The sequence below is a fragment of the Brenneria sp. g21c3 genome (assembly GCF_040240345.1).
Lineage (GTDB): Bacteria > Pseudomonadota > Gammaproteobacteria > Enterobacterales > Enterobacteriaceae > Brenneria.
Genome location: NZ_JBEIAB010000005.1, coordinates 1 through 380,005, shown reverse-complemented (window position 1 = coordinate 380,005; position 380,005 = coordinate 1). Strand labels below are relative to the sequence as shown.

Below are 380,005 nucleotides of genomic sequence, written 5' to 3'. Positions count from 1 at the left end.
TGCTGGCGAAACTCCGGGGTATATTGATTACGGGATGTCTTCTTCACAGATTTTGCTTGCGTCATGGTTCACCTTGTTAACGATTTTACTCGCTTAACAGCGTGTCCACCATTCGTGGGTAGGATCATTGTCACCTACCTTAGCGAACGTGAAATCCCTATCAATGTTCTGTTCTTCCAGGTGTTCCAGAATGCCGACGAGCAGTTGTTGAGCCGCGCCTGGCTCATCGACCCAAGCGAAACCCAGACTAACGCTACACAAGCTACGACGGGCATCAGCGCTGAAGAGCGCGAACCGTGGAACGGCGAGTTTTACGTCTCCTTTGGCGACCCGCTGAGCCGTAGCTGGCAAGATGCCCGGCGTTATGAATTTATCAGCGCGGGTGGCGGTAGCTGGTACAGCCAGACGTTAAAACAGCTACAGCCGGACGATCGCGTCTGGGTAAAAATCCCCGGCACAGGCTATGTGGGTATCGGTAAAGTCCTTTCAACCGTGCAACCCGCCAGCAGCTTTAAAATCGACACGCCCGAAGGTGAGAAGCTGGCAATGGACGTACTTCAGCACGGCGAGCTTTATCGCCAGAATGCGGATAACCCGGAGAAATCGGAATATTTTGTACCAGTGAAATGGCTGGAGACACGCAGCGAGAGCGATGCAGTCAATGAGGTCGGTTTCTTTGGCAATCAAAATACCGTGTGTAAACCTACCACGCAAAAATGGCGCCATACCGTCGATAAATTAAAGGGTTATTTCAAACAATGGAATGCTGACGCCTAGCTTACTCCAGCTAAATAAAATTTTTAGATTCAAACTTGAACCCATAGTAGATAACAACGCAACGCCCCAGTCCGGTGAAGGAAGATAAAGCAATAGAAACAAGCAATTGCCACGGCTGGGATTGCTGGGAGATGAGCTGCTGGAGCGGGTGTTGTAGCTGTTGGCATTTGCACCGCCACCGCTCCGGTATGCGTGCGTTGATAGGTGGAGTACTGGCTACAGCAGGCAAAGAAATGTTATATGGAACAATTTATACGGTGTCTTAAAGGGAAAATCCGAGCATGAAACTAAGCGATCACGAACTGTCAAAACGAGTTCTGGTATGGCATGCCTTGTCCGATCTTTTCACAGCGCGTGAGTTACAGGACTACGACTATCAATGGATGGTCAAGGTGCTGAAAGAATCTGGCTTATCCAAGGAAACCATTTTTCAGATAATTGATGACGAAGTGGCGCCCGCCTTACTGGGAAATCTGCTATTCAACCCTACTCCGGTTATGGATGGTTGGGAACCTGAAGAAGTAAAAGAGTTGGTGCTCCGCTATTTGCATAAAAAACCAACAATTATAGAGAAGATACTCCCTCGGAAGTCCCTAATTAAAAAAAGGCGTAAAAACATTCAAAGCGAATTATCCCAACTATCGATCGAGCTGAATAAAAACTAACTGACACATCATCATTAACGCTATCAACTTAATATCTACTGGCTGCCAGAATACGATATTTCAGATAGACACCAACAAAGCGGTCAGAAGAATAAGGTGAACCATTTTTATAAAATCTTTTTATTTTGTAGATCAGAGAATACTTTTCTCAAAAATATCGGCTAATAACAGCCTAATCGTACTTTCCCACATTGCGGATATATTTTGTTGTTGCGACGAGCGTCGCACATCACTTCATCAAGCGTTTTATACATGACCAGCGTCTCGCAATAGCCATTGGGTAAAACCTCATAGTTAGGTATCCCAACAAAGGACTAACCAAAATAAATCCATAAATATCATAGTGTTAAATAAAAAACTATTTTTATAAGAGCTACCCAATCAGTAAAATAAAAAACAGGAGTTGTTTTTTAAGTAATGAATGAGTGTAAAATAGTGATAAAACAAGCTGTTAATGCAAGGTCATGGATAGATGAGCCGTTTCTATAGAAAAACTATAACGTATTTATTTTCAAAAGATTTTTTTATTCTTGTCACTGTACTGGCCATCATGTCGCCAATTCTTTGGTATATGCTATGGGCTTCGCATCTGTCGCATAACACGATACTGATCGAGACATTCCCGGAATTCACCATATACATTACCACTGGCGCTATTTTTGGCCTTATCTTTGCTGGAAGAGCAACCTACTTCCGACCAGTAAATAAAACGCCAAAGTATATTCTTGAAATGTTTCTGGGTGGATTCGCCTTAGGATTTGTTGCCATACTGAATAGCTTTGACGTTTACGTTTATCTTTTCCCGGATAAAGTGATTAATTATACCTCCGAGTATGAGGTTGTTTTTCCAGGCCCATACAGAGGGAAACATGGTCGTTGCGAAGCGGGCATATGGATTAAAGATGCTTATACCGACCGCTGGAAACAGCTATGCACCAGTAAAAAAGAGTTGTCCAAAAAAAGACGACAAGGCATGAGTGAGGTATGGGTAACGGCGCGAGTCAACGAGCTCGGGTCTTATATTGTCGATTATAAGTTTACCTACAAGTAAAGGCAGCCTAAATGCGATATAACCTGATACGCCGCCAACGGCGACAAAACCGGCGCCAGCCGTTTTTTACCGCCACGCTCAATCAATATAAGACTACCGATTAGGTATAACTTTTATAAAATCGGCGGATAAATCGATTATTTTATTATCCGATATTCATATTTCCCTTCAAACATATCCTGTATTTCCGCGCGGTTCAGCTCATCAAAATGATCCGGAACCGTTCCTTTGCCTTCAGAAAATCCAGCTTACGTCTTGGCTTCTCTTCCGTGTAAGCCACGACCTTTACCAAACTCTTGCCATTGCGCGCGATCAGGAATGATCACCTATGCAGCTTGTCTCTATGATCAACAAAGATTGCCCCGTCAACGCCCTCTCCCCCAACCCGATCGATCTGACCGCCGCCCATCACGGGCTGTATGGCTCCATCCATAGCCGTTGTGCCGAATCGGGCGAACCACGCCTGAAGGCGGTCAAACAGGTCGGCGATGATCGTACTCTTGTCGGGCTCGGCGACGAGATTGCGCGCTTCCGCCGGATCATTTTCCAGATCGTAAAGCTCACAGCCGCCGGCATAGCGATGGATATATTTCCAGCGCCCTGCGCGAATCATCCGGTTCGGGCCATATTCATCGAACACAACGACATAGCCCGCCTCTTCAGGCGCATCCGCTTTCAATACCTGGCTGATATCCCGGCCTGGCAATCCCTCCGGTATCAGGTGTTCAAGTTGAGCGTAAGCCAGAATCGTCGGCATGAAATCGTAGTGAGAATACAGCCCTTTCAGCAGGCCAGGAGCAATGCGTGAGCGGTGCATGAAGATGCCCGGCACTTTCACGGAGGTCTCGAAAAGATTCTGAGGGTAGGTGCCGTTCCCCTTGCCGTAAATGCCATGGTGACCCATATTCATGCCGTTGTCGGAGGTAAAAATGACCAGCGTGTTATCAAGCTGCCCGCGGCTTTCAAGCGCATCAAGAATTTCACCGATCCCACGATCCATCGCCGTAACCGCCGCGAAGTAGCCGGAAAGCATTCGTTTGCGGGCGTCTTCGTCCTTGGGAAAATTATCCGGATTATAAAAATCGGCATGCATCGGGGGAGCGGGAAGATCAGAGAACGCGCAGTCAGGATAGTAGCGGTCAAAATCTTCAGGTTTATGCTGATTTTCCTCCCACGGCGCATGCGGCGCCGTGTAGTGTACGCTCAGATACCACGGCGCTTGCCCGGACTGTTGCGCAAGGAAGGTCAGCGCATTGCTGGTGATGATGTCCGTCAGATAACCGTCGACGCGTTGCACCTCACCGTTCTGAATCATCGTCGGCGACTGATAAGCGCCTCCGCCGGTCGCGTAGGCCTGCCAGTATGAGAATCCCCGATGAGGGATATGCGTATCGCCAAGATGCCACTTGCCGCTCAGTCCGCATGTATAGCCGGCTTGCGCCAGGATCTCAACCATCGTCTGGTGCCGATCGAGATACTGAATCAGTCGATGATGGAACTCCGTCTCAATGCTGGCATTGCCAGCGCGAATCCAGTCATGTATGCCGTGGGCCGATGGGATCCGGCCCGTCATCAGCGAGGCCCGAGCCGGCGAACAGACCGGCGACACGCAATAAAGGGAATCAAAACGCTTGCCCGAGCGCGCTAACCGATCAAGGTTCGGCGTGTAGATGTCTTGCGTGCCGGCATGATGCATGGCCCAGTAGCCCTGATCGTCGGAAACAATCATCAGTATGTTGGGTTGAGCAGCGGCCATCTCTGTTACCTCCCCTTCTTTTACTTACTTCCGCCCAGCGTGAAGCCTTCAATAATCCGGCTGCCGAGCCAAAAATAGATGGCAAGTATCGGCAGGATGACGATGCACATGCCGGCAAACAAGCCGCCCCAATTCGCCGCGTTGTACTGCATCTGCTGGAGAAATTTCAGCAGCGCCAGCGGCAGCGTTTCCAGTTCCTGAGACTGGAGCAGAACCAGAGCGAAAATCGTTTCGTTCCAATGCGCGATGAGGTTGAGAATGAAAATCGTGATAATGCCGGACCGCGCCATCGGCAGCATGATCGACCAGAAAGTCCTGAATGGCGACGCCCCGTCCAGCGCGGCCGCTTCTTCCAGCTCCTTCGGCATGGTGGCGAAAAAACTGGTCAGGAAAAACACGGCAAAAGGAAGCGATGTCGCGACATAGAGGATCCAAAGTCCAATCAGGCTGTCAACCAGACTAAAAGCCCCCATCAGAACATAGAGAGGCAATACGATAACCTGCGCGGGGATCCCTATGCCAATGGCAAAAAACAGGGTGATTGAATCAGCGCCCAATACCCTGAACCGGCTGAGCGCGTAAGCGGCCGGCGCGGCGATCGCAATCGTGGCGCAAGCCGTCGCAACAGACAGAACCAATGTGTTTAACGCCGCAACGCCGAAGTTACCGGCAATCCAGGCCTCCTCGAAATTGCGCCATTGAAAGGTTCCCGGCAGCGACCAGGGAAATGCCAGAATCTCACGCGTGGTCTTAAAAGAGGAGAGCAGAAGCCAGATAAGGACCAGGATATTGAAAGCGACGAAAGCCCAGATCAGCAGCGTCGGGATGGTTTGGGTGACGGACAGATTGCGCAAGCGGAAACCACGCCGCGTCGGCGTGGCCGCCAGGCGCGTACTTTCGCGTAGATGAGATGATGTCATCGCCATCTCCTTAAAATTGCAGGGGATCGCGGCGCATTATCCGACGAATAAGCCAGACCAACACAGCGACAAGGATGAGCATGATAAAAGCGCTGGCGGCCGCCGGGCCATAACGCGGCGTCCCCGTGGCGGCAAAGGCTTCCGCATACGAATAAAGAGCGGTGTTCCAGACTTTGGTGGAGGGCAGATACCCCGCGCCGCCGGCGAACGCATAAATGAACTCGAAGATTTTGACGGAACTGATGGTCCACAGTACGGCGGCCATGCTGACGATTTCCCACATCAACGGCAGCGTGATGTGCCAAAAACGCTGTAAAGCGTTCGCGCCCGCAAGTTCGGCCTCTTCGTAAAGATCGGCGGGGATACGATCGACCCCGGCCATCAGGATGGTCGTATAGAAGCCGGTCGAAACCCAGATAAGCCCCACCATAATCAGATTGAACAAATTAGACTCGTTGAGCCAGGCCGGCGGATTCGAGATCCCCATGCCCGCCAGTATCTCGTTAACGAGACCGCCGCTCTGAAAAAGAAATCCCCAGAGAATCGAAATAACGACCGCTGAAAGAATATTGGGGAAGAATATGACCGATCTGACAAACTTGCGTCCCATCATCTCCCGCAATGCCATCGTCATCGCGAAACTGATAAAAAACGTCGCGCCGCCGACAATAAAAATAATCTTCAGGGTGTTTATAAAAGCGCTGATAAAAATCGGATCGTAGTAAAGCGCTTCATAGTTGCGCCAGCCGACGTACTCCATCGGCCCTGCGCCGGGCCATTTATGAAAGCTGATCCACACCGTCGCGATCGTAGGCAATATGAATAACACCACATAGAGAACCAGCGCAGGCGCGACAAACCAGAAAAACAGCTTTCGGCGAGCCTGATGCATCGGTTCGATGGTGGGTTCGGCCTTTGCATCAGGCAGCGCCGACCGGTTGTCCTTGATAGCGGACTTTAAAGGCATTCGTGGCTCTCTCAAGCGCCGCCCCCAACACAGGCCGACGCGTTTGTTATATGGATGACTTTTATGCGCAATGCGATCAATCGGCCGCTCACTGATGGCAAAAGTATAAGTCAGGCATGTGGATATGCCTGACCAACACGCCCTTCAGGTTGCCGATATCCGGGTATCGTTCAATTCAGACGCCGATAGGTAATCGTATTTTCCACCAGCGCTGACTGGAACGCCTGCGCGCTCTTCACGCCGAAGATAAGATCGTTGATGAGCGGAATAAGCACCTTATTCGTATAGTCGGCGTCCACGTCGATCAGTCCGTCGAACTGGCTATGAATCTCGGGCGAGGATTCGATTGCCAGCTTGGCCTGCGCCAGTTCATCCGGCACGGCGATATCGGCGCGGGGCGTCAGATTTCTGGTCTCAGTGGCGATACCCGACAGCTTGTCCTTGGCAAGGAAGTAGCTGATGAACTTTTGCGCGGCTTCTGCATTGGCGGCTTTTTTCGGGATGGCGAAGCCAATAAAGGAGACTTCCTGCGTCTGATGCGCGCCTTCAGCGACCGACGGCATGGGAAAAGAGCGGGGTTTGAAACCGGGAGCGGTGTAGCTGGCCGTTTCGCTCACGATCCACGGGCCGTTAAAAATGACGGCCGCCTTGTTGGTGGCCCAACGCTGCTGCATGGCGGGCCATTTGCTGGCGTTGTAGCCAGGAGCGAAATATCCGCCTTTTACCAGTTCCTCAATATGTTCGGCCGTCTTCAGAATCAGCGGATCCTTTAAAGCCTCGCCGGTCTTGTCGGCTACGGCCGCGCGCAGCTTGCCGGGGCCAAGATAGCGCACGGCGATTTCCGCAAAGTAATACAGATTGAAGTGCGCGATATCGCCGTCAAGCGCGATCGGCGCGACCCCTTTGGCTTTTGCGCTATCCAACAGGGTGATTAAGTCGGCCCAGGTTTGAGGCGGAGACTTTTCGACCTCAGGCAGAAACGCGGCGTCGTACCACCATTGCGAAGTAATCACCTCGTAGGGAACCAGCCATTTCTGGCCGCCGGTCGTCACGGACTGCAAGAATTTTTCGGGTATCACGCCGCCGACGGTGTTCCCTGGTTCTCCTGGGATTGCTGCCGCGTAGACGGGGGAAAGATCCGTCTGGTTATTGGTTGATACCAGAATGGAGCGCACGTTGCGCTGCGCGCCGTCAACCAGATCGGCGGGCGTTACCGCGGAATTGAGCGTCGGCGCCAGTTTTTTGAGGTTATCCCGGCCAACCCATTGCGTCTTGACAACAATGCCCGTGTCTTTCGTGAACTGGTCTATGGCTTGTTGGATCACCTTTTGTTGCGGCTCGCCGCGATTCCACATCGACCAGTAGGTAATGGTGTCTTGCGCATAGGCCAAACCAGACATGCTGGTTGCGGCCAGTAGCGAAGTGATTGCCAGCGCTATGCGCCGCCGGATTTTTAATGGTTTTGTCATCGCGCCGTTCTCATGGTTATAAATATCATTCACGTTTTAAACTACCTGGGTTGAGCCGACCGTCCTCTGCAAAAAAACCGCCGCCCGGTTGCTCGGTTATCACCCGTTGAGATTTAGCGTAATTACTTTTTTGGCGCAATATTATTTAAGCATAACTATATTCTGTTATTTTTTTAGTAAAACTACATTTTGTCTGGCATTTAGATGGGACATCGTTATCATCCTGATGAGGCTATTCCGCTAAAAAAACACCTTACCTGGACGGATAAAGTGGGAAAATTGTCGCTTTTCGAGACGATCGTGTCTGATACACCGCAACTCAGTAAATCCTTTCGCCGCATCGCTGCCTATATCGAGCGGGAACGGGAAGGTTTTATGTACAAGACCGTGCGCGAACTCGCTTTCATCGCCGAAGTCAGCGAACCGACATTAATCCGTTTTTGTCGGCACTATGGGTATAAAGGCGTACCGGACTTTCGTATCGCGCTGGCGATGTCGTTGGCGGAGCGCGATGCCCCGGAATTTCCACGCTTCGTCGATCCGGTTATCGAAGATAAAAATGTCGTCAATCGCGTGGCGAAACGCGCAATTGCGCGTCAGGCGGCCCAACTGGCCAGGGATGATAAACGTATCATTCTTGATTCAGGATCGACCACGCAGATGATGGCGACAGAGTTGCGCGACAGCGAACCGCTGACCATTCTGACGACGGGACTCAATGTCGTGCAGGAACTCCGCCCGTCGCGTCAGCATTCAATTATATTGCCTGGCGGCACATTCCGCGCCGAATCGATGTCGCTGGTCGGCCGAATGGTCGAGACCTCCTTAAGCTCGATGCACTTCGACACGGCCTACTTAGGCAGTGATAGCATCGATCCGGTTGTCGGCCTCAGCACGTTCAATGAAGACGAGGCGCATCAGAACATCGCCATGATCGCCGCCAGCACTCGCATCGTCGTACTGGCCGATGCGAGCAAGTTCAGCTCGCCGGCGCTGCATCGCATCTGCGAATTGGACAAGGTGCATATCATCATTTCCGACGACAGATTGCCGCCGGAAACCCGCAAGTTGATCGAAGAGATGGGCGTGCAACTTCTGTGCGTCGGTCTGTCATTGGGAAAAAAGAGTGGTGGAAATGGCGTCAGTCAGCATTGAGAATATTCAGAAATCATACGGTCCGTTGCAGGTGATTCACGATGTTTCCATACACATTCAGGATGGCGAGTTTATCGTGCTGGTGGGGCCGTCCGGCTGTGGGAAATCGACATTACTCAGAATGGTCGCCGGCCTTGAGACTGTGACGGCAGGCGATATCCGCATCGGCGAACGAGTCATCAATAACACCGCGCCCAAAGATCGGGATATCGCCATGGTGTTTCAAAATTACGCCCTCTACCCTCATATGACGGTACGCGAAAACATGGCGTTCGCGCTAAAGCTGAAAAAGATGCCGCTCGACGAGATCAATGCCCGCATCGAAAAAACCGCCGGCATTATCGGCCTGAGCGAATTACTCGACCGGTATCCCCGCCAGTTATCCGGCGGTCAGCGCCAGCGTGTGGCGATGGGACGCGCGACCGTCCGCAACCCGCAGGTCTTTCTGTTCGATGAACCGCTGTCCAATCTCGACGCAAAACTACGCGTGACGATGCGCGCCGAAATAAAATCATTACATCGGAAACTAAAAACCACAACGATCTATGTCACGCACGATCAGGTCGAAGCGATGACCATGGCCGATCGCATTGTGGTCATGCATGATGGCGTGGTGGAGCAGATCGGTACGCCGCTGGAGCTTTACGATCGCCCTGATAACCTCTTCGTCGCGGGCTTTATCGGTTCGCCGTCGATGAACTTTATCGCCGGTTCGATCCAGATAAGGAACACGCCCATATTTACCGCTGAAGGGGGTTTCGAGATCGCGCTGCCTGATTCCGCCTCGTTGCAAGATGGCCAATCCGTTGTGCTGGGTATCAGACCGGAACATTTTCAACTTGCCGAGGACGGCATGGCGGTTGAGGTGGCGGCGGTTGAACCGACCGGCTCGGAAACATTGATTATGGCGCGTTGCGGCGAACAGGAGATAACCTGCGTATTTCGGCAACGCTTCCTGCCGACGCCTGGCGAAACGTTAAGGATTCAGGCTAATCAGGATTTTCTTCATCTTTTTGATCTGAAATCAGGTCGGCGACTGAATACCCGCGCATAAATCCCCCATCAATCCTTTGCCATAAACGCGCCACAGGTCGGTGTTCCGATTAGCGTGGCGCGCCGAGTCGAGTCAAAAACCGCCAGCGGTGGTTCGAAGCGGTGTATTATCGGAAATCGGACGTCGCCCTGCCGATCGGCGCATCCCGTTGCCATCCGCCGGCTCGATCTTCTCGATCCCGACGGCCTGCCGACCCGCAATTTGTCCGTCACGAAAAGGAGAATGCTCATGAGAATCGTCAACGCCCGCCTGCGCCATCGTTCGGAACTCTTTACGCTGGAGATTCGGGACGGCTTATTCGCCGCTATCACGCCGCAGACCGCCAGACAAAACGCGACGGCGGAGGAGATCGACGTTCAGGGCAATCTTGCCTGCGCGCCGTTCGTCGAGCCTCATATCCATCTGGATGCAGCGCTCACCGCCGGAGAGCCCAACTGGAACCAGAGCGGCACCCTGTTCGAAGGCATCGAGCGCTGGGCCGAACGCAAACCGCTGCTGACCCCGGACGATATCCGCACCCGCGCCCGGAAAACCATCCAACTGCTGATGGAAAACGGCGTTCAGGCGATCCGCACCCATGTCGATACCACCGATCCGACGCTGACCGCGACCAGGGTGTTGTGCGAACTGCGCGATGAGTTGAAAGATCGGCTGGAACTACAGGTGGTGGCCTTCCCTCAGGAAGGGCTGCTCTCGTATCCCAACGGCCTGCGGCTGATGGAAGAGGCGCTGGAAATCGGCGTCGACGCGGTGGGCGGCATCCCGCATTTTGAGTACACGCGGGAGTTGGGCGAGGCATCCATGAAACAGGTCATCGCGCTGGCGAAAAAATATGACCGGCTGGTGGATGTCCACTGCGATGAGATAGACGACCCCAACTCGCGTTTCCTTGAGGTGCTGGCGGCCGAGGCCTTGTTCAACGATATGGGCCACCGCGTCACCGCCAGCCACACCACCGCCATGCACTCCTATGATAACGCCTACTGCTCCAAGCTGTTCCGTCTGCTGAAAAAATCCGGCATCAGCTTCGTCTCCTGCCCGACGGAAAGCATCCACCTGCAAGGACGTTTCGACACCTTCCCCAAGCGCCGCGGGGTGACGCGGGTGAAAGAACTGCTGGCGGCCGGCATGAATGTCTGTCTGGCGCAGGATTCGATATTCGATCCCTGGTACTCGCTCGGCAACGGCAAACTGCTGCGGGTGCTGGATGCGGGGCTGCATATCTGTCAGATGATGGGCTATCAGGATATTTCCACAGCGCTGAGCCTGATCACCGACAACAGCGCCAAAGCGCTGGGTATCGATGCGCGCTACGGCATTGAGGTCGGCAAGCCCGCCAATCTGATCGTTCTGGCGGGCGAAAACGATTACGAGGCGATCCGCCGTCAGGAAGATGTGCTCTGGTCGATCCGCCACGGCGAGATTATCCTGCAACGTCAGCCCGCACAGGTGATTACCCGGCCGGCGATCTTCTCTGAATAAGAGAAAAATACGGCCGAACGCCGCGGCGCGTCATCGCGTTGGATAACCTCGTTATCTATGCGAAGATACGGCGATTCACGCGTGCGACCGGCGCCATTCGTTTATTGGTTAAACAACCTCAGGAGCAACCATGAGTTTTAGTCTTTGGCTCGCTTATACCGGTATTATCAGCGCATTAATCGCGATACCGGGCCCATCGGCTTTGCTTTGCATGTCCCACGGACTCCGCTACGGGCATACCCGCGCCACGGCGACCGTGCTGGGCGGGGCTATTGCGGCGCTAACGCTGATGGCCTGCTCGGCTCTGGGATTGGGCGCCATCCTGGCGGCCTCGACCACCGCGTTTATCGCGTTAAAAATTATTGGCGCGGCCTATTTGATCTGGCTTGGCATCACGTCATGGCGGGCATCGGGCATGCATCAGACGGAACCCGGCGTTCAGGATGCGTCATCCTCAGGCTGGTTTGCGCTTTTCCGCAAAGGCTATCTGGTGGGGATCAGCAATCCGAAAGATCTGCTGTTCTTCGCCGCGCTGTTCCCTCACTTTATCGATACCGGCGCGCCGCCTGTTTTGCAGTTCGTGATACTGGCCGTCACCTGGCTGATACTGGATTGCAGCATTATGTTTATCTATGCCTGCACCGGCCGCCGGCTGTCCTCGCTGTTTTCCAGTCCCCGCCGCATAAAACTGTTTAACCGTTCAACCGGCGGCATTTTTATCCTGGCCGGCACGACGCTGGCGATCTCGACCAAATAATGCCGGCGTCGCGAATAATCACGTTCCCGCCGAACGTGATTATTTGGCCGATGCAAGCTGTTCGATGCCGTTTTCATCCAACCGATAGCGAACCCACTCATCCTGCGGTAACGCGCCGATGCTTTTATAGAAATCGATGGCCGGCTGATTCCAGTCGAGCACGCTCCATTCCAGACGGCCGCATTTTCTTTGCCGGGCAATGTCGGCAAGGTGTCTGAGCAACGCTTTACCGGCGCCGCAGTGACGGAATTTTTGCCCGATGTACAAATCTTCCAGATAAATACCGTTTTTCCCCAGCCAGGTGGAGTAGCTCATAAAGAAAACCGCGTAACCGACCGGCTGACCGTCGATACGGCAAATCAGCGCTTCCGCATTGGCATCCTCGCCAAATAACGAATCTTCAATATCCTGACGCGAAGCCACTACTTCATGGCGGGCTTTTTCATACTCCGCCAGTTCGATAATAAGGTCTAAAATAACGCCGGCATCAGACTTGCGGGCGGGTTGAATCTCAATTTTCATTAATTTTCCATAGGTTGTGGTGACAAGTAATGCCTGCCATGCTACTTCATTAGCAATACTGTATGAACTGCATTGTACTCAGGACTTAATGAACAATATGCATCTCGATCTACGCCGCATCGATCTGAATTTACTGGTTATATTTAACAGCATCTATGAACACCGTTCGGTGGCTGAATCGGCAAAAGCATTGGCGATGAGCGCCTCGTCAGCGTAGTTGAATCAGCGTCAGCCGACCGCCGAACACCGCGCCGGTATCAATGTAAAGCTGGTTGAAAAAGATCAGGGGTTTGTGAAGCGGCGTGTGGCCGAAGATAAACAGGTGCGCCCCGGCGATCTTGTCGCCTTCGCCCGCCATGGCGCGCGTGATGCGATTACGCCCCCAGACCAACTCATCCTCATCGACCGCCTTGCCGAACGCATAATCGTCCGCCGGATAGTCCGCATGAGCAATGACATAATGGCGGCCGCCGATATCCACGTCGATGACCAGCGGCAGATCCGCCGTTTGCGCTATCCGCCCGGCGACGATGCGTTTATCGGCGTCATCAAGCGCGGAATACCAGCTTCCCCCATTGCGCGACCACAGCCAGCCGTTATCCTCGCTCAGCGCCTCGCGCGCCATCTGCTCATGATTGCCGCACACGGCGGTAAACCAGGGTTCATCCAGCAGCGCCAGGCAGGCCGGGCTATCCGGCCCGCGATCGATCAGATCGCCGACCGAAATCAGCAAGTCGGTTTGACGATCGAATTGCCGGGTCGCCAGCGCATCCAGCAATGCCTGATAACAGCCGTGGATATCGCCGACCACAAATATTCTTTGATAATCATCACCGCTGATTCTGCGATACATAGAGACCTCATCAGAGCAGGATGCGGCATCGTCATTACGCCCGCCCGCCGGCGCGGGAAAGCTCGGGGAACAGCGTACGCAGCGTATCGGCAATCGCCGGTCGGTCATAACCCAATTGCTGCAAGATCATGGCGATTTGCCGCGCGGAAATCGCATCCTGATACACCGAGTGGAGCACATCGGCAATCAACTGCGGCGTGATCAAGCCAGTCAGGGCAATGTCCTTCGCCGTACCGCCCCACGCCTGAAGAATATGCTCAAGCGCCTGTTCCGGGGTCATGCCCTGTTCATGGAGCGACGCCACCACCGCAATCAGCTTATCTTTTATTTCATTCGCCATCATTCGGCTCCCAGATCAACGGGAGCCCTTCCTCAATCCCCGCCAACCGACCATAACCACAACCGGAAGCCCGTCCGGCTCCGGCTCGCTACAACCTGAAGTTGTAGCAACCACAAATAAAGGGTGTTTTTCCAATATATCTCAGATGGTTATAGTGAAACCACCTCTTGTCGTCCCCCTAAAAAACCTACCGATATCCAGGGGGATGGTCATTTGGACGCGTCCAGAGCGTTTATCCGGCCGCACCAGACCCCTTTCCCATCATACAACAGGCAGGCGATATCACCAGAAAACAGCACGAGGATCGGGTACCCCTACAATAACAGGAAGATAACACTATGAGCAGATTAAGAAAAAATACCGCTATCGGTTGCTTTCTTTTCATCTTCGGCCTCTCCCTCAGCTACGCGCAGCCGGCTGCCGCACAAGAGAGCAAACTGGAAACCGACGTCGTGGTTGTCGGATTCGGCGGCGCCGGCGTATCCGCCGCGGTGTCGGCGGCGGAAGCCGGACTGAAAGTCATTGCGCTGGAGAAACAGGCGATAGCCGGCGGCAGTTCCAACTTTGCCGAAGGGCTGTTTGCCGTCCAAACCGACCAAACCCGTAAAAACGCCGTCACCATGACCCCCGAGGAAGCCTACCGCACCTCCATGGAATTTAATCAGTCGTACCGGGTGAATCCCGCGCTGGTGAGAATGTATCTGAAGGAGTCCGGCCCGACGATCCGCTGGCTGGAAAAACAGGGCGTCAATTTTTACGTCACCCAAATCTCCGCCCATGAGCCGCGCGTGTGGCATATCGTGGAAGAATACGGCAACGCGCATCATGGCGCGGCGCTCATCAAACGCATGGCGGAGCGAGCCAGGGAACTCGGCGTAACGGTCATGTATAAAACGCCGGGCAAGAAGCTGATCTATCAGGACGGCGCGATTAAAGGGATTGAAGCGGAGGATGCCGACGGCAACAAAATCACCATACTGGCGAAAGCGGTGATACTGGCCACCGGCGGCTTCCAGGACAGCAAAGAGAAAGTCAAAGCCTGGACGCCTTTCGATCCGGAAAAAGTCACGCCGTTCGCCCACCTGAACAAAACCGGCGACGGCATCGATATGGCGACGGCCGTCGGCGCGGACACCACCGACTTCGGCCTGTTGCTGCATCCGGCGGTGACGGATAAGGGCATTCCGCTGGTAGGCGATTTGCAGGCGATGGCCTGGGAACCCAACCTGTGGGTCAACAAATACGGCGATCGCTTTATCGATGAAACCATCGTGGAAAGTTTCGCCATTGCCGGCAACGCGATTGAAGGCCAGCGCGACAGCTTCGTCTGGTCCATTTTCGACGATGATACGATAAAATTTGTCGAGGAAGAGGGCGCCAGAACCGGCATGGGCGTCATCATTCCGGTCATGAAAAAACTCACCAACCTGAAAAAAGAGATCGACGACGCCATCAATGCGGGCAGCGCCAAGGTGGTCAGGGCCAGCTCGCTGGATGAGCTGGCGAAAAAACTCGATGTCGACCCCAGACGACTGAAAGCGTCCGTCACGCGCTTTAACCAGATCAAAGAAAAAAATGTCGATGAGGATTTCGTCAGAAACCCGGCCACCGTGTTGCAGCTTACCGGTCCGACCTATTATGCCCTGAAAGTGCAACCCCACTATTTCGCCTCCTTCGGCGGGGTCCGCATCACCACGGATCTGGAAGTCACCGACAAGCAGGATAAGGTTATCAAAGGGTTATATGCCACCGGTCTGGATGTCGGCGGGCAATATGGCCGCACCTACACGCTATGGGCCTCCGGGTCTCATTATTCCTTCGCGGTCACATCGGGTCGTTTGTCCGCCGTCAACGCGGCGAACTATATCCGTACGCTGAAATAACATCCCGCACGCCATAATGGGAAGCCGGGCCTTCCCATTATGCATGACATGCACTGGAGGAATGATGATGAACAATATCAATCAATTGTTCCGGGCCACACTATTATCGGCAACATTGATGGCCGTTCCCGCCGTATACGCGGTGGAAAACGTCACGCCCTTGCAACCGGGCGCGACAACCGGCAACGCGGCGGGGCTGTTGCCGCCGGACGGGCTCTACTTTACGCTGGACAGCTCCTATGAAACCGGATCGCTGCGCAACGAGGACGGCGATAAAGCCCTGACGCCGGGCGGCAGCGTCAAGCTCAAGGTGGTCAGCACCGCCGCGTCGTTATTGTGGGTGCCGGGCTGGGAAGTGCTGGGCGCCCGTTATGGCGCCAGCATAGTGCAACCCCAGCGCGTCATTCGTTCCCGTACCAACGACGGTCAGACGGAGCACAAAGATCACTATGACGGCATGCTGAACACCTCGATCACCCCCGTGATGCTGTCGTGGGATCTGGGCCGCGGTCTGTTCGTGGGATTCGGCGCGGGAGTCAGTCTGAAGAACGGCAAGTTTGAATATCAGTACAGCGAGGCCGAGGGCAGAAACGTCATACAGGGAAATTCCATCGCCAATAATTTTTATATTTTCCAGCCTAATCTCGCCGTCACCTATCTGCGCGACGACTGGGCGTTCACGGTGAATAACATCTTCAATTTCAATACCCGCAACAAAACGACCGAATACCAAACCGGCCACCTCTACTATCTGGACGTCACCGCAGCCAAAACGATCGATAACTGGACGCTGGGCGCGATCGGCAACTATACCCGGCAGTTCCGCGACGACAAGATAAAGGGGCGGGAAGTCTCCGCCATTCCGGGATTTCACGCGCGGGGAAAACGCACCGAATACGCCTCGCTCGGGCCGATGATCGGCTATAACTTCGGCGATTTTTCCGTCTCAGGGCGTTTTCTGTTTGCGCTGTTCGCCGAAAATGATGTGGATATGTCGATCTTCCATCTGGGGGTCACCATTCCGCTGAAGTAACCCACGGCAACGCCGCATGATGTTATCGCGGCGTTTCCGGCCCGGTTGCGCGCGCTGAAAACTGTGCGCAATATCCCTTTTCTTCATACGCGTTTTTTATTCCTATGATAGCTGTCATATTTTGACGCAAACGGGCTGGTTACACTGTCCGCCTGTCCCCCGCACGATGACTGATGATGGGAGAGGTGGCATATGGATATCGGTACACTGAAATATTTTGTTCAGGTGTATGAGGATCGTTGCCTGACTCATTCCGCACAAAAATTATTCATTAGCCAGCAGGCGCTGAGCCGGCAGATCCTCAATCTGGAAACCGAACTGGGCGTAACCCTGTTTGAGCGCAATTCCCGCGGCATGTCGCCGACCGCGATGGGCGACTACCTCTACGTCAAGGCCATGACCGCCATCAGCAGCATTGCCGCGCTGGAAAGCGATATACGCACCCGGCAACGGCACGAACATCCTCGTTACCGCCTCGGCTTCTCTCCCGGCACGCTGCAAAGTCTGGGGGTACAGCGGGTGATGGCGTTTCTGGCCGCCTACAAGGATGCGGACTGCGAACTGTCCGAGCACGCCGATATCGATTGCGAAGCGCGCGTGGATAACGGGTCGCTGGATATGGCGATCACCGTCAGGCCCGGAGATAACCCGCATCTGCGCTATACCAGCATCAAGCAGGAGCGGATCGTGCTGGTCAGCAACAGGCAGCACCGTCTGGCGCGGCTGGCGCAAACGCGGCCCATCCGCCTGACCGATTTGATCGGCGTATCCCTGATTATGCTGGATGAAACCTTCCGGCTACAGGAGACCATTTTGCAGCACCTGCGCCAGGCGGGCGTCACGCCGAGCATTCATACCCACATCAATCACGATCTGCATGTCGCCTACGATTTGGTGACGCTGAATCAGGGCGTTTTCGTCTTCGTCGAAGGATTGGCCCGCCCGATGTTGCGCGAAGACATGGTGAGCATTCCCCTGTTGGACTCCGGCATGAGATGGGATATCGGGCTGATTGTCGGCCATGAATCCGCGGCGCGTACGCCGATGCTGCTCAATTTCGTTAACCGCTTCCAGCATGACATGCGCCAGGAGGCGGATACCTCACGCCAGACAACCGGCAGCGTTTGCCCATTATTTATCTGAAATCACGCGTCTTTTTCCCCGTTTGTACTGAAAATGCGCAGGGGACGGCATTTATGTCATATCGGTGTATAATAAGCGGAATTATTAAAAATAGTTTGAAACAACTCCGCGTAAATTGAGTCACTTTCTTCGTTCTTTGAGATGCGATAATTCCCCAAATAAAAATCGAATTTCATTCTGTGAGCAAAAAGGCTAAGTCATGATCACCACCGACGGTAACAACGCAGTCGCTTCTGTCGCCTGGCGGACCAATGAGGTCATCGCCATCTATCCCATCACGCCAAGTTCAACCATGGCGGAACAGGCCGCGGCCTGGTCGAGCGACGGCGACAAAAATATCTGGGGAGATACGCCGCGCGTGGTGGAAATGCAGTCGGAGGGCGGCGCGATAGCCACCGTACACGGCGCGTTGCAAACCGGTTCGATGGCGACCAGCTTTACCTCGTCGCAGGGCCTGCTGCTGATGATCCCCACGTTGTATAAGCTGGCCGGCGAGCTGACGCCGTTTGTCCTGCACGTGGCGGCGCGCACGGTGGCCACCCATTCGCTGTCCATCTTCTGCGATCACTCCGATGTGATGGCCGTACGCCAGACCGGCTGCGCCATGCTCTGCGCCAGCAACGTACAGGAAGCGCAGGATTTCGCGCTGATCGCGCAGATGGCCAGCCTGAACAGCCGGCTGCCGTTTATCCATTTCTTCGACGGTTTCCGCACCTCGCATGAAATCAACAAGATTGAACCGCTGAGCGATGACGACCTGCGCCGACTGCTGCCTCAGCAGGCTATAGAGGCTCACCGTGAGCGAGCGCTTACACCTGAGCATCCGGTGATCCGCGGCACGGCGTCCAATCCGGATACGTTCTTCCAGGCCCGTGAGGCGACCAACTCCTGGTATAACGCCGGCTGTCGGCACGTCGAACAGGCGATGAACGACTTCGCCGAGGTCACCGGCCGTCAGTATCGCCCGTTTGAGTATTACGGCCATCCTGAAGCCACCCGCGTTATCGTCCTGATGGGCTCCGGCGTCGGCACCTGCGAAGAAGCGATCGATCGGCTGCTGACGCTGGGTGAAAAAGTCGGCGTGGTGAAAGTCCGTCTGTATCGCCCGTTCTCCGCCAGCCATCTGCTGGCGGTCGTGCCGCAAACGGCGAAAAGCATTGCCGTGCTGGATCGCACCAAAGAACCGGGCGCGCTGGCGGAACCGCTCTATCTGGACGTGATGACCGCGCTGGCCGAGGCGTTCTCCACCGGTGAACGCGCGTCTATGCCGCGGGTGATCGGCGGGCGTTACGGCCTGTCGTCCAAAGAGTTCACCCCGCAGTGCGTGCAGGCGATCTTTAATGAGTTAGCGCTTGCTAACCCCAGACCGCGTTTTACCGTCGGCATCTATGACGACGTGACCAATCTGTCGCTGCCGTTGCCCGTCGAGCATTTGCCGGGCAATGCCTCGCTGGAAGCGTTGTTCTATGGCCTGGGCAGCGACGGCACGGTATCGGCCGCCAAAAACTCGATTAAAATCGTCGGCAACACCACCCCGCTGTTCGTACAGGGCTATTTCGTCTACGACTCGAAAAAGGCCGGCAGCCTGACCGTCTCCCACATGCGCGTCGGCCCTCATCCCATCAATTCCGCCTATCTGATCGATCAGGCGGACTTTGTCGGCTGTCACCAGTGGCAGTTCATCGACAAATACAGCATGGTCGAGCGTCTGAAGCCCGGCGGCGTATTTCTGATCAACTCCCCCTATTCCAGCGACGATCTGTGGCATCGGCTGCCGCAGGAAGTTCAGGCCGCGCTGAACCAGCGTCAGGCGAAGGTGTACTGCATCAACGCCGCCAAAATCGCCCGCGAATGCCAGCTGGGCGCGCGCATCAATACCGTGATGCAGATGGCGTTCTTCCATCTGTCGCAGATCCTGCCGGGCGACGTCGCGCTGGAAAAACTGCGCTCGGCGATCGCCGCCAGCTACGGCAGCAAAGGTCAGGAACTGGTCGAGCGCAACTGGAACGCCCTGAGCGCCACGCTGGAAGCGCTGTCCGCGGTACCGCTGGAGGCCGTCAATGCCGACAGCCCGCAGCGCCCGCCGGTGGTTTCCGACGCCGCGCCGGACTTTGTTAAAACCGTGACCGCCGCCATGCTGGCCGGCTTAGGCGATAGTCTGCCGGTTTCCGCCCTGCCGCCCGACGGCACCTGGCCGACCGGCACCACCAAATGGGAAAAACGCAATATCGCCGAAGCGATCCCGCTGTGGCAGCCGCAGTTGTGTACCCAGTGCAACCACTGCGTCGCCGCCTGCCCGCACGCCGCCATCCGCGCTAAAGTGGTGCCGGCCGAAGCGATGGACAACGCGCCGGCGTCGCTGCAATCGCTGGACGTGAAAGCCCGCGATATGCGCGGTCAGAAATATGTCTTGCAGGTGGCGCCGGAAGATTGCACCGGCTGTAACCTGTGCGTGGAAGTCTGCCCGGCGAAAGATCGCCAGAACCCGGAAATCAAAGCCATCAATATGGAATCCCGGCTGGATAATCTGGCGGTCGAAAAAGAGAACTTCGACTTCTTTATGGCGCTGCCGGAAATGGATCGCGCCAAACTGGAGCGTATCGATATCCGTACCTCGCAGTTGATTACGCCGTTGTTTGAATACTCCGGCGCCTGCTCCGGCTGCGGCGAAACGCCGTATATCAAACTGCTGACGCAGTTGTACGGCGATCGTCTGCTGGTAGCCAACGCCACCGGTTGCTCTTCTATTTATGGCGGCAATCTGCCCACCACGCCGTGGACCACCGATGCCAACGGACGCGGACCGGCCTGGGCGAATTCGCTGTTCGAAGACAACGCCGAATTTGGCCTGGGCTTCCGCCTGAGCGTCGACCAACACCGCCAGCGCGCCGTGCGCTTGCTGCATGAGCTGGCGCCGCAGTTGCCGGATGATTTAGTGGCGGCGTTGCAGGAAGAGTCGATAGCGCCGGAACTGCGCCGTCAGCAAATTGAACAGCTGCGTATGATATTGGCCGACCTCGACAATGAGCAGGCCAGGGCGTTGAGCGCCGAAGCCGACTATCTGGTGGATAAATCCATCTGGTTGATTGGCGGCGACGGCTGGGCTTACGACATCGGCTACGGCGGTCTGGATCACGTCATGAGCCTGAGCGAAAACGTCAACGTGCTGGTGCTCGATACCCAGTGTTATTCCAACACCGGCGGTCAACAGTCCAAAGCCACGCCGCTGGGCGCCGTCACCAAGTTCGGCGAGAAAGGCAAGCGTAAGGCGCGCAAGGATCTGGGCATCAACGTCATGATGTACGGCCACGTTTATGTAGCGCAGATATCGCTGGGCGCGCAGTTGAACCAGACGGTGAAAGCCATTCAGGAAGCGGAAGCCTGGCCGGGGCCGTCGCTGATCATCGCCTACAGCCCTTGCGAAGAGCACGGATATGACCTGGCGTTCAGCCACGATCAAATGCGTCAGTTGACCGCCACCGGCTTCTGGCCGCTCTACCGCTTCGATCCGCGCCGCATCGAGGAAGGCAAACCGGCATTGATGACGGATTCCCGTCCGCCGTCAAACAGCCTGAGCGAAACCCTGCTGCACGAGCAACGTTTCCGCCGCCTGAACAACATGCTGCCGGAAGAAACGGCGCAGCTTTACGAAGAGGCCGAAATCGATCTGCGCCGCCGTTATGATTTCCTGACCATGATGGCGGGTAAAGCGGAGAAAAGTCCGCAGGAGTGACGCGACTATCCTTTGCGACAGAGTCCTAACCCCACCCCAACCCTCCCCTTCACAGGGGAGGGAGTTGGCTCCTCCCCCTGACAAGGGCTGTCTCTTATACACAAATGCGGGAGCGCTGATGGGGTTGGCTGTTACGCGGCGTAAAAAATTATGCTGAGGAGATAGCAGGCTTAGGATGAGCCGCATGGACGCGGCGAAAGCTTGCGCCACGTCGGGAACGTGTCGCAAGCGATCCGTTAAGCCTGATACCGACGAAGGCACCGCGCAGCGGCATAATTTAGCCGCAAGCCCGGGTTCGTAGGGTGGTGGCGCTTGAACCACCCTGCGTCGGGCGCGTACTGCGACATCGCAGAGAAATGACGGCCTTCTCGCGCACGAAATAACACTGAGCCTACATATACCGTTATCGGTAAATATGTGACTAAGAGACAGCTGACAAGGGGGAGGCCGGGAGGGGTAGCAACAGGCGTCGCCAGTGCTCTCCGCTATCGTTTAACTACGGATCTCACCTAGCAATTCTGGATGACGATCAAGAACTTTCAGTAATTTCACCGTGGAAGGATGAGGTTGTGCCTTGCCTGTTTCATATCTGGAAAATGCATTCGCGCCGCCGCCAAAAATGGCGCTGGCTTCACGTTGCGTCAAATCCAACTTTTTACGCACACGACTAATGTACGCCGGTTCAATCGTTTCTTTGATAACCGAATTTTTGAAAGCAACGATTTTTGCCAGGTACGCCGCAGACTCGTCCTTGTTCATCGTGACGTCATGACAGATCGGACAGTGCAATCCCTCTATGGCCGGCAACATGGTTTTTTTCCACGAAATGAGTAGGGTACATCTTTTGCTTCCTGTATCAGTTCGGCACCGCCACAGTTAGGACATTTCATATTATTTCTCCTTAAATGAGACGATGAGCAAGTCGTCAATAACCGTGATTTTTACATAGAGATCAACGGTGTTAATCCTGGGGCGATAGACATTCCGTCAAAATCTAATCCCAGTAAATCTGCGCCATTGAGCGCCGTGTTAGTCGCCCTGACCTTGCCCTGAGCGATTAGCGCCTTAACGACGTGCAGTCGAGTATGGGGTGTTCGTTTTTCCATATACCACATCCATGTAGATGGCCTTAAATAAAAGGTAACCCGTTGCCGGGCAGCCCATCAGCGATAAATCTGGCTTACCGCTTCCGCAATCGTCTCGATTAACGATTCCTGCAACTGCGAAATACTGAGCCGCACATAATGGCCGCTTTTGGTGCCGAACCGCTCTCCCGGCTGCACGGCGACGCCATGGGCGGCCATGGTGATCAGCGCATAGCGCTCCGACGGCACCGGCAGCCAGATACACAGGCTGTCGTTTTCCGGAACGTAAATCCCCCGCCGCGCCAGCGCGTTCGCCAGCCGTTGCCGCCGCTGATGATACACCTCGCGGGCATGTTCAATCCCCTGCTGCGTTTTCCGGTCGGCGAGTAAAAAGCTCAGCGCGCCTTGCAGTATCCGGCTGCTCCAGCCGGCGCCGAAATTACGAAAGGACTGGATCTTGCCGATGACTTCCGCCGAACCGGAGATTGCGGCCATACGCAAATCGGGGCCATAGGCTTTGGAATAGGAACGGATATAAATGGTCTGCGCCGGATAGTACGCGCCCATGCTCAGCGCGGGATAGGACGAGATCTCGCCGACGCCGTCGTCTTCAATAATCATCGTCATCGGGTTATCCGCCAACAGCGCGGCCATCGCCGCCATACGCGCCGGGCTTACCGAATGACCGGTATGCGAATGGGTTCTTGGCTGGTAGATAAACGCGGCGGGATTATGCTGCAATGCCTGCTTCAGCGCCTCGATGACCGGGCCATGTTCATCGCATTCGACCCGAATGGCGTTGATGCCGATATGATCCAGCAAATCCAGCAGCCGCGCCGCGGTCGGGCTTTCAATCACCACCGTGGAGCCGGGGAAAATCAGCGTCTGCAAGGTCAGATTCACGCCGTCAAACCCGCCGTCAGCGGTCATAAACGCTTCCGCCGCATACGGCCAGTTGTTGCGCAACTGCTGCTCAAGTTCGGGAACGATCGGCGTACGCTGATAGCTATTTAAATTCTTAACCCGGGCGCCATATAACAGCGCTTCGTCGAGATCCGGCAACAGCGCGGGATCGGGCGCCGACAAGGTCAGATCGGCGATGATCGTGTCGCCAAAGTTACCGATCTTCTCAAAACGCTCCGGCCGCGGGGAAACCTGCTGACCGGACACCCACATGCCCGTTCTGCCGCGCCCCGCAATCACTTTTTGTCGCCGCAGCTGGCTCCAGGCCGCGGAAATCGTCGCCGGACTCACGCCCAGCGCTTCGGCCAGTTCCCTTACCGGCGGCAACTGCCGGCCGATTTCAATTTTTCCTGCCCGGATCAGCGCCGACATATCCATCGCAATGCCACGGATACTGTGATTATGCAGTTGTTCAGCCAGCCAGCCGGTATCGATTGGTTTAGTCATAAATAATATTTTGTACAATAACAAAAATATTATTGTACACGTATGAACATCGATCTAGTATCAAAAAAAAGCACATTATGTGCAAATATCAGACATATTTGTTATGAGCGAGTTAGCTCGCGCCTTCACCAGGGAATCACCAAGTTGACGATAACAATTAGACTGGCAGTGAGGGATTGGGATTATTTCACCCCACTCGCCTTGGGCGATATCAAACCAGAAGGGTTTGAACTAAAAATAGATCGGGTCGGTACGTTGCCGGACAATCTGGCGACCAGCAGTCAGTACGATGCGGGCGAGGTGTCATTCAGCCGCTATGCGCAAAGCCGCGCTCAGGGCGATGAAAGTTTAGTCGCCCTGCCGCACTTTCTGATGCGCGGTTTCCGCCAGCGCTGCATTCTGACCACGCAGGACAGTCCGCTGACCGAGCTGTCGCAGTTGGCGGGGAAAAAGATCGGCCTGACGGGCTGGCAGGATTCCGGCAATACCTGGACGCGCGCGCTATTGCGCCGTGAAGGCATCGGCAATGACGATGCCTACTGGTACGTAGGCCGTCTGACGGAAGCGCATCCGATTGTCGATCGTCTGGCCGGATTCGGCCGGCCGGGACGCATAGAAGCCGCGTCGGGCGAGCAGCCGCTGATTACGCTGCTGAAAAACGGCGGTCTGGACGCCATCTTCACCCCGTTCATGCCGGAAGGATTTTTTAACGGCGGCTCCGGTTTACGACAGTTGCAACCCGATTTCCGTCAGGCGGAAATCGACTATTTCCACCAGGTCGGCTATGTGCCGGGCATGCATGTGCTGGCGATAAAACCCGCGCTGGCGGCGGAACACCCCTGGCTGCCGCAGGCGCTCAGCGAGGTCATCGACCAGTCGTATAAGGTGTGGATGGGCAAGCGCATCAAGTATGCCGATACCACGCCCTGGTTGTTGGACGATCTGCGCCGCACCGCTCAGGACTTACCCGTTCACTGGAACGACAATGGTTTCGCCATCAATAAAACCATGATTGCCGATTTCGCCAGTGAACTGTACTTACAGGGGATAACGGCGCAATGCCTGACTCCGGAAGCCTTGTTCCCGTGGGCGTCCTCTGTTTTGTCTGAAGATTAAGAGGGATTGATATGAAAGTCGCACTTGGACAGTTCGCCGTTGACCGCGAATGGCGAAACAATGTCGTCACCGCGCTGAAGCTGATGTCGGACGCACAACAGGCGGACGCCGACCTGCTGGTGCTGCCGGAAGGCGTATTGGCGCGGGATATTACCGATCCCAAACTGGTGCTGACCGCGGCTCAGCCGCTGGACGGCCCTTTCGTCAGCCAATTGCTGGCGGCCAGCAAAGGCAGCCGCATGACCACCATGATGAGCATTCACGTACCGAACGGCGCAGAAAAAGTCTGGAACGTGCTGATTGCCATTCGCGACGGCGAAATCATCGCCCAGTATAAGAAATTGCATCTGTACGATGCGTTTTCCATGCAGGAGTCGGAAAACGTCACCCCCGGCGATGAAGTGCCGCCGCTGGTCGACGTCGCCGGACTGAAAGTCGGCCTGATGACCTGTTATGACGTGCGTTTCCCCGAACTGGCCCGCCGTTTGGTGCTGGATGGCGCTCAGGTTCTGGTACTGCCGGCCGCCTGGGTCAAAGGGCCGCTGAAAGAGTCCCATTGGGAACTGCTGGTTCGCGCCCGCGCGCTGGAAAACACCGCCTATGTCGTGGCGGTCGGCGAATGCGGCGTGAGAAATATCGGCAACAGCATGGTTGTCGATCCGTTGGGCGTGGTGGTGGTTCAGGCGCCGGAAGTCCCGGCGCTGGTCTACGCTAATGTAGAACCCGAACGCCTTTCCTATGCGCGGGAGGTTCTCCCCGCGCTGGCTAACCGCCGTTTCGATACGCCGCGTTTGTCGCACGAGTAACGGGATTTTTTATTCACTTCATATAAATATTATCAACACTACACGCAGCCTGCTTTCCAGAGGGCGAAGGAGATTGAGCGATGAAAATGAAACAGTTGGGGCAGACGGCTCTGCTAACAGGTTTACTCTTTTCTGCCGGCGTATTCGCCGCGACGACGCCCGAGATTTCCCCCCAGCAGGTGAATGACGGTCTGCGCGCCCGTTTGCCGGACGATATCAAAAAGGCCGGCGTGCTCAAGGCCGTGAACAATGGCTCCTTTCCTCCGTATGAAATCGTCAGCGGCACGCACTCGCTGGAAGGCGCCAGCGCCGATCTGGCGAAGGCATTGGGCGAAGTGCTGGGCGTTAAAATCGAACACGCTTCCGTCAGCGGCCTATCCAGCCTGCTGAGCGGCATTCAGTCCGGTCGCTATCAGTTCGCCATCGGGCCGATTGGCGATTTCCCGGCGCGTCAGGAAAAGAATGATTTCGTCGATTTCGTGCGTGAGTTCGTGGTGTTTGCCGTTCGTTCCGGCAATCCGGAAAAAATCAACACGCTGGACGATACCTGCGGCAAGCGTATCGCCGTCATGGCCGGCGGCTCCGCGGAACAGGTGATAGTGAAACAGTCGAAAGCCTGTACCGACGCCGGCAAACCGGCGGTGGCGATCCAGTCTTATACCGACCAGCCGACGTCCATCCTGTCGGTTCGATCAGGGCGAGCTGATGCGTTCTTCTCTTCACAGGCGCCGCTCACCTACTTTGTCGATCAGACCAACGGCCAGTTGGAACTGTCCGGCACCGGTCAGCACAACGGCTTTGCCGATCTGTATCAAGGTTCGGTTTTCGCCAAAGACTCCCCGCTGGCGCCGGTTATTCTGCAAGCCTATCAACTGCTGTTTGATAACGGCACCTACGCCGCCATCATGAAAAAATGGCATCTGGAAGGAAACATGCTGCCGGCGCCGGGCATTAACCTGGCGGGAAAACAGTAACGCTGCCGTTATGAGTCATAACATCGACAACAAGAGGAATTCTTCGACTGTGGATGCGCTGAGAAATGTAGCCAGAGCCCAACCGCCCAGCCGCGTCAGACAGCGGCTGTCATGGGCGTTCACGCTGATTATCGCGGCTTATGTTATATGGTCAGTCAGCACCAATAAAAACTTTGAGTGGCCCGTGGTTTATCAGTGGTTCACTGAAAAAACCATTATGGAGGGCTTAAGCGTTACCCTGGGGCTGACGGTGGTTTCCATGGCGATCGGCGTGGCGCTCGGCCTGCTGCTGGCGATAGCCCGGCTGTCTTCGAACGTGCTGCTGAGCGGGCTTTCCGGCCTTTATATCTGGTTTTTCCGTGGTACGCCGCTGCTGGTACAGCTGATTTTCTGGTACAACCTCTCCACCCTTTTCCCTCGGGTATCGCTGGGCATCCCGTTCGGACCGGAGTGGATAAGTTGGAACACCAATGACCTGATCACGCCGCTGACGGCGGCGATTGCCGGTCTGGCGCTGAACGAAGCCGCCTATATGGCGGAAATCATCCGCGGCGGACTGCTGTCCGTGGATAATGGTCAGGTGGAAACCAGTCAGGCCTTTGGCATGAGCCGGAGCCGCGCGCTGCGACGGATCATCATTCCCCAGGCGATGCGCGCCATTATACCGCCGACCGGCAACCAGTTAATCAGCATGATTAAAGCGACATCGCTGGTCAGCGTGATTGCGATGGGCGATCTGCTTTACTCGGTACAGGCCATCTATAACCGTACGTTTGAAGTGATCCCGATGCTGATGGTCGCGGTTATCTGGTATTTATTTATCACCTCTCTGCTGAATATCGGCCAATCCGCCATTGAACGTTACTATTCGCGCGGCATTCGCCGCCCGGCGTCGGAAACCCGCCGCACCGGGCCGGCAAAAGCGAATGTGTTGAATGATGCGATCGGTAAGGACCAACCAACCCCATGACTAAACTTCATCTATCCGCCGAGGAAACCGTACTGACCGGCGATCGGCCGCTGATAAAGGCGCGCAACGTCCATAAGCATTTTGGCGATAACCACGTTCTGAAGGGCATCGATTTAGATGTCCACGCCGGTGAAGTGGTGGTGGTTCTGGGTCCCTCCGGTTCAGGAAAATCGACCTTCCTGCGCTGTATCAACCATCTGGAAGAGATGGACGAAGGCTATATCATGATGGGCGACGAACAGATCGGTTATCAACTGCGGGGAGGGAAACTCTATCCGTTGTCGCCCCGTGAGATCGCCCATCAGCGCAGCGAGATCGGGATGGTTTTTCAGCAATTTAACCTTTACCCCCACATGACCGTGCTGCAAAACATCATTGAAGCGCCGATTGGCGTTCATAAGCAAAACCGTCAGCAAGCGCGGGCCTATGCGCTGGAACTGCTTGAGCGCGTCGGGCTCAGCCATAAAGCGGACGCCTATCCCCGCCATCTGTCCGGCGGACAACAGCAGCGCGTCGCCATCGCGCGGGCGCTGGCCATTCGCCCCAAACTGATGCTGTTTGACGAACCGACCTCCGCGCTGGACCCCGAGCTGGTGGGCGAAGTGTTATCCACCATGAAAGACCTGGCGTTGCAGGGGTTAACCATGATTGTGGTGACGCATGAAATCGGTTTTGCCAAGGAAGCCGCGGACCGGGTGGTTTTCATGGATCAGGGCGTGGTGGTGGAACAGGGCAAGCCGGAGGATGTTCTGGTCAATCCGCAGCATCCGCGCACCCAGGCATTTCTCAGCCGTTTTATTTAACACAAACCGGAACACGGTGATGGAATATCGCCGTGTTTTTTCGATCGCGTCGACAAAACAAGTAAGAACATCCTTGGCTGGTTGCAAAAAATGTGTGATTAGTTACACATGTTATTTCCCTCCGGCGCCATTCTGCACATATAATGCGCATCCGGTTCATGAACCCAGAACAAACCAGATATCGTCTTTCTGGTATGGCATTTATCCTTCTAATAAAGACATGAAAATGAGTATTCGCGCGATCCTAACTCTGGTTGTAGCTGCTGCGGCATTCAGCCAGGCCGCCTTTGCCGTTGTCTATCCTCTGCCGGCGGCCAATAGCCGACTGGTGGGAGAAAATCTGGAAATTACTATCCCGTCGGACAGTACGCTGCCGTTGGAACATTTTGCCGCCCAGTATCAAATGGGACTGAGCAATATGATGGAAGCCAACCCAGGCGTTGACGCTTACCTGCCGACGCCGGGCAGCACGCTGGTTATTCCCCATCAGTTGATTCTGCCGAACGCGCCGCGTGAAGGCATCGTGATTAACAGCGCTGAAATGCGTTTATATTACTATCCCAAAGGCAGCAAAACCGTCGTGGTGTTGCCGATTGGCATTGGCGAGTTAGGTAAAGATACGCCGATTAACTGGATCACCTCCGTGCAGCGTAAAAAAGCCGGCCCGACCTGGACGCCGACCGCCGCGATGCATGCGGAATACGCCGCCCGCGGCGAAACCTTGCAGAAAGTGTTCCCGGCCGGCCCGGACAACCCGATGGGGCTTTACGCGCTCTATATCGGCCGTCTGTACGCCATCCACGGCACCAACGCCAATTTTGGCATCGGTCTGCGCGTCAGCCACGGCTGCGTGCGTTTACGGGCGGACGATATTAAATATCTGTTCGACAACGTCCCGGTCGGCACGCGCGTACAGTTCATCAACGAACCGATCAAGGCCACGGTGGAACCGGACGGTTCCCGCTATGTGGAAGTACACCATCCGCTGTCGCGAACGATAGAAGAGTTTAACTCCGACGCGCCCGCGCCGCTGACCATTAGCGCCAGCGTCGGCAAAGTGGTCGCCGATGCCAGCACCAATCAGAGCCAGCTCGACAAAGCGCTTCAGCTACGCAGCGGTATCCCGACCAAAATCAACGGACTGAGCGAAGAGGAGTCCCCGCTGGCGGCGCCGATTGAATCGGCCGATGAACCTGAGGCCGCGCCGGAAACGCCGTGGCAAGAGAATGTCGTTGAGGACAACGCGGCGCAAGAGCAAGATTCCCCGGAGCAGGAAAACAGCGACGCCGAAATGGATATTGCCGAACCAGAATCCAGCGCCAGCCATTCCTGATCGACGCAAGCTCCATCACCGACTCCCGCCCCTGCGAAGGGGAGAGTCGGGGTGGGGTCAATCACTGCGCCGACAGCGCCTGTTGCTACCCCCTCCCAGCCTCCCCCTTGTCAGGGGGAGGAGCTTAATCCCGCCCCTGCGAAGGGGCGGTGCCAAATCCAGAACGCCGGCTGCGGGCTTCAATAAAATTAATTGACATGTCATTAGTTGCATAGATAATTAGTTGACATGTCAATTAATAATCATATCCCCTAATGTCTATAGCGAAATCCTCCCCACGTCGCCGATTCGCGCTCCTGATGGGACATAGCACTCGTCTATGGCGTCGCGTTATCGATAGAGAATTACAGCCTTACGGGCTGACGCAAGCCACCTGGCTACCGCTGCTGCATATCTCCCGCTCAACGACGCCCATGAATCAAAAGGAACTGGCGGAAGCCATCGGCTTTGAAGCTTCCGCCGTCGTCCGGCTATTGGACAATCTGCAAAAGCAGGGGCTGATCGAACGCCGCGAAGGAGCGGACCGCCGGATTAAGGAAATCCATCTCACCCCGCAGGGCGTCGAACAGGTCAAAAATGTTGAGGACATCGCCAGGCAGGTGCGAATCAAAGCCTTAAACGGCCTCAGCGAAGAAAACATCGCCCAGGTGAATCAAGCCGTGGAACACGTCATCGCCAACCTGTCCGCTATTGAACGAAGCGATATATGAGCAGCAAATTTGTCCGTTCATTCCAGCATTGGCATCGCCGCCGCCGGATCATGCTGTTGTCCGGCCTATTGATCCTGACGCTCGTCTTGATCTGGCTGGTTTTCTGGCTGCACCAGCGCCTGACGCATATTAACGAGAGCGATGCGCATATCGTCGGCGAAGTCATCTCCCTCGCCAGCCGGGAAAGCGGATGGCTAACCGCGCGTCCGGTGATCGACGGCGATGAGATCAAAAAAGATCAGATCCTGGCGCAGATCGACGACCGGGACGCCAAACTTCGGCTGGCGGCGCTGGAAGGCAGCCTGGCCGCCGCGGATGCGCAGATCGATTACAGCCGGGCGCAGCGGGTATCCCGACAGGCGCCGCGCAATGACCTGACGGCGCTGGATCGGCAAATCGAGATGGAACGCCGGCAGCGGCTCGCTTTGCTGGCTCAGGCGGATCAATTGAAGCAGGACATCGCCGATCGCGCGCTGCGATCGCCGGTGAACGGCGTGGTGGATCGGACGTTCGGCAACGTCGGCGATTACATTCAGGAGGGGCAGTGGGTCATGATGGTACACGATCCCCTGAATCTGTGGGTTGAAGCCAATATCAAAGAAACGGCCATCGAAAAGGTTAAAGTCGGACAAAAAGTCGATATTGCGGTGGATGCCTGCTGGGCAGCGTACTGGGCGCGGGCAGCCTGAACTTTATCCGTCAGTTGGGGGGCGCGCTGGGGGTAAACCTGCTGTCGGTCTTTATTGAACGCCGCGGCGCCTTGCACGGGGAGATACTGGCTGAATCGCTGACTCGGGGCAATGCCGTCGGTACGGACGCCATCCGTCAGCTCAACGGGTTATACGCCCATTGGGGCAACCCGTTTGGCGAACCGCTCGGCGCCAATCCCGGCGTCATGGAATTTATGCAACGCACGCTGGCGTCTAAAGCACAGATGTTCGCCTATCAGGATGGCTTTTACATGGTGGCGATGTGCTTCTTCGCCGCGATAATCCCCGCGTTGTTTATTCGCGGCCGCGTCTCAAGATTGAAAGCCATCCCCGACGAGCGGTAATACCGTCATCAGGTTGCAGGCGGCTGCCTGCAACCTTCCGGCTTAAATCAATGACGCCTCTTTCAGCTCGCTCTTCAGGTAAGCGTAATAAATCGGCGCGGCAATCACGCCGGACAGGCCGAACGCCGCTTCGAATACCAGCATCGCCAGCAAGATCTCCCAGGCGTGGGCCTTGATGCGGGTGCCGACAATCTGCGCATTGAGGAAATACTCCAGCTTATGAATCAGCATCAGGTACACCAGCGCAATCAGCGCGATCGGCAGGGAGATGGATAAAGCGGAAATAAAGACGATGGAGTTGGAGATCAAATTGCCAATCACCGGCAACAAACCGAAAACAAACGTCAACACCACCAGCGTCTTAGAGAATGGCAGGTGAACGCCGAAACAGGGAAACACGCCAAGGATGAAAATGGCGGACAACACGGTATTCACCAGCGAAATTTTTACCTGGGCGAAAACGATGTTGCGGAATGACGCGGACAACAGCGCGACCCGGCGCAGCAATTCCGCCTTCAGCAGCGGTTTATCATCGTTATTTTCCACATTATACAAAGAGATAATCGCCCCCAGCACCATCCCGATCAGCATGGTGACAAAACCGTGCAGGAAGCTTTTCCCCATATTTTGCAGGATCGCGATATGCTGCTGTACCCACTGCAAAAACTCATGTTGCAGTTCTTCCACGCTGACCGGCAAATATCCCGGTAAATACACCATCAGTTGCTGCTGGATATCGTTGAGGATGTAGGCAATACGCGTATTAAATGCCGCGGTGTCTTTCATTTCCTGCATCAGCAGGCCCACCAGACTGCCGAAAAGCAGGCTCAGTAAGCTGACCACTAACGTACTGATAATCGCCACCACCATCCATCTGGCTCGTTTGCCGCTAATCACTTTCTGAAAATACGGCGTCAGCAGATTGACGATCTCATAAACCAGAAAACCGGCGATAAAACAAGCCAACAGACGCAAGGGCAACAACAGTAACAAGCCCCCCATAATAAAGAAAAAGCTCAAAAATCGAGCTTGTTTCAGATTCAGTAACTGCATGATGACGTCCTGTATACGTAAAACCAAAGCTAAAGGTAAAAATGCGGAAATACTCAATAAATTTCAGCATGAAAGGTATGGAACGAGCGGCGCGGTTTCGGCTGCGAGACGACTTATTCTTCGCGTTTTAGCATAGAAACGCCAGCGGGTTTTTTATTGGCCGCCATCCGCCTGCCAGTCGCCGCATATGAATATAAGCTTAAAACCCGATGAAGCAACTCGAGCATCGCCGCCATAGCGCAACAACAAGGTAGCTCGCCGCTTCATATTAGAATTAATTATCATTGCAGAGAGCATCGCCGCAGCGCTGGCGCAACGACATAAACGAACACTCACGGGCCGCATCGTTTTCAGAATGTTAGGGGAAGATGAAATGTTAATAACATGCTCTTTAATTGTATGCATATATAGCAATCAGGCGCATGTCAGCCATAATCCCCCCGGGGCGGCTTCTCAGAAATGACAAAAATTAACAATTGAGAAATCATACCCAACATAATTCGAGTCAATCGGGTAAAGGAATGTCGCCAGCGCAGTGCGGGTTTCGTGCGGACTAACCACCGTCGATTTCTGCGACCACGCCAGACGAGGCCCAGGACAGCGCGAGTAATATAGCCAACGCCCTGCCGCTTGAACTATCAAAGCGATAAAAGCATAAGAAACTCTCAGGGATGGATGGCCGTCACGCAATCTGGACGATACAGAAGCGCGGGAAGAATAATAAAGGTCTTCAGAAATCGATGAATACGCCGCATCCAATATTTATCAAAAAATGCTTTTTTAAAAAAACAGGCGACGGCAAACAACGCAATGACAGCTCCGCATTTAAGAAACTTCTTAACAAACAAATAAATCAAAAATAATTAATCATTTTTTAAAAAATTAACCTCAATATCGTCTGGCAACCCATCCTGTCTCTTCCTGGTTGATTATTTTTTGTCAGGACACGAATATCAATAGTCATTGGAACGGCTTTATGTCTCAAACCCGTTGGCGGATAAAAGTATAGGGCAGGAAACGATTAACCTTTTGCCGCGCTGCAAAGCGGATTAATAAGTCCTGATTATAGATTTCAGGCTAAAAAACGCTGACGTGAAAAAAAAGAAGCAACCATTACAATACCAATACAATTAACGTTACTGACATCACTGCGCATCGCATCTGACTTTACGCTTATCAGGAGAGCGGATTGCAGCGAGCGCTGCAATCACCGACGACAGGCGGGTAACCAGCAATGCTCCGCGCTTAAGAAACCAGGTCCGCGGAGGGCTCGTCCTGATTGAGGATCAACAGCGATAGCACGCGATTCCCAACATTCAGTTTGGAAAAGGATAACGTCCCAAGCCGCTTTTTCGTAAAGCCGTCGGACAACAGATCCGACACGACATGCGTGCTTAATACATTGGAGTCCATCATAAAATTTTGGTAAGCGAACTTCACGCTAATCGGCAGGACGTCATCGATAGAGATCGGGGTATTCATTTCAGTACGCAGCCCGAAATGCGCATTGAAAGCAGAGTTGGCGCAAACAACTTTGCACGACTCATCAATAACTGCGACAGCCCGCCGTTCATTCTGAACGGGTTGGCTGAGCATGCCTATGATCTCGTTCCGGCCGAATATCAGACTCATTATTTCCCTCTGCTTCATGTATCGGTAAAGGCTGACGACAAAATCCAAACGGCAACCGCCTAACGATAAGCACTCAACTCACCGGCATCCCCAGGGGTGCTCCGGCATAATGTAATTATCTAAGTTGTTTAGTTCTGAAAACCGGATCCTGCTGAATAAAAAACAAAAAATAAAAAGCGGATTTTCCTGTCCGATACTCAAACCATTTACATCTATTTCTAATCGATGGCTTGACGACCTTAATGAAGAAGCCTGAAATACATGCCGATTATCCATACATTTCGTCAACTGATAATCAGATAACTCCAAATAGCGACTCCGGATAAAAATATAACCTGAATAGTCATGTCACTATCGGCGGAATAAAGGATATCTTTATACGGTTTGATCGTAAAGGACGATCAAAACATTGATAACAATAGATGTAATCTATTGAAAACAATAGATTGATCGTTATATTCATAACACGACAGGGAATAATTCTTATAATTTTTTATAGTGTGACATATATCACCAACAGTAGCACCTCAAGATTTAGCAAGTGACTTATTTTCCTCAATTATTCACCTTATTCTTCAAGTCATGCCTTTATTGCTTCTGGCACATTGCGTGATCTGTCGCTCAAAAAAGAAACAAAGCTTACTTGTCCACTACCGTTAACCATTTGTTGACATATCCTTAACATGGTTAAGGAGAAGCGCACATGACTCAATATCATAAACACGCCATACCAGCCGCCATTGCGGAAAATGCCCTGATAAACGCCGACCAATATCAACAAATGTACCGGCATTCCATTGACGATCCTGCCGCTTTCTGGCGCGAACAGGGAAAAATTGTTGATTGGATCAAACCTTATCAGCAGGTAAAAAACACCTCATTTGATCCCGGTCATATTCGGATTCGCTGGTTTGAAGACGGTACGCTAAACGTGGCGGCCAACTGTCTCGATCGTCATCTGGCCGAACGCGGCGATCAGACGGCGATAATCTGGGAGGGCGACGACGCCAAAGAAAGTAAAAAGGTTACCTACCGCGAGCTTTACCAGTCGGTTTGCCGTTTTTCTAATGCACTGAAATCACTGGGAATAAAAAAAGGCGATGTGGTCGCCATCTATATGCCGATGGTGCCGGAAGCGGCGGTGGCCATGCTGGCCTGCGCCCGCATCGGCGCCGTTCACTCGGTGATTTTCGCCGGTTTTTCCCCGGAAGCCATCGCCGGGCGCATCATCGACTCCAGCGCCAAACTGGTGATTACCGCCGACGAGGGCATCCGCGCCGGACGCGTTATCCCGCTTAAGCAAAATATTGATGAAGCGCTGAACAATCCGGGCGTCGACACCATCACCAACGTTATCGTATTGCGCAGAACCGGGAAAGAAACGCAATGGTTCGCCGACCGCGATCGCTGGTGGCACGATCTGATCGAACAGGCCGACGATCGCTGTCCGCCGACGGAGATGAACGCGGAAGATCCGCTGTTTATCCTCTATACATCCGGTTCCACCGGCAAGCCCAAAGGCGTGTTGCATACCACCGGCGGCTATCTGGTGTATGCCGCGCTGACCTTCAAATACGTTTTTGACTATCATCCGGGCGATATCTATTGGTGTACCGCCGACGTCGGCTGGATCACCGGCCACAGTTATCTGCTGTACGGCCCGTTGGCCTGCGGCGCCGTTACGCTGATGTTCGAAGGCGTACCCAACTGGCCGGATGCCCGGCGCATGGCGCAGGTGGTCGATAAACATCAGGTTAATATTCTCTACACCGCCCCCACGGCGATCCGCGCCCTGATGGCGGAAGGCGCCAAGGCCATCGAAGGCACCTCGCGCGCTTCGCTGAAAATCATGGGTTCCGTCGGCGAGCCGATCAACCCGGAAGCCTGGGAGTGGTACTTCAATACCATCGGCAACGGCCAGTGTCCGATCGTCGATACCTGGTGGCAGACGGAAACCGGCGGCTTGATGATCACCCCGCTGCCCGGCGCCATCGAAACCAAACCCGGTTCGGCGACCTACCCTTTCTTCGGCGTTCAGCCGGCGCTGGTGGATAATCTGGGCAATCCGCAGGAAGGCGCGAGCGAGGGTAATCTGGTGATTACCGACTCCTGGCCCGGTCAGGCGCGCACCCTGTTCGGCGATCACGACCGTTTCGAGCAAACCTATTTTTCCACTTTTAAAGGCATGTACTTCAGCGGCGACGGCGCCCGTCGCGACGAAGACGGCTACTACTGGATCACCGGCCGTGTCGATGACGTGCTGAACATATCCGGCCATCGGCTGGGTACGGCGGAAATCGAATCCGCGCTGGTGGCTCATCCCAAAATCGCCGAAGCGGCGGTGGTGGGCATCCCGCACAGCCTGAAAGGCCAGGCGATTTATGCCTATATCACGCTGAATCACGGCGAAGAGCCCTCCGGCGCGCTGTATCAGGAAGTTCGCAACTGGGTACGCAAGGAAATCGGCCCGATCGCCACCCCCGACATACTCCACTGGACCGACTCGTTGCCGAAAACGCGATCGGGCAAGATCATGCGCCGTATTCTGCGCAAAATCGCCGCCGGCGATACCAGCAACCTGGGAGACACCTCGACGCTGGCCGATCCCGGCGTGGTCGAAAAGCTGCTGGAAGAAAAGCAGGCCATGAGCACCGCTTCCCAATGATCCTCCGACGAAACTCGCCCCGCCCGTCGTACGCGCCGGGTGGAGCGACGGCCTGACACAACGCTGCCCCACCAACAGATTACCGGAGACTTACGATGAATGACGCCATTTATCAACGGATTGAAAGTAACCCGCTGTTCAGAGAACTGGTGAATAAACGACAGCGCTTCGCCGCCTTGCTTTCCCTTATCATGCTGGCGCTTTACGTCGGCTTTATTCTGCTGATCGCCTTCGCGCCGGGCTGGCTGGGAACGCCGATAGCACCCGGCTCCGGCATTACCCGCGGCATCCCGCTGGGCGTAGGTTTGATTGTGACCTCCTTTGTGCTGACGGGCATCTATGTCTACCGCGCCAACGGGGAATTCGATCGCCTGACCAAACGGTTACTGGATGAGGTAAAGCCATGAATACACGTCTTATTATGCTGTTCGGGCTGCTCGCCTCAGCGCCGGCGGCGCTGGCCGCCGATGCCCTGACCGGCGACGTTCAGCGTCAGCCGCTGAATATTCAGGCCATCGTGATGTTCCTGCTGTTTGTCGGCGCCACGCTGTATATCACCTACTGGGCCTCCAAACGCACGCGCTCGCGCAGCGATTATTATACCGCCGGGGGGAATATTACCGGCTTTCAGAACGGGCTGGCGATTGCCGGCGACTATATGTCGGCGGCGTCCTTTCTCGGCATCTCGGCGCTGGTTTACACCTCCGGCTATGACGGCCTGATCTACTCGCTCGGTTTTCTGGTCGGCTGGCCGATCATTCTGTTTTTAATCGCCGAACGCCTGCGTAATCTGGGACGTTACACCTTTGCCGACGTGGCTTCATACCGGCTAGGGCAGAGACCGATTCGCAGCCTGTCCGCCTGCGGCTCGCTGGTGGTGGTGGCGCTGTACCTGATCGCCCAGATGGTCGGCGCCGGCAAGCTGATCGAACTGCTGTTCGGCCTTAACTACCATATTGCGGTGGTGCTGGTGGGGATCCTGATGGTGATGTATGTGATGTTCGGCGGCATGCTGGCCACCACCTGGGTACAGATCATCAAGGCGGTGCTGCTGCTGTTCGGCGCCACCTTTATGGCGGTGATGGTGATGAAAGCCGTCAACTTCAGCTTCGACGGCCTGTTTAAGCAGGCGATGGCCGTCCATCCGCAAGGGGCGGCCATCATGAGCCCCGGCGGACTGGTGTCCGACCCGATATCCGCGCTGTCGCTGGGGCTGGGATTGATGTTCGGCACCGCCGGCTTGCCGCATATCCTGATGCGCTTCTTCACCGTGAGCGACGCCAAAGAGGCGCGCAAAAGCGTGTTCTACGCCACCGGCTTTATGGGCTATTTCTACTTTCTCACCTTTATCATCGGCTTCGGCGCCATCCTGCTGGTCAGCGCCAACCCGGACTTTAAGGATGCGACCGGCCAGCTTATCGGCGGCAACAACATGGCGGCGGTGCATCTGGCGGACGCGGTGGGCGGCAACTTCTTCCTCGGCTTTATCTCCGCCGTCGCCTTCGCCACCATTCTGGCGGTGGTGGCGGGGTTAACGCTGGCGGGCGCTTCGGCGGTTTCCCACGACCTCTATTCCCACGTCATCAAGAAAGGGAAAGCCACCGAGCGTAATGAGCTGAAAGTGTCGAAAATCACCGTGCTGGTGCTGGGCATCGTCGCCATCGCGCTCGGCATTCTGTTTGAAAATCAGAACATCGCCTTTATGGTGGGGCTGGCCTTCTCCATCGCCGCCAGCTGTAACTTCCCGATTATTCTGCTGTCGATGTACTGGTCGAAACTCACCACCCGCGGCGCGATGGTGGGCGGCTGGGCCGGGTTGCTGACGGCGGTGATCCTGATGATCCTGGGGCCGACGGTGTGGGTGAAAATCCTCGGCCACGCGACGCCTATCTATCCGTATGAATATCCGGCGCTGTTCTCGATGCTGGCGGCCTTTATCGGCATCTGGCTGTTCTCGATAACGGATCGCTCGGCAAGCGGCCAGCAGGATCGCGCCCGCTTCCATTCGCAGTTCGTGCGTTCCCAGACCGGGGTCGGCGCCTCGCGCAGCGGCGCGCATTAATAAATGCAGGGCGCCCGGCATGCTTCACCGGGCGCCCTGTGTTTTGATGCGGTTATTTAAAGGTATAAGCTACCCCGGCACGCAGCCGAAGTTGCCGCTCGCTGGATTGGGAAGAACGATTGATATCGCCAAAGCTGATATAGGGACTCCACTCCTTTTTATCGCCCAGCGCATAATTGAACTGTAGCTCCTGTTCATAATTATTTTTCTTTTTGGCGAATAAGTTTTCATCGCCGTGCTGAAAGATAATCTTATAGGTGGTGGTCAGATCGCCGTTTCGATAACGTAAATAACCGTCTACCCGATTAACGGTGCGATGCTTATTGGTGGTACACACCGTCCCCACTTTGGTACATTCGCTGTCATGCGCATAATCGGTCAACTCCAGACGATATAACCCGCCGACCGACCAGCTGTCATTAATTTTATACCAGGGCGACACGCCGAATTTCCACTCGGTGCGAGTGGAATTAAACTCCGGCTGAAATAACGGCGATATCGTCCAGTTGCCAAACTGATATTTTTTCGCCAGCGTCATTTCCACCGCATTTAATACCGGATCTTTATAGGCCTTATCCTTAACGTTGGAACCGCCGGTTTTAAATTTGGTTTCCACCGCGAATGAAAAATCATTGGGAAGTTGCGTCGCCAGCGTCAGCTTATCGTAGTGCGTCCGATCCCGTAGTCGGTATTCATGCCGATAATCCATCGACACATTTCTTAATACCACATCGGCGCTCGCCTGCCCGACGAAAACCAGCGACAGGGAAGCCGCAATCAATGCTTTATTTGAATTTTTCATTATTATCTCATTATTAATAATTAATCGGATTTATCAGAAAACAGTGATTACTCTTCGCTGAACGTGACGATGTCATACATCAGGCTGCCGCCCTGCAATTTAAGCGAGATGCGATTATTTCCGTTGCGCAGTAATCCGGCGTCGACGGAAATTCGCTCGAAATGATAACGGCCGCTGTTTAACGCCCCGCGATAAATGGCTTTATCGTTCTCATATTTCAGCGTCGCCACATTTTTGCCATTAACCAGCACCGCGAGTTCAGGCGTGGTGGCGTCGGTCATGCCGAAATTACTGGCCGCGGCCAGAGCAATATTCAGGTAATAGGTTTTCTTTTCCGGCCGCATGGCGAAGCGGATATCCCATTTTCCCGGTTTGGTCTGGGCGTAATACCACTCCCGCTGATAGTCGCTGCGACCGATATCAAAGACCAGATCCGCCGGCACCGCATTTTGCCAGCGGTAATTACGCGCTTCGTTGCCGAAGCGGAACTCGCCGGCCTGCCGGTCAGCCTGGCCAATGGCCCAGATAACCGGCGCAGCGGCGGGGACGGATATGTCCGGCAGCCGTTGACTCGCACCGTTAATTTTTACCCTCTGCCGCGCCAGCACGCCGGGTTGCGTACCGCTATTGGCGTAGACGACCAGCTGATATTCCCCGCCCCGCACATGGTCGATGCGGAATTTCCCCTGACTGTCCGTGTCGGCCTGATAGGAATAACCGCGCGTCTGCAAATCAAACGGCTCGTCCAGGGATGACGAAAGCACCACCGTCGCCGGCTGTTGCGCATTCACTTGTCCGCTGACCTGGGTGCGATCCGCGGCATAACGCGCATCGTTCAGCCAGCGATAAGGCCAGGAGACTTTTTCCGTCGCCGACTGGCGTCGGGCGTCGGCGATCACCTGCCGTTCATCGCCTTGATTGATATACAGCAACCACGGGCCGTAGAATTTTTTCCAGCCCGGCGTGGCGATCATATCCGGCGTGCCTAGATGCGCGCCGGTCATATAATTGAGAATAATGGCGTCCTGATGAACCAGCAGATCCTGTTTGAGCGCATCGCCGGAAAAATACTCGGTATTGCCGTGAATCAGCCAGGCGCCCACGCCATGACCGAACACGCCCCAGAAAGGCGTTTGTCGCATATAACCGGCAAAATCATATTTGGAATACACATGGCCGTCAGGCAAACGCCAGGTTTCATCCTGCACTTTCGGTAATTGTTCAAGCTGGCGGTAAAGCAACGGCTTCCCCGTGCGAACGCCGTTATAGAGATGATCAAGCCGCGCCGGATCGAAACGGTATACGTTACGTAGTTCGCTGACTTTTACATCCTGAGCGCCGTTATTTTCCGCCACCACATAACTGTAAATACCGCTCACGCCGCGGCGAATAATCAGATGATATTCGAGGCGCAACAGCCCTTCCTTATCATCGATATAAGCAATATGGGCCATATCACGGCTATTGCTGATTACCTCGACTCGCTCGGGCGTGAAATCCTTTACCCCTTTAACGTAATAATCGAGATAAGCGCTGCGTGTCTTGCTGGGATCTCGCTGCGCGCCGGAAAGGTTGGCAATAATATTCACCCCGTCTTTAATGATGCTCGCCGCGCTGCCGTCCTCTCTGAATTCAACTTTCAGCGAGCCATTATCCAGTACCGCGTTCATACCGGAAACGGATAGCGATACGGCGTTATTCTGCGTGCCATAGCCATAGGGCGCCAGTACTGTACCCATTATTAGCAACAAGATGCTTTTCTTCACAGTCAATCCTCTTGATATTCAGCGTAACGGCCAAAAATCCCCGCGAAACGGCTTATTTTTTGAGGAACGCTCTTTTTGTAACCACGCTGGCGATTGGAAAAATACTGAATCATAAAAAAGGGACGCGCGCGTTAACGAAAAACAGTAAAAAAACTGTGGAATTAAACTCGTTTTACTGAAAACGCTAATATTAACATTCCCCGTACAGCCGAATTAAAATAGGGGATGTCCGCCTCGCCCACCTTCAAATTATTGCCATCGGGATATTTCATCAGGCAATAAAATGAAGATTGACCTGTTTTATCTCTCAGAAATAATCATTCGCACCTCAGATAAAAGACGTTATTTATCACCGTTAAACTATTTATTAATTATTAAAAAATTATCGTGCGCAGACAGACCGCTCTTTTTGCGCAGCGCGTACCCGATTTTGTTTCTCCGGCTTGGCCGCCGTTATTTATCCGTTATGGTGCTGAAAGAACGCGGATCGGCGCCGCTATGGAAAAGCGAGGCCGCGATCTGAAACTGTCATCGCTGAAGCGTTACGTTGAAGCCACCGGCGCTAAACTGCACCTCGAAATTGAGCTGCCCGACGGCACCCGCTACGGTTTTTCCGTCTGAACGGCCGGGCTGTGGTTAATGCCGCCCGGCCATCGCCGGTATTGCTTATCGCAAGACGCTGCCGGCGCATAACCGCGCGGCGTTAAAACGCCAGTTCCCGTATCAATACCGCCGAAACCACCTTCCAGCCGCGCGCCAGCAGGCTTTGCGCGTCGCCGTCCAGCGCCACCGTGCCGCGCAACATCTGCTGTTGACGGCCGCTGTCGGCAGGCAGACTCAACAGGATGCGGTAAACCACCTGCTCAGGATGCAGCTTGCGCTGCGCGTCGCTTAAGGCGGCGATATCGCCGCCGTAAGTCGAGGCCAGCTCCGGTACGGCGCTCAAATCACGGGTGGCGGTATGATCGATATCCACAATGGTGAGCGGCAAAGCGTCGCGGCTGACATCCTGCGGATAAAAACGCCCTTTCCCGCCGACCTTCAGCCGTTGCCAGTCCTTTTCCGACACAAAGGCTTCCACCAGACCGCCTGACGGTTTGACCACCACCGCCAGCCATTCGCCCTGCGCCAGCCATTCGCCGGCGGCCAGCGGCTCGGCGATATCCGCCACCACGCCGTTCAGCGGCGCGCGCACCGTCAATTGCGCCGACTGACGTTTCAATACCGCCAGCTTTTGCTCGGCCGCTTCACGTTCCTGCTTCACCCGCAGATGCTCGCCCGCGGCCTCTTTATTAAACACCTGAAACGCGCCCTGCCAGCTTAGCGTGGCGATTTGCCGCGCCAATTGCTGTTGTTCATGCAGCAGCGCATCGGCCGACAGCGTAAACAACGGCTGCCCGGCCGCGACGGACTGGCCGACCCGCACCTCGATGCGCTCAATCATGGCCGGCAACGGCATATACACGCTGCTTTGCTGTTCGGCGCGCAGCAGCGCCGGCGCATACACGGTGTTCTGCCAGGGAATAGCCAACAGCAGCAGCAATACGCAAACGGAGGTCAGCGTCACGATCATATTACGGTTCATACGGTAATCCTTGCGGCGTTTACTCCACTCGCGCAGTTCATTAACCACGGGCATGATGACGAAATAACCGATCTCAACCGCGAATAGCAGGATGCCCAGCAGTTTAAACGCCATGTGATAAACCAGGATGGCGATACCGGTAAACAGGAAGAACCGGTAGACCCACACGCAGAAGGCGTAGCCGACCAGCGTGCGCCGCAACCAGCGGGGAAACGGTTCCGGCGCTTCATCCCCCAGTCCGAACAACCATTCGCGCATCCGCCAGCGGCCGATGGCAAAGCCCCGCTGTTGCAGATTCGGTATCTGAAGCCAGTCGGACAGCAAAAAATAGCCGTCGAAACGCATCAGGGGACTGAGGTTGATCGCCAGCGTCATAATCCAGGTGGTGGTGGCCAGCATAAAGGCCGCGCTGCGCAGCATGCCGTCCGGCAGGAAGCTCCAGGCCAGCGTCGCCCAGGCGGCCAGCGTCAGTTCGGTCGCCATGCCGGCCGCGCCGATCGCCATCCGCTGGCGGCGGCGGGTCAGTTTCCATGAGCCGGATGTATCGGTATACAGCACCGGCATCATCACCAGAAAGGCCACGCCCATAGCGGCGACGTTGGCGCCGAAGCGCTTGCAGGTATAGGCGTGTCCCAGCTCATGCAGAACTTTGGTGAAACAGAGCGTCAGGCCCGCCAGCGCCGCCCCTTCCAGGGTAAAAAAATGCAGAAAAGTATGCTTGAAGGTTTCCCACTGCCGCCCGGCCAGAAACAGCCCCAGCAGCGCCGCCATCAGCGTCAGCGTTAAAAAGGCGCGGCTGAACAGCGGCGCCACCCACGCTAAGCTGGCGGACAGAAAACGATCGGGATGCCACAGCGGAATACGGAAAAACAGATAGTTCTTCAGCAGTTTACGCCATACGGAGACCTGCGTTCGCGCCAACTGCCGGCCGAACTGCGCCAGCGCCTCGTCGCCCGATGCCCGCGTCAGGCTATTGGCCTGCAAGAAGCGGCTAAAATGCGCCACCTCGTCGTCGTCAAGGTTCAGCGTCGACGTCCGGCGAATGGCGGCGGCGATCTTGTCCGCCTCGCCCAGCGACCAGTGCGACAGCATCGCCATTTCCGCCCAGCCGATGCGAAAAAACAGGCCGCGCAGCGGATCTTCCAGCGTCCAACTGGGCGATCCGTCCCGGTTGGACGGCCCGGCATGCAGGATCAGTTCGTCCCGCAGCGGACTAAGCCGGGTACAGGGCGGGTTAGTCCCCTCGATCTTCATCACACGCCCAGCCACACACGCAGCGTCGTCAACGGTTTACGCAACAGATAGACGAACAGCACCGTGCGCTGGCCGTACACTTTCGCCGTCCCTTTCAACCCGACGCGCAGCAGCGGATCCGTTTGCGTAAAGCGAGCCCTCAGCCGATAGGCCATAATGTTGTCCGGGGTGGGGGCGGAACGATAGCCGATATGCTCAAGCCGCGCCGACTGCGCCGCATTGGGCGCAACGTTAAGGAATAGGCGCACATCGGCCCCTTTCTCCAGCGCGATGGCGTCGGCGGCGGGCAGTTGGATCTCCAGCTCGACATCGTGCGGATCGGCAACCATCATGATTCGCTCGCCGATCGACACCGATCGTCCGATCCAGTCGCTGACGTCATCAAAAATCGCCACGCCGTCGCGCGGAGAGACCAGTTGCATACGCGCCTGCTGCCGTTGCAGAAAATCCACATCGCTACGCGCCTGCTCCCGCCGGCTTTGCAGCACCGCCAGACTGGCCTTGCTATTGGCGTCAAACAGCGCCTGCTGCTGAGCCTGCCGGTACTGCGCATCGGCGCCGGCGAACGTCTGCCGCGCCGACTCCAGCCGGTTTTCAAGTTCGCGGGCATCCAGCCGCACCAGCGGCTGATTTGCCGCGATCTGCTGATTGGGGCGAACCAGAATATCGTCCACCACCCCGGCCACCGGCGCGCGCACCATCACCGGACGATGCGCGACGATCTCCGCCGGCGCCAGTACCGATTGCCGCACCGGGATCAGCATAATCAGCAGCAACGCGACTACGCCCGCCAACAGCAGACGACGCCGCTTAGGCGGGGCGGCGCCGTTGCCGCGCCGGTTTTTGCGTAAGCCAAGCCAGGCATGGGAATAGGCGTCGGCCAGCTTTTCCAACAGCACCAGCTCGGCGGGCCGCCAGGCGCGGTCGCGCGCCAGAATCAGCGCCAGCGGCCGTTCTCCCTGCGGTCGCCGTAAAGGCAGCCACAATACAAATTCCGGCAAATATTCCTGCCAGAGCGATTGGTCGTCGGCCGGCAGATCGCGCCAGCTTAAAGCCTGCGTTTGCCGATCTTCCTGTTGCCACTGGCGACACAGGCGGCTGAATGCGCTGCAAAACGGCGCGTTGTCATCGAGAGCCGCCAGCCCGGACGCCGCGCGCAGGCGCTGTTTTTCACAATCCCACAGCAGCGCCTGGCGATACTTCACCAGGTTGTGCGTTTCATTAACGATGAAAAACGCCAGTTCATCCTGCGTTTCCCGAGCCCTGGCGCGGCTTTGTAACTGCAACAGCTCAGCCAGCAGCGCCAGGCGGGTATCCTGTTCGTTGCCTGCGTTGGTCATAACAAAAGCGCGCTCATGGTTGGCCGCCGTCCGGCGGCGCGATTTGCGCCGCCCCGCTCATCCCCGGCAGCAGCCCGGCGGTGGATTGGGTGATGCGGCCGAACACTTTCACCGATTGACTCACCGGCTCCACCGCCGAGGAGATGCGGCTGATTTCCGCCGCATAGCTCAGCCCGGTTTCATCCAGCGTCACCTGAAAAGCATTGCCCTGTTTAAGCCACACCAGCCAGCGCGACGGCACGATCATTTCCAGCTCAAAGGCGCTGTCATCGTAAATCGACAGCAGTTCCTTGCCCTCCGGCACCGACTCCCAGCGCTTCACTTTGCTTTCCGTCACCCGGCCGGAAAACGGCGCTTTAATGACGCAGCGTTGCAGCATGGCGCGGTTGACGCCGGTTTCCGCCTGCGCCATGGATACCGCCGAACGGGCCTGATCCACGTCGGACAGACTGATTGAATTGAGCTTATCCAGCCGGTTGGCGATGGCCAGTTTCTTCCGCGCCGCATTTTCGGCGGCGGCGGAATAATTCAGCTTTTCTTTCAGCACCGTACAGTCAAAGGTCAGCAGCGTATCGCCCTGTTTGAAGTGTTCGCCCTCTTTCACCGCGATATCCGTGACTTTAGCCGCAATCTCGCTGGAGAGCGTGGTGTAACGCAACGCGCTAAGCTGTACGCGAATATCATTGCCGCCGGCCGCCTGTCCCCACAAGGGCGTCAGCAACGCCCCGACCAGCAGAAACCGCTGCGCTTTCATCAGTGCGATCCCCCGGATTGCAACGATTGCAGGTTATCCCACATATCGGTGTTCACGCTGCGATAGGGTTTGCCGGCGATGGCGCCCGGCGGCGTAACGACCGCGACCGGTTTGGCAGCCGGCGTCGGCGCGGCGGCGACCGCCGTCGGCGCAGCCAGGGAAAGACGCGGCACCGGTACGCGGCCGGTTTCGATATTACCGGTGGTGCGGGCAATGGTATTGCTCAATGCGGCCAGACTGGTATCGCCGACGTTATCCGGCAGCACATCCAGACCGGCGGCCTGATACACCGCGCCTAAGGCGTTTTGTACGTCCGCGAAACTGCGGTCGCGCGCGCGGGTGGTGAGGATGGTTTCCGTGCTGACGCGCACCTGTTCCATTTGCGTCGCCGCCTGATTGCGCACGCTCAGCTCGGTCTGATTCAGGATACCGCGCTGAATGCGGGCCAGTTCCTGATAGCGGCTGAACATGCGCGTGCTTTGCTGATACTCCTGCCACGCCACGTTCACCTGCGTCAGCACCGCCATCCGCAGCGCCTGACGCCGCGCCTGCGCCAGTTCCTCGTTGGCTTCGCCGGCGCGTTTTACCGGCGACCAGGACAGTACGTTCAGCAAGTTGCCGCTGACCTGCAACCCGGCGCTGGCCCACTGGTGATTGACCAGATAGCTGTTGCTGTCGCCGTTGATGCCGGCGAACAGCGACACGCCCGGCAGTAGCCGCAGCAGCGATTTACGGGTTTCCAGCACCGCGTTGCGCGCCTGATAGCTTTCTTCGCGCACTTCCGGACGCTGCACCATCGAAAAGTTTTCCAGATCGTCGAGGCTATAGGCCAGTTTCGGCGCCGTCAGACTGCTTTCGGCCGGCACGACGACATCGAATTTACTGGCCGGCGGCAGGTTCATCAGCGAAGCCAGACGGGATTTGGCCATCACCAGATCGCTATCGACGATCTCAAGCTGGCGCACCATTTCCAGCATATTTTTCTGGAAACGCAGCGCGTCCACCGGCGCCAGCAGACGCTGTTGTTCGGTCTGACGGGCATATTCCAGCGACTGACGCGCCTCGACCAGCGCGGCCGTCACCTCCGGCTGTAAACGCTGGGCGGTGGCGGCTTCCCAGTAGGTGGTGCGCACCTGACGGGTGATATCGGCCACCACGCGGCGGCGGCGTTCTTCGGCCGCCAGTGATTTATTGGCCTGCATTTTGGCGTTGAAATAGCTGATGCCGAAATCCAATACGTTCCAGCTCAGCGACAAATCCGCCGTGCGCATGGTTTTATCCTGACTGGTGGAGGCTTCCAGCGACTGTTGGCCGGTCGTCACCGACTCACTGCTGGAGCCGGCCACGTTGTTGCGCGTTTGCAGCCCGGCCCGCGCCGCCAGCTTGGGCAGCATGTCCAGACTGGAAACGCCGATCAGGTTATCCTCCATCGCCTGCTCCATCAGCGCCACCCGCTGTTGCAGGTTGTATTTCAGCGCGCGGGCAATCGCCTCGTCCAGCGTAATGGTGCCGCGTACCGGCTCCTGATTGGCGAACATTTGCGTCCGATCGCTGAGCGCCTGCGCCACCTGTTGCTCCGTCGTTACCGGTTCAGGCTTTACCGCGCACCCGGCCAGCCCCAGACAGGCCAGCGTCACCGCCAACCTCAGAGCCCGGGAACCGGCGGATTTTGGCTTACTATCCCAGAGTTTCGCTATGTGCTGATTCACCAGGGTTCTCCCCATCCAATGTTGTATGTTGATGTTGTTATAGGTTGCGATACAAAATCCACGTCACTGCGTGAGCGGCGACGCCTGCCGCTACCCACTCCCCGCCTCCCCCTTGTCAGGGGGAGGTGCCAACTCCCTCCCCTGTGAAGCGGAGGGTTGGGGTGGGGTCAGTCACTGCGCCGGCGACGTCTGCCGCTACCCCCTCCCCGCCTCCCCCTTGTCAGGGGGAGGTGCCAACTCCCTCCCCTGCGACTGTCTCTTAGTCACATTTTTATGCGGACTCAGAGGCAGTTTCGTGCGCCACAATGCCGCCATTTCCATGCTACGTCGTAGCACGCGCCCGACATAGGGGGCTCAAGCGCCAGCCCCCTATGAACCCGGGCTTGCGGCTAAATTATGCCGCTGCGCGGTGCCATCGGTGTTCTTGACCGCTATTCGAGCCGCCAGTGACGCGTTCCCGACGCGGCACTGGCTTTCGCCGCATCCATGCGGCTCACTCAGCGGCCAAGTCCACCGCTGCATAATTTTTTACGCCGCGTAACAACCAACCCCGTCAGCACTCCCGTATTTGTGTATAAGAGACAGCCCCTGCGAAGGGGAGGGTCGGGGTGGGGTCAATCACTACTCAGGCGACGCATTGTTTGCCGTTAGCTGCTGCAATGCGCTCAGCAGGTCGTCATACTCCGCTCTCTCCTGCTGCAACTGGGCGGAAAACGCCGCCTTGCCGGCCGGGATATCCGCCCGTACCGTCTGCGGATCCGGCCGTTCACTTTCCCGCGCCGGCGTGCGTGCCAGCGGTGAAAAATCCACGTTCTCCAGCGGCGGCATCAGTTCCGTCAGCGCCGGATTGAGCAGCCAGGGCGTGGCGGCATAGTCGAGCGCGCCGTTGGTCAGCGGATAGCGCTCTCTGGATAAGCTCTCGCCATCCTGCACCGTTGCCGCAGGATCAAGCGGCGCGACGATCGGCGGAGCCATCGGCCGCAGCGACGCGTTTTGCGCCTCTTCGCGACGCTTATCCTCCTGTTCTTCGCGCAACCGTTCCATCATGTCCGGCGCGTTGGCCGCGGGCAGGAAGACCGGCGATACCGGCTGTTTATCAACCGTTAACGTCAGGCTTCGGGCGGCCGTTCCCCCCTGTCCGTCGCTTACCGTTATCGTCAGCTCGAAGCTGCCGACGGCAAGCGTCCTGCCGCTGAGGGTGCGCGTAGCGGCATCAAAGCTCAGTCCGTCCGGCAGCCCGTCAACGCGCCAGATCAGCGCGTCGCCGTTGGCGTCGCTGAACAGATCGTCCGAGAGCGTGGCGCGGTACGCCGCAGCCTGCGTGGCCGTCGGCAGCTCCGCCTCGACGTCCGTCGCCTGCGGCGCGCTGTTAACGATATTGACCGTCGCCGCGATATTCAGGACGGCGGTATCCGCGCCGCCGTTCGCCGTGCCGCCGTCATCCTGCACCGCCGCCAGCGTAATCACGCGCTCGGCCGCCGTCACCACGGCGCTGTCGTTGGCATAGGCCAGGCCGTCGATCAGGGCCGCCGCGCCGGCGGCGGAAAGTCCGTCGGCGCGAGAGATGACCAGCGTGGCGGTGCCGTTGTCGAGCGTCACCGCGACCGTCAGGCCGCTGGCGGTGCTCACGACGCCGTCGGTCAGCGCAACGCTCGTGCCGTCGACGATCAGGCGCTCGGCATTATCGGCGACGCCGGAAACCGTTACGGTCAACGCCGCGATGGATTGCCCCGCTTCCACGGCGGCGACCTCGGCCCCATTGAACAGCGGCAGCGCATCGTCGCCCGCCGCGTAGTCTGAATTGACCGGCGCGGCGCTCAGCGTGGGCGCGTCGTTAACCGCCGTCACCGTCACGGCGGCGGTGACGGCGAGCGTCGTGGTATCCGCGCCGCCGTCCGCCGTGCCGCCGTTATCCTGAATGGCGCTCAGGGTAATGCCGCGCGTGCCGACGGTGGGATCGTCGCTGGCGTTGGCATAAGCGATGCTATCCACCAGAGCGGCGGTGTCCGTCGCGGAAATACCCGATTCGCCAGAGATCGTCACGGTGGCGACGCCGTCGCTGACCGCAACGCTGTAGGCGTAGCCGCTGGCGGTGGTGCCGGAACCGGCGACCAGAGGCACCAGCGTGCCGTCAATCGTCAGCGTCTCGTCGACGCCGTCGCTCAGGCCGGAAACGCTCAGCGTCAGGGCGGTCACCGTCTGGCCCGCTTCCACGGTGGAAACGCTCGTCTCGCTAAACAGGCTGACGGCCTCGCCGCCTTCCACATAGCCGGCGTTGGCGGGCGTGGTCGTCAGCAGCGGGGCGTCGTTAACTTCCGTGACGTTCAGAGACAACGTCACGCTGGCGCTGGCGCCGTAGGCGTCGGTCACGCTCAGGACGAGACTCACGCCGGCGCCCGGATCGTCGCCGGTATTGGCGTAGCCGATCTGTTGCAGTACCCGATTGGCGGTAACAGTGGCCACATCCGCCGTAAAGGTCAGCGTCAGCGTCCCCTCAACGTCGGCGAAGGCGGCGATGGCCGCGCCGTCGAGATAGAGCGTGCCGTCCGCCAGCGTCAGGCCGTTGCCGTCGATAAAGCCATAGCCATCGTCGCCGTTGGCGCCGCCGTCGCGCGCCAGCGTGATAATCGCGCCGTTATAGTTGCCGGCGCCGTCGGCCAGCGCGTCATAGTCGGCATCGCTGAGGGTAATGGCGCTGAACGGCTGTACCGTTCCCTGTTCCTGATAATCAACGGCGATTGTCGTCAGACCATCTTTAAGACTGACCACGCCGCCGCTGCCGATGACCGCCACCGCGCCGTGCGCGCCGCTCACCACGCTGCGGGCGCCGGCCAGCGCGGCCGTCGACGAACCGGAGAGCGTGTCGACCAGCGTCAGCGAGCCATCAGCTTTATAGCGGCTGAGACTGCCGTCCGAGCTGACGACATACAGGGTGCCGTCGTCGTCGGACAGCGAGAGAGCCGTGACGCCGGACAGGTCGTCCACCGCGCCGATGTAGCTCAACGCGCCGCCGGCGGCGTCAAAGCTGAAGGCGGCGACGCCATCCTCGCTGGCGACGTAAACCGTACCGCCATCGCTGGAAACGGCGATATCGACGGGGCCGGACATGTTGATGGCGCTTTCGCCAACGGCCGCGCCGTCACGCAGCCAGGCGACCGCGCTGAGCGTGCCGTCCTCGCCGCGCTGGTAGACGATCAGGGTATTGGCGACCGTCTCGGCGGCCGGATCGGTCGCCACATACACATAGTCGCCCACCGTCTGCACGCCAACCGCGGTAAACAGATAAGGCTCGCTGCCGGTGGATGCGCTGACGGACTGGCTCAACGCATACTGGCCGCTCTCGGCGTCCAGCGTATAGACCAGCAGGCCGGAGTAGTTGCCGTCCACCACATACAGGGCGCCGCCGTCGGCGGAGATGGTCAGGTCGACGACGCTTTCCGTCGCCAATGTCTGAACCAACGTCAGGCTGCCGTCGCCGCCGTCGCGGCTGAAAATGGTAATGCTGTCCCCGTTTGCGCCCAGCAGATAAAGCGTGCCGCCATCGGCGCTCACCTCGATCAGCGAAACGGACGAAACGCCGCTATCCAGCGTCTGCAACAGCGTCAGTTCGCCGGAGCCGGTGTTGCGGCTGAAAATGGCGATGCCGCCGTCGCTGCTGGTCACATACAGGTAATCGCCGTCGGCGGTCAGCGCACTGGCCGAGATATCGCTAAGACCGCTGACCGCCGTCAGGCTGGTGGCGACCGCCAGACTGGTGTAATCGGCGCCGGCGCTGAACTCGGGCGCCGAGTTGTTCACCACCTCAATCGCCGCGGCGCTTTCCAGCAAGGTTGTGTCGCCGCCGCCGTTGTCCTGACCGCCGCTATCGCGCACGCTGAGGCTGAAGGTGCGCACGCCGGCGGTCTGGGTATTGCTGAGATTGGCGTAGCTGCTCTGCTCGATCAGCGCCGCGGCGGCATCGGCGGCGATGCCCTCGTCGCTGGCGATGGTCACGACGGCGGTATCGCCGTCGAGGGTAACGCTATAGGCGTAGCCGTTATCGAGCGTGCCGCTGCCGGCGACCAACGCGATACGGGCGCCGGCGACGGTCAGCGTTTCGCTGGCGCCGTCCGCCAGGCCGGAAACGGTAAAGGTGATGGCGGAAACAGTCTGACCGCTTTCCACCGTCGAGAGGGACACATCGCTGAACAGACCGGCGCTGCTGCCGGCGGCGGCGTAAATGGCATCCGCGGGCGTGGCGCTGACCAGCGGCGCATCGTTAACCGCGACCACCGCGACGCTGGCCGCAATGGAGAGGGCCACGCTATCGCTGCCGCCGTTGGCCGTGCCGCCGTCGTCCTGCACTGATGCCAACGTCACGGTGCGCGTACCCGAAGTCGGATCGTCGCTCTGGTTGGCGTAGCCTAGTCCGGCGATCAGCGCCGTCGCATCCTGTACGGCGATACCGTCGCTGCCGCTAATCGTCACCGTGGCGGTCGCGCCGTCCACCGTAATGCTATAGCGGTAGCCGTTCGTCGTTTCCCCGGCGGCATCCGCGATCAGAGAAACCGTCGTCCCGTCGATAACCAGCGCTTCGCTCGCGCCGTCGCTCAGGCCGGAGACCGTCAGCACGATATGGCTGATGGCCTGACCCGCCTCGCCGGTTGAGAGGGCAACGTCGCTGAACAGCGTCGTCGCATCGGCATTCTCGACGTAGCTGGCGACGGCCGGCGTGGCGCTGACGGTGGGCGCGGCGTTGGTCAGCGCCACGACCACGGTGCTGGCGATCGCCAGTTCGCTGGTGTTGACGCCGCCGTTGTCCGTGCCGCCGTTATCCTGAATCGAGGTCAGCGTAATAATGCGCTCGCCGATAGTCGGGCTATCGCTGGCATTGGCGTAGGCGATGCTGTCGATCAAGGCGTCGGCGGCCTCCGTCGGCAGGCTGCCGCTGAGCGTAACGGTGGCGACGCCATCGATCACGCTGACGGAGAGCGTATAGCTGTAGTCGGCGGTGCCGCCGTCCTCGTTATTCAGCGTGATGGCGCCCCCGGCGCTGGCGCCGTCGGTCAGCGCCACGCCGACGCCGCCCACCGTCAGCGTCTCACTCTCGCCGTCGGTCAGGCCGGAGACGGTCAGGGTCAGGCTGCTGACGGCCTGCCCCTCCTCTACCGTGGAGACCGCGCTGTCGTCGAACAGTTTGACCGCGTTGCCGCCGCTGGTGTAAACCACGCCGCCGCCGCTGGTTTGCAGCGTCGGCGCGTCGTTGATTTCCGTCACCGTCAGCAACACGTTGATGGCGCTGGCCGTATACTGGTCGCCCGCCGATACCGTCAGCAGGATGCTGTCGCCGGGGTCGGCGCTGGTGTTGACGTAGGCGATCTGTTGCAGCACCTGATTAGCGATGGCGGTGGCGACGTCGGCGGTAAACGTCACGGTCAGCGTCCCGTCCACGCTCGCGAAGGTGCCGATGGCCGCGCCGTTCAGCGAGATAACGCCATCGGCCAGCGTCAGGCCGTTACCCTCGGTAAAACTGTAGCTGTCCGCCGCATCGGCCCCGCCCTCGCGGGCGATGCTGAGGGTGCCGCCGTTATAGTTGCCGGCGCCGTCGTTAAGCGCGTCGTAGTCGGTATCGGCCAGAGTGAGGCTGCCGGCAAGGTTGACGGCGCCGCCTTCGGTGTAGGCGACGGCCACGGTATCGGCAATGCTGATGGTATTCAGCGCCGCATTGTAGTAGCGGGCGCCGGTATAAACGGAGCTGCCGTCGCTGGCGACCTCGATGGTGGTCGAGGAGCGAACCGACAGCGTGCTCGCCAGGGTCAGCGTGCCATCGTCGTTGATGCTGTAGATGGCTAAGGTGGAGCCGGCGCTGCCCACGTAAAGCGCGGAGCCGTCGGCCGAGAGCGCGACTGACCAGGGGGAACTTCTGCCCAGCGTCGAGTATGGGTTGTAGGCAGTAATATAGCCGACGGTATTGTCGGCGCTGTCGTAGTGCAGGACGGTCAGGCGGTTATTGGTGCCGGTCGTCACGTAAATGTAGCCGTCGTCCCGCACCGTAATGGATGAAAAGTTTCCGTTAAGTTCGCTGCTGGAAGTCAGGGTGCCGGCATCCGCGGCGTTGCCGTCGCTATCGACCCAGCTCAATGCGGTGCCGCTGCGGATCAATTGGCCGGCATAGCTCAGCGCGCCGTCCGTATCCGTGCGGTAGATAGAGATTGTCCCGCTGCTGCTCAGCACGTAAACCGTATCATCGCTGCTGACGGCGAGGGAGATCGCGCCGGTGAAATTCTCCGTGAAACCGCCGCTCTCCGCCAGCGCGCCGTCGCTGTCAAGCGAATAAGCATAGAGCGCGCCGGCGGTCATGGCGTAAAGCGTGTCGCCGTCCGATGACAGTTCGAGCTTGACGACCTTGGCCGCCATCGTTTCCGTACCCGCCAACGCGTAAGCGCCGCTCTCGCTGTCGTAACTGAACGTCAGCACCGCATACTCGCCGTCGCTGGTCGCGCCGGAAACGTAAACTGTCTGACCGTCGGCAGAGGTCGCCACCGCAGTGCTGCCGGACAAACCATCGACCTCGACCAGCGACGTTTCGGCGTCGTCCGCCGCGCCCTGCGTGAAGGTCTGGATCAGCGTCAACGCGCCGCTCTCGACGTCGCGGGAGTAGATGCTGATATAGGCCGTGCCGCCGTAGTTGGTGCCGGTGCTGCTGAGCACGGTCAGGATAGTGCCATCCGCGGAAAGCGAGAGGCCGCCGATATAGTTGGCATGGGCGCTGATCGAACCGTCATAGTTGTACACCAGCGCGCTGTCGTCCGCGCTCAGTCCCGGCGCGCTGTTGTCGGCCTCGTTCTGCGTAATCACCCGCAGCGTCAGTTCAGCGCTGGTACTGGCCCCCGACGCGTCGGTGACCGTTACGCTAACGGCGTAATCGCCCACCGTGCCGGCGTTGCCGGAAATGGTCAACGTTTCGGCATCGAAGCTTAACCCGTCGGGCAGCCCGCTGACGCGCCAGGTTAGCGCATCGCCGTAGACGCTGTCGGCATCAATAAACAAGGCGGTATCCAGCGTGGCGCTGTAGTCGGTGTTTTCGGCGGCGTTCGCCAGCGCGGCGGGAACCTCTTCATTGATTTGCGGCGCCCGGTTGGCGATCTGCTCCACCGTCAGATTCAGATCCAGGGACGCGCCGGCGCCGGAAGCGTCGCTGACCGTGACGGTGACGGTAAAATCGCCGGTTTCCGTGGTGGAACCGGAAATGGTGCGGGTCGCGGCATCGAAAGTCAGCCCTTCCGGCAGACCGCTGACGCGCCAGATCAGGCTATCGCCGTCGGCGTCGTTGAACAGTCCGGAGAACAGCGTGAAGCTGTAGTCGGTCTCGCTGGTCGCGCTGCTTAGGGCATAGCCGGTGGAAGCATCGGTATTAACCTGCGGCGTCGCGTTGACGCGCAGGGCGGCGACCAGGCTGTTGCTGGTCAGCGCGCCGTCGCTGGCGGCGACGGTAAGCAGGATGTAGCTGCCGACGACGGCGCTGTCGTTGGCGTAGGTCAGCTGTTGCAGCGCCTGATTGGCGATCGCCGTGCCGACGTCGGCGGTAAATTTCACCGTCAGCGCGCCGTCGTCGCTGACGCTCAGGGTGGCGATGGCCTCGCCGTCAAGCGAGACCACGCCGTCGGCATAGCTCAGGCCGCCGCCGTCGGCAAAGCCGAAGCTGCCGCCCTCGACGTTGGCGCTGACGGTGATGCCGGCGCCGTTATAGTTGCCGGCGCCGTCGTTCAGCGCGTCGAAATTGCCGTCGGCCAGAGTGATCCCGTCGGCGAACGTCAGCGCCGTCCCCCGATCGAGGGTTTGCGCGGCGCTGTAGCGGGCGACGCCGCCGCTGCCGACCGCCAGTAGCGACAGGCCGTCGCCGGAGACGGCGATATCGCTGACGCCGCCGCCGTCGATGCTGCTGACCAGCGTCAGAGCGCCCTCCCCATCCGCCGCGTACACGCCGATGACGCCGCCGGAAGTGGCCGCGTACAGCAGGCCGCCGTCGCGGCTCAGGGCGATGCCGGAAATACCCTCAAGGCTCAGCGTACTTTGCAGAGTAAGCGCGCCGTCGCTGAAGCGGTAGACCTGTATGCTGTTGTCCGCGCTGCTGCCCAGGTACAGGAAAGCGGCATCCTCGCTGACGGCCATCAGGTAGGTCGAACTGCTGGAGCGCACGGCGCCGGCGGTGACCGAATCGATGCGGGTAAGCGTGCCGTCGTCGTTGATCTTCAGCACCGACAGGGTATCCGTGTAGGCCACGAACGAGCTTTGATCGCCGATGACGAACAGGTAGCCGTTGGCGCTGATCACCGTCTCCGCCCGCTCCACGCCCAGGTCATCCTCGCTGACGGTCTGGATCAGACTGAGCGCGCCGCTGTCGCCGTCGCGCGCGAAGACCGCCATACCGTTGTTTTGCAAGGTGACATAGACGTAAGCGCCGTCGGAAGAGAGGGCGATATTGCGCGTGGTGTCGCCGGCCGAAACGGTGGCGACCTCGCCCAGGGAACCGTCATCGGCCAGGCTGACGCTATAGACGTCGCCGCTGCCGGCGTTAACCAGATAGAGCGACTGGTCGTCGGCGCTGATCGCCATATCGGCGACGCTGCCCAACCCCGCCACGGCCTGGGTGCCGACCAGCGTCAGGCGGCCGGCGTCGTCGACGGCAAATACCGACAACACGCCGTCTCCGGCGGCGTAGGCGTAGTCGCCGCCGCCGGCGTAAACCACCGTCACATTATCGCCAAGATCGTCGATGGTGAAAGACTCGGCCGGCTCCAGCGCGCCGTCGTCGCTCAGCACCGGGGCGACGTTAACGCGGCTGTCGATGGTCACGGTGGAGCGAATATCCAGCGCGGCGGCATCGCCGCCCGCATCGCTCAGGCTCTGTAGCGTCACGGTGACATCGCCGCTCGGCACGCTGTTGTCCAGCGAACGATAGGAAATATTATCGATTAGCGCCGCCACCTCCGCGGTTGAGGTTTCACTGACAATCCCCAGATTCAGGGTGATGGTGGTGACGCCCTCGTTGACGGCCACGGTATAGGAATAATTTTTTTCACTCACCGCCTGTTCCGCGCTAACCGGCGTCAGCGCAATCTGCGTGCCATCGATCACCAGCGCCTGATTGCCGCCGCTGCTGTCGACCGTGATGATCAATTGGCTGATTTCTTCGCCGTTTTGATCCGCCGATACCGTGACATTGCTGAACAGATCCACCGTTTCGGTGGTGGAACCATCGTCAATGGCGACCGTCGCTTCCACGCCGCTGGCCGTCACGCCGGGCGCGACGTCGGTGGCGGCGACGACCTCCGCGGCGGTGGCGACGGCGGCGGCGTCAAACATCATACGGGGTTCCAGCACCCAGGCCTGGCGGTAACGAGTCGTTAATCTGTTTGTGGTCATCGTGGTTTTCCGCAACTAAGTATGTTGTAAGGTCGGCGTGTTTATTCGATCAATCGCACAAAGGCGCTCTTTTGATGCAATTCCGCGGCGATGGCGTCCAGACGCGCCTGAATTTCATCTTCTTCATCGGAAAAACGCTCGCCTGATAAATACAGCTGAGATAAATTGCTGGCAAAGCAACTGGTTAACCCATCACGAATATCGCTGTTGACGGCATTTTGATAACTGCCGCTTGGATTGGTGGCGATCAGGTAGACGTCAAGCCCGCGCGCCTTGAAACTGGAACACAGGCGGGCGACAAATGACCGCGTTTCGTTGCCGTATGTGTTCTGGTAACTGCCGGAATGAATCAGCATGACGATGGCCTTCACCCGCTCATTGCGGCCTTCATCGAAATCTTTCGGCAGGCTGTCATCCGGCAGATTCCAGCCCGTTTCGCCGCGAAACGCCGGCGACAGCGCCATCGCGCTCCAGCCCAGGGCAAAATCGATCTTGCTGAGAGTGTTGACCCGCTGTTGGCGCAGCGCGTCCAGCCGATCGTCGATATCAGTCAGTTCATTGGTCAGCGGCAGCAGCGGAGTTTTCGGGCAGGCGGGCGAGACCACTAACTGACCGGACTCATCATTTCCCGCTATGCTCACCGCCTGTCCTCGGGAATAGGTGTTGTATGGGGTGAACTGAAACTTGCGCGCATCGATGCTGATCCCGGCGATCGAGTCATCGTCGCTGTTCGGGTAGTGCCAGAAAGCGATGCGGAAATCATTGGCCGGGGATTGCTCCCAGCGGAAATTTTCGCCGACATCCATCCCCCGGTACAGGCAAAGGCGGTTATCTATGCGATCGGGGATTTTCCGGCGATCGATAAAACTCGCCGCATTGCCTTTGAAATCGACCAGACCGTCGGCGTTCTCCGCGCCCGATTCCATCCAGCGGCTAATGCGATTGGGAACCGCGTTGTCATAAACGTTGACGCCGACCGCATACGGCACCAGCGCCAGCCAGGCGTTGTCGCTGCCGCCGATCAGATTTGCGGCAAAATTTTTCCCTACCCGCTTCAGGACATCCAGATCCGCCGGCTGGAAACTCTCTCTGACGGTAACCGGCAGCGCCAGCGCCACTTCCAGCGAGCGGTTCCGCACCTCGGCGGTGGAGTAGATCGTCTGTTCGACGTCGCCGGTCCGCAGCAGTTCGGGCGCGGTGCTAAAGCTGACGGCGACGGTATAGGTCGGATAGTCATTATCGCTGCGCCCTTCGCGCACGCTCACCTTGTCGCGCGACAGCGCTTCGGCCAACTGCGCGTTCAACCCCAGATTGGCCCTGACATAGTCGAACGCCAGTTCCGTCATCTGCTGGTCATCGAAATCGTTATTTTCATTGCCGCTGACCACCGCCTGCCGCCCCACCGCCAGCGCGGCGGCGTCGGTGGCGCGCTTGATTTGCGCCGCGTCGCCGGTAGCGGTGGTGGCGTCGACGATAAACGCGGCGGTCACCAGCAGCGCCATGGTTCCCAGCACATAAAACACCGCGCCGGCGCCGCGATCGTCGCGCAGGAAAAGCCTTAACGCTCGCGTTAAACGCCGCCCACGGCCGCCGGTGTTATTCTTCATCGTCCGCATACTCCTCTTCCGGCTGCCCCGCTTCGCGCCCCAGCGCGCTATCCAGCGCAATCACGCCGCCCGCCGTCCGGTTTACCTGCGCGACGCGCAGCAGATTGCTCAGCGACAGTCCGCCCAACAGCGAGATATCCTTGCCTTCACGGCATAACTCCACCACCAGCATCGCGACGCTCTCGCTGCCGTCCTCTTCATCCTTTTCCGGCAATTCCCCCGGATAGACCTCGCCGTACGCGGCCAAATTCTCGCCGCAGATGCCGTCCGCGTTGCCGCGATCAAGCTGCCAGTACACCGCGCCGGTTTGGCGCACATTACTGATAAGCAACTGATAATTCCCCAATCCTGTCTGCGGCAACACCGTATCCAGCAAACCTTGCAACCCCTCAGCCGTCAGTTCCTGCTGTAAGCCGAGAACCGCGACGATGGCGCCGGCGCGCTGCTCCATCCGTTCACGTTCCAGACCGACGGTATAGATATCCGCACATAGCGTGCCGATCGCCAGCACAATGGGCAGCGCCAGCGCCGTTTCCACCGTGACGGAAGCCAGTCGGTCGGCGCAAAAACGGCGCAGCCGGGCCAAAGGGTTACGCTTCATTACGCAGTTCCGTACCGAAAACATGTTTGTACTGATAGCGGAAGGTATCGCCCAGCGTCAGCACTTCCGGCAACGGCGTCAAAAACGCTTTTTTTATCTGTACCGTGACCGACCAGACCGGCAGGGTATCCTGGGCGTCGTCCTGATCCTCATCCGAGGCGATCTCCAGTCCGCCCAACTGACTCAGGTTGTCGAAATGCAGCACGCTGACGGTCAGGTCATCCCCTTGCAGGTAGCCGTAGGCCGAATCGATCATCCGTTCTTTTAGTCGCGCCTCCATCTGTTCGGCGCTGATCGTATCGAGATCGTCGAGGCGAAATGTCTGCACCGCCTTGTCCAGCGCCGCGCTACCCACGGCGATCACCAGACCGATACGCGCCAGTTCGAACAGCATCATCACGCCGACCAAGACCACCGGCACCAGGAACGCCACTTCGACGGCGATCACGCCGTGCGTGCTGCGCCAATCCAGATCGTTGCGTCGGAACATCTTCATCATTCCGGATTGCTAAGCTGCAAAGGCTGGCGGCTGGACAGCAGCAGGGTTTCGCCGCGGCGGGTATCCTGACGCATCTGCGCCACGCGCTGGCTCAGCGTCTCCATCAGTCCGTCGATACGCTGCGGCTGGGCGATGGTCGCCAACGCGGCGCGCGCCTCTTCCCGCCGATCGTTGTAGAGATAAGCCAGCGCCAGATTCAGTTTGCCGGTCGGGTTGCCGCTGTCGACGGAGCGCAGTAAACCGATGGCTTTCTCCGCATCCCCGCTCGCCAGCCAGGAAAGCGCCAGATTGTTGATGGCCGCCACATCCGCCGGATTGACCTGCAACGCTTTTTCGAACAGCTGACGCGCTTCGGCGTGTTTGCCGGCCGCATCCATCACCACGCCCATGCCGTTGAGCGCGCTCGCATTGTCCGGCTGCGCTTGCAGCGCGCAGGCGAAATCTTTCTGCGCCATCGCATTGCGTCCCAGCGCCAACTGCGCGCGCCCCATCCCCAGACAAACCGCCAGCGCTTCCTGCGGCTTCAGCTTGTCGCTATCGCCGCCCAGCGACTGCCGGGCGCGGCCGTACAGCGCCAGCGTTTGCTGGGGGGAGCGCACCGACGACGCCACGCTGGCGTACTCCAGCAGTTCGGCGCCTTTGAGTTCTCCGCGCGTATCGATCCGGGCATACACTTCCGTCGCCGCTTCCATGCGCCCCTGATCGCGCAGTAAACGGGCCAGCCGCAGCCCTTCGTCTTTGGTGCCTTTAATCTTCATGGCGCTGCTGCCGCAGCCCGCCAGCAGCGCGCCCAACAGCAGAACCAGACACAAACGTCCCATCCCCCGCCATCCGGTCGCCATTTTTTTCACCAGACCAACCATGTTCGCCTTCCCTCAGTACTCTCTTTCTGCTGTAACATCCCCGCCTGCATGGGGATAACGAATTCCGTCGCGGCTACTGCGTCAGCAGCCGAATCACCCGCACCAGCGCCGGCGACGCCATGATGGCGACGATCGGCGGCAGAATCAGCGCCATCAACGGCACGCTAAGCTGCGCCGGCAATTTGCCCGCTTTCTCTTCCAGCCCCAGGATCAGCGTCTTGCGGCTCTCGTCGGCGATGGTGCGCAACGCCTGCGATAACGGCGTGCCGTAGCGTTCCGCCTGAATCAGCGTGGCGACCATGCTTTCGATTTCCGCCACGCGGGTTCTTTCCGCCAGATGCATCATGGCCAGGGTGCGATCGGAGAGGATCTGCAATTCAGCGGCGGTGTAGTGCAGCTCATCGGCCATTTCCGGCGACGACAGGCCCAACTCTTTCGACACCACCTGCAATACCCGGCCAATCGGCAACCCGGCCTCGGCGCAGACCACCATCAAATCCAGCGCGTCCGGCACCGCCCGCGCCAGTTTTTCGCCCCGGCTGGCGGCGCGCAGTTTCAGCCACCACTCCGGTAGCAGCGCGCCGACAAAAAAACCGATCAGGCCGGCGGCGACGCCCGTCAGGCTCATCCGATCGGCGGCCGGCAGCCAGCCCCACACCAGCGCCAAAGCGCACAGCGCGCCGGTCGACAGTTTGCCCATCACCAGCCAGCCCACCGCTTCGTAGCGGCGGAAACCGGCCAGATCCAACAGACGGCGCAGGTTACGCCGATCTTTCTCCGCCCCCGCCAGCCGCTCGCCCTGCGCCGCCGCCGGCAGCAGCAGTTTTTCCAGCCACGGCGCCATCTCCTTTCCCTGACCGCGCAGAATATTCATATCCGGCGCGGACGACTCGACCGAGGCGTCGGGCAAATGCGCGCGCATCCGCTCCGCCAGCTGTTTATGCTGTTGCTGACGAGGGCGAAAACCGACGAGGTATACGCCGACGCCAATCAGCCCCAGCGCCAGCAGTAATAAGGGATCGATCAATCCGGTCATCTTGGCTCCTCTCCCGACGTCAACTGATCCGCCTGACCATGAAGTGCGTCACCAGCATGCCGAGCGTGACGCTGCACAGGGCGTAAATCAGTACCGTGGTTCCCACCGGATCGGCAAACAAGAAGTTGAAATCAGCGGGGGAACGCATATACAGATAGGCCAGACAGCAGGGAAACAGCGCCGCCACAATCTTGGCGGACGCCCGCGCTTCCGACGTTTTCGACTGCACTTTAAGCTGAAGCTCGCGGCGCGCGCGCAGGGTGGCGGACAGGCGCTCCAGCGTTTCCCCCAACCGCCCGCCGGCTTCCTGGTTGATAATCAGGATCACGACAAAAAAGCGGTACTCCGACATCGGCACTCTGCCCGCCGATGCCTGGATCACCTGACGCAGCGGGATCCCCAGTTTCAGCCAGTGATCGATGGTTTTAAATTCATTGGCCAGCGGGCCGGTCAAATGCTCCGCCACCATCGCAAACGTATTCGCCACCGGCACCCCCGCCCGACAACTGCGGGTGATGGCGTCAATGGCCTCCGGCAGACTTTCGCGCAGCGCTTTCAGGTGCTTTTGCAGCGCGGAACGAAACAGCAGCGTTCCGACGCCGGCAAACAGCAACAGCGCGAAAACCAGCCCCAACGTCAGCGGCAGCAGGGTTCGTTGTCCCAGCATCATCCCCAGCAGCAGGCTCGGCGCCGCCAGGATCAGCGCGCGCCGGCGCAGGTTCTTTTTCCAGCCGATAAACGCCAGCTGCGACCAGATGCCGGCCAGCCAGCGCCCCAACACCGGCACCTGCATCAACGGCGTTTTGATCTCATCGCGCAGAATGGAATCGGCGATCGGCTGCGTCGGCTGCGGCTCCACCTGCGCTAAAATCTGCCGCCAGCGCTGTTCGCTCTGCTCGCGGCGCTGACGCGCCCTTTGCCAGCGATAGACGGCAAAGCACAGCAGCAGGACGCCGCAAAATACGCACAGCGTGATCAGATTCAGGCGTAACGGGGTCATCGGCGTCTCCTCTGTTCGTCATCACGCATCAAACAAATGCGCTTTATCGCTGTAGAACTGCGGGCGCTGGATATGCTGGACGTATTCGCCGGTCAGCATGCCCTGCGCGTCCTTGCCCTGGATCTGGAAAGTGAACAGATCCTGTAGCTGGATCACTTCGTTTTCCATACCGCAGACTTCGGTGATCGACACCACGCGGCGCACGCCGTCGCGCATCCGCTCGATCTGCACGATCAAATGCACGGCGCTGGCGATCTGCCGGCGGATCGCCATCAGCGGCAGTTGCATGTTGGCCATCATCACCATATTTTCCAGACGCTGGATCGAATCACGCGAGGTATTGGCGTGAACGGTACAGAGCGAGCCGTCGTGGCCGGTGTTCATCGCCTGCAACATGTCGAAACTTTCGCCGCCGCGCACTTCGCCGAGGATGATGCGGTCAGGACGCATACGCAGGGCGTTACGCACCAGATCGCGCTGATCGACCCGGCCGGTGCCTTCGGCGCTGATCGGGCGGGTTTCCAGCCGAATCACATGCTCTTGCTGTAATTGCAGTTCGGCGGCGTCTTCAATGGTGATAATGCGTTCGTCGCTGCCGATCTTTTGCGACAGGGCGTTGAGCAGCGTGGTTTTACCGGCCCCCGTCCCGCCCGACACAATCACGTTAATCTTCGCCTGCATCGCCTTATTCAGCACGTCGGCCATGGCGTACGACATGCAGCGGCTTTCCGCCAGCGCTTCCAGCGACAGGTTGCGGCGCATAAATTTACGAATAGAGATGGTGGTGCCGTCGATCGCCAGCGGATAGGTAATGACGTTGACGCGACTGCCGTCCGGCAGGCGGGCGTCGACCATCGGGCTGGCTTCATCGATGCGGCGGCCGACCGCCGCCGCGATGCGCTGCGCGGTGTTGAAGACGTGTTCTTCGTCAATAAACGTGATCGGCGTCAGTTCCAGCTTGCCGAAACGTTCGACGAACACCTGCCCGGCGCCGTTCACCAGAATATCGTTAACCGTATCGTCGGCCAGCAGCGGCTGGATCGGGCCGATGCCGGTCATTTCATCCAGCATTTCCCCGGCGATGGTCTCTTCTTCCTGCCGGGACAGTTGCAAACGCTGCTCGTCGCAAATGTGGCGGATCACGCTTTCGATCTGCACCAGCAAGTTATCGCGCCCCATCATGGCGGCCTTGCCGGCATCGATCTGATCGTAGAGCTGCGCGCGGATCAAACGCCGTTGGCTGGTACGGCTATCCGCCTGTCGCGTCGCCGGCGTGGATGCGCCCGCATTGCCCGCCGCGGGCTGCGCCCGGTTTTCCGCCGTCGGACGCGTTTTCAGTTCGGTCACATTGGCGACGGCGGGTTGGGGCGTGTTTTTCTGCGTTTCGCCTTTTTGCTGGAGATGTTTACGAATCAGCATGTTCGGTTAACCCTTTGATAAAACATGGCGATGATTTTCATGCCCGTTTCAGCCAGCGTGAAAACCAGCGTTTTTCCACCGGTTTAACGCGCACGCCGCAGGCCAGATCGGCGAGCTGGCGCAACCCTTGTTGAAACGCCGGCGCGGCCGCCAGGTTCAGCGCGCCCAGCGCCAGACTTTGCGCCAGCGCATGACCGGCATGCGGCAGCACGGCATCGATCTTCCGCCCGGTAAACTGCTCGAACTGTTCGCGGCTCAGGGGCGATGTGCCGGCGAAACGGCTCTGGTTATGCACCAGCAGCAGGCGCTGTCCCTCGCTTTCATCGCCGATTTCATGCAGCACGCGCCGGATATTGCGGGCATCCTGTAGCGTCAGTTCGGTCACGATGATGCGTAAATCCGCATAGGTGAGCACATCCAGCGCCCCCGGCGGGTAGCTGCTGGGTAAATCCCAGATAACCTGGTTGAACATGCGGCACAGCGCGCCGCCGAGATTCAGCACGTTGTCCACCTCCACCGGGCTTAATTCGCCCAGTTCGGGTTTCTGCGCCAGCAGATGCAAACGCGAGTCGATGCGCAGCATGGCGCGCTGCAACAAACGGGTATCCAGCTCCTGCGTTGCCAGCACCGCGGCCAGTCCGGCATCGGCGTTTTGTCCCTGCAACAGCAGTTGATCGCCGTTGCGGCGATCGAAATCCACCAGCGCCACCGGCAAATGACGTTCGCCGGACAGCAGCCGGCTCAGCCCCATGGCCACCGTACTGCCGCCGCAGCCGCCGCTGGCGCCGACCACCGCGATGGTGCGTCCCATGCGGGCATATTCCGGCCCCGACTGGCGGCCTTCGCATTTCGCCAGCGTCGATGCCAGCAGATCCAGCGTGAACGGCTTGAGCAGGTAGTCCGCCACGCCCAGTTGCAGCAGGGCGCGATACAGCGCGACATCCTGCGCTTTTCCCGTGGCGATCACCTGCGTCGCGGGGCCGCAGATGCCGAGCAATGCCTCCAGTTCAGGCAACGGCCAATGCGTGTCTTCCAAATCCACCAGCAAAATCTGCGGCGGAACATTCTGTTCGCACCAGGCGCGCGCGGCGGCAATCCCCCCCGCCATCACCGGAACATGCTGCTGTTTCAGGCGCGTGAACTGGTCGCACAGGTCGGCGACGTCATCACCGGCACGGACAAACGCCGCCAGCGGCGCGCTCGGCTCTTCGCCGTCAACCAGGGTCATTTCACTCATGGCTCGCCGCTCCCTTAATCTTCATCAAAGTTAATATCGATGAGCTCTTTCACATCATCGGCCTGATAACGTTCGATGCTGTTGACCGCCGCCACGCCGTCCGCGTCATCCAGCGTTTTCGCCTGAATCAAATCTCGGGGCTCCGCCACCATCATCGCCAGATTGTTTTGCGTCGCGCAGCCCAGATAGCCCACGCCTTCAAACGGTTTCACCATCAGCAGGTCGGGATCGTTCACCTGACAGCGGCTGGTTTTTACCGCCAGCGCTTCGGAAATCACCTCCAGATCGCCGGACTGGCCGCCGGCGGAAGACACCCGCATCAGCTTCACCTTTTGCGGCTCGGCGCCGGCGTTCTTCAGCACGCCGGCCAGCCGCCCGGCCATTTGCTCGCCGCGCGCGCTGCGGGGGATCAGCGTCAGCGTTTGTTTGGATAGCCGCCCCTGGTCTTTCAGCATGACGTTGAGCTGCCTGAGCGATTCCGGGGTAAAGCCGCGCCCGTTCGCCGCCACCTGTAGCGTGACCGCCAGCGAGGAGGGACGCACCTCAATCGGCGCCAGCGCCGGTTGCGCATAACGCTGCATACGCTGGTCGTTCATCGACCTGTCGCCGCAGGCCGCCAGCAATAAACAGACGGCGCACAGCGTCAGGCGACAGAGCGGATTGGCTGACGATTTCATTGCGTTATTCTGGTTATTCATTTTTTCACCGTTTCATCATCAGGTTCAGTAGAGGTAGCCCACCGCGCCATAGCTCGGCATCACGGAGTCGAGCGTTTTGACGCCCTGCCCCGGCATCTGAAGATCGCCGGCGTTCACCGGCTCCACCACATAGGCGGTGGCGATGATCACCAGTTCGGTTTCTTCATGACTTGATGATTCATTTTCAAAGGCGCGGCCAATCACCGGAATACTGCTCAGCCCCGGCACGCCGGTCACCGTCTGACTGTTGGAACTGCGCAACATCCCCGCCAGCGCGAAGCTCTGCCCGCTGGCCAGCTCCACCGTGGTGTCGGCGCGGCGCACGGTCAACGCCGGAATGGTCGAGCCGCCATCCAGCGTCACCGAGCCTACCGAGGTCAGTTCGCTGACTTCCGGCGCAATATGCAGGCTGATGCGGTTGGCGGACAGCAGGGTCGGCGTCATGCGCAGGATCACGCCGTAGGCTTTGTAATCGATATTGACGTTGTTGTTGGTAATGATGACCACCGGCACTTCGCCGCCGGCGGCGAACGCGGCGGTTTCGCCGGACATCGCCGTCAGGTTAGGCTCCGCCAGCACGGAAGCCATGCCCTGTTTGTTCATCGCGGACAGCAATCCGCTGAGCGAGCCTTCGCCGCCGCCGACATTGGCGCCGAAGAAGCTGCTGCCGTCGGCGCCGGTAAACGCGCCGGTGCTGGAATCAAAAAAGCCGCTTAGCGTCCCGGTACCCAGACCGAAGTTGGCGCTGCCCCGGTTAAGCGATGCTTCCCAGTTGAAGCCCAGCTCATGCGTCAGGTTGCGGGAGACTTCCACGACCCGAACGCGAATATTGATTTGCGAAGGCGTTTTGATCTTCAACTGATTGATGACTTTGCCGGAGGTTTCGCTGCTGCCGGGCAACCCTTGTCCGCCGCCGCCGCCGCCGCCTCCCCCCGCGCCGCCGGCAGAGGATGAGGATGAAGAAGAAGCGACGATATAAGCCTGCACGCTATCGATGACCCGCTTGGCATCCTGCGGCGTATCGACGCTGCCGCGCACAATGACGCCGCTGGGGATGCCGGCTTCCAGTTGGATATCCGCGCCGGGGAACTCCCGCTTCATGCGTTCGGCCAGGGCTTTCAGATCGTGTTCGGAAACGATGCGGATCGCATTAATGACATTGCCGTTTTCATCCATGGCATACAGGGTGGTGGTGCCGACACTCTTGGCATAAATAAACAGGTTGCCCGGCGAAGGCAGCTCGAAACTGGCGATGTTCGGATCGGCCACCAGCACGCTGTCAGGCAACGCCTCAAGTTGTAATAAACGCCCCTGATGCACCGTCATGTGAACCACGTTGGTTTCCGCGACTTCAGAAATCCCCGCGGCGAACGTCGTGACGGGCAGCGACGCCATCGCCAGCACGGTTGAGATGAACAGGCGGGCGATCCGGCCGTTAACAGACGGCGGGACGGGCTGCGCGGCAATCACGGCGCCGGAGCGTTTATCCTGCATGCGCAAAAAATTCGTTTTCAAAAATAAGGAAAACATCGTCATTTACTTAATTTCCGTAAGGGCTTCATTTTTTCCAGGCGCAACCTTCTGGTTATTCACAGGCTGGCGATTCGTGCTATCGGGATGGAAACGTCAGTACATCTTTCTCAGCCCCGCGGTAGACCTTAACCTGATGACCGTCGCCGGAGAGGCCGTTATAGATGCTGGTGCTTTGCGAGAGCGTCGTGACCCGCGGCGCCGTATCCTGGCGGCGATCGTCCTGTTCGTCCGGCGTCGAGCTGCGTAAAGCCAGATGCAGCATGCCGACCTCTTTCGCCACCGCCAGCACCTCGGCCTGTTCCGGCGTGACCTCCACCGTGACCGTTTGGTAGCTCACCGCGCGCGGCCGGTTGTTGCCGGCGTTTGCGCGGCTGCGGCCCGACGTCTCTTCAGCGCTGTCTTCCAGCACCACATCCTGCCGGGGACGAACGTCGGTATCGGTTTGATTATTCAGCGCCAGAACACGCAAATCGCGCACGATGGTTTGCGACGCCAGCAGCGGTAACGCGACCGTTTGCGTACTGCTCGCCGGCTGGCCCGGCTGGTCGTCTTTTTTCAGGCTGAGGATGATGTCTACCCGGTCGCCGGCCGCCACCAGACCCGCGTTGCTGGCTACCGCATTGGTAGGAATCGAGATGGCGCGCATGCCTTTACGCAATACCGCGGCGACAAAACCCGGTTCATTCGGCTTGACCACCACATTGCTGGTTAACGGCGTTCCCTCGGCAACCGTCTCGCGCAGCGTGGCGCCCAGCAATAGCGTTTGGCTGTCTTTGCCGCGGATAAAATTGAACGTGCGTGAAACCGGCTCTGTAGTGACCTGCCAGCGCAGCGAGGATGAATCAAGGAAATCACCGGGATGGAGATCTTTGGCGGCCACCAGCACCGCGGCCTGTTCCGGCGCTTTTGCCGCGATCGGCGCCGCCGGCGGAGGGGATGACAAATGACTGCGCACCATCAGCGCCACAATCCCTGCCAGGATCAACGCCCCTGACAGTACGTATGTAGAGTTAACTTTCATTCAATTTGCCTACCTAAGCCGTGCGCGTCTTAACAACAGCGACAGAATTAAAACAAGGGAAAAATCAGGACGTACGTCGCACCGAATGCAATCGCCAGCCCGTAAGGGATGCCCTGCGACAGATTGGCCGGCAACGCGGGCGGCATGGGTAACCGGCTTTTAAACATCCGGTTGGTTATCTGGATCCCCATCGCAACCGCGGTCGGTACGGTATTGAGTAAAGGCAACCCCAGCGCCAGCACGCCGCCGGCCAGTGCGGTGATCATGACAAAAACGATCTGATGTCCATGCCCCACCCATAGGCATAAAACGCTCATCAGCTTGACGTCGCCGGCGCCGAGCCTGCCGGTGAGAAAAAGCAGGAAACCGACAATCAGCACCACCGCCGCGCCCGGCAACGCCCACAGCGCAAGCTGTAGCTTCGGCTTGTCGAACGCGCCGGATTGCAGAACGTCCAGCGCGCTGAAGGCCAGCCAGCCCGCCAGTAAGATCACTATCGCCTGATTAGGGATCTTGCGCGCCAGCAAGTCGCTACAGACGCACCACAACAGACATCCGGCCAGCAATGCCGTTTGCAGCCAGTGCGTGTAAGACGCGGCCACTGAACTTATTTCGCCGTTCCCGACGCGGAGCTGCTGGTGCCGGCGCCGGTGATCTGATCGGCGATTTCACGGAATTTCTCATTCAGCGCCTGCACAAAAATACCGTCGCTGCCGAAAATAGCGCCGATCGCCGCCGCCATCGCCGCCGCCAGAATGCCGTATTCGATTGCCGTCACACCGCTTTCATCGCGCAGGAAAGCGCGCAGTTTGGTTTTCATATTATTCATGGGGAAGGTCTCTTATCCGCTGCCAAAGGAATCATGGCGATTAACGGGGGCCATGATGCTAACAGGGCTAATAATGAGACTTATTATCAAGAACGACAAGAAGCAGAACATTAATATTAATTAATCTTTTAACGCGAAAGATTAATCATATAAATCAATGGGTAATATAAAGTCACAGCAAGTGCAATGTTAATGAATTCACGGTTTTTTACCGGGGAATAATACGAATTTAACAACGCTTGAGGCATAAATAGACCGTCAATCCCGGATTAGCAGACTCAAGACAGAGTGTGCCGCCGTGTAGGTCGGTGATCGCTTTCACCAATGACAGGCCCAGCCCATAACCGGACTGCTGCGGCTTGGCCTCCAGCCGCTGAAAACGCTGGAGCGCCTTCTGATGCTGCACCGCCGGAATACCCGGCCCCCGGTCGGCGACGCTCAGCGCGATCCAGCCCTGATAGAGCTTCACCCCCAGGGTGATCTCTTTGCCCTGCGCGGCATACTTCAGCGCATTTTCCACCAGGTTGGCCAGCGCCTGGAACAACAGCGCCCGATCGGCAAACAGCTGGATGCCGGCCTTAATCTCTATCAGAAAACGACAGCCGCGCTCTTCCGCCAGCGGCTGATAGTATTCGATAACGTCTTCCAGCAGTTGCCGCGCTTCAATCTGTTCGAACTGATGGATACAGCGCCCGCTCTCAATTTCCCCAATCCGCATCACCGTGCGGAACAGTCCGAGAACGTTATGGACCTCGCCCACCGCCAGGTTCAGTTCGTCGCGGATATCGGCATCCAGACCGGCGCGCTCGGTCAGGTTGAATAACCGGTTTTGCAGGTGGGTTAGCGGCGTGCGCAGCTCGTGGGCGATATGGCTGGAGGTGCTGCGCACCTGCTCCATCAGGCGTTCAATGCGCTCCAGGTTCTGGTTGATATCCGCGCTCAGGCTGTCGAAGTCATCGCCATAGGGGGAGAGCGGCATTCTGACCTGCTGTTCGCCGGTGCTGTAACGATGCAAAGCCGAACGGATCTGCTCCACGCTGCGTAAACTTCGCAGGCTGAAATGCCGGCTGACCAACAGACAGAACAACAGCACGACGAACAATCCGGCGCCGGCCACCAGCGGGATCGTCCTGACCCGCTCCAGCATCGGCCGGATATTATAGGCGGTAAATAACACGCCGCCGTCATTCAACATGACGGACAGGCCGATCAGATTAGGGTCGTTTTTACTGGAAAGGATATCTTTCAGGCATGCGACGTCCATCTTGCAGCGGGTGCTGTGCGGATTTTTCAGCGGATGGTTGTTATAGAGGATATCGCCGCTTTTATCCATCACCAGAAATAGCGGCAATTCATCATTGCCGGCCAAATTATCCTGACGAAGCTGCGCAATCAGGCTGTCGGCGTCGGTTAAACGCGACTGCGCGGAATAATCATAAATATTGCCCAGAATAACTTCGCGGACATGCGTGCGGATTAAGGTTTCACTGAGTGAACTGAAGCCGATAATACTCATCAGCATCATTAATAAGAATAAAAAAACAATGGTTATCGCTTGCCTGAAATTAGCCGTACAGACAAAGCCAGGGTATTGGCTTGCCCCGACTAACTGCCAGTGTTTTATTTTTATTTGCCAGCGCAGACCCAGCTTCTTTATTTTTATTTTATTCAGTGTAGCTGCCGACATCCGTTCTATCCTTATCAACAGAACCTAATGCATACCCCATCGCCCTCAGGGTTTTAATTAATGGCCGCGGGAAACCCTTATCGATTTTTGCCCGCAGTTTCGACATATGCACATCAATTAAATTGGTCTGCGGATCAAAATGATAGCCCCATACCCGCTCCAGCAGCATGGTGCGGGTAATGGCCTGACCGGGATTTTCCATTAAAATAATCAATAACTTAATTTCTTTATCGGTCAGTTCGATACGCTGACCGCCGCGCCAGGCGACCCGTTGCAGGCGGTCAAGCTGCAAATCTTCAAACGTCAGAACAGCGGCGTTATCCGCATGACGTTTGCCGCGCCGCGCCATAATATCGAGACGCAACCTTAATTCATTAAAATTAAACGGTTTGCCAAGATAATCTTCCGCGCCCAGTTCTAATCCCATCACCCGATCGACATCTCTGTCCAATGCGGAAAGCAACATAATCGGCGGGTGACGCGACCCCTGTAATTCACGCAATACGGTAAAGCCGTCCATAATCGGCAGCATTCTATCCAGCAGCACGACATCATAGACTTCATCTTTTATTGCTTTTAAGGCATGCGCGCCATCGTGAACCATACGGCAGGAATGGCCATGTGAATGTAATTTAGACCCTAACCAATGGCACAATACGGAATCGTCATCAACCACCAGTACACGCATTTTTTTCCCCTGCTAAACGTCGCTATTCACATATTTTAATTATGGGTAATACCCATTTATTATTTCAGTCGGCCATAACAAGCCGCGATATTTCCCCACGCCAGCCGCAAACGGCAGGGGCTGAAAGTATCATCTTCGTATTATTAGCCAGATAATAACAATCATTATCATTTAGTGACAAGACATTTACAATCGAACAGGGCGTTTTGAATGTAAGGATTGAGCAAAGAGCCCCACCGCCAAAGCGATGGGGACGATCGGGAAAGAAAAAAACAGCGGACGGCGGACGTGACGATCCGCCTTATTTACTCGTTCTCGCTCAGTACCGCCTCCAGCAGATCCAGCTCCCGCAACATTTTTTGCAGCGTTTCGTTGCTGATTTGCTGAGTGGCGCGGAGATGATATAGCTCGGCGCGCTCTGAATTCAGCGCCGTCAGCCGAAAACGGCGCTCCAGATTCTCAATCATCAGGCTGTGTTCGATATCGCTCTGCCCCGCCACCTGCCGACGTAAGTTGCCGACCACCCGGGCGCTGACCTCTTTCAGTACCTGCTCGTCAATATTTTCTTCACGATCGGCGGCCAGACGCTCCTCCATCTTATGCAGACTGGTAATCGCCGCTTCGGCCGCGGCGCTGCGCGCCATCCTTTCCTCTTTGAGGTAGACCGCTTTATCCGCCACCACAATCCCGCGCAACAGCAGCGGCAGCGCCAATACGCCGCACAGCAGAGAAAACAGGATGACGCCCGTGGCGATGAACACCAGCTGATAGCGTGACGGGAAAGCCGTGCCGTCGGTCAGCAATAAAGGAATGGAAAGCACGCCGGCCAGCGTGATGGCGCCGCGTACGCCGGCGAAAGAGGATATCCATAATTCGCGCGTCGTGAATTCGGCGAATACCATTGGTTTCTTTTTCCGGATATGCAGACTGTATCTTTTCATCATCCAGAGCCAGCCAAAACGCAGAAATAACAGCGCCGCGTAAATGACCACGATATCGGTAAACAGCATCCAGGTTTCCACCGTCGGATCCAGCTCCGCCTGGGTGATGGAGGTATCCAGAATGCCCGGCAACTGTAAACCCAGCATGATGAACACCATGCCGTTAAACACAAACTCCAGCATCGACCAGACGCTGTTCGCTCGCAGGCGCATCGTCAATGGCGCATTGCGGATGATGCCGGACTGGCCGATGGTCATCCCGGAGGCGACCGCCGCCAGAATGCCGGAAACGCCGATGTGCTCGGCGATCAGATAGGCGGCGAAAGGCAACAGCAGCAGCAACACGATTTGCGTTGCGGCGTCATTGCCGCTCCAGCGGCTGATAATGCGCAATGATTTACTGTACAGCCAGGTCACCGCCACGCCGGCCAGCAACCCGCCCAATGCGACTTTAATAAACGCCAGCGTGGCGCCGGAAACGCTGAACACCATGGTGCCCATGGCGACGGCGACGGCGAACTTCAGCGACACCAGACCGGATGCATCGTTCATTAATGCTTCGCCCTGTAGGATCCCCATCAGTTTCTTCGGGATACGATCCTCGCCGACAATACCGGAAAGCGCCACGGCGTCGGTGGGCGACAACACGGCAGCCAGCGCGAAAGCGGCAATCAGCGGCATGCCGGGTACCATCCAGTAGATGAAGTACCCCACCCCCACCACGGTAATCAATACCAAAATCAGCGCCAGGCTAATAATCTCGCGCCCGTGCTTGAGAAATTCACGCGTCGGCGTCTTCCAGCCGTCGGCAAACAGCAGCGGCGGAATAAACAGCACCATAAACAGCTCGGGATTGAAATCAACGTGCAAACCAAACTGCGGTACGGCAAGGATGGCGCCGACGGCAATCTGCATTAATGGGAGAGGTATCTGAAAAGGTAGAATTCGGGTAACCACCCCTGATAGAGAAACCACCAAGGTCAAAATAAGAATAGTAAAAAAGATTTCCATGCTTTCCTTAGACTCTCTCCTGCAACATTAAAAATCGGCTTAAGGCCTATCCCAGCCCAGAGGGCGTTATTGGCAGCCAGTTTGGACGCGGACAGCGCCCAAACGGCAAGTGAAATCGTCCTGATGGGAAAACGCTTAACCGCCGCCAGTCCCATGAGACGCTACTGAATATTTAACGTATCTATTCTGTCACTAAAATGAACGTCTGAGAGGAAAATTTTATATTTTTCGTATTTTCCCATAGCCAACTTCAACTGATGACCAATGGAAGCGCCGCGCGCCATAAAAAGATGATGAACCAGGGGGAAAACGCGCGCCCAACGCGGCGTTAAAGTACGCCGGCAAAGCGTTCGGACGGGAGGAGACGCGGCGATAACCGCAGACGGGATATGGCAGACGTCCGGGGAGCGCCGCCCCCCGGATTCGAAGCGGCTTACAGCGCCCAGCCGCCGGCGTAGAACACCACCAGCGCAATCGCGATAAGCACGGTGCCGATATTCAGCTTGCGCCATTCGCCGGAGAAAACGCGCCCCAGCACCAGCGAACCGAATCCCAGCATAATGCCGGTCACGATGTTGCAGGTCAGCACGATAAACACCGCACAAACCAGACCTGACATCGCATCGACGAAATCGTCAAAATTCAGTTTGGTCACATTGCCCAGCATCAGCAAACCGACATACATCAGCGCCGGCGCCGTCGCATAGCCGGGTACCAGATAAGACAATGGGGACAGGAACAGAATCAGCAGGAACAGTACGCCGACGACGGTTGCGGTCAGACCGGTTTTACCGCCGGCGGCCGTACCCGCGGCGGATTCGATATAGACCGCCGCCGGCGATGTTCCGACCAGACTGGAAACAATGCTGCTGACGGAGTCGGACGTCAGGGCCTTGCCGCCATTGACGATTTGTCCGTCTTTATCCAGCAGATTAGCCTGACCGGCAACCGCGCGGATCGTGCCGGTCGCATCAAATACCGCCGTCATCACCAGCGCCAACACGCTGGGCAGCACGACCGGCTGCAACGCGCCCAGAATATCCAGACTGAAAATCAGAGAAGTGCCGTTTTCGTCGCTCAGACTCGGCCAGGCAAACCAGCCCTGATATTTCACATTCGGATCGAAGATCAGGCCGATAATGGAAATGGCGACGATCACCAGCAAAATGCCGCCCGGAACGCGACGCTTTTCCAACCCGATGGTGGCCGCCAACCCCAGCAACGCCATGATAACCGGGAAAGAAGTAAAGTCGCCCAGCGCCACCGGCAAACCATCAATCGGGTTTTTAATCACCAGACCGATGCCGTTGGCGGCAATAATCAGTAAAAACAAACCGATACCGATTCCGGTGCCGTGCGCCACCCCAAGCGGGAGATTGCGCAGGATCCAGGTACGGATCCCGGTGGCGGAAATGAGGGTGAACAAAACCCCCATCAGGAAAATCGCCCCCAACGCCACCGGAATGCTAATCTGCTGACCCAATACCAGACTAAATGCCGTGAAGGCGGTCAGAGAAATCGCACAACCGATAGCCATCGGCAGGTTCGCCCACAGCCCCATCAGCAGTGAACCCAATCCGGCGACCAGACAGGTTGCGACGAAGACGGCTGCCGGCGGAAAGCCCGCCTTGCCCAACATGCCCGGAACGACAATCACCGAGTAGACCATGGCCAGAAATGTGGTTAGCCCGGCCAGGACTTCCTGACGGACGTTGCTGCCACGCTGGGTTATTTTAAAAAATGCATCAAGCGCGCCATGCGGACGTGCCGCATCATCAGCCTGACGAGTGGTATTTGACATGCTGTTATCCCCTGAAATGCCATTATTATTAAGGTAAATCGTAGGCTGTTCGCCCAGTCTTGCGCTGAGTATGCGTCAGTACCGCCGACACCCCCTGAACCCCGAGATTATGCACGCAAACGATTACCCCGTTCGCTGCAAAAAAGCAAAGTTTTGCCGAATTATTCGAAGCCTTTGATTATCCTGCTTCCCCGGCGTCCATTTCAACTGATCAGCAAGACTATTTACCTATCGCCAACGGCGAAATGAGGTTTACCGCGCGCCATTATCCGCTCAGCGTAAAATGGCTGCCCTCGGGCAGCCATTTTAGATGGTTGAGTAACTGAGCGAGGAAATCAAAACGGCAGGAAGGGAATAGAAGAAGAAAAATTTGACCGTTCGACGCGCATTTCAAACTTTACCCAACAAAATCATTATTCCGATCAGGCATATAGCGAGACTTCCCCGCTCGGTCGCGTTTTAAAGCGGCGATGCAGCCAAAGGTATTGCTCAGGCGCGCGCATGATCTCTTTTTCCACCACCTTATTCATATAGCAGGCGGCTTCATGCTCGTCGTGGTAGGGGTAATCCTGTAATTCAGGCTGAATCACCAGCTTATACCCGGAAGCCCGCGGCTTACGGATTAAGACGATGGTGATCATTGACGGCTTCGCCAGGCGGGCAATCGTAAAGGTGCCGCTGGTGGTCGCCGCATTTTTCACGGCAAAGAACGGGGCGAAAATGCTGCCTTTCGGACCATAGTCCTGATCGGGAGCAAACCATACCACCTCTCCGCGTTTCAGCGCATGCACCATGCCGCGCAGATCCCGACGCTCGATCATCGCCTTGTTGGAACGCGAGCGGCCCCAGGTTTGCACCAACTCCATCACTTTATTGTTGTGGGGACGGTACATCGCCATCATCGGCTGACACAGCCCCATCGCCCTGCCGCCCAGCTCCAGCGACATAAAGTGAATGCCAATCGCCATCACGCCCTGCCCTTTGGCACACGCCTGCTGCAAATTATCCAGTCCCGATACATCAAACCAATGGCGAACGCGGCGATCCGACCAAAACCAGGCCATCCCCGTTTCCACCAGCGCCATCCCCAGTGAAGAGAAGTTATTGACGATCATCGCCTCTCGCTCTTCAACTGAGATATTGGGAAAACACAGTTCAAGATTACGCCGGGCGATGGACACCCTGCGTTTTAGAAAAAGTCGGGAAAAACGGCCGGCGCTACTGCCGATTTTCATCAGTAACGGATAAGGCAGTTGAACCAACAGGAATAGAACGCCTAAACCAAACCAGGTGAACCAGTAACGCGGATGGAGTAACGATCGGGTAAATTTTTGTTTAATTTTCATGAGACTCGTCTGTCAGTGACCATAGTGCGTATCGCATAAAGCATCGCTCCGTCGCGCTACAACAACTGTGACACTGCTTATCGTATATAGTTGCCATGCTGTACGAAATTCGATTTAACCGTCTTAATCCCCGAGCTAAAAACAGGCAGGGAGGGCTGGTTATGGAGGGGGTCAAAAGAAGTGAACGAATCCTACCGGCCGTCGGTAACCGTGCCGGACATCATACCCGATTCATTACAGGGAGAGGAGTAGTAACGATAGAAATAATTAAGCCCCTCAGAATCTCTGCGGGGCTTATGCATAATCAGGTATTTTCAGCGATGAGAGTTAAACGCAGACGAAGAACGCCGGAGCCATCATCATCGGCCGAAGACCTTTAGATTACGCTGACATTAACTGCTGATGGGCCTTTCTGGCCGCTTTCAACGCTGAACTCAACCTTCTGGCCTTCGTCCAGGCTTTTGTAATCGTTACCCTGGCCTTGAATGGCGGAGAAGTGAACGAAAACATCTTTGCTGCCGTCAGTCGGGGTGATGAAACCAAAACCTTTGCCAGCGTCAAACCATTTTACCAATCCAGTCATTTTATTAGACATAGAAAATTTCCTTTATATATTTAGATAGCCACTATAGGGCGGAGATGGTCTGTCACAGTGATTACTTATGGGCACTTATAAGAAGGAAATTCGTCGGATAAGAGACTGGGTGCATCGCTTGAACTAGGAACCGCTTAATTACAATGTCTTTCATAAATAGGTCTGTATTCCAGGCCGATGACTCATTAACGCACGAATGAATTTTTATAGCAAGACTTTATTTCTGACAAGTTCAAAAAGCGCCGTGAGGAGAAACAACCTTAGGTTAAATTTATTTAGAACGCCGGATAGAAAAGACGCGAAATCCACTCATGCTGATGATAAACATCACTTTCTCTCCCGATATCCTTTTTCCCGTCATTCACCATCGTCGGCATCATTTCCGCGGTCGGCGGCAAATGATGTTATGATGACCAATTAGAAAAGTCGGAGAGCTTCAATGAATATTCATAATTTATCCTGGTATCCGGCGCAACGTTCACGCGTCGAGCGAATTATCGGCCAGGCCGTAATCTCGGTTTGCCAACAAGAGCGTCCAATCAATGCCAGAACGCTACTCGATTTAATGTATGTGCAACTCAGCGCAATGGGAAAAAAAGAAGACCGGGAAGGCATGATGACCGCGATATCCATTTTGGAAAACAATCAGAATGCGCACGCCAAGGAATAGCCACGTTTTTCACCGGGATCGACATAAACCTCGCGCATTGACGGCTAATATAAAATAAGAAAATCGAATAAATAAAATCGTAAGCACCCCGCTTAAATGGGCATAATTGTTGCAATGTCTCCGCCAACAAATCACTAAACCCCCAATCACCTGGCCATTGAAACGGCCGGGCGCAAAATCCGCCATAAGCGCGCATCAACAATTCATTGTTATATAAAAATCGATAATCGATACATCACATTCTGTATAAGCGCATAGGAAATAACTGAAAGTACTACATACAGTAGGTGATTCAACTTGCAAAAAATTGAATGTTGCTGAATATGAATGGTAGTGAAAAATATCTCTAAACCTTCCAAAAAACTGTGAAGCAAGTCACCAGGCTTGCTTGCGGCCAGCGGAATAATACTTTTTTATTCAATTTTTTTGTCCATTCTTTGCAAATTCACGGCGATCTTTTTTTTCTAGCCCGATCAAAGGATTGACCTATCAAACAGCTAAAATCGATCGGAAAATCAATCAGTTTTACAGGTAAATATATTTATATTGATCAGTTTTATAGATCGATCAATAATGGTCGAAACTGGCCACCCCAGGGAATCGCGATGACTGCTAATTCAATATCATGCGCTAGGCGGCACTATGTTATAGAACCGATTTACAGTTGTCAGAATCGGATATTCGCAATGGAGCTGCTTACCCGATTTAACGATGAGGGGCCATGCTCGGAAAAACGCATTCAGCAAATGAGTCGCGCTGAAAAACAAGCGTTACTTATGGACCAATTGGAATCTATCACCCAAAAACAACGTTACTTTATTGAAAATAATATACGTTTATCGATAAACATCGATTTCACCATGGCGATGTTTTTATCCCAGGATCGGGAAGCCAGAAACTTGACAGACCACTTACCCTTTATTTGCCTGGAGATAGGCGAAAGTTTTCCTAATCTCAATGACGGGAAACGCAATCCATTACTTGCAACGCTCTATGAGCGCTACCCGCTTTGGCTGGAAGGCTTCGGCAGCGGAAACTCCAATATTTACGCCGTCAGTCAATCAACCTTTGACTATGTTAAGTTGGATAAGATTTTCTACTGGGAAATGATAAGAAGCCGAAAAGTCTATACATTATCCGTACTAGTGGAAAACATTAAAAAATACTGTCATGGCATCATTATTGAAGGAGTGCAAACCCACTCAGAATATTATCTGTTAAAAAACTGCGGCATAGAAGGAATACAGGGGTATATCTACCCTACCTATACACTTGACACTCTACCGATATTAAAAAAATGAGCGAATTAATCATATTATCAGTATTGGCGTTAATCGTTGCCTATGCATTCATCAGGCACTATATAAATAGTGCTCATAATCGGTTATTTACAAAAAAGAAATTAAAAAAAACGAAAAGATAGCGCCTACCTTGTTATAACAATGACAGAATCGAAGATCTGCATCCGCAAGGGCTGAATAAAGCCGTCCCCTCCATAGATTAGCTCTCAAACATCATAGATTCCGACCTTATGGATGACAAAAATGTCGCCTGAAAAATGGCATACATCTTGCTTACGGCATGTAATAACTAATAATTAGCTCACTAATTATTAGTTATTACATGCATTTGGGCAAGGGACGCATAAAAGTGTCGTGGTAAATCGCGCAACATGACAGTATAATGAAAAAATCTTCGATTTTGTTAATTATATACTGATAAACAATACTTTCTTGCATATGACTAATGTTCTTCGATTACTTCAAACCCTGCGTTATTTCAAAACATCCTCACGGTCAGGCCTATCAAAACAACTATATCGATCGGTAAATCAATAATTTTAATCAATCGATAATTGCCATATTGATCAGTTTTACTGATCGATCAATAATATGCCATAAATTCTTAACCTGGAAACTATGCCAATGGTAGATTCAATACTAGATATAGATGATAGGAGGCACTACGTTGCCAAGCCTGTCTATAATTTCCAGCAAAAGATGTTCGCCGTAGAACTACTGGCAAGATATAAAAATAGAGGGCTAAGCTCGACGAAACACAGCCAACAGATGAGCCCATCAGAAAAACAAAACTTACTGATAGATCAACTGGAATGTATTTCGGCAAAACAGTCATACTTCATTGATAACAACGTGCTGGTAACGATAGACATCGATTTTGTCATGGCCGTATTTCTGTTGCAGAATCAGTACGCTAGTGATTTGCTTGATGGCCTGCCGTTCACCCATCTGAAAATAAATGAGATATTCCCCAATCTCAATGACGGAAAACGCAACCCGCTTCTGGCAAAGCTTTATGAACGCTATCCACTCTGGTTGGATGACATGGGCAAAGGCGACGCCAATCTCTATGCCGTGAGTCAATCTATTTTCAGCTATATTAAATTAGATAAGAATTTCTATTATGAGATGATGAAATGCAAAGAAGACTATATCTTCTTATCATTGATCGGAAATATAAAGAAATTCTGCAACGGCATTATCGTTGAGGGCGTACAGGATTACTCGGAGCATGCGTATTTAAAACGCTGCGGGATCGATGGCATGCAAGGACGGCTTTATCCAACATATCGACTTGAAAATCTACCCGCATTATCCGAATAGGCATAGCAATAATATTCCTGATAATTAGTTGCATCTGAGCGGGTTTTATTCGCGTAAAACCGCCTTACATCAAATGCTAACCATATCATTTCCTATGCCTATCCTCATGCAGGACAAGCGTCGGGATGACGGGTATATCATTTCTATTGATAATAAAAGATCCTATATTTCAAATGGTTTTATACAAGCGACAGGAAATTTACGCATTCTTCCTACATAATCAGATAATCATCAGGACGGAAAAACGGCTGACGCCGGCAACGGAACCACGGCCTGAAAGAATAAAAACTTATATCCGAAATAATTCAAGTTGCGAGGCTTAAGGATGAGCCGGGTCATCAAGGTACGCGCCGCCAACTTGCAGTATGACGGGTATAGATAAATCTGAATGGAGGATATATGATGCCCCAGATTTTTACGCTCACCCTCGCCCCATCCCTCGATTGCGCCACCACTACCCCTAAAATCTACCCCGAAGGGAAACTGCGCTGCACCGCGCCGGTATTTGAACCCGGCGGCGGCGGGATTAATGTCGCCCGCGCCATTGTTCATCTGGAAGGCAAAGCCTGCGCCATCTTCCCTATCGGCGGCCCGACCGGCGAACATCTGGCGGAGTTACTGGAACAGGAAGGCGTGGCAACCGAAACGCTGCGCGCGCAGGACTGGACGCGACAGAATCTGCATGTCCACGCGGACAACAGCGGCGAACAGTTCCGCTTTGTCATGCCCGGCGCCAAATTGAGTCATGACGAGTTTGATCAGTTAGTGGCGCGCATACTGAAGATCCCGCCGGGCGCGCTGCTGGTTATCAGCGGCAGCCTGCCGCCGGGATGCGATGTTGAACAATTAACCGACTTAGTCGAACAGGCTCAGGCCCGTGAATTACGCTGCATCGTCGATAGCTCCGGCGCCGCGCTGGAAGGTTGTCTGAAACTGGGGGGACTGGCGCTGGTGAAACCGAACCACAATGAGCTGTCGTCGCTGGTGGGACGCCCGTTGGAAAACCCCGACGATGTCTATAACGCCGCATCTGAACTGATACGCAAAGGGTCGGCCGAGCGGGTTGTGGTTTCGCTGGGGCCGCAGGGCGCGCTGGCCGTCGATCGCCAGGATTGTATTCAGGCCGTTCCGCCGCCGGTAAAAAAAATGAGCACCGTGGGCGCCGGGGATAGCATGGTCGGCGCGATGACGTTAAAGCTGGCGGCGGGAGCCGGACTGGGTGAAATGGTGCGCTACGGCGTCGCCGCGGGGACGGCGGCCACCCTGAACCAGGGTACGCGTCTGTGTTCGAAAGCAGATACACAGCGCCTGTATGACTATATCTGTCAAAGCAAGGCATTAAGCGCGTAAGTGGATTTGTATCGTCTTGCGCTTTCAAGCTGACGCCTGATGAGCCTCAGCTTGAAATCCGTCGGGGAATATCACGGGAAATACGGAATCCCCTTTTTTTAGACGTTAAGATGCCGTCAAAAAACGCCCCAGACGTCTGCGCAACTGATTGTTCTCTTTTTTGAGCTCATCAATCTTATCCAGCAGCGTCAGCGTCATCGCGATGCCGGACCAGTCTAAATCCAGTTCGGCCCGTAACCGCCGGGCGCGCCGGAGACAGCTCAGCGCGTGATAATCAAAAACCCAACCCGGTTCCTCTGCTTGCAGAGGAACAATGACGCCCAGTTCCACAACTTCCACAAGTTCGTCCTGAGAAATATTCACTGACTGACACAGCTCCACCATGGTAAATGTCATTTCTTCAGTCATCATATTTTCTCCCATCCATCCCGAGGATTAAACGCCGCCTGCTCGGCGAGCTGTTTCCACAGCGCGCTGGCTTTTTCATCCGGTTTCGGGGGCATCACCACTTTCAGGACGGCATACAGATCGCCCGCCCCTTTCTGCTTGCTGACCAGTCCTTTCCCCTTAACCCGCAATCGCCTGCCGCTCTGGCTGCCGGGCGGGATCGTCAAGGCAATCTTGCCGGTCAGGGTCGGCACTTCAATCGTCGCGCCTAACGCCGCTTCCCAAGGCGCCAGCGGCACCACGATATGCAGGTCATGACCGTCGATATCAAACAGCGGATGCGGCGCGATACGAATAATCAGGAATAAATCGCCGTTTGGGCCGCCGTCGAAGCCAGCGCTCCCTTGTCCTTTCAACCGAATACGTTCGCCATCGCCGACGCCCGCGGGAATTTTTACATTCAGCGTTTTGCTGATTTCTTTGGTCTGTCGTCCCAGCTCATCATAAACCGGCAAATGGTAAGAAATAGGTCGGGTTTGCTCGGTTAAGGTTTCCTCTAAAAATAGCGGCACCTCCATCTCGAAATCCTGACCGCGGGCGCCGTGGGACGTATGAGCGGAAGCGCGTTGTCCTCCGGCGGCATGACGGCCGAAAATGGATTCAAAGAAATCGGAAAAATCGCCGGGGTTGCCTTGCGCGCTATGCCAGGTTTGCTCCTGGCGACCGTAGTTCGGCGGGGTTTCTGAAAAACGGGGATCGTTGCGATGCTGACGTAACGCATCATATTCAGCGCGACGTTCGCTGTCCTTTAACACCTCATACGCTTCGGCGACTTCCTTGAATTTGCTTTCTGCATTCTGTTCGGAGCTGACATCGGGGTGATATTTACGCGCCAGCCTGCGGTAGGCCGTTTTGATCGTTTTCAGATCGGCGGAGGGGTCTACTTCCAACGCAGCATAGTAATCTTTAAACTCCATGCGGTAATACCTTAAATTCAATAGGTTATGCGATAGAAATCATCTATTTTTTTAGATAGGTCACTCATTATCTTTCGGCTGTTTCATCGATCATACACCTTTGATAAAGCGGCTACATCCCTTAAAAAGGTAGACGATGAAATAACATTTGGTGGGGATGGCGAGAAATAATTCCCTCGCCGGGAAGGCCATTTTCAGCATGCTGATGTACCTGATATTGCGCTTTTTTCAAGCTATTGCGCCGGATTACGTCGCGGGTGGCATTCCTGTCCTACAGTTAGGTAAGATGATGGTCTGACGATCAATGCTCGCGCCATAAAACGCGTAGACCCTGTGGAAATTGGAACCCTTATAAATCGGCATCCGGCTGACCAAACATCTGGCCGGTCAGCGATGCTCAAGGAGCCTTGAACCTTTGTTGACTCTGTTTAATTTGCTTTCTGCCGTCGCATTGCTGGTGTGGGGTACACACATTGTTCGAACCGGTATTATGCGCGTGTATGGCGCCGAATTGCGCCGTGTGCTGAGCCGTAGCGTGGAAAAAAAACCGCTGGCTTTTATCGCCGGCATCGGCGTTACCGCGCTGGTGCAGAGCAGTAACGCCACCACCCTGCTGGTCGCCTCGTTTGTGGCGCAGGACTTGGTGGGCCTGACGCCGGCGCTGGTGATCATACTCGGCGCCGACGTCGGTACGGCGCTGATGGCGCGCCTGCTCACCTTCGATCTCTCCTGGCTTTCTCCGCTGTTTATCTTTTTCGGCGTGGTGTTTTTCCTCGGCCGCAAGCAGTCGCGCGCCGGGCAGCTTGGCCGCGTCAGTATCGGGTTGGGATTAATCCTGCTGGCGCTGCATCTGATTGTGGAAGCGGCGACGCCGATTACCCAGGCTTCCGGCGTCAAGGTTATTTTCTCTTCGCTGACCGGCGATATCATGCTGGATGCATTGATTGGCGCGGTGTTCGCCATTATCAGCTATTCGAGTCTGGCGGCAGTGCTGCTGACCGCGACGCTGACCGCTACCGGCATGATCTCGTTTCAGGTCGCGCTCTGCCTGGTGATCGGCGCCAATCTCGGCAGCGGTTTGCTGGCGGTGCTCAATAACAGCGCGTCGAATGCCGCCGGCAAACGGGTCGCACTCGGCAGCCTGTTGTTTAAATTCATCGGCTGCGTGCTGGTGTTGCCGTTTGTGCATCTGTTGGCGGACTGGCTGGATAAACTGCCGATGAGCGATGAAGAACTGGTCATTTTCTTCCATGTTTTCTATAACCTGATCCGCTGCCTCATCATGGTGCCCTTTGCCGGCGCGATGGCCGGACTCTGCAAGCGGCTGATCGCCGACGAAGCGGAAAACGATCTGCGGCTGAAACCCAAACATCTGGATACCAGCGCGCTGGATACCCCGGCGCTGGCGCTGGCCAACGCCTCGCGCGAAACGCTGCGCATAGGCGATGTCCTGGAGCAGATGCTGAACGCATTTAACAAAGTGATACACGGCGTCCCGCGTGAGGCGCGTGAAATACGTAAGCTGGATGATGACGTTGACGTGCTTTATACCGCCATCAAACTCTATTTAGCCCAAATGCCGAAAGAAGATTTGCCGGAAGAAGACTCGCGCCGCTGGGCGGAAATCATAGAAATGGCGGTGAACCTTGAGCAGGCCGGCGATATTGTTGAACGCATCAGCGGCGACGTCGCGGATAAGTCTCTGGCGCCCCGGCGGGCGTTCTCGCCCGAAGGACTCCAGGAACTGGAAACCCTGCATGAACTGTTGCTGAATAACCTGCGTCTGAGTTTATCGGTGTTTTTATCGCGTGACGTCACCAGCGCCAAACGGCTACGCCGCGCCAAACATCGTTTTAACCTGACCACCCGCCGTTTTTCCCATTCACATGTCGATCGCCTGCATCAGCAAAATGTCCAGAGCATCGAAACCAGCTCGCTGCATTTAGGTTTATTGGGTGATATGAAACGCATGAACTCGTTGTTTTGCGCAGTGGCCTACAGCGTACTGGAGCGACCCAATGACGAGCGGGAAGAGGAATAACGCCGGCCTTTCCCGCGCCCGTCCTTGTTTAGAGGGTCATTCATGGTAAATCTTGTCGCACAGAAGGTTCGAAAGACCCCGATCTGGCCCCGCTAAACAACCCGTGCTATCTTTCCAGCAGCGTTACTTGTGAGTTACTCATCCTTAACTTTCCATTAACTAAAGTATAGAGGATCGACGATGGCACGTATGACTGCAAAAGATTTCTCGCCGGAATTGCTTGAGCTGTACGATTACTATGCGCATGGCAAGATCACCAAGCGTGAATTTGTCTCTATGGCGGCAAAATTCGCCATCGGCGGAATGACCGGCATGACGCTGCTCAGTTTGCTGAGTCCCAATTACGCATTGGCGCAACAGGTCGACTTCACCGATCCCGCCATTATTCCCGAATATATCCATTACCCCTCGCCTTCCGGTCATGGCGACGTTCGGGGCTATCTTGTGCGTCCCGCGGCGGCAAAAGGCAAGGTTCCGGCGGTCGTGGTGGTGCATGAGAATCGCGGGTTGAACCCCTATATCGAAGATGTGGCCCGTCGGGTGGCGAAAGCCGGTTTCATTGCGCTGGCGCCCGATGGCCTGAGTTCGGTAGGCGGCTATCCCGGTAATGACGATAAGGGACGCGAACTGCAACAGCAGGTTGATCCGACCAAACTGATGAATGATTTTTTTGCGGCCATCGACTTCATGCAGCGCCACCCGGACGCCACCGGTAAAGTGGGGATCACCGGCTTCTGCTACGGCGGCGGCGTATCAAATGCGGCGGCAGTCGCTTTTCCAGATCTGGCGGCAGCCGTTCCTTTCTACGGGCGTCAGGCCAATCCGCAAGATGTCGCCAAAATCAAAGCGCCGTTGCTGCTTCATTACGCGGAGTTGGACACCCGAATCAACGAAGGTTGGCCGGCCTATGAGGAAGCGTTAAAAGCGGAGGGAAAAATCTATGAGGCCCATATCTATCCCGGCGTGAATCACGGCTTTCATAACGATTCGACCCCGCGCTACGATAAAGCCGCCGCCGATCTGGCCTGGGATCGCACCCTCGCCTGGTTCAACCGCTATCTGACGTGATGAAGCGTTTTTCCTGCCCGCGGATGTCATCCGCCCTGCCCGGATTACGCCGGGCAGGGGGATTAACGAGACAGGATCAGAAGTTGTAAGTCACGCTGGCGTGATAGGCGCGGCCCGGCTCGTTGTAGGTCGCCGCGCCATCGGCTTCGCGGTAGACGCGCTTATCCAGCACGTTGCTGACGCCTGCGTTGAGACGCACGTTTTTGGTGAGGTTATAGTTCACGTCGAACCCGACCACGGAGTAAGCGCCGATCTCCTTGCCGGACAGACCGCTATTGTTTTCCAGACGGGTTTCCGCGTTCTGACGCGGTTTCTGGCGGCCGTACAGGGTCCAGGCCACGTTGGCGGACAGATCTTCCGTTACCCGCCAGTCCAGCATGGTGTTGACGGTATATTTGGGAATAATCGACAGCGGGTTGCCGGTGTCCTTATCCTTGGAGTTAAACATATAGGTGGCGTTGGTGCGCCAGTTCAGCGTGTCCGCCACCACCGGCACCACCAGATTGGCCTCCAGCCCTTCCACTATCGCCTTACCGCCGTTTTCCCATTGGTAGACATTGCGGCCGGAGCCGGTCGTCCCCAGCGATGTCGTACTGGAGACAATCTTGTTCTTATAATCATTGCGGAAGTAGGTGATGCCGGCGTCGTAGCCTTCATGGGTGAACTCCAGCCCGATCTCCTTATTCACGCTGACTTCCGGATCCAGATCGTCGTTACCAATCAGATAGCAAGAGACGGTCGTGCCGATCGGACAGCCGTTGCCATTGCTGGTGAGCAGGTAGCCTTCGCTGGATTGATACAGATTGGGCGCCTTGAACACCCGGGCGATCCCCGCTTTCAGCTTGAAGTAGTCGCCCAGATCCTGGGAGAAGTTCAGGCTCGGACTCCAGTTGGCGCCGAACTGGTCGTGATAGTCGAGACGCAGACCGGGGATGATATTGGTACCCGGCAAGGCTTCGATATTGTCCTCGAAGTAGAGCGCGCTCAGCGTGGCGCTGTTTTTGCTGCTGCGTCCGTTCGGATTCCCCGATATGCCGCCGATGGCGCCGTCGGTACTGGAGGCGTCGTAGCCGGTTGCGGCCGGATCGTCGAGTTCCTCGCGGCTCCATTCGGCGCCGATGGTGGCGGTCTGCTCCGCCAGCCAATTAAACGGCACGTTGGCTTCGACGCTGCCCCGATAGCTGTCCAGCCGGCTGGTATTATAATCGGTACTGTTGAGCGCCCCTTCCGTACGCCCGGCATAGCCTTCGCCCAGACGCGTGTTGTTGGTTTTCTCATAATAGAAGCCGGCGCGCGTCTGGCCCCAATCCCAGATGCCGTTATGGGTGATGCCATAACTCTGACGGTACATGCGGTTGGTTTCCTGGCCGTACATGCCTTCCACGATATCTCTTTGGTTGACTGGCAGGCTGCTATGGTTGCTGTTCTGCACGTCGCCGGCGTAGATATTGCCCTGCCGGCTATAACCATATTCGAAATCCAGAATCTGCTGGGGATTGATCTTCCATGACAGCAGCGTATTGATATCTTTGTTGCGTACCCCTTCGCGCCCGGCGGCGGTGGTATTGGCAACGGAGCTGTTGATATCGGCGGCATCGGCGTCGGTGCGGTTGATATTGCCATACAGCCGCATGGTCAGCACGTCGTCGATCAACGGGCCATTCAGGCTGAAATTGGCGCGCCGGGTATCGCCTTCCTTGCTGTCCTCCGGCTGATTGGTGTAGAGGGAAAGCGAGCCGTGCCAGTCGTCGGTGGGTCGTTTGGTAATAATATTCACCACCCCGCCCGCCGCGCCGGAACCGTAGCGCGCCGCCGCCGGTCCCCTCAGCACTTCGATGCGTTCAACCATTTCCACCGGCACCCAGTTGGTATCGCCGCGGGTGTCGCGTTCGCCGCGCCAGCCATAGCGCACGGCGTTGCGTGAAGTGACCGGCTTGCCGTCGATCAGAATCAGGGTGTTTTCCGGTCCCATGCCGCGAATATCGATCTGGCGGTTATTGCCGCGCTGGCCGGTGGAGCTGTTGCCGGTCAGGTTGACGCCGGGCATTTTGCGGATAATATCCGACAGGTCGTTGACCGGCGGCTGCTTTTCGAGATCTTCTTTGGTGATAATGGAGACGCCAGGCTGCTGTTTCAGCGCCTCCTCCGCCGTTGCCTGAACGACCATGACATCTTCTTTCGTTTCCGCCGCGTAGGCATGACTGCCCAAAACCCCCGCCAGCAGTACGGCCAATGGTCGCTTGATGTAAGAATTTGTTGCATTCATTAATGTCATCCCCATTTATGTATGTATTTGCAAGCAAACGTTTATGATAATAATAATGATTATCATTGTATATACGCGGTAAAAATCCTCACATTTTCTCCATAATGTGAAAGTTCAGGGGAATAAAAACAGGATTACCGCTGGTTGAGCATCAACAAAGGATTATAAAAACAGAATAAAAACAAATCGTTGAATCTTGAGATTGGTAAAAGCGGCGATGTGCGTCATAAACGCCCGCTTGAGGAGCATTTATCAGGGATAGCGTTCTGATATCCCTGAAATCAGGTTCAGCATTGCTGAAGGGCGGTTTTTTGAGGTTGAACGGTTACTTTTTGGCTTGAGGCGTCGCCTGGGGATTTAGCTCCCGTTTACTCCTGATATTCGAGCAGATCAAGCCCGCGACAATAGCCGCAATACCGACCGCATGGTATGCATGCAACCGTTCCCCCAGAAACAGGGCTGACAACATCACGCCGAAAACCGGGATCAGGTGAATGGTCAACCCCGCCCGCGCCGGCCCAAAACGGCTAATGGCCTGGATATAAAGCAGATAAGCGATGACCGAAGGGAATATACCGACATAAACCAATGCGGAAAATGAAACGACGCCCCAGGTTGGCCGGAGTCCGGAGCTATATTCAGCGACATAGAACGGCAACAGCATAATCAGCGCCAGCACTATCTGCACGACCATCAAGCCGATCCGATCGAGATCGCCCGGCAACTGACGCAGCCACAGCGTATAAAATGCCCAGCAAACCATAGCCGCAAGTACGATGGCATCGCCGGGAACAAAATGGATGTCCTGCCATTGAGACCAGTTACCATGCATAACCAGCGTCAAGACACCGGCAAACGACAGGATTAGCCCCACGTACTGGTTCATCTTCAGCCGCTGATGATAGAGACAGGCTCCCAGCAAGACGATCAGCAGCGGGATCAGCGAGTTAAGCAACAACGCATTATTGGCCGTCGTGGTGCGCAATCCCAGATAGATCAAAGAATTGAATGCCGCCACGCCAACCACGGAAACGCCCAGCACTTGCCAACGGCAATCCCAGTAGCGTCGCCAGTCTCGCCTCAACGTGACGTATGCAAACGGCGACAGACAAATCAACGCGATCACCCAGCGCCAGAAAGAAAGCGTCATCGGCGTTAAATCATGGCGCACCGCCCGCCCAACAACGAAATTGCCCGCCCACAACAGCGGCGGCACAATCAGTGTGGACCAGGCCAGCAAAGAAAACGATGAAGCAGAGGAACGCGCCATAATGTCTCCGATCGGGTGAATCAGTAACCCACAGTTTGGTTTCAATAGAGGAGCGACAATAACCGCAATGGCTAGCCGCGGATCGCGCTATTCATGCCGATTAAAAAACATATCTGAAAAAATGGACAGTTCCTTTTCGACCCCGCGCTCCCCCATGGTGCGGGCCGTTATCCATGCGTGCGGTGATTTTCCGGCAGCAGCGGATAATCCAGTACGATAATATCGTTCAACACCGGCCTGAAGATGGCTTTCAGTTCATCGTGCCGGGGATGCGGCAAATAGCGCTGACGCGCCTGTTCGTCGCAAAAGGTCATCATCACACAGTGAGTGAAGCCGGCATTCTTTCCTTCCGGGCTATCGTTGCATCCCCACTCCACGGCCTGTACGCCCTCGACGTTCTCGGTCATGTGTAAAAAGGCCATTTTCACCTGTTCTATTTCTGTGGCGGATGCTTTCTCCGTAAAAGCTATCAACAAAATGTGGCGTATCATTTAAAACTCCAATGACTGTTTTCCGTTTTCAGCAAGCCAGACAACACGGATCGCTTAATGGACAAAAATACGTAACTTGCACTGTAGCGAAACCCCATTACCGTCATTCTAGTACCGTGACACCACGCTCGCTAAATCGCATTCCTGTATAACGACGTCAGTTTGCAGGCATATCCGCAGCCCGCGGGCGATGCGCCGGGTGAATAAAGTCAGCGGCGCCATGATGATCGGCTTCGGCGCGCCGCTGACGCTGGCCCGACGCCCTGCGGCGTAACATCCGCGCCGGCGGGAAATACCTCGCGATACAGCGCGTTCAGGCTCATGAGGGCGCGTTAATCGACTCGATCGGCCCGGCCGACAGGCTCGACAACCCGAGCCATGACGCCATCAGGCGTAGTTCCTGCGTCAGCCGTTCGCGCGTGCATTGCGGCGCGCCGGGCTCAAGATGCGCCCGCCGGACGATCAGCTCGCCCGCTTTGCGATCCGCCTTTAAATCCACCCGCGCGACAAGCGCGCCATCCAACAGAAAAGGCAGAACATAATAACCATGTTCGCGCTTGTGCGCGGGCGTGTAGATTTCGAGCCGATAGCGAAACCCGAATACTCTTTCCGTTCGCGGACGATGCCAGATCAGCGGATCAAACGGCGACAGCAGCGTCGCGCCGGCGAGCTTGCGCCCGGCGCGCGCGTCCTTGTGTACATAGGCCGGCTGCCGCCAACCGCGCACTCGCACGGGGAGAATAGTTCCCTCCTCGACCAACTGTTCGATCGGCAGCCGCGCGTCCGTCGCAGGGATACGGTAATAGTCGCGCAGATCGTCCGCCGTCGCGATCCCCAGCGCCCGGGCCGAACGCGCCAGCAGCATTCGCCGCGCGTCGACGCCGGAGGGCGTGGGAAGCGCCAGGATCGCCCGCGGCAGCACACGCTCAGGCAGGTCATACACCCGCTCGAAGTTCCCCTTGCGGTGCGTCGCCACAACCAGCCCGGCCCAAAACAGCCATTCAAGCGCGTGCTTCGCATCGCTCCATACCCACATCCCTTTGGCGGCGCTGCGGCTCGTCACGTCAGAGGCGGACAGCGGCCCCTCGGCCTGTATGCGGGCAAGCAGTGCATCGGCCTCCGGGCGCTTCTCACCCGCATAGGCTGCAAGCGGGCGCCACACCCCCTCGCCGCGGAGCGCGCGCGCCATACGCCAACGCAGCAGGGGCTGGCAGTCAATCGGCAGCAGAGACGCTTCATGTCCCCAATACTCAAAAAAACCCTTGGGGTTCGTCGCGACGAGCGCATCAAGAGCCGCGGGCTTGTATGCGCCCAGACGTGAGAACAGCGGCAGGTAATGCGCGCGGACGAGGACATTCACGCTGTCGATTTGCAGCAGGCCGAGCCGGTCGATCGACTTGCGCAACTGCGCGCAACCGATGTCGCCTTCCCGCGATAGCGCGTTAAAGCCCTGGGCCGTAAGCGCGATGCGTCGAGCTTCGGACACTCTGAGTTCCAGCTTCATGATTTCAATCCCGTTTCTGTGGCGATGAATCCCCGCACATCGGCCAACGCCATCGCCGCATGCCGTAATATACCCGACTGGCTATAGCCGCACTCGGGCATGTCGAAACTGGTGTTGTACAAGGCGATATCCAGGCAATACAGGCCGTAGCCGACGCCATTTAGGGCAATCCCACTAATATGGCGTCATCCGATCCGGTAAGTTTGGGCTTTCATGCCATACGCTGATCCGGCGCGATCGTCTATCCGACGCTTAATCACATGCCCTCAGGCTTTGGGGTTCCGGAATATATAGCTGCCCAATGTGTATAGAAATGCGTGTGTATAACACCCTCTATGCACATGACTATACACATTCAACGCCCCACTTAGGTAGATATGAGTTGACGCGGAGAGGCCGAATAAAGCCTTTTATCGTTGATTTTACTTATTTTTATTGAGTTCAGGCGGTATGCAGTGAAGAGAACTTGGAGCGAGTGAAGGGAATCGAACCCTCGTATAGAGCTTGGGAAGCTCTCGTTCTACCATTGAACTACACTCGCGCCGGAGATGCGCTTGGCATTATAGCGCTATCCCGTTGCCGGGCAAGTAAAAAACCCCGCTAAACTGCTGGTAGAATAATCAATCAACTCGTCTGACCGCGCATTGAACCCAGATGGCGCTCCCCGGCCATGTTTCCCGGTAAATGTTCTGGCGACGCAGAGCCGGTTCCGCGCTCATCGCCGCCGGCGCATGCAGCGAAACGAATCAGGCGTCTTATTCGTGCAATTTTTTCACATTGCCTTTTTATGTTGAATTTCTTTCATATCCCCACGCGCTTCAGACATGGTATGGTCAAAAGATCGATAAAATATGTGCTTCCCAAGGAAAAAAGAGAGCAGCGATGGAAAACCTAAAAACCGTTACGCCTCCATTTCGCGCCGACGTTGTCGGCAGTTATCTGCGTCCGGACTATTTGCATGCGGCGCGCGCGCAATATGCCAGGGGCGAGATCGATCATGACGACTTAAAACGCGTTGAAGATAAGGCGATTAGCGAATTGGTCGCCAAACAGAAGGCGGCCGGTCTTCAGGTCATCACGGATGGCGAATTCCGTCGCAGCTGGTGGCATCTGGATTTCATGTGGGGGCTGAACGGCGTTGAAAAAGCGGCGTTGTCGCATGGTTACAATTTCGCCGGTACGGAAACTCGCCCTGAGACAGCCCGATTGACCGGCAAAATCAGCGGCGAAAATCATCCCTTTATCGATCATTTCCGCTTTCTGCTGACGTTCGCCGAAGACGGCATTGTTCCGCGTCTCACCATCCCCGCGCCCGCCCAGTTTCTGAAAGAGCTATACCGGCCGGATAACCGGGAAAGCACGCTGCAATACTATCCCCGTCAGAGCGATCTGGTCGCGGATATCGCCGCCGCCTATCAGACGTTTATCCGTGAAGTGTATGCGGCCGGTTGCCGCAGCCTACAGCTCGATGATTGCACATGGGGCATGATGGTGGACGCGCGTTATAACAATGCCGGCGTCGCCGTCAAAGAAGAAGGCGCGTGCGGTTGCGCTCAGCACGCCGATCATACCGTCATCAGCGACAACGTTCAGGAACTGGCGGAGCTGCTGCTGGAGGTCAACAACGCGGCGATTGCCGGCGCGCCGCAAGATCTGACGCTGGCCACGCATGTCTGCCGCGGCAACTACCGTTCGACCTGGGCGGCGAGCGGCGGTTATCAACCTATCGCCGGCATCCTGTTTGGAAAAGAAAACGTTGCCGCCTACTACCTTGAATTCGATACCGAGCGTGCCGGCGATTTTTCTCCCCTGGCGGAAGTTTCCGGCGACAAAAAGGTCGTCTTGGGACTGATTTCATCCAAAATCGGCGAGCTTGAAGATAAACAGGCGGTTATCGCGCGTATTAAAGAAGCGACCCGCTATCTTCCGCTTGAACGTTTGTGTTTAAGCACCCAATGCGGTTTCGCGTCGACGGAAGAAGGCAACGCGCTGACGGAACAGCAGCAATGGGCCAAGATCGCGCTGGTTAAAGAGATCGCCGACGAAGTCTGGGGCGGCTAATCGCGATTCCCCCAATCATGCAGTAAAAAAAACCGACGCCCAAGGCGCCGGTTTTTTATTTCAACCAACGTGGCCGCGCGTTATTTCTGCGGGCGCATCGCCGGGAACAGGATCACATCGCGGATGGTATGGCTGTTGGTAAACAGCATCACCATCCGGTCGATACCGATGCCCAGACCGGCGGTCGGCGGCAAACCATGCTCCAGCGCGGTGACGTAATCTTCGTCGTAGAACATCGCTTCGTCGTCGCCGGCGTCTTTCGCGCTCACCTGCTGAGCGAACCGTTCCGCCTGATCTTCCGCATCGTTCAACTCGGAGAAACCGTTACCGATTTCACGACCGCCGATAAAGAACTCGAAGCGGTCGGTGATGGCCGGGTTCTGATCGTTGCGGCGCGCCAGCGGCGAGACTTCCGCCGGATATTCGGTGATAAAGGTCGGCTGAATCAGATTGCTTTCCGCCGTCTCTTCAAAGATCTCGGTGACGATACGGCCCAGCCCCCAGCTTTTCTCGATCTTGATGCCGAGAGACTGCGCAATCGCGGTGGCCTTAGCCAGATCGTCCAGGTCGGCGACGTTGGTTTCCGGGCGATATTTGCAGATGGCTTCACGCATCGTCAGCTTCTCGAACGGCTTGCCGAAGTCGAAGGTCTGATCGCCATACTCGATGGTCGTGGTGCCCAATACGTCCTGAGTCAGGGTGCGGAACAGCGTTTCCGTCAATGCAATCAGGTCTTTATAATCGGCGTACGCCATATAAAGCTCCATCATGGTGAACTCAGGATTATGACGCGGCGAGAGCCCTTCGTTACGGAAGTTGCGGTTGATTTCAAACACCCGTTCGAAACCGCCCACCACCAGACGTTTCAAATACAGTTCCGGCGCAATACGTAGATACATATCGATATCCAGCGCATTGTGATGCGTGACGAACGGACGGGCGCTGGCGCCGCCGGGGATCACCTGCATCATCGGCGTTTCCACTTCCATAAAGCCGTTATCGACCATAAAGTTGCGAATGGCGGCCAGCACTTTTGAGCGGATACGGAAGGTGTTGCGGGATTCCTCGTTGGCGATCAAATCCAGATAGCGCTGGCGATAGCGGGTTTCCTGATCGGCCAGGCCGTGGAATTTATCCGGCAGCGGACGCAGCGCCTTGGTCAGCAAACGCAGTTCGGTGCAGTGAACGGAAAGCTCGCCGGTTTTAGTTTTGAACAACTTGCCGCGCGCGCCGAGGATGTCGCCCAAATCCCACTTTTTGAACTGTTCGTTATAGATGCCTTCGGCCAAATCGTCGCGGGATACGTACAGCTGAATGCGTCCGCCGACGTCCTGTAACGTGACGAAAGAGGCTTTCCCCATGATACGGCGCGTCATCATGCGGCCGGCGACGGTGACTTCAATGTCCAGCGCTTCCAGTTCTTCATTTTCTTTGCCGTCATACCCGGCATGCAGAAGATCGGACGTGCTGTTGCGGCGGAAATCATTCGGAAACGCGATGCCATGTTCACGCAGCGCAGCCAGCTTTTCACGGCGCGATTTCAGTTCGTTATTAAGTTCCTGCGCCTGATCGGCACCCTGTGATTGTGATTCAGCCATGAGAATTCCTTATAACCCCGCTTTTAAACTTGCTTCAATAAATTTATCCAGATCGCCATCGAGCACCGCCTGGGTGTTGCGTGTTTCCACCCCGGTACGTAAGTCCTTGATGCGTGAATCATCCAGAACATAGGAACGAATCTGACTGCCCCAACCGATATCCGACTTGTTGTCTTCCATCGCCTGTTTCTCAGCATTTTTCTTTTGCATCTCAAACTCGTACAGCTTGGCTTTCAGCTGTTTCATCGCCTGATCTTTGTTCTTATGCTGGGAACGGTCGTTCTGACACTGCGTAACGATGTTGGTCGGAATATGGGTGATACGCACCGCCGATTCCGTCCGGTTAACGTGCTGACCGCCGGCGCCCGATGCGCGATAAACGTCAATACGCAGGTCGGCGGGGTTGATTTCGATATCGATATCGTCATCCACTTCGGGATAGACGAAAGCGGAACTGAACGACGTATGGCGACGACCGCCGGAGTCAAACGGACTTTTACGCACCAGACGGTGTACGCCGGTTTCGGTACGCAGCCAGCCGAACGCATAGTCGCCCATGATTTTGATGGTGGCGGATTTGGTGCCGGCCACTTCGCCATCGGACTCTTCGATAATTTCGGTTTTGAAACCTTTGGCTTCCGCCCAACGCAGGTACATCCGCACCAGCATGCTGGCCCAGTCCTGAGCTTCGGTGCCGCCGGAACCCGCCTGGATATCAAGATAGCAGTCGGCGCTGTCGTATTCGCCTGAGAACATGCGGCGAAATTCGAGCTGAGCGAGTTTCTTTTCCAGCACATCCAGCTCGGCGCTGGTTTCATTAAAGGTGTCTTCGTCGTCTTCTTCCACCGCCAGCTCAAGCAGACCGGAAACATCTTCCAGCCCTTGCGTCATTTGGTCGATGGTATCGACGATGGCTTCCAGCGAGGAACGCTCTTTACCCAGCGTTTGCGCGCGTTCCGGATCGTTCCAGACGTCCGGCTGTTCCAGTTCGGCGTTTACTTCTTCAAGGCGCTCTTTCTTGGCATCATAGTCAAAGATACCCCCTAAGGACGTCCGTACGTTCGGTCAGGTCCTGAATGCGGTTTTTTACCGGATTGATTTCAAACATGATTTTTATGTTCTTACGTTAAGTCGTTGGTGATGGGATAGATTTAAACCGCTTATTCTAACGGATTAAGGGCAGGGTTTATATACCCTCGGATTGTCGGCAAAGTGGTTTTATCCTCGCCATGGCCGCCAGGGCGGGCATCAGTCAATGGCTGCTCGCGGTTTCAGCAGCCGATCCCCGCCTACTGCCGCGGGGATGACCCGTGGTAACAGGCGGGGATCCCCGTGATAGCCGGCGGGGATCTCCGTGATAGCCGGCGTGGATGACTCATGGCAGCAGGCGAAAATAACGCGCCGGCAAACGAGGTTTTTTCAAGGTTGATCCAACCTGCGCCTTTTCCGTTATAACGGCCATAAATGCTGGATCAGCAATTGCACCGAACGTTTACCGCGATATTCATTGACGTCGAGCTTATACGCCAGTTCCACTTCACGGACGCTGCTGTCCGGCCATAGCCGCGTATCCACGTTAAACGCGATGCCGTCCAGCAGCGGGCCGCCGTTTAGCGGTTCGAGCATGACCTTCAGGTGACGTTCGCCCACCAGCCTCTGTTGCAGGAGGCGAAACCGGCCGTCAAACGTCGGCTCGGGGAAAGCCTGTCCCCACGGCCCCGCATCGCGCAGCATTTCCGCCGTGGACAGGCACAAATCGGGTAGCGCCAGTTCGCCGTCCGACCAGATAATCCCTTCCAGTTGGGACGCATCCAGCCATTCGCCCACCAGTTCGCCAAAGCGCAGCCGAAATTCATCAAACCGATCTTCCATCAGCGAAAGTCCCGCCGCCATGGCATGACCGCCGAATTTCACCATCATCCCCGGATACAGCGTATCCAGGCGCTCCAGCGCATCGCGCAGGTGCAATCCGGCGATCGATCGTCCCGACCCTTTCAGGATGCCGTCGCCGGCGGGGGCGAAAGCAATCACCGGACGATGAAACCGCTCCTTGATCCGCGACGCCAGAATGCCCACCACGCCCTGATGCCATTCAGGGTGGTACATCGCCAGCCCATAGGGCAGCTCGTCTCGGCTGTGCTCCAGCTTTTCGCATAATCGCAGCGCCTCGACCTGCATCCCCTGCTCGATTTCACGCCGGGTTTGATTCAAGGCGTCCAGATCGCTGGCCAGCATGCGCGCCTGCACGATATCGTCGCTGAGCAGCAGCGCCACCCCGACCGACATATCATCCAGCCGACCGGCGGCATTGAGCCGCGGCCCCAGCGCGAAACCCAGATCGCTGGCGACCAGTTGAGTCGCTTCACGGTTCGCCACCTCCAGCAGCGCGCGGATGCCGGGTCGGCACCGTCCGGCGCGAATACGGCTCAACCCCTGCGCCACCAGAATGCGATTGTTGGCGTCCAGCGGCACCACGTCCGCCACCGTACCCAACGCCACCAGATCCAGCAATTCGGTCAGTTTCGGTTCCGCCAGCGCTTTCTGCGCGAACCAGCCGCTATCGCGCAAGCGGACAAACAGCGCCATCATCAGATAGAAGGCGACGCCGACGCCCGCCAGCGCTTTCGACGGAAAGGCGCAGTCGCGCAGATTGGGGTTAATCATCGCATCGGCGTCAGGCAGAATTTCTCCCGGCAGATGGTGGTCGGTGACCAGCACGGCGATACCGCGTCGGCGCGCCTCATCCACCCCCGCATGGGAGGAAATGCCGTTATCCACCGTGACGATGACCTCCGCGCCCAGCCCGGCGGCCTGCGCCACCACTTCCGGGCTAAGCCCGTAGCCATCGTCAAAGCGGTTCGGCACCAGATACTTGACGTTGACGCCGCCCATACTGCGCAGCGCCAGCACCGTCAGCGCGGTGCTGGTGGCGCCGTCGGCGTCAAAATCGCCGACGATGACGATACAGCGCCGATCCGCCAGCGCCTGTTGCAGAAAGTCAACGGCCTGCCCGATACCATCAAGCAGCCGATAATCCAGCAGACCGCGCAGACCGCGCTCCAGTTCCTGCGCGCCTTTGACGCCGCGTTGCGCATATAAACGACGCAGCAGCGGCGGCATCGTCATGGGTAAATCAATATCTTCCGCCAGGGGACGCCGGCGAAGCTGAGTTATCAGTTCCACGCTGTTATCAACCGCCTGTCTTCATCGACGCCTTATGCGCATTCAACATCGTCGATAACTCTTTCGGATCCTGATAACCCGGCACCACCGCGCCGTCTTCCAGCACAATCGCCGGGGTGCCATTGACGCCAAACTGGATGCCAAGCTGATAGTGCGCATTGATGTCGACTTTGCAGGTCGCCGGGGATATTTCCTCGCCTTTCATCGCATCGTCAAACGCCTTGTTGCGGTTAGCCACGCACCAGATAGATTGCATATCTTTCTCGGCCTGAGAATTCGGCCCCTGACGCGGGAACGCCAGATAGCGCACGGTAATGCCCAGCGCATTGTAATCTTTCATCTGTTCATGCAGCTTTTGGCAGTAGCCGCAGGTGATATCGGTAAACACCGTAATCACATGTTTTTCCTGAGCGGCTTTATAGACAATCATCTGATCCTGCAACGCGTCCATTTTCCCTTTCAGAATCTGATTCGTCACGTTCACCGGCGCGTTGCCGCTAATGTCGTACAGCGGCCCCTGAATCAGATGCTTGCCGTCTTCACTGATGTAAAACACGCCGCTGCCCGTCAGGACGGTTTTCATCCCGGCCAGCGGCGCGGGCTGAACCTCCGCATCCGACATCCCCAAACGCGCCATCGTTTGTTTGATCGCCGCATCGTCGGCGTGGGCGAAACCCGACGCCATTGCCGCCAAGAGAGAAAACGCCAATAACCCTTTTTTCATTTCATAATCCTGTTTCGGTGAATACGCCGTGATAACCCGCAACTGACCGGTGACCGTCGCCTGCCGGTTATCAATGAATATGTTACGCCCGTGGGTGATGCCGCTGATGAAGCTGTTTCAAACGTTCCGTCGCCACATGGGTATAAATCTGCGTGGTGGAAAGATCGCTGTGTCCCAACAACATTTGCACCACGCGTAAATCCGCGCCGTGGTTCAATAAATGGGTGGCGAACGCGTGACGCAGCACGTGCGGAGATAATTTTTCGCTATCGATCGACGCCAGAATCGCATAGTGTTTGATGCGATGCCAGAATGTCTGACGCGTCATCTGTTGCGCGCGGTTGCTGGGAAACATCACATCCAGCGTCTTTCCGTTGAGCAGCCACGGGCGGCCATGCTCCAGATATTGCTCAATCCAGTACACCGCCTCTTCGCCCAGCGGCACCAGCCGTTCCTTATTCCCTTTACCGATGACCCGCACCACGCCCTGACGCAGACTGACATCGCTGAGCGTCAGCCCCACCAGTTCGGAGACCCGCAGCCCGGTGGCATACAATACCTCAAGCATGGCTTTATCGCGTAATTCCAGCGGTTGATCGACATTGGGCGCCTCGAGCAGCGCATCAACCTGAGCCTCGCTCAAATCTTTCGGCAGGCGCTGCGGCAGTTTTGGCGATGACAACGCCGCGCTGGGATCGTCGCTGCGAACTTTTTCCCGGTAAAGATACTGGAACAACCGGCGCATGGCGCTCAGTAAACGCGCGGAGCTGGTGGCCTTGTAGCCGCCTTCCATCCGTTCAGCCAGAAAAGATTGCAGATCGATAGCCTGCGCCCGCTGCAAATCGCTGTCGTGATGCGCCAGCCACTCCACCAGAGAGCGCAAATCCAGCCGATAAGAAGCCAGCGTATTTTCCGCCAGATTGCGCTCCAGCCACAGCGCATCAAGAAATTGCTCAATAAACGCCTGATCTTGCGCGTGCATCGCGATATCCTCTTTCAGCATGAGCGCCTATTATGCCTGAGTAATTCGTTAACCGACTAATCGTCGTTATCCGCGTCATCTTTCAAACCGCGGGGACATTGGATGTCGAAAATGCAGCCATCTCGCTGCAAATCGTAGGATGAAGGGGATAATAATCGTAGAAATCGCCAGATCTCACATATTCCGTCAGACCTCACATCGTCATAACATTCTCCGGTATAAACATCATACGATAAGATTATATTTTACTTATGCGGCATATGCTGGAATAGCCTCCAGTCGCGGCTTTTCTCCGTCCTATCCCCTTACGGAATCTCCGTTGAAAAGCCGATTTCTCTATGCATAGAATAGTCGTTCGTGTTGTTAAAAAAGATGAATCACCATGCAAGCTACCATCACTCCCACTATCGACGCAGAGGCGGACTCTCCACCGGTCAATTCCAGAAGTAAAGTCATTATTGCCTCTCTGGTGGGAACCGCGATTGAGTTTTTTGATTTTTATATTTACGCCACCGCCGCCGTGCTGGTATTTCCCCACATTTTCTTCCCGCAGGGCGACCCGGCTGCGGCGACGTTACAGTCGCTGGCGACCTTTGCCATCGCCTTCATCGCGCGCCCAATCGGTTCGGCGCTGTTCGGGCATTTCGGCGACCGCGTCGGCCGTAAAGTTACGCTGGTCGCATCGCTGCTGACCATGGGGATTTCCACGGTAGTGATCGGTCTGTTGCCCAGCTATGAAACCATCGGCATCTTCGCGCCGATGCTGCTGGCGCTGGCCCGTTTCGGCCAGGGTCTGGGTCTGGGCGGCGAATGGGGCGGCGCGGCGCTGTTGGCGACCGAAAATGCGCCGGCCCACAAGCGTGCGCTATACGGTTCCTTCCCTCAGCTCGGCGCGCCGATTGGCTTCTTCTTCGCCAACGGCACTTTCCTGCTGCTCTCCTGGTTGCTGACCGACGAGCAATTCATGCAGTGGGGCTGGCGCGTACCGTTCATTTTCTCCGCCGTACTGGTGTTGATCGGCCTGTACGTGCGCGTTTCCCTGCATGAAACGCCGGTATTCGCCAAAGTCGCCAAAGCCGGCAAGCAAGTGCGCGTGCCGATCGGCACCCTGTTCAGCAAACACATGAAAGCCACTATTCTGGGTACTTTCATCATGCTGGCGACCTACACGCTGTTCTACATCATGACGGTCTATTCCATGACGTACGGCACCACGCCGGCGCCGCGAGGATTGGGTTTCTCACGCAACACCTTCCTGTGGATGCTGATGATCGCCGTTATCGCCTTCGCCATCATTATTCCGCTGGCGGGCTATCTGGCGGATATCTTCGGACGCCGCAAAACCATGATCGCCGTGACCTGCCTGATGCTGGTCTTCGCCATGCTGTTCCCGTCCATGCTCGGTTCCGGCAATTCGGCGATCGTGATGGCCTTCCTGATCTGCGGCATGGGCATGATGGGGCTGACGTTCGGTCCGATGGGCGCGCTGCTGCCGGAACTGTTCCCGACGGAAGTCCGTTATACCGGGGCCTCGTTCTCCTATAACGTGTCATCCATCTTGGGCGCATCCGTCGCTCCCTATATCGCCACCTGGCTGACCGTCACTTACGGCCTGTTCTACGTGGGTGTTTATCTGGCGGCCATGGCGTCGCTGACGCTGATCGCGTTGCTGTTGAGCAAAGAAACCCGCCATCAGTCTCTCGACTAAACCATTCCATAAGGTGAAGGCTGCGGCCTTCACCGCTTCCTTTCCGCCTCAACCGTCCCTTTCTCCTAAAACAACGCGGCAACGCAATGACATCCCCGGCCGTCGACGTTTTCCCTGCGCGGGAGTATGATGCTGATTATTGTTCAACCCGTTGAATACATGAAATATTGCTCTGGCGTTCAGGCCGGAAGCAATCGTGATTAATCCCAGAGATAAAGATCCCCGATGGCCTATCTGCTACAAGTGACTTACCGTCCATCAGCCAGACAACTCGGCAGCACGCGCGCCGAAACATTCCAGCTCGCGCAGAAAATCAACAAAATTGACGGGCTGATCGCGAAGATATGGATGTCCGACCCACAGGCCGGTTTACGCGGCGGCACCTACCTGTTCGATGACCGCGCGCATGCCGAGGCCTGGCGCGATGAAGTGATGCGCGCCAGAACGGAAGAAGGCGCTACCGATATGCAAGCGCATATTTTTGAGGTGCTTGACGACTTTACCGCGCTGACCTGGCATACCCCCCGGTCATGGGTTAAGTAAAAGAAGAGACGAGCCGGTAGCCGTGCGGATTAGCCGATATTTTCAATATACTGTCGCTACGGATTCGGTTAGGCTACCCTTCTGCGTTCAAAGCCGTCGCCCCCGAGGTGATAACAGCTTCTGACACCATCACTTACATTGATCTGAAACGACTTCGCTATCACATATGAAAATTGGTCTGTTTTACGGCTCCAGCACCTGCTATACCGAAATGGCGGCAGAAAAAATCCGCGACATCCTGGGTGAGGATCTGGTGGATCTGCACAACGTCAAGGATGTCGACCCGCAGCGGATGGAAGAGTACGAGATACTGATTCTGGGTATTCCAACCTGGGATTTCGGCGAAATACAGGAAGATTGGGAAAACATCTGGGCGCAACTCCCCGCGCTTAACCTGCGCGGCAAGATAGCGGCGCTGTACGGCATGGGCGACCAGTTAGGGTATGGCGAATGGTTCCTGGATGCGCTGGGCATGTTGCATACGCAATTGCAATCGTCCGGCGTGAAATTTATCGGCTACTGGCCGACCGAGGGCTACGAGTTCACCAGCCCGAAACCGCTGACCGTCGACGGCAAACATTTTGTCGGACTGGCGCTGGATGAAGTCAATCAGTACGATCTCAGCGACGAACGCCTTGAGCAGTGGTGCGGGCAGATTTTGCAGGAAATGGCCGCGCAGCTGTAAAAACGCGCCTCGCGGCGCTGGCGAAGGGCATGATTCTTCTTGTCCTGATACGCGCCGTTCGCCCCGTCATCACAAACTTTAGCGATCCGCGCTAGCGCCGCTTCTGTAGCCACCATCTTGCGCGCGCGGGGGTATCGAAAAAGCTCCAGGCCACGAAACGGCTCTGTTTCTGTCCCTGCGCCATATTGACGGTTCTGACTTTTATCGCTCCGGCTTCCTCCAGCGCACGGTAAATCTCCGGCAGATTCTCCTTGCGCGAAACCAGCGAGGTAAACCACAGACACTGGCGAGCCACGTTGACGCTTTCGTTAATCATCTGGCGGATAAACGCGCTTTCCCCGCCGTCGCACCACAGTTCATCCTGTTGCCCGCCAAAGTTGAGCGGCGAGTTTTTATCCAGACCCAGGTTATGCAACTTACGTTGCGCGCCCTGACGCGCCTCGGCGGCAGACGCATGGAACGGCGGATTGCACAGCACCGCATCAAAAATTTCGTTCTTATGGATGATGCCGGCGAGAATCGCTTTGCTGTTTTTCTGGCGGCGTAAACGAATCGCGCGATTCAGGCCGGGATTCGCCTCGATGGTGGCGTTGGCCGCCTGCATCGCCTGCGGATTAATTTCACTGCCGGTAAAACGCCAGCCATATTCACGATGACCAATCAGCGGATAAATACAGTTGGCGCCGCAGCCGACATCCAACAGGCTGGCGTCGCGCGGCACCACGGACTGATTATCCTCCGCCAGCAAATCGGCCAGATGATGAATGTAATCAGCCCGCCCCGGAACCGGCGGGCAGAGAAAACCGTCTGGAATAATCCAGTGTTCAATCTGGTAGAAATGGTGCAGCAGCGCCTGATTCAGCGCCTTGACGGATGCCGGATCGGCAAAATCAATCGACTCGTCGCCATAGGCATTCACCTTCACAAAGGGGATCAGCGCCGGGTGGATTTGCTTCAGCGCGGTAAAATCATAGCGGCCGCGGTGGCGATTACGCGGGTGCAGCACGTTTTTCTGCGCGGCAGGTTTATCAGCGGGCGTTGTCATCAGTTTCTCTCTTATTGTACGGCGCGTAAGATACCTGCTGCGCCGGCCTGCGTAAATCATTGCGATCGTTTTTGTTCCATCCGCCCTGCGGGGTCAACCCCGGCGCTAAGCCGAAACAGGGCGGATGGAGTCACGTCGGCAACGTAAAATTGTCGGTTGATAAAGCATGACGGGAAATCAATCAGGAAAAAACATTCACCGAGAGGATAAAGGGACGCGGCCGGTTTTAGTATTACCCGGCCCAGTTTTTATGCTGCAATAGCAGTTGGCGTAAATGACGCCATTCAGCCTCCCCCATGCTGTCGGATGCCAGCCACAGGCGTTTACGTCCTTTACCATCGATCGCTTTTAGCGATAGCAGAACGCCATTTCTCAGCATCCAGGGGCGTTTGACAATCAGCCATTCCTGCTGCTGCCAGCGCAGTCGCGTCGCACTATGCAATAAAATTTCGCCGTGGCGGGATTTTATGTTGCGCTGACTGCGGATAAAACCGAACACCACCAGCGTAACCAGCCCCAGCCACAACACCGTGTAGCGGTCCGGCCAGGGAGCCAGCAGAATCAGTAAAACCAATAGCCCGTGCGCAACCAGTGAACAAAGCTGCATACGCCAGGAAACGCGAAGGTCACATTGCCACTGGGCCACGGTCTTTATTTCGCGTCTGGATAAGGGAGATCATGCGTTTCAGATCCTGATCTTGCGGTTCGCCGTGATTCATCAGCCAGTTAAACAGGTCCGGATCGTCGCACTGCAACAGACGGACAAAGGCGCGTTTATCATCATCGCTTAGCGCGTCGTATTCATATTCAAAGAACGGCATGATAGAAATGTCCAATTCGCGCATACCACGCCGACATGCCCAATGAATCCGTGATTTATTTTCAATTTCCATGCTTAAAACCACCTTATTATCGTTCATACCTATTAGTGTAACCCGATTTCAACGGCAGGTATTCAATGAATAGTAACACTTTGACATATTTTACCTCGCTATCGACCAGGATTGTATCAAGCGCCGGCGCAATAACCGCTTGCAAACCCGTGCCGCTCTTTTACCATTAACGCATTCGCTTACCGCTTAGTTGCGCAGGATCATATCATGGCCAATCAACCGTCTTTTGCTTCACAACCCCTGTTCGCCTCCGCCGATTTACCCGCCACCCTGATCTCGCTTGATGACTGGGCGCTGGTCACCCTGACCGGCCCAGACACCGTCAAATACCTTCAGGGTCAGGTCACCGCCGATGTGGACGCGCTCGCCGCCGACCAGCATGTACTCTGCGCGCACTGTGACGCCAAAGGGAAAATGTGGAGCGTTCTGCGCTTGTTCCAGCGAGCGGAAGGTTTCGCCTTCATCGAACGCCGCAGCTTGCGCGATACGCAACTCAACGAGTTGAAAAAGTACGCAGTGTTCTCCAAAACGACGATTGCGGCAGACGACGGCGTCATCCTGCTGGGCGCCGCCGGCGCGAATATTCGCGCGCAGCTTCAGTCCGTGTTCAACGACCTGCCCGACGCCGAACACCCGGTGACGCAGGATCAGGATGCCACCCTGCTGCATTTCTCCCATCCTGCCGAACGTTTTCTGCTGGTATTGACCGCAGCGCGCTATACCGCCCTGCTGGAACAGCTCGACGGCAAGAGCGAATTCAATGATAGCCGCCAGTGGCTGGCGTTGGATATTGAATCCGGCCTGCCAATCATTGACAGCGGAAACAGTACGCAGTTCATCCCGCAAGCGGCTAATTTGCAGGCATTAAATGGGATCAGCTTCAGTAAAGGATGTTATGCCGGGCAGGAAATGGTGGCCCGCGCCAAATACCGAGGAGCCAATAAGCGGGCGCTTTACTGGCTGGCGGGTCAGGCCGGACGGATACCGGCGGCCGGGGACGATTTGGAGTTACGACTGGGCGATAACTGGCGCCGCACCGGCACCGTACTGGCGGCCTGCCGATTGCGGGATAACGCCGTCTGGATTCAGGCGGTGCTGAACAACGATCTGGCAGCCGACAGCGTGCTGCGCGTGCGGGACGATGCCGACGGCAAACTGGCGATCCAGCCGCTGCCGTATGACATCACGGACTAACGGCCATGACGACGCCTGCTTCGGCAGGCATCGATTGAACTTAAACGTACAGGTAGATCGCCAGAAAATGGCAGACGCTGCCGCCAAGCACAAAGCCGTGCCAGATGGCGTGATTATAAGGAATGCGGTTACAGGCATAGAAAATCACGCCCAGGGTGTAAACAGCGCCGCCGACCGCCAGCAGCGTAACGCCGCCGATGGACAACGTCATCGCCAGCTGATAAATCACCACTAACGACAACCACCCCATCACCAGATAGGTAATCAGCGAGAGCGCTTCAAAACGGTGAGCAAAGGCCAGTTTGAAGATCACGCCAAGCAGCGCCATACTCCAGATCACCACCATCAGCCCATGGGCCAGCGGCGAGTTGAGCCCGACCAGCAGAAAAGGCGTATAAGTGCCGGCGATCAGCACATAAATCGCACAGTGATCGAATTTCTTCAGCCACGGTTTGGCCCGCGGCGAAGGGATGGCGTGATACAGCGTCGAAGCCAGAAATAGCAGGATGATGCTGCCGCCGTAAAGACTGTAGCTGGTGATGGCGAGACCATCGGCGCCCTGCCCAACCGCCTGCATCAACAGCAAAACCAGCCCCACAATACCGAAAACCAGGCCGATTCCGTGGCTGACGCTGTTGGCTATTTCTTCCGCCAGCGAATAGCCTGATTCCCACAAATTTTTCGCCATCATTTACCTCATTAACGCCTATTCCACCGGCTCGATCGTCATCGCACGCAAAACGCCGACCCGATAAACGCATCAATACCGCCCCGGAGAATAATCTTCAAGCAGCTTAGCTGAGAATAGTTTCAGTGTACACCTGTAAGCTAAAAATGATTTTCCCCCGCCGCTATGTCAATTTCAACCCAAATCATGCGTGTAAATCTGCGGCGACATCCCCTACAATTATCCGCTTCTGAAACACGCTCATACCGTCGTGCTTTCCGGTGTCGTTAAGGGGTATCCGCCACTATGCAGGCCGCACGCGTTTAGCCCTTTATCCGGTCTCAATTGAAAGAGGTTGTTCCAATGTCGTTATCCCCATCCGCGCTTGATTTCGGTACGCTGACCGATGTGGTCGGTTTTCTGATGGAAATTGATAAGTTAAAAAGCGTTCAGCGTCGCTCGAAAATTATCGGCAGCCCACGCCATGAAGACTCGGCCGAACATAGCTGGCACTTCGCCGTCGCCGCCATGAGCCTGGCGCCCTATGCCGGGAAAGAGGTGGATATCAACCGCGTTATTCAAATGGCGCTGATTCACGATATCGTCGAAATCGACGCCGGGGATGTCATTGTTTATGACCTGGCGGCCCGCGCCGCCGTACACGATCAGGAAGTGGCCGCCGCCGCCCGCCTGTTTGGTTTATTGCCCGAACCGCAGCGCCGGCATTTTCATCAACTGTGGCTGGAATATGAATCCGGCGAAACCGCCAGCGCCCGCTTCGCCCTGATGCTCGACCGCGTGATGCCGGTTCTGATGAATTTGCATAATCAGGGACAAAGCTGGGTGGAAAACGGCATTCGACTGGACCAGGTGCTTGGCCGCACCGAGTTTATCGCCGGCATTAACCCTGAACTGTGGCAACATCTGAAACAACATCTGGAAGCCGCGCAGGACAAGGGCTGGTTGCTTTAACCGCGGTTGACGGGCGCGTTTTCCCACAAGCAATATCACCGGCGGCAGGCTAGGGATAAACACGCACAATCATCACATCGGGGATGGGGACATCAGTAGAGCTGGCCCCGATGATAGCCCGCATGACGGCGGGTATTTCATCTCGCCTTGCCCTGAACTCACCCAGATTAGGATCGAACAGGGCCACCCTATCCCCATGAGCGTGAGAGGCGACGATATGCCCGCTGGCGGAACTGTCATCCGGTCTGGCCAGCCAAAGCAGATTTGAACTGTTTCGGCTGCTCAGCACATTAGCAATTTCATTCATTGCGCCTTCTTCATCGCCGATAATATCGATCAGCAGATTATCTTCAGCGCCGGGCCTTACCCCGAGGGATCGAATCGTGGCATAAAACGGATCTTCAACTTCATATGAACGCTGATTGGCTTCATCCACTCTGTCGGCATATTCGCGCTGCCGCGCGATCACATCGGCAGTGGCGTCCTCAAGAAAGCGCGTGCGCGCAGCGGCGCTGTCTGAAGGGCTATCGCCAATCTGTTTTAACCACATCGTGCTGTAAATAGCGCAAGCGCCAGGATGGCCGCGCTCGAAACGTTCCAACGCCTCAAGCTGGTCGAATGCGGCGGTTCGGTGCGATAGTCCGCGGGTATTGTCTCCATAAGCCGCCGTGTAATGCTCATCCACCCGCGGCTGCGACGAGCATAAACCATGCATGATGGAGAAAACGCCGAGCGTAAGCGGATGAGATGGCGCGCGTCTATCCGCCGCGCCGGGATCGGCGGGAAAATGCCGCTGGCCGGTTTTATCGGCTCCCCTTTGATTCGCGTTTTCGGCGCTGTCCGGCAGTCTTTTCATCTCGCCGCGGATTACCGACGTCAGCAGACTAAAAGCGTCATCCCCTATGTTATGCTTCTCTCCATGCAATTTTTCCAGATACTGCCGCGCCTGCGTTTTATCCGTAAGTCGCTGCGCGTTGACATAAGTACGGGCTTCGTCGAGCGTTTTTATCGCTATCTTTTTTGTCTGCGGCTCTTTATTCCCATTACGACCATTGGTGAATAAATTCACCGCTGGCAAATCTCGTATCCCAATCACGAGTACACTCCATTAGCTATCCAGGAACAGGAAATAACCCCATGAATTCTCTACAAGAGAAAACACGCAGGCTGACATGCGGGAAATATTCTGTAGTGCAGAAACAACGGAATGCCCATAAAATCGCGGCGATTTCAAGCCATGGACGGTCAGAAAGAAACGCTGTCAGCCATTCTGAGTGGCTCAAACAGTGGTACGGTTCCCACTCAATTTTCCGGTACGGAACAGCGGAAGAGGCGGGAACCTGAAATGAACCCGCGTTTGCCGCGGTTGCCTGTCGGAAAGCGGCGGCGGCGAGGAAAGAAATCGACTCGCGGATAACTCACGAGCCGATTTCTCAGAGAGGGCGCAGGTTACTCGTAATCTTCCACCGGCACGCAGGAACAGAACAGATGACGGTCGCCATAGACATCGTCCAGACGTTTTACCGTAGGCCAGTATTTATTTTCACTGCCTGCCGGGAATACCGCCAGCTCACGACTGTAAGGATGCGGCCATTCGCCGGCCAGCTCGCTCTGCGTATGAGGCGCGTTCACCAGCGGATTGTCCGCCAGCGGCCACTCGCCGTTAACCACGCGATCGATTTCCGCGCGAATCGCCAGCATGGCGTCAATGAAACGATCCAACTCCGCCAGACTCTCGGATTCCGTCGGTTCCACCATCAGCGTACCGGCCACCGGGAATGACATGGTCGGGGCATGGAAACCGTAATCAATCAAACGCTTGGCGATATCCATCTCGCTGATGCCGGTACTTTCCTTCAGCGGGCGGAGATCGAGAATACATTCGTGCGCCACCCGTCCGTCCCGCCCGGTATACAGCACCGGATAAGACGACTGTAGCCGCGCGGCGATGTAGTTGGCGTTGAGGATCGCCATCTGGCTCGCCTGCTTCAGACCGTCGGCGCCCATCATGCGGATGTACATCCAGCTAATCGGCAGAATAGAGGCGCTGCCGAACGGCGCGGCGGACACCGCGCCCTGACTGGTCAACACGCCATCGATTTTCACCACCTGATGTCCCGGCACAAACGGCGCCAGATGCGCTTTTACGCCGATCGGCCCCATGCCCGGCCCGCCGCCGCCGTGAGGGATGCAGAACGTTTTATGCAGGTTGAGATGCGAAACATCCGCGCCGATATAGCCCGGCGACGTAATGCCGACCTGCGCATTCATATTGGCGCCGTCCAGGTACACCTGACCGCCGAACTGATGCACGATCTGGCACACTTCGCGGATGGTTTCTTCGTAAACCCCGTGGGTGGAGGGATAGGTCACCATGATGCAGGCCAGCTTCTCGCCCGCGGACTGCGCTTTCTCACGCAGATCGTTCAGGTCGATATTGCCCTGCTTGTCGCAGGCCACCACCACCACGCTCATGCCGGCCATATGCGCCGACGCCGGGTTGGTGCCATGCGCCGAGCTGGGGATCAGACAGATATCGCGCGCTGATTCGTTACGGCTTTGGTGATAACGACGGATCGCCAACAGTCCGGCGTATTCGCCCTGCGCGCCGGAGTTCGGCTGCATGCATACGGCGTCGTATCCGGTCAGTTGCACCAGCCAGCCGGATAGCTGTTCGATCATCTTCCGATAGCCGAGCGCCTGTTCCGGCGGACAAAACGGGTGCAGTTCAGCGAACTCGGGCCAGGTAATCGGCAGCATTTCGGCGACGGCATTGAGCTTCATGGTGCAGGAGCCCAGCGGGATCATCGCCTGATTCAGCGCCAGATCCTTGCATTCCAGACGGTGCAGATAGCGCATCATCTCGGTTTCGCTGTGATAACGGTTAAACACCGGATGAGCAAGGATAGCATCATCACGTTGCAAAGCCGCGGGTATCGACGCGTCCCGCCGTCCCGCCGCCGTATCCAGATCGTCGATATCCAGACCGTGGGAATAGCCCAGCAGGACGGCGAACAGCGTCAGCACGTCTTCCCGCGTCGTGGCTTCATCCAGCGTCACGCCGACCGCGCCGTCAAGATCGGCCCGCAGGTTGACGCCGAAGCTCAGCGCCCGGCTCAGCACGGCGGCTTTGTCTTCCACCGCCACGGTTAACGTATCGAACCAGGTCTGATGACGCAGCGTCAGCCCGCCCTGAAGCAAGCCGAGCGCCAGAATATCCGTCAGACGGTGAATCCGTCCGGCAATGCGTTTCAATCCTTCCGGGCCGTGGTACACCGCATACATACCGGCGATATTGGCCAGCAGCACCTGCGAGGTACAGATATTCGAATTCGCTTTTTCACGGCGGATATGCTGTTCGCGGGTTTGCATCGCCATACGCAATGCGGTATTGCCGGCGGCGTCCACGGAGACGCCGATAATCCGTCCCGGCATGGCGCGTTTGTATTCGTCCCGGCAGGCGAAAAACGCCGCGTGCGGCCCGCCGTAGCCCATCGGCACGCCAAAACGCTGGGCGGATCCAAAGACGATATCGGCGCCCTGTTTACCGGGGGCGGTCAACAGCACCAGCGCCATGATATCGGCGCTGACGCAGCTCACCACCTTGCGCGTTTTCAATTCAGCCATCAGGGCGCTGTAATCATGCAACTCGCCGGTGGTGCCGGCCTGTTGCAACAGCACGCCGAACACGCCGTCGTCGCTCAATGCGCTTTGCGCCTTGCCGACCACGACGTCAAATCCAAAGGTTTCGGCGCGCGTGCGCACCACATCCAGCGTTTGCGGGTGGACATCGTCGGCGACGAAGAAGCGGTTGGCCTGCTTGAGTTTGCTGATGCGTTTCGCCATCGCCATCGCTTCCGCCGCCGCCGTCGCCTCATCCAGCAACGAGGCGGAAGCCAGTTCCAAACCGGTTAAATCCTGAGTCACCTGCTGAAAATTCAGCAATGCTTCCAGACGCCCTTGAGAAACCTCCGGTTGATACGGCGTATAGGCCGTATACCAACCCGGATTTTCCAGCACATTGCGTAAAATCACCGGCGGCATCAGCACGGCGCCGTAGCCCATGCCGATATAGCTTTTGTAACGCTGATTCTGGCCGGCAATCGCCTTCAGCTCAGCCAACGCCTGATGCTCCGTCGCCGCATCGCCGACCGCGGGCGGGCTGGGCAACTGGATATCGGCAGGGACAATCTGCCGAATTAACGCATCAAGCGAATCCGCGCCCACCGCAGCCAGCATCTGCTGTCGCTGGCTGGCGGAGGAACCAATATGACGTTCAACGAAAGCGCTGTTATGTTCAAGTTGACTGAGAGTCTGGGTCATTACGAAAATTTCCTGCATATAACGCTCTCCGCGTCATACCCGGCGGGATAACGCAGAGCGAGGGAACAAAATAAAACGCCCCGGCTCGGTAGAGTCCGGGGCGCGGTGACTATTCTTCTTCGTCCAGCGCGGCCTGATATCCCTCGGCATCAAGCAATTCGTCCAGATCGGATTCGTCGGACGATCTGATGCGGAACAGCCAGCCTTCGGTATAGGGCGCGCTGTTGACCAGTTCAGGCGAACTTTCCAGCTCCGCGTTGATATCGATAATCTCGCCGCTGATCGGCGCATAAATGTCAGACGCCGCCTTGACCGACTCGGCTACGGCGCAGTCGTCGCCGGCGGAAACGATGGTTCCCACTTCCGGCAAATCGATAAACACCATGTCGCCCAATAACTCCTGCGCATGTTCGGTAATACCGATCAGATAAACGCCCTCGCCTTCAGACTGCACCCACTCATGCGAAGCGGTATATTTTAATTCTGCTGGAACATCGCTCATTGCCACCCTCTCCTTCCTTCACAAAACGGTTAAAACTGGACTGCATATCGACGCCGCTGGCTGCTTCTGAAACCGCGGGGATAGCGTTAATATTGCACAATCGGTTTGCCGGCGCGCACAAAGCCGGGTTTGGTGACATGCACCGGGAGTTCACGGTTACGGATCTGGACAATCGCCTGTTCGCCGATCCCGCTCGGAACGCGCGCCAGCGCAATACTCAACCCCAGCGTGGGTGAAAAAGAGCCGCTGGTAATCACGCCTTCCCGCATCACGCCTTCGCTATCGGTAAAACGTACGGGTAACTCATTGCGCAACACGCCTTTTTCGGTCATCACCAAACCGACCAACTGCTCAGTGCCTTTTTCACGCTGCCGCTCCAACGCTTCACGCCCGATAAACTGGCGATCTTCCGGCTGCCAGGCGATGGTCCAGCCCATATTGGCGGCCAACGGCGAAACGCCTTCGTCCATATCCTGTCCGTAGAGGTTCATGCCGGCTTCCAGCCGCAGCGTATCGCGCGCGCCCAATCCGCATGGCTTAACCCCGACGGACAGAAGCTGTCGCCACAACGCGACAACCTGCTCCTTCGGCAGCGCGATTTCATAGCCGGCTTCACCAGTATAACCGGTCGTCGCGATGAAAAAATCGTCGACCTGAACGCCGAAAAACGGCTTCATACCTGCGATTTTCGCCCGCTGGGCCTCGTTGAGCAGACGCTGTACCTTTGCCTGCGCCTGCGGCCCCTGCACGGCCACCAGAGCCAGATCCTCGCGTTCGCGCACATCGACCATAAAAGGCTCGGCGTGCCGGACGATCCAGGCTAAGTCTTTCTCACGGGTGGCCGAATTGACCACCAGACGAAAATAGTCTTCCGTCATGAAATAAACGATCAGATCGTCGATAACCCCGCCGGAGGCATTCAGCATACCGGTATAAAGCGCTTTGCCGGGCTGGGTGAGTTTGGCGACATCGTTCGCCAGCAGATAACGCAGAAACTCGCGGGTTCGCACGCCGTGCAAATCCACGATGGTCATATGAGATACATCAAACATACCGGCATCACGACGTACGATGTGATGCTCGTCAAGCTGAGAGCCGTAATGCAGCGGCATCATCCAGCCGTGAAAATCAACCATTTTGGCACCGTCCGTCAGGTGCTGTTGATACAACGGAGTCTGCTTAGCCATGTCTTCCCTCTGTTCGTAGCTCTGCGTTCGGGCGATCGCCACCGCCGCGCAAACGATATCTTGATAATGAACTTACCACCGAAACGTCGGTTAAACTATCCCCACAGGCATAAGATAATCTATATGGAAAACGCTTCGACCCATGCAAGGTGAAACCACCGCCAATAGATAAATCCTCCAAAAAATAATCACTCACTGGCATAAAACCAATGCAATTTGGAGAAAAGGTGAAATCATTGATATGAAAAATGGATTGCCTGCCGATCGCCAGCGCAAAGAAAACGCCCAACGCATTATTTAAACTAATGCGAAAAATGCAGCAAAATTAGATTATTTCAACCAAAACGCCGCCTGGCATAAACAGGGTATTGAAATGAAGGCGCGCTCTCCACGCCCTTAACAGATCGACTTATCCGGCGGCGTTTTTGGTTATTGCGGGATCTTTCCGTCAATACGCTGCATCAGATAAGGGAAAAACGGATTGGAGGACAATCGCAGCAGGGTGTCCAAATCCACGACCAGCACCGAACGCTCGCCCCGCGCCGCGATCGTCCCCAGCGGCAGGCCGAACTCGCGGGGATTCTGCGAAAAACGGCCATACAGGGAGTCCGTATCCGGGAAAGGCAGAGCGACGTGCGAGAGCGAGTACACATCGCGCGGGTAATCAATCCCCAGCGCGCGGGAACCGCCCTGCGCCTCTCCCGCTTGTACATCGAAGGCGACGGCATGCGCGCTGTCCGGGGCGGCATTGGTGATTACCGTCGTGTCATAGCGGCGCGGCGCGGGCGGCAACAGTTGGCTGACGGCGCGATCCGCCGAATCCCGCAGCAGCGGTCCGAAATTGATGGTGCGATTGACGTCAAACAGCACCAGTTGGCTGCCGTTCGCCGGCAAGAGATTATAAAACGACGAGATCACCGCCTGCGTGCTCACCGTAAAATCCATCACCGACTGAAAAGTCAGCACCGGCGGCAATTGTTGCAGCGTATGTTGCTGCGCTTTACGGGTGAGCTGCCCCTGGAGTTCGTGGGTTAATAACCAGGACTGGCGAGCCCCGTTAACCGGAAACGAGTTATATTTGAATGGATTAAACTCCGGCAAAATACCCAGCCATGCCGATTTGGCGAACGCCGGGAATATCGCCGGCAGGCCGGCCAATCCGGCGAAGCGGGCGTAGCTGGTGATGCCGATCATCGGCGAAATCAGGATCAGCTGATCCGGCCGCGTCAACCTTGGGTCATCCAACGCATCCAGCGTATATTTCAACGCCAGCGCGCCGCCATTGGAAAAGCCCACAATATGCAGCGGCAACGCCTTGCCTGAATCCGCCGCCAGTCGATGCTGCGCTTCGCGCACCGCCAGACGGGTGGCCGCCAGCCAATCCTGCCAGTGGATATCCGTCAGCGCGCCAGGCACCGTGCCGTGGGCGGGCAAACGAATCCCGACCACCACAAAACCGCGCTGACGGTAACGTTCGGCAATATGCCGCAAACTGTAAGGCGAGTCCGTTAGCCCATGCAGCAGCACCGCCGCGCCTTTCGGCGTTCCCGCCGGCATCATTTCGTAAGAACGATTCCAGTCGTGCTGAAACTTTCCGGGGTACACCGGGCTGCCGGAGAAATAGCGGTTAATCGGCCGCTGCTCATCGTCATCCAGCTCCTGGGTCACATGCTGTTCGACCTGGCGGAAAATCGTCTCTTCGGCGCGCAGATAAGTCGGCCAATCGGCACGATCGAGCTCATCCGCCGACAACTCATCCGGCACAAACGTATGCCAGGGCGCCAGCGCCGGACCGCGTTGCGTGTCATAAATGCGAATAGCCAGCAGCGTCGTCGCCGCGACGATAAAAATAATGGCGACGCGTTTAATCCCCCGTCCGGCCGACCTCATCAGCATGGTTCTATCCCTTCCTGTTTACCGTTTAACCGCCTGCTTTCCGGCAGTCCGCACGTTTGAAAGAGTAAACCATCCGGCCCGCCGATGGTATTAAACCTCGTTCAGCGTACAGTCCCGGCAACGTGCGACGCCGGGAATGCGGTAGCGCTGACAACAGCTGCGGCGCTGAATAACGCCGCCGCGGGGAATTACCGTGCGATAAAGAGGATTGTCGCCGCCATCCAGCCATGAACGGGAAAAGAACAGCGCGTCATGCAGCAGGCGGCGTTCCTCCTGTGGTATCAACGGCGCTATATCGTCCAAAAACCAGTGAATCAGATAGCCGGTATTATTCCAGGCAAGCCTGGCGTTAAGCGCGCCGAAGCTGTCCAGCGTGTTAATTACCGGCGCCACATGCTGATGCAGCATGCGCTCCAGACGCGCGCGCGGCGAGTCGTCCGCCGCGGTCAACGTCCGGGTCGCAATATAAAACACCGCCGGATGCCCTTTCCCCGCGTCAAATCCGACGTATATCCGATTCGTCGCACAGTCCAATGCCGCATCGTGTTTGAGCAAAGCCAGCATCAACGGCGGCACCAGCAGCCCGATATACCATTGCGCCCACAGCGATTGCAGCGGCTTTTCCTCACGCGGCTTATCCGGATGCCGGCGATACAGTTCGTCGCCGTAACGCCGCACCAGCCGATGAAACACCTCCGGCCGCGACCACTCGGCGAGCGTCATGCCGTCCTCCGGGGGCGACTCGCCGAATTTCACGCTATCCAGGCAATGAGGACGATGCCGGCGCAGCAAAGCGCTTAACGCGGCGGCCAACTGCCGGTCGCACCCGGCAAAAACCGGATGTTCAACGGAATTGGCGATGTTTTTGACAATCGGCATAGGCGGGTTCCGGCAGGATGCGTAAATAAACGGAAAGCGAAATGATAACTATTGCCAATAGTATCCGCGTTTATCACTAATGACAAACGACGCGCTTCCCGTTTACGCGTTCCCTGGCCCGGACGGGCTAGATAAGCTGACTGATATTCAGATCTTCCATCAGACGCTGATTATCCGAATAATCCACCGGGATGGCGATGACCGCCGGTCCCTGCGTATCCATAGCCTGTCGTAGCTTACTGACCAGCTCGTCTTCCGACTCGACCGCAAATCCCGTTGCGCCGAAGGCATCCGCATACACTTTAAAATCGATCGGACCGAATTTGACGCCGGAAGCGCGGTGGTATTTCTTCTGCTCCTGAATTTCCACCATGTTGTAGGCGTTATCCACCCAGATAATATGCAACAGGTTGCTCTTCAGGCGCACGGCGGTTTCCAGTTCCATGCTGGACTGCATAAACCCGCCGTCGCCTGAAACCGAAATCACCTTCTGATGAGGGTGAATCAGCGACGTGGCGATCGCCCAGGGCAAAGCCACACCCATGGTTTGCTGACCGTTGGTCATCAGCACCTGCCGCGCGCGGAAGCTGTACAGATAGCGCGCCAGCCAGATATGAAAGCTGCCCATATCGACGCACAGCGTGACGTCCTGGTTGACGATGTCCTGCATCGCCCTGACCAGCCGCAGCGGATGAATGGCGAATCCCCGCATGTCCATGCCGCGCATCGCCAGATCGCGGCGTTGCTGGCAACGGTCGCGCAAAATAGCCTGCGTTTGCGCCGACATCGATAGCGGCGAAACAATGCACTGGGTCAGCGCATCAATGGTTTCGGCGATATTGCCCACCAGTTCCACATCCGGCAGATAGGCGCTGTCGATATTGGCCGGCAGCACATCAATGTGTACCAGCTTCGCTTTGCCGCTGTTCCACAATACCGGATCGTATTCCACCGGACTGTAGCCGACCGTAATAATCAGGTCGGCCTGTTGCAGCAGCTTGTCGCCCGTCTGATTATTAAACAGCCCGACGCGCCCGGCGAAGTGGTCAAAATGCCGCTGATCGACGGCGCCGGCGGCCTGATACGTGCTGGTGACCGGCAGTTGGCTTTTATGCAGCAAACGACGCAATGCCTCGGCGGCTTTAGGCTGACTCGCCATCAACCCCAGCAGCAGAATAGGATTTTTAGCCTGTTGAATCAGCCGGGCGACATTTTCGATATCCGCTTGAGGCGCGCCGTTCATCGGCGGCAGCGTCGGACGAACCAGCACGGCGCTGGTGACCGGATCGTTGACGATATCCTGCGGCAAGCTGATGAAAGAAGCGCCGGGATGCCCCATCTCCGCCGCCCGGAATGCATTCGCCAGCACTTCGGAAATCGCGGACGACGCCTTGACTTCCGCGCTAAACTTGGTGACCGGCTGAAACAGACTGACGGTATCCAGGCTTTGGTGCGTCAGCTTAAGACTTTCCGAAAGTTTAACCGCGCCGCCCATCGCCACCACGGGGTCGCCTTCCGTCGTCGCCGTCGCTAATCCCGTCACCAGGTTGCAGCAGCCCGGCCCGGACGTCACCAGCGTCACGCCCGCTTTGCCCGTCAAGCGCCCGATGGCCGCCGCCATAAACGCGCCGTTGGCTTCATGCCGTACCGGGATCATTTCAATCGGCGAATCCTCCAGCGCATCAAAAACGCGATCGATTTTCGCGCCCGGAATGCCAAATACGTATTGAACGCCCTGTTGTTCCAAATGTTTCACAATCAGGGATGCTCCACAGTTCCAGTGCTGTAGAGCCGTTGAATGTTCCATTGTCTCACTCCTGTGCTTTGTTCTTACTTAGCCTTCCACTGACTGGATAGCGCTATCGAGGTTCTCGGGTGACAAGTCAGCGCTGAGAAAATCTCGATCCTGTGGCAAATCGATAATCAGTTTAGAGATCACCCCAAAGGTTAAAACGCCGCTTTCTATTTTATAATCAAGTACATGACCGCCGCCTTCACGATTATCGGTAATAAAATGTTCGTGATAGCCGGCAACGTTGATGCCCTGCGTATAAGCCGGGCTGCGAAAGCCGATGATACTTCCCCGACAGGATTCAAAATGGAACTTCGGCTGCTGGGCTATCGCCTCCAGCATCGGTTTATAAGGTCGCGTCTGGCGCGGAACGGTGCGGGTTTCAACGTAATCGAAATGCCCGTCGACCCTCAGCGCGCAGAACAGATTATCCGTACCGACAAGGGCATCAATCTTCTGATGAAGACTGTGGCGATCGATGCGGCTGCTGAAATGAATCTCTTCCGTCGGACGGAAAAATGTCATTACCGCGAATGGCGTCTTCTGGTGCGGCTCGGCGGCCCGTGCGCTGCCGTCGGCGCGCAGTTGGAAAATGCGGCTGTTAAACGCCACCAATTCGCCGTCCAGATAGTTAAATGTGCCTAATCCAAAATCGCCATGCTCCAGCAATTCGGCCATCGTCCGGCTACCTTCATAGACGCCATTTATCAATCCACTCATTAAAGATGTTTGATAGATAACGCAATCAGGATGGTGCGCCTGATGGTTAATAGCATAGGATGCGATCTCTTCCGCACAAGAGTTGACGCCGATATCTTCTTTCATATGCTTTCTCTTTCGACTGTTCATACTTAAATTTTTCTAATTCATGTTTAAAGATTGCGTGAATATCGTGAAAGTTCCAATATACAAAGATCGTCATTTCAAGATCTAAAAGATATGGAGTCGCATTGATGGAGTTTCGTTACCTGCGCTATTTTGTCGCCGTCGCCGAGGCCAGGCATTTCACCCGGGCTGCGGAAAAGCTGGGCATCTCGCAGCCTCCCCTGAGTCAGCAAATCAAAAAGCTCGAAAATGAAATAGGCACGCCGTTATTCAAAAGGCTTACGCGGGGCGTTGAAATGACGGAAGCGGGAAAAATGTTGTATGAAGATGCCTGTCAGATCCTGAAACTGACGGATACGGCCGTTGACCGGGCCAGAAGCATTGCCAGAGGAGAAGAGGGGAACTTCAACGTCGGCTTTTCCGCCTCATCCTCCTTCCACCCTACCGTGCTACAGCTTTTGCATGCCTACCGCCAGCGATATCCGCATGTATCATTAAACCCGCGACAGGAAAATACCCCGAATCTGATCACCGCCCTTCACAACCGGAATATCGACGCCGCTTTTCTCCGCCTGCCGTGCGATGTCAGCAGCGAATTAAACCGCGAGGCATTGCTCGAAGAACCTATGACGCTGGTGTTGCCCGCCGATCATCCGCTGCATGACAAGCGCCATATCCAGCTAAGCGAACTGAAACAGAATCCGCTGATTATGTTTCCGCGGGAGGTTTGTCCGGTTCTGCACGACATGATTCTGCGTACCTGCTATTTATCAGGCTACGAGCCCAAATTGAGCCAGGAGGCGCCGCAGTTAACGGCCACCATCGGCATGGTGTCGGCCGGCTTCGGCATTACCATTATCCCCAAATCCCTGTCCTGCATCAGGATGAATGGCGTGTCGTACCATAATATAGACGACGCCGGCCTGAACACGCAGATCACCCTGGTTTGGCGCCAGCACGAACACTCGCACATCGTCATGAATATGGTGCAACTATTGCGAAGTCATCTCCGGGAAAAACCCGCCCGCGCCGCTGTTCCCCGCTGACCAGGTCTCGCCCTCGCCAAAAAACTGACAATCAGCACAGATTCTTATATGATATTAATTATCATTATCATGCATGGCGAACATAAAATGCTGACCGCGATGATTACCGCCTGTGGTTTATGGGGCGTGAGCTGGTGTATGGGAAAACATCTGTCGAGCGCCTGGGGCGTGTTGTTGCCCTGCGCCATCATGCCGTTGCTGGCCGTGCTGGATATTAATCTGCTGCATCTGAAAGTGATTATCGCCGTCGCGCTGCTGGCGACGCTAGTGATGCTGCTTCACCGTCGCTTACGACCTTACTTGCTGTTGCCGTCCTGCGTGGCGCTGGCCGGCGGACTGGCGGCGTTGTCCGTGATGTTTAAGATTACGTTGGGATAAAACGATATAACAAAGAAAGGAGCCAGGGAAAGGCGTGGTGCGAAGAGAGGGACTTGAACCCTCACGCCCGTTAAGGCACTAACACCTGAAGCTAGCGCGTCTACCAATTCCGCCACCTTCGCACAGATAAAGCTACGTCTACCGCTATGAATTTATATCGCCGCATGGTGCGAAGAGAGGGACTTGAACCCTCACGTCCGTTAAGACACTAACACCTGAAGCTAGCGCGTCTACCAATTCCGCCACCTTCGCAGTAATGCCGTGCGATACAAATTATCATGCCACACATCAAACCGGCGTGAAACACGATTGTGGTGATGTTGGTGCGAAGAGAGGGACTTGAACCCTCACGCCCGTTAAGGCACTAACACCTGAAGCTAGCGCGTCTACCAATTCCGCCACCTTCGCAATCCAGCAACATTGCCAAGCAATGCCACCACGGGGGCGAATTCTAGAGGTTTTAGCGTCAAGGTCAATGATTATTTCCTCTGAAATGCGGGGTTTGCTGCAAAATTCATCACCTTCAGGATGACGATGGCCGGATAAAGCGTTCATTCAACCATTCGATAAATACCCGGATGCGCGGAGCAAGGAAACGTCCCGGCGGATACATCACATACAGCGACATATCCGGCGGCGGCGTATCCTTAAGAATTTCAACCAGTTCGCCGCTGTCCAGCCAGCGCCGCAAGCTGTGACGCGGCGCCTGAATCAGCCCGAACCCAGCGCGGCAGGCCGCAACGTAGGCATCGGCCCCGTTCACCTCCAGCTTGCCGGGCAGCATAGGCGTGACGCGCTCGCCGTTATGCATAAACTCCAGCGGATAGCGCCGCCCGGTGCGCAATGAAAAGTAGCCCACCGCCTGATGCGCGGCCAGATCGTCCAACGACCGGGGCATGCCGAACTCGGCAAGATAGGCGGCAGACGCGCAGGTCGCCTGCGGCATCGACGGTAAATGCCGGGTCGCCAGCGAATCATCCTCTATCCTCCAGGCGCGCAGTACGCAATCTACTCCCTCGCGCAGCACGTTAATGGCCGAATCGTTGGCGCTCAGCGACAGAGTAATGCGCGGATAACGCCGGTAAAACTCGCCCAGCGCCGGGATCACCACCTCACGCGCCAGCGAATGCGGCATATCCACCCGCACATTCCCCGCGGGCTGCTGCCGCTGATGGCTAAAGAGCGCATCCGTTTCTTCAATTTCCGCCAACAGTTGGATACAGCGCTGATAATAAATCTCGCCTTCCGCGGTGATCTGTACCTGACGGGTGGTTCTCTGCAACAGACGGACGCCCAGACGGGATTCCAGCTGTTTGATGGTGTGGCTGACCGTCGCGCGCGGCAGAGACAGCATTTCGGCCGCGCGGCTGAAGCTGCCCAGCTCCGCAATGCGGACAAAGACGCGCATCGCCTGAATCTGGTCCATCACGCCTCCATTGTTGTGAATTTTTGAATAGTGTTGCATGAAATGCGTTATTTATCTTTATCCGATAAACAACCACACTCATCTTGCTTTCCAAACCAACATGAGGATGACAGGATGCAACAACGTCAACTAGGCCTGAACGGCCCAACGGTTTCCGCGCTTGGGCTGGGCTGCATGGGTATGAGCGACTTTTATTTCACCGCGCAGGATGAAAAAGAATCCATCGCTACCCTGCACCGCGCGCTGGAACTCGGCATCACGCTGCTGGATACCGCCGACATGTACGGCCCCTACACCAATGAGCAACTGGTCGGCAAGGCCATCAAGGGCAAGCGTGACCAGGTGTTTCTCGCCACCAAATTCGGCATCGTGCGCAACCCGGACAACCACGTCGAACGCGGCGTCTGCGGGAAACCGGAATATATTCGCCGCGCCATTGAAAGCAGCCTGCAACGGCTGGGCGTAGAAGAAATCGACCTTTACTATCAACACCGCATCGATCCGACGGTGCCGATAGAAGAGAGCGTCGGCGCGCTGGCCGATTTGGTCAAGGAAGGGAAAATTCGCTATATCGGCCTGAGCGAAGCCTCAGCGGAAACGCTGGAACGCGCGCACAAGGTGCATCCCATCACCGCCTTGCAGAGCGAATACTCGCTGTGGACGCGTGACGTGGAAAGCGAAATCCTGCCCGCCTGCCGACGTCTCGGCGTAGGTTTCGTGCCTTACAGCCCGCTAGGCCGCGGTTTTCTGACCGGCGCCATCCGCAGCCCGGACGATCTGGCCGCCGACGATTTCCGCCGCGATAATCCGCGCTTCGCAGGGGAAAACTTCGCCAAAAATCTGCAACTGGTCGAGAAGGTCAATCAGTTGGCCGCGCAAAAAGGCGTCGCCCCGTCGCAGCTGGCGCTGGCCTGGGTGCTGGCGCAGGGCGAACACATTGTGCCGATTCCGGGAACCAAACGACGCCGCTATCTGGAGGAAAACGTCGCCGCGCTGGATGTCACGCTGACGGCGGACGATCTGGCGGCGATTGAAACCATCTTTCCCTTCAATGCCGCAGCGGGAGAACGTTACGGCACAGAAGGCATGGCGACGATCAACCGCTAAGTTTTCGCCCCGCCATCGCCGCCGCATCGCGATATCCGCACGCGTCGCCGCCAGTCCTTAGCGACGACCTTTGCCGGCCGTGCGCGGCGGGCGGCCTACGGTCGCCTGATAGACCTTGAATCGCCCCGTCTGCGCCAGCACCTCATGGCTGCCGAACGCCGCATCCAGCAGCGCCGGATAAGGCAGAAACGCATTGGCGACAATGCGTAACCGGCCGCCGATCGGCAGGTGGGTCACCGCGCCGCGGATCAGCATCTCCGCCGCCTGTAGGCTGGTTTGCAACCCATCGTGGAACGGCGGGTTGGAGACGATCAGATCAAAACGGCCGTTAATCTCCGAGTAAACGTTGCTGGCGATAACCTCGCCTGCCAACTGATTCGCGGCCAGCGTCGCCCGGCTGGAGGCCAGCGCGCCGGCGCTGACGTCGCTGAGCGTCAGACGGATTTTAGGCGACTGCTTCGCCAGCACCGCCGCCAGTACGCCGGCGCCGCAGGCGACATCCAGCACTTTACCTTTCATATGCGGCTCAAAGGTCGAAAGCAATAACTGGCTGCCCGGATCCAGTCCGTCGCGACTGAACACGCCGGGCAGCGCCTTCACGGTGACGCCATCGATAGCATACTCTTCCCACCAGTCGTCAAGATTAAAGGCGGTCTGTTTTTCAATCCGACCGTGGTATAACCCGCAGCGTCGGGCGCCGTCGATTTTGGTCAGCGGCGCGACATCGGCCAGCATAGCCTCCGCGCTGCGCACGCCGCTGCGGTTCTCGCCCACCACAAAGATTTCACTGCCGACCGGCATCAGCGACAGCAGGTTGAACAGTTGGAACTCGGCTTCCTGCTTACTCTTCGGCCAGTAGTAAATCAGCGTGTCGCAATCCGCCGCCAGCTCGGCATCCGCCACAAGACCATACTGCACGTTGTCCTTCAGAACGCCTTTCAACTGCTGCCAGTGGTGAAACTGCGTGGCATGGACACGAACATCAGACGCTTCAAACTCCGCGGGCAAGGTGTCTTGTAAATCACCGGCAAACAGTACCCGGCGTGGGATAAATTCGTCGCTATGGCGCAGTATGACTTCACTGGCTGGGGTTAATGCAGACATCAGGCTGAGGCTCCTTAATAATTGAGCGGGGATTATAGTGCTTTGTTGGCGCATGTTCGATGAGTTTGCTAGCATATGCCCAATAGATTTCAAGATGCGGGAAGGCGGCCAGCGCACCTGCGCAACTTGAAAGATGAAGGGCATAGCCCGGCATAATCGCGTTCCAGACAGGGTAAAGCATGACATCAAGACGTGACTGGCTGCTACAGCAACTGGGCATTACACAGTGGACCCTGAAGCGCCCGGCCGTATTGCAGGGCGAAATCGCCGTCAGTCTGCCTGAGCAGGTTCGCCTGATCATCGTGTCGGCCGAACCGCTGGCCGCCGACGAACCGCTGCTGGCCGATGTCCTGCGCAGTCTGGCGCTGACGCCCGATCAAGCCTACAGCCTGACGCCGCAACAGGTCGAAATGCTTCCCGCCGCCGCCCGCTGCCCTAGCTGGCGATTAGGCATCGACGAACCGCTTGCGCTGGAAGGCGTCCAATTCACCAGCCCGGCCTTAACCGAGCTATACCATAACGCCGACGCCAAACGGGCGCTCTGGCGGCAGATCTGTGAACATGAACGAGATATCCCCCCTGATACCGGCCGATCTGGCGCAAGCCTGCCAGATTGAACAAGCCAGCCACGCGTTTCCCTGGAGCGAAAAAACCTTTGCCGGCAACCAGGGCGAGCGTTACTTCAACCTCAAGCTGAGCCGCGACGGGCAGATGGTGGCTTACGCCATTACGCAAACGGTGCTGGATGAAGCCACGCTGTTCAATCTGGCCGTACATCCGAACTACCAGCGCAACGGCCACGGACGCGCGCTGCTGGAGCATCTGATTCAGGAACTGGAAAAACGCGCCATCCTCACGCTGTGGCTGGAGGTGCGCGCCTCGAACCAACCGGCGATCGCGCTGTATGAAAGCCTGGGTTTTAATGAGGTATCGCTACGGCGCGACTACTACCCCGCCGCCGCCGGCCGCGAAGACGCCGTTATTATGGCGCTGCCGCTGGGATAACGGTTTAGCGCCTCCCCTTGCGAAGGGCTGTCTCTTAGTCACATTTTTATGCGGACTCAGAGGCAGTTTCGTGCGCCACAATGCCGCCATTTCCATGCTACGTCGTAGCACGCGCCCGACATAGGGGGCCCAAGCGCCAGCCCCCTATGAACCCGGGCTTGCGGCTAAATTATGCCGCTGCGCGGTGCCATCGGTGTTCTTGACCGCTATTCGAGCCGCCAGTGACGCGTTCCCGACGCGGCACTGGCTTTCGCCGCATCCATGCGGCTCACTCGGCGGCCAAGTCCACCGCTGCATAATTTTTTACGCCGCGTAACAACCAACCCCGTCAGCACTCCCGTATTTGTGTATAAGAGACAGTGCGAAGGGGGAGGCTGGGAGGGGTGGCGACGATTTAGAAATCAATCGACATCGACAGCTTCAACGAACGCGGGTCGCCCTGGTAAAGATAGGTGCCGGAATCGTCGACGGAAGCCCAGTAGTTCTCATTGGTGACGTTTTCGATATTGGCGCGCCAGGTCAGCGTCTGCTCGTTCAGCGGCATGCTGTAGCGCACGCCGAGATCCAGCCGCGTCCAGGGTTTCAGCTTCAGGGAGTTATCCTGTTTGACATATTGCGAGCCGGAGCGGATCACCGTTCCCGTCGCCGTCAGCCCTTCCACCGGTTTGATATCGTATTCCGCGCCGAACACCAACTGGTAGCGCGGCACGCCGGGTACATCATTACCGTCGTTGCCGCCGTCCTGCGTTTTAATCTGCTGCGCCGCGATCCAGGTGGCGCTGCCGTTCAGGCGCAGTCCGAACGTCGGTTCGCCGAAGACGTTCAGCTCCATCCCGCGATGGCGGCGCTCGCCGTACAGGCCGTAGGTCATGCTGGCGCGATCGACGGATTCGTATGGCCGCTTGATTTCGAATAGCGCCAGCGATCCGCCTACTCGTTGGTAGTCAAACTTGACGCCGACCTCATTCTGTTTGGCGACATAGATGCCGGTAACGTTCCCGCCGTTAACCACCGGTAAACCGTCAAATGAGGATGGCGCGGTTTTTCCTGGCGACAGCGCCTCGATATGGTTGGCGTACAATGAAATATGTTGCCACGGTTTAACCACCAGACCATAAGCGGGAGTGACCTTCATGCTGTTGAATACGCTGCTTTCGATGCCGTTGTTAGTATAATTGCGCACCATGATCTCCTGGCGACGCAGGCCCAACGTCAGCGCGACCTTATCATCCAGCACGGATAAGGTATCGGAAATCGCCAGCCCGGTGCTTCTCACGCGCGCGCTCACTTTCGGATCGCGCAGATCGCCGCCCGAGCTGGCCGCGGGCGGGGAGTCGATATGGCCGGGACGATAAATATTGGTGGCGCGGGATGATGAGTAATCCCAGGCGGTGCGCGCTTTGGTATAGACGCCGGAATAGCCCAGATTGACGTTATGCTTGATAAAACCGGTATCAAACTGCCCGCGCAGACCCAACATGCCGGAGAACGCGTCGCGAATGAAGGGTACATACATGCGGGAAATAGTGGCGTTGCCGTTATCGTCGGTTAACCTCGGCGCGCCGTAATTCCCTTCTTCATCGGCGCGGCTGCCGCCGACCCCGGAATAAATCGTCCAGTTATCGGCCACGTCATATTCGCCGCGCCACATGCCGAAGGTGGTTTTCAGATCGGTATAAACCCAACTGGGGTTATAGTTCAGCGTGGCGTCCGGCGCCTCCGGGATGCGGGTGGCGCTGCCGATCCCGACGCCGATGCGCCCGCCATGCACAGACTGATGCTGGTAGCCGGCGTCCAGCGAGGTGCGGAAACGATCGCCGCGATAATCCAGCCCGACGGAGGCCAGCGACATGCGCTCTTTCTGGTCGTGAATGGCGCTTTCCCCTTCGCGATGCAACACATTTGCGCGTACGCCGAACTCATTGTTATCGCCAAAACGCCGGCCGATATCCAACGCGCCGCCCACCTTGCCTTCGGGTTCATAGTCAACGGTCGCGCGCGTCAGCGCATCATCGGCGGCGTGCTTCGGCTCCACGTTGACCGAACCGCCGACGCCGCTGCCTACGCCGCCGCCGGACACGCCGTTGACAAAGGCATTGGCGCCCTTAAACACTTCCACCCGCTCGATCATATTGGTGGAGACCATCTGGCGCGGCATCACGCCGTACAGACCGCCGAAGGTGATATCGTCGCCGTCCAGCACAAAGCCGCGAATACGGTACTGTTCGGCAAAATTGCCATACCCTTTCAGGCTTTGGATCGAGGCGTCGTTCTTCACGACGTCGGCCAGCGTTTCCGCCTGCTGCGAAAGAATCATCTTATCGGTATAGCTGATAACGTTGAACGGCACATCGCGCGCGTTTTGCTGCCCCAGGAACCCTACCCGCCCGCCATTGGCGATTTGGCCGTCCAGATAGGCGGGAACCAGCTCATCGCCGCCGGAACGGAAATTATCCTCCGGCTGGGCGATAACCGTAATGGTGTCTTTACTGCCTGATGCGCCGGGCTGCGCCGCGGCGGCGGAAGTCTGCGCCGCCAGCGGCATGGCGACGACGCCGACCGCCGCGCCGATCAGCAATGCAAGCAGCGTCGGCGCGCTGCGGGGAATGACCGCCTGTTGGGATATCGCTGAAATTGTCATGAAGGGTTCCGGGAAAGTTAAATATAAATAATAACTATTTGCTTTCGTGATTATGCGAGTGATTCCCGTTATTGCAAGCAGGATAATAATTTCAATGCAAACTTTTTATCTGGATCAACTTTCTGCATAAACGGGGGGCGATAAAACCCGGTAAAATGAGCCGTGGCCTCGGGTGGAAAAGTCCGCCGTTAAGCTTCTCAGCGCCATCGGCTTGAAACAAAAATCATTCTCAATTAAAATTGAGATACAGATCTCATTTCTCCTTGCCGGTTCGCTTTCAGGTTATTGACATGTCATCAGTCCCTATTGATACCGCAGCAGATATCAATCAGCTCTATCACCAGCATCATGGCTGGTTGCAGGGGCTGTTGCGCAAACGTCTGGGCGACTTTTGCGATGCGGCCGATCTGGCGCAGGATGTTTTTTTACGCCTGCTGATCAAACCGCGGCAATTCGACAGTCATGCCGGCGCGCGCGCCTATCTGAGCGTGATGGCGCAAGGGATGTGCGTGGATTTATGGCGCAGACGGGAAATTGAGCGCGTCTGGCTGAGCTCGCTGGCTAATCAGCCGGAAATCGTCGCGCTCTCGGCCGAATACAACAACATCATCCTCGAAACGCTGTATCAGGTGGACGCCATGCTGCGCTCGCTGCCGGAAAAAGTGCGCGCCGCCTTTGTGATGGCGCAGATTCAGGGGCTGACCTATCGGGATATCGCCGCGCAGCTCGGCGTTTCCGAGCGGATGGTGAAAAAATACATGGCGCAGGCCATGCTGCACTGCGTGCTGCTGGAAGCGGAGCTGGAAGGCATCACGCCGGAAAACAATGAGTAAACCCGGTTTCATCGCCTTACAACAGGCATCGCAATGGTACGCCCGGTTGCTTGATCTTGCGCCCGACGATGAACAGCACCGTCACTGGCGGCGCTGGCTGGAGGAGAGTGAGGAAAATCGCCTCGCCTGGGAGTACGTACGGAAAGTCAGCCAGCGCTTTCAGCCCTTACGCGGCGATACTCGGCAACCGGCCATCAGCGCCCTGCTGCGCCAACCGACTGAAGTTAATCGTCGCGCCGCCCTCAAGCTGATGGCTTTCCTGGGCGTCGGTTCGCTTTTATCCTGGGCAACCTACCGCCACACGCCGCTGCACGAAACGCTGCTGGCGATAACCGCGGATCACCACAGCGCCACCGGTGAAATCAAATACCTCAGGCTACAGGACGGCACGCAGATCTGGCTGAATACCGCCAGCGCCATCGACATCCACTACGACAATCAACGCCGCCGGATTGCGCTGCTGGCGGGCGACGTATTGATTGAAACCGCCCATGACGAGCGCCCGTTTTTTGTTTCCAGCGCTCAGGGACAAATGCAGGCGCTGGGTACCCGCTTCGGCGTCGAGCAGCGCGCTGCGGCCACGCGCCTTACCGTTTATCAAGGCGCGGTTGAAGTCACCGCGCGCGACGGGCATGTCTCGCGCCGGGTGAATGCCGGCCAACAGTTGAACTTCGATCTTCAGGGTCAGGGATCGTTGCTGCCCCACCGACAAACCGACGCCAGTTGGTCGAAAGGTCTGCTACAGGCGGATAACATGCCGCTGGGCGAGGTTATCGAGCAACTTTCGCGCTACCGACACGGCTATCTGGCATGCCAACCGGACATTGCGGCGCTAAGGGTGATGGGTACCTTCCCGCTGACGGATACGGATAAAGCCCTGGCGATGCTGGCGCAAACCTTCCCCGTTCGCATCAACCGCCGCTTTGCCTGGTGGGTAACGGTCGAGAGGAAATAAGAAACCTTCAACATCGCTTGCGGCGGCCCAAAGGGTGACGGGAAATAAAAAAAATTATCATTTCGGTTCCCCTTTTGGTCTTGTCCTTCGATTCACAGTAAAAGCACTCTTTTTTCACTCTGGGTCAGAAGGCTGGATCACTATGTCAATCACACCATATTTCTCCCGGCGCGGCGCAGGCCGGACGCCCAAAACCATCGCCGTCGCCATACGGATTCTGCTGTGCGGCGCGCCTTTCCTCATCTCTCCCGGCATGGCGCGGGCGGATGTACAGACGCCGCACGCCTACGCCATCCCGGCGGGTTCGTTAAGCGCTCAATTAAACCAGTTCGCCGCTCAGTCCGGCGTCTATCTGGTCGGCGATGCCGCTCTGGCGAGCGGGAAAAGCGGCGCGGCGTTACAGGGGAATTATGGCGTGGAGGACGGATTCCGCGCCCTGCTGGCCGGCAGCGGCCTACAGGCGGTGCGGCAGTCGGATAATACCTATATCTTGCAGCAAGCGCCAAAGAGCGATGAGATGCTGGTGATCGCCAACATCAACCAGAACGGCATGACGGAAGGCACCCGCTCTTACACCACGCGCAGCATGAATACCGCCACGCAGTTGAATCTGTCGCCGCGCGAAACGCCGCAATCGGTCAGCGTGGTCACCCGCCAGCGCATGAACGATCAGAATATGACCACGCTGGATGAGGCGATGAGCCAGACCACCGGGGTCAATGTGGTGAATGAAAGCTCTTATCAGACCAAATTCCAGTCGCGCGGTTTTACCATGGATAATGTTAAAGAAGATGGCGCCAGTTCATCTTTCCAAAACAGCGTATCCGGTATGGGCTTCTCTGAAGCATCCAGCGAATCGCCCGATTTGGCGATTTACGATCGCGTGGAAATCCTGCGCGGCGCGTCCGGTCTGACCCAGGGCAACGGCGAACCGGGCGGCACCGTCAATCTGGTGCGCAAAAAACCCACCTATGATTTTCACGCTTCCGGCAGCGTCGGCGCCGGCAGTTGGGACAATTACCGTAGCGAAATGGACATTTCCGGCCCGCTCAATGACGATGCCAGCCTGCGCGGACGCATTGTCGGGGTGTATCAGGATAAACAGAGTTTCGTCGATTATGTCGACAGCGAACGCAAAGTGCTGTTCGGTACGCTGGCCTGGGATATGACGCCCAACACCACGCTTACCGCCGGGATTAACTGGCAAAAAACCGCTACCGTTCCCGATCTCTACGGCTTGCCGCTCTCCACCAACTACGCCAGTCTGAAGCTGCCCCGCTCAACATTCCTGGGGGCCAGTTGGAACCGCATCACCTTTGAAAAGATCAATCCCTTCGCCGAAATCGAACATACTTTTGATAATGACTGGACGTTAAAAAGCGCGCTGAATTACAGCAGGTCTACCTCTGAAGGAAAATTCATCGGGATATTCGGCAACGGTATCAACGGGGTGGACGGCAGCGGCAGCGCAAAGCTGAATAACGGCATCCAACGGGATAACCAGTCAGACCAATGGGGCTATAACCTGAGCCTGAGCGGTCCGTTTGAGCTGTTGGGACGTAACCACGAGTTGGTATTGGGCGGCGATTATCAGAAAGAAAACTTTGATAATCTGTTTGGTAGAATAACTACGTCACCCTATAGCGATAATGTCAATATTTTTCAATGGAATCCCAGCTCACTGGCTGAACCTGACTGGTCGGATTATACCCGTCGCTACCAGTACGATATCTATCAACGCGCCCTGTTCGCCACCACCCGGCTGGAACTGGCCGACGACTGGAAGCTGATCCTCGGCAGCCGCTACAGCGCGTTCAGCTACGATATGTACAATACCAACCGCGCCACCGGCAATACGACCCATCCCAGCAGCTACAAAGTTCGCGATAAACTCATTCCTTACGCGGGTCTGCTGTGGGATTTCGCCGACAATTACACCTGGTACGCCAGCTACAGCGATATCTACAAGCCGCAGGAATACACCGACCGCAACAAGGCGCTGCTACCGGCCGTATCGGGTAAAAACTACGAAACCGGGATTAAAGGTGAATTTTTTGATGGCGACCTGAACGCGTCTATCGCGCTGTACCGTATTATTCAAGCCAACCGCGCCGTGGCGGACACCAATTGCCCTGACGGTGATGCTTGCTATCGTCCCGAAGGGAAAGTACGCAGTCAGGGGGTCGAACTGGAAGTTTCGGGCAAACTGGCTGAAGGCTGGCAGTTATTTACCGGCTATACGCTCACCAATACCAAGTATCTGGAAGGGAAAGAGAGCGATCGCGGGCAAACCTATAGCCCGTATACCCCGCAGCATATGTTTAAACTCTATAGCAGCTATAACCTGCCTGGGACACTGAATCAGTGGACCGTCGGCGCAGGTCTGACCGCGCAAACCGATACCAATACCACCTACAATGTCTATCAGGGCGGCTACACGCTGGTTAACGCCAATATCACCTATCAGTACAGTAAAAACCTCAGCTTTAATCTGGTGGGCAATAACCTGACCGACAAGGTCTATTACAAAACCCTGAACAACCGCCACCGCGGGGCTTACAACTACTATGGCGATCCCCGCAACTTTATGCTGACGGCGAAATACACCTTCTGATTGCCGATGCTTATTCACCGACAGAACGCGGCCCGTGAAAGCGGGCCGCGGGTTTGATTCAGATGCAAACACTAAAACGCTTTTATCAGTTAATCGCCCCATTCTGGTTTACCCGCCGCGCCGCTTTTAGCTGGCTGCTGCTGCTGATCATTATCACGCTGAAGCTGTCGGTCGTGTGGGTCAGCGTGCTGTATAACAACTGGAGCAAAGACTTTTTCGATGCGCTGGCGGACTATTTTCAAAACGCCTCCATCCTGTCGCTCGCCGTGCGCTACGGCAGCTATACCGCCCTGTTTGTGCTGGTCATCGTCTGCAATAACTGGCTGAAAAAAAAGCTGATTATTCATTGCCGCATTGAAATGACGCAAAAATTCGAACGGGCCTGGCTGAATCACAGCGGCCACTACCGGCTCAGCCTGCGCGGCGAACCGGATAACCCCGATCAGCGTATCGCCGAAGATATCCGACTGCTGATTGAACAGAGCCTGGAACTGCTGCTTTCTCTGCTGCAAAACATCGCCTACTTTTTTTCCTTTATCGTTATCCTGTGGCGACTGTCCGGCGTACAGACCTTCAATATCGGCGGCCACAGCGTGACCATTTATGGTTATCTGGTGTGGATCGCGCTGGGTTATGCGATCGTCAGCAGCATTATCGCTCATGTTCTCGGACACCGTCTGCACGGGCTGAACATGGAAAAACAGCGCGCCGAGGCCGATTACCGCGCCACGCTGCTGCGGGTGCGCGAGAATAGCGAGCAAATCGCCCTCTATCAGGGGGAAGCCGCCGAGCGAACGCGCATGCAGCAACGCTTTCAATCGATAGTGGCCAACTGGCGCAGTCTGATGAGCCAGGAGTTCCGCCTGGAATCCTTTATCACCAGCTATTTTCGTATCGGCCTGATGATCCCGGTATTCGCCGTGTTGCCGGTCTACCTGACGCACCAGATCACGCTGGGCGCGATCATGCAGGCCAGAACCGCATTTGGCTATGTGCTGGACGCCTTCGGCTGGTTTGTCGACTCCTACCGCCAGTTGGTGGCCTGGTCCGCCACCGTTGAGCGCCTGTGGACCTTTCAGCACAGCCTGTCTCAGTTGCCGGCGTTACACAGACCATCCCGACAGGGCGATGACTTGCGTATTTCCGCGCTCAGCGTACGCCATCCAGACGGAACGCCGCTGTTCGCCCCGCTAAGCGCTCACCTGAAAAAGGGAGAATGGGGCGTACTGACGGCAGCCAGCGGCAGCGGGAAAACCACCTTGCTGCGCGCGCTGGCGGGATTTCGGCCCGACATGCAGGGAGAATGCCGGCTACCGGCGGGCAAGACGCTGTTTCTGCCGCAGAAGCCTTATCTGCCGGAAGATACGCTGCGTCGGGCGCTGTGTTATCCGCAGTCGGACGCGCCGGAGACGGAATCATTACGTCTGGCGTTGCAACAGGTGGGGCTGACGTCGCTGCTCGACAGGCTGGATGAAACCACCCATTGGGGTCGGGAGCTATCCGGCGGCGAGCAGCAGCGTTTATCGCTGGCGCGCGCATTACTGCTGCGCCCCGCGCTGTTATGTATGGACGAAGCCACCAGTCAGTTGGACGACGCCGCCGCCATTCAACTGCTGACCCGACTAAGAGAAACGCTGCCGCAGTCCATTGTCCTGGCGGTGAGCCACCAGCCGGCGGTCAGCGCCCTGTTTGAGCACTCGCTGCCCATGACGCCCTATCGCGAACGGGCAAAGCACGCCGCTAGTGCGCCGCAGACGCCAACCGCCGTCGGCGCGGATACGCTGTAAGCAGCCGCAAATGCGGCGTCAGGCATCAGCGGTCAAGGCTCTTTTATTCACCATGCCTTTCCCCTCCGTCATGCCCGCGAAGGCGGGCATCAGTCAAAGGCTATTCACGGTTTCAGTAACTGATCCCCGCCTACTGCCGCGGGGATGACGAAGGTGGGGGCCGCGGGGATGACGAAGGTGGGGGCCGCGGGGATGACGGAGGTGGGGGCCGCGGGGATGACGGAGGTGGGGGCCGCGGGGATGCCGGCGCAGGCCGGCAACCCCATCAGGAGAGAGAAATCTTACTCGCTATCGCCCAACAGAACGGACTCCAGCGCTATTTCGATCATCTCGTTAAACGTGGTCTGGCGTTCTTCGGCGGTGGTTTGTTCGCCGGTGCGGATATGGTCGGAGACGGTGCAAATCGCCAGCGCTTTGGCGCCGAACTCGGCCGCCACGCCATAGATGCCGGCGGCTTCCATCTCCACGCCCAGAATGCCGTACTTTTCCATCACGTCGAACATTTGCGGGTCCGGCGTATAGAACAGATCGGCCGAGAAAAGGTTACCGACGCGCACGTTTACGCCGTGAGATTTCGCCGCATCAACGGCGTTGCGCACCATGTCGAAATCCGCGATGGCGGCATAATCGTGGTCTTTGAAACGCAGGCGGTTCACTTTGGAATCCGTGCTGGCGCCCATGCCTATCACGACGTCACGCAGTTTTACATCGGTACGCACGGCGCCGCATGACCCCACGCGAATGATCTTTTTCACGCCGAACTCGGTGATCAGCTCTTTCGCATAGATGGAGCAGGAAGGGATCCCCATGCCGTGGCCCATCACAGAAATCTTGCGGCCTTTATAAGTGCCGGTAAATCCCAGCATGCCGCGCACATTGTTCACTTCACGCGCATTTTCCAGAAAGGTTTCGGCAATATATTTTGCCCGCAGCGGATCGCCCGGCATCAGTACGACATCCGCAAAATCACCCAGTTCCGCATTAATATGTGGCGTAGCCATGCTTGTGTTCCTTATCAATCAGCCTAATACAAATCGCGTTCAGATAAACGCAAAGTTAAAAACAGGTCGCGTCCGGCGCGACGTAAATCAGCGATCGTTTGACCCTACTCAACCCAACCCCGGCCCTCCCCTGCGAAGGGGAGGCCGGGAGAGGGTTCGCAGTAAACGTATTACAATATCGGCTTGCCGTAATCCATCGCCGACAAGTCAAAATACTTCGCCACCGTCTGACCGATATCCGCGAACGTATCGCGGTGTCCATAGGAGCCGGGCTTCACTTTCGGCCCATAGATCAATACCGGGACGTTCTCACGGGTATGGTCGGTGCCGTGCCAGGTCGGATCGCAGCCGTGGTCGGCGGTCAGGATCAGGATATCATCCCCCGTCACGCGCGAAAGCATCTCCGGCAGGCGGCGATCGAACAATTCCAGCGCGGCGGCATATCCCGCCACATCGCGACGATGGCCGTAGGATGAGTCAAAATCGACGAAATTGGTAAACACGATGGTGTTATCCCCCGCGTTATCCATTTCTTGCAGCGTGGCGTCGAACAGCGCGTCAATACCGGTGGCTTTCACTTTCCGGGTAATGCCGACCTGCGCGTAAATATCGGCAATCTTGCCGACCGATACCACGTCGCCGCCCTGTTCTTCCACCAGCTTTTTCAGGATGGTCGGCGCAGGCGGCTCAACGGCCAGATCGTGCCGGTTGCCGGTACGCTGAAAGTCGCCCGGTTTATCGCCGACAAACGGACGGGCGATCACCCGGCCGATATTGTAACCGCCCTCAGTCAGCTCTTCGCGCGCAATCTCACACAGTTCGTAGAGCTTCTCCAGACCGAACGTTTCTTCGTGACAGGCGATCTGGAACACGGAATCGGCGGAGGTGTAGAAAATCGGCTTGCCGGTTTTCATGTGCTCTTCACCCAGCTTGTCCAGAATCACCGTGCCGGAAGAGTGGCAGTTGCCCAGATAGCCCGGCAGATTGGCGCGTTTCACCAGCTTATCCAGCAATTCCTGTGGAAAGCTGTTTTCTTCATCCTTGAAATAGCCCCAGTCGAACAGCACCGGCACGCCGGCGATTTCCCAGTGACCGGACGGGGTATCCTTGCCTGAGGAAATTTCGCTGGCGTACGCGTAGGCGCCGATAATATCAGCCTGCGGATCCAGCCCCGCAGGAAAAGTCCCGGTTGATTCCTCAGCCGCTTTTCCCAGCCCCAAACGGCTCAGGTTCGGCAAATGCAGCGCGCCCTTACGACCTTGATCGGCTTTTCCCGCCGCACAAGCCTGCGCAATATGGCCTAACGTATCTGAGCCGACATCGCCAAAGCGTTCCGCATCGGCGCTGCTGCCGATACCGAAGGAGTCAAGTACCATAATATAGGCACGTTTCATCGTTCATCTCCTGCATTATTACTCACGGCAGGCTCAGCCCGCCGGCGTTGAAATAGTAGAATCGTCAGCGCTCATGCGACGATAAATAATCGGTGTTTTTTGCGCCGGCGTCTCGCCCAGCGCAATCGCGGCCCGCACCTCGTTCGCCGCCCGTTGCCATTGGGCTTCGGTATTGGCGTGGATCACCGCCAGCGGCCGCTGGCCGTCGACGCGCTCCCCCAGACTGACCATCTCGTCGATGCCCACGCTGTGATCAATGCTGTCGCCGGCCTGACGGCGGCCGCCGCCCAACGCCACCACCGCCATGCCCAAGGCGCGGGTGTCCATCGCGGCGACGATGCCGTCATGTTCGGCAAAAACCGGCTTGCTTAACATGGCGGCCGGTAAATAACGCGCATGATGCTCGACAAAATCGGCCGGGCCGCGCTGCGCCGCCACCATCCGGCCAAACAGCTCCGCCGCCTTGCCGTTATCCAGCACCGCTTGCAGTCGGTTGCGCGCATCGGCGGCGGAGTCCGCCAGGCCGCCCGACAACAGCATTTCTTCGCACAGCGCCATCGTCACTTCATACAGCCGCGGGTTACGCCGCTCCCCGGTAAGGAAACGCACGGCCTCGCGCACTTCCAGCGCATTGCCGGCGCTGGAAGCCAGCACCTGATTCATATCGGTCAGCAGCGCGCTGGTGCGGCAACCCGCATGATTGGCGACCCCGACGATCGCCTGCGCCAATTGCTCCGAAAGCGCATAGGTCGGCATAAAGGCGCCGGAGCCCACCTTAACGTCCATCACCAGCGCATCCAGCCCTTCAGCCAGTTTTTTCGCCAGAATCGAGGCGGTGATCAGCGGTATCGAATCCACGGTGGCGGTAATGTCCCGCGTGGCGTAAATCCGCTTATCCGCCGGCGCCAGCGAGTTGGTCTGGCCGATAATCGCCACGCCGACGCGTTGAATAATCTGCCGGAACGTCTCGTCGTCCGGGAAGATATCCAGTCCGGGTATCGACTCCAGCTTATCCAGCGTACCGCCGGTGTGGCCCAATCCCCGACCGGAAATCATCGGCACATATCCGCCGCAAGCGGCGACCATCGGCCCCAGCATCAGCGAGGTCACATCGCCTACGCCGCCGGTCGAGTGTTTATCCACCAGCGGGCCGTTCAGGTTAAGGCTCTTCCAGTTCAGCACCGTGCCGGAATCACGCATCGCCAGCGTCAGGGAAACGCGCTCCGCCATCGACATATCATGAAAGTAGATGGTCATCGCCAGCGCGGCGATTTGCCCTTCAGATACCGAATTATCGCGGACGCCGTTAACGAAAAAGCGTATTTCCTCATCGCTCAACGGCATGCCGTCACGCTTCTTACGAATGATTTCCTGAATCAGAAACAAAGCATGCTCTCCTGTCGAGTGAATAAGAGCGGGTCATGTCTTAAGCCGTTATCTCTCTCGGTTCGGGATAACCCTACCGGGTATTTGAACACGCCATATCGACTCATTTTGCGTCATTATTCACACTTAATGTAAAAGCAATGTAACCACGCGGCATTATATGTGATTTTCGTCACGTTAATTAACTATTCTCGGTTTATTCCATGCGTTAATCATAGACCCAATGGATTTCAAAAGGCGCGAATCGCCGCGCGCAGTCCACCGCCGGGAAGCAGGCGCGCGGGAAATCCGCTTCAACTGAAGCGCCATGCGCCGTAAAATGAGCCGACCTTAACCTGTAACGAGTGCGCCGATGCCGATGAATGACTCCCTCCCCATGCCTTGCTGGTATCTGTATATGTTGCGCACCGCAACCGGCATGCTCTATACGGGAATTACCACCGATGTGGCTCGGCGCCTACTTCAGCATCAATCGGGAAAAGGGGCGAAAGCGCTGCGGGGAAAGGGAGAACTGGCGCTGGTGTTTCAGTATCAGGCAGGCGATCGTTCAAGCGCGCTAAGGCTGGAGTATCGCATTAAGCAGTTGAGCAAGCGCCAAAAAGAAAGGCTGGTACAAGACCAGCCCACGTCGTTATTGGATACGATCTTCAGAGGCGATTAAAAGGATCGGCATATTCGACCCGCCCGCTCGCGCCCTCGAAATGATTGTCCGCCAGCGGGTAAACCTGGAAAGCGGCGGCGCCTTGCGGCCAACGGCAATGCAACTGATATTCAGACGCGGGCACAAAACCAAAGCGGGAATAATAGGCGGGATCGCCCAATACCACGACAGCGGTGTAACCGAACTCATTCAGCGCGTCCAATCCTTCATACACCAGTTGCTGACCAATTCCCTGTCGACGCAGACTTTCCTCCACGGCTAACGGCGCGAGTCCGACCCACTGGCGATCTTCCCCTTCAATCAGCACCGGACTGAACGCGGCGTAACCGATCACGCCGCCTTCATCATCCGTCGCGACGATCCCTAGCGTCAATTGCCCATCTTCTCGCAGTTGATGAACCAGATCAGCTTCGGCCCCCGTCGAAAACGCCCGCCGCAACAGGCTGTCGATACCCGCGGCATCGACAGGTATTTCCACACGCACTAGCATGAAACGGGCGCGTGATCGGTAGATTGCTCCACGCCCTCTTGTAGCCCGGCTTCGACAAAATCAGCCAGTTGCAGCAATCCGATACGCAGCGGCGCCGGCATGGATTCCAGTTCAATGGCATCCATCAGGTTTTTGACGTACAGCCCAAGTTCGGTATCGCCTTCGATGCGCAAACGACGCTGGAAAAACAGCGTATCGGGATCTTCTTTACGCGCGGCGATCAGAATAAGATCGTTGGCATCGGCGCTGAAGCTGACGTCCGCATTCTCACGATCGCTCACCGCCAGTCGGTTATCACGCAATGTCATAAACCACTGCAAGCCGACATCCCGTACTTCAATTTTTAACCAACGGTCTTGCAGAAACTCCAGTTCCCCCTCTTCCAGGGCCTGGCGAAACTGCCACTTTAGCATTTGTTCCAGAACCTGACGCTGTAAAGCAAAAGGAGTGAACTTTAATGGCTTGCCCAATAAGCCCGGCCCTTGGCGCACAATCTGCGCCCGTAGTTTCTCCAACACTGGCGTACTCCTCTTAAAACAGTCTGATGGTTCAGACGATCTACGGCTATTTTGCCACATCACAGGCAAGCGGCTGCGGCCTATATCAATAATTTAGCCTGTTCTCCCGCTTTATCGCCAGCGTGGATGCAAAACCAACCTCTTCATTACACGATTAGCTGGTTTAAATCAAAGTCCAGCCTTATCAGGTTAATTAAGATCCTCTATCGTTAACAACATTCATTGACTGATAAAAATCGCCGGGAGCGATGGCCCTCAGGGCGAGTCTCATGGATGAGACGAGTAAAAAATCTTATTGGTCCACCGACATCATTGATCATATCGGCGCCGTTACTCGTCCGATGGCTTTGATTAATGAAGGAAATTGTATGGAACTGCTTTGCCCCGCCGGAAACCTTCCGGCATTGAAAGCTGCTATCGATAATGGCGCGGACGCGGTCTACATCGGCCTGAAAGACGACACTAACGCACGCCATTTCGCCGGACTTAACTTTACCGACAAAAAACTTCAGGAAGCGCGCGATTATGTTCACCGCCACCGCCGCAAACTGCATATCGCCATCAATACTTTTGCGCATCCCGATGGTTACCAACGCTGGGAGCGCGCCGTGGATATGGCGGCGCAAATCGGCGCGGACGTCCTGATTCTGGCCGATCTGGCGATGCTGGAATATGCCGCGGAGCGCTATCCCCAGATTGAACGACACGTCTCGGTACAGGCGTCGGCCACAAATACCGAAGCGATTCATTTTTATCAGCGTAATTTCGACGTATCTCGAGTCGTGCTGCCGCGAGTGCTCTCCATTCATCAGGTAAAGCAACTGGCCCGCACCACCCCGGTTCCGCTGGAAGTCTTCGCTTTCGGCAGCCTGTGCATCATGGCGGAAGGCCGCTGCTACCTCTCCTCTTACCTGACCGGCGAATCGCCGAATACCGTGGGCGCCTGTTCGCCCGCGCGTTTTGTGCGCTGGCAGCAAACGGCGCAGGGCATGGAGTCCCGCCTGAATAATGTGTTGATCGACCGCTATCAGGATAATGAAAATGCCGGCTATCCGACGCTGTGCAAAGGCCGCTATCTGGTCGACGGCCAGCGCTACCACGCGCTTGAGGAACCCACCAGCCTCAACACCCTGGAGCTGCTGCCCGAACTGCTGGCGGCGAATATCGCCTCGGTAAAAATCGAGGGACGCCAGCGCAGCCCCGCCTATGTCAGCCAGATCACCCGCGTCTGGCGGCAGGCGATTGACAAATGCATGTCCGATCCCGCCGCCTTCTCGCCCACCCGGGAATGGATGGATACCCTCGGCGCGGTGGCGGAAGGTACGCAAACCACGCTGGGCGCCTATCACCGTAAATGGCAATAGCAGGAGACAATATGAAATACGCATTGGGCGCCATCCTCTACTATTGGCCCAAAGACGAGATTGAAGCGTTCTACCAGGCGGCCATGAACAGCAGCGCGGATATTGTGTATCTTGGCGAAACGGTATGCAGCAAGCGCCGTTCAATGAAAGTAAGCGACTGGTTGGCCGTCGCCCGACAGGTCGCCGACCATGGCAAACAGGTGGTTATCTCCACGCTGGCGCTGCTTCAGGCGCCATCGGAATTGAATGAGCTGAAGCGTTACGTCGAAAACGGCGACTTCCTGCTGGAAGCCAACGATCTCGGCGCCGTCAACATGGCCGCCGAACGCCGCTTGCCGTTCGTCGCCGGACATGCCCTCAATTGCTATAACGCCTATACGCTGCGCTTACTGCATAAGCAGGGCATGGCGCGTTGGTGTATGCCGGTGGAACTCTCCCGCGACTGGTTGCAAAACCTGCTGAACCAATGTGAAGAGCTCGGCTTTCGCAACCAGTTTGAAGTGGAAGTGCTGAGCTACGGCCACTTGCCGCTGGCCTATTCGGCGCGTTGTTTTACCGCGCGTTCGGAAAACCGCGCCAAGGATGAGTGCGAAACCTGCTGCATCCGCTATCCGCGGGGACGTAAAGTGCTATCCCAGGAAAATCAGCAGGTTTTTGTTCTCAACGGCATCCAGACCCAGAGCGGCTACTGTTATAACCTGGGTAACGAACTTGCCAATATGGCCGGTCTGGTGGATATCGTCCGTCTGTCGCCGTTGGGGATGGAAACGCTGGCGATGGTTGATGCCTTCCGGGCCAACGAACACGGCGAAGCGCCGCTGACGCTGGAGAAAAACGCCGACTGCAACGGTTACTGGCGACGCGTGCCGGGTCTGGAACTGGTGCAATAACGCGACGAGGCCGGCGTTACCGGCATACGCTAGCTGAGGCGTCTGGAACGGCGCCGCAGCAAGCGACGCAGTTGCCCGGTGTTATGCAACAACCCCACGCCGATGCCGAGCAGGGTATAAACGGCGCCCAACACCAGCAGCATCGTCACATCTCGTCCCACCTCGCTCAGCGGCAGATTCATCTGATTAACGCCGGCGATGGCCTTGGTCGCCCAGGTCGAAGGCAGCATCGATGAAATCGCCCGCACCCAGCCCGGCATCGACTGTACCGGCCAGATGGTGCCGGAAAGATAAAAAACCGGCATGGTGATAAACGATAGCGTCAGATAAATCATTTCCACGCGGCGCAAACATTCCGTCAGCAATTTGCCCAGCCCCAACACCGCCAGCAAGAATGGAAACGTCAACAGCAGAATTTCCGCGATATTCGCCGTCTGCCGGTAACCCAGCAGCCAGGGCCACAGTACAAACAGCACGATCGACAGAAAAAGCCAGATCGGCAACAGCGCCGACAGGCCGCCCAGATAGACAGGGATGGTCGGCTTGCCCTGCGGAGAACTTTTCAGCGCGATACTGACCCGCACGCAGGCAATCAGCAGGGAGTGCTGCAATAGCATCACCAGCAGACCGGGGAAGATGATCGCCGCGAAACTGACGCCGGGATTAAACAATCCCAGCGTCTGACCGACCACCGGCGTCAGAATGACCTGCGCTTGCCGGTCGCTAAAACCGCTGCGCAGCAGCAGATCGCGATTATAGCCGCTCAGCAACTGCCGCCAGGCCGCCATCACATCCTGCTGAATCTGACCGTTGGCCAGACGGTTGGTCGCATCGCCATAGGCGGGGATGGTAATCGTCCCGCCGGAGAGGATCTTTTTCTCCAGATCCGGCGGCAGAATGATCACGGCAAACAGCTTGCGCAGCACCAGATCGCGCTGCGCCTCCGGCAGATTGTCGTAAGTTTTAACCGCAATTTTCGGCGCGGCGTCCAGCTCGCGCATTAACTGCCGACTGGCGTTGCTGTGATCCTGGTCGATCACCGCCACCGGCAAATCCCACACCGTGTGATTGGCGTAAACCAGGCTCATCACGCAAAGCGACGCCAGCAACATCAGCCACATCGGGCGTTCCAGCATGCCGATCAGCACCCGGCTGAATGTCTGCCAGTAACTTTTCACGATTTATTCTCCGGCTGGCTTAAACGCTGATACAGCCGGTTACGCACCAGCAGGCCGGTCGCCAGCGGATAAGCCAGCAACAGCGCGCAGACGCTGAGAACCGAAGCGAGCGAAACCTGGCGCAGGAAGATATCGAACATCGCATACAGCGCATGGGTTAACGGCTCGATTTGCGCGATAATCTGCGCCGGCAGCGGCATGGAAAGCTCCGGCACCGCCAGACCGGAAAAGGTCAGCGCAATACTGACGATGATGCCCATCATGGTATAGGCCGTCAGCGCCGTGCGGGTAAAAGAAAACAGCAACACGCCGATGCTCTGCGCCGCCATGACATAAAAGAACCCCACCATCAGCATATACAGCGGATTGCCGCTCACGTGAGCGTCGGACACCCATACCAGGATAGCCATTTCAACAATCAGCAGCACGGTGTAGCACAGCGTGTAAGGCGCCAGCTTGCCGAGCATCGCCAGTACGAAAGGCCGGCGGTTAACCACATCCCTACTGCGTTCCAGCACATAGATCATACAGGTGACGGCGAAAAGCTGTAGCAAGTGAATGGTGGCGGCAAACTGCTGATAATAGACATAACTGCCGCTGGCGTTGAACAGACTGCCGTACGCCAGGCTGACATCGGCCAATGCCGGCAGCGTATGACCGGAGTCTGCGGCGATCACGCTGCGATACCGGCTGTTGATTTCCGTCATCAGCGCGCTGAAATCCTGCGTGGAATAAAAACCTGCGCCATAAAACAGGGCGTTGTAGTAAAACAAGACGCTGGGCTGACGTCCGGCCAGCGCATCGGCTTCAAAATTTAGCGGGATATAGAGCAGGCCATAGTCCTGAGCGCTGCGTAAGCGCTGCAAGCCCTCTGCCAGACCGCCGGGCCGCGGCTCAATGCGGGCGTGGGATCCGGCGTCCAGCTTACGGATCAGATCGCGCGACAGCGTGCTGTGATCGTTATCGATCGCCGACACCGGCAGATCCTGCATCGTTCCGACGGAAAAAATACTGCCCAGCAGAATGAACAACAGCAGAGGAAATCCCCAGCCAAGCCAATGCACCACCGGGCTGCGCAACGCCGTTTTCACTTCCTGGCGGAATGACGCGCTGAAACTACGCCAGACGGCGTTTACTCTTTCCACTGCCATAGCGCGCTCATTCCCGGTCTCAGTCCTTCCTGCGGCTGCGTCGGATACAGCCGGACTTCAAAGGTCTTCAAATCGAAGTCGCCGGTCGCCCGCGTGGCGCGTTTGGTGGCGTAATCGCCCAGCGGCGCGATATAGCGCACCTCGGCGTCAATCATTCGGTTATCCAGCGCCGGTACGCGCAGCGTGATCCGATCGCCTTTGCGCACCCCGGCCAGAATATCCTCCCGCAGATTGAAGACGAACCAGGCTTGTGGAACGCGCACCAGCGTGATGAGCGGACTGGCGGCGTTGAACAGCACGCCCACCTCGGCCGGAATAGGCCCGACTTCGCCATCCACCGGCGCCCTGACCTGCAATTCGTCCGACTGGGCTTTAATTTCCAGCAGTTGCTGTTCGGCCTGACGCAGCGCGGCGGCATAGTTTTCCCGTTGCTCCGGCCGATCGCCGTGCAGTCCCTCATCCAGACTGGCCTGCGCCGCCTTAACCTGCTGCAAGGCGCTGTCGCGGGTCTTACGCGCGCTGTCCAGCGACGAGTCCGAGACATACCCCTTCCCCGCCATGCCGGCCAGACGATCGTATTCATGCCGGGCGTTCTGATATTCGGCCTGCGCCTGGGCCAGCGACGCCCGCAGATTACGGATACTCTCTTCCCGCGTACCGTGTTCGGACTGCTCCGACTGCGTTTTCGCCTGATCCCGTGCGGCTTCCGCCGCATGCAGCTGCGCAACCAGTTCAGCATTTTCCAGCGTAATCAGCAGTTGGCCTGCTTTGACGTCATCCCCGCGTTGCACATGACGTTCCGTTACCCGCCCCGATGCTTTGGAGGCGACGATGACCTCTTGGGCATCGACTTCACCCTGTAGCAACACATCCTTATTATTCGCTCGAAACAGCACCGCAAGCGCAATAACCACGACGACCAGCAATAACGTCAACCGCGTCTTTTTATTCATTTACCATGCTCCGAACGTGAACTGCGCAGACGCCATTTTACGCCGCGCGCCGCGCCTTGCCACCTGTACAAAACAATTAACCAACATTAAAAACAAACCCGCTACATTGTAGCGCGATAGCGTCATCTTGTTTAAACATAAAGAAAACAACCTATGCCGACATCCCGTCCGGGCGCGGCGCCGGAGGGCCGCCGGCAACGTCAGAGATGACCGGCATAGGAAGTTTCGCTAAATAGCGCAATACTCAACGTATCCGAAACCGATAAGGTGCATACCCTCTATGTCTGCAAATTCTCAGTCCGTCCCATTCTCTCTTCTGGATCTGGCGCCGATACCGGCCGGATCTAACGCGCAAACGGCCTTCCGCCACTCGCTGGATCTGGCGCGACAGGCGGAAAAATGGGGCTACCATCGTTACTGGCTGGCCGAGCACCACAATATGACCGGCATCGCCAGCGCCGCCACCTCGGTGCTGATAGGCTATCTCGCCGCCGGCACCCAGCATATCCGCATTGGCTCCGGCGGCGTGATGCTGCCCAATCATGCCCCGCTGGTGATTGCCGAACAGTTCGGCACGCTGGAGTCTCTCTATCCGGGCCGGATCGACCTCGGGCTGGGCCGCGCGCCCGGCACCGATCGGCAGACCATGATTGCCCTGCGGCGCCATCTTGATGCCGATATTGATGATTTCCCCCGCGACGTGCGGGAACTACAGCGCTATTTTGCCGATGTGCAACCCGGTCAGGCGGTGCAGGCCGTACCCGGTCAGGGTTTACAGGTTCCCATCTGGCTGCTGGGCTCCAGTTTGTACAGCGCGCAATTAGCCGCTTCGTTAGGATTGCCCTTTGCCTTCGCCGCCCATTTCGCGCCCGATATGCTGCTGCAAGCGCTGAAGATTTATCGCGAAACATTTAAACCCTCGGCCGCCTATCCCGAGCCTTACTCAATGGTCTGCGTCAATGTGGTTGCCGCAGACAGCGATCGCGATGCCCGCTTCCTCTTTACCTCAATGCAGCAACAATTTATCAATCTGCGCCGCGGCGTTCCCGGCCCGCTGCCCGCGCCGGTAGAGGATATGGATGCCGTCTGGTCGCCGGCGGAGCAGTTTGGCGTAGAGCAAACATTACGCTTATCCATCGTAGGCGACCGCACGAAAGTCAGGCATGGCTTACAGAGTTTGTTACGCGAAACGCAGGTGAATGAAGTGATGATTAACGGACAGATTTTTGATCATCAGGCCCGACTGCGATCCTTTGAGATCGCGATAAGCCTGCAGCAATCGTTGCAGGAAGCATAAACAGGCGGGGATGCTGGAAAGCATCCCCGCTATCGATGTTATTTCACCGTCGTCGGCAAATCATCGAACGGACGCAGTGCCTTTTTATCATAAGGATTGCCGATCCAACGTTCGGTTTGTTTGAACGCCGGGTTTACCAGACTCTTGGAGGGTTCATAAAAGTTATAGCTTAACCCCGCCAGATCAGACCAGGTATGAATCAAATGGGCGTTGCTGTATTTGCGTGCGATATAGGGCGTATAGTCGAGGCTATGGCTTGCCCGCCATTCCGGCGACATCCACACCATAAAGGGAATGGTATACATCGCTCGGGTCGGGGCGGCCTCATTACGTCCCAGGATATTATGCGGCGGCGTTTCATAAACATCTTCGCCATGGTCGGAGAAGTACAGCAAAAAGCCATTGGGTTTATGTTGCGCGAAAGTGTTAATCAGGCTGCTGACGATGTAATCATTGTACAATTGCGCATTGTCATAGTGATTGTAGACATCCACGTCTTTATCACTAACCCCGGAAGGCACGCCGGTACGGTCGTTGAACCGGTCAAAATCTTCCGGATAGCGGTATTTGTAGTTCATATGCGTTCCCAATAAATGAACGACAATGAATTTCTTCTGCGCCGGATCGGCCATCACTTCCTCAAACGGCGGCAACACCACATCATCGTACTGCCGGGCGCTCTGCGTCCGCTGGTTGTTCAGATAAAATTGCTTATCCGTTTGCTGGGAAAATACCGTTAGCATGGTATTCCGTTTGGTCATCGTTTGCTGATTGGTGATCCAGAATGTTTTATAGCCCGCCTGCTTCATCAAATTCATCAGCGAGGGTTTGGTCAGATACACCTCTGGGTTCTGCTCGTCGGCAAAAGTGAGCGCCTGTTGCAGAATTTCAATGGTGTAAGGCCGAGAGGTCACCACATCTTTAAATACCACCAGATTCGGATCGGACTGGCTTAACGCATCCAGACGAGGCGTCGTCGGACGCGGATAACCATACAGGCTCATGCGGCTGCTGGTGGTTGACTCACCGATCACCAGCACCAGCGTGCGCGGCGTATCGCCATTGGCGTCTTTGAGATTGGCCAGCGGCGGCAGCGCCGCGTTTTGCTGCAACATCGCTTCCATGCTGTTTAATTGCTGGCGGTATTCCATATAGCTGCTCATAAATTGCCAGGGCGCCGTGGTCGCCATTCTATCGGCCAGATAGCTCACGGTATCTTGCAAAGACCCTTTCTCAACAATGATATTTTTATAGGCGGGAATGCCAAAAAGCGCGGTAATAATCACCAGGATGGCGACAGCGCGACGCCCGATGGGCAAATAAACCGGCCGCACCTTTGTCCATAAGAAAAATGCCGCTACGGTATAAACCAGCAATACGCCAACCACTTTCAGGCTAAAATACTGGCTCATATACTCGCCGGCTTCCGTCGTATTCGACTCGAACATCACGAACAGTATACTTTGCGAGAATTCCTGTTTATAAATCGAATAATACCCGAGAGCCACCACGGAAGAGGCCCAAAGTACAATGCCCAGGACTGCCGTAATGATTCGGGTTTGACGCGGGAAAATAAATACCGGGACAAGCCAAAATAAACTGTAAATCAGCGCGTCTCTTAATCCATTAAACCCGCTGTGGCCGCTCAATAAAATTGATAGTTGCAATACCGCGGAAAAATACCAGAAAAACAGTAAAAGCCATCCCAACGCGCCCCAACTGAAGCGCTTTTTCATTAAAAAATCAGACATTTATTTTATTCCAAACACTTAAATTAATTAAAATTCCCACAAGCCTCGCCATATGAGCCTTTCAGAAAACATCTGTTTTTTGATCATCGATTTTTTATTAGAGAGTAACCGCGCGTTATCATTAGGCTGCCTGATAATCAATACGACGTAATATCGTTAAGCAAACCTCGATTTGAAAAAATAAGCGTTTTATCCGTGCTCTCGACAAAAAAAACGGCCCTCGAAAGGGCCGTCTTATGTCGAAAAATCTTATGCTGTTAACTGTTAACAGTCAAATAATGTCTTTTTCGATGTAATACGCTTAGGCATCCGCAGGACGACGACGCGGCGCCGCATCACGGTTGAAGCTACGTCCTCCGCGACGCTCGCCGGCAGCATTCCCGTCACGGCGTTCGCCGTTACTATAGGAACGACGCGGCGCGCTGGCAGGACGATCGCCGGCAGGGCGACCGCCACGGCGTTCGCCATTCCCGCGGTCATGCGGTTTGGCATCGCCCAGCAACTGCATGTTCATCGGTTTGTTCAGGATACGGGTGCGGGTAAAGTGAGAGAGCAAATCACCCGGCATGCCTTTCGGCAACTCGATCGTTGAGTGGGAAGCAAACAGCTTGATATTGCCGATATAGCGGCTGCTGATATCGCCTTCATTAGCGATAGCGCCAACGATATGGCGAACTTCCACGCCGTCGTCGCGTCCGACTTCAATACGATACAGTTCCATATCACCCACATCCCGGCGCTCGCGACGCTGCGGACGCTCGCCATCACGACGACGATCGCCGCGCGCATCGTCACGATCGCGGAATTCACGACGCGGACGACGATCGAAGACCGGATCCGGCGGCAGAATCAGCGGACGTTCGCCCTGCGCCATTTTCAGTAACGCCGCAGCCAGAGTTTCGATATCCAGCTCTTCTTCAGGCTGCAATTTGGACAGCAGCGCACGGTACATATCCAGATCGCTGCTTTCCAGCTGCTGTTGAACTTTGGCGGCAAACTTCGCCAGACGGCGTTGTCCCAGCAGTTCAGCATTCGGCAGTTCGACTTCAGGAATGGTCAGCTTCATGGTGCGTTCGACGTTACGCAGCAGACGACGCTCACGGTTTTCAACAAACAGTAATGCGCGACCGGCGCGACCGGCGCGACCAGTACGACCGATGCGGTGGACGTAAGACTCGGCATCCATCGGAATATCGTAGTTAACCACCAGGCTGATACGATCAACGTCCAGACCACGGGCGGCCACGTCGGTGGCGATCAGAATATCCAGACGGCCATCTTTCAGACGCTCCAGCGTTTGTTCGCGCAAAGCCTGGTTCATGTCGCCGTTTAATGCCGCGCTGTTGTAACCGCTGCGTTCCAGCGCTTCGGCCACTTCCAGCGTGGCATTTTTAGTACGGACGAAAATAATCGCCGCATCAAAATCTTCCGCTTCCAGGAAACGCACCAGCGCTTCATTTTTACGCAGGCCGTGGACAGTCCAGTAGCTCTGACTGATATCCGGGCGAGTGGTGATGCTGGACTGAATGCGCACTTCCTGCGGATCTTTCATGAAGCGACGCGTAATGCGACGAATGGCTTCCGGCATCGTCGCGGAAAACAGCGCGGTCTGATGTTCCGCCGGGATCTGCGCCATGATGTTTTCCACATCTTCAATAAAGCCCATACGCAGCATTTCATCGGCTTCATCCAGCACCAGTCCGCTCAGGTTGGACAAGTCCAACGTGCCGCGCTTCAGGTGGTCCAGCAAACGTCCCGGCGTACCGACCACGATCTGCGCGCCGCCGCGCAAAGCGCGCAGCTGGACGTCGTAACGCTGGCCGCCGTACAGAGCAACCACGTTCACGCCGTGCAAATGTTTAGCAAAATCATTACAGGCTTCGGCAACCTGTACAGCCAATTCGCGCGTTGGCGCCAGCACCAGCATCTGCGGCGCTTTTAATTCGGGTTTGAGATTGTTCAGTAATGGCAGCGCAAATGCCGCTGTTTTACCACTACCGGTCTGCGCCATCCCCAGCACATCGCGACCACTCAATAAATGAGGAATACACTCCGCCTGAATCGGCGATGGTTTTTCGTAGCCCAAATCGGTAAGGGCATTAATAATGGGGGCGGACAGCCCCAGATCAGCAAAAGAGGTTTCAAGCTCAGTAGTCATGTACACGTGCCTCATAAATGGCGGCCAGTCTACATAACTCGTCGAGAAAATTTTCAGTCATTTTCATTGAAAAGTGTGAACCGGCTCAAATTGGATTAAAAAGCGAACAAAAAAGCCCTCACCCGCTAAGGTGACAACCGTAGTTTTAAGGCGATAGTATTGTTCGTCAGCTATTGCTGGTCCGATTCTGATAGGTCGTCTTGCTCTTGGCCCAATAGCGCCAATTCCAACAATGCATAGCGGTGCTCAACAAAATTGTGAACGTTGTTGGCAACCGTCAGCTTGAACAGCGCCAAAGCGGTGTTCTTGTCCCCCAGACTTAGGTAGTGCTTACCTAAATAGAAGTCAGTTTCACTGAGATGCTCAGCGAGCGAAGTGTTATCCGTAGCCTCTTCCTGCAAACGGCTCATCAGCACTTTTTCGCTGATACCGTCCAGGTAGAATTCGACAATATTCCATCCCCACGGCCCTTTCTGCGCCCCGTCATAGCGTTTCTGCAACGCTACTTTGGCCGTCTCCGGATTGATTTCTCGCTCCGCAAGGTACAGCCACAACGAACGGAAAGGATCATTTGGATCGTCTCGATAAAACGCCAGCAGATCATCCTGCGCTAACAGGTAACGACCGCCATAGTACAAAGCGATGCCCCGGTTTAAACGCGCGTAATTGTAAGTTGGATCAAGCTCTAGTACAGAATCAAACGCTTCATAGGCAGCATCAAAATTGCCTGCCTGCGTTAAGTAAATACCCAGATAGTTAAAAACTTCCGGCATATCAGGGCGGATCGATAGCGCTTGTGAAAAATCATTTCGCGCTAATGCTCGCAACCCTAAACTATCATACAGCACTCCGCGCTCATATAATAGCTGTGCTCGCTCATCATCGGTGAGTGCCCGGCTGGCAAGAATTTGTTCCATGCGCGCCAGAATCACTTCCTGCTGTAAAGTAGGCTGTAATGGAATTGCCAACACTGCGTCTTTACGCCAATCCGTGTTGCTGCATCCTGCCAGCATAAGAGCTGTCGCAACATAACACCAGCGCAAGAAAGGCTTCATTTCCCACTCCCGAAGACAAACATTGGATGAACATCCTGTCCCGGTTTGCTCAATGTAAGGACGTCCGCTCCTTACGATCACGGCTCCTTAAAGGAGCCGTACTACTGTTTTTAACAGTTATTCTCCCTCAGAAGGCGCGACTGCCGCTTCCTGAGGTTGAGCATTTGCTTCTTTAATGCTTAAACGTACGCGGCCCTGGCGGTCGACTTCCAGTACCTTGACCGGTACTTCCTGACCCATTTGCAGGTAGTCGGTCACTTTTTCAACGCGCTTGTCGGCGATTTGAGAAATATGCACCAGACCTTCTTTACCGCCGCCGATGGCGACGAAAGCGCCAAAGTCAACGATACGCGTGACTTTACCTTGATAGATACGGCCCACTTCGATTTCAGCCGTAATCTCTTCGATACGGCGAATCGCGTGTTTGGCTTTCTCGCCGTCGGTAGAAGCAATCTTCACCGTACCGTCATCTTCGATCTCGATGGTGGTGCCGGTTTCTTCCGTCAACGCACGGATAACCGAACCGCCTTTACCGATAACGTCTTTAATCTTATCAGTACTGATCTTGATGGTGTGGATACGCGGGGCAAATTCGGAAATATCGCCGCGCGGCGTGCTGATAGCCTGCTCCATCACGCCCAGAATGTGCAGACGGGCGCCCTTGGCCTGATTCAAGGCAACCTGCATGATTTCGCGGGTGATACCTTCGATTTTAATATCCATCTGCAACGCGGTGATGCCTTCGCGGCTACCGGCTACTTTAAAGTCCATATCGCCCAGATGATCTTCATCGCCCAGAATATCGGACAGTACGACAAAGTTCTCGCCTTCTTTAACCAGGCCCATCGCGATACCCGCGACAGCGGCTTTAATCGGCACGCCGGCATCCATCAATGCCAGAGACGCGCCGCAAACGGACGCCATGGAAGAAGAACCGTTGGATTCCGTAATCTCGGAAACCACACGCACGGTGTACGGGAACTCATTGGCTTTCGGCATAACCGCCAGAACGCCGCGTTTCGCCAGACGACCATGACCGATTTCACGGCGCTTCGGCGAGCCGACCATACCGGTTTCCCCAACGGAGTACGGAGGGAAGTTATAGTGCAGCAGGAAGCGATCGGTGCGTTCGCCGGTCAGTTCGTCGATGTTCTGCGCATCACGCTCGGTACCCAGCGTGGCGGTAACCAGCGCCTGCGTTTCGCCACGGGTGAACAGCGCGGAACCATGTGTACGCGGCAATACGCCGGTGCGCACATCCAGCCCGCGGATCATGTCTTTTTCGCGACCGTCGATACGCGGCTCGCCGCGCAGCACGCGGCTACGAACCACGTTTTTCTCTACGCTGCCCAGGATGTCCTGGATTTCGCCGGCGTCCAACGTTTCATCTTCAGCTAACAGAGCGGCTTCTACATCGGATTTGATAGCATCAACCTGCGCGTAGCGTTCCTGTTTTTCCGTGATGCGGTAAGCATCGCCCAGGCGAGCTTCCGACAACGCGGCGACACGCTGCTGCAAAGACTGGTTGATTTCCGGCGCCTGCCAGTCCCACTTCGGTTTACCGGCTTCGGCGACCAGCGCATTGATGTTTTCGATAACAACCTGCTGTTGCTCATGGCCGAACACCACGGCGCCCAGCATTTGCTCTTCGCTTAACAGGTCCGCTTCGGATTCCACCATCAGCACCGCGCCTTCGGTACCGGCAACCACCAGATCCAGACGACTCTCTTTCAGTTCGTCGGTAGTCGGGTTCAGCACGTACTGATCGTTCAGGTAACCGACGCGCGCCGCGCCGATCGGGCCGCCGAACGGGATGCCGGACAGGCTCAGCGCGGCGGAAGCGCCGATCATCGCCACGATATCGGGGCTAACCTGCGGGTTCACGGACACTACGGTGGCAATGACCTGAACTTCATTCAGGAAACCATCAGGGAACAGCGGACGGATAGGACGGTCAATCAAGCGGGAAATCAGCGTTTCGCCTTCGCTTGGACGACCTTCACGGCGGAAGAAACCGCCAGGGATACGACCGGCCGCGTAGGTACGCTCCTGATAGTTAACGGTCAGCGGGAAAAAACTCTGACCGGGTTTGGCTTGTTTCGCGCCAACAACGGTAACAAACACCGCGGTGTCATCCATGCTTACCATAACAGCGGCGGTAGCCTGGCGAGCCATCATACCGGTTTCTAACGTAACAGTATGTTGACCGTATTGAAATTTACGAACGATCGGATTCAGCAAAATAATATCCTTAGCTTGGGCGCATCATACCTGTTCAAGATAAACACGCCGGTGAACGCCTGATCTTTGCATTACATCCTCACGACTAATGACAACCCTTACCCTGCTCATGCGGATAAAGCCTCTCATTAGCCGCGCGAATCTCTGCAATGAAAGATCATAATGAAAACAACAACTACATTACTCTGTTTTACGAGCGCTTCCTAGAAGAAAGGGGCCCGAAAAGGCCCCTTCCTACCGAAACCCGGAAGACTTAGCGACGCAGACCCAGACGTTCGATCAGACTGGTGTAACGTGCTACATCTTTACGCTTCAGGTAGTCCAGCAGCTTACGACGCTGAGAAACCATACGCAGCAGACCACGACGGCTGTGGTGATCTTTTTTGTGCTCGGCAAAGTGACCTTGCAGATGGTTGATCTGCGCAGTCAGCAAAGCAACCTGAACTTCGGTGGAACCGCTGTCGTTAGCGCCGCGACCGAATTCCGCAACGATTTTAGCTTTCGCTTCAACACTTAGAGACATAGTAATACTCCAAACATTATAGATAAAAAAAACAGGCGCCGATCTCTAATTCAGCCACCCAATAGTTAAGCCGCGCTATTCTACTCTTAGCCTCATCCGATAGCAAGGTAGCAACAAACGCGCTTACTCCTGAAACTCGACCACCAAACGGCGGGGAGCCACGCGCCCTTCGTCGTCGATCTCGCCCATGCCGATGAACTTATGTTCATCGCCTTCGGTAATTCGGACCATTCCGTCCAGAGGCGCGCCGGCGGCCTGAACCGCTTGCCCCAGTTTCAGGTAGCCGGCGGTAACCGACGGTAAATTCACTTCGGGAAAGCCCATCGCCGGACTCTCCATCGGCATTAACAACGGATCGAGGCTCAATGCGGGCGAACTCCCCTCAACCTGCGCCTGTTCCAGCAACGCGTTCAACTTATCCAGCGTCACCATCCTTTCCGCGGGATAGGTAGCTACCTGCAAACGGCGCAGATAAATCACATGCGCGCCGCAACCAAGCCTTTCGCCCAAATCATCAATGATGGTGCGAATATAGGTGCCCTTCGAGCAATGAATTTCCAGCTCAAGCTCATCCCCCTCATAGCGGATAAACAGCAGCTCATAAACGGTAATATCTCGCGCTTCACGCGGAACGACCTGCCCCTGACGCGCATATTCATAGAGCGGACGCCCCTGATACTTCAGCGCCGAATACATTGAGGGAACCTGTTTCGTCGCGCCACGAAAACCGTCCAGCACCGCGTCCAGATCTTTTGGCGAAAAAGTGACCGGGCGTGTTTCAATGATGTTGCCGTCGGCGTCAGAGGTATCCGTCCGCTGCCCAAGACGGGCAATAACGCGATACCGCTTATCAGAATCCAATAGATAACGGGAAAACTTGGTCGCCTCGCCCAGGCAAATCGGCAACATGCCCGTCGCCAACGGATCCAATGCTCCCGTATGACCGGCTTTATTGGCGTTGAAGATCCGTTTTACTTTCTGCAAAACATCATTAGACGACATGCCCTGCGGTTTATCTAATAGCAATACGCCGTGTACATCACGGCCGCGGCGGCGAGGACGGCTCATTAATCCTCCTGATCTTCGCCCGTCGCCGAACGACGCTCGGCATCGTGTCTGACAACGTTGGTGACCAGATTGGACATTCTCATCCCTTCGACCAATGAATTGTCGTAGGAAAACGTCAGTTCCGGCACAACGCGCAGGCGCATCGCTTTACCCAGCAACATGCGGATAAAACCCGAAGCGTCTTGCAGCGCTTTGACCGCCGTTTTTACCTGATCCGGTTCGTTGTCATTCAGAAACGTCACAAACACTTTGGCGTAAGCCAGATCGCGTGAAACCTCGACGCCGGATACGGTAGCCATGCCGATACGCGGATCTTTCACTTCTCGTTGAATAATAATGGCGATTTCTTTTTGCATTTCCTGCGCAACGCGCTGGGTGCGGCTGAATTCTTTTGCCATGTTGAATCCTCAAGTAAAAATCGGGGGGCGCAAGGCCCCCCATGAATAACTTATCGCATCGTCTGACGCCGATTTAGTCAATCGTACGTTTGATCTCAATCGTTTCAAATACTTCGATCACGTCGCCGGCACGGACATCGTTGTAGTTCTTCACGCCGATACCACATTCCATACCGCTGCGGACTTCGTTGACGTCATCTTTAAAGCGACGCAGAGACTCGAGCTCGCCTTCATAGATGACCACGTTTTCACGCAGTACGCGAATCTTGTTGTGACGCTTAACGACGCCTTCCGTCACCATACAACCGGCGATTGCGCCGAATTTCGGTGATTTGAAGACATCGCGAACTTCAGCCAGACCGATGATTTCCTGTTTGTATTCCGGCGCCAGCATGCCGCTCATGGCCTGCTTAACTTCGTCAATCAGGTCATAGATAACCGAATAGTAGCGCAGATCCAGACTTTCAGACTCAACGACGCGGCGCGCGGAAGCATCGGCACGGACGTTGAAACCAAGGATAATCGCATTCGACGCGGCTGCCAGCGTGGCATCCGTTTCGGTGATGCCGCCCACGCCGGAACCAACGATTTTCACTTTCACTTCGTCGGTAGACAGTTTTTGCAGCGCATCGGAAATCGCTTCACAAGAGCCCTGAACGTCAGACTTAAGCACGATATTCAGTTCGGAAACCTCGCCTTCGGTCATGTTGGCGAACATGTTTTCCAGCTTGGATTTCTGCTGACGAGCCAGCTTAACTTCACGGAATTTGCCCTGACGATACAGCGCCACTTCACGCGCTTTCTTCTCGTCACGGACCACGGTAGCTTCATCACCGGCCGCCGGCACGCCGGACAGACCCAGGATTTCCACCGGGATCGACGGACCCGCCGTAGTAATTTCACGACCCAGTTCGTCACGCATGGCACGAACACGACCGTATTCAAAACCACAAAGAACGATATCGCCCTTATTCAGCGTACCTTCGCGCACCAGAACGGTGGCTACCGGACCGCGACCTTTATCCAGGAAGGATTCGATCACCACGCCGCTGGCCATACCGCTACGGATTGCTTTCAATTCCAGCACTTCAGCCTGCAACAGAATGGCATCCAGCAATTCATCAATCCCTGTCCCCGCCTTGGCCGAGACGTGTACGAACTGAGATTCGCCGCCCCACTCTTCCGGCATGATGCCGTACTGGGAAAGCTCGGTTTTAACACGATCCGGATCGGCTTCCGGCTTATCAATCTTGTTCACCGCGACGACAACCGGCACATGAGCCGCTTTAGCGTGCTGGATTGCTTCGATGGTCTGCGGCATCACGCCGTCATCCGCGGCGACAACCAGCACCACGATATCCGTTGCCTGGGCGCCGCGAGCACGCATCGCGGTAAACGCGGCGTGTCCGGGCGTATCCAGGAAGGTGATCATGCCGTTGTCGGTTTCAACGTGATAGGCGCCGATATGCTGGGTAATCCCACCGGCTTCGCCTGCGGCGACTTTGGTCGAGCGGATATAGTCCAGCAACGAGGTTTTACCATGGTCGACGTGACCCATGATGGTAACGACCGGCGCGCGTGATTCGGCGGCAGCGCCGGTATCACGGTCGCTCATTACCGCTTCTTCCAGTTCGTTTTCACGACGGAGAATCACTTTATGGCCCATTTCTTCGGCCACCAGCTGCGCGGTTTCCTGGTCGATAACCTGGTTGATGGTGGCCATCGCGCCCAGTTTCATCATGACTTTGATGACCTGAGAGCCTTTCACCGCCATTTTGTTGGCCAATTCAGCCACCGTCACCGTCTCGCCAATCACCACATCGCGGTTAACGGCCTGAGCAGGCTTATTGAAGCTTTGTTGCAAAGAACTTGGTTTGCGTTTGCCTTTACCGCCGCGAGTAACGGCGCGGGCCTCTTCGCGGTCGGCTTTGGACTCAGACAGGCGGTTGCCTTTTTTCTGCTTGGTCACTTTGCTGCGGCCGCCGCGGCTGCGGCGTTCGCCTTCAACCTGACGATCGCTTTCATCTTCCGCTTCACGGGCATGATGAGAAGTGGTGACATGATAATCAGCGCTTTCTTCAGGCTTAGCGCTTTCCGCTTCCCACCGTCCGGCGTTTTCTTCCGCCATGCGACGGGCTTCTTCAGCAATACGGCGCGCCTCTTCTTCTACCTTGAGACGAGCAGTTTCTTCGGCTTTACGCTTAAGTTCCGCGGCTTCAGCTTCACGTCGGGCTTTTTCAGCCTGAGCAGGTTTGGTTACACTATCGTTTTGTTGATTAATCACTTTTTCTTTTTCCGCTACATCACGCTTAGCTTTTTCAGCGGCCTCACGTTTGGCTTGCTCTTCAGCAGCACGCTTAGCTGTCTCAGCCGCCTCGCGTTTGGCTTTTTCTTCCGCCTCGCGTTTGGCCTGCTCTTCAGCAATGCGTTGTGCCTGTTCTTCCGCTTCACGCCGTGCCTGCTCTTCCTCTTCAGCCTGTTGGGCGTCGATAGGATCGCGTTTTACATAAGTGCGTTTCTTGCGGACTTCAATCTGCACTGACTTACTCTTGCCGCCAGTGCTCGGAATATTTAACGTACTACGCGTTTTACGCTGTAGCGTCAATTTACCTGGCGCATTTCCACGATCTCGGTTCAAGTGCGCCAGTAATGTTTCTTTTTCATGCTGGGTCACAGAATCCGATGCAGACTTGGTAATGCCCGCATCAGCAAACTGCTGTATCAGGCGGTCAACCGAAGTCTGAATCTCTGTGGCCAGCGATTTTACGGTTACATCTGTCATGCTGTTCCTTTCCTGCTACAGTTCGTTATTCGTTTTCGTCGCCAAACCAACAGATATTACGGGCGGCCATAATCAGCTCACCGGCTTTTTCATCATTCAGCTCTTCAATATCCGTCAGGTCGTCGACGCCCTGCTCAGCAAGATCTTCCAGCGTGCAAATACCGCGTGCTGCCAGCTTGAATGCCAATTCACGCGACAGGCCAGGTAAACTGAGCAAATCGTCTGCGGGTTGGCCGTCACCGCGACTTTCCTCGTGCGCCAAGGCCAGCGTGGTTAACGCGGCTTTAGCTCGTTCGCGCAATACTTCAACGGTTTCTTCATCCAGGCCTTCGATTGCCAACAGCTCTTTGATCGGCACATAGGCCAATTCTTCAAGCGAGGAGAAACCTTCCTCAACCAGCACGGTAGCGAACTCTTCGTCGATATCCAGATGCTTGGTGAAGACATCAATTGCGGCATGGGCCTCAGCCTGATGTTTAGCCTGAAGATCTTCCACGGTCATGACGTTCAGTTCCCAACGGTCATCTGAACGATGCTGTTTTAACAGTTGGGAAGCCAGACGCACGTTCTGGCCGTTACGGCCAATCGCCTGAGCCAGATTGCTGGACTCCACGGCGATATCCATCGTACAGGTGTCTTCATCAACCACGATGGAAACGACATCGGCCGGGGCCATGGCATTGATAACAAACTGCGCGGGATTATCATCCCACAGAATAATATCAATACGCTCGCCGCCAAGCTCGCTGGATACGGCCTGAACGCGCGCGCCGCGCATGCCTACGCAGGCGCCGACCGGATCAATGCGCTTGTCATTGGTCTTCACCGCGATTTTCGCACGGGAGCCTGGGTCGCGGGCAGCAGCCTTGATCTCAATGACTTCTTCACCAATTTCCGGTACTTCAATGCGGAACAGTTCGACCAGCATTTCCGGACGGGAACGGCTAACAAACAGCTGAGCGCCGCGGGCTTCAGGGCGAACGGCGTACAGCACGCCGCGAATGCGATCGCCAGGGCGGAAATTTTCGCGCGGCAACATATCTTCACGGCCGATAACCGCTTCAGCATTATTGCCTAAATCCAGCGAGATGTTATCACGGTTAACTTTCTTCACGACACCAGTGACGATCTCGCCTTCCTGTTCACGGAACTGATCAACGACCATGGCGCGCTCAGCTTCGCGCACTTTCTGTACAATAACCTGTTTTGCGGTTTGTGTGGTAATACGGTCGAATGTCACTGACTCAATCTGATCTTCAACGTAATCACCGACATCGAGAGCAGGATCTTCAAACTGCGCCGCATCCAGCGTGATTTCACGCGTTGGCTGGGTAACTTCATTGACCACTAACCAGCGACGGAAGGTATCGAAATCACCGGTTTTACGATCGATACTGACGCGGACATCGATTTCCTGCTCGTATTTTTTCTTGGTTGCTGTCGCCAGTGCGGTTTCCAATGCCTCAAAAATCTTTTCACGCGGGACGGCTTTTTCGTTGGAAACAGCTTCAACAACAGCCAGAATCTCTTTATTCATCCTAGTTGCCTCATCCAAACTTTAAAAGTGGGGTACCAGGTTCGCTTTCTGGATGTTGCTCAGCGCGAACACTTCGTCTTTGCCTTCCACTGTTATGGTGATCATCTCGCCATCAACGGCTTTAATCACCCCCAACCATTTACGGCGATTCTGGACTGCCATACGCAGCACCACGGTCACCTCTTCACCGATGAAACGGACATAATGTTCTGCCGTGAACAAAGGACGTTCAAGTCCCGGAGATGACACTTCCAGGTTGTAGGCGACGGTGATGGGATCTTCTACATCCAACACGGCGCTGACCTGGTGGCTGACATCAGCACAATCATCAACAGTGATGCCATCTTCACTATCAATATAGATACGCAGCGTCGATTGGCGACCCCGGATGAACTCAATGCCGACCAATTCGTAGCCTAATGCTTCGACTGGTGCTGAAATCATCTCTGTTAATTTTTGCTCTAATGTGGACAAGCCCACCCCCAAGACATAAAAAAAGGGCTTAATAGCCCAGTAATTCTGTTACCAAATAACAAAAAACCCCGATATATCGGGGCTTTATGCAACTGGACCCTATTACCGCTAAACAACGCGGCCTAACTTTCGGTTAAGGATTTTTTCAAAACGACTGTGAAAGCGATGGAAACTTACAGAACAGCCTATTTGAAAAAAAGCGCTACCTGGAAAGTTAAGTGGTTGCGGGGGCCGGATTTGAACCGACGACCTTCGGGTTATGAGCCCGACGAGCTACCATGCTGCTCCACCCCGCGTCCGAAAACGTGGCAAATACTACGCTGACAACCGCTAAAAAGCAAGTTATCTATAGGATTGGTACCGAGGACGGGACTTGAACCCGTAAGCCCAATCGGGCACTACCACCTCAAGGTAGCGTGTCTACCAATTCCACCACCTCGGCATCACAATTACTGCTGTGTCACTACTGCTTTATAACAACCGCGCCAGGCGCCGCTGTCTGAACTGCTCTGTTAAAACGATTACCGCGGAATATCGCTCGCAGGCGCTGAAGGCGCGGCAGGCGTTGTGGTCTGCTCCGCTTTTTCAGGCTGGCTCAGGTTTTCCCACTCGCCGCCGGCTTTACCGTGCCGGGTACTCAAGTTGCCCAGCACCAGACTGATAATGAAGAACAGCGTCGCCAAAACCGCCGTCATGCGAGTCATGAAATTGCCGGAGCCGCTCGAACCGAACAAAGTGGCAGAAGCACCTGCTCCGAACGAGGCTCCCATATCAGCACCTTTACCTTGTTGCAGCATGATCAGCGCTACCAGCCCGATCGCTACCAACAGGAAAATCACCAAAAGAGCTTCGTACATAGTTGTACCTGTAACCGTTTTCCCCATCATTTATGGAGATTTTGAATTCTTGCGATAAAAATCGCGTGTAATCCGCTAAAGCGAATGAAAACGTCATCCCGATTAAGCGGGTCTGAATACTAACCAAAGGCTGTAACGTACGCAAGGGTAATTTAGCCGCCATTGGCCGATTGAAGAAAAAAACAGCGGCTTTCGCTACGAAACCCTCATAGCGCTGGTTATCTGCTTGATTGTTAAGGTTAGCCGGTAACTACTCCAATCAGGAATAAAGAGCGCTGATTAAAAAAGTCAGCATTGCCGAAAGCCTTTCTCCGGCCAATGCCGAACTGGTTTACACCGCTTTTACCGCATCGGCGATCCGATTGGCTAACTCGATAACCATCGCTTCATTTTCACCTTCGACCATCACGCGGATCAGCGGCTCGGTTCCTGATTTCCGCAGCAATACCCGCCCGCGTCCCGTCAGCGCTTTCTCGACATCACGCGTTATCTGTTGAACGGACGCGTCCTCAAGCGGATCGTTCTCGCCTGAATAACGAACATTCACCAGAATTTGCGGGAACAGCTTCATACCGCTGCACAGATCATGCAGGCTCATGTGGTTTCTGACCATCGCAGTAAGCACTTGCAAACCAGCAATGATGCCGTCGCCCGTCGTCGTTTTATCCAGAAGGATGACATGACCGGAGTTTTCAGCGCCGATGCGCCAACCTTTGGCCTGCATCATTTCCAATACATAGCGATCGCCGACTTTGGCGCGGGCAAACGGAATGCCCAACTGCTTTAGCGCCAACTCCAGACCCATATTACTCATCAGGGTTCCCACCGCGCCGCCGCGAAGCTGTCCCTGGCGTAAACCTTCTCGCGCGATGATATACAGGATCTGGTCGCCGTCGACTTTATTGCCCTGGTGGTCGACCATGATGAGCCGATCGCCATCGCCATCAAAGGCTAATCCCACATCCGCTTTTTCCGCCAGAACGCGCGCCTGTAGCTGCCTGACATCCGTAGCGCCGCATTCTTCATTGATGTTCATGCCGTCTGGCTTGCAGCCGATGGAAATGACGTCCGCGCCCAGCTCGCGCAAGACGCTGGGCGCAATGTGATAGGTTGCGCCATTCGCACAATCAACCACAATTCTCAGCCCATTCAGATTCAGTTCACTCGGGAACGTCCCCTTGCAGAATTCGATATAACGCCCGGCAGCATCAACAATGCGGTTGGCTTTCCCCAACTCCGCCGATTCGACACAGGTCAACGGTTTCTCTAATTCAGCTTCAATCGCCTCTTCCACTTCATCAGGCAGTTTAGTGCCGTCAATTGAGAAGAATTTAATGCCGTTATCGTAATAAGGGTTGTGGGAGGCCGAAATGACAATGCCGGCTTCCGCTCTGAAGGTCCGGGTCAGGTAAGCCACCGCCGGCGTCGGCATCGGGCCGGTAAACGAGGCGGACAAGCCAGCCGCAGCCAGCCCGGCTTCCAACGCAGACTCCAACATATAACCGGAAATTCGGGTGTCCTTGCCGATGATAATCTTCCGGGAACCGTGTCGCGCCAGCACCTTTCCCGCCGCCCAGCCCAGCTTCAACACAAAGTCGGGAGTAATCGGACTATCACCCACTTTGCCCCGGACGCCATCGGTCCCAAAATATTTACGGTTACTCATAATAATTTTTATTCCTTTGCTGAAAGAGTCGCTTCAACAATGCGCATCGCATCTACCGTTTCTTTTACGTCATGAACACGAATAATGTGCGCACCCTGCATCGCCGCAATCACCGCACAGGTCACGCTGCCCTGCACCCGTTTCATCGGAGGAACCTTGAGTAGCTGTCCAATCATGGATTTCCTCGACATACCGACCAGAAGCGGCAATCCGAAACGGTGTAATTCGCTCAGGCGAGCCAGAAGCTGATAATTGTGAGTCAGATTTTTACCAAATCCGAATCCGGGATCCAGTAACAGATTACGTTTCTGAATATTGCCGTTCACACAGCGATCGATTTGCTGCTGCAAAAAATCGCCGATCTCGGCCATCAGGTCTTCATAGTGAGGATTATGCTGCATGGTTTTTGGTAATCCCTGCATGTGCATCAGACATACCGGCAAGCCGGTTGCCGCCGCGGCAGCTAAAGCACCGGGTTCTTGTAGTGAACGAATGTCGTTAATTAAGTGAGCGCCCGCTTGCGCCGCGGCCGTAATCACTTCCGGTTTCGACGTATCGACGGAAATCCAGCTATCGAAACGCTGAGCCAAGGCTTCAACGACAGGAATCACACGTTCCAGTTCTTCTTGCGTGCTAACCTCGTCGGCCCCGGGGCGGGTTGACTCCCCGCCGACATCAATCAACGTAGCGCCGGCCGCAATCATATCCTGAGCATGAAACAGCGCCGCATCCAGCGTATTGTGCTTGCCGCCATCAGAAAATGAATCGGGGGTGACATTGAGAATGCCCATAACATTGGGGCGAGAAAGATCCAGGGTTGATCCTCTGGCGATCAATTGCATGATTTTCCCTCAAATCGTTGACTATTTTAAAACTTACCCAGCAGACGAGTCAGTAAAAAAACCCCGGACAAGTCCGGGGTTTGGAGTGACAACCATGTGTATACGATAAGCACACTGGTTAAATTATTTCTCGCCTAACTGTTCGGATATTGTGTTACCCGGATTAGGTGTACGGGGTTCATCAACCGGCGTCGGCGCCTTAGGCGAACCGCCATTACCTGAATTGCTATCTGACTTTTGTTCTTCCCAGCCAGCTGGCGGACGAACATCTTTGCGTGACATCAAATCATCAATCTGCGGCGCATCAATGGTTTCATACTTCATCAACGCATCCTTCATCGAGTGCAGGATGTCCATATTCGCCATCAGCAACTCACGCGCACGCTGGTAGTTACGTTCAATCAGCGATTTAACTTCCTGATCGATGATTCTGGCGGTTTCGTCAGACATATGTTTGGCTTTGGCAACCGAGCGTCCCAGGAATACTTCGCCGTCTTCCTCTGCGTACAGCAACGGACCGAGTTTTTCGGAGAAGCCCCACTGCGTGACCATGTTACGGGCGATGGAAGTCGCAACCTTAATATCGTTTGAGGCGCCGGTGGAGACTTTTTCCACGCCGTAGATGATTTCCTCTGCCAAACGGCCGCCGTACAGCGTGGAAATCTGACTTTCCAGCTTCTGACGACTGGCGCTGATGGCATCGCCTTCCGGCAGGAAGAACGTCACGCCCAGCGCGCGACCACGCGGAATAATCGTCACTTTATGCACCGGATCGTGTTCCGGCACCAGTCGACCGATAATCGCATGACCCGCTTCATGGTAGGCCGTCGACTCTTTCTGCTGTTCCGTCATCACCATGGAGCGGCGTTCCGCGCCCATCATGATCTTGTCTTTGGCTTTCTCAAATTCCACCATGGACACCACCCGTTTGTTGCCGCGGGCGGCGAAAAGGGCGGCTTCGTTAACCAGGTTAGCCAAATCGGCGCCGGAGAAACCGGGCGTGCCGCGCGCAATCACCGACGCATCGATATCCGGAGATAGCGGCACGCGACGCATATGCACTTTCAGAATCTGTTCACGACCACGAACGTCCGGCAAGCCGACCACCACCTGACGGTCAAAACGACCTGGACGCAATAACGCCGGATCAAGTACATCAGGACGGTTGGTTGCGGCAATCACGATGATGCCTTCGTTACCTTCGAAACCATCCATTTCGACCAGCATCTGGTTCAATGTCTGTTCACGTTCATCATGACCGCCGCCCAGACCGGCGCCGCGCTGGCGACCTACCGCATCGATTTCATCAATGAAGATGATACAAGGCGCGGCTTTCTTTGCCTGCTCGAACATGTCGCGTACGCGGGATGCGCCCACGCCGACAAACATTTCTACGAAGTCCGAACCGGAAATCGTAAAGAAAGGCACTTTCGCTTCGCCGGCAATGGCTTTTGCCAGCAGGGTTTTACCGGTACCCGGCGGGCCAACCATCAGAATACCTTTCGGTATCTTACCGCCCAGTTTCTGGAAACGACTGGGTTCACGCAGATATTCAACCAGTTCGCTCACTTCTTCTTTTGCTTCATCGCAACCTGCGACATCGGCAAACGTCGTTTTGATCTGGTCTTCCGTCAGCATTCGAGCCTTGCTCTTGCCAAAGGACATGGCGCCTTTACCGCCACCACCTTGCATTTGACGCATGAAGAAGATCCAGACACCAATCAGCAACAGCATTGGGAACCAGGAAATAAAGATTGAAGCCAGCAAACTCGGCTCTTCCGGCGGCTCACCAACGACTTTCACATTCTTCGTTAGCAGGTTATCCAGTAGCTTGGGATCGTTGACAGGAATATAAGTCGTGTATCTGTTGCTATCTTTTTTGATAACACTGATCTCACGCCCGTTAATACGTGCTTCACGGACCTGATCCTGATTCACTTCAGTCAAGAAGGTTGAATAATCCACCCTACGGCCATTCGACTCGCTGGGCCCAAAGCTCTGGAATACAGACATCAGCACGACTGCGATGACTAACCAGAGAATCAGGTTTTTCGCCATGTCACTCAAGGGATTAACCTCATATTACAACTGTGTTAAAAAACAGCGTTAGGGTACTACAGTTTGCGCCCTGTCGCTACGATATACACTTCACGAGATCTGGCACGCGAAGCGTCTGGTTTACGAATTTTAACCTTCGTAAACAGGGAGCGAATTTCCCGCAGGTATTCATCAAAACCTTCTCCCTGAAACACTTTTACCAGGAAACTTCCGCCTGGCGCTAAAACATCCCGACACATACCAAGTGCTAATTCAACCAGATACATCGCTTTCGGAATATCAACTGCTGGAGTACCGCTCATGTTCGGGGCCATGTCAGACATCACCACCTGAACTTTTTTGTCCCCTACTCTTTCAAGGAGAGCATTAAGGACTAATTCATCACGAAAATCCCCTTGTAGGAAATCGACGCCAACAATAGGATCCATCGGTAGAATATCACATGCAATGATGCGCCCCTTGCCGCCGATCTGCGTCACCACATACTGTGACCAGCCGCCAGGCGCCGCGCCTAAATCAACAACAGTCATACCGGGTTTAAACAACTTGTCGCTCTGTTGTATTTCATCAAGTTTAAACCAAGCTCGGGAGCGGAGTCCCTTTTTCTGCGCCTGTTGCACATATTTGTCGCTAAAGTGTTCCTGCAACCAGCGACTGGAACTTGCAGAACGCTTTTTCGTGGCCATCTATTTTCCAACTCTCAATAAGGCGCTAATCGTATTGGTAAGTAGAAACGTCTCCCGGACCCGATCTGCACAACCAATTTGGTTATAATCATGAGATGGCGGTAGAATGAGCCGTTTTCAATCCCAACCTAAGCAAAAAAGACAATGAATCTAAGTAATAAACAAAAACAACACCTGAAAGGTCTGGCGCACCCGTTAAAACCGGTTGTCATGCTGGGCAATAACGGCCTCACCGAAGGTGTTCTGGCTGAGATCGAACAAGCATTAGAACATCACGAACTGATCAAAGTTAAAGTCGCTGCTGAAGAGCGCGAAACCAAAGCTTTGATTATTGAAGCCATTATTCGCGAAACCGGGGCCAGCAACGTTCAGGTTATCGGTCATACGCTGGTACTCTATCGTCCGTCGAAAGAACGTAAAATAGTGTTACCACGATAACATTTTTTATTTCAGGATACTCTGTTTTAACGGAAAGGTGCCATGCCTCTCTGTGAGAGAAAAGGCCGCAAGCGGCCTTTTTCTTTTCTTTACAAACTTTGTCGTTTTTATCATCAAGGCAACGAAATTACAGGTATTCAACACTGACGATTTCGTACTCCACGTCGCCGCCCGGCGTCCGAATCACCACAATGTCATCCTGTACTTTGCCGATAAGCCCGCGAGCGATGGGCGAGTTAACGGAAATCAGATTCTGCTTAAAATCAGCCTCGTCATCGCCAACGATGCGATACGTTTGCTCTTCTTCAGTATCCAGATTAACAACCTTGACGGTGGCGCCGAAAATGACGCGCCCTGTGGCCGTCATTTTCGTCACGTCGATAACCTGCGCATTGGATAGTTTGGCTTCGATATCCCGGATACGCCCTTCACAAAAGCCCTGTTGCTCACGCGCGGCGTGGTATTCCGCGTTTTCTTTCAGGTCGCCATGCTCGCGAGCTTCGGCAATCGCGGCAATAATTTCAGGTCGGCGAACACTCTTTAAAAAATCCAGCTCTTCGCGCAATTTTTCGGCACCACGCAACGTCATCGGAAATTGTTTCATAATTGTCTATACCTCTAGAAAATCCGTACGCCTCAAATCATCGTCATCCATCCTGACGCGTTAACAATCAAATACGACGGAATATCTGCTACATGCCAATGTTTTCTGGCAATTAAACAAAAGTAACCAGTCCCGGAACAAATTTTCCAGGCCGGAAGCGGTTTTGCATTTTGATACGTATTTTAACCCAGAGTTCCATAGGGATCATCGTTTACTTTAGACCTTGTTGCGCCGTAGTATGACCGCATGTTACCCCGTTGTTAGCTGAGATTATGCGTTTTTCATCGATCATTCCCGGACTTGCCTGCGTTTTTGTTCTGCATGCGAATGCAGCGCCTGTTGAAGATCATATTCAGTATTTGCCCGACGGCGCCAATCTGGCGCTGATTGTGCAAAAAATCGGCGCGGCCAGCCCTACGCTAGCCTTTCACAGCCAGCAGATGGCGCTGCCCGCCAGCACGCAAAAAGTGCTGACCGCGCTGGCTGCGTTGCTACAGTTAGGATCAGATTATCGTTTTGTCACCACGATGGAAAGTCATGGCCCGGTCGCCAATGGTCAATTACGCGGCAATCTGATCGTGCGTTTCAGCGGCGACCCGACGCTAAAACGCCAGCAAATACGCAATATGGTGCAGGAATTGAAAAAACGCGGCATTCGGGAAATCGAGGGGGATGTCATGATCGATACCTCCGTCTTCGCCAGCCATGATAAAGCCCCCGGTTGGCCCTGGAACGATATGACGCAATGTTTCAGCGCGCCGCCGTCTGCCGCAATCGTCGATCGCAACTGCTTCTCCGTTTCGCTCTACAGCGCGCCTCAGGCCGGCGACAACGCATTTATCCGCGTGGCGTCTTACTACCCCGTGCAAATGTTCAGCGAGGTGCGTACGCTGGCTAAGGGCTCCCCTGATGCGCAATACTGTGAATTGGATGTGATTCCCGGCGAACTGAACCGGTTTACGCTCACAGGCTGTCTGACGCAGCGACAAGACCCGCTTCCGCTGGCTTTCGCCATTCAGGATGGCGCCAGCTACGCCGGGGCCATCGTCAAAGACGAACTGTTACAGGCGGAGATCAGAATAAAAGGCAGCTTGCGCCGTCAGACTCAGCCAGGTCCGGCGGGCAGCATACTGGCGCAAACCCAATCCGCGCCGTTACATGACCTGCTGACCATCATGCTGAAAAAGTCCGACAACATGATTGCCGACACCGTTTTTCGCACCATCGGTCACGAACGATTCAAGGTTCCCGGCACATGGCGCGCGGGCGCCGATGCGGTTCGTCAAATTCTGCGTCAGAAAGCCGGCGTCGATTTAGGCAACAGCATTGTGGTTGACGGCTCAGGTCTGTCGCGTCATAACCTGATATCGCCGGCCACCATGATGCAGGCGTTGCAGTATATCGCTCAGCACGATAATGAATTGAATTACATTGAAATGCTGCCGCTTGCCGGCTATGACGGCACCCTGCGCTATCGCGGCGGATTACATGAAGCGGGCGTAGACGGCAAGGTCTCGGCGAAAACCGGCGCCTTACAGGGCGTGTACAATCTGGCTGGGTTTATCACTACGGCCAGCGGCCAGAGGATGGCCTTTGTCCAGTTCCTTTCCGGTTATGCGGTGCCGCCGGAAGATCAACGCGCACGACGAATTCCGCTGGTGCGGTTTGAAAGTCGTTTATACAAAGATATCTATCAGAATAACTAACTGATACAGCGCGGGATGCCGCGCTGTCTTTAAGATGAGCGATACATCGCCGTTATCGGCGGCGAACAACGCCGGATCGATGCTGGCATCTGTTTCCCGCCGACAACGGCGGGGATGGCCGATGACGACGGTTTGAACGTAAGAAGATCTGCGATGAATGGCGCCATCAGCCGGCTGACGGCGCATTATCAATGCTGATAGATGGTTTCGACGCCCTCTTCATCTTCGTCGTCCCAATCATCATCCCACTCTTCCTCGGCTTCATTTTCCGCCGTCGCCAGTTGCTCACGGTGATAGTCATCCCACATGAACTCGACTTTCTCCGGCACGCTTTCTTCGATCGCCATCGCTTTGGGTTGTACTTTCAGGAAGTTCATCACATCCCAGCACAGCGCATTCACCCCTTCGCGATTCGCCGCTGAAATCAGGTAGTATTTCTCTTCCCAACCCAATGCCGCCGCAATGTCTTTGGCGCGTTTTTCCGCTTCGGCTTTGTCGAGCAAATCAACCTTGTTGAATACCAGCCAGCGCGGTTTTTCCGATAACGTCGCACTGTATTGCTGTAATTCATTGACGATCACTTTGGCGTTTTCTATCGGATCGGACTCGTCAATTGGCGCTAAATCAATAAGATGCAGCAATACCCGGCAACGTTCCAGATGTTTAAGGAAACGAATCCCCAAACCTGCGCCGTCAGAAGCGCCCTCAATCAATCCCGGAATGTCGGCGACGACAAAGCTTTGTTCGCTGTCCATGCGGACAACCCCGAGGCTTGGCACCAACGTGGTAAAAGGATAGTCCGCTACTTTCGGCTTCGCCGCTGAAACAGCGCGGATAAAGGTAGATTTACCGGCATTAGGCAGCCCCAGCATACCGACATCGGCCAGCAGCAGCAGTTCCAGCATCAATTCGCGTTCTTCGCCCGGCGTACCGTCGGTTTTCTGCCGAGGAGCCCGATTGACTGAAGACTTGAACCGTGAGTTCCCCAGCCCGTGCCAGCCGCCTTTGGCGACCATCAGCTTCTGCTGGTGACGAGTCATATCCCCCAGCACTTCGCCGGTTCCTTTATCCAGAACACGGGTGCCGACAGGCACTTTGATCGTAATGTCTTTACCCCGTTTTCCCGTACAGTCGCGGCTCTGACCATTTTGTCCGCGTTCAGCCCGGAAGGATTTTTCAAAACGGTAGTCAATCAGCGTGTTCAGGTTTTCATCGGCCAGCAAATAAACGTCGCCGCCGTCGCCGCCGTCGCCGCCGTCAGGACCGCCATTGGGAATATATTTTTCACGACGGAAGCTAACGCAGCCATTACCGCCATCGCCCGCCACAACCAGAATTGTGGCTTCATCTACAAACTTCATTGACTCTCTCCGCAAAAAACCAATAGAGAACATCTACTTGTTTTAGGCTATTTATTGGTTCTTTTTGGCGTAACTTTTTGATTTTAAGGCATACAGCCTCGCAGCCATCAACCATTAAAAACCGACGCACCAGAACCTATTTCCGGCAAAGGGGCGGATTGTACCCGCTTCCCTCAATATTTTCATCTGTACTAAAAATAAACAGTATAAATGGAATATCAAAACAGCACTACCCATCATCACTGCGGGCGACCATCGTTTTGTTTTCATATTCCGCTCAGGCTATCTGCTTACCGGGCGTTCCAGAATATAAAAAGCCCCGCAACGAATTGCAGGGCTTAAATCTGTAAGGCCTAACGCGAGAAATTATTCAGCAACGATGCTGATATATTTACGGTTTTTAGGACCTTTAACTTCGAACTGAACTTTACCGTCAGACAAAGCGAACAGAGTATGGTCTTTCCCGCAACCTACGTTGCTGCCAGCATGGAATTTGGTTCCGCGCTGACGAACGATGATGCTGCCCGCCAATACTGCTTCGCCGCCGAAACGTTTTACGCCCAGACGTTTGCTTTCTGAGTCACGACCGTTACGAGTCGAACCGCCAGCTTTCTTGTGTGCCATTTATCCGCTCTCCTAAATCTTAAGCGCTGATGCCGGTGATTTTCACGTCAGTGAACCACTGACGGTGGCCTGCTTGCTTACGGTAGTGTTTACGACGACGAAACTTAACAATCTTAACTTTCTCGCCACGACCGTGAGCAACAACTTCAGCTTTAATTTTACCGCCATCGACGAAAGGAACGCCGATTTTGATCTCTTCACCATTGGCAATCATCAGAACCTGATCAAACTCAATAGCTTCACCAGTTGCGATGTCCAGCTTTTCCAAGCGAACGGTTTGACCTTCGCTTACTCGGTGTTGTTTACCACCACTTTGGAAAACCGCGTACATATAAAACTCCGCTTTCCGCGCACTCAACGTATGATTATCCAGAGTGCGCTATAAATATTCACAATAGGGCGCGAATTCTACGCAAAAAACCCGAGGATGACAAGTGCAGAATCGAAGGATGTGCAGAAAAAGAATACAACGTATTAACTGCCGTTTATCTCTCTCATTTTTCCAGTACAATCAACTCAACAAATTCCATCATATGCCGATATGAGACAGCAATCTTACGGCGATGTTGAAGAAATCAGCTGGCACAAACCATGAATCTAGAACAAATCACATCGTTAACCGCCCGGGATATGACGGCCGTTAATAAGGTAATTATTGAACAACTGGACTCTGATGTCGTTCTCATTAATCAGCTCGGCCATTATATCATCAGCGGCGGCGGCAAACGCATCAGACCGATGATCGCGGTGCTTGCGGCACGAGCGCTGGCTTATGAAGGACACAAACACGTCACCGTGGCGGCATTGATTGAATTTATTCATACCGCCACCTTGTTGCACGATGACGTCGTCGATGAGTCGGATATGCGGCGCGGCAAAGCCACCGCCAATGCCGCTTTCGGTAATGCGGCCAGCGTACTGGTCGGCGATTTTATCTATACCCGCGCATTCCAGATGATGACCAGTCTGGAATCGCTGCGCGTGCTGGCGCTGATGTCCGAAGCCGTGAATGTGATTGCTGAAGGGGAAGTCTTGCAGTTGATGAACTGTAACGATCCCGACATTACCGAAGAAAGCTACATGCGCGTGATTTACAGCAAAACCGCTCGCCTGTTCGAGGCCGCCGCCCAATCATCGGCGATTTTGGCGGGCGCGACGCCTGAACAGGAAAAAGCATTGCAGGACTACGGTCGTTATCTGGGAACGGCTTTTCAGCTTATCGACGATTTGCTGGATTACAGCGCGGACGGTAAAACGCTGGGTAAAAATACCGGCGATGATCTTAATGAAGGCAAACCCACGCTGCCTTTGCTACACGCGATGCATCACGGTAATGCCAAACAGAGCGCCATGATTCGTCAGGCAATAGAAGAAGGCAACGGACGTCACCTGCTTGACCCCGTTCTTGTCGCCATGCAGCAATGCGGTTCGCTCGACTACACGCGTAAACGCGCGGAAGAAGAGGCGGATAAAGCGATTGCCGCGCTACAGCCCTTACAGGACACCCCATTCCGCAAAGCGCTTGAAGGTCTCGCGCATATTGCGGTACAGCGTGATTTCTAGCGACGCGCGCTTCACGATGAACCGTTACGGCGTCCGTCATCCGCGGGATTATCCAAACGAGACAACATCGCAACGGTGCCTTCGCGCAGGATGAAGTTTATCAGCCGTGATTGTTCGTTTTCCGAGAGTTGATGGAAAATGTGTATCCAGGAAGCCAGCAAGACTGGCTCTTTTTTCACCAGATATTCAGGCACCCCTTCTCTTATCATGAGCTGTTCTCTTGCTTCATCGGGTAAGCTGTGAATCGAATATTCGACGCCGCGTCCTTGAACGCCCTTTCGTCTGCGTCGTTCCCAGCCGTCATCGCGGGCGCGTTTGTTTAATCCTTGCGGTGATTTAGGCAACCCGTCGAGACCGATCAATTCCTGGGTGGCAAACCATTCTTTACTCATACGTTTCACTCCCTTGCTTACTCTGAGAGGGCAACATCGACTTTCATCAAACTGTTTCCCTATAGTGGACTACCGTTACCTAAACATTTAACATCTACGCGTTATTAATACCACTAAAGGATAGGAAAAAAAATCAATATTCCGCAAATATATCTATAGATATCAAAGTGAAGAGAAAATAGATGGGCGAGATGCGGCGCGAAAAGAAAGGACAGTAATGGGCAAACAAGCGTTGAAGCCATCTTCCCGTGCAGGGCTGATGGCGTAATACGTTTTACTCGGCGATCGCCGTCGGATCGACCTGCTCACCAGAGGAGGTTATACCCAGTTGATTCAGCGTAGTCGATACGCCGACCCGCAGAATATGGGCGATAAGTTTATCTCTTTCCATTTCAGATAGTTGCTCATATATCCGCACCCAAACGGCCAGTGTGCCGGGCGGTATTTCCGCATATGACGGGGAGTCATCTTCCAGTGATAACGATTGTTTTACCACGTCGGGAAGGCTATGAATCGAGTATTCCACGCCTCGTCCCTGGACGCCTCGACGACGTCGCCTTTCCCATCCATCTTCACGGGCGCGCTTGTTTAATCCCTGTCTTGATTTGGGAAGCCCGCCAACGCCGACCAGTTCATTGGTAGCAAACCACTCTTTTTTCATAGCCTTTCATCCTGATAGTGCCATTCCTAACAAAAACGAATTTATTAGGAATAATAATTGAGAAATTTTTAGAAAATTGATGCTATATTATTTCCAAATATTCATATCATATTAGCTTGGCATATAACTAACACACGTTATTTATACCACTAATACACAGTCGTCTTATAGCAATAAGGGAAGGATTATGACTCTAAGGAAACATGACTGGCATCCCGCTGATATCATCGCAGCTCTGCGCAAAAAAGGCACAACGCTGGCAGCGGTATCCCGCGCGGCCGGATTAAGCTCGTCAACCCTGGCGAATGCCCTTTCGCGTCCCTGGCCTAAAGGGGAATGGCTGATCGCCGATGCGCTGAATATCCATCCAGCCGAGATCTGGCCTAGCCGGTATTATGATCCGGAAACCAACCAGCTTATTGATAGAAAAAAGCTGATCCGGCCCCAGTAAAAAGAAAAGCCGGAGATCAATCTCCGGCTGTGTGGTAACGGAAACAGGGACGTTGATTAGCCTTTAATGAAAGCCTCGCCTAACTCGATGTCCTGATTCAACGTTTCCAACATATTTTTGAGCGCTTCTTGTTCAAACTCGCTCAACTTACCGATGTCTTTACGTTCGACAATGCCATTTTTACCCAACAGCACCGGTTGCGCAAAGAATCGGGCGTATTGACCATCACTCTCGACATAGGCGCATTCAACCACGCCGTCGTCACCCTGCAACGCGCGCGTTAATGACAGGCCGAACTGCGCGGCCGCCTGGCCCATCGATAAGGTTGCCGATCCGCCGCCGGCCTTCGCTTCCACTACTTCAGTCCCCGCATTCTGGATGCGTTTCGTCAAATCGGCGACTTCCCGATCGCTGAAGCTGACGCCCGGAATCTGTGACAACAATGGCAGGATAGTCACGCCGGAGTGTCCACCGATAACCGGTACGTTGATCTCTTCCGGCTGCTTGCCTTTAAGTTCGGCAACAAAAGTATTGGAGCGGATAATGTCCAGCGTGGTCACGCCGAACAGTTTGTTTTTATCGTAAACGCCGGCTTTCTTAAGCACTTCGGCCGCAATAGCGACTGTCGTATTGACGGGATTGGTGATAATACCGATACAAGCCTTTGGACAGGTGCTGGCAATTTGCTCAACCAAATTACGGACGATCCCTGCATTAACATTAAACAAATCAGAACGGTCCATACCCGGTTTACGGGCTACGCCGGCGGATATCAGCACGATATCCGCGCCTACCAGCGCAGGCGTTGCATCAGGGCCACAGTAACCTTTGGTTTTTACTGCGGTGGGAATATGGCTCAGATCGACCGCTACGCCCGGCGTTACCGGCGCGATATCGTAAAGAGATAATTCTGAACCAGAAGGAAGCTGGGTTTTGAGGAGGAGAGCAAGGGCCTGACCAATACCGCCGGCTGCTCCAAGAACTGCTACTTTCATCCTAAACTCCTTATTATCGTAAAGTACAAGAATGCCGCGAATTCGTTTAATCAAAGAATTAACACAAGAGAAAAAAATAAAGCGTATTCGCTTACCGCCAGTGGATATGACTTAAAGACCGGGAATACCCTATGTCTATAATAATAAACCATAAGCGGCTATTAATTAGAAAGGTAAGTAAAGTTAGTAGGCTACAGGCTAATAACGTCACGCTCGGTTATGGACAGTAAACCAAAGCGCCGCTGTGTATGCATTATCATTATATGAACAACATCATTTTGATAACATTTAATTCACCTTTATGTGACTTGTAACGCATTTTTCAGACTTCGCGGCTTGCCTTACCACTTTCGGCTGCGCTTTTGAATCCGGCCGGAAACCACAGCCGACGATGATATACGCATATTGGTTGCATAAAAATTCACTCATCTGCATAATCATAATAAAGCCAATAAACCATTAAATCGGTGCAGAATGCGTAATTCGACAAAACAAGAAGATTTGGTCAGAGCGTTCAAAGCGCTGCTGAAAGAAGAAAAATTCAGCTCTCAAAGCGAAATTGTTCAAGCTTTGCAAGACGATGGATTTGAAAACATCAATCAGTCCAAAGTCTCGCGCATGCTGACCAAATTTGGCGCCGTGCGGACGCGCAACGCCAAAATGGAAATGGTTTACTGCCTGCCGGCGGAACTTGGCGTCCCCACCACCACCAGTCCGCTCAAAAATCTGGTGCTGGACGTCGATTTTAATGACGCCGTCGTGGTTATCCATACCAGCCCAGGCGCAGCTCAGCTTATCGCGCGCTTGCTTGACTCTCTGGGCAAGTCGGAAGGCATTCTGGGCACCATCGCCGGCGACGACACCATCTTCACCACGCCCGCCAGAGGATTCAGCGTCAAACAGCTCTATGAAGCCATTTTGGTGCTGTTTGAACAAGAGCTTTAACGGCAACGGCCAGCCAGTACCGTTCCGACGTCGCATCTCGGCGGTCGCCCCCGCATTTCGGCTGATTACTCTCCGATAGCGGGTAACTCAGCCAGTGGCCAACGCGGTCTCACCCTCACGCCGAGATCCTCGGTCACCCCTTGTTGCAGGCGAATGGCGCCCGCATAGGCAATCATCGCGCCATTGTCGGTACAAAACTCAGGCCGGGCATAGAATACGCTCCCTCCACGTTTCGTCATCATCTCGCCCAGACGCTGGCGCAACGTACGATTAGCGCTGACCCCTCCCGCCATAACCAGCCTGTCAAAACCGGTTTCGTCCAGCGCGCGACGACATTTAATCGCCAGCGTATCCACGACGGCATCCTCAAAAGCGCGCGCAATATCCGCCCGGGTTTGTTCGTCATCGCCATTATTGCGGATCGTATTGGCGGCGAACGTTTTCAGACCGGAAAAACTGAAATCCAGTCCCGGGCGATCGGTCATAGGACGCGGAAAGGTAAAGCGCGCGGCGTCGCCGCCCTGAGCCATTTTCGACAGCATCGGCCCGCCTGGGTAATCCAGCCCCAGTAGTTTGGCCGTTTTATCAAACGCCTCCCCCGCGGCATCATCAATGGACTCGCCAAGCAACCGATACTCGCCGATACCGGTTACGCTGATCAACTGCGTATGGCCGCCGGAAACCAGCAACGCGACGAAAGGGAATGCGGGAGGATGCTCTTCCAGCATCGGCGCCAGCAGATGCCCCTCCATGTGATGCACCGCAACAGCCGGAACATTCCAGGCAAACGCCAATGCTCGCCCGACGGTGGCGCCGACCAATAGCGCCCCCACCAGACCGGGACCGGAGGTATAGGCGACGCCGTCAATATCGCCGGCGTTTAAATCGGCTTCGCGCAGCGCCGCCTGAATCAACGGCACGGTTTTACGCACGTGATCGCGGGAAGCCAGCTCAGGAACGACACCGCCATAATCGGCATGGAGTTTTATCTGGCTGTATAACTGATTAGCGACCAAACCGGCCTGAGTGTCATAAATGGCAATTCCGGTTTCATCACAGGATGTTTCGATACCCAATACGCGCATTGCTGTTCCTACTTTTATTACGGTACAAGCTCGGGCTGAATGCAGCTTGCTTCATGCGGCGGATAGTCTACCATAAGCATCCCGGTTTCTGCGCTGGCGGAGGTTGAGTGTTTTATGATCGCCCGGCCCTTTACAAGGGCGCCCTGTTTGCAGTAGAATTCCGCACCATTTTGAAAAGGCTGGCACAAGGCCAGCGGCAAACCGAATTTATTGAGGTGAGAGGCACATGCCGGTAATTAAAGTACGTGAAAACGAGCCGTTCGACGTAGCTCTGCGTCGCTTCAAGCGTTCCTGCGAAAAAGCAGGTGTTCTGGCTGAAGTTCGTCGTCGTGAGTTTTATGAAAAACCGACTACCGAACGTAAGCGCGCTAAAGCGTCTGCGGTAAAACGTCACGCGAAGAAATTGGCTCGAGAAAACGCACGCCGCACTCGTCTGTATTAATTTTCAGGAGGTTTTACCTCCACCGCGTGATTAATCCGCAGACTTAAGTAGTTGCATACGAAGGCCGTGCTTCCGAAAGGAATGCGCGGCTTGCTGTCGTTTATAAGCTATCGTTTATAAGTTAAGAAACAGGGGCTTATGGCTGGACGAATTCCACGCGTATTTATTAATGATCTGCTGGCTCGCACCGACATCGTCGATCTCATTGATGCGCGTGTCAAACTGAAAAAGCAGGGCAAGAATTATCACGCGTGCTGCCCGTTCCACCACGAAAAAACCCCCTCATTTACCGTAAACGGCGATAAGCAGTTCTATCACTGTTTCGGCTGTGGCGCTCATGGCAACGCCATCGACTTTCTAATGAATTATGATCGTCTTGAATTCGTTGAAAGTATTGAAGAATTAGCCGCCGCATATGGCCTTGAAGTACCCTATGAAACCGGCACCGGCCCAACCCAGCTTGAGCGTCATCAACGACAAAGTTTGTATGAGTTGATGGGGCAACTGAGCGAGTTCTATCAGCAGGCGCTGAGTCAGTCTATCGGCTCGCAGGCGTTGCATTACCTGCAACAGCGCGGGCTGAGCGCCGAAGTGATTAGCCATTTTGCCATTGGCTTCGCACCCGCCGGCTGGGATAACGCCTTAAAGCGCTTCGGACGCAACAATGATGACCGCAGCACATTGAACGATGCGGGCATGCTGGTGACTAACGAACAAGGGCGTACATACGACCGTTTTCGCGAACGCGTCATGTTCCCTATCCGTGATAAGCGGGGACGGGTGATTGCCTTTGGCGGACGGGTATTAGGCGACGGCGTGCCGAAGTATCTGAACTCGCCGGAAACGGAAATTTTTCATAAAGGCCGCCAGCTCTATGGCCTGTATGAAGCGCAGCGCAACCATCCTGAACTGAAGCGGTTGCTGGTTGTTGAAGGGTATATGGATGTGGTTGCCCTGGCGCAGTTTGGTATTGATTATGCGGTTGCGTCGCTGGGAACCTCCACGACGGCCGACCATATTCAGTTGCTGTTTCGCGCCACCGACCAGGTCGTCTGCTGTTATGACGGCGACCGCGCCGGGCGAGAGGCGGCATGGCGAGCGCTTGAAACTGCGCTACCCTATTTAAACGATGGTCGGCAACTGCGCTTCATGTTTTTGCCTGATGGCGAAGATCCCGACACGCTGGTTCGTAAAATAGGTAAAGAAAGCTTCGAACAGCAAATGGAACAGGCTTTACCGCTGTCTCAGTTTCTGTTTGAAACCTTGCAACAACAGGTAGATATGAGCTCGCCCGACGGTCGAGCGAAGCTCAGCACGCTGGCGCTGCCCTTGATCGGTCAGGTTCCAGGTGAAACGTTACGCTTATATTTGCGCCAGCAGCTGGGCAATAAACTGGGGATTCTGGACGACAGCCAGCTTGACAGGCTGCTGCCGAAAGTGGCCGAACATGCTCTTCCCTACCAGCCGCCCCAGCTAAAAGTCACAACTATGCGTATACTTATAGGGCTATTAGTTCAGAATCCGAGGCTTTCGGCGGAAGTGCCTGAACTGGCGCTAGAAGACATTGATGAAAGCAAAGTAGCCGGCTTAACGCTGTTTCGCGATCTGGTAAAAACCTGTAACGCCAGCCCCGGAATGAACATGGGTCTGCTGCTTGAAAAATATCGCGACAGTAAATACCGCAAACAGCTTGAAACCATGGCTTCATGGAACCATATGATTGAAGAGGACGAGCTGGACGAGAAATTTAGAATAAGCCTGGCGGAACTCTATGATCAACTGTTGAGTCAAAGACAGGAAACTTTAATCGCCCGCGAAAGAACGCACGGGCTTAACGCCAAAGAGAAAAAAGAGCTTTGGTCATTGCAACTGGCTTTAACCAGAAAAAACTGATTAACAAGGCTTAATTGCCGATAAAATAGCAGGGTAAAGCCTTGCCAAGAGCCGCTACAGGGTCCGCGGCGATTAGAAAAAAAGCCCTAATGTTATTGTTGGCGAATGACGCCGACCAACACCAACCCAAATACTCTGAAGTGTGGATACCGTCTTATGGAGCAAAACCCGCAGTCACAGCTAAAGCTACTTGTCACCCGTGGTAAGGAGCAAGGCTACCTGACCTATGCTGAGGTCAATGACCATCTGCCGGAAGATATCATCGACTCCGACCAGATCGAAGACATCATCCAGATGATTAATGACATGGGCATCCAGGTGATGGAAGAAGCACCTGATGCAGATGATCTGTTGCTGGCAGAAAATACCAATGACGCGGATGAAGACGCGGCAGAGGCTGCTGCTCAGGTGTTATCCAGCGTTGAATCAGAAATCGGCCGCACCACCGATCCGGTTCGCATGTACATGCGTGAAATGGGTACCGTTGAATTGCTAACGCGTGAAGGCGAGATCGATATTGCCAAGCGTATCGAAGACGGTATCAATCAGGTTCAATGTTCCGTTGCCGAGTATCCGGAAGCGATCACCTATCTGCTGGAGCAGTACGATCGCGTCGAGGCCGGCGAAAGCCGCCTGTCCGATCTGATCACCGGATTTGTCGATCCCAATGCGGAAGAAGATATCGCGCCAACGGCCACCCATGTCGGTTCTGAGCTCTCCACTGAAGAGCTGGATGACGACGACGATGATGACGACGACGACGATAGCGATGACGACAACAGCATCGACCCTGAACTGGCTCGTCAGAAATTCGCTGAATTGCGCGATCAATATGAAATGACGCGTCAGGTCATTAAGGCCAACGGACGCAGCCACGCTAAATCGGCGCAGGAAATTCTGAATCTGTCTGAAGTCTTCAAACAGTTCCGTCTGGTGCCGAAACAGTTCGATTTCCTGGTTAACAGCATGCGTTCAATGATGGACCGCGTGCGTACCCAGGAACGTCTGATCATGAAGCTGTGCGTTGAACAGTGCAAAATGCCGAAGAAAAACTTCGTCACCCTGTTCGCCGGCAATGAAACCAATGACTCCTGGTTTGTTGCCGCCGTCGCCATGGCTAAGCCCTGGTCTGAAAAGCTGAGCGTCGTGGAAGAAGACGTGAAGCGCAGCCTGCAAAAGCTGCATCAGATTGAAGAAGAAACCGGTTTAACCATTGAACAGGTCAAAGACATCAACCGTCGCATGTCGATCGGCGAGGCGAAAGCACGTCGGGCGAAAAAAGAGATGGTTGAAGCGAACTTGCGTCTGGTTATTTCCATCGCCAAGAAATACACCAACCGCGGCTTGCAGTTCCTCGATCTGATTCAGGAAGGGAACATCGGTCTGATGAAAGCGGTGGATAAGTTTGAATATCGCCGCGGCTATAAGTTCTCGACCTATGCCACCTGGTGGATCCGTCAGGCCATTACCCGTTCCATCGCCGACCAGGCGCGCACCATCCGTATTCCGGTGCATATGATTGAGACCATCAACAAACTCAATCGTATTTCCCGTCAGATGTTGCAGGAAATGGGCCGTGAGCCAACGCCGGAAGAACTGGCTGAACGCATGCTGATGCCGGAAGATAAAATCCGCAAGGTGCTGAAGATCGCCAAAGAGCCCATTTCGATGGAAACGCCGATTGGCGATGACGAAGATTCGCATCTGGGCGATTTTATCGAGGACACCACGCTGGAGCTGCCGCTGGATTCCGCCACATCGGAAAGCCTGCGTTCGGCGACGCACGATGTGTTGGCCGGTCTGACCGCGCGTGAAGCGAAAGTTCTGCGTATGCGCTTCGGTATTGATATGAATACCGACCATACGCTGGAGGAAGTCGGTAAGCAGTTTGACGTTACCCGTGAACGTATTCGTCAGATCGAAGCGAAAGCGTTGCGTAAACTGCGTCACCCAAGCCGTTCTGAAGTGTTGCGCAGCTTCCTGGACGACTAATTCGTTAGCGGTATGATGTCTCTGAAATAACCCCGGATTACCGGGGTTATTTTTTATCTATTTGTCGCCGCCGGCTCATGACGTTTAAAACCTTCCGCCGTTTTAGCAGCCATTGCGCAACGTCCTGACGACGTGTACTGATTTCGGGATATTTTCTTCACGGATTTTGTTTGTGTCATAGATCACCTTGTTAACGATTTTACTCACTTAACAGCCTCTCCACTATTCTTGGATAGGATCATAATACATAACCCCATCGACAAAATACTCTCAGTTTAATAGGTATTATCTATTGCGTTTATGTGCAAAACTTTTAACAAAAATGTGTCAGCTAAAATCCATACGCAAAATTATAGATGGAGTTTGGGGAAGGTATTAATATTATCAATACATAAGATAACTACTATTTAATGAACCTATTCGGGATTCCTTATGTTCTGAGCAAGAAAGACTTTTATTACTGAAGTAATGGTAGAAAATGGATTTATTATTGATAGAACTTCACGGTAATTGTCTTGTCTAGAGAGGATGACCAATCAGCATGGCGACACCCAACGAGACGAGTCCGCCAGCGGTAGTGGGTTTAACCACTAATGCGCTGATACCGGTGGGCATTTCTCCTATGTGGAGACAGCCTAAAGCTAGAGGTGCCTGCGGTGAAAGAGACGCATCTGAGTTCTGTTAGCAATTCGCTGAGAAACTACGGCTTTATGGTTATTCGCTTGGTTCCGTCCACTGTTGACCTTCGTGTCTACGGCATCCTTTGCTCTTTGGACGACGCACCGTATGTGCTTGATGTTCTGGCTCAGACCGTCCCGATTGCCATCCCTGCACCGGAAAGTATAACGCCGCATCATGCCGCCAACGCGTGATGATTGTCAATTTTCTATATTATTTCCGTTCATGGAAGTGTCGCTTTTCCTTTCTCATTGCACAGACAGGATGAGCATCCTGGAAAATGCTGGAAATAGGTGCTCGCGGGCAATCAAGGTTTATCGAAGGTCGTGGTAAACGTACAACTTCGGATAATAAAAGATAGGATCGAAGCGCCTGGGAGATATCAATAAATGTTATAAGTATCTGGGTATATCATAATATGCATTTTCCCCAACATCCTCGGTTCCGTATTACACTAGTGAGTGCGGTTTTCATCGCTATAGCTTTAATACTCTATTTTTGGCCGCGTCCGGCGCCTTTAACATATATCACTGCAACCGTCCGTAGCGGGGATATTGAAAATGTCGTCGTGGCCGCGGGTAAATTGGATGCCATAGAGCGTGTCAATGTCGGAGCGCAGGTTTCGGGTCAGGTAAAATCACTGAAAGTCGAAGTTGGAGATAGCGTACAAAAAGGCCAACTCATCGCCGAGATCGACGACCTGCCGCAGCGCAACGATTTGCGCAACGCAGAGGCCGCGTTAAATGTAGTCAAAGCCGAATATCTGGCTCGCCAGGCAACGCTTAAACAGGCTGAAGCCGAATTCAACCGCCAGAAAAGGATGCTGAGCAGTGAGGCCAGTTCGCAACAGGATTATGAAAATGCGGAGGCCATGCTCGCTACCACACGAGCCGATCTGCTCGCGTTGCGCGCTCGTATTATCCAGGCGCAAATCGAAGTAGATAAAAAGAAAGTCGACCTCAGTTATACCAAGATTCTGGCGCCGATGAACGGCACAGTCATTGCCGTCATTACCCGGCAGGGTCAGACGGTGAATGCAAATCAAAGCGCTCCGACTATCGTTAAACTGGCCCGTCTGGATGTCATGAATATCAAGGCGCAAATATCCGAGGCGGATATCACCCATGTCGCCGTAGGCCAGAAAGCCTATTTCACCATTTTCTCAGAGCCGGGAAAACGTTACGATGCGACGCTACGCAGCATCGAACTGGCACCAGAGTCGGTCATGCAGGATGATGCATTTTCCGGCAGCGGTACTTCTTTCAGCGGCGGCAACGATAACGCCTCGATATACTACAACGCGCTATTAGACGTACCGAATTCCGAAAACAAATTCCGTATTGCCATGACGGCGCAGGTGTCATTGCTCAGAGCCGAGGCCAGGGATACGCCGTTGATCCCATTGCAGGCGGTGATAAAAAAAACGGGCGATAGACAGGAAGTCCTTATCATTGGCTCGGACAATAAACCGCATACGCGCGCGATCGCTACCGGCATTACCAATAACATTGATGTACAGGTATTGAAAGGCCTGAGTCCGGGTGATCGCATTGTGTTGTCCCCACTAAACGGCCAGGCGGCGGTTATTCCGTGAATTCTATCATCGAATTGCACAATGTTAGCCGCACGTATGCCAACGGCGGCCAGCAATCAAAAGTGCTAAAAAAAATAAATCTGGTCATTGCTCCCGGTGAGATGGTGGCGATAATCGGTGCGTCCGGCTCCGGAAAATCGACGCTGCTGAATATTATGGGGTGTCTGGATGTGCCCGACAGCGGAGACTATTTCATTGGGGGCCAGAATCCCGCCCTCCTTTCCCCGGACGAACTGGCACGCATGCGCCGCGATCATATTGGCTTTATTTTTCAACGCTATCACCTGATGCCCGATACTAATGCGTTGGATAACGTGGAAATCCCGGCTATTTACGCTGGCGTTGACCGCAGGGAACGCCGCATGCGCGCCACCCAACTGTTGGGTCAATTGGGTTTGGCGGGCTATGAGCACCATAAGCCGGGCGAGCTTTCCGGTGGTCAGCAGCAGCGAGTGAGCATTGCCCGCGCCCTGATTAACGGCGGGGAAATTATCCTGGCGGACGAACCCACCGGCGCGCTTGATTCCCACGCCGGGCAAGAGGTGCTGAAAATTCTTTCCAGCCTCAACCAGCGCGGGCATACCGTTATCATCGTCACTCACGATATGGCGGTCGCCCAACACGCCCGACGTATCATTGAACTTCAAGACGGTGAAATAATGGCCGACAGCGGCCAAAAGATCCCGCCCGTCCAAGAACAGGATTTACGCCCGCGCAGCGCGAGGCAATGCTACTGGCGCGGCTTGCTTGACCGCACGCGGGAGTCGCTGCGGATGGCCTTAAAAACCATGAACGCTCACCGGCTGCGAACAGTGTTGACCATGATTGGCATCGTCTTCGGCATCGCGTCCGTAGCGACGGTTGTCGCGCTGGGTGAAGGTGCCCGGCAGCGCACATTGCAATATATCATGGGCCTTGGCTCCAATCTGATCACCATTTATCCAGGAGGGAATTATTCTACTGATAACAAAAGCTTTCGAACATTGATACCTGCCGATGCCGATGCGTTGATTAGCCAGAGTTTTGTCGATAGCGTCAGTCCCGAAATTACCGCCTCAGCATCGATCCGTTTCCAGAGCAAATCGGCCAACGCCTCGATCAATGGCGTAGGCCGCGACTATTTTCACATACGGGGGATCAGCCTTATCGAAGGCGCCAATTTCTATAATGATCTTGATGCACAGCAAGTCGTCATTATCGAGAGTAATGTTGTTAAAGCCCTTTTTGGCGATTATCAGGGCAGTCCGCTAGGCCAGGTGGTTTTTTTGGGGGCCGTGCCGGCAAGAATTATTGGTATAGCTCATAACAACAACAATGTTGCACCGAACATCCTCAATGTCTGGGTGCCCTATACCACCGTGATGCGGCGCATATTGAACCAGTCTTCTCTCAACAGTATCAGCCTGCAACTTAAAGACAACGTATCCAGTGAAGCGGCCGCCAGCGCCATCAGTCAGTTATTGATACAGCGTCACGGCGCCAGGGACTTCAGGCTGTTCAATTTCGATCAAATCCGCAAAGCCCAGGAATACACTTCAATGACTTTCCGCATGCTGATTTTGATGGTGGCGTCCATTTCGCTATTTATCGGCAGCATTGGCGTGATGAACATTATGCTGGTTTCCGTCACCGAGCGTACCCACGAAATCGGCGTGCGCATGGCGGTCGGCGCCCGCAGGAGTGATATCATGCAACAGTTCATGATCGAGGCGGTATTGGTCTGCCTGATAGGCGGCATATTGGGTATTGGCCTATCGCTGGTTATCGGCCCCTTGTTCACCTCGCTGTCGGGCGGCGTGCTGACAGCTATCGACTCCTGGACTACCGCTGTTTTCGCCTTTTTCTGCTCTACCCTTATCGGCATGATTTTTGGCTATCTACCCGCCCGCAAAGCCGCTCGGATGGATCCGGTCCTATCATTGGCGAGAGAATAAATGAAGAAAATCATTCCCCACCTAGGCTTGGCGACCGCAGTTATTATCAGCGCAGGATGCGGAAATACATTGCGCAGCGAATACCAGCCGCCGGTGGTTGATTACCCGACGCACTGGCGGGAGGCCAGTACCACCGGTAAATCAGTCCCCTTTTCCTGGCGCGACTTCAATGATCCGATGCTGGAACGATGGTTGGAGTTGGTCGTATCAAGAAACAACGATTTAGCCTTAGCGACGCTACGCGTATACCAGGCTCAGCTTATAGAAGAGCAGACCGGTATCAAACACGAACCGATCGTGACCGGCTCGGTTGGTTCGGGCAGCAATAGAAGGTTGCGGAATTCCTCCCCCTGGGCCAAGAGCAGTACTTCCACTATCAGCGTGAATTATGAGGTGGATCTGTGGGGTAAATTGGCTCGCCAGCAGGACGCCGCAGTATGGGAGCGTGAAGCCACAGAGCAGGATCTGGATGAAGCCCGACTCATCCTGCTGGCGAATGCCAGCACCAATTACTGGCAGCTTGCATTTCTTAATCAGCGAATCGCCGTCAGTCAACAGAGTATCGACCATGCTAAAGATTCCCTGCGATTGGTTACCGCCCGCTTTCACGCCGGCAATGTCTCTTTGCTGGATATAATTGCCGCCGAGCAAAACGTCACCAACCAGGAAAATAGCCATCTCACGCTATTAAATGAGCATAAACAAACAATGAATATGCAATCGGTGCTACTGGGAGCCAGAACAGGAAGTGAGGTGGTGAACCCTTTACATCTCCCCTCAGGGCCTCTTCCCCCAATCAATTCCGGCATTCCGGCTAGCGTGCTGTCTTGCAGACCCGATATTAAAGCGCTGGAATTACGGCTACGGGAGGCCCTGGCTAATGTCGACACGCAACGGGCGCAGTTATATCCGGCATTCAGTTTAACCGTCGCTCTGGGCACAAGTAGCAACTCCCTGGCGGGGTTGTTAAGTAATCCCATGGCCTCAACCGCCGCCGGGCTAACGTTGCCTTTCCTGCAATGGCGTCAAATGAACATCAATGTAAAAATTGCCCGCAATGACTATGAACAACGCGTGATAGATTTCAAACAGGCGCTATATGAAGCCATGGCCGATGTAGACAATGCCCTGACGCTGCGTACCCGGCTATTGGAACAGGAAAAACTGCTGAACCAGTTGCTGGTACTGGCGCAAAAATCAGAAAGAATGTATGAAATCCGCTATGGCAATGGAGCGGCCCCCATCAACTTTTGGCTTGATGCGCAGGAAACAAGGAGGATGGCGCAGGTAGAGTTGGATGGTAACCGTTATGAACAGTTGCAAAATCTGGCACGGATTTACCTCGAGTTGGGCGGAGGAGATTGCCAATAGACCTCATGCCAGGCTATCCGAGCCTCACTTCATTCATCGGACTGAATGGTCCGCAATCTGACGTCAAAATACAACGCCTGATAAGACTCGACCAGCGACGCCAGCGTCGCACGGTTCAGTCCGCTGGGATTCGGCAGCACCCACACCTGCGTTTTGCCGATCGTCAACGTCTGACGCCCCCATTCAACCTTCCTGATGCCGAAAGCCTGGCTGAACGCTTGCTTGCCCAATACCGCAAGCGCCTGGGGCTGATAGCGCTTTATCTTTTCAATAACGGCTTCACCGCCCAGTGAAAGCTCACTCCGTTTCAATTCAGTCGCTTCCACCGTCGGGCGATCCACCAGCATGGTGATGCCGCATCCGCTATCCAACAGATGCCGCTCCTCTTCAGGCTTGAGTAAACGTGCGGTGAATCCGGCCTGATGGATCACTTTCCAGAACCGGTTATTCGGGTTGGCGAAATGATAACCATGATGAGCGGTCGATAATCCCGGATTGATGCCGCAGAAAACGACCTGAAGATTGGTTGCCAGAATATCCATGAACATGACGTCCCCTTTATGGCGTACTTTCCGCTGTTATCGCAAAATCTGACAATAATAACAACAAGCTATCCTGCATAGAAAACAAACATCCGGCCGAACAGCTATAGACCTCCCCCCACAGATTACCGTATAATCGTCGCCCGTCCGGCCCCTTAGCTCAGTGGTTAGAGCAGTCGACTCATAATCGATTGGTCGTTGGTTCAAACCCAACAGGGGCCACCAGAATTTCAAGGAGTTAGATGAGAAATCATCTGACTCCTTTTTTGTCCTGATTTTTGTCCGGGCAAGCAAGATAGCGATACCTATCCGGTTACGACAGTCGCGGGTTACGAACTCCGCGGAAACCGTACCGTCGCAAACACCAGTTCATCGCCTTGATGATGCGCGTAAACCGGCTCATCTGCCTGCGGGGGCGGATCTACCGGGTCGCCCACGGACGTTTCCACCAGTAATGCGGCAAGTCTTGCCATCAGGCGCGCGGGCAACTCATCACTCACCGCATAGGTCACCGATTTCGCTTCACGGGTGGCATACACCAGCCCCGCCTCACGCAATACCGCCAGATGTTGGGAAAGGTTCGGCTGACGAATGTTCAACTGAGTTTCCAACGCCGATACCGTTTGCGGCTGTTGATGCAGCAACAATGCAATATGCAGTCGGATCGGATGCCCCAGCAGCCGCAGCAATGCCGCCATCTCTTCGCATTGAGTTTCCGTGATCATCGCGGGTTTCCTTTTTCCGCGGATTGTGGATTCGTACAGGTTTTGTAATACCAGTCTGGCGCATTGTCATCCCCCAGCCGGGCGAGCGCGCCTTCCACGGTACGCGGCGGCGGCACGATAATGTCCTCGCCGGGCTGCCACTCCGCCGGCGTATAATACGGCAGCTCATAACTGAGCTTTATCGCTTCAAGCTGGCGCAATAACTCCTGAATTGAACGGCCCGTAGAGATGGGATACCAGTTGATCGACTGAATAACCCCTTTGGGATCAATAAGAAATGTTCCCCTTACCGTACCCGATGAATGTGAGTTACGCGACAACATGCCAAACGCCCGCGCCACGGCCATTGAAGGGTCTTCGATCAGCGGGAAAGGAATATCGACATTGAAATTGACCTTAATGCTATTCAGCCAGGCAAGGTGCGAATAAAGCCCGTCGACCGATAATCCCAACAACTGGCAGTTCAACGCTTCGAAACGCGCGACATTCTGGGCAAAGGCGATCAACTCACTGGTACAGACGGGCGTGAAATCCGCAGGGTGTGAAAACAACAGCACCCACCGCCCGCGATAATCACTCAGGCGGATGTCGCCATGGGTCGATCGGGCGACAAAATCAGGAGCTTCATCATACAAAAATGGCGGGATGCTACAGTCAGGCGATGGCGTATCTTGTTCTGTCCGGATCATAAATCATTTTCTCTGTATACATTCAACACATTCAATATTTCATATATATAAACAGCCGTCACGGGATTGTTTTATGCATATATCAGCAAAACAAAGCTTTTTTATGTCGTTTTCATATCAATATCGCTAAGTGATAGTAGGTAAAAGGCGACATCGCTGCGTTACTTCGCCTTATACATATAAAAATACTTAATTGAGAACACCTGCTATGCATAACACAACACCGGGGCTGATCGTGCCGCCCCTGACGCCGTTCGACGCACAATTGCGCATCGACGAAACCCTGCTACGCCGTCAAATTGACTACGTAGTGGAAGAGTGCGATGCCAACGTTGTCATCGCCGCGGGCGTAGAAGCCCAGGAATATACCTGCCTGACGCTGGAACAGCGTAAGTGGCTGATTGCCAGAACCATTGAGTTTGTCGATGGCCGTCGCCCTGTTGTCGCCGGCATTTCTCATCCTTCATTTCGTATCGCGCTGGAACTGGCCCACCATGCGGCTGCGCTGGGCGCGCAGGGCGTACAGCTTCTCGCGCCTCAGCGCCCTTCCGGCGGCATTCCGTCCGGCGACGACCAGATAAACTACTTCTCTTATATCCTGCGTGAAACAGACCTGCCCGTCATGCTCTACCTCAACGCCGGGCCGGGTGCGGACGTCTCCATCGATACCACGATCGAACTGGCTCGCCTGCCGGGCATTGCCTGGATTAAAGAGAGTTCACGAGATTTATCCCGGGTGTCGCGTCTTATTGAGCAAATAGATAAAGCCGGACTGGCCCGCTATTACACCACAATGCAGATGTTGCTTATCACCCTTGAGTTGGGCGGTTCCGGCGCCACCATGCCGCCCCCAGCCGCCGTGCTGGGGCGTAAATTAATCAACGCCTGGCAGTCAGGCGACCACGCGCGCGCGCGCGCGTTACAGCGCCAGTTTTCGGTGTTTCCCGCCCAGTGGATGAAACACGGTCTGACACCGGTAATGAAAGCCGCATTGTGCTGGCTGGGCGAATCTATCGGTGACCCCTATCCCCCTTTTGCGCCGTTACGCGGCCAGGATAGGGAAAGTCTGGAGCAATACCTGAACACCACCGATTTAACGCGCCAGGAGAAATAACATGCTTAACATTAAACGCTTATCCATCACCGAAGCCGATGTGTTGATTGAAGGGGCCGTGCTGAAATCCCAGGAGCTGGATATTCCGATGTGCATTGCGGTAACGGATGAATCCGGCCATTTGATTGCCTTCCGTCGTATGGATGGCGGCAAAATCACCAGTATTTCCATTGCGGTGGATAAAGCCTTTACCGCCGCCACTGCCCGTAAACCTACCCATATTTACAACCAGTTGTGCGTTTCCGGGCAGCCGACGTTCGGAATCCATATTACCAACGGCGGACATTTCTCGATTATTGGCGGCGGATTTCCGGTCACCGTCGAGGACGATATTGTCGGCGGTATCGGCGTCAGCTCCGGTACGGCGGCAGAAGATAGGGTGGTGGCTGAAGCCGCTCTGGCGTATTTCCATCGGCAATTGCGGTATACCCCATGATGCTGAAGATAGACGCACTGGACTTTGCCGCCAGCGGACAGCAGATCCTGCAAAACGTCAGTCTGCATGTGGCGCAAGAAGAGTTTGTCAGCATCGTTGGCCCCAGCGGTTGCGGCAAAAGCACGCTGCTAAATTTTATCGCCGGGCTGGCCCCGCTACAGGCGGGCGAAATCACGCTGGCGCCTCATACGTTGGGTTATATGTTCCAACAGCATGGGCTGCTGCCGTGGCGTACCGTGCGCGACAATGTGGCGCTGGGGCTGGAAATCATCGGAGCGGAGCAGGCGGATATTCGCGCCCGTAGTGAGCAGATTATTGCTGAAATGGGGCTTGCCGGTTACGAAGATCACTATCCGGCGCAAATTTCCGGCGGCATGTGTCAGCGCGTGTCGCTGGCGAGAACCCTGGTCACCAGACCTGATCTGATCCTGATGGATGAACCCTTTGGCGCCCTCGACGCCCAGACACGCATTTTTATTCAGGAAATGTTCAACCAGTACTGGGAAAAGCACAAGAAAACCGTGCTGTTCGTCACCCACGATCTGGCGGAGGCGATTTTTTTATCTGACCGCATTCTGGTGATGGGCACCCGGCCAGGTCGGGTCGTGGCGGAATATAAGGTGGATATTCCGCGACCACGGAATTTTGACCAGTTGCGGACCGCCCCCCGCTTCAACGAACTGCTGAGCGCCACCTGGCAGGACATCAAAAAGCACGCACGCATGGGGACTGAACGCCATGAATGATCGGCAAAAAATACGGCTGATTCAGATTATGTTGCTGACCGGCGGCCTGACTCTGTGGGAAGCAGGCGTGCGTGGCGGACTGTTTAACCCTTTCTGGGTCAGCAGCCCGTGGCAACTGGCAAGCGCATTCTGGCAGTCGTTGCTGAAAAACGAAATCAGTTTCCACCTTGGCGTCACGCTGCTGGAGGCATTAACCGGCCTGGCGGCAGGCGCCGCAGCCGGCATATTGCTGGGGCTGCTGCTCGGCATGAGCCGCTTTATCGGTAGTGCGCTGGAGCCATTTATCATCGCGTTGAACTGTCTGCCGCGGGTAGCGCTAGCGCCGCTGATTGTGATGTTTGTCGGCATTGGCTTTGCGTCCAAATTCCTGCTGGCGTTTTCGCTGGTGGTGGTACCGATGATGATCAACACCTGGGAAGGCATCAAATCCGTCGATCAGATCCAGTTAAATCTGATGAAGGTACTGCGCGCCAGCCGCTGGCAATTGTTTCGTAAGGTGTTGCTGCCTAACTGTATTCCCTGGCTATTTTCCGGCCTGCGGGTCTCACTCTCGTTCGCCATTATCGGCGCCATCGTCGGCGAGTTTATCTCAGCACGCGCAGGCATCGGTTACATGATGGACGAAGCCGCCGGTGGGTTTGATACCACGGGAATGTTGATGCCGCTGGTGGTGCTGATGCTGGTTTCTTTCGCTCTGGATCGCGGCCTTCTCGCCCTTTCCCATCGCTTCTTACACTGGCGTCACCACGCCCGTTGACTCACTGACTAATAAACCGGAGCCACAATGAAAAAATTATCTCTCGCCACATTACTTCTCACTGGGCTACTGACGGGCCAGGCGCTGGCTGAATCGCTGCATATCGGCGTATCTAATCGTTCACTGCTCGGTTTACCGATCGTTATCGCTAAAGAGAAAGGCTTCTTTGAACAACAGGGACTGGACGTCGCCATCGACTATTTCGCCGGCGGCGTACCTGCCACCGCAGCGTTAATCGGCGGTTCGGTACAGTTCATTGACGTTGCCTTTGAAAACAACATTAAGGCGGTGAAAAAAGGCCAGCCGATTATCAGCATCGTCAACCTGCAAACGGATTTTGCCGGCGCGCTGGTGGTACGCCGTGACGCGCTGAAGGGCCTCGATCACCCTCCCACGGTAAAAGATCTGAAAGGACTGCGAGTCGGTACGCTGGCACGCGGCGGTTTCGCCGATGTCTCCATGCGCTATATCGCCAAAGACGCCGGGCTGGATCCGGAAAAAGATCTGATCCTGACTCCGATTCGCGGCGCCGACAGGCAGCTTACCGCCGGCGAAGCCGGGGAAATCGATGCGGCGTTCGTCATGGAGCCGTGGAATGTCATCGCCGTGGAAAGCTCCGGAAAATGGGATTATGTGCTGGATCTCACCAAAGGCCAGGGGCCAGATGTGTTCCAGGGGCTGGGTTATACCACGTTGCAAACCACCCGCGACTATGTGAAAGAGCATCGTGATACCGCGGATAAGGTAGTGAAAGCGCTGGTGGCCTCGCTGCACTACATCGTACAGCCGGAAAACATCAATACGGTAGCGGAGATCGCCAATAAAGAGTACGGCAACCCAGGAGTAGAGGTGATCAAAACCTCGCTACAGCGCCAGTTACACACCTTCTCACCACAGCTTTCAGAAAGCGCATTGCAGAAAACCGGCCACCTGTTGCTGGAAAGCAAATCCATTGAGGCGCCGTTACCTGCGTTCAGCGAGGTGGTCGATACCTCTTTTGCGCCGCTGTGGAACGTGCAATAACCTCTGTCGGAGAAAATCACCATGACGAAACAGCTCACCCCGCTCGATTACCCGGACAGCCCTCTGTCGCTGGCCATACGTCAGCCTCTGATGCTGGGGCTTTTTCTGCCCACCCAGACGGGGGGCTTCTCTCAGTCCACATACCCTCGTGAGACGGATTGGTCATTTGACTACAATGCAAAACTGACGCTGACGGCAGAACGCCACGGTTTTGATTTTGTGTTCAGCCTGCAACAGTGGGTACAAAAAGGCGGTTTCGGCGGCGAAGCGCATTACCGGGAGAATTTCCTCGATCCCTTTATTACCACCGTGGCGTTAAGCTCGCTGACCAAACGAATTATTACCATTTCAACGGTAAATGTGCTGTACGGCAATCTGCACCCGTTGTATCTGGCGCGTTTCGCGGCGACGGCCGATCATATCGCTCAGGGCCGTTTTGGACTGAATATCGTCACCGGCTACGATGCCAAAGAGCCGCTGATGTTCGGCATGACGCGCCCCGACCACGATACGCGTTATCAACAGGCGGGCGAATTTTCCCAGGTGATGGAAATCTTATGGCATGGCGAAGATAACCTGACGTTCAACGGCCAGTATTATCAGTTGCAGCAGGCATATATCTCTCCGCGCCCGCGCTATGGCCGCCCGATTATGGTTTCCGCCAGCGCTTCGCCCGCGGGGTTCCATTACGCCGCACAACATTCGGACATTGTGTTTACGTCTAGTCCGGCGGGGGCGGTGTTGGATCAGGCGCTCCCTGCCCTGCCCGCACATACGGAAAGCATCCGCGCGGCATATCGCAAAACCGGGCGTGAAGCGAAAATCATTATCTTCCCACTGATTATTTGCCGTCCGACGCGCGAAGAGGCGCTGGCATACCGTGATGCGATTGTTGAACGCGCGGACAGAGAGTCCATCGCCGCCTACACCGCACGCCATAGCGGTGGCGACGCCCATGGCTGGAAGCAGCACTACCCGGCGGATCGCGTGCTGGGCGGGCATATCCAGATTGTCGGTTCCCCCGCCGACGTCGCCGATGCTCTGGAGCAACTGCACCAGGCCGGAATTGATGGCGTGCAGATCGGTTTTTATGACTATGAACCAGAGCTGGCGTTTTTCGCCGCCGAAGTGCTGCCGCTGCTGAAAATCCGTGGTCTGAGGCGGGACGACCAATGAGCGAGGGATTAATTCTTAACGTCACAGTACTGGGTCTGGGGATGCATCCCGCCGCCTGGCGATACGGCGAACGCGCCGGAGATGCCTACCTGCAAAGGGATTACTACCAGGGCATCGCCCGCACCGCAGAAGAAGGCAAACTCCACGCCGTGTTTCTCGCCGATACGCTGGCCGCGGGTGAAGAAGCCTATCAGCGCCCCAACCTGGGGGCGATGGATCCGGTAACGGTCTTAGCCTCACTGACGGCGGTGACAACACATATCGGGCTGGTCGGCACCGCCTCAACCACCTTTAACGATCCGTTTAACCTCGCTCGGCGCTTTATGAGTCTGGACCATCTCAGTCACGGACGGGCAGGCTGGAATATCGTCACTACCTTTGTACCCGACGTGGCGGCGAATTTCGGTCAACAGGCGTTACCGCCCGGCGAGGTACGTTATCAGCGGGCGGAGGAGTTTGTCGATGTGGTGCGCGCACTATGGGCAAGCTGGCAGCCGGATGCGCTTATCGCCGATAAAATCAACGGCATTTTTGCTGATCCGACGCGTATCCACGCCATTCATCACCAGAGCGCACATTTTAATGTTCAGGGGCCGCTCACTCTTCCGCCTTCGCCTCAAGGCCGGCCGATACTGTTCCAGGCCGGATCTTCCACGCCAGGGCGGGCGTTGGCGGCACGCACGGCGGATGTGATATTCACCGCGCAAAATACCTTAAACAGCGCGCAGGATTTTTACCGTGATATGCAACAACGCGCACAGTTGCACCGTCGCCAGTTAAAGATTCTGCCCGGACTGATGCCGATTATCGGCGCCACAGAAAGTGAAGCGCTGGCGCGCAAAGCGCAACTCGATGCGCTAAGCGGCGACAGCGAACTGAAAAAGCTGGCGTTGCGACTGGGGATTTCCGTCAATGATCTGCACCTCGACCAGCCGCTACCGGTGGAAAAAATCCTCGCTAATCATGAATTTCGCGGAGCTGAAGGCTTCCGCCAGGCTGCGATTCGCCTGGCGACAGAAGAAAATCTGACGGTACGGGAACTGTTATATCGCAATGGCGGCGGACATTTACAGGTTATCGGCACGCCACAGCAGATCGCTGATGTTATCGAACACTGGTTCCGTCATCACGCGGCCGATGGTTTTAACCTGATGATCGACTCCCTGCCTGATGGCCTGCACCGTTTTGTCGAGTCCGTCGTACCGTTATTGCAAAAACGCGGGCTGTTCCACAAGGACTATGCTGGGCGCAGCTTACGAGAAAATTTGCGGCTTAACCGCGAGGAGAATACCAATGATTGACTACCGCTTTGATAATCGCGTTGCCCGCCTGACGCTGAACACGCCACAGACCGGCAACCGCTTCACCCGGCAGTTAATGCTGGATTTTATCGCCGGCATCCGCAAGGCCGCGGAGCAAAAAGCCGACGTGCTGGTGATTGACGCGAAAGGCGATGATTTCACGCTGGGACGAGATCAGAGTGAACGACTGCCTGATGTCCCGCTGCGTCAAAACCTGGGACTTATCCTTGAAGCCAATGCCGCCTTACGCAACTTTCCTGGCGTCAGCATCGCGCTGATTCAGGGGCCGGCGCTGGGATTTGGCTCCGGACTCGCGCTGCACAGTACGATTTCCCTTGCCGTCCAAAGCGCGCAGTTTGGTTTTGATGAAATTGCCCATAATCTGGCGCCGCTGATCGTGGCGGCCTATCTGCCTTATTTTATTCCGCCGCGCGCGGCGGAAGAACTGCTGCTGACCGGACGGCGAGTCGACGCCGAAGAGGCGCTACGCCTTGGTTTAATCAGCCGTATCGTGGAGGATGATGCGCTGCAATCCAGCGCCGATGCGCTTATCGAATCACTGCTTCATTCCTCTGCCGCGGCGCGCGTTATCCGCCGATATACCCAACGCCTGCCAGGTTATCCCTCTGCGGAATTAAGCCGGCAGGCAGTAGAAGATCTTGCCCTCTGGGTAGAACAGGGGAAACCCTGAGCCAAAATCCGCCGCCGGACGCGGCCGATGGCTCGCAATCGGCCGTATCCGGGCAAGATTACTTTTCCTTCTGCTTCGCCAACCAGGCCTGCATCTGGTCGATTTCCGGCTGCTGCGCGTTGATAATATTTTCCGCCAGCTTGCGTAGCTCCGGGTCTTTACCGTATTTCAACTCCGTTTTTGCCATCTCTATCGCCCCCTGATGATGCGCAATCATCCCTTTGGCGAACGCCACGTCAGGGTCGCCGGACTGCATGCCTTCCTGCATCTGGGCGTGCATCTGATCCATGCCCTGCATATAAGCCTGCTGCGACTCGGTCGGATGCGCGGCATGATGGCCGCTGTGCGCGCCGTCGGCCGCAAAAACAGACAAGGGAAGCAAGAGACCGCCCGCGATCAATAAATGTATTTTCTTCATCATTACCTCTATTTCCAGCCGTTCGGGATAGCCGGTTAAAGGTAGGGCTTCCCCTTAGGGGAAGGTCAAGAAAACCCGCTGAAAAATATCCGTCGGTGATTCGTCGCGTGCCTGATAAACCTGATTCAGGCGAAAAGGAGAGGACAACATCATCAAGCGGGAAACGGCTTTCGTTCGCCAGGCGATAAGAAAAACCGCCGGACCTATCCAGCGCGATAACTCACAGCGATGGATAAATCCGGCGGTCTTGAGGATGATGCCGTTGCTTACTCAGCCGGCAATGGCTTAGCGTCTGGCAAGGGTTTAGCATCCGGTTTTGGCGGCTGCGTCAGGCGTTTTTCAAAATTATCGTTGTACTGCTTCTTCTGCTCAGGCGTCAGAATATTATAAATCTTGTTCTGGGTTTCCAATCTGCTCAGCTGTTGCGCTTTGCGCGCGGCGTCGGCCTTATCCAACTGCGCCTGCGCTTTTGCCGCGTCAAAGGTATCGGATGCGATCAGATTATGGATTTCCCGGCGTTCCTCCGCGATGGATTGACGCGCCTGGTCGTGAGAGGCCTGCAAAATCTCTTTCACTTGCTGTTTCTGGGCCTCGGTCAGGTTCAGCTCTTTGAACGGCGCCTCATGGTGCGGGCCGCGCGGGCCTTTGCCGTCTTTTACCACTCTGGCTTCATGATGACCTTTGGGCGCATCATCAGCGTGAGCGATACCTGCCGTCCCCAACGCCAACGAAGAGGCGATCAGAAGTGCTGTTAATTTACGCATAATTTATCCTTCTATCAGGTGAACCATTGACGATCATTGTCGTGCTATCGGAAGGAAGTATAGGCCCCACAGTTTCAGTTAATTAGAGCAAGGGTAAATATCTGCAAGCCATTCATTCACATTTCTGGCAAATATGAAGAAGATGAAGATAATTTGCAGGAAATCGACAGGATTACGTTAAGCCGCACATAATCCCTCAGCCAGAACAGAGACCGCCGGGAAGATTAAGGCAGCGAATGGAGAAACGCTGACGCGTCTTTTGCCAGCGCATCAAGATGGGCGCTGATAATTTTGACTTTATGCAGCAGCGGATTTCGCTCCGGCGAACTATCCACCGCGTTCAACTGGGCGACAAGCTGTTTAATCTGATCGTCAAGCTGTGTTTCACGCTGCCTGGCCTGCGCCAACTGCTGCTGTAGACGCTGATAATCCTGCTGCCAGATCCGCTGCTGTTGCTGCACGCTGCGCTCCAGTTCCTGAAACGCGCCGTCCAGTCGTGTCTCCAATTCTTCAATCCACATAGAGATTCCTTCGCCTGATTATCTCGCGAATTATAATGGCACTCTCCCCCAACAACAAACAATCTAGCCAGTCATTATCCATACGTGCGCTTTTTCGCATCCCGCTGACTGGAGCCAGGGCGCATCGGCAATCGAGTGCGCCCCGCCACGCGGTCTAGCGGGTCGTTGCGGTTTTCACCGCCCGCAGCACGACAAATTTTGCGTTGCCGGCGATCACTTCGCAATTGCCGAACAAACGCTTCAGTTTGTGAAAATAATCCAGATGACGATTGCCGACGATGCGTAATTCTCCCCCGACCTCAAGACAACGGCGGGAGTCGAGGAACATTTGCCAGGCGATATGATCGGTGACGGCCTGCTGCTGATGGAACGGCGGATTACACAGCACCGCCTGCAAGCTGTCCCGCCCCACGCCGGACAAGCCGTGATTGACGGCGAATCCACAGCGCGCCATATCCTGCGGACGATTAACGTCAACATTCATCCGGCTGGACGCTACCGCCATATAAGATTCATCAAAGAAGCTGACGGCCGCATCCGGGTTAAGCGCCAGCGCCGCCAGCCCAATCACCCCGTTGCCGCAGCCTAAATCGACGATTTTCCCATCGATATCCCGCGGCAGATGCTGCATAAAGAAACGCGCGCCGATATCCAGCCCGCCGCGTGAAAACACATTGGCGTAGTTGTGGATGCGGTAACCATACTCTTCCAGTTCCCAGACCGTCGTCGGCGACTGCCCGCCCACTTGCAAATCCGCGACTTCACAATGGATCAAGCGCGCTTTTTTCCAGGCGAGCGACGTTTTTGTCGGCCCGAGGATGCGTTCGAACAACTGTAATGTCGAGGTATGAATATCGCGCGCCTTGGCGCCTGCGATAATGCGCGTCTGCGGCGTGACCACCGTTCTCAGCTTGCGTAGCTGATATTCCAGCAGCGCCATGGTTTTCGGTATCTTGATCACCACCAATGCGGGCGCATCGGGTAAATCCGCCAGACTGTCCAGCAGTTCCACGGCATCGGCCTTAACGTCGTTCAATGCCAGGTTATGCCGGGTGGCCAGTTGGCTCATGTAAGAATCGCTGATGCTCACCGGCGATTGAGCCTGCAATCCGCAGGCCAATGCGCCGAAGGCATCATTAAAAATCAGCCGCGGCCCAGGCGCGACCTCCATGGATGAAAGCTCGCGCAGCAAAAACTCATCCGCCGCTTCCCACGCCTGTAACGCCGTGTTATCTGCTACCTGAGGATAACGCACCAGCGTCAGATTACGCGTTTCCAATTCGAGCTGGCTCATCGGCCCCTCCTGAATCACAAAATTTGCGCTGTTTATCCCTTAAAATGGCGCGCCAGTAAATGTTTTTACCCGATAACGCGGCAAAAACAGCGTTAATTGTACGTCAACGATCACACTACCTTGCAATTTTGCGCAAATCACGCTTTCCTTAATGGGCAGACTTCGATGTGATAGCGACGATATTTATTTGACCTGGATCATAAATTCGCCTATCGTCTGACCAGCAAAGGGGAGTAACTTTTCCGCCGGTTAATCGTCATTACGGTGCGTCACGCATCCGGTTGCCGGGCAACTTTAATCAGATTACTGCATTAATGTTGTAAGTGAGACCTTGCCGGAAGGCGAGGTGCATTTGCAGCTTTAATGATAAGCGGCCAGCGCCTTTCGACGTTGGCCGTTTTTGTTTTCGTTTAAAGGATATTGCTATGCACACCATTGGCACGCCATGGTTATGGGGCAGCTTCGCCGTTATTGTTATCGTTATGCTGGCCATCGACCTGCTCTATCAAGGGCGTAAGGGATCGACGGTAATGACATTCAAACAGGCCGCCGTCTGGTCCATTGTTTGGGTGACGCTTTCTTTGCTGTTCAATGCGGGCTTCTGGTGGTATCTGGACGGTACGCTGGGGCGCGAGGTCGCCAATACGCAATCGCTGGCCTTCCTGACCGGTTACCTGATTGAAAAAGCGCTGGCCGTCGATAACGTATTCGTCTGGCTGATGCTGTTCGGCTATTTCTCCGTTCCGCCGCAATATCAGCGCCGGGTGCTGGTTTACGGCGTGTTGGGCGCGATCGTTCTGCGAACGCTGATGGTCTTCGGCGGCAGTTGGCTGGTGACGCAGTTCCAATGGCTGCTGTACGTATTCGGCGCATTTCTGCTGTTTACCGGCATCAAAATGGCGCTGGCCAAAGAAGACGGCAACGACATCGGCGACAAACCGATGGTACGCTGGCTGCGCGGACATTTGCGCATGACCGACCGCATTGAAAACGATCGGTTCTTTGTTCGCCGTAGCGGGTTGCTGTACGCCACGCCGCTGTTTCTGGTGCTCATCCTGGTCGAAATCAGCGATGTGATTTTCGCCGTCGACAGTATCCCGGCGATTTTCGCCGTGACGACCGATCCCTTTATCGTATTAACCTCAAACCTGTTCGCCATTTTGGGTCTACGCGCCATGTACTTCCTGTTGGCCGGCGTGGCGGATCGCTTCTCCCTGCTGAAATACGGCCTGGCGGTCATTCTGGTATTCATCGGCGCCAAGATGATGCTGATCGACCTCTTCCATATCCCAATCGCCGTTTCGTTGGGCGTGGTTGCCGGCATCCTGGTCGTCACCATGCTGATTAATATTTGGGTCAACCGCCGCCAGGCGCGATAACGCCCGCACCTCACGCTTGCCGTACAGCAATGCCTGTACGGCGCCGCGCTAAAATTCGACACAAGGCAGAAAAAACGTTTCTGCCTCTTCTCCTTGTATCATTTTTTCATATACTGACACGCGCAAACATATTTGGTTACGGAATAGAAAGAAATCCGGCGCTACGGCCGTCAGAGATTTCACGCCCGTAAAACACAATCACACAAACGGAAACGGCCTTGCTGGCAATACTATGGAAAATCAACAGTCACGTTTTTTGCAGTACATTACTCGCGGTAGTCTGGTTCAACAGATACTGATCGGACTGGCGGCAGGCATTATTCTGGCCTCGGTATCAACCCAGGCCGCCGCTGCCGCCGGTTTATTAGGCACGCTGTTCGTCGGCGCCCTGAAAGCCGTTGCGCCAGTGTTGGTGCTGGTGCTGGTCATGGCGTCCATCGCCAACCACCAGCAGGGCCAGAAAACCAATATCCGCCCGGTGCTGATGCTTTACCTGATCGGAACCTTCTCGGCGGCATTGATTGCCGTGATACTGAGCACCCTATTCCCTTCCACCCTGGCGCTCAACGCGCAGGCGGAAGACATTACGCCGCCAACCGGCATCGTGGAAGTGCTGGAAGGGCTGTTGATGAGCATCATCGCTAACCCCATCCACGCGCTGCTGCACGCAAACTACATCGGCATTCTGGTGTGGGCGGTGGGATTAGGGGTCGCGTTCCGTCACGCGGCGCCAAGCACCAAAACCCTGATCGCCGATGCCTCCAACGCGGTCACGGTGATCGTCCGCGTCGTTATCCGCTTCGCGCCGTTGGGGATCTTCGGTCTGGTGGCCTCGACGCTGGCTGAAACCGGGTTCGGCGCATTGTGGGGTTATGCGCATCTGCTCACGGTGCTGATCGGCGGCATGTTGCTCGTCGCGCTGGTTATCAATCCGCTGATCGTTTACTGGAAAATCCGCAGCAATCCTTATCCGCTGGTACTGCGCTGCCTGCGCGAAAGCGGCGTCACCGCCTTCTTCACCCGCAGTTCCGCCGCCAACATTCCCGTGAACATGGAACTGTGCCGCAAGTTGAATCTGGATGAAGACACCTACTCCGTCGCCATCCCGCTGGGCGCCACCATCAATATGGCGGGCGCCGCCATTACCATCACGGTGCTGACGCTGGCCGCCGTCCACACCCTGGGGATTCACGTCGATATCCCCACCGCGCTGCTGCTCAGCGTCGTGGCGTCCATTTGCGCCTGTGGCGCTTCCGGCGTCGCCGGCGGCTCGCTGCTGCTGATCCCGCTGGCTTGCAGCATGTTTGGTATCTCCAACGATATCGCCATGCAGGTCGTGGCCGTCGGCTTCATTATCGGCGTCTTGCAGGATTCGGCGGAAACCGCGGTGAACTCGTCAACGGATGTGATCTTTATCGCCGCGGTCTGTCAGGCGGAAGAGGCCAAGCTGGCGAAACAAGAACAGCTGAGCACGTTGTAATCATGGCAAGGGATAGCCATTGCTCGCGCCGGCTATCCCGCCGCCTGGAAAACCGGGCGGAACGTCCACGTCTGTCCGGGAATGATGGAAGATAACTCAGGCCTTGCCGGCCTCTTTTCTCTCCGCCTTAAACGGATCGATACCGCGTTTCTGCATCCGCCAGAAACGGATAATATTAAATCCGTTCATCAGCAAAAAACTGCCTTCAATCATCGAACCGCCAATCGAGCCCAGCCAGATATTATGCGCGACCCAGCATGCGGACGAACACCATATCATGCAGCGCGTGGTTAAACCGGAAGTGCGAAACAGCGCCCAGGTGCTGGAGATCGTCCCTAATATCGGCAACAGTTCCATCGCATGCCGCAGACTGGTCAGGCCGAAAACCAGCGTCAGAGAAATAAACACAAACATCACGACGATATTATGCGTTTTGATTGCTATCACGGTACGCGTGGCGTTCAGCATCGCGCTGACTCCCGCCGCATTCGCCCCCATGAGGAAAAAATGACAACCAATAACCGCGCTATAGACCGCAAGCTGTATCTTGAATCTCTGGTCATTGCGATTAAAGAACATGGTTATACCGACCAGAAAGGCCAATATCCCCACCGACTGGGCAAACCAATAATGCGTCATGACCTCTGCCTATAAAAACGACGACGAAAAACCAAACGGCGTCATATAAATGAAACGCCGTTTTATTTTAAATGCAATGCAGAGAGTTTACAACGCTGCGCCATAGCGGTTTCACAACTCGATGGCGAAATAATTTTTAGCGTTATCAAAACAGATGTTTTTAACCATTTCACCCAACAGCGGCAGGTCGGCTGGCGCTTCCCCGTCCTCCACCCAGCGTCCGATCATCTGGCATAGAATACGGCGGAAATATTCATGACGAGTATAAGACAAGAAGCTGCGGCTGTCCGTCAGCATCCCCACGAAGCGGCTCAATAACCCGAGTTGCGCAAGCTGGGTCAGTTGACGCTGCATTCCGTCTTTCTGATCGTTAAACCACCAGCCGGAACCAAACTGCATCTTGCCGGGCGTGCCTTCCCCCTGAAAATTACCCACCATGGTGCCGATCACTTCGTTATCGCGCGGGTTCAAGCAATACAGGATGGTTTTCGGCAGGTTATTGTCTTTAGCCTGCGCATCCAGCAAACGGGAAAGGGGCTGCGCCAACGGCAGATCGTTAATGGAGTCGAAACCGGTGTCCGGCCCGATAAGCCTCAACTGACGGCTATTGTTGTTACGCAGCGCGCCGATGTGGTACTGCTGCACCCACTCGCGACGGTGGTATTCGCCGCCCAGGAATAACAGCACGGCCGTTTTAAACTGCGCCGCTTCTTCCGCCGTCGGTTTGCCGCCGCTCAGGCGACGGGACAGGATGGCATCCAGCGTAGCGTCATCCGCTTCGCCGTAGACCAGCACATCCAGTCCATGATCGGAAACTTTACAGCCGTGCGCGGCAAAGTGATCCAGCCGTTTTTTCAACGCATCGCGCAGATCGCCAAAGCGACTGATCGAAGTATTGGATGCCGCTTCCAGTCGATGCATGTAATCAACAAAGCCGTCCGCTTCGATATTGAACGCTTTGTCCGGACGCCAGCTCGGCAGCACTTTAATCGGGAAACCGCTGTCCCCGGCGATGGCTTTGTGATGGCGCAGGTCGTCAATCGGATCGTCGGTGGTACCCACCATTTTCACGTTCATTTGCCGCATGATGCCGCGAGCCGTGAATTCATCTCGTTCCAGCAACGCATTGCCGCGCTGCCAGATATCTTTCGCCGTTGACGGGGACAGCAGCGTGCCGGTAATGCCGAACGGACGGCGCAGTTCCAAATGCGTCCAGTGATAGAGGGGGTTACCGATAGTATGCGGAACGGTCGCGGCCCAGGCTTCGAATTTTTCCCAGTCGCCGGCATCGCCCGTACAAAAACGCTCGGCCACGCCATTGGCCCGCATCGCCCGCCATTTGTAATGATCGCCCTTTAACCAGATGTCATACAGATTCTTGAAGCGGTAGTTTTCTGCGATTTGTTCCGGGGGTAAATGACAGTGATAGTCAAAGATAGGCTGATTGACGGCATAGTCATAATACAACCGACGGGCAAAGGCGCTATCCAACAAAAAATCTTCACTGAGAAACTGAGGCATAATTTTTTCCTTACCGTGCGCGGTATGCCCCGATGGGCTGGCCGAAGAAAGATGTCATACCAATCATGCTGGATCTTACATATCATTAGTGAGGTCATGATCGCAAAATCCTCACAAACGGCGCACTACCACAGATTTTTGCTCTCTTTCTGTGTGACATCTCCTTTTTAACGCCAACGCTGTTATTCCTGAGGAAATTTAAGTGGTATAACAAATCATCATCTGAAAATTAACCAGATAGGCATTCAGGCCCGACGTAGTACAAGGACCGTCATCTATCTAAGAGCAGGCATCATGGAATTTACCGAACCCCGACGTCTCTATCGGCAACTGGCCGCTGAGTTAAAGCAGCGTATCGAAAGCGGCGTTTATCCGGTCGGCGAGAAATTACCTGCGGAACGCTATATTTCTGAAGAAATGAACGTCAGCCGCACGGTGGTGCGTGAAGCCATCATCATGCTGGAAGTGGAAGGCTATGTTGAAGTTCGTAAAGGTTCGGGCATTCATGTCGTTGCCAACCAGCGGAAAAACCTGCCGACTCATAACGCGGATATCGAATTCGCCGCCGCAGGCCCGTTTGAACTCCTTCAGGCCCGTCAGTTAATTGAAAGCAATATCGCCGAGTTCGCCGCCACGCAGGTTACCCGACAGGATATCGTGCAATTGCTGGAAATTCAGGAACACGCCCGTCAGGAAGCCCGCTCCCGCAATTCGCAATGGGATCTGAAATTCCATGTGCAGGTCGCCTTGTCCACGCAAAACTCGGCGATGGCGACCATCGTCGAAAAGATGTGGAGCCAACGCGTACACAACCCATACTGGCGCAAACTGCACGAACATATTGATGATAAATCGATCGATAGCTGGTATGAAGAACACGACGAGATCCTCAAGGCGCTGATTCGTAAAGATCCTCGCGCGGCCAAACTCGCGATGTGGCAGCATCTGGAGAACACCAAACAAATGCTGTTTCGCGCGACTACCGACGACTTTGAATTTAATGTCGATCGTTATATGTTTACGGAAAACCCGGTCGTCCATTTGGATCAAATCAGCGGCAACAAACTCTGACGCAAGTCGTGCTATGCGGCGTTTTTTGCGCGGGCAATAAAGTCAAAAAGCGTCGACTTCTGTCAGCCAGTGTAAAATGTGGCGAAAACATCGTTATTTCCGCCATAACATGCCTTAAATCAACCCGATTGCTGTGATATTTTCCTGTCTCAGCATCACCTGTTTTGTTACAGTTAGAAGGTCTTTTTTACGCTTAATTGGTGGCTTTGGGGGAAAAACGCGCCAATGGCCGAGAATTCATGCCCAGCGTGATTTGGCCTGGATCTCCGCCAAATAGGCTGATGATGCAAGCAAAAGCAGAAATTCTCCCAGACCCCGTATTATCATCGACATGACGCAATCAAAAAATTATTAAGAAAGACCTTGGATTGCGTCATTTACTATTACTATTTCAACAAGCAGGAAGGGGCCGAGTCATGCAGCGAACGCGTCTGCGGCTTGAAAGATGACCGGTATAGACCGAATCTACCCACACCACGACCGGGAGCGCTCGCATCGCCACGGGTTAATGTAATGCAGCAGTATTAGGAATACCGGATGGATATTATTAAAGAACTGTTAAACGCACTCTGGCTCCAAGATTTCGATGTTTTAGCCGACCCTAAACTGGTGTGGACCATCTACATTTTACTGTTTTTAATTCTTTTTTTAGAAAATGGCTTATTACCCGCGGCGTTCTTGCCGGGTGATAGCTTACTCATTCTGGTCGGCGTGCTGGTGGCCAAAGGCACCATGAATTACCCATTTACCATCGTTCTTCTGACAACCGCGGCCAGTCTGGGATGCTGGGTCAGCTATATTCAGGGAAAATGGCTGGGTAATACGCGAATAGTGCAAAGCTGGCTGTCGCATCTGCCCGCCCACTATCATCAGCGGGCGCATCAGCTTTTCCATCGGCACGGGCTTTCCGCGTTATTAATTGGGCGTTTTCTGGCATTTATACGTACACTGTTACCGACCATTGCCGGATTGTCCGGCTTAAATAACGCCCGTTTTCAGTTCTTTAACTGGATGAGCGCGCTGTTGTGGGTGGTCATTCTGGTGACGCTCGGTTTTGCATTAGGGAAAACCTCGGTCTTTCGCAAATATGAAGATGAACTGATGTTTTTTCTGATGATGCTGCCGCTGGCGTTGCTGTTTATCGGTCTGTTTGGATCCCTGTTTGTGCTTTGGCGTAAAAAGCGTACCGCTAGCGCGGGAAAAGGAAATTAACGGTGTCGACCCGCTGGTTTTACCGTAAAAAATTATGGCGTATTGTGCTGCTGGCGGCGTTGCCGCTCATCGCGCTGATGCTGGTTGCGCATCGTCCTCAGGATGAGGCGATGCTGCACATCCAGCCGCTTTATCATGGCGCGGCGCTGCCCGACGGTTTCTACATCTATCAACGATTAAATGAACGCGGTATCGAGATAAAAAGCATCACGCCCGCGAAGGACAGTCTGATTGTACGTCTGGCGTCGCCGGCGCAGAGCGTGGAGGCCAGAGATATTTTGCGCCTCTCATTGCCGAAAGCGAATATCACCACGCAACAAACCCTCGCACCGACCCCTTTCTGGCAGCAAAAGCTGACGCAAAAACAGTCTAAATTAGGATAAGAAATTGAAAAAACATTATTTGATGGCCCTCGTATTGGCGTTTTCCGGCAACGCGCTGGCTCAGGCGGCGAATATACAAAGCGGCTGTATACAAAAAGAACAGGATATTCAACGCCAAATCGAGCATGCGCGTCAAAACGGCAATCAGCAGCGTGTCGCGGGATTGCAAAGCGCGCTGGATGGAGTCAAAGCAAATTGCAGCGATGAAAAGCTGGCCGCCGAGCATCAGAATAAAATTGCGGAAAAGCGCGCCAAAGTCGCAGAACGTCAGCGGGAGCTGGAAGAGAGCCGGCAAGACGGCGATACCAAAAAAATCCGGAAAAAAGAGAAAAAGCTGGCTGAAGCGGAGCAAGAATTACAAGCGTTGCAAAAAAAGTAAAGATGAAAGGGATACAATAAGTTATCAGCACTAACTGCCACACATCGCCAGGCAGAAATTGAAATTTAGTCTATAGTTAATATCCCAGGCTTATAACATAAAGGTTATCTAAGATGGCTAAAGACCAAAGTTCCGAGATTTTACGCGCTGAATTGAAATCACTGGCGGATACACTGGAAGAAGTATTAAGCTCCTCCAGCGATAAATCCAAATCGGAATTGGATAAGCTTCGCAGTAAAGCTGAAACAGCTCTGAAAGAAACACGTTCTCGCCTGAGTGATACCGGCGATCGTATCGCCACCCATACTCGTGAAGCGGTGGGATATGCGGATGACTATGTCCGTGAAAATCCGTGGACCGGCGTGGGGATCGGCGCAGCCGTTGGCGTCGTACTTGGCGTCCTGCTTGCCCGTCGTTAATTGCCCTGACCATTATGACTGATAAACAACGACAAGGCCCCGCTAGCGGGGTCATATCCTCCGCGCAACGCATCATCACCATTATTGTCAGTATGGTTGAAACTCGCGTTCGCCTGGCGGTTATCGAGCTGGAAGAAGAGAAAGCCAATCTGATTCAGTTGCTGATAATGGCCGGGCTGACGTTGCTTTTCGCCACCTTTGGTTTAATGAGCCTGATTGCATTGATTATTTGGGGAATCGATCCTCAATATCGCCTGTTTGCATTAGGGTGCATTACCGCCGCGTTGCTTGGGTTATCCCTCATTCTCGGCATATGGACCTTGCTAAAGGTGCGGCGACCGACGCTACTCAAATCAACCCGTAAAGAATTGGCAACCGATCGTGCGCTGTTGGAGGACGAATCCAAATGAGTCAGCAGCGTGATAAAGAAAAAATCCTGCTGCTACGTAAAATCCAACAGCAAAGGCTGGATTTATCGGCGAATAAACAATACCTGCTGAAATCGACCGCCCCGATCGATCGCTATTGGAGCAATTTAATGCAATGGCGAAAGTATTGGGTCGTCGGTACCGGTCTTATCGCTGTTTACGGCATACGCCATCCCAGTCGGCTAATCCTTTGGGGGCGTCGCGCGATTGGTTTGTGGGGGACGTTTCGTTTTCTTCGCAAAACCCTCGCCCTCCCCCGTCGCTAGCCGCGCGCATCCTGGTTGCCCTGTGGCAACCTTCTTTTATTATTTTATTAGGCGCTCGCTTTGCTTGCGTCCGTTATAGCGACAAACCAAACATCAATTTTTCTGAAATAAACCGACAATTATACTCGCTGTAACCTTATGCCATCTCCCGATAGTATTACCCTCATGACCTGGCGGCAGGACATTTTTCCTTAAACACCTGCTACTAACATACACATGGCGATAAAAGCCGTTGAAGAAATACATTGGAGAGATGATGAAAAATTTAGAAAGTATTGCTCTGTTAGTTGCTCGTATTTTAATGCCTATTCTGTTTATCGTGGCGGGTTATGGCAAGCTGGGTGATGCTTATGCCGGGACTCAGCAATATATGCAGGCCATGGGCGTTCCCACGTTCCTGTTGCCGCTGACGATTCTGCTGGAACTCGGCGGTGGTCTGGCGATCCTGTTTGGTTTCCTGACCCGCACCGTGGCGCTGTTCACCGTGGCTTTCACCATACTGACCGCGCTGATTTTCCACACTAACTTTGCGGAAGGCGTCAACCAGGTCATGTTTATGAAAAACCTGACTATCGCCGGCGGTTATCTATTATTAGCAGTGACCGGTCCTGGCTTATACAGTATCGACCGTCTGCTGAACAAAAAGTGGTAAGGAAAACCATTTCCTGCCAGACCGATAAACAGAACGGCGACAAGACGTAGTCCTACGCGCTTGTCGCCGTTCCCTATGGTTTAATCAACGGGAGGATCCATGGGACAACTGGTTGACGGCGTATGGCACGACACCTGGTATGAAACCAAATCTACCGGCGGTCGTTTTAAGCGTTCAGAATCACGTTTCCGTCACTGGATTACGCCAGACGGGAAACCGGGCATGACCGGCGACGGCGGGTTTCAGGCGGAGTCGGGGCGTTATCATCTGTATGTTTCCCTCGCCTGCCCCTGGGCGCATCGCACCTTGTTGATGCGCCATTTAAAAGGGCTGGAGACGCACATTCCCGTTTCGGTAGTACACCCGTTAATGCTGGACCAGGGTTGGACATTCGGCACCGATTTCCCCGGCGCCACCGGCGACTCGCTCTATCAGCATGAATTTCTCTATCAGCTTTATCTGCACGCCAGTCCCGACTATAGCGGGCGGGTTACCGTACCGGTACTGTGGGACACCGTAAAACATACGATAGTCAGTAACGAGTCGGCTGATATCATCCGCATGTTCAACAGCGCTTTCGACAATATCGGCGCGCAGCCGGGAGATTACTATCCGCCGGCGCTGCAAGCCCAAATTGATGAGCTGAACGGCTGGATCTATGACAAGGTGAACAACGGCGTGTATAAAGCCGGCTTTGCCACCAGCCAGTCGGCCTATGATGAGGCCGCCACAGAAGTTTTTGCCGCCTTGTCCCGGTTGGAATCGATTCTGGCACAGCAACGTTATCTGACGGGGAGAGATCTTACTGAAGCCGATTTACGGCTGTGGACGACGTTGATACGCTTCGATCCGGTCTACCATACGCATTTCAAGTGCGACCAATACCGCTTAAGCGATTATCCGAATCTGTATGGCTTTTTACGCGATATCTACCAGATGCCCGGCGTGGCCGATACCGTCGATATGGCGCACATTCGGCACCACTATTACCGCAGTCACGGCACCATCAATCCACACGGGGTGATATCGTTAGGCCCTGCGCAGGATCTGAACAGCCCCCATGGGCGGGAAACGAAATTCGCCGGCCAATAGATAAATCAACAGGGAAGACGTGGAAACATCCCGTCTTTCCCTGCATTCCTGTTCACGGCGGGAAATTTCAGGCGTGATTCAGTAATTTGGGAATTTCCCGTAAAAACCAGGATTTCGCCTCCCCCATGCTGTCACGCCGCCAGGCCATGATAATCTCGCTTTGCAGAGAATATTCCGGGCTGATCACCCGCAATCGCCCTTCGGCGATATCCTGAGCCACCAGGGGATAAGGCATAGTCGCCACGCCCAGCCCGGCCAGTAACGCCCGCCGTTTATCATCCATAGAGCTGACGGTCAGTCGTTGCTGTTTATCCAGCAGTTGTACGGTCAATACCGGACGATCGCGAGCGGTATCCGCAACGGCAATACCGCGGTATTTTACACGGGTTACTTCGGAAAGCGGTTCCGGCTCCTGGTGTATCGGGTGATCGGGGCTGGCGACATAAATATTTCTCAACGTATACAGCTTACGGGTATTCACTTCGGCAGAGGCTCGAAAATGCATATCCGGGGCAATGACGATATCCGCCCGCCCCTGTTCCAGACGCTCCCAGGCTCCCGCCAGCACTTCCGTCAGAATGGAAACCTGCGTATTGGCTTTTAGCGATAATTTATCTAATAAAGGGAAAAGCTTCTCGCAGGGGACGAGGCCTTCGGTCACGATGGTCAAATGCGTCTCCCAGCCGCGGGACAGCGCTTCCGCATCCGAGGTCAGCTTATCGGCCGCCTCCAGCAAGATACGTCCGCGATCCAGCAGCATACGGCCGACGTTGGTGAACTTGGTGCGGTGTCCGGAGCGATCGAACAACACGACGTCCAATTCTTCTTCCAGTTTTTGCATGGTATAGCTGAGGGCCGAGGGTACGCGGCCCAGTTCGTCCGCCGCCGCCGCAAAGCTTCCCCGACGCTCAATCGCATCCATGACTCGCAATGCTTCCAGCGTCAATGCGCGTTCTTTTGACATTTTCGACTCATTCAGGAATTTTGAATATACTCACCAGATTAACTAGCTAACAATCCAACGTCCACACAATTACTATTTGTTTAAGCAATATTATCCATTATCCGGGTCCTACTACCATGATCATAAAAAGAGCAGCGGAACAATGCGGTCAGGCTGACTATGGCTGGTTGCAGGCGCGTTATACTTTTTCTTTCGGCCATTACTTCGATCCACAGTTGCTGGGTTATGCCTCGCTGCGCGTGCTGAATCAGGAAGTATTGACGCCAGGGGCATCGTTCCAACCCCGAACTTATCCACGCGTCGATATCTTAAATATCATTCTGCAAGGTGAAGCGGAATATCGCGACAGCCATGGTCTGCATATCCATGCCAAAGCCGGCGACGTGCTGCTGCTGGCGACCCAGCCCAATATCAGCTATAGCGAACACAACACCAGCGGCAGTAAACCGCTGACGCGAATGCAGCTATGGTTGGACGCCTGCCCGACGCGGGAAAACAGTCCGCTGCAACGATTAACGCTGAAAACCGATCGCCATAACGCGGGTCACCGTTTATTGGCCTCGCCCGAAGGGGAAAACAACAGTTTGCAGCTCCGCCAGCAAGTATGGGTCCATCATATTGAGTTGCGAAAAAATGAGCGGCAAACCATTAAACTGAACGGCAATCGGGCCTATCTTCAGTCAATTCATGGTTCTGCCGCCATCAGCAGCCACAAGCATAGCGGTGACACGCTGCATTGCGGCGACGGCGCCTTTATCCAGCAGGAAAACGAGTTGACCATCCAGTCTGAATCCCCGTTTCGCGCGTTGCTGATCGATCTGGTCGTTTAGCTTTTCCCCGCTCATCGTCGCCAGGCTATTCAACCAGACGTCACCGAGTCTACGTTTTCCCTCAGCCGTGGTAAGATATCTACCATCTTCTCTATGCGTCGGGGTATATGGCAATGGCTTCAACCAATCAGGACACACTACTTGCCCAGGCTGAACAGATTTGTCAGCACCGCGGCGTACGCCTGACAACACAGCGGCTGGAAGTGCTACGCCTGATGGCTCAACAGACTGGCGCCATCAGCGCATACGATCTGCTCGACCTGTTACGGATATCCGAACCGCAGGCGAAGCCGCCGACGGTGTACCGCGCACTGGATTTCCTGCTGGAACAAGGCTTCATCCATCGCGTGGAGTCAACCAACAGCTATGTGCTTTGCCATCACATCGAAGATCACAGCCATACTTCAGCGCTGTTTATCTGCGATCGCTGTGGTCTGGTCACCGAACGCCAGACGGAAGGCGTGGAAGAAACGCTGCGCCAGCTGGCGCAACAGGCGGGATTCACTTTGCGCCATAGTATTATTGAAGCCCATGGTTTGTGTAAGGATTGTCAGGAAGTCGCCGCCTGTAAACATCCCGAGCAGTGCGATCACGACCATTCCATACCCATCAAAAAACGCTAGCGCAGCGATGGTGTAATGATAAGGATGGGTGGGAACATCCGTTGTTCCCGTTATATCGCTGAACCCGGCTTTTTGCAGTTGGCAAGAAAAGAAATAAACCACGTATCTTTTCCCAATCTGCATTCCGGTACCGCCGCAAATACAGTCAATGGTTAACACCTCGACACAGGAGCCACTTATTCCGTACCTGAACGTACCGGCATTACCGGTTAGCAGTCGAACTTATTTTTGCTTCCCCATACCTTTACTTCTTTTTTTCAGCCGATTATTTTAGTTAACGTAATACGTCTGGATTTTAATTACCAGAAAATCTTTTCAGCCATAATGAGTCGACTTATCATCCATCAGAATTCGCGTTGCTGATTCGTTGCCGTCTCTTTAAGTAGCGCGTCTGACGCCTTGTTCTTTATACCTGGCACGATGACTTAAATAGACTCGTCATACTGCAAGTGACAGATACGTTGGTTTTGTTACTTGAATTATTTAGGGTATAGCGCATTTCCGCGCCATTGGCAAAAGTCAGTGATGAAATCGAATAACTAACAAGCCGCAAAAAAAACCTGCTGAAATATTAACGAAAAATAATAGTTCCACAATATTATTTATAACACGCCTTCAAGAACCCGCATTAATCGTTTAATAAAAAAAGCGCTTTGATCAAAAAATAAAATCAGCCAATAACACCCGACAAAAAGCAGGATTAAATGCAACAAAATGTATCGTAAATATAGGCTCAATAAATATTGAAATCCGCTAAAACGCGCCTAAATAGATCGGTAAAAGCTGTTTCATATCACTATTCAAGGAAAATGAAGCGTTTCCAGGCGCGAGCGTTAACACGGCGTACCGCGGTCCGGAAAAAACGCGTTACAAAACCGACGCCTCTGCGGTTTGAAATAGGATGGCGATATTCGCCTCAGTGCTGAGGCGAATATCTCCGTCATACGTGAAACTAACCAGTCAGGATGGGAATCAGATTGGCAATAGCCGGAATCAGCTCCAGTCGCCGTTTCGAATAACGCCGACCGCCAGCCCTTCAATGGAAAAACTTTGCTGACGCAGATCGACGACAATCGGCGCAAACTCTTCATTTTCCGCCAGAAGATGCACCGTGTTACCCTGCTTCTTCAAGCGCTTAACCGTGACTTCATCTTCAATGCGCGCCACGACGACCTGCCCGTTATGCACATCTTGCGTTTTATGCACCGCCAGTAAATCGCCGTCCATAATGCCGATATCTTTCATCGACATTCCGCTGACGCGCAACAGAAAATCGGCGCTGGGTTTAAACATGGACGGGTCGACCTGATAATGACATTCGATGTGCTGCTGAGCCAACAGCGGCTCACCCGCGGCGACGCGGCCAATCAACGGAATGCCAGCCTCTTCTTCCATCAACAGACGGATGCCGCGCGATGCGCCGGAGACAATTTCGATAACGCCTTTACGCGCCAGCGCCTTCAAATGCTCTTCAGCGGCATTCGGCGAACGGAATCCCAGCTGTTGGGCAATCTCCGCTCGCGTAGGCGGCATACCGGTCTGTGCAAGATGATCGCGGATCAGGTCATAAACCTGCTGCTGTCTGGCTGTTAATGCTTTCATTCCGCCCCCTGGTTGTTTATACAGTTTTGCTGTGAGTATATACAGCTAATTGCCAATTGGGAACCAGGATGTGAGTAAACCTCGGTTTTTATTGATTTCTGCAAGCCTTCACGCAAAACGCTGCCAGAGAATAGCGCCCCAGACGACGACCGCCAGCAGAATGGCGACAAACACCGCGGCCGAGCCGATATCCTTTGCCCGGCCTGATAATTCATGATGCTCAAGACCGATGCGATCGACGACCGCTTCAATCGCGCTGTTAACCAGTTCAAACAGCATGATCAACACGACAGAGGCGATAAGCAGCAGTCTTTCGACCAGGGTGACAGGCAACAGACAGGCGACGATCGCCCCGACAATGACCAGCAGACTTTCCTGACGAAAGGCCGCTTCATGCCGCCACGCCTGCTGCAATCCCTGTAGGGAATAGCCGGTAGCTTTGATTATCCGGGTTATCCCCGTTGCTTTGTTCATCCATCCTCCATTATTTATCAGCGTTCGCTCGCATTTTACCGCTTAACCGTTGTCTTATCACAACAGATCTCCAGCGCAGTTTCTGGTATCCTTGCGACGCATTGCTAACAAGAGGCTTCAAGTTGTTATGTCAGGTTGGCGTAAAATTTACTATAACTTACTGAATTTTCCACTCAAACTGTTAGTGAAGAGTAAGGTCATACCCATAGATCCCGTGGCTGAATTGGGATTGGATCCCTCACGCCCGATCCTCTATGTGCTGCCTTACAATTCACAGGCGGATTTACTGACCCTCAGGGCGAAATGTCTGGCGTTGGGTCTTCCCGATCCGCTCCAGCCGGTCGACATTGACGGAGCGCAATTGCCCAGCCACGTTTTCATTAACGATGGCCCGCGCGTATTCCGCTATTACGTTCCCAAACAGGAATCCGTAAAACTGTTTCACGACTATCTGGATCTGCATCGAAACAATCCGGAACTGGACGTGCAAATGGTGCCGGTCTCCGTCATGTTCGGCCGCTCCCCCGGCCGCGAAGGACAGCAGAATCAGGCGACGCCGCATCTGCGCCTGCTTAACGGCATTGAGAAATTTTTTGCCGTATTATGGCTGGGTCGGGACAGCTTTGTCCGTTTTTCCAGTCCGGTGTCTTTGCGCTATATGGCGACCGAGCACGGCACGGATAAGACCATCGCTCACAAACTGGCTCGCGTGGCCCGCATGCACTTTTCCCGCCAGCGTTTGGCGGCGGTAGGCCCGCGTCTTCCGGTGCGTCAGGAGTTGTTTAATAAGCTCCTGAACTCTAAAGCGATCAAAAAAGCCGTGGATGACGAAGCGCGCAGCAAAAAGCTCTCGCGCGAGCGCGCGCAGCAAAACGCCATTGCCTTGATGGAAGAAATTGCCGCCGACTTTTCTTATGAAGCCATCCGTTTATCGGACCGCGTATTAGGCTGGACCTGGAACCGCCTCTATCAGGGGATCAACGTCCATAACGCCGAGCGAGTACGTCAACTGGCGCAGGACGGACACGAGATTGTCTATGTTCCCTGCCACCGCAGCCACATGGACTATCTGCTGCTGTCCTACGTACTCTATCACCAGGGACTGGTTCCGCCGCATATCGCCGCCGGGATCAATCTGAATTTCTGGCCTGCCGGCCCGATCTTCCGTCGCCTGGGCGCCTTCTTCATCCGCCGCACGTTCAAAGGCAACAAGCTATACTCCACCATTTTCCGCGAGTATCTGGCGGAACTCTTTAACCGTGGCTACTCTGTCGAATACTTTGTGGAAGGCGGTCGTTCACGCACCGGCCGTTTGCTGGAACCGAAAACCGGTACGCTGGCGATGACGATCCAGGCCATGTTGCGCGGCGGTACGCGCCCCATTACCTTAGTGCCGATTTACGTGGGCTACGAGCATGTCATGGAAGTCGGCACCTATGCGAAAGAGCTGCGCGGCGCGACCAAGGAAAAAGAAGGGTTTATGCAGATGGTGCGCGGCTTACGCAAGCTGCGTAACCTCGGACAGGGTTATGTGAATTTCGGCGAGCCCCTGCCGTTAACCACCTATCTGAATCAGCATGTGCCGCAATGGCGTGATGCCATCGATCCCATTGAAACGCAGCGTCCAAGCTGGCTAACGCCAACGGTGCAGGATGTCGCGCTGGATATCATGACGCGCATCAACAACGCCGCCGCGGCAAATGCCATGAACCTCTGTTCCACCGCATTGCTGGCTTCACGCCAACGCTCGCTCACCAGAGAGCAGATGCACGAACAACTGGATTGCTACCTGCAACTTCTGCGTAATGTGCCTTATCACAAGGACATCACCGCGCCGCAAAAAACGCCTGCCGAATTGCTGGAACATGCGTTGAGTATGGATAAATTTGAAGTCGAAAAAGACAGTATCGGCGACATTATTATCCTGCCGCGGGAACAGGCGGTGCTGATGACCTATTACCGCAATAATATTCAACATCTGCTGATCCTGCCGTCGTTGATTGCCAGCATGGTGATCCATCATCGCCGCATCGCCATGCCTGAATTGATCCGTCAGATCACGCTGGTTTATCCACTGCTTCAGGCGGAACTGTTCCTGCATTACGGCAAAGATGAACTGCCGGCGGTGTTGTCTGCACTGAAGGATGAACTGGCGCGGCAACAGTTGGTATGCGCCCAGGAAGATACGTTGCTTATCAATCCGGCGCGTATCCGTACGCTGCAACTGCTGGCGGCCGGCGTTCGGGAAACATTGCAACGCTATGCCATCACGCTGTCGCTGCTGGGGGCGAATCCCGGCATTAATCGCGGCGCGCTGGAAAAAGAGAGCCGCAATATGGCGCAGCGGCTGTCGGTTCTGCACGGCATCAATGCACCGGAGTTCTTCGATAAAGCGGTGTTTTCAACGCTGGTGGCGACCCTGCGTACCGAAGGCTACATCACGGACAGCAGCGAGGCGCCGCAGCGGGATATTCTGGAGATCTACAACATCCTGGCGGATTTAATCACCCCGGAAGTCAGATTGACCATCGAGAGCGCCAGTTCGCCGGCGCTGACGGTGACCGACAGCGAAAAGCCGATAAGCGAAGAGAATTCTCCTCCGGCGTAAGCGCCTTCGGTAAATCCCGACCTCCCCCTGACCAGCTGTCTCTTATACACAAATCCCTGGTCTCATCGCTGGGGATTTTTTTGAACTTTTTCTGGCGGCGTTGATCTGTCTTGCTATTACTTTCCGGATTTGAGTATGGTGCTTTCCGACTGTTATTCATGGGCTCAGCGCATTTTTGGGCTCGCTAACCTCGGCGATGTCCGGCGCACACGCCGCCTCGTCACTCTGGCCTCTTCACTAGCCCAACATGCCGGACTTTCTATTGTGAAATCATCCCAATCCACTGCTGAAGTCGAAGGCGCATATCGCCTCATGCGCAACGCCGATGTTTCCCCTGACGCCATCGCGGAGGCTGGCTTTATCGCCACTGCCAACGCCGCTCAGCCACATGCGCTTCTCCTTGCCATCGAAGACACCACGTCTATTAACTTCAGCCATAGCACGGCTTTCGACGCGTTGGGGAACACCACGACCAGCAAAAACACCCGTGGCCTGCTTGCCCATTCCGTCCTGCTTTACTCACCGCAGAAAGCACAAATTATCGGCCTTATCGCGCAGCAGCGCTGGAGCCGTGAAACGGCGGCATACGGCAAGAAACATCAGCGCAAACAACGTCTTTATGAAGAGAAAGAAAGCTTCAAATGGCAGCGGGCCTCAGAATTGATGTCGCAACGCCTCGGCGATACTCAGTCCCGGGTTATCTCCGTCTGCGACCGCGAGGCGGATATCTTTCACTACCTCGACTACAAGGTAAACCAGAGAGAGCGCTTTGTCGTGCGAGCCGCGCAAAACCGCCGTATCGGGGGGAGCGTGGGTAAACTGTTCGACCTGCCGTCAACGCTCACGCAAGCGGGAAGCCACACGCTGAATGTGGCTCAGAAAGGGGGCCGCGCTGCGCGTGAAGTTGCCATGTACGTCAGCTATAGCCCGGTTCAGGTGAGACGTCCGGACCGGGCGGGAGAGTCGTTGTCCCTGACGTATATCTGCTGCCGGGAAGAGGTCGAAGGCGGCGCGTGCTGGCACCTGCTGACGTCAGAGAAAGTAGAGAGTGCGGCGGATGCACGGGTCATTATCAGCTACTACGAGCGGCGGTGGCTTATTGAGGAGTATCACAAGGCATTGAAAAGTGGTGGCACGCAAGTTGAGCAGTTACGTATGCAGAGCCGCGATAATCTGGAGCGGATGATCGTCATTCTGGCGTTTGTTGCGGTGCGGATCCTGGCGCTGCGACAGGGCGGCCTGAATGAAGAAAGGCAGGATGAGTCCTGTGAGCAGGTGCTGAGCCCGGTGGAGTGGAAACTGCTGTGGGTAAAACAGGAGAAAAAAAAGCTGCCGGGAAAGGCGCCCTCGTTGAAATGGGCTTACCTGAATCTGGCGAAGCTGGGACGCTGGCATGACAGCAAACGCACAGGCCGCGCGGGTTGGATAGTGATGTAGGACGGCTGGTACAAGCTTCAGGACATGGTTGAGGGCTACAGACTGGCACAGTCTCTTGACCAGAAGATCTGATCAAGAGACAGCCCTGACCAGGGGGAGACGCTAACCCATTAAAGAGACCAAACTGGCTCCCTCCCCTGCGACTGTCTCTTATACACATGCAGGGAGTCATGCCGGATTTTTCCCTTACCCGGCGTAAGAAATTATGCTGAGGTGAACTTGACCGCCGAGTGAGCAGCATGGATGCTGCGAAAACCAGTGCCGCGTCGGGCGCGTGCTACGACGTGGCATAAAAATACCTTTCATATCGAGCACGAAATAACACTGAGCTCACATATACCGTTATCGGTAAATGTGACTAAGAGACAGCCCCTGAGAAGGTAGCGAGTCGGGATAGGGTTAACCTCGCAAGGCGGCGCTTACGCCGCCTTGCCATTTACAGACCGCACAACACGCCGATAAACAGCGCCATGCCGACATAGTTATTATTCTTGAACGCCCGAAAGCACGCATCCCGCTCCCGCCCGGCGATCAGCTTCTGCTGATAAACAAATAGCCCGGCGGCAACCAGCAGCGCCACGTAAAATACCGGCCCCAGCGCTATCATATAGCCGAGCGCCGCCAGCAGCAGCAGCACGCCCAGTTGCAGCAGGCCGATTATCAACCTGTCATAGCGACCGAATAAAATAGCGGTGGATTTGATGCCGATCTTGAGATCGTCATCCCGGTCAACCATGGCATATTGCGTATCGTAGGCGACCGTCCAGCAGACGTAGGCCAGAAACATCATCCAGCAGGTCACAGGCAGCGACTCGCTAACCGCCGCATAGGCCATCGGTATCGACCAGCCAAACGCCGCGCCCAGTACAAACTGCGGTAAGTGACTGACACGCTTCATAAAGGGGTATATCCACGCCAGCGCCAGTCCGGCGACAGACAGCCAGATCGTCATCATATTCAGCGTCAAGACCAAACCGAATGCCAGCAAAACCAACACGACAAACAAAATTTTGGCCGACTGCTCGCTGACCATGCCGCTAGGCAACGGACGTGAAGCCGTACGCTTGACGTGTCCATCAAAATGACGATCGGCATAATCATTGATCACACAGCCCGCCGCCCGCATCAAAAAGACGCCGGCGACAAAAACCAGCAATGTCCACGGTTCGGGAGTTCCTCGCCCAGCCAACCATAACGCCCACAACGTCGGCCACAGCAGCAGCAGAGAACCTATTGGCTTATCAATACGCATCAACCGACAGTAAGCCAGCCATTTCCCCGCTGTTACACTTCTTTCCAACGGACTAATCTCCTCAATTACCGGCTAGCCTTCACGGCCATCCGTCAAATAAAGCGGCGCCTCTGGTAAAAATAGCTCGGTCAACAACAGCGGATGACCAAAAAGACGCAAACGGGAACGCCGCGCCCATAACCCTTCACAGAGTCCGGTATGTATATAATCACGCGTCAACGCGTCATGTTGAAAAAGATAACGCCCCAGCGGCACATTACCGACTTTCGTCAAGTCGATACCGGCTCCCGCCAGCGTTTGCCGGGGAATCAAGGTTCGACCGAATAACCAGGGACGCCCGTCGCCATAAAGCACAACCTCACGCAACCAGTAACGCTCGCTAACGGGCAAATGGACACGTTCATCATTCAGTTCATCCGGCGAAATAAAGCATTCATTGCGGACAGATACCGTCAGCCGATCGCAATGTCCTTCAAGACGCAGCGTCATTGAATTCGTTTCCATCAGCCAATCCCGGATATGCGCAGGAATTGTCGCCGACCGTGCGGTAAACCATTCCGTCGTACGCAGGGAAAATCGCGCCTCGTCAGACATTATCCCTACTCCGCTCGGGGGGAATTCGTAAATAAAGTAAGCGACTCATATTGTAGCGCAGAATAGCGCCCTGATAACACGTTCTCACCCTATTGATGCCAGAGACGATAACATTCTCGCCAGGCGGACAGAAGAGTAAAAAGCCAGGAAACAAGATGAAAATCAAGAAGAAAACAGGCAGGAAAACAAAAAACGGCGGCGAACCGGCAACAACGTAAAAAAAGCGCTGACCAGTGTTGTTCACCAGACAGCGCCTTTTGTACGGCATAGAGAAAACAAATGTAAAGCGGGTCATGCCGCCATGAGAATATTAGCCCTCATGGCAGCGACGGCGCATTACATCATGCCGCCCATACCGCCCATGCCGCCCATACCGCCGGCTGCACCTAAATCTACTTTTTCTTCTTTCGGCAGATCGGTCACCATACATTCGGTGGTGATCATCAGACCGGCGACAGAAGCTGCGTATTGCAGAGCGGAACGGGTCACTTTGGTTGGATCCAGGATACCGAATTCCAGCATGTCGCCGTATTCTTCAGTCGCCGCGTTGTAGCCATAGTTGCCTTCACCCGCTTTAACGGTGTTAGCGATAACCGAGGCTTCTTCGCCGGCGTTAACCACGATCTGACGCAGAGGGGATTCCATCGCGCGCAGCGCAACTTTGATACCGACATTCTGGTCTTCGTTGTCGCCTTTCAGGCCAGTCGCAGCAATGGAGGAAGCCGCACGAATCAGCGCCACGCCGCCGCCGGCGACCACGCCTTCTTCAACTGCCGCACGGGTAGCGTGCAGAGCATCCTCAACGCGCGCTTTCTTCTCTTTCATTTCAACTTCAGTTGCTGCGCCGACTTTGATAACGGCTACGCCGCCAGCCAGTTTGGCCACGCGTTCTTGCAGTTTTTCTTTGTCGTAGTCTGAAGTCGCGTCTTCAATCTGCTGACGGATCTGAGTAACACGACCTTCGATAGTCGCCTGATCGCCCACGCCGTCGATGATGATAGTGGTATCTTTGTTGATAACAACGCGTTTTGCCTGACCCAGATCTTCCAGCGTGGTTTTTTCCAGTTCCAGACCGATCTCTTCAGAGATAACCGTACCTGCGGTCAGGATAGCGATATCCTGCAACATCGCTTTACGGCGATCGCCGAAGCCAGGCGCTTTAACCGCAGCCACTTTCACGATACCGCGCATGGTGTTAACCACCAATGTCGCCAGCGCTTCGCCTTCAACATCTTCTGCGATGATCAGCAGCGGTTTGCCTGATTTAGCGACGGCTTCCAGAACCGGCAGCAGTTCGCGGATGTTGGAGATTTTCTTGTCAGCCAGCAGGATGAACGGGCTTTCCAGTTCAATAGAACCGGTTTCCGGCTTGTTGATGAAGTAAGGGGACAGGTAGCCGCGATCGAACTGCATACCTTCAACTACGTCCAGCTCGTCTTGCAGACCGGAACCTTCTTCAACGGTGATAACGCCTTCTTTGCCCACTTTTTCCATGGCTTCCGCAATGAGTTTACCCACGGTTTCGTCGGAGTTTGCAGAGATGGTGCCAACCTGTGCGATAGCTTTGAAATCAGAGCAAGGGGCGGATTGTTTTTTCAATTCTTCAACCGCGGCGATAACAGCTTTATCGATACCGCGTTTTAAATCCATCGGGTTCATACCCGCGGCAACGGCTTTCAGACCTTCAGTGATGATGGACTGAGCCAGCACGGTCGCAGTGGTCGTACCGTCGCCCGCCGCGTCGTTCGCTTTGGAGGCGACTTCTTTAACCATCTGAGCGCCCATGTTTTCGAACTTGTCTTCCAGTTCGATTTCACGCGCAACAGACACGCCGTCTTTAGTGATGTTTGGCGCACCGAAGGATTTATCCAGTACCACGTTACGGCCTTTAGGACCCAGGGTAACCTTCACTGCATCAGCCAGTACATTTACGCCGCGCAGCATTTTTACGCGAGCGTCATTACCGAATTTTACGTCTTTAGCTGCCATTGGTGTATTTCCCTTAAATTCGTTCAGTTCAGATGAGTTACGCGCAATTACGCTTCAACAATTGCCAGGATATCGCTTTCAGACATGATCAAGACTTCTTCGTTATCAATCTTCTCTGCCTTCACGCCATAGCCATCATTGAAAATAACGATATCGCCTACTTTCACATCCAGCGGTTTAACTTCACCGTTTTCCAGGATGCGCCCATGGCCGATGGCCAGTACTTCACCACGGGTAGATTTACCTGCAGCGGAGCCGGTCAGAACGATACCGCCAGCAGATTTGGACTCAACTTCTTTGCGCTTGACGATCACGCGGTCATGCAATGGACGAATTTTCATTGATAGCTCTCCTTTGAGAAAGTCCATATCAGTTTTGGGATAAACGCCGGATATGCCCTCATATCCGGCCTTGTGGTGTTCTAGATGGGGGCGTTTCTTACCCCTTCAAGGGAGGAAATTCATTTTTTTTGCGTCAAACGATGACTTTTTATACTCAATAAAATAAAAAACAAGGATTATCAATATGATAATCCTTGTTTGCTTTTTAACTTATCACACGCTCAGCGATCGTCGTTTTTATCCTGATGCTCAATATTTCTACCGGCGTCATCTTTACGCTGATACTCGCCTTCAAACGTATTGCCGCCGGAAGCCGACGCGCCGGGGCCGGAACGCCAGATATGCAAATGCGGCATCAGCTTAAGGGTCAGGCGCTTTTGTACCGGCGGCAACAGTAACAACAGTCCCAGGAAATCGGTGAAAAAGCCCGGCACCAAAAGCAGGAATCCCGCCAGCACCAATGATACGCTTTTCACCATCTCCGCCGCGGGGCTCTCTCCCTGTTCCATTTTCTGTTGCATTTGCACAATCGTTTTCATTCCCTGATTGCGCACCAGCGACACGCCGACGCAGGAAGTGAACACCACCAGCAACAGGGTTATTGCGACGCCCAGCACCTCCGCCACCTGAATGAACAGAGATATCTCTATGTAAACGAAAAGAAAAATTAACAGCAATGGTAACCAGCGCACCTGATTCTCCTGTTTTTGATAACGCCCGCTGTTAAAAACAAGCGCTATTGTTGTAAACAAATTATGTTATAGAAAACAAATATGACCAGGCATCGCTGCACTGCACATTATAATCTACTGAGGTGGTAGCGAGATCGGCTGTTTTCAAGCTATGACAAAGCCATTTGTTATCTTAAAGTAGCCAGTCGTGACGACTATCACAGTTCATTTATCTGAGTGTAATGGAAAGATCAGATAGTGATCCAGGCTACTATTTTTTTGATACGTACAGCATATCATCACGATAATGAGCATGGTTTTAGTTAAACATTCTGCAATCATGTCCGTGATAGTGCAATTAGTTCAAACAATTTCTAGTCGGTAGAATATAGAGAAGGCTCTCATGTCAGATAATTTTCGTATTGAAGAAGACCTGTTAGGTACCAAAGAAGTTCCCGCTGATGCCTATTATGGCGTTCATACCTCACGGGCTGTCGAAAATTTTTACATCAGTAACAGTAAAATCAGCGACATTCCGGAATTTGTACGCGGTATGGTCATGGTTAAAAAAGCTGCTGCACTGGCGAACAAGGAACTGCAAACTATCCCCCGAAAAATTGCCGATGTCATTATCCAGGCGTGTGATGAAGTGCTGAATAACGGCAAATGCATGGATCAATTCCCGATTGACGTTTACCAGGGCGGCGCTGGCACCTCGGTAAATATGAATACCAACGAAGTGTTGGCCAATATCGGTCTGGAATTGATGGGACATCAAAAAGGCGAATACCAGTATCTCAATCCCAACGATCACCTGAACAAGTGTCAATCAACCAATGACGTCTATCCTACCGGATTCCGTATCGCGGTGTACGCCTCGATTCTGAAACTGATTGACTCGCTGACGCAGCTTGGCGACGGCTTCGAACGCAAAGCCAAAGAGTTTGAAAACATATTGAAAATGGGACGCACCCAACTGCAAGATGCGGTTCCCATGACGTTGGGTCAGGAATTCCATGCTTTCAATGTGTTGCTGAAAGAAGAAAATAAAAACCTGCTGCGTACCGCGGAACTGTTATTGGAAGTGAATCTGGGCGCGACGGCGATCGGCACCAAGCTCAACACGCCGGACGGCTATCAGCAGTTGGCGGTAAAACGCCTGGCGGAAGTCAGCGGCCTGCCGTGCGTACCCGCGGAAGATCTGATTGAAGCGACCTCCGACTGCGGCGCATACGTTATGGTGCATAGTTCGCTTAAGCGCGTGGCCGTGAAGCTGTCGAAAATCTGCAACGATCTGCGCCTGTTGTCCTCCGGGCCGCGAACCGGTTTGAACGAAATCAACCTGCCGCAGTTGCAGGCCGGTTCATCAATCATGCCGGCCAAAGTCAACCCGGTGGTGCCGGAAGTGGTCAATCAGGTTTGCTTCAAGGTGATCGGCAACGACACCTGCGTCACGATGGCCGCTGAAGCCGGACAGCTTCAGTTAAACGTCATGGAGCCGGTTATCGGTCAGGCAATGTTTGAGTCGACGCATATTTTGTCCAATGCCTGCTACAACCTGCTGGAAAAATGCGTGAGCGGCATTACCGCCAATAAAGAGATTTGCGAAGCCTATGTCTTCAACTCCATCGGCATCGTCACCTACCTGAACCCGTTCATCGGCCACCACAACGGCGATATCGTCGGCAAAATCTGCGCCGAAACCGGCAAAAGCGTGCGCGAAGTCGTTCTGGAACGCGGTTTACTAACCGAAGCCGAACTGGACGATATTTTCTCCACGCAGAACCTGATGCACCCGGCGTACAAAGCCAAACGTTACACCGACGAGAACGAACAGCCTTAATTCTCCGCCTTAAGGCACGCCGTTTCCTGAAAACGGCGTGCCTGTGTTTAACCGCGCCGGCCGCGCGATTCCCCTTAAGATACAAAGCAAGGTATAGTGTTCCTCATGTTCACCATAAACGGAGGCCACGATGTCAGACCGTCCTGCTTGCGATGCCGTCGTCATACTCTGTACCGCGCCAGACGAGCCTTGCGCGCAACGCCTTGCCGCATCATTACTGGAAACGCAACTCGCCGCCTGCGTGACGCTGCTGCCCGGCGTTCAATCGCTTTATTATTGGGAAGGCAAACTGGAGCGGCAATCAGAAGTACAAATGCTGATCAAAAGCGATACGTCACATCAGCACGCCCTGCTGACTCACCTGAAACAACACCATCCTTATCAAACGCCGGAACTGCTGGTGTTACCGGTACTGCATGGCGACAACGATTATCTGACATGGCTCACCGCATCTTTACGCTGATTATCCTGCTCGGCGCCGCGCTTGCCGCCGCCGCCTCCCCTTTTGGTCAAGCCGGCTTCGGCAATCATGCCGGCTCATCGTTTTTACCTGTCGATCAAGCCTTTGCCTTTGACTTCCAGCAACGGAATAACCAACTCACGGTGAGTTGGCAAATACAGCCTGGCTATTACCTCTACCGTCAGCAGATAAAGCTGGAAAGCAGCGACGCGGCGCTTGGCGAGATCAACCTGCCGGCGGGCATCAGCCATCAGGATGACTATTTCGGTCAGGTTTTCATTTATAAACAACATCTGGCGCTGACCGTACCGCTGCGTCAGGCGCAGGAAAACGCCACGGTAAAAGTGAGCTATCAGGGCTGCGCCGAAGCCGGATTTTGCTACCCGCCGGAGACGCGCATCATCCCGTTGAGCCAGGTGGTCCAGTCCGCCGGCGGAGGCTCCGTACAACAGCCCGCGCCAACGCCGCTGCCCTTCTCCCCCTGGTGGGCGTTGCTGATTGGCATCGGCGTGGCGTTTACGCCCTGCGTGTTGCCGATGTATCCGTTGATATCCGCCCTGGTGCTCGGCAGGAAAACGCAGTTGACGCCCCGACGAACCTTCTGGCTGTCGATGACTTATGTACAGGGGATGGCGCTGACCTACACGCTGCTGGGGCTGATCGTCGCCGCCGCAGGACTACGCTTTCAGGCCGCGCTGCAACATTCGTATGTGCTGATTGGCCTATCGGCGCTGTTCGTCGCACTGGCGCTGTCGATGTTCGGCCTGTATACCCTGCAACTGCCGTCCGCCATACAGACCAGGCTGACGGAATGGAGCAATCGCCAGCAAAGCGGCTCGCTGGTCGGCGTATTCAGCATGGGGGCGCTGGCGGGACTGATTTGCTCGCCCTGCACCACCGCGCCGCTCAGCGCCATCCTGCTTTATATCGCGCAAAGCGGTAATTTATGGGCGGGAGGCGGTTCGCTGTATTTGTATGCGTTCGGCATGGGGCTGCCGTTGATTCTGGTCACGCTATTCGGCAACCGGCTGTTGCCGCGCAGCGGCCCGTGGATGCAATACGTCAAAGAAGCCTTCGGCTTTGTTATTCTGGCGCTGCCGGTTTTTTTGCTGGAGCGCATACTGGGTGAAAACTGGGGCGTCAGATTGTGGAGTCTGCTGGGCGTCGCCTTTTTCGGCTGGGCATTCGCACTGAGCTTACGCAGCGGCAAAGGCTGGATGCGCGGCGTTCAGCTATTGCTGCTGGCTGGCGCGTTAGTCAGCGCCAGGCCGCTTCAGGATTGGGTATTGTCCCCTGAGCTCTCGGAACAACAACCCGCTTCATCCGCTCTCGATTTTACGCCGGTGACGAACGTCGCCGGTTTGCATCATGCGCTGGCGGCAAGCCACCAACCCGTGATGCTCGATCTGTACGCCGATTGGTGCGTGGCCTGTAAAGAGTTTGAAAAATACACCTTCAGCGATAACAACGTACGGCAACGTTTATCGCGCATGACGTTATTGCAGGCGGATGTCACCCAAAATCGGGAAGAACAGAGCAACCTGTTGAAGCAGCTACAGATTCTGGGGTTGCCCACCATCCTGTTTTTTGATGCGCAAGGCAAAGAGATCCCCGGCTCACGCGTCACTGGTTTTATGGATGCGGAGAAATTTCAGGCGCATTTGCAGAAGTTCGCCCCATAAACGACACTATTCTTTCTGGCCACAGCTCTTTTGGAGGAAACCCAATGCAACGGGAAGAGGTACTTGAACAAGCGCTCACTCTGTTAGAGCAACACGGTTTCGCCATGACCACGCTGGACATGTTGGCTAAAAAACTGGACGTTCCTCTGGCTGAGCTACAGCCGTTCTGGCCCGACCGGGAAGCCCTGCTTTATGACAGCCTGCGCTACCACAGTCAACAGGTTGATGTCTGGCGGCGGCAGGTGCTGCTGGATGAAACGAAAAGTATTGAGCAAAAACTGCTGGCGAGGTATCAGGTTTTGCATAATGCGGTAAAACAACAGCGCTATCCCGGCTGCCTGTTTATCGCCGCCTGTAGCTTCTTTCCTGATATTAACCATCCTATTCACCAAATCGCCGAACAGCAAAAACAGGCGTCTTATCGCTACACGCGCGATTTGCTGGATGAGCTGGAAACGGACGACCCGGAAATGGTGGCGCAACAGATGGAACTGATTCTGGAAGGCTGCTTAAGCAAGCTGCTGGTAAAACATCAGGCATCCAGTATTGCGACGGCACAACGGCTGGCGGAAGACATCTTACGTATTTCCCTTTGTCGCAAAAATGGCGCATTGACCTGACATCAGCAGTCAAACGTGGCGCGCCCCGCGCTTTGGCTGAAAAGTCGGCAGTCGGCAGGGTTTTCCACGGTTTAGCGCATAAATCCGTTGACGACGCGTAGGCAATACGGTTTAATGCGCCCCGTTGCCCGGATAGCTCAGTCGGTAGAGCAGAGGATTGAAAATCCTCGTGTCCTTGGTTCGATTCCGAGTCCGGGCACCACTAATTTAGTTTCAGGATGTCCTTATGCGTCCGGGAACGTTGAAAAATCAGTAAGTTGATAAGAATCTGGAGTACCAACAGGTACTACCAGATTTTTTGACATCCGTAGTTTTTGGGGGCTTAATTGGGGGCCTGCCGGTTCGATAAACTATGGAGCCCCCACCATGCCTCTGACAGATACCGCCATCCACCGATACAACCATCCGCAGCACCAAGCCACTCGATAAACCTTACAAACTCAGCGACGCGCAAGGTTTATACCTGCTGATTAAACCTAACGATCCCAGGCTCTGGCATCATAAGTACCGCTTCGGCGGCAAAGAGAAAAAGCTGGCGTTTGGCGCTTACCCCACCGTCACGCTGGCAAATGCCCGTAAGCTACGCGAAGAAGCCCGCTCAGTACTCAACACAGGCGACGATCCCGGCGTAAAAAAGCAGCAGGAGAAACATTCGCGCAAAAGCGGCAATACCTTTGAAGAGATCGCCCGTAAGTGGGTAGCGGGTAATATCCGCTGGACTGAAGCCCATGCCGCCAAAGCCCTGCGCTCGTTGGAACTGCACGTTTTTCCGCTGATCGGCAAATTTCCCGTTGCCGACCTGAAAACCGCCGATTTGCTAATCCCGCTGCGGATGGCGGAAAGAAAAGGCAATCTGGAAACCGCCGCACGAATACAGCAGCGTACCACGGCGATCATGCGCTATGCAGTGCAGGAGGGACTGATTGCCAGCAACCCTGCCAACGATCTGGCCGGAGCCATTGCGCCGCCGCCAAAAAACCACTACCCCGCCCTGCCGCTGGAGAAGCTGCCGGAGGTGCTGGAACGGATCGAAGGCTATTCCGGCAGATTATTAACCCGGCTGGCGGTGCAGCTTAATCTGCTGATCTTTATTCGCTCCAGTGAGTTACGTTTTGCCCGCTGGACGGAGATCGATCTGGATGGCGCAATGTGGACTATCCCCGCACAACGTGAACCCATTCCGGGCGTGCGCTATTCGGAGCGTGGCGCAAAGATGAAAACGCCGCATCTGGTGCCGCTGTCAACACAGGCGGTAACAGTACTGAAGCAGCTAAAGCTGCTGTCCGGTAGCAGTGAGTTGCTGTTTCCCGGCGACCACGATCCGCGCAAACCGATGAGCGAAAACACCATCAACAAGGCGCTGCGCACGATGGGCTATGACACGCAGGTGGACGTTTGCGGTCATGGTTTCCGCACGATGGCCTGTAGCGCGCTGATTGAGTCCGGTCGCTGGTCAAAAGACGCCGTGGAGCGGCAGATGAGCCATCAGGAGCGCAACCACGTCCGCGCCGCCTATATCCACAAAGCGGAGCACCTCGACGAACGCACGCAGATGATGCAATGGTGGTCAGACTATCTCGACGCCTGTCGGCAGAAATTCATCCCGGCTTACCGTTTTGAGAGACATATTCAGGTTGCCTGAACCCGCGATTGATTGACGCCGAAAAGCAGATCTTTGCGCCAGCGGATCTGCTTTTTTATTTGCACCAGTTCACTGACGCCGGAAAATCGCAGGACTGCACCAGATTCCCCGTCGAACGAATATAGAACAGCGCCAATCACGGCCTTTTCAGCCCTTTGGCCCTTTCCGGTTTGGCGCTGTTACCCTTAGCATCCTTTACCCTTTAGCCCTTTTTCCTTTTGGCTGACGCAATGATCGAACATTCATCAACGGCTGCACCAGCACGGAAACTCACTCCTCTCCCCGCCGTCCATAAACCTGCGCCACATAACGCCCGCGCCCGTCGCCGTGGCCTAAATCCATCGCGACCAATGCCAGAGCCTCTTTTTCACTGAATCTCTGCGCCAGGTAATGGCGAATGGCATCCTTCGCCCAGGCGTAGCGCAATGAATGCGGGGAATATGCGCCGGTCAAGCCGATACGCGAAGCCTGACCGTGCCAGTACTTCATCGCGCTTTTCAGATCGGGTTTATCAATCAGCCTGCCGTTGCGTTGTTCCGCCACAGCTAACGCATTTTCCAGCGCTTTTCTGACTGCGCCAGCATCCAGAATTATTGTCCCGCGGGACCGTCCGCCTTTGGTGCCAAAAACGATGGTCAGCCGGGTTTCATCACGCTCCAGCGCCTGTTTCCACGTCCTAAGCGATTGCGCACACTGCACCGCTTCCTGTGAACGCAGGCCCATCAACTTTGAAAGTTCCAGCGCCGCCGCCATCCCGGCGTCTTTTGCGCGAGCGATTTCCAGCACCTGCCGATAATACTCCGCCGTAATCGCCCACCGGGTGCCGTTGCGGGATGCGCCGGACAAGCCGAGCGATTTATTGGACAGCCGTTCACTGGCTGCTAACCGATCACGCCCGGCCTGCTTCAACAGACAGCGGATCGCCGCCATCTCGTTTTGCAGGCTACGTTTCGTTATGCCCTGATCCAGTCGTTCCCGAACATAATTCTCAATATGCCGCGCTTTCAGTTGCTCCACCCGGCGGATCTGTACATTCTGTTCCAGCAAGCGCTCACAAAATCGCTGCGCCAGCGCCATGCGATCGTGGACGGTTTTATGACTGCCGCCCGCCTGCCGCGCCAGCATTTTCATTTCCTGCTCCAGAAGACTCATTTTTACATGTCCCCTTTTCATGATTGCCGCAAAATCCAAAACAGATACAACCTTCCCCGGCGCATAGGCCGATAGCCCCTGATTTTTTGTCGGGGCTGCGAACGATACCTGAGCGCCGGGGCGGCAGCCGTTGAGGTATTGCGGGGCTTCGGTTGTGCTCTCTGAGCAGCCGCCCGCTTGCGCGGGTTATCCCCCGGATCGTCCTGATCCCCCTCCGGTATCGGTTCAAGTTCTCCTGTGAGTGAAAGTGGGTTGAATTTAAGGTGTCAGAATCCCGCCGTACGTTGGCGCAGTTGAATTCTCTGGTGCAGTCAAAAGGCGCTGGTGCGTCACTTTCCCGCTTTGCGCGGTTAAAGTGACGCACTGGACTGGCGCAGTGATTGAGAATTGAAATTCTGGTGCAAGATAGCGGTCACGCGGCAGCAAAGCCTTACGGCAATGCAGGCCGTTGCCCGTCACGTTTATAGGCTGGTGCAGAAGTGAAGGATGACCTTAACCGTCTGTTAGACGGTCCGGCAGTTTGCAAAGGTAGCCGCCGGTAAGGGATTGACCATCCTGATTCATCAGGCGCTTCTCTCAGGTCATAAAGCATTTTGTGCAGGTGCAAACTTACACCCGTGGCAACAAGGCAGAAAGGGAAAACTGTTTTTTGCTTTTATAGAGTTGTTTGTTGATTTTTTCGTCATTTTATGAATGACAAGCTGCCGCGCTTCGCTTGCCTTCTCCCGTCCCGTTATCCGCGTTCGCCGATAACGGGGCGGGAGAGATTGTTTTACTTTAGTGCTCCTCTGGCTTGCGGTAACGGGAAGGCCAGATTTCCGCAGGCGCAACACCCAACGCTTCCGCAATCAGCCGTTCTCCCTTGGGCCAGTGTTTTGTCAGCGCATTCGCCAGCGTGGAAGAGGCCAGCCCCGCGTTACGCGAAACCGCCGCCAGTGTTGTTCCCCGCTTTTTCAACGCCGCAATAATATCGGCGGGATGCCAATCCTGTTGGTTCATGCCACCTCCTCATCAATACACTTCACGCCATCCGCAGTACGTATCCAGCGCGGGGCTTTCAGTTCAGCGGCGAAGTAATCAACCAGTTCCGCCAGAAGCCAACACAATTGTTCTTCCGCTTGTGGCGGAAACATCCGGCAAAGCAGAAGCTGAGTCAGGGTAAAACAGTAATCGCAAAGCGTATCCGCATCAGGGGCAAAACGAGGAGAGTTTGTGGGCAAGGTATCAACGGTCAGGCTGTCTATCAGGTGAGGCGGAATGGGATCGCGTAGGCCCGGTTTCAGCAGCGCAAGACCGGCGGCAAGCCGACCGCAGAGAGCCATCTTCAGTATAGGATCGTAGCTTTCCGCCTGAGTACCTGCGCACTTTTCACAATGGTCGGCCAGGAGGATGAAATCCGTGGCGGCGCTGAAAGGAACGGTAAGTAACGGGTGAGTCTGGTTGAGGGTTGTAGCCATAATGGCAGCCTCCAGTGAGAAGTTAACTTATAACCACCACCAGAGGTTCCAATCTCAGGGTGGTGGACTGAACGGGGTTGGAACTACCGGCCTCACTGAAACCGGCGCACCTTGCGGTGCCCCCGCCCAGCCCACCATAATTTGGGTGTAGCTAAACGCGCGACATAAAAAAAGACGCGTTGGCGTCTCGTCGCCAGTGAGGTTCATCGGGGTTCCAATCCCGGCACCTGATTTTGCAGGTGCGGGTAAAAGATAGCGCGACAGGGAATAAACGGCAAGAGGGTTATCGTATTTTTCGTAATATCATGTAGAGTGGAGTTAACTATTTGAAGTTATTGCAATCGTTCTCGCAATGAAAGTGAGATTCAACCATCATTTCGAAAATGTTATGCAAGATGACACCGATCTTGGCTCTTCTACCCTGTAACGGTAAACTGTGTACCTTTACAGGAGTTATTAACCAAAGACATCAGCGCTGCCTGCGTTGAATGTGGCTCTTACAGGCGTGTCCATGACCAGTCGTCCCCAAATGATTATCAACGTGTTACAGGCGAATCCTGATGAGCAATTTACTGCTCGTCAATTGGCGCAAAAAATCATCGAAACCTATGCGGATGAGTTGGCTGAAAAACGTAAGAATCCGCGTTTTGCCAGCGATGACGCTTTTTTGAGCCAGATAACGGCAGAGGTAGGCGGTAGCCGCACCGTTAAGGCAAAAGCCATGTGCCCGTTAGTGATGACGCGTGATAAGCCCCGACCGAGGCTGTTTTATTGGGGAGGCGAGCCTGCGGACGGTGCTCAGGTGCAATTGCCTTCTGATATCACCCCGGTACCTTCGGCGGAAACAGTGAATTTATCTGAACATGCGCTTTATCCGTTGCTGATTGAGTATCTCTCTGAAGAAGAGGATTTACTTTGTCGCCGTATTGATGAAAAACGCTCAGGCAACAACAAAGGCCTGGGGGCCAACCACTGGCTTTATCCCGATATTGTTGCGTTGCAGCCTCTTGATAAGGGCTGGGATACCGTGGTGCAAAACTGTGTCCGCCATAGCGAAGGACGTTTAACCCGCCTGTGGTCGTTTGAAGTAAAACGCCAGCTTAACCGTAGCAACGTGCGCGAATGTTTCTTTCAGGCGGTGAGCAATTCAAGCTGGGCACACTTTGGCTATCTGGTCGCCACCGAGATTAACGAAGATAAGCAGCGCGGCGTTGAGCGAGAGCTTCAGATGCTGTGCGCGCTGCACGGCATTGGGGTGATCCTGCTTAACCCACAGGATCCGGGCAATAGCCAGACGCTGATCCCGGCGCGCGAGCGGACCAGCATCGACTGGCAATCTGTTAACCGGCTAGTGGAAGAGAACAAAGACTTTAAAGAGTTTATCGATCTGGTGGCTGAGTATCACCAGACCGGAAAAGTACATAAGGCGTTATGGAACAGGTAACGTCTCTACCATTTTCCCCTGTAGATCAGAACAGGGCAGGCATACGAGTTCAGGAATTATTCATGCAAAATAGTCAGCATCAGAACCTTGTTGGGTTTATCTGGAACATTGCTAACAAGCTGCGGGGCCCCTATCGCCCGCCGCAGTACCGGCGAGTCATGCTGCCTTTGATTGTATTACGTCGCTTCGATCTGGTGCTGGCGGAAAACAAGCAGAAAGTACTGGATGAGAAAAAAAGGCTGGAAGAGAAAGGCATCACCGGTCCTGCGTTGTCCAAGGCGTTATCGCGTATCGCCACCAATGGCCGCAAGCAGGAGCTATACAACACCAGCGGGTTTACTTTTGAAAAACTGATCGGCGATGCGCCTAATATTGCAGGCAACTTAATTGCCTATATTCAGGGTTTTTCACCGCGCGCGCGTGATATTTTTGACAAGTTCGAGTTTGAAGCCGAGATCGCAAAACTGGATGAAGCAAACCGGTTGTTTCTGGTTATGCAGGAGTTCTGTTCATCTCAAATAGATTTGTCTCCGAAGCGCATCAGTAATTTGCAGATGGGATATTTGTTCGAAGAGCTCGTTCGAAAGTTCAACGAGCAGGCGAACGAAGAGGCGGGAGATCACTTCACGCCTCGTGAAGTAATTCGTCTGATGGTGCAGTTGCTCTTTACCGGTGAAGATGGCATTTACGAAAAAGGTATTTACCGTAGTATTTACGATCCTACGGCGGGTACGGGCGGGATGCTTTCAGAATCCGAAAAACATATCTGTGGCGACGGCGTTACCGAGGGTTTAAACCCTGACGCCAATATTGAGTTATTCGGTCAGGAATATAATCCTGAATCTTATGCAATCTGTTGTTCTGATTTATTAATCAAAGATGAGCCTATTACTAACCTGATATATGGCGACACGTTAGGCGTAAAAGATGCCAAGAATAAAACCAATGGTTTTGTTCCTCACGATGGTCATCGGAACAAGAAGTTTCATTACATGCTGGCGAATCCTCCTTTCGGCGTCGAGTGGAAGCCAGAAGAGGCATTTGTACGTGAGGAATATGAAGACCTCGGTTTCTCTGGTCGCTTTGGCGCTGGCCTGCCGCGTATCAACGATGGATCATTGTTATTCCTCCAGCATATGATCTCCAAAATGCACAACCCGCCACAATATAATGAGCTTGGAAAAAATATGGGGGGCGATGGTTCCAAGATAGCCATCGTGTTTAACGGCTCGCCTCTATTTACTGGTGATGCGGGCAGCGGCGAAAGCAATATTCGCCGTTGGATCATCGAGCAGGACATGTTAGATGCGGTTGTGGCTCTGCCGGATCAAATGTTCTATAACACCGGTATTTATACCTATGTTTGGATCGTGACGAATAAGAAGCCAGCCCACCGTAAAGGCAAAGTGCAACTCATCGATGGTACCCGCCATTTCCGCAAAATGGATAAGAGTTTAGGCAATAAGCGCAATGAGCTTTCTGACGAACATATCAAACAATTAGTACGCCTTTATGCCGAGCATGAGCACGATGCACGGAGCGATGTCACTGTTGATGGCAAAACCGAATCGCGGATTTGCAGTAAGGTACTTGATAACCGGGATTTTGGTTTCCTTAAAATTACCGTTGAGCGCCCGCTGCGCCTTAATTTTCAGGCCAGTGCGGAGCGCATCGCCAGGCTTGCCGAACAGAAAGCCTTTATTAACCTCGCCTCCAGTAAAAAGCGTAAGGATGAAGCACAGTATCTTACTGAAATAGCCGAAGGTGAACGAGTGCAGTTTGCTATTCAGACCGCGTTGCAAAGCATGGATGGCGATAAGCTCTATCGCAACCGCCCTGAGTTTGAGCGGGCGTTAAATAAGGTATTTAAAGCGGCCGACATTAAAGTTGCCGCACCGGTTAAAAAAGCGATTCTGGCCGCCTTATCCGAACGCGATCCTGAAGCCGATATCTGTTTGGATGCCAAAGGGGCTACGGAACCCGATGCCGACTTACGGGATACTGAACTCGTGGCGTTGCCTAAAGACATCGCTTTACCGCTGCCTTTAGGCTATGACAATGAAACGGGTCTGAGTAAGCTGCTGGCTTTAGTGAAAACGCATTGTGAAGATTACCTTAAAGCTGAGGTTTTACCGCACGTTGCCGATGCGTGGATTGATCACGGTAAAACTAAAATAGGCTATGAGATCCCGTTAACTCGCCACTTCTACGTTTATCAGCCACCGCGTCCGTTGGAGGATATTGCGAGCGAAATCAGCCAGCTTGAAAAAGAGATTGTGGCGATGTTGCGGGAGGTGGTGTGATGGCCTATGCCGCTTATGAACATTACAAACAGTCAGGCATCAAAACTATTGGTTTGATGCCACAGCATTGGTCTATTCGGCGCCTGAAATTCATGGCGAGAATTCAGAATGGCAAAGATTATAAAGGGGTGGTTTCCCACGAGGGTTATCCTGTCATCGGCTCGGGGGGAGAATTTGCCAAGGCAAATACCTATTTATACAACGGTGAATCTGTATTGCTTGGCCGCAAAGGGACTATTGATAGACCACTTTATATCAACGGCCCCTTCTGGACGGTTGATACCATGTTCTATACAGAAATTTCTGACGATGTGTCAGCCAAATATTTGTATTATTGCTCGCTTACAATCAACTTTCTCAAATACGCAACTAGCACGGCATTACCGAGCATGACGCAACAGGATTTAGGGACAATTCCGTTTGCTGTGCCGGAGTATGATGAGCAGCAAACCATCGCCAGCTTTCTCAATTTTAAAACTGCGCAAATCGATGCACTAATCAGCAAGCAAAAGGACTTGCTTGACAAATTGGCTGAAAAGCGTACTGCACTAATAAGCCATGCCGTTAGCAAGGGGCTAGACCTATCGGTACCGATGAAGGATTCGGGGGTGGATTGGTTAGGGGAAATCCCCAAGCATTGGACTATGACTCGTTTGCGGTTTGTGACCACATGTATTGAACAAGGCTGGTCTCCTCAGTGTAATAATCAACCGGCATCTGAAGAACAATGGGGAGTTCTGAAAGTCGGTTGTGTTAATAGCGAATCATTTGATGAAAATGAGAACAAATCATTGCCTGATAATTTAGAACCAAGGCTACAATATGAAGTCAAATCAGGAGATATATTAGTAAGCCGAGCAAATACAAAAGCACTTTTAGGTAGTGCTGCGCTCATTAATCAAGTCCGTCCTAGGTTATTGCTTTGTGACAAACTTTATCGAATCAAGACTAACTCGCTTGTTGAAGCTGGTTACTTAGTACGCTTTATGAGGTCCACGATTGCACGTTTTCATTATGAAAAGAATTCAACAGGAACCAGTGGCTCAATGCAAAATATTGGTCAAGATACCTTAAAAGATCTACCAATTCCGTTACCTCCTAAAGATGAACAAGTTGCCATCTTAAAATATCTGGAAAGCAAATCTACAACAATTAAACTCTCTGAGGAAAAGATAGCATCAGTAATTGCAAAGCTAATTGAATACCGCGCTTCACTAATCACCAACGCCGTCACAGGAAAAATCGACGTCCGTGATTTTTCCATTCCCGAGCAGCGTGAATTACAACAAACTGAGTATGCTTAATTCAATACAGCCAGCCATTGACTAAGGAACAGCCATGCACAAAGAAATCGATTTTGAAAACGAGATCGAACACGAACTTATCAGTAATGGCGGCTATGAGAAGGGTGACCCTCACGCCTACAATGCGGAAACTGCGCTATTTCCTGCTGATATCCTCGCCTTTGTGCAGCATACCCAGCCCAAATTTTGGGATCGTTTAACCATGTTGGATGCGCATAAAGCGCCTGATATGTTGCTGGATAGCTTAGTCAAGGAACTGGCTGCTAAAGGTTCACTGGCCGTCTTGCGCGAGGGGTTTAAATGCGTGGGTAAAACGGTACGTTTAGCCTACTTTTCACCAAACACCGGACTCGATCCCTCCGCGACAGCGCGCTACTCCGATAACCGTTTAACCATTGTACGTCAGGTAAACACCAAGAGCGGCGCAATCCCTGACGTCCTGTTGGTGGTTAATGGTTTACCCGTGGCGACGATGGAGTTGAAAAACCCGATGTCGGCCACACAGTGGAATGTTGAAAACGCTAAACAACAGTATCGATTTGAACGCGATCCGAAAGAGTTACTTTTTGCGTTTAAGAAGCGTTGCCTGGTGCATTTTGCCGTGGACACCGAGTTAGCCTTTATGACGACAAAATTAGAAGGGAAAGAGACTTTCTTTTTACCTTTTAACTTGGGTCACCACTATGGCGCTGGCAACCCACCGGTTTACGGTGATGTGCGGACCTCTTATCTATGGAAAAAAGTATTAACGCGCGATTCACTGATGGATATTCTGGCGCGTTTTATTCATCTTAATATTGAAGAAAAAACGGTCGTTACAGAAAAAGGGATTAAGCGTCACTATAAAGAAACCATGATCTTCCCGCGTTATCATCAACTGGATGCGGTGAGAGCCTGTATCGCTCATGCGCAGGTTAATGGCTCCGGCCATAATTATTTAATTCAACATTCCGCCGGTTCCGGTAAATCAAATTCGATCGCCTGGCTAGCGCATCGTTTATCTTGTTTGCATGATGCTAATAATGAGAAAGTGTTTCACTCAGTGGTGGTGATTACCGACCGACGCGTACTCGATCAGCAGTTGCAAAATACCATTTTCCAGTTTGAACATAAGCTCGGCGTGGTACAGAAAATAGATGAAAATACCCAACAACTAGCCAAAGCGTTGGCGGATGGTATCCCCATTATTATCTCTACGATTCAAAAATTCCCCTTTATTACACAAGCTATCCGTACGATGGAGGCGAATGGGAAAGGGGTTGAGATCTCTACTGCTGGCAAGCGTTTTGCGGTGATTGTCGATGAAGCCCATAGCTCGCAGAGCGGCGAAACAGCCATGGAGCTACGTAAAATCCTGAATAAGGATGGTATCGAGTCCGCTATTGCCGAGCAGTTGCTGGATATGGACGACGAGGTACTCAGTGAAGAAGCTAAAAAAGCGCTATTACGTGAACAATTAAAACGAACTAAACAGCCTAATCTTAGTTTTTTTGCCTTCACGGCAACGCCAAAATTCAAAACGTTAGCCGTTTTCAATGAGCCCGGCGTGGATCGCAAAGCACCGTTCCATCATTACAGTATGCGTCAGGCTATTGAGGAAAGGTTTATTCACGATGTATTGAAGAACTATACCTGTTATAAGCGTTATTACCGCTTGCTTCAGAAAGTTGAGACCGATCCTGAAGTCCCACGCCGCAAAGCGGCTCGGGCATTAGCTCGCTTTGTCGAATTTCATGATTATGAAATTGCACAAAAAGTTGAAGTTATTGTCGAGCATTTCCGTACCCATACTCGCCATAAAATTGGCGGTCGCGCCAAAGCAATGGTCGTAACAGGATCTCGTGAACATGCAGTGCGTTACAAGCTCGGTTTTGATAAATACATTAGAGACAAAGGCTATAACGACGTTAAGTCTTTAGTCGCTTTTTCTGGTGAGATTACGCTTAAAGAATACAGTGATAAAAAATTTACTGAAGTGACCATGAACAACGGTATTAAAGAGACCGAGTTACCGGAAAAATTTAATACCGAAGAATATCAGGTTTTATTGGTTGCCGAAAAATACCAAACTGGATTTGATCAACCGTTACTGCATAGCATGTATGTGGATAAGCGGTTGTCTGGTATTCAGGCGGTACAAACGCTTTCGCGACTTAATCGAATAACGCGCGGTAAAACAGATACCTTTGTACTGGATTTTGTGAATGAACCGGATGATATCTACACCGCATTTAAACCCTATTATGAGTTTACCCCGAAGGGCGATGATACCGACCCACAGCAGTTGAATACGCTGGCCTATGCGCTTGCGGGTTGGAAAGTATTTACCACCGAGGAGGTCAACGCCTGGTGTGAAATTTGGTTCCGTAATAGGTTAAACCCTACGGGCAGCGAGCATAAAAAACTTAATGGCTTACTCGATCTGGCCATTGAACGTTTTCAAGCGCTGAGTGAAGAAGATCAGAATTTACTCAAAGGGCAGCTTGTCAGTTTCCGCAATCTCTATAGCTTTGTTTCTCAAATTATCCCTTATCAGGATTCTGAGCTTGAAAAGCTCTATACCTATGCAAGGTTTCTGTTGACCAAGCTACCGCATACAACCGATAGCCGTACCGTTCAGGTCGATGATGATGTTGAGCTTAAATATTATCGGCTACAAAAAATTAGCGAAGGTGCAATCGATCTTAAAGCCGGTGAGCCTGAAGCGTTGTATGGCCCTACTGATGTGGGTACCGGTCAGGCAGATGAAGACGTGCAGCTTTCAACCTTAGTCGGGCGATTGAATGAGCGTTTTGGCACTGAATTTACCCCAGCAGATCAGCTCTTTTTTGACCAAGTGCGTGAAACGGCCGTGGCGAATGAACAATTGCGGCAGGCGGTGAAAGCCAACAGTATCGATAACTTTGAACCCGTATTTAATAAAATGCTCGAAAACTTGTTCATTGAGCGTATGGATGGAAACGAAGAAATCTTCATGCGATTGATGAATGATGAATCATTTAGAGACATTGCATCGGGTCACTTAATGCGAGCGGTGTATCAACAGGTCAAGGCAACTACTGGCGACTAACTGCAGTAGCGCCAACCAGAGCGGACGGGATGGCCCTCCCACACCGGGCCAACGGTACAAAATTGAAATATGATATCGCTGAACGGCAGACCGGGGATCGCGGCTATCCCCAGCGACTTTTTTGTTTTTAATACAACGCCATAATCCTCTTCTCACTATAGTGTAAATATTCTGGCATTTTAAAACCAATTTCGCAGTAATATTAACATCTCACTCATGTTTTCAGGTTCGCCACATCGCTCAAACTCAACAGATATGCTAATATTATGTCGATAATCAACTCATAAGGATAAAATACTTCCACTATGGCGAAGAAAACGGCCCCCCTGCTTCCTGATACTCACCAGTTGCTTGCTGACTTTGGCGAGCGACTTAAGCTGGCGCGCCTGCGGCGTAAGCTGACGGCTAAACAGGTCGCTGAACGTGCGGGCATGTCGCCAATGACGTTGCGTTCGCTTGAAGCGGGCGGCGCAGGTGTGACAATGGGCGCTTATTTGTCCGTCATGCAGATTTTAGGGCTGGAAAACGATCTGAATAAACTGGCGGCCGAAGACGAGCTAGGACGCCAGCTACAGGATTTCCGGATGATAAAAAAAGCGCTCGTCTCCCGTACTTCTGCAACCACAGGGAAACGCGCTTCCAGAAATGCGTCTACCGATACTACCGTTAACCATGACACATCCGGCAGGCGGGAAACGTCTAGCTCAGAATTATCTTCAGAAGAAGCACCGGTAAAAACGTCGGGCATCACATCTGCATCGCTGGCGGCCCTGTTAAAGCCAATAAAGAAACCCATAAAAGGTAACTAACGATGGCAACAATCAGTGTATACGCAGACTGGGAGGGGTTGCAGGGACCCAAACGAATTGGCTCTCTGCGCAGCCGTCGAACCCGAACACGCGAACTCTTTGAATTTCAGTATGATCCGCAGGCGTTAAGCGATCCTGAACTTAATTTTCTACAGCTTGATCCAGAAATCGGGCTGTTTGAGGGCGCTCAATATCCAACTTCGCCACGAGATAAGTTCGGCGTATTCGGCGATTCCAGCCCTGACCGCTGGGGACGAATGCTAATGAAGCGCCGTCTGGAACGGGATATTCGTGCAGGTATTCAGGCTGAAGGTACACGGCTTTACGAATCGGACTATCTGCTTGGCGTACATGACCTTTACCGGGTTGGCGCTCTGCGTTACAAGCTGGAAGATGAAGGTGAATTTCTCGATAGCCGGATAGATGTTGCAGCCCCCCCTTTCACCGAAATTGGCGCATTAGAAAGAGCCAGTCGGGCGCTTGAGGACGATCCTGATAATACCGCCTTAGTGGGTCAGGAATGGCTAAGAATGTTGATCGCACCGGGTGGCTCATTAGGCGGCGCACGACCAAAAGCCAGTGTCGCTGATAATAATGGATGCCTCTATATCGCTAAATTTCCAAGTACAAGGGATGAGTACGATGTGGGCGGCTGGGAGATGGTCGTTAACGCGCTCGCCACAGGCTGTGGGCTCAACGTAGCCGCGGCAGAAGCCCGTAAATTCGCCAGCGATTATCACTGTTTTATGGTCCGTCGATTCGACCGGACGGAAACTGGCCAGCGTCTGCATTTCGCGTCGGCGATGACGCTAACCAGACATCAGGATGGCGAGGATGCGTCAACAGGCGTCAGCTATCTGGAACTGGCGGACGTTCTGATAAGGCAGGGCGCACAAACCAATGTCGACCTGAAGGAACTCTGGTCGAGGATCGTTTTTAATATCCTTGTCTCCAATACCGACGATCATCTGCGCAACCACGGATTTATTCTGGTTCCCGGCAGAGGCTGGCGGCTGTCCGCAGCCTACGACATGAACCCTACGCCGTGGTCTGATGGCCTAAAACTCAATATCACCGAGGCAGATAATGCACTTGATCTCGAATTAGCACGAGAAGTAGCCGGGTACTTTCGCCTGAATCAGGCAGCGGCTCATGAGATCATTGCTCATTTCTGCGGGATCGTCAGCCAGTGGAGAACGATTGCGGACAGACTGCACCTTCCGCTTCGGGAGCAGGAACAAATGGCGGAGGCGTTCAGGGTGGCGGAAAGATAAGTGGGCTATCACTTATGTCCATTCAAAAACAATTTTGTTTGGTTATCTTAAAGGCTGTATGAACACATTTTAAAAGCAGAATGAAAATTAATTTTAATCATAATGTTAAATAATACGATGGTAATATTTATCTCAAATACACCCTGAGCAACATATCAAATTCCGGTTTGAAAGGCGTAAAATTCAGAGGGTATCAGACCATTGTTTGCACGCGATGAACTGTGAGGATAAAGGCTGAGTTTTTAGCGTCGTAATGTGAGGAGCCCTTACTGTTATATGTGGACCTGACTCCACACATAACGAAGCCTCTCCCCTTAAACACCGATTCCTCGTGACAACCATCACAAAAACAAAGCGATTTTTTATGGGGGCTTTAGTGGGAGCGCTGTTTCAATAATTTCGCAATTAAACCAATAATAAACAGAAAGTTAATCGTGAGTATGATTCCGAGTCCGCCACTAATTCTGCATCAAAGCACGCTGGTTAGAGGAGAAATCCTTTGACGGGCGGAAAAAATGGAACCGGCAAGTTAATCTCGTCGTGTTTTCTAAGACCTGTACACTCGATGTTGATGATTCGTTCCTCTTAAAAAGGATGCCCGTTACCGCAGGCGTCCTTTTCTTGATCGCTGGCAATTAGTTATATCAAGGCGTGACTGGTTTCTGCTTCGTCCGCCGAAATGACATCCATATACAGCGACAATTCCTCTTCCAGTACCTGCCCGGTGATCGCCAAATCCAACTCGACGTATTCCATTGTGGTACTGACGCTCCGATGCCCCAGCAACCCTTTGACCAAAGCCAAATTGCGATCGGGCGACTTCATCATTTCCGTCGCCAGGGTATGCCTGAATCGGTGAGGACTCACCTTAAAACCACACTCCTTTGTCAGTCTGGTGAAAAACGAACGAACAGGCTGTATCGCCGGTTCGGGGCCAACTGCACCTATACAGCTCGCCTTCAATCGCGCAAAGGTAGAAAAGCACATCCAGGGACGTTTTCAGGTCAAAAGCATTAGTACGGAAGTTAATTGGGGTATTCATCGGTAAATCCTCTTTAAAGCGGGATTTACCCCCTTGAACGGAAGTAAATCCCGTCAGGGTATCAGTGCGTAAAATGACCGTTTTAAAAGCGGTAACGCAGTCTGGCCAAATACTCAGCCAGCTGGCAGGCGAGTCGGTAAGCCTTTTTGCGTTCGGTATTCCTGTAAGGCAACGCAACCTGGATACTGGCATAGATATAGTTGCCTTTGTACCAACCTTTGCGCAGCGTCAGTAACGCGCTGACCGAACCGTCATCACTGCAGATAACATGCGCACGAGCGGCAAAATTACCTGCTTCATTGACGTACCAGTGACTAAAGCGCGGCGGGCGTCATACGAAGTGATATTCGCTGGACGGTCGATTTAACACGCTGCAGGGTTGAGAACAAATCAGGAACAACTGAAGACGTAAAAGCCGGCATGGTGTTTCTCCGATAAAGAAGAGAGACACCTGCCCGGGGGGGGAAGGTATTCCCCGGGGGACTGGATTGTGACAACCACAATCACATCAATTTCATGCATAGAGTCTGAAACTACCTTCATCACCGTCAAGAGATCTTGTGATTTACTATAAACGCCACGCCTTTATAGCTTAGAACCGTCAATTAATCACTATGATGGCGTATGAATAAAACATTATTTCTCTGACCCAACCGGCAACAGTCGATCCTGTACGACTGACTTCATTACTATCGTTGAGGTTAGTCGCTGAACACCTGGCATACCTGACAGTTGTTCATCATAAAGCCGCTGAAAAGCAGGCAGATCGCGTGAAATAACATGCAGCAGATAATCCGGGTCGCCGAAGAGACGCTGTGCCTGAATAACCTGCGGTATCTCTTTAACTGTTTCCTCAAATTTTCTGACTGCCTGGCGATCCCCGTCACGTAGAGTAACAAAGACAATCGCCGAGAAATTAAATCCTAAGCTAACCGGGTCTAGTTGAGCCCGATAGCCGCGAATGATGCCTTCCTGCTCAAGCGCTTTTACCCGGCGATGACAAGGCGACAAACTCAGCCCGACCCTCTCGGCAAGATCTGTCACAGACAGGCGACCGTCAGTTTGCAGCTCAGCAAGAATTTTAATATCTATCCTATCCAATCGATAATATCTCCCTTTAAATGACCCTTTTTTGGGTGATTTTGAAAACACATTCTAACGATAGAGATATATTCTTGCTACCGAACTTGACGACGTGAAAGAAATGAACAGGAGTCCCAAATGCGTATTTCTGAAAGTATGGCTGAGCAGGAAGAATGGCTGAACAGGGAGATCTCTCACTCATGCCGCTAAGTATGTTTGCTGCATTCTGGGTGGTTTCTATTTTGTTTGTAATTACCCCAGGAGCGGATTGGGCTTACACCATCTCTGCAGGCATTCGTGGGCGAAGAGTCATTCCTGCGGTGCTCGGACTGTTGAGCGGACATCTGATTGCAACTATTGTTGTAGCCGCCGGGGTGGGTACTCTGATTGCCGGTAAGCCAGCCTTGATGGCAGCAATGACTATCACTGGCACATGCTATTTGCTGTGGTTGGGTATTGGTATGCTTTGCCACCCTTCCGTACCCGATTCCGGTGAGAGAAACGATGCTGGTTCACGGATGCAATGGGCGCTTAAAGGGCTCTGCATAAGCGGCCTTAACCCGAAAGTTTTTCTACTGTTTCTGGCCTTGCTACCTCAATTCACAGACATGCACGCCGCCTGGCCGCTATCGATACAGATGGCGGCACTGGGGCTGGTACACATTTTCAGTTGCGGCGTGATTTACCTGCTGGTCGGGTACGGCTCCCAGGCAATACTGCGGACCCGGCCTCGTGCTGCTCAACGTGTCAGCCGGATTTCTGGAACGCTTATGGTTATCATCGCTGTGCTTTTACTGGCAGAGCAGCTTATCTGAGAAAAAATTATGTCTGAGATTACCCTTACACACCTGCAAGAAATGAAACAGCGTGGTGAGAAAATCGCCATGCTGACCTGCTACGACGCCACATTTGCGCATGAATGCAGCCGGGCCGGAGTGGATATGCTGCTCATCGGCGACACATTAGGGATGATACTGCAGGGGCACGACAGTACCCTGCCCGTATCGCTGGAAGACATGGCGTACCACACCGCCAGCGTGAAACGCAGCAGCGCCTCAAGTTTTATCATCTCCGACCTTCCTTTTATGACCTATAACTCACCGGAACAGGCTATGCGCAGTTCAGGTTGCCTGATGCAGGCGGGGGCTCAGATGGTCAAGCTGGAGGGTGGCGAGTGGCTCTGCGAGTCAGTTCGTCAACTAACACGTAACGGTGTACCGGTTTGCGCGCATATCGGCCTGACACCCCAATCCGTCAACGTATTTGGTGGCTTTAAGGTACAGGGACGTAGTCGGGAACAGGCGTTAGTTCTCACTGATGCGGCAATGAAGCTGGAAGAAGCAGGTGCGGCTATGATATTGGTCGAGGCTGTTCCGGCTTCTCTAGGCCGAGCTCTCAGCGAAGCTGTGTCCGTACCTGTGATCGGTATCGGTGCCGGCGCTGGCACAGACGGACAGGTACTGGTATTACATGACATGCTCGGCCTAAGCATAACCGGGCATACACCAAAATTTGTACGCAATTTCATGACCGGGCGGTCAAGTATTCATGCTGCGCTGAAGGCCTACGTTGCCGCGGTAAAAGATGGCTCTTTTCCAGCGGAAGAGCATTGCTATACAGAGCATCTATGACAATTATTTCAAAAAAACAGATTAAATGAGGAGGCCTTATGCCATTCGATTTCGTGCAAGTCGATGCTTTCGCACACCGACCACTTTATGGAAATCCTGCCGCCGTAGTGTTCGACGCCGATAAAATTCCGGCGGAAACCATGCAGAAAATTGCACGCGAGATGAACCTGTCGGAGACGGTGTTCATTCTTAAACCGACTACGCCGGAAGCCGACTACCGTGTCCGGATTTTCAGTCCGATGAGTGAATTACCCTTCGCTGGGCATCCGACGGTTGCGGCAGCCTATTCGGTGCTCGCAAGATACCCGGACAAGGCTAACGCCACGTTGCTACGGCAGGAGTGCGGCATTGGCATAGTACCTGTCGAAGTCATCGCATCCGCATCGGGCCGTTTGCTGCGCATGACCCAAGGCGAGCCGACCTACCGTAACAGCGGGCTTTCATGTGAAACAGTGGCAAAAATGTTGGGCTGTAGCGAATCCGACCTCGCGGAAACTCCCTTTGAGGTTGTCTCGACCGGCGTACCGTGGCTGATCGTCGAACTATCTCGATTCGAAGCCATTTCGGCACTCGCCCCCGACCAGAGCCTGATCGCACGCGAATGCAGGGCCTTGCGCGCGGCGGGCCTTACAGTGTTCGCGGAACGCGATGATGGCGGTCCAGTGCGACTCCGGGTACGGACTTTCGCACCCGGTGAAGGCGTGACTGAAGACCCAGTGTGTGGCTCCGGCAACGGCTGCGTAGCGGCATTCGTCGCTCGTCACAAACACACGGGCGAAGCGGAGGGCAGCTATGTTGCTGAGCAAGGGATCGAAATCAACCGAGATGGCAAGATCTATGCCTCGTGGGAGCACGAAGGTGGAGCACTACGCGTACGTATTGGCGGTGAAGCAGCGGTGGCCGCGAGCGGCCAGCTATTCGTGTAATGATCTGTCGGCTATGCATGTAAAGCCGCAGCCCAGTGCGAGCTGCGGCGGCTATGTCCATTATAATCGGCCCAACAGTTTGCAAATCGTCCCTAACGACTATCTGGCTTGCTGTAACGGGAAGGCCAGATTTCCTCAGGCGAAACACCCAACTCTTCCGCAATCAGCTTTTCCTCTTTGGGCCAGTGCCTTGTGAGAGTATTCGCTAACGTAGAAGAGGCCAGCCCTGCTTTACGTGAAACCGACGCCAGCGAAGTCCCCCGCTTTTTCAACGCCGCAATAATATCGGCGGGATGCCAGTCCTGTTGATTCATTCAGGCACCTCTTCAGAACTTTCAATGAAACATTCGCAAGAGCGGAAAGGAATGGTAAATAGGGCGTAAATCCGGGGGAGGGTTTGAACCATAAGGCAACCTCCAGTGAGTAACAGATCATACCCACCAGAGAGGCTAATCTCATGGGGGTGGAACCGGACGGGGTTAGCCTTACCGGCCTCACTGACACCGGCGCATCTTGGCGTTGCCAGCAAGGTCGTTTTTTATACAACCGTACCAAACCCCACTCATTTTCTAATTTTGGCTCGTGCCATTGCCTGACGTAATTTGGCCACAACACCACTGACATGTTCCCGTGAGGCTATTTGAGGACGAACGGATTGCGTTTGTGTTGACATGGCCGCAGGACGTACCGCCCTGGGTTTGGCCGGGTGGGGAAATTTGCCTGCTGTGAACAATTCGCCATTCCGAGCGCGCTTTATCACCGTCAGCAGCCAGGCAGTCGGGTTATTCAGGTTTCCTCTCGCCATTGTCTGAACAAGGCTATCCAGCACTTGCCGGGCAGCTTCAGCAGGCAATGCGCAAAGCTGAGCGGTGACCCTTTTCCACCAGACTAAAAGCGCAAGGTGTTCCCAACAGATGACTCAGTGAGAAAAGTGGTGTGGCTGGCAATACAGGAGGCATCACAAAAATTGACGATGCCGCTGAGGGACTGGCGACTGGCAATGAGCCGCTTTATTATCAAGTTCGGTGATCGCCTGAACGCTCACCTCTGAGAGAGGCATTTACACACAATTATGTACAGGGTCTGGACGGACCGCTACTGGCGATGTAGCTGCCGCCATTTATAAGGGGTTAGCCCGGTCAGATTTTTGAGCGTGGTCGTAAAGTGGCTTTGACTGGAAAAACCACAGGTTTCAGCAATATCATGTAATGACAGCGCCGAGTTTTTCAGTAAATCCATCGATTTCTCCGCTCTTAATTTCATGACCCAGCGCAGAGGCGTTTCTCCCGTCTCTTTTTGAAAGTTACGTGAAAAATGCCTGACGCTGAGTCCGGCCGCGCCAGCTAAATCGTTTAGCGAGATCTCGTCTGCAAGACGACTGAATACATACTCTTTGACGCGTTTCATGCGCCACTGCGGCAGCGCAATCTGCGGATTATCAAGCTCCGTTCCGGCAATAATAAGCAGTTGGGAAATGATGGACATAATAAGACCATCGGCCAGATAACTATTACTCAATGAGTCCGTGTTCGCACAAAGCCACAGTCGGTTCATCATTTGCTCAACCAGCGGCTCTTCCCAAATATCCGAGGTGAGCGGATCAAAAACATTATCTAAAGTGGTGGGACATGCACCACCAAGGATCATTTTTGTCGTTTTGTTCGGGACGGCAAGCACCAAAACAGTGCGTCGCGCGTTAACCTCCCATTCGCTGGCCGTATTTGAAGGCACAACCAACATCCGTCCCGGACGTGATATCCGGCTGTAATTATGATCATTAATGCTCCATGACCACCGACAGTTGTGCTCGGTTTTTAGTGGTAAGGCAATAATGGTCTCTTCCAGTGCCGGATCCGAAAAGTTGTGGGCATTTTGTTCAACCAGGATCATCCGGAACGGAAACTTTCCTTTGGATTCACGATGCTGCTGTGAAAAGGAAGAGTAGCCGGATTTTTGGTAGAACTCAGAATAAGTTGACCATGTATCGTTACGCATGAGTTTTAAAACCTCAGTAAAAATATGGATGTCATTGAGTCGATAAAGCCATGAGGCAGCTCCCCCCATCTCCCGGATAGAGACAAACGGCATCCTTTTATAGCGAATTTCTTGCAAGAATCGTGCCGGGGAAAGCATGGATGGAAATGCGCCTGGGCGGTTTCTTTTTCTATAAAGACATAAATTACATAAAAAAGACGCAGCGCGCGGTTTTGGCGAAATTAGCCTATGCGTCGCGTTGACAGGTATTCCGAAAATTGAATAGGTTGAACCGAGAGGAAATCGCGAGGAGATGATTGCGTGAGCAGGGATGTTTTATCGAAATATGATGATTATCCGGGAAATGAATTTGGTTAATCGTATGAGCTAATTTTTACAAAGAGAAGTGAAGTATGGTGATGAGCACAGACAAACCTTTGAAAGGTGACCTCCTTGGCGGTCATAATTATTCTGAAATAAAAGATGAGTCTCTGCATCGGGGCCTGTCAAACCGACATATTCAATTGATATCTATTGGCGGAGCAATAGGGACTGGATTATTTATGGGCGCGGGGAAAACCATAAGTATGTCTGGGACATCAATAATTTTCACTTATGCCATTATCGGTTTTTTCCTTTTCCTGGTTATGCGGGCAATGGGGGAGTTATTACTCTCTAATTTAAAGTTTAAATCCTTTGCTGATTTCGCATCCGCTTATTTGGGCCCCTGGGCCGGTTTCTTTATCGGATGGTCTTATTGGCTTACCTGGGTGGTTGGCGCCATTGCGGATTATGTGGTTATTGGTAGCTTTATGCAGTTTTGGTTCCCCGAACTACCAACCTGGATACCGGCGATATCAACCTTACTGTTCCTGGTGTCATTAAATTTATTTACCGTAAAAGTATTTGGGGAACTTGAGTTTTGGTTCGCTTTGATAAAAGTGATTACTATTTGCGCTCTTATTATAACCGGCATCTATTTAATCGCGACTTCGTTCGTTTCGCCAGACGGCGTGCAAGCATCTTTAAGGCATGTGACCAATAAAGAAACATTATTTCCCCATGGGGTTTTTGGTTTCTTCGCTGGATTTCAAATTGCGATATTTTCCTTTGCCGGTATTGAGCTTATCGGTACCACCGCTGCGGAAACCAAGGATCCGACCCGTACTTTGCCTAAAGCGATCAATTCCGTACCGATTAGAGTACTGCTGTTTTATGTCTTGTCGATCATCATTGTTATCTCGGTGTCTTCCTGGGAGTTTATTGCGCCTGACCGGAGTCCGTTTGTTCAATTGTTTATGTTATCAGGCCTTCCCGCTGCGGCCGCGGTGATCAATTTTGTTGTTACATCATCCGCCATGTCTGCTGCCAATAGCGGGGTATTTTCCACTAGCCGGATGCTGTATGGCCTTTCCGTTGAAAAAGATGCCCCGGCGTTATTTAAAAAGCTGGCCAACTCATCAGTACCTGTTCCGGCGCTGCTGTTTTCTGGTTTAAGCATGTTAATCGGAACGACGCTGCTTTTTATCATTCCAAACGTCATGACCGTTTTCACACTGGTATCAACAGTTTCTGCCATTCTGTTTATTTTCACATGGGCGATGATCCTGGTTTCTTACCTGGTTTATCGTAAGAAACGGCCGGAATTACATGCTAAATCAACGTTCAAAATGCCGGCAGGAATATTCATGTCATGGTTTGCTCTGGCTTTCTTTGCTTTTGTGATCGTGCTCCTTTCGCTCGAGCCAGATACGCGTAGAGCGTTGCTGCTTACGCCCCTGTGGTTTATCGGTTTAACCGTGGTTTATCTGGTCCGTTCAAAGTCAGAGAGAAATATTATTTTAAGAAATGGGATCAGGGCGGAAATTAATTAAACCCGGTGAACAACGAAGTTACAAACAATTGGAATATGCGAAATGAACAAATTTTTTGCCGAGAGAATTGAAAGAGTTAAACCTTCTGCTATCCGACAGTTGCTGAAATTCGGTGCGGACCCTGACATTATTTCCTTCGGTGGCGGTTATCCCGATGCAAATATGTTCCCAATTAAAGAGTTGAGTAATATCTATACCAGCTTGCTGTCCGGGCCGGCTGATATTTCGCTGCAATACACGCATTCCGCAGGTATTCCCCGATTGCGCGAACAGGTTGCGGAAAGGATGAATGCCGATGGCGTTGTCTGCACTCAAGAGAATATCCAGATACTTCAGGGGGGGCAGCAAGGCTTGGATCTTGTCGCCAAGTTGCTGATTGACAAGGGAGATATTATTGTCACTGAGGCCCCGACCTTTTTGGGCGCGCTAATAGCGTTTAATCCCTATCAGCCTGAGTACCTTTCCATCCCAATGGATGAGAATGGTCTGATGACGGATGAATTGGAAGCGTGCTTAAAGAAACAGGGTAAAATTAAATTTCTTTATACCGTTCCTGATTTTCATAATCCGACCGGGATCACTTTATCGTTAGAGAGAAGAAAGAAGCTGATCGCTCTGGCAAACGAATATGATTTTATTATTCTCGAAGATACGCCTTATCGTGAAATTCGTTATCAGGGTGAAAAGCTGCCCACAATCAAGAGCATGGATACCGAAGGACGTGTCATTTATCTTGGCAGTTTTTCAAAAACGCTGGCGCCTGGATTACGCATTGGCTGGTCCGTCGCATCGCCATTATTAACAGAGAAGATAGGACTGCTGAAACTGGCCGCCGATACGCAGTGCAGCACGCTAAATATGAGTGCGGTTTCCCTCTATCTTGATACCTATGATATCGATAGGCACATTGAAAATGTTCGTCGCGTTTATTTACGCAAAAAAGAGCTAATGCTGAATACCATTGCTGAAACATTTCCAGATAATGTTCGTTTTACCAATCCAAGCGGCGGAATGTTCACATGGATGGCGTTCCCTGAAGGGTTTAATACCGAAGCCTTTTTAATAGAGAAATCGGTTCCCCTGGCCCAAGTAGCCTATGTCCCTGGCGGAAGTTTCTTTGCCACAAAACAGCAAAACAACTACGCAAGATTGAGTTATTCGACGCATACTGACGCAAACATAGTCAAAGGAATCTCTTCTTTAGGCGCTTTACTTAAGTCGGTGCTTTGATATACCAATGATGCAGGGACGCATATGTCAGCTAAAGTGAGGCTAATATGTTTGACGATCTTGAAAGGATAAGAATGATGATGATTTATTTTGCCATCATTGTTTTTTATTCAGGTTTTTTTAAGAAAAGCATAGTAAAGGTTGTCAGGTTTATTCTCCTTACCTTGAAGCGGAACTTTATCAATCATTTTTAAATGCATTTATGTTAGTGGCGGATTATTTGCAGCAGGGAGCGGTATGCATTATGCCTGGCTGCAAACCTGGTGAGTAAGTTGGAAATACATAGAGGTTTTTAACCAATTCGATGAACACGCAGACTGCTTTGAAGATAACTTTCCCGTCAGAACTGTTACGTACGGCACAGGGTTTGATTGCCGCCGCCAGTTTTAGCCTGCTGCTTGCCGGGACCAATTTAACCACGCCGCTGATACCCCTCTACAAAAATGTATTGGGGTTCACTCCTTTCCTGATGTCGCTGACGTTTGTCTGCTATGTCGGCATTTTGATTGGCGTGCTGCTCGCGCTGGCGAAACCTTCGGTTGTCAGATGGTCGCCTTACTTTATCTGCGCGGCTTTGTCGATGGCCATCCTTTCCGACTTACTGCTGGGAACGGCGACGGAAAGCGGCATTCTTGCCGGCCGGGCGATAGCGGGTATTGCCGGTGGTCTTGGTACGGGAGCGGCGGCGGCGCTGGTCGTCGCGGCGCTAGGCGTCAAGGGGCGTTCATTATCGGCGACGGGCAACTTGGTTGGCGCGGTGCTGGGGACATCATTGTCGCAGTGGTGCGTGAATCATTTGGGTGAGATATCAATGCATCTGGTTTTTTATATTCATGCCGTCGCCAGCTCCGTTCTGCTGATTTTATTAGCCATGGTTTTAATTTGTAATCGAAATACCAATCAAAATATTCTTACTCATCGTAAATCGCAAAATACCGCAATAAAATTCTCGGCTTTTGATTACCTTGTGCCAATCGGCGTCGGATGCGTATCGTGGATTGCAATTAGTACGGCGATCGTTTTTCTTCCGTCCTTTTTTGATTCTCTTCATATGATGGCGGCAAGCAGATATGGCGTTATTGTCATGCTGGTATTTTGTGCGGCGGGGCAATTAGGCAGCCCGTGGCTTACCGGGAAAATGCCTTCGGCGTCGGGTATCATTTCTCTGCTTGCCGGCGTTTTTTTAATCATCCTTTCAGGAGTGATCCGCTCCTCGGAGACGGCGATTATCGCCTTCGGCATCATCGGGTTGGGGGTTGGAATATCCTATAGACTGTGTCTGATAATGATTACATTGGGCGTATCGGCATCGGAACATGGCGCTCGAAGTTCTTATTATGCCGCGGTAACCTATTGCGCCGCAGCATTAGTTATATTATTGGCTGGTATGCTGGGTAATTTTGTCGGCTTAATAGAGATTGTCTATCTTCTTTTCTTTGTAATCCTCGTCTCTTGTTCTTTATTTTTCTTTAAAGCACCACGTCTTAAGGATGCCATTGAAGTGCATAAGGTTAACTAACCGCATTAAAAAGAAAACAGATGACTTATCAACCCATATATTGCGAGAAACGGCACCGCTGGTTTGAATTTAAATTTTTGTTTTATATTGTTTTTTGCAAATTAAAAATAGAATCGATATGAGGCCTTGATTAGGCCCTACGTTGAAAAAAGTGGCCTTTTGATGAAAGCAACTCGCTAACACTGTCGATAGTATCAAGTTACAAGCCTCACTTATATTTTGTGATAGACAAGATAATTCCGGGGAAACGATTTATGAATCAGCAAGGCATACAGCATGACCCGAATGTTTCTTCTACAGTGGAATCACCTTTATCCGAGGCTATTCTTTCCTGTGAAAACTTGGTCATGAACTTTGGTTTATTTCGAGCGATAAATGATTGCTCCATTTCTATAAATAAAGGAGAAATAACGGGTTTGGTTGGGCCAAATGGCGCAGGAAAAACAACGTTATTTAATTTGATTGCCGGCGCTTATACGCCAAGTTTCGGGAAAATAATTTATCAGGGTAAAGATATTAGTCAGTTAACGCCCGACCAGCGTTTTCATCAGGGATTGGTCAGAACATTTCAGATCCCTCATGAATTTCATCATCTTTCCGTGCTGGAAAATTTAATGATGGTCGCGCCAGGGCAACCGGGAGAATCATTACTGACTAATTGGTTACAGCCAAAAAAAGTTGAAAAGTTTGAGGAAGATATCCGTAATAAGGCATGGGAAACACTGGCCTTTCTCGAATTGACCCATATTGCTCATCAACGCGCCGGACAAATTTCCGGAGGACAAAAGAAATTACTGGAACTTGGCAGAACCATCATGACGGATGCCGAGTTGGTATTGCTGGATGAACCTGCCGCAGGCGTAAACCGTACGCTTTTAAGAAAGCTGGAGGAAAAAATCCTCTATCTGAACCAGGTTCGCGGCTATAGCTTTATTTTAATCGAGCATGATATGGGCATGATTGAACGCCTGTGTCATCCGGTTATCTGTATGGCGGAAGGACGCGTGCTTATCGAAGGCGATTTCGCCGCCGTCCGTTCCGATCCCCGCGTATTAGAAGCCTATCTGGGTGAATCCGGGAGTGCCGTCGCATGAGTGCATTATTAAGCGTCAAACAGGTTTGTGGGGGATACGGAGACACCGATATTCTTTTCGATCTCTCTATGGAAGTTTCCCGCCGGGAAATCGTCGTCATCGTTGGTCCGAACGGCGCCGGCAAATCAACGGCCATGAAATCTATTTTTGGGCTTATCAACATTCGTTCCGGTTCGATAAGGGTTGGAAATACCGAACTTGTTGGTAAACCAACAAACCAGATTGTTAATTCCGGCGTTTGTTATGTACCCCAGGTAAATAATGTTTTTGCCGATATGAGCGTGCAGGAAAATCTTGAAATGGGCGCCTTTCTGAAATCGGGTAAGGCGGATATCAACGCGTCGGCCGAACGTATCTATCAATTATTTCCTGACTTAAAACAGAAAAGAAAAGCCCTTGCCGGCAGTTTATCCGGCGGTCAGCGTCAGATGGTCGCGATGGGGAGAGCGTTAATGCTGGATCCTGAAGTTCTGCTATTGGATGAACCTACAGCGGGCCTGTCGCCAAAGTATATGGAGCAAATCTTTCGGCTTTGCCGCGATATTCGCGATACGGGCGTGGCGATTTTGTTGGTAGAGCAGCATGCAAAACAAGCTTTAGCATTTGCCGATCGTGGTTATGTCCTGGCTTCAGGACGTAATCGGCACGAAGGCACCGGGGCCTCATTACTGGCTGATAAACAGGTTGCAGAAATGTTTTTGGGTGGCTAATTTGATGGACTTTATTAATTTCTATTTGATCCCCGGTATCGTTCAGGGTTCCATCTATGCGCTGGGCGCTATCGGTATTACCCTGGTTTACTCCATTATGCGTCATGGGCATTTTGCTCATGGCGACCTGTCGACGTTCGGCGCATTCCTGGCGTTATTTTTTACTACTACGCTGGCATTACCATTATATGCGGCATTATTGCTTGCGATTATGTTCACCGGATTGATTGGCGTCGGCCTGGACCGTTTATTTTATGCCAACTTGCGCAACAGGCCGAAAATTATTACGACCATCGCTTCGTTTGGCGTGGCGCTGATGCTGCGCTCCGTGGTTCAGGTTGTCTGGGGCGTGAATACCGAAAATTACGTTCAGGGTATTTCTCGTCCGGCTAACTGGTTTGGCGTGCGCATTAAAGAAGATGAAATTATTACCATCGCGGTGGTCTTGGGAATTGTTTTTATACTGAATTTTTTCCTTACCCGAAGTAAATGGGGCAAGGCGATGCGCGCGATGTCGGACAATCCTGATTTAGCGCTCTTGTCGGGGATAGATAATAAAAAAGTTATCACTCTGACCTGGATGATTGTCGGCGGATTATGTGCGGCGTCAGGATTTCTTCTCGGCCTTAATTCCGAAGTCAAATCGATGATGGGCTGGAATATGTTATTGCCGATGTTTTCCGCCGCAATTCTTGGCGGCGTAGGACGAATAAGCGGTGCGGTAGTCGGCGGATTTATCGTCGGTATTGCCGAAGAAATCTCCGTCTTATTCTTGCCGGCCGAATACAAAATGGTTAGCGCCATCGCCATTCTGTTATTGGTATTGTTAATCAGACCTACAGGCATATTCCGTGGGAAAATACTGTAAAAGAGGATATCTTTATGGAATGGCTTAATTACCCGGTATATTTGGCGATTTTTGTTTGTATTTACGGCTGTCTTGCGATTGGTCTGAATATTCAATGGGGATATGCGGGGCTATTTAATGCGGGGGTCGCTGGTTTCTTTGCGGTCGGGGCATACTCTTCGGCTATATTAACCTCCCCGGCGGTAGCAGGCCGATTAGGCGGCTTTGAATTACCTGTTATTTTGGGCATGGTCGGCGCCATGTTTTTTTCCTGTTTGCTGGCATGGCCGATAGGAAAAATATGCTTAAGGTTTCGATCGGATTATTTATCTATCGTTTCATTAGGATTTGCCGAAACCATTCGCCTGGTTGCGCGTTCGGAAGAGTGGCTGACTAATTCCGCTCGGGGAATTAGCGGCGTACCCAGACCTTTTGGCGACTTTTCTTATGCGTCTTCGCAATGGGCCTATCTTGCACTTAGCGCCGTCATTTTGCTGGCGGTCTATCTATTGATTGAGCGTCAGGCCCGCTCGCCCTGGGGAAGAATGATGCGGGCGATTCGTGATAACGAAATTGCCGCTCGCGCCATGGGTAAAAATGTCGCCAAACGTCAACTGGAAGCCTTTATTTTGGGCTCAGCCCTTATGGGATTGGCCGGGGCGCTCTACGTACATTTTACCCGGGCGATCACGCCTGACGCCATTGACCCGATGCTGATCACCTTTTTAGCCTGGATTATGGTCATCCTGGGCGGTTCCGGTAATGGGCGCGGCGTTCTGATAGGGGCGCTGATTATATGGGTTATCTGGTCGTGTTCTGAATTAGTGACCGATCAGCTTCCGGCCGAATGGGCATTAAAGGCGAAATATATCCGCTTATTTTTAATCGGCTTGTTATTACAGATAGTGCTGCGCTTTCGTCCTGAGGGTCTATTGCCGGAAGTATTACGTAAAGCGCCGCGTAACAACAATGAACCTGTTTTAGATAACGGCAAAGAAAAGTAGTACATAGGGCGGTAAATTGTATTGGCGAAAAGCACGTCTCGCTAATTTAAATAAATATTCATTCGGGGGATGTATGAAGAAAAAATATCTGGCATTGGGTTTATGCTCGGCTTTGATGGCAACATCATCTTTTGCCGATGTTAATATTGGCCTGCTTGGCGGTATGACGGGCGGCACTGCGGCCATGGCTCCCCAAATTATGAAGGCTTACGACCTTGCAATAAAACAGGTTAATGAGCAGGGCGGTATTCTCAAGGGAGAAAAACTGATCGGGATTACTGCGGATGATGGCTGTAATCCACAGCTTGGCGCCGATGCCGCCTCTAAAGTGGTTAATGTTTCGCGGGTGATAGCCGTTGCCGGTCCGTGGTGTTCCGGCGCGGTATTGGCGGCGGCAAATTCAGTCACCATTCCCGCCGGCGTGGTGCTTGTCACCCCGGCGGGGACATCGCCCCAAATTACCGCGTTAAAAGATAACGATCTGGTATTCCGTACCGTGGCTTCGGATGAGTATCAGGGACAGGCGTTGGCCCGCACATTGCTCAAGAGAGGAACAAAAGAGGTTGCGGTTTCTTTTCTGAATAACGATTACGGCAAGGGATTGGCTGAATCCTTTAGAAAAGAATTTGAAGCTAAAGGCGGCAAAATTTCCGGCTATGCGGCCCATGAAGAAAACAAAAGTTCATATCGTACCGATCTCGCCAGCCTTGCCAGGGCGGGCGCCGACACCCTGGTCATTTTTGACTATGCGGATACTTCCGGACTGACCGTCATGCGCGAAGTGCTGGAAAATGACTTCTTCCAGAATATCGTCGGCGGCGAGGGCATGAAAACGTCGACGTTGATTAAGTCACTGGGCGCGGAAAATTTATCGACGTTACTTGTCTCTTCGCCGGTGAGTACCACCTCCACGGCGTCAGAGCTGTTTAACCAGCAATTTAAAGCGGTAAGCGGCGATCCGAACGCGGTTTTTACTAATACCGGTTATGACGCCGTATTTATGCTGGCATTGGCGATAGAAAAGGCCAAAGGCGATAAAGCCGGGATTTCTTCTGCGCTAAGGGCCATTTCCGGTACAGAGGGCGATGCCATTTTGCCCGGCGAATGGAGTAAGGCCAAAGCCCTGATTGACTCCGGCAAACCGATTCATTATCAAGGCGCGTCTGGTTCACTGAGTTTTGATGCCAATGGCGATGTCCCTGGTTCATACGCCTTATTTAATGTTGCAGATCAAGACTATAAGTTGATCAGCAACATGGAGTAAATTTTTAAGCGGCCCCCCTCCGGTTGATGGCGGGGGGCGCTTTCGCGTATTGATATGTTCAATCAGGGACTGAATTTTTGTGCAAATACCCGAGGTGGTTAAATTTTAAATCGCAGGCGCCAGCGAGCTGGCGTCATACCGGTGACTTGTTTTAACACCGTGGTCAAATGGCTTTGACTTGAAAAACCGCAATGATGAGCAATGTCGCAAATTGACTCATGAGTTTCTAAAAGCAATGTTTTGGCTTTTTCCAGTCGTTGATTCATTAGCCAGCGATGAGGCGTTTCCCCCATTTTTTGCTGGAAACTACGAGCAAAATGCCGACGACTTAAACCCGCCGCTTCAGCTAAATCATCGATACTGATTTCATTGCTGATATTGTCGTTCACGAATTGATTTACTCTTTTGATTCGCCATTGCGGGAGGATCACTGACGTATTCGAAGCGAGGTCGGCGTCAGCCCTGATAAGCAGTTGGGAGAGAATGGTGATTAACAACCCATCTGCCAGATAGCTCTGCGCCATATTTTGTCCTGCCGAGTTCTCCCACAAATGCGAAAGCAATGTTTCAACCAGCGGGTCTGACCAGGTATTTTCCGATAGTTGCCATAATGTCTGGCCGATCTGATCGGGACAAGCGCCGCCAAGGATTTTGCGTACTGTTTCATTTGGGAGCGTTAGCACCAACATAGTGCGATTTCCGTCGACTTCCCATTGGCTTTCAATACCTGCGGGTACAACCAACATCTGACCGACATGGGCCTTCTGCTTATGTGTTCGTCCATTGATGGTCCATAACCAGTTGCATTGACTTTCTACCAATAACGGTAAGGCAAGGATAGTCTCGTCCAGCGGCGGATCAATGAAGTTATGCGCGCCTTGTTCAACGCGTATCATGCTGAAAGGCAAACGGCCCTGAGAGTGCCGATGTTCCTGAGCGCATAAGGAGAGCGTTGATAGAAATCAGAGTAGCTGCGCCATGTTGGACTCTGCATAATGTTGACCCTCTTTCACCACATATAACTCTTTTTGCTATCTGTGCATTGCGTTGATTCAGATCTTATGACTGAGTTATGCAAAACTCAGACCATTTATATCAGGCAAAATAGCTGCGTGTTGCCGGTATCTATCCATGTTCTTTTATGCCCGGACTGCATCGCTATAAGCGCAAGCTGTGGATTGTTATTGCGGGAATCCCGGTGTGCGGCCCCGTGGTTATTCGAAGCATCATCATGTATGGCTGTCCTGCAAAATGGACATTGGGATATTATAGGTGAACCCTGCTTCGCACATACCAAAGACAGCGATTTTTTATCAGGCCTGAGTGGGCGCTGTTTACGATAACTATCAACAAAACCAATAATAAACAGCTCGTTAATCTTGGATGTGATCCCGAGTCCGGCGCCACTCATTTAAAGAAACCAGCCTGGTGGGAACTTTATCCCGGCCACTGACACTCATTTCCAATGCCGGTTTCCCCGTTGAACCAATAGGGCAAGTCACCTGCCCCTGATACTGATGGGATAGGGGGGCAAGTCTATTAATTCTTTACGGAGAATGTTCATATGTTTCCCATTCGGTTCCATGATGCGGTCGCCAGCCAGGACTGGCTCAATGTGTCGCAAAATGCAGAGGGCGATGCGGTGAACCAGCAACGTTACCATACCCCGCCTTCAAGCCCGCAAAGCCCCCATCCGCCTTCCTCTCCCGACGCCGAATCATCATCTTCCTTACCTGGAGGGAGAAGCCATCAACAGATGGGGTTGTCCATACTCAGCCGGTTTCATCATCTCTTTTCAAACGGTGAAAACAGCAATGCCGCCCGACCGGCCATTGGCGGGGAAGAGATGCGCCGCTATGTGCATAAGGCTTATAAAGACCTTCGTTATTATCATGGCACCAATAAAGCCAGCCTGGACAACATCCGCGCCAATGGTATGAATACGAGACTGAAACGCCCGGGAGCGACTGATACCGCGCTTAATGACGCGCCTCAGTCGCAATCCGCCGTGCATAGGGCGCGCCAGTATAATTACTTCACCACAATAAAAGGGGCGGCGAAATCCTATGCGCTGCCCGCCTGCGTCACCAATACCCGGGATTGGACCCGGAAATCCGGCGATGACGGCATCCCTAAAATCGCAAGATTGTTTAAAACCGCTGATTTTCCGCCCGCTGAAAAAGACACGGATTTCCCAATTCCCATCGCGTTTATCAATCCGCTCTACCGAACCAGTGATAATATTCCTCCCCATGCGGTCCGGCAGGCGCAAGGAGACGGCCGGTATAGCGAGGCGATTCTGACTGCTATACAGAAACGAATAGAGGACAAGTTTAACGCATCGTTAAGCCTGCAACAGATCGAGAGCATCCTGATAAACGGCGCGGAGTCGGATTCGGACGACGATTTCCGCTAAATGTTGCAGATCGAGTGTTAACGCCTCAGCCCCGTGATGCGAAACATGCGCCAGGGTTTGGTTTGCAGCGCAACGGAACGGAAAACTCCCGCGGAAACCATAAAAAAGTTATTCGCCGCGCTTATTCATCACCCTCAGGATGTCTGTAACGCTCGCCATACCCGCTCCGGCGTGGCAGGCAGGTCAAGCTGGCGATAAGGGGCGCTATCGCCGCGACCCGCGATCGCGTCCTGCAACGCACACCAGACGGCGATCCCCAGCATAAACGGCGGCTCGCCGACGGCTTTGGAGCGGAACACCGTTTCCGCGGCGTTGTCCGCATGCGGCAATAGCTGCACGCGAAAATCATGCGGAATATCCGCCGCCGTGGGAATTCAGTCGTACCGTCCGCTCCAGCTCTTGCGGCATGCTGTCGCGCTGTAGTCCCGCCATATTTCCGCGCTCCCGTTCAATATGCGCCTCAAGCCGTTCAGCGAGCGTCATCGGGTGCAACGAGCGCCGTGCATGGAACGTATGTTTTACTTGCAAGCGCTCAAAGAAACACCCGCGCTAAAAATTAAGCAAAGGGCGCTCAAAAAACCACAACAATAAAAGGGTGTTTATTTATCGAATTGAAAAACAGCGTTTTTTACCAGCGCATATGCGGAAGAAAACACGTTCAACGAAGAGAAAAGGCAGACAAAGACGCAATTCTGGTGCAAATTTCTCCGGCGGCGCACCAAAAAAAAGCTACAGAGCATGTGAAAAAGATAACCGGATAACGCACGACGGCGATCCGGCGAATCGCCGTGCCGACAGAGGTCAGTCGGCGTGCTTACGCGAACGGAATGCCGCCACCTTCATCCTGTTGCCGCAAATGGCCATGCTGCACCACCGTCTGCGGCGTGATTTAGTGACATCAAGAAAGTAAAGCGTGCAGTCGTGCGCCTCGCACTGCCGAACATACTGACGTTCATCCGCCGCAAGCAGGCGTGCCAGCGAAGCCGCCACCGGTTCGAGCAGACTGGCGGCGCTGAGATCATAGCGATCATTTTTCAATATGAAACCGGCCTTGCCCGCATCCCATAAAAGCCGCCTGACCGGGCGGCCGGCTTCCAGTATCTGATTGACTATCAATGCTTTTCCCGGTCGGCCGGTTTTGGCGATTGCGATTAATGTTTCCGCCTCCTCGCGCAGCGCCCGCCCCAGTTGCGCCAGACCCGCAGGACAGCCGTCGAAATCTTCAGGCAACTCGCCAGCGGCCTTGAGCCATGCAACGACGCTGGCGTCATCAGTTAAATAGTCGCGCCTTTCATCTCCGGTGCCGTAGGCGCTATTGACGAAATCCAGAGCCAGGTTGTTGGCGATGAAATGAAGATCCTGTTGATTAGACATGCTCATTTTTGTAACCCATAAAAAACATATAGACAGGTTACCAAATTATTATGTAACCTTCAAATAACCACCAATCAGGTTACAAGGGAATCATTATGAGCATCAAAACCACCGTCAAACCCCAGATTCACTACCGCTACGAACAGGTTGGCGCTGTGAAAATCTTCTATCGTGAGGCGGGCGACCCGGCATTACCCACCGTGCTTCTGCTGCATGGCTTCGCGGCTTCTTCTTACATGTACCGCGATCTGATCCCGGCGCTGGCGGATCGCTATCACGTCGTCGCGCCGGACCTCCCCGCCTTCGGTTACACCGAGTCGCCAGAACACGGGGCTTACGCCTATACCTTTGATAACCTCGCGCAAACGATTGATCAGTTCACCGAACAGCGGCATCTCGCCCGTTACGCGATAATGGTGCATGACTATGGCGCGCCGATCGGCTGGCGCCTGGCCAGCGCGCACCCCGAGCGTATCACCGCCATCATTTCCCAGAATGGCAACGCCTACGAGGAAGGACTGGCCCAGGGCTGGGATTTGATCAAAAAGTACTGGCAGGCGCCAACGGCGGAGAATCGCGCCGCGCTGCGCGACTTCCCCACCCCGGCGTCAGTCAAATGGCAGTATCTGGAGGGCGTGGGCGATCCCAGTCTGGTCTCGCCTGATGGCTATACGCTGGAAGGGCTGCATGTCGCCAAACCCGGCAATGCGGACATTCAGTTAGATCTTGTGTTGGACTATGCGTCGAATGTCCGCCTGTACCCGCAGTTCCAGGCTTATTTTCGCCAGCGACAGCCGCCGCTTCTGGCGGTCTGGGGCAAAAACGACCCCTATTTCCTGCCGGCCGGCGCAGAGGCATGGAAGCGCGACATTCCCGAGGCGGATGTGCGCTTTTATGACACCGGCCATTTTGCTCTGGAGACCCATGGCAAGGAAATCATTCCGGCAATCCGCGCGTTCCTGGATAAAAACATCAAGTAAGCAATTGATAGCGATAGCGAATAATCCGCCCCGCCGCGCGATCAGGAAGCCCGGACTGAAGGCGATTCAATGGAGTCCGGGCGTTTTTCCGTTAACTATTCGGCAGTTGAAGCGCGAAAGCGTATCATTGCCAATGGCGGAGAGGCTCTCTTCGTCGCATCCTTTATTATCGTCGCCGGTTATTTTCTGGAAACCGTCAACGGAAGCGGTAGGTCAGCGGCGCCAGTCGGGCATACCCGGTAATCCAGGAAGGAAAGAGACATCTTTGGAGCGTTTACATTGATTGAGATATTGAATTCACCCTCGTTATGGTTCTCCATCGGACAGATTATCGCTATCGATATACTACTGGGCGGGGACAATGCCGTCGTGATTGCCTTAGCCTGTCGAAAACTCCCTGTCGCCCAGCGCAACGTGGCGATCATGGCCGGCACATTCGGCGCAATCCTCCTGCGGATTGTCATGATCTTTTTCGCCCTGGAACTGCTGGGACTGCCGTACCTGAAAATCATAGGCGCCGCGTTGCTTATCTGGATAGGCATAAAAATGCTTATTCCCGGCGATGAGGAGGATCATAAGAGCCTCACCGCCAGCCCGAAGCTGATTAGCGCGATAAAAACCATTATCGTCGCCGACGCCGTGATGAGTTTGGATAATGTAGTGGCGATAGCCGGCGCGTCCAATGGGCATCTGGGGTTGGTGGTTATCGGCATCTTTATCAGCATCCCGATCATCATCTGGGGCAGCAAGTTGGTCCTGCACTTTATGGAGCGTTTTCCGCTGATCATTAAACTTGGCGCGGCGCTGCTGGGATGGATCGCAGGCGGTATGGCGATTAGCGATATCAGTCTCCCGGCTATGCCATCATGGTGGCACTATGCGGCCGGTGTGGCCGGCGCGGTATGCGTATTGGCGGTCGGCGCCCTTATCGGCCGAAAAAAATACAGGTATATTGAGCACTAAAAACCGCGCTCTTTCAGATCTGACGCTCAACGCGAGACAATGAGCGGTATTTCGTCAGAACCCGGTACTATTTAGAAAAACCAGTCTGTTGGCTGGTTTTTTTACTTTTTAACGTATGCCCTCGCCGGCGAAAAAATTAACTTCATACTCTTTCTCTCTGTTGAAAATATTAACGCTATGATTATTCACCTGTATTCCCATATGACTAGCCACAGACTCATTCACCTTTTCCATCGTGGTTGACGTGTTTCTTCTTGAACATCACAGCCTTTCTTCATTCTCGGTTTTGGTTTTTTTCCCGAATTTAAAATTTTATTTTTAACTGCATAGGGAAAAGCCAAAGATACGACAACCTCTATTTCATTGATTACTCAACCGATATACAACCATATATTCAGCGCTATTATGGCGAAAAAATAATAAACATTAAGTCATTTTTCAACCTCAACAGACAAACGACATTCGCCGTTCTATCGTTATCAGACCTTAGGTAGCAAACGCTGTTTGTATTTTAAAGGCGCGCACCCCACTATTTCATTAAAACACTTAATAAAGTAAGTGGTGTAATTAAAACCCGACTGTGCCGCCACTTCCGCCACCGACAGAGAAGTGTACTCAAGTAATTCACTGGCGTGTTTAATACGACGGATAAGAATGTACTCCTGGATGGTTCCGCCAGTCTCCTTGCGAAAGGTACGAGACGCATAGCTAGCGGAAACTCCTAGCTTTTTAGCCATGTCTTGCAAACTAAGTTTGTATAAATAGCCTTCTTCTATTTGCTGCATAATTTTTGAAGACAGCAAACCGCTCTTTCCCGCGCGCACATGAACACCGGCCGAAAGAAAGTCGAGTATATTCAACAATAATAGTGCCATTAATTCACTTTTCCCGGAGGAGGAAAGGTAACTACACCAAAATAAATCAAAGATATTTTCTATTTTTTCCTGCGATTGCGACAGATCATAAATAGAGACATGAGCATCGGCAGCGGATATTTCAGAAAAGAGTTTATAACGCTGAGTAAAAGTACGCAGATAACCGGACATTATCGCCACATCCACATGAATGATGGTGCGCTGATAACAATTGGACGACGTATTGTCTACCATAACCTTGTGAATTTTTCCCTGCGGAAAAATAAACATCCGCCCAGGTCTGGCGGTAAACTTTTGATTATCCACCACCACAATGCCTACGCCGCTCTCAATAAACAACAGTTCCAGGCACTGGTGCCAGTGATAATAATTGACGCTTTTACCACGAGTCCTTTTGAACTCCACGGAAAAGTCATCAAGAGAGATACGATCCAGCAATGCTTCGTCGGTCATCATGTTAAAGGTCAAGATAGTGACATTTCACTTCAGCATAGTTAAAAATAATCTGTGAATAAAGCACAAAGCCTCTTTCTCAGGCTCTATTCGTTTCCTTTTGTGATCCTCTTAACGATCTTTTATCCCCGCAATGCTTATTTTCTGACGAAATAAATCATCAGTTGAAACATTGTTTCACTTGAAGAAATCAAGAGGGTAAATATGCATCTCTCAACCAAAAATAATGAAAAATTCAATAGCCGAACCGCACTACGCGACTGTTTTACCTCGTTGTTTAATGCCGTCTGGCGGCAACGAAGCGATAACGTCGCCGGCATTTTAACAGGTAATCGTATTCCTCTTTACGGAGAAAAAACGGCGGCATTCGAAACTTTTAGCCGCCTGCTGTGGGGTGTATTTCCCTTACTCGCGTCCGGTGAATCCGGAGACCTTGATATCCGCGCCCTATTTCGCCTTATCGCCGCCGGCGCCAACCCGGCGCATCCCTGTTATTGGGGAGAAACGGGAGATTTCGATCAGCGAAGCGTAGAGATGGCCGTGTTCGGCGTGGGCCTGGCGCTGAGCGAATCAACGTTTCGCCAACAGCTTGACGCGCAAGAGCAACAGCAGTTGTTTCACTGGCTGCGGACGCTGCGCAAGGCGCAGATCCCGCAAAATAACTGGTCATTTTTTCCGATTATGGTGGAAATGGGGCTTTGCCTGAGCGGCGAATCGTGGTCACCCGAGGTCGTAGCGCGGCATTTTGCCCGACTGGACAGCTTCTATCTTGGAGATGGCTGGTATAGCGACGGGCTTAACCGCCCGCGAGATTATTATAATGGCATGGCGCTGCATTTTTACGGACTGATCTACGCACAGTTGATGCGCGATATCGACCCGCAGCGCTGCCGGATTTTGCGCGAGCGCGCCGCCCTGTTCGCGCATGACTTCATCCACTTTTTTAGTGAAGACGGCGCGGCCATTGCCTATGGCCGCAGCATGACCTATCGCTTTGCCCAGGCCGCATTCTGGAGTGCGGCAGTGTTCGCCGGGCTTGACGTGTTCCCGCTCGGGGTGATGAAAGGCCTTATTTTCCGCCACCTGCGCCACTGGCTGGCGCAGGATATCACCGATACACGCGGTATTCTCACCGTCGGCTACGGTTACGCCAATGAAATTATGGCCGAGGAGTATAACGCGCCCGGCTCACCTTACTGGGCGTTTAAAACCTTCCTCATCCTTGCGTTGAAAGAAGATCACCCCTTCTGGCAAAGCGCGGAACTGCCGTTGCCGCCGCGCAATCATCGACATGTGATTGCGCGCGCCGGTCAGTTGATTATCGATGATGAAAATAGCGGCCACCACTACATGCTCAATGTCGGGCAGACGCCGGGGAAAAACTATGCCAATAGCGAGAGCAAATACGCCAAGTTCGCCTACTCTTCGCTGCTCGGCTTTAACCTTGAACGCAGCCGCTTCGGCCTCGAACTCAGCGCCTGCGACTCCATGCTTTTACTCGCCGAACAGGATGGGCATTACCGCGGCCGCCGAACGAATGAGCGCAGCGACATTAGCGACAGAGGCATCTATACCCGCTGGTCGCCCTGGCACGATGTCGCCATCGACACCTGGCTAATCCCGTTGGCCTGCGGCCATTTGCGTATCCATCTGGTACAAAACGCCCGCCCGCTAGAGAGCGCGGAAGGGGGATTTCCGCTGCCGTTGGCTGCGTTTTCGCCCGATGCGTTCGACACGCAAAACGGCACGGCGCGAAGCCCGGAGACTGGCCTCTACTCGCGGATCGTCGATATCTCCCCGGCGCTGAACCGCGCCTGTAGCCAAATTATCAGTCCGCCCGCCAGTAATATCCGCTTTCCCTACAGCAGTAGCGTGCCGACGCTGAAGCAGACTTTAGCGCCAGGCCGCCATCTTCTCTGCTGCGTGGCGGATGCCGGACATACTCTCACGACGCTCGTTTTGCCCGCGATCTCACTCACGTCGCACAGCATAGAAATAAAACAGGATGACCAGTTAATGGAAATCCCTCTATAACCACACGCCTTTTGGGAGCGTACTATGACCACCGTTAATCGTTATGATTACATAAAAATCAGCGCGTTTATGTTCTTATATTTTGTTGTCTGGACCATGAGTTTCAGCCTTTACTCCATCTGGCTGGGACTGGAGGCCAAATTAACCAGTGCGGAAATTGGCGCGGTATTCGCCGTAAACGGCGCCTTTGCCGTAGTGATGAAACCGATTTACGGCTTTATTACCGATAAGCTGGGGATGAAAAAGCATCTGCTCTATTTTGTGGCGATCATGTCGTCGCTGCTGATGCCGTTTTTCGTCTATGTCTATCACCCGCTGCTTAGCGAATCGTTCTACGCCGGGGTATTGGCCGGAGCGCTCTATTTAAGCCTGGCCTGGTACGCCGGCATCGCCGCCTCGGAATCTTATTGCGATCGGTTCGGACGACTGAAAGGCTTTGAGTTTGGCCGCATCAGAATGTGGGGCTCCTGCGGCGCGGCGGTGACGGCATCCTTTGCCGGGGTGCTTTTTAATATTTCCCCGACCATCAACTTCACTATCAGCAGTATTACTTCGCTCATTATGCTCGGCTTGTTGATCAGCATTAAAATTCCCGCCGCCGACAACCACGAAAACGCAGTGGTGCCGGAGAAAAAGATCAGCCTGCCGGATGTTAAGCGTCTGCTGAAACAAGGCAATTTCTGGCGCTTCTGTTTCTATGTCGCCGGCATTGTATGGATTATGCATATCGCCGAGCAGCAATTCCCGCGCTATTTCGTCTCTTTCTTCCACGGTGATTCCGCAGGCAATTCATGGTACGGCTATCTGAGCACGGTACAGGCGATTGTCGAATTTATTTCCATGCTCACCATGCCCTGGGTGGTGAATAAAATGGGCGCGCGCCGGGCTTTAATTTTCGCCGGTCTGGTGATTGGCGCGCGTCTTGTGGTATCGGGTTTTGCCACCGGGCCGTTAATGATCGCCTTTATTAAACCGCTGTACGGCCTGGAAAACGCGCTGCTGCTTATTGCGGTATTTAAATACATCGCCAACCACTTCGACAAGAAAGTGAACGCCACCATGTATCTGATTGGTTATCAATGCACGATGTATATCGGCACCATCTTTGTTTCCGCGCCGGTTGGATATATGTACGACCATATTGGCTTCGGCAATACCTATTTCATTATGGGCGGCGTGGTGATCCTCTTTGCGCTGATTTCCATATTCGTGCTGACCGATAACGACGAAAAGATCAATCTTACCGCCGCACCAACCAATACCACTTTATCCTGATGGAGTATTTCATGAGCCTTATGAGCAGCAAAGAAACGGATTTACCGTGCGCCACAACCTTACTCTCAGGAATACGGCAACGCGCGACGGAGCAATTAAAACGGCAACTAAGCCAATTCGCCGGAAAATTTCCCGCCGCTTGTAGCATTAACGGCAAATATCCGCTGACGGCGAATACCGACTGGACCACGGGCTTCTGGAGCGGCATATGCTGGCTGGCCTGGCAGATGAGCGATGATGAGGTCTTTTTGCAGCAGTTACAGCAGCAAATCCCAAGTTTTGGCGAACGTTTGGCGCAGCGCCACGATATTGAAACCCACGATCTTGGTTTTCTCTACTCGCTCTCCTGCGTAAATACCTGGCGCGGCACCGGGGACGAAGCGGCGCGGCGCTATGCCTTACAGGCGGCGAACCTGCTGGCCGCGCGCTACCATCCCAGGGCGAAAATTATTCAGGCATGGGGGGATTTGCAGGATCCCAGCCAGCAAGGGCGCATGATCATCGACTGCATGATGAACCTGCCGCTGCTCTACTGGGCATCGGAACAAACCGGCGATCGGCATTACGCGCAGTTGGCCTGGAACCACGCCAGCCGTGCCTGCGACTATCTGGTGCGCGAGGACTTTTCAACTTTCCATACCTTCTATATGGATGTAAACAGCGGCGCGCCGCGCAAAGGCTCCACCCACCAAGGCTTTGCGGATGACTCTTGCTGGGCGCGCGGTCAGGCGTGGGCGATTTATGGTTTTGCCCTCAGCTATGGCTATACCGGCGATCGTCGTTTCCTCGTCACCGCCATTGAAACCGCCCGTTATTTTCTGGCCTATTTGCCGGCGGATAAAATATGCAACTGGGATTTGCATCTCACTACCGCCGACACGGCGAAGGACAGTTCCGCCGCCGCCATTGCCGTATGCGGGTTGCTGGAGCTGATAAAACATTTGTCGGTATTACATCCGCAACGCGAATATTTTGAACGGCAGGCATTGCTGATTATGGATGAGCTCTGCACAAGCTATTATCAACACGCCGACGTGAATAACGGTTATTTATTGCATGCGGTTTATAATATGAATAAATCCCGCGGCGTCGATGAATATTGCATCTGGGGCGATTATTTCTTTTTTGAAGCGTTATCGCGCTTATCCGCGCCATTAGCAAAATACTGGTAAACATAGCCTGTGATTAATTAATCAGCTCTGCTGAGGATCCCCTACGTCCTGATAAGGATAAATGATGAATAGACAAATTGTATTTCTGGCGCTGGCGTTGCCCGCAGTTGGCCATGCCGGCGGTTTTCTCGAAGTCAGGGAAGCGTGGAATAGCGCATCCGAAGAACATCAGTTTAAACTGGGTGCGGGCTATAATTTTAACAACGGGGCCGGGTTATTATTTCAAACCGTGTATAACACCGCCAAGCTGAATCAATTTAAGCACAGCTTTGATGAAATTGAAGGGTGGTATCCGCTGTGGAAGATTACCGACAAGCTAACGTTAAGTCCCGGCGGCATTGTTAATTCCACCAGTTCGGGCTCCGCCATATCGCCCTATATTCAACTGGGATATAGCGCCACGTCAGATTTATCGATGGCCTTTAAATATCGCTATAACCATATGAATTATAAAACGCGCGATCTCGACAGCGAGATGAATTACAACGACAACCATCAGCTTGTTATGGTGGTTAATTATAAAATCAACGATACCCTCAGCTATGAATTTGAACCGAACCTTTACCTGAATACCGATAACTACAGGCGCAAGAATGGCAAAGATCATAGTTGGGAGCTCAACCATAAAGCGACGTGGAAGCTGACATCGAACTGGCGACCCTTTGTGCAACTGTCCTGGCTGGATCGCGATATCGCCAATAATGCGGAGCAATATCGCATCCGGCTAGGCGTACGTTATTACTTCTGATCGACAAAACGCCCGGCGGACATCGCCGCGGGAAGCCGACATCAACGTTTTTCGGCGAAGATATCGAGGATGTCCACACCGCGTGATCCGTTGCGCGGTGCGACATTAAAACAACGGGCTTGCCGATCGGCTTTATCATTTCATCCTGATGACCGGGCGATCGATGATTTCGCAGCCCAGCGCGCGCCGCCACGCCGCCGTTGCGCCAATCGGCGTAAACAGCGGCGCCAAAGCGCGGCATGCCAGCATCGCGACCAGCTTGCGCAGACAATGCCGGGTGGGATGGACGTTCCAACGACAAAAATCGACCTCGCCGGCCCGCCACTGCCGGCGGGATGGCTGATTGAGGTGGCCGGTGAACAGAACCCGGTGGCTGAAACCGGGCTGCGCCCGCAGTGCGCCGGCGGTGCCGCTCTGTCCATCCGGATTCGCCGTCAGCAATACCGGGCAGTCTGCTGAAAAAGGAGGCAGCGTCCGGGCCAGTCGTTTCAGTTCCGCCTGTACGCCGGGTTGCAGGCTGCCATCGTCATGTTGCGCCATCTGTACCAACATCGCCAGGCAAGGTTCATCCAGCGCCACGCCGGCCGCATTGCGGCGCGCCAGCAGCAATGCCATTTCCACCGCCCGGCCGGAAGGCGGCACCGGACACAGCGTCGGCTGCACCAACTGCGACAAGATCGCTTCCCGCTGCCGATGCTGCGTCACGTCATACAGCGCGTAGGAGGCATCCACCAGCGCCAGTTGCGCCGCCGGCGGTTGATCGAAACGGAATAACGCGGATTCCAGGCTGACGTCGCCGCTGTAAAACAGGCCGCCGGCCAGATCCAGATGAAACCAAACGCCGCCGTAGGCATGACCGCAGCTACCGGTGGTGACGGTCAACGCACCTAGCTGGAATTGCCCGCGAACCGGGATCGGCCGTACATTCAGGCCGGCGGGCAACGCCCGGGCCGTGGTCGCGGTACAGTACACCGGCGTTTGGGGCGGCAAACGCAGCAGGCCGCCGATGTGATCCTCATGATCGTGACTCAGCAAGATCGCGTCCAGATCGTCCGGGATCGGCCAGGGTTCGGCATTCGCTTCCAGCGCGCCGCCCGCATCGAGCAGAATGCGCCGCGACGGCGTCGTCACCAGAATGGCCGCGGGCGCCTTGCCGTGCAGACCGCTGATAATCTCGATACCGACGCTCATGCCGCCTCCAGCCGCCAGCCCTGATGCAGGCGAACCGCTACTGACTGCCGCTCGCTCAGCGGGGAGTGATGATACGCGGTCAGCGGCTGACCGTCGGCCAGCCGCAGTTGCAACAGATAGCGTTCTCCCTGAAAAATACAGCTCTCCACCAGCGCGGCGATGCCGCCGGCCGCGACTTCCACATGTTCAGGACGGATCAGTATCGGCTGACGGCCATGTGCGGCGGACGTCCGCGCCAGTCCGTGATGCAGTTGCTCGCCGTCCAGACGGGCGGCATTTTCGGCCACGGGCAGGGTCAATATGCTGCCTTTGCCGATAAAGCGCGCGATCCAGGCGTTCTGCGGATATTGATAGATCTGTTGGGGAGAGCCCCACTGCATCAGCGCGCCCTGATGCATTACCGCGATGTGGCTGGCCAACGCCATCGCTTCGGCCTGATCGTGGGTCACGTAGATAAACGTCGCGCCGGTGCGGCGGTGAAAATCACGGAAAGTCTGTTCCATCGTGGCGCGCAGATGCCGATCCAGATTGGCCAGAGGTTCATCCAGCAGCATCACCTGCGGTTCCGACACCAGACAGCGCGCCAGCGCGACGCGCTGACGCTGCCCGCCGCTCAGCGCCTGCGGCGAACGATCGGCGTAAGCCGCCAGTTCAACCTCTTCCAGCGCCGCCATAACGCGCTTTTGCCGGGCGGCGCCGTTAACTTTCTTCAGCTTTAACGGATAACCGACATTTTCCGCCACCGTCATATGCGGCCACAGGGCATAGGATTGGAACACCATCCCCATGTTGCGCGCCTCCGGCGGCAGATGATGGTGGCGATCCGCCAGCAGCTTATCGCCTAACGACAGCCGTCCCTGGGTCAGTTGCTCCAATCCGGCCAACATGCGCAGCGTGGTGGTTTTTCCGCAACCGCTGGGACCCAGCAACGCGGTAAACGCGCCGGCGGGAATGGTCAGGCTCAGATCGCGCACGACGATCTGTGCGCCGAACTGTTTGCCTATCCGATCCAGTTTCAGCTCTGCCATGGGATGACTCCTTTGGGAAGATAGCGGCCCAAACCGCTCAGCAACAGCATAACCAGCGCGACCAGCGCCACGACCAGCACTGAAACGGCGGCGGCCAGCACCTTATTGCCGCTTTCATCCAGATTGAAAATGACGACGCCCAGCGTCTCGCTGCCCGCGCTCCACAACAGGGCCGAGACGGTGAGTTCATTCACCGCCGTCAGAAACACCAGCAGCGCGCCGGCGAAGGCGGCCGGCGCCAATAGCGGCAGAACGATATGGCGCAGCCGTTGCGAAAAGCCGGCGCCCGCCAGACTGGCCGCCTCTTCCATCGCCGGATCCATTTGCAACATGCCGCTATGAACGGGCTTGAGGCAGACCGTGAGGAAACGCGCCAGATACGCCAGAAAAATGATCGTCAGCGTGCCGTACAGCGCGATATTCACGATGGGAATCGGCCGCGCAAACAGCAGAATGAACGCTATCGCCAGCACCACGCCGGGCAAGGTATAGGGAATATCAATCGCATTGTGCAGCCAGCGCAGCGGGCGGCTGGGATAGCGTACCAGCAGGTAGGCGAGAGGCAGACTCAGGATCATCAGGACGACAGCGGCGCTGACCGACAACAGCATGCTGTTGGTCAGCGCCCGCCAGGTGGCGCTCTGCCCTTCCAGCATGGCGCCGTAGGCGGCAAACGTCAGCGTTTTGCCATTCAGCGGCACGCCCAGCGTCGGCACCAGCGAGGTGGCGATCAGCGCCAGCAGGGGCGCGGCCAGGATCATAAACAGTACGATCCCCAGGATCAGCTCCGTCGGCCAGCGCCACGCGCCGAGCCGAAACGCCAGCGCGCGGCCGGCCATGCCGATAAGCGGCAGCGCATGACGCCGCTGCAAACGCCCTTGCAACATAACGATGCCCACCGCCAGTACGCCCATCAATACCGACAGCGCCGCCACCTGATTCAACATGCCGGGGCCGAAGCCGGCCATCGTCTGGTAAATCTGCGTCGGCAGCACAAAGTAGGAAATGGGGATCCCCAGCATCGCGGGAATACCGAAGTTGCCCAGCGCCGACACAAAGGCGATGGCGCCGCCCGCCCACAGCGAGGTGCGGCACAGCGGCAGGACGATATCGCAAAACACCCGCCACAGCGAAGCCCCGTTCAGGCGCGCGGCTTCAATTTGCTCCTTGGGCAAACAAAGCAGTTGACCGCGCAACGCCAGAAAGACCAGCGGCGCATGCTGGATGCCCAGCAGCAGAGCGATGCCCTGCGCGGAATAAAGCGGGTTCGGGCTGCCAAAGGCCGGCGCTATCCCCAGACTATTCAACAGGATGCTGCTGGGGCCAAAAAGTTGCAGCCAGCTTAGCGCCGTGACCTGCGGCGGGATCATCATCGGCAGCATAAACAAAAATATCCCTATCTGTTTGGCGCGGATATCGGTCAGCGCCAGGCAGAAAGCGAAAAGACCGCCCAACAGCACGGAGAGCAAGGTTCCCATTCCGCTGGTATATAAACTGTTGTACAGCGCCCCCCAGGTCGACTGACTGGATAACACCCGCCACAGGCTGCTGTCGGCGCCCTGATGCCAGTCAAACAGCGCCGAGATTAACAAGCGCAGGCTCGGCAGCAGACTGAACAGCGTAACCAGACCCAGCAACAGCCAGAGCAACCCTCTGGGAGGATTGCCGCCGGCGGGATAACGTTCGGTCAGGCTGCTCATGGTCAACGGCTGCCGAAAAGTTGGCTAAAGCGCTGTTTGTTCTGCTCGGCCCCGGCCAACGCTTTACCGGCGTCGAAGGCCATTAACTTGATCTGGTCGCGCGGAGGAAAACCTTCCGGCACCGGCAGATCGGCGCGAGCTGGCAGATACCCCTGCTTCAGCACCAGCCTTTGCCCCTGCTCCGACAGCACGAAATCGATAAAGGCTTTGGCGGCAGCGGGGTTTTTCGCCGCTTTCATCATCGCCACCGGTTCGGTCACGATACTGACGCCCTCTTGCGGAAACAGAAACTCAATCGGCGCGCCTTTGGCTTTCTCGCGGATCGCCATGAAATCCACCAGTACGCCGTAGGCTTTGCCGCCGGATGCAATCGCGCTCAGCACCGCGCCGTTGCCGCCCTGAGGCATGGCGCCATTTTCTTTCAACTGCTGGTAATACGCCCAGCCAAGCTGCGGATTGTCGGTCAGCGTCGCCAGATGAATCAGCGCCGCGCCGGAATACAGCGGGCTGGGCATGGTGGTCATGTTTTTCAGCGCCGGCTTGAGCAGATCCTGCCACGAAGCGGGCTTCACCGGCGCCTGGCGATGATAGGCGATCCCGGTGGTGATCAGCTTGGTGCCATAGTAATAGCCTTGCGCATCATAGAGCGCGGGATCGTAACGAACGGCTTCGGGCGATTTGTACGGCGCCAGCAGATTCTGCTGCCTGAGCGACTCCATCGTCACGCTGTCGGCAATCAACAGCACGTCCGGCGTCGCGCCGCCTGCGGCCAGCTCAGCCTGCAAACGCGCGGTCAGTTTGGTGGTTCCATCGCGGATCCAATTCACTTTGATATCCGGATGCGCCTGCTCAAACGCGTCGACGGTCATCCGGGCATCTTCATTGGGCTGGCTGGTGTAGAGCACCAGCGTGGTTTTCGCGAGGGCTGACGTGCTGAACATCGTCAGAAGCAGCGCGGCAAGCGTGATTTTCTTATACATATCGGCGTATCCCCTGGTTTCGTTGTAATGATTAAAACAGGGAAATCTGACAAAAATATGACCAGCTTATTTCGTAGTAATACATTAATACTTTCGATGTATTATCCCGGAAGGCTGCAAGACAAGGAGAGAAAAGATGACACCGGGATCACGCCGGCGCGCCATCGTCATGATGGCGACAGAACAGGGAGAATGCAGTATCGAGCAACTGGCCGAGCATTTCGGCATATCGCTACAAACCGTGCGCAGCGATGTGCGGGAACTGACCGAGCAAGGCCTGCTGCTGCGTCGGCACGGTCTGGTGGCGCCTTTCGCGCGCGAGAATATTGGCTATCGGCAGCGGGAAATCGTCAACATCAGCGGCAAACGCTGGATTGGCGAACAGGTTGCCGCGCTGCTTGGCGCATATCAACACTGCTTTTTGGGAACGGGAACGACGATTGAGATGGCGGCGCGCGCCTTGCCTGCTGACATCAGGCTGACGGTGTTCACCAATAACCTGCATGCGGCGCAACGGCTCAGCCATTTACCGGATTGTGATTTGATCGTGGCCGGCGGGCAGGTGCGTAAACGGGATTTGGATATCATCGGGGGCGATGCGCTGGCGTTTTTCAGCCGCTATCGGGTAGAGATAGGCGTGGTGTCGGTCGGGGGAATAGGAGAAGCGGGCGAACTCTACGATTTCAATGATGACGAAGTGAAAGCGCGCAGTGCGTTGCTGGCCGGCGCGGCGGTAAGGGTGCTGGCCGTGGACAGCACGAAATTCGGCCGAACGGCGCTCTGCCAAAACGGCAGCATTGCCGATTTTCACTATGTCGTCAGCGACAGGCCGCCGTCAAAACGGCAGCGTGACGCGTTGCTGCGGGCCTCAACCCGCTGGCTTTGCAAAGAGAGTGAGGAAAAAGGGCCGCCGAAGCGGCCCGGTCAGTAGCAGGTTATTTCAACTCAACGTCAATCATTGGCGGAATATAACCATAGTCAAACTCGTCGACCACGAAGGTCTGAAAACCTTTCAGTTTGATCTGTACCGTCGGCGCTTCGGTGCCGCCGATGCGGTAGGAGTCATCGTCATCATCCTCCCCCGTTGGTACGGAGTCGATGAAGGACGTCACCAGACCGTTGGGCATGACGTAGTGCGAGTAGGTCTGGAAAGGCTGGGAAGAAGGGTTGCCCAGCACCAAACCAGAACCATTCAACGGCACGTAAGGCCCGAACAGATCGTCACTGACAAAACCGTACACGCCGTCAGGCCCGGTCAGACCATCGCCATAGGTATATTTGTGGCTGATGGTGAACAGGTAGTACTTCCCATCCTGGAAAACAAAGTGCGGACGTTCCGTCTGGTCGTTGACGCCAACCGCGGTAACCAGCGGCGGCAGCATTTCCCAGTCATCGCCATCTTCGTCACGGCATACCGCGATACCGACGCAACCAGTCTGGTAACGGGAATTACCGACCTCTTCATAGCCCGGAGGCACATCCCCGATCTCTTCAGGACCGACGACATGGGAGCCGCGCTCGCCGGCCACGTTGCCTTCAAACAGCATGTACAGCTTGCCGCTTTTCGGATCGCGGAACGGGCAAGGGTCGCGGAAGCCCCAGTACGGGTTTTGGCTTTCGGTTTGGTACATTTTCCCATCCGCTTCGAACAGGCTTTTCACCTTGTGGAAGCCCACCATTTCCACTGCATTATCGGTAGTCACCACCCGGCCGCGCACTTTGACGATCGTCGCGCCCGGCGTCACCGCCGTGTAATACAGATCGATTTCACCGCTGTCGTTCAACAGAATCGGCGTACCGGCCCATTCACGCGTCGTCGGCGACACCCCCTCGGCCATGACGCGACCGCCCATGATCCAGTCTTTACCGGTACGCGAGTACCAGAAGTACATCTTTGCCCGGCCGTGACGGTCGTTCCAGTCGCTGGTGATATCGTAATTACCGTTCTCATCCAGATACTGGGGATCGGTTGGGTTACGAGCGGCGGTCAACGTGAAGATAACCGACCAGCCGTTAACCGATGCGATATTCCCATCCAGATCGCGCAGCGGCATGGTATCCCAGATAAACACCTCGTCGCTCATGACCGGGAAATCTCCGCTGACCAGCGGCTGGGTGGTGGTCGGATCGTCTTCCGTGACTTTCAGCGCATCGGCCCGCGACCAAATAGTGGGTTTAAACGGTTTATTGCTTTTCAGGGAAGATTTTTTCTCTTGTTTAAATGTATTCATAATGTTTCTCTCTTTATAAAAAAATAAAAGCAGCCCAGAGAATTAAATTTAATTCTCTGGTCACTGCTTTTTGGGGATGGATGATTTTTACCTAATGACGGGCATAACAATGCCCTTCCGTTGATATAACGGAAAATATTCGCTTCAGGATTCAACAAAAAAACGACTTCGTTTTAAATAGTCTTTATCAGATAAATAACGTCTAACACCTCCTTTATAGAAATTAAAAGATCAAGTCAGGAAAACATCTCATCATGTAACCACTTATTGCCGAATGAGTTTATTTCCTGTTCTTTTTTCCGTTATCAAAACGGTCATTCAAAAACTTCAATATGGCGCGACGAATATGTTCGACGCCGATGAAACCGATCATGCCGCCCAACGCCGGCGTCAGCGTTTTCGGCAGCGAAAAATACTCCAGCGATGAAACCGCCGTCAGCGTCAACGCGCCGCACAGCGCGCCTTCCAGCAGCATGCGTTGCCATCCGCCGCCGGTATAGGCAACGCGAAGTATCGCGATGAAAATAGAGAGCATCACACCCCCAGTAGGAACATCGCCGCGCCACCAGGCATGTATTAATTCGTAAACTCCGGCCCAACTGAAGATATTGATATTCATATTTACCCTTTGAAAAATTGATTAAACCAATAAGAATTCTCTTATAAAAAAGTCAACCATAAATAAGACATAAAAAAGCCCCGGTGTTATCCGGGGCCAGAATAAAAAAAAGCCTGCTGGCAGCAGGCTTTAAAATTCGTTTTATTTTTTGTGATGGGTCAATCGCTTCATCTCCATCATGGGAATTAATTTAACCAATTTTGGACAAGAGCGCAAGCCCTAATTTTAAAAAAAGTTAATTTTATTTTTTCGGACTTTATTGTTGCGGAGAGGTCACCGTGGAGAATAGTTTTTCTGCTGCCGTAGATTCCTGATAACACTGGGCAATAAGCGCGTCATAAAATACTTTCCAGTTCCGTGACCAGCTGCGCTGCGTTAAATCAGGCACGACGGTTTTAATCACTTTATAGACGCTAGCCGACTTGACCGGCTTCATGCCGGAACCGCCGCAACGGGGACACACTTTCTCAATCGTTTTACCCGCCGCGCGCGAAGCCGCCAGATCCGTCACTTTGCCCCGGCCTTTGCAGCGACAGCGATTCAGCGGATCGTCCGCGGTTCTGCTGTATTCTTCCACGGCCATTTTGGCCATCAAAACGATGCAGTGAGCCATCTGCCGTCCCGCCGCTTTTCCCACCAGCTTCGGCGCCTGTTTCATAGCAAAACGGGCGATCCCCTCGATCGCCTTGTTTTTTTCATCAGCATCCTTGTTGTACTTGGCCAGGATGAGGCTGAGCCCCAGCGCCTCCCGCGATTGAACAACCCCCAGCGCCAGCAGAATATCGCTATAGCTGTCCCGCGCGCCCCGCGAAGATCCACTGCCCTTTTTCGCCTGGCTGACGGGTCTGTTGCTGCCTGGCTGACGGTAAACGTACGAAGGCGCGGCATCCCTGCATGTAAACATCAGCGAGGCCGATTTAGGGCCGCACAGGCTGAGCGCATGTTCAATCTTCATCGTAGAACCTCCGTATAACCAGCAGAAACGCCATATCGCTTAAATGCGCTGAATCGTGTTGATAGGCTGAGGTTGCATCGCCGCAGCCCTGTCGTATCCCTGTAATGCTTATCTCCTCCCCGCTTGATTAGCCCATCAGAACATGGGCCTGTTTGTCGTCGGTTCGGGTAGCCGGACCTTACTCGCAACGGACGTAGTGTCGATGTACGTTCCATAGAGTCTTTCCTTTAAATCTTATGGTTGAATCATGCTGAACGGCCTTGTCGCGCGGCCATTCCGCCTATGTGCGTCGCCACGCACCTAGTCAAAAATCCAGTCATTTTTTTGTTGATTTTATCATCCTTAAAGCAGACTATAGTCAACGTAGATCAACAATACAACGAATAAATCCACACCATGTTTATTTTTTAAGTTGGTGCAAATGACAGAGCTAACCGAACGCCTGCGCTACCTGATGCGCGAAGAGGGATTGAAACAAAAGGATTTAGCAGAAATTGTGGGCACATCACCTCAAACCGTGAACAACTGGTTGAAAAGAGGAACGCTGAGTCGTGAGTCAGCCCAGGCCATTAATGAGAAAACCGGCTATTCGCTGGACTGGTTGCTCAATGGCATTGGTCACCCGAAACCGGAAAGCAGTAATTTCAAGGCATCCCGCCTGCATGTTACCGAGTGGGAAAGCATTGATAATGATGACGATGAATTTGTGGAGGTTCCATTGTTAGGTGTCAGGCTATCAGCCGGAGGAGGCGCATATGATATCGATGAAGATGAAGTGTACGCGCTTCCCTTTCGTACCCATACCTTAAGGCGGCTTGGTATCCGAGTGGAAGATACCCGCGTGGTTACCGTCATGGGCGACAGTATGGAGCCCAAGTTATCGGACGGCGATAAGGTCGCCGTCAACCTGTCAGACCGGCAAATCCGGGACGGCAAAATGTACGCCATCCGCATGGGCGAGCTGCAACGCGTTAAGGCGCTGATCAAGCGCCCTGACGGCAGCATCATCGTACGTTCCTACAACCCGCTTTACGAAGACGAGATTGTCACCAAAGAACAGATCATCAACGGCGAACTGGCCGTCATCGGACGCGTGTGGTGGGTTTCCGCGCTGGTGTAAATGTCCCGCTTTCCGAGAGCGACCCGCTCCGCCAATGGCGATTTTCGCTCCGGAGGCCGACCTGGCGTTGCCAGGAGCCCGCCAGCGCGGGCATGACATAAGGCATGACGAATCAGCGAGTCCTGACGACGGATGCTCAATACGCAGCAACTCGGGGTATCAATCCCCCTGCGGGTTCAGCAGCAAAGAAAAGTGGTGATGTCATCGGTTCGTTGCAGGTAAGCGCCTTTAAAGCGGCGTCCGGCGCAAAACGCCGGCGATAAATCAGTCAGCAGCTCCAGTTCAAAAGACTGGCTGGCGCTATCCAGCGCGACCATTCCGACATCCAAAAAATCGAAGTAGTGCTTAACCTGCGGATACAACGCCTTGAACAGACTCTCTTTGGCGGAAAAGTTTAACGTCAATAAACAGCGAAACTCATCATCCCGGGCGTGTAGCCAGTGGTACTCATCCTCGCCCACAATGCCCGGCCACAGCGACTCGGCGCGTTTCGCAGACATGAATGTTTCGATATCCACCCCTACGCCGGAAAACTCGGGAGTGCGGATATGCGCGGCGCACAATATGCTATGGGTGTTATGACTTAAGGAGCCGGAAACATTTTCCGGCCACAGCGGAGACCGATCTTCAGCGCAGTTAAGGACGAAATCCGCATAACCGAGCTTACTCAGTACCTGTTTCGCCAGACAGCGGCCAGCCAGAAACTCCGCTCGACGTTTCGGCACCGAGCGCGCAAGCGCATCTGAAAACGGCACCTCCGCTTCAGCGAACAAGTCATCGGAATAAGCAGACAAATGGAAATGACCACGAGCGACGAAACCAGGATACATAGCGCCATCCTTAGCCTGTGGGAACGAAATCCATTCAACGTCATCAATAAAAGCAGCAAGCATGTCACTTTACTCTTGAAGGCGAAATCACTTTCAGGGTAATCCAGCACCTCAACCTTCAATGAATAATGGGCGGCTCCCGCCCATTATTATTGCTAAATCAAGCACCATCACAACGCTAAAAAGAACCCGGCGATGCAGGCGCTCATCAGGTTGGAAAGCGTACCCGCCGTTACCGCTTTCAAACCGAACCTGGCGATGTCCTGACGACGAGTCGGCGCCATACTGCCCAGTCCTCCAATAAGGATAGCTATCGATGACAAGTTAGCAAACCCGCAAAGGGCGAAAGAAATAATCGCTTTGGTATGGTCGGACAGAACCTGGAGACCGCTCGCCGCCACCACGTCATCGGCTTTCAGATATTCGCTGAAATTCATATAGGCGACAAATTCATTGACGATCAGTTTTTGACCGATAAAGGATCCGGCGACAGTCGCCTCATTCCAGGGAACGCCGATCAAAAACGCCACCGGCGAGAAAACCCAGCCTAAAACCAACTCCAGCGACAATTGCGGATAGTTAAACCACCCGCCCACGCCGCCGAGGATGCCGTTAAGCAACGCTATCAACGCGATAAACGCCAGCAGCATCGCGCCCACATTCAACGCCAACTGCATGCCGGAAGCCGCACCGCTGGCAGCGGCATCAATCACGTTGGCCGGCTTATCTTCCGCATCGACGAATCCGCTGATTTCCTCCCGGTCATGGGTATTTTCCGTTTCCGGCACCATCAATTTCGCAAACAACAGCCCGCCCGGCGCCGCCATAAAGGAGGCCGCAATCAGGTATTCCAGCGGCACGCCCATCTGCGCATAACCCGCCATAACGGAACCGGCGATAGAAGCCAGACCGCCGCACATCACGGCAAACAGCTCCGACTGCGTCATACCGGCGATATACGGGCGAACCACCAGCGGCGCTTCTGTCTGCCCGACGAAAATATTTGCCGTCGCGGACAGCGACTCGGTGCGCGACGTACCCAGCAGCTTCTGTAACCCGCCGCCAAGCAAACGAATCACCCACTGCATAACGCCCATGTAATAGAGCACGGCGATCAGTGAAGAAAAGAAAACGATAATCGGCAGTACGCGCAGCGCGAAAACAAAGCCGCCGCCGCCGAAGACTTCAAACATTTTGTCAGAAACCAGGCCGCCGAAAATGAAGGATACGCCCTGATTGCCATAGGAAATAACGTTAGCCACCCCTTCCGTCATGCCGCCTAAAATGCGACGGCCTAAAGGAACATATAACACCAATGCGCCAATGCCTATCTGGAGCAGGAAAGCACCCAGTACCGTGCGCAGCTTAATGGCTTTACGATTGCTGGAAAACAGGACGGCAAACAGGATGAGTGCAGCCATGCCGATAAGACTCATGATGAGTTGCATATGAGGTTCCCTTTTAGCGCGAACAATTACAATTAGGAATAAAAATATTTTTATAACAACTAGCCGTTATAAAGATTGAGGAACCCATTATCCGGCGAAACCAGAAGCCGGTGAGATTCAGTCGGAGAGATTATAAATGCAGGTTCTGAACAGGAGCTAACCTATGTCACAAATATATACAACAACAAACAACTGAAAATACTTAATAGTGATCTAGATCACACTTTATGCACCTGGTTGCCATGATATTCGTCATTTTTCCGCGTTATCCTCAGCAACCCGGCGCCGATAACCCAAACAGACGAAGGCTGTTGTGGTAAATCGCGTCGGCGATCTCATCGGCGGATTCACTCCGTAGCTGGCATAGGGCATGAAAAACCGCGGCTATACGTTCAGGACGATTTGGCTGCCCCTGATGGCCGCAAACCGGCATATCCGGCGCATCGGTTTCCAGCAATAAATGGTCGAGAGGTAAACGCGCGATCGCCTGACGCGTCTTATTCGCCCGGGGATAGGTAATGGTGCCGCCAACGCCAAGGTAATAACCCAGCCGGACAAAGGTCTGCGCCTGTTGCAGGCTGCCGGCAAAGCCGTGAACCACGCCCGTGCGCGGCACTTGCGTACGGCGCAGTAACTGCGCCAGTCGATCATGACTACGGCGTGAATGCAGAATCACCGGACGATCGTACTGTCTGGCCAGTTGAAGCTGGGCTTCCAGCAGCGCGCATTGCCGCGCCAACTGCGGATCTTGCATATAAAGATCTAACCCGATCTCGCCGACCGCCACCAGCCTGTTCGCAGGTTGACGCAGGTGCTCTTCCAGCAAGGCCAGGTCGGTGTCACGATGATGGGAAATGTAGAGCGGATGCAGCCCAAGCGCGGCATAAAGAGAAGTGTGGTTGCATGCCAACTGGAGCACGCGATCAAAGTAGCGGGATTCAACCGCCGGAATAACGATGCGTTCAACGCCGGCCGTGGCGGCCAAACGTAAACTTGCCGCGACATCTTCGCTGAACGGTGGAAAATCGAAATGGCAGTGCGTATCGATGAATGCATGCCGGGCAACGTCGCCCCGGGAATGTCTGTTTTCTGTGGTCATCGCCTTGACCGGTGATTATGTATCTACTGGATAAACCAACCCGCTGCTGCCAGCAAACCGGCAACAGAAACGCACAGCGTTAATATTTATTCAGTGCAAGACCGTCTTCTCTGACGAGGCTTTCTCATGTTCCTTGCCGTAATCCTCTTGCAGCACGCCGGACAAATAGCCATTGTTCCCTTCCAGCCAGGCGCAATCGCTGTCGAACCATTCGGCCCACATGGCCCAGAAATTCCCTTTCCATTGTTTCCATTTACCAACAACTATATCGCTATTCATCACACACCTCCTGATATACCCAATAGATTTCAAGGTGCAGCCAATCAGCAACCAAATCGCGCCCTGGAACGCAGGGAGCAAGCGAGTCCGAAAACCAACACCGATGCAACTTGAAAGATGCGGGGTAAATACCGTCGACGTTACACAAACGCGACGACACACAGTGTGTCTGTTAAATATGACAGCCAAATGGCATGGCTGTCCATCTTTCCTTTGTTTGATTTTAAGGCCGTTTACGGCCGGCAAACAAGCTCACCAGGAATAAAACGATCCCAACTACGAAGACGATTTTCGCCGCCCCTGCCGCTGTACCCGCCAAACCGCCGAACCCCAATGCCGCGGCGATCAACGCGATCACTAAAAAGATAATTCCCCAACGAAACATATGCGCTCCTTACCAAAAAACGAGAACCGTGGAGGCAATCGGATACCGTACCTGATTGCAGGCCCACATGGTGGTGGTACTTTTGTTTTACAGGTTATTGCGGGCTGTTTATTGGCATAAACAACCCGCCCTATTGCCTAAGATATTATGACTTGACCGTTAAATCGTTTTTGACGCTTTTCACGCCGTCAACGGCTTTGGCGATACTTTCTGCGCGAGCGACCTGAGCCTGATTATCGACTTCTCCGCTCAGTTGCACCACGCCCTCATGGGTCTCTACTTTTACCTTCCGTGAAGGAACGATGTCATCCGCCAGCAATTTGGCTTTAATCGAACTGGTCGTCACCGTATCGTCGGCATAGGAACCGACGGACTGCGTATCATTGTCCTTGATCTGAAGTTTGTCGCTGACAGACTTCACACCCTCTGTGTTGCTCGCGATCTGCACCGCATGCGTCGCTATTTCCTGACTACCGACGAACCCGCTCAGGGTGACGGCGCCATTGGTGGTGGCAACCGAAATATCGCCGCTCTTGATGGTTTTATCTTCCAGCAGCGCGCTCTTTACCTTCGCGGTGGTCGCGCTGTCGCTTATGTAGCCTGAAGCTTTATTCACGGAGCTATCGACTTTCTCACCCGTTGTATCTGCGGCGCGTTGTGTTTTTTGTCCCAGCGTGTCTTCAGCCAGCGCATTGCCGCCGGCAAGAATAGAACCCAGAACAACCGCGATCAGAGATTGAGTCAGTTTGGTCTTTGTCATCGATTTCTTCCTTTTCTGTTTTTATATGCCCGGACAAAACGACGCCGGGCGAATTAACGCAGGTGATTACGAATGCAGCGCCATCAGGGTTTCTGCCCCAGAAACCGTCGCGCTTAACGCGTTCGGCATAAACATCATATAAACGATGAAAAACAGCGTACTATCTTTAGAATCAGTGAAAACACCAATACAAAGAACTACCCGTAATCGCGTTAATAGTTAAACAAACCAAAATAATTAACACGTTGTTAACTATAGACCACGACGTCGCAAATCACAGGGCAATATCGATAAAAGAAGGGGATCCGGCGGCAATTAAGATTTGTCTGTCGCCTGAATTTTCTGGCGTTGCAGGGCTATAAGACGGGATAACAAACTGATAAATAGACAAACAATAAAATAAAACACCCGAAATAATCATGACTTGCACGATCGTTTCGGGTGGTCGAATTTTATACGCCGAACGCGCGATTAATGTTCGCGGGTTTTATGGAGCGACACTTCCGGGTAGCGTTCCCGCGTCAGGTTCAGGTTAACCATTGTCGGGGCGATATACGACAGGTTATCGCCGCCGTCTAACGCCAGATGCTGTTCGTTCTTGCGTTTGAACTCTTCAAACTTCTTCACATCATCGCATTCAACCCAACGAGCGGTAGAGACGTTGACGGATTCGTAGACGGCTTCCACGTTATATTCGGTCTTCAACCGGGCGACCACCACATCAAACTGCAACACGCCCACCGCGCCCACGATCAGGTCGTTGTTAATCAACGGACGGAACACCTGTACCGCCCCTTCTTCCGAAAGCTGCACCAGCCCTTTCAGCAATTGCTTCTGCTTCAACGGATCGCGCAGACGGATGCGGCGGAACAGTTCCGGCGCAAAGTTAGGAATACCGGTGAACTTCATCTCTTCGCCTTGGGTAAAGGTATCCCCAATCTGGATGGTGCCGTGGTTATGCAGGCCGATGATATCGCCGGGATAAGCCTCTTCGACATGAGAACGGTCGCCGGCCATGAAAGTCAGCGCGTCGGAAATCACCACGTCTTTGCCGGTACGCACCTGACGCAACTTCATCCCCTTCTCATACTTGCCGGACACCACGCGCATAAAAGCCACGCGGTCACGGTGTTTCGGGTCCATATTGGCCTGAATTTTAAACACGAAGCCGGTGAATTTTTCCTCATCCGCCGTGACCTGACGGGTATCGGTTTTCCGCGGCATCGGCGCCGGCGCCCAGTCGATCAGGCCATCCAGCATGTGGTCGACGCCAAAGTTACCCAGCGCCGTACCAAAGAAGACCGGCGTCAAACCGCCAGACAGGAAAGCATCCAATTCAAATTCATGCGATGCGCCTTTCACCAGTTCCAGTTCTTCACGCAGCTGCGACGCCAGTTCTTCGCCGATAGCGATGTCCAGATCCGGGTTATCCAACCCTTTTACGATACGCACTTCCTGGATCGTATGGCCTTTACCGGTCTGATAAAGATAGGTCTCGTCTTTATACAAGTGGTAAACGCCTTTGAACAATTTGCCGCAGCCGATAGGCCAGGTAATAGGCGCGCAGGCGATTCTCAACTCGTTTTCCACTTCATCCAGCAGTTCCATCGGATCGCGGATGTCACGGTCGAGTTTGTTCATAAAAGTCAGGATCGGCGTGTCACGCAAACGGGTCACTTCCATCAGCTTACGGGTACGATCTTCAACCCCTTTCGCCGCATCAATCACCATCAGACAACAGTCCACCGCGGTCAGCGTACGATAGGTATCCTCGGAAAAGTCTTCATGCCCCGGGGTATCCAGCAGATTAACCAGGCAGTTATGATAGGGAAACTGCATCACGGACGTGGTGATGGAGATACCGCGCTGTTTCTCCATCTCCATCCAGTCGGATTTGGCGTGCTGATTCGAACCACGGCCTTTGACCGTACCGGCGGTTTGCAGCGCCTGTCCGAACAGCAACACTTTTTCCGTAATCGTGGTTTTACCCGCATCAGGGTGAGAAATAATGGCGAAAGTTCTTCTTTTCGCGACTTCGCGAGCGTATTCACTTGGAGACATGATTTTCAGGTTTCTTCTGTTAGTCACCCGGCGTCGGCATCAAATCACGGCGATGACGGCGTCAGGCAAAGCGAAAATAGTAGCGAGTAAACGTAATGCCGGGACGAATAAACCTGCGGTATTACAGCTTACGAATAATGCCGGGTATTTTCCCTGATTTAGCGACTATACACAATCGGTGACTGAAGGCGCGGAAAAACCGCGCGCAATCCGTTGCATGCAAAGATGCCGTCGTCATTTATTCAGGCCTTGCCGCCGTCATTTCCCGTCTCGTCGCCGTCATCTTCTTTTAACGGCGTGCTGGCGGTCAGCAGATAAGGCGACTGCTGCCAGCGGGTGCGGCGATTCTGCAACAGCGTACGCGTGAGAATGATGCCGATAGCCAGCGACAGCAGGATCATTAAACGCAGAATATTGGTGGTGTTATCCACCTGCTTGGCTTCCGTCCCCAGCACATGCGTATCCAGCGTAACGCGCAGGAAACCTATCGGGCCGTCTTTCCCCTCAATCGGCTGCACCAGTTGATGGTTAAAGTAACTGCCGACCCGATTGCCGTCCAAGGCCAGCCGATCGCGGAGCGGCACCTGTTCACCGGCGCGCGCCACCAGCGAGCCGTCCTGCTGATAAATGCCGGCATCCAAAATACGGCTGTGATCGGTAAGTTGCTTAAGGATACTATTGATTCTCTGGCTGTTATCATCCGCGCTCTCCATCAGGGGAGAGAGACTGAATGCAACCTGTCTGGTCAGCGTGCGGGCCAGGTCTTCAACCTGTTCGGAACGCGCCATCTGATGACTTAGACTGAAATAGGAAGCCCCCTGCATTAAAATCACCAGCAGAGCTAAGCAAATCAACACAATGGCTGTGCGATGTAGGCGGAATTTTACCCGGGCCCGAACCATGAGAATCCTTACGCGATTTGGATACTTTATGTTGCCAGAAGCGCCGACGATAGGATAGCTTGTTGCCCTGTTTTCCGACCAATATGTTTGTGGCGACGGCTGTACATGCCGAGTTTTCGGCGTCCGGCCACGCGTTATTACCGTCAGTAGAGGAACTGCCCCATGTCGAATAGTCTGACCTATCGTGATCTCCCGGATGAGATTAACTGTTGGCCCGGACTGCCGCTATCGCTGAGCGGTAATGAAGTCATGCCGCTCGATTACCGCGCCGGCGATACCGGCTGGTTGTTGTACAGCGACGTGCTTGATAAGAATTTACTTTCCCGTTATCAGCGTCGCCTGGGCGCGGCGATGGTTATCGTCAGCGCGTGGAATGTGGGCGATTATCAGGTTGTCCGGCTGGCGGGTACGCTGACGCCGCGGGCGACCAAGCTCGCGCACGATCTGGGGTTGGATGTCGCCCCGATGCGTAACTCTCCGACGCTGCGGGCGCCCGGTTTACTGGTGATGGATATGGACTCCACGGCAATCCAGATCGAATGTATCGATGAAATCGCCAAACTGGCCGGTACCGGCGATTTGGTTGCCGAAGTCACCGAACGAGCGATGCGCGGCGAGCTGGACTTTTCCGCCAGTTTGCGCCAACGCGTGGGAACCTTAAAGGACGCCGATGCGAACATCCTGCTCGAAGTACGCAACAACCTGCCGCTGATGCCGGGGCTGACCGATATGGTAAGTCAGCTTCAGGAAGCCGGCTGGCATGTCGCCATCGCCTCGGGCGGATTTACCTATTTCGCCGATTATCTGAAGGAAGAACTGGGCCTGGTCGCCGCCGTCGCCAACGAAATGGGCATGCGCGACGGCAAACTGACGGGGGAAGTCGTCGGCCCGATCGTCGATGCGAAATACAAAGCGGCCACGCTGCGCAAGCTGGCGGAAAAACTGGATATTCCCATGGAACAGACCGTCGCTATCGGCGACGGCGCCAACGACCTGCTGATGATCAAAAGCTCTGACCTGGGCATCGCCTATCATGCCAAGCCCAAAGTCAACGAACAGGCCGCCGTGAGCATCCGTCATGCCGACCTGACCGGTGTATTATGCATCCTCAGCGGCAGCATGAGACACGAAAAACGCTAATCCGAGTAGAGGTTACCTGTGGCAAAAGCCGTCAAACGCGCCTTTGTATGTAATGAATGCGGGGCCGACTATCCGCGCTGGCAGGGACAGTGCAGCGCCTGTCACGCCTGGAACACCATTACCGAAGTTCGTCTGGCCGCGGCATCTTCGTCCTCGCGCTCCGATCGCCTGAGCGGCTATGCCGGCGAAAGCGCCGGCGTCAGCCGGGTGCAAAAGCTATCGGAAATCAGTCTGGAGGCATTGCCTCGTTTCTCCACCGGCTTTCAGGAGTTCGACCGGGTGCTGGGCGGCGGCGTGGTGCCGGGCAGCGCGATTCTCATCGGCGGCAACCCCGGCGCGGGCAAAAGCACCCTGCTGCTGCAAACGCTGTGCAAACTGTCTGAACAGATGAAGACCCTGTATGTGACCGGGGAAGAGTCGCTGCAACAGGTGGCCATGCGGGCGCATCGCCTCGGTTTGCCGGCGCAGAACCTGAACATGCTGTCTGAAACCAGCATCGAGCAGATCTGCCTGATAGCCGAACAGGAACAGCCGAAGCTGATGGTGATTGACTCTATTCAGGTCATGCACCTGGCCGATATTCAGTCATCCCCCGGCAGCGTGGCGCAGGTGCGTGAAACCGCCGCCTACCTGACCCGCTTCGCCAAGACGCGCGGCGTCGCCATTATCATGGTCGGCCACGTCACCAAGGACGGCTCGCTGGCCGGCCCGAAAGTGCTGGAGCACTGCATCGACTGTTCCGTGCTGCTGGACGGCGACGCCGACTCCCGTTTTCGCACCCTGCGCAGCCATAAAAACCGCTTTGGCGCGGTCAACGAACTGGGCGTGTTCGCCATGACCGAACAGGGGCTGCGCGAAATCAGCAATCCTTCCGCCATTTTCCTCAGCCGCGGCGACGAAATCACCTCCGGCAGTTCGGTGATGGTGGTGTGGGAAGGTACGCGTCCGCTGCTGGTGGAAATTCAGGCGCTGGTGGATCAATCCATGATGTCCAACCCGCGCCGCGTAGCCGTCGGGCTGGAACAAAACCGGCTGGCGATCCTGCTCGCCGTGCTGCATCGCCACGGCGGCTTGCAGATGTCCGATCAGGATGTGTTCGTCAACGTGGTCGGCGGCGTCAAGGTCACGGAAACCAGCGCCGATCTGGCGTTATTGCTGTCGCTGGTCTCCAGCCTGCGCGATCGCCCGCTGCCGCAGGATTTGGTGGTGTTCGGCGAAGTCGGGCTGGCCGGCGAAATACGCCCGGTACCCAGCGGACAGGAACGTATCGCCGAGGCGGCCAAACACGGTTTTAAACGCGCCATCGTGCCGCACGCCAATATGCCGAAAAAACCGCCGGCCAACATGCAGGTTTTCGGCGTCAAAAAGCTGGCCGACGCGCTGGATATTCTCGACGATCTGTAACCGTTACGATTCCACAGAGGGCTTGCCAATCGCCGGAAGCGATGGTTAACGTCGCACGAGCCCTCCGCACAGACAATATCGAAGTTTTTCAGCAGGCGACGACGCGCTGTGGTATTTTGTTTAGTACGCTAAACAGGAGTGTCGGAAAATGCCACCATTCGATTATCTGAAATCCGCTATCCGGAAAAAAGGATGTACCCTGCAACAGGTCGCCGATGCGACGGATATGACCAAGGGTTATCTCAGTCAATTACTCAATGCCAAGATAAAAAGCCCCAGCGCGCAAAAACTTGAAGCCCTGCACCGTTTCCTCGGCGTTGAATTTCCCCGCTACGAAAAAAAGATCGGCGTGGTATTCGGCAAGTTTTATCCACTACACACCGGACATATTTATCTTATCCAGCGCGCCTGTAGTCAGGTTGACGAATTGCACGTCATTCTGGGCTACGACGAGCCGCGCGACCGCCTGCTGTTTGAAAACAGCTCCATGTCGCAGCAGCCGACCGTCAGCGACCGTCTGCGCTGGCTGCTGCAAACCTTTAAGTACCAGAAAAATATCCGCATTCATTCGTTTAACGAGCAGGGAATGGAACCTTACCCGCATGGTTGGGACGTGTGGAGCAAAGGAATTCAGGCCTTTATGCAGGAAAAAGGCATCCAGCCCAATTTTGTCTATACCAGCGAAGAGCAGGATGCGCCGCAGTACCGCGAACATTTAGGCATCGAAACGGTATTGGTCGATCCCAAACGTTCGTTCATGAACATCAGCGGGTCGCAGATCCGTCACGATCCTTTCCGTTTCTGGGAATATATCCCGACCGAAGTCAAACCCTTCTTTGTGCGCACCGTCGCGATTCTCGGCGGCGAGTCCAGCGGTAAATCCACGCTGGTCAACAAGCTGGCCAACATCTTCAATACCACCAGCGCCTGGGAATACGGTCGAGATTATGTATTTTCCCATCTGGGGGGCGATGAAATGGCCCTGCAATATTCCGATTATGACAAAATCGCATTGGGCCAGGCGCAGTACATTGATTTCGCGGTAAAATATGCCAATAAAGTGGCGTTTATCGATACCGACTTCGTCACGACCCAGGCATTCTGCAAAAAATATGAAGGCCGCGAGCACCCGTTCGTGCAGGCGCTGATTGATGAGTATCGCTTCGATCTGGTTATTCTGCTGGAAAACAATACGCCGTGGGTGGCGGACGGATTGCGTAGTCTGGGCAGCGCGCCTGCGCGGAAGGAATTTCAGCATCTGTTGATGAGCATGCTGGCGGAAAATGATGTCCCGTATGTCCATGTCGAGGATTCAGACTACGACTCGCGTTTTCTGCGCTGCGTCGAGCTGGTGCAGCAAATGCTGGGACACAATCGCGAGACAATACCCTCAGGACGGCTGGAATAGCCTTATTCCCCCCAGCGCCAGCAGCGCGACGGGGTAATGATTTCCGGCAACGGGATGTCCCAGCTCTCCACCGGCAGGGCATCGACCTGCTGGCAGTCATGCGCCAGACCGATGGGATAGGGTCCGCGCGGCGTTCGATGACGTAAGGTTCGGTCATAGAAACCGCCGCCCATCCCCAGACGTTGCCCCTGACGGTCAAACGCCACCAGCGGCGTCAGCAGCACATCCAGCTGTTGCAGGGGCAAGACCTGCCGCACATCGAGGCGCGGCTGTAAAATCTTCAGCCGGTTCAATACCAGTTCGGTATCCGGCGCATAGCGCAGGAACAGCAGATTTCCCGCGCTGAAAGGGTGCAACACCGGCAGGTAAACCTGTTTGCCCTGCTGCCAGAACTGTTGGATCAACGGTTTGGTATCCAGTTCGCCGTCAAACGATAAAAATGCCGCGATAGTATCGGCATGACGGATTTTCGGATGCGCGGACGCCCGCGCCAGTACCTGTTGAGCGGATAATGCCTGTTGCTGCGCGCTGAGCTGACGGCGCTGCCGCCGCACATCCTGACGGATTTGCTGACGAAGCCGGGAAGAAAGCGACACTGTGGATGATGGCATCGGCTGCATACGAAATGGAGGCTGTCGCCGTGGCTGAAGGTAGAAAGAAAGGGAATCTCCGAGATGCCGCCGCAGGCTGTAACCCTTGAACCCTTGGTTCAAGGTGAACATAACGTCGCAGTCTTAAGGCTTCTCGGACTAGCCGAGCATGCTCACCAACCACGGAGCGTTACATTCTATTGGTTTGAAATATCGGCTCAGGGGACTGGCCCGCTGACAAACATCTCAGAGAAATTTTATTCGTTACTTGCTATAAACCTTATCACGTCTTTTCGCTTAAGAACACCGTACTTTTGTCAAAACCGGATGTTACTCAAACTGGGCGCCCTGACGATCGGTAATACGGCCCTGCTCCAACAATGCCTGTTCGATAGTCTGTTGCAGCATACGGATACGCTGCTCCATGTTGGCCGCATAATCACGGGTTTTGTTCCGTTCCTGCGCCAGTTCATGACACACATTCAGCGCGGCGATAAACACCAGCTGCTCGGTGTTGGTGACTCTGGTGCGAACTTTAAGATCTTGCAACCTTTGGTTAAGATCTTCCGCAGCCTGATTCAACGCATCCTGCTGCTCTGGCGGACAGTTGACTCTTAACGAACGGCCAAAAATCTGAATATCTACTGGTTGTGCAGACATACCACCTTCCTGCCTTATCTCAATTTCGCGCCCGCACAGGATGAATCCCGCGCTGCCTGGCAGCGGTCGGTTTAAGCGGGCGTCACTATATATATCCCCAATATAAGATACAAGCCCTTTCTGGTATACCGATGGAGCTTGGTGGTAGCATAACATGAACTAACCCTGCCAACGATGACGAATGCGCATGTCTATAGAGAATACGTTTCCAGGCTATGAAGCCATTGACCAATTGCTGCGCCAGCAGCAGATCGCACTAACCGCCGCCGAGATGCATGGATTGATCAGCGGTATGCTGTGCGGCGGCAACCATGATGACAGTTGGAAAACCCTGGTTTTTGAACTGACCAACGAAGGCATGGCCTTTCCGCAACTGCTGTCCCAGCCGCTCCAGCATCTGTATCAAGTCACGCGGGAAATGCTTGAAGATGAAGGTTTTATGTTCCAGCTTTTTCTGCCGGATGACGACAGTGAATCGGTCACGGTGTTTGCCCGCGCGGATGCCTTGTCGGGTTGGGTAAACCACTTTTTGCTGGGATTAGGCGTGGTTCAGCCCCATTTGAATAAAGCGAAGGGCGAGTTGAAAGAAGCGATCGACGATTTACGCAACATCGCCCAGCTTGGCTATGACGAAGATGAAGATCAGGAAGAGCTGGAACAGTCCCTTGAAGAAGTCATCGAATACGTCCGCGTTTCGGCCATTCTGTGCCATAACGAATTTATCAGCCCGCAGGTTGTCGCCCCGGAGCAAAAAAAGCCGACGCTGCATTAATCCCATTGATGGCGGGCGAGAAAGTAAACGAAACGCAATATTTTCAGGAGCGGGAAATGAACCAACAAGAATTCCTTCGCCGTCGCCAGACACTGCTGGAGAAAATGGCTCCCGCCAGTGCCGCGATTATTTTTGCGGCGCCCGAAGTCGCACGTAACGCCGACAGCGAATACCCTTACCGGCAAAACAGCGATTTCTGGTATTTCACCGGTTTTAACGAGCCGGAAGCCGTGCTGCTGTTGATTAAAAGCGATGAAAAACATCAGCATAGCGTGATATTCAACCGGGTTCGCGACCTGACGGCGGAAATCTGGTTTGGCCGCCGACTTGGGCAACAGGCCGCGCCGGCCGCATTGGGCGTTGACCGTGCGCTGCCTTTTGATGAGATCGGCACCCAACTGCATGTCCTGCTGAACGGTCTGGATGTCGTCTATCACGCTCAGGGACAATACGACTATGCCGACAAACTGGTCTTCTCCGCGCTGACGACGCTGCGTCAGGGAACGCGCCAGGGGTTCATCGCGCCGCCGACGCTGACGGACTGGCGTCCCTGGGTACATGAAATGCGGCTATTCAAATCCCCGGCGGAAATTGACGTGATGCGCCGCGCGGGCGAGATCACCGCGCTGGCCCATACGCGCGCCATGCAGACCTGTCGTCCCGGTATGTTCGAGTACCAGTTGGAAGGGGAGATTCACCACGAATTTACCCGTCACGGCGCGCGCTATCCCTCTTACAATACCATCGTCGGCAGCGGCGATAACGCCTGCATTCTGCACTACACGGAAAATGAAACCCAGATGCGCGACGGCGATCTTGTGTTGATTGACGCCGGCTGCGAATATCAGGGCTACGCCGGGGATATCACCCGAACTTTCCCCGTCAACGGCAAGTTCACCGAACCGCAGCGCGCCATCTACAACATCGTGCTGGCGTCGCAGCATAAAGCGCTGGAACTGTTCGCCCCCGGTCGCAGCATCCGCGAAGTCAATGAGGAAGTGGTGCGCGTCATGGTAAGCGGGCTGATCAAGCTGGGCATCCTGAAAGGAGACGTCGAGCCGCTGATAGCGGAACAGGCGCATCGCCAGTTCTATATGCACGGGCTGAGCCACTGGCTCGGTCTGGACGTGCATGACGTCGGCGATTACGGCTCCACCGATCGCGGCCGTCCGCTGCAACCCGGCATGGTGCTGACCGTGGAACCCGGCCTGTATATTGCGCCCGACGCCAACGTTCCCCATCCCTATCGGGGAATCGGCATCCGTATTGAAGATGACATTTTGATCACGGAAGACGGTAATGAAAATCTGACCGCCGGCGTAGTAAAAGACGCCGACGCCATTGAAGCCTTGATGGCAAAAGCAGCCGGATAACTCGGGGCAACCAACGCACCAACGGCTTGAAAGATGACGGGATAAGATATGACGGTAATGATTGTCGGCGGCGGCATGGCCGGCGCGACGCTGGCGCTGGCGATAGCCGAGCTTTCACAGGGAAACGTGCCGGTTGAGTTGATTGAAGCCCAATCGCCGCTCGATCGCCGGCATCCGGGGTTTGACGCGCGCGCCATCGCCCTATCGGCAGGCACCAGCCAACAGTTGGCAAACGTCGGCATCTGGCAGGCGCTGGCCGGCTGCGCGACCCCGATAACCCGGATACATGTCAGCGATCGCGGCCACGCCGGCTTTGTCGACCTGAAAGCATCCGACTATTGCGTACCGGCGCTGGGTCATGTGGTCGAGCTGCACGAGGCCGGACAGCGCCTCTTCTCACTGTTGCAAAAAGCGCCCGGCGTTCGTCTGCACTGTCCGGCGAAGGTGGTTGACGTCGCCCGCACGCAGAACGCCGCCACGCTAACGCTGGATAACGGCGCAACGCTGACGGGGCGATTGCTGGTCGCCGCCGACGGCTCGCTTTCCCGTCTGGCGCAGTCTTGCGGCATCGAGTGGCGGCGACAAGACTATAAGCAGATCGCCGTCATCGCCAACGTCACCACCACCGAGCCGCATCAGGGACGGGCGTACGAGCGCTTTACCCCTCACGGGCCGCTGGCGCTGCTGCCCATGAACAAGGGCCGCAGCGCGCTGGTCTGGTGTCATGAGGAAAACAAGCAGGATCTGGTGGATAGCTGGAGCGAAGCCGAATTCCGCCGTCAGTTGCAGCTGGCGTTTGGCTGGCGTCTGGGCGCCTTTACCCACATCGGCGAACGTCGTAGCTATCCTCTGCGCCTGCTGACGGCTAATCAGCACATTCATCATCGTCTGGCGCTGGTGGGCAATGCGGCGCAAACGCTGCATCCGATTGCCGGACAAGGATTCAATCTGGGGCTGCGCGATGTGATGTCGCTGGCGGAAACCCTGGTCGACGCGGTGAACCACGGGCAGGACCCTGGCGGCTATGCGGTTCTCAGCCGCTACCAGCAGCGCCGTCAGCCCGACCAGCAGACCACGGTGGCGATCACCGACGGTCTGGTCAGACTGTTCGCTAACCGCTATACCGCATTAGAGATTGGGCGCAATCTGGGCCTGATGACCATGAATAATCTGCCGCTGCTGCGCGATGCCCTCGCCCGCCGTACGCTGGGCTGGGTGGAACGTTAAGCGCGCCAACGGGATATAACAGGAAGAGGTGTATGCAATCATTCGACGTGGTTATCGCCGGCGGCGGTATGGTCGGTCTGGCGCTGGCTTGCGGCTTGCAGGGCAATGGCCTGCGTATTGCCGTACTGGAGCAGCGGCCGACCGTCCCTCAGGCGCAGGAAAAAGAATATGCGTTGCGGGTGTCCGCCATCAACGCCGCCAGCGAACGCCTGCTTCGCCATCTGGGGGTGTGGGAAAACCTGACGGCGCAGCGGGTCAGCCCCTACAACGACATGCAAGTCTGGGATAAAGACAGCTTTGGCAAAATCAGCTTCAGCGGCGAGGAGTTCGGTTTTTCCCACTTGGGCCATATCATTGAAAACCCGGTTATTCAGCAGGCGCTGTGGCAACGCGCGTCTCAACTGAGCGATATCACCCTGCTGGCGCCCGCCGCGCTGAAACAGGTGGCCTGGGGAGAAAACGAAGCCTTCATTACCCTTCAGGACGGCGACATGTTAACGGCGCGGCTGGTGGTCGGCGCGGACGGCGCGCACTCCTGGCTGCGTCAGCATGCCGATATTCCCCTGACTTTCTGGGATTACGGCCATCATGCGCTGGTCGCCGGCATCCGCACGGCATCTGCGCATCAGTCGGTCGCGCGGCAGGTCTTTCACGGCGACGGCATTCTCGCGTTTCTGCCGCTTGGCGATCCGCATCTCAGTTCCATTGTCTGGTCGCTGCCGCCAAATCAGGCGCAGACCATGCTGACGTTGCCGGTCGAGGAGTTTAATAAGCAGTTGGCGACGGCGTTCGATACCCGGTTGGGCCTGTGCAAACTGGAGAGCGAACGGCAGGTCTTTCCGTTAACGGGCCGCTATGCCCGCAGTTTCGCCGCCCATCGTCTGGTGCTGATCGGCGATGCCGCGCACACTATCCATCCGCTGGCGGGCCAGGGCGTCAATCTTGGTTTTATGGATGCGGCGGAATTGATTTCTGAGCTGAAACGCCTGCAAGCGCAGGGTAAGGATATCGGTCAGCATCTCTATCTGCGGCGTTATGAACGTAAACGTAAACACAGCGCCGCCGTGATGCTCGCCAGTATGCAGGGATTCCGCGAATTGTTTGCCGGCAACAACCCGGCCAAAAAGCTATTGCGCGATGTCGGCCTGTTGCTGGCGGACAACCTGCCCGGCGTCAAACCGACGTTGGTGCGACAGGCCATGGGGTTAAACGATTTACCCGCCTGGCTGGATGAACAGCGCTAGCCGATGCACAGCCTATTCCCCCGCCTCGCAGGCGGGGATGTCGTAATAGCGGGAGATTATTCGTCCGCGCCGACGCGCACCACCAGCTTGCCGAAATTTTTCCCCTGCAACAGCCCGGCAAACGCCTCCACGGTATTCTCCAGTCCATCCACCACATCTTCGCGGTATTTGATTTTGCCTTCCGCCACCCACGGAGAGACCGCTTGCCAGAATTCATCGAAACGATGACCGTAGTCGTCAAAAATGATGAACCCCTGTATGCGAATGCGTTTTTTCAGAATGGTTCCCATCAGCAACGGCAGGCGATCCGGCCCATCAGGCAGCGCGGTGGCGTTGTAGCTGGCGACCAGTCCGCATAGCGGAACGCGGGCAGAGGTATTGAGCAACGGCAGCACCGCGTCAAACACCTTGCCGCCGACGTTTTCGTAGTAGATATCGATGCCGTCCGGGCAGGCCGCTTTGAGCCGATCGGCGAAATCAGCCGCGCGGTGATCGAGACAGGCATCAAATCCCAGTTCCTCAACCGCATAGCGGCACTTCTCCGCCCCGCCGGCGATCCCCACCACATGACACCCTTTTAGCTTACCGATCTGTCCGACCGTCGCCCCCACCGGGCCGGTCGCCGCCGCCACCACCAGCGTTTCCCCTGCTTTGGGTTGTCCAATATCCATCAGCCCCATGTAGGCGGTGAATCCCGGCATGCCGAGCACGCCCAGCGCATAAGAAGGATGTTGCGGAGAAGCGCCCAGATTGGTTAACCCGCGGCCGTCGGAAATCGCATAATCCTGCCAGCCGCTGTAGGCCAACACCCAGTCTCCCACACGGTAATCGGGATGTTGCGAAGCCACAACCCGACTAATGGTGGACCCGACCATGACATCCCCCAGTTCGACCGGTTTGGCATAGGAGGGCGCATCGCTCATGCGTCCGCGCATATAAGGGTCGAGCGAAAGGTAAACCGTGCGCAGAAGAACCTCCCCCGCTTTTACCTCAGGGATCGGATGCCGCTCGATGCGGAAATTCTCCTGCGTGGGCGCGCCGTGCGGACGTGAAGCCAACACAATCCGGCGATTATTCTGAACTGTTTGCGGCATGACGACTCTCCTGTGTAATAAGCGAATGGCTAGGTTGTGGGCCGGGATCGCCGCCGCCTTTGTCCTTGATTAAAAGAGAAAGGCATCCGGCATCAGCAACCAGACATAAAGACCATAATCATAGACTATGCGCCGCCAAAGACGTTCATCCGATACCGGCCTTCTGCCGCGGAGGAACAGCGATAAGAATCAGGCAAATGTCATTAGCGTCAATGCCAATCACCGTATCACCCCACCCTGTCGGCGTCAGGGGGCGGTTTATGATGAGCTCGGCTTTGACGGCTGAAAAAGTACATGGGGTGGTTAATAACGGCGGGCGATTTTCATCAGGCTGCTAATTATGCGAACCGCAGCACGGTTATTTTATCGTCTTTTCGAATAAGCTATTAAGATACCGCGTATCCTGAAACAATGTCGATATATTGGTGTTTTCTATAAACAGCAAGAAATCAATAAGAAATTTCGCATAGACTTATTTGGTTTACATAGCAGAGCTATTATTTTAAATAGTTATAATATTAATAAAATAGGCTTATCTCTCCGCGAAATGAAAAACTTATTTACATAAATATACATTTAGAAATATTAATTTATTTCCATCTTACTCAATGGCGCAATTATTAGCCAATCCCTCCCTTTGATGGCGTGAATATAAAATCGATAATAATTGCCGATAGGTGTAATATCCCGACTGAATAAGATGTTATCCCAGCAGGTATATATACCTGGAATATTCGAGCTGCGGCAAGACGGCATCACCGCATTTGAAGGCGAGCGGCAGATGAGGATCAACGCTTGTTCACTTCGGATATTGCTCTATACCCAATAGATGTCGAGTTGCAGGACAAAACGCATGGCGTTTTGAACAGCGCTTGCGCTGGCCCCGAAGGGCCGAGTAACCCAGCCAACGCACCAGCGACTTGAAAGATGACGGGTATATTAGTTCATCAGTATGATGTATGAATCGGACTTAATTCCGAATAGCACTCGTACGGAATTAAACCTGTTACACCAGGTTATTTAGGAGAGAATAATATGCAGTTACGCACCACAAAGGAAAAAATCCTGATGGCAATACTGATCGGGATAATTGCGGGCCTCGTTTGCGCCCTTGCTAAATTTGGCTGGGAGATCCCGTTTCCACCCAGAACGCCGGCTCGCGATCTGACCAATCCGCCGCAGGAATTATTACAACAGCTTGGTATGTCTTTTGAAATGTCTCATATTACCTATTTGTTCAACGGTAATGCGAGACCAATCATGAGCTTTATCATGCACTTTGGTTTTTCTATTACTTTTGCCGTGCTCTATTGCATCATCGCCGAGTTTAATCCCAAAATTAAACTCTGGCAGGGCGCTTTTTACGGTCTGGTGCTCCACATTGTATTCCACGTTTTCCTGCTGCCGCTGTTCGGCACCGTTCCGGCGCCGTGGGATCAACCGTTTGCCGAACACTTCTCTGAACTGTTCGGTCATATGTTCTGCTTCTGGCTGGTGGAAATCGTCCGCCGCGATCTGCGTAACCGCATCACGCATGCGCCGGATCCTGAAGTCCCCGCGGCTGAAGCCACACGCTGATTCCGCTAACGCGTAACATAACGGCCGCCTTACTCTAAAGGCGGCCGTTTTTTATTCGCCTGTCTGACTCACCGTTTCGACTCGCTTCCCGCCGGCATGAACATTGCCGTTATATACTTTTTTGTCATTAAAAAGTATTTTTTGTGCTTTTACACCTTGACCCGACCTCCCTACATTTACAGCAACATAAGATGGGCTAATGTAAACCTCAAGGAATCAGGGAATGGAAAAAAAATCATCAGCAACGCGATATCCCTCGGCTAAACTTCTCACCGCAGGCGCCTTATCCCTGCTTTTTGCCTTCACCCCCAGCGCATGGAGCGCCGACAATAGCGAAAAACCGGTTCAGGGCGGCATACTCAATGTCGGGCTGGGCAGCGATACGCCAACCATCGATCCCCATACCACCGCCTATGGCGTCGCCGCGCTGGTCACGCGCAACGTTCTCGACTCGCTGGTCGGCCAGGCCGAGGACAACAGTTTTACCCCCTGGTTGGCGGAGCGCTGGGAAATCAGCGACGATCGCAAGGTTTACACTTTCCATTTGCGCAAGGATGTGACTTTCAGCGACGGCACCAAGCTGGACGCGGCGGCGGTGAAATTCAACTTTGACCGCATTCTGGATCCGAAGACCATCTCCCCGTACTCCAAATCGTTGCTGGGGCCGGTCGAGGCCATCGAAACCCCGGACGACTACACGCTGGTCCTGCGCTACAAGGAAGCGTTCGCGCCGCTGTTGCAGGGGCTGAGCCTGCCCTACCTGGGCATTCAGTCGCCGACTTATCTGAAGAACACCCCCAACACCAGCAACACCGTGGTGGGCTCCGGTCCGTTTATTCTCGACTCATTCGTGAAAGGCAGCGGCAGTAAGCTGAGCAAACGCGCCGATTATAATTGGGGGCCGGGCTACGCCGCTCATCAGGGGCCGGCTTATCTGGACGGCATCGAGTTCAAGTTCCTGCCGGAAGCCGCCGTGCGGCTGGGCGCGCTGAACAGCGGACAGGTGCATGCCATCGACGCCATTCCGCCGGTCAACCACGCGCAGGTGCTGAAAAACGGCAAATTGCAGGTGGCCACCTACGAAAACCCCGGCGTCAACCGCGTGCTCTACCTCAACATTGCGCAGGGCCCCTTCCAGGACGTCAAGGTGCGCCAGGCGTTCCAAAGCTCGGTGGACGGCCCGGCAGCGGTCAAGGCCACCTTCTTCGGCACGCTGAAAGCGGCGAACAACGTTCTCGGCCCCTCCACGCTGTACTATGATCCAGCCGTCGCTTCCACCTGGGGATTCGATCCGAACAAGGCTAATCGTCTGCTGGATGAGGCGGGCTGGTCGACGAAGGACGCTCAGGGCTACCGCACCAAAGACGGCAAACGCCTGACCGCGCGCTTCATTTACGTCGCCAACAATCTGGAATCGGCCGATGTGGCCCTGTTTCAGGCGGTGCAGTTCCAGGTCAAACAGACCGGGTTCGATCTCCAGCTCGATCCGGTGGATTCCGGCATCTTCTCCAGCCGCACCGCCTCCAGCGACTATGACATCGCCTCCAACTACTTCGTGCGCCCCGAGCCGGACATTCTGCGCACCGTGTTCCACTCCGCCTACATCCCGCCGCAGGGCAACAACCACGCCCGCGTAAACACGCTGGACGACAAACTGATCCGCGCGGTAGGCGCCGGCGACGAGGAACGCAAGCGCCTGTACCATGAAGTGCAGCGTGAAGTGATCGAACAGGCTTACGTGGTGCCGCTGTACGTCCCGGCGTTCCAGTTGGGGCTGTCGAAGAAGGTACACGGCGTCAGCTGGGCCACCAACGCCAAACCGAACTTCTACGATGCCTGGATTAGCCGTTAACCTACGCGCCGCCGGCCAACGCCTGTTCACCATCGTCGCCGTGCTGTGGGGCGCGGCGACGCTGTCGTTCATCGCCGTCAAGCTGATTCCGGGCGATCCGGTGTCGATTATTATCGGCGGCGGCGACGCCGTGGTGGACGAGGCGTTCCGCGCCGAGCTGGTGCAGCAATTCGGCCTCGACCAGCCGCTGTGGATGCAATACCTGCGCTACTGCGGACAGGCGCTGAGCGGCGATCTGGGCGACAGCTACCAGTTTCGTCAGCCGGTGGTGACGGTGATCGCCACCGCACTGAAGGAAACCGTGCCGCTGGCGCTCAGCGCGCTGTTTCTGGCCCTGACTCTGGCGATCGTCAACGCGCTGGCCACCGCCGGGCGGCAGCATCGCCTGCGCCGCCTGCTCTCCGGACTGGAGCTGATTCTGCTCAGCACCCCGGTGTACTGGATCGGCATCCTGCTGCTTACCCTGTTCAGCTTCAAGCTCCAGTGGTTCCCGATTACCGGCAACGACGGCATCGCCGCGCTGGTGCTGCCGGTGATCACCCTGAGCCTGCCGCTAATGGCGGTGTTCAGCCAGGTGCTGCGGGACGGCCTGGAAGAGGCGCTGTCGCAGCCTTTCGCGCTTACGGTGCGTACGCGCGGCGTCGGCGAGACCGCGCTGCGCCTGCGTCACGCCTTGCGCCACGGCGCGCTGGCGATCTCCACGCTGACCGGCACGCTGCTGGCCGGCGTGCTGGGCGGTTCGATCCTGACGGAGACGGTATTCGGGCGCGCCGGCATCGGCCAGATCACCCTGCTCGCCATCGAAAACCGCGACATGCCGCTGGTGCTGGGGCTGGTGATGTTCTCCGCCTTTCTGTTCGTGGCGATCAATCTACTGATCGACGCGCTATACCTGCTGATCGATCCGCGTCTGAGGAAAAAGGAGTTGCCCCATGAGCAGTGATCCCGTGCTGCTGCCGCGCAGGCCGGCGCCGGTTTACCGTAATCCCTGGTTGGCGGCGGGTACGCTGCTGCCGGCGCTGATCGTCGCGCTGCTGGTGCTGGCGGTGTTCTTTCCGACGCTGTTTACCCGCTACACCCCGAACGACATGGATTTCGCTGCGGTGTTGCAGCAGCCGAGCACGCACCACTGGTTCGGCACCGATCAGCTTGGCCGCGACGTATTCGCCCGCGTGGTCCACGGCACCTCGCTGTCGCTGACCATCGGCGTCGGCGCCACCCTGCTCGCCTGCACGGGCGGCATCCTGCTGGGGACGGCGGCGGCGCTGGCGCCGCGGGCGCTGCGTCAGTTGCTGGTACGCCTGCTGGACATCCTGCTCGCCTTTCCCGACCTGCTGCTGGCGCTGCTGGCCATCGCCGTGCTGGGACGCGGTCCGGAGAATACGCTGCTGGCCGTCGGGCTGGCCGGCATCGCGGGCTACGCCCGGCTGGTGCGCTCGCAGGTATTGCAGGTCAAGCTATCCGGCTACGTCGAACACGCCGTGGCGCTGGGAGAATCGCCGCTGTACATCATTCTGCGCCACATCGTTCCCAATACCGTGCGTCCGCTGCTGATCCTGGCGACCATCGGCATCGGTCAGGCGGTGCTGGCGGCCTCCGCGCTGAGTTTCCTGGGGCTGGGCGTGACGCCGCCCACCGCGGAGTGGGGAGCGCTGCTGTCCGACGGCCGCAACTTTCTGGACAGCGCGCCCTGGGTCAGCCTGCTGCCGGCCAGCATGATCGCCCTGTCCGTCATCGCCATCACCCTGCTGGGACGCCGGTTACAATCCATCGTGGCAAAAGGCGGCGCATAATGACTTCCCAAACAAAGCAACATCCCGCTCAACCGCTGCTGCGGGTGGAGAGTCTGCACGTTAGCTTTCCCTCTCCGCACGGCCCGGTGGAGTCGGTGAAAAACCTTGGTTTTCAGGTGAATCCCGGTGAAATTCTGGCGCTGGTCGGCGAATCGGGTTCCGGCAAATCGGTTACCGCGCGCGCGCTGGTCGGACTGGCGGGCGAACATGCCGACGTACACGCCGACGCCCTCGATCTGCTGCGTCATGACGGCAGTCGCTGCGACCTGCGCTACCTGACCGATCGCGACTGGCGAGGCATTCGCGGCCGCGAGATCGGCTTTATCTTGCAGGATGCGCTGGTCTCGCTCGATCCGCTGCGCAGGATCGGTCAGGAAGTGGCGGAGCCGATCCTCACTCATCGGCTGGCGCCGCGCTCGGCGGTCGCCGGGCGGGTGGCGGCGCTGCTGGAGCAGGCGGGCATTCCCGACCCGGTCAACCGCGCCGCCCAGTATCCGCATGAACTCTCCGGCGGCTTACGCCAGCGGGCGCTTATCGCTTCCGCGCTGGCGGGCGGTCCGCAGCTATTGATTGCCGACGAACCCACTACCGCGCTGGACGCCACGGTGCAAAAGCAGGTGCTGACGGTGTTTACCGCGCTGGCGCAGGCCGGTCACGGCGTGCTGCTGATCACCCACGATCTGGCGGTGGTCTCGCAGGTGGCGGACCGGGTGATCGTCATGCAGAAAGGCGAACTGGTGGAGTCCGGTTCCGCCCGCCAGGTGCTTTCCGCGCCGCAGCATCCTTATACCCGCCGCTTGCTCGCGGCGATCCCCACCGCGGCCACGCGCGGCAACTGGCTGGCGGGCGAGAATCCGCTGCGCGATCTGCCCGCCGGGGTCTTGTCGTCGCTCAGCGCGCACGACGAAACGGTTTCGGAGGTGGCGTTGAAGGCGGAGCGGGTATCGGTCTCCTTTACCCGCCCTGACGGCAGCCGAATGCATGCCGTCAATCAGGTATCGCTGGAGGTGCGACGGGGTGAAACGCTGGGCATCGTCGGCGAGTCCGGTTCGGGTAAAACCACCCTGGGGAAAGTCATTCTGGCTTTGCGGAAACCGGATAGCGGCGAGGTATGGCTGGCGGATAATCCCTGGAGCGCGTTGCCGGAGCGTGAACGCCGCCCGCTGCGCGCCCGTATTCAGACCATCACCCAGGATCCGCTCGGTTCGTTCGATCCGCAATTCACCGTGGCGCAGATCCTCCAGCAGCCGCTGCGTTTACGCCGCGATCTCAGCCAGGCGGATCGGCAACGGCGCATCCTGACGCTGCTGACGCTGGTCGGGCTGACGCCGGACCTGCTGACGCGCCGCCCGACCGCGCTCTCCGGCGGTCAGCGGCAGCGGGTGTCGATCGCTCAGGCGCTGGCCTCGGAACCGGATTTGCTGATCTGCGACGAGCCGGTTTCCGCGCTGGACGTCACCACTCAGGCGCAGGTGCTGGATTTGCTGGTGGCGCTACAGCGTCAGCTGCGGCTCACCATGCTGTTTATCTCCCACGATCTCGGCGTGGTGCAGCATATGAGCCATCGGATTGCGGTGATGAAAGACGGCGAAATCGTGGAAACCGGCGACGTGGAGCAGATCTTCAACCAGCCGCGGCATCCCTATACGCGGCTGCTGCTGTCGACGGTGAATTAATCCGCAAAACCGCGCCGCACGCTCAACATTCGAGACTTACTGAATGCGCGTGCGGCGTTCGGCCCCGCCCTTGTGACTAAAACGCCAGCACGGCCTGCAACAGATTGCGCGCATAAGGGTGCCGTACCTGCCCCAGTCGCGTAATGTCATCGACCCGCTCGATAATGCGCCCTTGCTGAAGGAATACGACCCGTTGACATAAATAGCTAATCGCCGTCAGATCGTGGCTGATAAACAGATAGGTTAGCCCCAGTCGCCGGCGTAAATCGGCCAGTAAATCAAGGATCTGCACTTGAACGGTCATATCCAGCGCGCTGACCGCCTCGTCCAGCACCATGAAATCCGGCTTGCCGGCAATGGCGCGGGCGATACAGACGCGCTGCATCTGCCCGCCGCTGAGTTGATGCGGGAAACGCTCGCAGATCTCTTCCGTCAGCCCGACCTGCTCCAGCAATGCAATCACCTGCCGCCGTATCTCCTGGCGCGGGATGCCGCCTTGCACCAGCAGCGGTTCAGATACGATGCTCAGTACGTTCATAAACGGGTTGGACGACGAGGTGTAATCCTGAAAAACCGCGCTGACGCGCGTTTGTGTTTTACGCCGCGCTTGCCAGAAGCGCGACGACGCATACAACGGCTGACCGGCTAGCCGAACCTGACCGCGCTTCGGCGCCTCCAACCCCAGAACAATACGCCCCAGGGTGCTTTTACCGCTGCCGCTTTCGCCGATAACGCCCAGGCACTCGCCGGCCTGCACGCTGAACGACACGCCGTGCAATACAGGCATCCAGACGCCGTCATCCTGCGAACGATAGCCGTGATGAATGTCGTTCACTTCAACCAAGTCGCTCATGCTCCGCCTCCTGATATGCCGCATCCCGGTCGCGCCGCGGCGGATTGACCAGAGCGTGATAACGCTGTTGCAGGGCCTGACGCGACGCCACCAGATAGCGGGTATGCGGGTGATGGGGATGACGCAGCACCTGCTGCGCGTCGCCCTGCTCCACCGCACGCCCCTGCTGCATCACCAGCACCCGATCGGCGATATGATTCACCACGCCGAAATCATGCGAGATAAAAATCATGGTGGTGCCCAAACGTTCGCGGATCGCGCGGAACTCCTGCATGATCTCGTACTGCGTCACCGAATCGAGCGCCGTTGTCGGTTCATCGGCAATCAGCAGTTGCGGCTCCAGCGCCAGCGCAATGGCGATCATGATCCGTTGCAGCATCCCGCCGCTGATCTGGCAGGGGTATTTATCAAATAGTCGCGTGACATCGCGCAGCCGCACCCGTTGCATCATGTCCAGCGCCAGCCCGCGGGCATCGCCCTTGTTCAACGCCAGATGCGCGCGAAAGGTTTCCACCATCTGGCTGCCGAGCGTCTGCAAGGGATCGAAGGCGCTCATCGGGTGTTGCAGGATCATGCCGATGGTTTTACCCCGCAGGCGACGCATCGCCTCCGGCTCCTGCGCCAATAAATTCATGTCATGCAACCAGGCCTGACCCGACGGGATAAACTGTCCGCCCAGCAGTCCCACGAGCGCGCGACAGGTGAGGCTTTTGCCGCTGCCGCTTTCGCCGACGATGCCGAGACAGGCATGGCGAGGCAGCGAAAAAGAAATGTCATGCAGCAGGCGACGCCGCCCGGAGACCAGCTCAACCTGTAAATTCTCTACCCGTAATAGATCGCTCATCAATGAGACTCCCGCGGGTCCAGCGCATCGCGCAGACAGTCGCCCAACAGATTAAATGCCGCCACCACAATCAGAATCGCCAGCCCCGGCGCCAGCATTTGCGTCGGATGGATCATCATCACTTTCTGCGCCTCGCTCAACATCGCGCCCCACTCCGCGGTGGGCGCCTGCACGCCCAACCCGAGAAACGACAGCGCGGAGATACTCAGGATCACCCAGCCGGTATCCAGCGTGGCCAGCACCACAATCTCCGCCAGCGAATTCGGCAAGAGATGGCGGCGCAGGATAAACCACAGCGGCGTTCCGCTGGCGCGTGAAAACAGAATATAGTTTTTCTGACTGTGTTTGATAACGATCCCACGGATCATGCGGGTATACCAGGCCCACTTCACCAGGATATTGGCCAGGATCACGTTAAACATGCCGACGCCCAGCACTCCGACGATCGCCAGGATCATCACCTGGCTGGGAAACGACAGCATGATATCGCAGCAGCGCATCATGACCTCATCCAGCCGCCCGCGAAAATAGCCGGATAAGAAGCCGAAGACGCAGCCGATGACGATGGTGATCGCCATCGTCAACAGCGCCAGAAAGAGCGTGGTCTGTACGCCGAACATCAGTCGGGACAGCACGCAGCGCCCCAGATGGTCGGAGCCCAGGGGAAAACGCGCGCTGAAGTCGGCATATTTGCGCGCGATATTGATTTTATTCGGATCGTTGGGCGCCAGCCAGGGCGCGAAAATGCCGATCAGCGCCACCGCGACGATCACCAGTAAACAGAGCAGCGCGACTTTATCACGCAGCAGCCTGTGCGAAAAAAGCATATTATCCCTCTTGCCGTAGAGCCGGATCCATCCAACGCTGAATGATATCGACCAACAGATTGCAGATCACAAACAGCACGCCCATCATCAGAATATAAGCCTGAATGACCGGGTAATCACGGCTGAAAATCGCCGAGATGCAGAGACGCCCAACCCCCGGCCAGGCGAAAATATTTTCGATGATCACCGTTCCGGCCAGCAGTTGCGGGATACTCATTCCCAGCGCGGTGATGCTGCTGTGCAGCGAGTTTTTCAGCACATGACGCAGAATAATGCTTTTTTCAGCCAGCCCGCGCGCCCGTGCATAATACACATAATACTGCTGCATATTTTCCAGCATATTATTGCGGATCAGGCGGATATAGACGGCGACGTAAACCATGGACAGCGTAACCGCGGGCAGAATGATGTGTGAAAACGTGCCGCTGCCGCTGGTTGGCAGCAAGTCCCACGACAGCGCTAACCACCAGATCAGCAATAGCCCGAGCCAGTAGCTGGGCATCGCCGTGCCGAGGAACACCAGCGTGCGGACCAGACGGTCAAAAACGCTGTCTTTATAGACCGCGCTCAGCACGCCCAGCGGCACGCTGACGCACAGGATAATCACCAGAGACAACGCGGCAAGCGCCAGCGTCGCCGGTAAACAACGGGCGATTTCATCCAGCACCAGGCGATTATTGATGTAGGAATAGCCGAAATCCAGCCGCAGCGCATCATACAGCCAATAGAGATAACGGATCAGAAAAGGGCGATCCAATCCCAGTTGCTGACGCATCTGGGCGATCGCCTCCGGCGTCGGGATTATTTCATTCACCCGTAAGGCGACTTCCGCCGGATCGGCGGGTACCAGATTCAACAGAAAAAATGACAGGAATGAGATCCCTAGCAAAATCGGCAACGTCAGCAACAGACGACGGTAGAGATATTTTTTCACACGGCAACCTATAGCTTTGCAGGCGGAGGACACCACCGAATACATCCGTCATCTTTTCCCGGCGTGTTAAACCCTCTCGCACGGGCGGCCGACGACGGATATATCCGGTTCGTCACATCGGTTAATCGCGATACATGCGATCAAACGGGATCTCAAATTGCGACGGATTGAAATCCACGCCTTTCAGGCTGTTCACAAAAACCGCCCGGTTACGTTCATAGGTCAGCGGAATATAGACGGCCTCCTCATGCAGCGTGGTCAGCACATAGCGATATAATTCCTGCCGCTCTTTCTCATCGGTGGTGATCAGCGCATGTTTGATACTGTCGTCAATCTGCTTTTTCTGCGCCAAACCCTGTTGCGCCGCATAATCGCCGTAAACCGGCAATTTCATGCCGGAAAGGAATGATTGCGGATCGTAGGGCGTTCCCCAGGAGATATTAAACACGATATCGAATTGCCCGGCTTTCAGACGGTCGCGGTAGGCCTGTTCTTCTTCGCCATGCAGTTTGAGCTCAATGCCCAGTTCGGCGAATTCATTTTGCAGATATTCGGCGATCACCTTCTGCGAGGCGGTATTACTGTCGTAATAAATCCCGATAGACAACGGCTTGCCGTCTTTCTGCCGCCAGGTTTGCCCGCTTTTCTGTTGCCAGCCCGCCGCATCCAGCAGTTTTTTAGCCTGTTCCAGATCGTAGTCATAGGGTTTCAGATCGATATTGCTGTACGGCACATTTTTCGCCAGCAACGTATCCGCGGGGATCTCGCTGCCGTTAAAAATCCCTTCCGCGATATCCGTCTTATTCACCGCATGCTGCAACGCCTGACGCACGCGCACATCTTTCAGGTTTTCCGCTGTCGTATTAATCAACAACATGCGGGTTGAAACCGGCGCAGAGAGTTTGGTGGTGAATTTTTTATCTTTACTCAGTTGGGCGAACGCATCGGCATCAATCATGTTTTTACCGTAAATCAACTCGATCTCCCCCTTTTGCAAGGCGAGTAACCGGGTTTGCGTATCGGGAATAACTTTCATCACCACTTTTTCCAGCTTCGGCTTTTCCCCCCAATAATGGGGATTGAGCGTAAATACCGCATATTCATCGGTTTTATGTTCGCTCATAACATAAGGGCCGGTGCCGATATATGCGTTAACGCCTTGCTTCGTTCCCCCTTCTTTCATCGCCGCAGGCGAAATAAAGCGCATCGGACGGGTAACCGCCAGTTCGGTCAGGAAAGGATAATAGGGCTCTTTCAGCGTAAAACGCAGCCGGCGTTCATCCAACGCTTCGACTTTTTCGATAATACGCACCATCTCCAGCCAGCCGTGGCGTTCCCGGTTAGCCAGCACCGCATCGATATTCTGCTTCGCGGTTTGCGCGTTGAACGCCACGCCGTCGCTGAACTTCACATTTGAACGCAGCGTAAAGGTGTACACCTTGCCATCCGCCGAGGTTTCCCATTTTTCGGCCAGCCAGGGGGCGATGCCCTCCGGCGTCACTTTAACCAATGATTCATACAACATGTTCTGCGCCCAGATCTCGCCGGAGTAGATATGCGGGTTGAGATCGCGGGTATCGCGGAAATTAGCAAAAGTCAGCGATTGCGGTTCTTGAGCGGCGGCCGGGCCGGCAAACAGCGGGGCGAGGCAGAATAACAGGGAGGTAATGAGCCGAGAGGATTTACGTTTTCCAGCATGCGTAGCAGATTTAAATTCAGGCATAGTAATAATCCATTTACCAAATAAGCGCCGAAACGCGGAATGAAAGTGATATAAAACCGTCCACAACAGGACAGAAAGGATGATACTGATTATCATTTAAAAAACTATGATTTAGCTCAGGGAAATTGAACGGAAATTACGCGCGGCGCTGATTTAACACCGCCCCGGCCGTGGGTTTGCGCGGCGACATCCTCCCGTCCCCTCGGCGTCGGTCAAGCGCGCATTCATGCCCTTGAGGTATGTTGAAGGTTGGTTTAGAAAACCTGCTTTACAAAATAATTTCACATGGATATAGTTCGGCCAATTTTTTAGCGGAGAACCCTTTTGGACAACCCTGGTTTTCGAACCCAATAACGGGCAAGCCAACGCATCTCTTCTGATTTGTTGCTTGCCAGTAAACGGCGGGCAGCACCACTCCTTTTCGCGGACTGTTGCATCCCCTGAATGAACGACGCTCACGTAGCGTGACCACGGTCGCCTACATAGCGTCCGATGTTTGGCGTCGCCAAAAATACCGGCTTTACCCGCCAGTCATTAAACACATGCTCACCCAGGCGGTGATAAGGAGACAACATGGACGAGCACCCCAGATTATCCGGTAAACCGCGTCGGCCGGGATAAAGGAAACAGCCTTTTTCACCCGCTTTCTGTTCGCCTCTCTTCCGTCCGTTACGCCCCATCATTCTCGATCCGCCTTACGTCCCGTTATCCGGGATGCGCGCCCGCGCGCGGCGGATAAGCAATACAAATAATCAGCATGAAAGAGATGATCAAATGACTGAAATGATCAATCAGACGGAAAACCGCCGCCAGCCGTCCAAAACCGCGGCCGTCTTCGCCATCGCCCGCGAGGCGCAAAATAGCCTGGATCAAACGCTGGCCAACTTGAATACCCATCTTCACGGCCTGACTGACGACGACGACGTCGCCGACCGCCGTCAGACCTACGGCGAAAACCGGGTGGCGCATGAAAAAGCGCCGCATGCGCTGGTGCAATTGTTATCGGCATTCAATAACCCGTTTATTTACGTTCTGATTGCGCTGGCCGCCATCAGCTTTGTGACCGATTACTGGCTGCCAAAGCAGCAGGGAGAAGAGACGGAACTGACGGGCATCATCATCATCCTGGCGATGGTCAGCCTGAGCGGGCTGCTGCGCTTCTGGCAGGAGTTTCGCACCAATAAGGCGGCGGAAGCCCTGAAATCAATGGTGCGCACCACTGCAACCGTGCTGCGTCGGACAACGGAAAACGCATCGCCGGTACGCCGGGAAATTCCGCTCCAGCAACTGGTGCCGGGCGATATTCTGTTCCTTTCCGCCGGCGATATGATCCCGGCGGACGTTCGCCTGATCGCATCGCGCGACCTGTTCGTCAGTCAGGCGGTATTGACCGGAGAGTCGTTGCCGATTGAAAAATATGATGTTCTCAGCAATATCCAGGCCAAATCCAGCCAACCTGACACCGGCGGCGAGCATGATTTGCTGTCGCAGTCCGGCATTTGCCTGATGGGAACCAATGTTTCCAGCGGCACCGCAACCGCCGTGGTGGTGGCGACCGGCGACCAGACCTATTTTGGTTCATTGGCGAAATCCATCGTCGTCACCCGTTCCCAGACCGCATTCGACCGCGGGGTCAACAGCGTAAGCTGGCTGCTGATCCGCTTTATGTTGGTGATGGTGCCGGTGGTACTGTTGATTAACGGCTTTACCAAAGGCGACTGGATGGAAGCCAGTCTGTTCGCGCTGGCCGTGGCGGTAGGATTAACGCCGGAAATGCTGCCGATGATCGTTTCATCCAATCTGGCAAAAGGCGCCATCGCCATGGCGCGGCGCAAAGTGGTGGTCAAACGCCTGAACGCCATCCAGAACTTCGGCGCGATGGATGTGCTCTGTACCGATAAAACCGGCACCTTGACGCAGGATCGCATCATTCTTGAACATCATCTTGATATTCATGGCCGTAACGATGAAGAAGTATTGCAGCTTGCCTGGCTAAATAGCTCGCACCAAAGCGGCATGAAGAACCTGATGGATAAAGCCATTATCCATTTCGGCCGCGATAAACCGGAAATCGTCGCGCTCGGACGCTATCGTAAGATCGATGAATTACCCTTTGATTTTATCCGCCGTCGCCTGTCTATCGTCGTGGCGGACGAAAACAACCATCAGCGCCTGATCTGTAAAGGCGCGGTGGAAGAGATGCTGGCTATTGCCACGCATGTCGCTGAAAACGGACGGCAGTTAGCGCTCGATGAACCCCGTCGCACGGCATTACAGATGCTGGCGGAGCACTACAACCGACAGGGCTTCCGCGTTCTGATGATTGGCGTGCGCGAGTTCGGCGCCGCTGGCGACGGACTACCGCTGAGCGCCGCCGATGAACGCGACCTGGTGATCCACGGCCTGTTGACCTTCCTCGATCCGCCGAAGGAAAGCGCCGCTTCCGCGATCCGCGCGCTGCATGAGAACGGCGTGACCGTTAAAGTGCTGACCGGAGACAACCCGATTATCACCAGTAAAATTTGCCGTGATGTCGGTCTGGAACCCGGAGAACCGCTGACGGGCGCGGAGATTGAAACGCTGAGCGACCAACAGCTATCCGCGCTGGCGGAGCAACGTACGGTCTTTTCCCGCCTGACGCCGTTGCAAAAATCCCGCGTGCTGAAAGCCTTGCAGGGCAACGGTCACACAGTGGGCTTTCTCGGCGACGGCATCAACGATGCGCCGGCGCTGCGTGACGCCGATATCGGTATTTCGGTGGATACCGGCACCGATATCGCTAAAGAATCGGCGGACATCATCTTGCTGGAAAAGAGCCTGATGGTGCTGGAGGAAGGGGTAATTAAAGGACGTGAAACGTTCGGCAATATCATCAAATATCTGAACATGACCGCCAGCTCTAATTTCGGCAACGTGTTCTCGGTGTTGGTCGCCAGCGCGTTTATTCCATTCCTGCCGATGCTGGCGATCCATCTGCTGATTCAAAACCTGATGTACGACATCTCGCAGCTATCGCTACCGTGGGACAAAATGGACAAAGAGTTTTTGCGTAAACCACGCAAGTGGGACGCCAAAAACATCGGCCGCTTTATGTTATGGATCGGGCCGACGTCGTCTATTTTCGATATCACCACCTATGCGCTGATGTGGTTCGTGTTCGCGGCCAATAGCGTGGAACATCAGGCGCTGTTCCAGTCCGGCTGGTTTATCGAAGGGTTACTGTCGCAAACGCTGGTGGTACACATGCTGCGCACCCGGAAAATTCCCTTCATCCAAAGCACCGCCGCCCTGCCGGTGATGCTGATGACCGGCCTGATCATGGCGTTGGGAATCTATATCCCCTTCTCGCCGCTGGGGGCGCTGGTCGGGCTACAGCCATTGCCGTGGCAATATTTCCCGTGGTTGGCGGCCACGCTGATTGGCTACTGCACCGTCGCGCAACTGGTGAAACGCGCCTATATCCGCCGTTTCGGCCAATGGTTCTAACCACATTAACGGCGGGCATCATTCTGTCCGCCGGTGCATAACGTAAAAATCCCGGCGATTTTGACCGGGATTTTTAATTAGCTGGAAAGCACCATTCTCAGCACCGCCGCCGACTGCGCTTGAGGTAAAGATAAAATCGACTGATAGAAGTCTTGCATGATGTCGCAAGCCCTTTTACGGTCGACATTCGCAGCCTCCGGTCTCACGACCATCTGTAGATCATCGCCATATTTTAATTGCATCTGTTGTAAAATTGGTTGTATCGCCTGTTTGGCCGCCTCTATTTCCTGCGTTTTATCTACTGCTCTGGGAGTAATATAAGAAGCCGCGATTAAATCATTATCAGCCTGCATACGCTGCTGCATAATCTCCAAGGGCAATATTTTAGCCGGGTTAACGCCGCCGCTTACCGCCGGGAAAAGAAATTTGAAACAGGAATCGGCCCCATACGCCTGGAATTTTTCTATCTGTTTGAGCGTATTCCTCATCTGAGCCACAACCTTATCATCAGGCGCGTAATACAAACGCGATATCAAAAATGATGATATATCCGTCTGTATAATATCGATCAGTTGTTGTTCGCTTTTCCCTTCACGCTTTAATTTAACCATTTTCACTTGCAATTTATCATAAAAAACCGGGTCGGACTCCTTTATTGTACGATAGACAGGAAGTTGACTCATGGCCGTTTCAGCCTGTCTTAATTCTTCAGAAAAAGTTTTACCAGAGAATAAATAATTTACTCCCAAAAAATTCCACGCTGCGATTATCCCAATAAATATAGCGATACCTGATATTCTGCCAATCCATTGTTTTCGTCTCATAACGCTAATAAGGCCTACAGCGATAACGCCAACAACGCCAGAGATAATAACTTGCTGCCAGTCCATTTATATTCCTTATCACAAGATATTTTATATATTAAGCAATTAGAGTTACAGCGCAAAACGTTGCCCTTCGTACGGCCCCAGCGCACTGATACGCTACCGCCCCGCCGTGACTTCCCTGCCTGCAACCGCGACATCATAGCAGCAGTCACTGCCGCTGACATTAGTCGTCTTAGTATCGCAACCCATGATAAGGACACGGCTTGTCTGTAGCGACAAGACGCCTGAACACAACTTCAGCATCCTTGCACTCTGCCGGCGCTTGAGATGGTATTCAGGTTCAAATCCCGTCCGGCGACCAGCCACTCTCCTAATCCCTACATCATAACCGCACCTTCAGCCGCTGACATTAGTCATTCCTGTAACCTCGGCTAATGTCAGATGTAATAAACGTCGCCTAAATAGGCCGAAGTAGTTAAAAAACATTGCGAACGGCATTACCCTCCGACGGAGGAAAAAAACGCCCAGCCCGCAGCTTCAGCTCAGCGGCAAGTGGCTAGGATAACTGGGTTTTAACACCGGACAGCCGGTTATTGTCACCGTGGAACGCGGGAAGTTGGTGATTGAGGCGGAGATTAGGGTCTGACGGGGAAAAGATGATCCCGGCGCAAGGCCGGGATTTTTTTTGACAAAGATATTGATTAGCGAATATTAAAGAACCAAAGAACAAAACCCAGTATAAACCCAAGACCTGCCATTTTCAGATAAAGGTAAATGTTATCTTTAATCAATCCAATAATATCCTCCCCCCCACTAATCCAATAACCGATAACTTGGAAAAACAAGCTAATAAAAAATAAAAAAATAGCGATTGTGCAGGGAAGATAAATCATTAGCCATAACGGCTCATTTCTTTTCATTGCTTTCACCGTTAATCTTTAGGTAATTGTCAACCCCACTATTAAAAAAACCTGAAGCAGCAGAATCGCCTATATTACCAACAATAGAAGGAACAGAACTTTGAGGTGCTGGTTTAGTTATCGTCCAAACACCTGTCGACACCCATTCATACTGTTTTGATATTGGATTGAACTTCTTATCAAACGGTATCTTGAGAATATTACCCGCCGCATAACCAGCAGAAGCCCCCGCCTTACTCAGTAACGCCGCCATAAACGGATCATCACCACTTATTTCCGCTGAGTAATAACAACCTGCCGCATTCCAGGCTACTGTTGGGTTATAACCTTTACCTGCCGTAATCGCACTGATAATACCGGAACCAATTAAATCAGAGAGTTTTACTTCCCGGGTGGTTCCATATTGAATACCGGCGCTCGCAGCCGTAGAGACGCCCACCGCGATCAACTGCTCTTTTCCTTTCGTCACTGAATTTGTCACTATCGCTTTTCCACCCATCACAATAACTGGCCATGACGTCGGATCGCTGACAACGGCCATGACACGATCTCCGGTGGTGATATTGTCTTTCAGGAATTTAAGATCCGCACCGTTCAGATAATTCACCAGTGCCGCCGCATCCGGATCTTTCAGCTTTTCATCCAGCCGGTACTGCGATGGATGAGCATCATTCGCCACATTGGTGCTTGCCTGAATCAACTCTTCCCAGGTGACGCAGGCAACGCCGCCGCCAGTACAGGCTTCAACCAGTTCCCTACTGTTTTTATTGCTGATCTCAAGATACTTCTCAATAACCGGTCTACAGTCATCGCCAGAGGCTTTACATTCGGACAACTCTTTATCAAGCTGCCGGGATTCTGTTGTGCTCAGATAGTTATTCTCAACAACAATTACTTAAGATTTTTTCTACATTTTAGATAATATGAAAACCATATTCCCGCACCTATCCATCCACCACCAAATACACCGATCTTGCTATAGTGTATAACCTGTTGAAAAGTTATTGGATGTGATAGAACGATCCATATCGTAATTACTACACCAACAGCACACACAACAGCATAAGTGATGATTAAAAACAAAAGGAATAAAAGAGGGTGTTTCACTTATCACCTCCTTGAACTTCCTTTTGAGCAGCACTACTAGCAGCTTCTGACATTAAAGAACCGACACCACCACCAGACATACCTGGAATTGGACTCATTGCCCCACCTTTAAACAAATAACCAGGGCCAAAGGAATTCTCAGTATATTTTAAAGCGTTCTTACTGGCCTCCATTCCAAAGTAATTTTTAATGTACTGAGTTTCTAATTTATTGGTAATGGCAGAGCCGATACCATAACCTACTCCAGTACCTATCATGCTACCCATCACAGCGGCTTGACTATCTTGTCCTGTAATTTGGCTAGTCGCATAAGCACTACCCGCACCAATAAGTTGGTTTGAATAATAAGATTTACCGGTGGTTGCCGCACCGGTTAGCCCAGAAAACCCAAAGCTAACTAAATCAAATTTATCTCCGGTATTTCCACTAGAGATTTGTACTAGACCATTCGCACCATAACTTAAAGCTCCACCAACTAATTTATCACTCATCGTTGTTGACGATGAAAATAACGATCTCCCCCCCGCGACCAATCCCCAGAAATTTTCTGGCTCACCAATAAACGCCAAAGCACGATCACCGTTAGTAGTATGACTATTAATATAATTAAGGTCATAATTGTTATTGGATGCAACATAATCCCTTACATCCCGGTTATCCAACGAACCGTATAGCCAATCAGGCCTGTTAGCAGCAGACAACCCGCCTTCAACATTCCATTTAGTTTCACCACTCAGAACAACCAGAGGATCTGTCGCCAGCGCCTGTTGCAACTCTTCACGGTTTTCCTTATTTAACGAGTCGTATTTACGAATTACCGCATCACAGTCGTCACCGGAAGCCTTGCAAGCTGTCATTTCTTTATCAAAAGCGCGAGCCTCATCAAAGCTCAGGTAATTATTCTCAACCGTCGTCTTCCCTGACTGGGCGCCGGCAAGGGCGGATGCCGTGCTGTCTCCCGCCAGTCCGCCCGCCAGTCCTGAGGCCAGCGTCGCCAGCGCCGATATTGTCTGCTTCTCTTCCTCGCTCAGTTCGCCGACCGTTTTACCATACGCCTCGGTCGCTATCATTCCCATCAACTCGCCCGTCGCCGCGCCTGCCGCCGCTGTCGCGCCGTCCTTGCCCTGCATCGCCGCCAGCGTTGCGTTCACTGTCGCATGCGCCAGCACCCGGCCCGTCATATTCGTCTCAGGGACTGTCTGGGCGATGACATTGGCAATATAAGGCGCTGCGCCACCGGCGATTGCCGCCTGCATGTCTCCCCCGGCAAGCCCCTGTACTGCCGCCGTCGCCGCCTGTATCGCACGCTGAACCTCACTCCCCGTGCCATATTTCCGCATCTCGGCTTTGTAGATAGCCGTTTCTCGCAGTTGCTCGGCGCTATAATTCGGGTGTTTCTCTTTCGCCGCGTTTATCGCCCGGATTTGCCCCTCCGTGCGCGCGATATCCGCCGCCTGAGTGCCGATTTCGCCTATCAGCAGCGCTTCCTGCAACCGCTGCTGCTCTTTCTCTTTGTCGAATATCGGCGAGAGCGTCTGGTTCGCCTGCGCCACATCGCGGCTCAGGTCTGCCACGTCCTGCGTCTGGCTGCCCGGGTTACGGATCGTTATCGTCCCTTCCGAGACCGCCGAGCGGGTGGTGCTGCTATCATGCCCTTCCCCGTTTTCCCCCACCAGCAGGCCATTCGCCATATTGCCCGCGAACTGCCCGCCAATGCTGCCGCCGGTGCTCATCCCCACGCTCTGACTCTCCACCTCATAGTCCGCCCGGTTTTCTATATCGCTGAATCCCAGCGTTCCCGTGTCGAGCCGGTTTTTATCCGCCGTCGCGGTCGAACCGATGACCGCGCCGTTGAGCTGGGTATGTTCGCCCACCGTTACATCAAAGCCGCCCTTGCCGGCGAAGATGCCCGTTTGTTCAACCACCGAGTCGTAGTTGCTGTGCATTTTCTCCCGGCTCAGGTTGACGTTCGCCGAGCCGCTCATCGAGCCAAACGTGAAGCTGCCGCCGGCGCTGGCGTTACGCTGCTTCGCGTCGTAGCGGTCGCTGTCCTGCTCCGAGGTCATCGTCAGGTTGCGCCCCACCTGCGCTTTCACCGTTTCGCCGCTCACCTGCGCGCCGGTGAGCGTGGTGTCGCGTCCGCTCAGCATCGTCACCTGACGTCCCGCATCCACCGTGGTTTCCGTATGGGTGACGCCGTTGCCGCTCTCGCTGCCTTTGCCCTTGTTGACGCTGGCGGAAACGCTGATGCCCCAGCCGCCGGAACCCACGCCGATCCCTACCCCGACGCTGCCGCCGCGGCTTTCGTTTTTGCCCTCCAACTGCTGGGTGTTTTCCGCCGAAAGCAGATTGATGTCCCGTTTCGCGGCAAGCTGCACGTTGTTCCCCGCCTTGAGCTGGCTGCCTTGTACCGTCAGATCGCCGTCCCGGCCTTGCGCGGCGATGCTCAGATCGTTGCCCGCCGCCAGGCTGCTGCCCTGCGCCGTGCTCTGCTCGCTGCGCTGCGTCGATTTCGAGGACTGGCTGCCGTAAGAAAGGCTGACGCCCACCGTATTATTATTCGCAGGATCGCCGCCTTGACCCCCTACGGCTGTTGCCCGCCGCCAGTATGACGTCGCCGCTGGCGACCACTTCGCTGCCCACGCTATCGCGCCGGCTTTGCTTCAGCGTGTTCTCCGCGTCCCAGATCAACCCGTCGCTGCTGGCGGTCGAGACGGTATTCAGGTTCACATCCCGTCCGGCAACCAGCCGCTCTCTTAATCCCTACATCATAACCGCACCTTCAGCCGCTGACATTAGCCATTCCTGTAACCCCGGCTAATGTCAGATGTAATAAACGTCGCCTCTATAGACCAATCCTTATAGTAATTATGCAAAGGTGCTCTCAGTATTACACCTCCCCAGATTGGGCCCCAAAAAAGAACATATTTAAGTTTTATTTAAATACATCATAGTGTATTTTAATTAAATACCGTTTTGACGAGATAATATGATGGCGAGTAGTATCACACGTACAACATCTCACTGATATCTGCTGACTATGCCATTACCCGTTCGATTAGACGCATTACGTAAAAAGCTTGGTCTTTCTCAACAAGCTATAGCCGATGCTATCGGTATCCACGTTAACAGTTGGAAGAAGTACGAAAACGGGCAGGCCATGCCTTCGCTGGATGCGCTTAAGAAGATTGCCACCACATTGCATGTCAGTACCGACTACTTGCTGTTTGATGAACATGAACGTGGACCGAATGATTCACTCTTCTTGCAGTTTGAGGCTGTAAGCCAACTACCAGAGAATGAACAGTTTATTGTCAGAGAAGTATTGGAGAGTCTGATTATCAAGTATCAGTCCCGACGCTGGGACTCAGCAAGGAATGCGACAAAAGAAGACCAGTAAAAATGGATTATTAACGCAGTAACAACGGGTTGCCCCCCGCTGTTACTGCTCACCACAACCAACTAAGCAGGAGTTGAGTATGGCTGACGCACATCATAAGCCAGGAACACCCGTAACCCAAGCCGCTGACACGGCTAAAAAAGAACATTGCGAGCGGCATTACACCGTCGGTTACGCCCCCAACGGCGGTAAAAAACCGCCCAGCCCGCAGCTTAAACTCAGCGGCAAGTGGCTGGAAGACCTCGGCTTTAATACCGGACAACCTGTTATCGTCACCGTTGAGCGCGGGCGGCTGGTGATTGAGACTGAGCTAAGGTTCTGACCGGTAAAACAAAAATCCCGGCCTTTTTAGGGGCCGGGATTACGTTATAGGGTTATTTAGCTGAGTCTTTTCGGGCCTTACGTTCTTCTAGCGAGACCTTTATCCATATTCCGACACCTAAAATAAGGCCTCCAATATATCCTGATTCAAAAAAGGATGAAAAAACGTCCATCCAACTGAATGAAAAAAAATCCTTTTTAAAATAAATAATTAATGATGTAAGAAGTACTGATGCCGTATCAGCAACTAAAAATAAAACCAAGCAACATAATATCAACTTAGATAATCTGATAAGGCTATTTTTTAGCATTGGCATCGTCCTTTTTATCGAGAGTATCTTTTACAGCATTTCCTGTTTTCTCACTGATGTAGCCCCCGATAATTGTACCTGTTAAATCAGATATGCCATCTTTTCCAAGTTTTGAGGTAGCCCCTTTTATTACTTCACCTCCGACACCACCAATAACAGTACCCGCTCCAGCACCTGCAACAGCGTTAGTCGGATCTTCCCCCTTAATACTGCTGCCAATTGCTGCACCACCCATATTGATAGGGGTTGAGGCTATAATACCTTTCCCCGTCGTTGCGGCTGCGGTTACTCCGGCCATAATCGCATCCACATAACTGAACGGATCTTTTCCGGTAAGCTGAACACCTGTATTAACCCCCACACCAATTGCTGCATTAGCCGCCATACCTTTCACAGTAACACCCAGCACACTGCCAACGAGTATGGTAGGCGCATCGCCGATGCTGGCATTCGATTTGTGATAGCCCCAGGTGTTCATGATTGTCTGAGCCTTAGACATCGCTTCAGAGTCAGGGTTACGTTTCATGTAATCCTGTCCTGAGAGCAAACCTTTAACCAGTTCCTGCGAAACAGCAGAACCGTACTCCTTCTCCATCTCAGATGCATAAACACGCAGATAACCCGCCAGTTCAGCCTGCTCAGCACTACTCATTTGTGAAGGGTCTCTGGTAAATTTATCCACCAGTGCATCACTGCGTTTATCGGCGTTTTCCAGCTTAATCAGCTCATTAGCGGTCGCTAATGTCTTATCACCGTTCTTAATTTTCTCAACAGCCTTGTCGAGTTTGTCTGAAGATGTTGCGCCGAGGAAGTTATTCTCCACCGCATTCTTTCCGGCCTGCGCGCCGGCCAATGCGCCCGAAGTGCTGTCTCCCGCAAGACCGCCAGCCAGTCCCGCCGCCAGCGTTGAGAGCGCGCTGATGGTCTGCTTCTCTTCCTCTGTTAATGCTTCACGCGATACCCCGGGATAAAGCTGCTGGGCGATGTATTCCCCTGCCGTCGCCCCCGCCGCACCTGACAGCGCGCTGTTGCCCTGCAACTGCGCCACTACCGCCCCTACCACCGCGTGCGCCATCAGGTTGGCTTCGGTGTTTACCTTACCGTTCGCGTCCGTCGTCATGTTGTGGATGACTTCCGCCAGATACGGCGCGCTTGCCCCCGCCAGCGCTTTCGTTATATCACCGCCGGCAAGCCCCTGTACAGCCGCCGTCGCCGCCTGAATGCCCTGCTGAATGGCGCTTCCTGTTCCCCATGCTTGCTGGGCTGCTTTATAAGCCGTGGTCGCCCTCAGTTGCGCATTGTACTTGTTCCAATCTTCTTTGCTCGCATCCGCGCCCGGCTCTTTCGTTCCCGCTTTTTCCAGCGCCGCCTTGCCGGCGTTTATCGCCCGGATTTGCCCTTCCGTGCGTGCGATATCCGCCGCCTGAGTGCCAATTTCGCCTATCAGCAGCGCTTCCTGCAACCGCTGCTGCTCTTTTTCCTTGTCGAATATCGGCGAGAGCGTCTGGTTCGCCTGCGCCACATCGCGGCTCAGGTCTGCCACATCCTGCGTCTGACTGTCCGGGTTACGGATCGTTATCGTCCCTTCCGAGACCGCCGAGCGGGTGGTGCTGCTATCATGCCCTTCCCCGTTTTCCCCCACCAGCAGGCCATTCGCCATATTGCCCGCGAACTGCCCGCCAATGCTGCCGCCGGTGCTCATCCCCACGCTCTGACTCTCCACCTCATAGTCCGCCCGGTTTTCTATATCGCTGAATCCCAGCGTTCCCGTGTCGAGCCGGTTTTTATCCGCCGTCGCGGTCGAACCGATGACCGCGCCGTTGAGCTGGGTATGTTCGCCCACCGTTACATCAAAGCCGCCCTTGCCGGCGAAGATGCCCGTTTGTTCAACCACCGAGTCGTAGTTGCTGTGCATTTTCTCCCGGCTCAGGTTGACGTTCGCCGAGCCGCTCATCGAGCCAAACGTGAAGCTGCCGCCGGCGCTGGCGTTACGCTGCTTCGCGTCGTAGCGGTCGCTGTCCTGCTCCGAGGTCATCGTCAGGTTGCGCCCCACCTGCGCTTTCACCGTTTCGCCGCTCACCTGCGCGCCGGTGAGCGTGGTGTCGCGTCCGCTCAGCATCGTCACCTGACGTCCCGCATCCACCGTGGTTTCCGTATGGGTGACGCCGTTGCCGCTCTCGCTGCCTTTGCCCTTGTTGACGCTGGCGGAAACGCTGATGCCCCAGCCGCCGGAACCCACGCCGATCCCTACCCCGACGCTGCCGCCGCGGCTTTCGTTTTTGCCCTCCAACTGCTGGGTGTTTTCCGCCGAAAGCAGATTGATGTCCCGTTTCGCGGCAAGCTGCACGTTGTTCCCCGCCTTGAGCTGGCTGCCTTGTACCGTCAGATCGCCGTCCCGGCCTTGCGCGGCGATGCTCAGATCGTTGCCCGCCGCCAGGCTGCTGCCCTGCGCCGTGCTCTGCTCGCTGCGCTGCGTCGATTTCGAGGACTGGCTGCCGTAAGAAAGGCTGACGCCCACCGTATTATTGTTCGCCGGATCGCCCCCTTGCGCCGCGTCCAGACGGGCCGCCTGCGTCGCCTGCACGCCGCTCAGCGCCGCCTTGACCCCCTGCAACGCCTGAAGACGGCTGTTGCCCGCCGATTTCGCATCCTGCGTCGCCGCCACCGCGCTGCTGAGCGCGCTGCCCGCCGCACCGGAAAGCGCCAGCGTCAGGCCGGACGTTTTCTGCTCCACTTCGTGCGTCTGCCGGCTCTGATTCCGCGCCGCTTCGATGTCGACGCGCTTGCCGCTGAGCGTCATATCGTTGCCCGCCACCAGTTCCGAACCGGTCACCGCGAGATGATTGCCCGCCCCCAGCGTCAGGTCGCCGTTCACGCTGCCGAGGGTGCTGCCCAGTTGCGTCGTATCCTGACCGGTATCGGTCATTTTCAGGCTTTGCGTACCGATGCTGAAACCGATGCCGCCCGAGCTCATCAGGCCGGATTTTTTCTCCTGTTTCTGATGCAGTTCGCTATTGCGCTCGCTCATGCCGCCGACGCTCAGATCGTTGCCCGCCAGCAGCGATACGTCGCCGCTGCCCGCCACGCTGCTGCCCAGCACCGTCAGGTCATTGCCCGCCGTGATGTCCACCGTATCGCCGCTCAGCTCGCTGCCCTGTATCGTCTGACGGGAAACGACGTCATGCGTGCGGGTGGTGGTTTTCGACAGCCACCCGCTGCTGCCCGTCACCTTATGCCGCTCATCCAGATCGAGGACGTTCTCCGCCCCCTGAATATTCACGTCATGGCCGGCGCTCAGTTGCAGCGCATTCTCTGAGGAGAGCGACGCCGCCCGTGCATCAATGTCGTTGCCCGCCGCCAGTATCACGTCGCCGCTGGCGACCACTTCGCTGCCCACGCTGTCGCGCCGGCTTTGCTTCAGCGTGTTCTCCGCGTCCCAGACCAGCTCGTCGCTGCTGGCGGTCGAGACGGTATTCAGGTTCACATCCCGTCCGGCGACCAGCCGCGTCTGGCCATTCTCGCCGCTGTTCACGAGCTGGGCGGCGGTCAGGTTCAGATCGCGAGCGGCCTGAAGGGTAAATTTGCCGTCCTCGCCCTGAACGTAAATACCGGACACGCTGTCGAGGGTGGTTCTGGCGAAACGATTCCGATCCGCGGCGCTTTCCGCGCTGCGGGTGGTGGAGGTCGCGTTAATATCGCGGCCGGCGACCGCCAGCAGACTGTCGTTGCCCTGAAGAATACCGCCGATATTGCTGATATCCGTCCGGGCGTTCAGGCGGACATCGGCCCCCTGAATAACACCGGCCTGGTTGATGATATTGTCGGCATCCAACTGCACCACGCTGCGTCCCGCGATGGTGCCGCGGTTAAACAAATCGCCGTCGAGCTTCATCGCCACATTGTTGCCGGCCATCAACGCCCCGGAGCCATCGATATCGCCGGGTTTCACTTTGGCGTAAACCTGCGGCACCAGCACCGACTGCCGTGAACCATCCGGCATATTCACCTCGGTATTCACCAGCCAGACGATATCGCCGGTCAAAAGCGACATCTGATCCGGCGTCAGCGCCACGCCCAGCTTCAGCGAGTACGCTTTGCCGAACTTAATGCCCTGCTCCATTAACGCCTTAAATTGCTCTTCGTCGTTGGCGTAGCCCTCAAGATAGCGCTGCCCGGTCAGATTGATCACCTGCTCGCGCACCAAGCGCTGCTCATAGTAGCCGTCGCCCAGACGCTTGGCGGTGTTATCGCCGTTCTGACTGAACGCGTCCTGCATATAATCGCTGCCGAGCCACTGTTTCTCATTGGTGAAACGCGGATCGGTTTCCACCAGATAAGGCACGTCCGTCGATGGATTAACGGTGAACAGGCTGTTATCCGGCAATGTCGTGTCCGGGCCGACGATGCGGATAGTCCCTTCGGGAGGATTAACCTCAAACTGCTGGCCCGGCGGCGGGGTAACCGGTTCGCCGGCGGAAACCGTCTGCAATTGCGCCACGCGCGCATCGCTATTCACCTGCGCCGCGACCGTTCCCGTCTGGCCGATGGTCACGTCGATCGCCTGCGGCGTCAGGGTAGCAAGGTCGATCGCGCTGCCCTGAACCTCGCTGTCGCCGACAAGCTGACCCGGCTTCAGCGCGATGGTCTGAATCACCGTCGGCGGGGTATAGACGGAACGATCCGCGCCCTGCTCATCCGATCCTTTATGACGGATGCGATAGTAGTGCGTCACCCAACCCGCATCGCTGGTATGACGTTCGCCGGACACATCGTCGTTTTTAATCTCTTTCATGTCGCTGATGGCCAGCGTACCGCCCGCGACAATCCGGCTTTTATCGTTGAAAAGCGTATCGCCGGCGAACGTCATGTCGCCGCCCGCGAGGATCTGCGCCGGGTCGGACGTTTTAATCCGCGTCTCCTGAACCGTACGAACGTAGTCGTACTGACTGAAGCTGTCGTTGTTCGCGCCGGTATCTTCCGGCGTGTTCAGGTTGCGCAGGCCGTTTGATGAGTTGCCGTCGACGAAAACGCCCTCCTCGTCGGCCTGCCAGCGGTTGGGCGAGCCGGCATGCTGATATTCGGTTACCGGCCCGCTGGAAACGGTGACGAACTCGGTGGAAAAGTTGTCGTTGATGTTATTGATCTGCCCGGCGGCAATCGTCATATTCCCGGCGGACTCGATGGTGGCGCTGTGGTTGTTGATGGTATCCGCCAGCCCGGTCGCCGCGCCGTTGGCCGCCAGCGCGCCGCCGATAGCCATATCGCCCGCGCTATAGATCAGGCCGTGCCCGCTGTTGTTAAGCGTCCGCACGCCGATATCGACGCGTTCGCGCCCGGCAAGCGTGGCCGCCGCGCCGTTTTCAGCCAGGTTGTTGAACGTTACCGCATGCACGCCGATGAAATCGCCGTAAATACGCCCGCTGCCGCTGTTGGTGAGCGTATCGGCGGTAAGACGCGTGTAGCCGCCGTCAATCAGTCCGTAGTTAAGCAGCGTGCCGTCGACGTTCAGCCGGTTCTCTCCGGCATTGATTTCGCCGTCGGCCGCATTCGTCAGGTCGCCGCCGTGCAGATCGAGCGTCCCTCCCGCCAGCAGACTGCCGCTGTTGGTAATGCTTGCCGGCGTGACGAGCGTGACATCGCCGTTGGCGATCGTCGTACCGCTATTGGCGAACGACTGATTGCTTTGCAGCGTCATGTCGCCAAGCGATAGCAATTGCCCGCTGCCGTCAATGTTATTCGCCCGGATATCCAGTTGCTCGCCGGCCTTCGCCACGCCGTCCCGGTTGATGAGATTCAGTCCCGAACCGTTCACGTTCAGCGCGCCGGCAGCGGCCAGCGTCCCCGCGCTGTTGTTCAACTCGCCGTTATTGCTAATCGTCAGCGCGCTATCGGCCAGGATGCTGCCGTTCTGGTTGTTGAGTCCGCTGGCGCTGAGGTTGACGGTCTGGCCTTCCAGCCCCTGATTCGCGCCCTGGGTGTTGCGGTTAACCAAATTAAGCGCATTAAGGGTCAGATTCGCGCCGCTGCGGATAAGCCCGGAGACGTTATCCACCGCGCCTTTGGCGTTATCGATCAACAAATCGCCCACCGACTGAATCTGACCGCCGCCGTTTTGCAGCCTGCCGGTATGCAAACCGACGTTCGATTCACCGATAACACGCCCCTTGCCGCGGTTATCCAGATCCGCGGCCGTCAGATCGAGCGCGCCTTTGGCCGCCAGCGTACCGCCCTGATTATTCACTACGCCGCTGTTCAGCGTCAGCTCGCCGAGGCTGTTGAGCGTCCCCGCGGAGTTGTCGAACGCCTGCCCCTGAGCATCAAGCGCGACGCTGCCGCCCTGAATCAGCCCGGCGCGGTTCGTCAGTCCGTCGCTTAACGAGAACGTCAGCGCATTGGCGGCGACCAACTGCCCGTAGGCGTTGTCAAACTGGCCGCCGGTCAATGAGAAGGTGTCGCCGGCAAGGATAAGGCCGTGGCTATTGGCGAAAGAATCGGTCGCCAACGTCATAGCCTCCTGACTCACCAAACCGCCTTTCTCGCCGCTGTTGCGGTTAGTGAGCTCGCCGACGCTGACGCCTAACGCGCCGCCGCTCTGAATCAGACCGCCGTCGTCGTTGTTGATCCGCCCGCCGCGAAGCGTCAACCCTGTTTGCGCCGCCAGTTGTCCGCCCCGGTTGTCCAGAGTATCGGCGTTAATCAACGCCGACTCGCCGCTGACCAGCGTACCTTGCCGGTTGCGCAGTTCGCCGGCGTCAAGCGAGAACGCGTTATTCGCGCCGATGACGCCGCCGCTGTTGTCCAGCCATTGGCCGGCGTTAAGCGTCATTCCGCCGCCGGATTTGATCGAACCGCCTGCATTAAGGAAGGTGGCGAAGTCTGCCGCCAGCGCCTGTTCCGAGCCGAACAACCCGTTGCTGTTGTCCACCGTCAGACCTTTGTAGGTCAGCGCGCCGCGGCTGATTACCGAGCCGTTCCGGTTATCCAGCGCGCCGCTGTTGATCCCCATCGCGCCATAAGAGAGCAGCATGCCGGACTGATTATTAAGCGTACCCTCATTCAGCGCCAGATCGAGCTTCTCGGCCAGCGCCACGCCCTGCTGATTCCCCAGCCCGGCGGATTCAATGCGCTGAGATTGGGACGCCTCAATGCGTCCTTTGCGGTTGTTGACGGCCTGTCGGCTGCGAATCTCGCCTTTGCCGGTCGAAGCGGAGATCAGACCTTCTTCATTGTTGAGCGCGTCGGCGTTGACGGTCGTATTCCCGACCGCCGCCAGCGTCCCTTTCCGGTTATCCAGCGCGCCTTTCACCTGCGCCTTCAGGCTGCCGTTCTGCGCCGCCAGCACCTTGCCGCTCTGATTGTCAAGCGACTGGACGTCTAAGTCGACGTTGCCATTGGCGGCGATGTTACCCTGCCGGTTATTCAGCGCGCCCGGCAGGTTTAGCGACAGATCGCCGCTGCCGGTCTGGACGATTTCGCCCTGCCGGTTTGACATGCTCTGCGCGGAAAGGGTGAGCGCGTCGGCGCTAAGCGTACCGCCATCGTTGTTCAGTCGCCCGTCGGTACTCGCCGTCAACCGCTGCGCGTAAACCTGAGCGTTTTGCGTGTTGAGATTGCCTTTCCCGGCGTCCAGTTCAACCTGCGTTGCCTGCGTCTGGCTGGCGCTGAGATCCGCCCCCTGAGCGCGGACGCTGATGTTGCCGCCCGCCAGCGTCGTGCCGTGCGCGTTCAACTGGCCGCCGGCGCTCAATTGCAAATCGCCTTTATCCGCCAGTTTCCCGTTATCTTTCACGCCTGCCGCCAGCAGGCTTCCCTTACTGCTGGTCAGCGTGGCGGCCTGGAGTTGCGCATTGTTGCCCGCAATGACGGAGCCGCTGTTGCTGAGCGCGCCGTTACTCCGGATGTCGGCGTTATTCCCGGCGCGAATCGCGCCGCTATTGCTGATGCCGCTGTTCGACGCCAGTTGCGCGTCGCCGCCGGCGCCGATGGCCCCGCTGTTTTCAATACGCCCGTCGGCGGTAATCACCACGCTGCCGGCCTGCGCGCCGATGGCGCCCGCATTCCGCACGCCCACGCCGCTTTCGGTGCCGACCATGCGGATTTTACCCGCGTACATGCCGCCGAGAGCGGAGGTATCCACCGCCAGTTGCGGGGCGGTGGCGGCATCGCCGGCGGTTTGTTCGATACGGTCATGCCCGGCATCAACCTTGTTGCGCCCGGTGGTGACCTTCAAATCTTTTGCCCACAGCCCGGCGTTGACTTTTACCGAACGGGCGATGATATCGGTGTAATCGGCGCCGGAGGTATCCATTCCCGCGCCATCCACCGTCACCTCTCCGCGCTCGACGTTATAGCCGGTGATGTTGCCGTTGTTCATCTGCACCTGGCCGGTGGTGAGCGTGGCGCGATTGGCGTTGATAAAGCCGCAGCCGCTACAGGTAATGCCGGACGGGTTGGCGATCACCACCTGCGCCTTGTTGCCCGCCACCTCCACAAAACCATTCAGCCGGCTCGGGTCGCGCGAGTTGACCTCATTGAGGATGATTTTGGCCTCGCCTTTGGCCAGCCACGGGTTGCCCGTCACCATTCCCCCCAACTGCGTCTGCGTGTTTTTCCGCGAGTTATTGAGGATGACGCCTTTCTGATCGACATCGAACTGGCTGAAATTGTTGCGCGAGACGCCGCCTGCGGAGGGCGTCTGAATATTGACCTGCGGCGTGCCGTTGGCGCTGTTGAGAATGGTCGGCTGCTGGTTTTTCGGCGCGCCGCGGTCAGCCACAATATTCGCCTGCGCGGGCTGTATCGCCCCCATCGCCAACCAGATGCCGAAGCTGATCGCGCCGACTTTGCCGATGAGACGAGCATGCGTATGCCCAATGCCGGAAGAAGGCGAAGAACCGGCGCGTCCGGAGCGGGCGATATCCGCCACCACCATCAGCATGCCGCGCGCTTTGTTAAAAACGATACGATACAGATTCTTGTTCATCCCGGTGTCCTTCCTGTAAAAACTTCCGGCAGTTCAATGGTTAATGGGTGCGCTTTACGCCAGTTTCCCGCCGCTTCGCGGCTTACGCGCGCGCCGTGGAACATCAACACGCGTTTACCGCGTTCCCGCCCGCGGTGGTACAACGCGCGGGCGCAGAGGTCGGGGAAAATGTCATCCCGCATCAGTTTGTTCATCTCGGCGGTATGGCCGAAAGGGGCGATCCAGTCGCAAAGCCACATCCGATCGCCGCTGTCCCAGTCCTCTTCCTTCATATGGATGGCGGGACGGGTCAGGTAGCGCGCTTCCGATTCCAGGTTGAGCCACGCCCAGCTCAGAAAGAAAACCGGACGCGTCTGCTCGGCGACCAATACATACTGCCGGCGTTTGATGATGGGCAGCAGCAGCGTCGGCAGCGCATGTAACGGCGCATCGCGATGCAACGGCGAGTGCATCCACAGCCATACGGAAGCGCCGAGCGCTTCCGCTTCGTTCGCCTCGCCGCCCAGGATCAGCGGCGCTTTGATATCATAATTTCCGACGCGCATTACCAGCTCCAGTGAAGGTTGAACCCAAGCGTGACGGGGTCGGTTTCAAAGCCGTCCGGTTTCGAGAAAGGCACGCCGGCAAACAGGTCATAACTGGTATTGAGTACGTAACCGCGCAGACCGGCGACGCCGCCCGCCAGATGATTGCCGACCAGTTGCTCCGTCACCGCGCCGCTCACTTCGCCGTAATCGGCGCCCAGATACAGTTCCTGATTCGGCAACGGCGTCCGCCAGGCCAGATCGTTACGCACATACCAACCGCTGCTGGCGTTCAGCGTGCGTTCGCCATCAAAACCGCGCACCGTCCAGCGGTTGCCGATAGCGAACTGATCCTGGGGAGTCAGCGGCGTGTTGCTCATCTGGCGCAGGTACTGCACGTTGTAGCGGAACGTCTGCGAGCCGATGGTGAAAGGCACGTCAAGCTGGGCGTTAAACGCAAGAATTTTGCCGAGCGCGGTGGCATCGCCGGCAAACTCCTCCGGCGCAGGACGCGCGCCGAACCAACGGGTGCCGCGCTGGTAGCTGACGCCGGCGTCAAGCGTGGCCTGGCCGATATAGTGACGGTGTTGCAGCCCCAGGCGCCATGCGGCGGTCTGGCGACGCTGCACCTCCACCTCGGTGTCATTGATATAGTTGCGGGTTTCGCGCGCCAGTACGTTATAGGTAAACGTCGTTTTCTGGCTGCTGCTGCGGTGCAGCACGCGGCTTAACTGCACATCGAGATTTTTACTTTTGCCGCTGTACAGGTAATCCTCATTTAAACCGGCCACCGTCTGGTGATAGTCATAATCGCTGCCGGTAACGCCCAGCGTCCAGTAACCAAAGGGAACCGAGTAATGCGCCATATAATTGCGGCTTCTCTTACCGCCTTCGCCATGCAAATCGCGGCTGGCGGAGACATAAAGGAGATCGCTGAGTGAGAAGGGATTATCCAGCGACAGCGTGGCGCCCCCCTGATAGCGGCCGGTGCTTCTGGTGCCGGAGTCATCGAGCGACAGGCCGAGACGCCACATCTTTTCCTGCTTGCGGGTAATGACGATATCGCTCTCGCCCGGTTGTTCTCCGGGAATAATTTCCATGCTCGCCTGTACGGTGGGCAGGCGCTGCAAATTTTCCAGCCCCTGTTCGATATCGCGCAGGTCGAGCAGGTTCCCCTCATGCGCCGGAAAAGCGCTGTAGAGCCGAATATAGTCATCGCTGTCCGCCGTCAGTTTCACGCTGCGGACGTAGCCCGGCACGATGGCAAGCGTCAGCGTACCGCTGTTCAGATCCTGCGCCGGCGCCAGAACGCGCGCGGTTACATAGCCGTGATCGATCAGACGGTTCTGCAAAGCGCTCATCAGCAAATTGATCCCTTTCGCGCCCAGACAATGATCCACCGCCTGATCGGCCAGCCGCTGCAACGGCAGCCAGCCTGGGAACGCCTGAGTGCCATGCAGTTCGACTTTTTTGATCGGGAAGCACCGGGTCATTTCCACCGGGAAATGCAGGCGAGTCAGAAAAGAACCGGGCTGCTGTAAACGAACATCCGGCGCCTGCGGCGTCAATTGGCGCTCCTGCGCCCGCTGCCGTTCCTGTTGATTGATCTGCTGCTGGTTAATCTGCCGGTTATCGATCTGATCGGCCGCATTCGCCGGCATTGCAAAGAAAGGTAAAGGAACCGTTAATAGCAAATAACGTAAAAAATACGTTCCTGAACGGCGAGAGTTATTTAATGATTTGATTTTTTTATACAAATAATCGAAAGGAGCAATCCTTGTCATTATTTTTGTACCATAGAATTAAATGATTGGTTACATATTCACACCGAAAACAGGATTTCTGAAATAAGAAGAATCTCATTCGCGCGGATATCAGATAAAAGGCAAATACTTTAAGGAAGTGAACATGTTAAGCGTTCTGGGCCGCAGATAAAAAAGCCATGCGATCGCCATAAAACAACGCGTGGCGTATTAATTATGCTGATGTGCATTTTTATTAGAAATAGATGCCGGGAAACCCGGCATATTAATAATGAATAAATATTATTTTCCGATAATTTTATTTATGACGGAATTTTATATAACCATTTTATAATAACAGAGCGCTACGGCACGCTTGTATGACCCTTTTGGTCCGTACAGCCGCGCCGGTAACCAGCTAAACGGCGATCCGTTTTATGCCGTGCTTCACTGTACTGTAGGCGCATTCTCGTCTTGCGCCGGTTCATCGCCGCATCGCCATTACGCTTAGCCCCCGTCGGCAGCAATCGGTCATTGCATCAAATCAGGATTCAATGGTATTACAATCGCCAGCACTGGTGTGAACCCGAGACCGCAACAACAAGAGTAAATATCATGACAACCGCCATCCCCGCCAACTATCGAATTCGTCCGATCGCGGCGCAAGACAACGCGGCTATCGCTCGTGTTATCCGCCGCGTGTCCGCTGAATTCAATTTGACGGCCGACAAAGGCTACACCGTATCCGACCCGAATCTGGATAGCCTGTTTGAACTGTACAGTCAGCCGGACAGCGCCTATTGGATACTGGAGTATGAAGGTGAAGTCGTCGGCGGCGGCGGCATCGCGCCGCTGACAGGCGGCGATGCGGATGTGTGCGAACTGCAAAAAATGTATTTTTTACCGGTTCTGCGCGGCAAGGGACTGGCCAGACAACTCGCTTTGCTGGCGCTGGATTTTGCCCGTCAACACGGTTTCCGCCGCTGCTATCTGGAAACGACCGCGCATTTAACCAGCGCCATCCGCTTGTACCAGTCGCTGGGCTTCGAACATATCCCCCACGCCATGGGCAATACCCGACACACCGATTGTGAAGTGAACATGCTGAAAACGCTGTAGCGTCATCCCGTCCTCCCTCTTTTCCCTTTGTGCGCGCTCAGGATCGTTGCGGGTTCAACGGCGTGGAATAAACGGATGGGGAAAATGCGGTAATGGGATTTCGCGACAATTGCGGACAGGATGTCAGCCAGCTCAGCCGTGGGTTTTCCCCACGGCGCTAAGAAACTCATGCTTAATGACGTTTTCCGTCATCGTCTTCGTCATAGAAGTCTTCGTCGTCCCCTTCCTCGCCTTCTTCGCCATCGGGATCTTCAAAGTAGGTACCCCAGCCGTCATAGTTCACGCCATACTGTTCAGCCAGCGTCAGAAGCTGTTCCACCTGAGCGTCGATCGCCTCCGCATTCAACGATACTTCGCTGATCGCGTCGCAGCACATCAAGAGAACGCCGTCTTCCACTTCCAGCTCTTCCGCATCCGTCACTTCATAGCCCAGCTTGAACGCCTCTACGGCGACTTTTTCCAGCACGTCGAATTTCTCGGCCGAGAAATGGTGCTCAATGGTATAAAGCGCATCCGGATCGCTGCCGTCATCCAGCAGTTCTTCGATGATCAGCCGTGTTTCTTCACGTTGTTCTTCCAGCAATTCGCGGTTTGCCATTCCTCAGTCCTCATTAACCGACGTAATATTGCGCCATTCTCCCACAGCCCTGCGGCCGTCTCCACCATAAAGTTTGCCTCTGGCACTTGAATTTGAATAATTACACATATAAAGTGAATTTTAATTCAATCATTAGCATTGATCAGTCTGGAGATATGCGTCATGAAGTCATTTTACAAGCGTCATTTTTTAAGATTAATGGATTTTTCGCCAGTGGACATCGCCAACCTTTTGGCCCTGGCGGCGGAACTGAAAGCCGATAAAAAAAGCGGCAAAGAAGTCCGCCGTTTGCATGGCAAAAACATCGCACTCATCTTCGAAAAAGATTCAACCCGTACGCGTTGCTCTTTCGAAGTTGCTGCATACGATCAGGGAGCGCAGGTGACCTACCTGGCGCCGAGCGGCAGTCAAATCGGCCATAAAGAATCCATCAAGGATACGGCGCGCGTCCTGGGAAGAATGTACGACGGCATTCAGTATCGCGGCTACGGCCAGCAAATCGTCGAAACGCTGGCGCAATATGCCGGCGTCCCGGTCTGGAACGGGCTGACGGACGAATTCCATCCGACGCAACTGCTGGCGGATCTGCTGACGATGCAGGAACATTTACCGGCCAAACCGCTGTCGGAGATGAAAATGGCCTACGTGGGCGACGCCCGTAACAATATGGGCAATACCATGCTGGAAGCCGCCGCCTTGACCGGGCTCGATTTACGTCTGATCGCGCCCAGGGCCTGCTGGCCGGAAGCGGGACTGGTGGCGGAGTGTCAGGCGGTCGCCAAACAAACCGGCGGCAACATCACCCTGACGGAGGATATCGCCGCCGGCGTGGCCGATGTCGACTACATCTATACCGACGTCTGGGTATCCATGGGCGAACCCAAGGAAGTCTGGCAGGAACGTATCGCCCTGCTGAAACCTTATCAGGTCAACATGGCGATGATTGCCGCGACCGGTAATCCACAGGTGAAATTCCTGCACTGTCTGCCGGCGTTTCATGACGACCAGACCACGCTCGGCAAACAAATGGCCGAACAGTACGGCCTGCATGGCGGTATGGAAGTCACCGATGAGGTGTTCGAGTCCGCGCACAGCATCGTGTTCGATCAGGCGGAAAACCGCATGCACACCATTAAAGCCGTGATGGTGGCGACGCTGAGTCAGGATTGATTCTGCCGGTTGATATATCGGAGAGGAACGCCGGCGTTATCAGCCACGCTTTCCCCGTCCCCCCTTGCAATACTCCCGTCCCGTCATCCCCGCGCTGGCGGGGATCGGGTGTTGCTGTCATTCCCGCGCAGGCGGGAATCAGTCAAGGGCTATTCACGGTTCCAGCGGCAGATCCCCGCCTACTGACGCGGGGATGACGGTATTGGAACTGCGGGATGACGGCATTGGGAATCACGGGGTGCGGGATTGTAAAAAAATCAGGTTTCACGCTTGAATTGGCCTCTTCTGAGCGTATAATTCCCGACAATTTGCCGGGAGGGAACATGCGCCGCTGCATAAAAAAATTCGCCGTTCATGCTGGTTATCAACCACAACTGCCGTCCGGCAGCCGGCAGGCGTTTTCCTTCCATTGCTTGACCGATCGTTCATAAAAAAGCCCCTCGTTGAGGGGCTTTTTTTTTGTGGCCAGCCATCCCTGGCGGTCACCCTTCGAGCCGTCGTTTGTGGCGAATATCTGCTTATCAGGCCTAACCGTTGGGAGAAAATATAAAAATGGTCAATCCGCTTTATCAAAAACATGTCATTTCAATTAACGATCTCAGTCGCGAGGATCTGGAACTGGCATTGCAGGTTGCCGCCAGTCTGAAAGCGAATCCCCAACCCGAGTTGTTAAAACACAAAGTGATCGCCAGCTGTTTTTTCGAGGCGTCAACGCGCACCCGGTTATCTTTTGAAACCGCCATGCACCGCCTGGGCGCCTCCGTCGTTGGCTTTGCCGACAGCAGCAACACCTCGCTGGGCAAAAAAGGCGAAACGCTGGCCGACACCATCTCGGTCATCAGCCAGTATGTGGATGCGATCGTCATGCGTCATCCCCAGGAAGGCGCCTCCCGCCTCGCCACCGAATTTTCCGGCGGTATTCCGGTACTCAACGCCGGCGACGGCGCCAACCAGCATCCGACGCAAACGCTGCTCGACCTGTTCACCATACAAGAAACCCAGGGCCGCCTGAGCAACATCAATATCGCCATGGTGGGCGACCTGAAATACGGCCGCACCGTTCACTCGCTTACCCAGGCGCTGGCGAAATTCGAGGGCAACCGTTTCTACTTCATCGCCCCGGATGCGCTGGCGATGCCGGATTACATTCTGAAAATGCTGGAAGAAAAAAACATTACCTACAGCCTGCACAGCAGCATTGAGGACGTGGTCGCCGATCTGGATATTCTGTACATGACCCGGGTACAGAAAGAGCGTTTGGACCCGTCCGAATACATCAACATCAAGGCGCAGTTCATTCTGCGGGCCGCCGATCTGGACCACGCGCGCGCCAACCTGAAAGTGCTGCACCCGCTGCCGCGCATTGACGAAATCACCACTGACGTGGATAAAACCCCCTACGCTTACTACTTCCAACAGGCGGGAAATGGTATTTACGCCCGTCAGGCGCTGCTGGCGATGGTATTGAATCGCGAACTGGTTCTGTGAGAGAAAAGAGGAATAGTCATGACTCACGATAATAAATTACAGGTGGAAGCCATCAAACGCGGCACGGTTATCGACCACATCCCCGCGCAGGTGGGCTTTAAGCTGCTGACCTTATTCAAACTGACCGCGACGGACCAGCGTATTACCATCGGCCTGAACCTGCCCTCCAACCAGCTTGGCCGCAAGGATCTGATCAAAATCGAAAATGTTTTCCTCACCGAACAGCAGGCGAACCAACTGGCGATATATGCGCCGCAGGCCACGGTAAACCAGATCGATGACTACAATGTGGTGCGCAAACTGGCGCCGACGCTGCCCGATCACATCGACGATGTCTTAACCTGCCCGAACAGCAACTGCATCAGCCGCACAGAGCCGGTTTCATCCTCATTCCGCGTGAAGCTGCGCGAAGGCGAAGTGCAGTTGAAGTGTAAATACTGCGAAAAAGAATTTGAGCGGCAGGCGGTATTGCAGAATCACTGATTCCGCCCTTTGATATTAATCATAAAAGAACGCGCCGACGGTTTCTTCGGCGCGTTCCGCTCGCAATCATTGCCTGAGGCGGCGCTTTTTTGAATAATGGCATCTTCGCGTTATTGATACGTCACACAAGGAGATACTATGTCACGCAACATCAGCACCGAACACGCTCCGGCAGCCATTGGCCCTTATGTTCAGGGCGTCGATCTGGGCAGCCTTATCATCACTTCCGGCCAGATCCCCGTCGATCCGAAAACCGGTCTGGTCGCCGATGACGTGACGGCTCAGGCGCGCCAGTCTCTGGCTAACGTTCAGGCCATTGTGGAAGCCGCCGGTCTGAAAGTTTCCGATATCGTTAAAACGACGGTATTCGTTAAAGATTTGAACGATTTCACCACCGTCAACGCCGCCTATGAGGCTTTCTTTAGCGAACATAATGCGCCGTTTCCCGCCCGTTCCTGCGTCGAAGTCGCTCGTCTGCCCAAAGATGTAAAAATCGAAATTGAAGCGATCGCGGTACGTCGCTAAGCCCCATTATTGAGCATCATGCCCCAAAGACGCACCCTTTAGTGGCGTCTTGTTGCCGGCGGGTGGTTTTTTGCCCGCCACGCCGCAGGCCGACGCATTGCTTTATTGAGAAACGTTCCCAGCCGTTTTCCCCTCCCTTGCTCGCCATGACGTTTTCTCGCCCCACCGAAATAGTGCATTCATGGAAAGCCACGCACCAGCGCAGTGCGAAAAAATGGCAATACCGGCACATTCGCCCGTTTTTTCAATATGGCGCATTTTATGCATCATCCTGTTATCACTTTTTCAGCGTGATGCCAGAGGATGACAATGATAAAAATGACGCTTCCAATACCGTCTTACTATGACGAGATGCTTTCCGCAGAAGGCGAACAACGCCAACACTACAATTCCTATTGGCAATGGCTGCAACAGACCGATCAACAGGCAATCAGACAAAAAAAAGAGCAGGCTGAACTGTTGTTTCACCGCGTAGGCATCACCTTCAACGTCTATGGCGAAGAAGGCGGCACCGAACGTTTAATTCCTTTCGACAGCGTCCCGCGCATTATTCCCGCTCACGAATGGCGCCTGCTCGATCTCGGCATTCGCCAGCGGGTACAAGCGCTGAATGCCTTTTTGTACGATATCTATCATCAACAGCATATTCTTAAAGCCGGTATTATTCCCAGCGAACAGGTGCTGGCGAACGAGCAATACCAACCCTGTATGCAGGGGGTGCATTTACACAACAACATTTACGCCCATATCACCGGTATCGATATGGTGCGCAACAGCGATGGTAATTATTACGTGCTGGAGGATAACCTGCGCACCCCTTCCGGCGTGTCCTACATGCTGGAAAACCGCAAAATGATGATGCGGCTCTATCCGGATCTCTTCGCCAGACAGCATATCGCCCCCGTCGAACGTTACCCCAGCTATCTGCTGCAAACGCTGCGGGAAAGCACGCTGGTCGACGACCCCACCGTGGTGGTGATGACGCCGGGGCGATTCAACAGCGCCTATTTCGAACACAGTTTCCTCGCTCAGCAGATGGGCGTCGAACTGGTGGAAAGCGCCGATCTGTTTGTGAAAGAAGGCGCGGTCTACATGCGCACCACCGAAGGCCCGTGCCGGGTGGACGTCATTTATCGCCGGGTGGATGACGCGTTCCTCGATCCGCTGGCGTTCCGCTCGGACTCCATGCTGGGCGTCCCCGGTCTGCTGTCGGTGTACCGCGCCGGCGGCGTGGTGCTGGCGAACGCCATCGGCACCGGCGTCGCGGATGATAAGTCCATCTATCCTTACGTCCCGGAGATGATCCGCTTCTACCTGTCTGAAGAACCGATTTTGGGCAATATCCCGACCTGGCAATGCCGCGATCCCAAAGCGTTGAGCCATGTACTCAACAACCTGGATAGCATGGTGGTGAAAGAAGTACACGGCGCGGGAGGATACGGCATGTTGGTCGGCCCGCGGGCGACGCGTCGGGAAATCGAGGATTTCCGCCAGCGCCTGTTGGCGAATCCGCACAATTATATCGCTCAGGAAACGCTGGCGCTCTCCACCTGCCCGACCTTTGTGGAAGACGGACTGGCTCCCCGCCATATCGATTTGCGCCCGTTCGCGCTGTCAGGGGAAGAGATCCGCCTGATTCCCGGCGGTCTGACCCGCGTCGCATTAACGGAAGGTTCATTGGTGGTCAACTCCTCGCAAGGCGGCGGCACCAAAGATACCTGGGTCATGGAGGAGGATGAATAATGTTAAGCCGTACAGCCAGTGAACTCTATTGGATGGCCCGTTATCTGGAGCGGGCCGAAAGCCTCGCCCGGGTTCTGGACGTGACCTACAAGCTGTCCATGATGCCGCGTCACAGCCAGCAGCAGCGCGATTTGGCGCTACCGCTGAACCTGACCTATACGCATGAGTTGTTTCAGGAACGTTATTCGCGTTTCTCCATGAACAACCTGCTGAATTTCTTCGCGCTGGACAGCCAAAACCCCAGCAGTATTTATAACTGCATCGAGATGGCCTGGAATAACGCCCACGCCGTGCGCGGCAGTCTCTCTTCCGAAATCTGGGAATGCATCAACGCCACCCGGATCGATATTCGCAACCTGCGCTATCAGGGGGTGGATAAAATCGGCATTGACGCCTTCTTCGACTGGGTTAAGGAGCGCGCGCACCTGTTCCGGGGCGCGATGTTCGGCACCTTGCTGCGCGGCGACGCGCAAAACTTTATCCGGCTCGGCACGCTGATCGAACGCGCCTACGCCACCGCGCAACTGCTCGATTTGAAAAACCAGCAGTTGAATAGCGACCCGGATCCCGTGCGTGAATATTACCGGCTGGATACGCTGCTGCGGGCGGTCAGCGCCCGCGAGGCCTACCATAGCATCTATCGCCAGCCGATCAGCCGTGAAACCGTGACCGAACTGCTGATATTACGTGAGGATGTGCCGCGTTCGCTGCACGCCTGCGTGGACGATCTGGTGCAGCAGTTGGAGGCCATCGGCAGCAAGCGGGCCAAAGAGCCCCGACGCCTGGCCCATCTTCTGAACGTCGAGCTGCGTTTCAGCACGATGGACGACATTATGGAAGAGGGGCTGGACGCCTATCTGAAGCACTTTTTAATTAAAATCAATGAACTGGCTGACAGTATCCGTCACACCTATCTGGAGGCGCTATGAAACTGACCATTAATCACCTGACGCATTATCGTTACGATGAGGAAGTGAAGTTCAGCACCCAGTATCTGCGCCTGACGCCGCAGAATTCAGCCCGTCAGCAGATTCAGTCGTGGAACCTGACGCTGCCCGCTTCGGCCGTCGCCACCACCGATACCTACGGCAACATCATGCATGTGCTGACCCTCGACATGCCGCATCGCGACATCACCATTCACGCTCAAGGCGTGGTGGAAATCGCCGATAACGCAGAAGAACCTTATTATCACAGCGAGACCGATACGCTCTCGCCGCTGGTGTTCTTGCGCGCCACGCCGCTGACGGAGGCCGATCGCAATATCCGCGAATTCGCCAGGCGTTATTATCAGCCGGCGTCGCCCGAAGAAAGTCTGATCGCATTGATGACGGAATTGCGCTTGAAAATGCCGTATACTCCCGGCGCAACGCAGGTGCAGGACACCGCGGCCGAAGCGTTCGCCATGCAAAAGGGCGTCTGTCAGGATCATACCCATGTTTTTCTGGCCTGCTGCCGCAGCCTGAATATCCCCGCCCGCTATGCCAGCGGCTATGTCTACAGTGAGGATACGCAGCATGTGGCTATGCACGCCTGGGCGCAGGCGTGGCTCAATGATCGCTGGCAAAGTTTTGATATTACGAACAATACCTGTCAGCTCAATCAGCATTTGCTGTTGGCGGTCGGCATGGATTATCTTGATGCCTGTCCGGTTCGCGGTACGCGGGTCGGCGGCGGATGTGAAGAGATGTTTTCCGAGGCTGAAGTCCGGCTGTTTGAACGACAACAGCAGGTACAGCAGCAACAGTAAATTTTTAACGAGAAGGTGGTTATGACGTACTGTGTGGCCATGCGTCTGTCCGACGGTTTAGTGTTTGCTTCAGATTCCCGTACCAATGCCGGAGTCGATCATATTGCGACTTTCAAAAAACTTCATGTTTTTCATGATGAGGGTCAACGCGTTCTGGTGATCCAATCCGCCGGCAATCTGGCCACCACGCAAAGCATCATCAGCCTGCTTAGCGCGCGCATCGAGGCGCAGGAAACGCCGAACCTGTTGCAGGCCGACTCCATGTACGATGCGGCGATGCTGCTGGGAGAAACCGTGCGCGAAGTGATCTACCGCGACAGTCAATCCCAGCAAAGCGGCAGCAATACCAATTTCGGCTGCAACCTTATTCTCGGCGGCCAGATTAGCGGCGAAGAGCCGCGGCTGTTCCATATTTACCCGGAAGGCAACTTTATCGAGGCCACCAAAGACACGCCGTATTTTCAGATTGGCGAGAGCAAATACGGGAAACCGATTATCGACCGGGTGCTGAGCATGGATACGCCGCTCGAACAGGCGATGTGCTGCGCGCTGATCTCCATTGACTCAACCCTGCGCAGCAACCTGTCGGTGGGGCTGCCGCTGGACGTGATGATTTATCGTGCGGACAGTTTCGATGCCGGCGGGCAGCAACGTATCACCGAAAGCGATGACTACTTCATCAAGATCCGCAAGGCGTGGTCGGAAGGGCTGCTGAATACGTTTCGCCAGCTCCCGCCTTTTCCGGTTGCTGAGCGATAAGGGAAAACGGAGCGCCGCATATCAGGCGCTGTAAAGGTGACAGGCGACCCGCCGTCCATCATCGAACGTAATATCCGGTATCGCTGAAAACGAGTGACAAGCGCAAAAATGCGCCAGCAATAAAAAAGCTGACGCCTTCTTCAAAAATGCAACATGTTGACCCCATCCAAAAAAATGAGCCAAATCAAGCGCCTTTAACTGTACAAAAAATGCGCGCTGAGCAGCCTTTCGGCTGAGTTCTGAATTCTTTGTTTTAGATCAACAAAACGCGTACTTTCTCGAACCAAGAACTACATATAGGGTCTATTATATTAAAAATATCCATATATAGTGGTTATCCACAATGTCATCCACAGCGGACCTTCTTTATTTACCGCTGTGGTTTACCTGTGGATAACATCAACAGAGGAACAGAACGTGAAACCAGTAGTGATTAAACGGGATGGCTGCCAGGTACCTTTTGATGAAATTCGTATCAAAGAGGCCGTAGAGCGAGCGGCACAAGCTGCTGGTATCGACGATTCTGATTACTGTGCGACCGTGGCCGCCGCCGTCGCCCAACAAATGCAGGATAAACGACGCGTAGATATTCGCCATATCCAGGATGCAGTTGAAAATCTGTTGATGTCCGGCAAATACAAGCAGCTGGCGCGTACCTATATAGAATATCGCCATGACCGCGATATCGCGCGCGAACGCCACGGCCGGCTGAACCAGGAGATCCGCGGGCTGGTGGAGCAGAGCAATATGGCTTTGCTGAACGAAAACGCCAATAAAGACAGTAAAGTCATCCCTACCCAGCGCGATCTGCTGGCCGGCATCGTGGCCAAACACTACGCCAAACAGTATATCCTGCCGCGTGATGTGGTGCTTGCCCATGAGCGCGGCGAGATCCACTACCACGATCTTGATTACTCGCCCTTTTTCCCGATGTTCAACTGCATGCTGATTGACCTCGGCGGCATGCTGACCAAAGGATTCAAGATGGGCAACGCGGAAATCGAACCGCCGAAATCGATTTCTACCGCCACCGCCGTCACCGCGCAGATCATTGCTCAGGTCGCCAGCCATATTTACGGCGGCACGACGATTAACCGCATCGATGAAATTCTGGCGCCGTTCGTCGCCGCCAGCCATAAAAAGCATCAGGCCGTGGCGCGGGAATGGCATATTCCCGATGAGGAAGGCTATGCCCGCACCCGGACGGAAAAAGAGTGTTACGACGCCTTCCAGTCCCTGGAGTACGAAGTCAACACCCTGCATACCGCCAACGGCCAGACGCCGTTCGTCACCTTCGGTTTTGGGCTGGGTACCAGTTGGGAATCCAGATTGATCCAGGAATCGATTCTGCGCAATCGTATCGCCGGGTTAGGCAAAAATCACAAAACGGCGGTATTCCCCAAACTGGTGTTTGCCGTGCGCGACGGGCTGAACCGTAAGCCTGGCGATGCGAATTACAGCATCAAGCAACTGGCGCTGGAATGCGCCAGCAAGCGCATGTATCCGGATATTCTGAATTACGATCGGGTCGTTGAAGTGACCGGCTCATTCAAAACGCCGATGGGCTGCCGCAGCTTCCTTGGCGTCTACGAGGAAAACGGCGAGCAAATCCACGACGGCCGCAACAATCTTGGGGTCATCAGCCTGAACCTGCCGCGTATCGCGCTGGAAGCCGACGGCGATGAAAACCGCTTCTGGACGCTGCTCGACCAGCGTTTGGCGTTGGCGAAAAAAGCGCTGATGACGCGTATCGCCCGGCTGGAGAACGTGAAGGCGCGCGTCGCGCCGATTCTGTATATGGAAGGCGCCTGCGGCGTGCGCTTAAAAGCGGACGACAGCGTGGCGGAGATCTTCAAAAATGGGCGCGCGTCCATTTCTCTGGGTTACATCGGCATCCACGAAACCATCAACGCGCTGTTCGGCAACGAGGTACACGTATTCGATAATGACACGCTGCGTGAAAAAGCGGTGGCTATCGTCGCGCGCCTGAAAAAAGCGACCGACCAATGGAAAGAAGAAACCGGTTATGGCTTCAGCCTGTACAGCACGCCGAGCGAAAACCTGTGCGATCGCTTCTGCCGTCTGGATACCGCCGAATTCGGCGTGATCAAAGGCGTGACGGACAAAGGCTATTACACCAACAGCTTCCATCTGGATGTGGAGAAGAAGGTCAACCCGTACGAGAAAATCGACTTCGAAGCGCCTTACCCGCATCTGGCGAACGGCGGCTTCATCTGCTACGGCGAGTATCCCAACCTGCAACATAACCTGAAGGCGCTGGAAGACGTCTGGGATTACAGCTACAACCGCGTACCTTATTACGGCACCAATACGCCGATCGATGAATGCTACGAATGCGGCTTCACCGGCGAGTTCGAGTGTACCAGCAAGGGGTTTACCTGCCCGAAATGCGGCAATCACGATTCGTCGCGCGTATCCGTTACCCGGCGGGTTTGCGGCTACCTCGGCAGCCCGGACGCCCGCCCGTTCAACGCCGGTAAGCAGGAAGAAGTCAAACGCCGGATCAAACACTTAGGCAACGGGCAACTCGGTTAATTTACGCCGGATAGATCTCGTCGCACTCCGGCAAGCCGCCCTTGCCGGAGATATCTCCCCGCGGACGTGACGAACCGCGATACATTGCGATAAGCCCCATTACGGTAGTAAAAGACGCCATGAATTATCACCAGTATTACCCGGTTGATGTGGTCAACGGTCCCGGAACGCGCTGCACGTTGTTTGTGTCAGGGTGCGTACACCAATGCCCCGGTTGCTACAACAAAAGCACCTGGCGGCTCAACTCCGGCCAACCGTTTACCCAGGCGCTACAGGACCGGATCATCACCGATCTTCAGGATACCGAGATTCCCCGCCAGGGGATTACGCTGTCTGGCGGCGATCCGCTTCACCCGCAGAACGTTCCCGCTATTCTGCAACTGGTACGGCGGATACGCACGGAGTGTCCGGGTAAAGACATATGGGTCTGGACGGGCTACGTGCTCGCCGAATTGACCGAAGCGCAACAGCAGGTGGTATCGCTGATTAACGTGCTGGTGGACGGCAAATTTGTGCAGGATCTCAAAGATCCCGCCCTGATCTGGCGAGGCAGCAGTAATCAGGTTATCCACTACCTGCGCTAATCTTTGCGTTCGCCTGCTACAAGAATGCATTCTGCTTGCCCAGCGCGCGTAACCGATTTGACTCCAAAATCGTTACCTTTGGTTTGGGCTCGGGAGAAAAAGCCTGGTTCAATAACGCTTGCGCTACCGTCTTCCCTTCGATAGCCCGCCATTTCGCCGGGAAAATACGCAGTAGCGGCGCAGTCAGACTCTCCAAAGGACGGTTCTCCCGCCTTTTCCCCAATAATAGCGACGGCCGGGCCAAGGTCAGATGCTGCCATCCCTGCCCGCGTAACGCTTTCTCGGTTTCGCCCTTCACCCGCGAATAAAAGAAAAGCGAATTCGCACTCGCGCCAAGGGCGCTGACCGCCAGCAACTGTTTCGCGCCCAATGCCAAAGCCGCTTTTGCCCCCTCCACCACCAGCGTGTAGTCCACATGACGAAACGCCTGTTTACTGCCTGCCGCCTTGATGGTCGATCCCAGACAGCAAAACGCGATATCAATAGGCTCGGTAATCTGGGAAAACGCCGCCGACAGATCTGGATCATGCGGATTAACCACGATTTCCGATGGCGGCAAAGGTTTACGGGTCGGCGCATAAATCACTTCCACCCGGTTGTTGGCCTTCAATAGCTGCAACAATTCATTCCCTACCAGCCCCGTCGCTCCCAATAGCAATATCCGGCTCATACTTCTCCCCCTGTTGCCGGCAGCCAACGACTAACGCTGCCAGCGATGCTTTTTTCCGAATCCCAACGTGTTGTCCGTCATCTTCAATTCCGTCAGATACAAGCGCCAGATGGGCGTATGCGCCGCTCTGGCGATCGGGAAACGCCGATTGTAAGCTGTCCGAGCCTGTTGTTCGTCCTCCCCTTCCAGTCGTTCCGCGCGCGCGCGGAACTGTACGCCTTTAATCAGCATGACGCTTTTCGGCTGGCCGCTTACCGTCCCGGCGATCTGCGGTTGCCGCGACATCAGTTCGCCATGGCGAGTGTGCAATTCCGTCATCACATAAAAAGCGACCTGCTGTTCGTCATAAGTGTAGAAGCAACTCGCACACCATAAATCCGAATTTTCACCCGCGCATAACGTCAGTACGTGCAGCTTCTTCAAATAACGCGCGATGGCGCCAAGATCGTTGTCTGTTTCCACCTATCCTCCCGTCATCTGTCGGCGTCTCAGTCGACCTTCTGAACGTAGGTATCCCGCGCCGCCAATAAACGCCCCTCGGCGGAGCGCGGCGTCATAACCGGCAGAGGCTTGCCGGTTTGCCGATCCAGCAACTGCGAACGCGGCTCATCTTGTTCAAACAGATTTCGCTCCCCCCACTGCCGCAATCCGACCAACAACGGGAAAAGCTGAACCCCCTTTGGCGTCAGCACATATTCCTGATAGGCCGAACCATCGGACGCGGGCCGAACCGTCAGAATCCCCTCGTCCACCAGACGGCGCAGACGATCGGTAAGAATATTTCGCGCCACCCCCAGGCTACGCTGAAAATCACTGAAACGTCGACGCTCGTCAAACGCATCGCGGATAATCAGCAACGACCAGCGATCGCCGATCACATCCAGCGCACGCGCCACCGGACACGCATCTTCTTTCATACTTTTGCGTTTCACCATCGTTCTCTTATCCCGTTTCCGTCTTATCAGACTCCGCGCCAGCCGGCTGGTTTTTCACTGACGCCGCTCAATTTAGTTGCATTTTAAAACCACAATAACTACCCTGCAATCAGTTGCATTTTGAAACTCATTGCTATGCGGAATAGTATCATGACCACAGAAAATCGTATTGCCGTATCAATCTTACCCGCTCCCGCGCCGCCGGCCATGCCACGCCTGAAAGTGCTCTTGCTGGCGGCCGCCTGCGGGCTCAGCGTGGCGAACGTCTATTATGCGCAACCGTTGTTAGACGCGCTGTCGGCGGATTTTAACATCGGCGCCGCGGCGATCGGCGGCGTCATCACCGCCACCCAGGTCGGCTGCGCGCTGGCGTTATTGCTGCTGGTGCCGTTGGGCGATCTCGTCAACCGGCGTCATTTAATGCTAGCCCAGCTTGGCGCGCTGACAGCGGCGCTGCTTGCGGTCGGGCTGACGACCTCGCCGGTTTATTTACTGGCCGGCATGCTGGCCGTCGGGATGCTGGGTACCGCAATGACGCAAGGACTGATCGCTTATGCCGCGAGCGCGGCGGCGCCACAGGAGCGTGGACGCGTCGTCGGCGCGGCGCAGGGCGGCGTGGTGATCGGCCTGCTGCTGGCGCGCGTGATGTCAGGCATGATTAGCGATTTAACGGGCTGGCGCGGCGTTTATCTCTTTTCCGCCCTGCTGATGTTATTGCTGGCCGTCGCGCTGTGGCGCGCGCTGCCGCATCAGTCCCCGCCCGCACGGCGCTTATCCTATCCGGCGATGCTGATCTCTATGCTGGCGCTGCTGCGCGAGGAGCGCGCGTTGCAAATACGCGGCGGCATCGCTCTGTTGATGTTCGCCGCCCTGAACATATTCTGGAGCGCGCTGGTGTTGCCGCTGAGCGTCGCGCCATATTCTCTTTCCCACACCGCGATCGGCGCCTTTGGTTTAGCGGGCGTACTCGGCGCGCTGGCCGCCGTCAAGGCGGGCGACTGGGCGGATAAAGGGCGAGGACAATGGGTCAGCGGATGCGCCCTGTTATTGTTGCTGGCGGCGTGGCTGCCGCTGGGGCTGACGCTCTCTTCGCTGTATGCGTTGATCATCGGTATTATCGCGCTGGATCTCGCGGTTCAGGCTATTCATGTGGCTAACCAAAACATGATTTTCAATACCCGCCCGGATGCCCATAGCCGACTGGTGGGGTGTTATATGCTGTTTTACAGCGTCGGCAGCGGGCTGGGCGCGATGGCGACCACTCTGGTCTATGACTCTGCCGGCTGGACGGGCGTCTGCATGCTCGGCGCCGCCGTCAGCCTGTCGGCGTTGATTTTCTGGGGCATCACCCTGCGTATGATGCCCGCGCCGGCATGACCGATCGCCGGGCGGCTGCGATCTTAACGTGTTTTTCTACCCTGTTTGACCGGCTTGTTTTTTGACCTGCCATCTCTGCCGGTTGCGGTATTTTTACCGCCCGGCGCCGCTTGTTTGCCGGCGGGTTTGTCGGCTACGGCCGGCGCGGTAAAACGGGTCAACGCCGGTCGAGCGGGCGCGCGGCCTTTTGCGCCGGAGCCGGCGCGCGCAGCGGCGCGTTCTCCCGGCGCCTGGGCGGGGATCAGACAATCGGGCCGGTTTCCAATCAGGCGTTTCAGCCCCATCGCGGTCAGCGCGTCGCGCAGCAACGGCCAGTTCGCCGGATCGTGATAACGCAGCAGCGCTTTATGCAGACGGCGTTGGCGTTCGCCCCGCGGCACCACCACGTCCTCGCTTTTGTAATCCACCTTGCCGAGCGGATTCTTACCGCTGTAATACATGGTAGTCGCATTTGCCAATGGCGAAGGGTAAAAGTTTTGCACCTGATCCAATCGGAAACGATTCTTTTTCAGCCACAGCGCCAGATTGACCATATCTTTATCCTCGGTTCCGGGATGCGCGGAAATAAAATAGGGGATCAAATACTGTTGTTTTCCCGCCTGCTCTGAATAATGGTCAAAAAGCGCCTTGAAACGATGATAGCTGCCCATTCCCGGCTTCATCATTTTCGACAGCGGCCCGTCCTCGGTATGCTCAGGGGCGATCTTCAGATATCCGCCGACATGATGCTCGGCCAGCTCCTTGATATAGCGCGGATCGGCCACCGCCAGATCGTAACGGACGCCGGAAGCGATGAGAATTTTCTTGATCCCTTTCAGACTGCGGGTGCGCCGATAAAGCTTGATGGTCGGCTCATGGTTGGTATCCATATGCGGACAGATTGCCGGATAAACGCAGGAAGCCCGCCGGCAGCTCTGCTCGGCGCGCGGCGACTGGCAGCGCAGCATATACATATTCGCCGTCGGGCCGCCCAGATCGGAGATCACGCCGGTAAACCCCGGCACGTTATCGCGGATCTCCTCGATCTCTTTGACAATCGATTCCTCCGAACGGCTCTGAATGATCCGGCCTTCGTGCTCAGTGATCGAACAGAAGGAACAACCGCCATAACACCCGCGCATGATATTGATCGAAAAGCGAATCATGTCATAGGCCGGAATGATCGCCTTACCGTAGGAAGGATGCGGGACACGCTGAAACGGCAGTGCAAACACCGCATCCATTTCTTCGGTAGAGAGCGGGATCGCCGGCGGATTAATCCAAACATAGCGGTCGCCGTGCTTTTGCATCAACGCCCTGGCGCAGCCGGGATTGGTTTCATGATGTAATATCCGCGACGCATGGGCGTACATCACCTTATCGCCTTTCACTTTTTCAAATGACGGCAACAGCACGTAGGTTTTTTCCCACGGTTTAGGTCGGGGCGCGCGCACGGTGATCGGCTGAGCCGCATCCGGCGCGGGCGTCTCCCCGTCGGCGCAAGGCAGATCCTCGCCGTAGGGATTGATAATCGGTTCAATACGGCCGGGCTTGTCGAGCCGGGTCGAGTCGACGCCCGTCCACCCGCTAAGCGCGGTTTTGCGCATCACCGCGGTATTACGCACATCCTGAATATCGCCAATCGCCTCGCCCGCCGCCAGCCGGTGCGTCACCTCGGCCAACGGGCGTTCGCCGTTGCCGTAGACCAGCATGTCCGCCTTGGCGTCCACCAATACCGAGCGCCGCACGGTATCGGACCAGTAATCATAGTGCGCGATACGCCGCAGGCTGGCTTCGATACCGCCGAGGATCACCGGAACATCGTTATAGGCTTCCTTACAGCGCTGGCTATACGCCAGCGTCGCCCGATCCGGCCTTTTCCCCGCGACATTGCCGGGCGTATAGGCATCGTCGTGGCGTAATTTTCGATCCGCCGTGTAGCGATTGATCATCGAGTCCATGTTGCCGGCCGTCACGCCAAAATAGAGATTAGGCTTGCCAAGACGCATAAAATCGTCTTTCGACGTCCAGTCGGGCTGAGAGATGATGCCGACGCGAAACCCTTGCGCTTCCAACATCCGCCCGACAATCGCCATGCCGAAACTCGGATGATCCACGTACGCATCGCCGGTGACGATAACCACATCGCAACTATCCCAGCCCAGTTGCGCCATCTCCGCTTTCGACATAGGGAAAAACGGCGCCGTGCCGTAACACTCGGCCCAATAGCGTGGGTAGGAGAATAGCGTGCGTTCGGGCTGAATCAGGCTGATTGGCATAAAAATTCTTCGTCGTCAGAAAAGAGGATGATTAATAACCCGCCCCAATGATTGCGTATTTATTCACCACCGGACAGGGGCCGTGAATTATACGTGGACAAAAGTAAAGCTGCCGATCAGAGTGCCTCCGGCATGCGTCGGATCAAACTTTTCAGCCGGAAATCTCGCTTAATCGCGACTTTTCCCCATGACGACAGGTTGTCGTCGCCCCATCACCCCGCCTCGACGCCGTCACGCAATTCCCCATAGCCAGAATAACCGCCGCCCTGCGCGTAAACGCTTCGCTCCTGATTCTGCTGCGATGGGTTCGCCTGACCATTGAAGACGCCGCCTCTCTCAATGGATAACTCGTCTGAAAAAATATCCCCGACCACTTTCCCCTGCGCCAATACCGACACCGAGCAAGCCTCAAGCCGTCCGTCGACATAGCCATCGATAATGATCTTTCGCGCCTTTATTTCACCAATCACTTTCCCCGAATTCTCTACTTTAATGGTATTTTCACAGAATAAATCGCCAATAACGTGGCCTTCAACGGTTATATTACCCGCGGCTTTCACCTCGCCGGCGATTTGCGCGCCCTGGGAAATAACCGTGTCCTTATCGCCGTTAGGGGGACTCACCGGGCGAAGCGATTCAGTGAAATACTTTATCTCGCCCGCCTCTTGCGAGGCGGTCACTGCATTTTTATTTTCATCAAATGAAGACATTAACCGATTCCTTTTCGTTTTATAAAACCAGACCATCAGCGCAGGCAGGGCAAGTCCCAGAACGACGGCCAACGCTTTCCCATAAAACAGGGCGGGTAAATCCATATGGATATCGACCAGCCAGCCCGCCACCAGTAAACCCCATACCGCCCACACGCCCCATAACAGATTGTAATTACGCACAATTATTACGCCTATCCGGCCGCTGGCGCGCCGTAACATTTTTCATAGGTTGTAAAGAGGGCATGACGATTAGCGCAATGGGTTGAAATTCGGCAACGCAATGAACATTGCGTCGAATCCGGCAAGATCCGTAGTGAATCATATCCTTTCTCCTTTTCGCCATGCATCCTGATAGCTGGCTCTCCGCCAGATCATTTCCCGTAAGACATCGGATAAAACCTGTTTTTGTTCACTTGGCAAGCAATTCGGCAAATATCCGTGTTTTTAAGGGCAAAACTATGATGCAGGTATCACTTTTTGTGCCTGCCGCTTAACATATTTCGTTAATAAGTTGCGTAGCTAAACCGATTCTTCTATTTTAGCAAGCGTTTCTAATATCCCTGACAAGAGTAATTTTATGGCACACAAAATTTGGGTGATGGGTGACGCCGTCGTCGATCTCATTCCGGAAGATGCGGAGCGTTATCTCAAATGTCCGGGCGGCGCGCCTGCCAATGTGGCGGTAGGTATTGCCCGCCTGGAAGGCCGTAGCGCCTTTATCGGCCGGGTCGGCGACGATGTCTTCGGTCATTTTCTGCGCGACGTGTTAAACCGGGAACAGGTTGATACGCACCACATGATTGGGGATAGCGCCCACCGGACCTCCACCGTGGTGGTCAGTCTTGACCAGTATGGCGAGCGTTCGTTTACCTTTATGGTTCGCCCAAGTGCCGATCTGTTTATACAACCGGGCGATCTGCCTGAGTTTAAGCAAGGCGAATGGCTGCACCTCTGTTCCATCGCCTTATCCCAGGAGCCGTCGCGCGGCACCGCCTTTGAAGCCATGCGGCGCATCAAAGCCGCAAACGGGTGGATCAGCTTCGATCCCAATATCCGCGCGGATCTCTGGTCCAGCGAACAGACGTTGAAAACTTGCCTCGATCAGGCGTTGGCGCTGGCGGACGTCGTTAAGCTATCGAGCGAAGAGTTGGCGTTTCTCAGTACCACCGCCGATGTGGAACAAGGCATTGAAGAGCTGATGCAACGCTATCCGATTAAATTGTTGCTAGTCACCATGGGCAGCGAAGGCGTTTGGCTGCGCGATCGCCAGCAACGACAGCACTTCCCTGCCCCTTATGTCGCGCCGGTGGATACCACTGGAGCAGGCGATGCCTTTGTTGCCGGTCTACTGCAAGGACTTGCCGAGTATGACGACTTATCTCAGCCAGTTTCATGGGATAGTGTGATCGAACAAGCACAATTGTGCGGCGCGCTGGCGACCACGGCGAAAGGCGCCATGACGGCCCTGCCGTTTGCCCGACAACTCCAGTCCACCTTGCAGGCCAAGCCTTAATTTCAGGCTCAGATCCGCTTACAAAAGTTGTTTTGCAGCCAGGATCACAGTTACAGAAACAGGTTGGTAAAGTTCCTTGCCAACCTGATCTCCCCCCCTTATTTTCTCTTCGGAAAACCGGTTTAGCATTTTAGCAAAAACGGATTTTTAGCCGACAAAAGCTCCCCTAAAAATAAGAAGAGAAAAAAAATGAAACCAAACCGACTCGCCATAGTAATTGGATTACTACTCTCATCTCCGCTCTATGCTTCCGCTGCCAGTTCCGGCAGCATCGAAGCCCGTCTAAATGCGCTGGAACAAAGGCTGCAACAGGCCGAACAGCGTGCGCAGATAGCCGAAGCCAGAGCGGATGCCGCAGAAAAACACACGCAACAGTTGGAGGCCCGCACCGCGCAAACCGAACAGAAAGCGCAACAGGTTGAACAACGCACAACCGAACTGGCCAGCCAGAAATCGTTCGCCGACGGTTTCGAATTTCATGGCTATGCCCGCTCCGGTCTATTGGCAAATGACTCATCAGTCAGCTCAAATGCGGATATTGGGCCAGGGATGTCGCCGGCAGGCAGCACTGGCGGTCACATCGGCCGTCTGGGCAACGAAGACGACACTTACCTTGAATTAAAACTGGAGCACAAACAAAAACTGGATAACGGCGCGACGACGCGTTTCAAAGTCATGATGGCTGACGGCCAGCGCAGTTATAACGACTGGACCGCGGCCAGCAGCGACCTCAACGTGCGCGAAGCCTTCGTCGAGTTAGGCTCCCTGCCGACCTTTACGGGGATCTGGAAAGACACCACGTTATGGGCCGGTAAACGTTTCGACCGCGACAACTTCGACATCCACTGGCTGGATAGCGACGTGGTCTTCCTGGCCGGCACCGGCGGCGGTATCTACGACGTGAAATGGGCGGATAGCTTCAAAAGCAACTTCTCTGTTTATGGTCGTAGTCTGGGAGCCATTACTTCGCTGGATAACGACATCAAAAACTACGTCTTCACCGCCAATAACTACGTCGGCCCGTTCCAGTTTATGCTCAGCGGGTTGACGGCGAATAATAACGACGCGAAAACCAATACCGGAAATAACAGCGCCAATACGGTCACCAATACCAACGCCGGCGACCGAGGCTATCATGCGATGGCGGCCTGGCATGGCGACAGCTTCTATGGGCTGAGCGAAGGTAGCTCGAAAGTAGCCATCCTATACGGTCACGGTTTGGGCGCGGAGGTGAAGAATGTCGGTTCCGACGGTAATCTGACCGATGACGCCAGCACCTGGCGCCTGGCTACCTACGGCACCACGCCGCTGAGCAGCAACTGGAGCTTCGCGCCGGCCATTCTGGCTCAGAGCAGCAAGGATCGTTACGTTAATGGAGACAGCTATGAATGGATCACCTTTAACGCCCGTCTGATTCAGGAAATCACCGAAAACTTCGCGCTGGCCTATGAAGGCAGCTACCAATATATGGATCTCGATCCGCGCGGCTACAACGCGCTTAACAAGGTCAGCGGCGGTTTCTACAAGCTGACGTTCGCCCCTACCTTCAAAGCCGGCGATATCGCCAACTTCTTCAGCCGTCCCGAGTTACGTCTGTTCGCCAGCTACGTGAACTGGGATAAGCGGCTGGATAACTACTCCAGCGAAGACACCTTCGGCTCGACCGGTTTCACCGCCGGCGGAGAATGGAATTTCGGCGTCCAGATGGAAACCTGGTTCTAAGTCAGCGTAACACAGCAACGAGCGCCGGTTAGCGGGGTTTGCGCTAACCGGCGACGAGGACACCTATAAAAGAGGAATAAAATGGACATTAACGCCACAGCGACAGCACTGATCCCCCTGTTGGGCGGAAAAGAAAATATCGCCAGTGCCGCCCACTGCGCCACCCGTCTGCGGCTGGTGCTGAATGACGATAGCCTGGCCGATAAAAAAGCGATTGAAAAGGTTGATGGAGTCAAAGGCTGTTTTCACAATGCGGGACAAATCCAGATAATTTTCGGCACCGGACTGGTCAATAAAGTTTATGCCGAATTTATCAAAGCGGCCAATATCAGCGAATCCAGCAAATCTGAAGCCGCCACGGCGGCCGCACAGAAGCTAAACCCGCTGCAACGTCTGGCCCGTCTGCTGTCAAACATCTTTGTCCCCATTATCCCGGCGATCGTGGCATCCGGTCTGCTGATGGGGCTGCTCGGGTTGATTAAAACCTATGGCTGGGCCGATGCCGGCAGCGCCATCTTCATCATGCTGGACATGTTCAGCTCCGCCGCCTTTATCATTCTGCCCATTCTTATCGGCTTCACCGCCGCACGGGAATTTGGCGGCAACCCCTACCTTGGCGCGACGCTGGGCGGCATTCTCACCCACCCCGCGCTCACCAACGCCTGGGGCGTCGCCGGCGGCTTCCAGACCATGAGCCTGTTCGGTCTGGATATCGCCATGGTGGGCTATCAGGGAACGGTATTCCCGGTACTGCTGGCCGTCTGGTTTATGAGTCTGGTGGAAAAGCGCCTGCGCAAGGTGGTGCCGGAGGCGTTAGACATTATTATTACGCCGTTCCTGACCGTGGTCATTTCCGGCTTTATCGCCTTGCTTATCATCGGTCCGGCGGGGCGTATGCTGGGCGACGGCATCTCTTTTGTGTTAAACACCTTGATTACCCATGCCGGCTGGCTGGCAGGACTGCTGTTCGGCGGTCTCTATTCGGCGATCGTCATCACCGGCGTCCACCACAGCTTCCATGCCATTGAGGCCGGGCTGCTGGGCAACCCCGCTATCGGCGTTAACTTCCTGCTGCCTATCTGGGCGATGGCTAACGTCGCGCAGGGCGGAGCCTGTCTGGCCGTTTATTTCAAAACGCGCGATGCAAAAATCAAAGCCATTGCCGTCCCTGCCGGATTTTCCTGTCTGCTGGGGATAACCGAAGCGGCGATATTTGGTATTAATCTGCGTTTCATCAAACCGTTCCTGGCAGCCCTTGCGGGCGGCGCGCTCGGCGGCGCGTGGGTGGTATTCAACCATGTCAGCATGACGGCGGTAGGATTGACCGGCTTTCCCGGACTGGCGATCGTAAAAGCAGGCTCTATGCTTAGCTACCTGATTGGCATGCTCATCGCCTTCGGCGCGGCGTTTATCATTTCATTCCTGCTGAAATATAAAACGGATAGCGAATAATGAAAGAAGTCCACTTGTTAAAGCGCATGGCGCACGCCCTGATGTCTAATCAGGCCCGGCTCGGCGACGATCCTCACCGTCCATATTGGCATCTGTCGCCCAGCGTGGGGTTGCTCAACGATCCGAACGGATTTATTCATCATGATGGGCGCTACCATCTGTTTTATCAGTGGAATCCTTTAGCCTGTGCCCACGGAGCAAAATTCTGGGGGCACTGGAGCTCGACCAATCTGGTGCATTGGCGGCATGAACCTGTCGCCCTGGTACCCAGTGAAAGCTACGAAACGCATGGCTGTTACTCCGGCTCCGCCGTCGTGGATAACGGTGCGATCACCCTGATTTATACCGGTAATGTCAAATACGGCGACGGTTCGCGCACGGCATTCCAATGTCTGGCCAGAGAGAACGCCGACGGCGAGTATGACAAACTGGGGCCCGTGCTGGATCTGCCGGAAGGCTATACCGGTCATGTGCGCGACCCGAAAGTATGGAAACATGACGCGCACTGGTACATGGTGCTGGGCGCGCAGGATAAACAGCTGCAGGGTAAGGTGTTGCTATTTCGCTCAAGCGATCTGCGCCGCTGGGATAAAATCGCCGAGATTGCCGGCTCCCGACTCGGCGGGCTGGGTGATTTTGGTTACATGTGGGAATGTCCCGACCTGTTCCGGCTGAATGCACAGGACGTTTTAATCTGCTGCCCGCAGGGTATCGCCGCGCAAGACGAGCGTTATCTGAACACCTTTCAGGCGGGTTATTTTATCGGCGAGCTGGATTACCAAAGCGGTCATTATCCGCACCGTGAATTTCATGAACTGGATCTTGGCTTCGAATTTTACGCCCCGCAAACCACGGCAAGTGAGGATGGGCGACGTTTGATGTTCGGCTGGATGTCCATCCCTGATGAGAACGAGTTTTTTGACCCCACGATCAAGCAGGGCTGGATCCACACCATGACCTGCCCGCGAGAGCTGACGCTACGCGATGGCAAGCTCTATCAGCATCCTGTTCGCGAATTGCAACAGTTGCGTACGCAGCACTTCACATGGCAAGGCGTCGCCAGCTATGCGCCGCCGCTCCCGATAAACAGCGCCGAAGTCATCATTGATTCTCAAGGTGAATTTCAGCTTGATATCGCCTCGCGGCTGGTTGTTTGCTGGGACGGCGAACGCCTGACCCTGAGCCGGCGCAACCTGAGAACCGGCGAGCCGGAACACCGCTATTGGCGCGGAGAACTACGCCAATTGCAGATCTTGTTCGACCGTACCAGCGTCGAGATTTTCATCAATGACGGCGTCGCAACGATGTCCGCCAATTGTTTCCCTGACGGAGACGCAACGCTTTCTTTCAGCGGCTCGGGACGATTAACATTGCAGCACTGGCTGTTAGCGCCATGCGTGATAGAATGACATCCCTTTTTCCGACGATAGAAAGTTCAAGCGGTGAAACAGACTAAACGCGTAACAATCAGTGATATTGCCGCGCTTTCGGGCGTATCAAAATCGACGGCCAGCGTGGTGCTCAATGGTCGGAGTAAAGAGTTCCGCGTTTCTGATGCAACCCGCGATCGTATTCTGGCCATCGCTCACGAGCAGCGTTATCAGCCCAGTATCCATGCCCGTTCACTGCGATCGTCCCGCAGCAATACGCTGGGCCTGGTGGTGCCGGAAATGACCAACTATGGTTTCGCCATTATCTCGCGCGACCTGGAGATGCTCTGTCGCGAAGCGGGATTGCAGCTCCTTATCGCCTGTACCGATGAAAATCCCAGTCAGGAGATGATGGCGGTCAACAGTCTGGTACAGCGTCAGGTCGACGGGATCATTGTGGCATCCAGCATGCTCAGCGATATCGAATACCAGAAAATCAATCAGCAATTGCCGGTTGTGCAATTTGACCGGGTAATCGGCGAATCTCAATTACCGCTGGTGATGACCGAGTCGATCGAATCGACGGCCGAACTCGTCGAGCGCGTCGCTCGCCGGCACGGTGATGAGTTCTATTTCATTGGCGGCCAATCGCGCATTTCCCCGACCCGCGACCGTCTGGCCGGCTTCCAGTTGGGATTACAACGCGCAGGGATTGAGTGCCGTCCTGAATGGATTATTCATGGTAATTATCACCCCAGTTCAGGCTATGAAATGTTCGCCCAGCTCTGTGCCGAACTGGGGCGACCGCCGAAAGCGCTCTTTACCGCGGCCTGCGGCCTGCTGGAAGGGGTTTTGCGCTATCTGAGCCAGCATAACCTGATGGAGAGCGATATCCATCTGTGCAGCTTTGACGATCACTACCTGTTTGATTGTTTGCCGTTGAAGATTGACACTATCGCTCAGGATAGCGAACGTCTGGCGGGAAATAGCTTTGACATGATTACGACCTTGATCGAAGAACGTCCATTGAAACAGGATAAGCGCTATCTTCCGCCAGCGCATATCTACTGGCGGCATCCTGAATCACGCTAGTGGCGGAACTTGCCCTGCCAATGGCGCTAATCCGTGGGGACAGGCGTCATCGTCAATCGACTGCAATCTACGCGTAAAAGGTTTGCGACCCGGTCGCCTGGTTACCAGACGACCGGATATGACTGCGAAAACACGATGATGTCAGGGTTATCTGGCCGCCGACTCAGCGCCAACCAGCCCCACTTTGAGATATCCGGCTTTGCGTAACGCGTCCATTACCCTCATCATGGTTTCATAATCCACGCTCTTATCCGCCTGGAAGAAAATGGTGGTGTCTTTATTACCGCTCGTGGTGACATCCAGCGCCTGAGCCAGCGACTGTTCGCTCACTACATCATCGCCGACATATAGCTGTTTATCGGCTTTCACCGTCAGGTAAACCGGCTTCTCAGGGCGCGGCTGAGGCGCGGCGGATGAAGCCGGCAAATCCACGCGAATATCCACCGTAGCCAGAGGCGCGGCAACCATAAAAATAATCAACAGAACCAGCATGACGTCAATAAACGGCGTCACGTTGATATCGTGCATTTCGCCGTTTTCGCTCACATCGTCGTTCAAATGTATCGCCATAACTTATCCCACCCGCAATTTCTGCGCCGATGAAGATGCCCGGTTATCATTGCTGGCCGCCACGTCCAGGTCGCGGCTCAACAGCAGCAGCACCTGTGCGGCGACATCGCCCACCAGCGCTTTATAGCCGGTAATCCAGCGAGCGAAGATGTTATAAATCACTACCGCCGGGATCGCGGCCACCAGGCCGATTGCCGTCGCCAGCAGCGCTTCGGCAATACCTGGCGCGACGACGGCCAGATTAGTGGTCTGCGTTTGCGCGATACCGATAAAGCTGTTCATGATGCCCCACACGGTACCAAACAGCCCGATGAATGGCGCCACCGCGCCGACCGTCGCCAGATAACCATTACCGCGTCCCATATGACGACCGGTAGCGGCAACTCGACGTTCCAGACGGAAAGCCGTACGCTCTTTAATCCCGTTGTTGTCATCGGAGCGCGCGGACAGTTCCAGCTCATTCTGCGCATCCGCCAGCAGTTGTCGCGCCACGCCCCCGGACTTGAACGCCTCAGCCGCATCCACGGCATCATCCAGGGTTTTAGCTTGTTCCAGCAGTTGGTATTCCCGACGCGCGCGACGTTTGGCGCCCATCAGTTCCACGCTTTTACTAAAGAAAATCGCCCAGGTAATGACAGAGGCCAGCAACAGGCCGATCATCACCGTCTTCACCACCAGGTCGGCATGCTGATACATGCCCCAGACGGACAGGTCAGTTCTCATCAGGTTACTGGCGCCCGGCGCCGCGTTGGGCGGTAATGAAAGCGGCGACGCCTCCGGCGCGACGGGGAGCGGCGCGGCGATAGAAGAATCAACAGCGGGAGAATCAGGCGTAGCCGGTGCGGCGACCGCTTCACTGGTGCTGTCACCGGATAAAGGCGCGCTGACCGGTGGAGCCGCCAGCGTATTTCCACTGAGTCCCGCAGTCAAAAGCAGGGTAACCAGCACGCTACGAGAAATTACGCTAAATGCGCCACGTTTTTTTTGCCAGGCTGATGATACCTGTTGGGTAATATTACTGACAGCCGTATTCACGCTGTGCCTCCACCGTTAATCCATCACAATGACACAATAAATCAGCCTGAAATAATATCAAACCCTGAGTGAATTGATAGTTGTTCTCATTATTATTTATGCTTATTGAAAATATTATTCTTACCTTACAGCCCGTTCGGCCCGGACATTGATATGACTGGCAGCGTATAACCGAGAATAAATAAGAAATCGCGGAGGGATCCGGCAAGCCGTTTAGCGGCCTTAAATCGTGTTTTCATGCGGCCGTGAGGTTACTGCAAATGAGGAATACGAAGGGAGAATGAATGGCAAAACGCCAGAAACTGATCGGCGCTCAACGCCCGATGTGATATCGGACGTTGAGCGCCTGCGGTGAAGAAAATCCGGTAGCCGTTACAGCGCGGCGATAGTCGCCTGCTGTTCCAACAGTTTCGCTTTTGCTACCGCGTAGCCATCCAGTTTGGCCCGCTCTTTGTCCACGACGGCTTGCGGCGCGCGCGCCACAAAACCTTCATTGGCCAGTTTGCTTTCGATGCGGCCAATTTCCGCTTCAATTTTGGCGACTTCTTTGGCCAGACGATCCAGCTCGGCGGCTTTGTCTATCAGGCCGGCCATCGGGATCGACAGCTCAGCGCCATCCACCAGTTTGGTGACGGATACCGGGCCTTTATCGCCCGCCGGCAACAGCGTGATGCTATCCAGACGAGCCAGCGTTTGAATAAAGCCGCGGTTTTCTTCCACCCGACGTACAGCCTCAGGATTGGCGTCACGCAACAGCAGTTCCAGCGGTTTACCCGGCGCGATATTCATTTCCGCACGAATATTACGCACGGCAATAATCGCCTGCTTGATCCATTCCAGATCGTTCAGCGCCTGCGTATCTTCCTGCGCGGCGTCGAACTCAGGGAAAGGCTGCAACATAATCGTATCGGCGCTAATGCCTTTCAGCGCTTTCACCCGTTGCCAGATGGTTTCAGTAATAAACGGAATGATCGGATGCGCCAGACGCAGAAGCGCTTCCAGCACGTCCACCAGCGTCTGCCGGGTGCCGCGCAGTTCCGCTTCGCTGCCGCCATTCATCACCGGCTTCGCCAGCTCCAGATACCAGTCGCAGAACTGATTCCAGGTGAATTCATACAAAATATTGGCGGCGATATCGAAACGATAGCTATCCAAAGCCTCGCGGTACGCTTTCACCGTGCGGTTGAATTCCGCCCGGATCCAGCGATCGGCCAGCGACAGCACTTTATCGCCGCCCTGTTGTCCGCAGTCCTGCCCCTCGGTATTCATCAGCACAAAACGGCTGGCGTTCCACAGTTTGTTGCAGAAATTGCGGTAACCCTCCAGACGTTTCATATCCCAGTTGATATCACGTCCGGTAGACGCCAGCGCCGCCAGCGTAAAACGCAGCGCATCCGTGCCATGCGGTTCAATCCCATTCGGGAACTGTTTCTCGGTACGCTTACGGATTTTTTCCGCCAACTGCGGCTGCATCATATTGCCGGTGCGTTTTTCCAGCAGCGCTTCCAGCGAAATACCGTCCACCATATCCAGCGGGTCAATCACGTTCCCTTTGGATTTGGACATTTTCTGTCCTTCTTCATCGCGGATCAGCCCCGTCATATAAACCGTATGGAACGGAACCTGCGGCTTGCCGTTTTCATCTTTGATGAAGTGCATGGTCAGCATGATCATGCGGGCAATCCAGAAGAAGATGATGTCGAAGCCGCTGACCATCACGCTGCTGGGATGGAACGCCTTCAGTTCCGGCGTCTGTTCCGGCCACCCCAGCGTGGAGAACGTCCACAACCCGGAGGAGAACCAGGTATCCAGCACATCGTCGTCCTGATTCAACACCACATCGTCAGACAGATTATTTTCGCGGCGCACTTCCGCTTCATCGCGACCGACGTAGACCTTGCCCTGAGCGTCGTACCAGGCCGGAATGCGGTGTCCCCACCACAGCTGACGCGAGATACACCAGTCCTGGATATCACGCATCCAGCTGAAGTACATATTTTCGTACTGTTTCGGGACGAACTGGATTTCCCCCTGTTCCACCGCTTCAATCGCCACTTTCGCCAGCGGCGCGGTACGCACATACCACTGATCGGTCAGCATCGGTTCAATCACTACGCCGCCTCGGTCGCCGTACGGCACGGTCAAATCATGCGCCTTGATCTCTTCCAGCAGCCCCATGTCATCAAAAGCCGCGACTATCGCTTTACGGGCGGCGAAACGCTCAAGACCGCGGAATTGCTCGGGGATGTCGCCGCTGTAGGCGGTGCTGGCTTCGCCGTTGGTATCGAAGACTTCGGCTTCCTGACGGATATCGCCGTCAAACGTGAGGATGTTGATCATCGGCAATTGGTGACGCTTGCCGACTTCGTAGTCGTTGAAGTCATGCGCCGGCGTAATTTTCACGCAGCCGGTGCCTTTGGTCATATCGGCGTGTTCGTCGCCGACGATCTTGATGCGGCGATTAACCAGCGGCAATAGAACCTCTTTGCCGATCAGGTCTTTATAGCGCGGGTCTTCCGGGTTTACCGCCACGCCGGTATCGCCCAGCACGGTTTCGGGACGCGTGGTGGCGACCACCAGGTAATCTTTACCGTCAGCCGTTTTCACGCCGTCGGCCAGCGGATAACGCAGGTGCCACATGGAGCCTTTGGATTCGCGGTTTTCCACTTCCAGATCGGAAATAGCGGTACGCAGTTTCGGATCCCAGTTCACCAGACGTTTGCCGCGATAAATCAGATCTTCGCTATACAGGCGAACGAATACTTCTTTCACCGCCTCGGACAGCCCATCGTCCATGGTAAAGCGCTCGCGCTCCCAGTCCACGGAGTTGCCCAGACGACGCATCTGACGGGTAATGGTGCCGCCGGATTCGGCTTTCCACTGCCAGATTTTCTCGATAAAGCCTTCCCGGCCATAATCATGCCGAGTCTTGCCTTCTTCCGCCGCGATTTTACGCTCCACCACCATCTGGGTGGCGATACCGGCGTGGTCGGTACCTGCCTGCCACAGCGTGTTTTTCCCCTGCATACGCTGATAGCGGATCATCGTATCCATAATGGTTTGCTGGAAAGCATGGCCCATATGCAAGCTGCCGGTGACGTTGGGCGGCGGGATCATGATACTGAAGCTTTCTTTGCTCACATCGCCGTTCGGCTTGAAGTAGCCTTGCTCTTCCCAGTGCTCGTAAAGAGGCTGCTCGATATCTTGCGGGTTATATTTCGTTTCCATTATGCTCAAAATTCAGTGAGTTGGCGGCTTAGCCGTAGTCAATTGAAAGCCGACGCTGCGATAGGCTTTATAGCGGTCGCGCGCCAACTGTTTCAGGGATTCTTCGTAAGGGACAAAGTCTATCACTTCATGGAAAGCGGTGGCAAAATCTGCGAAATACGGCAGCAGGCTGATAAGCAGCTCGCGCGGGGCGTTTCCCCGTCGCTCGGGCCATGCCAGTTCAACCGGCGCGCCCTGACGCGGCCCCTCGCCGGCCAGATTATGCGGTACGAACGAATGCGGATCGCGCCGCCACAGCGCCTCATCCAGTCGTATCGCCTGCCGTTCATCCTCGCAGGCGATTAAAACCCGCTTTCCCGCGCGCCAACGTTCCGCCGCCAGATCGCATGCCAGCGCCTCATGGGCGCTGAGATCATCGCTTTTGCTGTCGTGTTCGAGAAGATAGAACGTCGCGTTTTTCATTGTTTACACTATTGATAAGGGCCGGAATTCCCGGCCCGGTATAACTGGTTTATTCAGGCGCGCTTTACTGTACCCGACAGATTACCATCATTCTACGTCATTTAGCCCGGCGCGATTAAGCAGGAACTGTGACAGCAGCGCCACCGGACGCCCCGTCGCGCCTTTGGCTTTTCCTGAACGCCACGCCGTACCGGCGATATCCAGATGCGCCCAGCTATACTTGCGCGTAAAGCGGGACAGGAAGCAACCCGCGGTAATCGCGCCGCCGGGACGACCGCCGATGTTCGCCATATCGGCGAAATTGGACTCCAGTTGTTCCTGGAACTCATCCGTTAACGGCAGGCGCCACGCCCGGTCGCCGGACTGCTCGGATGCGCCCAGCAACTCATGCGCCAGCGGATTATGATTCGACATCATGCCGGTAATATGATGGCCGAGCGCGATCACGCAGGCGCCGGTCAAGGTAGCGATATCGATCACTACATCGGGATCGTAGCGTTCCACGTAGGTAAGGGCGTCACACAGCACCAGACGACCTTCAGCATCGGTATTCAACACCTCGACCGTCTGACCCGACATGGTGGTCAGCACGTCGCCCGGACGATACGAACGTCCGTCGACCATGTTTTCGCAACCGGCCAGCACGCCAACGATATTCAGCGGCAGCGCCAGTTCGGCGGCCATGCGCATCACGCCGTAAACCGTCGCCGCGCCGCACATGTCGTATTTCATTTCATCCATGCTGTCGGCCGGCTTGATGGACACGCCGCCGGAGTCAAACGTCAGGCCTTTGCCGACCAGCACGATCGGGCGGGTTTCCGCTGAAGGATCGCCTTTATATTCAATGACCGACATCAGGGATTCATTCTGCGAACCCTGACCGACCGCCAGATAGGCATTCATGCCCAGTTCCTTCATCTGCTGCTCGCCAATCACGCGCGTAATGATGTTCTGGCTGTATGTATCGGCCAGTTGGCGCGCCTGCGAGGCCAGATAGGCGGCATTACAGATGTTGGGCGGCATATTGCCGAGATCTTTCGCCGCCTTGATACCGGCGGCAATTGCCAGACCGTGCTGAATAGCGCGTTCTCCGCTGGTCAGTTCACGCCGCGTCGGCACATTAAATACCATTTTACGCAACGGACGACGTAACTCGACTTTGTTGCTTTTCAACTGATCAAAGGTGTAGAGCGACTCTTTCGCCGTTTCGACCGCCTGACGCACCTTCCAGTAAGTGTTGCGGCCCTTAACGTGCAGTTCGGTCAGAAAACAGACCGCTTCCATGGATCCCGTTTCATTCAACGAGTTGATGGTTTTCTGAATGACCTGCTTGTACTGGCGTTCGTCCAGCTCCCGTTCTTTTCCGCAGCCAATCAGTAAAATGCGTTCCGAAAGGATGTTGGGGACGTGATGCAGCAGCAGTGACTGCCCCACTTTGCCTTCCAGTTCACCCCGGCGAAGCAAAGCGCTGATATAACCATCGCTGATTTTATCAAGCTGTTCGGCAATCGGGGACAAGCGGCGCGGTTCAAACACGCCGACGACAATGCACGCACTGCGTTGTTTTTCCGGACTACCGCTTTTTACGCTGAACTCCATGTACTCTCCTGAATCTTAAAGACAAAGGCGGGATCAACGGCTAGAATGTGACACTCCGTAATACTTTCCCGCCGTTGCGTTAACATAACCTGTGTTAATCTTAACGACGTAACGAACCTGCTTTGATGAGTATAAGCAGATTCTGATAAAACAGCCCAAACACAGTATGTTGTAATACAGTTTTAGCTACGAAGGTTGCCACAAATGAGTATAAATGGCGAGTTAGCGAAGAAACTATCGGCTTTCCTGCAAAAAGACAAGTTTTCACAGGCGTAATTAAGCGTGATCATCACTCGATATCTGGTACGGGAAACATTTAAAAGCCAACTGGCCATCCTTTTCATTCTGCTGCTGATTTTCTTTTGTCAGAAATTAGTGCGGATACTGGGGGCCGCCGTTGACGGCGATATCCCGACCAATTTGGTTATTTCCTTACTGGGATTAGGCGTGCCTGAAATGGCGCAGCTTATTTTGCCATTAAGTTTATTTCTCGGGCTACTCATGACGTTTGGCCGTTTGTACGCGGAAAGCGAGATCACCGTGATGCATGCCTGCGGCCTCGGCAAAAGCGTACTGCTTAAGGCGGCGCTGCTGCTTGGGTTGCTGACGGCCGCCGTCGCCGCCGTCAATTCGTTATGGCTTGGCCCCTGGTCATCCCGTCATCAGGAAGTGGTGATGGCGGAAGCCAGAGCCAACCCCGGCATGGCGACGCTGGTGGAGGGTCAGTTCCAGTCCGCTCAGGGCGGCAATGCCGTGTTGTTTGTCGGCAACGTTCAGGGCAAGGAGTTCGAACACGTCTTTCTGGCCCAGCTACGGCCCAGAGGCAACGCGCGTCCATCCGTCGTCGTCGCCGATCGCGGACACGTCACCCAGAACGACGACGGAAACCAGGTCGTTACGCTGGATAACGGCGCGCGCTATGAAGGCACCGCGCTGCTGCGTGATTTTCGCATCACTGACTTTACCAACTATCAGGCGGTAATCGGCCATCAGTCCGTCACGCTCGATAGCAGCGCTGTGGAACAGATGGACATGCCGACGCTCTGGCGTTCGGATAGTCATGACGCCCGCGCCGAATTCCACTGGCGTCTGACGCTCATCGTCTCCGTGTTGCTCATGGCGGTGATGGTGGTGCCGCTGAGCGTCGTCAATCCGCGTCAGGGCCGGGTGCTGAGCATGCTCCCCGCCATGCTGCTCTATCTGGTGTTCTTCCTGCTGCAAAGCTCGCTGCGCTCCAATGCCAGCAAAGGGAAAATAGACCCGATGATATGGATATGGATGACAAATCTGGTGTATTTCGGCATAGCCGTGCTGCTGAATATCTGGGATACCGTACCCATGCGTAAAATACGTTCCCGTTTGACACTGAGGGGGGCGGCCTGATGTTTGGCGTACTGGACCGCTATATCGGTAAAACGATTTTTACCACCATTATGGCGACGCTGTTCATGCTGGTATCCCTTTCCGGCATCATCAAGTTCGTCGATCAGTTGCGCAAAGTCGGACAGGGCAACTATTCGGCATTCGGCGCCGGGCTGTATACGCTGCTCAGCGTGCCGAAAGACATTGAAACCTTTTTCCCGATGGCGGCGCTGCTAGGCGCGCTGCTGGGACTGGGTACGCTGGCGACCCGTAGCGAGCTGGTCGTCATGCAGGCGGCGGGATTTACCCGCTTGCAAATCGCGTCGGCCGTAATGAAGACCGCTATCCCGCTGGTGCTGCTCACTATGGCGATTGGCGAATGGGTATCGCCGAGAGGGGAACAGATGGCGCGCAACTACCGCTCGCAGATGATCTCCGGCGGCTCAATGATCTCGACGCAGAACGGGCTGTGGGCCAAAGACGGCAATGACTTCATCTTCATTGAGCGGGTGGTGAACGATAAAGAGCTCTCCGGGGTTAACATCTATCACTTCGACAATCAAAACAAACTGCTGTCGGTTCGCTATGCCGCATCCGCCTTGTTTGAGGATAACGCATGGAAACTTTCCCAGGTTGACGAGTCCGACCTGCGCGATGGCAAACAGATTGGCGGCAGCCAGACGCTGAGCGGTGAATGGAAAACCAACCTGACGCCCGATAAACTCGGCGTGGCGGCGCTGGAACCGAGCGCCCTTTCCATCAGCGGACTCTATAGCTACGCCAACTACCTCAAGCAGAGCGGGCAAGAATCGAGCCGCTACGTATTGAATATGTGGAGCAAGGTATTTGCACCGCTCTCCGTCGCGGTCATGATGCTGATGGCGTTATCCTTTATCTTTGGACCGCTGCGCAGCGTTCCAGCCGGACTGCGCATCGTCATCGGCATCAGCTTCGGTTTTCTGTTCTACCTGTTAAACGAAATCTTCCGCCCGTTGAGTCTGGTATACGGCATACCGCCGATATTAGGCGCTATCTTGCCAAGCGCCGTGTTCTTGATAATCAGCGTGGCGCTGCTGTTGAAACGCCGTTAAACGCAACTGCATGGTAAAAACAAAAACGCTGAGCGGGAAATCGCTCAGCGTTTTTTATGACCTAAACGCGCGTCCCCTACCCTAAAAGTGCGATAACGCCTTGCCAAAGATGATTTTTTCAGCACTTAACCCAACACGGGACGGATTAGAGTTGCGCCCGAGTCGGCAAAAGGTATAATGCACCCGTTTTCCGCATACCTCTTCGTGCCGAAGTGGCGAAATCGGTAGACGCAGTTGATTCAAAATCAACCGTAGAAATACGTGCCGGTTCGAGTCCGGCCTTCGGCACCATCGTATGAAAATCAAGTCACCTCAGGGTGGCTTTTTTTATGTCCATAATCGTCCAGTAACCTCCATATATTACTGTAAAATAACGATTTTAATTTCACATTCCTTTCTGCGATTTCGTCTATTTTATCCACAGCGGTCTTTTTTCGTCCATTGACATCCAGATGATTTGGGGGTCAAGATGAGGGTCAATTCACTTCGATTATGAGTTGACCCCCAAATTATGGCGCTGACCGACGTTGTTGCCCGTACCGCCAGGCCGCGCGAGAAAGCTTACAAGCTCGCGGACGCCCCTCGCAGCGCGGCGCTCATGAACTGATCTTCCCCGGCGATCGTCGGCCAACCAAACCGATGAGTGAAAACACCGTCAACAATGCATTGCGGGTAATGTACGACACCACCACCGAAGTATGTGGACACGGTTTCCGCACGATGGCCTGTAGCGCACTAGTTGAGTCCGGCCAGTGGTCACGGGATGCGGTGGAACGGCAAATGAGCCATCAGGAACGTAATGGCGTTCGTGCTGCCTACATTCACAAAGCGGAACATCTGGATGAGCGCAGGCTGATGCTGCAATGGTGGGCGGATTATCTGGATGCGAACCGGGATGAGTATGTGGTGCCGTATGAGTTCAAAAATATTTGATTCATTAATGAGTTAGCGATGAAAAAAACGAAAAAACCAACGGTGTCGGTTACTTCTCTGATTGAAGAGGCAGAACAGCGTCATCAGAGGATCTTACAGGGACTTGCCGATGTTGATGCAGGGCGTGTTGTAAATCGCTCTGATATGCGGGCGTTTATCACCAGACTGAAGCAAGCATAATCGATAGAAATACAGGGGCGTATCCTGTATCGAAAGCGTATGCATTAAGCTCCGCGCCAGCCCCTTTTTGGGGAGGGGCTGGCGCTCATTTTTCTTATGTGGATGATTTTTTCGGCTGCTCATAATACCCCAGTATCATTTCCGTCAGATCGTTTTCCACCATTATAAGTTTACCTTTTTACAGCATATAAGCTGTTTTATTATTTTACAGCTTATTTGATGTATTTTGTTTTTACAGCTTATAGGGTGTATTATGTAAAAACAGCCTATAGTATGTATAAGTATCTAAAATAAGGGTAAGTGCCTTATGAATACAGTCTATCCGTTGAAAACCTTGAATCAGTTGCGCCCATTGCTGATTGGCTTTCGCAAAGCTAAGGGACTGACGCAAAAAGACGTGTCTGAAAGGTTAGGTGTAACACAGCAAACCTATGCCCGTTTGGAAGCAAACCCCGGAAGTGCCAGTATTGAGCGCTTGTTTAAAGTGCTCACCGTTCTGGGGGTTGAGGTGGTGCTGTCTTCTGAACCAAGAGTACATTTCTCTATGTCATCCTCAACAATGGAAGAGCCAGAAAAGCCAATAGACTCACCCGCCAGACGGGAAAAATGGTGACACTATGCCTCGAACACAACAGCGTTTAGCAATATGGATGAATGGAATTCAAGTGGGATTCTGGGAAAAGACCCGAGGCGAAGATAGGTTGCAATATCTTCCCGAATGGATCGCTGATGAACAGGGAAGACCTTTATCGCTTTCTTTGCTTTTCACCCCCGGTAATCAGCTTTGGCGCGGCAATGTGGTACGCGACTATTTTGATAATTTATTGCCTGACAGCGAAGGTATACGCAGGCGTTTAGCAACGCGTTACCACGCTGATAGCCTTGAGCCTTTTGATCTGTTGGCTGAGCTGGGAAGAGACTGTGTTGGCGCAATACAGTTACTGAATGGTAATGAGGAGCCCACAGATCTATTTTCCGTAAATTATCGCCCACTTTGTGAAGCTGAGATCGCCGCTATATTGCGTAATACAACAGCGACATTGTTGCCAGGTCGGCAGGATGATACTGACGATTTACGTTTATCGATTGCCGGTGCGCAGGAAAAAACGGCTTTACTCTGGCATGAAGGACGATGGTGCTTGCCAGAAGGTAGTACCCCTACGACGCATATTTTCAAGTTACCACTCGGGCTGGTGGGTAATATGCAAGCGGATATGAGTACGTCGGTTGAAAATGAATGGCTATGTTCTTTGATCCTTAAGGAATATGGAATTCCTGTCGCAAAAACACAGATTGCGCAGTTTGAAGATCAGAAGGTATTGGTTGTTGAGCGTTTTGACAGAAGATGGTCAAGTGATCGGCAATGGATCATTCGCTTGCCACAAGAGGATATGTGTCAGGCTCTGGGGGTTTCCCCGCTACGAAAATACCAGTCTGATGGTGGGCCGGGGATTTCCGATATTATGGAAATACTGAGTCATTCGGAGCAGGCTGAGCAGGACAAAGCGCAGTTTTTCAGAGCGCAAATTATTTTCTGGCTGATAGCGGCTACTGATGGGCACGCCAAAAATTTCAGTATCGCTATTGAGCCACAAGGTCGTTATCACCTTACGCCGCTTTATGATGTTTTATCGGCATGGCCGGTCATTGGTCCGCGTAATAACCAGATTTCCTGGCAGAAGTGCAAGCTGGCAATGGCTGTTCGGGGTAGCAGTAATTATTACCATCTGTACAGAATTCAACGGCGACATTGGATCAAGCAGGGTGAGTTAACCGGTCTGGGCAGACGACAGGTTGAATCCATGATGGATGATATTATCTACAGAACACCTGAAGTTATTGAACGTGTATCTGCGTTGCTGCCTGAGTCATTCCCACCAGAGCTTGCGGAATGTGTTTTTAAGGGTATACGGCAACAGTGTGGTCGGTTACAAGCATTGAACCTTAAATAAGATATTAAAGAACGTCTTGAGACCATTTATCTTTTATGCAGAGGTAGCCATAGAACGGTGAGTGACTAGGGAAAGTGATCATAAAACATCCCCCACTTTCCCCCCACTTACTCAGGGATCACGGTTTCCCCCACCTGATTTTCATGGTTAGCATAAAAATGATTGTTTATTAGTGAGTTAAATTATTCCCCCACTTCGTGCGTATATACATATTCAGACGCTCCCACAGGATAAAGATCAGCAGTTCTTTCGCGAGCGGGTTGTCCAGTTCAATGATGGCGTAGGCCAGCGCCCGACAGTGATCGACGAGTTCTTCTAACGTCAGGGGTGTGGGGTCATACATGATGTACCCCCGCAGAAAAAAAGAAAGATGCACGTTCACACGCGCAGACGCAAATCATTAAGACGAGTAAAATTGAAGTCGCGCGATAACGTGAACTTACGAGAATTGAGCGCTGTTTAAGCCGCCTATGAAGTGAAATCACCGCAACGATAAACGTTGCAGCTACGGCCAGTCTCCTACGGTATGGAAGCCGCTCTCTGGCTGGGTATAGTGAAGCCCACTGTAATGTTGGCTTGAGGTAAAGTTTCAACGTGCCCTTCATCGTCACGCTCGTAGCGGCGTTCAAACTACCTGACGACATCTGCTTGCAAAGGTTGGCAGATTTACCGCGCTTCTTAATCACGCTCCCTTCCCTATGACTTTGGCAGTGTGACCACCCGAAGGCGTTTCTCACAGGTCACTCATATCATCCCGATACTGGAAACATTGGTGGCTGTCATCGACAGCAGGGTTTCGTGGTCAAAAATACGACAAAGTTTTGCAGGTTTCAAGTGCTTTGACTCTGCCAGAAAAGAGAGTAATCTAGCACTTAGTGCTATAGTTAAGGTTACAGGATGTCGGCCTGATGCGTGTATTCAAAACCAAATGGTTTACTAAGGCGGCTAAATCCCACGCCATCAAGGATGGCGAATTATGCCAGGCTATTGAGGCGGTGATGCAAGGGAAAGCTGACGATCTCGGCGGCGGCGTTTATAAGAAGCGGCTGAACCAGAATCGCGATCGCGCCATCATATTAGCGAAAGGTGGACAGCACTGGTTTTACACGTTCCTGTATGCCAAGCAGGATATGGCGAACATTGATAATCGTGAACTGGCCGGATTCCGCGAGTTAGCGAAGCACTATGCCGCCCTTGCCGATGAAAAGATTGCGGCACTGATTAAAAGTAAAGAACTGGTGGAGATTTGTCATGACCGCAAAAAGTAAATTCAAGAGTCCTGCATTTGAGGCGATCCACAGCGCGGCTTCTGGATTATTCAGCGTCGATGCTATCCCACAGGAAACGATGCGCAACTTTGACAAAGCATGTCTCAACAGCGTGGAGGATCTTCAACCCCTTGAGATTAAGGCGTTACGTGAAAAGCTAAACGTCAGTCAGCCAGTTTTCGCAAGCTACCTGAACACCAGTGTTTCGACGGTACAGAAATGGGAAAGCGGTGTAAAACGCCCTAGCGGGTTATCGCTGAAACTGCTTACCGTGGTGCAGAAGCATGGGTTGAAGGTGCTGGTTTGATATTTGGATCTGCAAGTTTATAGCTATAATATTTTGTATGTCGGAGTGGCACCAATTTTGAGGCTGGTGCCTACTAATTAGCATAGAAAAAATTATTTATACTTTTCTCTTACAGCATTTATTTTAGCCATAAATTCATTCAAGAAGCTATTGTTTACTTTATTGTTGTCAACATTTTTCATTACTCTAATCAGATCAACTAAATCATTATGTATTTCTTTGTAATGAAATATTATTTCATTATAAGATATTTCATTCAATACCATCCATAGTAAATAAATATCTTGCAATGTTCTTTTGAATCCTGTCACATTCTTGACATTTAAAAAATCATTAAATGCACCAGCCAAGTCTGAATCAATAACTTGGCCATTAAGACTAACAATGTATTTAAGTTTCTCAATGAACTCTTTTATTTTTCCAATTGATATTAGAAATTCATTCTTTTTATTTATATTTTCATCTAAACTTTGTAACATATTTGTGATTGCGGATTTATTGCTAATTCTACAATTCAATCTATCTTGCTTCAGATAAAACTCCACTCCACTAGTTGACTCTCCATGTTCTTTAATGTGATGAAGATATGATAAAACGGCTATCATTTCTTCATTTTCCATCCTATCACTGGTTCTCTCACTATTAGTCAATCGTAGATAAAACCAGTCTAGACTCTCATTCGTTATATCTTTTATTACTTTTATAATTTCATAATTGACAGTGGAATTCCACATTTCAAAAGAATTATCCTTAATAGGATATGGTTTATTATTCAATCTTATAAATAGATCTATGGGATCAAATTCTTCATTAACCTTGTAATCTATCTCTATTATATTTATATCAAAATCGTATATTTTCTCAATGAAATTTTCTGGTAATGAATTGAATTTCCTTCCATTAAACTCCTTTAATATTTTAAGATTACTCAAAGAGAAATTATTATTCTTTGAGTATTGAGACTCACCTTTTTCATCTTTATATTTCTTCCCCATAAACCCTAATATTGATAATAGTCTTTGTTGACCATCAATAACTTCTTTTATGGAATCCCTATTTTTATATACAAATATAGGGGGGAGATATATACCCAAAAGGATACTCTCTATTATCGATGAGGCTTTTCTAGTATTAATTTTCTCTTGACGCTGATAAGACGGCCTTAAAAGGTATTTGTTTGTATTTAAATCATTTATGATTTCCTCAATGGGTACAGATGATGGTTCAGGCTTCAATACCCTTAAATTGTTGAGAACCTCAATCTTCATAAGCCCTTCTTCTTCTGTCTGTTTTAACGCTTTAATCTTCTGGCTAAATTTTTCATCTTTTATGTATAAAGAAAAATTAAAACCAAACAAAGACGAAAAAATTGATGCAGTATCATTAAATCTTTCAAGAATATTCCCATAATAGTGGGAATCTGAAGGGGCATATTTAGAAATGTTTTTACTATAATGCTCGTTGAGAGAGCGAATAACTTCTTTGTTAATTTTATCTTTAAAATTAACATCCTCTTTAGATAAAACAGAAAATGCCCACAACATGCATTCATAGATTAATTTGTTATCTAAAGAGCCTTCTGTTGATAACAATTCATGAATTTTTATTACTTCCAATACGATTTCTTTAAATCCAGTATAAACTAGTTCATGGTCTTCAGAATTACTTATAGTTACATCGTAAAGTAACTCTCTTATCTCTGTTCTGCTACCACTACCAGCATAAGAGGTTATAGGGAAATTTGATAAAACGATATATCTTCTGAAAAAATCTATCAAATAAGAATTGTCTGACTTGTTTTTTTTGTTACTGAAGAAGCATTGAGTTACTTTTTCTTCAAAAATCACATCATGCTCAATATCTTTCTCCATAATTTCAGTTAAGATATCTTTATCATACTTAGCATTATCTAATTCAGTTGAATTTAATGCTGTTATACCTGTGTTATATCTTCTAAATATTTCTTTCTTAATTTTATCTTCAATATTTTGAGCTAATTGAGGCTCATTGATAACCTCAAATTCGAATAGTCTTACCTTGGTGTCAAGTAAGGTTTCAATTATATCAGTTTGAAGATCATTAAAGCTTTTACCTTTTAATACTTTTAATGCCATTAAGCCATTTGCAGCAAGCTTCAGGCTGTTCTCTTTAAATCTTTTTAGGGTTTCAAAACGTTGCCTTCCATCAATAACTTCAACCGTTTTCCCAGATTTAAACAATATAAGAGGCGGTATGTCTGTACCAAGGAGGATACTTTCAATAAAGAAAGTCCCCTTAACTGCATCCCAAACATAGTTCCGTTGATAGTACGGCTTATAATTTATTCTTTTTATATTTCTTTCACTTAAAAGTGTTCTGACAGTTATCGAACGCGTGCTTATTTTTATATTGTTTTTAAATACTCTTTCAAAATCATTATCAAACATATCCACCCCCACAATCAATATTTATCAAAATTAACTTTAAAGTTCTTATCTGTTTTGAGTATATATTCACATCTGCTTTCGTTTATCATATTAATGAATATACAATCATCACAGCCAATTGACTCTAAATTACTTAGTATAAATCTATCATAAATGTAATATTCAATAAAGAAATTAAATTCTTTTAGATCTGAAAAACCTATTTTTTTAATAAATTCACTGTCTGTTATTTCTACGTTAAATAAATAATTCCCTTCATCGGTCAAAGATAACGATAATAGTAATCTGTCACCTTCATGTGAATATTTCTCAACCCTAACAGGGTCATCCATAGATATATCTGTCATATCTTGATGATTTCTAATCATAAAATCATCTAACCAATTTATTAAAATAGATCTATCTATATTAGTTTCATTGTTCTCACAATTGAAAAAAACAAACTCGGCTTTCGATGTTAGTGTAAGATGCTTGAGTATATTATACTTTAGTATCAATCGCCTAAAATTCTTACCATACTCTGAACGTGAATTATAATATATTAAATATAGCTCCTCATCAATTAGCTGCGATCTAATTATTTTACTATAAAAATATTTCTTCTTTTCATCCAAGTCATCTTGTTCATCAATAACTTTATATAATCGATATATAGTTTTTAAATAGTGGGATATTTTATCTTTATTTATGTAATAAAATGACGAATACTTTCTGCTTATTATTTCGACATTTTTCTTAATATCTTTTGATATTTCACCCGTAATGATAATGTTTTCATTTATTTCTTTCATGATATTATCTTTTGATAACAATATGTCATTTCTTATTCTTGTATATATTTCAATTAATGAATAGAAATTAGATTCAAATTGTTGTATTCGAGATGTTCTAGATTGTTCTTTTAATACGTCGCGTTGTTCCTCATATATTTTCCTCGCCATGGCATACTCTTCTCTTTGTAACTTAATCTCCTCTCGTTGATTTTCTAATGCGTTAATTTGCTTTTGTAGAGCCTCTTTATTCGTAATTATATCCTTTCTTTGTTCCATTAACCCCGCATAAAATAAAATCACTCCAGCTAATGCCCATAAAGAACCAGTAATGCCTCCTATAACATCACCAAGTTGACCAAAAACATCTGTTTTTATTGGAATGTCAAAGTTGAATAAGATGGCCTTATACCCAAAAGAAAAAACAAACCCTAAAAACAAGAGGAAACCTAAAAATATTAATATCCTTGAGAATTTCTCTGAAATAAAAAATTTAAACATCAATAAATATCCTTAATAAATAGTGATGTTGATGATGTGCTCATAATTGACGAAATAATATATGTTACCGCGCCGCGATCCCATCGAAAATACTCTTTAAGGGGAAAATATATCTTCGCGATTCGCTAATTTTCCACGGTTTTTTATCCTAGCATAGGAGACAAGAAAATAGAACAAAAAGTTCCCAATATCACTATAAAAATATATCATACAATATGAGAATAAATAAAATACCTCCTATTAACTCTATGATGCTACTCAGCAACCATCTAATAGTTTTGCATAATAGCACTACACTGTGGGTATGGCATCAAATCTACAGTAAAGATTGTTCGAAATAGCATTGTATAAAGCGCATTGGGGTCAATTTGGTGGTCAGTAAAACTGTTTTTTCATTAAATTTATTAAAAATCAAAACATTATTAATTATTTCGAGTCCGGCCTTCGCACCATCGGAACATCAATAGACGTCAACGGACGTCTTTTTTTGTGCCTGAAATCCAGTATCCGCAAGGCTTCCCTCGCTTTTCCACTCAACCTAAGTCAACCTGATTCAATCTACATCAACTAACTGATGCGGGTACAACTGCGGGTATATCGCGGTTCGAGAATGTTTGTACCCGCACAGAACCCTTGAAAGGATATTCATCATGGCTCTGAGTGATGTGAAGGTTCGTTCGGCTAAGCCTGAAGCAAAAGCCTATAAACTTACTGACGGTGAAGGCATGGTGTTGCTGGTTCACCCTAACGGCTCCAAATACTGGCGGCTACGTTATCGCTTCGGTGGTAAAGAGAAGATGCTAGCGCTGGGGAAATACCCCGAAGTCTCGCTGGCGGATGCCAGGGCACGCAGGGATGAGGCCCGTAAGCTATTAGCTAATGGCGTCGATCCCAGTGAAAACAAGAAAGCCGTTAAGGTAGAGCAGGAGCAAGAGGCGATAACTTTTGAAGTGGTTGCCAGAGACTGGCACGCCAGCAATCAAAAGTGGTCTGAGTCCCATAGTGCTCGTGTATTAAAAAGTCTGGAAGATAATCTCTTTGCTGCTATTGGTAAGCGGAACATTGCGGAACTAAAAACGCGGGATCTTCTTGTACCCATCAAAGCGGTGGAATCATCCGGACGACTCGAAGTTGCGGCTCGTTTGCAACAGCGGACTACCGCGATTATGCGCGTTGCTGTGCAGAGTGGTTTAATCGACTACAACCCTGCATAAGAAATTGCCGGTGCGGTTGCTACGGCAAAAAGACAGCATCGTGCTGCGCTCGAACTCAATCGCATTCCTAAACTACTTCATCGTATTGATCATTACTCCGGCAGGCCGTTAACCCGATTGGCTGTTGAACTCACTTTGTTGGTTTTTATCCGTTCAAGCGAGCTGCGTTTTGCCCGCTGGTCAGAAGTAGATTTTGAAACGGCCATGTGGATGATTCCTGGTGAGCGTGAACCGCTGGAAGACGTTAAACACTCTCAGCGTGGATCCAAGATGAAGACTCTGGATTTGACCCTATATATCCAGACGTTTTTGCTCTCTTATGGTTGCGATAACTTCCTGCGTATATATTCCCGTGGTGAGCGATATCCCAGTGCACTATGCGGATGATGTTCGTTGTAATGACTGAA

General features: G+C 54.4%; 323 protein-coding genes, 9 tRNA genes, 1 other RNA gene and 10 pseudogenes. 165 read left to right on the top strand and 178 right to left on the bottom strand.

From position 1 onward, the window contains the following. Positions 1-126: 126 nt before the first annotated feature. The 3 genes and pseudogenes from ABRZ28_RS11100 to ABRZ28_RS11090 form a co-directional block, all read left to right on the top strand. Positions 127-777: pseudogene (locus ABRZ28_RS11100) on the top strand (DUF8606 domain-containing protein); the annotation flags it as partial. Between the two features lie 281 nt (positions 778-1,058). After that, positions 1,059-1,442 carry a DUF7079 family protein gene (locus ABRZ28_RS11095; RefSeq protein ID WP_319604272.1) on the top strand — a complete coding sequence of 128 codons (384 nt, stop codon included), beginning with the start codon at positions 1,059-1,061 and terminating at the stop codon, positions 1,440-1,442. Between the two features lie 472 nt (positions 1,443-1,914). Beyond that, positions 1,915-2,493 (top strand): hypothetical protein, encoded by a 579-nt coding sequence (locus ABRZ28_RS11090; protein ID WP_330520270.1) that lies wholly within the window; start codon positions 1,915-1,917, stop codon positions 2,491-2,493. Between the two features lie 322 nt (positions 2,494-2,815). On the opposite strand, the gene ABRZ28_RS11085 is transcribed toward ABRZ28_RS11090, so the two are convergent. The 4 genes from ABRZ28_RS11085 to ABRZ28_RS11070 form a co-directional block, all read right to left on the bottom strand. Next, positions 2,816-4,249 (bottom strand): sulfatase-like hydrolase/transferase, encoded by a 1,434-nt coding sequence (locus tag ABRZ28_RS11085; RefSeq protein ID WP_330520269.1) that lies wholly within the window; start codon positions 4,247-4,249, stop codon positions 2,816-2,818. A 20-nt stretch (positions 4,250-4,269) separates the two neighbouring features. Next, complete coding sequence (locus ABRZ28_RS11080) at positions 4,270-5,169, bottom strand: carbohydrate ABC transporter permease (protein ID WP_330520268.1); 900 nt, start codon at positions 5,167-5,169, stop codon at positions 4,270-4,272. Positions 5,170-5,179: 10 nt separating this feature from the next. Then, positions 5,180-6,136, bottom strand: coding sequence for a carbohydrate ABC transporter permease (locus tag ABRZ28_RS11075; RefSeq protein WP_319604268.1), 957 nt, complete (start codon positions 6,134-6,136; stop codon positions 5,180-5,182). 170 nt (positions 6,137-6,306) lie between these two features. Continuing rightward, positions 6,307-7,605, bottom strand: coding sequence for an ABC transporter substrate-binding protein (locus ABRZ28_RS11070; protein WP_319604267.1), 1,299 nt, complete (start codon positions 7,603-7,605; stop codon positions 6,307-6,309). Positions 7,606-7,809: 204 nt separating this feature from the next. Between ABRZ28_RS11070 and ABRZ28_RS11065 the strand changes: the two genes are divergently transcribed. From ABRZ28_RS11065 to ABRZ28_RS11050, 4 genes are all read left to right on the top strand, one after another. Continuing rightward, on the top strand, positions 7,810-8,760 hold the full coding sequence (locus ABRZ28_RS11065; protein WP_319604266.1) for a DeoR/GlpR family DNA-binding transcription regulator: 951 nt from the start codon (positions 7,810-7,812) through the stop codon (positions 8,758-8,760). Next, positions 8,741-9,814 carry an ABC transporter ATP-binding protein gene (locus tag ABRZ28_RS11060; protein WP_319604265.1) on the top strand — a complete coding sequence of 358 codons (1,074 nt, stop codon included), beginning with the start codon at positions 8,741-8,743 and terminating at the stop codon, positions 9,812-9,814. Before ABRZ28_RS11065 ends, ABRZ28_RS11060 begins: the two co-directional genes overlap by 20 nt. Positions 9,815-10,042: 228 nt before the next feature. After that, positions 10,043-11,296 (top strand): cytosine deaminase, encoded by a 1,254-nt coding sequence (gene codA, locus ABRZ28_RS11055; protein ID WP_319604264.1) that lies wholly within the window; start codon positions 10,043-10,045, stop codon positions 11,294-11,296. Between the two features lie 130 nt (positions 11,297-11,426). Beyond that, a complete protein-coding gene (locus ABRZ28_RS11050; RefSeq protein ID WP_330520267.1) occupies positions 11,427-12,053 on the top strand; it encodes a LysE family translocator in 627 nt (208 codons plus the stop codon). Between the two features lie 39 nt (positions 12,054-12,092). Here the strand turns inward: ABRZ28_RS11050 and ABRZ28_RS11045 are convergent, their stop codons facing one another. Further along, the gene (locus ABRZ28_RS11045; RefSeq protein ID WP_319604262.1) at positions 12,093-12,575 is read right to left on the bottom strand and encodes a GNAT family N-acetyltransferase; all 483 of its coding nucleotides are present in this window, start codon (positions 12,573-12,575) and stop codon (positions 12,093-12,095) included. A gap of 88 nt (positions 12,576-12,663) precedes the next feature. Here ABRZ28_RS11045 and ABRZ28_RS11040 point away from each other — a divergent pair, with 88 nt between their 5' ends. Continuing rightward, on the top strand, positions 12,664-12,792 hold the full coding sequence (locus tag ABRZ28_RS11040) for a hypothetical protein (protein ID WP_319604261.1): 129 nt from the start codon (positions 12,664-12,666) through the stop codon (positions 12,790-12,792). On the opposite strand, the gene ABRZ28_RS11035 is transcribed toward ABRZ28_RS11040, so the two are convergent. Together ABRZ28_RS11035 and ABRZ28_RS11030 are read right to left on the bottom strand one after the other, a co-directional pair. Further along, positions 12,784-13,428: a metallophosphoesterase gene (locus tag ABRZ28_RS11035; protein ID WP_330520266.1), complete on the bottom strand. Its 645-nt coding sequence runs from the start codon at positions 13,426-13,428 to the stop codon at positions 12,784-12,786. The two genes, ABRZ28_RS11040 and ABRZ28_RS11035, sit on opposite strands and share 9 nt — an antisense overlap. A gap of 34 nt (positions 13,429-13,462) precedes the next feature. Next, positions 13,463-13,771 carry a hypothetical protein gene (locus ABRZ28_RS11030; protein WP_330520265.1) on the bottom strand — a complete coding sequence of 103 codons (309 nt, stop codon included), beginning with the start codon at positions 13,769-13,771 and terminating at the stop codon, positions 13,463-13,465. 335 nt (positions 13,772-14,106) lie between these two features. Here ABRZ28_RS11030 and ABRZ28_RS11025 point away from each other — a divergent pair, with 335 nt between their 5' ends. The 4 genes from ABRZ28_RS11025 (at position 14,107) to nifJ (ending at position 21,560) form a co-directional block, all read left to right on the top strand. Then, on the top strand, positions 14,107-15,651 hold the full coding sequence (locus tag ABRZ28_RS11025; RefSeq protein ID WP_330520264.1) for an FAD-dependent oxidoreductase: 1,545 nt from the start codon (positions 14,107-14,109) through the stop codon (positions 15,649-15,651). A 67-nt stretch (positions 15,652-15,718) separates the two neighbouring features. Beyond that, positions 15,719-16,684 carry a SphA family protein gene (locus ABRZ28_RS11020; RefSeq protein ID WP_319604257.1) on the top strand — a complete coding sequence of 322 codons (966 nt, stop codon included), beginning with the start codon at positions 15,719-15,721 and terminating at the stop codon, positions 16,682-16,684. Positions 16,685-16,876: 192 nt separating this feature from the next. After that, positions 16,877-17,827, top strand: a complete 951-nt coding sequence (locus ABRZ28_RS11015; protein ID WP_330520263.1) for a LysR family transcriptional regulator — start codon at positions 16,877-16,879, stop codon at positions 17,825-17,827. Positions 17,828-18,026: 199 nt separating this feature from the next. After that, positions 18,027-21,560 (top strand): pyruvate:ferredoxin (flavodoxin) oxidoreductase, encoded by a 3,534-nt coding sequence (gene nifJ, locus ABRZ28_RS11010; protein WP_330520262.1) that lies wholly within the window; start codon positions 18,027-18,029, stop codon positions 21,558-21,560. A 492-nt stretch (positions 21,561-22,052) separates the two neighbouring features. On the opposite strand, the pseudogene ABRZ28_RS11005 reads toward nifJ, so the two are convergent. Both ABRZ28_RS11005 and ABRZ28_RS10995 read right to left on the bottom strand, forming a co-directional pair. Then, a pseudogene (locus ABRZ28_RS11005) lies at positions 22,053-22,450 on the bottom strand (type II TA system antitoxin MqsA family protein). Positions 22,451-22,723: 273 nt separating this feature from the next. Beyond that, complete coding sequence (locus tag ABRZ28_RS10995) at positions 22,724-24,055, bottom strand: aminotransferase class I/II-fold pyridoxal phosphate-dependent enzyme (protein ID WP_330520261.1); 1,332 nt, start codon at positions 24,053-24,055, stop codon at positions 22,724-22,726. A 144-nt stretch (positions 24,056-24,199) separates the two neighbouring features. Between ABRZ28_RS10995 and ABRZ28_RS10990 the strand changes: the two genes are divergently transcribed. The 9 genes from ABRZ28_RS10990 to ABRZ28_RS10950 all read left to right on the top strand — a co-directional run bounded on the left by ABRZ28_RS10990 (position 24,200) and on the right by ABRZ28_RS10950 (position 31,821). Continuing rightward, a complete protein-coding gene (locus ABRZ28_RS10990; protein ID WP_330520260.1) occupies positions 24,200-25,171 on the top strand; it encodes a substrate-binding domain-containing protein in 972 nt (323 codons plus the stop codon). An 11-nt stretch (positions 25,172-25,182) separates the two neighbouring features. Then, complete coding sequence (locus ABRZ28_RS10985; RefSeq protein ID WP_330520259.1) at positions 25,183-25,977, top strand: deaminated glutathione amidase; 795 nt, start codon at positions 25,183-25,185, stop codon at positions 25,975-25,977. Between the two features lie 80 nt (positions 25,978-26,057). Further along, positions 26,058-26,951 (top strand): ABC transporter substrate-binding protein, encoded by an 894-nt coding sequence (locus ABRZ28_RS10980; RefSeq protein ID WP_319604251.1) that lies wholly within the window; start codon positions 26,058-26,060, stop codon positions 26,949-26,951. 10 nt (positions 26,952-26,961) lie between these two features. Then, positions 26,962-27,921 (top strand): amino acid ABC transporter permease, encoded by a 960-nt coding sequence (locus ABRZ28_RS10975; protein ID WP_413556165.1) that lies wholly within the window; start codon positions 26,962-26,964, stop codon positions 27,919-27,921. Next, a complete protein-coding gene (locus ABRZ28_RS10970) occupies positions 27,918-28,724 on the top strand; it encodes an amino acid ABC transporter ATP-binding protein (protein WP_319604249.1) in 807 nt (268 codons plus the stop codon). Before ABRZ28_RS10975 ends, ABRZ28_RS10970 begins: the two co-directional genes overlap by 4 nt. Positions 28,725-28,950: 226 nt before the next feature. Further along, positions 28,951-30,057: a L,D-transpeptidase family protein gene (locus ABRZ28_RS10965; protein WP_319604248.1), complete on the top strand. Its 1,107-nt coding sequence runs from the start codon at positions 28,951-28,953 to the stop codon at positions 30,055-30,057. Positions 30,058-30,356: 299 nt separating this feature from the next. Then, positions 30,357-30,767 (top strand): MarR family winged helix-turn-helix transcriptional regulator, encoded by a 411-nt coding sequence (locus ABRZ28_RS10960; protein WP_319604247.1) that lies wholly within the window; start codon positions 30,357-30,359, stop codon positions 30,765-30,767. Further along, a complete protein-coding gene (locus tag ABRZ28_RS10955) occupies positions 30,764-31,456 on the top strand; it encodes an HlyD family secretion protein (protein WP_330520258.1) in 693 nt (230 codons plus the stop codon). The genes ABRZ28_RS10960 and ABRZ28_RS10955 overlap by 4 nt, the downstream gene beginning before the upstream one ends. A 14-nt stretch (positions 31,457-31,470) precedes the next feature. Next, positions 31,471-31,821 carry a hypothetical protein gene (locus tag ABRZ28_RS10950; RefSeq protein WP_319604245.1) on the top strand — a complete coding sequence of 117 codons (351 nt, stop codon included), beginning with the start codon at positions 31,471-31,473 and terminating at the stop codon, positions 31,819-31,821. A gap of 42 nt (positions 31,822-31,863) precedes the next feature. Here ABRZ28_RS10950 and ABRZ28_RS10945 read toward each other — a convergent pair whose 3' ends face one another. Both ABRZ28_RS10945 and ABRZ28_RS10940 read right to left on the bottom strand, forming a co-directional pair. Then, the gene (locus tag ABRZ28_RS10945) at positions 31,864-32,874 is read right to left on the bottom strand and encodes an AI-2E family transporter (RefSeq protein ID WP_330520257.1); all 1,011 of its coding nucleotides are present in this window, start codon (positions 32,872-32,874) and stop codon (positions 31,864-31,866) included. Positions 32,875-34,119: 1,245 nt separating this feature from the next. Further along, positions 34,120-34,506, bottom strand: coding sequence for a transcriptional regulator (locus ABRZ28_RS10940; RefSeq protein WP_319604283.1), 387 nt, complete (start codon positions 34,504-34,506; stop codon positions 34,120-34,122). A 703-nt stretch (positions 34,507-35,209) separates the two neighbouring features. On the opposite strand from ABRZ28_RS10940, the gene acs reads away from it, so the two are divergent. From acs to actP, 3 genes are all read left to right on the top strand, one after another. Then, on the top strand, positions 35,210-37,171 hold the full coding sequence (gene acs / locus ABRZ28_RS10935) for an acetate--CoA ligase (RefSeq protein WP_330520256.1): 1,962 nt from the start codon (positions 35,210-35,212) through the stop codon (positions 37,169-37,171). A gap of 95 nt (positions 37,172-37,266) precedes the next feature. After that, complete coding sequence (locus ABRZ28_RS10930; protein WP_330520255.1) at positions 37,267-37,578, top strand: DUF485 domain-containing protein; 312 nt, start codon at positions 37,267-37,269, stop codon at positions 37,576-37,578. Then, positions 37,575-39,233 carry a cation/acetate symporter ActP gene (actP, locus tag ABRZ28_RS10925; protein WP_319604241.1) on the top strand — a complete coding sequence of 553 codons (1,659 nt, stop codon included), beginning with the start codon at positions 37,575-37,577 and terminating at the stop codon, positions 39,231-39,233. The genes ABRZ28_RS10930 and actP overlap by 4 nt, the downstream gene beginning before the upstream one ends. A gap of 52 nt (positions 39,234-39,285) precedes the next feature. On the opposite strand, the gene ABRZ28_RS10920 is transcribed toward actP, so the two are convergent. After that, positions 39,286-40,035, bottom strand: coding sequence for an oligogalacturonate-specific porin KdgM family protein (locus tag ABRZ28_RS10920; protein ID WP_330520254.1), 750 nt, complete (start codon positions 40,033-40,035; stop codon positions 39,286-39,288). Positions 40,036-40,082: 47 nt separating this feature from the next. Further along, positions 40,083-41,801 (bottom strand): polysaccharide lyase family protein, encoded by a 1,719-nt coding sequence (locus ABRZ28_RS10915; RefSeq protein ID WP_330520253.1) that lies wholly within the window; start codon positions 41,799-41,801, stop codon positions 40,083-40,085. 492 nt (positions 41,802-42,293) lie between these two features. Here ABRZ28_RS10915 and proR point away from each other — a divergent pair. Then, positions 42,294-42,422: pseudogene (proR, locus tag ABRZ28_RS10910) on the top strand (transcriptional regulator ProR); the annotation flags it as partial. 82 nt (positions 42,423-42,504) lie between these two features. Here proR and ABRZ28_RS10905 read toward each other — a convergent pair. The 24 genes from ABRZ28_RS10905 to cspA form a co-directional block, all read right to left on the bottom strand. Beyond that, positions 42,505-44,640 (bottom strand): HlyD family efflux transporter periplasmic adaptor subunit, encoded by a 2,136-nt coding sequence (locus ABRZ28_RS10905; protein WP_330520277.1) that lies wholly within the window; start codon positions 44,638-44,640, stop codon positions 42,505-42,507. Then, positions 44,640-45,980, bottom strand: coding sequence for an efflux RND transporter periplasmic adaptor subunit (locus ABRZ28_RS10900; protein ID WP_319604238.1), 1,341 nt, complete (start codon positions 45,978-45,980; stop codon positions 44,640-44,642). Before ABRZ28_RS10900 ends, ABRZ28_RS10905 begins: the two co-directional genes overlap by 1 nt. Before the next feature lie 13 nt (positions 45,981-45,993). Next, positions 45,994-46,734, bottom strand: coding sequence for an efflux RND transporter periplasmic adaptor subunit (locus ABRZ28_RS10895; protein WP_319604237.1), 741 nt, complete (start codon positions 46,732-46,734; stop codon positions 45,994-45,996). Beyond that, positions 46,734-48,443 carry a TolC family protein gene (locus ABRZ28_RS10890; protein WP_442878685.1) on the bottom strand — a complete coding sequence of 570 codons (1,710 nt, stop codon included), beginning with the start codon at positions 48,441-48,443 and terminating at the stop codon, positions 46,734-46,736. The genes ABRZ28_RS10895 and ABRZ28_RS10890 overlap by 1 nt, the downstream gene beginning before the upstream one ends. A 621-nt stretch (positions 48,444-49,064) precedes the next feature. Continuing rightward, complete coding sequence (locus ABRZ28_RS10885) at positions 49,065-57,848, bottom strand: beta strand repeat-containing protein (protein WP_330520251.1); 8,784 nt, start codon at positions 57,846-57,848, stop codon at positions 49,065-49,067. Positions 57,849-57,889: 41 nt separating this feature from the next. Continuing rightward, a complete protein-coding gene (locus tag ABRZ28_RS10880) occupies positions 57,890-59,455 on the bottom strand; it encodes a TadE/TadG family type IV pilus assembly protein (RefSeq protein ID WP_330520250.1) in 1,566 nt (521 codons plus the stop codon). Continuing rightward, on the bottom strand, positions 59,445-60,056 hold the full coding sequence (locus ABRZ28_RS10875; protein WP_330520249.1) for a TadE/TadG family type IV pilus assembly protein: 612 nt from the start codon (positions 60,054-60,056) through the stop codon (positions 59,445-59,447). Before ABRZ28_RS10875 ends, ABRZ28_RS10880 begins: the two co-directional genes overlap by 11 nt. Next, a complete protein-coding gene (locus ABRZ28_RS10870) occupies positions 60,046-60,555 on the bottom strand; it encodes a hypothetical protein (protein ID WP_442878684.1) in 510 nt (169 codons plus the stop codon). Before ABRZ28_RS10870 ends, ABRZ28_RS10875 begins: the two co-directional genes overlap by 11 nt. Then, a complete protein-coding gene (locus ABRZ28_RS10865; protein ID WP_330520248.1) occupies positions 60,552-61,418 on the bottom strand; it encodes a tetratricopeptide repeat protein in 867 nt (288 codons plus the stop codon). The genes ABRZ28_RS10870 and ABRZ28_RS10865 overlap by 4 nt, the downstream gene beginning before the upstream one ends. A gap of 73 nt (positions 61,419-61,491) precedes the next feature. Next, positions 61,492-62,454, bottom strand: a complete 963-nt coding sequence (locus ABRZ28_RS10860) for a type II secretion system F family protein (RefSeq protein ID WP_330520247.1) — start codon at positions 62,452-62,454, stop codon at positions 61,492-61,494. Positions 62,455-62,473: 19 nt separating this feature from the next. After that, positions 62,474-63,454, bottom strand: coding sequence for a type II secretion system F family protein (locus ABRZ28_RS10855; protein ID WP_319604230.1), 981 nt, complete (start codon positions 63,452-63,454; stop codon positions 62,474-62,476). Between the two features lie 21 nt (positions 63,455-63,475). Next, the gene (locus tag ABRZ28_RS10850; RefSeq protein WP_319604229.1) at positions 63,476-64,873 is read right to left on the bottom strand and encodes a TadA family conjugal transfer-associated ATPase; all 1,398 of its coding nucleotides are present in this window, start codon (positions 64,871-64,873) and stop codon (positions 63,476-63,478) included. Positions 64,874-64,910: 37 nt separating this feature from the next. Then, entirely contained in the window at positions 64,911-66,110 is a 1,200-nt protein-coding gene (locus ABRZ28_RS10845; protein ID WP_319604228.1) for a CpaE/TadZ family protein, read from the bottom strand. Positions 66,111-66,124: 14 nt separating this feature from the next. Beyond that, entirely contained in the window at positions 66,125-66,808 is a 684-nt protein-coding gene (locus ABRZ28_RS10840; RefSeq protein WP_442878683.1) for a CpaD family pilus assembly lipoprotein, read from the bottom strand. 24 nt (positions 66,809-66,832) lie between these two features. Further along, positions 66,833-68,344, bottom strand: a complete 1,512-nt coding sequence (locus ABRZ28_RS10835; RefSeq protein ID WP_330520246.1) for a type II and III secretion system protein family protein — start codon at positions 68,342-68,344, stop codon at positions 66,833-66,835. Between the two features lie 73 nt (positions 68,345-68,417). Beyond that, complete coding sequence (cpaB, locus tag ABRZ28_RS10830) at positions 68,418-69,362, bottom strand: Flp pilus assembly protein CpaB (RefSeq protein ID WP_319604226.1); 945 nt, start codon at positions 69,360-69,362, stop codon at positions 68,418-68,420. Between the two features lie 47 nt (positions 69,363-69,409). Next, entirely contained in the window at positions 69,410-69,964 is a 555-nt protein-coding gene (locus tag ABRZ28_RS10825) for an A24 family peptidase (protein WP_319604225.1), read from the bottom strand. A gap of 5 nt (positions 69,965-69,969) precedes the next feature. Continuing rightward, the gene (locus ABRZ28_RS10820) at positions 69,970-70,191 is read right to left on the bottom strand and encodes a Flp family type IVb pilin (protein WP_319604224.1); all 222 of its coding nucleotides are present in this window, start codon (positions 70,189-70,191) and stop codon (positions 69,970-69,972) included. A 229-nt stretch (positions 70,192-70,420) separates the two neighbouring features. Next, entirely contained in the window at positions 70,421-71,878 is a 1,458-nt protein-coding gene (locus ABRZ28_RS10815; protein ID WP_319604223.1) for a sensor histidine kinase, read from the bottom strand. Beyond that, positions 71,856-72,566 carry a response regulator transcription factor gene (locus ABRZ28_RS10810; RefSeq protein WP_319604222.1) on the bottom strand — a complete coding sequence of 237 codons (711 nt, stop codon included), beginning with the start codon at positions 72,564-72,566 and terminating at the stop codon, positions 71,856-71,858. The genes ABRZ28_RS10815 and ABRZ28_RS10810 overlap by 23 nt, the downstream gene beginning before the upstream one ends. 305 nt (positions 72,567-72,871) lie before the next feature. After that, positions 72,872-74,518, bottom strand: a complete 1,647-nt coding sequence (locus ABRZ28_RS10805) for a Na+/H+ antiporter (RefSeq protein ID WP_319604221.1) — start codon at positions 74,516-74,518, stop codon at positions 72,872-72,874. A gap of 433 nt (positions 74,519-74,951) precedes the next feature. Further along, a complete protein-coding gene (locus ABRZ28_RS10800; RefSeq protein ID WP_330520245.1) occupies positions 74,952-76,319 on the bottom strand; it encodes an NCS2 family permease in 1,368 nt (455 codons plus the stop codon). 422 nt (positions 76,320-76,741) lie between these two features. Further along, positions 76,742-77,665, bottom strand: coding sequence for a kdo(2)-lipid IV(A) palmitoleoyltransferase (gene lpxP, locus ABRZ28_RS10795; protein ID WP_319604219.1), 924 nt, complete (start codon positions 77,663-77,665; stop codon positions 76,742-76,744). A gap of 376 nt (positions 77,666-78,041) precedes the next feature. Continuing rightward, complete coding sequence (gene cspA / locus ABRZ28_RS10790) at positions 78,042-78,260, bottom strand: RNA chaperone/antiterminator CspA (protein ID WP_009114380.1); 219 nt, start codon at positions 78,258-78,260, stop codon at positions 78,042-78,044. A 439-nt stretch (positions 78,261-78,699) separates the two neighbouring features. Here cspA and ABRZ28_RS10785 point away from each other — a divergent pair, with 439 nt between their 5' ends. The 4 genes from ABRZ28_RS10785 to pfkB all read left to right on the top strand — a co-directional run bounded on the left by ABRZ28_RS10785 (position 78,700) and on the right by pfkB (position 82,904). Then, positions 78,700-78,930, top strand: coding sequence for a YnaE/YdfK family cold shock protein (locus ABRZ28_RS10785; protein ID WP_319604218.1), 231 nt, complete (start codon positions 78,700-78,702; stop codon positions 78,928-78,930). A 605-nt stretch (positions 78,931-79,535) separates the two neighbouring features. Next, positions 79,536-80,231 carry an EAL domain-containing protein gene (locus ABRZ28_RS10780; protein WP_319604217.1) on the top strand — a complete coding sequence of 232 codons (696 nt, stop codon included), beginning with the start codon at positions 79,536-79,538 and terminating at the stop codon, positions 80,229-80,231. Between the two features lie 624 nt (positions 80,232-80,855). Then, positions 80,856-81,554 carry an EAL domain-containing protein gene (locus ABRZ28_RS10775; protein WP_330520244.1) on the top strand — a complete coding sequence of 233 codons (699 nt, stop codon included), beginning with the start codon at positions 80,856-80,858 and terminating at the stop codon, positions 81,552-81,554. A 402-nt stretch (positions 81,555-81,956) separates the two neighbouring features. Next, a complete protein-coding gene (gene pfkB / locus ABRZ28_RS10770; RefSeq protein ID WP_319604279.1) occupies positions 81,957-82,904 on the top strand; it encodes a 6-phosphofructokinase II in 948 nt (315 codons plus the stop codon). A gap of 105 nt (positions 82,905-83,009) precedes the next feature. Here the strand turns inward: pfkB and ABRZ28_RS10765 are convergent, their stop codons facing one another. Both ABRZ28_RS10765 and cbpA read right to left on the bottom strand, forming a co-directional pair. Next, positions 83,010-83,315 (bottom strand): chaperone modulator CbpM, encoded by a 306-nt coding sequence (locus tag ABRZ28_RS10765; RefSeq protein WP_319604215.1) that lies wholly within the window; start codon positions 83,313-83,315, stop codon positions 83,010-83,012. Beyond that, entirely contained in the window at positions 83,312-84,268 is a 957-nt protein-coding gene (gene cbpA / locus ABRZ28_RS10760; RefSeq protein WP_330520243.1) for a curved DNA-binding protein, read from the bottom strand. Before cbpA ends, ABRZ28_RS10765 begins: the two co-directional genes overlap by 4 nt. Positions 84,269-84,683: 415 nt before the next feature. Here cbpA and ABRZ28_RS10755 point away from each other — a divergent pair, with 415 nt between their 5' ends. Then, positions 84,684-86,309 (top strand): Na/Pi cotransporter family protein, encoded by a 1,626-nt coding sequence (locus ABRZ28_RS10755; protein WP_330520242.1) that lies wholly within the window; start codon positions 84,684-84,686, stop codon positions 86,307-86,309. Positions 86,310-86,489: 180 nt separating this feature from the next. Then, on the top strand, positions 86,490-87,377 hold the full coding sequence (gene yghX, locus ABRZ28_RS10750) for a YghX family hydrolase (RefSeq protein ID WP_330520241.1): 888 nt from the start codon (positions 86,490-86,492) through the stop codon (positions 87,375-87,377). Between the two features lie 76 nt (positions 87,378-87,453). Here the strand turns inward: yghX and ABRZ28_RS10745 are convergent, their stop codons facing one another. The 6 genes from ABRZ28_RS10745 to ABRZ28_RS10720 form a co-directional block, all read right to left on the bottom strand. After that, the gene (locus ABRZ28_RS10745) at positions 87,454-89,643 is read right to left on the bottom strand and encodes a TonB-dependent siderophore receptor (RefSeq protein ID WP_330520240.1); all 2,190 of its coding nucleotides are present in this window, start codon (positions 89,641-89,643) and stop codon (positions 87,454-87,456) included. A gap of 325 nt (positions 89,644-89,968) precedes the next feature. Next, the gene (locus ABRZ28_RS10740) at positions 89,969-90,913 is read right to left on the bottom strand and encodes a DMT family transporter (RefSeq protein WP_319604210.1); all 945 of its coding nucleotides are present in this window, start codon (positions 90,911-90,913) and stop codon (positions 89,969-89,971) included. Between the two features lie 167 nt (positions 90,914-91,080). Next, positions 91,081-91,404, bottom strand: a complete 324-nt coding sequence (locus ABRZ28_RS10735; protein WP_319604209.1) for a Dabb family protein — start codon at positions 91,402-91,404, stop codon at positions 91,081-91,083. A 319-nt stretch (positions 91,405-91,723) separates the two neighbouring features. Further along, complete coding sequence (locus ABRZ28_RS10730; RefSeq protein ID WP_330520239.1) at positions 91,724-92,908, bottom strand: winged helix-turn-helix domain-containing protein; 1,185 nt, start codon at positions 92,906-92,908, stop codon at positions 91,724-91,726. Then, positions 92,905-93,030 (bottom strand): hypothetical protein, encoded by a 126-nt coding sequence (locus ABRZ28_RS10725; RefSeq protein WP_330520238.1) that lies wholly within the window; start codon positions 93,028-93,030, stop codon positions 92,905-92,907. The genes ABRZ28_RS10730 and ABRZ28_RS10725 overlap by 4 nt, the downstream gene beginning before the upstream one ends. Before the next feature lie 345 nt (positions 93,031-93,375). Continuing rightward, positions 93,376-93,449 (bottom strand) — tRNA-Gly (locus tag ABRZ28_RS10720). A gap of 341 nt (positions 93,450-93,790) precedes the next feature. On the opposite strand from ABRZ28_RS10720, the gene ABRZ28_RS10715 reads away from it, so the two are divergent. Next, positions 93,791-94,969: a 5-methyltetrahydropteroyltriglutamate--homocysteine S-methyltransferase gene (locus ABRZ28_RS10715; protein ID WP_330520237.1), complete on the top strand. Its 1,179-nt coding sequence runs from the start codon at positions 93,791-93,793 to the stop codon at positions 94,967-94,969. A gap of 80 nt (positions 94,970-95,049) precedes the next feature. Here the strand turns inward: ABRZ28_RS10715 and lysS are convergent, their stop codons facing one another. The 5 genes from lysS to xerD all read right to left on the bottom strand — a co-directional run bounded on the left by lysS (position 95,050) and on the right by xerD (position 101,456). Next, positions 95,050-96,567: a lysine--tRNA ligase gene (gene lysS, locus ABRZ28_RS10710; RefSeq protein WP_330520236.1), complete on the bottom strand. Its 1,518-nt coding sequence runs from the start codon at positions 96,565-96,567 to the stop codon at positions 95,050-95,052. Between the two features lie 9 nt (positions 96,568-96,576). After that, positions 96,577-97,675 (bottom strand): peptide chain release factor 2 gene (gene prfB / locus ABRZ28_RS10705; protein ID WP_319604205.1). Its coding sequence is split into 2 segments (ribosomal slippage): positions 96,577-97,599 and positions 97,601-97,675, totalling 1,098 coding nucleotides; the frame shifts between segments, so codons are not numbered across the junction. 341 nt (positions 97,676-98,016) lie between these two features. Beyond that, positions 98,017-99,750, bottom strand: a complete 1,734-nt coding sequence (gene recJ, locus ABRZ28_RS10700; protein ID WP_319604204.1) for a single-stranded-DNA-specific exonuclease RecJ — start codon at positions 99,748-99,750, stop codon at positions 98,017-98,019. 7 nt (positions 99,751-99,757) lie between these two features. Continuing rightward, entirely contained in the window at positions 99,758-100,474 is a 717-nt protein-coding gene (dsbC, locus tag ABRZ28_RS10695; protein ID WP_319604203.1) for a bifunctional protein-disulfide isomerase/oxidoreductase DsbC, read from the bottom strand. An 82-nt stretch (positions 100,475-100,556) separates the two neighbouring features. After that, positions 100,557-101,456, bottom strand: a complete 900-nt coding sequence (xerD, locus tag ABRZ28_RS10690) for a site-specific tyrosine recombinase XerD (RefSeq protein ID WP_319604202.1) — start codon at positions 101,454-101,456, stop codon at positions 100,557-100,559. 382 nt (positions 101,457-101,838) lie between these two features. On the opposite strand from xerD, the gene ABRZ28_RS10685 reads away from it, so the two are divergent. The 3 genes from ABRZ28_RS10685 (at position 101,839) to fldB (ending at position 104,392) form a co-directional block, all read left to right on the top strand. Next, positions 101,839-103,164, top strand: a complete 1,326-nt coding sequence (locus ABRZ28_RS10685; protein WP_319604201.1) for an MFS transporter — start codon at positions 101,839-101,841, stop codon at positions 103,162-103,164. Between the two features lie 225 nt (positions 103,165-103,389). Continuing rightward, a complete protein-coding gene (locus tag ABRZ28_RS10680) occupies positions 103,390-103,707 on the top strand; it encodes a YdhR family protein (protein ID WP_330520235.1) in 318 nt (105 codons plus the stop codon). Positions 103,708-103,873: 166 nt separating this feature from the next. After that, the gene (gene fldB, locus ABRZ28_RS10675; protein ID WP_330520234.1) at positions 103,874-104,392 is read left to right on the top strand and encodes a flavodoxin FldB; all 519 of its coding nucleotides are present in this window, start codon (positions 103,874-103,876) and stop codon (positions 104,390-104,392) included. A 91-nt stretch (positions 104,393-104,483) separates the two neighbouring features. Here fldB and rlmF read toward each other — a convergent pair whose 3' ends face one another. The 3 genes from rlmF to sdhE all read right to left on the bottom strand — a co-directional run bounded on the left by rlmF (position 104,484) and on the right by sdhE (position 106,330). Further along, on the bottom strand, positions 104,484-105,437 hold the full coding sequence (gene rlmF, locus ABRZ28_RS10670) for a 23S rRNA (adenine(1618)-N(6))-methyltransferase RlmF (RefSeq protein ID WP_330520233.1): 954 nt from the start codon (positions 105,435-105,437) through the stop codon (positions 104,484-104,486). A 232-nt stretch (positions 105,438-105,669) separates the two neighbouring features. Continuing rightward, complete coding sequence (locus ABRZ28_RS10665; RefSeq protein ID WP_319604191.1) at positions 105,670-106,083, bottom strand: protein YgfX; 414 nt, start codon at positions 106,081-106,083, stop codon at positions 105,670-105,672. Continuing rightward, positions 106,064-106,330: an FAD assembly factor SdhE gene (gene sdhE, locus ABRZ28_RS10660; protein ID WP_319604190.1), complete on the bottom strand. Its 267-nt coding sequence runs from the start codon at positions 106,328-106,330 to the stop codon at positions 106,064-106,066. The genes ABRZ28_RS10665 and sdhE overlap by 20 nt, the downstream gene beginning before the upstream one ends. A 207-nt stretch (positions 106,331-106,537) precedes the next feature. Between sdhE and ygfZ the strand changes: the two genes are divergently transcribed. Then, entirely contained in the window at positions 106,538-107,524 is a 987-nt protein-coding gene (gene ygfZ / locus ABRZ28_RS10655) for a tRNA-modifying protein YgfZ (RefSeq protein WP_330520232.1), read from the top strand. A gap of 40 nt (positions 107,525-107,564) precedes the next feature. Here ygfZ and trhA read toward each other — a convergent pair whose 3' ends face one another. Next, positions 107,565-108,212 carry a PAQR family membrane homeostasis protein TrhA gene (trhA, locus tag ABRZ28_RS10650; RefSeq protein ID WP_413556194.1) on the bottom strand — a complete coding sequence of 216 codons (648 nt, stop codon included), beginning with the start codon at positions 108,210-108,212 and terminating at the stop codon, positions 107,565-107,567. A gap of 342 nt (positions 108,213-108,554) precedes the next feature. Here trhA and ABRZ28_RS10645 point away from each other — a divergent pair, with 342 nt between their 5' ends. Further along, a complete protein-coding gene (locus ABRZ28_RS10645) occupies positions 108,555-109,163 on the top strand; it encodes an HD domain-containing protein (RefSeq protein WP_330520231.1) in 609 nt (202 codons plus the stop codon). A 49-nt stretch (positions 109,164-109,212) separates the two neighbouring features. Here ABRZ28_RS10645 and ABRZ28_RS10640 read toward each other — a convergent pair whose 3' ends face one another. The 8 genes from ABRZ28_RS10640 to budA form a co-directional block, all read right to left on the bottom strand. Next, on the bottom strand, positions 109,213-110,259 hold the full coding sequence (locus tag ABRZ28_RS10640) for a YopT-type cysteine protease domain-containing protein (RefSeq protein WP_319604184.1): 1,047 nt from the start codon (positions 110,257-110,259) through the stop codon (positions 109,213-109,215). A gap of 353 nt (positions 110,260-110,612) precedes the next feature. Continuing rightward, positions 110,613-113,486, bottom strand: a complete 2,874-nt coding sequence (gene gcvP / locus ABRZ28_RS10635; protein ID WP_330520230.1) for an aminomethyl-transferring glycine dehydrogenase — start codon at positions 113,484-113,486, stop codon at positions 110,613-110,615. Between the two features lie 109 nt (positions 113,487-113,595). Then, entirely contained in the window at positions 113,596-113,988 is a 393-nt protein-coding gene (gene gcvH / locus ABRZ28_RS10630; RefSeq protein WP_319604180.1) for a glycine cleavage system protein GcvH, read from the bottom strand. 86 nt (positions 113,989-114,074) lie between these two features. Further along, entirely contained in the window at positions 114,075-115,175 is a 1,101-nt protein-coding gene (gene gcvT, locus ABRZ28_RS10625; RefSeq protein ID WP_330520229.1) for a glycine cleavage system aminomethyltransferase GcvT, read from the bottom strand. Positions 115,176-115,604: 429 nt separating this feature from the next. Further along, positions 115,605-117,071, bottom strand: coding sequence for an alpha/beta hydrolase (locus tag ABRZ28_RS10620; RefSeq protein ID WP_330520228.1), 1,467 nt, complete (start codon positions 117,069-117,071; stop codon positions 115,605-115,607). A 90-nt stretch (positions 117,072-117,161) separates the two neighbouring features. Continuing rightward, positions 117,162-117,950, bottom strand: coding sequence for a siderophore-iron reductase FhuF (gene fhuF / locus ABRZ28_RS10615; protein WP_319604177.1), 789 nt, complete (start codon positions 117,948-117,950; stop codon positions 117,162-117,164). A gap of 127 nt (positions 117,951-118,077) precedes the next feature. Next, positions 118,078-119,757: an acetolactate synthase AlsS gene (gene alsS, locus ABRZ28_RS10610; RefSeq protein ID WP_319604176.1), complete on the bottom strand. Its 1,680-nt coding sequence runs from the start codon at positions 119,755-119,757 to the stop codon at positions 118,078-118,080. 27 nt (positions 119,758-119,784) lie between these two features. Further along, a complete protein-coding gene (budA, locus tag ABRZ28_RS10605; protein WP_319604175.1) occupies positions 119,785-120,567 on the bottom strand; it encodes an acetolactate decarboxylase in 783 nt (260 codons plus the stop codon). Between the two features lie 128 nt (positions 120,568-120,695). Here budA and ABRZ28_RS10600 point away from each other — a divergent pair, with 128 nt between their 5' ends. Together ABRZ28_RS10600 and ABRZ28_RS10595 are read left to right on the top strand one after the other, a co-directional pair. Beyond that, on the top strand, positions 120,696-121,613 hold the full coding sequence (locus tag ABRZ28_RS10600) for a LysR family transcriptional regulator (protein ID WP_319604174.1): 918 nt from the start codon (positions 120,696-120,698) through the stop codon (positions 121,611-121,613). 87 nt (positions 121,614-121,700) lie between these two features. After that, positions 121,701-121,991, top strand: a complete 291-nt coding sequence (locus tag ABRZ28_RS10595; RefSeq protein WP_319604278.1) for a DUF1435 domain-containing protein — start codon at positions 121,701-121,703, stop codon at positions 121,989-121,991. A gap of 35 nt (positions 121,992-122,026) precedes the next feature. Here ABRZ28_RS10595 and ABRZ28_RS10590 read toward each other — a convergent pair. The 4 genes from ABRZ28_RS10590 to ABRZ28_RS10575 form a co-directional block, all read right to left on the bottom strand. Next, positions 122,027-122,113 (bottom strand) — tRNA-Leu (locus tag ABRZ28_RS10590). 43 nt (positions 122,114-122,156) lie between these two features. Beyond that, positions 122,157-122,243 (bottom strand) — tRNA-Leu (locus ABRZ28_RS10585). Positions 122,244-122,312: 69 nt separating this feature from the next. Further along, positions 122,313-122,399, bottom strand: a tRNA-Leu gene (locus tag ABRZ28_RS10580). A 115-nt stretch (positions 122,400-122,514) separates the two neighbouring features. Beyond that, positions 122,515-123,417 (bottom strand): LysR family transcriptional regulator, encoded by a 903-nt coding sequence (locus ABRZ28_RS10575; protein ID WP_330520227.1) that lies wholly within the window; start codon positions 123,415-123,417, stop codon positions 122,515-122,517. 114 nt (positions 123,418-123,531) lie between these two features. Between ABRZ28_RS10575 and ABRZ28_RS10570 the strand changes: the two genes are divergently transcribed. Beyond that, on the top strand, positions 123,532-124,524 hold the full coding sequence (locus ABRZ28_RS10570) for an aldo/keto reductase (protein WP_330520226.1): 993 nt from the start codon (positions 123,532-123,534) through the stop codon (positions 124,522-124,524). 57 nt (positions 124,525-124,581) lie between these two features. On the opposite strand, the gene rsmC is transcribed toward ABRZ28_RS10570, so the two are convergent. Then, complete coding sequence (rsmC, locus tag ABRZ28_RS10565; protein WP_330520225.1) at positions 124,582-125,628, bottom strand: 16S rRNA (guanine(1207)-N(2))-methyltransferase RsmC; 1,047 nt, start codon at positions 125,626-125,628, stop codon at positions 124,582-124,584. 179 nt (positions 125,629-125,807) lie between these two features. Here rsmC and ABRZ28_RS10560 point away from each other — a divergent pair, with 179 nt between their 5' ends. Both ABRZ28_RS10560 and rimI read left to right on the top strand, forming a co-directional pair. Continuing rightward, positions 125,808-126,245 carry a DNA polymerase III subunit psi gene (locus ABRZ28_RS10560; RefSeq protein ID WP_319604170.1) on the top strand — a complete coding sequence of 146 codons (438 nt, stop codon included), beginning with the start codon at positions 125,808-125,810 and terminating at the stop codon, positions 126,243-126,245. Then, on the top strand, positions 126,190-126,633 hold the full coding sequence (gene rimI, locus ABRZ28_RS10555) for a ribosomal protein S18-alanine N-acetyltransferase (RefSeq protein WP_319604169.1): 444 nt from the start codon (positions 126,190-126,192) through the stop codon (positions 126,631-126,633). The genes ABRZ28_RS10560 and rimI overlap by 56 nt, the downstream gene beginning before the upstream one ends. A 394-nt stretch (positions 126,634-127,027) precedes the next feature. Here the strand turns inward: rimI and ABRZ28_RS10550 are convergent, their stop codons facing one another. Then, the gene (locus ABRZ28_RS10550; protein ID WP_319604168.1) at positions 127,028-129,274 is read right to left on the bottom strand and encodes a TonB-dependent receptor; all 2,247 of its coding nucleotides are present in this window, start codon (positions 129,272-129,274) and stop codon (positions 127,028-127,030) included. A 290-nt stretch (positions 129,275-129,564) separates the two neighbouring features. On the opposite strand from ABRZ28_RS10550, the gene ABRZ28_RS10545 reads away from it, so the two are divergent. From ABRZ28_RS10545 to ABRZ28_RS10530, 4 genes are all read left to right on the top strand, one after another. Continuing rightward, positions 129,565-130,107: a sigma-70 family RNA polymerase sigma factor gene (locus ABRZ28_RS10545; protein ID WP_330520224.1), complete on the top strand. Its 543-nt coding sequence runs from the start codon at positions 129,565-129,567 to the stop codon at positions 130,105-130,107. Further along, positions 130,100-131,062 carry a FecR domain-containing protein gene (locus ABRZ28_RS10540; RefSeq protein WP_330520223.1) on the top strand — a complete coding sequence of 321 codons (963 nt, stop codon included), beginning with the start codon at positions 130,100-130,102 and terminating at the stop codon, positions 131,060-131,062. Before ABRZ28_RS10545 ends, ABRZ28_RS10540 begins: the two co-directional genes overlap by 8 nt. Before the next feature lie 142 nt (positions 131,063-131,204). Then, positions 131,205-133,676 (top strand): TonB-dependent siderophore receptor, encoded by a 2,472-nt coding sequence (locus ABRZ28_RS10535; protein WP_330520222.1) that lies wholly within the window; start codon positions 131,205-131,207, stop codon positions 133,674-133,676. A gap of 62 nt (positions 133,677-133,738) precedes the next feature. Further along, positions 133,739-135,463, top strand: a complete 1,725-nt coding sequence (locus ABRZ28_RS10530; RefSeq protein WP_330520221.1) for an ABC transporter ATP-binding protein/permease — start codon at positions 133,739-133,741, stop codon at positions 135,461-135,463. Between the two features lie 281 nt (positions 135,464-135,744). Here ABRZ28_RS10530 and deoD read toward each other — a convergent pair whose 3' ends face one another. The 3 genes from deoD to deoA form a co-directional block, all read right to left on the bottom strand. Further along, positions 135,745-136,464 (bottom strand): purine-nucleoside phosphorylase, encoded by a 720-nt coding sequence (gene deoD, locus ABRZ28_RS10525; RefSeq protein ID WP_319604163.1) that lies wholly within the window; start codon positions 136,462-136,464, stop codon positions 135,745-135,747. Positions 136,465-136,634: 170 nt separating this feature from the next. Then, positions 136,635-137,858 carry a phosphopentomutase gene (deoB, locus tag ABRZ28_RS10520; RefSeq protein WP_319604162.1) on the bottom strand — a complete coding sequence of 408 codons (1,224 nt, stop codon included), beginning with the start codon at positions 137,856-137,858 and terminating at the stop codon, positions 136,635-136,637. A gap of 33 nt (positions 137,859-137,891) precedes the next feature. Further along, positions 137,892-139,244: a thymidine phosphorylase gene (gene deoA / locus ABRZ28_RS10515; RefSeq protein WP_330520220.1), complete on the bottom strand. Its 1,353-nt coding sequence runs from the start codon at positions 139,242-139,244 to the stop codon at positions 137,892-137,894. 358 nt (positions 139,245-139,602) lie between these two features. On the opposite strand from deoA, the gene ABRZ28_RS10510 reads away from it, so the two are divergent. Then, positions 139,603-139,905, top strand: coding sequence for a GIY-YIG nuclease family protein (locus ABRZ28_RS10510; protein ID WP_330520275.1), 303 nt, complete (start codon positions 139,603-139,605; stop codon positions 139,903-139,905). On the opposite strand, the gene ABRZ28_RS10505 is transcribed toward ABRZ28_RS10510, so the two are convergent. Continuing rightward, the gene (locus tag ABRZ28_RS10505; RefSeq protein ID WP_319604160.1) at positions 139,892-140,395 is read right to left on the bottom strand and encodes a GNAT family N-acetyltransferase; all 504 of its coding nucleotides are present in this window, start codon (positions 140,393-140,395) and stop codon (positions 139,892-139,894) included. The two genes, ABRZ28_RS10510 and ABRZ28_RS10505, sit on opposite strands and share 14 nt — an antisense overlap. Then, on the bottom strand, positions 140,389-140,913 hold the full coding sequence (ubiT, locus tag ABRZ28_RS10500; protein ID WP_330520219.1) for a ubiquinone anaerobic biosynthesis accessory factor UbiT: 525 nt from the start codon (positions 140,911-140,913) through the stop codon (positions 140,389-140,391). Before ubiT ends, ABRZ28_RS10505 begins: the two co-directional genes overlap by 7 nt. Positions 140,914-141,281: 368 nt before the next feature. Here ubiT and ubiU point away from each other — a divergent pair, with 368 nt between their 5' ends. Continuing rightward, positions 141,282-142,277 carry a ubiquinone anaerobic biosynthesis protein UbiU gene (gene ubiU / locus ABRZ28_RS10495; protein WP_319604276.1) on the top strand — a complete coding sequence of 332 codons (996 nt, stop codon included), beginning with the start codon at positions 141,282-141,284 and terminating at the stop codon, positions 142,275-142,277. An 11-nt stretch (positions 142,278-142,288) separates the two neighbouring features. Further along, entirely contained in the window at positions 142,289-143,167 is an 879-nt protein-coding gene (locus ABRZ28_RS10490) for a U32 family peptidase (RefSeq protein ID WP_330520218.1), read from the top strand. Between the two features lie 29 nt (positions 143,168-143,196). Here the strand turns inward: ABRZ28_RS10490 and ABRZ28_RS10485 are convergent, their stop codons facing one another. From ABRZ28_RS10485 to ABRZ28_RS10475, 3 genes are read right to left on the bottom strand one after another with little or no spacing between them, the layout of a single operon-like run. Continuing rightward, positions 143,197-144,345, bottom strand: a complete 1,149-nt coding sequence (locus tag ABRZ28_RS10485; protein ID WP_330520217.1) for an ABC transporter permease — start codon at positions 144,343-144,345, stop codon at positions 143,197-143,199. Further along, positions 144,342-145,496 (bottom strand): ABC transporter permease, encoded by a 1,155-nt coding sequence (locus ABRZ28_RS10480; protein ID WP_319604156.1) that lies wholly within the window; start codon positions 145,494-145,496, stop codon positions 144,342-144,344. Before ABRZ28_RS10480 ends, ABRZ28_RS10485 begins: the two co-directional genes overlap by 4 nt. Then, positions 145,478-146,449 carry an HlyD family secretion protein gene (locus tag ABRZ28_RS10475; protein WP_330520216.1) on the bottom strand — a complete coding sequence of 324 codons (972 nt, stop codon included), beginning with the start codon at positions 146,447-146,449 and terminating at the stop codon, positions 145,478-145,480. Before ABRZ28_RS10475 ends, ABRZ28_RS10480 begins: the two co-directional genes overlap by 19 nt. 280 nt (positions 146,450-146,729) lie before the next feature. Here ABRZ28_RS10475 and ABRZ28_RS10470 point away from each other — a divergent pair, with 280 nt between their 5' ends. Further along, entirely contained in the window at positions 146,730-147,746 is a 1,017-nt protein-coding gene (locus ABRZ28_RS10470) for a luciferase-like monooxygenase (protein WP_330520215.1), read from the top strand. Between the two features lie 38 nt (positions 147,747-147,784). Here ABRZ28_RS10470 and ABRZ28_RS10465 read toward each other — a convergent pair whose 3' ends face one another. From ABRZ28_RS10465 to rlmE, 18 genes are all read right to left on the bottom strand, one after another. Further along, the gene (locus ABRZ28_RS10465; protein WP_319604153.1) at positions 147,785-149,497 is read right to left on the bottom strand and encodes a phosphoethanolamine transferase CptA; all 1,713 of its coding nucleotides are present in this window, start codon (positions 149,495-149,497) and stop codon (positions 147,785-147,787) included. 301 nt (positions 149,498-149,798) lie between these two features. Next, a complete protein-coding gene (locus ABRZ28_RS10460; protein WP_319604152.1) occupies positions 149,799-151,655 on the bottom strand; it encodes a DEAD/DEAH family ATP-dependent RNA helicase in 1,857 nt (618 codons plus the stop codon). Beyond that, positions 151,645-151,716, bottom strand: a complete 72-nt coding sequence (gene yrbN, locus ABRZ28_RS10455) for a protein YrbN (RefSeq protein WP_349824363.1) — start codon at positions 151,714-151,716, stop codon at positions 151,645-151,647. Before yrbN ends, ABRZ28_RS10460 begins: the two co-directional genes overlap by 11 nt. A 109-nt stretch (positions 151,717-151,825) precedes the next feature. Next, a complete protein-coding gene (nlpI, locus tag ABRZ28_RS10450) occupies positions 151,826-152,710 on the bottom strand; it encodes a lipoprotein NlpI (RefSeq protein ID WP_319604151.1) in 885 nt (294 codons plus the stop codon). A gap of 117 nt (positions 152,711-152,827) precedes the next feature. Next, entirely contained in the window at positions 152,828-154,951 is a 2,124-nt protein-coding gene (pnp, locus tag ABRZ28_RS10445; RefSeq protein ID WP_319604150.1) for a polyribonucleotide nucleotidyltransferase, read from the bottom strand. 253 nt (positions 154,952-155,204) lie between these two features. Next, positions 155,205-155,474, bottom strand: coding sequence for a 30S ribosomal protein S15 (gene rpsO, locus ABRZ28_RS10440; protein WP_048636268.1), 270 nt, complete (start codon positions 155,472-155,474; stop codon positions 155,205-155,207). Positions 155,475-155,597: 123 nt separating this feature from the next. Beyond that, the gene (gene truB, locus ABRZ28_RS10435) at positions 155,598-156,542 is read right to left on the bottom strand and encodes a tRNA pseudouridine(55) synthase TruB (RefSeq protein ID WP_330520214.1); all 945 of its coding nucleotides are present in this window, start codon (positions 156,540-156,542) and stop codon (positions 155,598-155,600) included. After that, positions 156,542-156,940: a 30S ribosome-binding factor RbfA gene (gene rbfA / locus ABRZ28_RS10430; RefSeq protein WP_319604148.1), complete on the bottom strand. Its 399-nt coding sequence runs from the start codon at positions 156,938-156,940 to the stop codon at positions 156,542-156,544. Before rbfA ends, truB begins: the two co-directional genes overlap by 1 nt. Before the next feature lie 73 nt (positions 156,941-157,013). After that, entirely contained in the window at positions 157,014-159,722 is a 2,709-nt protein-coding gene (infB, locus tag ABRZ28_RS10425; RefSeq protein WP_319604147.1) for a translation initiation factor IF-2, read from the bottom strand. A 25-nt stretch (positions 159,723-159,747) separates the two neighbouring features. Continuing rightward, entirely contained in the window at positions 159,748-161,259 is a 1,512-nt protein-coding gene (gene nusA / locus ABRZ28_RS10420) for a transcription termination factor NusA (RefSeq protein ID WP_319604146.1), read from the bottom strand. 21 nt (positions 161,260-161,280) lie between these two features. After that, a complete protein-coding gene (rimP, locus tag ABRZ28_RS10415; protein WP_319604145.1) occupies positions 161,281-161,733 on the bottom strand; it encodes a ribosome maturation factor RimP in 453 nt (150 codons plus the stop codon). A 219-nt stretch (positions 161,734-161,952) separates the two neighbouring features. After that, positions 161,953-162,029: transfer RNA gene (locus tag ABRZ28_RS10410), tRNA-Met, on the bottom strand. Between the two features lie 59 nt (positions 162,030-162,088). Then, a tRNA-Leu gene (locus ABRZ28_RS10405) sits at positions 162,089-162,175 on the bottom strand. A 79-nt stretch (positions 162,176-162,254) separates the two neighbouring features. Beyond that, positions 162,255-162,590, bottom strand: coding sequence for a preprotein translocase subunit SecG (secG, locus tag ABRZ28_RS10400; protein ID WP_319604144.1), 336 nt, complete (start codon positions 162,588-162,590; stop codon positions 162,255-162,257). 331 nt (positions 162,591-162,921) lie between these two features. After that, a complete protein-coding gene (gene glmM, locus ABRZ28_RS10395) occupies positions 162,922-164,256 on the bottom strand; it encodes a phosphoglucosamine mutase (RefSeq protein WP_319604143.1) in 1,335 nt (444 codons plus the stop codon). A gap of 8 nt (positions 164,257-164,264) precedes the next feature. Next, positions 164,265-165,098 carry a dihydropteroate synthase gene (gene folP / locus ABRZ28_RS10390; protein WP_330520213.1) on the bottom strand — a complete coding sequence of 278 codons (834 nt, stop codon included), beginning with the start codon at positions 165,096-165,098 and terminating at the stop codon, positions 164,265-164,267. Positions 165,099-165,221: 123 nt separating this feature from the next. Continuing rightward, positions 165,222-167,165: an ATP-dependent zinc metalloprotease FtsH gene (ftsH, locus tag ABRZ28_RS10385; protein WP_319604141.1), complete on the bottom strand. Its 1,944-nt coding sequence runs from the start codon at positions 167,163-167,165 to the stop codon at positions 165,222-165,224. Between the two features lie 47 nt (positions 167,166-167,212). Next, positions 167,213-167,842 (bottom strand): 23S rRNA (uridine(2552)-2'-O)-methyltransferase RlmE, encoded by a 630-nt coding sequence (gene rlmE / locus ABRZ28_RS10380; RefSeq protein ID WP_319604140.1) that lies wholly within the window; start codon positions 167,840-167,842, stop codon positions 167,213-167,215. Positions 167,843-167,986: 144 nt separating this feature from the next. Here rlmE and yhbY point away from each other — a divergent pair, with 144 nt between their 5' ends. Further along, complete coding sequence (gene yhbY, locus ABRZ28_RS10375) at positions 167,987-168,280, top strand: ribosome assembly RNA-binding protein YhbY (RefSeq protein ID WP_319604139.1); 294 nt, start codon at positions 167,987-167,989, stop codon at positions 168,278-168,280. A 127-nt stretch (positions 168,281-168,407) separates the two neighbouring features. Here yhbY and greA read toward each other — a convergent pair whose 3' ends face one another. Next, entirely contained in the window at positions 168,408-168,884 is a 477-nt protein-coding gene (gene greA / locus ABRZ28_RS10370) for a transcription elongation factor GreA (protein ID WP_319604138.1), read from the bottom strand. A gap of 272 nt (positions 168,885-169,156) precedes the next feature. Between greA and dacB the strand changes: the two genes are divergently transcribed. Next, complete coding sequence (gene dacB / locus ABRZ28_RS10365; RefSeq protein ID WP_330520212.1) at positions 169,157-170,590, top strand: serine-type D-Ala-D-Ala carboxypeptidase; 1,434 nt, start codon at positions 169,157-169,159, stop codon at positions 170,588-170,590. A gap of 188 nt (positions 170,591-170,778) precedes the next feature. On the opposite strand, the gene cgtA is transcribed toward dacB, so the two are convergent. From cgtA to rplU, 3 genes are all read right to left on the bottom strand, one after another. Beyond that, on the bottom strand, positions 170,779-171,951 hold the full coding sequence (gene cgtA / locus ABRZ28_RS10360) for an Obg family GTPase CgtA (RefSeq protein WP_330520211.1): 1,173 nt from the start codon (positions 171,949-171,951) through the stop codon (positions 170,779-170,781). A 366-nt stretch (positions 171,952-172,317) separates the two neighbouring features. Further along, positions 172,318-172,575 carry a 50S ribosomal protein L27 gene (gene rpmA, locus ABRZ28_RS10355; RefSeq protein ID WP_009114475.1) on the bottom strand — a complete coding sequence of 86 codons (258 nt, stop codon included), beginning with the start codon at positions 172,573-172,575 and terminating at the stop codon, positions 172,318-172,320. Between the two features lie 19 nt (positions 172,576-172,594). Next, positions 172,595-172,906, bottom strand: a complete 312-nt coding sequence (gene rplU / locus ABRZ28_RS10350; protein ID WP_048636291.1) for a 50S ribosomal protein L21 — start codon at positions 172,904-172,906, stop codon at positions 172,595-172,597. Positions 172,907-173,166: 260 nt separating this feature from the next. Here rplU and ispB point away from each other — a divergent pair, with 260 nt between their 5' ends. Further along, entirely contained in the window at positions 173,167-174,138 is a 972-nt protein-coding gene (gene ispB, locus ABRZ28_RS10345; RefSeq protein ID WP_319604135.1) for an octaprenyl diphosphate synthase, read from the top strand. 11 nt (positions 174,139-174,149) lie between these two features. Here ispB and ABRZ28_RS10340 read toward each other — a convergent pair whose 3' ends face one another. Further along, a complete protein-coding gene (locus ABRZ28_RS10340; protein ID WP_319604134.1) occupies positions 174,150-174,530 on the bottom strand; it encodes a DNA-binding protein in 381 nt (126 codons plus the stop codon). 274 nt (positions 174,531-174,804) lie between these two features. After that, complete coding sequence (locus ABRZ28_RS10335; protein ID WP_319604133.1) at positions 174,805-175,191, bottom strand: DNA-binding protein; 387 nt, start codon at positions 175,189-175,191, stop codon at positions 174,805-174,807. A 187-nt stretch (positions 175,192-175,378) separates the two neighbouring features. Here ABRZ28_RS10335 and ABRZ28_RS10330 point away from each other — a divergent pair, with 187 nt between their 5' ends. Then, on the top strand, positions 175,379-175,642 hold the full coding sequence (locus tag ABRZ28_RS10330; protein WP_319604132.1) for a helix-turn-helix domain-containing protein: 264 nt from the start codon (positions 175,379-175,381) through the stop codon (positions 175,640-175,642). Between the two features lie 56 nt (positions 175,643-175,698). On the opposite strand, the gene mdh is transcribed toward ABRZ28_RS10330, so the two are convergent. After that, complete coding sequence (gene mdh, locus ABRZ28_RS10325; RefSeq protein ID WP_330520210.1) at positions 175,699-176,637, bottom strand: malate dehydrogenase; 939 nt, start codon at positions 176,635-176,637, stop codon at positions 175,699-175,701. A 474-nt stretch (positions 176,638-177,111) separates the two neighbouring features. Here mdh and argR point away from each other — a divergent pair, with 474 nt between their 5' ends. Continuing rightward, complete coding sequence (gene argR / locus ABRZ28_RS10320; RefSeq protein WP_319604130.1) at positions 177,112-177,582, top strand: transcriptional regulator ArgR; 471 nt, start codon at positions 177,112-177,114, stop codon at positions 177,580-177,582. 65 nt (positions 177,583-177,647) lie between these two features. Here the strand turns inward: argR and tsaD are convergent, their stop codons facing one another. Continuing rightward, positions 177,648-178,667 carry a tRNA (adenosine(37)-N6)-threonylcarbamoyltransferase complex transferase subunit TsaD gene (gene tsaD / locus ABRZ28_RS10315; RefSeq protein WP_319604129.1) on the bottom strand — a complete coding sequence of 340 codons (1,020 nt, stop codon included), beginning with the start codon at positions 178,665-178,667 and terminating at the stop codon, positions 177,648-177,650. Between the two features lie 226 nt (positions 178,668-178,893). Here tsaD and rpsU point away from each other — a divergent pair, with 226 nt between their 5' ends. The 7 genes from rpsU to ABRZ28_RS10280 all read left to right on the top strand — a co-directional run bounded on the left by rpsU (position 178,894) and on the right by ABRZ28_RS10280 (position 188,571). Then, positions 178,894-179,109, top strand: coding sequence for a 30S ribosomal protein S21 (rpsU, locus tag ABRZ28_RS10310; RefSeq protein WP_001144069.1), 216 nt, complete (start codon positions 178,894-178,896; stop codon positions 179,107-179,109). Between the two features lie 138 nt (positions 179,110-179,247). After that, complete coding sequence (dnaG, locus tag ABRZ28_RS10305; protein WP_330520209.1) at positions 179,248-181,002, top strand: DNA primase; 1,755 nt, start codon at positions 179,248-179,250, stop codon at positions 181,000-181,002. 156 nt (positions 181,003-181,158) lie between these two features. Beyond that, positions 181,159-182,994 carry an RNA polymerase sigma factor RpoD gene (rpoD, locus tag ABRZ28_RS10300; protein ID WP_330520208.1) on the top strand — a complete coding sequence of 612 codons (1,836 nt, stop codon included), beginning with the start codon at positions 181,159-181,161 and terminating at the stop codon, positions 182,992-182,994. A gap of 656 nt (positions 182,995-183,650) precedes the next feature. Beyond that, positions 183,651-183,866, top strand: a complete 216-nt coding sequence (locus ABRZ28_RS10295; RefSeq protein WP_330520207.1) for a hypothetical protein — start codon at positions 183,651-183,653, stop codon at positions 183,864-183,866. A gap of 224 nt (positions 183,867-184,090) precedes the next feature. Continuing rightward, on the top strand, positions 184,091-185,266 hold the full coding sequence (locus ABRZ28_RS10290; protein WP_330520206.1) for an efflux RND transporter periplasmic adaptor subunit: 1,176 nt from the start codon (positions 184,091-184,093) through the stop codon (positions 185,264-185,266). Beyond that, complete coding sequence (locus tag ABRZ28_RS10285; RefSeq protein WP_330520205.1) at positions 185,263-187,200, top strand: MacB family efflux pump subunit; 1,938 nt, start codon at positions 185,263-185,265, stop codon at positions 187,198-187,200. The genes ABRZ28_RS10290 and ABRZ28_RS10285 overlap by 4 nt, the downstream gene beginning before the upstream one ends. Continuing rightward, positions 187,201-188,571: a TolC family protein gene (locus ABRZ28_RS10280; protein ID WP_330520204.1), complete on the top strand. Its 1,371-nt coding sequence runs from the start codon at positions 187,201-187,203 to the stop codon at positions 188,569-188,571. Positions 188,572-188,600: 29 nt separating this feature from the next. On the opposite strand, the gene mug is transcribed toward ABRZ28_RS10280, so the two are convergent. Then, positions 188,601-189,119, bottom strand: a complete 519-nt coding sequence (mug, locus tag ABRZ28_RS10275; protein WP_330520203.1) for a G/U mismatch-specific DNA glycosylase — start codon at positions 189,117-189,119, stop codon at positions 188,601-188,603. A 143-nt stretch (positions 189,120-189,262) separates the two neighbouring features. On the opposite strand from mug, the gene ABRZ28_RS10270 reads away from it, so the two are divergent. Then, positions 189,263-189,338: transfer RNA gene (locus ABRZ28_RS10270), tRNA-Ile, on the top strand. Positions 189,339-189,442: 104 nt separating this feature from the next. Here the strand turns inward: ABRZ28_RS10270 and ABRZ28_RS10265 are convergent. Together ABRZ28_RS10265 and ABRZ28_RS10260 are read right to left on the bottom strand one after the other, a co-directional pair. Continuing rightward, positions 189,443-189,838, bottom strand: coding sequence for an ArsR/SmtB family transcription factor (locus tag ABRZ28_RS10265; protein ID WP_319604125.1), 396 nt, complete (start codon positions 189,836-189,838; stop codon positions 189,443-189,445). Then, positions 189,835-190,527, bottom strand: coding sequence for a peroxiredoxin (locus ABRZ28_RS10260; protein ID WP_319604124.1), 693 nt, complete (start codon positions 190,525-190,527; stop codon positions 189,835-189,837). The genes ABRZ28_RS10265 and ABRZ28_RS10260 overlap by 4 nt, the downstream gene beginning before the upstream one ends. 208 nt (positions 190,528-190,735) lie before the next feature. Between ABRZ28_RS10260 and ABRZ28_RS10255 the strand changes: the two genes are divergently transcribed. From ABRZ28_RS10255 to ABRZ28_RS10220, 8 genes are read left to right on the top strand one after another with little or no spacing between them, the layout of a single operon-like run. Then, positions 190,736-191,641 carry a dihydrodipicolinate synthase family protein gene (locus tag ABRZ28_RS10255; protein WP_330520202.1) on the top strand — a complete coding sequence of 302 codons (906 nt, stop codon included), beginning with the start codon at positions 190,736-190,738 and terminating at the stop codon, positions 191,639-191,641. 1 nt (position 191,642) lies between these two features. Then, entirely contained in the window at positions 191,643-192,077 is a 435-nt protein-coding gene (locus ABRZ28_RS10250; RefSeq protein ID WP_319604122.1) for a GlcG/HbpS family heme-binding protein, read from the top strand. Continuing rightward, positions 192,074-192,823 (top strand): ABC transporter ATP-binding protein, encoded by a 750-nt coding sequence (locus tag ABRZ28_RS10245; protein WP_319604121.1) that lies wholly within the window; start codon positions 192,074-192,076, stop codon positions 192,821-192,823. Before ABRZ28_RS10250 ends, ABRZ28_RS10245 begins: the two co-directional genes overlap by 4 nt. Then, positions 192,816-193,580, top strand: a complete 765-nt coding sequence (locus tag ABRZ28_RS10240; protein WP_319604120.1) for an ABC transporter permease — start codon at positions 192,816-192,818, stop codon at positions 193,578-193,580. Before ABRZ28_RS10245 ends, ABRZ28_RS10240 begins: the two co-directional genes overlap by 8 nt. Before the next feature lie 27 nt (positions 193,581-193,607). Then, entirely contained in the window at positions 193,608-194,603 is a 996-nt protein-coding gene (locus tag ABRZ28_RS10235) for an ABC transporter substrate-binding protein (protein WP_319604119.1), read from the top strand. A 21-nt stretch (positions 194,604-194,624) separates the two neighbouring features. Next, on the top strand, positions 194,625-195,779 hold the full coding sequence (locus ABRZ28_RS10230; protein WP_319604118.1) for an LLM class flavin-dependent oxidoreductase: 1,155 nt from the start codon (positions 194,625-194,627) through the stop codon (positions 195,777-195,779). Beyond that, entirely contained in the window at positions 195,776-197,080 is a 1,305-nt protein-coding gene (locus ABRZ28_RS10225; protein WP_330520201.1) for an LLM class flavin-dependent oxidoreductase, read from the top strand. The genes ABRZ28_RS10230 and ABRZ28_RS10225 overlap by 4 nt, the downstream gene beginning before the upstream one ends. Continuing rightward, on the top strand, positions 197,073-197,771 hold the full coding sequence (locus tag ABRZ28_RS10220) for an enoyl-CoA hydratase/isomerase family protein (protein WP_330520200.1): 699 nt from the start codon (positions 197,073-197,075) through the stop codon (positions 197,769-197,771). The genes ABRZ28_RS10225 and ABRZ28_RS10220 overlap by 8 nt, the downstream gene beginning before the upstream one ends. Positions 197,772-197,829: 58 nt before the next feature. Here the strand turns inward: ABRZ28_RS10220 and copM are convergent, their stop codons facing one another. From copM to rlmG, 4 genes are all read right to left on the bottom strand, one after another. Further along, complete coding sequence (gene copM / locus ABRZ28_RS10215) at positions 197,830-198,189, bottom strand: CopM family metallochaperone (protein ID WP_442878686.1); 360 nt, start codon at positions 198,187-198,189, stop codon at positions 197,830-197,832. Between the two features lie 266 nt (positions 198,190-198,455). Beyond that, entirely contained in the window at positions 198,456-198,953 is a 498-nt protein-coding gene (spy, locus tag ABRZ28_RS10210) for an ATP-independent periplasmic protein-refolding chaperone Spy (RefSeq protein ID WP_319604114.1), read from the bottom strand. A 224-nt stretch (positions 198,954-199,177) separates the two neighbouring features. Further along, the gene (locus tag ABRZ28_RS10205) at positions 199,178-199,474 is read right to left on the bottom strand and encodes a hypothetical protein (RefSeq protein ID WP_319604113.1); all 297 of its coding nucleotides are present in this window, start codon (positions 199,472-199,474) and stop codon (positions 199,178-199,180) included. Between the two features lie 154 nt (positions 199,475-199,628). Then, complete coding sequence (gene rlmG / locus ABRZ28_RS10200) at positions 199,629-200,768, bottom strand: 23S rRNA (guanine(1835)-N(2))-methyltransferase RlmG (protein WP_330520198.1); 1,140 nt, start codon at positions 200,766-200,768, stop codon at positions 199,629-199,631. A 425-nt stretch (positions 200,769-201,193) separates the two neighbouring features. Here rlmG and ABRZ28_RS10195 point away from each other — a divergent pair, with 425 nt between their 5' ends. Both ABRZ28_RS10195 and sstT read left to right on the top strand, forming a co-directional pair. After that, positions 201,194-202,147 carry a TerC family protein gene (locus tag ABRZ28_RS10195; RefSeq protein WP_330520197.1) on the top strand — a complete coding sequence of 318 codons (954 nt, stop codon included), beginning with the start codon at positions 201,194-201,196 and terminating at the stop codon, positions 202,145-202,147. 232 nt (positions 202,148-202,379) lie between these two features. Further along, the gene (gene sstT / locus ABRZ28_RS10190) at positions 202,380-203,627 is read left to right on the top strand and encodes a serine/threonine transporter SstT (RefSeq protein WP_319604110.1); all 1,248 of its coding nucleotides are present in this window, start codon (positions 202,380-202,382) and stop codon (positions 203,625-203,627) included. Between the two features lie 96 nt (positions 203,628-203,723). Here the strand turns inward: sstT and ABRZ28_RS10185 are convergent, their stop codons facing one another. Continuing rightward, on the bottom strand, positions 203,724-204,266 hold the full coding sequence (locus ABRZ28_RS10185) for a YgjV family protein (protein WP_330520196.1): 543 nt from the start codon (positions 204,264-204,266) through the stop codon (positions 203,724-203,726). Positions 204,267-204,377: 111 nt separating this feature from the next. Next, positions 204,378-205,787, bottom strand: coding sequence for a glucuronate isomerase (gene uxaC / locus ABRZ28_RS10180; protein ID WP_330520195.1), 1,410 nt, complete (start codon positions 205,785-205,787; stop codon positions 204,378-204,380). A 294-nt stretch (positions 205,788-206,081) separates the two neighbouring features. On the opposite strand from uxaC, the gene exuR reads away from it, so the two are divergent. The 9 genes from exuR to ABRZ28_RS10135 all read left to right on the top strand — a co-directional run bounded on the left by exuR (position 206,082) and on the right by ABRZ28_RS10135 (position 211,689). Beyond that, positions 206,082-206,858, top strand: a complete 777-nt coding sequence (gene exuR, locus ABRZ28_RS10175) for a transcriptional regulator ExuR (protein WP_319604107.1) — start codon at positions 206,082-206,084, stop codon at positions 206,856-206,858. 537 nt (positions 206,859-207,395) lie between these two features. Continuing rightward, positions 207,396-208,070: a DedA family protein gene (locus ABRZ28_RS10170; protein WP_319604105.1), complete on the top strand. Its 675-nt coding sequence runs from the start codon at positions 207,396-207,398 to the stop codon at positions 208,068-208,070. Positions 208,071-208,072: 2 nt separating this feature from the next. Next, the gene (mzrA, locus tag ABRZ28_RS10165) at positions 208,073-208,453 is read left to right on the top strand and encodes an EnvZ/OmpR regulon moderator MzrA (protein WP_319604104.1); all 381 of its coding nucleotides are present in this window, start codon (positions 208,073-208,075) and stop codon (positions 208,451-208,453) included. Positions 208,454-208,475: 22 nt separating this feature from the next. Beyond that, entirely contained in the window at positions 208,476-208,832 is a 357-nt protein-coding gene (locus ABRZ28_RS10160) for a DUF1090 domain-containing protein (RefSeq protein ID WP_319604275.1), read from the top strand. Positions 208,833-208,945: 113 nt separating this feature from the next. Then, complete coding sequence (locus ABRZ28_RS10155) at positions 208,946-209,251, top strand: ElaB/YgaM/YqjD family protein (RefSeq protein WP_319604103.1); 306 nt, start codon at positions 208,946-208,948, stop codon at positions 209,249-209,251. Between the two features lie 14 nt (positions 209,252-209,265). Then, complete coding sequence (locus ABRZ28_RS10150) at positions 209,266-209,661, top strand: phage holin family protein (protein ID WP_319604102.1); 396 nt, start codon at positions 209,266-209,268, stop codon at positions 209,659-209,661. Next, a complete protein-coding gene (locus tag ABRZ28_RS10145; RefSeq protein WP_330520194.1) occupies positions 209,658-209,945 on the top strand; it encodes a YqjK-like family protein in 288 nt (95 codons plus the stop codon). Before ABRZ28_RS10150 ends, ABRZ28_RS10145 begins: the two co-directional genes overlap by 4 nt. Positions 209,946-210,201: 256 nt before the next feature. Next, on the top strand, positions 210,202-210,597 hold the full coding sequence (locus ABRZ28_RS10140; protein WP_319604274.1) for a DoxX family protein: 396 nt from the start codon (positions 210,202-210,204) through the stop codon (positions 210,595-210,597). 99 nt (positions 210,598-210,696) lie between these two features. Continuing rightward, positions 210,697-211,689 carry a glutathione S-transferase family protein gene (locus tag ABRZ28_RS10135; RefSeq protein WP_319604100.1) on the top strand — a complete coding sequence of 331 codons (993 nt, stop codon included), beginning with the start codon at positions 210,697-210,699 and terminating at the stop codon, positions 211,687-211,689. A gap of 67 nt (positions 211,690-211,756) precedes the next feature. Here the strand turns inward: ABRZ28_RS10135 and ABRZ28_RS10130 are convergent, their stop codons facing one another. Further along, positions 211,757-212,653 (bottom strand): LysR family transcriptional regulator, encoded by an 897-nt coding sequence (locus tag ABRZ28_RS10130; RefSeq protein ID WP_319604099.1) that lies wholly within the window; start codon positions 212,651-212,653, stop codon positions 211,757-211,759. 116 nt (positions 212,654-212,769) lie between these two features. On the opposite strand from ABRZ28_RS10130, the gene ABRZ28_RS10125 reads away from it, so the two are divergent. Together ABRZ28_RS10125 and zur are read left to right on the top strand one after the other, a co-directional pair. Next, a complete protein-coding gene (locus tag ABRZ28_RS10125) occupies positions 212,770-213,483 on the top strand; it encodes a pirin family protein (protein WP_319604098.1) in 714 nt (237 codons plus the stop codon). Positions 213,484-213,596: 113 nt separating this feature from the next. Then, positions 213,597-214,106, top strand: a complete 510-nt coding sequence (zur, locus tag ABRZ28_RS10120) for a zinc uptake transcriptional repressor Zur (protein ID WP_319604097.1) — start codon at positions 213,597-213,599, stop codon at positions 214,104-214,106. Positions 214,107-215,099: 993 nt separating this feature from the next. On the opposite strand, the gene lexA is transcribed toward zur, so the two are convergent. Together lexA and ABRZ28_RS10110 are read right to left on the bottom strand one after the other, a co-directional pair. After that, the gene (gene lexA, locus ABRZ28_RS10115) at positions 215,100-215,708 is read right to left on the bottom strand and encodes a transcriptional repressor LexA (protein WP_208228569.1); all 609 of its coding nucleotides are present in this window, start codon (positions 215,706-215,708) and stop codon (positions 215,100-215,102) included. 108 nt (positions 215,709-215,816) lie between these two features. Then, positions 215,817-216,182, bottom strand: coding sequence for a diacylglycerol kinase (locus tag ABRZ28_RS10110; RefSeq protein ID WP_330520193.1), 366 nt, complete (start codon positions 216,180-216,182; stop codon positions 215,817-215,819). 127 nt (positions 216,183-216,309) lie between these two features. Here ABRZ28_RS10110 and plsB point away from each other — a divergent pair, with 127 nt between their 5' ends. Both plsB and ABRZ28_RS10100 read left to right on the top strand, forming a co-directional pair. After that, positions 216,310-218,790, top strand: a complete 2,481-nt coding sequence (gene plsB, locus ABRZ28_RS10105; RefSeq protein WP_330520192.1) for a glycerol-3-phosphate 1-O-acyltransferase PlsB — start codon at positions 216,310-216,312, stop codon at positions 218,788-218,790. Positions 218,791-218,925: 135 nt separating this feature from the next. Then, positions 218,926-220,299, top strand: a pseudogene (locus ABRZ28_RS10100) (IS4 family transposase). Between the two features lie 364 nt (positions 220,300-220,663). Here the strand turns inward: ABRZ28_RS10100 and ubiA are convergent. The 5 genes from ubiA to ABRZ28_RS10075 form a co-directional block, all read right to left on the bottom strand. After that, positions 220,664-221,527 carry a 4-hydroxybenzoate octaprenyltransferase gene (gene ubiA, locus ABRZ28_RS10095; protein ID WP_319604094.1) on the bottom strand — a complete coding sequence of 288 codons (864 nt, stop codon included), beginning with the start codon at positions 221,525-221,527 and terminating at the stop codon, positions 220,664-220,666. Positions 221,528-221,551: 24 nt separating this feature from the next. Then, on the bottom strand, positions 221,552-222,073 hold the full coding sequence (gene ubiC, locus ABRZ28_RS10090) for a chorismate lyase (protein WP_319604093.1): 522 nt from the start codon (positions 222,071-222,073) through the stop codon (positions 221,552-221,554). A gap of 336 nt (positions 222,074-222,409) precedes the next feature. Beyond that, positions 222,410-224,062, bottom strand: coding sequence for a chaperonin GroEL (gene groL, locus ABRZ28_RS10085; protein ID WP_319604092.1), 1,653 nt, complete (start codon positions 224,060-224,062; stop codon positions 222,410-222,412). Positions 224,063-224,109: 47 nt separating this feature from the next. Next, a complete protein-coding gene (locus ABRZ28_RS10080) occupies positions 224,110-224,403 on the bottom strand; it encodes a co-chaperone GroES (protein ID WP_048636335.1) in 294 nt (97 codons plus the stop codon). A gap of 221 nt (positions 224,404-224,624) precedes the next feature. Next, positions 224,625-225,095: an FxsA family protein gene (locus ABRZ28_RS10075; protein ID WP_319604091.1), complete on the bottom strand. Its 471-nt coding sequence runs from the start codon at positions 225,093-225,095 to the stop codon at positions 224,625-224,627. Positions 225,096-225,477: 382 nt separating this feature from the next. On the opposite strand from ABRZ28_RS10075, the gene aspA reads away from it, so the two are divergent. From aspA to ABRZ28_RS10045, 6 genes are all read left to right on the top strand, one after another. Then, positions 225,478-226,917: an aspartate ammonia-lyase gene (gene aspA / locus ABRZ28_RS10070; protein WP_319604090.1), complete on the top strand. Its 1,440-nt coding sequence runs from the start codon at positions 225,478-225,480 to the stop codon at positions 226,915-226,917. A gap of 130 nt (positions 226,918-227,047) precedes the next feature. After that, on the top strand, positions 227,048-227,380 hold the full coding sequence (cutA, locus tag ABRZ28_RS10065) for a divalent cation tolerance protein CutA (protein WP_319604089.1): 333 nt from the start codon (positions 227,048-227,050) through the stop codon (positions 227,378-227,380). Further along, on the top strand, positions 227,356-229,059 hold the full coding sequence (locus ABRZ28_RS10060) for a protein-disulfide reductase DsbD (protein ID WP_330520191.1): 1,704 nt from the start codon (positions 227,356-227,358) through the stop codon (positions 229,057-229,059). Before cutA ends, ABRZ28_RS10060 begins: the two co-directional genes overlap by 25 nt. Before the next feature lie 44 nt (positions 229,060-229,103). Next, positions 229,104-229,679, top strand: a complete 576-nt coding sequence (locus ABRZ28_RS10055) for a transcriptional regulator (protein ID WP_319604087.1) — start codon at positions 229,104-229,106, stop codon at positions 229,677-229,679. A 126-nt stretch (positions 229,680-229,805) separates the two neighbouring features. After that, a tRNA-Phe gene (locus ABRZ28_RS10050) sits at positions 229,806-229,881 on the top strand. Positions 229,882-230,058: 177 nt separating this feature from the next. Beyond that, on the top strand, positions 230,059-231,321 hold the full coding sequence (locus tag ABRZ28_RS10045; protein ID WP_330520274.1) for a tyrosine-type recombinase/integrase: 1,263 nt from the start codon (positions 230,059-230,061) through the stop codon (positions 231,319-231,321). Positions 231,322-231,591: 270 nt separating this feature from the next. Here ABRZ28_RS10045 and ABRZ28_RS10040 read toward each other — a convergent pair whose 3' ends face one another. The 3 genes from ABRZ28_RS10040 to ABRZ28_RS10030 all read right to left on the bottom strand — a co-directional run bounded on the left by ABRZ28_RS10040 (position 231,592) and on the right by ABRZ28_RS10030 (position 233,930). Beyond that, entirely contained in the window at positions 231,592-232,473 is an 882-nt protein-coding gene (locus ABRZ28_RS10040) for an integrase domain-containing protein (RefSeq protein WP_330520190.1), read from the bottom strand. A 777-nt stretch (positions 232,474-233,250) separates the two neighbouring features. Beyond that, positions 233,251-233,472 carry a helix-turn-helix domain-containing protein gene (locus ABRZ28_RS10035; protein ID WP_320764420.1) on the bottom strand — a complete coding sequence of 74 codons (222 nt, stop codon included), beginning with the start codon at positions 233,470-233,472 and terminating at the stop codon, positions 233,251-233,253. Beyond that, the gene (locus ABRZ28_RS10030) at positions 233,469-233,930 is read right to left on the bottom strand and encodes a hypothetical protein (RefSeq protein WP_330520189.1); all 462 of its coding nucleotides are present in this window, start codon (positions 233,928-233,930) and stop codon (positions 233,469-233,471) included. The genes ABRZ28_RS10035 and ABRZ28_RS10030 overlap by 4 nt, the downstream gene beginning before the upstream one ends. Positions 233,931-234,441: 511 nt before the next feature. Here ABRZ28_RS10030 and ABRZ28_RS10025 point away from each other — a divergent pair. The 6 genes from ABRZ28_RS10025 to ABRZ28_RS10000 all read left to right on the top strand — a co-directional run bounded on the left by ABRZ28_RS10025 (position 234,442) and on the right by ABRZ28_RS10000 (position 244,134). Next, the gene (locus ABRZ28_RS10025) at positions 234,442-235,374 is read left to right on the top strand and encodes a COG2958 family protein (RefSeq protein WP_330520188.1); all 933 of its coding nucleotides are present in this window, start codon (positions 234,442-234,444) and stop codon (positions 235,372-235,374) included. Between the two features lie 62 nt (positions 235,375-235,436). Continuing rightward, positions 235,437-237,677, top strand: a complete 2,241-nt coding sequence (locus tag ABRZ28_RS10020) for a type I restriction-modification system subunit M (protein WP_330520187.1) — start codon at positions 235,437-235,439, stop codon at positions 237,675-237,677. After that, positions 237,677-238,981, top strand: a complete 1,305-nt coding sequence (locus ABRZ28_RS10015) for a restriction endonuclease subunit S (protein WP_330520273.1) — start codon at positions 237,677-237,679, stop codon at positions 238,979-238,981. Before ABRZ28_RS10020 ends, ABRZ28_RS10015 begins: the two co-directional genes overlap by 1 nt. 34 nt (positions 238,982-239,015) lie before the next feature. After that, positions 239,016-242,051 carry a type I restriction endonuclease subunit R gene (locus ABRZ28_RS10010; RefSeq protein ID WP_330520186.1) on the top strand — a complete coding sequence of 1,012 codons (3,036 nt, stop codon included), beginning with the start codon at positions 239,016-239,018 and terminating at the stop codon, positions 242,049-242,051. A gap of 305 nt (positions 242,052-242,356) precedes the next feature. Beyond that, positions 242,357-242,860 carry a helix-turn-helix domain-containing protein gene (locus ABRZ28_RS10005; RefSeq protein ID WP_330520185.1) on the top strand — a complete coding sequence of 168 codons (504 nt, stop codon included), beginning with the start codon at positions 242,357-242,359 and terminating at the stop codon, positions 242,858-242,860. A 2-nt stretch (positions 242,861-242,862) separates the two neighbouring features. Further along, positions 242,863-244,134, top strand: a complete 1,272-nt coding sequence (locus ABRZ28_RS10000; RefSeq protein WP_327617754.1) for a type II toxin-antitoxin system HipA family toxin — start codon at positions 242,863-242,865, stop codon at positions 244,132-244,134. Positions 244,135-244,773: 639 nt separating this feature from the next. Here the strand turns inward: ABRZ28_RS10000 and ABRZ28_RS09995 are convergent. Both ABRZ28_RS09995 and ABRZ28_RS09990 read right to left on the bottom strand, forming a co-directional pair. After that, positions 244,774-245,079 (bottom strand): annotated as a pseudogene (locus tag ABRZ28_RS09995) (site-specific integrase); the annotation flags it as partial. A gap of 733 nt (positions 245,080-245,812) precedes the next feature. After that, positions 245,813-246,277, bottom strand: a complete 465-nt coding sequence (locus tag ABRZ28_RS09990; RefSeq protein WP_330520184.1) for an Lrp/AsnC family transcriptional regulator — start codon at positions 246,275-246,277, stop codon at positions 245,813-245,815. A 182-nt stretch (positions 246,278-246,459) separates the two neighbouring features. On the opposite strand from ABRZ28_RS09990, the gene ABRZ28_RS09985 reads away from it, so the two are divergent. From ABRZ28_RS09985 to ABRZ28_RS09975, 3 genes are read left to right on the top strand one after another with little or no spacing between them, the layout of a single operon-like run. After that, the gene (locus ABRZ28_RS09985; protein ID WP_330520272.1) at positions 246,460-247,074 is read left to right on the top strand and encodes a LysE family translocator; all 615 of its coding nucleotides are present in this window, start codon (positions 246,460-246,462) and stop codon (positions 247,072-247,074) included. A gap of 9 nt (positions 247,075-247,083) precedes the next feature. Further along, positions 247,084-247,890, top strand: a complete 807-nt coding sequence (gene panB, locus ABRZ28_RS09980; protein WP_330520183.1) for a 3-methyl-2-oxobutanoate hydroxymethyltransferase — start codon at positions 247,084-247,086, stop codon at positions 247,888-247,890. Positions 247,891-247,928: 38 nt separating this feature from the next. Continuing rightward, complete coding sequence (locus ABRZ28_RS09975) at positions 247,929-248,816, top strand: PhzF family phenazine biosynthesis protein (protein ID WP_330520182.1); 888 nt, start codon at positions 247,929-247,931, stop codon at positions 248,814-248,816. A 92-nt stretch (positions 248,817-248,908) separates the two neighbouring features. Here ABRZ28_RS09975 and ABRZ28_RS09970 read toward each other — a convergent pair whose 3' ends face one another. Then, positions 248,909-249,130, bottom strand: coding sequence for a helix-turn-helix domain-containing protein (locus ABRZ28_RS09970; RefSeq protein ID WP_330520181.1), 222 nt, complete (start codon positions 249,128-249,130; stop codon positions 248,909-248,911). A 578-nt stretch (positions 249,131-249,708) separates the two neighbouring features. Between ABRZ28_RS09970 and ABRZ28_RS09965 the strand changes: the two are divergent. Beyond that, a pseudogene (locus ABRZ28_RS09965) lies at positions 249,709-249,867 on the top strand (IS256 family transposase); the annotation flags it as partial. 44 nt (positions 249,868-249,911) lie between these two features. Here ABRZ28_RS09965 and ABRZ28_RS09960 read toward each other — a convergent pair. Next, positions 249,912-250,949, bottom strand: coding sequence for a helix-turn-helix domain-containing protein (locus ABRZ28_RS09960; protein ID WP_330520180.1), 1,038 nt, complete (start codon positions 250,947-250,949; stop codon positions 249,912-249,914). 260 nt (positions 250,950-251,209) lie between these two features. Here ABRZ28_RS09960 and ABRZ28_RS09955 point away from each other — a divergent pair, with 260 nt between their 5' ends. The 8 genes from ABRZ28_RS09955 to ABRZ28_RS09920 all read left to right on the top strand — a co-directional run bounded on the left by ABRZ28_RS09955 (position 251,210) and on the right by ABRZ28_RS09920 (position 260,332). Further along, positions 251,210-252,664, top strand: a complete 1,455-nt coding sequence (locus ABRZ28_RS09955) for an amino acid permease (RefSeq protein WP_330520179.1) — start codon at positions 251,210-251,212, stop codon at positions 252,662-252,664. A 42-nt stretch (positions 252,665-252,706) separates the two neighbouring features. Continuing rightward, entirely contained in the window at positions 252,707-253,894 is a 1,188-nt protein-coding gene (locus tag ABRZ28_RS09950; protein WP_330520178.1) for an aminotransferase-like domain-containing protein, read from the top strand. Between the two features lie 304 nt (positions 253,895-254,198). Then, a complete protein-coding gene (locus ABRZ28_RS09945) occupies positions 254,199-255,413 on the top strand; it encodes an MFS transporter (RefSeq protein ID WP_330520177.1) in 1,215 nt (404 codons plus the stop codon). Between the two features lie 254 nt (positions 255,414-255,667). Further along, on the top strand, positions 255,668-256,507 hold the full coding sequence (locus ABRZ28_RS09940) for an ABC transporter ATP-binding protein (protein WP_330520176.1): 840 nt from the start codon (positions 255,668-255,670) through the stop codon (positions 256,505-256,507). After that, a complete protein-coding gene (locus ABRZ28_RS09935) occupies positions 256,504-257,217 on the top strand; it encodes an ABC transporter ATP-binding protein (protein ID WP_330520175.1) in 714 nt (237 codons plus the stop codon). Before ABRZ28_RS09940 ends, ABRZ28_RS09935 begins: the two co-directional genes overlap by 4 nt. A 4-nt stretch (positions 257,218-257,221) precedes the next feature. Continuing rightward, positions 257,222-258,085: a branched-chain amino acid ABC transporter permease gene (locus ABRZ28_RS09930; RefSeq protein WP_330520174.1), complete on the top strand. Its 864-nt coding sequence runs from the start codon at positions 257,222-257,224 to the stop codon at positions 258,083-258,085. A gap of 14 nt (positions 258,086-258,099) precedes the next feature. After that, positions 258,100-259,068, top strand: a complete 969-nt coding sequence (locus ABRZ28_RS09925) for a branched-chain amino acid ABC transporter permease (protein WP_330520173.1) — start codon at positions 258,100-258,102, stop codon at positions 259,066-259,068. A 115-nt stretch (positions 259,069-259,183) separates the two neighbouring features. After that, complete coding sequence (locus ABRZ28_RS09920; protein ID WP_330520172.1) at positions 259,184-260,332, top strand: ABC transporter substrate-binding protein; 1,149 nt, start codon at positions 259,184-259,186, stop codon at positions 260,330-260,332. 98 nt (positions 260,333-260,430) lie between these two features. On the opposite strand, the gene ABRZ28_RS09915 is transcribed toward ABRZ28_RS09920, so the two are convergent. Beyond that, positions 260,431-261,228 carry a helix-turn-helix domain-containing protein gene (locus ABRZ28_RS09915; RefSeq protein WP_330520171.1) on the bottom strand — a complete coding sequence of 266 codons (798 nt, stop codon included), beginning with the start codon at positions 261,226-261,228 and terminating at the stop codon, positions 260,431-260,433. Between the two features lie 668 nt (positions 261,229-261,896). On the opposite strand from ABRZ28_RS09915, the gene ABRZ28_RS09910 reads away from it, so the two are divergent. Continuing rightward, complete coding sequence (locus ABRZ28_RS09910) at positions 261,897-262,748, top strand: hypothetical protein (RefSeq protein ID WP_330520170.1); 852 nt, start codon at positions 261,897-261,899, stop codon at positions 262,746-262,748. A gap of 134 nt (positions 262,749-262,882) precedes the next feature. Here ABRZ28_RS09910 and ABRZ28_RS09905 read toward each other — a convergent pair whose 3' ends face one another. The 3 genes from ABRZ28_RS09905 to ABRZ28_RS09895 form a co-directional block, all read right to left on the bottom strand. Next, positions 262,883-263,086 carry a hypothetical protein gene (locus ABRZ28_RS09905; protein ID WP_319604070.1) on the bottom strand — a complete coding sequence of 68 codons (204 nt, stop codon included), beginning with the start codon at positions 263,084-263,086 and terminating at the stop codon, positions 262,883-262,885. 7 nt (positions 263,087-263,093) lie between these two features. Then, a complete protein-coding gene (locus tag ABRZ28_RS09900) occupies positions 263,094-263,276 on the bottom strand; it encodes a hypothetical protein (RefSeq protein ID WP_330520169.1) in 183 nt (60 codons plus the stop codon). Positions 263,277-263,549: 273 nt separating this feature from the next. Then, complete coding sequence (locus ABRZ28_RS09895; protein ID WP_330520168.1) at positions 263,550-264,128, bottom strand: CGNR zinc finger domain-containing protein; 579 nt, start codon at positions 264,126-264,128, stop codon at positions 263,550-263,552. 89 nt (positions 264,129-264,217) lie between these two features. Here ABRZ28_RS09895 and ABRZ28_RS09890 point away from each other — a divergent pair, with 89 nt between their 5' ends. The 3 genes from ABRZ28_RS09890 to ABRZ28_RS09880 all read left to right on the top strand — a co-directional run bounded on the left by ABRZ28_RS09890 (position 264,218) and on the right by ABRZ28_RS09880 (position 266,065). Then, entirely contained in the window at positions 264,218-265,102 is an 885-nt protein-coding gene (locus ABRZ28_RS09890; RefSeq protein ID WP_330520167.1) for an alpha/beta fold hydrolase, read from the top strand. 69 nt (positions 265,103-265,171) lie between these two features. After that, the gene (locus tag ABRZ28_RS09885) at positions 265,172-265,345 is read left to right on the top strand and encodes a hypothetical protein (RefSeq protein ID WP_330520166.1); all 174 of its coding nucleotides are present in this window, start codon (positions 265,172-265,174) and stop codon (positions 265,343-265,345) included. A gap of 36 nt (positions 265,346-265,381) precedes the next feature. Beyond that, the gene (locus ABRZ28_RS09880; RefSeq protein WP_319604066.1) at positions 265,382-266,065 is read left to right on the top strand and encodes a TerC family protein; all 684 of its coding nucleotides are present in this window, start codon (positions 265,382-265,384) and stop codon (positions 266,063-266,065) included. Between the two features lie 479 nt (positions 266,066-266,544). Here the strand turns inward: ABRZ28_RS09880 and ABRZ28_RS09875 are convergent, their stop codons facing one another. Further along, on the bottom strand, positions 266,545-267,396 hold the full coding sequence (locus ABRZ28_RS09875; RefSeq protein ID WP_330520165.1) for an AraC family transcriptional regulator: 852 nt from the start codon (positions 267,394-267,396) through the stop codon (positions 266,545-266,547). A 201-nt stretch (positions 267,397-267,597) separates the two neighbouring features. Between ABRZ28_RS09875 and ABRZ28_RS09870 the strand changes: the two genes are divergently transcribed. The 4 genes from ABRZ28_RS09870 to ABRZ28_RS09855 all read left to right on the top strand — a co-directional run bounded on the left by ABRZ28_RS09870 (position 267,598) and on the right by ABRZ28_RS09855 (position 272,622). Beyond that, complete coding sequence (locus ABRZ28_RS09870; protein WP_330520164.1) at positions 267,598-269,427, top strand: DUF2264 domain-containing protein; 1,830 nt, start codon at positions 267,598-267,600, stop codon at positions 269,425-269,427. 24 nt (positions 269,428-269,451) lie between these two features. Further along, a complete protein-coding gene (locus tag ABRZ28_RS09865) occupies positions 269,452-270,702 on the top strand; it encodes an oligosaccharide MFS transporter (protein ID WP_330520163.1) in 1,251 nt (416 codons plus the stop codon). Positions 270,703-270,722: 20 nt separating this feature from the next. After that, the gene (locus ABRZ28_RS09860) at positions 270,723-271,874 is read left to right on the top strand and encodes a glycoside hydrolase family 88 protein (RefSeq protein WP_330520162.1); all 1,152 of its coding nucleotides are present in this window, start codon (positions 270,723-270,725) and stop codon (positions 271,872-271,874) included. A 64-nt stretch (positions 271,875-271,938) separates the two neighbouring features. Further along, positions 271,939-272,622, top strand: a complete 684-nt coding sequence (locus ABRZ28_RS09855; protein ID WP_330520161.1) for an oligogalacturonate-specific porin KdgM family protein — start codon at positions 271,939-271,941, stop codon at positions 272,620-272,622. A 135-nt stretch (positions 272,623-272,757) separates the two neighbouring features. Here ABRZ28_RS09855 and ABRZ28_RS09850 read toward each other — a convergent pair whose 3' ends face one another. Genes ABRZ28_RS09850 through ABRZ28_RS09835 form a run of 4 tightly spaced genes read right to left on the bottom strand, consistent with a single transcriptional unit; the run spans position 272,758 to position 277,521 of the window. Then, positions 272,758-273,813 (bottom strand): MBL fold metallo-hydrolase, encoded by a 1,056-nt coding sequence (locus ABRZ28_RS09850; RefSeq protein ID WP_330520160.1) that lies wholly within the window; start codon positions 273,811-273,813, stop codon positions 272,758-272,760. Continuing rightward, the gene (locus ABRZ28_RS09845; RefSeq protein ID WP_319604059.1) at positions 273,810-274,841 is read right to left on the bottom strand and encodes an ABC transporter ATP-binding protein; all 1,032 of its coding nucleotides are present in this window, start codon (positions 274,839-274,841) and stop codon (positions 273,810-273,812) included. The genes ABRZ28_RS09850 and ABRZ28_RS09845 overlap by 4 nt, the downstream gene beginning before the upstream one ends. Then, positions 274,829-276,541, bottom strand: a complete 1,713-nt coding sequence (locus tag ABRZ28_RS09840; RefSeq protein WP_319604058.1) for an ABC transporter permease — start codon at positions 276,539-276,541, stop codon at positions 274,829-274,831. The genes ABRZ28_RS09845 and ABRZ28_RS09840 overlap by 13 nt, the downstream gene beginning before the upstream one ends. Positions 276,542-276,543: 2 nt before the next feature. Next, positions 276,544-277,521, bottom strand: coding sequence for an ABC transporter substrate-binding protein (locus tag ABRZ28_RS09835; RefSeq protein WP_330520159.1), 978 nt, complete (start codon positions 277,519-277,521; stop codon positions 276,544-276,546). A 136-nt stretch (positions 277,522-277,657) separates the two neighbouring features. On the opposite strand from ABRZ28_RS09835, the gene ABRZ28_RS09830 reads away from it, so the two are divergent. Then, positions 277,658-278,452, top strand: coding sequence for a DeoR/GlpR family DNA-binding transcription regulator (locus tag ABRZ28_RS09830; RefSeq protein ID WP_319604056.1), 795 nt, complete (start codon positions 277,658-277,660; stop codon positions 278,450-278,452). A 4-nt stretch (positions 278,453-278,456) separates the two neighbouring features. Here the strand turns inward: ABRZ28_RS09830 and ABRZ28_RS09825 are convergent, their stop codons facing one another. From ABRZ28_RS09825 to ABRZ28_RS09815, 3 genes are all read right to left on the bottom strand, one after another. Then, a complete protein-coding gene (locus ABRZ28_RS09825) occupies positions 278,457-279,752 on the bottom strand; it encodes a glycoside hydrolase family 68 protein (RefSeq protein ID WP_330520158.1) in 1,296 nt (431 codons plus the stop codon). A 280-nt stretch (positions 279,753-280,032) separates the two neighbouring features. Continuing rightward, on the bottom strand, positions 280,033-280,371 hold the full coding sequence (locus ABRZ28_RS09820; RefSeq protein WP_330520157.1) for a phage holin, lambda family: 339 nt from the start codon (positions 280,369-280,371) through the stop codon (positions 280,033-280,035). Positions 280,372-280,627: 256 nt separating this feature from the next. After that, positions 280,628-281,326 (bottom strand): antitermination protein Q, encoded by a 699-nt coding sequence (locus tag ABRZ28_RS09815; protein ID WP_330520156.1) that lies wholly within the window; start codon positions 281,324-281,326, stop codon positions 280,628-280,630. A gap of 421 nt (positions 281,327-281,747) precedes the next feature. Here ABRZ28_RS09815 and ABRZ28_RS09810 point away from each other — a divergent pair, with 421 nt between their 5' ends. Then, a complete protein-coding gene (locus ABRZ28_RS09810) occupies positions 281,748-282,446 on the top strand; it encodes a LexA family transcriptional regulator (protein WP_319604052.1) in 699 nt (232 codons plus the stop codon). Positions 282,447-282,622: 176 nt separating this feature from the next. On the opposite strand, the gene ABRZ28_RS09805 is transcribed toward ABRZ28_RS09810, so the two are convergent. The 8 genes from ABRZ28_RS09805 to ABRZ28_RS09770 all read right to left on the bottom strand — a co-directional run bounded on the left by ABRZ28_RS09805 (position 282,623) and on the right by ABRZ28_RS09770 (position 290,210). Next, on the bottom strand, positions 282,623-283,339 hold the full coding sequence (locus ABRZ28_RS09805; RefSeq protein WP_319604051.1) for a 4'-phosphopantetheinyl transferase family protein: 717 nt from the start codon (positions 283,337-283,339) through the stop codon (positions 282,623-282,625). Between the two features lie 107 nt (positions 283,340-283,446). Then, positions 283,447-284,724 (bottom strand): NupC/NupG family nucleoside CNT transporter, encoded by a 1,278-nt coding sequence (locus ABRZ28_RS09800; protein WP_319604050.1) that lies wholly within the window; start codon positions 284,722-284,724, stop codon positions 283,447-283,449. Between the two features lie 271 nt (positions 284,725-284,995). Continuing rightward, the gene (locus ABRZ28_RS09795; protein WP_319604049.1) at positions 284,996-285,823 is read right to left on the bottom strand and encodes a TatD family hydrolase; all 828 of its coding nucleotides are present in this window, start codon (positions 285,821-285,823) and stop codon (positions 284,996-284,998) included. A gap of 90 nt (positions 285,824-285,913) precedes the next feature. After that, the gene (locus ABRZ28_RS09790) at positions 285,914-286,102 is read right to left on the bottom strand and encodes a CsbD family protein (protein ID WP_319604048.1); all 189 of its coding nucleotides are present in this window, start codon (positions 286,100-286,102) and stop codon (positions 285,914-285,916) included. 223 nt (positions 286,103-286,325) lie between these two features. After that, positions 286,326-286,487: a DUF1328 domain-containing protein gene (locus ABRZ28_RS09785; RefSeq protein ID WP_319604047.1), complete on the bottom strand. Its 162-nt coding sequence runs from the start codon at positions 286,485-286,487 to the stop codon at positions 286,326-286,328. A gap of 145 nt (positions 286,488-286,632) precedes the next feature. Beyond that, positions 286,633-287,247, bottom strand: a complete 615-nt coding sequence (osmY, locus tag ABRZ28_RS09780) for a molecular chaperone OsmY (RefSeq protein ID WP_319604046.1) — start codon at positions 287,245-287,247, stop codon at positions 286,633-286,635. A 471-nt stretch (positions 287,248-287,718) separates the two neighbouring features. Continuing rightward, entirely contained in the window at positions 287,719-289,308 is a 1,590-nt protein-coding gene (gene prfC, locus ABRZ28_RS09775) for a peptide chain release factor 3 (RefSeq protein ID WP_319604045.1), read from the bottom strand. A gap of 242 nt (positions 289,309-289,550) precedes the next feature. Beyond that, positions 289,551-290,210 (bottom strand): YtjB family periplasmic protein, encoded by a 660-nt coding sequence (locus tag ABRZ28_RS09770; RefSeq protein WP_319604044.1) that lies wholly within the window; start codon positions 290,208-290,210, stop codon positions 289,551-289,553. A gap of 162 nt (positions 290,211-290,372) precedes the next feature. Between ABRZ28_RS09770 and serB the strand changes: the two genes are divergently transcribed. The 3 genes from serB to nadR all read left to right on the top strand — a co-directional run bounded on the left by serB (position 290,373) and on the right by nadR (position 294,162). Further along, complete coding sequence (gene serB / locus ABRZ28_RS09765; RefSeq protein ID WP_319604043.1) at positions 290,373-291,350, top strand: phosphoserine phosphatase; 978 nt, start codon at positions 290,373-290,375, stop codon at positions 291,348-291,350. Positions 291,351-291,368: 18 nt separating this feature from the next. Then, positions 291,369-292,754: a DNA repair protein RadA gene (gene radA / locus ABRZ28_RS09760; protein ID WP_319604042.1), complete on the top strand. Its 1,386-nt coding sequence runs from the start codon at positions 291,369-291,371 to the stop codon at positions 292,752-292,754. A 148-nt stretch (positions 292,755-292,902) separates the two neighbouring features. Continuing rightward, complete coding sequence (nadR, locus tag ABRZ28_RS09755) at positions 292,903-294,162, top strand: multifunctional transcriptional regulator/nicotinamide-nucleotide adenylyltransferase/ribosylnicotinamide kinase NadR (RefSeq protein ID WP_319604041.1); 1,260 nt, start codon at positions 292,903-292,905, stop codon at positions 294,160-294,162. A 2-nt stretch (positions 294,163-294,164) separates the two neighbouring features. Here the strand turns inward: nadR and ABRZ28_RS09750 are convergent, their stop codons facing one another. The 3 genes from ABRZ28_RS09750 to zapA all read right to left on the bottom strand — a co-directional run bounded on the left by ABRZ28_RS09750 (position 294,165) and on the right by zapA (position 295,412). Beyond that, positions 294,165-294,782 carry a 5-formyltetrahydrofolate cyclo-ligase gene (locus ABRZ28_RS09750; RefSeq protein WP_330520155.1) on the bottom strand — a complete coding sequence of 206 codons (618 nt, stop codon included), beginning with the start codon at positions 294,780-294,782 and terminating at the stop codon, positions 294,165-294,167. Positions 294,783-294,824: 42 nt separating this feature from the next. After that, positions 294,825-295,008, bottom strand: a non-coding RNA gene (gene ssrS, locus ABRZ28_RS09745) — 6S RNA. Positions 295,009-295,082: 74 nt separating this feature from the next. After that, positions 295,083-295,412, bottom strand: a complete 330-nt coding sequence (zapA, locus tag ABRZ28_RS09740; RefSeq protein WP_319604039.1) for a cell division protein ZapA — start codon at positions 295,410-295,412, stop codon at positions 295,083-295,085. A 187-nt stretch (positions 295,413-295,599) separates the two neighbouring features. On the opposite strand from zapA, the gene ABRZ28_RS09735 reads away from it, so the two are divergent. The 4 genes from ABRZ28_RS09735 to ubiI are packed head-to-tail and all read left to right on the top strand — an operon-like array spanning position 295,600 to position 300,028. Beyond that, positions 295,600-296,184: a YecA/YgfB family protein gene (locus tag ABRZ28_RS09735; protein ID WP_330520154.1), complete on the top strand. Its 585-nt coding sequence runs from the start codon at positions 295,600-295,602 to the stop codon at positions 296,182-296,184. A gap of 56 nt (positions 296,185-296,240) precedes the next feature. Continuing rightward, positions 296,241-297,557 carry a Xaa-Pro aminopeptidase gene (pepP, locus tag ABRZ28_RS09730; RefSeq protein WP_330520153.1) on the top strand — a complete coding sequence of 439 codons (1,317 nt, stop codon included), beginning with the start codon at positions 296,241-296,243 and terminating at the stop codon, positions 297,555-297,557. A 48-nt stretch (positions 297,558-297,605) separates the two neighbouring features. Beyond that, positions 297,606-298,784 (top strand): 2-octaprenyl-6-methoxyphenyl hydroxylase, encoded by a 1,179-nt coding sequence (ubiH, locus tag ABRZ28_RS09725; protein ID WP_330520152.1) that lies wholly within the window; start codon positions 297,606-297,608, stop codon positions 298,782-298,784. Positions 298,785-298,816: 32 nt separating this feature from the next. Beyond that, the gene (gene ubiI / locus ABRZ28_RS09720; protein ID WP_330520151.1) at positions 298,817-300,028 is read left to right on the top strand and encodes an FAD-dependent 2-octaprenylphenol hydroxylase; all 1,212 of its coding nucleotides are present in this window, start codon (positions 298,817-298,819) and stop codon (positions 300,026-300,028) included. 56 nt (positions 300,029-300,084) lie between these two features. Here ubiI and curA read toward each other — a convergent pair whose 3' ends face one another. After that, entirely contained in the window at positions 300,085-301,122 is a 1,038-nt protein-coding gene (curA, locus tag ABRZ28_RS09715) for an NADPH-dependent curcumin/dihydrocurcumin reductase (RefSeq protein WP_330520150.1), read from the bottom strand. Positions 301,123-302,157: 1,035 nt separating this feature from the next. On the opposite strand from curA, the gene ABRZ28_RS09710 reads away from it, so the two are divergent. The 5 genes from ABRZ28_RS09710 to ABRZ28_RS09690 all read left to right on the top strand — a co-directional run bounded on the left by ABRZ28_RS09710 (position 302,158) and on the right by ABRZ28_RS09690 (position 308,021). After that, positions 302,158-302,700, top strand: coding sequence for a YagU family protein (locus ABRZ28_RS09710; RefSeq protein WP_319604024.1), 543 nt, complete (start codon positions 302,158-302,160; stop codon positions 302,698-302,700). Positions 302,701-302,923: 223 nt separating this feature from the next. Then, positions 302,924-304,552 (top strand): ABC transporter substrate-binding protein, encoded by a 1,629-nt coding sequence (locus ABRZ28_RS09705; RefSeq protein WP_319604023.1) that lies wholly within the window; start codon positions 302,924-302,926, stop codon positions 304,550-304,552. Further along, positions 304,533-305,495 (top strand): ABC transporter permease, encoded by a 963-nt coding sequence (locus tag ABRZ28_RS09700; protein WP_319604022.1) that lies wholly within the window; start codon positions 304,533-304,535, stop codon positions 305,493-305,495. The genes ABRZ28_RS09705 and ABRZ28_RS09700 overlap by 20 nt, the downstream gene beginning before the upstream one ends. Further along, positions 305,485-306,345: an ABC transporter permease gene (locus ABRZ28_RS09695; protein ID WP_330520149.1), complete on the top strand. Its 861-nt coding sequence runs from the start codon at positions 305,485-305,487 to the stop codon at positions 306,343-306,345. Before ABRZ28_RS09700 ends, ABRZ28_RS09695 begins: the two co-directional genes overlap by 11 nt. Further along, a complete protein-coding gene (locus ABRZ28_RS09690) occupies positions 306,345-308,021 on the top strand; it encodes a dipeptide ABC transporter ATP-binding protein (protein ID WP_330520148.1) in 1,677 nt (558 codons plus the stop codon). Before ABRZ28_RS09695 ends, ABRZ28_RS09690 begins: the two co-directional genes overlap by 1 nt. Before the next feature lie 76 nt (positions 308,022-308,097). On the opposite strand, the gene ABRZ28_RS09685 is transcribed toward ABRZ28_RS09690, so the two are convergent. The 6 genes from ABRZ28_RS09685 to ABRZ28_RS09660 all read right to left on the bottom strand — a co-directional run bounded on the left by ABRZ28_RS09685 (position 308,098) and on the right by ABRZ28_RS09660 (position 313,885). After that, positions 308,098-308,874 carry an ABC transporter ATP-binding protein gene (locus tag ABRZ28_RS09685; RefSeq protein WP_319604019.1) on the bottom strand — a complete coding sequence of 259 codons (777 nt, stop codon included), beginning with the start codon at positions 308,872-308,874 and terminating at the stop codon, positions 308,098-308,100. After that, on the bottom strand, positions 308,858-309,718 hold the full coding sequence (locus ABRZ28_RS09680; RefSeq protein WP_319604018.1) for an ABC transporter ATP-binding protein: 861 nt from the start codon (positions 309,716-309,718) through the stop codon (positions 308,858-308,860). The genes ABRZ28_RS09685 and ABRZ28_RS09680 overlap by 17 nt, the downstream gene beginning before the upstream one ends. Continuing rightward, positions 309,718-310,545 carry a nickel/cobalt ABC transporter permease gene (opp1C, locus tag ABRZ28_RS09675; RefSeq protein WP_330520147.1) on the bottom strand — a complete coding sequence of 276 codons (828 nt, stop codon included), beginning with the start codon at positions 310,543-310,545 and terminating at the stop codon, positions 309,718-309,720. The genes ABRZ28_RS09680 and opp1C overlap by 1 nt, the downstream gene beginning before the upstream one ends. A gap of 1 nt (position 310,546) precedes the next feature. Further along, positions 310,547-311,479 carry a nickel/cobalt ABC transporter permease gene (gene opp1B / locus ABRZ28_RS09670; protein WP_319604016.1) on the bottom strand — a complete coding sequence of 311 codons (933 nt, stop codon included), beginning with the start codon at positions 311,477-311,479 and terminating at the stop codon, positions 310,547-310,549. A gap of 121 nt (positions 311,480-311,600) precedes the next feature. Further along, positions 311,601-313,202: a nickel ABC transporter substrate-binding protein gene (gene nikA, locus ABRZ28_RS09665; protein ID WP_330520146.1), complete on the bottom strand. Its 1,602-nt coding sequence runs from the start codon at positions 313,200-313,202 to the stop codon at positions 311,601-311,603. Between the two features lie 455 nt (positions 313,203-313,657). Beyond that, a complete protein-coding gene (locus tag ABRZ28_RS09660) occupies positions 313,658-313,885 on the bottom strand; it encodes a hypothetical protein (protein WP_330520145.1) in 228 nt (75 codons plus the stop codon). A gap of 91 nt (positions 313,886-313,976) precedes the next feature. Between ABRZ28_RS09660 and mgtA the strand changes: the two genes are divergently transcribed. Further along, the gene (gene mgtA, locus ABRZ28_RS09655; RefSeq protein WP_330520144.1) at positions 313,977-316,688 is read left to right on the top strand and encodes a magnesium-translocating P-type ATPase; all 2,712 of its coding nucleotides are present in this window, start codon (positions 313,977-313,979) and stop codon (positions 316,686-316,688) included. Between the two features lie 77 nt (positions 316,689-316,765). On the opposite strand, the gene ABRZ28_RS09650 is transcribed toward mgtA, so the two are convergent. Then, on the bottom strand, positions 316,766-317,578 hold the full coding sequence (locus tag ABRZ28_RS09650; RefSeq protein ID WP_319604012.1) for a hypothetical protein: 813 nt from the start codon (positions 317,576-317,578) through the stop codon (positions 316,766-316,768). 502 nt (positions 317,579-318,080) lie between these two features. Between ABRZ28_RS09650 and ABRZ28_RS09645 the strand changes: the two genes are divergently transcribed. Further along, positions 318,081-318,161 (top strand): SymE family type I addiction module toxin, encoded by an 81-nt coding sequence (locus ABRZ28_RS09645; protein WP_349824362.1) that lies wholly within the window; start codon positions 318,081-318,083, stop codon positions 318,159-318,161. Positions 318,162-318,216: 55 nt separating this feature from the next. Here the strand turns inward: ABRZ28_RS09645 and ABRZ28_RS09640 are convergent, their stop codons facing one another. The 4 genes and pseudogenes from ABRZ28_RS09640 to ABRZ28_RS09625 form a co-directional block, all read right to left on the bottom strand. Then, complete coding sequence (locus ABRZ28_RS09640) at positions 318,217-318,435, bottom strand: hypothetical protein (protein ID WP_319606687.1); 219 nt, start codon at positions 318,433-318,435, stop codon at positions 318,217-318,219. Continuing rightward, complete coding sequence (locus ABRZ28_RS09635) at positions 318,422-319,270, bottom strand: hypothetical protein (protein ID WP_330520143.1); 849 nt, start codon at positions 319,268-319,270, stop codon at positions 318,422-318,424. The genes ABRZ28_RS09640 and ABRZ28_RS09635 overlap by 14 nt, the downstream gene beginning before the upstream one ends. Positions 319,271-319,538: 268 nt before the next feature. Next, positions 319,539-322,121 (bottom strand): annotated as a pseudogene (locus ABRZ28_RS09630) (hemagglutinin repeat-containing protein); the annotation flags it as partial. Beyond that, positions 322,099-322,272 (bottom strand): hypothetical protein, encoded by a 174-nt coding sequence (locus tag ABRZ28_RS09625; protein ID WP_330520142.1) that lies wholly within the window; start codon positions 322,270-322,272, stop codon positions 322,099-322,101. The gene ABRZ28_RS09625 and the pseudogene ABRZ28_RS09630, both read right to left, overlap by 23 nt. Before the next feature lie 310 nt (positions 322,273-322,582). Between ABRZ28_RS09625 and ABRZ28_RS09620 the strand changes: the two genes are divergently transcribed. Continuing rightward, positions 322,583-322,942, top strand: a complete 360-nt coding sequence (locus ABRZ28_RS09620) for a helix-turn-helix domain-containing protein (RefSeq protein ID WP_330520141.1) — start codon at positions 322,583-322,585, stop codon at positions 322,940-322,942. A 79-nt stretch (positions 322,943-323,021) separates the two neighbouring features. Next, a complete protein-coding gene (locus ABRZ28_RS09615) occupies positions 323,022-323,264 on the top strand; it encodes a SymE family type I addiction module toxin (RefSeq protein ID WP_330520140.1) in 243 nt (80 codons plus the stop codon). Positions 323,265-323,560: 296 nt separating this feature from the next. On the opposite strand, the gene ABRZ28_RS09610 is transcribed toward ABRZ28_RS09615, so the two are convergent. From ABRZ28_RS09610 to ABRZ28_RS09600, 3 genes are read right to left on the bottom strand one after another with little or no spacing between them, the layout of a single operon-like run. Next, entirely contained in the window at positions 323,561-332,557 is an 8,997-nt protein-coding gene (locus ABRZ28_RS09610; protein ID WP_330520139.1) for a two-partner secretion domain-containing protein, read from the bottom strand. Further along, positions 332,554-333,102, bottom strand: a complete 549-nt coding sequence (locus ABRZ28_RS09605) for a toxin-activating lysine-acyltransferase (protein WP_330520138.1) — start codon at positions 333,100-333,102, stop codon at positions 332,554-332,556. Before ABRZ28_RS09605 ends, ABRZ28_RS09610 begins: the two co-directional genes overlap by 4 nt. Further along, positions 333,102-334,742 carry a ShlB/FhaC/HecB family hemolysin secretion/activation protein gene (locus ABRZ28_RS09600; RefSeq protein ID WP_330520271.1) on the bottom strand — a complete coding sequence of 547 codons (1,641 nt, stop codon included), beginning with the start codon at positions 334,740-334,742 and terminating at the stop codon, positions 333,102-333,104. The genes ABRZ28_RS09605 and ABRZ28_RS09600 overlap by 1 nt, the downstream gene beginning before the upstream one ends. Positions 334,743-335,438: 696 nt before the next feature. Here ABRZ28_RS09600 and ABRZ28_RS09595 point away from each other — a divergent pair. Beyond that, positions 335,439-335,942: a GNAT family N-acetyltransferase gene (locus ABRZ28_RS09595; RefSeq protein WP_330520137.1), complete on the top strand. Its 504-nt coding sequence runs from the start codon at positions 335,439-335,441 to the stop codon at positions 335,940-335,942. 172 nt (positions 335,943-336,114) lie between these two features. Here the strand turns inward: ABRZ28_RS09595 and rraB are convergent, their stop codons facing one another. Further along, entirely contained in the window at positions 336,115-336,540 is a 426-nt protein-coding gene (gene rraB / locus ABRZ28_RS09590) for a ribonuclease E inhibitor RraB (protein ID WP_330520136.1), read from the bottom strand. 86 nt (positions 336,541-336,626) lie between these two features. Here rraB and argL point away from each other — a divergent pair. The 12 genes and pseudogenes from argL to nrdG all read left to right on the top strand — a co-directional run. After that, positions 336,627-336,674 (top strand): annotated as a pseudogene (gene argL, locus ABRZ28_RS24285) (putative translational regulatory protein ArgL); the annotation flags it as partial. A 28-nt stretch (positions 336,675-336,702) separates the two neighbouring features. Next, positions 336,703-337,710 (top strand): ornithine carbamoyltransferase, encoded by a 1,008-nt coding sequence (gene argF / locus ABRZ28_RS09585; protein ID WP_330520135.1) that lies wholly within the window; start codon positions 336,703-336,705, stop codon positions 337,708-337,710. Between the two features lie 215 nt (positions 337,711-337,925). Next, the gene (locus ABRZ28_RS09580) at positions 337,926-338,141 is read left to right on the top strand and encodes a hypothetical protein (protein ID WP_330520134.1); all 216 of its coding nucleotides are present in this window, start codon (positions 337,926-337,928) and stop codon (positions 338,139-338,141) included. Between the two features lie 121 nt (positions 338,142-338,262). Then, a complete protein-coding gene (pyrB, locus tag ABRZ28_RS09575; protein ID WP_319606310.1) occupies positions 338,263-339,198 on the top strand; it encodes an aspartate carbamoyltransferase in 936 nt (311 codons plus the stop codon). 18 nt (positions 339,199-339,216) lie between these two features. Continuing rightward, positions 339,217-339,681: an aspartate carbamoyltransferase regulatory subunit gene (pyrI, locus tag ABRZ28_RS09570; RefSeq protein ID WP_319606309.1), complete on the top strand. Its 465-nt coding sequence runs from the start codon at positions 339,217-339,219 to the stop codon at positions 339,679-339,681. Positions 339,682-339,819: 138 nt separating this feature from the next. Beyond that, complete coding sequence (ridA, locus tag ABRZ28_RS09565) at positions 339,820-340,206, top strand: 2-iminobutanoate/2-iminopropanoate deaminase (protein ID WP_319606308.1); 387 nt, start codon at positions 339,820-339,822, stop codon at positions 340,204-340,206. Between the two features lie 309 nt (positions 340,207-340,515). Next, on the top strand, positions 340,516-341,949 hold the full coding sequence (locus ABRZ28_RS09560) for a circularly permuted type 2 ATP-grasp protein (protein WP_319606307.1): 1,434 nt from the start codon (positions 340,516-340,518) through the stop codon (positions 341,947-341,949). Beyond that, a complete protein-coding gene (locus ABRZ28_RS09555) occupies positions 341,949-342,878 on the top strand; it encodes an alpha-E domain-containing protein (protein ID WP_319606306.1) in 930 nt (309 codons plus the stop codon). The genes ABRZ28_RS09560 and ABRZ28_RS09555 overlap by 1 nt, the downstream gene beginning before the upstream one ends. Then, entirely contained in the window at positions 342,875-343,699 is an 825-nt protein-coding gene (locus ABRZ28_RS09550) for a transglutaminase family protein (protein ID WP_330520133.1), read from the top strand. Before ABRZ28_RS09555 ends, ABRZ28_RS09550 begins: the two co-directional genes overlap by 4 nt. Positions 343,700-343,720: 21 nt before the next feature. Continuing rightward, positions 343,721-344,458 (top strand): proteasome-type protease, encoded by a 738-nt coding sequence (locus ABRZ28_RS09545; RefSeq protein WP_319606304.1) that lies wholly within the window; start codon positions 343,721-343,723, stop codon positions 344,456-344,458. 417 nt (positions 344,459-344,875) lie between these two features. After that, a complete protein-coding gene (gene nrdD, locus ABRZ28_RS09540; protein WP_319606303.1) occupies positions 344,876-347,014 on the top strand; it encodes an anaerobic ribonucleoside-triphosphate reductase in 2,139 nt (712 codons plus the stop codon). Positions 347,015-347,133: 119 nt separating this feature from the next. Then, positions 347,134-347,598, top strand: coding sequence for an anaerobic ribonucleoside-triphosphate reductase-activating protein (gene nrdG, locus ABRZ28_RS09535; protein WP_330520132.1), 465 nt, complete (start codon positions 347,134-347,136; stop codon positions 347,596-347,598). Positions 347,599-347,614: 16 nt separating this feature from the next. On the opposite strand, the gene ABRZ28_RS09530 is transcribed toward nrdG, so the two are convergent. The 3 genes from ABRZ28_RS09530 to ABRZ28_RS09520 are packed head-to-tail and all read right to left on the bottom strand — an operon-like array spanning position 347,615 to position 349,203. After that, a complete protein-coding gene (locus ABRZ28_RS09530) occupies positions 347,615-348,268 on the bottom strand; it encodes a Rossmann-fold NAD(P)-binding domain-containing protein (protein WP_319606301.1) in 654 nt (217 codons plus the stop codon). Positions 348,269-348,298: 30 nt separating this feature from the next. Then, positions 348,299-348,730 carry a YhbP family protein gene (locus tag ABRZ28_RS09525; protein WP_319606300.1) on the bottom strand — a complete coding sequence of 144 codons (432 nt, stop codon included), beginning with the start codon at positions 348,728-348,730 and terminating at the stop codon, positions 348,299-348,301. Between the two features lie 26 nt (positions 348,731-348,756). Then, the gene (locus ABRZ28_RS09520; RefSeq protein ID WP_319606299.1) at positions 348,757-349,203 is read right to left on the bottom strand and encodes a winged helix-turn-helix transcriptional regulator; all 447 of its coding nucleotides are present in this window, start codon (positions 349,201-349,203) and stop codon (positions 348,757-348,759) included. A 150-nt stretch (positions 349,204-349,353) separates the two neighbouring features. Here ABRZ28_RS09520 and ABRZ28_RS09515 point away from each other — a divergent pair, with 150 nt between their 5' ends. Then, positions 349,354-350,580 (top strand): MFS transporter, encoded by a 1,227-nt coding sequence (locus tag ABRZ28_RS09515; protein ID WP_330520131.1) that lies wholly within the window; start codon positions 349,354-349,356, stop codon positions 350,578-350,580. Positions 350,581-350,603: 23 nt separating this feature from the next. Here ABRZ28_RS09515 and ABRZ28_RS09510 read toward each other — a convergent pair whose 3' ends face one another. Both ABRZ28_RS09510 and ABRZ28_RS09505 read right to left on the bottom strand, forming a co-directional pair. Continuing rightward, the gene (locus ABRZ28_RS09510) at positions 350,604-352,838 is read right to left on the bottom strand and encodes a YgiQ family radical SAM protein (RefSeq protein ID WP_330520130.1); all 2,235 of its coding nucleotides are present in this window, start codon (positions 352,836-352,838) and stop codon (positions 350,604-350,606) included. A gap of 212 nt (positions 352,839-353,050) precedes the next feature. After that, a complete protein-coding gene (locus ABRZ28_RS09505; RefSeq protein WP_319606296.1) occupies positions 353,051-353,731 on the bottom strand; it encodes a bactofilin family protein in 681 nt (226 codons plus the stop codon). A gap of 397 nt (positions 353,732-354,128) precedes the next feature. Between ABRZ28_RS09505 and cscK the strand changes: the two genes are divergently transcribed. The 5 genes from cscK (at position 354,129) to ABRZ28_RS09480 (ending at position 360,700) form a co-directional block, all read left to right on the top strand. Beyond that, positions 354,129-355,064, top strand: a complete 936-nt coding sequence (gene cscK, locus ABRZ28_RS09500) for a fructokinase (RefSeq protein ID WP_330520129.1) — start codon at positions 354,129-354,131, stop codon at positions 355,062-355,064. 189 nt (positions 355,065-355,253) lie between these two features. Continuing rightward, positions 355,254-356,786, top strand: coding sequence for a carbohydrate porin (locus ABRZ28_RS09495; RefSeq protein ID WP_319606294.1), 1,533 nt, complete (start codon positions 355,254-355,256; stop codon positions 356,784-356,786). 81 nt (positions 356,787-356,867) lie between these two features. Continuing rightward, positions 356,868-358,238 (top strand): sucrose-specific PTS transporter subunit IIBC, encoded by a 1,371-nt coding sequence (locus tag ABRZ28_RS09490; RefSeq protein WP_319606293.1) that lies wholly within the window; start codon positions 356,868-356,870, stop codon positions 358,236-358,238. Continuing rightward, positions 358,238-359,647, top strand: a complete 1,410-nt coding sequence (locus tag ABRZ28_RS09485; protein WP_330520128.1) for a glycoside hydrolase family 32 protein — start codon at positions 358,238-358,240, stop codon at positions 359,645-359,647. The genes ABRZ28_RS09490 and ABRZ28_RS09485 overlap by 1 nt, the downstream gene beginning before the upstream one ends. 33 nt (positions 359,648-359,680) lie before the next feature. Beyond that, a complete protein-coding gene (locus ABRZ28_RS09480; RefSeq protein ID WP_319606291.1) occupies positions 359,681-360,700 on the top strand; it encodes a substrate-binding domain-containing protein in 1,020 nt (339 codons plus the stop codon). 147 nt (positions 360,701-360,847) lie between these two features. On the opposite strand, the gene exbD is transcribed toward ABRZ28_RS09480, so the two are convergent. From exbD to pepA, 5 genes are all read right to left on the bottom strand, one after another. After that, positions 360,848-361,270 (bottom strand): TonB system transport protein ExbD, encoded by a 423-nt coding sequence (gene exbD, locus ABRZ28_RS09475; protein WP_319606290.1) that lies wholly within the window; start codon positions 361,268-361,270, stop codon positions 360,848-360,850. Between the two features lie 3 nt (positions 361,271-361,273). Then, positions 361,274-362,305: a tol-pal system-associated acyl-CoA thioesterase gene (gene exbB, locus ABRZ28_RS09470; protein ID WP_319606289.1), complete on the bottom strand. Its 1,032-nt coding sequence runs from the start codon at positions 362,303-362,305 to the stop codon at positions 361,274-361,276. Between the two features lie 372 nt (positions 362,306-362,677). Continuing rightward, positions 362,678-365,533, bottom strand: a complete 2,856-nt coding sequence (locus tag ABRZ28_RS09465) for a valine--tRNA ligase (RefSeq protein ID WP_330520127.1) — start codon at positions 365,531-365,533, stop codon at positions 362,678-362,680. Between the two features lie 12 nt (positions 365,534-365,545). Continuing rightward, positions 365,546-365,995, bottom strand: coding sequence for a DNA polymerase III subunit chi (locus tag ABRZ28_RS09460; RefSeq protein WP_319606287.1), 450 nt, complete (start codon positions 365,993-365,995; stop codon positions 365,546-365,548). An 87-nt stretch (positions 365,996-366,082) separates the two neighbouring features. After that, positions 366,083-367,594, bottom strand: coding sequence for a leucyl aminopeptidase (gene pepA, locus ABRZ28_RS09455; RefSeq protein ID WP_319606286.1), 1,512 nt, complete (start codon positions 367,592-367,594; stop codon positions 366,083-366,085). A 282-nt stretch (positions 367,595-367,876) separates the two neighbouring features. Here pepA and lptF point away from each other — a divergent pair, with 282 nt between their 5' ends. The 7 genes and pseudogenes from lptF (at position 367,877) to ABRZ28_RS09420 (ending at position 373,112) form a co-directional block, all read left to right on the top strand. Next, positions 367,877-368,977 carry an LPS export ABC transporter permease LptF gene (lptF, locus tag ABRZ28_RS09450; RefSeq protein ID WP_319606285.1) on the top strand — a complete coding sequence of 367 codons (1,101 nt, stop codon included), beginning with the start codon at positions 367,877-367,879 and terminating at the stop codon, positions 368,975-368,977. Next, complete coding sequence (gene lptG, locus ABRZ28_RS09445) at positions 368,977-370,047, top strand: LPS export ABC transporter permease LptG (protein WP_319606284.1); 1,071 nt, start codon at positions 368,977-368,979, stop codon at positions 370,045-370,047. Before lptF ends, lptG begins: the two co-directional genes overlap by 1 nt. A 206-nt stretch (positions 370,048-370,253) precedes the next feature. After that, positions 370,254-370,338: transfer RNA gene (locus ABRZ28_RS09440), tRNA-Leu, on the top strand. A gap of 300 nt (positions 370,339-370,638) precedes the next feature. Then, a pseudogene (locus ABRZ28_RS09435) lies at positions 370,639-370,980 on the top strand (tyrosine-type recombinase/integrase); the annotation flags it as partial. 18 nt (positions 370,981-370,998) lie between these two features. Continuing rightward, positions 370,999-371,160: a CopG family transcriptional regulator gene (locus tag ABRZ28_RS09430; RefSeq protein WP_082152985.1), complete on the top strand. Its 162-nt coding sequence runs from the start codon at positions 370,999-371,001 to the stop codon at positions 371,158-371,160. 307 nt (positions 371,161-371,467) lie between these two features. Then, positions 371,468-371,773 carry a helix-turn-helix transcriptional regulator gene (locus tag ABRZ28_RS09425; RefSeq protein WP_095834990.1) on the top strand — a complete coding sequence of 102 codons (306 nt, stop codon included), beginning with the start codon at positions 371,468-371,470 and terminating at the stop codon, positions 371,771-371,773. A gap of 4 nt (positions 371,774-371,777) precedes the next feature. Beyond that, positions 371,778-373,112 carry a type II toxin-antitoxin system HipA family toxin gene (locus ABRZ28_RS09420; protein ID WP_330520126.1) on the top strand — a complete coding sequence of 445 codons (1,335 nt, stop codon included), beginning with the start codon at positions 371,778-371,780 and terminating at the stop codon, positions 373,110-373,112. Positions 373,113-373,281: 169 nt separating this feature from the next. Here the strand turns inward: ABRZ28_RS09420 and ABRZ28_RS09415 are convergent, their stop codons facing one another. After that, the gene (locus ABRZ28_RS09415; RefSeq protein ID WP_330520125.1) at positions 373,282-373,455 is read right to left on the bottom strand and encodes a hypothetical protein; all 174 of its coding nucleotides are present in this window, start codon (positions 373,453-373,455) and stop codon (positions 373,282-373,284) included. A gap of 565 nt (positions 373,456-374,020) precedes the next feature. Between ABRZ28_RS09415 and ABRZ28_RS09410 the strand changes: the two genes are divergently transcribed. Together ABRZ28_RS09410 and ABRZ28_RS09405 are read left to right on the top strand one after the other, a co-directional pair. Further along, positions 374,021-374,380 carry a type II toxin-antitoxin system RelE/ParE family toxin gene (locus ABRZ28_RS09410; RefSeq protein WP_330520124.1) on the top strand — a complete coding sequence of 120 codons (360 nt, stop codon included), beginning with the start codon at positions 374,021-374,023 and terminating at the stop codon, positions 374,378-374,380. Continuing rightward, positions 374,364-374,687: a helix-turn-helix domain-containing protein gene (locus tag ABRZ28_RS09405; protein WP_330520123.1), complete on the top strand. Its 324-nt coding sequence runs from the start codon at positions 374,364-374,366 to the stop codon at positions 374,685-374,687. Before ABRZ28_RS09410 ends, ABRZ28_RS09405 begins: the two co-directional genes overlap by 17 nt. A gap of 92 nt (positions 374,688-374,779) precedes the next feature. Here the strand turns inward: ABRZ28_RS09405 and ABRZ28_RS09400 are convergent, their stop codons facing one another. After that, positions 374,780-377,113 carry a GmrSD restriction endonuclease domain-containing protein gene (locus ABRZ28_RS09400; RefSeq protein WP_330520122.1) on the bottom strand — a complete coding sequence of 778 codons (2,334 nt, stop codon included), beginning with the start codon at positions 377,111-377,113 and terminating at the stop codon, positions 374,780-374,782. Positions 377,114-377,127: 14 nt separating this feature from the next. Then, positions 377,128-378,384 (bottom strand): putative phage abortive infection protein, encoded by a 1,257-nt coding sequence (locus ABRZ28_RS09395; RefSeq protein ID WP_330520121.1) that lies wholly within the window; start codon positions 378,382-378,384, stop codon positions 377,128-377,130. A 650-nt stretch (positions 378,385-379,034) separates the two neighbouring features. On the opposite strand from ABRZ28_RS09395, the pseudogene ABRZ28_RS09390 reads away from it, so the two are divergent. Continuing rightward, positions 379,035-379,877 (top strand): annotated as a pseudogene (locus ABRZ28_RS09390) (tyrosine-type recombinase/integrase); the annotation flags it as partial. Between the last annotated feature and the right edge of the window lie 128 nt (positions 379,878-380,005).

Bases quoted from the DNA above. Each gene is read 5' to 3' on its own strand.
- ABRZ28_RS09885 (WP_330520166.1), top strand. From the start codon at position 265,172: ATGGAGTCCGGGCGTTTTTCCGTTAACTATTCGGCAGTTGAAGCGCGA.
- ABRZ28_RS09420 (WP_330520126.1), top strand. From the start codon at position 371,778: ATGCCTCGAACACAACAGCGTTTAGCAATATGGATGAATGGAATTCAA.
- ABRZ28_RS10245 (WP_319604121.1), top strand. From the start codon at position 192,074: ATGATGCTGAAGATAGACGCACTGGACTTTGCCGCCAGCGGACAGCAG.
- ABRZ28_RS10945 (WP_330520257.1), bottom strand. From the start codon at position 32,874: ATGCAGTTACTGAATCTGAAACAAGCTCGATTTTTGAGCTTTTTCTTT.
- rpoD (WP_330520208.1), top strand. From the start codon at position 181,159: ATGGAGCAAAACCCGCAGTCACAGCTAAAGCTACTTGTCACCCGTGGT.
- ABRZ28_RS09770 (WP_319604044.1), bottom strand. From the start codon at position 290,210: ATGGTTCGGGCCCGGGTAAAATTCCGCCTACATCGCACAGCCATTGTG.
- ABRZ28_RS10845 (WP_319604228.1), bottom strand. From the start codon at position 66,110: ATGAGTGAAATGACCCTGGTTGACGGCGAAGAGCCGAGCGCGCCGCTG.
- ABRZ28_RS10235 (WP_319604119.1), top strand. From the start codon at position 193,608: ATGAAAAAATTATCTCTCGCCACATTACTTCTCACTGGGCTACTGACG.
- ABRZ28_RS10955 (WP_330520258.1), top strand. From the start codon at position 30,764: ATGAGCAGCAAATTTGTCCGTTCATTCCAGCATTGGCATCGCCGCCGC.
- ABRZ28_RS09950 (WP_330520178.1), top strand. From the start codon at position 252,707: ATGAACAAATTTTTTGCCGAGAGAATTGAAAGAGTTAAACCTTCTGCT.
- rlmF (WP_330520233.1), bottom strand. From the start codon at position 105,437: ATGACAACGCCCGCTGATAAACCTGCCGCGCAGAAAAACGTGCTGCAC.
- ABRZ28_RS10735 (WP_319604209.1), bottom strand. From the start codon at position 91,404: ATGATACGCCACATTTTGTTGATAGCTTTTACGGAGAAAGCATCCGCC.
- cbpA (WP_330520243.1), bottom strand. From the start codon at position 84,268: ATGGAGTTTAAAGATTACTATGCTGCGTTGGAAGTAGACCCCTCCGCC.
- ABRZ28_RS09395 (WP_330520121.1), bottom strand. From the start codon at position 378,384: ATGTTTAAATTTTTTATTTCAGAGAAATTCTCAAGGATATTAATATTT.
- ABRZ28_RS09935 (WP_330520175.1), top strand. From the start codon at position 256,504: ATGAGTGCATTATTAAGCGTCAAACAGGTTTGTGGGGGATACGGAGAC.
- ABRZ28_RS11065 (WP_319604266.1), top strand. From the start codon at position 7,810: ATGGGACATCGTTATCATCCTGATGAGGCTATTCCGCTAAAAAAACAC.
- ABRZ28_RS09890 (WP_330520167.1), top strand. From the start codon at position 264,218: ATGAGCATCAAAACCACCGTCAAACCCCAGATTCACTACCGCTACGAA.
- ABRZ28_RS09680 (WP_319604018.1), bottom strand. From the start codon at position 309,718: ATGAGCGATCTATTACGGGTAGAGAATTTACAGGTTGAGCTGGTCTCC.
- ABRZ28_RS10230 (WP_319604118.1), top strand. From the start codon at position 194,625: ATGACGAAACAGCTCACCCCGCTCGATTACCCGGACAGCCCTCTGTCG.
- ABRZ28_RS10185 (WP_330520196.1), bottom strand. From the start codon at position 204,266: ATGACGCATTATTGGTTTGCCCAGTCGGTGGGGATATTGGCCTTTCTG.
- ABRZ28_RS09600 (WP_330520271.1), bottom strand. From the start codon at position 334,742: ATGCCGGCGAATGCGGCCGATCAGATCGATAACCGGCAGATTAACCAG.
- folP (WP_330520213.1), bottom strand. From the start codon at position 165,098: ATGCAATTGATCGCCAGAGGATCAACCCTGGATCTTTCTCGCCCCAAT.
- ABRZ28_RS10920 (WP_330520254.1), bottom strand. From the start codon at position 40,035: ATGAAAAATTCAAATAAAGCATTGATTGCGGCTTCCCTGTCGCTGGTT.
- ABRZ28_RS10730 (WP_330520239.1), bottom strand. From the start codon at position 92,908: ATGAAGCTGGAACTCAGAGTGTCCGAAGCTCGACGCATCGCGCTTACG.
- ABRZ28_RS10600 (WP_319604174.1), top strand. From the start codon at position 120,696: ATGGAGTTTCGTTACCTGCGCTATTTTGTCGCCGTCGCCGAGGCCAGG.
- ABRZ28_RS10145 (WP_330520194.1), top strand. From the start codon at position 209,658: ATGAGTCAGCAGCGTGATAAAGAAAAAATCCTGCTGCTACGTAAAATC.
- ABRZ28_RS10840 (WP_442878683.1), bottom strand. From the start codon at position 66,808: ATGAATAACCAGAATAACGCAATGAAATCGTCAGCCAATCCGCTCTGT.
- ABRZ28_RS10775 (WP_330520244.1), top strand. From the start codon at position 80,856: ATGGTAGATTCAATACTAGATATAGATGATAGGAGGCACTACGTTGCC.
- panB (WP_330520183.1), top strand. From the start codon at position 247,084: ATGTCTGAGATTACCCTTACACACCTGCAAGAAATGAAACAGCGTGGT.
- ABRZ28_RS10970 (WP_319604249.1), top strand. From the start codon at position 27,918: ATGACTAAACTTCATCTATCCGCCGAGGAAACCGTACTGACCGGCGAT.
- rbfA (WP_319604148.1), bottom strand. From the start codon at position 156,940: ATGGCAAAAGAATTCAGCCGCACCCAGCGCGTTGCGCAGGAAATGCAA.
- ABRZ28_RS10240 (WP_319604120.1), top strand. From the start codon at position 192,816: ATGAATGATCGGCAAAAAATACGGCTGATTCAGATTATGTTGCTGACC.
- ABRZ28_RS10865 (WP_330520248.1), bottom strand. From the start codon at position 61,418: ATGGTTGGTCTGGTGAAAAAAATGGCGACCGGATGGCGGGGGATGGGA.
- aspA (WP_319604090.1), top strand. From the start codon at position 225,478: ATGTCAGATAATTTTCGTATTGAAGAAGACCTGTTAGGTACCAAAGAA.
- ABRZ28_RS09460 (WP_319606287.1), bottom strand. From the start codon at position 365,995: ATGAAAAACGCGACGTTCTATCTTCTCGAACACGACAGCAAAAGCGAT.
- cpaB (WP_319604226.1), bottom strand. From the start codon at position 69,362: ATGAAAGTTAACTCTACATACGTACTGTCAGGGGCGTTGATCCTGGCA.
- ABRZ28_RS10875 (WP_330520249.1), bottom strand. From the start codon at position 60,056: ATGAAGCGTAACCCTTTGGCCCGGCTGCGCCGTTTTTGCGCCGACCGA.
- ABRZ28_RS10465 (WP_319604153.1), bottom strand. From the start codon at position 149,497: ATGTCTGATTTTTTAATGAAAAAGCGCTTCAGTTGGGGCGCGTTGGGA.
- ABRZ28_RS10055 (WP_319604087.1), top strand. From the start codon at position 229,104: ATGCAACGGGAAGAGGTACTTGAACAAGCGCTCACTCTGTTAGAGCAA.
- ABRZ28_RS09975 (WP_330520182.1), top strand. From the start codon at position 247,929: ATGCCATTCGATTTCGTGCAAGTCGATGCTTTCGCACACCGACCACTT.
- deoB (WP_319604162.1), bottom strand. From the start codon at position 137,858: ATGAAACGTGCCTATATTATGGTACTTGACTCCTTCGGTATCGGCAGC.
- ABRZ28_RS09875 (WP_330520165.1), bottom strand. From the start codon at position 267,396: ATGATGACCGACGAAGCATTGCTGGATCGTATCTCTCTTGATGACTTT.
- ABRZ28_RS10745 (WP_330520240.1), bottom strand. From the start codon at position 89,643: ATGAATGCAACAAATTCTTACATCAAGCGACCATTGGCCGTACTGCTG.
- ABRZ28_RS10575 (WP_330520227.1), bottom strand. From the start codon at position 123,417: ATGGACCAGATTCAGGCGATGCGCGTCTTTGTCCGCATTGCGGAGCTG.
- ABRZ28_RS09925 (WP_330520173.1), top strand. From the start codon at position 258,100: ATGGAATGGCTTAATTACCCGGTATATTTGGCGATTTTTGTTTGTATT.
- pepP (WP_330520153.1), top strand. From the start codon at position 296,241: ATGAACCAACAAGAATTCCTTCGCCGTCGCCAGACACTGCTGGAGAAA.
- rpsO (WP_048636268.1), bottom strand. From the start codon at position 155,474: ATGTCTCTAAGTGTTGAAGCGAAAGCTAAAATCGTTGCGGAATTCGGT.
- ABRZ28_RS10225 (WP_330520201.1), top strand. From the start codon at position 195,776: ATGAGCGAGGGATTAATTCTTAACGTCACAGTACTGGGTCTGGGGATG.
- uxaC (WP_330520195.1), bottom strand. From the start codon at position 205,787: ATGCCTCAGTTTCTCAGTGAAGATTTTTTGTTGGATAGCGCCTTTGCC.
- ABRZ28_RS09490 (WP_319606293.1), top strand. From the start codon at position 356,868: ATGGACATTAACGCCACAGCGACAGCACTGATCCCCCTGTTGGGCGGA.
- ABRZ28_RS10980 (WP_319604251.1), top strand. From the start codon at position 26,058: ATGAAAATGAAACAGTTGGGGCAGACGGCTCTGCTAACAGGTTTACTC.
- lysS (WP_330520236.1), bottom strand. From the start codon at position 96,567: ATGGCTGAATCACAATCACAGGGTGCCGATCAGGCGCAGGAACTTAAT.
- ABRZ28_RS09560 (WP_319606307.1), top strand. From the start codon at position 340,516: ATGATAAAAATGACGCTTCCAATACCGTCTTACTATGACGAGATGCTT.
- ABRZ28_RS09485 (WP_330520128.1), top strand. From the start codon at position 358,238: ATGAAAGAAGTCCACTTGTTAAAGCGCATGGCGCACGCCCTGATGTCT.
- ABRZ28_RS10490 (WP_330520218.1), top strand. From the start codon at position 142,289: ATGAAATACGCATTGGGCGCCATCCTCTACTATTGGCCCAAAGACGAG.
- ABRZ28_RS09790 (WP_319604048.1), bottom strand. From the start codon at position 286,102: ATGAATAGCGATATAGTTGTTGGTAAATGGAAACAATGGAAAGGGAAT.
- ABRZ28_RS09785 (WP_319604047.1), bottom strand. From the start codon at position 286,487: ATGTTTCGTTGGGGAATTATCTTTTTAGTGATCGCGTTGATCGCCGCG.
- ABRZ28_RS10150 (WP_319604102.1), top strand. From the start codon at position 209,266: ATGACTGATAAACAACGACAAGGCCCCGCTAGCGGGGTCATATCCTCC.
- ABRZ28_RS10250 (WP_319604122.1), top strand. From the start codon at position 191,643: ATGCTTAACATTAAACGCTTATCCATCACCGAAGCCGATGTGTTGATT.
- rraB (WP_330520136.1), bottom strand. From the start codon at position 336,540: ATGGCAAACCGCGAATTGCTGGAAGAACAACGTGAAGAAACACGGCTG.
- ABRZ28_RS10880 (WP_330520250.1), bottom strand. From the start codon at position 59,455: ATGAAGAATAACACCGGCGGCCGTGGGCGGCGTTTAACGCGAGCGTTA.
- ABRZ28_RS10800 (WP_330520245.1), bottom strand. From the start codon at position 76,319: ATGTCAAATACCACTCGTCAGGCTGATGATGCGGCACGTCCGCATGGC.
- curA (WP_330520150.1), bottom strand. From the start codon at position 301,122: ATGCCGCAAACAGTTCAGAATAATCGCCGGATTGTGTTGGCTTCACGT.
- ABRZ28_RS09415 (WP_330520125.1), bottom strand. From the start codon at position 373,455: ATGTATGACCCCACACCCCTGACGTTAGAAGAACTCGTCGATCACTGT.
- ABRZ28_RS10060 (WP_330520191.1), top strand. From the start codon at position 227,356: ATGGCTCACCGCATCTTTACGCTGATTATCCTGCTCGGCGCCGCGCTT.
- ABRZ28_RS10265 (WP_319604125.1), bottom strand. From the start codon at position 189,838: ATGATCACGGAAACTCAATGCGAAGAGATGGCGGCATTGCTGCGGCTG.
- ABRZ28_RS09920 (WP_330520172.1), top strand. From the start codon at position 259,184: ATGGCAACATCATCTTTTGCCGATGTTAATATTGGCCTGCTTGGCGGT.
- ABRZ28_RS09945 (WP_330520177.1), top strand. From the start codon at position 254,199: ATGAACACGCAGACTGCTTTGAAGATAACTTTCCCGTCAGAACTGTTA.
- ABRZ28_RS10470 (WP_330520215.1), top strand. From the start codon at position 146,730: ATGTCTGCAAATTCTCAGTCCGTCCCATTCTCTCTTCTGGATCTGGCG.
- ABRZ28_RS10020 (WP_330520187.1), top strand. From the start codon at position 235,437: ATGCAAAATAGTCAGCATCAGAACCTTGTTGGGTTTATCTGGAACATT.
- spy (WP_319604114.1), bottom strand. From the start codon at position 198,953: ATGCGTAAATTAACAGCACTTCTGATCGCCTCTTCGTTGGCGTTGGGG.
- ABRZ28_RS09855 (WP_330520161.1), top strand. From the start codon at position 271,939: ATGAATAGACAAATTGTATTTCTGGCGCTGGCGTTGCCCGCAGTTGGC.
- ABRZ28_RS10220 (WP_330520200.1), top strand. From the start codon at position 197,073: ATGATTGACTACCGCTTTGATAATCGCGTTGCCCGCCTGACGCTGAAC.
- ABRZ28_RS10025 (WP_330520188.1), top strand. From the start codon at position 234,442: ATGACCAGTCGTCCCCAAATGATTATCAACGTGTTACAGGCGAATCCT.
- ABRZ28_RS10140 (WP_319604274.1), top strand. From the start codon at position 210,202: ATGAAAAATTTAGAAAGTATTGCTCTGTTAGTTGCTCGTATTTTAATG.
- ABRZ28_RS10900 (WP_319604238.1), bottom strand. From the start codon at position 45,980: ATGACCAACGCAGGCAACGAACAGGATACCCGCCTGGCGCTGCTGGCT.
- rlmG (WP_330520198.1), bottom strand. From the start codon at position 200,768: ATGAGCCAGCTCGAATTGGAAACGCGTAATCTGACGCTGGTGCGTTAT.
- ABRZ28_RS10000 (WP_327617754.1), top strand. From the start codon at position 242,863: ATGGCAACAATCAGTGTATACGCAGACTGGGAGGGGTTGCAGGGACCC.
- ABRZ28_RS09580 (WP_330520134.1), top strand. From the start codon at position 337,926: ATGACGGCATTGGGAATCACGGGGTGCGGGATTGTAAAAAAATCAGGT.
- ABRZ28_RS10940 (WP_319604283.1), bottom strand. From the start codon at position 34,506: ATGAGTCTGATATTCGGCCGGAACGAGATCATAGGCATGCTCAGCCAA.
- ABRZ28_RS09660 (WP_330520145.1), bottom strand. From the start codon at position 313,885: ATGATGGGGCGTAACGGACGGAAGAGAGGCGAACAGAAAGCGGGTGAA.
- ABRZ28_RS10110 (WP_330520193.1), bottom strand. From the start codon at position 216,182: ATGAACAAAGCAACGGGGATAACCCGGATAATCAAAGCTACCGGCTAT.
- ABRZ28_RS10335 (WP_319604133.1), bottom strand. From the start codon at position 175,191: ATGAAAAAAGAGTGGTTTGCTACCAATGAACTGGTCGGCGTTGGCGGG.
- mdh (WP_330520210.1), bottom strand. From the start codon at position 176,637: ATGAAAGTAGCAGTTCTTGGAGCAGCCGGCGGTATTGGTCAGGCCCTT.
- ABRZ28_RS09940 (WP_330520176.1), top strand. From the start codon at position 255,668: ATGAATCAGCAAGGCATACAGCATGACCCGAATGTTTCTTCTACAGTG.
- fldB (WP_330520234.1), top strand. From the start codon at position 103,874: ATGAAAATTGGTCTGTTTTACGGCTCCAGCACCTGCTATACCGAAATG.
- ABRZ28_RS09845 (WP_319604059.1), bottom strand. From the start codon at position 274,841: ATGGCAGAGCTGAAACTGGATCGGATAGGCAAACAGTTCGGCGCACAG.
- ABRZ28_RS10255 (WP_330520202.1), top strand. From the start codon at position 190,736: ATGCATAACACAACACCGGGGCTGATCGTGCCGCCCCTGACGCCGTTC.
- ABRZ28_RS10130 (WP_319604099.1), bottom strand. From the start codon at position 212,653: ATGTCAAAAGAACGCGCATTGACGCTGGAAGCATTGCGAGTCATGGAT.
- ABRZ28_RS11035 (WP_330520266.1), bottom strand. From the start codon at position 13,428: ATGTATCGCAGAATCAGCGGTGATGATTATCAAAGAATATTTGTGGTC.
- ABRZ28_RS09640 (WP_319606687.1), bottom strand. From the start codon at position 318,435: ATGAAAAGAAATGAGCCGTTATGGCTAATGATTTATCTTCCCTGCACA.
- exbD (WP_319606290.1), bottom strand. From the start codon at position 361,270: ATGGCGATACATTTGAACGACGATGTGAGCGAAAACGGCGAAATGCAC.
- ABRZ28_RS10975 (WP_413556165.1), top strand. From the start codon at position 26,962: ATGAGTCATAACATCGACAACAAGAGGAATTCTTCGACTGTGGATGCG.
- ABRZ28_RS09695 (WP_330520149.1), top strand. From the start codon at position 305,485: ATGAGCAGTGATCCCGTGCTGCTGCCGCGCAGGCCGGCGCCGGTTTAC.
- ABRZ28_RS09555 (WP_319606306.1), top strand. From the start codon at position 341,949: ATGTTAAGCCGTACAGCCAGTGAACTCTATTGGATGGCCCGTTATCTG.
- ABRZ28_RS09835 (WP_330520159.1), bottom strand. From the start codon at position 277,521: ATGTATAAGAAAATCACGCTTGCCGCGCTGCTTCTGACGATGTTCAGC.
- nlpI (WP_319604151.1), bottom strand. From the start codon at position 152,710: ATGAAGCCTTTCTTGCGCTGGTGTTATGTTGCGACAGCTCTTATGCTG.
- ABRZ28_RS11045 (WP_319604262.1), bottom strand. From the start codon at position 12,575: ATGAAAATTGAGATTCAACCCGCCCGCAAGTCTGATGCCGGCGTTATT.
- ABRZ28_RS10010 (WP_330520186.1), top strand. From the start codon at position 239,016: ATGCACAAAGAAATCGATTTTGAAAACGAGATCGAACACGAACTTATC.
- ABRZ28_RS10715 (WP_330520237.1), top strand. From the start codon at position 93,791: ATGGAAAACCTAAAAACCGTTACGCCTCCATTTCGCGCCGACGTTGTC.
- dnaG (WP_330520209.1), top strand. From the start codon at position 179,248: ATGGCTGGACGAATTCCACGCGTATTTATTAATGATCTGCTGGCTCGC.
- ABRZ28_RS10805 (WP_319604221.1), bottom strand. From the start codon at position 74,518: ATGGAAATCTTTTTTACTATTCTTATTTTGACCTTGGTGGTTTCTCTA.
- ABRZ28_RS09405 (WP_330520123.1), top strand. From the start codon at position 374,364: ATGACCGCAAAAAGTAAATTCAAGAGTCCTGCATTTGAGGCGATCCAC.
- cspA (WP_009114380.1), bottom strand. From the start codon at position 78,260: ATGTCTAATAAAATGACTGGATTGGTAAAATGGTTTGACGCTGGCAAA.
- ABRZ28_RS10260 (WP_319604124.1), bottom strand. From the start codon at position 190,527: ATGATCCGGACAGAACAAGATACGCCATCGCCTGACTGTAGCATCCCG.
- ABRZ28_RS09425 (WP_095834990.1), top strand. From the start codon at position 371,468: ATGAATACAGTCTATCCGTTGAAAACCTTGAATCAGTTGCGCCCATTG.
- nikA (WP_330520146.1), bottom strand. From the start codon at position 313,202: ATGCCTGAATTTAAATCTGCTACGCATGCTGGAAAACGTAAATCCTCT.
- ABRZ28_RS10820 (WP_319604224.1), bottom strand. From the start codon at position 70,191: ATGAATAATATGAAAACCAAACTGCGCGCTTTCCTGCGCGATGAAAGC.
- ABRZ28_RS09605 (WP_330520138.1), bottom strand. From the start codon at position 333,102: ATGCGCGTCGGAAATTATGATATCAAAGCGCCGCTGATCCTGGGCGGC.
- nifJ (WP_330520262.1), top strand. From the start codon at position 18,027: ATGATCACCACCGACGGTAACAACGCAGTCGCTTCTGTCGCCTGGCGG.
- exuR (WP_319604107.1), top strand. From the start codon at position 206,082: ATGGAATTTACCGAACCCCGACGTCTCTATCGGCAACTGGCCGCTGAG.
- ABRZ28_RS10855 (WP_319604230.1), bottom strand. From the start codon at position 63,454: ATGACCCCGTTACGCCTGAATCTGATCACGCTGTGCGTATTTTGCGGC.
- opp1C (WP_330520147.1), bottom strand. From the start codon at position 310,545: ATGCTTTTTTCGCACAGGCTGCTGCGTGATAAAGTCGCGCTGCTCTGT.
- nrdG (WP_330520132.1), top strand. From the start codon at position 347,134: ATGAATTATCACCAGTATTACCCGGTTGATGTGGTCAACGGTCCCGGA.
- rpsU (WP_001144069.1), top strand. From the start codon at position 178,894: ATGCCGGTAATTAAAGTACGTGAAAACGAGCCGTTCGACGTAGCTCTG.
- ABRZ28_RS10680 (WP_330520235.1), top strand. From the start codon at position 103,390: ATGGCCTATCTGCTACAAGTGACTTACCGTCCATCAGCCAGACAACTC.
- ABRZ28_RS09810 (WP_319604052.1), top strand. From the start codon at position 281,748: ATGACAGAGCTAACCGAACGCCTGCGCTACCTGATGCGCGAAGAGGGA.
- ABRZ28_RS09930 (WP_330520174.1), top strand. From the start codon at position 257,222: ATGGACTTTATTAATTTCTATTTGATCCCCGGTATCGTTCAGGGTTCC.
- mug (WP_330520203.1), bottom strand. From the start codon at position 189,119: ATGTTCATGGATATTCTGGCAACCAATCTTCAGGTCGTTTTCTGCGGC.
- ABRZ28_RS09850 (WP_330520160.1), bottom strand. From the start codon at position 273,813: ATGAGCGTCGGTATCGAGATTATCAGCGGTCTGCACGGCAAGGCGCCC.
- ABRZ28_RS10965 (WP_319604248.1), top strand. From the start codon at position 28,951: ATGAGTATTCGCGCGATCCTAACTCTGGTTGTAGCTGCTGCGGCATTC.
- ABRZ28_RS09430 (WP_082152985.1), top strand. From the start codon at position 370,999: ATGAAAAAAACGAAAAAACCAACGGTGTCGGTTACTTCTCTGATTGAA.
- ABRZ28_RS11080 (WP_330520268.1), bottom strand. From the start codon at position 5,169: ATGACATCATCTCATCTACGCGAAAGTACGCGCCTGGCGGCCACGCCG.
- ABRZ28_RS09735 (WP_330520154.1), top strand. From the start codon at position 295,600: ATGTCTATAGAGAATACGTTTCCAGGCTATGAAGCCATTGACCAATTG.
- copM (WP_442878686.1), bottom strand. From the start codon at position 198,189: ATGAAGAAAATACATTTATTGATCGCGGGCGGTCTCTTGCTTCCCTTG.
- ABRZ28_RS10510 (WP_330520275.1), top strand. From the start codon at position 139,603: ATGAATGACTCCCTCCCCATGCCTTGCTGGTATCTGTATATGTTGCGC.
- ABRZ28_RS09615 (WP_330520140.1), top strand. From the start codon at position 323,022: ATGGCTGACGCACATCATAAGCCAGGAACACCCGTAACCCAAGCCGCT.
- argF (WP_330520135.1), top strand. From the start codon at position 336,703: ATGAAGTCATTTTACAAGCGTCATTTTTTAAGATTAATGGATTTTTCG.
- ABRZ28_RS11060 (WP_319604265.1), top strand. From the start codon at position 8,741: ATGGCGTCAGTCAGCATTGAGAATATTCAGAAATCATACGGTCCGTTG.
- xerD (WP_319604202.1), bottom strand. From the start codon at position 101,456: ATGCACGCGCAAGATCAGGCGTTTATTGAGCAATTTCTTGATGCGCTG.
- ABRZ28_RS10810 (WP_319604222.1), bottom strand. From the start codon at position 72,566: ATGCGTGTACTGGTGGTTGATGACGATTCCGTATTGTGCCATTGGTTA.
- rsmC (WP_330520225.1), bottom strand. From the start codon at position 125,628: ATGTCTGCATTAACCCCAGCCAGTGAAGTCATACTGCGCCATAGCGAC.
- ABRZ28_RS10460 (WP_319604152.1), bottom strand. From the start codon at position 151,655: ATGACTACTGAGCTTGAAACCTCTTTTGCTGATCTGGGGCTGTCCGCC.
- cutA (WP_319604089.1), top strand. From the start codon at position 227,048: ATGTCAGACCGTCCTGCTTGCGATGCCGTCGTCATACTCTGTACCGCG.
- sstT (WP_319604110.1), top strand. From the start codon at position 202,380: ATGGAAAATCAACAGTCACGTTTTTTGCAGTACATTACTCGCGGTAGT.
- ABRZ28_RS10205 (WP_319604113.1), bottom strand. From the start codon at position 199,474: ATGTGGATTGAAGAATTGGAGACACGACTGGACGGCGCGTTTCAGGAA.
- ABRZ28_RS11040 (WP_319604261.1), top strand. From the start codon at position 12,664: ATGAACAATATGCATCTCGATCTACGCCGCATCGATCTGAATTTACTG.
- ABRZ28_RS09795 (WP_319604049.1), bottom strand. From the start codon at position 285,823: ATGACCACAGAAAACAGACATTCCCGGGGCGACGTTGCCCGGCATGCA.
- ABRZ28_RS10985 (WP_330520259.1), top strand. From the start codon at position 25,183: ATGAAAGTCGCACTTGGACAGTTCGCCGTTGACCGCGAATGGCGAAAC.
- zur (WP_319604097.1), top strand. From the start codon at position 213,597: ATGGCTTCAACCAATCAGGACACACTACTTGCCCAGGCTGAACAGATT.
- ABRZ28_RS10155 (WP_319604103.1), top strand. From the start codon at position 208,946: ATGGCTAAAGACCAAAGTTCCGAGATTTTACGCGCTGAATTGAAATCA.
- yghX (WP_330520241.1), top strand. From the start codon at position 86,490: ATGGCACGTATGACTGCAAAAGATTTCTCGCCGGAATTGCTTGAGCTG.
- tsaD (WP_319604129.1), bottom strand. From the start codon at position 178,667: ATGCGCGTATTGGGTATCGAAACATCCTGTGATGAAACCGGAATTGCC.
- ABRZ28_RS10550 (WP_319604168.1), bottom strand. From the start codon at position 129,274: ATGACAATTTCAGCGATATCCCAACAGGCGGTCATTCCCCGCAGCGCG.
- ABRZ28_RS10645 (WP_330520231.1), top strand. From the start codon at position 108,555: ATGTCGTTATCCCCATCCGCGCTTGATTTCGGTACGCTGACCGATGTG.
- ABRZ28_RS10895 (WP_319604237.1), bottom strand. From the start codon at position 46,734: ATGAAAGCGCAGCGGTTTCTGCTGGTCGGGGCGTTGCTGACGCCCTTG.
- ABRZ28_RS10835 (WP_330520246.1), bottom strand. From the start codon at position 68,344: ATGACGATGTTTTCCTTATTTTTGAAAACGAATTTTTTGCGCATGCAG.
- lexA (WP_208228569.1), bottom strand. From the start codon at position 215,708: ATGAAAGCATTAACAGCCAGACAGCAGCAGGTTTATGACCTGATCCGC.
- ABRZ28_RS10960 (WP_319604247.1), top strand. From the start codon at position 30,357: ATGGGACATAGCACTCGTCTATGGCGTCGCGTTATCGATAGAGAATTA.
- ABRZ28_RS09530 (WP_319606301.1), bottom strand. From the start codon at position 348,268: ATGAGCCGGATATTGCTATTGGGAGCGACGGGGCTGGTAGGGAATGAA.
- ABRZ28_RS09410 (WP_330520124.1), top strand. From the start codon at position 374,021: ATGCGTGTATTCAAAACCAAATGGTTTACTAAGGCGGCTAAATCCCAC.
- ABRZ28_RS09520 (WP_319606299.1), bottom strand. From the start codon at position 349,203: ATGGTGAAACGCAAAAGTATGAAAGAAGATGCGTGTCCGGTGGCGCGT.
- ABRZ28_RS09895 (WP_330520168.1), bottom strand. From the start codon at position 264,128: ATGAGCATGTCTAATCAACAGGATCTTCATTTCATCGCCAACAACCTG.
- ABRZ28_RS10015 (WP_330520273.1), top strand. From the start codon at position 237,677: ATGGCCTATGCCGCTTATGAACATTACAAACAGTCAGGCATCAAAACT.
- rlmE (WP_319604140.1), bottom strand. From the start codon at position 167,842: ATGGCCACGAAAAAGCGTTCTGCAAGTTCCAGTCGCTGGTTGCAGGAA.
- ABRZ28_RS11030 (WP_330520265.1), bottom strand. From the start codon at position 13,771: ATGATGGCGAATGAAATAAAAGATAAGCTGATTGCGGTGGTGGCGTCG.
- ABRZ28_RS09865 (WP_330520163.1), top strand. From the start codon at position 269,452: ATGACCACCGTTAATCGTTATGATTACATAAAAATCAGCGCGTTTATG.
- ABRZ28_RS10815 (WP_319604223.1), bottom strand. From the start codon at position 71,878: ATGTCGGCAGCTACACTGAATAAAATAAAAATAAAGAAGCTGGGTCTG.
- actP (WP_319604241.1), top strand. From the start codon at position 37,575: ATGAATACACGTCTTATTATGCTGTTCGGGCTGCTCGCCTCAGCGCCG.
- ABRZ28_RS10930 (WP_330520255.1), top strand. From the start codon at position 37,267: ATGAATGACGCCATTTATCAACGGATTGAAAGTAACCCGCTGTTCAGA.
- trhA (WP_413556194.1), bottom strand. From the start codon at position 108,212: ATGGCGAAAAATTTGTGGGAATCAGGCTATTCGCTGGCGGAAGAAATA.
- ABRZ28_RS10540 (WP_330520223.1), top strand. From the start codon at position 130,100: ATGAGTAAACCCGGTTTCATCGCCTTACAACAGGCATCGCAATGGTAC.
- ABRZ28_RS09985 (WP_330520272.1), top strand. From the start codon at position 246,460: ATGCCGCTAAGTATGTTTGCTGCATTCTGGGTGGTTTCTATTTTGTTT.
- ABRZ28_RS10040 (WP_330520190.1), bottom strand. From the start codon at position 232,473: ATGAGTCTTCTGGAGCAGGAAATGAAAATGCTGGCGCGGCAGGCGGGC.
- ABRZ28_RS11050 (WP_330520267.1), top strand. From the start codon at position 11,427: ATGAGTTTTAGTCTTTGGCTCGCTTATACCGGTATTATCAGCGCATTA.
- ispB (WP_319604135.1), top strand. From the start codon at position 173,167: ATGAATCTAGAACAAATCACATCGTTAACCGCCCGGGATATGACGGCC.
- ABRZ28_RS10740 (WP_319604210.1), bottom strand. From the start codon at position 90,913: ATGGCGCGTTCCTCTGCTTCATCGTTTTCTTTGCTGGCCTGGTCCACA.
- zapA (WP_319604039.1), bottom strand. From the start codon at position 295,412: ATGTCTGCACAACCAGTAGATATTCAGATTTTTGGCCGTTCGTTAAGA.
- ABRZ28_RS10765 (WP_319604215.1), bottom strand. From the start codon at position 83,315: ATGATGACTGAAGAAATGACATTTACCATGGTGGAGCTGTGTCAGTCA.
- sdhE (WP_319604190.1), bottom strand. From the start codon at position 106,330: ATGGAAATTGAAAATAAATCACGGATTCATTGGGCATGTCGGCGTGGT.
- ABRZ28_RS09515 (WP_330520131.1), top strand. From the start codon at position 349,354: ATGACCACAGAAAATCGTATTGCCGTATCAATCTTACCCGCTCCCGCG.
- ubiI (WP_330520151.1), top strand. From the start codon at position 298,817: ATGCAATCATTCGACGTGGTTATCGCCGGCGGCGGTATGGTCGGTCTG.
- ABRZ28_RS10685 (WP_319604201.1), top strand. From the start codon at position 101,839: ATGCAAGCTACCATCACTCCCACTATCGACGCAGAGGCGGACTCTCCA.
- ABRZ28_RS10535 (WP_330520222.1), top strand. From the start codon at position 131,205: ATGTCAATCACACCATATTTCTCCCGGCGCGGCGCAGGCCGGACGCCC.
- ABRZ28_RS09495 (WP_319606294.1), top strand. From the start codon at position 355,254: ATGAAACCAAACCGACTCGCCATAGTAATTGGATTACTACTCTCATCT.
- ABRZ28_RS10195 (WP_330520197.1), top strand. From the start codon at position 201,194: ATGCACACCATTGGCACGCCATGGTTATGGGGCAGCTTCGCCGTTATT.
- ABRZ28_RS09750 (WP_330520155.1), bottom strand. From the start codon at position 294,782: ATGCAGCCGATGCCATCATCCACAGTGTCGCTTTCTTCCCGGCTTCGT.
- cgtA (WP_330520211.1), bottom strand. From the start codon at position 171,951: ATGAAGTTTGTAGATGAAGCCACAATTCTGGTTGTGGCGGGCGATGGC.
- ABRZ28_RS10475 (WP_330520216.1), bottom strand. From the start codon at position 146,449: ATGAATAAAAAGACGCGGTTGACGTTATTGCTGGTCGTCGTGGTTATT.
- ABRZ28_RS11090 (WP_330520270.1), top strand. From the start codon at position 1,915: ATGAGCCGTTTCTATAGAAAAACTATAACGTATTTATTTTCAAAAGAT.
- ABRZ28_RS10340 (WP_319604134.1), bottom strand. From the start codon at position 174,530: ATGAGTAAAGAATGGTTTGCCACCCAGGAATTGATCGGTCTCGACGGG.
- ABRZ28_RS09595 (WP_330520137.1), top strand. From the start codon at position 335,439: ATGACAACCGCCATCCCCGCCAACTATCGAATTCGTCCGATCGCGGCG.
- pepA (WP_319606286.1), bottom strand. From the start codon at position 367,594: ATGGAGTTCAGCGTAAAAAGCGGTAGTCCGGAAAAACAACGCAGTGCG.
- dsbC (WP_319604203.1), bottom strand. From the start codon at position 100,474: ATGAAAAAAGGGTTATTGGCGTTTTCTCTCTTGGCGGCAATGGCGTCG.
- mgtA (WP_330520144.1), top strand. From the start codon at position 313,977: ATGACTGAAATGATCAATCAGACGGAAAACCGCCGCCAGCCGTCCAAA.
- pfkB (WP_319604279.1), top strand. From the start codon at position 81,957: ATGCCCCAGATTTTTACGCTCACCCTCGCCCCATCCCTCGATTGCGCC.
- ABRZ28_RS10125 (WP_319604098.1), top strand. From the start codon at position 212,770: ATGATCATAAAAAGAGCAGCGGAACAATGCGGTCAGGCTGACTATGGC.
- ABRZ28_RS09870 (WP_330520164.1), top strand. From the start codon at position 267,598: ATGCATCTCTCAACCAAAAATAATGAAAAATTCAATAGCCGAACCGCA.
- pyrB (WP_319606310.1), top strand. From the start codon at position 338,263: ATGGTCAATCCGCTTTATCAAAAACATGTCATTTCAATTAACGATCTC.
- infB (WP_319604147.1), bottom strand. From the start codon at position 159,722: ATGACAGATGTAACCGTAAAATCGCTGGCCACAGAGATTCAGACTTCG.
- ABRZ28_RS11070 (WP_319604267.1), bottom strand. From the start codon at position 7,605: ATGACAAAACCATTAAAAATCCGGCGGCGCATAGCGCTGGCAATCACT.
- deoD (WP_319604163.1), bottom strand. From the start codon at position 136,464: ATGGCTACGCCACATATTAATGCGGAACTGGGTGATTTTGCGGATGTC.
- ABRZ28_RS09860 (WP_330520162.1), top strand. From the start codon at position 270,723: ATGAGCAGCAAAGAAACGGATTTACCGTGCGCCACAACCTTACTCTCA.
- ABRZ28_RS10545 (WP_330520224.1), top strand. From the start codon at position 129,565: ATGTCATCAGTCCCTATTGATACCGCAGCAGATATCAATCAGCTCTAT.
- ABRZ28_RS10785 (WP_319604218.1), top strand. From the start codon at position 78,700: ATGAATATTCATAATTTATCCTGGTATCCGGCGCAACGTTCACGCGTC.
- greA (WP_319604138.1), bottom strand. From the start codon at position 168,884: ATGAAACAATTTCCGATGACGTTGCGTGGTGCCGAAAAATTGCGCGAA.
- ABRZ28_RS10560 (WP_319604170.1), top strand. From the start codon at position 125,808: ATGACATCAAGACGTGACTGGCTGCTACAGCAACTGGGCATTACACAG.
- ABRZ28_RS09510 (WP_330520130.1), bottom strand. From the start codon at position 352,838: ATGCCAATCAGCCTGATTCAGCCCGAACGCACGCTATTCTCCTACCCA.
- ABRZ28_RS10005 (WP_330520185.1), top strand. From the start codon at position 242,357: ATGGCGAAGAAAACGGCCCCCCTGCTTCCTGATACTCACCAGTTGCTT.
- ABRZ28_RS09820 (WP_330520157.1), bottom strand. From the start codon at position 280,371: ATGAATATCAATATCTTCAGTTGGGCCGGAGTTTACGAATTAATACAT.
- rplU (WP_048636291.1), bottom strand. From the start codon at position 172,906: ATGTACGCGGTTTTCCAAAGTGGTGGTAAACAACACCGAGTAAGCGAA.
- ABRZ28_RS09685 (WP_319604019.1), bottom strand. From the start codon at position 308,874: ATGAGCGACTTGGTTGAAGTGAACGACATTCATCACGGCTATCGTTCG.
- cscK (WP_330520129.1), top strand. From the start codon at position 354,129: ATGGCACACAAAATTTGGGTGATGGGTGACGCCGTCGTCGATCTCATT.
- acs (WP_330520256.1), top strand. From the start codon at position 35,210: ATGACTCAATATCATAAACACGCCATACCAGCCGCCATTGCGGAAAAT.
- gcvH (WP_319604180.1), bottom strand. From the start codon at position 113,988: ATGAGCGATGTTCCAGCAGAATTAAAATATACCGCTTCGCATGAGTGG.
- ABRZ28_RS10280 (WP_330520204.1), top strand. From the start codon at position 187,201: ATGAAGAAAATCATTCCCCACCTAGGCTTGGCGACCGCAGTTATTATC.
- alsS (WP_319604176.1), bottom strand. From the start codon at position 119,757: ATGGAACATTCAACGGCTCTACAGCACTGGAACTGTGGAGCATCCCTG.
- ABRZ28_RS10870 (WP_442878684.1), bottom strand. From the start codon at position 60,555: ATGATGAAGATGTTCCGACGCAACGATCTGGATTGGCGCAGCACGCAC.
- ABRZ28_RS10135 (WP_319604100.1), top strand. From the start codon at position 210,697: ATGGGACAACTGGTTGACGGCGTATGGCACGACACCTGGTATGAAACC.
- plsB (WP_330520192.1), top strand. From the start codon at position 216,310: ATGTCAGGTTGGCGTAAAATTTACTATAACTTACTGAATTTTCCACTC.
- ridA (WP_319606308.1), top strand. From the start codon at position 339,820: ATGTCACGCAACATCAGCACCGAACACGCTCCGGCAGCCATTGGCCCT.
- budA (WP_319604175.1), bottom strand. From the start codon at position 120,567: ATGAAAGAAGATATCGGCGTCAACTCTTGTGCGGAAGAGATCGCATCC.
- nadR (WP_319604041.1), top strand. From the start codon at position 292,903: ATGCCACCATTCGATTATCTGAAATCCGCTATCCGGAAAAAAGGATGT.
- ABRZ28_RS09705 (WP_319604023.1), top strand. From the start codon at position 302,924: ATGGAAAAAAAATCATCAGCAACGCGATATCCCTCGGCTAAACTTCTC.
- ABRZ28_RS09620 (WP_330520141.1), top strand. From the start codon at position 322,583: ATGCCATTACCCGTTCGATTAGACGCATTACGTAAAAAGCTTGGTCTT.
- glmM (WP_319604143.1), bottom strand. From the start codon at position 164,256: ATGAGTAACCGTAAATATTTTGGGACCGATGGCGTCCGGGGCAAAGTG.
- ygfZ (WP_330520232.1), top strand. From the start codon at position 106,538: ATGGCCAATCAACCGTCTTTTGCTTCACAACCCCTGTTCGCCTCCGCC.
- ABRZ28_RS09805 (WP_319604051.1), bottom strand. From the start codon at position 283,339: ATGCTTGCTGCTTTTATTGATGACGTTGAATGGATTTCGTTCCCACAG.
- ABRZ28_RS10995 (WP_330520261.1), bottom strand. From the start codon at position 24,055: ATGACTAAACCAATCGATACCGGCTGGCTGGCTGAACAACTGCATAAT.
- nusA (WP_319604146.1), bottom strand. From the start codon at position 161,259: ATGAATAAAGAGATTCTGGCTGTTGTTGAAGCTGTTTCCAACGAAAAA.
- ABRZ28_RS09690 (WP_330520148.1), top strand. From the start codon at position 306,345: ATGACTTCCCAAACAAAGCAACATCCCGCTCAACCGCTGCTGCGGGTG.
- ABRZ28_RS09610 (WP_330520139.1), bottom strand. From the start codon at position 332,557: ATGAACAAGAATCTGTATCGTATCGTTTTTAACAAAGCGCGCGGCATG.
- ABRZ28_RS10885 (WP_330520251.1), bottom strand. From the start codon at position 57,848: ATGACCACAAACAGATTAACGACTCGTTACCGCCAGGCCTGGGTGCTG.
- secG (WP_319604144.1), bottom strand. From the start codon at position 162,590: ATGTACGAAGCTCTTTTGGTGATTTTCCTGTTGGTAGCGATCGGGCTG.
- serB (WP_319604043.1), top strand. From the start codon at position 290,373: ATGTCGAATAGTCTGACCTATCGTGATCTCCCGGATGAGATTAACTGT.
- ABRZ28_RS11085 (WP_330520269.1), bottom strand. From the start codon at position 4,249: ATGGCCGCTGCTCAACCCAACATACTGATGATTGTTTCCGACGATCAG.
- ABRZ28_RS11095 (WP_319604272.1), top strand. From the start codon at position 1,059: ATGAAACTAAGCGATCACGAACTGTCAAAACGAGTTCTGGTATGGCAT.
- groL (WP_319604092.1), bottom strand. From the start codon at position 224,062: ATGGCAGCTAAAGACGTAAAATTCGGTAATGACGCTCGCGTAAAAATG.
- fhuF (WP_319604177.1), bottom strand. From the start codon at position 117,950: ATGCCGATTGTCAAAAACATCGCCAATTCCGTTGAACATCCGGTTTTT.
- dacB (WP_330520212.1), top strand. From the start codon at position 169,157: ATGCGTTTTTCATCGATCATTCCCGGACTTGCCTGCGTTTTTGTTCTG.
- ubiU (WP_319604276.1), top strand. From the start codon at position 141,282: ATGGAACTGCTTTGCCCCGCCGGAAACCTTCCGGCATTGAAAGCTGCT.
- ABRZ28_RS10030 (WP_330520189.1), bottom strand. From the start codon at position 233,930: ATGGCTACAACCCTCAACCAGACTCACCCGTTACTTACCGTTCCTTTC.
- ABRZ28_RS10570 (WP_330520226.1), top strand. From the start codon at position 123,532: ATGCAACAACGTCAACTAGGCCTGAACGGCCCAACGGTTTCCGCGCTT.
- ABRZ28_RS10330 (WP_319604132.1), top strand. From the start codon at position 175,379: ATGACTCTAAGGAAACATGACTGGCATCCCGCTGATATCATCGCAGCT.
- ABRZ28_RS09400 (WP_330520122.1), bottom strand. From the start codon at position 377,113: ATGTTTGATAATGATTTTGAAAGAGTATTTAAAAACAATATAAAAATA.
- ABRZ28_RS09815 (WP_330520156.1), bottom strand. From the start codon at position 281,326: ATGAAGATTGAACATGCGCTCAGCCTGTGCGGCCCTAAATCGGCCTCG.
- ABRZ28_RS10170 (WP_319604105.1), top strand. From the start codon at position 207,396: ATGGATATTATTAAAGAACTGTTAAACGCACTCTGGCTCCAAGATTTC.
- codA (WP_319604264.1), top strand. From the start codon at position 10,043: ATGAGAATCGTCAACGCCCGCCTGCGCCATCGTTCGGAACTCTTTACG.
- ABRZ28_RS09910 (WP_330520170.1), top strand. From the start codon at position 261,897: ATGTTTCCCATTCGGTTCCATGATGCGGTCGCCAGCCAGGACTGGCTC.
- ABRZ28_RS10530 (WP_330520221.1), top strand. From the start codon at position 133,739: ATGCAAACACTAAAACGCTTTTATCAGTTAATCGCCCCATTCTGGTTT.
- ABRZ28_RS10905 (WP_330520277.1), bottom strand. From the start codon at position 44,640: ATGAAGATCGAGGGGACTAACCCGCCCTGTACCCGGCTTAGTCCGCTG.
- ABRZ28_RS09465 (WP_330520127.1), bottom strand. From the start codon at position 365,533: ATGGAAACGAAATATAACCCGCAAGATATCGAGCAGCCTCTTTACGAG.
- ABRZ28_RS10595 (WP_319604278.1), top strand. From the start codon at position 121,701: ATGCTGACCGCGATGATTACCGCCTGTGGTTTATGGGGCGTGAGCTGG.
- ubiH (WP_330520152.1), top strand. From the start codon at position 297,606: ATGACGGTAATGATTGTCGGCGGCGGCATGGCCGGCGCGACGCTGGCG.
- ubiC (WP_319604093.1), bottom strand. From the start codon at position 222,073: ATGTCTGACGAGGCGCGATTTTCCCTGCGTACGACGGAATGGTTTACC.
- ABRZ28_RS09650 (WP_319604012.1), bottom strand. From the start codon at position 317,578: ATGGACTGGCAGCAAGTTATTATCTCTGGCGTTGTTGGCGTTATCGCT.
- ABRZ28_RS09970 (WP_330520181.1), bottom strand. From the start codon at position 249,130: ATGAATCAACAGGACTGGCATCCCGCCGATATTATTGCGGCGTTGAAA.
- ABRZ28_RS09700 (WP_319604022.1), top strand. From the start codon at position 304,533: ATGCCTGGATTAGCCGTTAACCTACGCGCCGCCGGCCAACGCCTGTTC.
- ABRZ28_RS09710 (WP_319604024.1), top strand. From the start codon at position 302,158: ATGCAGTTACGCACCACAAAGGAAAAAATCCTGATGGCAATACTGATC.
- ABRZ28_RS09545 (WP_319606304.1), top strand. From the start codon at position 343,721: ATGACGTACTGTGTGGCCATGCGTCTGTCCGACGGTTTAGTGTTTGCT.
- ABRZ28_RS10860 (WP_330520247.1), bottom strand. From the start codon at position 62,454: ATGACCGGATTGATCGATCCCTTATTACTGCTGGCGCTGGGGCTGATT.
- lptG (WP_319606284.1), top strand. From the start codon at position 368,977: ATGTTTGGCGTACTGGACCGCTATATCGGTAAAACGATTTTTACCACC.
- lpxP (WP_319604219.1), bottom strand. From the start codon at position 77,665: ATGAAAATTAAACAAAAATTTACCCGATCGTTACTCCATCCGCGTTAC.
- truB (WP_330520214.1), bottom strand. From the start codon at position 156,542: ATGAGCCGTCCTCGCCGCCGCGGCCGTGATGTACACGGCGTATTGCTA.
- ABRZ28_RS09915 (WP_330520171.1), bottom strand. From the start codon at position 261,228: ATGATACGCGTTGAACAAGGCGCGCATAACTTCATTGATCCGCCGCTG.
- ABRZ28_RS11025 (WP_330520264.1), top strand. From the start codon at position 14,107: ATGAGCAGATTAAGAAAAAATACCGCTATCGGTTGCTTTCTTTTCATC.
- rpmA (WP_009114475.1), bottom strand. From the start codon at position 172,575: ATGGCACACAAGAAAGCTGGCGGTTCGACTCGTAACGGTCGTGACTCA.
- ABRZ28_RS11020 (WP_319604257.1), top strand. From the start codon at position 15,719: ATGAACAATATCAATCAATTGTTCCGGGCCACACTATTATCGGCAACA.
- ABRZ28_RS10160 (WP_319604275.1), top strand. From the start codon at position 208,476: ATGGCCCTCGTATTGGCGTTTTCCGGCAACGCGCTGGCTCAGGCGGCG.
- ABRZ28_RS10290 (WP_330520206.1), top strand. From the start codon at position 184,091: ATGCATTTTCCCCAACATCCTCGGTTCCGTATTACACTAGTGAGTGCG.
- ABRZ28_RS09830 (WP_319604056.1), top strand. From the start codon at position 277,658: ATGACACCGGGATCACGCCGGCGCGCCATCGTCATGATGGCGACAGAA.
- ABRZ28_RS09825 (WP_330520158.1), bottom strand. From the start codon at position 279,752: ATGAATACATTTAAACAAGAGAAAAAATCTTCCCTGAAAAGCAATAAA.
- pyrI (WP_319606309.1), top strand. From the start codon at position 339,217: ATGACTCACGATAATAAATTACAGGTGGAAGCCATCAAACGCGGCACG.
- ABRZ28_RS10780 (WP_319604217.1), top strand. From the start codon at position 79,536: ATGACTGCTAATTCAATATCATGCGCTAGGCGGCACTATGTTATAGAA.
- ABRZ28_RS09960 (WP_330520180.1), bottom strand. From the start codon at position 250,949: ATGCTTTCCCCGGCACGATTCTTGCAAGAAATTCGCTATAAAAGGATG.
- ABRZ28_RS10850 (WP_319604229.1), bottom strand. From the start codon at position 64,873: ATGCTGATTCGTAAACATCTCCAGCAAAAAGGCGAAACGCAGAAAAAC.
- gcvT (WP_330520229.1), bottom strand. From the start codon at position 115,175: ATGGCTAAGCAGACTCCGTTGTATCAACAGCACCTGACGGACGGTGCC.
- ABRZ28_RS09955 (WP_330520179.1), top strand. From the start codon at position 251,210: ATGAGCACAGACAAACCTTTGAAAGGTGACCTCCTTGGCGGTCATAAT.
- prfC (WP_319604045.1), bottom strand. From the start codon at position 289,308: ATGTCTCCAAGTGAATACGCTCGCGAAGTCGCGAAAAGAAGAACTTTC.
- ABRZ28_RS10620 (WP_330520228.1), bottom strand. From the start codon at position 117,071: ATGCTGATGAGGTCGGCCGGACGGGGGATTAAACGCGTCGCCATTATT.
- ABRZ28_RS10035 (WP_320764420.1), bottom strand. From the start codon at position 233,472: ATGAACCAACAGGATTGGCATCCCGCCGATATTATTGCGGCGTTGAAA.
- argR (WP_319604130.1), top strand. From the start codon at position 177,112: ATGCGTAATTCGACAAAACAAGAAGATTTGGTCAGAGCGTTCAAAGCG.
- ABRZ28_RS09550 (WP_330520133.1), top strand. From the start codon at position 342,875: ATGAAACTGACCATTAATCACCTGACGCATTATCGTTACGATGAGGAA.
- ABRZ28_RS11015 (WP_330520263.1), top strand. From the start codon at position 16,877: ATGGATATCGGTACACTGAAATATTTTGTTCAGGTGTATGAGGATCGT.
- rimI (WP_319604169.1), top strand. From the start codon at position 126,190: ATGAACGAGATATCCCCCCTGATACCGGCCGATCTGGCGCAAGCCTGC.
- yhbY (WP_319604139.1), top strand. From the start codon at position 167,987: ATGAATCTAAGTAATAAACAAAAACAACACCTGAAAGGTCTGGCGCAC.
- ABRZ28_RS09800 (WP_319604050.1), bottom strand. From the start codon at position 284,724: ATGCAACTCATCATGAGTCTTATCGGCATGGCTGCACTCATCCTGTTT.
- ABRZ28_RS10480 (WP_319604156.1), bottom strand. From the start codon at position 145,496: ATGGCAGTGGAAAGAGTAAACGCCGTCTGGCGTAGTTTCAGCGCGTCA.
- gcvP (WP_330520230.1), bottom strand. From the start codon at position 113,486: ATGACCCAGACTCTCAGTCAACTTGAACATAACAGCGCTTTCGTTGAA.
- osmY (WP_319604046.1), bottom strand. From the start codon at position 287,247: ATGACAAAGACCAAACTGACTCAATCTCTGATCGCGGTTGTTCTGGGT.
- ABRZ28_RS10505 (WP_319604160.1), bottom strand. From the start codon at position 140,395: ATGCTAGTGCGTGTGGAAATACCTGTCGATGCCGCGGGTATCGACAGC.
- ABRZ28_RS09840 (WP_319604058.1), bottom strand. From the start codon at position 276,541: ATGAGCAGCCTGACCGAACGTTATCCCGCCGGCGGCAATCCTCCCAGA.
- ABRZ28_RS11075 (WP_319604268.1), bottom strand. From the start codon at position 6,136: ATGCCTTTAAAGTCCGCTATCAAGGACAACCGGTCGGCGCTGCCTGAT.
- ABRZ28_RS10080 (WP_048636335.1), bottom strand. From the start codon at position 224,403: ATGAAAATTCGTCCATTGCATGACCGCGTGATCGTCAAGCGCAAAGAA.